General features: G+C 62.7%; 358 protein-coding genes, 1 tRNA gene, 1 pseudogene and 3 riboswitches. Of the genes and pseudogenes, 191 read left to right on the plus strand and 169 right to left on the minus strand.

Going from position 1 to position 372,917, the window contains the following annotated elements; all coding sequences use genetic code 11:
- On the plus strand, nucleotides 1-210 hold a 210-nt coding region (locus ACZ881_RS14655; RefSeq protein WP_209759205.1), incomplete at its 5' end, for a hypothetical protein.
- A gap of 83 nt (nucleotides 211-293) precedes the next feature.
- On the opposite strand, the gene ACZ881_RS14660 is transcribed toward ACZ881_RS14655, so the two are convergent.
- Nucleotides 294-485: a YegP family protein gene (locus ACZ881_RS14660; protein WP_044569301.1), complete on the minus strand. Its 192-nt coding sequence runs from the start codon at nucleotides 483-485 to the stop codon at nucleotides 294-296.
- Nucleotides 486-647: 162 nt separating this feature from the next.
- Here ACZ881_RS14660 and nboR point away from each other — a divergent pair, with 162 nt between their 5' ends.
- Nucleotides 648-1,286, plus strand: coding sequence for a nicotine blue oxidoreductase (gene nboR / locus ACZ881_RS14665; protein WP_476116508.1), 639 nt, complete (start codon nucleotides 648-650; stop codon nucleotides 1,284-1,286).
- Between the two features lie 39 nt (nucleotides 1,287-1,325).
- A complete protein-coding gene (locus tag ACZ881_RS14670) occupies nucleotides 1,326-1,793 on the plus strand; it encodes a GNAT family N-acetyltransferase (RefSeq protein WP_476116510.1) in 468 nt (155 codons plus the stop codon).
- A gap of 83 nt (nucleotides 1,794-1,876) precedes the next feature.
- Here ACZ881_RS14670 and ACZ881_RS14675 read toward each other — a convergent pair whose 3' ends face one another.
- The 5 genes from ACZ881_RS14675 to ACZ881_RS14695 form a co-directional block, all read right to left on the minus strand.
- Nucleotides 1,877-4,696, minus strand: a complete 2,820-nt coding sequence (locus ACZ881_RS14675; RefSeq protein ID WP_476116512.1) for a molybdopterin-dependent oxidoreductase — start codon at nucleotides 4,694-4,696, stop codon at nucleotides 1,877-1,879.
- Nucleotides 4,686-5,624, minus strand: coding sequence for an FAD binding domain-containing protein (locus tag ACZ881_RS14680; protein WP_476116514.1), 939 nt, complete (start codon nucleotides 5,622-5,624; stop codon nucleotides 4,686-4,688). Before ACZ881_RS14680 ends, ACZ881_RS14675 begins: the two co-directional genes overlap by 11 nt.
- The gene (locus ACZ881_RS14685) at nucleotides 5,615-6,862 is read right to left on the minus strand and encodes an XdhC family protein (RefSeq protein WP_476116516.1); all 1,248 of its coding nucleotides are present in this window, start codon (nucleotides 6,860-6,862) and stop codon (nucleotides 5,615-5,617) included. Before ACZ881_RS14685 ends, ACZ881_RS14680 begins: the two co-directional genes overlap by 10 nt.
- A gap of 330 nt (nucleotides 6,863-7,192) precedes the next feature.
- Nucleotides 7,193-8,776 carry an NCS2 family permease gene (locus ACZ881_RS14690; protein ID WP_178994206.1) on the minus strand — a complete coding sequence of 528 codons (1,584 nt, stop codon included), beginning with the start codon at nucleotides 8,774-8,776 and terminating at the stop codon, nucleotides 7,193-7,195.
- 6 nt (nucleotides 8,777-8,782) lie between these two features.
- On the minus strand, nucleotides 8,783-9,277 hold the full coding sequence (locus ACZ881_RS14695; RefSeq protein ID WP_476116518.1) for a nucleoside deaminase: 495 nt from the start codon (nucleotides 9,275-9,277) through the stop codon (nucleotides 8,783-8,785).
- 447 nt (nucleotides 9,278-9,724) lie between these two features.
- Between ACZ881_RS14695 and ACZ881_RS14700 the strand changes: the two genes are divergently transcribed.
- Nucleotides 9,725-11,068, plus strand: coding sequence for an 8-oxoguanine deaminase (locus ACZ881_RS14700; protein ID WP_476116520.1), 1,344 nt, complete (start codon nucleotides 9,725-9,727; stop codon nucleotides 11,066-11,068).
- 81 nt (nucleotides 11,069-11,149) lie between these two features.
- Here the strand turns inward: ACZ881_RS14700 and ACZ881_RS14705 are convergent, their stop codons facing one another.
- Both ACZ881_RS14705 and ACZ881_RS14710 read right to left on the minus strand, forming a co-directional pair.
- On the minus strand, nucleotides 11,150-12,085 hold the full coding sequence (locus tag ACZ881_RS14705) for a type IV toxin-antitoxin system AbiEi family antitoxin domain-containing protein (protein WP_476116522.1): 936 nt from the start codon (nucleotides 12,083-12,085) through the stop codon (nucleotides 11,150-11,152).
- A gap of 323 nt (nucleotides 12,086-12,408) precedes the next feature.
- Nucleotides 12,409-12,585 (minus strand): hypothetical protein, encoded by a 177-nt coding sequence (locus ACZ881_RS14710; RefSeq protein WP_014922716.1) that lies wholly within the window; start codon nucleotides 12,583-12,585, stop codon nucleotides 12,409-12,411.
- Between the two features lie 370 nt (nucleotides 12,586-12,955).
- On the opposite strand from ACZ881_RS14710, the gene pucL reads away from it, so the two are divergent.
- The 3 genes from pucL (at nucleotide 12,956) to ACZ881_RS14725 (ending at nucleotide 16,165) form a co-directional block, all read left to right on the plus strand.
- On the plus strand, nucleotides 12,956-13,870 hold the full coding sequence (pucL, locus tag ACZ881_RS14715) for a factor-independent urate hydroxylase (protein ID WP_178994201.1): 915 nt from the start codon (nucleotides 12,956-12,958) through the stop codon (nucleotides 13,868-13,870).
- A gap of 176 nt (nucleotides 13,871-14,046) precedes the next feature.
- Nucleotides 14,047-15,555, plus strand: coding sequence for a nucleobase:cation symporter-2 family protein (locus ACZ881_RS14720; RefSeq protein WP_178994199.1), 1,509 nt, complete (start codon nucleotides 14,047-14,049; stop codon nucleotides 15,553-15,555).
- Nucleotides 15,556-15,697: 142 nt separating this feature from the next.
- Complete coding sequence (locus ACZ881_RS14725; protein ID WP_476116525.1) at nucleotides 15,698-16,165, plus strand: DUF2867 domain-containing protein; 468 nt, start codon at nucleotides 15,698-15,700, stop codon at nucleotides 16,163-16,165.
- A 60-nt stretch (nucleotides 16,166-16,225) separates the two neighbouring features.
- Here ACZ881_RS14725 and ACZ881_RS14730 read toward each other — a convergent pair whose 3' ends face one another.
- Nucleotides 16,226-16,981, minus strand: a complete 756-nt coding sequence (locus ACZ881_RS14730; RefSeq protein WP_011776026.1) for an IclR family transcriptional regulator — start codon at nucleotides 16,979-16,981, stop codon at nucleotides 16,226-16,228.
- Between the two features lie 221 nt (nucleotides 16,982-17,202).
- On the opposite strand from ACZ881_RS14730, the gene ACZ881_RS14735 reads away from it, so the two are divergent.
- From ACZ881_RS14735 to ACZ881_RS14750, 4 genes are read left to right on the plus strand one after another with little or no spacing between them, the layout of a single operon-like run.
- On the plus strand, nucleotides 17,203-18,603 hold the full coding sequence (locus ACZ881_RS14735) for an NAD-dependent malic enzyme (RefSeq protein WP_178994195.1): 1,401 nt from the start codon (nucleotides 17,203-17,205) through the stop codon (nucleotides 18,601-18,603).
- A 16-nt stretch (nucleotides 18,604-18,619) separates the two neighbouring features.
- Nucleotides 18,620-20,218 (plus strand): malate synthase A, encoded by a 1,599-nt coding sequence (gene aceB / locus ACZ881_RS14740; protein ID WP_476116528.1) that lies wholly within the window; start codon nucleotides 18,620-18,622, stop codon nucleotides 20,216-20,218.
- A gap of 1 nt (nucleotide 20,219) precedes the next feature.
- Nucleotides 20,220-21,482, plus strand: a complete 1,263-nt coding sequence (locus ACZ881_RS14745; protein WP_476116530.1) for a DUF6986 family protein — start codon at nucleotides 20,220-20,222, stop codon at nucleotides 21,480-21,482.
- A 14-nt stretch (nucleotides 21,483-21,496) separates the two neighbouring features.
- Nucleotides 21,497-22,309, plus strand: a complete 813-nt coding sequence (locus ACZ881_RS14750) for a bifunctional allantoicase/(S)-ureidoglycine aminohydrolase (RefSeq protein WP_011776030.1) — start codon at nucleotides 21,497-21,499, stop codon at nucleotides 22,307-22,309.
- Nucleotides 22,310-22,426: 117 nt separating this feature from the next.
- On the opposite strand, the gene ACZ881_RS14755 is transcribed toward ACZ881_RS14750, so the two are convergent.
- Nucleotides 22,427-22,726, minus strand: coding sequence for a hypothetical protein (locus tag ACZ881_RS14755; RefSeq protein ID WP_476116531.1), 300 nt, complete (start codon nucleotides 22,724-22,726; stop codon nucleotides 22,427-22,429).
- A gap of 85 nt (nucleotides 22,727-22,811) precedes the next feature.
- Entirely contained in the window at nucleotides 22,812-23,126 is a 315-nt protein-coding gene (locus ACZ881_RS14760; RefSeq protein WP_476116532.1) for an MmcQ/YjbR family DNA-binding protein, read from the minus strand.
- 146 nt (nucleotides 23,127-23,272) lie between these two features.
- On the opposite strand from ACZ881_RS14760, the gene ACZ881_RS14765 reads away from it, so the two are divergent.
- The 5 genes from ACZ881_RS14765 to ACZ881_RS14785 all read left to right on the plus strand — a co-directional run bounded on the left by ACZ881_RS14765 (nucleotide 23,273) and on the right by ACZ881_RS14785 (nucleotide 29,353).
- Nucleotides 23,273-23,860, plus strand: coding sequence for a DinB family protein (locus tag ACZ881_RS14765; protein WP_476116534.1), 588 nt, complete (start codon nucleotides 23,273-23,275; stop codon nucleotides 23,858-23,860).
- Between the two features lie 370 nt (nucleotides 23,861-24,230).
- Complete coding sequence (locus tag ACZ881_RS14770) at nucleotides 24,231-25,670, plus strand: MFS transporter (protein WP_476116537.1); 1,440 nt, start codon at nucleotides 24,231-24,233, stop codon at nucleotides 25,668-25,670.
- Nucleotides 25,660-26,358: an aspartate/glutamate racemase family protein gene (locus ACZ881_RS14775; protein WP_476116539.1), complete on the plus strand. Its 699-nt coding sequence runs from the start codon at nucleotides 25,660-25,662 to the stop codon at nucleotides 26,356-26,358. The genes ACZ881_RS14770 and ACZ881_RS14775 overlap by 11 nt, the downstream gene beginning before the upstream one ends.
- Nucleotides 26,359-26,555: 197 nt before the next feature.
- Nucleotides 26,556-27,056, plus strand: a complete 501-nt coding sequence (locus ACZ881_RS14780) for a sensor histidine kinase (RefSeq protein ID WP_476116541.1) — start codon at nucleotides 26,556-26,558, stop codon at nucleotides 27,054-27,056.
- Nucleotides 27,057-27,163: 107 nt separating this feature from the next.
- A complete protein-coding gene (locus ACZ881_RS14785; RefSeq protein WP_476116543.1) occupies nucleotides 27,164-29,353 on the plus strand; it encodes a transglycosylase domain-containing protein in 2,190 nt (729 codons plus the stop codon).
- Nucleotides 29,354-29,508: 155 nt separating this feature from the next.
- Here the strand turns inward: ACZ881_RS14785 and ACZ881_RS14790 are convergent, their stop codons facing one another.
- Complete coding sequence (locus ACZ881_RS14790) at nucleotides 29,509-30,240, minus strand: glutamine amidotransferase (protein WP_091470345.1); 732 nt, start codon at nucleotides 30,238-30,240, stop codon at nucleotides 29,509-29,511.
- A gap of 164 nt (nucleotides 30,241-30,404) precedes the next feature.
- Between ACZ881_RS14790 and ACZ881_RS14795 the strand changes: the two genes are divergently transcribed.
- Nucleotides 30,405-31,631, plus strand: coding sequence for an MFS transporter (locus ACZ881_RS14795; RefSeq protein ID WP_476117020.1), 1,227 nt, complete (start codon nucleotides 30,405-30,407; stop codon nucleotides 31,629-31,631).
- A 173-nt stretch (nucleotides 31,632-31,804) separates the two neighbouring features.
- Nucleotides 31,805-33,130 (plus strand): ammonium transporter, encoded by a 1,326-nt coding sequence (locus ACZ881_RS14800; RefSeq protein ID WP_476117022.1) that lies wholly within the window; start codon nucleotides 31,805-31,807, stop codon nucleotides 33,128-33,130.
- 139 nt (nucleotides 33,131-33,269) lie between these two features.
- Here the strand turns inward: ACZ881_RS14800 and ACZ881_RS14805 are convergent, their stop codons facing one another.
- Nucleotides 33,270-33,866: a DnaJ family domain-containing protein gene (locus tag ACZ881_RS14805; protein ID WP_476116545.1), complete on the minus strand. Its 597-nt coding sequence runs from the start codon at nucleotides 33,864-33,866 to the stop codon at nucleotides 33,270-33,272.
- Nucleotides 33,867-34,119: 253 nt separating this feature from the next.
- Nucleotides 34,120-36,411: a SulP family inorganic anion transporter gene (locus tag ACZ881_RS14810; protein ID WP_476116547.1), complete on the minus strand. Its 2,292-nt coding sequence runs from the start codon at nucleotides 36,409-36,411 to the stop codon at nucleotides 34,120-34,122.
- 486 nt (nucleotides 36,412-36,897) lie between these two features.
- Between ACZ881_RS14810 and ACZ881_RS14815 the strand changes: the two genes are divergently transcribed.
- The 4 genes from ACZ881_RS14815 (at nucleotide 36,898) to ACZ881_RS14830 (ending at nucleotide 42,180) form a co-directional block, all read left to right on the plus strand.
- Nucleotides 36,898-38,841, plus strand: a complete 1,944-nt coding sequence (locus ACZ881_RS14815; protein ID WP_476116549.1) for an FG-GAP-like repeat-containing protein — start codon at nucleotides 36,898-36,900, stop codon at nucleotides 38,839-38,841.
- A 104-nt stretch (nucleotides 38,842-38,945) separates the two neighbouring features.
- Complete coding sequence (locus tag ACZ881_RS14820) at nucleotides 38,946-40,061, plus strand: acyl-CoA dehydrogenase family protein (RefSeq protein ID WP_476116551.1); 1,116 nt, start codon at nucleotides 38,946-38,948, stop codon at nucleotides 40,059-40,061.
- Nucleotides 40,055-41,419 (plus strand): PIG-L family deacetylase, encoded by a 1,365-nt coding sequence (locus ACZ881_RS14825; protein WP_476116554.1) that lies wholly within the window; start codon nucleotides 40,055-40,057, stop codon nucleotides 41,417-41,419. The genes ACZ881_RS14820 and ACZ881_RS14825 overlap by 7 nt, the downstream gene beginning before the upstream one ends.
- Before the next feature lie 2 nt (nucleotides 41,420-41,421).
- Nucleotides 41,422-42,180 (plus strand): glycosyltransferase family 2 protein, encoded by a 759-nt coding sequence (locus ACZ881_RS14830; protein ID WP_476116555.1) that lies wholly within the window; start codon nucleotides 41,422-41,424, stop codon nucleotides 42,178-42,180.
- Nucleotides 42,181-42,191: 11 nt separating this feature from the next.
- Here the strand turns inward: ACZ881_RS14830 and ACZ881_RS14835 are convergent, their stop codons facing one another.
- The 4 genes from ACZ881_RS14835 to ACZ881_RS14850 all read right to left on the minus strand — a co-directional run bounded on the left by ACZ881_RS14835 (nucleotide 42,192) and on the right by ACZ881_RS14850 (nucleotide 44,655).
- Nucleotides 42,192-42,770: an adenylate kinase gene (locus ACZ881_RS14835; RefSeq protein ID WP_179017633.1), complete on the minus strand. Its 579-nt coding sequence runs from the start codon at nucleotides 42,768-42,770 to the stop codon at nucleotides 42,192-42,194.
- Nucleotides 42,771-42,871: 101 nt separating this feature from the next.
- On the minus strand, nucleotides 42,872-43,369 hold the full coding sequence (locus ACZ881_RS14840) for an SRPBCC family protein (protein ID WP_179017634.1): 498 nt from the start codon (nucleotides 43,367-43,369) through the stop codon (nucleotides 42,872-42,874).
- Nucleotides 43,366-43,728, minus strand: coding sequence for an ArsR/SmtB family transcription factor (locus ACZ881_RS14845; protein WP_476116558.1), 363 nt, complete (start codon nucleotides 43,726-43,728; stop codon nucleotides 43,366-43,368). The genes ACZ881_RS14840 and ACZ881_RS14845 overlap by 4 nt, the downstream gene beginning before the upstream one ends.
- Before the next feature lie 48 nt (nucleotides 43,729-43,776).
- Entirely contained in the window at nucleotides 43,777-44,655 is an 879-nt protein-coding gene (locus ACZ881_RS14850) for a MurR/RpiR family transcriptional regulator (protein WP_476116561.1), read from the minus strand.
- A 108-nt stretch (nucleotides 44,656-44,763) separates the two neighbouring features.
- Between ACZ881_RS14850 and ACZ881_RS14855 the strand changes: the two genes are divergently transcribed.
- From ACZ881_RS14855 to ACZ881_RS14870, 4 genes are all read left to right on the plus strand, one after another.
- Nucleotides 44,764-46,152: an MFS transporter gene (locus tag ACZ881_RS14855; protein WP_178994163.1), complete on the plus strand. Its 1,389-nt coding sequence runs from the start codon at nucleotides 44,764-44,766 to the stop codon at nucleotides 46,150-46,152.
- A 5-nt stretch (nucleotides 46,153-46,157) separates the two neighbouring features.
- Nucleotides 46,158-46,643 carry a GAF domain-containing protein gene (locus ACZ881_RS14860; protein WP_476117024.1) on the plus strand — a complete coding sequence of 162 codons (486 nt, stop codon included), beginning with the start codon at nucleotides 46,158-46,160 and terminating at the stop codon, nucleotides 46,641-46,643.
- A 1-nt stretch (nucleotide 46,644) separates the two neighbouring features.
- Nucleotides 46,645-47,877, plus strand: coding sequence for a metal-dependent hydrolase family protein (locus ACZ881_RS14865; protein ID WP_476116563.1), 1,233 nt, complete (start codon nucleotides 46,645-46,647; stop codon nucleotides 47,875-47,877).
- 198 nt (nucleotides 47,878-48,075) lie between these two features.
- Complete coding sequence (locus ACZ881_RS14870) at nucleotides 48,076-48,798, plus strand: SRPBCC family protein (RefSeq protein WP_091470323.1); 723 nt, start codon at nucleotides 48,076-48,078, stop codon at nucleotides 48,796-48,798.
- A 98-nt stretch (nucleotides 48,799-48,896) separates the two neighbouring features.
- Here the strand turns inward: ACZ881_RS14870 and ACZ881_RS14875 are convergent, their stop codons facing one another.
- Nucleotides 48,897-50,930: a rhamnogalacturonan lyase gene (locus ACZ881_RS14875; protein ID WP_476116565.1), complete on the minus strand. Its 2,034-nt coding sequence runs from the start codon at nucleotides 50,928-50,930 to the stop codon at nucleotides 48,897-48,899.
- A 370-nt stretch (nucleotides 50,931-51,300) separates the two neighbouring features.
- Here ACZ881_RS14875 and ACZ881_RS14880 point away from each other — a divergent pair, with 370 nt between their 5' ends.
- Nucleotides 51,301-52,443, plus strand: a complete 1,143-nt coding sequence (locus ACZ881_RS14880; RefSeq protein ID WP_476116566.1) for an LLM class flavin-dependent oxidoreductase — start codon at nucleotides 51,301-51,303, stop codon at nucleotides 52,441-52,443.
- 39 nt (nucleotides 52,444-52,482) lie between these two features.
- On the plus strand, nucleotides 52,483-52,917 hold the full coding sequence (locus tag ACZ881_RS14885) for a rhodanese-like domain-containing protein (RefSeq protein ID WP_476116568.1): 435 nt from the start codon (nucleotides 52,483-52,485) through the stop codon (nucleotides 52,915-52,917).
- Here ACZ881_RS14885 and ACZ881_RS14890 read toward each other — a convergent pair.
- The 5 genes from ACZ881_RS14890 to ACZ881_RS14910 form a co-directional block, all read right to left on the minus strand.
- A complete protein-coding gene (locus ACZ881_RS14890) occupies nucleotides 52,881-53,591 on the minus strand; it encodes a hypothetical protein (protein ID WP_476116570.1) in 711 nt (236 codons plus the stop codon). The two genes, ACZ881_RS14885 and ACZ881_RS14890, sit on opposite strands and share 37 nt — an antisense overlap.
- 14 nt (nucleotides 53,592-53,605) lie before the next feature.
- Entirely contained in the window at nucleotides 53,606-54,391 is a 786-nt protein-coding gene (locus tag ACZ881_RS14895) for an MFS transporter (protein WP_476116572.1), read from the minus strand.
- 89 nt (nucleotides 54,392-54,480) lie between these two features.
- Nucleotides 54,481-55,641, minus strand: coding sequence for an LLM class flavin-dependent oxidoreductase (locus ACZ881_RS14900; RefSeq protein ID WP_476116574.1), 1,161 nt, complete (start codon nucleotides 55,639-55,641; stop codon nucleotides 54,481-54,483).
- A 21-nt stretch (nucleotides 55,642-55,662) separates the two neighbouring features.
- Complete coding sequence (locus ACZ881_RS14905; protein WP_476116576.1) at nucleotides 55,663-56,322, minus strand: methionine ABC transporter permease; 660 nt, start codon at nucleotides 56,320-56,322, stop codon at nucleotides 55,663-55,665.
- Nucleotides 56,323-56,324: 2 nt separating this feature from the next.
- Nucleotides 56,325-57,452, minus strand: coding sequence for a methionine ABC transporter ATP-binding protein (locus ACZ881_RS14910; protein ID WP_476116578.1), 1,128 nt, complete (start codon nucleotides 57,450-57,452; stop codon nucleotides 56,325-56,327).
- 223 nt (nucleotides 57,453-57,675) lie between these two features.
- On the opposite strand from ACZ881_RS14910, the gene ACZ881_RS14915 reads away from it, so the two are divergent.
- The 6 genes from ACZ881_RS14915 to ACZ881_RS14940 all read left to right on the plus strand — a co-directional run bounded on the left by ACZ881_RS14915 (nucleotide 57,676) and on the right by ACZ881_RS14940 (nucleotide 62,538).
- A complete protein-coding gene (locus ACZ881_RS14915; RefSeq protein WP_476116580.1) occupies nucleotides 57,676-58,560 on the plus strand; it encodes a MetQ/NlpA family ABC transporter substrate-binding protein in 885 nt (294 codons plus the stop codon).
- A 58-nt stretch (nucleotides 58,561-58,618) separates the two neighbouring features.
- Nucleotides 58,619-59,983 carry an LLM class flavin-dependent oxidoreductase gene (locus ACZ881_RS14920; RefSeq protein WP_476116582.1) on the plus strand — a complete coding sequence of 455 codons (1,365 nt, stop codon included), beginning with the start codon at nucleotides 58,619-58,621 and terminating at the stop codon, nucleotides 59,981-59,983.
- Nucleotides 59,980-60,540 carry a GNAT family N-acetyltransferase gene (locus tag ACZ881_RS14925; RefSeq protein WP_476116584.1) on the plus strand — a complete coding sequence of 187 codons (561 nt, stop codon included), beginning with the start codon at nucleotides 59,980-59,982 and terminating at the stop codon, nucleotides 60,538-60,540. Before ACZ881_RS14920 ends, ACZ881_RS14925 begins: the two co-directional genes overlap by 4 nt.
- Nucleotides 60,541-60,741: 201 nt before the next feature.
- Nucleotides 60,742-60,912, plus strand: a complete 171-nt coding sequence (locus tag ACZ881_RS14930; RefSeq protein ID WP_178994140.1) for a hypothetical protein — start codon at nucleotides 60,742-60,744, stop codon at nucleotides 60,910-60,912.
- 295 nt (nucleotides 60,913-61,207) lie between these two features.
- Nucleotides 61,208-62,356: a glycosyltransferase family 2 protein gene (locus tag ACZ881_RS14935; protein ID WP_476116586.1), complete on the plus strand. Its 1,149-nt coding sequence runs from the start codon at nucleotides 61,208-61,210 to the stop codon at nucleotides 62,354-62,356.
- Nucleotides 62,357-62,364: 8 nt separating this feature from the next.
- The gene (locus ACZ881_RS14940) at nucleotides 62,365-62,538 is read left to right on the plus strand and encodes a hypothetical protein (protein WP_476116588.1); all 174 of its coding nucleotides are present in this window, start codon (nucleotides 62,365-62,367) and stop codon (nucleotides 62,536-62,538) included.
- Between the two features lie 108 nt (nucleotides 62,539-62,646).
- Here the strand turns inward: ACZ881_RS14940 and ACZ881_RS14945 are convergent, their stop codons facing one another.
- Complete coding sequence (locus tag ACZ881_RS14945; RefSeq protein ID WP_476116590.1) at nucleotides 62,647-63,897, minus strand: hypothetical protein; 1,251 nt, start codon at nucleotides 63,895-63,897, stop codon at nucleotides 62,647-62,649.
- A gap of 364 nt (nucleotides 63,898-64,261) precedes the next feature.
- On the opposite strand from ACZ881_RS14945, the gene ACZ881_RS14950 reads away from it, so the two are divergent.
- Nucleotides 64,262-64,741 (plus strand): NUDIX hydrolase, encoded by a 480-nt coding sequence (locus tag ACZ881_RS14950; RefSeq protein ID WP_476117027.1) that lies wholly within the window; start codon nucleotides 64,262-64,264, stop codon nucleotides 64,739-64,741.
- Between the two features lie 27 nt (nucleotides 64,742-64,768).
- On the opposite strand, the gene ACZ881_RS14955 is transcribed toward ACZ881_RS14950, so the two are convergent.
- From ACZ881_RS14955 to ACZ881_RS14965, 3 genes are read right to left on the minus strand one after another with little or no spacing between them, the layout of a single operon-like run.
- Nucleotides 64,769-65,557 (minus strand): alpha/beta fold hydrolase, encoded by a 789-nt coding sequence (locus ACZ881_RS14955; RefSeq protein WP_476116592.1) that lies wholly within the window; start codon nucleotides 65,555-65,557, stop codon nucleotides 64,769-64,771.
- Nucleotides 65,558-65,612: 55 nt separating this feature from the next.
- Entirely contained in the window at nucleotides 65,613-65,804 is a 192-nt protein-coding gene (locus tag ACZ881_RS14960) for a helix-turn-helix transcriptional regulator (protein ID WP_054808874.1), read from the minus strand.
- A complete protein-coding gene (locus ACZ881_RS14965) occupies nucleotides 65,801-66,238 on the minus strand; it encodes a hypothetical protein (RefSeq protein WP_091470293.1) in 438 nt (145 codons plus the stop codon). Before ACZ881_RS14965 ends, ACZ881_RS14960 begins: the two co-directional genes overlap by 4 nt.
- A 76-nt stretch (nucleotides 66,239-66,314) precedes the next feature.
- Here ACZ881_RS14965 and ACZ881_RS14970 point away from each other — a divergent pair, with 76 nt between their 5' ends.
- Both ACZ881_RS14970 and ACZ881_RS14975 read left to right on the plus strand, forming a co-directional pair.
- A complete protein-coding gene (locus tag ACZ881_RS14970; protein ID WP_476116595.1) occupies nucleotides 66,315-66,887 on the plus strand; it encodes an MOSC domain-containing protein in 573 nt (190 codons plus the stop codon).
- A gap of 94 nt (nucleotides 66,888-66,981) precedes the next feature.
- On the plus strand, nucleotides 66,982-67,674 hold the full coding sequence (locus ACZ881_RS14975; RefSeq protein ID WP_476116597.1) for a hypothetical protein: 693 nt from the start codon (nucleotides 66,982-66,984) through the stop codon (nucleotides 67,672-67,674).
- A gap of 115 nt (nucleotides 67,675-67,789) precedes the next feature.
- Here ACZ881_RS14975 and ACZ881_RS14980 read toward each other — a convergent pair whose 3' ends face one another.
- Both ACZ881_RS14980 and ACZ881_RS14985 read right to left on the minus strand, forming a co-directional pair.
- Entirely contained in the window at nucleotides 67,790-69,763 is a 1,974-nt protein-coding gene (locus tag ACZ881_RS14980) for an ABC transporter ATP-binding protein (protein WP_476116599.1), read from the minus strand.
- Nucleotides 69,760-71,493: an ABC transporter ATP-binding protein gene (locus ACZ881_RS14985; RefSeq protein ID WP_476116601.1), complete on the minus strand. Its 1,734-nt coding sequence runs from the start codon at nucleotides 71,491-71,493 to the stop codon at nucleotides 69,760-69,762. Before ACZ881_RS14985 ends, ACZ881_RS14980 begins: the two co-directional genes overlap by 4 nt.
- 159 nt (nucleotides 71,494-71,652) lie before the next feature.
- On the opposite strand from ACZ881_RS14985, the gene ACZ881_RS14990 reads away from it, so the two are divergent.
- Entirely contained in the window at nucleotides 71,653-72,651 is a 999-nt protein-coding gene (locus ACZ881_RS14990; RefSeq protein WP_476116603.1) for an aldo/keto reductase, read from the plus strand.
- A 6-nt stretch (nucleotides 72,652-72,657) separates the two neighbouring features.
- Here the strand turns inward: ACZ881_RS14990 and ACZ881_RS14995 are convergent, their stop codons facing one another.
- The 3 genes from ACZ881_RS14995 to ACZ881_RS15005 form a co-directional block, all read right to left on the minus strand.
- Nucleotides 72,658-73,563: a helix-turn-helix transcriptional regulator gene (locus ACZ881_RS14995; RefSeq protein WP_091470260.1), complete on the minus strand. Its 906-nt coding sequence runs from the start codon at nucleotides 73,561-73,563 to the stop codon at nucleotides 72,658-72,660.
- Between the two features lie 95 nt (nucleotides 73,564-73,658).
- Nucleotides 73,659-74,363 carry an AAA family ATPase gene (locus ACZ881_RS15000; protein ID WP_091470258.1) on the minus strand — a complete coding sequence of 235 codons (705 nt, stop codon included), beginning with the start codon at nucleotides 74,361-74,363 and terminating at the stop codon, nucleotides 73,659-73,661.
- A 10-nt stretch (nucleotides 74,364-74,373) separates the two neighbouring features.
- On the minus strand, nucleotides 74,374-75,051 hold the full coding sequence (locus tag ACZ881_RS15005; RefSeq protein WP_017200677.1) for an FMN-dependent NADH-azoreductase: 678 nt from the start codon (nucleotides 75,049-75,051) through the stop codon (nucleotides 74,374-74,376).
- 167 nt (nucleotides 75,052-75,218) lie between these two features.
- On the opposite strand from ACZ881_RS15005, the gene ACZ881_RS15010 reads away from it, so the two are divergent.
- The 3 genes from ACZ881_RS15010 (at nucleotide 75,219) to ACZ881_RS15020 (ending at nucleotide 77,017) form a co-directional block, all read left to right on the plus strand.
- Nucleotides 75,219-75,872 (plus strand): HAD family hydrolase, encoded by a 654-nt coding sequence (locus ACZ881_RS15010; RefSeq protein ID WP_476116606.1) that lies wholly within the window; start codon nucleotides 75,219-75,221, stop codon nucleotides 75,870-75,872.
- An 85-nt stretch (nucleotides 75,873-75,957) separates the two neighbouring features.
- The gene (locus ACZ881_RS15015; RefSeq protein WP_091470253.1) at nucleotides 75,958-76,365 is read left to right on the plus strand and encodes a winged helix-turn-helix transcriptional regulator; all 408 of its coding nucleotides are present in this window, start codon (nucleotides 75,958-75,960) and stop codon (nucleotides 76,363-76,365) included.
- A gap of 16 nt (nucleotides 76,366-76,381) precedes the next feature.
- Nucleotides 76,382-77,017, plus strand: coding sequence for a thioesterase II family protein (locus tag ACZ881_RS15020; protein ID WP_476116609.1), 636 nt, complete (start codon nucleotides 76,382-76,384; stop codon nucleotides 77,015-77,017).
- Nucleotides 77,018-77,127: 110 nt separating this feature from the next.
- On the opposite strand, the gene ACZ881_RS15025 is transcribed toward ACZ881_RS15020, so the two are convergent.
- The 4 genes from ACZ881_RS15025 to ACZ881_RS15040 form a co-directional block, all read right to left on the minus strand.
- On the minus strand, nucleotides 77,128-77,754 hold the full coding sequence (locus tag ACZ881_RS15025; protein ID WP_178994122.1) for a flavodoxin family protein: 627 nt from the start codon (nucleotides 77,752-77,754) through the stop codon (nucleotides 77,128-77,130).
- A 64-nt stretch (nucleotides 77,755-77,818) separates the two neighbouring features.
- Nucleotides 77,819-78,064, minus strand: coding sequence for an acyl carrier protein (locus tag ACZ881_RS15030; RefSeq protein WP_017200682.1), 246 nt, complete (start codon nucleotides 78,062-78,064; stop codon nucleotides 77,819-77,821).
- Between the two features lie 87 nt (nucleotides 78,065-78,151).
- Nucleotides 78,152-79,126: a beta-ketoacyl-ACP synthase III gene (locus tag ACZ881_RS15035; RefSeq protein ID WP_476116612.1), complete on the minus strand. Its 975-nt coding sequence runs from the start codon at nucleotides 79,124-79,126 to the stop codon at nucleotides 78,152-78,154.
- The gene (locus ACZ881_RS15040; protein WP_476116613.1) at nucleotides 79,123-80,133 is read right to left on the minus strand and encodes an AvrD family protein; all 1,011 of its coding nucleotides are present in this window, start codon (nucleotides 80,131-80,133) and stop codon (nucleotides 79,123-79,125) included. Before ACZ881_RS15040 ends, ACZ881_RS15035 begins: the two co-directional genes overlap by 4 nt.
- A gap of 180 nt (nucleotides 80,134-80,313) precedes the next feature.
- Between ACZ881_RS15040 and ACZ881_RS15045 the strand changes: the two genes are divergently transcribed.
- Entirely contained in the window at nucleotides 80,314-81,150 is an 837-nt protein-coding gene (locus ACZ881_RS15045; RefSeq protein WP_476116615.1) for an alpha/beta fold hydrolase, read from the plus strand.
- A gap of 9 nt (nucleotides 81,151-81,159) precedes the next feature.
- Here ACZ881_RS15045 and ACZ881_RS15050 read toward each other — a convergent pair whose 3' ends face one another.
- The 6 genes from ACZ881_RS15050 to ACZ881_RS15075 all read right to left on the minus strand — a co-directional run bounded on the left by ACZ881_RS15050 (nucleotide 81,160) and on the right by ACZ881_RS15075 (nucleotide 84,806).
- Nucleotides 81,160-82,689, minus strand: coding sequence for a CYTH and CHAD domain-containing protein (locus ACZ881_RS15050; protein ID WP_476116617.1), 1,530 nt, complete (start codon nucleotides 82,687-82,689; stop codon nucleotides 81,160-81,162).
- Between the two features lie 148 nt (nucleotides 82,690-82,837).
- Nucleotides 82,838-83,431, minus strand: coding sequence for an SRPBCC family protein (locus tag ACZ881_RS15055; RefSeq protein ID WP_420179022.1), 594 nt, complete (start codon nucleotides 83,429-83,431; stop codon nucleotides 82,838-82,840).
- A gap of 115 nt (nucleotides 83,432-83,546) precedes the next feature.
- On the minus strand, nucleotides 83,547-83,981 hold the full coding sequence (locus ACZ881_RS15060; protein WP_476116619.1) for a hypothetical protein: 435 nt from the start codon (nucleotides 83,979-83,981) through the stop codon (nucleotides 83,547-83,549).
- A 77-nt stretch (nucleotides 83,982-84,058) separates the two neighbouring features.
- A complete protein-coding gene (locus tag ACZ881_RS15065) occupies nucleotides 84,059-84,262 on the minus strand; it encodes a hypothetical protein (RefSeq protein WP_091470235.1) in 204 nt (67 codons plus the stop codon).
- A gap of 125 nt (nucleotides 84,263-84,387) precedes the next feature.
- Complete coding sequence (locus ACZ881_RS15070) at nucleotides 84,388-84,651, minus strand: hypothetical protein (protein ID WP_420179023.1); 264 nt, start codon at nucleotides 84,649-84,651, stop codon at nucleotides 84,388-84,390.
- Complete coding sequence (locus tag ACZ881_RS15075) at nucleotides 84,648-84,806, minus strand: hypothetical protein (RefSeq protein WP_017200690.1); 159 nt, start codon at nucleotides 84,804-84,806, stop codon at nucleotides 84,648-84,650. The genes ACZ881_RS15070 and ACZ881_RS15075 overlap by 4 nt, the downstream gene beginning before the upstream one ends.
- A 373-nt stretch (nucleotides 84,807-85,179) precedes the next feature.
- Here ACZ881_RS15075 and ACZ881_RS15080 point away from each other — a divergent pair, with 373 nt between their 5' ends.
- Nucleotides 85,180-85,761, plus strand: coding sequence for a nucleoside/nucleotide kinase family protein (locus ACZ881_RS15080; RefSeq protein WP_476116621.1), 582 nt, complete (start codon nucleotides 85,180-85,182; stop codon nucleotides 85,759-85,761).
- Nucleotides 85,762-85,843: 82 nt separating this feature from the next.
- Here ACZ881_RS15080 and ACZ881_RS15085 read toward each other — a convergent pair whose 3' ends face one another.
- Entirely contained in the window at nucleotides 85,844-86,605 is a 762-nt protein-coding gene (locus tag ACZ881_RS15085) for an NUDIX hydrolase (RefSeq protein WP_476116623.1), read from the minus strand.
- 78 nt (nucleotides 86,606-86,683) lie between these two features.
- Between ACZ881_RS15085 and ACZ881_RS15090 the strand changes: the two genes are divergently transcribed.
- The 3 genes from ACZ881_RS15090 to ggt all read left to right on the plus strand — a co-directional run bounded on the left by ACZ881_RS15090 (nucleotide 86,684) and on the right by ggt (nucleotide 90,672).
- Nucleotides 86,684-87,703 (plus strand): SPFH domain-containing protein, encoded by a 1,020-nt coding sequence (locus ACZ881_RS15090; RefSeq protein WP_364305810.1) that lies wholly within the window; start codon nucleotides 86,684-86,686, stop codon nucleotides 87,701-87,703.
- Between the two features lie 9 nt (nucleotides 87,704-87,712).
- Nucleotides 87,713-88,615, plus strand: coding sequence for a diacylglycerol kinase catalytic domain-containing protein (locus tag ACZ881_RS15095; protein WP_476116625.1), 903 nt, complete (start codon nucleotides 87,713-87,715; stop codon nucleotides 88,613-88,615).
- Between the two features lie 221 nt (nucleotides 88,616-88,836).
- Nucleotides 88,837-90,672, plus strand: coding sequence for a gamma-glutamyltransferase (gene ggt, locus ACZ881_RS15100; protein WP_476116627.1), 1,836 nt, complete (start codon nucleotides 88,837-88,839; stop codon nucleotides 90,670-90,672).
- 45 nt (nucleotides 90,673-90,717) lie between these two features.
- Here the strand turns inward: ggt and ACZ881_RS15105 are convergent, their stop codons facing one another.
- The 13 genes from ACZ881_RS15105 to mpaB form a co-directional block, all read right to left on the minus strand.
- On the minus strand, nucleotides 90,718-90,906 hold the full coding sequence (locus ACZ881_RS15105; protein WP_091470216.1) for a hypothetical protein: 189 nt from the start codon (nucleotides 90,904-90,906) through the stop codon (nucleotides 90,718-90,720).
- Between the two features lie 31 nt (nucleotides 90,907-90,937).
- Nucleotides 90,938-91,642, minus strand: coding sequence for a hypothetical protein (locus ACZ881_RS15110; protein WP_476116629.1), 705 nt, complete (start codon nucleotides 91,640-91,642; stop codon nucleotides 90,938-90,940).
- Nucleotides 91,643-92,410: a hypothetical protein gene (locus ACZ881_RS15115; RefSeq protein WP_476116631.1), complete on the minus strand. Its 768-nt coding sequence runs from the start codon at nucleotides 92,408-92,410 to the stop codon at nucleotides 91,643-91,645.
- On the minus strand, nucleotides 92,407-93,117 hold the full coding sequence (locus ACZ881_RS15120; protein WP_476116633.1) for an ABC transporter ATP-binding protein: 711 nt from the start codon (nucleotides 93,115-93,117) through the stop codon (nucleotides 92,407-92,409). Before ACZ881_RS15120 ends, ACZ881_RS15115 begins: the two co-directional genes overlap by 4 nt.
- Entirely contained in the window at nucleotides 93,114-94,832 is a 1,719-nt protein-coding gene (mpaP, locus tag ACZ881_RS15125; RefSeq protein WP_476116635.1) for a daptide biosynthesis intramembrane metalloprotease, read from the minus strand. The genes ACZ881_RS15120 and mpaP overlap by 4 nt, the downstream gene beginning before the upstream one ends.
- Nucleotides 94,829-96,058, minus strand: a complete 1,230-nt coding sequence (locus ACZ881_RS15130; protein WP_476116637.1) for a YcaO-like family protein — start codon at nucleotides 96,056-96,058, stop codon at nucleotides 94,829-94,831. The genes mpaP and ACZ881_RS15130 overlap by 4 nt, the downstream gene beginning before the upstream one ends.
- Entirely contained in the window at nucleotides 96,055-96,873 is an 819-nt protein-coding gene (mpaM, locus tag ACZ881_RS15135; protein WP_476116638.1) for a daptide-type RiPP biosynthesis methyltransferase, read from the minus strand. The genes ACZ881_RS15130 and mpaM overlap by 4 nt, the downstream gene beginning before the upstream one ends.
- A gap of 84 nt (nucleotides 96,874-96,957) precedes the next feature.
- The gene (locus ACZ881_RS15140; protein ID WP_166660325.1) at nucleotides 96,958-97,095 is read right to left on the minus strand and encodes a daptide-type RiPP; all 138 of its coding nucleotides are present in this window, start codon (nucleotides 97,093-97,095) and stop codon (nucleotides 96,958-96,960) included.
- Nucleotides 97,096-97,143: 48 nt separating this feature from the next.
- On the minus strand, nucleotides 97,144-97,269 hold the full coding sequence (locus ACZ881_RS15145; protein ID WP_256870618.1) for a daptide-type RiPP: 126 nt from the start codon (nucleotides 97,267-97,269) through the stop codon (nucleotides 97,144-97,146).
- Nucleotides 97,270-97,318: 49 nt separating this feature from the next.
- Entirely contained in the window at nucleotides 97,319-97,462 is a 144-nt protein-coding gene (locus ACZ881_RS15150; RefSeq protein WP_178994092.1) for a daptide-type RiPP, read from the minus strand.
- A gap of 6 nt (nucleotides 97,463-97,468) precedes the next feature.
- Nucleotides 97,469-98,683, minus strand: a complete 1,215-nt coding sequence (gene mpaC / locus ACZ881_RS15155) for a daptide-type RiPP biosynthesis dehydogenase (RefSeq protein ID WP_476116641.1) — start codon at nucleotides 98,681-98,683, stop codon at nucleotides 97,469-97,471.
- Nucleotides 98,680-99,966 carry a daptide-type RiPP biosynthesis aminotransferase gene (gene mpaD / locus ACZ881_RS15160; RefSeq protein WP_476116643.1) on the minus strand — a complete coding sequence of 429 codons (1,287 nt, stop codon included), beginning with the start codon at nucleotides 99,964-99,966 and terminating at the stop codon, nucleotides 98,680-98,682. Before mpaD ends, mpaC begins: the two co-directional genes overlap by 4 nt.
- The gene (gene mpaB / locus ACZ881_RS15165; RefSeq protein WP_476116645.1) at nucleotides 99,966-101,063 is read right to left on the minus strand and encodes a daptide biosynthesis RiPP recognition protein; all 1,098 of its coding nucleotides are present in this window, start codon (nucleotides 101,061-101,063) and stop codon (nucleotides 99,966-99,968) included. The genes mpaD and mpaB overlap by 1 nt, the downstream gene beginning before the upstream one ends.
- A gap of 163 nt (nucleotides 101,064-101,226) precedes the next feature.
- Between mpaB and ACZ881_RS15170 the strand changes: the two genes are divergently transcribed.
- Nucleotides 101,227-101,802, plus strand: coding sequence for a hypothetical protein (locus ACZ881_RS15170; protein ID WP_476116647.1), 576 nt, complete (start codon nucleotides 101,227-101,229; stop codon nucleotides 101,800-101,802).
- Between the two features lie 505 nt (nucleotides 101,803-102,307).
- On the opposite strand, the gene ACZ881_RS15175 is transcribed toward ACZ881_RS15170, so the two are convergent.
- The 7 genes from ACZ881_RS15175 to ACZ881_RS15205 all read right to left on the minus strand — a co-directional run bounded on the left by ACZ881_RS15175 (nucleotide 102,308) and on the right by ACZ881_RS15205 (nucleotide 109,075).
- On the minus strand, nucleotides 102,308-102,718 hold the full coding sequence (locus ACZ881_RS15175) for a hypothetical protein (protein WP_476116649.1): 411 nt from the start codon (nucleotides 102,716-102,718) through the stop codon (nucleotides 102,308-102,310).
- A gap of 111 nt (nucleotides 102,719-102,829) precedes the next feature.
- Nucleotides 102,830-103,579 (minus strand): ThuA domain-containing protein, encoded by a 750-nt coding sequence (locus ACZ881_RS15180; RefSeq protein WP_476116651.1) that lies wholly within the window; start codon nucleotides 103,577-103,579, stop codon nucleotides 102,830-102,832.
- 1 nt (nucleotide 103,580) lies between these two features.
- Nucleotides 103,581-104,684 carry a Gfo/Idh/MocA family protein gene (locus tag ACZ881_RS15185; protein ID WP_476116652.1) on the minus strand — a complete coding sequence of 368 codons (1,104 nt, stop codon included), beginning with the start codon at nucleotides 104,682-104,684 and terminating at the stop codon, nucleotides 103,581-103,583.
- Between the two features lie 46 nt (nucleotides 104,685-104,730).
- Nucleotides 104,731-105,630, minus strand: a complete 900-nt coding sequence (locus tag ACZ881_RS15190) for a carbohydrate ABC transporter permease (protein WP_476116654.1) — start codon at nucleotides 105,628-105,630, stop codon at nucleotides 104,731-104,733.
- Nucleotides 105,627-106,568, minus strand: coding sequence for a carbohydrate ABC transporter permease (locus ACZ881_RS15195; protein WP_476116656.1), 942 nt, complete (start codon nucleotides 106,566-106,568; stop codon nucleotides 105,627-105,629). The genes ACZ881_RS15190 and ACZ881_RS15195 overlap by 4 nt, the downstream gene beginning before the upstream one ends.
- A gap of 2 nt (nucleotides 106,569-106,570) precedes the next feature.
- Nucleotides 106,571-107,881 (minus strand): ABC transporter substrate-binding protein, encoded by a 1,311-nt coding sequence (locus ACZ881_RS15200; protein WP_476116658.1) that lies wholly within the window; start codon nucleotides 107,879-107,881, stop codon nucleotides 106,571-106,573.
- A gap of 198 nt (nucleotides 107,882-108,079) precedes the next feature.
- A complete protein-coding gene (locus ACZ881_RS15205) occupies nucleotides 108,080-109,075 on the minus strand; it encodes a LacI family DNA-binding transcriptional regulator (RefSeq protein ID WP_476116660.1) in 996 nt (331 codons plus the stop codon).
- 608 nt (nucleotides 109,076-109,683) lie between these two features.
- Here ACZ881_RS15205 and ACZ881_RS15210 point away from each other — a divergent pair.
- From ACZ881_RS15210 to ACZ881_RS15275, 14 genes are all read left to right on the plus strand, one after another.
- Nucleotides 109,684-111,123 carry an AAA family ATPase gene (locus ACZ881_RS15210; RefSeq protein ID WP_476116662.1) on the plus strand — a complete coding sequence of 480 codons (1,440 nt, stop codon included), beginning with the start codon at nucleotides 109,684-109,686 and terminating at the stop codon, nucleotides 111,121-111,123.
- Nucleotides 111,124-111,132: 9 nt separating this feature from the next.
- Nucleotides 111,133-112,008, plus strand: a complete 876-nt coding sequence (locus ACZ881_RS15215; RefSeq protein WP_476116664.1) for a hypothetical protein — start codon at nucleotides 111,133-111,135, stop codon at nucleotides 112,006-112,008.
- 1,179 nt (nucleotides 112,009-113,187) lie between these two features.
- A complete protein-coding gene (locus ACZ881_RS15220) occupies nucleotides 113,188-113,991 on the plus strand; it encodes a hydroxypyruvate isomerase family protein (protein WP_476116666.1) in 804 nt (267 codons plus the stop codon).
- A 71-nt stretch (nucleotides 113,992-114,062) separates the two neighbouring features.
- On the plus strand, nucleotides 114,063-114,998 hold the full coding sequence (locus ACZ881_RS15225) for a 2-hydroxy-3-oxopropionate reductase (protein WP_354227742.1): 936 nt from the start codon (nucleotides 114,063-114,065) through the stop codon (nucleotides 114,996-114,998).
- A 125-nt stretch (nucleotides 114,999-115,123) separates the two neighbouring features.
- Entirely contained in the window at nucleotides 115,124-116,899 is a 1,776-nt protein-coding gene (gene gcl, locus ACZ881_RS15230) for a glyoxylate carboligase (RefSeq protein ID WP_476116668.1), read from the plus strand.
- Nucleotides 116,900-116,924: 25 nt separating this feature from the next.
- Entirely contained in the window at nucleotides 116,925-118,091 is a 1,167-nt protein-coding gene (locus tag ACZ881_RS15235; protein ID WP_476116670.1) for a glycerate kinase, read from the plus strand.
- Nucleotides 118,084-119,433: an allantoinase AllB gene (allB, locus tag ACZ881_RS15240; protein ID WP_011776129.1), complete on the plus strand. Its 1,350-nt coding sequence runs from the start codon at nucleotides 118,084-118,086 to the stop codon at nucleotides 119,431-119,433. Before ACZ881_RS15235 ends, allB begins: the two co-directional genes overlap by 8 nt.
- Before the next feature lie 10 nt (nucleotides 119,434-119,443).
- Entirely contained in the window at nucleotides 119,444-120,184 is a 741-nt protein-coding gene (locus ACZ881_RS15245) for a winged helix-turn-helix domain-containing protein (RefSeq protein ID WP_476116673.1), read from the plus strand.
- Nucleotides 120,185-120,281: 97 nt separating this feature from the next.
- Nucleotides 120,282-120,749, plus strand: a complete 468-nt coding sequence (gene bcp, locus ACZ881_RS15250) for a thioredoxin-dependent thiol peroxidase (RefSeq protein WP_011776131.1) — start codon at nucleotides 120,282-120,284, stop codon at nucleotides 120,747-120,749.
- A gap of 147 nt (nucleotides 120,750-120,896) precedes the next feature.
- On the plus strand, nucleotides 120,897-122,015 hold the full coding sequence (locus tag ACZ881_RS15255) for a PP2C family protein-serine/threonine phosphatase (protein WP_476116675.1): 1,119 nt from the start codon (nucleotides 120,897-120,899) through the stop codon (nucleotides 122,013-122,015).
- 19 nt (nucleotides 122,016-122,034) lie between these two features.
- Nucleotides 122,035-124,011: a glycosyltransferase family 2 protein gene (locus tag ACZ881_RS15260; RefSeq protein ID WP_476116677.1), complete on the plus strand. Its 1,977-nt coding sequence runs from the start codon at nucleotides 122,035-122,037 to the stop codon at nucleotides 124,009-124,011.
- The gene (locus ACZ881_RS15265; protein WP_476117029.1) at nucleotides 124,001-124,333 is read left to right on the plus strand and encodes an STAS domain-containing protein; all 333 of its coding nucleotides are present in this window, start codon (nucleotides 124,001-124,003) and stop codon (nucleotides 124,331-124,333) included. The genes ACZ881_RS15260 and ACZ881_RS15265 overlap by 11 nt, the downstream gene beginning before the upstream one ends.
- Entirely contained in the window at nucleotides 124,326-124,745 is a 420-nt protein-coding gene (locus tag ACZ881_RS15270; protein ID WP_476116679.1) for an ATP-binding protein, read from the plus strand. The genes ACZ881_RS15265 and ACZ881_RS15270 overlap by 8 nt, the downstream gene beginning before the upstream one ends.
- A gap of 372 nt (nucleotides 124,746-125,117) precedes the next feature.
- The gene (locus ACZ881_RS15275) at nucleotides 125,118-125,525 is read left to right on the plus strand and encodes a hypothetical protein (RefSeq protein WP_420179061.1); all 408 of its coding nucleotides are present in this window, start codon (nucleotides 125,118-125,120) and stop codon (nucleotides 125,523-125,525) included.
- A gap of 128 nt (nucleotides 125,526-125,653) precedes the next feature.
- Here ACZ881_RS15275 and ACZ881_RS15280 read toward each other — a convergent pair whose 3' ends face one another.
- Nucleotides 125,654-126,748 (minus strand): pyridoxal-phosphate-dependent aminotransferase family protein, encoded by a 1,095-nt coding sequence (locus tag ACZ881_RS15280; protein WP_476116682.1) that lies wholly within the window; start codon nucleotides 126,746-126,748, stop codon nucleotides 125,654-125,656.
- Nucleotides 126,749-126,774: 26 nt separating this feature from the next.
- Nucleotides 126,775-128,016 carry an MFS transporter gene (locus ACZ881_RS15285; protein ID WP_476116684.1) on the minus strand — a complete coding sequence of 414 codons (1,242 nt, stop codon included), beginning with the start codon at nucleotides 128,014-128,016 and terminating at the stop codon, nucleotides 126,775-126,777.
- A 62-nt stretch (nucleotides 128,017-128,078) separates the two neighbouring features.
- On the opposite strand from ACZ881_RS15285, the gene ACZ881_RS15290 reads away from it, so the two are divergent.
- The 7 genes from ACZ881_RS15290 to purM all read left to right on the plus strand — a co-directional run bounded on the left by ACZ881_RS15290 (nucleotide 128,079) and on the right by purM (nucleotide 133,792).
- On the plus strand, nucleotides 128,079-128,540 hold the full coding sequence (locus ACZ881_RS15290; RefSeq protein ID WP_476116686.1) for a winged helix-turn-helix transcriptional regulator: 462 nt from the start codon (nucleotides 128,079-128,081) through the stop codon (nucleotides 128,538-128,540).
- 81 nt (nucleotides 128,541-128,621) lie between these two features.
- Nucleotides 128,622-129,452 carry a phosphatase PAP2 family protein gene (locus ACZ881_RS15295; protein WP_476116688.1) on the plus strand — a complete coding sequence of 277 codons (831 nt, stop codon included), beginning with the start codon at nucleotides 128,622-128,624 and terminating at the stop codon, nucleotides 129,450-129,452.
- A 155-nt stretch (nucleotides 129,453-129,607) separates the two neighbouring features.
- Entirely contained in the window at nucleotides 129,608-130,117 is a 510-nt protein-coding gene (uraD, locus tag ACZ881_RS15300; RefSeq protein ID WP_178998023.1) for a 2-oxo-4-hydroxy-4-carboxy-5-ureidoimidazoline decarboxylase, read from the plus strand.
- A complete protein-coding gene (uraH, locus tag ACZ881_RS15305; protein ID WP_476116690.1) occupies nucleotides 130,114-130,455 on the plus strand; it encodes a hydroxyisourate hydrolase in 342 nt (113 codons plus the stop codon). The genes uraD and uraH overlap by 4 nt, the downstream gene beginning before the upstream one ends.
- A 91-nt stretch (nucleotides 130,456-130,546) precedes the next feature.
- Nucleotides 130,547-130,879, plus strand: a complete 333-nt coding sequence (locus tag ACZ881_RS15310; RefSeq protein ID WP_476116692.1) for a hypothetical protein — start codon at nucleotides 130,547-130,549, stop codon at nucleotides 130,877-130,879.
- 136 nt (nucleotides 130,880-131,015) lie between these two features.
- Entirely contained in the window at nucleotides 131,016-132,647 is a 1,632-nt protein-coding gene (purF, locus tag ACZ881_RS15315) for an amidophosphoribosyltransferase (protein WP_091470142.1), read from the plus strand.
- Nucleotides 132,644-133,792 (plus strand): phosphoribosylformylglycinamidine cyclo-ligase, encoded by a 1,149-nt coding sequence (gene purM / locus ACZ881_RS15320; protein WP_091470140.1) that lies wholly within the window; start codon nucleotides 132,644-132,646, stop codon nucleotides 133,790-133,792. Before purF ends, purM begins: the two co-directional genes overlap by 4 nt.
- Before the next feature lie 76 nt (nucleotides 133,793-133,868).
- Here purM and ACZ881_RS15325 read toward each other — a convergent pair whose 3' ends face one another.
- The 3 genes from ACZ881_RS15325 to ACZ881_RS15335 form a co-directional block, all read right to left on the minus strand.
- Nucleotides 133,869-134,639, minus strand: a complete 771-nt coding sequence (locus ACZ881_RS15325; RefSeq protein ID WP_476116695.1) for a VOC family protein — start codon at nucleotides 134,637-134,639, stop codon at nucleotides 133,869-133,871.
- Nucleotides 134,636-135,418 (minus strand): VOC family protein, encoded by a 783-nt coding sequence (locus tag ACZ881_RS15330; protein WP_476116696.1) that lies wholly within the window; start codon nucleotides 135,416-135,418, stop codon nucleotides 134,636-134,638. The genes ACZ881_RS15325 and ACZ881_RS15330 overlap by 4 nt, the downstream gene beginning before the upstream one ends.
- Nucleotides 135,419-135,600: 182 nt before the next feature.
- Nucleotides 135,601-135,825, minus strand: coding sequence for a DUF3073 domain-containing protein (locus ACZ881_RS15335; RefSeq protein ID WP_011776148.1), 225 nt, complete (start codon nucleotides 135,823-135,825; stop codon nucleotides 135,601-135,603).
- Between the two features lie 363 nt (nucleotides 135,826-136,188).
- Here ACZ881_RS15335 and ACZ881_RS15340 point away from each other — a divergent pair, with 363 nt between their 5' ends.
- Nucleotides 136,189-136,974, plus strand: a complete 786-nt coding sequence (locus tag ACZ881_RS15340; protein ID WP_476116699.1) for a septum formation family protein — start codon at nucleotides 136,189-136,191, stop codon at nucleotides 136,972-136,974.
- Between the two features lie 9 nt (nucleotides 136,975-136,983).
- Here the strand turns inward: ACZ881_RS15340 and clpB are convergent, their stop codons facing one another.
- Nucleotides 136,984-139,641 carry an ATP-dependent chaperone ClpB gene (clpB, locus tag ACZ881_RS15345; RefSeq protein ID WP_429330587.1) on the minus strand — a complete coding sequence of 886 codons (2,658 nt, stop codon included), beginning with the start codon at nucleotides 139,639-139,641 and terminating at the stop codon, nucleotides 136,984-136,986.
- Nucleotides 139,642-139,900: 259 nt separating this feature from the next.
- Between clpB and ACZ881_RS15350 the strand changes: the two genes are divergently transcribed.
- Nucleotides 139,901-140,518 carry an MSMEG_1061 family FMN-dependent PPOX-type flavoprotein gene (locus tag ACZ881_RS15350; protein ID WP_476116701.1) on the plus strand — a complete coding sequence of 206 codons (618 nt, stop codon included), beginning with the start codon at nucleotides 139,901-139,903 and terminating at the stop codon, nucleotides 140,516-140,518.
- 27 nt (nucleotides 140,519-140,545) lie between these two features.
- On the opposite strand, the gene ACZ881_RS15355 is transcribed toward ACZ881_RS15350, so the two are convergent.
- The 4 genes from ACZ881_RS15355 to ACZ881_RS15370 are packed head-to-tail and all read right to left on the minus strand — an operon-like array spanning nucleotide 140,546 to nucleotide 143,652.
- Complete coding sequence (locus ACZ881_RS15355) at nucleotides 140,546-141,619, minus strand: sulfate/molybdate ABC transporter ATP-binding protein (protein ID WP_476116703.1); 1,074 nt, start codon at nucleotides 141,617-141,619, stop codon at nucleotides 140,546-140,548.
- Nucleotides 141,616-142,428, minus strand: coding sequence for an ABC transporter permease (locus ACZ881_RS15360; protein WP_476116705.1), 813 nt, complete (start codon nucleotides 142,426-142,428; stop codon nucleotides 141,616-141,618). Before ACZ881_RS15360 ends, ACZ881_RS15355 begins: the two co-directional genes overlap by 4 nt.
- Nucleotides 142,429-142,444: 16 nt before the next feature.
- Nucleotides 142,445-143,245 carry a molybdate ABC transporter substrate-binding protein gene (modA, locus tag ACZ881_RS15365; RefSeq protein ID WP_476116707.1) on the minus strand — a complete coding sequence of 267 codons (801 nt, stop codon included), beginning with the start codon at nucleotides 143,243-143,245 and terminating at the stop codon, nucleotides 142,445-142,447.
- Nucleotides 143,242-143,652: a TOBE domain-containing protein gene (locus ACZ881_RS15370; protein ID WP_054809108.1), complete on the minus strand. Its 411-nt coding sequence runs from the start codon at nucleotides 143,650-143,652 to the stop codon at nucleotides 143,242-143,244. Before ACZ881_RS15370 ends, modA begins: the two co-directional genes overlap by 4 nt.
- Before the next feature lie 246 nt (nucleotides 143,653-143,898).
- Here ACZ881_RS15370 and ACZ881_RS15375 point away from each other — a divergent pair, with 246 nt between their 5' ends.
- Together ACZ881_RS15375 and ACZ881_RS15380 are read left to right on the plus strand one after the other, a co-directional pair.
- Entirely contained in the window at nucleotides 143,899-145,233 is a 1,335-nt protein-coding gene (locus ACZ881_RS15375; protein WP_476116709.1) for an FAD-binding oxidoreductase, read from the plus strand.
- Nucleotides 145,234-145,363: 130 nt separating this feature from the next.
- Complete coding sequence (locus tag ACZ881_RS15380; protein WP_364309090.1) at nucleotides 145,364-146,233, plus strand: DUF4031 domain-containing protein; 870 nt, start codon at nucleotides 145,364-145,366, stop codon at nucleotides 146,231-146,233.
- A 138-nt stretch (nucleotides 146,234-146,371) separates the two neighbouring features.
- Here the strand turns inward: ACZ881_RS15380 and ACZ881_RS15385 are convergent, their stop codons facing one another.
- From ACZ881_RS15385 to ACZ881_RS15395, 3 genes are all read right to left on the minus strand, one after another.
- Entirely contained in the window at nucleotides 146,372-146,773 is a 402-nt protein-coding gene (locus ACZ881_RS15385) for a YccF domain-containing protein (RefSeq protein ID WP_091470118.1), read from the minus strand.
- Nucleotides 146,774-146,872: 99 nt separating this feature from the next.
- The gene (locus tag ACZ881_RS15390; protein WP_476116712.1) at nucleotides 146,873-147,325 is read right to left on the minus strand and encodes an SRPBCC family protein; all 453 of its coding nucleotides are present in this window, start codon (nucleotides 147,323-147,325) and stop codon (nucleotides 146,873-146,875) included.
- 109 nt (nucleotides 147,326-147,434) lie between these two features.
- Complete coding sequence (locus ACZ881_RS15395; protein WP_091470114.1) at nucleotides 147,435-148,031, minus strand: phosphoribosylanthranilate isomerase; 597 nt, start codon at nucleotides 148,029-148,031, stop codon at nucleotides 147,435-147,437.
- A 98-nt stretch (nucleotides 148,032-148,129) separates the two neighbouring features.
- Here ACZ881_RS15395 and ACZ881_RS15400 point away from each other — a divergent pair, with 98 nt between their 5' ends.
- The 5 genes from ACZ881_RS15400 (at nucleotide 148,130) to ACZ881_RS15420 (ending at nucleotide 151,529) form a co-directional block, all read left to right on the plus strand.
- Complete coding sequence (locus ACZ881_RS15400; RefSeq protein ID WP_476116714.1) at nucleotides 148,130-148,756, plus strand: HutD/Ves family protein; 627 nt, start codon at nucleotides 148,130-148,132, stop codon at nucleotides 148,754-148,756.
- Between the two features lie 57 nt (nucleotides 148,757-148,813).
- Nucleotides 148,814-148,879: riboswitch (guanidine-III (ykkC-III) riboswitch) on the plus strand.
- A gap of 9 nt (nucleotides 148,880-148,888) precedes the next feature.
- Nucleotides 148,889-149,203 carry a DMT family transporter gene (locus tag ACZ881_RS15405; protein ID WP_089596307.1) on the plus strand — a complete coding sequence of 105 codons (315 nt, stop codon included), beginning with the start codon at nucleotides 148,889-148,891 and terminating at the stop codon, nucleotides 149,201-149,203.
- Nucleotides 149,204-149,205: 2 nt separating this feature from the next.
- Nucleotides 149,206-149,616, plus strand: coding sequence for a DMT family transporter (locus ACZ881_RS15410; protein WP_476116716.1), 411 nt, complete (start codon nucleotides 149,206-149,208; stop codon nucleotides 149,614-149,616).
- A 245-nt stretch (nucleotides 149,617-149,861) separates the two neighbouring features.
- Nucleotides 149,862-150,869, plus strand: coding sequence for an aldo/keto reductase (locus ACZ881_RS15415; RefSeq protein ID WP_476116718.1), 1,008 nt, complete (start codon nucleotides 149,862-149,864; stop codon nucleotides 150,867-150,869).
- 9 nt (nucleotides 150,870-150,878) lie between these two features.
- Entirely contained in the window at nucleotides 150,879-151,529 is a 651-nt protein-coding gene (locus tag ACZ881_RS15420; RefSeq protein WP_476116721.1) for an MBL fold metallo-hydrolase, read from the plus strand.
- Between the two features lie 68 nt (nucleotides 151,530-151,597).
- Here ACZ881_RS15420 and ACZ881_RS15425 read toward each other — a convergent pair whose 3' ends face one another.
- Together ACZ881_RS15425 and ACZ881_RS15430 are read right to left on the minus strand one after the other, a co-directional pair.
- On the minus strand, nucleotides 151,598-153,319 hold the full coding sequence (locus ACZ881_RS15425) for a DEAD/DEAH box helicase (protein WP_178995961.1): 1,722 nt from the start codon (nucleotides 153,317-153,319) through the stop codon (nucleotides 151,598-151,600).
- A 436-nt stretch (nucleotides 153,320-153,755) separates the two neighbouring features.
- A complete protein-coding gene (locus ACZ881_RS15430) occupies nucleotides 153,756-155,192 on the minus strand; it encodes an MFS transporter (RefSeq protein WP_476116723.1) in 1,437 nt (478 codons plus the stop codon).
- 66 nt (nucleotides 155,193-155,258) lie between these two features.
- Between ACZ881_RS15430 and soxR the strand changes: the two genes are divergently transcribed.
- A complete protein-coding gene (gene soxR, locus ACZ881_RS15435) occupies nucleotides 155,259-155,714 on the plus strand; it encodes a redox-sensitive transcriptional activator SoxR (RefSeq protein WP_026005695.1) in 456 nt (151 codons plus the stop codon).
- A gap of 45 nt (nucleotides 155,715-155,759) precedes the next feature.
- Nucleotides 155,760-156,473: an SAM-dependent methyltransferase gene (locus ACZ881_RS15440; RefSeq protein WP_370629192.1), complete on the plus strand. Its 714-nt coding sequence runs from the start codon at nucleotides 155,760-155,762 to the stop codon at nucleotides 156,471-156,473.
- A 13-nt stretch (nucleotides 156,474-156,486) separates the two neighbouring features.
- Here the strand turns inward: ACZ881_RS15440 and ACZ881_RS15445 are convergent, their stop codons facing one another.
- Nucleotides 156,487-157,524: an Lrp/AsnC family transcriptional regulator gene (locus ACZ881_RS15445; protein ID WP_476116726.1), complete on the minus strand. Its 1,038-nt coding sequence runs from the start codon at nucleotides 157,522-157,524 to the stop codon at nucleotides 156,487-156,489.
- A 141-nt stretch (nucleotides 157,525-157,665) separates the two neighbouring features.
- Here ACZ881_RS15445 and ACZ881_RS15450 point away from each other — a divergent pair, with 141 nt between their 5' ends.
- Together ACZ881_RS15450 and ACZ881_RS15455 are read left to right on the plus strand one after the other, a co-directional pair.
- On the plus strand, nucleotides 157,666-158,883 hold the full coding sequence (locus ACZ881_RS15450) for a M20 metallopeptidase family protein (protein ID WP_476116728.1): 1,218 nt from the start codon (nucleotides 157,666-157,668) through the stop codon (nucleotides 158,881-158,883).
- Between the two features lie 30 nt (nucleotides 158,884-158,913).
- Nucleotides 158,914-160,206: an MFS transporter gene (locus tag ACZ881_RS15455; protein ID WP_476116730.1), complete on the plus strand. Its 1,293-nt coding sequence runs from the start codon at nucleotides 158,914-158,916 to the stop codon at nucleotides 160,204-160,206.
- Between the two features lie 76 nt (nucleotides 160,207-160,282).
- Here ACZ881_RS15455 and ACZ881_RS15460 read toward each other — a convergent pair whose 3' ends face one another.
- Nucleotides 160,283-161,560 (minus strand): CynX/NimT family MFS transporter, encoded by a 1,278-nt coding sequence (locus ACZ881_RS15460; protein ID WP_476116732.1) that lies wholly within the window; start codon nucleotides 161,558-161,560, stop codon nucleotides 160,283-160,285.
- Nucleotides 161,561-162,203: 643 nt separating this feature from the next.
- Between ACZ881_RS15460 and trmB the strand changes: the two genes are divergently transcribed.
- From trmB to ACZ881_RS15475, 3 genes are read left to right on the plus strand one after another with little or no spacing between them, the layout of a single operon-like run.
- Nucleotides 162,204-163,109: a tRNA (guanosine(46)-N7)-methyltransferase TrmB gene (gene trmB / locus ACZ881_RS15465; RefSeq protein ID WP_364309079.1), complete on the plus strand. Its 906-nt coding sequence runs from the start codon at nucleotides 162,204-162,206 to the stop codon at nucleotides 163,107-163,109.
- A 21-nt stretch (nucleotides 163,110-163,130) separates the two neighbouring features.
- Nucleotides 163,131-163,523, plus strand: coding sequence for a hypothetical protein (locus tag ACZ881_RS15470; RefSeq protein WP_476116735.1), 393 nt, complete (start codon nucleotides 163,131-163,133; stop codon nucleotides 163,521-163,523).
- Nucleotides 163,523-164,017 carry a type II toxin-antitoxin system RatA family toxin gene (locus tag ACZ881_RS15475; RefSeq protein ID WP_091470080.1) on the plus strand — a complete coding sequence of 165 codons (495 nt, stop codon included), beginning with the start codon at nucleotides 163,523-163,525 and terminating at the stop codon, nucleotides 164,015-164,017. Before ACZ881_RS15470 ends, ACZ881_RS15475 begins: the two co-directional genes overlap by 1 nt.
- A gap of 3 nt (nucleotides 164,018-164,020) precedes the next feature.
- Here the strand turns inward: ACZ881_RS15475 and ACZ881_RS15480 are convergent, their stop codons facing one another.
- On the minus strand, nucleotides 164,021-164,695 hold the full coding sequence (locus tag ACZ881_RS15480; RefSeq protein ID WP_476116738.1) for an anti-sigma factor family protein: 675 nt from the start codon (nucleotides 164,693-164,695) through the stop codon (nucleotides 164,021-164,023).
- On the minus strand, nucleotides 164,692-165,189 hold the full coding sequence (locus tag ACZ881_RS15485) for a sigma-70 family RNA polymerase sigma factor (RefSeq protein WP_476116740.1): 498 nt from the start codon (nucleotides 165,187-165,189) through the stop codon (nucleotides 164,692-164,694). Before ACZ881_RS15485 ends, ACZ881_RS15480 begins: the two co-directional genes overlap by 4 nt.
- 145 nt (nucleotides 165,190-165,334) lie before the next feature.
- Here ACZ881_RS15485 and ACZ881_RS15490 point away from each other — a divergent pair, with 145 nt between their 5' ends.
- Complete coding sequence (locus ACZ881_RS15490; RefSeq protein WP_476116742.1) at nucleotides 165,335-165,874, plus strand: COG4315 family predicted lipoprotein; 540 nt, start codon at nucleotides 165,335-165,337, stop codon at nucleotides 165,872-165,874.
- 92 nt (nucleotides 165,875-165,966) lie between these two features.
- Here the strand turns inward: ACZ881_RS15490 and ACZ881_RS15495 are convergent, their stop codons facing one another.
- Nucleotides 165,967-166,917, minus strand: a complete 951-nt coding sequence (locus ACZ881_RS15495) for a type IV toxin-antitoxin system AbiEi family antitoxin domain-containing protein (protein WP_476116744.1) — start codon at nucleotides 166,915-166,917, stop codon at nucleotides 165,967-165,969.
- A 165-nt stretch (nucleotides 166,918-167,082) separates the two neighbouring features.
- Here ACZ881_RS15495 and ACZ881_RS15500 point away from each other — a divergent pair, with 165 nt between their 5' ends.
- A complete protein-coding gene (locus tag ACZ881_RS15500) occupies nucleotides 167,083-167,676 on the plus strand; it encodes a DUF5655 domain-containing protein (RefSeq protein ID WP_454811840.1) in 594 nt (197 codons plus the stop codon).
- Between the two features lie 97 nt (nucleotides 167,677-167,773).
- Here ACZ881_RS15500 and ACZ881_RS15505 read toward each other — a convergent pair whose 3' ends face one another.
- The 4 genes from ACZ881_RS15505 to ACZ881_RS15520 all read right to left on the minus strand — a co-directional run bounded on the left by ACZ881_RS15505 (nucleotide 167,774) and on the right by ACZ881_RS15520 (nucleotide 171,350).
- Nucleotides 167,774-168,751 carry an ABC transporter ATP-binding protein gene (locus ACZ881_RS15505; protein ID WP_476116747.1) on the minus strand — a complete coding sequence of 326 codons (978 nt, stop codon included), beginning with the start codon at nucleotides 168,749-168,751 and terminating at the stop codon, nucleotides 167,774-167,776.
- A gap of 1 nt (nucleotide 168,752) precedes the next feature.
- A complete protein-coding gene (locus tag ACZ881_RS15510; RefSeq protein ID WP_476116749.1) occupies nucleotides 168,753-169,544 on the minus strand; it encodes an ABC transporter permease in 792 nt (263 codons plus the stop codon).
- Nucleotides 169,545-169,599: 55 nt separating this feature from the next.
- The gene (locus ACZ881_RS15515; protein WP_091470063.1) at nucleotides 169,600-170,394 is read right to left on the minus strand and encodes an ABC transporter permease; all 795 of its coding nucleotides are present in this window, start codon (nucleotides 170,392-170,394) and stop codon (nucleotides 169,600-169,602) included.
- Nucleotides 170,395-170,501: 107 nt separating this feature from the next.
- Nucleotides 170,502-171,350 (minus strand): DMP19 family protein, encoded by an 849-nt coding sequence (locus ACZ881_RS15520; RefSeq protein ID WP_476116751.1) that lies wholly within the window; start codon nucleotides 171,348-171,350, stop codon nucleotides 170,502-170,504.
- A gap of 165 nt (nucleotides 171,351-171,515) precedes the next feature.
- On the opposite strand from ACZ881_RS15520, the gene ACZ881_RS15525 reads away from it, so the two are divergent.
- The gene (locus tag ACZ881_RS15525; RefSeq protein ID WP_476116753.1) at nucleotides 171,516-174,971 is read left to right on the plus strand and encodes a DEAD/DEAH box helicase; all 3,456 of its coding nucleotides are present in this window, start codon (nucleotides 171,516-171,518) and stop codon (nucleotides 174,969-174,971) included.
- Between the two features lie 24 nt (nucleotides 174,972-174,995).
- On the opposite strand, the gene ACZ881_RS15530 is transcribed toward ACZ881_RS15525, so the two are convergent.
- Nucleotides 174,996-175,736 carry an alpha/beta fold hydrolase gene (locus ACZ881_RS15530; RefSeq protein WP_476116755.1) on the minus strand — a complete coding sequence of 247 codons (741 nt, stop codon included), beginning with the start codon at nucleotides 175,734-175,736 and terminating at the stop codon, nucleotides 174,996-174,998.
- 73 nt (nucleotides 175,737-175,809) lie between these two features.
- Here ACZ881_RS15530 and ACZ881_RS15535 point away from each other — a divergent pair, with 73 nt between their 5' ends.
- Nucleotides 175,810-176,508, plus strand: coding sequence for a helix-turn-helix transcriptional regulator (locus ACZ881_RS15535; protein WP_476116757.1), 699 nt, complete (start codon nucleotides 175,810-175,812; stop codon nucleotides 176,506-176,508).
- Nucleotides 176,509-176,534: 26 nt separating this feature from the next.
- On the opposite strand, the gene ACZ881_RS15540 is transcribed toward ACZ881_RS15535, so the two are convergent.
- Together ACZ881_RS15540 and ACZ881_RS15545 are read right to left on the minus strand one after the other, a co-directional pair.
- Entirely contained in the window at nucleotides 176,535-177,707 is a 1,173-nt protein-coding gene (locus ACZ881_RS15540) for an MFS transporter (RefSeq protein ID WP_476116759.1), read from the minus strand.
- Entirely contained in the window at nucleotides 177,704-178,366 is a 663-nt protein-coding gene (locus ACZ881_RS15545) for a GntR family transcriptional regulator (protein ID WP_474661425.1), read from the minus strand. The genes ACZ881_RS15540 and ACZ881_RS15545 overlap by 4 nt, the downstream gene beginning before the upstream one ends.
- A gap of 216 nt (nucleotides 178,367-178,582) precedes the next feature.
- Between ACZ881_RS15545 and ACZ881_RS15550 the strand changes: the two genes are divergently transcribed.
- Nucleotides 178,583-182,104 carry a discoidin domain-containing protein gene (locus ACZ881_RS15550; RefSeq protein ID WP_476116762.1) on the plus strand — a complete coding sequence of 1,174 codons (3,522 nt, stop codon included), beginning with the start codon at nucleotides 178,583-178,585 and terminating at the stop codon, nucleotides 182,102-182,104.
- 200 nt (nucleotides 182,105-182,304) lie between these two features.
- Nucleotides 182,305-183,456 (plus strand): Fic family protein, encoded by a 1,152-nt coding sequence (locus ACZ881_RS15555; protein WP_476116764.1) that lies wholly within the window; start codon nucleotides 182,305-182,307, stop codon nucleotides 183,454-183,456.
- Between the two features lie 4 nt (nucleotides 183,457-183,460).
- Here the strand turns inward: ACZ881_RS15555 and ACZ881_RS15560 are convergent, their stop codons facing one another.
- From ACZ881_RS15560 to ACZ881_RS15575, 4 genes are all read right to left on the minus strand, one after another.
- Nucleotides 183,461-184,261: a GNAT family N-acetyltransferase gene (locus ACZ881_RS15560; RefSeq protein ID WP_476116766.1), complete on the minus strand. Its 801-nt coding sequence runs from the start codon at nucleotides 184,259-184,261 to the stop codon at nucleotides 183,461-183,463.
- An 82-nt stretch (nucleotides 184,262-184,343) separates the two neighbouring features.
- Complete coding sequence (locus tag ACZ881_RS15565) at nucleotides 184,344-186,263, minus strand: DUF2264 domain-containing protein (protein WP_476116768.1); 1,920 nt, start codon at nucleotides 186,261-186,263, stop codon at nucleotides 184,344-184,346.
- Nucleotides 186,263-187,414 carry a LacI family DNA-binding transcriptional regulator gene (locus ACZ881_RS15570; RefSeq protein ID WP_476116770.1) on the minus strand — a complete coding sequence of 384 codons (1,152 nt, stop codon included), beginning with the start codon at nucleotides 187,412-187,414 and terminating at the stop codon, nucleotides 186,263-186,265. The genes ACZ881_RS15565 and ACZ881_RS15570 overlap by 1 nt, the downstream gene beginning before the upstream one ends.
- On the minus strand, nucleotides 187,411-189,378 hold the full coding sequence (locus ACZ881_RS15575) for a heparinase II/III family protein (RefSeq protein WP_476116772.1): 1,968 nt from the start codon (nucleotides 189,376-189,378) through the stop codon (nucleotides 187,411-187,413). The genes ACZ881_RS15570 and ACZ881_RS15575 overlap by 4 nt, the downstream gene beginning before the upstream one ends.
- 164 nt (nucleotides 189,379-189,542) lie before the next feature.
- Between ACZ881_RS15575 and ACZ881_RS15580 the strand changes: the two genes are divergently transcribed.
- From ACZ881_RS15580 to ACZ881_RS15605, 6 genes are all read left to right on the plus strand, one after another.
- Nucleotides 189,543-190,556, plus strand: a complete 1,014-nt coding sequence (locus tag ACZ881_RS15580) for a hydroxyacid dehydrogenase (RefSeq protein ID WP_476116774.1) — start codon at nucleotides 189,543-189,545, stop codon at nucleotides 190,554-190,556.
- A 79-nt stretch (nucleotides 190,557-190,635) separates the two neighbouring features.
- Entirely contained in the window at nucleotides 190,636-191,916 is a 1,281-nt protein-coding gene (locus tag ACZ881_RS15585) for an ABC transporter substrate-binding protein (RefSeq protein ID WP_476116776.1), read from the plus strand.
- Nucleotides 191,917-192,053: 137 nt separating this feature from the next.
- Nucleotides 192,054-192,980: a carbohydrate ABC transporter permease gene (locus tag ACZ881_RS15590; protein WP_476116778.1), complete on the plus strand. Its 927-nt coding sequence runs from the start codon at nucleotides 192,054-192,056 to the stop codon at nucleotides 192,978-192,980.
- A complete protein-coding gene (locus ACZ881_RS15595; protein ID WP_209759432.1) occupies nucleotides 192,980-193,921 on the plus strand; it encodes a carbohydrate ABC transporter permease in 942 nt (313 codons plus the stop codon). The genes ACZ881_RS15590 and ACZ881_RS15595 overlap by 1 nt, the downstream gene beginning before the upstream one ends.
- Before the next feature lie 5 nt (nucleotides 193,922-193,926).
- On the plus strand, nucleotides 193,927-194,625 hold the full coding sequence (locus ACZ881_RS15600) for a hypothetical protein (RefSeq protein ID WP_476116781.1): 699 nt from the start codon (nucleotides 193,927-193,929) through the stop codon (nucleotides 194,623-194,625).
- A gap of 18 nt (nucleotides 194,626-194,643) precedes the next feature.
- Entirely contained in the window at nucleotides 194,644-196,395 is a 1,752-nt protein-coding gene (locus ACZ881_RS15605) for a glycoside hydrolase family 35 protein (protein WP_476116783.1), read from the plus strand.
- A gap of 215 nt (nucleotides 196,396-196,610) precedes the next feature.
- Here ACZ881_RS15605 and ACZ881_RS15610 read toward each other — a convergent pair whose 3' ends face one another.
- The 3 genes from ACZ881_RS15610 to ACZ881_RS15620 form a co-directional block, all read right to left on the minus strand.
- On the minus strand, nucleotides 196,611-196,952 hold the full coding sequence (locus tag ACZ881_RS15610; protein ID WP_014922851.1) for a hypothetical protein: 342 nt from the start codon (nucleotides 196,950-196,952) through the stop codon (nucleotides 196,611-196,613).
- A gap of 89 nt (nucleotides 196,953-197,041) precedes the next feature.
- The gene (locus tag ACZ881_RS15615) at nucleotides 197,042-198,760 is read right to left on the minus strand and encodes an amidase (protein WP_476116785.1); all 1,719 of its coding nucleotides are present in this window, start codon (nucleotides 198,758-198,760) and stop codon (nucleotides 197,042-197,044) included.
- Complete coding sequence (locus ACZ881_RS15620; RefSeq protein ID WP_476116787.1) at nucleotides 198,760-199,818, minus strand: agmatine deiminase family protein; 1,059 nt, start codon at nucleotides 199,816-199,818, stop codon at nucleotides 198,760-198,762. Before ACZ881_RS15620 ends, ACZ881_RS15615 begins: the two co-directional genes overlap by 1 nt.
- An 83-nt stretch (nucleotides 199,819-199,901) precedes the next feature.
- On the opposite strand from ACZ881_RS15620, the gene ACZ881_RS15625 reads away from it, so the two are divergent.
- Nucleotides 199,902-200,537 carry a TetR/AcrR family transcriptional regulator gene (locus tag ACZ881_RS15625; protein WP_017200004.1) on the plus strand — a complete coding sequence of 212 codons (636 nt, stop codon included), beginning with the start codon at nucleotides 199,902-199,904 and terminating at the stop codon, nucleotides 200,535-200,537.
- A 17-nt stretch (nucleotides 200,538-200,554) separates the two neighbouring features.
- On the opposite strand, the gene ACZ881_RS15630 is transcribed toward ACZ881_RS15625, so the two are convergent.
- Nucleotides 200,555-201,541 (minus strand): LacI family DNA-binding transcriptional regulator, encoded by a 987-nt coding sequence (locus ACZ881_RS15630; protein WP_017200005.1) that lies wholly within the window; start codon nucleotides 201,539-201,541, stop codon nucleotides 200,555-200,557.
- A 163-nt stretch (nucleotides 201,542-201,704) separates the two neighbouring features.
- On the opposite strand from ACZ881_RS15630, the gene ACZ881_RS15635 reads away from it, so the two are divergent.
- From ACZ881_RS15635 to ACZ881_RS15655, 5 genes are all read left to right on the plus strand, one after another.
- Nucleotides 201,705-201,920 (plus strand): hypothetical protein, encoded by a 216-nt coding sequence (locus ACZ881_RS15635; protein WP_017200006.1) that lies wholly within the window; start codon nucleotides 201,705-201,707, stop codon nucleotides 201,918-201,920.
- The gene (locus ACZ881_RS15640; RefSeq protein WP_178995912.1) at nucleotides 201,917-203,422 is read left to right on the plus strand and encodes a sodium:solute symporter family protein; all 1,506 of its coding nucleotides are present in this window, start codon (nucleotides 201,917-201,919) and stop codon (nucleotides 203,420-203,422) included. The genes ACZ881_RS15635 and ACZ881_RS15640 overlap by 4 nt, the downstream gene beginning before the upstream one ends.
- Entirely contained in the window at nucleotides 203,422-205,023 is a 1,602-nt protein-coding gene (locus ACZ881_RS15645) for an amidohydrolase (protein ID WP_476116792.1), read from the plus strand. The genes ACZ881_RS15640 and ACZ881_RS15645 overlap by 1 nt, the downstream gene beginning before the upstream one ends.
- A gap of 65 nt (nucleotides 205,024-205,088) precedes the next feature.
- Nucleotides 205,089-205,739: a CG0192-related protein gene (locus ACZ881_RS15650; RefSeq protein ID WP_476116794.1), complete on the plus strand. Its 651-nt coding sequence runs from the start codon at nucleotides 205,089-205,091 to the stop codon at nucleotides 205,737-205,739.
- Nucleotides 205,740-205,826: 87 nt separating this feature from the next.
- Nucleotides 205,827-206,249 (plus strand): hypothetical protein, encoded by a 423-nt coding sequence (locus ACZ881_RS15655; protein ID WP_091470037.1) that lies wholly within the window; start codon nucleotides 205,827-205,829, stop codon nucleotides 206,247-206,249.
- A gap of 25 nt (nucleotides 206,250-206,274) precedes the next feature.
- Here ACZ881_RS15655 and ACZ881_RS15660 read toward each other — a convergent pair whose 3' ends face one another.
- Complete coding sequence (locus ACZ881_RS15660) at nucleotides 206,275-206,577, minus strand: DUF3040 domain-containing protein (RefSeq protein WP_476116797.1); 303 nt, start codon at nucleotides 206,575-206,577, stop codon at nucleotides 206,275-206,277.
- 205 nt (nucleotides 206,578-206,782) lie between these two features.
- Here ACZ881_RS15660 and ACZ881_RS15665 point away from each other — a divergent pair, with 205 nt between their 5' ends.
- Complete coding sequence (locus ACZ881_RS15665; protein WP_476116799.1) at nucleotides 206,783-207,247, plus strand: hypothetical protein; 465 nt, start codon at nucleotides 206,783-206,785, stop codon at nucleotides 207,245-207,247.
- A 9-nt stretch (nucleotides 207,248-207,256) separates the two neighbouring features.
- On the opposite strand, the gene ACZ881_RS15670 is transcribed toward ACZ881_RS15665, so the two are convergent.
- From ACZ881_RS15670 to ACZ881_RS15700, 7 genes are all read right to left on the minus strand, one after another.
- Complete coding sequence (locus ACZ881_RS15670; protein WP_091470032.1) at nucleotides 207,257-207,685, minus strand: heat shock protein transcriptional repressor HspR; 429 nt, start codon at nucleotides 207,683-207,685, stop codon at nucleotides 207,257-207,259.
- Between the two features lie 10 nt (nucleotides 207,686-207,695).
- A complete protein-coding gene (locus tag ACZ881_RS15675) occupies nucleotides 207,696-208,676 on the minus strand; it encodes a DnaJ C-terminal domain-containing protein (protein ID WP_091470029.1) in 981 nt (326 codons plus the stop codon).
- 154 nt (nucleotides 208,677-208,830) lie between these two features.
- A complete protein-coding gene (locus ACZ881_RS15680) occupies nucleotides 208,831-209,490 on the minus strand; it encodes a nucleotide exchange factor GrpE (protein WP_476116802.1) in 660 nt (219 codons plus the stop codon).
- A 2-nt stretch (nucleotides 209,491-209,492) separates the two neighbouring features.
- Nucleotides 209,493-211,355 (minus strand): molecular chaperone DnaK, encoded by a 1,863-nt coding sequence (gene dnaK, locus ACZ881_RS15685; protein ID WP_476116804.1) that lies wholly within the window; start codon nucleotides 211,353-211,355, stop codon nucleotides 209,493-209,495.
- A gap of 271 nt (nucleotides 211,356-211,626) precedes the next feature.
- On the minus strand, nucleotides 211,627-212,547 hold the full coding sequence (locus tag ACZ881_RS15690) for a DUF817 domain-containing protein (RefSeq protein ID WP_476116805.1): 921 nt from the start codon (nucleotides 212,545-212,547) through the stop codon (nucleotides 211,627-211,629).
- Complete coding sequence (locus ACZ881_RS15695; protein WP_476116807.1) at nucleotides 212,540-213,331, minus strand: oxygenase MpaB family protein; 792 nt, start codon at nucleotides 213,329-213,331, stop codon at nucleotides 212,540-212,542. Before ACZ881_RS15695 ends, ACZ881_RS15690 begins: the two co-directional genes overlap by 8 nt.
- A 17-nt stretch (nucleotides 213,332-213,348) precedes the next feature.
- Nucleotides 213,349-214,092 carry a TetR/AcrR family transcriptional regulator gene (locus ACZ881_RS15700; RefSeq protein ID WP_476116809.1) on the minus strand — a complete coding sequence of 248 codons (744 nt, stop codon included), beginning with the start codon at nucleotides 214,090-214,092 and terminating at the stop codon, nucleotides 213,349-213,351.
- Between the two features lie 145 nt (nucleotides 214,093-214,237).
- On the opposite strand from ACZ881_RS15700, the gene ACZ881_RS15705 reads away from it, so the two are divergent.
- A complete protein-coding gene (locus tag ACZ881_RS15705) occupies nucleotides 214,238-215,170 on the plus strand; it encodes an NAD-dependent epimerase/dehydratase family protein (protein ID WP_476116811.1) in 933 nt (310 codons plus the stop codon).
- Nucleotides 215,171-215,192: 22 nt separating this feature from the next.
- Here ACZ881_RS15705 and ACZ881_RS15710 read toward each other — a convergent pair whose 3' ends face one another.
- Nucleotides 215,193-216,044: a phytanoyl-CoA dioxygenase family protein gene (locus ACZ881_RS15710; protein WP_476116813.1), complete on the minus strand. Its 852-nt coding sequence runs from the start codon at nucleotides 216,042-216,044 to the stop codon at nucleotides 215,193-215,195.
- 111 nt (nucleotides 216,045-216,155) lie between these two features.
- On the opposite strand from ACZ881_RS15710, the gene ACZ881_RS15715 reads away from it, so the two are divergent.
- Complete coding sequence (locus ACZ881_RS15715) at nucleotides 216,156-217,001, plus strand: AraC family transcriptional regulator (protein WP_476116815.1); 846 nt, start codon at nucleotides 216,156-216,158, stop codon at nucleotides 216,999-217,001.
- A gap of 8 nt (nucleotides 217,002-217,009) precedes the next feature.
- On the opposite strand, the gene ACZ881_RS15720 is transcribed toward ACZ881_RS15715, so the two are convergent.
- Together ACZ881_RS15720 and ACZ881_RS15725 are read right to left on the minus strand one after the other, a co-directional pair.
- Entirely contained in the window at nucleotides 217,010-217,843 is an 834-nt protein-coding gene (locus ACZ881_RS15720; RefSeq protein ID WP_476116817.1) for an alpha/beta fold hydrolase, read from the minus strand.
- A gap of 98 nt (nucleotides 217,844-217,941) precedes the next feature.
- A pseudogene (locus ACZ881_RS15725) lies at nucleotides 217,942-218,587 on the minus strand (PDDEXK nuclease domain-containing protein); the annotation flags it as partial.
- Nucleotides 218,588-218,805: 218 nt separating this feature from the next.
- Between ACZ881_RS15725 and ACZ881_RS15730 the strand changes: the two are divergent.
- Nucleotides 218,806-221,235 carry an HAD-IC family P-type ATPase gene (locus ACZ881_RS15730; protein ID WP_476116819.1) on the plus strand — a complete coding sequence of 810 codons (2,430 nt, stop codon included), beginning with the start codon at nucleotides 218,806-218,808 and terminating at the stop codon, nucleotides 221,233-221,235.
- Here ACZ881_RS15730 and ACZ881_RS15735 read toward each other — a convergent pair.
- Nucleotides 221,217-221,627: a hypothetical protein gene (locus tag ACZ881_RS15735; protein WP_476116821.1), complete on the minus strand. Its 411-nt coding sequence runs from the start codon at nucleotides 221,625-221,627 to the stop codon at nucleotides 221,217-221,219. The genes ACZ881_RS15730 and ACZ881_RS15735 overlap by 19 nt on opposite strands.
- A gap of 133 nt (nucleotides 221,628-221,760) precedes the next feature.
- Between ACZ881_RS15735 and ACZ881_RS15740 the strand changes: the two genes are divergently transcribed.
- The 3 genes from ACZ881_RS15740 (at nucleotide 221,761) to ACZ881_RS15750 (ending at nucleotide 225,470) form a co-directional block, all read left to right on the plus strand.
- Entirely contained in the window at nucleotides 221,761-223,341 is a 1,581-nt protein-coding gene (locus ACZ881_RS15740; protein WP_476116823.1) for an alkaline phosphatase D family protein, read from the plus strand.
- Nucleotides 223,342-223,512: 171 nt separating this feature from the next.
- Nucleotides 223,513-224,163, plus strand: a complete 651-nt coding sequence (locus tag ACZ881_RS15745) for a hypothetical protein (protein WP_364309012.1) — start codon at nucleotides 223,513-223,515, stop codon at nucleotides 224,161-224,163.
- 71 nt (nucleotides 224,164-224,234) lie between these two features.
- Complete coding sequence (locus tag ACZ881_RS15750; RefSeq protein ID WP_474661455.1) at nucleotides 224,235-225,470, plus strand: pyridoxal phosphate-dependent aminotransferase; 1,236 nt, start codon at nucleotides 224,235-224,237, stop codon at nucleotides 225,468-225,470.
- A gap of 71 nt (nucleotides 225,471-225,541) precedes the next feature.
- On the opposite strand, the gene ACZ881_RS15755 is transcribed toward ACZ881_RS15750, so the two are convergent.
- A complete protein-coding gene (locus ACZ881_RS15755; protein WP_476116825.1) occupies nucleotides 225,542-226,579 on the minus strand; it encodes a zinc-dependent alcohol dehydrogenase family protein in 1,038 nt (345 codons plus the stop codon).
- Between the two features lie 92 nt (nucleotides 226,580-226,671).
- Between ACZ881_RS15755 and ACZ881_RS15760 the strand changes: the two genes are divergently transcribed.
- Together ACZ881_RS15760 and ACZ881_RS15765 are read left to right on the plus strand one after the other, a co-directional pair.
- Nucleotides 226,672-227,130 carry a carboxymuconolactone decarboxylase family protein gene (locus ACZ881_RS15760; protein ID WP_091469957.1) on the plus strand — a complete coding sequence of 153 codons (459 nt, stop codon included), beginning with the start codon at nucleotides 226,672-226,674 and terminating at the stop codon, nucleotides 227,128-227,130.
- A gap of 17 nt (nucleotides 227,131-227,147) precedes the next feature.
- On the plus strand, nucleotides 227,148-228,041 hold the full coding sequence (locus ACZ881_RS15765; protein WP_476116827.1) for a sigma-70 family RNA polymerase sigma factor: 894 nt from the start codon (nucleotides 227,148-227,150) through the stop codon (nucleotides 228,039-228,041).
- Between the two features lie 102 nt (nucleotides 228,042-228,143).
- Here ACZ881_RS15765 and ACZ881_RS15770 read toward each other — a convergent pair whose 3' ends face one another.
- Entirely contained in the window at nucleotides 228,144-228,581 is a 438-nt protein-coding gene (locus ACZ881_RS15770) for a hypothetical protein (RefSeq protein WP_476116829.1), read from the minus strand.
- Nucleotides 228,582-228,602: 21 nt separating this feature from the next.
- The gene (locus ACZ881_RS15775) at nucleotides 228,603-230,597 is read right to left on the minus strand and encodes a primary-amine oxidase (protein ID WP_476116831.1); all 1,995 of its coding nucleotides are present in this window, start codon (nucleotides 230,595-230,597) and stop codon (nucleotides 228,603-228,605) included.
- A 122-nt stretch (nucleotides 230,598-230,719) separates the two neighbouring features.
- Here ACZ881_RS15775 and ACZ881_RS15780 point away from each other — a divergent pair, with 122 nt between their 5' ends.
- The 3 genes from ACZ881_RS15780 (at nucleotide 230,720) to ACZ881_RS15790 (ending at nucleotide 232,840) form a co-directional block, all read left to right on the plus strand.
- Entirely contained in the window at nucleotides 230,720-231,310 is a 591-nt protein-coding gene (locus ACZ881_RS15780) for a TetR/AcrR family transcriptional regulator (protein ID WP_476116833.1), read from the plus strand.
- Nucleotides 231,311-231,441: 131 nt separating this feature from the next.
- On the plus strand, nucleotides 231,442-232,128 hold the full coding sequence (locus ACZ881_RS15785; protein WP_476116835.1) for a helix-turn-helix domain-containing protein: 687 nt from the start codon (nucleotides 231,442-231,444) through the stop codon (nucleotides 232,126-232,128).
- Nucleotides 232,118-232,840, plus strand: coding sequence for a hypothetical protein (locus tag ACZ881_RS15790; RefSeq protein ID WP_476116837.1), 723 nt, complete (start codon nucleotides 232,118-232,120; stop codon nucleotides 232,838-232,840). The genes ACZ881_RS15785 and ACZ881_RS15790 overlap by 11 nt, the downstream gene beginning before the upstream one ends.
- 4 nt (nucleotides 232,841-232,844) lie before the next feature.
- Here the strand turns inward: ACZ881_RS15790 and ACZ881_RS15795 are convergent, their stop codons facing one another.
- Nucleotides 232,845-233,498: a LysE family translocator gene (locus tag ACZ881_RS15795; protein WP_091469945.1), complete on the minus strand. Its 654-nt coding sequence runs from the start codon at nucleotides 233,496-233,498 to the stop codon at nucleotides 232,845-232,847.
- Between the two features lie 162 nt (nucleotides 233,499-233,660).
- Here ACZ881_RS15795 and ACZ881_RS15800 point away from each other — a divergent pair, with 162 nt between their 5' ends.
- Nucleotides 233,661-235,073, plus strand: coding sequence for an aldehyde dehydrogenase family protein (locus ACZ881_RS15800; protein WP_476117031.1), 1,413 nt, complete (start codon nucleotides 233,661-233,663; stop codon nucleotides 235,071-235,073).
- A gap of 91 nt (nucleotides 235,074-235,164) precedes the next feature.
- On the opposite strand, the gene ACZ881_RS15805 is transcribed toward ACZ881_RS15800, so the two are convergent.
- Complete coding sequence (locus ACZ881_RS15805; RefSeq protein WP_476116840.1) at nucleotides 235,165-235,677, minus strand: hypothetical protein; 513 nt, start codon at nucleotides 235,675-235,677, stop codon at nucleotides 235,165-235,167.
- 110 nt (nucleotides 235,678-235,787) lie between these two features.
- Here ACZ881_RS15805 and ACZ881_RS15810 point away from each other — a divergent pair, with 110 nt between their 5' ends.
- Nucleotides 235,788-236,645, plus strand: coding sequence for a prephenate dehydratase (locus ACZ881_RS15810; RefSeq protein ID WP_476117033.1), 858 nt, complete (start codon nucleotides 235,788-235,790; stop codon nucleotides 236,643-236,645).
- 21 nt (nucleotides 236,646-236,666) lie between these two features.
- Here ACZ881_RS15810 and ACZ881_RS15815 read toward each other — a convergent pair whose 3' ends face one another.
- The 4 genes from ACZ881_RS15815 to ACZ881_RS15830 form a co-directional block, all read right to left on the minus strand.
- Entirely contained in the window at nucleotides 236,667-238,034 is a 1,368-nt protein-coding gene (locus tag ACZ881_RS15815) for an FAD-dependent oxidoreductase (RefSeq protein WP_476116841.1), read from the minus strand.
- A 27-nt stretch (nucleotides 238,035-238,061) separates the two neighbouring features.
- Nucleotides 238,062-239,039: a thioredoxin-disulfide reductase gene (gene trxB, locus ACZ881_RS15820; protein WP_091469939.1), complete on the minus strand. Its 978-nt coding sequence runs from the start codon at nucleotides 239,037-239,039 to the stop codon at nucleotides 238,062-238,064.
- Nucleotides 239,040-239,070: 31 nt separating this feature from the next.
- The gene (locus tag ACZ881_RS15825; protein WP_474661471.1) at nucleotides 239,071-239,505 is read right to left on the minus strand and encodes an arsenate reductase ArsC; all 435 of its coding nucleotides are present in this window, start codon (nucleotides 239,503-239,505) and stop codon (nucleotides 239,071-239,073) included.
- 137 nt (nucleotides 239,506-239,642) lie between these two features.
- Nucleotides 239,643-240,317, minus strand: coding sequence for an arsenate reductase/protein-tyrosine-phosphatase family protein (locus ACZ881_RS15830; protein WP_476116842.1), 675 nt, complete (start codon nucleotides 240,315-240,317; stop codon nucleotides 239,643-239,645).
- A 46-nt stretch (nucleotides 240,318-240,363) separates the two neighbouring features.
- Between ACZ881_RS15830 and ACZ881_RS15835 the strand changes: the two genes are divergently transcribed.
- Together ACZ881_RS15835 and ACZ881_RS15840 are read left to right on the plus strand one after the other, a co-directional pair.
- Nucleotides 240,364-241,101, plus strand: coding sequence for an aquaporin (locus tag ACZ881_RS15835; RefSeq protein WP_476116844.1), 738 nt, complete (start codon nucleotides 240,364-240,366; stop codon nucleotides 241,099-241,101).
- Nucleotides 241,102-241,158: 57 nt separating this feature from the next.
- Nucleotides 241,159-241,992: a hypothetical protein gene (locus ACZ881_RS15840; RefSeq protein ID WP_476116846.1), complete on the plus strand. Its 834-nt coding sequence runs from the start codon at nucleotides 241,159-241,161 to the stop codon at nucleotides 241,990-241,992.
- On the opposite strand, the gene ACZ881_RS15845 is transcribed toward ACZ881_RS15840, so the two are convergent.
- Nucleotides 241,956-242,528, minus strand: coding sequence for a pyridoxamine 5'-phosphate oxidase family protein (locus ACZ881_RS15845; RefSeq protein ID WP_476117035.1), 573 nt, complete (start codon nucleotides 242,526-242,528; stop codon nucleotides 241,956-241,958). The two genes, ACZ881_RS15840 and ACZ881_RS15845, sit on opposite strands and share 37 nt — an antisense overlap.
- 113 nt (nucleotides 242,529-242,641) lie before the next feature.
- Here ACZ881_RS15845 and ACZ881_RS15850 point away from each other — a divergent pair, with 113 nt between their 5' ends.
- Entirely contained in the window at nucleotides 242,642-242,992 is a 351-nt protein-coding gene (locus tag ACZ881_RS15850; RefSeq protein ID WP_476116849.1) for an ArsR/SmtB family transcription factor, read from the plus strand.
- Nucleotides 242,989-243,498, plus strand: coding sequence for an N-acetyltransferase family protein (locus ACZ881_RS15855; protein WP_476116851.1), 510 nt, complete (start codon nucleotides 242,989-242,991; stop codon nucleotides 243,496-243,498). The genes ACZ881_RS15850 and ACZ881_RS15855 overlap by 4 nt, the downstream gene beginning before the upstream one ends.
- Nucleotides 243,499-243,501: 3 nt before the next feature.
- Here ACZ881_RS15855 and ACZ881_RS15860 read toward each other — a convergent pair whose 3' ends face one another.
- Nucleotides 243,502-245,676, minus strand: a complete 2,175-nt coding sequence (locus tag ACZ881_RS15860; protein WP_476116853.1) for an MMPL family transporter — start codon at nucleotides 245,674-245,676, stop codon at nucleotides 243,502-243,504.
- A 166-nt stretch (nucleotides 245,677-245,842) separates the two neighbouring features.
- Here ACZ881_RS15860 and ACZ881_RS15865 point away from each other — a divergent pair, with 166 nt between their 5' ends.
- The 5 genes from ACZ881_RS15865 (at nucleotide 245,843) to ACZ881_RS15885 (ending at nucleotide 249,968) form a co-directional block, all read left to right on the plus strand.
- Nucleotides 245,843-246,382, plus strand: coding sequence for a MarR family winged helix-turn-helix transcriptional regulator (locus tag ACZ881_RS15865; protein WP_476116855.1), 540 nt, complete (start codon nucleotides 245,843-245,845; stop codon nucleotides 246,380-246,382).
- A gap of 69 nt (nucleotides 246,383-246,451) precedes the next feature.
- Nucleotides 246,452-247,267, plus strand: coding sequence for a methyltransferase domain-containing protein (locus ACZ881_RS15870; protein ID WP_476116857.1), 816 nt, complete (start codon nucleotides 246,452-246,454; stop codon nucleotides 247,265-247,267).
- Nucleotides 247,268-247,367: 100 nt separating this feature from the next.
- Complete coding sequence (locus ACZ881_RS15875; protein WP_178995854.1) at nucleotides 247,368-247,742, plus strand: YciI family protein; 375 nt, start codon at nucleotides 247,368-247,370, stop codon at nucleotides 247,740-247,742.
- A 45-nt stretch (nucleotides 247,743-247,787) separates the two neighbouring features.
- Nucleotides 247,788-248,966: an RNA polymerase sigma factor gene (locus tag ACZ881_RS15880; RefSeq protein ID WP_476117037.1), complete on the plus strand. Its 1,179-nt coding sequence runs from the start codon at nucleotides 247,788-247,790 to the stop codon at nucleotides 248,964-248,966.
- 18 nt (nucleotides 248,967-248,984) lie between these two features.
- Nucleotides 248,985-249,968, plus strand: coding sequence for an aldo/keto reductase (locus ACZ881_RS15885; protein ID WP_476116859.1), 984 nt, complete (start codon nucleotides 248,985-248,987; stop codon nucleotides 249,966-249,968).
- Nucleotides 249,969-249,997: 29 nt separating this feature from the next.
- Here the strand turns inward: ACZ881_RS15885 and ACZ881_RS15890 are convergent, their stop codons facing one another.
- Nucleotides 249,998-251,071 carry a DNA polymerase IV gene (locus tag ACZ881_RS15890; protein ID WP_476116861.1) on the minus strand — a complete coding sequence of 358 codons (1,074 nt, stop codon included), beginning with the start codon at nucleotides 251,069-251,071 and terminating at the stop codon, nucleotides 249,998-250,000.
- A 171-nt stretch (nucleotides 251,072-251,242) separates the two neighbouring features.
- Between ACZ881_RS15890 and ACZ881_RS15895 the strand changes: the two genes are divergently transcribed.
- Both ACZ881_RS15895 and ACZ881_RS15900 read left to right on the plus strand, forming a co-directional pair.
- Nucleotides 251,243-251,866 (plus strand): LysE family transporter, encoded by a 624-nt coding sequence (locus tag ACZ881_RS15895; RefSeq protein WP_476116863.1) that lies wholly within the window; start codon nucleotides 251,243-251,245, stop codon nucleotides 251,864-251,866.
- Between the two features lie 73 nt (nucleotides 251,867-251,939).
- A complete protein-coding gene (locus tag ACZ881_RS15900; protein WP_476116865.1) occupies nucleotides 251,940-252,293 on the plus strand; it encodes a hypothetical protein in 354 nt (117 codons plus the stop codon).
- A gap of 15 nt (nucleotides 252,294-252,308) precedes the next feature.
- Here the strand turns inward: ACZ881_RS15900 and ACZ881_RS15905 are convergent, their stop codons facing one another.
- Nucleotides 252,309-253,352 carry a LacI family DNA-binding transcriptional regulator gene (locus ACZ881_RS15905; protein WP_476116867.1) on the minus strand — a complete coding sequence of 348 codons (1,044 nt, stop codon included), beginning with the start codon at nucleotides 253,350-253,352 and terminating at the stop codon, nucleotides 252,309-252,311.
- A 200-nt stretch (nucleotides 253,353-253,552) separates the two neighbouring features.
- On the opposite strand from ACZ881_RS15905, the gene uriH reads away from it, so the two are divergent.
- The 3 genes from uriH to ACZ881_RS15920 are packed head-to-tail and all read left to right on the plus strand — an operon-like array spanning nucleotide 253,553 to nucleotide 256,976.
- Nucleotides 253,553-254,578, plus strand: coding sequence for a uridine-preferring nucleoside hydrolase UriH (uriH, locus tag ACZ881_RS15910; RefSeq protein ID WP_179017819.1), 1,026 nt, complete (start codon nucleotides 253,553-253,555; stop codon nucleotides 254,576-254,578).
- Nucleotides 254,578-256,023, plus strand: coding sequence for a uridine transporter UriT (gene uriT / locus ACZ881_RS15915; RefSeq protein ID WP_476116869.1), 1,446 nt, complete (start codon nucleotides 254,578-254,580; stop codon nucleotides 256,021-256,023). Before uriH ends, uriT begins: the two co-directional genes overlap by 1 nt.
- Complete coding sequence (locus ACZ881_RS15920; protein ID WP_476116871.1) at nucleotides 256,020-256,976, plus strand: ribokinase; 957 nt, start codon at nucleotides 256,020-256,022, stop codon at nucleotides 256,974-256,976. The genes uriT and ACZ881_RS15920 overlap by 4 nt, the downstream gene beginning before the upstream one ends.
- Nucleotides 256,977-257,055: 79 nt before the next feature.
- Here ACZ881_RS15920 and ACZ881_RS15925 read toward each other — a convergent pair whose 3' ends face one another.
- Nucleotides 257,056-257,367 carry a hypothetical protein gene (locus ACZ881_RS15925; protein ID WP_476116873.1) on the minus strand — a complete coding sequence of 104 codons (312 nt, stop codon included), beginning with the start codon at nucleotides 257,365-257,367 and terminating at the stop codon, nucleotides 257,056-257,058.
- A gap of 99 nt (nucleotides 257,368-257,466) precedes the next feature.
- Between ACZ881_RS15925 and ACZ881_RS15930 the strand changes: the two genes are divergently transcribed.
- The 3 genes from ACZ881_RS15930 to pabB all read left to right on the plus strand — a co-directional run bounded on the left by ACZ881_RS15930 (nucleotide 257,467) and on the right by pabB (nucleotide 260,770).
- Complete coding sequence (locus ACZ881_RS15930) at nucleotides 257,467-258,072, plus strand: TetR/AcrR family transcriptional regulator (RefSeq protein ID WP_091469900.1); 606 nt, start codon at nucleotides 257,467-257,469, stop codon at nucleotides 258,070-258,072.
- A gap of 107 nt (nucleotides 258,073-258,179) precedes the next feature.
- Complete coding sequence (locus ACZ881_RS15935) at nucleotides 258,180-258,740, plus strand: low molecular weight protein-tyrosine-phosphatase (protein ID WP_476116876.1); 561 nt, start codon at nucleotides 258,180-258,182, stop codon at nucleotides 258,738-258,740.
- Complete coding sequence (gene pabB / locus ACZ881_RS15940) at nucleotides 258,737-260,770, plus strand: aminodeoxychorismate synthase component I (RefSeq protein ID WP_476116878.1); 2,034 nt, start codon at nucleotides 258,737-258,739, stop codon at nucleotides 260,768-260,770. Before ACZ881_RS15935 ends, pabB begins: the two co-directional genes overlap by 4 nt.
- A 22-nt stretch (nucleotides 260,771-260,792) precedes the next feature.
- Here the strand turns inward: pabB and cls are convergent, their stop codons facing one another.
- Nucleotides 260,793-262,193: a cardiolipin synthase gene (gene cls, locus ACZ881_RS15945; RefSeq protein WP_243836856.1), complete on the minus strand. Its 1,401-nt coding sequence runs from the start codon at nucleotides 262,191-262,193 to the stop codon at nucleotides 260,793-260,795.
- A gap of 158 nt (nucleotides 262,194-262,351) precedes the next feature.
- Here cls and ACZ881_RS15950 point away from each other — a divergent pair, with 158 nt between their 5' ends.
- Both ACZ881_RS15950 and ACZ881_RS15955 read left to right on the plus strand, forming a co-directional pair.
- On the plus strand, nucleotides 262,352-263,293 hold the full coding sequence (locus tag ACZ881_RS15950) for an aminodeoxychorismate lyase (RefSeq protein ID WP_476116880.1): 942 nt from the start codon (nucleotides 262,352-262,354) through the stop codon (nucleotides 263,291-263,293).
- 257 nt (nucleotides 263,294-263,550) lie between these two features.
- A complete protein-coding gene (locus tag ACZ881_RS15955) occupies nucleotides 263,551-265,005 on the plus strand; it encodes an amino acid permease (protein ID WP_476116882.1) in 1,455 nt (484 codons plus the stop codon).
- A 233-nt stretch (nucleotides 265,006-265,238) separates the two neighbouring features.
- Here the strand turns inward: ACZ881_RS15955 and ACZ881_RS15960 are convergent, their stop codons facing one another.
- From ACZ881_RS15960 to ACZ881_RS15980, 5 genes are all read right to left on the minus strand, one after another.
- Entirely contained in the window at nucleotides 265,239-265,721 is a 483-nt protein-coding gene (locus tag ACZ881_RS15960; protein WP_091469888.1) for a carboxymuconolactone decarboxylase family protein, read from the minus strand.
- Nucleotides 265,722-265,730: 9 nt separating this feature from the next.
- Complete coding sequence (locus ACZ881_RS15965; RefSeq protein ID WP_166660322.1) at nucleotides 265,731-265,874, minus strand: hypothetical protein; 144 nt, start codon at nucleotides 265,872-265,874, stop codon at nucleotides 265,731-265,733.
- A gap of 93 nt (nucleotides 265,875-265,967) precedes the next feature.
- On the minus strand, nucleotides 265,968-267,032 hold the full coding sequence (locus ACZ881_RS15970; RefSeq protein WP_476116885.1) for a PLP-dependent cysteine synthase family protein: 1,065 nt from the start codon (nucleotides 267,030-267,032) through the stop codon (nucleotides 265,968-265,970).
- Nucleotides 267,026-268,591 (minus strand): aromatic amino acid ammonia-lyase, encoded by a 1,566-nt coding sequence (locus tag ACZ881_RS15975; protein WP_476116887.1) that lies wholly within the window; start codon nucleotides 268,589-268,591, stop codon nucleotides 267,026-267,028. Before ACZ881_RS15975 ends, ACZ881_RS15970 begins: the two co-directional genes overlap by 7 nt.
- Complete coding sequence (locus ACZ881_RS15980; RefSeq protein ID WP_476116890.1) at nucleotides 268,591-269,919, minus strand: NtaA/DmoA family FMN-dependent monooxygenase; 1,329 nt, start codon at nucleotides 269,917-269,919, stop codon at nucleotides 268,591-268,593. The genes ACZ881_RS15975 and ACZ881_RS15980 overlap by 1 nt, the downstream gene beginning before the upstream one ends.
- 154 nt (nucleotides 269,920-270,073) lie before the next feature.
- Here ACZ881_RS15980 and ACZ881_RS15985 point away from each other — a divergent pair, with 154 nt between their 5' ends.
- From ACZ881_RS15985 to ACZ881_RS16005, 5 genes are all read left to right on the plus strand, one after another.
- The gene (locus tag ACZ881_RS15985) at nucleotides 270,074-271,783 is read left to right on the plus strand and encodes a SulP family inorganic anion transporter (RefSeq protein ID WP_476116892.1); all 1,710 of its coding nucleotides are present in this window, start codon (nucleotides 270,074-270,076) and stop codon (nucleotides 271,781-271,783) included.
- An 83-nt stretch (nucleotides 271,784-271,866) separates the two neighbouring features.
- A riboswitch (SAM riboswitch) is annotated at nucleotides 271,867-271,978 on the plus strand.
- Between the two features lie 13 nt (nucleotides 271,979-271,991).
- On the plus strand, nucleotides 271,992-272,258 hold the full coding sequence (locus ACZ881_RS15990) for a DUF1737 domain-containing protein (protein ID WP_054808796.1): 267 nt from the start codon (nucleotides 271,992-271,994) through the stop codon (nucleotides 272,256-272,258).
- Complete coding sequence (locus ACZ881_RS15995; RefSeq protein ID WP_017200107.1) at nucleotides 272,255-272,665, plus strand: rhodanese-like domain-containing protein; 411 nt, start codon at nucleotides 272,255-272,257, stop codon at nucleotides 272,663-272,665. The genes ACZ881_RS15990 and ACZ881_RS15995 overlap by 4 nt, the downstream gene beginning before the upstream one ends.
- A complete protein-coding gene (locus tag ACZ881_RS16000) occupies nucleotides 272,666-273,874 on the plus strand; it encodes an O-succinylhomoserine sulfhydrylase (RefSeq protein WP_476116893.1) in 1,209 nt (402 codons plus the stop codon).
- Nucleotides 273,875-273,884: 10 nt separating this feature from the next.
- The gene (locus ACZ881_RS16005; protein WP_476116895.1) at nucleotides 273,885-274,505 is read left to right on the plus strand and encodes a hypothetical protein; all 621 of its coding nucleotides are present in this window, start codon (nucleotides 273,885-273,887) and stop codon (nucleotides 274,503-274,505) included.
- Here ACZ881_RS16005 and ACZ881_RS16010 read toward each other — a convergent pair.
- Nucleotides 274,492-275,688, minus strand: a complete 1,197-nt coding sequence (locus tag ACZ881_RS16010; protein ID WP_476116896.1) for a glutamate--cysteine ligase 2 — start codon at nucleotides 275,686-275,688, stop codon at nucleotides 274,492-274,494. The genes ACZ881_RS16005 and ACZ881_RS16010 overlap by 14 nt on opposite strands.
- A 159-nt stretch (nucleotides 275,689-275,847) precedes the next feature.
- The gene (locus ACZ881_RS16015; RefSeq protein ID WP_091469865.1) at nucleotides 275,848-277,371 is read right to left on the minus strand and encodes a UDP-N-acetylglucosamine 1-carboxyvinyltransferase; all 1,524 of its coding nucleotides are present in this window, start codon (nucleotides 277,369-277,371) and stop codon (nucleotides 275,848-275,850) included.
- A gap of 212 nt (nucleotides 277,372-277,583) precedes the next feature.
- On the opposite strand from ACZ881_RS16015, the gene ACZ881_RS16020 reads away from it, so the two are divergent.
- The gene (locus ACZ881_RS16020; RefSeq protein WP_476116899.1) at nucleotides 277,584-278,540 is read left to right on the plus strand and encodes a WXG100 family type VII secretion target; all 957 of its coding nucleotides are present in this window, start codon (nucleotides 277,584-277,586) and stop codon (nucleotides 278,538-278,540) included.
- The gene (locus tag ACZ881_RS16025) at nucleotides 278,537-279,016 is read left to right on the plus strand and encodes a hypothetical protein (RefSeq protein ID WP_139025172.1); all 480 of its coding nucleotides are present in this window, start codon (nucleotides 278,537-278,539) and stop codon (nucleotides 279,014-279,016) included. Before ACZ881_RS16020 ends, ACZ881_RS16025 begins: the two co-directional genes overlap by 4 nt.
- Nucleotides 279,017-279,030: 14 nt before the next feature.
- On the opposite strand, the gene ACZ881_RS16030 is transcribed toward ACZ881_RS16025, so the two are convergent.
- A complete protein-coding gene (locus ACZ881_RS16030) occupies nucleotides 279,031-279,765 on the minus strand; it encodes a siderophore-interacting protein (RefSeq protein ID WP_476116901.1) in 735 nt (244 codons plus the stop codon).
- 101 nt (nucleotides 279,766-279,866) lie between these two features.
- On the opposite strand from ACZ881_RS16030, the gene ACZ881_RS16035 reads away from it, so the two are divergent.
- Nucleotides 279,867-281,987, plus strand: a complete 2,121-nt coding sequence (locus ACZ881_RS16035) for a penicillin acylase family protein (RefSeq protein ID WP_476116903.1) — start codon at nucleotides 279,867-279,869, stop codon at nucleotides 281,985-281,987.
- A 59-nt stretch (nucleotides 281,988-282,046) separates the two neighbouring features.
- Nucleotides 282,047-282,646: a GNAT family N-acetyltransferase gene (locus ACZ881_RS16040; RefSeq protein ID WP_476116905.1), complete on the plus strand. Its 600-nt coding sequence runs from the start codon at nucleotides 282,047-282,049 to the stop codon at nucleotides 282,644-282,646.
- On the opposite strand, the gene ACZ881_RS16045 is transcribed toward ACZ881_RS16040, so the two are convergent.
- Genes ACZ881_RS16045 through ACZ881_RS16055 form a run of 3 tightly spaced genes read right to left on the minus strand, consistent with a single transcriptional unit; the run spans nucleotide 282,643 to nucleotide 285,634 of the window.
- Complete coding sequence (locus ACZ881_RS16045; RefSeq protein WP_091469850.1) at nucleotides 282,643-283,437, minus strand: energy-coupling factor transporter transmembrane component T family protein; 795 nt, start codon at nucleotides 283,435-283,437, stop codon at nucleotides 282,643-282,645. The genes ACZ881_RS16040 and ACZ881_RS16045 overlap by 4 nt on opposite strands.
- On the minus strand, nucleotides 283,434-285,014 hold the full coding sequence (locus ACZ881_RS16050; RefSeq protein ID WP_476116906.1) for an ABC transporter ATP-binding protein: 1,581 nt from the start codon (nucleotides 285,012-285,014) through the stop codon (nucleotides 283,434-283,436). Before ACZ881_RS16050 ends, ACZ881_RS16045 begins: the two co-directional genes overlap by 4 nt.
- Complete coding sequence (locus tag ACZ881_RS16055) at nucleotides 285,014-285,634, minus strand: ECF transporter S component (protein WP_091469844.1); 621 nt, start codon at nucleotides 285,632-285,634, stop codon at nucleotides 285,014-285,016. The genes ACZ881_RS16050 and ACZ881_RS16055 overlap by 1 nt, the downstream gene beginning before the upstream one ends.
- Nucleotides 285,635-285,710: 76 nt before the next feature.
- Nucleotides 285,711-285,847: riboswitch (TPP riboswitch) on the minus strand.
- Between the two features lie 401 nt (nucleotides 285,848-286,248).
- Between ACZ881_RS16055 and ACZ881_RS16060 the strand changes: the two genes are divergently transcribed.
- Both ACZ881_RS16060 and ACZ881_RS16065 read left to right on the plus strand, forming a co-directional pair.
- Nucleotides 286,249-286,938, plus strand: coding sequence for an NUDIX hydrolase (locus tag ACZ881_RS16060; protein WP_476116909.1), 690 nt, complete (start codon nucleotides 286,249-286,251; stop codon nucleotides 286,936-286,938).
- A gap of 36 nt (nucleotides 286,939-286,974) precedes the next feature.
- Complete coding sequence (locus ACZ881_RS16065) at nucleotides 286,975-287,235, plus strand: DUF4235 domain-containing protein (RefSeq protein WP_017199491.1); 261 nt, start codon at nucleotides 286,975-286,977, stop codon at nucleotides 287,233-287,235.
- A gap of 71 nt (nucleotides 287,236-287,306) precedes the next feature.
- On the opposite strand, the gene mnhG is transcribed toward ACZ881_RS16065, so the two are convergent.
- Genes mnhG through ACZ881_RS16095 form a run of 6 tightly spaced genes read right to left on the minus strand, consistent with a single transcriptional unit; the run spans nucleotide 287,307 to nucleotide 293,651 of the window.
- Nucleotides 287,307-287,699, minus strand: a complete 393-nt coding sequence (gene mnhG, locus ACZ881_RS16070; protein WP_178995801.1) for a monovalent cation/H(+) antiporter subunit G — start codon at nucleotides 287,697-287,699, stop codon at nucleotides 287,307-287,309.
- A complete protein-coding gene (locus ACZ881_RS16075; protein WP_017199493.1) occupies nucleotides 287,689-287,967 on the minus strand; it encodes an MrpF/PhaF family protein in 279 nt (92 codons plus the stop codon). The genes mnhG and ACZ881_RS16075 overlap by 11 nt, the downstream gene beginning before the upstream one ends.
- Nucleotides 287,964-288,530: a Na+/H+ antiporter subunit E gene (locus ACZ881_RS16080; protein ID WP_179017768.1), complete on the minus strand. Its 567-nt coding sequence runs from the start codon at nucleotides 288,528-288,530 to the stop codon at nucleotides 287,964-287,966. Before ACZ881_RS16080 ends, ACZ881_RS16075 begins: the two co-directional genes overlap by 4 nt.
- The gene (locus ACZ881_RS16085; protein WP_476116912.1) at nucleotides 288,527-290,140 is read right to left on the minus strand and encodes a Na+/H+ antiporter subunit D; all 1,614 of its coding nucleotides are present in this window, start codon (nucleotides 290,138-290,140) and stop codon (nucleotides 288,527-288,529) included. Before ACZ881_RS16085 ends, ACZ881_RS16080 begins: the two co-directional genes overlap by 4 nt.
- A complete protein-coding gene (locus tag ACZ881_RS16090; protein WP_091469832.1) occupies nucleotides 290,137-290,637 on the minus strand; it encodes a Na(+)/H(+) antiporter subunit C in 501 nt (166 codons plus the stop codon). Before ACZ881_RS16090 ends, ACZ881_RS16085 begins: the two co-directional genes overlap by 4 nt.
- Complete coding sequence (locus ACZ881_RS16095) at nucleotides 290,634-293,651, minus strand: Na+/H+ antiporter subunit A (RefSeq protein ID WP_476116915.1); 3,018 nt, start codon at nucleotides 293,649-293,651, stop codon at nucleotides 290,634-290,636. The genes ACZ881_RS16090 and ACZ881_RS16095 overlap by 4 nt, the downstream gene beginning before the upstream one ends.
- A gap of 203 nt (nucleotides 293,652-293,854) precedes the next feature.
- Between ACZ881_RS16095 and ACZ881_RS16100 the strand changes: the two genes are divergently transcribed.
- The 3 genes from ACZ881_RS16100 (at nucleotide 293,855) to ACZ881_RS16110 (ending at nucleotide 297,010) form a co-directional block, all read left to right on the plus strand.
- On the plus strand, nucleotides 293,855-295,258 hold the full coding sequence (locus ACZ881_RS16100) for an MFS transporter (RefSeq protein WP_476116917.1): 1,404 nt from the start codon (nucleotides 293,855-293,857) through the stop codon (nucleotides 295,256-295,258).
- A gap of 64 nt (nucleotides 295,259-295,322) precedes the next feature.
- Nucleotides 295,323-295,805: a cation:proton antiporter regulatory subunit gene (locus ACZ881_RS16105; RefSeq protein WP_017199499.1), complete on the plus strand. Its 483-nt coding sequence runs from the start codon at nucleotides 295,323-295,325 to the stop codon at nucleotides 295,803-295,805.
- Nucleotides 295,806-295,810: 5 nt separating this feature from the next.
- On the plus strand, nucleotides 295,811-297,010 hold the full coding sequence (locus ACZ881_RS16110; RefSeq protein ID WP_091469826.1) for a cation:proton antiporter: 1,200 nt from the start codon (nucleotides 295,811-295,813) through the stop codon (nucleotides 297,008-297,010).
- Nucleotides 297,011-297,057: 47 nt separating this feature from the next.
- Here ACZ881_RS16110 and dcd read toward each other — a convergent pair whose 3' ends face one another.
- Complete coding sequence (dcd, locus tag ACZ881_RS16115) at nucleotides 297,058-297,633, minus strand: dCTP deaminase (protein WP_011776299.1); 576 nt, start codon at nucleotides 297,631-297,633, stop codon at nucleotides 297,058-297,060.
- Nucleotides 297,634-297,758: 125 nt separating this feature from the next.
- Between dcd and ACZ881_RS16120 the strand changes: the two genes are divergently transcribed.
- Nucleotides 297,759-299,741 carry a CAP domain-containing protein gene (locus tag ACZ881_RS16120; RefSeq protein WP_476116921.1) on the plus strand — a complete coding sequence of 661 codons (1,983 nt, stop codon included), beginning with the start codon at nucleotides 297,759-297,761 and terminating at the stop codon, nucleotides 299,739-299,741.
- 70 nt (nucleotides 299,742-299,811) lie between these two features.
- On the opposite strand, the gene ACZ881_RS16125 is transcribed toward ACZ881_RS16120, so the two are convergent.
- Complete coding sequence (locus tag ACZ881_RS16125) at nucleotides 299,812-300,255, minus strand: SRPBCC family protein (RefSeq protein ID WP_476116923.1); 444 nt, start codon at nucleotides 300,253-300,255, stop codon at nucleotides 299,812-299,814.
- Between the two features lie 241 nt (nucleotides 300,256-300,496).
- On the opposite strand from ACZ881_RS16125, the gene ACZ881_RS16130 reads away from it, so the two are divergent.
- The 5 genes from ACZ881_RS16130 to ACZ881_RS16150 all read left to right on the plus strand — a co-directional run bounded on the left by ACZ881_RS16130 (nucleotide 300,497) and on the right by ACZ881_RS16150 (nucleotide 304,233).
- Nucleotides 300,497-302,011: a M15 family metallopeptidase gene (locus tag ACZ881_RS16130; RefSeq protein WP_476116925.1), complete on the plus strand. Its 1,515-nt coding sequence runs from the start codon at nucleotides 300,497-300,499 to the stop codon at nucleotides 302,009-302,011.
- Between the two features lie 77 nt (nucleotides 302,012-302,088).
- A tRNA-Gly gene (locus ACZ881_RS16135) sits at nucleotides 302,089-302,162 on the plus strand.
- Between the two features lie 175 nt (nucleotides 302,163-302,337).
- Nucleotides 302,338-302,799: a nuclear transport factor 2 family protein gene (locus ACZ881_RS16140; protein WP_091469817.1), complete on the plus strand. Its 462-nt coding sequence runs from the start codon at nucleotides 302,338-302,340 to the stop codon at nucleotides 302,797-302,799.
- Nucleotides 302,800-302,929: 130 nt separating this feature from the next.
- A complete protein-coding gene (locus ACZ881_RS16145; protein WP_011776304.1) occupies nucleotides 302,930-303,064 on the plus strand; it encodes a hypothetical protein in 135 nt (44 codons plus the stop codon).
- Complete coding sequence (locus ACZ881_RS16150; RefSeq protein WP_476116928.1) at nucleotides 303,061-304,233, plus strand: N(5)-(carboxyethyl)ornithine synthase; 1,173 nt, start codon at nucleotides 303,061-303,063, stop codon at nucleotides 304,231-304,233. The genes ACZ881_RS16145 and ACZ881_RS16150 overlap by 4 nt, the downstream gene beginning before the upstream one ends.
- 48 nt (nucleotides 304,234-304,281) lie before the next feature.
- On the opposite strand, the gene ACZ881_RS16155 is transcribed toward ACZ881_RS16150, so the two are convergent.
- Entirely contained in the window at nucleotides 304,282-305,667 is a 1,386-nt protein-coding gene (locus ACZ881_RS16155; RefSeq protein ID WP_476116931.1) for an MFS transporter, read from the minus strand.
- A gap of 178 nt (nucleotides 305,668-305,845) precedes the next feature.
- Here ACZ881_RS16155 and ACZ881_RS16160 point away from each other — a divergent pair, with 178 nt between their 5' ends.
- The 3 genes from ACZ881_RS16160 (at nucleotide 305,846) to ACZ881_RS16170 (ending at nucleotide 308,305) form a co-directional block, all read left to right on the plus strand.
- A complete protein-coding gene (locus ACZ881_RS16160) occupies nucleotides 305,846-306,700 on the plus strand; it encodes a LysR substrate-binding domain-containing protein (protein WP_024818365.1) in 855 nt (284 codons plus the stop codon).
- A 21-nt stretch (nucleotides 306,701-306,721) separates the two neighbouring features.
- Entirely contained in the window at nucleotides 306,722-307,285 is a 564-nt protein-coding gene (locus tag ACZ881_RS16165; protein WP_476116935.1) for a GNAT family N-acetyltransferase, read from the plus strand.
- Nucleotides 307,286-307,531: 246 nt separating this feature from the next.
- Nucleotides 307,532-308,305 carry a sugar phosphate isomerase/epimerase family protein gene (locus tag ACZ881_RS16170; RefSeq protein WP_476116937.1) on the plus strand — a complete coding sequence of 258 codons (774 nt, stop codon included), beginning with the start codon at nucleotides 307,532-307,534 and terminating at the stop codon, nucleotides 308,303-308,305.
- Between the two features lie 74 nt (nucleotides 308,306-308,379).
- Here the strand turns inward: ACZ881_RS16170 and ACZ881_RS16175 are convergent, their stop codons facing one another.
- On the minus strand, nucleotides 308,380-309,417 hold the full coding sequence (locus ACZ881_RS16175) for a LacI family DNA-binding transcriptional regulator (protein ID WP_476116939.1): 1,038 nt from the start codon (nucleotides 309,415-309,417) through the stop codon (nucleotides 308,380-308,382).
- Between the two features lie 198 nt (nucleotides 309,418-309,615).
- Here ACZ881_RS16175 and ACZ881_RS16180 point away from each other — a divergent pair, with 198 nt between their 5' ends.
- The 4 genes from ACZ881_RS16180 to ACZ881_RS16195 all read left to right on the plus strand — a co-directional run bounded on the left by ACZ881_RS16180 (nucleotide 309,616) and on the right by ACZ881_RS16195 (nucleotide 313,401).
- On the plus strand, nucleotides 309,616-310,785 hold the full coding sequence (locus ACZ881_RS16180; protein ID WP_091469802.1) for a Gfo/Idh/MocA family protein: 1,170 nt from the start codon (nucleotides 309,616-309,618) through the stop codon (nucleotides 310,783-310,785).
- The gene (locus ACZ881_RS16185) at nucleotides 310,785-311,999 is read left to right on the plus strand and encodes a dihydrodipicolinate synthase family protein (RefSeq protein ID WP_364308925.1); all 1,215 of its coding nucleotides are present in this window, start codon (nucleotides 310,785-310,787) and stop codon (nucleotides 311,997-311,999) included. Before ACZ881_RS16180 ends, ACZ881_RS16185 begins: the two co-directional genes overlap by 1 nt.
- Nucleotides 311,996-312,838, plus strand: a complete 843-nt coding sequence (locus tag ACZ881_RS16190) for a sugar phosphate isomerase/epimerase family protein (RefSeq protein WP_476116942.1) — start codon at nucleotides 311,996-311,998, stop codon at nucleotides 312,836-312,838. Before ACZ881_RS16185 ends, ACZ881_RS16190 begins: the two co-directional genes overlap by 4 nt.
- A gap of 389 nt (nucleotides 312,839-313,227) precedes the next feature.
- Complete coding sequence (locus ACZ881_RS16195; protein ID WP_364308921.1) at nucleotides 313,228-313,401, plus strand: hypothetical protein; 174 nt, start codon at nucleotides 313,228-313,230, stop codon at nucleotides 313,399-313,401.
- Between the two features lie 26 nt (nucleotides 313,402-313,427).
- Here the strand turns inward: ACZ881_RS16195 and ACZ881_RS16200 are convergent, their stop codons facing one another.
- From ACZ881_RS16200 to ACZ881_RS16210, 3 genes are all read right to left on the minus strand, one after another.
- Nucleotides 313,428-313,652: a hypothetical protein gene (locus tag ACZ881_RS16200; protein WP_476116944.1), complete on the minus strand. Its 225-nt coding sequence runs from the start codon at nucleotides 313,650-313,652 to the stop codon at nucleotides 313,428-313,430.
- 5 nt (nucleotides 313,653-313,657) lie between these two features.
- Entirely contained in the window at nucleotides 313,658-314,782 is a 1,125-nt protein-coding gene (locus ACZ881_RS16205) for a YihY/virulence factor BrkB family protein (protein WP_476116946.1), read from the minus strand.
- A gap of 150 nt (nucleotides 314,783-314,932) precedes the next feature.
- The gene (locus tag ACZ881_RS16210) at nucleotides 314,933-316,201 is read right to left on the minus strand and encodes an ROK family transcriptional regulator (protein WP_476117040.1); all 1,269 of its coding nucleotides are present in this window, start codon (nucleotides 316,199-316,201) and stop codon (nucleotides 314,933-314,935) included.
- An 82-nt stretch (nucleotides 316,202-316,283) separates the two neighbouring features.
- On the opposite strand from ACZ881_RS16210, the gene xylA reads away from it, so the two are divergent.
- The 7 genes from xylA to ACZ881_RS16245 all read left to right on the plus strand — a co-directional run bounded on the left by xylA (nucleotide 316,284) and on the right by ACZ881_RS16245 (nucleotide 325,195).
- Complete coding sequence (xylA, locus tag ACZ881_RS16215; protein ID WP_091471033.1) at nucleotides 316,284-317,471, plus strand: xylose isomerase; 1,188 nt, start codon at nucleotides 316,284-316,286, stop codon at nucleotides 317,469-317,471.
- Nucleotides 317,472-317,570: 99 nt separating this feature from the next.
- Nucleotides 317,571-319,001 (plus strand): xylulokinase, encoded by a 1,431-nt coding sequence (locus ACZ881_RS16220; protein ID WP_476116949.1) that lies wholly within the window; start codon nucleotides 317,571-317,573, stop codon nucleotides 318,999-319,001.
- Between the two features lie 69 nt (nucleotides 319,002-319,070).
- Nucleotides 319,071-320,054 (plus strand): LacI family DNA-binding transcriptional regulator, encoded by a 984-nt coding sequence (locus tag ACZ881_RS16225; RefSeq protein ID WP_476117042.1) that lies wholly within the window; start codon nucleotides 319,071-319,073, stop codon nucleotides 320,052-320,054.
- A 209-nt stretch (nucleotides 320,055-320,263) separates the two neighbouring features.
- Nucleotides 320,264-322,015, plus strand: coding sequence for a ribulokinase (gene araB, locus ACZ881_RS16230; RefSeq protein ID WP_476116951.1), 1,752 nt, complete (start codon nucleotides 320,264-320,266; stop codon nucleotides 322,013-322,015).
- Nucleotides 322,012-322,719, plus strand: a complete 708-nt coding sequence (locus ACZ881_RS16235) for an L-ribulose-5-phosphate 4-epimerase (protein ID WP_178995765.1) — start codon at nucleotides 322,012-322,014, stop codon at nucleotides 322,717-322,719. The genes araB and ACZ881_RS16235 overlap by 4 nt, the downstream gene beginning before the upstream one ends.
- Before the next feature lie 47 nt (nucleotides 322,720-322,766).
- A complete protein-coding gene (gene araA / locus ACZ881_RS16240) occupies nucleotides 322,767-324,302 on the plus strand; it encodes an L-arabinose isomerase (RefSeq protein ID WP_091469776.1) in 1,536 nt (511 codons plus the stop codon).
- A complete protein-coding gene (locus ACZ881_RS16245) occupies nucleotides 324,299-325,195 on the plus strand; it encodes an aldose 1-epimerase family protein (protein ID WP_476116954.1) in 897 nt (298 codons plus the stop codon). Before araA ends, ACZ881_RS16245 begins: the two co-directional genes overlap by 4 nt.
- Before the next feature lie 77 nt (nucleotides 325,196-325,272).
- On the opposite strand, the gene ACZ881_RS16250 is transcribed toward ACZ881_RS16245, so the two are convergent.
- On the minus strand, nucleotides 325,273-326,289 hold the full coding sequence (locus ACZ881_RS16250; RefSeq protein ID WP_476116956.1) for a LacI family DNA-binding transcriptional regulator: 1,017 nt from the start codon (nucleotides 326,287-326,289) through the stop codon (nucleotides 325,273-325,275).
- 126 nt (nucleotides 326,290-326,415) lie between these two features.
- Here ACZ881_RS16250 and ACZ881_RS16255 point away from each other — a divergent pair, with 126 nt between their 5' ends.
- The 8 genes from ACZ881_RS16255 to ACZ881_RS16290 all read left to right on the plus strand — a co-directional run bounded on the left by ACZ881_RS16255 (nucleotide 326,416) and on the right by ACZ881_RS16290 (nucleotide 334,308).
- Nucleotides 326,416-326,823 carry an L-rhamnose mutarotase gene (locus ACZ881_RS16255; protein ID WP_476116957.1) on the plus strand — a complete coding sequence of 136 codons (408 nt, stop codon included), beginning with the start codon at nucleotides 326,416-326,418 and terminating at the stop codon, nucleotides 326,821-326,823.
- Nucleotides 326,820-327,986 carry an L-rhamnose isomerase gene (gene rhaI / locus ACZ881_RS16260; RefSeq protein ID WP_091469766.1) on the plus strand — a complete coding sequence of 389 codons (1,167 nt, stop codon included), beginning with the start codon at nucleotides 326,820-326,822 and terminating at the stop codon, nucleotides 327,984-327,986. The genes ACZ881_RS16255 and rhaI overlap by 4 nt, the downstream gene beginning before the upstream one ends.
- Before the next feature lie 4 nt (nucleotides 327,987-327,990).
- A complete protein-coding gene (locus ACZ881_RS16265) occupies nucleotides 327,991-330,021 on the plus strand; it encodes a bifunctional aldolase/short-chain dehydrogenase (RefSeq protein ID WP_476116960.1) in 2,031 nt (676 codons plus the stop codon).
- Nucleotides 330,022-330,029: 8 nt separating this feature from the next.
- The gene (locus tag ACZ881_RS16270; RefSeq protein WP_476116961.1) at nucleotides 330,030-331,577 is read left to right on the plus strand and encodes a rhamnulokinase; all 1,548 of its coding nucleotides are present in this window, start codon (nucleotides 330,030-330,032) and stop codon (nucleotides 331,575-331,577) included.
- Nucleotides 331,578-332,156, plus strand: a complete 579-nt coding sequence (locus ACZ881_RS16275; protein ID WP_400404799.1) for a helix-turn-helix domain-containing protein — start codon at nucleotides 331,578-331,580, stop codon at nucleotides 332,154-332,156.
- Between the two features lie 2 nt (nucleotides 332,157-332,158).
- Nucleotides 332,159-332,710 carry a DUF6036 family nucleotidyltransferase gene (locus ACZ881_RS16280; RefSeq protein WP_476116963.1) on the plus strand — a complete coding sequence of 184 codons (552 nt, stop codon included), beginning with the start codon at nucleotides 332,159-332,161 and terminating at the stop codon, nucleotides 332,708-332,710.
- 79 nt (nucleotides 332,711-332,789) lie between these two features.
- A complete protein-coding gene (gene panD / locus ACZ881_RS16285) occupies nucleotides 332,790-333,221 on the plus strand; it encodes an aspartate 1-decarboxylase (RefSeq protein ID WP_476116965.1) in 432 nt (143 codons plus the stop codon).
- Between the two features lie 160 nt (nucleotides 333,222-333,381).
- Nucleotides 333,382-334,308, plus strand: coding sequence for an AEC family transporter (locus tag ACZ881_RS16290; protein ID WP_476116967.1), 927 nt, complete (start codon nucleotides 333,382-333,384; stop codon nucleotides 334,306-334,308).
- Nucleotides 334,309-334,386: 78 nt separating this feature from the next.
- Here ACZ881_RS16290 and ACZ881_RS16295 read toward each other — a convergent pair whose 3' ends face one another.
- The 3 genes from ACZ881_RS16295 to ACZ881_RS16305 all read right to left on the minus strand — a co-directional run bounded on the left by ACZ881_RS16295 (nucleotide 334,387) and on the right by ACZ881_RS16305 (nucleotide 340,053).
- On the minus strand, nucleotides 334,387-337,023 hold the full coding sequence (locus ACZ881_RS16295; RefSeq protein WP_476116969.1) for a trehalase-like domain-containing protein: 2,637 nt from the start codon (nucleotides 337,021-337,023) through the stop codon (nucleotides 334,387-334,389).
- A 154-nt stretch (nucleotides 337,024-337,177) separates the two neighbouring features.
- Nucleotides 337,178-338,539, minus strand: a complete 1,362-nt coding sequence (locus tag ACZ881_RS16300; RefSeq protein ID WP_474661566.1) for an aminotransferase class III-fold pyridoxal phosphate-dependent enzyme — start codon at nucleotides 338,537-338,539, stop codon at nucleotides 337,178-337,180.
- Nucleotides 338,540-338,565: 26 nt separating this feature from the next.
- Entirely contained in the window at nucleotides 338,566-340,053 is a 1,488-nt protein-coding gene (locus ACZ881_RS16305) for a CoA-acylating methylmalonate-semialdehyde dehydrogenase (RefSeq protein WP_091469750.1), read from the minus strand.
- Nucleotides 340,054-340,169: 116 nt separating this feature from the next.
- Between ACZ881_RS16305 and ACZ881_RS16310 the strand changes: the two genes are divergently transcribed.
- From ACZ881_RS16310 to ACZ881_RS16335, 6 genes are all read left to right on the plus strand, one after another.
- Nucleotides 340,170-341,840: a PucR family transcriptional regulator gene (locus ACZ881_RS16310; RefSeq protein ID WP_476116972.1), complete on the plus strand. Its 1,671-nt coding sequence runs from the start codon at nucleotides 340,170-340,172 to the stop codon at nucleotides 341,838-341,840.
- A 29-nt stretch (nucleotides 341,841-341,869) separates the two neighbouring features.
- Nucleotides 341,870-342,787 (plus strand): LysR family transcriptional regulator, encoded by a 918-nt coding sequence (locus ACZ881_RS16315; RefSeq protein ID WP_476116974.1) that lies wholly within the window; start codon nucleotides 341,870-341,872, stop codon nucleotides 342,785-342,787.
- A 195-nt stretch (nucleotides 342,788-342,982) separates the two neighbouring features.
- Entirely contained in the window at nucleotides 342,983-343,132 is a 150-nt protein-coding gene (locus tag ACZ881_RS16320) for a hypothetical protein (protein WP_475037672.1), read from the plus strand.
- Nucleotides 343,129-344,490 carry an MFS transporter gene (locus tag ACZ881_RS16325; RefSeq protein WP_091469743.1) on the plus strand — a complete coding sequence of 454 codons (1,362 nt, stop codon included), beginning with the start codon at nucleotides 343,129-343,131 and terminating at the stop codon, nucleotides 344,488-344,490. The genes ACZ881_RS16320 and ACZ881_RS16325 overlap by 4 nt, the downstream gene beginning before the upstream one ends.
- 44 nt (nucleotides 344,491-344,534) lie before the next feature.
- A complete protein-coding gene (locus ACZ881_RS16330; RefSeq protein ID WP_091469740.1) occupies nucleotides 344,535-345,767 on the plus strand; it encodes a M20 family metallo-hydrolase in 1,233 nt (410 codons plus the stop codon).
- Nucleotides 345,764-347,200 (plus strand): amidase, encoded by a 1,437-nt coding sequence (locus tag ACZ881_RS16335; protein ID WP_476116977.1) that lies wholly within the window; start codon nucleotides 345,764-345,766, stop codon nucleotides 347,198-347,200. The genes ACZ881_RS16330 and ACZ881_RS16335 overlap by 4 nt, the downstream gene beginning before the upstream one ends.
- Nucleotides 347,201-347,210: 10 nt before the next feature.
- Here ACZ881_RS16335 and ACZ881_RS16340 read toward each other — a convergent pair whose 3' ends face one another.
- Entirely contained in the window at nucleotides 347,211-348,200 is a 990-nt protein-coding gene (locus ACZ881_RS16340; protein WP_476116979.1) for an LLM class flavin-dependent oxidoreductase, read from the minus strand.
- A 283-nt stretch (nucleotides 348,201-348,483) separates the two neighbouring features.
- Here ACZ881_RS16340 and ACZ881_RS16345 point away from each other — a divergent pair, with 283 nt between their 5' ends.
- Nucleotides 348,484-349,470, plus strand: coding sequence for an ABC transporter substrate-binding protein (locus ACZ881_RS16345; protein ID WP_476116981.1), 987 nt, complete (start codon nucleotides 348,484-348,486; stop codon nucleotides 349,468-349,470).
- An 80-nt stretch (nucleotides 349,471-349,550) separates the two neighbouring features.
- On the opposite strand, the gene ACZ881_RS16350 is transcribed toward ACZ881_RS16345, so the two are convergent.
- Nucleotides 349,551-350,480 carry a threonine/serine dehydratase gene (locus ACZ881_RS16350; protein WP_476116983.1) on the minus strand — a complete coding sequence of 310 codons (930 nt, stop codon included), beginning with the start codon at nucleotides 350,478-350,480 and terminating at the stop codon, nucleotides 349,551-349,553.
- 77 nt (nucleotides 350,481-350,557) lie between these two features.
- On the opposite strand from ACZ881_RS16350, the gene ACZ881_RS16355 reads away from it, so the two are divergent.
- Together ACZ881_RS16355 and ACZ881_RS16360 are read left to right on the plus strand one after the other, a co-directional pair.
- A complete protein-coding gene (locus tag ACZ881_RS16355) occupies nucleotides 350,558-351,001 on the plus strand; it encodes a GNAT family N-acetyltransferase (RefSeq protein WP_476116985.1) in 444 nt (147 codons plus the stop codon).
- Between the two features lie 72 nt (nucleotides 351,002-351,073).
- Entirely contained in the window at nucleotides 351,074-352,294 is a 1,221-nt protein-coding gene (locus ACZ881_RS16360; protein ID WP_476116987.1) for an FG-GAP repeat domain-containing protein, read from the plus strand.
- 6 nt (nucleotides 352,295-352,300) lie between these two features.
- Here the strand turns inward: ACZ881_RS16360 and ACZ881_RS16365 are convergent, their stop codons facing one another.
- From ACZ881_RS16365 to ACZ881_RS16400, 8 genes are read right to left on the minus strand one after another with little or no spacing between them, the layout of a single operon-like run.
- A complete protein-coding gene (locus ACZ881_RS16365) occupies nucleotides 352,301-352,462 on the minus strand; it encodes a hypothetical protein (RefSeq protein ID WP_178995728.1) in 162 nt (53 codons plus the stop codon).
- Nucleotides 352,459-353,805, minus strand: coding sequence for an NtaA/DmoA family FMN-dependent monooxygenase (locus ACZ881_RS16370; protein ID WP_476116990.1), 1,347 nt, complete (start codon nucleotides 353,803-353,805; stop codon nucleotides 352,459-352,461). Before ACZ881_RS16370 ends, ACZ881_RS16365 begins: the two co-directional genes overlap by 4 nt.
- Before the next feature lie 9 nt (nucleotides 353,806-353,814).
- Nucleotides 353,815-354,882 carry an LLM class flavin-dependent oxidoreductase gene (locus ACZ881_RS16375; protein WP_476116992.1) on the minus strand — a complete coding sequence of 356 codons (1,068 nt, stop codon included), beginning with the start codon at nucleotides 354,880-354,882 and terminating at the stop codon, nucleotides 353,815-353,817.
- Nucleotides 354,879-355,730 (minus strand): DUF1684 domain-containing protein, encoded by an 852-nt coding sequence (locus ACZ881_RS16380; RefSeq protein ID WP_476116994.1) that lies wholly within the window; start codon nucleotides 355,728-355,730, stop codon nucleotides 354,879-354,881. Before ACZ881_RS16380 ends, ACZ881_RS16375 begins: the two co-directional genes overlap by 4 nt.
- Nucleotides 355,714-356,880, minus strand: coding sequence for an LLM class flavin-dependent oxidoreductase (locus tag ACZ881_RS16385; protein ID WP_476116996.1), 1,167 nt, complete (start codon nucleotides 356,878-356,880; stop codon nucleotides 355,714-355,716). The genes ACZ881_RS16380 and ACZ881_RS16385 overlap by 17 nt, the downstream gene beginning before the upstream one ends.
- Nucleotides 356,877-357,857 (minus strand): ABC transporter substrate-binding protein, encoded by a 981-nt coding sequence (locus ACZ881_RS16390; RefSeq protein ID WP_476116998.1) that lies wholly within the window; start codon nucleotides 357,855-357,857, stop codon nucleotides 356,877-356,879. Before ACZ881_RS16390 ends, ACZ881_RS16385 begins: the two co-directional genes overlap by 4 nt.
- A gap of 8 nt (nucleotides 357,858-357,865) precedes the next feature.
- Nucleotides 357,866-358,783, minus strand: coding sequence for an amino acid ABC transporter ATP-binding protein (locus tag ACZ881_RS16395; RefSeq protein ID WP_476117000.1), 918 nt, complete (start codon nucleotides 358,781-358,783; stop codon nucleotides 357,866-357,868).
- Complete coding sequence (locus ACZ881_RS16400) at nucleotides 358,780-359,745, minus strand: amino acid ABC transporter permease (RefSeq protein ID WP_208295833.1); 966 nt, start codon at nucleotides 359,743-359,745, stop codon at nucleotides 358,780-358,782. Before ACZ881_RS16400 ends, ACZ881_RS16395 begins: the two co-directional genes overlap by 4 nt.
- A 288-nt stretch (nucleotides 359,746-360,033) precedes the next feature.
- Here ACZ881_RS16400 and ACZ881_RS16405 point away from each other — a divergent pair, with 288 nt between their 5' ends.
- The 4 genes from ACZ881_RS16405 (at nucleotide 360,034) to ACZ881_RS16420 (ending at nucleotide 365,475) form a co-directional block, all read left to right on the plus strand.
- Nucleotides 360,034-362,010 (plus strand): FAD/NAD(P)-binding protein, encoded by a 1,977-nt coding sequence (locus ACZ881_RS16405; protein ID WP_476117003.1) that lies wholly within the window; start codon nucleotides 360,034-360,036, stop codon nucleotides 362,008-362,010.
- Between the two features lie 57 nt (nucleotides 362,011-362,067).
- On the plus strand, nucleotides 362,068-362,586 hold the full coding sequence (locus tag ACZ881_RS16410) for a GNAT family N-acetyltransferase (protein WP_476117005.1): 519 nt from the start codon (nucleotides 362,068-362,070) through the stop codon (nucleotides 362,584-362,586).
- Nucleotides 362,587-362,589: 3 nt separating this feature from the next.
- The gene (locus ACZ881_RS16415) at nucleotides 362,590-364,320 is read left to right on the plus strand and encodes a helicase HerA-like domain-containing protein (protein ID WP_454812035.1); all 1,731 of its coding nucleotides are present in this window, start codon (nucleotides 362,590-362,592) and stop codon (nucleotides 364,318-364,320) included.
- A 126-nt stretch (nucleotides 364,321-364,446) separates the two neighbouring features.
- Entirely contained in the window at nucleotides 364,447-365,475 is a 1,029-nt protein-coding gene (locus tag ACZ881_RS16420) for a hypothetical protein (RefSeq protein WP_178996023.1), read from the plus strand.
- Nucleotides 365,476-365,564: 89 nt separating this feature from the next.
- Here ACZ881_RS16420 and ACZ881_RS16425 read toward each other — a convergent pair whose 3' ends face one another.
- The 5 genes from ACZ881_RS16425 to ACZ881_RS16445 form a co-directional block, all read right to left on the minus strand.
- The gene (locus tag ACZ881_RS16425) at nucleotides 365,565-365,846 is read right to left on the minus strand and encodes a DUF559 domain-containing protein (RefSeq protein ID WP_476117007.1); all 282 of its coding nucleotides are present in this window, start codon (nucleotides 365,844-365,846) and stop codon (nucleotides 365,565-365,567) included.
- 265 nt (nucleotides 365,847-366,111) lie between these two features.
- Nucleotides 366,112-368,085 carry an NHL domain-containing thioredoxin family protein gene (locus tag ACZ881_RS16430; protein WP_476117009.1) on the minus strand — a complete coding sequence of 658 codons (1,974 nt, stop codon included), beginning with the start codon at nucleotides 368,083-368,085 and terminating at the stop codon, nucleotides 366,112-366,114.
- A complete protein-coding gene (locus ACZ881_RS16435; protein WP_476117011.1) occupies nucleotides 368,085-370,340 on the minus strand; it encodes a bifunctional copper resistance protein CopD/cytochrome c oxidase assembly protein in 2,256 nt (751 codons plus the stop codon). The genes ACZ881_RS16430 and ACZ881_RS16435 overlap by 1 nt, the downstream gene beginning before the upstream one ends.
- A gap of 132 nt (nucleotides 370,341-370,472) precedes the next feature.
- Nucleotides 370,473-370,760 (minus strand): HU family DNA-binding protein, encoded by a 288-nt coding sequence (locus tag ACZ881_RS16440; RefSeq protein WP_011776355.1) that lies wholly within the window; start codon nucleotides 370,758-370,760, stop codon nucleotides 370,473-370,475.
- 229 nt (nucleotides 370,761-370,989) lie between these two features.
- The gene (locus ACZ881_RS16445; protein ID WP_476117016.1) at nucleotides 370,990-371,553 is read right to left on the minus strand and encodes a GNAT family N-acetyltransferase; all 564 of its coding nucleotides are present in this window, start codon (nucleotides 371,551-371,553) and stop codon (nucleotides 370,990-370,992) included.
- A gap of 204 nt (nucleotides 371,554-371,757) precedes the next feature.
- On the opposite strand from ACZ881_RS16445, the gene ACZ881_RS16450 reads away from it, so the two are divergent.
- Nucleotides 371,758-372,744, plus strand: coding sequence for a patatin-like phospholipase family protein (locus ACZ881_RS16450; protein ID WP_476117018.1), 987 nt, complete (start codon nucleotides 371,758-371,760; stop codon nucleotides 372,742-372,744).
- Nucleotides 372,745-372,917 lie beyond the last annotated feature (173 nt).

Consider the following 372,917-nt stretch of genomic DNA (forward strand, 5'->3'; position numbering starts at 1 on the left):
CTCGGAGCAGACGGCTTCGGCTTCTCCGACACCCGCCAAGCCGCACGCCGCTACTTCAAAAACGACACCCACTCCATCGTCGCCAAAACCCTCCAGTTGCTGGCGGCGAGGGGCGAAGTTGAGGAGGGCGCGCCGTCGTACGCCATTGACCGCTACAAGCTGCTGGACGTCAACGCCGGCACCACCGGCGGAGCAGGCGGCGACGCCTAAACAGCCCGCATGACAAATTGGCGGCAGCGTTCGTGAAGAACGCTGCCGCCAATTGTCGTTGAGCGGGTTTCGTTGAACCAGACTTAGGTGCCCAGGTTCCTTCTATCGACCACGAAGCCGGTTGCCGCATTCTCGCGAACCGCGTTGATACCAGCCACTACCGCTTTCAGGTTCGGGAACTGTGGCGACACTGCCACAACCGTTCCATCCTCCGCGGTCAGCCGGAACCGGAATGAGTTGGTTCCTGCCTTGAGAATTTCAAAACTGCCAGCCATTTTCCCCTGTTCTTTCACGCGACACTGCGTATCCGAGCTGACTTCATAACTCCCTCACCGACCATATCGGCCAATTCAGACCACCAAAAGCCCTACTGATCGGTAATTTACAACCGATATTGGTAGATCTCTTGGAAAGAACCCCAAGGAGCTAGAGACCGCATGGAGCCCCGCGCGTATCGTGAGGATATGACTGACACCGGCACGGCCCCCACCACGGGCGTGCTCCTCGCTGCAGGCGCCGGAACACGGCTGGGCCGCGGCCCCAAGGCGCTACTCCCTTTCCGGGGCAGGACCCTGGTGGAAGTACTCGCCGACACGCTGTTCGACGGCGGATGCCGCGAGGTTGTTGTGGTGCTCGGCGCTGAGGCCGACCATGTCCGCCAAAGCACCGATTTGGGCACCCATGTGGTGGTCGAGAACGAGAATTGGGCCAAGGGAATGGCCGGCTCCTTCCGCGCCGGCATTGATGCGGCCATGGCAGGCAACAGCATCATGGTGGCGCTGGTGGACCAGCCCGGGTTAACCCCGACGGCGGTGAGCAGGTTGCTGGGCAGCCACCGTCCCGGCCGGGTCACCGCAGCCGCCTACCCGGACGAGTCCGGCCACCTGAAGCGTCGGCACCCGGTGATTTTCGACGTCGGACTCCGCTCCGAAGCGGCTGCAGCCGCCAATGGCGACACGGGCGCGCGTTCGTTCCTCAAGGCGCATCCGGGGCTCGTGGACTTAGTGGACTGCAGCGACCTCTGCTCCGGCGAGGACCTGGACACGAAGGACCAGCTGCATCTTTTGGACGGGTAGCGGCGGTTCGGACGGGTTGCGGCAGGTAAATTTGGGGACATGATCCGCATCGCAACTGATGATCCCGCACGCCCGGATGTCCACCAGCTCCTCAGCGAGCACCTGGCCGATATGTTCGCCACTTCCCCGGCCGAAAGCGTTCATGCACTGGACCATTCGGCGTTGAAGCATGAGTCAATGACGTTCTGGACAGCCCGGGAGGACGGCGTTCTGCTGGGTTGTGGAGCCTTGAAGGCCTTGTCCTCCGGGCACGCGGAGATCAAATCAATGCGCACTACTTCCATTGCCCGCGGACGTGGAGTGGCCACCCAAATGCTGGAACACATCGTGGCCGAAGCCGCCCGGATGGGTTACGAGCGGGTGAGCCTGGAAACGGGAACCGAGGACTACTTCGCCCCCGCCCGCCGACTGTACGCCAGGCACGGATTCACGGAGTGCCCGCCCTTCGGGGATTACACCCTGGACCCCAACAGTGTGTTCATGGAGCTCGCCGTCTTCCCCAAGTAGGTAACAGCAAACGTCGCAATGAGGGCTCATACCGACGTTTGCTGTCACCTAGTTGGGTTGGCACGGGACAGGGGTTAGTTGGGTCAGACGGGTGCAGTGGTGCGGTCGCGGAGGGCCAGGTAAATCTTGTCCCGCGCGATGGGCAGCTCGCCGAAGCGGATCCCGGTGGCGTTGCGGATCGCGTTGGCCAGGGCGGGAGCGACGGGGTTGAACGGGCTTTCGCTCATGGACTTGGCACCGAGGGGACCGGTGGAATCGTTGGTGGTGGCGAAATAGACCTCACTGCGGGGAACGTCCGCGAACGACGGAATATGGTACTGCCGCAGGATGTCCGTGGTGACGCGTCCGGCGTCGTCCACTTTCACTTCCTCGTAAAGCACCGCACCCAGGGCCTGCGCAATGCCGCCCTCGATCTGCCCACGACACTGCCGCGGATTCACCACCACACCGGCGTCGGCGGCCTGGACACTCTGCAGAATCCGCAGCTCACCGGTTCCTGTATTAACAGCAACCCGGAAGCCGTGAACGTTGAACGCGACCGACCGCGGTGTCCCTCCCCAGTTGCCGTCCGTGGCGAGTCGAACGCCTTGCAGCCGGGCGGCGTCGACGATTTCCGTCAGCGGCAACGTGCGATCGCCGCACTGAACGGCGCCGTCCACCAAGCGGCAATCAGTCAAGGCGGCTCCGGTCAGTGAAGCCGCGACCGTCTGGATCCGGGTGGCGAGTTCCAGCGCCGCACCCAACGTCGCCTTACCTGCCACCACGGTGCCGGCCGAACCGAACGCGCCGGTGTCGTGCTCCAGGAGGTCGGTATCGGACTGCCGCACCGTCACTTTGGACGCCGTCGTAGCCAAGGCCGTGGCAGCCAATTGCGCATGGACGGTTGTGGTGCCGTTCCCGAATTCCGCAGTACCGACGTCGACGGCGAACCTTCCGTTCGCCTCCAGGCTCACCCGGGTGTGGGCAAAGTGGCCGCGGGGCGGAACGGTGTCGATCATGGACAGGGCTGAGCCCTCCCCGACCACCCAATCCGGCCCCAGGTCATCCAAACCGGCTGCCCGGTAGCGTTCCTTGCCGCGGTCCAGGGCGTCCCGCACCAAGGAAACGCACTGGTCCAGGCCGTAGCTTCCGTAGTGAACGTCTTCCTCGGGTTCGGGTGTTGTGGAGAGCATGTGATCGCCGGGCCGGACCATGTTCTTGAGCCGGAACTCAAGCGGATCCATCCCGATGCCGATGGCGAGTTCGTCAATGGCAGACTCGATCGCGAAGATCATCTGGCTCAGACCATACCCACGGAAAGCACCCGCGGGGACCGTGTTGGTGTAGACGGCGTGTGCGTCCACTTTCTTGTTCACGCACTTGTAGACGGCCAAGGACTCTCCACACCCGTGGAACATGACGCCGGGTGCGTGGTTTCCGTAGGCACCGGTGTTGGTGAGGACGTTCAACTGCAGCGCAGTGAGCGAACCATCGCGGCTGGCCCCGGCCTTGAGGTGAATGGTGAAGGGGTGCCGGGTGGTAGTCGCCGTGAACTGCTCGGTCCGGGTGAACTCCAGCTGCACGGGCTTCCGGAGTGCAAGGGCTGCGAGGGCCACCAGGTCCTCGGTGAGGACTTCCTGCTTGCCACCGAAGCCGCCGCCAACCCGGCCTGCCACCACGCGGATATTCTCCGGCGGCAGGTTGAACACCCGGCTCAGCGTCCGCTTCACCAGGAAAGGTACCTGCGTGGAGGAACGGATCATCAAGCGGCCGTCTTCATCCAGCCAGGCAATGGAGGCGTGGGTTTCCATCGCCACGTGCTGCACGCGCTGCGTCTTGTACGTGTGCTCGTGAATGAAGTCTGCGGCCGCAAAGCCGTCGGCTACGCTGCCCAGTTCGGCATGGACCTCGGCCACCACGTTGTGGAGCGGGCGGGAAATGCGGGAGAAGACGCCGTCCTTTTCCCCATGAATGGCCGGGGCACCGGGGAGGATGGCCTCCTGCGGAGTGAACACGGGCTGTAGGAGTTCGTACTGCACGGTCAACGCCCGGGCACCGGCCTCAGCTGCGCCCACGGATTCGGCTACGACGGCGGCAACCCTCTGCCCGATGAACCGCACCACGTTGTCCAGCACGCGCGTATCGTCCGGGTCGTCGGTGTAATTCTCGTGTTGGGCACTGGAAAACAGCAGCTGCGGTGCGTCTTCGTGGGTGAAGACCGCCACGACGCCGGGAACAGCCAAGGCGGGAGCCTTGTCGATGGACACGATCCGGGCATGCGGATGCGGCGAACGCAGGAGCTTCATGTGCAGCAGGCCCGGGAGTTGTTCCGCCGGGACATCGAGGGCGTAGCGGGCGGTTCCTGTCACCACGGCCTGCCCGGCGGGGGCGGGAACGTTGTCCCCGAGCTGGCCGGGTGTGGCTGGGACTGCGGCAACTGACTGTGCCCCTGAAACGTCCGCTCCGGCGTCGTGGTGGTGATCGCCGCTGTGGGCGCCGGCGTGACCGCAGACCGCGTCCGCGATAGAGCGGTAACCGGTGCAGCGGCACAGGTTGCCCTTGAGGTTCCGGGGCAGGTTGGCGCGTTGCTCGTCGTCGAACGTCGCGGCCGTCATCATCATGCCCGCCGTGCAGAAGCCGCATTGGAAGCCCTGGGCCTCCAGGAACTGTTCCTGCACAGGGTGTAGTTCGCCGTCCTTGGACAGGCCTTCGATGGTGGTGACCGCTTTGCCTTCGGCGCGGACTGCCGGATAGATGCAGCTGTGGACGGGCGTGCCGTCGACGTGCACGGTGCAGGCACCGCAGTCGCCGCCGTCGCAGCCCTTCTTGACTCCGAAGTTGCCCTCCTCGCGGAGGAAGGTGCGGAGGCATTGTCCGGGGCGGGGTGTGCCCTGCGAGGCAGAACCGTTGATCTCAATTGCCATTGCGGGCCTCCTTCTGCTGCGTGCTTGGTACGGCTGGCTGGGTGGACGGCTGGGGCGAGGTGTTGTGCGGCGGCCAGAAATCACCGGAAACGGTCATTGATTCGCCCAGCAGCTCGGCCCGGATTTCCTCGGCCAGCTTGAACGTCATGTCGCGCCGCCATGCAGGCAGGCCATGAATATCGTCGTGGTACAGCGGCCACGGAATGGAATCGCCGACGGCGTCAGCCAGGGTCCCGGCGTCGGGAACCTGACCGGCGGGGAACCTCAGTTGTACCGGCCTTTTGGTGGAAGCAGTCACCGTGATGACCAAACCGCCGTCGGGGTCGAGCCGCCCGATCAGCAGCACGCCGGAGCGGCCCAGGTTGCTGAGCGACAAGCGCCGGAAGGCAACCCTGGCGGACAACGCTGACGCGGGCAGATGGATACTGCGGAGTAATTCCCCCGGTGCCAGGACAGTCTGCATATCGCCTATGACGACGTCGGCCACCGGAGCCCTGCGGCTGGTGCCGTCGGGGCTGAGGATGGTGGCTACGCCGTCGAGTCCTGCGCAGAGTGATGTCATGGGCCCTGCCGGCAGGCCGGTGCAAATGTTGCCGCCCACCGTGGACATGTTCCAGATCTTGAACGAGGACACGAACGAATCGCAGCACGGGCGGATCAGCGCCAAGCCAGGCCACTCGCGGCTGGCGGATTCCGCGGTTTGTGGCAGGGCGTAGAGCTCGGCGACGGTACAGGTGGCGGCCAGCTCGATGCCTTGGTCAGTGACGGTGATGGCGGGCCACTCCGCTTGGCCGAGGTCAAGGAGCCGTTTGAGGACCGTGCTGCCGTAGGAGAAAAGGACAGTGCCCCCGGCGAGCCAGGCATCGCCGTCGCGCCATTGTGCCGGGTCCGTGGTGGGGACCACGGCCTCGATGGTGTTCATGTCCATGGGTCCTCCTGAGTGAGGTATTGGGCTGCTGCGTGAGTCGGGGCTGAGTGGATCGGGCCGGTGCTGTCCTTGAGCGACGGGAACCCGGGTGCCTTGGAAGTCTTCTGGCCAGCTCCACGCTCAGCGATGATTTCTGCCGTGATGGAAACTGCTACCTCGGCAGGAGTCACGGCGCCGAGGTTCAGCCCGATGGGCGAATGCAACCGTTCCAAGGACTCCGGCGGAGTGCCTGCCTCGAGCAAGGCCTCGATCCGTTGGCGGTGACTGCGACGGGAACCCATCGCACCGACGTACGCCAGGTTCAACCGGAGGGCGCCCTCAAGCAACGGGATGTCGAATTTGGGGTCGTGAGTCAGGATGCACACCACTGTGCGGGAATCGATGCGCCCGGCGGCCGCCTCGGTTTCCAGGTAACGGTGCGGCCAATCGGTGACCACTTGGTCTGCGCCTGCGAAGCGGCTTTGCGTCGCGAAGGCAGGCCGCGCGTCGCACAGCGTGACGTTGTATCCGAGGAGTTGCCCGGCCGGGAGCAGGGCCGCTCCGAAATCGTTGGCACCGAAGACCAGCATCCGAGCTGCCGGCAACCGGCTTTCCACGAACAAGGTGATGGGCTCGGGCTGCGTTTCCTCTTGTGGGGGCAAGGCCAACCGCTCGGTAGTGACCCACCCGTCGATGCACCCCTCGGGCGGGGCCAGCCGGACCAACCCGGCGCGGCCACCTTGGAGCAGGGGCTCAACCTGGGCGGCGGCGGCAAAAAGTGTGGAGGGGTGGTCGCCAAGCAATTTGGCCAGTTCCTCGGATTCCATGGCCCGGAACCGCACGGGATCGTTGACCACCATGACTCCACCCTGACCATCGAGCCGGCGGATCAGGGCTGCAGGGCGCTGAGTTTCAGCAAAAACAGACAGTTCAGGCGATCCTGCCCGGAGCGGCTGGATGTGGACTTCCAGCTCTCCTCCGCAGGTGAGCCCGACGGCGAACGCGTCCTCGGCACTGTAGCCAAAAGACTCAAGGCGAGGGCCGCCGTCGCGCATTGCTTCCAAGGCCGCCTCCACCACGGCACTTTCCACGCAACCTCCGGACAAGCTGCCCAGGATTTCGCCGTTTTCGGAGACCATCATGGAGGTCCCCATGGGCCGCGGCACGGAGCCTCCGGTCCCCACGATCGTGGCCACAGCACACAGTTGGCCGGAGACCGCAGGCCGCCAGCTGCCCAGTGAAGGCATCAGATCCAGCATGGCAACACATCCTTATTCCAGGTGTCCCGGCCGGGTGGCCCGGCCGGAGCAGTGCGCGATCTTGCCTCATATTCTCATTTCCAGAGGAGGTAGTCGCGGTTATTCAGTAAAAGTGGAGTTCATAGGAACGGGGGCAAGGGCTTCATCTCCCTGCCCCCGTTCCCTGACGGAGCGTCGGTGCCCGTCCCTGAATCACCAGGGCCGCCGCCCGCCGTCGTGCCTGTTATTTAGGGACAACGACGGCGGACGCCTATTCGTGCGGTGGGTACCGGCGGACCGCCGATCGAAGTGCCGGAAATGTATGCCCGCCGGCGCGGGTGCGGCTCCGGGCTAGACGCCCATCAGCGCGTTGATCGGGCCGCGGGCAAAGTAGATGATGAAGCCTGCCGTGACCACCCACATGAGCGGGTGCACCTTCCTGGCCTTGCCCGACGCCGCACTGATCACCGCGAAGGAGATGAAGCCGACGCCGATGCCGTTGGCGATGGAGTACGTCAGCGGCATGGTCACGATGGTCAGGAACGCCGGGAGGGCGATGGAGAACTTGGTGAACTTGATCTCGCGGATCTGCGCCATCATCATCGCACCCACCACCACCAAGGCTGACGCCGCAACTTCCAGCGGGACCACCGAGGTGAGCGGCGTGAAGAACATGGAGCCCAGGAACAGCAAGCCGGTGACCACCGAAGCCAGGCCGGTTCGTGCACCTTCGCCGATGCCCGCCGCCGAGTCGATGTACACGGTGTTGGACGAACCGGACGTTGCGCCGCCCACCACTGCACCCATGCCTTCAACAATGAAGGCTGACTTCAGCTTGGGGAACGTGCCGTCCTTGTGTGCCACGCCTGCGCTCTTGGCCAGGCCCGTCATGGTGCCCATGGCGTCGAAGAAGTTGGTGAACACCAAGGTGAAGACCAACATCGTCGCAGCCAATCCACCGATCCTGGCGAAGGAGCCGAAGAGATCGAACTGGCCCACCAAGCTCAGGTCCGGGACGGACACCAATTGGCTCGACAGGATGGGCACGTTGAGGTGCCAGCCGCCGGGGTTGTCGGCGCTGCCTGGACCGATGCGGAACACGGCCTCGGCAACAGCGGCGAGGACAGTGGTGGCGACGATGCCGATCAGCAGGCCGCCTTGGATCTTGCGTGCCACGAGGATGCCCATGGTCAGCAGTCCGATGATGAAGACAAGGGTGGGGATGGACGTGATGGAGCCGTTGTCGCCGAGCTGGACCGGTGGGCCGCCCGTTGTTGCGCGAACGAATCCGGAATCCACAAAGCCGATGAAGGCGATGAACAAGCCGATGCCAACGGTGATGGCGGCCTTGAGTTCCTTCGGGACTGCCTTGAAGATCGCCGTCCGGGCGCCGGTAGCACCGAAGATGACAATCAGGATGCCGTTGATGACCACTAAGCCCATGGCTTCGGGCCACGTAACTTCCTGGATGACCGCGACGGCGAGGAACGAGTTGATGCCCAAGCCGGCCGCGAGGCCGAAGGGCAGGTTGGCGACGAGACCGAAGATGATGGTCATGACGCCGGCGGTCAGGCCAGTGACGGCTCCAACCTGTGCAGCTGAAAGCCAGCCGCCAGCGACGTCGGTAGGGGCGTTTTCTGCCGAGAAGCCACCCAGGATGAGCGGGTTAAGGATGACGATGTACGCCATGGTGAAGAAGGTGACCAGGCCGCCGCGGAATTCGCGGGCCAACGTTGAGCCACGCTTCGAGATCTGGAAGAACTTATCCAGGAAGGAGTTCGACACCGGGGGCTTCTTGTTTCCATCTGCCAGGCCGGTTGCCGTGTGCTTTGCCGCTGTGGGCTCTGCGCCGTCTCCCTGGGGAAAGAGCGCAGCCTGCTTTTCAGCTGCTGTCTGCTTTTCAGCGGAATTGTCCAGGATTGTCATGTCAGCCACCGGGCCCTAGTAATCAATCCTGGAATCAAGCGTGTTCCATGTGTTGAACGGCTGGAGGGCCGCCGGAGCCTGGGGGTCGCCCAGTTCCAGCTTGGCTACCGGCATCAGCCCGTCCCGGTTGTCGTTCTCGAAGTACTCGTAGAAGACGGCGTCGTCAAAGCCGACGGATGCGGCGTCGTGACGGTCTGCTGCAAAGAACACGCGGTCAACGCGAGCCCAGAGTGCGGAGGCCAGGCACATGGGGCATGGCTCGCAGCTGGTGTAGAGGGTTGCTCCGCTGAGATCGAAGGTTCCCAGTTCGCGGCAGGCGTTACGGATGGCCGTGACTTCTGCGTGTGCGGTGGGATCGTTCGTGGCGGTGACGCGGTTGACGCCTTCGAAGGCTCGTCCGTCCGCGGTGACAATGACGGCGCCGAAGGGGCCCCCACTGTTAAGGACATTGGCTGTTGCCAGCTCAATGGATGTGGCCAGGAATTGCTCGGCCGTGACGGTTGTACTCATGTTGCGACTTCCTTAGTGCTGAGGAAGCCAGGTGACCTGTTTGGGGGCGCTACAGAGAGGAGCTCCAGTTAGCTTGGTTACCAGGCTTCAGCATGTGCGATGAAGGTTAAGTTGCGCCTGGTAGATAGCTTCCCGAGGTCCGGGTGCCCGCCTTTGGCAGTTAGAGCGTAGCACCAGGTTTGTGAGCCGCGCCATAGTTTTTTGAAAACTTAATTTCGTGATGCGAAATTAGCTGTGCTGCGGGCAGGCGCCGGGCTGGTGCCGGGGCTGGTGCCGGCGCTGGTGCCCGAATGTGACCGCAGGCAGCCCGCGAGCGTTGACTGCCGCCGTCGGGCATTTTACGCTTTGGAGACCGGGCCACCCCTCTGGCGGACCGGCCACCTGGATCAGCAGACAGGGCCTAACTGAGCTGGAACGCGTACACGCCGACCAGACAAGGAACCTGTCATGACCCCTCTTTGGATCAAGAACCCGCTGGGTATCTTCACCGCAAACGACCTCGACGCCGGCGGCGGCCTGGTGGTTTCCGACGGAAAAATCCTGGAGCTGGTGCCTACGGGCGGTCGGCCTTCTTCTCCCGCGACCGTCTTTGATGCCTCCGCCCATGTGGTCCTCCCGGGGCTCATCAACACGCACCACCACTTCTACCAAACCCTCACCCGCGCTTGGGGCCCCGTGGCCAACGCGCCGCTGTTCCCCTGGCTGCAAAACTTGTACCCGGTGTGGGCACGATTGACGCCGCGCAGCCTGGAGCTCGCAGTGCAGGTGGCACTGGCCGAGCTGCTGCTCTCCGGCTGCACCAGTGCCGCCGACCACCACTACCTCTTCCCCGACGGCATGGAAGACGCAATCGACATCGAAGTAGCTGCGGTGCGCGCCATGGGAATGCGCGCCACCTTGACCCGCGGGTCCATGACACTGGGAGAGGACGACGGCGGGCTGCCGCCCAGGACCACGGTCCAGTCGCCTGAAGCGATCCTTGCGGACAGCGAACGGCTGATTCGCCAGTACCACGAGACCGGCGATGGGGCTGTTGTACAGATCGCGCTTGCCCCGTGCTCGCCCTTCTCGGTGACCAAGGAGATCATGGCCGAATCTGCCGCGATGGCTGAACGCTTCGATGTCCGGCTGCACACGCACCTTGCCGAGACCATTGACGAGGAAGACTTCTGCCGCTCCATGTTCGGACTGCGGACCGTGGACTACTTGGAATCCGTGGGCTGGTTGGGATCCCGCACCTGGCTTGGGCACGGCATCCATTTCAACGACGACGAGATCGCCAGGCTGGGAGCCGCGGGCACCGCCGTCGCGCATTGCCCCACTTCCAACATGCGCCTCGCCTCCGGGACTGCCCGCGTCCTGGAACTTGAGGCTGCGGGCGTTCCCGTGGGGCTGGGAGTGGATGGATCGGCGTCGAACGATGCCTCCAACATGATCCTCGAGGCTCGTCAGGCCCTGTATTTGCAGCGGCTCCGCTATGGCGCCTCGGTTCCCGTGGAGCGGGCACTGGGATGGGCTACTCGTGGATCTGCCGCCGTTTTGGGGCGCTCCGACATTGGGCAACTGGCACCCGGACTGCAAGCGGACCTGGCCTTGTTCAAGCCCGACGAGCTGCGCTTCTCCGGAAGCCACGACCCCGTCGCCGCATTGCTGCTCTGCGGGGCGGACCGTGCCGATCGGGTGATGGTCGGGGGTTCTTGGCGCGTTGTGGACGGTGCGATTCCAGGGCTGGACGTCGCCGGGCTGATCGCTGAGCACTCGGCGGCGGCGCGCAAGCTGGTTGCTGGGTAGGTTCTGGTTGCCCGGCGGGGCCCGTTTCGGGGGTTCCCTGCGTATTAGACGGTAGGAGTCGTCTAATACGCACGGAGCCGTCTATCCGGCCGCTTTTAGTGCACGAAGAACACGATTCTTGAACTCGTGCTCCTGGAACAGATCCCGCCATTTGATCCGAATGAAGGTCCAGCCGAGCTCGGTCAGGGCCTTTTCGCGTTGCCTCTCCTTAAAAATCACCTCATCCGTTGGCTTGTAATCGAAGTATTTGGTGCGGCCGTCGAACTCCATGGCCACTTTCTTGCTACGCCATGCGAAGTCGAGGCGATGACTGCCTTCAACCGTGCGGACTTCCACTTGAAGTTCGGGTTGTTCAATCCGGAGACGCAGGAGTAGCTCGCGGGTCAGGGTTTCCCCGGGAGACTCAGAACGAGGGTCCGCACTTTGGAGGACTCGGCGCAGCGTCAGCACGCCGCCTCTTCCAGCCAGCGCAACGCACATTTTCTCCAGGCGGGCGAAATCCGCCCCCATGCGGAGTGCATGATCCATCAAGATCAAGGCTTGTTTGGAGTTCAAAGTCAGGCAGCAATCCACGACGGTCAGCTCCAGGGATGTGCACGGCAGCCCGTCCATGAGGACCACGTCCGCCTCGTTGAGCCTTCGGGAATGGGCGACTACATCGCGTCCATGCGAGATAGGCGAAGGCGTATTCTTCTGCGTTATGTGCACGCGGTCGTCAACGTCCCACAGAAACAATCGATGGAGACGTGCCGCGGAAGTGTGGCTATAGACCAAGCCGCCGCCCGACGTCGTAAGCGTCCCATGAGCATGTGCTGCGATCAGTTGTCGGCTTCGCACCCAAGGTTTTTGCCCAGCCCAAATGCGTCCACGGATGTAGCAACCACGGCGAAGCCTTACCAGCTCTCCCCTCCGGACCATCCAAGCGATGGCGCGAGCGTTGAATCCTGCCTCGTTGAGCTCGGAAGTACGCCAGAGGTGGATTCCTGCAGGGAGCTCCAAGGGGGCAGTTTTAGTCATGAACCAAGCTTCGTCAGATCCCGCGAGCTTGGGACAGGTGCGCTCAGTCCTATGTGGAAAAGTTCGTTTAGACGGCTTGCTGCGTGTTAGACGATTCCTACCGTCTATGGCGCAGCTGGACGTCTAAACGGGTGGTGGGCGCGGGGTAGGCGCCGGGCGGGGACCGAGCGGGCGCGACGGTCAGGCAGCAACGGAAAGGCGGGCGATACCTCCCCAGGTATCGCCCGCCTCGTTGGCTCTGTTGCGCAGAGTCCGTCCCCGCAAGGTCCCACGGCGGCAGGGTTCCCTGTCCGAGCTTGCGAGGAAAGGGAACCGCCGGGGATCTAGGGGCGCTGCCGGCCGAATACCGGGAGCGCGCGCAGCCAACGGGAGAACCCGCCGGCTTTGCGGTCACAGTCGGCCGGAATATAGAAGTCGGGATCTGTCGCACCGAAGGGCAGGTACAGCTCCTGACCCGGCGCCGGGAATTCCACGACGTTGTTCGTATCCTTCGAGTCCATCTGTTCCTCCTCTTTCTCATGCCTACAGTTTCCGCTCTTCGGAAAACTTTTATTGTTATGTGGAAAGTGTAGGCAGCGGCGAAAGCAGTCGTCAAGACCCCTTGGGAGGCGAAGTGAGTTGCCCCGGTCACATTTGGATGGTTCATAACGATCCTTCGATACCCGTATACACAAGACGAAATAGTGCGCTACTCTCGAATCAGTTCGTGGCGTAGGTCACGTAACCTGAGAGCAGCAGGCAGGGTCGTAATGAGCTGGCATCCATGGATGCTGGCTCTTTTTTGTTGGGTCGGCTCCACCAGAAACGCAGTGGAAACACGCGCTTAATTTCATTGATGGAACGTAGGTTCCACCTCACAGAAGTTGGGATATGACCATGAGCAACAACATCGTCCTCGGCGAAAACCAGTACGGCAAAGCAGAAGTCCGCGTCGTCAAGGTCACCCGGGATACCGACCGCCACCACATTGAAGACCTGAACGTCACCTCGCAGCTGCGCGGCGACTTCCAGGCGGCCCACCTCGAAGGCGACAACGGCCACGTCGTTGCCACCGACACCCAGAAGAACACGGTCTACGCCTTTGCCCGTGAAGGCGTCGGCTCACCCGAGTCCTTCCTGCTTCGCCTCGCAAACCACTTCACCGGCGGATTCGACTGGGTCACCGGCGGCCGTTGGGAAGCCGAAGCCTACAGCTGGGATCGCATCCAGGCCCACGGTGAGGGACACGACCACAGCTTCGTCCGCAACGGACAAGAGGTGCGCACCGCCGTCGTCGTCCGTGATGGCGCAACCACGCACCTCATCAGCGGACTCAAGGATCTGACCGTCCTGAAGACCACGCAGTCCGGTTTTGTCGGCTACCCGCGCGATAAGTACACCACCCTTCCGGAAACCACCGACCGCATCCTGGCCACCGATGTATCCGCCCGCTGGCGCTACAACACCAACCTGGACTTCGCCGGCACGGACTTCAACAAGAGCTACGAGGACATCAAAGCCCTCCTGCTCGAAGGCTTCACGGAAAACTACTCCCACGCCCTGCAGCAGACGCTGTTCGACATGGGCAAGAAGGTCCTGGAAGCACACAGCGAAGTGGACGAGATCAAGTTCTCCATGCCCAACAAGCACCACTTCCTGGTTGACCTGAGCCCGTTCGGCCTGGACAACCCCAACGAGGTCTTCTTCGCCGCGGATCGCCCGTACGGCCTCATCGAAGCAACTGTCCAGCGCGAGAACATCGAAGCTGCACCCGTTGCCTGGAGCGGCATCGCCGGCTTCTGCTAAGCCCGCACCAAACCAGCACTAAAAAGCGCCACCCACGGGTTTGTGTGCAGGCCCCCCAACGGCGCCCCGTAACGGCCGGGCCTGCACACAACCCCAACCCCAAACAACCCAAGATTTTGTTAGCCAGACACAGTTAGCCAGACGAAGACGTCTGCCATGAACCCAGAAAGTCTGCCATGAACATCAAGAAGAAATCCCGCCCTGCGAATACCACCCGTTCGCAGACGCATCAGTCGGAACGCCCCGAGGATAAGCGACTCTCCATCGGAAGCACCTTCGCTTACGGCTTCCAGCACGTTCTCACCATGTACGGCGGAATCATTGCCCCGCCGTTGATCATCGGCGCGGCCGCCGGCATGTCCTCGCAGGACATCGGCCTCCTCATTGCCGCCTGCTTGTTCGTTGGCGGCCTGGCCACCATCCTGCAGACCGTCGGCATTCCGTTCTTCGGCTCGCAGTTGCCATTGGTACAGGGCGTTTCCTTCGCCGGTGTTTCCACCATGGTGGCGATCGTCCAAGGCGGTGGCGGGATCCAGGCGGTGTTCGGCTCGGTCATTGTGGCCTCGCTGATTGGCCTGGCGATCACTCCCCTGTTCTCCAAGATCATCAAGTTCTTCCCACCGGTGGTTACTGGAACCGTGATCACCACTATCGGCCTCACACTGATGCCGGTGGCAGCAAACTGGGCCATGGGCGGCAACGCCAAGGCGGACAATTACGGCAGCATGGCCAACATCGGCCTCGCAGCAGCAACCATGGGCGTCGTACTGCTCTTGAGCAAGGTGGGCAACGCCGCTATCTCCAGGCTCTCCATCCTGCTGGCCATGGTCATCGGCACCATCATCGCGTTCGTGGCAGGCATGGCCGACTTCTCCAAGGTTGGCCAGGGCGACATCGTCGCATTCCCCACGCCGTTCGCTTTCGGTGCTCCGACCTTCGAAATCGCCGCCATCATCTCCATGCTTATCGTCATCCTGGTGACCCTGACCGAAACCTCGGCAGACATCATCGCAGTGGGCGAGATCGTGGACACCAAGGTGGACTCCCGCCGCATCGGCGACGGCCTCCGCGCCGACATGCTCTCCAGCGCCATCTCCCCGCTGTTCAACTCCTTCACGCAGAGCGCCTTCGCCCAGAACGTCGGCCTCGTCGCCATCACGGGCATCAAGAGCCGCTTCGTAGTCAGCGCCGGCGGCCTCATCCTGGTGATCCTTGGCCTCCTGCCGATCCTGGGCCGCGTTGTCGCAGCGGTTCCGACGCCCGTCCTGGGCGGCGCCGGCGTCGTGCTCTTCGGTACGGTGGCAGCCAGCGGTATCCGTACCCTGGCCAAGGTTGAGTACAAGAACAACATGAACCTGATCATCGTGGCGGCGTCGATTGGCTTCGGCATGATCCCCATCGCCGCGCCGTCCTTCTACGACGCGTTCCCGTCCTGGTTCTCCACGATCTTCCACTCCGGCATCAGCTCGGCAGCCGTCATGGCCATCCTGCTGAACATCCTCTTCAACCACCTCAAAGCCGGCAACTCGGACAACCAGTCGGTATTCGTCGCGGGCACAGACCGGATCGTCAGCGAAGAGGACATCAAGTGCCTCAGCGAAGGCGACCGCTTCGAGAACGGCAAGCTCATCGACGCCGACGGCAAGGAAGTTCCGCTCAAGACGTCCAGCGCGTCGGAGCACTAACTCCTGATCCGCCGAAATAACACTTGACGCCCATGTTTGCGGAAAACATAGGCGTCAAGTGTCATCTCACGCAGAACGTACGACGGCGGCACTCACCCGCGTGGGAAGCTCACCTCCACGCCTCGCACCGTAGGATCAGCCCATGACCGAACAGTCACCCTGCTTCCGCTCATTGGCCTTCCGCGAGATCCCGACCCCGGACTACGCGGACGTTTGCCTGGCCGTCCTTCCAGACGGAGCCAGCACGGAACCTGCGGAGTGGGCGGAGCGGGTGTTCTCCCTGGAGTCCATGCCCCGCTGGGTTGCTGCGGCGATGGGTTTGCGACAGGCCCTGGTCCCTTTGATCGGCATCCCCAAGGCCCCGCGGGACACGTTCAGAGTGACGGATCAGTCCGGCGAAGAAGCCCTGGTCTTTGTCCGGGATAAGCACTTGGACTTCGCGGCTGCCGTCGGGGTCGACCCGGTGGGCCGACTCATCAGGGTGACCACCGCCGTCGTACTTAAGGGGTGGAGGGGGAAGCTGTACTTCAGCGTCGTGCGCCCGGTTCACCCGATCGTGGTGAACTCCATGCTGAAGAAGGCCACCCGCTCAAAACCCGCGCCGAGATGACAGATAATGCCCATGTTTTTGGAAAACATGGGCATTATGTGCCAACTCGGCGAAAGAAAATCAGTTCTGGTTCAGCTCCGCGGAGATCGCCATCGCAGCTTCACGCAGCATGGGCACGGCGCGGTCGGCAAAGCTCTGGTCCACGCGGGTGATCGGACCGGACACGGAGATCGCGGTGGGAGTGGGAGCGTTGGGGACGGCCATGGCGAAGCAGCGCACGCCGAGCTCCTGCTCTTCCTCGTCAATGGAGTAGCCACGTTCGCGGATCAGCTTGAGGTCCGCGAGCAAGGAGTCGATGTCGCCGATGCTCTTGGCCGTGGGAGTGGGCATGCCTGTGCGGGCCACGATGCCGCGGACCACCTCGTCGTCCAACTGGGCGAGGATGGCTTTGCCCACGCCGGTGTCGTGCGTGTGGGCGCGGCGGCCGACCTCGGTAAACATGCGCATGGAGTGCATGGAGGGGACCTGGGCAACGTAAATGACCATGTCGGAATCCAGCACGGCCATGTTGGAGGTCTCGCCCAGGCGTTCCACAAGGGTCTTCAGCTGCGGACGGGCCACGGCACCGAGCTGCTTGCTGGCACCTTCGCCGAGCCTGATGAGCCGGGGGCCCAGGGCGTAGCGGCGGTTGGGCAGCTGGCGGATGTAGCCGAGTGACACCAGCGTGCGCAGCAAGCGGTGGATGGTGGGCAGGGGGAGGTCAGTGGACGACGAAAGCTCGCTCAAGGTGACGTCGCCGCCCGCGTCCGTGATCAGTTCCAGCAGTTCAAAGACGCGCTCAACGGACTGCACGCCTCCGGAGGCTTTTTCAGCCATTCCCTTGTCTCCAATGACTCAGATTCCGACAACTCTTATCCGCATCGTGAAAAGAATTGCTTAGAACACCCAACATACAGCACAGCGCCCACCTGCGCGATGACACCGAACATGACCAAGCAAGGGGTTGTGTTTCCACTTTGTAGATAATAATATCCATAATACGAAAACATTCAGTTTGGAACGGCGGCCCGGGAACGGGCCTTACAGGAGGAATTTCAATGGCGAATCCGAGCCCCGGAAACTCGATCACCCTGCGCGTCGCCGCACCGTCGAGCTTCACCGCTACCAGCGAATTGGCAGCAGCCGTCGGCGCAGCCGGTGCAGCAATCACCGCGCTGGACGTCACGGAATCCCACCACGAGACGATCGTTGTTGACGTCACCTGCAACACCACCGACGACGACCACGCATCCCGCGTGAAGGACGCCCTGAACGCCCTCGACGGCGTCACCGTCCAGCACGTCTCGGACCGCACCTTCCTCATGCACCTCGGTGGCAAGCTCGAAGTTGTACCCAAAGTAGCCCTGCGCAACCGTGACGATCTGTCCCGTGCCTACACTCCCGGCGTCGCCCGCGTTTGCATGGCCATAGCAGAGGACCCGGCCGCAGCCCGCAACCTGACGGTCAAGCGCAACACCATCGCAGTCCTCACTGACGGTTCGGCCGTTCTGGGCCTGGGCAACATCGGTCCCGCCGCGGCCCTGCCCGTCATGGAAGGCAAGGCTGCGCTCTTCAAGCAGTTCGCCAACGTTGACGCCTGGCCGGTCTGCCTGGACACCCAGGACACCGAAGAAATCATCATGATCGCCAAGGCCATGGCGCCCGTCTACGGCGGCATCAACCTCGAAGACATCGCCGCGCCGCGCTGCTTCGAGATCGAGAACCGCCTCCGCGAAGAACTGGACATCCCGGTGTTCCACGACGACCAGCACGGTACGGCGATCGTCACGCTCGCTGCCCTGGTCAACGCCCTCCGCGTTGTGGACAAGAAGCTCTCCGAGGTCAAGATCGTGGTTTCGGGCGTCGGCGCTGCCGGCTCGGCCATCATCCAGCTCCTCAAGGCCCAGGGCGCGCAGCACATCGTCGCCGCCGGCCGTTCCGGCGCCATCCACTCGGGTGAAAAGTACGACGACGAGCACCGGAGCTGGATCGCCGCGAACACCAACGAAGAAGGTTTCTCCGGAACCCTGCACGACGCCCTCAAGGGAGCTGACGTCTTCATCGGCGTCTCCGCCCCGCACGTGATCGGCGAAGAGCAGGTGGCGTCGATGGCCGAGGACGCTATCGTGTTTGCCATGGCGAACCCGACGCCGGAAATCGATCCCGTTGTCGCGTCCAAGCACGCAGCCGTGGTTGCCACCGGCCGCAGCGACTTCCCGAACCAAATCAACAACGTGCTGGCCTTCCCCGGCTTCTTCCGGGGCCTGCTGGACGCCGGAGCCTCGGACATTACGCCGAACATGCTGGTGGCCGCCGCTGAGGCAATTGCCAACCGGGTAGCTGACGATGAGCTGAACGCGAGTTACATTATCCCCAGCGTCTTCGATCCCCATGTTGCCGCCGATGTAGCGACCGCCGTGGCCAATGCGGCGCACGCCAACGCCGCCAGCGCACTCTAGAAAAGGACACCGCCACATGGCTATCACAGTCACTGATCCCCGGCCGATCGATCGCGCCGAGGAAATCCTCACCCCCAAGGCACTGGCCTTCATCGAGGAACTGCACAAGCGCTTCGCCGGCACCCGGAACGAATTGCTGGAAGCACGCGGCGTCAAGCGCCAGAAAGTTGCTGACACCAGCCGCCTCGACTTCCTCCCGGAGACGCAGGAAATCCGCGACGGCGACTGGACGGTCGCCGAGGCACCGGCAGCTTTGCAGGACCGCCGCGTCGAGATGACCGGCCCGGCAACCCCCGCCAAGATGGCCATCAACGCCCTCAACTCCGGCGCCAAGGTATGGCTCGCGGATCTCGAGGACGCCAGCACTCCCACATGGCCCAATGTCATCGACGCGATCCTCAACCTCCGCGACGCAGCCCAGGGCACCCTGAGCTACACCTCGCCCGAGGGCAAGGAATACCGCCTCCGCACCGATGCTCCCTTGGCTGTTGTTGTTGCCCGTCCCCGCGGCTGGCACATGGAAGAGAACCACCTGCTGATCGACGGCGAACCCGCCGTGGGTGCGCTGGTGGACTTCGGCCTGCACTTCTTCCACATCGCCAAGCAGCTGCTCCTCAACGGCCATGGCCCGTACTACTACCTGCCCAAGATGGAGAGCCACCTTGAGGCCCGCCTCTGGAACGATGTCTTCGTGTTCGCCCAGGACTTCCTCGGCATCCCGCAGGGCAGCGTCCGCGCCACGGTCCTCATCGAGACCATCCCGGCCGCGTTCGAGATGGACGAAATCCTCTACGAACTCCGCGACCACGCCTCCGGCCTGAACGCCGGCCGCTGGGATTACCTCTTCAGCATCATCAAGTACTTCCGTGATGCCGGCGAAGAGTTCGTCCTCCCGGACCGCGCCACCGTTGCCATGACCGCTCCCTTCATGCGCGCCTACACCGAGCTTCTGGTCAAGACCTGCCACAAGCGCGGCGCCTTCGCCATGGGTGGCATGGCCGCCGTCATCCCCAACCGGAAGCAGCCGGACGTCACCGCAGCAGCCTTCGACAAGGTCCGTGCCGACAAGACCCGCGAGGCAAACGATGGCTTCGACGGCTCCTGGGTTGCACACCCGGACCTGGTCCCCACCTGCCGCGAAGTCTTCGACTCCGTGCTCGGCGACCGCCCCAACCAGCTCGACAAGCAGCGCCCCGAGGTGAGCGTCACGGCCGAGCAGCTCATCGACGTCGCCTCTGCCGGCGGCACGGTCACCGAAGCCGGCCTGCGGCTGAACCTGTACGTCGCCGTCGCTTATACGGGCGTCTGGATCTCCGGCAGCGGTGCCGTTGCCATCCACAACCTCATGGAAGATGCCGCAACCGCGGAGATTTCCCGCTCGCAGGTATGGCAGCAGATCCGCAACAAGTCCGTCCTCGCGGACACGGGCAACACCGTGACCCGCGAACTCGTCAGCCGCATCCTCGGGGAAGAAACCGAGCGCCTGCGCATCGAGTTCGGCGACGAGAACTTCAAGGCCTACTACGAGCCCGCGTCCAAGCTGATCGAGGAAATCTGTCTGTCCGACGATTACACGGACTTCCTCACCACGCCCGCGTATGAGCTGGTGGGCTGAGATGGGCTCATTCTCTTCCTCTGATCTGGCCCACATCGAGTCACAGCTCGCCGCGACGGACCAGTTGCTGGACCGCAACTACCCCGGCGACGACGGCTCACGCCAGCCCATCCACACTGTCTACATCCCGGCCGACCGCTTCACGCCTTCCCTTGCGGCAGAGTGGGGCGCGCAGGCACTCGCGACAGCGGAAGCTCACGGCGGCCTGGAAAAGCTGGGGCAGCTGTTGGGTCAGGAGCCCCACCTCGCGGCGGCTGTTGCTTCCCGTGTGACGGCGAAGCTTTCGGCTGAGCCGATCGAGGACCTCCGTTTGGACTTCGAAGACGGCTACGGCGACCGCGGCGATGCGGCAGAAGACGCCGACGCCGTTGCTGCCGCCAAGGCTGTTGCCGCTGCAGTTTCGGCCGGAACAGCTCCGCCGTTCATCGGCATCCGCTTCAAGTGCTTCGAAGCCCCCACGAGGGCCCGCGGCCTGAAGACGCTGGACCTGTTCGTCTCCACGTTGGCCGCGGCTGGCGAACTCCCGGCCGGCCTGATCCTCACCCTGCCCAAGGTCACCACGGTGGCCCAGGTGCAGGCGATGGACTTCGCGGTGTCCCGCCTTGAAGAAGTCCACGGGCTTCCCGCCGGCCGGCTCCGCTTTGAGGTGCAGGTGGAAACACCGCAGCTCATCATCGGCGCTGACGGAACCTCACCGGTAGCCCAGCTCCCCCACGTTGTTCCGGGACGCATCAGCGCCCTGCACTACGGGACCTACGACTACAGCGCTTCGTTGGGTATCTCCGCGGAATACCAGTCCATGGAGCACCCTGTGGCCGACTTCGCCAAGGAAGTCATGCAGCTCGCTGTTGCCGGCACGGGCATCCGGCTCTCCGACGGTTCCACCAACATCATCCCCGTGGGCGATGGCGTGGAGGATGCCTGGAAGCTGCACGGCCGCTTGGTTCGTCGCTCCCTGGAAAACGGCTACTACCAGGGTTGGGACCTGCATGCAGCCCAACTGCCCAGCCGCTTCTCGGCGTCGTACGCTTTCTACCGCGAAGGCCTCCCGGCCGCAGCCCTGCGCCTCCGGAACTACGTGGAGCGCACCGAAGGCGGCGTCATGGACGAGCCAGCAACGGCCCGCGCGCTTGCGGGCTTCGTCCTCCGCGGCGTCCAGTGCGGCGCCGTGGGGACCGACGAGGTCAAGGCGCTTGCCGGCGTCGAACTTTCGCAGCTGACCGCACTGGCGCACCCGCGGCTCGCACAACCAACTTCGCACTGATAGGAGCATTTCGCATGGGCAAGTACTACTACCCTCAGGGCGGCCTGCCGCCGCAGACCCAGCTGACCACCGAACGGGCCATCGTCACCGAGGCCTACACGGTGATCCCCAAGGGCGTCATGACGGACATCGTCACCAGCAACCTGCCGGGTTTCTCCAACACGCGTTCGTGGATCATCGCGCGGCCGATCTCAGGGTTTGCCACCACGTTCTCCCAGCTGATCGTGGAGATCGCACCGGGCGGCGGGGCTCCCAAGGCCGAATTTGAGGCAGGCGTTGAAGGCGTCATCTTCGTCACCAAGGGCCAGGTCAACCTGACCCTCGACGGCGAGCTGCACCACCTCGAAGAGGGCGGCTACGCCTACCTTGCTGCCGGCGCGGAATGGGGCCTGGAGAACGTGTCCGACGACATCGTCTCCTTCCACTGGATCCGCAAGGCCTACGAGCGCCTTGAAGGCTTCGAGGCCAAGTCCTTCGTCACCAATGAGAAGGACGTGGAGCCCACCTCCATGCCGGACACCGACGACGTCTGGAAGACCACCCGCTTCACGGACTCCAGCGACCTCGCCCACGACATGCAGGTGAACATCGTCACCTTCCAGCCCGGCGGCGTGATCCCCTTCCCGGAGACTCACGTCATGGAGCACGGCCTGTACGTGCTTGAGGGCAAGGCCATGTACTTGCTCAACAACGACTGGGTTGAAGTGGAAGCCGGCGACTTCATGTGGCTGCGCGCGTTCTGCCCGCAGGCTTGCTACGCGGGCGGTCCGGGCGAGTTCCGTTACCTGCTGTACAAGGACATGAACCGTCAGGTGAAGCTCACCTGATCCTCGCTTTCGCCGGGATCGCCGGAAAGCTGCCAGTTCGCTGGCAGCTTTCCGGCGATTTCGCGTTTCGCGGGCGGTTTCGGCGCGGGTTCGGCGAATTCAGCGGGTCCGGCGATCTCAGCGGCTTCGGCGGCCTATGGCGAGCCCAGCGCGGAACGCGAGCACCAGCAGGCCAACGACCGTCACGACCAGCCCGAGCTGTGTGCCTTGGCTGACCATGGCCCCACCGTTCCCGACGAAGACAGTGTCACTCAACGGTGCGTAGGCGAACCAGCCGAAGTTCGTGCTCTGGTTGGTCCACGCCACGATCAGCCCCACGATCACAGCGAGCAGCCCCAGCAAAGGCACGACGACGGCAGAGACGCTGCGGGCAGGCTGCGGTGTGCTCTGTTCCCCAAGTTTGTTGTTTTCCCCCATGCCGCCGAGTCTAGCCTGCGGACGTGCACCCAACTGAGTAACAGCAACCGTCCTACTGAGCCCTCAGTGCAACGTTTGCTGTCACCTAGTTGGGTTTGCCCGGGCCGCCGGCGATCCGGTACGACTCCTGGAGCAGTTCGTCGAGCTCTTCCGTGTCGATTCGTTCCAGCCGGATCAGCATCAGCTTCGGGGACTGTTCGTGATGCGGAGTCCAGAAGAAGGTGTCGGGTTCCATGGCTGCGAGTGCTTCGCGTTCTTCGGTTTTCACCGTGCCCACGCCTTCTTCCCACATGCGGGCCATGAGGGACTTGGCGAACCACGCGGGCTGCCCCCAGCTCTGGCGCTCGGTCACTCCGGGCATGCTCAGGCAGATGCGTCTTACGTCGTCCTCAGTGGCCATGGTTCACTGTCGCATCCGCCCCGGGGCAGCGACAAGCGAAATCGCGGGAATGCTGCGACAACGCTGGAGCTCATCGGGCTGGTTGGCACGTTTCCCGCGAAGTCGCGGTCCCGGAACTGTCGGACCCCTTCGATAGAGTCCTGATCATGGATGAAAAAGCGACGCTGCTGACATACTTGCGCCTCCGCCGGGCTGACCTGCTCGGGAAACTGGACGGGCTGAGCGAGTACGATGCCCGCAGGCCCATGACACCCACGGGAACCAACCTACTGGGTTTGGTCAAGCATGTGGCCAGTGTGGAGCTGGGGTATTTCGGCGAGACCTTTGGCCGGTCCAGCGGCAGGGAGCTGCCGTGGTTTGCCGACGATGCGGCACCGGAACCGGACATGTGGGTTCCGGCAAGTGAGAGCCGCGAGGACATCATGGAGCTTCACCACTTTTCCGCCAAGCATAGCGATGAGACCATCGAATCCCTCCCGCTGGATGCGCCGGGCGTCGTGCCGTGGTGGTCGGAGGAGAAAAAGAACGTCACTCTCCACCAGATCCTGGTCCATATGTGCGTGGAAACGTCGAGGCATGCGGGGCACGCGGACATTATTCGCGAACTCATTGACGGCAACATTGGGCAGAGACCAAGCGACCCGAACATCCCGGGCCGGTCCACGGAAGAGTGGGCAGCCCACTGTGCCCGCATAGAGCAGGCGGCGCTGCAGGCAGGCAAAACCACCGCCTAAACCTTCATAGGCGACTCGGGGAGACGCTGGCATACTAACGGGCTCAAGGGCCACTATTGCTCGGCTTCTTCCAAGGGACGTTCGGTGGCTGTGGGCTGCGGCTTCCTGACCATCTTTGACCCCAACGATGCCGAAAATCAACTTATTTCGGGTGCATTCGGGCATCTATCCTTCTAAAGCGGGTCACGCCGCACCGGCTCCCCCTCTCAATGAGCTCCCGGTCACATTCTGTTTACACGCCAACCATGGCCTTTTGGTATCCCAAAGTGTAATCTCCATCACATTCCCTCATGTGATATTCGCATTCCGCATGACGGAACCATTCGCGTGGCAATGAATGAAACCTTCAGAGCTCAGATAGGAGCGCACTGTGGAAAAAGACCTTGCCCAGGAGGCTGCAACACCGCGGACCGGATCCCTGGCCAAACAAATCGAAGGCGCGTATCAACGGATTGGGGTGACTGGCGCACATCGCCAGATTGTCTTCATGATCCTGTTGGGCGTCTTCTTCGACGCCCTCGAACAAAATGCCGTAGGAATCACCGGCCCCATCCTCCGCCAATCGTGGGGATTGGGAGCCACCGAAATCGGTTTGCTGAACACAATGACGTTTACGGCAACTGCACTTGGACGGCTCGCGACGGGTCTCATCGTCGATAAATACGGCCGGCGGCACATGCTGGTCATTAACCTCATCATTTTCGCCGGTGGCTCATTGCTCTGCGCCGTTGCCCCGAACTATCCCATTTTGGCCGCGGGCCGCTTCATTGTCGGTTTCGGGCTCGGTGGTGAAATAGCCGTTGCCGTGATCATGATGGCGGAGTTCTTCGCCGCCAAACACCGCGGCACCGCTGTGGGACTGATCAACGTCACCGCAGCCGGTCTGGGCAACATGCTGGCACCGGCCTTCGGCATCCTCGTCTTCACGCTCTTCGACGGCCCGGACAAGTGGCGCTGGGTGTTCGGCCTGCTCTTCATCCCCGCCCTGCTGGTGATGTTCTTCAGGAGGTACGTCCCGGAGACGCCGCGCTTCCTGGCTTCCCAAGGCAAAATCGACGAGGCCAACCTCGTCATCACCCGGCTGGCCCGCAACAAGCTCTCTGGCCCCATCAGCGATCCCGAAACGTACATCACGGCAGTACCCGATCCTGTGGTGATGAAATCGTCCGGCCATTGGAAGGACGCCCTCCGCGGCAAGCTCCTCAAGCGTACGGTGTTGCTGTGCATTGCCGTTTGCATGTCCTACGCCGCCCAGATTTCCATGCTGACGCTGATGCCCACCATCCTGGTGTCCCGCGGTTATGCCGTGAACACGAGCCTCTGGTTCACGCTGATCATGCAGTCGGGTTCATTGCTGGGTGCCTGCACAGCTGCCTACCTCGCCAGCCGATTGCCCCGGAAGAAAGTGCTGACAGCGGCCGCAATTCTTGGCTGCCTGTCCGGGCTGTCCATGGCCTTCCTTGCCACCGACATCGTGCTCGTTGTGATCTTCGGAGTCCTCTTCAACTTCTCGGTGATCATCCTTAACACCACCATTTGGCTGTTTGCGCCGGAGCTCTACCCCACGCGCACCCGTGGTTTCGGTACGTCCATCATCCTGGCAGCAGGTTCTTTGTCCGGGGGCCTGTTCCCGCTCATCTCCGGGGCCGTGTTCGACTCCGCCGGTTTGCCGGGCATGTTCACCACTCTGGCAGTGCTGTTCGTCGTCCTGGCGATCGTGGTCCAATTCCCTCCCGAGACCTTCAACAAGCCCCTGGAAGAGGACGCTGAACCGGGCGATGACGAGGAAGCTGCGATCTATGGACACTGACCTTCCAACCCCGGACACTGTCCTCCTGGTAAATCCGAACACCAACGGCGACACCACAACCATGATGGTGGACCTGGCTGAGGAGACCTTGGCGCCGCATGGTCTCCGGGTTGTGGGCATTACCGCAGCCGCCGGGCCTTCCATGATCGTGGATCCGGTCTCCTTGTCCGAATCTGAGGTGCACGTCCGCAATGCTGTGCACGGCTACCTTTCCGGGCCCGACGGCGGCAGGGTGGCCGCTGTGATCGTTGCAGCGATAGGTGATCCGGGGCGGGCACAGTTGGACGACGAACTGGATATCCCGGTGATCGGCATAGGACAAGGCTCCGTTTACGCCGCCGCACAGGACTCTCACGGCGGGCTCCGTCACTTCGGTATGGCAACAAGCACACCATTGTTGGTGGAAGCCCTGGGCAAGCTGGTGGCAGACCACGGGTTCCAGGAGCACTTCACCGGTGTCCGGCTGACGCTGTCCGAACCCTTGGTCTTGGCGGCAGACGCTGAACGTCAGTATCAGGAGCTGGCGCAGGCCGTCAGGACAGCCACGGAGTCTGACCAGGCTGAGGCAGTCATCATCGCCGGGGGGCCACTCAGCGCCACCGCACGACGGCTGGCGGAGACTACCGCCGTCGACATCATCCAACCGATCCCAAGCGCCTGCCAGCTGGTGCTCAAGGCCCTGTCCTAAACGGAGAAAGCAGCGCCCGACGACGGCACTCAAGTGCCGTCGTCGGGCGCGCTTAAGAACCCGCAGGAGGTCCTCAAGCCTCCCCCACAAACTTGATGCGAACTTGAGCCAATCGCAAAGCTTCCTTGATATAGCAGCGCCACGCTGGAAGCAGACGAAGCACCAATACATAGGGGTTTCGGCAACGAATTTCCAGTATGAAACACGACGATGTGGGGGAAGCAATGGAACAGGCATCAGCATTAACCGAGGTGGTCTCCGTCAAGGGCATCATCCAGGACCAGCACCCCGTGGATTTCTACGCCCTGGGTGTCGCAGGATGCATCGACCGGCTGGCAGCCCCGCTCCGACGTGCAGGCGTCACAGTGCACTGGCACACTCCCCATCACGGCATCGAGATCTCGTCCTCCGCCGCCGCCCTCCTGTATCACGTGGCGCAGGAGACCTTCAGCAACACCCTCAACTACGCAAACGCCAGCCAGCTCACCGTCCGGCTCAACGCCGTTTACCACGGCATCCAGATCACCATCACGGATGATGGCACCGGTTTCGAGATTCACGCGGCTCCCAGCGGCCGGCGGCACGGTTTCGGATTGTTGCTGATGTCCATTGCGGTGCACGACGCCGGCGGGACAGTAGACATCGATTCTGCGGTTGGGCGGGGCACCACTGTGAGGGTTACGCTGCCGCTGGATTGAGTCCGATTTGGGACCATAATAGGGCGTCAAACCCATAGCACCACAGCGTTGGCGGACGTATTCTGTAGCTACTTTTCAGCCTGACATCCCTAGGGAGTGGCACGAAAATGAAGCGGAACAAGGATCCAAAGATAAGTCTGGGCAAGGTCCTCTTGAGGGTCTTCGGGTTCTTCTTCGTGAGCATTCTCTGCGGGGTGCTGATCACAGGATTCCTGGCCCCCGTAGTTGCCTTCACCAGCACCACCGTGGGCGGGTCCGTAGGGTTTTATCAAAGCCTGCCGGCCGAGCTCGACGTCGATTCCCCCTCGCTTTCCAGCACGGTAGTCTCTGCAGACGGGCAACTAATAGCCACCTTCTTCGCCGAGAACCGGATGAAAGTCCCCCTGGAGGAGATGTCGCCGTTCATCCGTGAGGCGATCATCGCTATCGAGGACAGCCGCTTCTACGAGCATGCGGGTGTGGACGCCCAAGGCATCATGCGGGCCCTGAGCTCCAACTTGACCCAAGGCACCCGGCAAGGCGCCTCCACGCTGACCCAGCAATACGTCACCAACGTCCTCAACGAGTCACGCCTGTCCGAAGGACGTCCGGAGGACGTTGTGCTCAGCGGACAGAAGACCGTGGGCGACAAATTACGCGAAATCAAGCTTGCCCTTGAACTGGAAAAACGCTTCAGCAAGGACCAGATCCTCGAGGGCTACCTGAACATCGTGTTCTTCAACCGGAACGCCTACGGCATCGAGGCCGCATCCCGCTACTTCTTTAGCACCTCCGCCATGGATCTGACCCTGCCCCAAGCAGCCCTCCTGGCCGGTTTGGTCAATGGCCCCAGCATTTATGACCCCATTGCCGATCCCCAGGCTGCACTCGACCGCCGCAATCTGGTGTTGGACCGGATGCTGGAACAGGGCAAGATCACGGCTGTGGACCACGGCGTAGCGGTGGCCACACCTATCGAACTGGACATCACTCCTTCCCTGCAAGGGTGTGCGGGCACATCGTTCGCCACCTACTTCTGCGACTACGTTTCCCACCTCATCCTGAACAACGAGGCCTTCGGTTCAACGTTGGAGGAACGTGAGCGGCTCCTCTACCGCGGTGGCCTGACCATCACCACCACGTTGGATAGTCGCCTCCAGAATCTCGCCCAGCAACAAGTGGACGCGTCCGCCGGAGCCAACCCGGACAAGTGGGGCGCAGCGATGACCACTGTTCAGCCGGGCACGGGGAAGATCCTGGCGATGGCCCAAAACACGGTGTTCGTGCCCCAGGAAGGGAAGTACGACACCCAGCTGAACTTCAATGTGGATGCCAAAGACGAGAACGGCTACGACCTCAATGGTGCGGGCGGTTTCCAGCCCGGTTCAACCATGAAACCGTTCATCTACGCCGAGTGGCTCAATGAGGGCAAGCACCCCACCGCGGTGGTGGATGCTTCCCGAAGGGTGTACCCGGTTGGTTTCCCATGGCGATCGAGCTGCGGCAAGGTCCTTGGTGGTTACAGCACCGCCCAGAAAGCCCAGAACCTTGGGGCCGACGACGATCTGCAGAACAACGAAGACGGCTACTACCGGCCGATGCCCATCAACTACGGTCTCTACAACTCCATTAACACCGCTACCTTCGCCACCGCCGCCCAGCTGGACTTCTGCGGGATCCAGAAGATGGTGGACGCCGTTGGCCTCCACAGCGGTTTGGACAACGCGCCGGTGAACATGCACCAGATCGGCAATCTCCTTGGTTCCATCGGCGTGGCCCCCATGGTTCTGGCCAGCGCCTACGCCACCTTTGCCAATGACGGCACCTACTGCAAGCCCATTGCCATCACCGGGATCAGCGATTCCCAAGGCAGGGAGTACGAAGCCCAAACACCGGAGTGCCGGGAAGCCGTGAAACCGGCCGTGGCTCGAGGTGTGAACGCCGTCCTGCAGGATGTGATGAAGGTGGGTTCCGGCGTCTGGATTGAACCCAAGGTCCACACCAAGGTCCCCGTGGCCGCAAAGACGGGGACGTCCAACAACAACGGAGCTACGTGGGTGGCTGGTTACACCACGACCCTCGCCACGGCGTCGTTCTTTGGCGATACGACGGCGGGACAACAGCGGGCCGGGCAGAACGTCACCATCAACGGCAAGTTCTACAAATCCTTGGACGGGTACATGATCGCCGGGCCGCAATGGGCCAACTACATGGTGGAAGCTGTGGCACTGTACCCGAGCGGGCCGTTCGTGGCACCGGCTCCACCACCGTCCCCGGCGCCCACCGTTCCGGCGACTCCTACGCTGACGCGGCGGTGACCCCCCACCCCACGTTGCGAGGCCTATTCTGCGCACAATTCCTTCGCCAAAGGCTGCACAGCAGGCCCCACAACAAACCACCCCACGTTGCGAGGCCTATTCTGCGCACAATTCCTTCGCCAAAGGCTGCACAGCAGGCCCCACAACTCAAGGGTCTAGCGGGCGTAGCGCTTCGTGAAGTTCCGGAGCACCCGCATGGGTTCGGTCACGGATGACTGGCGGGCCGTCTCGATGAGTTCATCGGCTGTGTGGGGCGGGAAGTAACCGGCATTCTTGTAGATGTTGATGCGGGTGATCAGGCCGTCGGCGTCGAGTTCAGGGTGGAACTGCGTGGCGTAGAGGTTGTTCTTGATTCGGAACATGTGCACCGGGCACGCCTCTGAACTGGCCAACAGCACAGCGTGCTCGGGAAGCTGGCTGCACGCTTCTTTGTGCCCAACGAACGCCTCGAAGGTGTGGGGGACGCCGCTAAGCATGGGATCCTGCTCCCCCTCTGCAGTCAGCGTGATCTCCGTTGGCCCCACTGCTTCGCCGAATCGGCGATCTATCACGGCGCCTTGGTGCACGCCCAGGGTGCCGACGCCGTAGCAAGCCCCCAGAAAAGGGAAGTCATCGGCCACGATTCGGTCCAGGAGTGATGAGAGTTCCGTCTCAACCCGGATCTGGTCCGCGCTCTTTTCCTCCACAGGATCGCTGGACGTGTAGGGGCTGCCACCGACGATCACGCCGGAATAGTCGGACAGTTCAAGGGGAGGCAAAGGCCCGGATTCCAGCCGAATACGAACCAATTCCTCCGGTTTCAGGCCGCAGTACCGGAGGTAGGCCTGGTACTCGTCATCGGCTGCGGCATCTTCGGCGCGGGTGGCCAGCAAGAGGAAGGGCTTCACAGGCCCAGTCTGCGCGAGGAATGGCTGACGGACAAAGTGTGTTGCAAACCTGAGGGGGTTTCTGACAGAGACTCCCTCGCATCACCGTGGCTGCATAACGTTGTAGGGATCCCTACAAAACCCCCAGAATCATTCCAGAGGAGCAATCTTTGAAGCAGCACCCCGTGGTCGTCGGAACGCCATCATCCAAGGCGTCGCGTGCTGAAACGCAACAACCGAAGAAGATCCCGTGGGGCGGCCTCTTGGTACTGGCGGCTGCCGGTTTCACCGCAGTGACCACCGAACTCCTGCCCTCGGGTCTGCTCCCCCAAATCAGCCGTGATCTCGACGTGGACGAATCGGCTGTGGGTTCCTTGACTGCGGTCTACGCGGCAATCATCGTCTTCACGGCCTTGCCGCTCTCCCGGTTCCTTGCCGGACGGGTTCCACGCAAGACCCTGCTAATCGCCACTGTTCTGGCGTTTGCCCTCAGCAACGTGCTCCTCGCACTCAGCCCCACGTTGGGTTGGGCGATCGGGGCGCGGCTCCTTGGCGGCATCGCGCACGGAATGTTGTGGTCCAGCATGGCGCCGTATGTGGCGCGCATCGTTCCAGCACATTCCGTGGGCAAGGCCATGGCTGTTGTGTTCAGCGGCAACAGCATCGCGTTGGCCGTCGGCGCTCCCATTGGGACGCTGATGGGTTCACTCATGACGTGGCGGGCCTCGTTCTTGGTCCTTGCCGGAGTGGGCGCGCTCCTGGCAGTTCTGGCGTTCTGGCTTCTCCCGGGCGCGCATGACCAAGCCAGCCAGAAGACTCCGTCCCTCCGTGCGGCAATGAAACTGCCCGGCGTGATTGCTGTGGCCGTCGCGTGGCCACTTCTGTTGCTTGCCCACTTCACGCTGTTCACCTACGTGGCTCCGTTCTTGCTCGCCTCGGGTCTGCCGGAATCTGCAACGAGCATCTCCCTGTCCGTGGTGGGAATCGCCAGCCTTGTAGGTATTTGGATTGCCGGCATGACGGCTGACTCCCGCCCACGCACCTCGGTGATTGCCGCCGTCGGACTTTTGACCCTTGCGTTCGCCCTGCTGCCTGCGCTGGGCGGCACCTGGGTGGGGGCGTTCGGGCTGATGACGCTGTGGGGCATTGCGTTCGGTGCGGTGGGCATTTACAACCAGGCCGCGATTCTCCGTGCAGGTGGCGAGCACAAGGATGCTGCCAACGGGCTCACCGTGGTGACCATCCAGCTGGGTATCGCCGTCGGCGCCGTGTACGGAGCTTTCGCCCTCACCACAGTCGGTGCCCAACTTGTGCCTCTGGCCGCGGCCCTGCCCACAGCGATCGCCTTGGTGATCATCATCGCCAGCCGACGCGGAGGCTATCCAGCCGGGCCGCAAGAGAAGCGCCGTTAACATCCCCGAAACATGGCAGTGACGTGATCTTCACGAACGGGGGATTTCTGTAACTTACCTGCAACTTAGCTCTTCTGAGTCGGAAACATAGCTCACCGAATATTGATCGGGGGGTTGGCGTGGGCCGGAACAACGGCCCCGTTTCGGACAGGCTCAATGAGAAGGGAACGCAGGTGGAGATCTCTGCGCAACACGTCTGGATGATGTTGTCGGCGGCAATGGTGCTGTTCATGACCCCCGGCCTCGGCCTTTTTTACGGTGGCATGACCCGAGCAAAGGCTGCGCTCAACATGATCATGATGAGCTTCATCTCGGCGGGCATCGTGGGCGTGGTGTGGGTCCTGTGGGGCTACTCGATGACCACCGGCGACGGCTTCCTCGGCCTGTTCGGCAACCCCTTCGCGCACTTCGGCCTCCAGGACCTGATCGGCTCGCCTGATCTCATCAAGGCCGGCTTCGCCGCCACTTTCGCCATCATCACCGTGGCACTCATCAGCGGTGCGATCGCCGACCGCGCCAAGTTCGGCGCTTGGGCACTGTTCGTTCCGATCTGGATCACCGTGGTTTACTGCCCGCTGGCCTACATGATCTGGGGCGGTGGCCTCATGAGCGCCGGGGGTGCCGTGACCCAAATCTTCGGCCAGGTCATCGACTTCGCCGGCGGAGCAGTGGTTGAGGTCAGTTCCGGAACCGCCGCTTTCGTCCTCGCATTGATCGTGGGTAAGCGTCACGGATTCGCCAAGGACCCCAACCACCGCCCGCACAACGTGCCGTTCATCATGATTGGCGCGGCCATCCTCTGGTTCGGCTGGTTCGGCTTCAACGGCGGCGCAGCAACCACGGCCGAGCAGGCCGGCCTCATCTGGATCAACACCTTGGTCACACCGGCAGCGGCAATGCTCAGCTGGCTCGTTGTCGAGAAGATCCGTCACGGACACCCGACGTCGCTGGGTGCGGCGTCCGGCGTCGTGGCTGGCTTGGTGGCCATCACGCCTTCCTGCGCCAACATCAGCCCTCTTGCCGCCCTCGGGCTGGGCCTTGTTGCCGGCGCCGCCTGCGCATGGTTCGTTGACCTGAAGTACAGGTTCGGTTTCGACGACTCCCTGGACGTGGTGGGCGTGCACTTCGGCGCCGGCGTCATCGGCACACTGTCCTTGGGTTTCATCGCCTTCCCCACCGAGGGCACGGCTGGCGGCCTCCTTTACGGTGGCGGCCCGCAGCAGCTTATTGCCCAGACAGTCGCCGTGTTGATCACCATCGCCCTGTCCGGTTTGGGCACGCTGGTGATCGGCCGGGCTATCCACAAGACCATCGGATTCCGGGTTCCCTTGGAGCACGAAGTCACCGGCGTCGACCTCACCCAGCACGCCGAGTCCGCCTACGAGTTCGGCCTCACCGCCCACGGCCACTTCCGCCAACAGCAGGCGCACCTCTCGGCCCTGGTTGCGCGGAAGCCGCCTGCGGCCGTTCCGGAGGCCAAGGAGGACAGCTTCGCCTAAGGGCCCCTTCGCAGAACAGCAGCCGACGGCGGAACCTGGGTTCCGCCGTCGTCTGCTGTTTGTGCCGTCCCCGCCCAAGTAGGTAGCAGTTAATGTCGTTCTGACGTCTCAAAACGACATCAACTGCGACTCAGTTGGGCTAGCCGGAGCCGTTCCACAGGCGCTGCCACCACGTTCGTTTGCCGGGCGGCTCAGACTCCGGCTCGGGCGGTGCAGCTGCGGCCCTGCGCTTCCGCCACTTTTCCACCTCGGCCTCCACATCACGGAGCCTGGTGATCACTGGAGGCCCGCCTTGTAGTTGCCTGCGCGCCTCGATCACGCGTTTGTTGAAGTCCTCGAGGATGTCCCGGACCTGCTTGTCCGTGTACTGCTGGTCCAGCTTGGCGTCGAGCTCAGAGTCCTCGATCCGTAGCAAAATGGCGGGCGGGCCGATCCCGCTCAGCCGTTCCCGCTGGATGAGTCCCTTGACCCACCAGTCGGGGTCGTAGTGCTCCCCCAAGCCGGGGATTGGCTTGCCGGCATACTTCAGGTTGTCGAACTTGCCTTGGTTCATGGCGTCCCGGATGAGGTACTCAACCCGGGCAGCGTCGTCTACCTTGCGGCGTTTCTCGCGTTCTTCGGCATCCGCGGCCTCAAGCTCTGCATCTTCCTCGGCATTTCCGCCCCAGGAGCGCACCGCCCGCAGTTCCGCGCCCCTCTCGAGCTTGCGCCTGAAGGCGTTGTTCTCGGCGTTCACGTTCCCGCCACCTCCTCACACGGCAGCCTTCGCCTGCCGGAAATCGTGGTTCCGAATCCAGTATTCCGCACGTTGCTGAGGTTAACCCCCGTACCCCGGCGCTCGTTGGTTGAAACCCGCTGCGGCGCATGTACCGCCACCACCCACTTTGAAATTGCAGCAGCCCCAACACGCCGCCGCTAGGGGCGTGTCGGGGCTGAATGCAGCTCAATGTGGGTGGTGGCGGCCCGGGTCCGGCGGCCCGAATGAGGAGCTACGCGCGGACCGCCATGCTCGGATCCAGTTGCTCGATGCCTTCCGGCGTCACCAAGACAACGCGCGCCGTGCAAATGTCGTAGAACAAACCAGTGGCCTGCACCCGACCGGAAGCCAGGGCCGGGCCGGTGACCGGGTGTTGTTCCAGCTTCCGGAGTTGGAGGGCAACGTTCACCATGCTCAGCTGATCGAGGCGGCTGTAGCCCTCAGTGGAAGCAGCCAGAGCCACCGGGTGACCGGCCAGCAGGGCAGAGTAGCTCGGCCGTGCATGCTCCAGCCACTCATCGAAACCGTCGCCCATGTCAGGCGAAGCACCCTCAGCATCGGCAATGACAGCCTTCATCGCGCCGCAGTTGGAGTGGCCGCAGACCACGATCGAGTCCACGGCCAAGCCCTTCACGGCGAAGGACAGTGCCGAGTCGATCGAAGCATCGCTGCCGTCGTTGCACACTACGTTGCCGATGTTCCGAAGCGTGAGGAGGTCGCCCGGTCCGCTGCTGGTGATCAGGTTGGGGTTCACCCGGGAGTCCACACATGCAACGAACAGGGTGTCGGGGTTCTGACCGTCGGTGAGGTCCTGAACCAACGGGCGGACCTTCTCTGCGTGCCGCCGGTGATACTTATCGATGCCAAGGCAGATGGACCGCAGCGGCGGCTGCCCGCCGTCGTCGTCATCATCTACCTGGTTGGCCCGCGCAGAAAGCGGCTGCCAGGAAGTACGGGGCGGCAGCGGGAATTCGCGCGGGTCCTGGCGCTGTGGCGTGTTGTCCTCGGCGTCGCTGAAGGCAGTGGTGCCGTGCTCCTCAAGGATCACGGAGGCGCCGGAATTCCGTTGCTGCTTCTGCCACGCGACCAAGGCTTCGCGGAAGGCGTGATCGAGGTAGTCGGCGTTGAGTTCCACCACGACGTCCTGGCCTTCGGGCACAGAGTGGAGGACGCGGTTGAGCCGGGGCAGCGCGAAGAAGCTGCACGAGCCGGCGATGGTGACGCGCCACGGCAGCGCCTCAGCAGCGGGAGCATGCGCGTGGATCTGCGCCCGGAGCACACGCCAGAGCACGCAGAGAGCAGCAAGCGCGAGGCCGATAATGACGCCTTCGAGCAGGTTGAGGACCACGACGCACACCAGCGTGACGCTGTAGACCAGGAGATCGCCGGTGCGGAGACTGGTCCGGATGTCGGCGACTTTGATGAGTTTCGCACCAATGACCAACAGCAGGCCGGCCAGCACCGACAACGGGATCAGTTGGATAAGGCCGGCAAAGAGTGCAGAAAACACCAGAACCCAGACGCCGTGCAGGATGGCCGATGTGCGGCTTGCGGCACCTGCTTCAACGTTGGTGGCACTGCGGACGATCACGCCCGTCACGGGAAGGCCGCCAAGCATGCCGGAAACGACGTTCGCGGAGCCTTGGCCGACGAGTTCGCGGTTGAGGTTGGTGCGCGAGCCGCCCATTTTGTCCACGGCAACGGCTGACAGGAGCGACTCGATGCTCGCGATCAGGGCCACCGTAATGACGGCCATGGCTGCGGCACGCCAGTTCCCGTCGGGCAAGGTGGGAAGTGCGGCTGCGTCGAAGATGGAACCGCTGAAGCTGATACGCTCCACGCTTGGCGCAACCGCGACGGACAGTGCTGTCACCGCGACGACGGCGGCAAGCGGTCCGGGGATTTTCCGCACCGCAGCGGGGAGGAACTTCCACGTCAGCAGCATTGCGACGACGGCCAGACCCAGCAGCGCAGAGTGGAGCTCAACATTGGTGATGGCCGATGGAAGCCCGGTGAGGTTTTCGATAGCTGAGCCCGCGGCCTGACGGCCGAGAAGCACATGAAGTTGCTGGAGGATGATGGTAATCCCAATGCCTGCGAGCATCGCCTTGACCACCACCGGCGACACCGCCAGCGCCGCCCGGCCAATGCGGCTGACACCCATGAGCAGCTGCACGACGCCGGCAGCAGCGGTGATTGCGCACGTCACCTGCCAGCCGAACTCATCAACCAGACCAGCAACGACGACGGTCAGGCCGGCGGCAGGGCCGCTCACCTGTAGTGGGGAGCCCCCGAGGCTGCCCGCGACGATGCCCCCGACGGCTGCGGCGATGAGGCCTGCCATGACGGGAGCGCCGGAGGCGGCGGCGATGCCCAGGGAAAGAGGAAGGGCGACCAGGAAGACGACGAGGGACGCCGGGAGGTCCGCGCCGAGGTTGTTCAGGAAGGTGGGCTTACGGGCCTTGGTTCCTGGCGGGCTGTGTGAGTCGGCGGGAACGGTGGCGGATTCGTTGGATTGCGGCATGGTTGCTCCTGACTTGGGACTGCTGACCCTTCCAAGCTACGGAACCTGTCACTGTTAATGACAAACAGATGTGACAAGCATGACAAAAGCTGTGAAGATGCGGCTTCATGTTGGGACCAATAGGAACTTTCGTGGGGGTGGAGTGCGTTGGGAGTCCTAAGCTTTGACCGCTTGGATGAAACATTGGGACCCGGATCACATTCGGCGCGCTGCGGGCTGTAAGCTTCGCTGGTTGAAGCGATAGTCGCGAATCGAATTATTGGGGGTTGAGCCTCGGCCGCTCGGGGTATATCCATGTCTTTTGTCGGTGCCGCGGGGAGGCGTCTTGCTGCCGGGCTTCTCGTCTTGCTGACGACGGCGAGCGTCCTCGTAGGAGTGGGAGCCGGGCCGGCGCAGGCGGACATTCTCACGGACAGGATCCCGGCCCCTAACAGCGGTGAGCTGGTATTCAATAGTACAACTGACGATGTTTACGTCGCTCAAGGGATGGGCACGTTTGTAACTAAAGTCAACGTGCGCACCAAGACGGCGAAAACTATTCCAGTCGCCGGCTACCCCCAGTACATGGCAGTAAATGAAAGAACCAACAGGGTCTACGTCGCCCATTCGGGCGTTGGGCTGATCAGTGTCATTAACGGCGCAACCAATGCAACAACAGAAATTGAAACTCCTAAGTCTATAAAATCCATCGTGGTCAACGCGGAGACAAACAAGATTTACGCCTCTCATGCTAACGGCGTGACGATCATTGATGGCGCTACTAATTCGGTCACCACCGCGCCGTTCGCAATCCCCCGTTTCGCCATATCAATGGCCCTGAATACGATTACCAACAAGGTGTACATCACTGGTGGACAGGGGGAACTCGCAGTCCTGGACGGTGCCACCAGCGGATTGACTCACATCGACCTCGGTGACTACGTGGACTCAGTTGTGGTCAACGACTCAACGAACAAGGTCTATATCAGCAGCAAGGCAGCGGACACGATCACCGTCTTGGATGCGACGGACAACACGATCCAAACTGTTCCAGTCGAGACCGGCACCAATCCAAGCATCATGGCAGTAAACCGCCAGACAAACCGCATCTATGCAGTCAGCCATTCCGGAACACACCTCACGATGCTCGATGGTGCAAAAAATACGATCGAATATTTCCCCGTCGGCAAATATAGCTACTTCGCAGATATTGCGGTCAATGAGGCAACCAATAAGGTCTATGCCACCAGCGGAACGAGCAACTATGTCTCCGTCTTCAATGGCTTGACCGGCAGTGAAGGGAAAATTCAGGGCGTTGGCTACCCTAGGGGAATTGCGATTAGCGAAACCAACAATACAGTCTACGTTGCTGACGCCCAGCAAGGGAACGTGACCATCATTGATGGCAATAACGTCAGCCCAATACTAACTTCCGGCACACCCCCGACCAACGGCAGGGTGGGCGATCAATACAAGTTCAGGTTCACGGCGACCGGATCACTTACACCGCAATTCAAAGTCGCAGAGGGCGCGCTTCCTCCAGGCCTGACTTTGGAATCATGGAACCCGGACGGGCATCTCTCTGGTACCCCCACCACGGCAGGAGTCTTTACCTTCCGCATCGCAGCCACAAACACCTACGGGCCTGATGCGGTAAGTTCAGCTTTCACGATCACCGTCAGGCCTAAAGACATCACACACGACTTCAACGGCGATAAGAAGCCGGATGTTCTTTCCCGCGATGGCAGCGGGAATCTGTGGCTGTATCCGGGCCAGGGCACCGGTGGCTGGCTTCCTCGAGTTCATGTGGGCCAGGGCTGGAATGTTATGACGTCCATCGTGGCCCCCGGAGACTTTAATGGTGACGGCAAAGCGGATTTGTTGGCACGGGATGCCAACGGCGCGCTCTGGCTTTACCCCGGTAACGGCGGAGGCGGCTGGTTCGCTCGAGTCCAGGTGGGACAGGGATGGAATTCGATGAGCGCTGTCACGGCAGTCGGGGACCTCGACCTGGACGGAAATGCCGATCTGGTAGCACGGGACGCAACGGGCTATCTCTGGCTCTACCGAGGCAACGGCAAAGGTGGCTGGCTTTCGCCGTCCAGGACCACCAATGGGTGGCAAGTACTGACCACAATAGTGGGGCCCGGAGACTTCTCAAAAGATGGTGTTCCTGATCTTCTGGCCGTAGATGGGCCCGGAACTCTTCATGAGTACGCTGGTTCCCCAATGCCCTACAACGATTTCAATGGCCCTACCCATGTCGGCTTTGGCTGGAACGCCATGACCGCAATCGTGGGTCCGGGCGACTTCAACGGTGACGGCAACGTGGACCTCCTGGCCCGCGACGCCGGAGGCGCACTGTGGCTCTACCCCAGCAACGGCCAAGGCGGCTGGCTCCCCCGCGGGCTGGTCGGGTCCGGCTGGAACGCCATGAACCTGATCATCTAGGACCAAAAACAAAACCAAGCGGACGACGGCGGGAACCTCCGCCGTCGTTCGCTGTACGCCCAACATGGCAAGACCCTAAGGCTCCTTAGAATAGGCTGGGTCTCATGAGCGACTCCAAAGCCCAGCCCGTCCGCATTAGTTCTGAGCCCGCGCAGCTGCAAGCACTGGAACCCGTGCTCAAAAAAGTGCGGGGAGCAGTAGGCGACGTGCCGGCGTTGCTGGCCATCGCGGAGGATATTGGACGGACAGCGCCAAAACCAGGCGAGGGAAGCACCATCAAGCTGTGGGAGCTCCTTGCCTCCGTGACTGCCGTGGATGTCGCTGCGGGACGAGTGCTCGAACCGCACCTCGATGCTCTGGCGATCCTCGCCCAAGCCGGAGCCCATGCCGGAGTCCAGGCTGGAGCCGAAACCCAAGCCGGAGCCGACGGCGAACACGAAGGAACATGGGGAGTCTTCGCAGCGGAAGGCCCCGGAATGAAGCTTGAAGCCAAGAGCAACGCTGAGGGCAACTACGTACTCAACGGATCAAAGCCGTGGTGTTCGCTGGCCGCGCAGCTGGACCATGCCGTGATCACCGCGCACGCTGGAGATAACAGCCGGCGTGCCTTCGCCGTGAATCTGAAGGCCCCGGGAGTTACCTGCGAAACGCCTCAGTGGACCAGCCGCGGCCTGCAGGAAATCCCCAGCGGGACAGTCCATTTTGACCAGGTCGCAGCCCAGCCAGTGGGCCAAGAAGACTGGTATTTCAAGCGTCCCGGCTTCGCATGGGGTGGCATGGGCGTGGCTGCATGCTGGCTGGGTGGCGCCGTCGCGGTGGCGCGTGATTTTGCAACTGCCCTGGCCAAAGCTGCAGACAACGGGCGCGAACCTGATCAGATTGCACTGGCTTCCCTAGGCGAAATTGATCGGATCATCACGTCCGCTACCGGCTATCTTGCAGTCGCTGCAGAACGCATCGACGCCGGCGAGTTGGAGGGCTCGGATCCTGACGGCCCGAGCGCCTGGAGCGAAGCCCTTCGTGTGCGCGGGACTGTTGCCGCCGCCGTCGAGCGTGTTCAAATGCTGGTGTCGCAAAACCTCGGTCCCGGGCCGCTGGCTTTCAACGAGACGTATGGAAAGCGCATGGCGGACCTGTCGCTGTACATCCGGCAGCATCACGCCATGAGGGACGATGCCCAACTGGGCGCACTGGCTCTGAAAGGGGACCGCTGGTGGTAGCTTTCTCGCACACGGACACCGGGACAGTCGAGTCGGAATGGGCAGTCAGCGGAGTTGCAGCCCTGCCGGAACTGCCGCTTGACCAGACCGAACTTGCGGCCACAGCCTTCGTGGTGCTGGCCGCGCACCCGGACGACGAATCTCTTGGCGCCGGAGGCTTCCTGGCCAAACTTCATGCAGCCGGAGCTGCAGTGCAGTTCTTGCTGTGCACTGCAGGCGAAGCGTCGCACCCGGACTCACAAACCACGACGCCGGAACAGCTTGCCGCTGTCAGGCTCACGGAGTTCGACACGGGAGTGTCCGGGCTGGCTCCCAGCGCCACATGGCGGTTTCTGGAACTTCCCGATGGGCAACTTGCGGCCCACACCGAGGTTATCGCCAAAGCCGTCAGGGAAGCCGTCGCGTCCTTCGGCCACGCCGCGGAGAACGTTGTGCTTGTGGCCCCGTACCGTGCTGATGGGCACACGGACCATGACGTTTTGGGCACTGTCGCCGCGGAAGTCGCAACCAAGGACGGTCACGGGCTCCTGGAATATCCCATCTGGTACTGGCTATGGTCAGGACCGGATGACGCAACGTGGGAGTCGTGGGTTCGGGTCCCATTGAACAACCACGAACAGCAAGCCAAGGCCAACGCCATGAGCGCCCACGCCTCGCAAACGCAGCCGCTGTCCAGTAAGCCGGGCGATGAGACGCTACTGTCCCACGGCTTCCTTGAGCATTTCAAGAGGCCGTGGGAAACCTTCGCCTGGCATCCTTCCAAGGCGGGCAGCAACAGTGCTGCAGACGCTGAGCGGATCTTCGACGAGGTCCATGCGAAGGCAGACGATCCGTGGAGTTACACCACCAGCTGGTATGAACGGCGCAAAAGGGCACTGACCTTGGCTGCTCTGCCTGAGGAATCTTATGAATCCGGCCTGGAAATAGGTTGCTCCATTGGCACCCTCAGCGAGGAGCTCGCAAAACGTTGCGGTCAGTTCCTGGCTGTGGACGCCAGCAGTGCTGCACTTGCCCAGGCAACTGAGCGGCTTTCCCAGTTCCCCTCCGCGGAGGCAAGACACCTCACAATGCCCGGCGAGTGGCCCGAGGGTACCTTCGATCTGGTGGTGTTGTCCGAGACGGGCTATTACCTTTCGCCGGATGAGCTCACCGAACTACTGGCAAATATCGAAGCATCCACCCGTCCCGGCGGCACACTGCTCCTGTGCCATTGGCGGCACCCCATCTCCGGATGGGAATTGGATGCGGAGGCGGTCCATGCGATGGCCCGCAACCAACCCGGCTGGTCAACGCACGGACTCTACCGCGAGAAGGATTTCATGCTGGAGGTCCTTCTCGCTCCGGGCAGGACAGGATAACCGTGCCCGGCGGACGCGATATCAAGAGCGTGGGAGTGGTGATGCCTGCGCACAACGAGGAGCAACACATCGGCAAAGCCCTGCTCGCGCTGAAGACGGCCGCTGATTCGTTGGAACAGCAACACCGCGCCATGGAAGCCAAGATCGTTGTGGTGTTGGATAACTGCAGTGACCGTTCGGCTGAGATCACCGCCGCACATGTCTCCAACGATCCTCGCTTCCGCGTGGTCAACGTCAAGCTCCGAAGCACGGGGGCGAGCCGGGATTTTGGTTTCCGCACGGCATTGGAATGCCTGCCAGCGAACGGGCCGGAGGGTATTTGGCTGGCCACCACAGACGCCGATTCCACCGTTCCGCAGCATTGGTTGACACGGCAAGTGGAACTGGCCAGCGCGGGAGCGGACGCCATTCTTGGATCGGTGGAACCCGATCCGGCAGACATGGATCCCGCCATCCATCGTCGTTGGCTGGAACTCCATCCGTTTCGGGAGGATCACCAGCACATTTATGGTGCCAATCTGGGCATCCGTGCCTCGGCCTATCTCACTGCAGGCGGCTTCCCGGCGCTGCGCGCCCACGAGGACCGCGTCCTGGTTGAGCGGCTCCGCCGGCATGGTTTTGCGGTCACCGCCACGGACACCATCCGCGTTTTGACCTCGGGGCGGACGCACGCCCGTGCTCCGGAAGGATTCGCCGCGTATCTGCGCTCCCTTGCAGCTGAGCTGCCCCCTGCCGAGCTTCCGACTGCCGCCAGCGGCTAACCCGCCAGCGGCTATCCCCTCAGCGCTCCCTCCAACGCGGCAATCGCTGCCTTCGTGATCGTTTCCCGTTGCCCGGATCCATCAATACGGAGCAGAATCCCGCGGTGCGCGTAAGCTGTCAGCACCGGTTGCGTCTCGTCCCGGTACAGTTCCAGACGGCGTTGGATCACGGGTTCCGTGTCATCGGCGCGCCCCTCTTCCTGCGCTCGGAGCAACATCCGGGCAATGAGTTCATCATCGGAACCCGTTAGTTCGAGGACCACTTCAAGGGCTTGCTGCCGATCAGCGAGGATCTCGTCCAGCGCACCAATCTGGATGACGGTCCTGGGATAGCCGTCCAGGAGGAAACCGGCCGCGGCATCGGCTTCTTCAAGCCGCACCCTCAGCATGGCCGTGGTGACGTGGTCCGGCACAAACTCGCCGCGATCCATATATCCGCTGGCTTCAGCACCCAACTCTGTCTTCTCGAGGACGTGGGCGCGGAACAGCTCACCAGTAGAAATGGCAGGGATCCCAAAATGCCGCGCGATATGCTCCGCCTGCGTGCCTTTGCCGGAACCCGGAGGGCCCATGATGATCAATCGCGCCATGACACTGGTCCGTTTCGAGAGGCAGCCGGGACTTAACCATACGCCGACGACGACGGGAGGCGCCCGCCGTCGTCGGCATCTTTTTGCTGGTGGTCCAGTCGTCAGGCGTTGGCTGATTCCTTAAGGACGGCGTCGATCTGCTCGGCTGCCTCCCGCATTCCTTCTTCCATGCCCATCTCGACCATCTTCTGCATCTGCTCCTCGGAGTCGAAGGTGGAGGTGATGGTCATGCGTGTGCGGTTGTCCAGGGGCTCGAGCTTCACTGTGGCGTGCGTGATGCCGAGGTCATCCACGGGCGCACCTTGCTCGTCCGCGAAGCCGTCATCGAACTCAAGGTGGTCCGGGGCGTTGATGGCGGTGAATTTCCACCAACCCCGCGCCTTGGTGCCGTCCGGCCCGGTCATGTAGTAGGCGGCCTTCCCGCCAACGGTGAATTCATGCGTCTCAAAAGTCGCCGGCCAGGTGGGCGGTCCCCACCAACGCTCAAGCTGCCGGGGGTCTTCCCAGATCCTCCAGACGCGCTTCACGTCGGCATCGAATTCAGAAACAATGCTGAAGCTCAGGGCCTCAACATCCTTGTTCACGCTGACAACAGTCATGGCAGATCCCTTTCATCATCTTCGGCGAGTATGTCCGCAATCCGGCCGGCGCGTTGCCGCCAGATCATTTCAAGTTGATCCAGCAGATGGCGGGCTTTCTGTAATCCTTCATGGTTCCCCCGCACGATCTGCTCCCTCCCACGCTTTTCCTTGGTGACCAGGGAGGCCCGTTCCAGGACCGCGACATGTTTTTGCACGGCTGCGAAACTCATGGTGTAGAGCGCGGCGAGCCCGGAGACCGAGTACTCCCCCGCCGTCACCCGGGCGACAATGTCCCTGCGCGTCGCATCTGCCAACGCGTGGAACAGGCGGTCGGTTTCGGCGTCCGAGGGGCTTTTCTTGAGCTGATCTACAACCATTTGGTTGTACGATATCGCCGGACGGCGGGCTAAGTCAATGGCCCCGCGTTAGGAACTTGAGCGGGGATGCATGATACGCATCTGATCCCAGGTCCGCTCCGAGGCGGCGATGTTCTGGTTGGAGCGTTCGCGGTCCAAGGAGGCAAGCTCGACGGCGATCGCCTGGACCGCGGCCACCGCACCTGTCAGGGAGGGGAAGAAGCCGGCGCCCTCCGTGGGCACCACAATCCGATGGTCAGCGTGCACCGCCACAGGCGATCCCGCACTGTCGGTGATGGAAACGATGGGCGTGCCCAGATTGTGGGCGATGTCCACAGCCCGCATGGTGCTGTCGTAAACCCGCCAGAGACTGATGGCGATCACCAGGTCCTCTGCACCGAGCCGTGCAATGGCATTGGTGAGAGCAGCGACATCTGCATCGAGGAGCCGGACGTTGTATCCGGCGATGATCGCGTTGTGCTCCAGCGCCTTGCCGGGGATGGCGTAACTTCCTGCCGCGACGATGAAAGTTTGCCGCGCACCCGCTATCGCCTTCGCAATATTATGGAGAGTGCGGGCGTCCAAGGTGCGCTCGAAATGCGCCAGATTCGCCCGGTCAGTAGATACCGCTGCCTGCGCAGGACTGCTGATGTGGCCGTTGTGTTCGGCCGCAACCTCCACTGCGCTCAGCGACGCCAGGAACCGCGAGCGCAGCTCAAATTGAAAGTCCGCCCACCCTTTAAATCCCAGTGTTTGCGCGGTTCTGGTCACGGTTGAGGCGTTCGAGGCGGCCACTGCGGCAATGTCGCTGACGGAGCCGTAGGACGCAAGCCGGGGCTGGGATCGGAGGATGCCGATCACTTGCATTTGCCGCGCCGCGAGCTTTCGCCCCTGGACGCGACTATCCAGCCACTCGGTCAACGTTGACGAGTCGAAATCTTCTTCCACCTATTGACCTACCTCACACTTTGGCCGTAACTTCGATACATCGCTTCTGCACAGACCCGTGCATATTCCTCAAAATGTACAACTTGGCCCACTTTGGCAGGAATCACCATGTCTCTCACAGCACGCTTGGATCGTCTGGCTCTCAGTCGACCACACTACAAGCTTCTCCTCATCGGAGGCCTCGGCTACTCGTTCGACGGTATGGACGGGGCAGTGGTCGCCTTCCTGCTCCCGCGCATCCAGGAACTGTGGGGCCTCAACACCGCCAGCCTCGGCTTGGTGGGCTCGGCGGCCCCGTTCGGTTTCTTCTTCGGCGCAATCCTGGCCGGCTGGATGGGCGACCGCTTTGGCCGTAAAAAGGTCATGCTCTGGGCACTCGCCTTCTACTGCGTCATGTCAGTGGTGGCGGCCATGGCCCCGAACTTTGAAGTCTTCCTCATTGCACGGATCTTTGCAGGTTTGGGAGCAGGTGCTGAAAGTGTGATCATTGCGCCCTTCCTCTCCGAGTTCATTCCTCCGAGGCGTCGCGGCTGGTTCATCGGAACCTTGGCCGGCTTCTTCTCCTTCGGCTTCGTGGGCGCTGCACTCATCGGCCGGTTCGTTGTCCCGCTGGGCGAGGACGGCTGGCGGTGGGCGCAGGTGATCACTGCAATTCCCATCCTGCTCCTTCTCTGGTGGCGCCGCAGCCTGCCGGAATCACCTCGATACCTCATCAGTCGTGGCCGCATAGCTGAGGCCACGGAAGTGGTGGATCGTTTTGAGCAGAGCGTAGTGAAGGCCACCGGCAAACCACTCGCGCCCCTGCCGCCTGCCGAGGAAGAGATCACTAAACACGAGCAGAAGATCAGCATCTGGAACGCCCTCAAGTTCATGTGGTCCAAGGCCATGCGTCGCCGGACCGCCGTGATCTGGTTGATCTGGTTCGTCATCACGTTCTCCTACTACGGCTTCTTCTCCTGGATTCCCACCCTCCTTGTAGGCCGCGGCATCACCATCACCAAGAGCTTCGAGTTCTCCATCCTCATTTATTTGGCGCAGATCCCGGGCTACTTCTCCGCCGCTTGGTTGTGTGACCGGATTGACCGTAAGAACACCATTGCCCTGTACTTGGCGGGATCGGCCATCAGCGCCTTCTGGTTGAGCCAATCCAACGACTCCGGCATGATCCTCGTAGCAGCCGCAACGTTGTCCTTCTTCCTTAACGGAACCTACGCCGGCGTCTACGCATACACTCCGGAGCTCTTCCCCACCTGGATGCGTGCCACAGGTGTCGGCCTGGCCAGCGCGGTAGGCCGTATCGGCAGCATCCTGGCTCCGTCCATCATCGGCATCTTCGCCGCTTCCCTTGGCTTCGGTGGAGTGTTCACCATGACCACGGTGGTACTGACCATCGGCGTGCTGGGCGTCGTGATCTTCGGCGCCTCCACAGCGGGCAAGTCGTTGGAGGACATCAACGCCCGCGCCGAACATGATCCGGCCGCGGCAGGAAGCAAGTGAAAGCGATGAATGCAGACGCAGTTTTCCAGCAAACCTTCGAGGCAGTCCAGCAGGGACCAGGAGTCATTCTGTTCACCGCCCTGCAGTGGATTCCGGAACGGTCCAGCCTCAAACGCCTTTTCACCAGCCACCCGGCCGAATACCCGGTAGGCGGCGAGAAGACCGTAGAGATCTCCCCCGGCTGGTTGGGAACGGTCATTGAGGACAAGGAGCCGTTCCTCGCCCCCGATCTGGAAGCGCTACGGGAAGTCTTTTCAGACTCCGGACTCATCCAGCAACTGGGCTGCGGCGCCGTCATCAACGTGCCCGTCCTCGACCAGCAGCACAATGTTGTGGGCGTCCTGGCCCTGTTGGACGCAGAAGGCAAGTACACGCAGGAAAGTGTGGAAACCGCCGTCGACGTCATCAACGCGAACCGGGCTGAACTGGTTCAGGCCTTTGAAGCGCATCCCACCGAAGCCCCCGAAACCCCTGCGAAGGACACCGTTTAACGTGAGTACCACCCCAGAAACCACCCCGTTGGTCATCCGCAACGCGAGCGTCCTGGACGTCGAGGCGGGCACTTACTCCACTGCCGACGTCGTAAGCGTTGACGGAAAGATCAGCAGCGTCGGGCCGAACGCCGAAATGCCCTCCGGCGCGCGGGTCATCGACGGCACCGGCAAATTTGTTATCCCCGGCCTGATCGATGCCCACGTCCACGTGGTGGCTTCCAGCGCCGACTTCCGTTCACTCACCTACACCCCGGCGTCCTACGTCTACGCGCAGACGGCCCGGATCATGGGACAGATGCTGCGTCGCGGCTTCACGACTGTCCGAGACCTGTCCGGCGCCGATTTTGGGCTGGCGATGGCTCAGGAGGAAGGCCTGCTCGAGGGGCCGAAGATCCACTTCTGCGGTCACGCGCTCAGCCAGACCGGCGGTCACGGCGATATGCGCCTGCCAGGCGAAGACCATGACCCTAACGGACGCGGCTGTTGCGGCATCGGCCGCGTGGCCGACGGCGTGGATGCGGTCCGCGCCGCCGCTCGCGACGAGATCCGCAAAGGCGCCCACCACATCAAGATCATGGCATCCGGTGGCGTCTCTTCTCCCACGGACCGCATCGACTCCACCCAGTACTCCATGGAAGAGATGCGCGCCGCCGTGGAAGAGGCCCAAGCCGCCAACCGCTACGTCGCCGCCCACGCCTACACCGCCCGCGCTATCAACCGCGCCCTGGAAGCAGGTGTCCGCTCGATCGAACACGGCAACCTGTTGGACGACGAGAGCCTCAAGCTATTCCTGGAAAAGGACGCTTTCCTGGTCCCCACCCTTGTCACCTACTGGGCGCTGAAGGAAGAGGGCAAGGAATTCGGGCTCACGGAGGAAATGTGGGCCAAAGTGGATTCCGTACTCACCAGCGGACTGGAAGCGATCGCCCGCGCCCACGAAGCGGGCGTCAAAATGGCCTTCGGTTCCGACCTTCTGGGCGGGATGCACCGACACCAGAACGAGCAGTTCAGGCTGCTCGGCAAGGTCCAGCCGGCAATTGACGCCATCCGCTCCGCAACCACGACGGCGGCCTTGCTGCTTGAGCGCGAAGGTGAACTTGGCGTGATCTCGCCTGGTGCGGACGCCGACATGCTGGTCCTGGGCGCCGACCCTGTTGCGGATATTTCCGTGCTGGCCGACATCTCCGAGCATCTTGAGTACCTCATCCAGAATGGCCGGGTGATCTCCTAGGGCCCGGCCGGGCGCAGTCCCTCCCGACGCTCTCTCACATAACGCGCCATTTCCGCCGACGCTCTCTCACCAGGTGATAGAGCGTTGGGCGGAAGGGGCCGTTATGTGAGAGAGCGTTGGGGCTGACCGGGCCTGTTATTACCCTCCCAAAAGCTCGATAATGTAAGTATGCTGATCAATATCGAGTAGGAGGACATGATGACCACGAAAGTGAACAAGACCATCATGGTCAACGTTCCGGTCAGTACGGCCTACAGGCAGTGGACCAAGTTCGAGGACTTTCCGCACTTCATGGGCGGGGTCGAGCGCGTGACACGGCTCAGCGACGACCGGCTGGAATGGGTGGCCGAAATAGCGGGCGTCCATCGCCGCTGGGAGGCCAAGATCGTTCAGCAGGACGTGGACCGCGCTGTGGCCTGGGCCGCCGTCGAGGGTGCCAAGAATGCCGGCTGGGTTGATTTCAAGGAAGCGGGCCCCAGCCAGACGTCCCTGCATCTGTCCCTGGAATACGAACCGCATGGCGTCCTCGAATTCCTGGGAGACAAGTTGCACATTGTTGAAAGGCAGGCTGAGTCAGACTTGAAGAAGTTCAAGGAGTACATCGAGAAGCAGGCACCGGAGACCGGCGTCGAGACCACGGGGTCAACCACCACGGCCAGCGCCACCGGCACGGCAACGGCGGCAACGGCAGCTACCGGTGCTTCCGGCACGGGGACTTCCGGCACTCCCACCTCGGATTCGCCGCCGATCGTCGATCCCGTCACCCACGTCTTTGACCAAACCAACGGGTTGGTGGACCTTGAGGGCGACTCCGATGAAACCGCTGACAGCGACACCCGCAGTGCCGCCGAACGGCACGACGACGAGGACCGCGGCCCAGGCTTCATCCCGCCGCTAGGTGGGCTGCCGGGACAGCGGTAAGCCCCAAAGAGTAAATGCCGCCCGGGTTTAACGCGACCCGGGCGGCATTCACTTGTTAAGCACCCTGTTGTAAAGGGTCTTCGCCGGCAGGGAACCGGCTACTTCCTGGTCCCCGTGTAGACGACGGCGGGAATCGCCGGAGCCTGCATGCCCTCACCAATGAAGAAGCTCGGGTGCGGCGGCTGGTTGTAGGCGACGTTTTCCCGGGCCACAGCTGTGCGGTAGACCGTGTCATGCATGAGGGTCCTCAGGCGAACCTCGGTGGGGGCCGTAGTGGTGTAGATCCGCAACTCGCTGCTGTCGGTGGACGGCCAGGCGATCTCTTCGCGCCAGTCACCCAGGATGTCCGCTTGGATTGACGGGTTGCCCTTGGTGGTGTTGTTACTGCGTGCATCTTCGGCAGTCAGGAGCCGATCGCTGGACTCGGTTTCCCAGTTCCATTTGGAGATGGTGGGAACGCCGCGGGACAACGTTGCGTCATAGTCGTGGTCCACAATTTCGCGGAGCAGGTCACCATCCCACCATGCCAGGAAGTTCGCGGCGGGGATCTTCCCGGCGATCAGCTCGCCCTTGGCCGATACCAACTGACCAACGGGTGAATCCCACACGGCCGTACCTCCGACGGCCCACCCTTCCGCCCCGGCATAGCGGGGATCGATGTCACCTGCCGCACCGCGACCGGTGTCCCTGGCCGCGGGGATGCTCCAGAGGACTTCACCGGTAGCGGCGTCGCGGAATGTTGCTCCACGGTTGCCGCTCTGGCTCATGCTCTCGTGGACGGCGAACGTCTCCAGCCCAGGCCTGGACGGGTCGAGGTCGCTGGTGTGTATGGCATCGCCGTGGCCAAGCTTGGTGTTGTAAAGAGGCTGGCCATTGTCGTCGATGGTCATGGAACCGAAGACGAACTCGTCCTTGCCGTCCTGGTCCACGTCAGCAACAGACAAGTTGTGGTTACCCTGCCCCTTGTATTCATCCCCGGCAAGGTTCGAATCGAAGGTCCAGCGCTTGACGAGCTTGCCGTCCACCAGATCGTAGGTGACCAGGACGGTGCGCGTGTAGTAGCCGCGGCTGACCATCATTGATGGATGCACCCCGTCGAGGTAGGCCACTCCGGCCAGGAAGCGGTCTACGCGATTTCCGTAGTTGTCGCCCCAGCCGCCGACAGTGCCACGCGGGGGCTCGTAGGCCACGGTGTCCATGATGGTGCCGGTCCCGCCCTTGAAGACGGTCAGGAATTCAGGACCGGAAAGTATGTAACCGGCACTGTTGCGGAAGTCGGCATCGGCGTTCCCGATGACCGTTCCGGCAGCATCGCGGGTGCCGTCCGCTGTCTTCAGGGAAACCTCAGCCTTGCCATCGCCGTCGAAGTCGTAGGCCAAAACCTGGGTGTAATGCGCGCCGGCGCGGATGTTGCGGCCCAGGTCAATACGCCACAGCTTGGTGCCATCGAGCTTGTAGGCGTCCACGTAGACGTTGCCCGTGTATCCGGACTGGGAGTTGTCCTTGGCGTTGGAAGGTGCCCAAGTTTGAATGACCTCATATTTGCCATCACCGTCGAGGTCCGCGACAGTCGCATCGTTGGCGGAGTAGGTGTAGGGCTTCCCGTCAGGCGTCACTCCATCGGCCGGCTTGTCCAGCTTGATGGCCACATGGTTCTGCGCCAGCGGCGTCACCGCTTCGCTCAGCTTGTCCTCGCCTTGCCCATTCCCGACGGTCTTGATCACGTAGTTGGACTCCGCCGTTCCATCCGGGTCCACGAACATTGTGGCATTTCGGAGTGGTTCCGGGGTGATGTTCACCCCGTCGCGCAGGACCTGGAAACCGACGCTGTCCTTATCCAGGCCGAGCATGCGCCAGCTCACCGTGACGCCCTGATCCGTCAGGACAGCAACCGGCGCCCGGTCCAGGTTCTCCACTTGCCGCTTGAGGGTGGATGGATCCTTCGCAGCAGGCACGACGCCGGGGAGGCCGGCTTGCGCTGCTTGCGGGAGTTGGGCGGGGGCTGCTTGAGCGAGCGGGACGCCCGTCAGCGCGATGGCGGCAGCGGCAAGTGAAGCAGAAGCCGCCATGGGAACGGCCTTCCATGCACGGCCACGGGTACTGCGGTAGGAACATTTCGAGGGGTAAGCCAAAGAACATCTCCTTTGATGCTGGGCGGCAGGGGGATCTGTCGCACCTTGATTGGAACGTTTCACACACCGCGAACTGAACCGCCTCCAATCGTGGGGCGATGGTTCCGCGGCATGAGAAAACGCTTTCCGCACCCAAGGTTTACCAGTGCCTCATTCCCCCGGTCAAGAGTTTGACAAGAAATACCTGTGCGAATTCGTTGGGGAATGTTCGGATTTGTACCGGGGTCTTAGCAAATGATGCAGGGATCGCAGACTCGTAGCCGAAGGTCCTTATGACGGTCCGTTTCGCCGGATTTCGCTGGATTTAGCCCCGTTGAGCGGGGTGACGGATCCGCTTTGGCTGAGGCACTGCGCTCCGTAGTGTCGTGCCATGCCGAAGCCTTCAGTCACTCCCCTGTCCGTCCTTGACCTAAGTCCGGTGTCAGCCGGGCAGACCCCCGGCGAGGCTTTGCGCAGCACCCTTGACCTTGCCGCCGCCGCAGAGGCTTCCGGCTATTCGCGGTACTGGTTGGCCGAGCACCACCTCAATACCGGCGTTGCTGGTTCTGCTCCGCACATCCTTGCCGGTCTGGTGGCGTCGGCCACCAAGACCATCCGCGTGGGAACCGCGGCCACCCTGCTGGGAAACTACAAGCCGCTTCAGATTGCGGAGAGCATCGGAACGCTCGCCGCGGTCTTTCCTGACCGTTTGGACCTCGGCTTTGGTCGCTCCGGGCCGCCCAAGTCTCCCAGCGAACCGGCACCTGGGGTGGTGCCTGCAGCTGATGTGGCCGCTGCCGGCGACCGTGTGATTGACGGTCTGCTGATCCCCTCCCCACGCCCTATCTTCGGTGCCGTCCTTCCCCGGAAGTTCCGGCTGCAGGGGGAACTGCTTGGCAGAGTCCCTGGCGATACCGACAATTTCGAGACCGACGTGCAGGACATCATCGGGTTTTTCACCGGCGACTATCGGACGAAGCACGGCGAGGAAGTCACGGCAACACCGGCCCTTGGCCAGGCGCCGCAGTTCTGGATCCACGGCTCAACAGCCGGACCAAGTGCCCGGCTCGCTGGCAAGCTGGGTCTTCCCTTCGGCGCGAACTACCACGTAGCACCGGCAGGGGTGCTGGATTCCATCGCTGAATACCGGTCCCACTTCGAACCGTCCGCCGCCTTGCAGGAACCGCAGGTGATCGTCTCGGCGGACGTGTTGGTGGCCCCGAACGAACACCGGGCTCAGCGCTTGGCCCGCGGCTACGCCCAGTGGGTTTACGGTATCCGCAGCGGCCAGGGCGCCATCCCCTACCCTTCGCCGGACGATGCCCTTGATCTTTCCTTGGACGCGGAAGCCGAGGAGCTGACCAAAGACCGTGTGGATACCCGCTTTGTGGGCGACCCCCACCAAGTCAGCCACAAGCTACGCGCGCTGCAACACGCAACCGGAGCCCAGGAACTCCTGATCACCACCATTGCCCACCACCACGCCGACCGGCAGAGCTCGTACCAATTGCTCGCCGAGGCGTGGGGTCTCTAGTTTTCCGGATTACCAACCACCAAATACAAAGGGAGCAATATGTCCATCGAAACCGAAGTGCAGGATACCCAGCTGATCACCGCTGATGAAGCAGCAAAGCTCATCGAAGAGGGCGCCCTACTGATCGATGTCCGCAGCGAAGGCGGCCGCGCCAGCACAGGCGCGGTTCCTGGTGCCGTAGTGGTCAACCGCGAGCATGTTGAGGAGGACTTCAACCTCGAATCCGCCCATCGTTTGGCGCAGGTCAGCGGGAAAGACCAAAAGATCGTGGTGTTCTGCGGCTCCGTGAACGGCTCACGTCCCGTCGCGCAGAAGCTCAAGGTCCTCGGCTATGCCAACGCAGTCCACGTGGATGGAGGGTTCCCGGCCCTGCGCGACGCCGGCGTCCCCACCACGGGTCCAACGGTTGCGCCCCTTGAAACAGCCCCGACAACAGCTCAGGCGTCAACCGCTTCAGTGGCTTCAGAGCGCTGAGTACCTGCCGCCGTCGTCGGGGCTTCCTTTCCGGAAGTCACGACGGCGGCATTTCTGTTTCTGCGGTCCCGCGCCTCACGCAGCCAGTCGAGTCCGCCCGCAAGCAAGGCGACACCAAGCAGAATGCAGCACATGACGATGCCTTGGTGGAAGGCATCCTTTGACGCTTCGCCGGTGGCCGCTCGGTGCGCGTCCAGGAAGGTGCCCGCCGCCGCAGCCGAGCATAGTGCTGCAGCAAAACGCTGGCTGAGCTGGTAGAAACCTGCTGCCACTCCGGCGGCGCCTACGGGTGCATGAGCGAGAGTCAGTGTCTGGTTCGGTGCGACTACCAGGCCGGTCGCCACTCCTTGGAAGAGCCCGACGGCGGCCACGGCAAGGGCCGCTGTCCCGCCGTCGAGCCCTTGCACGAAAAGGTCCTTGGCTACCAAGCAGGCCAGACTGCCCACGAGCGCGAAGACGACCCCACCACGTCCGTATCGGGCTACGAAGCGCCAACTGAAGCTGGAGGCCAACAGCATCCCGGCTGCTTGCGGCGCGAGGATGGCTGCAGCTGCCAAAGGAGCCATCCCGCTCCCGGCAAGGAAGTAGAACGCCGTCACAGCGGCCATTCCGGCACCGACACCGAACTGGCAGAGCGCCACAACAGTGCCCAAGGCATAGCCCCTGGATTTCATCAGCGCGGCACTGATCAATGGAGTTCGGCCGTGCCGGTGGTAGAGAATTTCCCAACCGGCGAAGGCGAGGAGCGCACCCCCGCCGCCAGCGACGTCACGGCAATAGTGCCTGCACCGTAGATTGTCGGGATGAGCGAGGCGATCACCACACCGCCGAGCAACAATGCGCCCAGGATGTCGATCGAGGGCTTCGCCGTGCCGTTTCGCGGATCCTGGCTGGCCGGCCGCGGGAGGAGCCGGAAGGCCAGTGGAACCAGGACCAGCACCAAGGGAACATTCGCCAGGAACAGGATCCGCCAGCCGATCGACGGGTCGCCCAGTGAGAGGACGAGTCCGCCGATCAGCGGGCCGCAGACCGCAGCGGAACCCCCGGCGGCAGCGTACGCACCGAGGGCTTTGGCGCGGTCGGGACCGGAATAGACGTCCTGCAGGAGGCCAAGCACCTGCGGATTCAGGGTTCCCGCGCCGAGCCCTTGGAGGAGCCTGGCGATGATGACCAGTGATGGGTCCGTGGCCAGGCCGCCCAGCAGGCTCGATGCGCCGAAAACAGCAATGCCTGCGATGAAGAGGGTTCTCCGGCCGACAATGTCCCCAAGCCTGCCCGCGGGAACCAACGCAACACCAAACGCCAGTGAGTAGCTCGCCAGGATCCATTGCACAGAGCCTGAATCGGCGTGGAGCGAGGCGGACATCGCGGGAACCGCCAACACGAACATTGACTGGTCAAGGAGCGTGATGAATCCTGCGCCCAGGCAAAGCCAGAGGGCAGAACGTTTGGCGTGGTTTCCTGGGCCGTTCATCTCGTTCCTTCCTGACCTGCTTTGCCTCGGTGGATGATCGAAAACAACCACATAGGGTTGGTTTGGGCCCGGAGGCCACTCAAAGAGGGTCAGGAGGCGCCAGCCAACACGCGTGCCCGCGCCGCTGCCTGGCCTGCCCGGAGTTCCTCGGCGGTCCGGCCATGCTCCCGGTGCGCCACTTCCTGCTTCAGCTGCGGGATCACGTGCTGGCCAAACTCAAGGGCATCAGGGACGAAGTCGTAGCCGCGAAGGCCGAAAATCTCGAAGCCGAGCTCGTGGTAGTCCAGAATCGCCTGCGTGACGGTGTCGTAGGAGCCCACCAACGCCGTCGCGCTTCCACCTCCACCACCCGCCGCTTTGGCGAGGGCAGTCCAGAGGGCGCGGTCGTGAAGGTCGCCGCGTTCCGCAGCTGCGAGAAGCCGCTGGGTACCGGCGGCTTCGGGCTTCTGGTTGTAGTGGCGGACAGGGTCGATGACCTCGCCGTTGTCCCGGCGGGACTCGAGCCTCGCAAGGACGGCTTGGGCCTTCTCCCAGGCCAGCTCGTCCGTAGCGGCAACGATGGGCCGGAAGGCTATCTGCCAGCGCAACGGCTCACGGCGCCCGAGCGACGCAGCCCGTGCAAGGATCTGTTCCTGCTGGCCGGCGGCATCGGCTAGCGGTTCGCCGAAGAGCGCATAGATATCTGCCTCAGCGGCGCCCACAGCCCAGGCCGCTTCGGAAGAACCACCAAACGAGATGCCGGGCCGCTTGCCGTTGAAAGGCCCCAAGCCGCTGGCGAAATTCTCGAATCTGTAGTGCTCGCCGGACCAATCAAACGATTCTCCGGACCACGCCCGCCGCACGATCTGCATGTACTCCCGCGTCCGGCCGTAGCGTGCGTCTTTGGCAAGGAAGTCCCCTTCGCGGGCCTGATCTGTCTGGCTTCCGCCCGTGATGAAGTGCACGGTCAACCGGCCTTGGGCGATGTGGTCCAGCGTCAGGAAGGACCGGGCCGCAAATGTGGGGTGTGAAACGTTGGGCCGGTGCGCCAACCGCAGTTGGATCCGTTCCGTAGCGGCCGCAACCCACGCAGCATGGATCGAGGGATCCTGCGTAGTGGAGTTGTAGGCGAACAGGACGTGGTCCCAGTTGTTGTCCTCGTGGATCCTGGAAATGCGGGCAGCGTAGTCAGGGTCGAAAAAGGACGTGGTGGCCGGCGAAGTTTCCGTGGAATCATTGCCGGCACCCATACCGAGGAATTCGATGGGCATTGTGGTTCTCCTGACAGAGAGTTAGCGGCGAAGGATGCGCTGGGCCAGGAAGTTACCCAGCAACTGAGCGGCCTGCACCATGACGATGATGATCAGGACGGTCACCAGCGTGACTTCCCAATTGAACTGTTGGTAGCCGTACATGATGGCGAAGTTGCCCAAGCCGCCGCCGCCGATGTACCCGGCCATGGCTGACATGTCCACGATGGCGATGATCATGAACGTGTAACCCAGAATCAGCGGTGCCAAGGATTCGGGGATGACCACTGACCAGAGGATGTGCAGCCGGCTATCGCCCATGGCCCGCGCGGCTTCCACCACGCCCGGGTCGGAGGCCACCAGGTTTTGCTCCACTACCCGGCCAATCACGACGCCGGCCATGAGCGCCATGGGCAGGATCGCCGCCGTCGTGCCAATAGTGGTGCCCATGACGATCAAGGTCAGCGGCGCAATGGCCGTGATGAAGATGATGAACGGAATGGGCCGGATGATGTTCACCAGGAAGTTCAGGAACGAGAACACGGTTTTATTGGCAAACAGGTTTCCGGGCCTGGTGGCGTAGAGGGTGACGCCCAACGCGAGGCCGGCGGCGCCACTGAGCAGGACGGTGATGACCACCATGTAGATGGTCTGCTGGAAGGATTCGCCCAGCACGGGCAGGAGCGTTGTCCAGTGGGTCATGGCTATTCTCCGGCGTTCGCGGGGACGGGGGCTGGAAGGTGCGGTGAGGCACTGGCGGCAGCTGCCGCCGTCGGAATTTGGCGTTCGACGGCGGTGACGTTGCCTAAGTCGGCGAGTGCAGCGTCAATGGACGCGTCGCTGCCTGTGAGCTCGTAGGTGAGTGTGCCGAGGATTTTGTTCTGGATCTCGGTGACACCGCCGAACACCACGCTGGATCCCACGCCGTGTCGTTCGAAGGTGGCGGCCACGAGCGGGGTGGGCGCAGCCTCTGAGATGCCAATGGATACGAGCCGGCCTGGATGCGCTGCGGCAAGGCGGCTAACCGTGTCCGCTTCCGGAGTGCCATGCACGGCCGTGGAGACGAAGCGTTGGGTGGAAGCACTTTGGGGGTCCGCGAACACCGAGTAGGTTGGTCCGGCTTCCACCACGCGGCCGGATTCCATCATCACCACGGTGTCGCATATCTCGCGGACCACGTGCATTTCATGGGTGATGACCACGACTGTGGTGCCGAGTTCTTTGTTGATGCGTCGGAGGAGACGGAGGACATCCCGGGTGGTCTCCGGGTCCAGGGCGCTGGTGGCTTCGTCGGCGAGCAGGATGTCCGGAGCGTTAGCCAGCGCGCGCGCAATTCCCACGCGTTGCTGCTGGCCTCCGGAGAGACGCCGGGGGTAAGAACCGGCTTTGTCCGCGATGCCCACGAATTCCAGCAGCTCGTCTACGCGGGGCTTGATCTTCTGCTTGGACCAGCCCGCTACCTTCAACGGATAGGCGACGTTCCCGAACACGGTCCGGGACTTCAGGAGATTGAACTGCTGGAAGATCATGCCGATGCCGGAACGGACTTTGCGCAACTGGCCTTCGGGTAGGGCGGAGATGTCCTGCCCCTTGACGAGGACCTGCCCCTCAGTGGGACGTTCCAAGCCGTTAAGCAGCCTCACCAGCGTGGATTTTCCGGCGCCCGAATACCCGACGATTCCGACGACGGTCCCCTCTTCAATATCCAGGGTGACGTCATCGACGGCGCGTACCGGCTCCGAGTGTTTGCCGCGGTTGCTGCGTTGCCCCCGGTTGCCGCTTTGAACCGGGAACACTTTGCTGACGCCGCGCAGCGAAACGATCGCGCTCACCGGAGCCTCCTTTTTTGGGTTGGTTGGACGCCCATTCCAACAGCGCCCCAGCCCCCGTATCGAACCCAATGACCCCCTGTGACCTGCGGTTTCTTTCCTTGACGATGCGCGTCGGAGTGTTGCGAAGACGTTCGATTCTCACCACGGCAACTGCCTAGCGTGAGGCAGGGGGAACACCCCGTACCTTCCATTCGCATCAATACCCTTTGTACGGAGAAGCATCATGAAGAACCGCCTGTTAGTTGCCGCCGTCGGCCTGATTGCCGCCCTATCGCTCTCGGCTTGCGGGGGTGCCTCAAGTGGTTCGTCAACCGCTGCGAACACCAAGGTGGTTATCGGTGTGGACGACGGCGCCGAGGAACACTGGACTCTCCTGAAGAACAAGCTGAAGGACCAGGGCATCGATCTCGAGGTCAAGAACTTCACTGACGGTGCGCAGATCAACACCGCAACACAGCAGGGCCAGGTGGACATCAACCTGTTCCAGCACTTGAAGTACTTGTCCCAGTTCAACGTCAACAGCAACGGCACGCTGGCTCCGGTTGGAGCTACTGCGGTGTACCCGCTGGCGCTCTACTCGGAGAAGTTCAAGTCTGTTGAGGAGCTCCCGGCCGATGCCGAGGTTGCCATTCCCAACAACCCCACCAACCAGGCCCGCGCCCTGCTGAATCTGCAGACCGCAGGGTTGCTGCAGCTCAAGGACGGCGGTAACTCCCTGTCTACTCCGGCTGAGATCACCTCGAGCAAGATCAAGGTTGTCCCGGTGGACAGCAACCAGACGGTAAACGCGCTGAAGGGAACCACGGATGCCGCCGTCGTCAATAACACGCAGGCCCAGAAGGGCGGCTTGGGGGACGAGAAGATCATCTTCAAGGAAGACCTGAATTCGGAATCCCTGGCTCCCTACATCAACGGCTTCGTGGTGAAGGCTGACCGCAAGGACGATCCCACGTGGAAGAAGATCGTGGATGCCTACCACTCCCCCGAGGTGGAAGCCTCGGTGACCAAGCTCAATGACGGCAACCTTCAGTTCAAGGCTGATTGGACTGCGGCCAAACTGCAGGAAGTCCTCACCGCCGAAGAAGAAGCCATCAAGAAGACCAAGTAGCTGTTTGCAGGGTGCCCGCCTTGTTGCGGGCACCCTTCGAATATTCAGGAACAGGCCCATGAACCAGACTCTCATCAGCGAACGCCAGCAGATCCATTTCTTCGCCTACCTCGTGGGCACGGGCATCCATCTGGCTTCATGGCGCCACGAAACGGCCTTCCCCCAGGCCAGCATCGATTTCAGGCACCAGGTGGCGCTGGCCGGAATCGCCGAAAAGGCCAAGTTTGATGCCATCTTCCTGGGCGACTCCCTCGCGATCGACGAGACGTCCAACCCCGGCATCCTCAACCGGTTCGATCCCATCGGCCTGGTCACAGCCCTCGGCGCCGTCACCAGCAACATCGGCCTCATCGCAACATCGTCCACCTCTTACGATGAGCCGTTCAATTTCGCCCGTGCGGCCCTTACGGCGGACCACATCAGCGGTGGACGCGTCGGCTGGAACATCGTCACCACCCGCGACCTCACCAATAGCACGGCCGGCAACTTCAGCGCCGATGAGCATCCCGACCACAGCCTCCGGTACCGCCGCGCTGAAGAGTTCGTCGAGGTTACCCAAGGCCTGTGGAATTCCTGGGGCCCGGACGCCTTCCTCTACAACAAGGAAGCCGGGCGGTTCTTTGACCGCCAAAAACTCAGCCGTCTGGACTATGAGGGTGAGTTCTTCAAGGTTGCCGGTCCACTCAACATCGGCCCTTCCCCTCAGCACTCCCCGTTGCTGGCCCAGGCGGGAACTTCCGTCCCGGGCCGAAAACTGGGCGCGAAGTTCGCCAATGCCCTGTTCGCAAGCCATCCGGACATCCCGCAAGCACGTAAGTACAGGGATTCAGTCCGGGCCCAAGCCGTAACGTTCGGCCGAAATCCCGACGAAATCTACGTCTACCAAGCCATTTCACCCGTTGTGGCGGACACCCGCGAGGAAGCCCTGGAACGCATCCGGGAGCTGGACGACCTCATTACTGATCAGCAGGTCCTGGACTTTCTCCAGGAGTACTTCACCGGCCCTACCCGCGAAGGCACAGTCGATTTCACCGGGCTCGGAGCGGACGCCACCGTGGCCCAATCGGGCATTCCCACCATCGCGCAGCCCAGGGCCGATTTTCGCTCTGCCGGAGAGCAGATCCAAGGACGCGAAGAGGAGGTAACGCTGAAGGATCTCTACTCGATCCTCACGGGCGACAAACGCAATCATGACTTCATCGGGACCCCACAGCACGTTGCCGGTTCTTTGGCACGCTGGCATGCAGAGGGCGCCGCCGACGGCTTCAACCTCATGTTCTCCCTGCTGCCCCAGGACCTGGAGCGCTTCACCTCCGGGGTCATTCCCCTGCTCCAAGAGCGCGGCCTCGCCCGCCGCGAGTACTCGGGCACAACGCTCAAATCCCACCTCGGACTCGATCCGCAGCCGAAAGGACAACCATGACCACCACAGCAAACGTCGTCACCGGCACGTACGTGATCCGGGAGGCTCGCCAGGAAGAGTACGACGCCGTGGGGCGGCTGACGTACGAGGGCTTTGGTCACCATCTTCCGGGCGCGCACCAGCCGGACGATGAGCGCCTTGGTCTCCTGCTGAATGCCGCCGCCCGGGCACGGGAAGGTGTGCTGCTGGTGGCCGAGGACGAGGAATCCGGACGCTTGGTGGGCACGGCAAGCCTCCTCCCCTACGGCTCCCGGTTGAGCCGCCAGGCTGAGGAAGGCGAAGTTGAACTCAGGCTCCTCGCGGTGTTGCCCGAAGCCCGCCGGAGCGGACTTGGCCGGAGGCTCCTGAACGAATCAGCCCGCATTGCGGCCGACAGGGGCGCAGAGCGCGTGGTGCTGGACACCGCCGTCGACAACGAACCTTCCCAGCGCCTTTACCGCCGCCTGGGCTACGTCCGCCGTCCTGAGCGGGAGAAGGAACGGCCAGCTCCGAAGGTGCAGCTGGTGGTTTACACGCTGGACGTGCCGCCCGCGGCAGGAGGCAGTCCCCACGGTTAACCTGCACGGTTAAACGGAGTCATGAGGAACGTGTAATCGGTCACACTTAGCCGGATTTACTTGTCAACCGTGGTGGGCAGCATGAACCATGAATGAGGGAATTCGTTCCCATACAAGCTGAATCAGCAATCCTCACCGACGAGGATGCGGCCCCTGCGAAGAAGCTTGGGGCTGTTAACGGCCTGAGTGAAAGTACTGACAATGACGACACATACTGACTCCATCACGCTGAAAATCTGGGACAAGTCGGCAATCGACCACACCATCGATGCCGCCATTGAATCCCTCTCACACCGCGCTGCCGCCGAAAATTGCGGAATCGCAGTTACCCTGAGCGGCCCTAAGACCTTCACGGTCAGCCTGAACCGCTAAGCAGCTCAAGAACTACGCAAGAGGACGACGCCGGGACCTCCCGACGTCGTCCTCTTGCGTTTAAGCGCCTCCCGCAGTTGTACGCCTCCCCCGGCGTTGTACGGCTCGTGACGCGAACAAGTCCGGGTTCCACCGGGAAGTTGGCACCAGTGGTCCTTACCCCCTGTTCGTGACGCCATACAGAAAGTCCTGATGGAACCTTGAGACTTCCTTGATGGTTTCCCTCCCCTGATCTTGCGTTCGCGTTGGAAGTCTAAGTGAGTCAACGCTTCAACGCCTGAACGGAGGGATCACAATGCTCACGGAAACCACGGCCAACGCAGCTGCACCGGCCCCGGCTAACGCGCCGGAGACGGCTGTCAGGCCGCGACGATCCCACCGGGCGCCAGGCGGGGTGGTCACCGTCCTGGTTCCGGCACACAACGAGTCTGCCGGCATCACCGAGACGCTGCTCTCCTTGAATAACCAGACTCAGCGCCCGGACCGCGTGATCGTGGTGGCAGACAACTGCACCGATGACACCGAAGAGCTTGCCCTCGCTCAGGGCGCCGAAGTCATGCGCACCGTGGGCAACAAAGACAAGAAGGCCGGTGCCCTGAACTTCGCCCTCAGCGAGCTCCTTCCGGATGCTGACCCGGAGGACCTGTTCCTGGTCCAGGATGCCGACTCGCAGCTGGCCCTCGACTTCATCGAGAACGCCACCAGGAACCTGCTCGCGGACGAACTGCTAGGCGCTGTGGGCGGAGTGTTCAGCGGCGGTCCTGGCGGCGGCTTTGTTGGCCATCTGCAGCGCAACGAATACGCCCGTTACGCGCGCGACGTGAAGCGACTTCACGGCAAGTGCCTGGTAGTCACCGGCACAGCGGCGCTTTTCCGCGTCAAGACACTGCGGGACGTCGTGGCCGCCCGATTGAAGGGCATGCTCCCTCCCGGCAACGGCAACGGCGGCGTCTATGACACCTCGGTGCTGACCGAGGACAACGAACTCTCCTTTGCCCTGTTGACCCTGGGCTACCGCATCGCATCTCCATCCAACTGCACGTTGGTCACCGAGGTCATGCCCACGTGGCGTGAACTGTGGTCACAGCGACTGCGATGGAAGCGCGGCGCGGTGGAGAACTGCGTGCAATACGGATGGACCAAAGTAACCAGGCCATACTGGGGACGCCAGTTTCTTTCCATGATCGGCGTCTTAGTGACGCTGGCCTACTTCGGCTCCCTCCTGTTCGCGTTGATTTCCGGCATGGGCCTGAACCTTCAGCCCTTCTGGATTACCGTCACCGGCATTTTCATCCTGGAACGCATAGTCACTGTGCGTTACCGGGGCTGGAGGTACATGCTCCTGGCCGCAACCATGTACGAAACCGTCATCGATATCTTCCTCCAGGCTGTCCACGCCAAGGCGTACCTGGATGCAGCACTCAACAGAAAGAAAGTTTGGTAAATCGACTCATGTACAACAACGCAGTAACCCCAGTGACAGGGGCAGTAGCAGCCGGAATGGGCTCAGGCACGCTCGCATTGACCGGAGCCGGAGACCTCTTCTGGCTCGCACTGGCAGCCTTTGCCATGCTGGCTCTCGGACTCGCCGTTAAGAGGATCGTTCCAGTCCGGGCACAAAAGTAGGCTAAAAGAACCACATCAAGCAACGAACCCGCAGTTGTGTCGCTACCTCCAGCGCGACACAACGGCGGGTTTGTTGTATTCGCCGTACTGGCCTACAGCCTTATTGGCCTACTGCACCGGGGGCGTGCTGGCTGAGTACTTGACCACCGTGGTGTAGCCGGCTTTAGTGCCGGTAACCCGCACGCTCATCGCGTCAGCCTGGTCAGCACTCACCAGCTTGTAGGAACGGGCCGTTGCCCCGGGGATTGCCACACCCGAGCGATACCACTGATACGTCAAGGTGGTCCCGGACGTCCACGTACCAGGATTGGCAATAAGCGTTGAACCCACTGTCAGCGTTCCCGTGACAATCGGGGTAGGCGCTACCAAAGTCCCGGCTACAACTATCGCCGTGGGAGCAGACTCCCTGACGGCAGTTGCGTAGCCGGCCTTGGTTCCCGTGACGCGGACCGTCAGGCTGGTGCCCTGATCCGCGGCGGCGAGGACCCTGGTGGCGTTGGTTGCGCCGGCAATAGCCGTGCCGTTCCGGAACCACTGATAGCTCAGGGCGGTCCCGGTGGTCCAGGTTCCCGGAACTGCGGTCAATGTTGAGCCTACGGCTGCCGCGCCTGTGATGGTGGGTGTTGTCGCAAGGAGCTGACCTTGGTTCGAGGGAACGAAGGAGAAGTCCCGGATGGTGACTGTTTCGGGCACCACGTGTGCTGCATCTCCGCCTCCACCGCCTGTTACCCAGAGGTTGAAGTGAATCTGTTCCTTGGCCGGGAGCGGGACCGTGGATCCCTCCAAAACGGTCCTCTTGAGCAACGTGCCGTCGTAGCCTTCCCCAGCAAATGTCTCGTAGGTCAGCTTGCCCGGTTCCCAGACCATCCTGTGGGTGAGGATCGGGGCATTGGTGACATCAAAAGTGACGGTGTTGTTTCCCTGCCCCGGGGGCAAGCTGGCGTCAAACCAATATCCATGCCCTTGGGTCACGGGCCAGTTTTCACCATAGGCGGCGCCCCCACCCCAGGCCGAGGCTTCACAAAGGTCAATCTCCGTATAGCCAGGCACCGCATTGGGGTCGTAGGTGAACAGGCATCCCCACACCACTTCCTTCTGGAGGGCGCTGACATCCTTTTCCACCGTGGTGCTGTACGTTCCATAGCCGAAGCCTTCACGCGTGGATTGAAATTCCGCTCCCTTCGGAGCCGATCCCGTGGGGTTGCTGATGGACAACTTGACGTACCCGTTCGCGTCCGGGTTGCTCACGTTATTGGCATCCCAACTCGCGTTATACATGGGCGCCCCGCCCCAAAAGCGCTTCTGCCAGTTGAACCCTTTCCACGCAAAGCTGCCCACCGGGCCAGGATCCTCAGCCATGGGCGTGGTGTCCGCTGCATGTGAGGGGCCTATTCCTGTGAACATCGATAAGCCAACCGCAACGACGACGGCCAACCCCATTGCTTTTCTTCCCCCACGTGGAAGGAGCCTCACTGACAATGCCATAGCTGTTTCCTCCTGCTGATGCGCCCAGAACCGTCAACGGCTGATGCCGCTGACCGCAGCGACGTTCCACCCCCCGACAAACGCCTGTCCTCGATTATCGAGTAGCCAGGGTCCTGCCGGAAGCGAAATGAACAAGCAAATTCGTCCACACAACATCAATCGGATAACGGCGCCAACTCCACGAGTAGCCTTGACGTATCCCAGAATTTTCGCGCATGGTCTGACCCCGGGAGGGCACATCACAATTCGCAGCGCAGGCATCCTCCTTCACCGACGAAACACCGCCGGGCGATTGGAACTGTGGATAGCCCACATGGGTGGGCCCTTTTGGGCCCGCAAAGATGAACACGCCTGGTCAATTCCCAAGGGAGAATTCCCCGAGGACGAAGACCCTTTGGTTGCCGCCCAACGGGAATTCACCGAAGAAATTGGCACACCACCGCCAGCGGCCCACTACCACCTCCTGGGCGTTTTTCGGCAGCCCTCCGGCAAACTCATCACCGCGTTCACTGCCGAAGCCCGCGACTTTCAACCTCAGCAGATTGTCAGCAACACCTTTCCCATGGAATGGCCCAAGGGCTCGGGTGCCATCCAGGAATTCCCGGAGATCGATGACGCCCGATGGTTTGAGGAACCCGTAGCCCGGACAAAGCTCGTCAAGGGGCAACTCCCTATCGTCGATGCCTTGGTCCGGCACCTTGGTGGGCATTCCCTCTAGGGCCGACCACCCAAGCAGGCCTGCCAATCATCCTGACGAACGGCTCTTTCCGGCGATGAATTGCCGGATCCACTCAACCGTTTCGGGATGGTCCAGGTGCAAGCCATGACCAGCACCAGGAACCCTCACCAGCACCGAGCGGGGAATGTGCTCGCGGAGGAGCAGCGCGTTGGGCAAGGGCGTCAACGCGTCCTCGATGCCGTGAAGGATCAGAGTCGGCGACTGGATGGAGCTGAGATCACGCCAGGCATCGTGCTCGCGGCTGGCCTTGAAGTGGCGCACTTTGGCCCATGCTGACGCGTGGGAGTTGAAGAACGTGTGCGTCGCCGCGGGATTGCTCCGGACCCAATCCGCGTCGAAGAAGAGCGGTTCAAGCCGGGACATGTCACCACTAACCAGCGCATCCAAGGCCGCCCTGTCCGGCTGCATTCCGGCGTCCGGCGATCTTCCACCGCTCGTTGCGGCGAGGATCAGAGTGCGGACTTTCTGCGGGTAGTCGATAGCCAGCCACTGCCCAACTCGACCACCCATGGAATGACCGTACACGTGTGCTAAATCCACCCCTGCAGCGTCAAGGACAGCTGCTGCATCCTCCGCGAGGAGCCGCGTAGTGTAGCGCTCGGCTTCGCCCTTCCCACTCCGACCTATCCCCCGGTGATCAAAACGGATGACGCGGTAATAGCGCGACAGAAGCTCCGCCGTCGGACCCCAACCATCCATGGCTGTCGCCTGGCCGGCGATGAGCAGCATCGGCTCACCTTCGCCTTCCGATGTCCAGGCGATTTCAGCGCCGTCGGCGGCCTCAGCAAAGTTCACCGTGCCACAGTATCCGGGAGGGGCTCAAAGCGCTGCGGCGTGGGACACAAGCACGCTAGTCCGCGGTGAAAATGTCCTCAATGGCACAGTCAAACGTCCGCGCAATGAGGAAGGCCAACGGAAGCGAGGGATCAAACTTCTCCCGCTCGATGGAGATGACGGTCTGCCGGGAAACTCCAAGTGCCGCCGCCAGGTCCGCCTGTGTCCAGCGCCGTTCGGTGCGCCGCTCCGCGAGGTTGTTCTTCACTTGAGCGCGCGGTGGCGAATGGCCACGTATCGCAGCCCGGCGTCAACCGCGCTCAGGGCAATCAGGCCAAAAAGGACCGGAAGTGCGTCCACGGCGAAACGGCCGATGGCCAGCACCAGTGAAGCGACCACGATAGCGACCAGGACATCCAGGAAAGCCCCCGCTCCCGCTTGCCGCATCCACTGCAATTCCACGCTCTGCTCGCCGTGCGGATCGCGGGTGATCGTGTGATTGGATACGAACACCTTGCCGCCCAGGGACATCGCCGGGTAGGCGGCGCAAAGGGCGCCAATCGCTGCAGCGAGCCAGAAGTCATCCGGGTTCGATGCTCCCACCACGACGGAAACCACCACCGTCAGGATGACGCCGAGGATGATCGCCAAGACGTAGTGGTGGGCCGGCGCCCGCCTCGATGTAAAGGAAGCTTTACTCATGGGAAAAGTAAAGCATCCTTTACATTTCCGGGCAATAGCTAATGCGTACTGTCCAAGCTGGGTCTAGCGTTGAGGGATGACCGCTGAGTACAGGTACGACGTCGATGTGCTGCACCTTTTGGTGTCGCCGGCCCACGCCTACTTTGGCCGTGCCCGCGAAGGGGCCGCAGACGTCCCCACTACCGATGCCGGGCAGGCCGAGTTGGTGGCGGACAAAGGCATTGTTGGCGACAGGTTCTTCGGCAAGGCCGCACACATGGACGCCGCCGTGACGTTGTTCGCGGTGGAGGCCCTGGAAGCCATCGCGTCGGAACTCGAGGCCGGTCCCTTGGATCCCCTGTTGACCCGGCGGAACGTTGTCCTGCGGGGAGTGGAGTTGGCGCCTTTGCTTGGCCATGAGTTCACGCTTGAGTCCGGTGAGGACACTGTGCGGCTCAAAGCCGGGCGACCGGCCCATCCTTGCGCGTGGATGGATGAAATGCTTGCCCCGGGCGCCCATAAGGCGATGCGGGGGCGCGGCGGCGTCCGATGCCAGGTGATCGCCGGAGGGGTGTTGCATCGGGGTCCCGCCGTGCTGAGTAGTCCTGTGCCGCTCGACCCAAGGAAGGCCGGGGACGCCAACGTGCTGCGGCCAACGCGGTTGCCCTAAGCATCTCCACCCTGCGCCTGCACAAGATGCACCCGCGAAAGTCAGGAGCCTGTCAAACAAGCGTTTCGCCGCATAGGGTGGTCAGGTGGATACCGTGAGCAGCAAAGTGCAAGCCGTCGCCGGATCCGCGTTTGCCGCGGTCTTCCGGGCCATCAAGGTTGTGCGTCCGCAGAGGCCGATCCACCCAAAGGGCATCCGGCTGGTCGGAACTCTGGAAAGGGACTCCAGTGTGCGCACGCCCTCGGGCATCCCTTGGGTGGACACCGCCGGGAGCAACGTGGTGGATGCCAGGCTTTCCCGCTCGATCGGGCTGCCTGACGCCTTCCCGGACATCATCGGACTGGCCGTGCGCTTCACAGAGCAGGACAAACTCTCGGACATGCTTCTTGCTACCACCGGACCGACAGGACTTGGGCGTTTCATCCTCCGGCTCCGTCGGGATGCCGCGGCGGCGGTTTTCTCCAGCATGATGCCCTACAAGTCTGATGACGGCCCCGTTTTGATAGCAGCAAGGACCATCAGGAGCCCGAACAGGTTGCCCGTCGAACCGAGCGCTTTCCGCTCACTCCTTGGCAGCGGTTCGTGGATCCTTGAACTCCATCACGCCAGTCCGCTGGGTCCGTGGACCAGGTTCGGAACGTTGACCCTCAGCCTCGCCGACTCCGCGGGCCAAGATACCGCTGAGCGATATGATCCGGTCCTCAATCCGCTTCCAACAGCAGGAACGTACGGCTGGACGAGGCGACTCCGTGAACCTTCCTACGCTTTGGCCCGCCGACGCGGGTAGGAGCGTCGCTTCCGGCCCTTCTTTGAGTCCACGGCACCCCATTATCAGCCCGTAAAGGTTGCAAACTGGACCACCGGCGTCGAAAGTTGGGCCAGAAGCCATAGGCCCAATAAATCTAGGGCTCAAGCGCAGCAGGTGCCGCGAACTGGGCCTCGTACAGCCGCGAGTACGCCCCACCCGAGGCAAGCAGCTCCGAGTGTGTGCCCTGCTCCACGATCTGCCCGGCTTCCATCACCAGAATGAGATCGGCGTCCCGGATGGTGGAGAGCCGGTGGGCGATGACGAAGCTGGTCCGGTCCGAGCGCAGGGCATTCATGGCCTTCTGCACCAATACCTCTGTGCGGGTATCCACGGAGCTGGTGGCCTCATCAAGGATCAGCACCGATGGGCGGGACAGGAAGGCCCTGGCAATGGTGAGCAGCTGTTTCTCACCTGCCGATACGTTGCCGCCTTCGTCGTCGAGCAAGGTGTCGTACCCTTCGGGCAGCGACTTTACGAACCGGTCCACGTACGTTGCTTGCGCGGCCTCCATGATCTCGGTCTCGGAAGCGGAGGGGCGCCCATAGGCGATGTTGTCGCGGATCGTCCCGCCGAACAGCCAAGTGTCCTGGAGGACCATGCCCATCCACGAGCGAAGTTCCTGCCGCGACAGTGAAGTGATGTCGACGCCATCGAGGGTTATGCGCCCGGAATCAAGCTCGTAGAAGCGCATCATGAGGTTCACCAGGGTGGTCTTGCCAGCTCCCGTCGGCCCAACTATCGCGATACTCTGCCCCGGCTCCGCCACCAGGCTGAGGTCCGTGATCAGTGGCTTGTCCGGCGAGTACCGGAAGGACACATTCTCGAATACGAGACGCCCGCGCGACGGACCCGACGGCGGAACAGGGTCAGGTTCGGCCGACTCTTCCTCCTCATCCAGCAAGTCGAAAACCCGCTCGGCCGAGGCAACACCGGACTGCAGCATATTCGCCATGGATCCGAGCTGAGCCAACGGCATGGTGAACTGCCGGGAGTACTGGATAAATGCCTGCACGTCGCCCAACTGCATCGAGCCCGAGGCCACCTGCAGGCCACCAACCACGGCGATCCCCACGTAGACCAGGTTCCCGATGAACGTCATGGCCGGCATGATCAGACCGCTCACGAACTGCGCCCCGAAGCTCGCCTGATATAGCTCGCCGTTCTTCGCGCGGAACTTCTCCCGGACTTCGTTCTGCCGTCCGAACACCTTCACCAGCGCGTGCCCGGTGTACGTTTCCTCGATCTGGCCATTGAGTTCGCCGGTGTTCTTCCACTGCGCCACGAACAGTTTCTGCGAGCGCTTGGCGATCAGCAGTGTGGTCCCCAGCGTCAACGGAATAGTTACTAAGGCAATCAGCGCCAGCAGCGGCGAGAGCAGGAACATCATCACCAGCACGCCCACTACCGTCAGCAGGGACGAGACCACTTGGCTGATGGATTGCTGCAGGCTTTGGGAGATGTTGTCCACATCATTGGTCACCCGGCTCAGCAGCTCGCCGCGCTGGATGGAGTCGAAATAGCGCAGGGGCAGCCGGTGGATTTTCGCTTCAATTCGCTGGCGGAGGCGGTACACGGTCCGCTGCACGACGCCGTTGAGTACGTACGCTTGAATCCAACCGAACGCCGAGGCCAGGACATATAGCGCCAGTGCCCACAGCAGCACCGAGGCCAGCGCCGTGAAGTCGATTCCGACGCCGGGGGTCAGGGTCATGGCCCCCAGCATGTCGGCTTTGCTGTCCTCGCCGGAGGCGCGCAAGCCTGCGATCACTTCGGCTTTGGACGTGCCTTCGGGCAGCTGTTTGGAGACGACGCCGGCGAAGATCAGGTTGGTGCCCTCGCCCAGCAACCGGGGGCCGATGACGGACAAAGTAACGCTGACCACCGCGAAGACCAGCACCAGTATCAACCAAAAGCGTTCAGGCCGCAGTGTCCCCAGCAAACGCCGTGCCGAGGCACCAAAATTCGAGGCTTTCTCGGCAGGAATGTTCATTCCGGCGAAGGGGCCTCCGCGGCCCGGGCCCATCGCCGGCCGCTGCGGACCACGGGGACCGGCTGGCACAGCACTCATGCAGCCTCCTCCGCCGCGAGCTGGGAGGACACGATTTCCCTGTAGGTTTCGGAGGTCTCCAACAGCTCATCGTGCGTTCCGCGCCCAGCGATCCTGCCGTCGTCGAGCACGAGGATCTGGTCCGCGTCCGCGATGCTGGAGACGCGCTGCGCAACGATCACCAACGTGGCGCCGTTGGTGTGGCGCTTGAGGGCCTGCCGGAGCCTGGCGTCGGTGGCGGTATCCAGGGAGGAGAAGGAGTCGTCAAAGATGTAGAGCTCCGGCTGCTTCACCAAGGCACGGGCGATGGCGAGCCTTTGCCTCTGCCCGCCGGAGACGTTGGTACCGCCCTGCGAGATCGCCGCATCCAGGCCGCCCTCCATGTCCAGCACGAAGTCCTCAGCCTGGGCCACCCGGAGCGCCTGCCACAACTCGTCCTCAGTGGCATCGGGCTTGCCATACTGCAGGTTGCTGCGGACTGTGCCGGAGAACAGGTAGGGCCGCTGCGGCACCAGCCCGATGTGCCCCCACAGGAGGTCCGGGTGCAGCTCCCGGACATCCACGCCATCCATCCGCACGGATCCGCTGGTCGCATCGAACAACCGCGGCATGAGGTTCACCAAAGTGGTCTTGCCAGCGCCGGTGCTGCCGATAATGGCGGTGGTCTCCCCCGCCCGGGCGGTCAACGAAAGCCCGCTCAGCACCGGCTGCTCGGCACCCGGGTAGGCGAATCCGACGTCGCGCATTTCCAGTTCGCCACGGCGTATCCCGCCAGTTACAGGGTTCGACGGCGGCTGGACGCTTGACTCGGTGTCCAGGACCTCGCCGATGCGGTCGGCGGAAACGGACGCGCGCGGAATCATCACGGCCATGAACGTGGCCATCATGACGGACATGAGGATCTGCATCAGATAGCTCAGGAACGCGATCAGGGTGCCCACCTGCATGGAGCCGTCCTCAATCCGGAAAGATCCGAACCAAATGACCGCCACGCTGGAAACGTTCATGACAAGCATGACCACAGGGAACATGAGCGCCATCAAACGGCCGGCCCGGAGCGCAACATCAGTAACGTCGTCGTTCGCTTTGCCGAACCGGGCTGTCTCCATGTCCTCGCGAACGAAAGCCCGCACCACACGAATGCCGGTCAGCTGCTCGCGGAGGACCCTGTTTACGGCGTCGATCCGGACCTGCATCTTCCGGAACAGCGGCACCATCCGCGTCACGATCAGCCCGACCGCCACCAGCAACACCGGCACGCAAACGGCAATCAGCCAGGATAATTGCGCGTCCTGCCGCACAGCCATGATCACGCCGCCAATGCTCAGCATGGGAGCGGCGACCATGAGCGTGCAGGACATGAGGACCAGTTGCTGCACCTGCTGGACGTCGTTGGTGGACCGGGTGATCAAGGATGGCGCCCCGAACCTGGTGACCTCCTGCTCCGAGAACTCCCCCACCCTTGCAAAGACGGCGTCCCGCAGGTCGCGGCCCATTCCCATGGCTGCTTTCGCGCCGAAGTACACGGCCACCACCGCACACGCGATCTGGAGCAAGGTAATGAGCAGCATGAGGCCGCCCATGCGCAGGATGTAGTCGGTATCCCCGGTGGCCACCCCGTTGTCGATGATGTCGGCGTTCAGGGTGGGAAGGTAAAGGGATGCGATGGACTGGGCCAACTGGAAGACGACGACGGCGATCAGCAGCCGCTGATGCGGCCGCAGGAAGCGAACAAGTACCTTCCACAGCATGGAATCTCCGAGCCAGGCGATGTGAACCGAAGGCCAGTTTACGTCTGGTTGCTGTGGGCAACTAGGGGAACTGAGGGGTAATGCCAGGGACTCCCTCGCATCTCAGCATGGCCATACCGTCGAGGTAGCAATCAGCTCGAACACCATAGGAGACCAACCATGGAAAAGCGCACACTCGGCACCGGCGGCCTTGAGGTTTCCGCCATTGGCATGGGATGCATGAGCATGACAGGCGGCTACAGCGAGAGGCCGGACCGCGAGGAAATGATCTCGCTCATCCGCACAGGCGTGGAGCGCGGCGTGACGTTCTTCGACACCGCCGAGATCTACGGACCCTACGCTAATGAGGAACTCGTCGGCGAAGCACTGGCCCCGTTCAAGGACCAGGTGGTCATCGCCACCAAATTCGGTTGGGACATTGACCCCGCCGCGCGGAAAGCCAGCGGCAAGGTCACCAGCCGCCCCGAGGTCATCAAAGAGGTAGTCGAAGGATCACTGCAGCGGCTGGGAGTGGACGCCCTGGATCTCTACTACCAGCACCGGGTTGATCCGGACGTCCCCATCGAGGACGTGGCGGGTGCCGTCAAGGAACTCGTCGACGCCGGAAAAGTGAAGCACTTCGGCATGTCCGAGGCTGCGGCAGGCACCATCCGCCGGGCCCATGCAGTCCTTCCCGTGGCTGCCGTCCAGAGCGAGTACTCGTTATGGTGGCGCCGACCGGAGGAAGAAGTCCTGGACGTTTGCGAAGAACTTGGCATCGGCTTCGTTCCCTTCAGCCCGCTGGGCAAGGGCTTCCTGACCGGCACCATCAACGCTTCCACCAACTTCGAATCCGGCAACGACATCCGCAGCACCATCCCCCGGTTCAGCCCGGAGGCCATGCAAAATAACCAGGCTGTGGTGGACCTGCTCGCCGGCATCGCAGCACGAAAAGGCGCGACGCCGGGCCAGATCGCCTTGGCATGGTTGCTGGCGCAGAAGCCGTGGATCGTGCCTATTCCGGGCACACGGAAACTGCACCGCCTCGAAGAAAACCTGGCGGCGGCCGACGTCGAACTTTCGCCTGCAGAGCTTGACGAGATCGAAGCCGCCGCAGCGAAAATCACTGTGGAGGGTGGGCGCTACAACGAGGCCGGCGAACGGATGACAAACCTCTGACCCGCACTAGACAACAGCCTTCCGGCCAAGCCCCAACAGTGCCGCCTGCGTCCCTGTCCCGCTTTTGGGCAGGTAGGTAAAGAGGCGGAGGGCGGGAAACTGCGGCACGCCCAGAACCATGGGGGCGAAGCTGAGCCGGCCGAGTGTTGGGTGGTCGTAGACAACGTCCACATGGTAAGAGTCGCTCACCACCTGGCGCTGCCACAGTTCGTTGAAGGCCTTCGAGACCTCACAGAGGCTCCGGGCCATGGTGTCGAACCGGGGATCGTCAGGGAACTTGGCTGATTGCGCACGAAACTGGGCAACCATGGATCGGGCCATCATCTCTTTGTGGACGTGGGGCCGGGCAAGCTCCGGATCCGTGAAGAAGCGGTGGAGGCAGCTTTCGCCCACCCGGGTATCAAAGGTGTCAGCCGCGGCCGGGTTCATTGCCACGACGGTCCAGAACGGGTCTGCGATGTAGCTGGGATTTGCCATGGCATCCACCAGTTGCTGCAGAAGCGCCAGCTGGGTGTTGTCGACGTCGAAACGCTGTCCACCCTCCCCGGTCCCCTGAAAGCCGCTGTGAGCGGCTTGTCTGTTGCCGGCGTCAGGGCTGGGCCGACGCCCGGACGCCAGCCTGCGGACATAGTTCCTGTCTTCCGGGCTGAGCTGCAGGGCATTGGCTATCGCGTCCAAAATTTCTGCGGAGGCACCGATGGCCCGCCCCTGCTCCAGCCAGGTGTACCAGGAGACCCCAACGTTCGCCAGGACGGCCACCTCTTCCCGCCTGAGTCCGGGAGTCCGGCGTCGTGGGCTGACCGGTAACCCGACGTCCTCCGGCCGGGTCTGCTCGCGGCGGGTGCGGAAGAACTCGCCTAGTCGCGCGTGGTTGGACCGCGCTTGGTGGGAAGCAGAAGGATGGGTGGGCATGGGTTCTCCACTAATGACGAGCGTCCGGCCGACCGCTTTATGGCAGTCGGCCGGACGAACGGGTGAGTCGAATCCGGAATCCTGGGTCAGGCGGATTACTGCAGGACGCGTTCCTTTTCAGAACGGACATCCAACTGTGCATACTCTTCGGAGGCCAAACGAGCAGCATCCTCCGGGCTCATGCGTGGCTCCAGCTTGAACAGGGAAGCGATCTGCTCAAGTCGCTCCTCCACGGAACCGGACACCACATGGAACGGCATCCCCAGCTCGTCCATGGTTTGCTGCAAGATGGCGTCGGACATGTTCCGGAACTGATCATTGACCGGGCGGTGCCCGTCGGCGGAGAGCGGGAGCTCGTTCTTCAGGTGCACGAACACATCGAAGGAGTTCTGCACGTGCCTCTTGAAGCTGTTGCCAAGGCTGGTCATCACCTCTTCGAAGAAGGCGAGTTCCGGCGTCTTCTCCACGGTCTCGCCCGCCGAAAGATGCGCCGAGGCACTGGGATTCAGGCCAAGCGAAACCCGCACGGACCCATAGATCCATTCCTGCAAGGATGATCCGTCGGAAATGAACCCTGCCGAGAGCTTGTCCTCGTATACGGCCCGCTCAACGTGGCGGGTCACGATCATCTGGATAAGCTCCGCGGCCGTGCACTCCTCAAGGGTCTTGCCCGGCGCGGCCTCGGGGAGGATTTCACGCATGGTCCTTGCCCGCGTCCGGGGCAGCCCCGTGTAGTGGGACAAGGCCATGGACGTGAACGTCTTGCCCGAGGAGTAGGTACCTGAAATGCCGATGCGCACTGCGTCCGCCTTAGTCGTTGACGAGCTGGAGGGTTCCCGCGGCGCTGAGCTTGCCGGCGAACTCGATGGCGGCGTCACTGAGGTCCGCCTCGGCAACCTTACGGGTGCCATCCACGTCTCCGTTGAGCACCGTGGGGGCGAAGCGGACGTGCGTGGCGTCCTCGATGCCCACGAAGTTCAGCCAGTCGGCAAAGAAAGTGCTGCTGAAGTCAGAGCCGAACGCGGCCGGAACGCCCGGTGCGTAAACGCCGCTGGTGTGGATTGCCAGGGCCTGCTTGCCCTCCAGCAGGCCGCGGTAGCCCTGCTCGGGGTCGAAACCAAAGCTCCAGCCGGGCTGGGTGATGATGTCGATCCACTGCTTCAGGACATACGGAACGCCCGAGTTCCACATGGGGATGTTGAAGACGTAGGCGTCGGCGGCAGCGAACTGGTCGAATACTGCACGGGCGGATTCCCACGCAGCAACCTGATCGGGAGTCTGGTCCTGTCCGGTGAAAACAGCCATCTTCGCAGCGGCGGCAACCCGACCGAAAACGGGCAGCGCGCCGTCGTCGAACAGGTTCAGCGTCTCCACTTCGAAACTCTCCGCACCGGCAGTCTGGACGGAATCGATGAAGTGCCGGGCCAACCGCAGGGAGTCGCTGTTGGCGTAGCGCGGAGAGGCGTTGATGTGGAGGATGGTAGGCATTGGCTTCCTTTCGAGGCTGTGCTTTCGGGGACGCTTTGTGCCCCGTCATCGATCCTCACTGACAGCGCGGCGCCGCGTAAGAACGCACTTTTTTGTGCCTAGGGCACCTCAAAGTGCCCTGCCCTGAGGGGCTTCCGAACGGCGGATCGTTCCCTAGGATTCTTCCTGTGGAAGAATCCTCCCGCAGCCACATCCAAGCTGCCTACACAGACATCGACGGCACCGTCACCGCTTACAACACCATTTTCGAATTCCTTCGCTTCGACGCCGCCGAACATGCCCGCGCTGAAGAGGCCGGGGAGTTCCTCGCAGGTCTGCGCACTGCAGCGGAGAACGGGGTCCCGCGGTCGGTGACGAACGCCCGCTACTTCCGCTGGTGGCGCGGCCGAAGCGTCACAGAGGTGGCCGAACTCGGCGAGCGCTGGGCGGATCTGCAGGATGGGCAGGTGGCCGACTGGGCTTTCCTGGAGCCTGTGGTGTCCATCCTGGACGCCCATGCGGACTCCGGGCGGCGACTGGTGGCAGTCACGGCATCGTTCGAGCCGGCCTTGGTACGGGTTCGACGGCGGTGGCCCCACCTTGAGCTGTTATGCACCCGCCCGTTGGTGGCCGATGGCACGTACACGGGTGGGATCGAGGAAGCACTGGTGGGTGATGCCAAAGCCCGGGCCGTCTTGGCCCACGCGTTAGCGAACAACGTTGATCTCGCGGGCAGCTTCGCTTACGGGGACCATCATTCGGATCTCCAATTCATGGCCTTGGCAGGGGAATCCCTGTTGGTTGACGCCAAGCTGAGGGTCTCAGCCACGCCGGTGAGTTAAGGTTTACGACACCGTTCCCCCAGCTGTCAGAGGCCCCAAGTAAACTGTGCCCAGCAGTCCACTTGATGAGGAAAGTATTGGGGATATGACTCTCACGGCTGAAGAGAAACGCCAAAAAGCCCGGAAGCACTACAACGCGTCCTTGGACCTTTGCCCGGCCCGGCAATTGCTGGAGGCCATCAGCAGCAAGTGGGTCACCTTGGTGATGCTTGCCCTTGAGGATGGCCAGCAGCGCCACAGTGACCTGCGGAAGCTCATACCAGGTGCCAGCCAGAAGATGCTGACATCCACCCTCCGCTCCCTGGAACGCGATGGGTTGGTGCTCCGTCATGTCACGGTGTCAGTTCCTATTCGCACCGACTACGAACTCACTCCCCGCGGCCGCTCGCTGCTGCGCATCATCTTTGAAATGAAGGAGTGGGCGGAGGAACACATGGATGATGTTGCAGCGTCCCGTTTGGAGCACGACCGCCACCGGCTCGCCTTCAACTGACGGCCAGGACCCCGGCATGCACCTGTTTTGCCTGCACCATGCCGGTGGGACCACGGCCAGTTTCGCAGGCTGGCGCTTCGACGGCGTGACGGTGACCAAACTCAGCTACCGTGGCTGGGACTTCATGTCCTTGGGGGCGGCTGCTGATGCCCTCGCAGAGCGCGTGACGGCGTCGGCGTCTGCCCGGCTAGCTCTGTACGGCCACAGCATGGGGGCTGTCCTCGCCTTCGAGATCGCACTGCGGCTACAGCACACAGGCCGGGTGGCCCACGTCTTCCTTGCCGCCACGCGCCCGCCGTCGGGAATGCACGACGCCGGTGCTGCCGCAGTTGCCGCTGCGGGCGCACTGTCCCCGCGCGCCCGGGACGTCCTCCTTGAGGACCTCGATCTTTTGGCGGGATATCCGGGAAGACCACCCGGGAAACAGTTGGAAGTTCCAGCCACCGTCCTCTACAGCGCAGACGATCCCGTGGTGCCTGTTGCCGATTCCCTCCGCTGGGCGGCATGGTGCGCGGCCGAGCCACGGTTGATGAAACTGGACACTGGAGGTCATCTGTTCCACCTGGGCAACCCTGCCGTGCGTTTACTCGTGGAAAAGACCCTGTCCCCGGAGCCGAGCGGGGACGCCCAGACGGATCAGCGCCACGGATAAAGCCTGGCGCCACCCGAATATGGGTGTCACCAGGCTTTATCCGTGTCACCAGGCTTTATCCGTGTCACCAGGCTTTATCCGTGTCCGCCCGCTCCTCGGCACGAGGACTGCTAGGCTCCCGTGCTGATGAGTTCCCGGTCTGAGGTGCGGTTCTCCAGGGCGGCCTTTCCGGCAGCGAAGACCGCAGTGATTTCCGCAACGCGTCGGCCCAAGTGGGCGGCCGTAGCGATATCTGCGGGGTGGACGCCCTCGATGCCAACGTCCGAGAAGGTTTGTGCGGCAGCGCCGTTGAAGTAGCCGAAGCGGTTGAGGTCGTTTTCGGTACCCTTGGTGCTCTTCCAGCCCGGGAGCAGGCCGAGGTTGATCCAGTTCATGCCGTGCTGGGCGCCAAAAGTAGCAAAGTAGTCCAGGGTTGAGTTTTTGTCGCCTGCCTTACAAGCGGCGTTGGTGAAACCTGCACCCAGCTTGTTGTGCCACTTCTGCACAGCCCAACGGCCTGCCGTCTTTTCTGCGAAGGCGTGGAACGCTGAAGGTGCAGTACCCATGTACGTGGGTGCGCCGAAGATGATGGCATCGGCTTCATCGATGAAGTCCCAGGACTCCTGGGTAAGTTCATCCACGCGCAGGAGGGCTGCGGTGGCTCCCGTGGAGGCGGCAGCGGATACCACTGCGTCCGCGAGGACCTTGGTGTGACCGGAGCCTGAATAGTAAACAACTGCAATTGCCGGAGTGGCCATGGGTGTCCTCAATGTTCGTATCTGTGTCTATGTGCTGGCTAGGTGATTCGTTAATGGGTTCCGGTTAGACGGCGGGTTGCAGGGCGAGCTTCCCGGTCACCAGTCCGGCCGCAACCCGGGCAGTTCCTGCGTCTGCGAGTTCGAATTCGTCCACGCGCACGCCGAACTTGTTGCTGAGGATGACGGCCGCTTCAACGAGGGACAGTGAATCGATGTCCAGGTCCGCGAAGGAGTCGTCCGGGCCCATGTGGCTGAGCTCGTCCATGGTGGATCGGATAGCCTCAACGACGTCCAAAGCTGTAATTTCCATGTGGTTTCCCCCTTTGTAGTGTGGCCCGGGATGGCCGGGCCACGGTGATCCCGCAAGGCACCCTGCCCGCAGGAATCGGTAGTGGCCCTAATGCGGGTCCACAACCGAGATCGAAGGCCAGGTCATGGCGATGGCACCCCAGGTGGTTCCCCCGCCGAAGGCCGTCAGGACCACTTTGTCCCCGGGAGACCTGTGGCCCTTGGTGCCGGCGTCGGTCATGGCCAGTGGAATCGAGGCAGCTGAAGTATTTCCCACCCTGTCCAAGTGGACCTCGGCTTTGGAACCGGGTATTCCGGTCACCGAGGCCACCGTGTTGAGGATCCGCAGGTTGGCCTGGTGCGCGATCAGGGAATCGACGTCGCCAGCCGTCCAGCCAACACTCGCCAGCACGGTCTGCACGGAGTCCGACATCGCCGTCACCGCCTGCGTGAACACTTCTTTGCCCTGCATCTCAAAGAAGGCACCGGCGCTGCGTGGAACATGAATCAGCGTTTCCCCGTCCCCGTCCGAGTGCAGCGTTGTAGCAAGGATGGCCCCGGGTTCTTCTGCGGTACCGGCCGAGAGATAGGCAGCTCCTGCTCCGTCGCCGAAGATCACGGACGTGGTGCGGTCCGTCGGATCCAGCAGCCGGGTGAAGGTGTCCGCGCCAATCACCAGTGCAGAGCCAACGGAGCCGGAGGTAATGGCCCAGCTGGCAGTAGCGAGCGCGTAGACAAATCCTGAACAAACCGCCGAGATATCGAACGCGGCAATCCCTTGTAGCCCAAGGTTCGCCGCAACCTTCGGTGCAGTGGCAGGGCAGACCTTGTCCGGCGTCGAGGTTGCCACGATCAGCAGCCCCACGGAATCGACGCCGGCGCTTGCCAACGCTCGTCGGCCAGCTGTTGTGGCAAGGACGCTGGTGCTCTCAGATTCGTCCGAGTGGCGCCGCTCGGCGATACCGGTCCGGCGCCGGATCCATTCATCGGAGGTATCCATGACGGAGGAGAGGTGCTCGTTCGTGACCACGCGTTCGGGAAGCGCGCCGCCCAGCCCCCGGACCACCGCGGATTTCGCGCTCATTGAACAGCCCCTGCCGGCAGTTGGTGAGCGACGCTGCAGACTACCTCGCCGCCGTCGAACGTTCCCACTACATCGGCGCAGCGCCAGGACCCGCCGTCCTTTCCGATCAGCCGGCTCTTCTGCAACCCCACACTCAGACCGGTTCCCTGCCCGCCCCCAATCTTCGGGCCGGGACCGGTAAAAGTAACCCGTGTCTTGCGCATCCAGAGCGTGTTGCTGTCGGAACGGTTCATGGCGTCCAAGCTGTAGAGCAGGACCTGCCCTAATTGCAGGGTGGCCACAAAGTACTCGACGGCGGACAGCGCCTGCGGGTACGCAGCTTCCAGGCCGCGCCGGTCACCCAGCTGGTGGCCCAACGTGGGTTGCTGGCGAAACGAGAGCTGCGCGTGGGCTGCACCCTGTACCGCTTCGAGAACCACGTCTGACAACGTGACCTGCCGTTCGGCCCACAGGTCCCCATAGAGTCGTGTGGCGGCGTCGCCCACCAACGCCTCTTCTGAGGGCGACTCGACGGAAGCAAGTCCAAGTTCAGCCGGAGCGTGGGCTACTTCAAGGACCGCGCTCATGGAGGCCACCGAGCACCGCAGGACGGACCCGTCACCGTGGTCCTGCAGCGTAGCCTTGCAGCCAAGATCACCCAAGGTGTCTTCCACCGGTTCACTGCCGCCGGAGATGGTGACGGATGTCAGGTAAGCGGCCGGCAATATATCCGGCGAAAACCTGCTGGCCAGCAGGGCTTCCGCCATTCTGCAGGCAAGGACAAGGACGTCCGTGGTGCCAAGGTGCGGTGTTTGCTCCTGATTGCCTTTGACGGACCAAACTCCCGCGACACCCAAGCTGGCTCGGGCAGTCAGTGTGGACTCAGCGACGGTGTGGGCAACGCGAAGGTTCCGCAGCCGCGGGTTGGTGGTCTTGTAACCGTGGCTGAAGAAGCGGCGGCGTCCGTCGCCCAGGAGGTCGTCGATCGAGGCGTAACTCTCGGTGGCGGGGCGTAGGGCAAGGGGCATGAGTGTTCCTTGGTTTCGTCATCGGCGGTGATCCAAGAATCCACTGCAACAGCGTCGGCAACCAGTGTCCGCGGATGGTGGTGGTGGGAACACCACCCTGAGCCGGAGCCGGAGCCGGTGTCAGCCCCGGACAGTAGGCTGGAAACGTTCGTGTTGAACTGCATCGAAGGGACTTGAGTTTTGGCTTACATCACCGTCGGAAACGAAAACAGCACTGAGATTGAGCTTTACTACGAGGACCATGGGGCCGGCCAGCCAGTGGTCCTGATTCATGGCTACCCGTTGGACGGATCCTCCTGGGAGAAGCAGACGGCCGCACTGCTCGACGCCGGATATCGCGTCATCACGTACGATCGCCGCGGTTTCGGCAAGTCCAGCCAACCGACCGAAGGCTACGACTACGACACCTTCGCAGCAGACTTGAAGACCGTGCTGGACACCCTGGACCTGAACGACGCCGTTTTGGTGGGCTTCTCCATGGGTACAGGCGAAGTTGCGCGCTACATCAGCACTTACGGCTCGGCGCGCGTTGCAAAGGCCGTGTTCCTCGGTTCGCTGGAGCCTTTCCTTCTGAAGACCGACGACAACCCTGACGGCGTCCCCCAGGAGGTCTTCGATGGCCTCGCCGAGTCCGTTAAGGCCGACCGGTACGCCTTCTTCACCGACTTCTTCAAGAACTTCTACAACACGGAAATCTTCCTTGGCACCGCACGGCTCAGCCAGGAATCAGTGGATGCCAGCTGGAACCTTGCCAGCAAATCCGGTGCGTTCGCCTCAGTAGCCGCCCAGCCAACCTGGCTGACGGACTTCCGATCGGACATTCCCAAGATCGATGTCCCGGCCTTGATCGTCCACGGCACGGCGGACAACATCCTGCCCATCGACGTCACGGGTCGGCGATTCAAGGATGCCCTGCCCAGCGCCGAGTACCTTGAAATCGAGGGCGCACCGCACGGCTTGCTCTGGACGCATGGTGCAGAAATCAACGAGGCCCTGCTGGCGTTCCTCAAGAAGTAAAACGTGGAGCTACTTTTTGAGGCGTAGGTTCCGCGCCTTCTTGCCCTTCCGCAGGTACTCCTGCTGAGTGGCGTCAGCGGCGGTGCGCTCCATCGCATGCAGCACTCCATATGTGAAAGCACCGTTGCTGACGCCCGGCGCTGAGCCCAGCTTCAGCAGTTCCGCCCGCGCCATCACACTGTCCTGATGGTCGCCAAGAATTGACTGAATCCTGTGCGCCGCGTCTTCCAACTTCACGGCACGTTTGCCGTGGATGCCTTCCACAGCCGCTGCGGCAAAGCGCAGCTTCTTGGCGGCCTTCCGTACTTCGTGGAATGCCCTATCGCGTTGAGGCCCGACGGCGGCACCCACCGCTTCGTCGTGCCGTTTGCGGAGCCTTTTGCCGGCCTTGTTGACGAGCTTCGCCGTGGTCTCCTTTGCCGCTGCCTCACCCTTTGACGTTGTGGGCGGAGCGTCGATGAAGGCTTCCACAGCGTCCAGCAACTTGAAGTAGCGGGGACTGTTCAACCGGTTCCTTACGGCAGACATCGCAGTTTCGGCCCTCAATGCCATACGCTCTTCCAGCTCATTGTGGAGTTGACCCAGGACGAGCTTTCTTGGCAGTTCCTCGAAGCTGCTCTTCAAGCGTTCGTGCAAGACCTCCACATCCCGGTACCGGCCAAGGGTCTTGGCGAGCGACTTCAGTTCCTTTTCGAGATCCTTCACCGGGTCCGGTTCAAAGAGAGCCCTGTAACCATGCAGGACAGCACGGATTCGGCGTATCTGTGACCGCATTTGGTGCACTGAATCGTCACGCGCAAGGCGGACATGGGAGTCCTGAAGGAGCAGATCGGCCACTTGCTCGTCCAGGTACTTGAGCACGGGAATGACGGCTGGACCGTTGCCGCTGGGCTCTTCGCGGTCTGTTCGCTTCGAGGCAGGCCATGAGTCGCCCAATGCGGTGGCCAGCTTGGACGGGCGCTCGCTCGGCTTTGCTCCGGCGTCGGAGAGTTGCTGTGTCAGGGTGCTCAGCAAGGTGTCGGCACCGTCGTCGGCTTCTTCCGGGGCCAGCTCCACCTCCCACTCCCTCCACTCCAGCTCGCGGGGTTCGCCAAGCGTCGCTCTGGCACGAACGTAGTCATCCACGAATTCAGCCAGTCGGCGGCCATCCTCGCCGTACAAGGCGTAGCTGGTTCGTTCCGTATTCAGGGTTGCGACAGCCGCCACTGCGTGACCCCGGGTGTAGGCAAGCACGCGGTCCATGAGTTCCACCGGGACAGCGTCGGCGTTGCCCAACGGTGCCTGGATCTCTGTTCGCTTGCCCGCACTGTGCGGGAGCTTCAGGTGCCAGCCGGCGTCCGGCCCACCGGTCCGGCGGCGCAGTGTGATTCCTCGGGATGCGAGGGCCAGGTGGCGGGTGTCAAAGTAAATGGCTTCCAGGCTGTGGCTCGCGGGTTCACCCACACGCCCTATCCCGTCAATTGCTTCGAGGGCAGGGAGCGGAGTGGACGCTTCGGCGTCGAATTTCTGTTCAGCTTCCACATTGCTGGAGGTTGCCATGACCGCGGAATTCCTGCCTTTCGGGGATATGCCGCGAGGGCCGGCCCGTTGTGATGGCCGGCCCTCGTTGGAGCTGCTTATTTGGTTCCATGTCCAGTGTGAGTCAGTCCAAAGCCTGGCGCTAGGGTCTGGCCCCGGAGAGGCTGGACTAGATCCCCGGGGTGCGCGGCTGGGGCGGCTCGGCGGGTCCTTCATTGGCAGCCGGCGCTGCGAGATCCGGATCGACGGGCGGGAACTCAGCCGTTGCCACTGCGCCACTACCGAAGGTTTCACCGGTGTCATCAACATCGCCACCGGAAACCGTGCCACGCCAAGCACCCGTTTCATGCCTCTGGGCTTCGATGAACTTCTTGAACTTGTCCAAGTCCGCACCTACGCGCATGCTGTCCACGCCAAGGGCGGAGCCGGCCTTTTCCGCGAGGCCATCCGGCTCCCAGACGATCTCCACGTTGACCCGGGTCCTGCCGGTGTCGAGTGGCTCGAAGCTCACCGTTCCGCCGTTGCGGGGACCGTCCACGCTGGCCCAACTGACCAGGGAATCAGGGACCTGTTCAATGATCTGGGCGTTGTACTCCCGCTTCACACCACCCACATTGGTTGAAAAATGAAGGCCAGTTTCATCGATCTGTTCAACGGCCTCCACTCCATTCATGAACTGAGGGAAGGTCTCAAACTGCGTCCACTGGTTGTAGGCAACAGATACAGGTACATCCACTTCGATTGACTTATTTACCGTAGCCATAGGTTTTGCTCCTTCGATCGTGTCTCGGGTGCTCATTCGGTAATGCTGGTGGCGCGCCAGCCAGCTGGCTGCTTAACCAGTGGCGCGCCTGTCTAAAGCGCGCCAGCCAAAGCTCTTAGCCGGCGTCGAAACTTTCTTCGTCATCGTCGTTGGGTGACTCTTCCTGGGGAAGGTCGTTGCCGCTGCCGTCCGGCAGGTCGCCGTCGTTTCCGTCCGGCTGGGTGGACTGCTCGGCCAAGTACTGCTCGTCGGTTCCGCCAAAGCGGCCCGCGCCTGGCTCTCCGGAACTGTCGGAGTCCTCCGGATCCAAGTGGCTAAGGTTCGGGGCGCCGGTGCCTTCTCCGAGGGCGGCTTCCTCGATGTCTTCTTCCACGCGGGGCTGTGCCTGGCCGCCGCCGGCGGCCTCTTGCTCAGCCGTAGGAGTGCCGTAGCCTCCCACTTCCTCTTCCGGTGTGGCGTTTTGCTTGTCCATGAGACCTGTCCTTTCCAAAGCGGTGAACGTGTTTATGGAACACTTCGAACCTATAAGTGCAGCTGGTGGCCTGTCCATGCTCTGACGAAATTAGTCAGCAATCTTAGCAATTTGAGGGTGAATGCGTTACCGTACGGCCCTAAAACGCTGGCGCATCAAGACGGTTGTGGAATCTCGCAGCCACCCTGGGGATCCAAGCCTGTGTAGTTCAATGGGCCCGCAACAATATTTAGTGCAATGGTGGCAAGCTGCGAGCACTGCGCGGGCGGAGCCGTGAAGTACCCGCGCTGACCTGCTGCCACGGCCCCAATAATGAGCCACACCACCACGAACAGCCCCACAATCGATCCGATCCGCATCACTACCCCAATCGCTGAACTGATAACCCCCAGCTATTAGTAAGCATACTGACAAAGGCGTCGAAGACCAAAGAAACGCGGCCGCGGACCGGGATCCCTCCCATCCGCAGCCGCGCCTGCCCTGCTCAATCCGTAGGGTTGGTTTCGGTTGTCAGACCGCGATGGTCCGCAGTCTTTTCGTCCTTCTCTTCTGCCGGCCCGGGCGGGTTGGCTGATTCGCTGGGACCAGCGTCGACGGAGTCTTCCGGACTTTCCGACGACGAATCACCCACAGGTACCTGATTGCTTGCTTCCGGCGTCCCGGGATCCCTGGGAATGGGATGCCCGGGCGTGGTTGTCCCATCGCGAACCTGCGCGAAACCGGCAACTTCGCTTGGATCAGTCGTCATACGCGCGACCGGCCACGGCCTAGTACCCAGCCAATAAGGGCCAACACCAGCAGGATAATTCCCACCCACAGGAGGAAGCTGAGGGCTTGGTTGAATCCGCCGACGAGGAGCAAGATGATCGCTATAACACCGGCGATTATCAAAAGTGTATTCATTGAGCTACGCATCCCTTCAATAACGGTTGTCTATTCAGGAAGGCGTCCGCTGGTACTCCATTTCTGAAGCGCCACCCATGCCAACGGGCACCGATCGGAGAATTACTCTCCATATCGCTTACGTACCCCCGCGGAATTAGGTTCAAACCAGAACCACATCCCTTGAGGGGCACGTACATAGCATCATGATAGGCGCGCACTCCGCTGGGGCGAAGTATTTGGACAGGAAACTTATTACCCTTTCGAGGCCGCTCCAGTCACGACGCAGCGTAGCGAACAGCGCCAGCGTGTGATCTATACCTCACTCGGCACAACTGAGGCCAACCCCGCGTTGTACATAGAACGAGTCCCACAGAAGACGAAGGGAGGGCTCATGCTCATTGTTCTGACAGGCATTGACGGTTCAGGAAAAACGACGGCGGCCCACGCCTTGGTCGATTCGGCTCGCACAGAAGGGCGAAGCGCCCTGCTGCTCAGTAATCACGCTGCTCGGCGGAGGATGTCGCTTCTTTCGATGCGATATGGCTGGAAGGTGGCGCCAAGGGTTGCGGACTTCATCGAAACAGGTGTTCGCCTATTCAACGTGCTGGTGAACCATGCGCGCGCCCGGCAGTTCGACGGCCTGGTAGTCATGGATCGCCATCTGCACTGCCAACTAGCGCTACGCCAAGCCAGTGGATTGCAGCGTGGGCGTTTGCTCCCATGGCTGCTGAAAAAGCTCCCTGCTGCTGATCTTCACATGCACTTCGACGCTGATCCCACCGTCGCGCACGAGCGGGTCACGGCACGCGGCACCGACCAGGAGACCGTGGCCGACCTGCGGGCATTCCGGGATGCATACCGTTCGCTTCCTGAGTTCGATGACTTTGTGGTGGTGGATGCAAACGGCGAACCTGACGAAGTCATGGCTCAGGTCAATCGCATGATGGCGGCCAAGGTGGCGGTCGGCGCCTAGCCAAACACCTGCAGAGGGGCTGTTCCGGTCGAGTTGAAAGCGCCACTAGAGCGCTCCCTTCCCCCCTGATTCGGCGCGCAACCTAGTCCCTCGGGCGCATCAGCGGCGGGTTGAGTACCGCCCGGGTGGGCTGGCCCGGCGTCGGACGCGCTTCGGGGGCGAGCCTGAACAACGCAGCCGGCCGCCCGGCGTCGCCCGTTGTCATTCGGCCGGTGTCCTCCAGAAAACCTGGCGTCCCCGTGGCTTTTCTGTGGAAGTTCCGCGGGTCCAGGCGCGTGCCCCACACAGCCTCATACACGCTTCGGAGTTGAGCGATGGTGAATTCCTCGCCACAGAAGGCCGCACCCAAGGGCGAGTATTCAAGCTTCGACTTTGCCCGCTCCAGGGCGTCGTCAAGGATCCGTGCGTGGTCGAAAGCTAGTTCAACCTTCCCCTCCAGGACGTCGCGAACCGGGTACCACGCAGCCTGTTCAGCGTCACTTCCAGCCGACAACACCGGAAAGTCCGGCGCCAGCAGCAGGTGCGCCACGGTGAGGACGTCACCGCGGGGGTCGCGCCCCTTCGGGCCGTAACTGCCCAGTTGCTCCAAGTGCCCCGGAAGATGTTCGACGCCGGTCTCCTCCGCGAGCTCCCGGCCGGCCGCCTCCAGCAGGTCCTCACCCGCGAGGACGAAACCACCAGGGAGCGCCAGCTTTCCACGGAAAGGCTCGAGGAGGCGCGTGATGAGGAGGACGTTCAGCTCGCCGTCGCGCACCGTGAGGGCTACGACGTCGACGGTTACCGGAAAGCGCTCAGGCGCCGCGTGGGTTTCAGGCATGAAGTAATCGTAGGTAATTATCGTCATGTTGACAATAAAGCCGGACTGACCCTAATGTTTAGTTATCGTCAACTTGACGACAACTAAACGAAAGAGGCGAACATCATGGCCACCATCAAGCGCTACCCCTGGATCAGCCACTTCCTCGGCAGCCCCACCGGTTACGTCGTGCACCTGCAGAAGGGTGCAGTACGCCACCAAGGAGTGGGCCAAGCCTTCTGGTTCCGGCCAGCAAACTCCGTTCTGAGCGAGGTTCCGGTAGACGATCAGGAACTGCCAACCCTGTTCCACGCCATCACCCGCGACCACCAGGACGTGAGCGTTCAGGCCAACGTTACCTACCGCTTCATCGACCCTGTGGCGGTTTCGATGCGGCTCGACTTCGGCTTGCAAACTGCTGGCAAGGCTCCGGCGACCGGCCGCGAGCAGGTCTCCACCATCATCGGGCAGCTGTGCCAGAGCCACGCGATCGACCAGATCGCCACTACAACCCTCGCCGAGGCACTCGAACGTGGAGTGAGCCAGCTCCGGCTCGTCCTCACCGAAGCACTTCGGGCAGACGCCAGATTGCAGTCCACCGGCATCGAAATTCTCGGAGTACAGGTCCTGGCCGTGCGACCCGAATCTGATGTTGAACGTGCCCTGCAAACTCCAGTTCGTGAGCAGCTCCAAGCCGAAGCGGACCGGGCCGTGTACGAAAGGCGGGCGGTCGCCGTCGAGCGTGAACGCACGATCTCCGAGAACGAGATGGCGAGCCAAATCGAACTGGCTGTCCGCCGGGAGAACCTGGTGGCGCAGGAAGGCGCGAACGCCCGCCGCGCTGCCGAAGAGAAGGCCGCTGCTGGTTTGATTGAGGCCCAAGGCTCTGCTGAACGAAAGGGCATCGGCGCCGCCGCGGAGGCAAACCAGATCCGACTGGTTGGCGAAGCAGCCGCAGCCCGCGAGGCCGCAACCATGGAGGTCTACCGCGGTATGGAACAGGCCACGCTCCTCGCCTTGGCGCTCAAGGATGCAGCCGGCAGCCTGCCTAACATCGGGAACCTCACTATCACCCCGGACCTGCTCAGCGGAGCACTTGCCGGTCTGTTCAAGGAACCCGCCGCTCCTGTAGAAGCAACCAAGTAAGGACCTGTCATGGCCACCCCGCGCATCGTCATCGTCCACCGACGGACCGAACTCCAGGAACTCCTGGACCGGCACGCCACCCGCGGCCAAGCCGAGTTTTTCCTTCGTAGCCGCGGTCGCAGCATCCAGGACGCACAAGACCGGCATGATCGGCTAACCTCCGCCCTCGCAACCATCAGGGCGGCAGTACCGTCCGATTGGCGGCAAGCGGAAGTGGAACGCGCGGACCTGAGCCGTTTCCTGCTCACTGCAGAAGACATCATCGCCGTGGTGGGGCAGGACGGCCTGGTGGCGAACGTTGCCAAGTATCTGAACGGCCAACCGGTGATCGGCATCGACCCCGAGCCCGGCGCGAACCCCGGCATCCTTGTCCGGCACACACCGTCGGCAGCCGCTGCCCTTCTGGGTGCCGGCGACGTTGGACGCCTGCGCTGCCAAAGCCTCACCACCGTGACGGCAACGCTAGACGACGGCCAGCAGCTTTCGGCGCTCAATGAAGTCTTTGTCGGGCACGCTTCGCACCAGTCGGCCAAGTACTCCATCACAGCGCCGAGTTTCACCCAGCCCGGCGGACAAACTGAGCGGCAGTCGTCGTCGGGCCTGATCGTTTCCACCGGCACCGGCGCTACCGGGTGGTGCGCCTCGATCGCCTTGGAACGTGGTGGACGCTCCCTGCCGGCGCCCACCGATCCGCGGCTCGCATGGTTCGTCCGGGAAGCCTGGCCTTCACCCGTCACGGGTGCTTCGTTGACCGAGGGCGTTTTGGAAGCCGGCGAACTGCTTCGGATAACCGTGGCGTCAGACCAATTGGTGGTGTTCGGCGACGGCATGGAGGACGACCGGCTGACGGCTTCTTGGGGACAGGAGATCACGGTGCAGTTGGGGCAGCGGCCGCTGCGGCTGGTTGTTTGATTTCGCATCCGTGCGGCCACCACCTACATTGATTTCCAATCCGGGCCGACACGCCGCTTTCAAGGGGTGTCGCGGCGCCACGGCCCCTCAAAGTTGGTGGTGACGGCCCGCTTTATGCCGATTCTGCTCCAGATTTCAACCGTTGTTCCCCGCCTAACCCCGCGATAGGGTGACCGGACCGTCCACCCACATCATCGTCTGGAACAACTCTGGGAGACACCATGACACATGTGAGACGTCAACTGGCTGCTGTCACGGCAGCCTTGGCACTAACCGCGACGAGCGGCGCAATGGCCAGTCCGGCCTTCGCCGATCCCCGCGAAACCGAGAAAAACCCGACGGCCACGGGCTACGGCGGTGCGGTGAGCACCGTCGATCCCGAAGCTTCCGCAGCCGCCATCGAAGTACTGAGAAAGGGTGGGAATGCTGCCGACGCCGCTGTCGCCGCGGCAGCAACCCTTGGAGTTACCGAGCCCTACAGCGCAGGCATCGGTGGCGGCGGTTATTTCGTTTTCTATGATGCTAAGACCAAGCAAGTTGGAACCATTGACGGCCGAGAAACCGCTCCGGCGGGCATACCGACCGACGCGTTCATCGACCCCGCTACCGGCAAACCCTACAGATTCACCCCGGAACTCGTCACCAGCGGCGTCTCCGTGGGCGTCCCGGGCACACCTGCAACATGGGAGCGGGCCCTGGAACGTTGGGGGACGTTGGATTTGGGTGAGGCACTGAAGCCAGCCATCAAGGTAGCCAACCGCGGCTTCGTGGTGGACGAGACCTTCCGGCAGCAAACCCTGGACAACGAGGTCCGCTTCGACACCTTCACGTCCACGCAGGATCTGTTCCTTCCCGGCGGTGACGCTCCCGCCGTCGGAAGTGTCTTCAAGAACCACCACCTTGCGGCGACGTATCGCCTGATCGCCAACGAAGGCATTGACGCCTTCTACGGCGGTCCGCTCGCGGAGGAAATCGTCAACACGGTAAAGACTCCGCCGAAGTCGGGCGACACTGACCTCCCAGTTCCCGTCGGTTTCATGACCACACAGGACCTGGCCGACTACAAGGTGCTGGATCAGGATCCCACCAAGGTGGAGTACCGCGGCTACGAGGTCTACGGCATGGCTCCTTCCAGTAGCGGCGGCACCACCGTAGGTGAGGCGCTGAACATTCTGGAGAACTACGACCTCAAGGTAATGGAGCCCGTCAACGCCCTGCACCATTACCTTGAAGCGAGCTCCCTGGCATTCGCGGATCGTGGCGCCTACGTTGGCGATCCGGCCTTCGTGAATGTCCCCACCGAGAAGCTGCTGGACGACGTCTTCGCTAAGGAACGCTCCTGCAATATCAATCCGACGGCGGCCGCCCCCGAGCCTTTCGCACCGGGGAACGTGGAAGATTACGACGGCGCCTGCCCGGCTGCCGTTGCACCGCTCGCCAATGAAACGGATACAGAGAATATCTCCACGACGAACCTGACTGTCGCCGACAAGTGGGGCAACGTTGTGGAGTACACGCTCACGATTGAGCAGACCGGTGGTTCGGGAATCGTTGTGCCGGGCCGTGGCTTCCTGCTGAACAACGAGCTGACCGATTTCAGCACCGTCTACAGCGAGACTGATCCGAACCGGATTCAACCTGGTAAGCGTCCCCGGTCGTCGATGTCGCCGACCATCGTTTTGAAGGATGGCGATCCGTTCCTGGCTCTCGGCTCCCCCGGCGGTTCGACCATTATTACTACCGTGCTGCAAACAATTTTGAACCGCATTGACCTGGGAATGGACGTCTCCGAAGCTCTCGCAGCTCCGCGGACGTCACCCCGGAATGGCCTCACAGTCACCTCCGAGCCCGCCTTCATTGAGGCCTACGGTCCAGGTTTGAAATCGTTGGGGCATGATCTGGTTCCGGCTGGCGATGCCTTTACGTCAGCGGCCGAAATCGGCGCGGCCACAGCCATCGAGTTCAACCCGGATGGATCGCTGACAGCTGCTGCCGAACCTGACCGCCGGGGTGGTGGATCAGCGATGGTGGTCAAACCAGCAAAACCGGGCAAGTAACTACGGGCTCGCTTGCCGCGGACCAGCTATTCCGCGGCAAGCGAGTCACTGTTCGTTTTGGCCCGCTCTGCGTCCCTGAAGATATCGCCAGAACATAACGAGTGCTGCGACCACCATGATGACTCCCGAAACGGTTGACCACACTGATTCACCGCGGTTCGAGATGAAGATGGAGACAGCGTAGGCAGCGAGCGTGAGGGCCAGGAGGAGCCAGACCAACGGTTTGGTATTCACTATGTGTTCCTTAATTTTTTTGATTGGAGTGTCAGGCCAGGTCTCGCCTGAGAAACACCCAGCTGGCTGCCGCTGATACCACTACAAGCCAGCAAAGGGCCCCGGCGAAAGATGCGAACGCGGGTATGTTGACAGCCACGTTCTCCGCCCAGTTGGCGGCGAGGGTTGGAAAGATGAGCCGCCCGGTCTCCCCCAGCGACGGGGGCAGGAGTTCCGGGAGTGCCAAGCTGAGAGGCACAACGAAGAGGCTCACCAAGTGGTTGCGGATGAGGGATCCCAGGGCGAAGCCCCATAACGACCCCATGCCGGAAGTCACACAGAAGCCCAGAACGGTAACCGGGTTGAGATGCCATGCACCGTCCGCAAATACTCCGAACAAGCCGAAGGCAGTCCCCACCAGTGCGCCGCTGATGAGGGCTGCCAAGGTGGTTGTTGCAGCCCGGCCGGTAAATGCAGGGCCCCGCTGAAACAGTAAAACCCTCCTGTTGAAGCTACCGGAGCGGTAGTCCGCGGTGAATGAGAATGCACCCACAATGGAGGCCCCGGTGAGCATGAGGGAGAGCCCGGTTTTACGCAGAACGCGGTCCAACCCCGGCGTTGGTGCTTGGGACTCAAGGCTGGCAGCGACAATGAGCAACCCTAGAAGCCCCAATACCAACAAAGCCCCCAAGGCCGAGCCCTTCCACAGCCATGGCCGCTGAAGATCAGAGCAGAAAGCGGGCACCAGGTTGAGCATCTAGAACTCCCGCCCCTTGACCGTCCACACGGCCCCGGCACCCGCCACAGTCAGCCACCCGCAGGACACCAGGAACGCCGGCACGGGCTCGAGTAACCCTTCAAAGGGCAGTGACGCGATTCCGGCCAAGGCGCCTGATGGAAGCCAGCGGGCAACCTCCGAGCTGCTCAGCAACAAGGGCAACTCAACGGCGAGTGGGATCAGTAACGTGAGGATCGTCGTCGCGTAGTAATGCCGGATGATCCAGCCGAGCGAACACCCCCAAATAGATCCCAGCGCCGAGGCCATCACCACGCCGGGCAGTTCCCGCCACGACTCCGCAGACAAAAGGGCTCCCCGCACTTCTGGCGGGAGCGACAACGCCACGCTTCCACCCCACACCACCACTCCTGTGATGGCAGTGGCAAGGCCGATGACCAGCGCGGCCACGTACTTGGCCCGCAGCACTTGCCGCAGTCCGGTCGTTACGATGCTTCGCCGAAGCGTGCCGTAGTAGGACTCCCGGGTCACAAGATAACTCCCGGCAAACGTGGCCACTGGAGCAATGCTTGCGGCCAGGGCCCAGAACACCTGGACATTCTGGGCGGCCGAAAGCTCCCCTGAATTGCCCGGCCATCCAAGGAAGTTGGCAACGAACCAAGGCACCAGGGCACTGAACGCCAGAATACCTACCACGGAATACCCGCTGAAATACCGCAGTAGCTCCGATCGAAGTCCGGTGGGCAGCCAAGCCACACGGTCCTTGGTGGCCACAACATCCCTGGTCATCGGGCTCGATCCAAAATCTTGAAGTAGGCAGATTCCAGGCTTCCGCCACCCAGAGCTTTGGCCTCCTTCAGCGTTCCCCGGAAAAGCGTCCTTTGCTTGAGGATCACCACTTCGTCGGCAACCTGTTCCAGTTCCATCAGCTGATGGCTCGAGACCAACGCACTGCCGCCGGAAGCGGCGAAGTCCCTGAGGAAGCGGCGCAACCACTGGATGCCCTCCGGATCCAAGCCGTTGGCGGGCTCGTCCAGCACCAGCAACTGGGGTCTGCCTATCAGTGCGGACGCGATCCCCAGCCTCTGCCGCATGCCCAGCGAGTAGTCGCGGACCTTCTTCTTGCCCTCTGCAGCAAGGTCAACCTGCTCAAGAATCTGATCCACGTCCTGACGCTCAGCGCCGGCAGCAAGCTGGCAGATCTGAAGGTGCCGGAGTCCTGTCAGCCCGGGTTCTATGTCCATTCCGTCCAAATTCACTCCTACTTTGGTGGCGGGCCGCCGCAGCGATCGGTAGTCGGTTCCAAAGACTGTTGCCCGTCCAGAGGTGGGTTCCACCAGACCGGTCAAGCCTGCGAGTGCTGTGCTCTTGCCTGCGCCATTGGGTCCTAGAAGGCCCACTACCCGGCCGGCCTCCACATCGAAGGTCAATTCTTGGACCGCGAACCGCCCGCCCCTCTTCTTACTGAACTGCTCAAAGCTGGCAGTGACTGTCATGAGTGCCCTTTCATGGAATCCTCAGTCTTGGAGTGGTCACTGGCATCCGCGTTTCGGCCGGGCCACAGCATCGAATGGGTCACGGAATCCCACAGCCACTCCCCTAGGCCCATGTGGCGTGGGCTGATCACTTCGGCCCGTCCGGATCCGGGAAGACGTTCCGCGGCAGCAAGCTTGGACTCCCCGGTGAGGTGGCTTGGGTAGGCAAGCACGGGCAGGCTGTTGCCTGCCAAAGCGATGGGAACGATTGTGTCCAGCGGTGCCAAGGATCCCGACGGCGGTTGGTCACCGATCGTGGCACTACCCAGCTTTTCGTGGAAGATCATTCCCTGCGACTGAAGTACAACTTCATCTCCCGGCCGCAACGTCCTGCCGGCGGCTTCGGGAGGCATCACGATGTGCAGCGCACCGTCCGAATACGTGTAACCGGCCACCGTCACCGCTTTCACCGGGATGAAAGCCGTCAGGAGTGTGATTGCCAGTGTTCCCAGGAGCGCTGCGAGCACTCGCCGCCACAGCGGACTTCCGTTCGCGGCAGCAGTACTGAAGAACCGGACGATAGACCTTCCCGCCATCGTCAGCAGCAGGCACAGGACCGCCGCGACAACTATGTGCCCTGCAATCCCCAGTTGGAGGAAGACAGGGGCAAGCCGCTGGTACCCAATCACCATGAACCCGATGCCGGAGATGAAACTCGCAAGCCCGAAGCAAGCCAGCCAACCGTAGCTTCGGTATTTGGCCAGCGAACCCAGCACGTGTGAACTCACAAAATCCCCCGTGACGCTCAAGGACTTGTTCCGCAGATGCGGAACGTCCACGGCTGACATCAAAGCGACATAGCCATCCAATTTGATGAACGGAAACAAGTTCAGAATGGCCACCGCGTAGCAAATGATCCCGTAGAGGAGAACTGCATCCTGCAGCCATGACACCGGGAGGAAGCCATGGATGGACAGGGCGAAGCTTCCGAGTCCTAAATGAACCAATGGACCTGCCAGCGCCACGAATACACGCAGCTTCCGTGAGCCCAACCTCCATCCATCGGTTACATCGCAAAAGAAGGCAGGCGACAGGTAGAACAGCATGATCCCGATACGTCTGGGAGTGCCGCCGCAACAAGTGAGCGCCAGCCCGTGCCCGAATTCATGGAGCAGCGTGGAAGCGAACATGGCCATCGCTACAAACAGATAGGCCTCCAACGGAAGTGGCGTTGATAAGACGCGGCCGATGCTGGGTCCAGCAATGAAGACACCTGCCACGCCGCCGAGCAGGAGCAGCACAGCAGCCGCCACCGCCTTCGGTCCGGACACGGTCGTCATTAGCGGGCGGATGGACTCCAGCAGGGGTGCTGGGTTGAACAAGGTGAATTGAACAGTCAGGGGTGGCCTGAACTGGATCCTTCCACTCCCGCTCGGCTGCTTACCGGCGTCGAAAATTCCTGTCTTGGCCAGCTGCCGGACAATTCCCATGACGTCGGCGGCAGTCCAGGGAATCCCAAGGTACTGAGCCACCTGCGCAGGGTTCCGGACCCCATCCAGCGCGTTTAGGACAGCGGCCACATCGGCGGAAACACGCGCTTTGGGGACACTGGCCATGGCAACGATCCAAGGCGCACCAGCTTGCAGAGGAGCATCAATGGATGCCGAGGACGCCAGCTTTACGGGCCATTCCACTCCGGGCGCGGCTTCAGAAGAGTCCCTTCTAAAAGCCCTCATATCAACGGATGGGGTGTCGTGGACGAACCACCCGGCATCCGGGCCAGCCCCTTGGTTTCGTCCATGGTCAAGGGAATGGCGCCTGGGCAAACCGCTTTGCCCGTCACCCATCCCAGCTCGCGGATGGCTGGAGGCAGCCTGTGGGTGAGGCTGACCCAATAAGTTTTGATGCCTCTGCTGTCCAGCCATTTCACCAGTGCGTCTACATCGGCTGCCGCTTTTACCCTTGGAAATTCTGAAGCCCCGAAGGACCGAGCCCATTCGGAAAGTTCGGCAATGGACTCTGAGCGAGTCCAGTAATCGGCCCGGGATTCGTCATCAGTAACCTCTAGCGCCGGCGTGACGGAAGGCGTGCGGGCAAGGAAGAGCTCGCGAATTTGCAGGCCCTCTTGAAGCGCTCCCCTCAGTGCTGCCATGGGATCCGAGGCTGCTTTGATACCCACGGCCCCAAACTGCCGCTGGTGGGCACCGCCGTCGTCAGATTTACCGATGATGATGCAAACGGCTGTGTGCAGCAGCCCCTCGTCGGACGGGACAAAGGCCAGGGTGGGCGAGATGCCGCGGGCATGGGCAGCGTAGAGGAGCCCCAAGAGGCGCTGAGTTTCCTGGGTCCCGCGCAATGGATCCGGAATCCCGCCGTCATGGAATAGCTGCAGCGCCGTATGCGTCCGCCAGGCAACAAGAAACGCGTCACGCTCAATCACTTCGGCAACACCGGAGGCCTTGGCGAAAGCCCCGGATGGTCCCGATGCGGCACCGTTTGGTGAGGGATCAAAGAAGGCGTCCCACGGGTTCAGGATGCCGCCGCCGTAATCCACTACAGGTGCCGGTACGCAGGCTTCCTTCCCTGTCAGCAGGTCCGTTGCCGCGTACCAGGGCAGCTCATAGGCGAGCGCCGAGGCCATTCCCAAGCCTGGCGTCACGTAGTCAATCCGTTGACTGGCGGTGTCTGTACCTTGGAGGTGTGCCATCAAAAAGTAATCGGAGTCAATGTCCGCCGGGACCAGCGCAAAACGTTCAACAGCTTCTCCGGCCCCTCGCGTTATGGAGGCCCGTCTGTTGACGTCAAAGGCACCGACGGCGGATGCGAACCCGCTTCCGCCCGTGCCGGCGTTGGCCAGCAGCCCCACCGTCCGCCAGAGGCCCACCTCATTCGGCAGGTATATGGATGCCTCGGATACCAGCCCCAGAGCAGGGTCAAGGGTGCGTGCAGCGTCGATGCTCATTTGCTGCACACCCATAGCTCGATGTCGTTCAGCCCTGGAGTACGGGTGGCAATCCGGACTGGGCGACGTTCCACGATAGTGAGGCCTTCAGCAAGGATTTCTTCCTCGATAAGACTGTTGCTGACAAAGGCGATACGGCTGGAATAGGCGGAGGATCTGTACGTACCGCCTTCATCGAAGCCCACGTGGATCATGGTCACGTGCCGTGCGCCATTGGCGATATCCCGGCTTTCGACCGTGATCAGGAAGGAATCTTCCCCCAACGGCGAAACTGTTGAGCCGCCGTCGTGATGTTCCGACCCCGCCGTACCGTCGGCATTCAGGACTGTCAGCAGGAACCGGCCGTCAGGTGCCAATGAATCCCCCACCCTGCGGAACAGTTCCCGCCGTCCGCGCGGGTCAAGGAGGGTGATGGAACTCGCGCCGAGCACCACGCAACCAAACTCGCCTCCTACCTCGAAGCTGGACATGTCCGCCTCCACCAACTCAACCGGCACACTGCGGGGGTTGAAGGTGCGGTCTTCTGCCTTGTCCTGCAGCATCGCCAACATTGCCACCGAAGAATCGACGGCGGTCAGCGGACGCCCGAGGGCAAGGAGCGCGCGGGTGATCCGGCCGGAACCGGCGGCCAGCTCCAGGATTGGCCCAGCGGTCTTGCGCGCCGCGGCGAGGATCTCGGGGAGTTCAGTGAGGTCATTGGCCGTGATTTGATCGTAAAGACGGGACCCTGACGCACTGTACATATCCTCCGGCGGATCCAGGTGGCCCAAGATGCGAAGGATGGCATCAGCGGTCTTGTCAGGTTCGTTGTTCATCAGCGTGTGCTCTCCGGGAGTTTGGTGGAGGTCCGGGGTACACGCGGGCGGTGAAAATTGATGTGCACCACCCGCGTGCAACGGCTATGTGGCGGCGATTCCGACGACGATGCCGGCGATGATGATGACGTCACCAACGCGGATGTACCACGGCGTATCATCCGGGGTGTCGAGGTTCTCCAGCTCTTCGATGGATAGCTGAAGGTTCGAGTTTGCGATCATTGGCTCCTCCTTTCCTGGCTTGTGCGTACTGGACCCGGTGTTGCCGCCTTACGTGATGCTGACGGCGATGATGCCTATGGCAACGCCTTGGGTAACGCCGATAAACCAGTTGTTGAAGTCCGGCGTATCCAATGACTCGATCTCCTGGATGGAGATGTTGAGCTGGTTCTGCATATGTGTTCACCTCCCTTCCTTGCGAATTCCTTGATGCACGGGAGTTGGATCAGGTAATCGCGACGGCGATCCCTACCAAGGCCAATCCTGCGGAGATTCCCTTGATTCGTTCGTCCCAGTCGTCCGGGACATCCATCGGCTCCAGTTCCTGGACGGTGAGGTCCAGGCTCTTAAATGCGTTGCTGCTGATCATGTGTGTTCACCTCCTTTCCCTTGCCGCTGTTCGTTCGCCCGCTGGGCTTGGCAAGATGTGCTGTCCGCCAGCTGCCGCGTTGAGGACATGCTGGATCTGGAAAGCATCGATTCCCCGCAGCATGGGAAGCGCCCCGCCCCAGTTGCGGATGGTTGCATCAGTGGTTCGCAGCAGCGTTTCCTCGCTGATGTGCTCAAGCCCGGTGATGCCCCAGTTCCACATCAGTTCCTTGATGCCCTGCACGGGGTCCGGATCCACAGAGGGCTCAGCAGCGGCCACCATGGACCAGAGCCGTTGAAGGCGTCCTGCGTCGCCCCAAGCGCTGGCGCCCTTGCCGATTTCTTCCCAGACGGGACCGATCACCGAGGCCGTGGCGGTCATTTTCCTTGCGCCAGTGACGTATGCGAGCTCGCTGGCGAGGTACCAGTGCTTGGCTCCGTAGGGGTCGCGACCTATCAGCGCCCATCCAGTGTGTGTCTCCATGCTGAGGTGCCCTGCGGCCAGGCGCAGCATGGGCGAATCCTCGCGTGTCAGCCTCTGCCCTAACCGGACTATCCGCTGGATGAGAACGTAGCCGTCGTCGTCGAAGATGCTCTCTTTGCTGCCAATCATGGTTCCCGCCACCCTTAGGAAGGCTTCGAGCAGACCCTCAAACACCAGGTGCTTGGGCAGGGTGGCGAGGTGTCCGGCGTCGAGCACTGCCACGTCGCCTGCCAGATGCCGCGAGACAATCAGGCGGCGGCCGACGGCGGTGTCCAGGCAAGCTACAGCGCTGACTTCCGCGGCGGTCCCCACGGTGGACGGCATCAGAATGGTTTTCGGACGGTCCTTGGGGTTTGTGATGGGAGGCAGGACGAGCAAACCGGAACGCTTGGCGTGACGTTCGGCGAAGATGGTCAGGCCGGGGTCTGCGGTGAAGAGTGCGGCGAGTTTCACGGCATCCAAAACTGAGCCTCCGCCGAGCCCTGCGACGGTCTGAAGTCCGTTCTCGCGAATGAAGCTGCCTACCTCCCGCAAAGTTCCCACCGTGACGGGAGCCGCGTTCAGTTCAAGGACCGGCACGCCTTTGAGGTCGCCCGCCATCAGCGCATCCCGGTGCTCTGGCAGCTCTTTGTCCACCACCAAGCCCGTTCTTCCGCGGGTGAGTCCGCCGACGAACTTGGGCGCCTCTCCGGCGTCGACGATGACACAACGGGTCCTCCAGAGGTGATCGGCGATCATTCGAAGACTCCGTCGCTTTGGGCCCCAGCAAGGCCTGCCTTTATTGCCGTTTGGAGTTCAGCGAAGTTCTCCTCGGTGTAAATAAGAGCTGGCAGGAGTTGGATTCGGCCCGGACCGGGCTGGACGATGGCACCCGCTTCGTGGATACTCCTCACCACTGCCAAGACACCTTCGGAGGAGAGCGGCATACCGTTCCTGCTGTGGAGTTTGACTCCCCTCATGCAGCCGCGACCTGTTGAGTCGCCTACGCCGCGGGTGCCTTGAAGTTCTTCTATGAGCTTGTTGAGGCCAGCGGCCACCTGTTTGCTCAGGGTGTTGTGATCAAGCCTTGTCATTTCGGCGATGGTGCCAAGGATGGCGGCGCATGTTGGCGGTGTGCCGGCCTGGGTCTCGCCGTGGACAAACACGGACTCGCTTGTGTCAAAGAGTTGGGTCACGCGCTGGGCTATCAGAAGGGCGGCGCATGCGCTGGTTCCATTGGTCAGTCCTTTGGACGTCACGATGACATCCGGCTGTTGTGGCCACTCGTCCGACGCAAACCAGCCGCCGACGCGTCCGAAACCCGTGGCAACCTCGTCTGCGACCAGGAGGAATCCGTGGTCTTGGCGGTGCTGTTGCAGCGCGGCTATGAAATCATTCGGCACTGCTTCTGCGCCCGAACCCAAAACCGGTTCCACGATCACCGCTGCGATCCTGTGGCCTTCCCGCTGCATCAGCTGAGCCAGCTCGTGGCCTTGATCTTGGAACGCGATATGGCGAATATTGCGTCGGTCCACGCCATACACGGACTGTCCGAGTTCATCTCCACTGAGGGCTTGACTCCCATAAGTGAGCCCGTGATAGCTGCCCTTCAGCCCGATGATGAGCTTCCGTTCGGGTTGACCGTTAAGCACAAAGAACTGACGTGCCAACTTCATGACGGCGTCGTTCGCCGCTCCTCCAGAAGTGGAAAAGACCACGCGCTGGAAGTTGTGTGCGGGTAGTGAGAGAAGAGCTCGTGAAGCCTCGATGGCTTTGCTGTGAGCCGTCCGGAAGAGTGGAAGGTAGGAAGCCGTGCGGAGTTCTCCCGTGATCGCCGCTTCTATGTGTGGGTTTCCGTAGCCCAGGTTGGTGTTCCAGACGCCGCTCTTGGCACAGATCCGTTGCTGCCCGTCTTCAAACGAGACGTGGACGCCGTGGGCGCTGACTGCCGTGTGGCTCCTTTCCGGGAAGTCGTGCTGAGTGGTGAGGGGAACCCAGAGCGGGCGCTGCATCCCCTGAGCTGTACTTACTACTGACGTCATCAGCGCACCCCAATGACGTCGATGCCCAGCTGCTCGAAATGTGTGAAGACAGCTTGCACGGCGTCTCCGGCTACTGCTGGTGACACGTTGATGGCAGCTGCCACCACTTTTACGGCCTTGGCAAGGTCCCCGAAGTTGGAAAGTGCTTCCACAATGACAGCGGCATCGGCTCCGATGGTGAAGAGCCTGCCCGTTGAGGTGTCCAGAAGCGTGTGCTGGTTTCCCTTTACGAGGATGAACGGAGCACCTGCAGATGGTGGACCATCGTTGAGGGCGGAGCCGTACAGGCTGACTCCGAAGCCGACCAAGCGAGTTCCGGCACGTTCTTCACGGGGAATGAACTTCCATGCGTCCAGCGCCGCCAAGTAGCGGGGAATCCACGGTGAGGCGGCAAGTAAGTCGCGAATTTGTATTGAGGGTGAGACCGAGGAGACAGCAGATTCCGGAGGCAGGGCAACGGACCTCACGCGAAGGTCTGCCAGTCCGTCACCCACCTTGCCGATCACGGTTCCGTAAGGTCCGTTCAGGACGGTTCCATCCCAAGCGATGTGGAGCCTTCCAAGGAGGTGATCCTCTTTGTTTTGCCCTGTCAGCAACGCGCGCTCAGCCAACACGGCATTGGCTTCAGTGAGTTGTTGGATGAAGTGCCCCGAGGTCCACGCTTCCCGGGCATCGTCAAAAAATGCCCGCCAGTCCTCGTCGGTGGTGATCCGGACGATGGTCACGCCCACAAGGTTCACGAACGGAATCGCTATGTAATCCTGGATCTCCAGGCTCAGGGATCCGTCAACAAGGAGTTCCTCCCCGGCGGCGTCAAACGATCCTGAAACCCTTACGGTGCCTTCATCATCCTTGTCGCCGTTGAGGACCAGGATGGTGGAGCCTTGGCTCGCCAGCGTCTTCGCGTAGTCGGTATGTTCGGGGTTCTCCACGAAGATCACGTGGCCCGGGATTCGCCCCGGGATGCCGGTGATCCACTGATCCACAGCGGCGGCGGTGCTCTGTTCCTGGCTCAGCTTCAATTCCAAACCCCACAAGTTGTCCGTGTTTCCCAGGAGCGGCCGGCAGTTGGCCGGGGCTCGTTCTGAGAAGGACACTATGGGCGCGCTGGGAGACCACAGGCTGGAAAAGGGGAACTAGGTGGTGGATGAGCCGAAAATAGGTGTGATCTGGATGCCCCTAGGTGGTGGCCAGGGGTTGTCTAGGTGGTGACTTTGCTCGATCAAATATGGAGCACGCAGCGTGCAAGTACCATGCCATATGGAATCCTTTACCTGGGCGAAAGCCTCCACAAACGAACCGGAGACAAACAAAGTGGCCGTTTTGCTTCCCGGTTCCGGATATCCAGTGGAAGGCCCGGTCCTTTTCTGGGTAGGCGAAATGTTGGGTTCGCTTGGATGGCATGTTCAGGCTGTCCGGTGGACTCCTGACGATTCGCCGGGTGCTGCGCCTCACGAATTTGCGGCCAATGCTGCCAAGCAAGCTTTTGCTGCCTCCCCCGAAACCGATCACCGACTGATTGTCGCCAAATCATTCAGCACTTTGTGTATTCCTTGGGCCGAGGAAGCTGACATCCCTGGGATCTGGCTGACGCCCCTGCTCACAGATGAGCGCGTCAGAAGCGCAATTGGGGCATCTGCAAAGGACGACCTCTTTATTGGTGGTTCGAAGGACAAGCTCTGGGACGGCGGACGTAAATCCGAGAGTGCAGGAATGTTCTTTGAGGTGCCGGGAGCCGACCACTCATTGCAGATTCCGAACGATTGGCGGGCCTCCCAACAGGCCCAAGCGGAAGTGTTCGAACGAATCGAGCAGTTTGTCACGGCTTCGGTCTAGCCCACCAAGGCGCACGCTACCCGGCAATTTTGCCGCGGTAGCGTCGTCCTATGAAAGTGACTATTCGAATGCGTTGCACTATCATCATCTTTCTGGCCGGATTCATTTCATCTGCGATATTCTGGCCAATATATGGCGCCTTGGCAGCGCTTGGCATCGGCCTCGCGGTAGCGGCCGCAGCAGTTGCAATCGATGGCGCTGTATCATCGCGTCGCAGAGCTAAACGAGAAGTTTAGGAACACGCGAAGGCCCCGCGGCCACAGCCGAGAGAGTGCTGCGCATTCAGACAGACCTGGGCTCTAGGCAAATCGATGACTAATTAGAGATCCTTGGTTTCTGCTTCTCTTACTATTCAAATAAATGCATATCCTCGGTCAAAAGCGCCTTGCGGCTTAAAGGACAGTGCCTGACGAACGCCTGGCTAAATCCGCAAATATTGTGGAACACATAAGCGAATTGCCATTGCGTGACCGCCATCGCCCGCTCTACACGTGTGGGCACGGGTCTAACCAGCCAGTCGCCCCTGCGGACGTTGACGCAAGGACATCAAGGCCAGGGCGTACAGCAAGCCACGCGCCACACCGAACAACCAAGGAAACGGTAGGTCGAACCCCAACCAGAACACCGCCTCCACAGGCAGGAGAGCCAGCCCGAGAACCAGCCCGGACCGGCGCCTCTTCCAAGCGAGCCAAGCAGCCCACGACGCCACCGAGACCACGACCAGGAATGCCATGAGCAGTGTCACGAAGGCCCAAGCATCCATACCGTCCCACGGACCCGCGTACATCGGGAACAGGTCCATGAACATGGGCAGGTACCCGTTCTGGAGGAGGTAGATGCTGACCGGAATCGTAGGTATCCCGAACGCCGCAGCGTAGATCCAGGTCAGCACGGCCGCGATGCGCGCTTTCCGCATGGCATTCCTCGTTCCGGCCCGCCCCTAAGGGTTTCCGTTCCGCCGCCCAGCGGCGGAACCCGCTAAGACCAGTGTGAATCAGAGAACCTGCGGGCGGAACCCCCAAGAGGCCTACGCCCCCTCGAACCAGCCCCGTGCAGGGTTGGAGACCTCGGGTGCCTCCCGGAAAACACCGGGCTGGGCCACCCAACCAACCCCGTTGGCGATGACCTTCTGGATCTGCGGCTGGTGGTACACCGGGTATTCCTGGTCGCCCGGGCTGAAGTAGAAGATCCTGCCCTTGCCGCGCGAGAACGTCACGCCGGAACGGAACACCTCTCCCCCGGTAAACGAGCTGATGAAGATCAGGTCATCGGGCTCGGGAATGTCGAACAGTTCGCCGTACATTTCCTGCTTCGGAATAACAATGGGGCTTTCAATCCCAGCTGCGATCGGGTGTGAAGGCTTGACCGTCCACACGAGCTCGCGCTCACCTTCGTTGCGCCACTTCAGGGAGCAGGTGGTCCCCAACAATCGGGTGAAGATCTTGGCGAAGTGCCCGGAGTGCAGCACCACCAATCCCATGCCGCCGAGGACATGCCGCTGCACGCGTTCAACTACTTCATCAGCAACGTCCCCATGCGCAATATGGCCCCACCAGAGCAGCACGTCCGTCTGCTCCAGGACTTCCTCGGACAGCCCATGCTCCGGATCCGCCAGAGTGGCTGTCGAGATTTCCGAGTCCGGGTAGAAACCGCGCAGTCCAGCGGCTATGGCGCCGTGGATCCCTTCGGGGTACATCTCGCCGATGGTGGCGGGCTCGTTGCGGGCCTCGTGCACGGCCTCGTTCCAGACAACAATCTTCAATTTCGAATCAGACATTTCAGAGCACCACTTCACGTTGTTCGAGGGCGGATTTGTAGCAGGCATCGAGTACCAGGGCACGGCTGAGGGCAAGGGACCCGTCGTGGCTTCCCCACACGGTCTCGCCGCCGCGCACGGCGGCAATGAAATCGTCGACGACGGCTTGGTGCGCTCGCCCGGGTTCGGCCACCACCTCGAAGTCGGCGTTCTCGCCGTCCTTCTCGGTGAAGACGTGGACGTCCGCGACCGGGTTCTCGGAGGCGCCGACCGAGCGCAAGTCCGCTCCGCCGTCGGTCCCGTAAACGGTGAAGTCCATCAGGTCCTTCTCGTCGCGGTAGGTTGCCCATCCCGCTTCCAGGATCAAGGTACCGCCGCCCTCCAGCCGGATGAACGCTGATGCGAAGTCTTCCACTTCAAATTTATGGCTGGAGTTGGAGGCTGTGTAGCGGGCGTTGCCGCCGAGACCGCGCGGGCCAAGTTCGGAGTGGGTGGACGCAGAGACGGCCAGGACTTTCGGCTCGCCGAGGAGGTGCAGCGAGTAGTCCAGCACGTGGACACCGATATCAGCCAGTGGACCACCGCCGGCGAGTTCGGGGTTGGTGAACCAACTGCCCAGCATCGGAATGCCCTGCCTGCGGAGCCACGATGCTTTGGCGTAATACGGGCGACCCAGCGTGCCGGCGTCGATCACTTCCTTCAGCGCCTGAATGTCACCGCGGCGGCGGTGGTTGAACGCAACGTCCAGCACGCGGCCGGCCTTACGGGCTGTGTCCACCATCTGTTGACCCTCGACGGCATTGCGCGCCAACGGCTTTTCGCTCAGCACGTGCAGTCCCCGCTCAAGCGACGCAATGGCGATGGGCGCGTGCAGGAACGTGGGCACGGCGACGCTGACGGCGTCGAGTCCTGCAAGCTCGATCATGTCTTCCCAGCGGGCGAAGGCATGAGGAATGCTGTATTCCTCCTTCAGCTGGGCAAGGAGCTCGGCTTCCATGCCTGCGACGGCTAGAATTTCGACGCCGGGAATGTTGCTGTATGCCTTGAGGTGCTGCTGGCCGGCCCAACCGATGCCCACAACTCCTACCTTGAGTGTTGCGGACGGGGCCTGCTGCTGAATGCTCACGTTGTTCCTGTTCTTTCGGGGTTTCTAGGTTCGGGTTGAAAAAGGACTAGCCCTTGACGGCGCCGGCGGTCATGCCGGAGACAATGCGCTTCTGGCACACGAGCACCAGGATCACGAGCGGCACGGTGATGATCACCGATGCGGCGCTGATGGTGCCGAGGGGTTGGTCGAACTCGCTGGCGCCGCTGAAGAACGCAATCGCCACGGGGACGGGGCGGGATTCCGGCGAAGTGGTCAGCGTGACGGCCAGGAGGAATTCGTTCCAGACCGAGATGAACACCAGGATCGCCGTCGTCGCGAGGCCCGGGACAGCCAAGGGAAGGATGACTTTCCGGAAGGCGACAAACGGTGTGGCGCCATCCATATACGCGGATTCCTCGAGTTCACGCGGGATCTCCTTGAAGAAGGACGTCAGCGTGTAGATCGCCAGGGGCAACGCGAACGTCAGCTTCGGAATGATGAGGCCGAGCAAGGTGTCGTACAGGCCGATTTCGCGCCAGATGGAGAACATCGGAGCCGCGATGGCGATGGCCGGGAAAGTGGTGACCGAGAGGATGAGCGTCAGGATCATCGCCTTGCGGCGCATCTTCAGCCTGGCCAGCGCATACGCGGCGAAGGATGCGAACACCAGCGCCACCGTTGTAGTTACGACGGCGATAATCACCGAGTTGCGCAAGGCCAGGAGGAACTCGGGGTTCTGGAAGACCACCAGATAGTTCTCGAGGGTCGGCTGGCTCGGGAAGAGCTCGCCCTGGGACAGGCTCGCGCCCTTCTTAAGGGAGGTGTTCACCAGCCAGTAGAACGGAATGAGCGAGAAACCCATCACGGCAATGACGAACACCCAGACCAAGGGATGCAGTTTCGATTCCCCACGCAAGCGACGCTTCGGCGCCTTGGGGCGCGTGGCGAGTTCCGCCGTCGGGCGTTCTGCAGTCAGTGTGCTCATTGTTCCTCCTTCGCGACGTCGCGAATGTTGCCGCCAGCGAAGCGGACGTAGATGACTGAGACCACCATGACGGTGAGGAAGGTCAGGATGGACAGCGCCGAGCCCTCGCCCACCAGCCGGTTTTCGCGCAGTTGGGTGTAGGCGAGCATGGACATCGACTCGGTGCCGTTGGCGCCCCGGGTGAGGACGAACGGGAGGTCGAAGACGCGGAGGGCGTCCATGGTGCGGAAGATCGCAGCGAGGACGATCGCCGGGCGCAACAACGGCAGGGTGATGTTGACGAAGGTCTGCCATTTGCTGGCGCCGTCGAGTTCCGCGGCCTCGTACGTTTCGGCGGAGATGACCTGCAGGCCGGCCAGGATGATGAGCGCCGCGAACGGGGTGGTCTTCCAGACGTCGGCCATGACGATCACGGCCATCGCGTAGCCGTGCTCACCGAGCCAGACGACGTCGCCGCCCGGCAGCCCCAAGGTGGAGAGGACGTTGGTGACCAGGCCCATGTTGGGCTGGAACATCGTTTGCCATGTGATGGCGCTGACCACGGTGATGATCGCGTACGGCAGCAAAACCACGGTGCGCAGGACGGCGCGGCCCTTGAACGCGAGGTTGAGCAGCAACGCCATGGCTGTGCCGAGGACGAGTTCCAGGCTGACCGAGAGGCCTGCGAAGAGGAACGTCTGGCCGAACGCTGCCCACCACTCTTGGCTTGCCAGGGCGTTGATGTAGTTCTCCAGTCCGACAAAGCGGGACAGGCCGGCGGTGCGGACGCTGTACTGGTTCAGCGAGAGCCAGATTGCGTAGCCGATGGGGACGGCCGCCACCAGCGCCATGATCACCAGCGACGGGGCGGTCATGCGGAACGCGAGCTTGCGCTCGGCGCGGTCGCGGCCGCTTGTCTTCGCTTGGCCGCGGCTTGGCGGGATTGTTTTGATGGCCATAGCTAGAAGCTCGCCTTAGCGGTGGTGATTTCCTCGGCCATCTTCTGCACGGCTTCTTCGGTGGAGGCGGTGCCAGAGAGGACTGCGTAGACGTTCTTGTAGATCGCCTGCGAGATCTGCGGGTAGACCGGGGAGATCGGACGCGGCTTGGCGCCCTTCACCGAGGCGAGGAGTTCGGTGGCGAACGGCATCTTCTGGAGAACCGCCGGGTCAGAGTAGGCAGCTTCGTTGACCGGGGCCTGCGAGTAGTCCATGGCCACGTGCTTCTGCCAGTCCGGGGTGGTGGCGAAGTCGATGAACGCGACAGCTCCGGCTTGGTTGGTGGAGTGGGCCGAGATCGCGAGGTTCCAGCCGCCGAGCACGCCGGAGGCCTTGCTGCCTTCCCATGCCGGAAGCGGTGCGACGCCGAAGCTGGACGCGAGCGGTGTCGCGTTGAGCAGCCGGTACACGTGCGGCCAGTTGCGCTGGTATCCGAAGTCGCCGGACTCGTAGGCGAGGCGGGCGGGGTCTTCGTTGTAGGTGAGGACGGCGCGGTCGGCCGAGCCGTTCTTGAGTCCGTCGCTCATGAAGTTGAGGACGTCGCGGGTTTCCTTGGAGTCGATTTTGACGTCGCCCTGGTCGTTGAGGACTTCGCCGCCTGCGCTGTAGAGCATTTCGAGGAAGTTCACCGTGAGGCCCTCGTACTGCTTGCCCTGGTAGACGTAGCCGTTACCGGGAGCCTTGGCCGCTTCCGCGTAAAGCTGCTGCCAGGACTCGGGTTTGGCTACCTTGTCCTTCTGGTAGTAGATCAATCCGGCGTTGGTGAAGAACGGCGAGCCCCAGTACTTGTCCTGGTACTTGGTGGTTTCCACAGTGGAGGAAATGAGCCGGTCCTTGTTGGCTTCCACCAACTTGGTCTGGTCCAGCAGCCAGCCCTGGGAGGCGAACTCGGAGGTCCAGATGACGTCTGTGACGAAGAGGTCGCACTCGGTGGACTTGCCCTCGAGCCGCTGCACAATCTGCGTGCGCGCCTCATCCGTGGTGGCGCCGATCTCCGTGTACTTGGCCGTGACCTTGCCGTTCGCCTTGGTGAACGCCTCCGCTGTGCCCTTGTAGATTCCGCTCGCGTCCTTGACGCCGCAGATGTTCACGGCACCGCTGGCACTAGCGCCCGACGCCGGGTCGGCAGCTGCCGCTTGCTCGGCACCTTGGGGCGCGGCTCCCCCGCCGCACGCGCTGAGGAGGAGGGCTGCTGCTAGTGCGGTTGCGGCTAGGGCTGTGCGGTTTCGTGGGGCTTTGTTCTGGAGCGGGAAGGCAGGTCGGTTCAAGTCCACAAGTGGCTCCTTTGGGGTCTGTGGCGGCGGTGTTCAGTGCGCGTTTTGGCTGTCCCGCGTGCTGAGGGTGGCTTCGTTGCCGGTGGTTCTTGTGTTTCGTGGAATCGATTCCAAGCGTGGTCAAAAGAATCGGCCTCGCGGCCGTGGAATCGATTCCAAAGTAGTGTGACAGGGACCACTAAGGACTGTCAACCCTCTCTACTTGGTGGAGTCCCTGATGACGAGTTCGTGCGGGAGGAAGGTTCTTCCCTTGCGATGCGAGCCCTCGACGGTCATGCGTTCCAGGAGTTCAGCGAAGGCGACTCGGCCCATTTCGTAGGCCGGTTGGCGGACCGTGGTCAGTTCCGGGACGCACATTTCTGCTTGTGCCGAGTCATCGAAGCCGGCCACGGCGATGTCCTCCGGAACCTTTAGGCCTGCGTCGGTAAGTTCCCGGACGCAGCCGGCGGCGACCACGTCGGTTCCGCAGAAGACGGCGTCCGGAAGGTCCTTAGTTTCCAGGAGTTTCTTCGTGAGATCACGGCCGGCGTGGAACCCGAAGTTGCCTTCACCGAGCAGGATCTGGTCCGTGTTCAGGCCTTCCTCAGTGAGTGCCTGGCGGAATCCTTCCTCACGCAGCCGGCCTGAGCGGGCACCCCTGTGGGCGAGCATTGCCAGCTTCTTGGCGCCGGTGTTGATCAGGTGCTTGGTGATGTCGTATGCCGCCTGGCGGTCATCGATGGACACCCCAAATGCCGCCTCAGCATCGACGATTTCACAGACCTGGATGACGCTCAGTTGCTCGGCGACGGTGTTGACGTCGTCGTCCGGCATCGTGGGCGAGAAGATGACCAGCCCATCCACTGAACCGTTGCGCAGCATGTCCACAAGCTGTTGTTCGCGGTCGAGGTCTCCGTCGGTTGCGGCGATGAGGCTGACGTACCCCGAGTCCGCCGCCGCGTCGCCGACACCGCGGAAGACCTCACTGATCACGAGGGAATCGAGGTTCTTGGCGAGGGCAAGAACACGCATCGTTCGGTCTCGGCGAAGGTCCCGTGCTGAGGCAAGGGGACGGTAGCTCAGCTCCTTGATGGCGGCGTTGACCTTCTCCTTGGCCGCCGCGCTAACGGCCGAACTCCCGTTCAAGACGCGCGACACCGTCCCCACGGACACACCAGCAGTCTTGGCAACGTCTTGAACTGTCGGCCGACCCATTCGCTATCCTTCCGCGAGCAGTGACGATGGTCCTTGCCGCCGTGCTCCTGCAGTTCCCCAGCTTAGCTCCAGCAATATCAGAGATCAGGCGAACCGCTCAGCCGGTTAGGGCGGGTTGAGCGTCATGCTGCAATAACTAGCAGGCTAGGCCCCCTTCTGCCTGTCAACTGAACGGGTTCCGAGGAGGCCGGACTACACGCGAATGGAGGGCACTGGAGTAGCTCACGCGCCAGCAAAGCTGAGGGAGAATAGCCGCGGGGTGGACGCAAGTATGCGGGACAGCCTTCTGAAGCCTGATCGTGGATTGCAGGGCTGAATTCATATAAGGCGGTGCGCTCGGTGACATTCCACAACTTTGACGCGGCCACTCAACGAGCCTCATCAGCCCATATCGCACCGCGCATCGGATGGAAGGTCTACCTCAACACAACTCGCGGACTAGTACCTGTGCCCCGACCGGCCACTTCAATCCCAGGTCAGCACTGCCGGTGGACGCCCCGGCAATCATGACTTTTCGAGCGGACCGAGTGGGTACTGAACACGACATGGATCCTCGTGCGTAAACTCCGTGTACAACAGACAGAATCGTATGTGAGATGCTCTTCACCATGACCACCATAGGACCTTACGCGCAGCCGCTGATCTCAGGAATAAGTGTTCGCGAACTGTTTGGCCACTACGACTACGATATCCGGATCCCACAGGAGTACTCGGGCAAAGCGAGTCGTTTAACAATTTTGCACGGCGACAACGGGTCCGGTAAGACCACCCTGCTCAAGCTCGTCTGGAATGCCCTAAGCGCCGCCGACAACCGTGGGCATAGAACACACCTTGCCAGAGTCCCCTTTGGGCGGCTTGACATCGACCTGAACGACGGCCGAAGACTCTCCGTGCAAAAACAGAACGGCCTTGTGGGGTCATTTGACCTGACGTTGAGGCGGCCTGGACACCGGGATCTCACAGTCACTTACGTTGCCGATGAAGACTTAGTCATATCTAATCGACGCAACTGGTCGACTCAGACGCTAGCCAAGATTCGCCAGATTGAGGCGATGTCCCTTGAGGCCCGCGTTTCCCTACGGAAAGATCACGACCTCGTTACGGCGAGTGATTCAGTTCAATCAGAACGTGAATATCTTGATTTCCTAGAGTCGGAAGTGTTGACACCGATTCTGCTCGCAGATGATCGCAGTCTCTACTCGGATGACAAGGACATTGAGCGAATGCGGGCAATGTTTGGCCGCAGTTCTGATGGTGAACGACCAAAACCGGGACGTCTCACTCAGCTAATAGTTCAAGAACTTGAGATCACCCTTGAACGAATGAATGATCTCCTCCGGGGCCTGACGATCATCGGTCAGAATGATGGTTCCGCGAACAGCAATTCCATCTATACAAATGTTCTTAAGCAGCTGGCGACCGCGCCTGACATCGAGATTCAGCCGGATGAAACACCGCAAACAGAAGAGAGCTTTGTTAACGCAATAGAATTGCTGAACAGGGTAACTAAACAGGCCCCCCTCTTTGAGGAGTTCGGCCTAGTTTCAAAGTTCGACGCTCGCGAGTTCTCTAGCCTCCTTGAGTCAATCCAAGATCCGCAGCGCAAGTTGCTCGCAGCCCGCGTAATTTCACCGTTTCTCTCCAGCCTCGAAGCTATCTACGATGGACTTACACCCGCCCAAGAACTTCTACGCAGGCTGATTCCCACCATCAACGGATTTCTGAAAAACAAGACGCTGCAGTTCACTCCACGAACCGGTCTCCAAATTCGGACGAACACTGGCGATATACTAGAGACATCCTCACTTTCATCCGGGGAACGGCATCTACTCACTCTCCTTTGCACGACAGTTTTGGCTCAGAAAGATACTCGATTGTTCATTATTGACGAACCAGAGCTTAGTCTGGGAGTTGAGTGGCAGCGTAAGATTCTAGATGCCCTTCTTCTCCTTACCGAAGAAACCGGATTGCAGTTCATTATTGCAACACACTCAATAGAAATAATCAGCGGTCATGCCAAATCCCTCGTCCAGCTACCCGGTGAATGATAGATATTCGTGAAGACAGAGAACTCAAAAAGACCACTCCACGAGCTGCAGACCCTCTATACGCTCTATCCACACTTTCGGGATCTTATTGTTGAAGGAAGAGATGATGCCGCATTATTGAAATGGTATTTCTCCGCTTACGGTGTATCAAACCTGCAGATCTACGCTGTTGATGACCGTGCCATAATCGCATCAGAGAAAGTCTACGAAGTACACCGCGATAATAATGTCCGAGGGCGAGTTCTAGCTCTGGCTGCAGAATCTGAGCAATGGTCTTTGTCTCAAAATTCATTGACATGCGTTATCGATGCTGATTTTGATCTCCTTACGGGAACCGGCCCTCAGTACGCGAATCTTCTCCGAACCGACTTTGCCGCGATGGAAGTTTACTCATTGCAAGAAAGGCCACTGGCAAAGTTTCTTATTCGTGCGGCAAAGTCAGATCTTGCTGCAACATCGGTCGTCTCTTTCCTGCGGCCCGCTTGGATAGTAATCTACGCGCTTCGATGCGTCTTGCACCATAACATCGAGGGTGAGAGTCTTGTGACTAATTTTGCAAAAAAATGCTCATCGAATGGTGACGCTCTATTTGCCGATGCTCGGGAGTTGCTCCGAGCATCCCTTCCACCCCATAAAATCGGCCATCTCGACGAGGCATTGAGAATCCACGAGGAGTACCTATCGAAGATCCCAGTCCATTCGCTCCAAGGTATACGCGGCCATGACATAGCCCCGTTACTCATCAAGCACTTGGGCCTAAAGAATGAGCTGGCAAAGACCGAGGTGGTAGAACAAATGCTTAGTTTGTCTCTCCAGCACGAGGATCTTGACAACCAGCCACTCTTTACTGACCTCCGGGAACGCCTCGGCGCGGTCCCTCAATAGGCACACATCCAGCACCGAATGAAGCTACGAGCCAGAAAAACTGGCGACCGATTCCAGGCTCCTAGGCGCAGCATCGTCAGTATGCCGTTGTTCGCAACCCACTACCCAAAGAGTCTCAACATCGGACAGCGACGAGGTCAACAATCCATTTCGCCACGAGCCTGCGCTAGAGTTTTCGCACCTAGTCCTCTATTATTTCAGGCCAAAGAGTGGTCAGTGGCGAACCCGTTCAGTTCCGCTGCTCGGTGACAGCATGGTCCGTCACAAGAAGGAAGACGTTCTGCCCGGAGTCGACACACCTGTGCATCTGTTGGAGATGACGCTCCCAGCCACATGGTTTATGGAATGATTCCGACGAGGCGGGAGCTATTCCTCCGCAACCCTTAAAAAAAGTCCACCGCCGCGGACGATACGTATTCGAACTCGGGCGTCGGCGCCTTCGATCGACACCACCGTTGGGGTTCCGGGCTGGACGGACAGTGGCAAAGCCTTGGCATCCGCCTCCTCAGCCACCCCGTGATGACTCATGTCAAGATGCTCGCGAAAATGTTGTGCGTACCTCAGCTATTTCTGCTCGAGTGATTGAGGCCTCCAGGGCTTGTGTTTCGCATGCCAGGGCGATGATCCGAGTTTGGACTCTGGTGATCTTTCGGGTGAGTTAGGCCGGGTTGGTGGTCTCCATTGGGCCGCCGTGTCATACCCGGTAGTGAAAGGCGTGCCGGCGCACGTCCCCGAGTCTTCCGAACCGCCGCCTTCGCAGGGCCCTTCCGCTTGCGCGCTGTGGAAAGGGCCCGCCGGGAGTTGGCTCTGGACCAGCCCGTGACGGCGACCAGTTCGTCCAAAGCCAATCCCTTGGCCTTCTTCGACGACTTCGCGTGGGCGGCCGCATACTTCTTCGTGATTGCCCTACGAGTCGCCCATCGACAGGGCCACCCCTCATCGTCACCGCCGCGCCCGGAGCGGCCCGTGATTTCGCGAGCGTTTCTCAAATGAGGCATGCACCCCGCGTCCCGACCACTATCTATGAGTCAACCCACCCCCTTGACTCACACCCCCACCTTCTCTAAACTTTTCATAAAGCAGAATCTAAATTCCACAAAGCGGAAACTGAGGCCAACCACCAAGGCAGCAGCCAAGCAACGGAAGATAGATCAAAGCCCCTCCTCGGAAGGACCTACGATGACGTACACAGTGAACTGCTCCATCCTCCTGACGGAGCTGCCCTTGCTCGAGCGCCCCGCCGCCGCGAAGGCAGCCGGTTTTGACGCCGTCGAGTTCTGGTGGCCCTTCGAGACCTCCGTCCCCAGCGACGCCCAAGTAACCGAGTTTGAAACTGCCATCAAGGACGCCGGCGTTCAGCTCACGGGCCTGAACTTCAACGCCGGCAACATGCCCGGCGGCGACCGCGGCCTGGTTTCCTGGAAGGGACGTTGCTCCGAGTTCAAGGACAACATCGACGTCGTAGCCGGCATCGGTGAGCGCCTCGGCTGCAAGGCCTTCAACGCCCTCTACGGCAACCGCCAGGACGAGTTCACCCCTGAAGAGCAGGACGAACTCGCGGCCAAAAACCTCGCCGCAGCAGCAGAAGGCGTCGCCCGCATCGGCGGCACCGTCCTCCTCGAACCCGTCAGCGGCGCACCCAAATACCCGCTGCTCACCGCTGAAGACGCCCTCAAGGTCATCGCCCGCGTCAAGGCAGAATCCGGTGCACAGAACATCAAGCTCCTCGCCGACTTCTACCACCTGGCAGTCAACGGCGACGACGTCGAATCCGTCATCCAGAACCACGCCAAGGATTTCGGCCACATCCAGATCGCCGACAACCCCGGCCGCGGAGCTCCCGGAACCGGCACGCTCCCCCTCGGTGAATGGATCGCCCGCAGCCGCGAACTCGGCTACGACGGCTACATCGGCCTCGAGTACAAGGAACCGCAGGAATCGGCTTTCAGCTGGGCTATCCGCCAGCGCGCCAACGCCAACTAAGCACGGCAGCCCCAACTAGGTAACAGCAAACGCTCCACTGAGCACTCAGTACGACACTTACTGTCACCTAGTTGGGTAAGCACACCCGGGTTAAAACACACACAGACTTCCCCAGAAAGAGAACCACAATGAGCAACGTTGCAGTCATCGGACTCGGAATCATGGGCCTCCCCATGGCCATCAACCTCGTCAAGGCTGGCCACACGGTCACCGGTTTCAACCGCAGTCAGGACAAGATTGACAAGCTCGTCTCCGAGGGCGGCCAGGGTGCTACGAGCATCGCGGACGCAGTCAAGGACGCCGACGTCGTCATCACCATGGTCCCGGACTCCCCCGATGTTGAGGGTGTAGTCAGCGGCAAGGACGGCGTCTTCGCCAACGCGAAGAAGGGCACCCTCTGGATCGACGCATCCAGCATCCGCCCGGACGTCGCCAAGCGCCTCTCGGACGACGCAGTCGCAGCAGGCATCCGCCCGCTGGACGCTCCCGTATCCGGTGGTGAGCAGGGCGCTATCGACGCCGTCCTTTCCATCATGGTCGGCGGCGAAGCTGCAGACTTCGAGGCAGCACAGGATGTCCTCAACGCAGTGGGCAAGACCATCGTCCACGTCGGCCCGTCCGGCTCCGGCCAGACCGTCAAGGCGGCCAACCAGCTGATCGTGGCCGTCAACATCCAGGTCCTCGGCGAGGCCATCGCCTTCCTCGAGGCTTACGGCGTAGACACCGACGCAGCATTGAAGGTCCTCGGCGGCGGCTTGGCCGGCTCCAAGGTCCTCGACCAGAAGGGTCAGAAGATGCTGGACCGCAACTTCGACCCCGGCTTCCGCCTGGCCCTCCACCACAAGGACCTCGGCATCGTCACCTCCGCAGCCCGCGAAGCCAACGTCGCTGTCCCGCTCGGCGCAGTCGTCGCCCAGCTCGTCGCCGCAACCGTCAACCAGGGCGACGGCGGCCTCGACCACTCGGGCCTCTTCAAGCAGGTCCTCCAGCTCAGCGGCCGTAAGTAAGCCCAAAGGCACCAAGCAACGCAAAGCAGGGAACCCGCCGTCGTACTTAAACGACGGCGGCTCCCTCACTACACCCAAAAACACCACAGACTTCGCCCGCAAGGGCAAAAAACAAGGAGTACACCATGGCTAAGATGCGCACCGTTGATGCGGCAGTCGCCATCCTGGAAAAGGAAGGCGCCACCGAGGCTTTCGGCCTGCCAGGCGCAGCGATCAACCCCTTCTATTCAGCAATGCGTGCCCACGGCGGTATCCGCCACACGCTGGCCCGCCACGTTGAAGGCGCCAGCCACATGGCTGACGGTTACAGCCGCGCTGCTGATGGCAACATCGGCATCTGCATCGGCACGTCGGGCCCCGCTGGCACGGACATGATCACCGGCCTGTACGCAGCCCAGGCTGATTCCATCCCCATGCTCTGCATCACCGGCCAGGCACCCGTTGCCAAGCTGCACAAGGAAGACTTCCAGGCTGTGGACATCGAGTCCATCGCCAAGCCGTTGACCAAGTTCGCCATGACCATCCTGGAGCCGGGCCAGGTTCCCGGTGCTTTCCAGAAGGCATTCCAGCTGATGCGCTCGGGTCGCCCGGGCCCGGTCCTGCTGGACCTGCCCATCGATGTTCAGATGGCCGAGATCGAGTTCGACATCGACGCCTACGAGCCCCTGCCGGTGGAGAAGCCCAAGGCTTCCCGCAAGCAGCTGGAAAAGGCTTTGGACCTACTGACCGCATCCCAGCACCCGCTGATCGTTGCCGGTGGCGGCATCATCAACGCCGGCGCTTCGGCCCAGTTGGTTGAGCTGGCCGAGATCCTGAACGTTCCCGTTATCCCCACGCTGATGGGCTGGGGTGCCATCCCCGACGACCACCAGCTGATGGCCGGCATGGTTGGCCTGCAGACCTCGCACCGCTACGGCAACGAGACGTTCCTGCAGAGCGACTTCGTGATCGGCATCGGCAACCGTTGGGCCAACCGCCACACCGGCGGCCTGGATACCTACACGGCTGGCCGTAAGTTCGTGCACATCGACATCGAGCCGACGCAGATCGGTCGCGTTTTCTCCCCGGACTTGGGCATCGCGTCCGACGCCGGTGCGGCGCTGGACGGTCTGTTGGAGCTGGCTCGCGAACGCCAGGCTGCCAAGACACTGCCGGACTACTCAGGTTGGGTTGCCGAGTGCCAGGAGCGCAAGGGCTCCCTGCACCGCAAGACCAACTTCGACAACGTGCCCATCAAGCCGCAGCGCGTTTACCAGGAGATGAACAAGGCCTTCGGCCGCGACACCACCTACGTGTCCACCATTGGCCTCTCGCAGATCGCCGGCGCACAGATGCTGCACGTGTTCGGTGCCCGCAAGTGGATCAACGCAGGCCAGGCCGGTCCTCTGGGTTGGACCGGTCCCGCCGCCTTGGGCGTTGTTCGTGGAACCCCGGACGCCACCGTGGTTGCCCTGTCCGGTGACTACGACTTCCAGTTCATGATCGAGGAACTGGCCGTTGGCGCACAGTTCAACCTGCCGTACATCCACGTTGTGGTGAACAACAGCTACCTGGGCCTGATCCGTCAGAGCCAGCGTGGCTTCAACATGGAACAGAACGTTTCCCTGGCCTTCGAGAACATCAACTCCCCGGAGACCAACGGCTACGGCGTGGACCACATCAAGGTTGCCGAGGGCTTGGGCGTCAAGGCCATCCGCGTTGAGGACCCCAACGATCTGCCTGCCGCTTTCGACAAGGCCAAGGCACTGATGGGCGAATTCAAGGTTCCCGTGGTTGTTGAAGTGATCCTGGAAAAGATCACCAACATCTCCATGGGCGTTGAAATCAGCGGCGTGAACGAGTTCGAAGAATTGGCAGAAACCGCGGCGGACGCACCCACCGCGATCCTGACCAAAGCGTAAGTAAGTAAAGGAAGGAGGCACCGGAATGCGTGTTGTCATCGCCCCGGACAAATTCAAGGGCTCGCTGTCCGCGCCCGACGTCGCCAAGCACCTGGCAACAGGACTGCTGGCGGGGTTCGGCCACGGTATACAAGCAACACGCATTCCGGTGGCCGACGGCGGCGAAGGAACCATCGACGCCGCCATCGGCTCCGGCTTCACCCGCCGGACCACCACCGTCACCGGCCCGCTGGGTGAGCCGGTTAAGGCCGACTTTGCAGTGCGGGACCAGGAAGCTGTCATCGAAATGGCGGCAGCTTCCGGTCTCGCCCTCCTCCCGGACGGCCCCACGTCCGAGGCGGCCAAGACAGCCACCAGCATCGGAACGGGCGAACTCATCCGCGCCGCGCTGGACCTCGGCTGCCGCAAGATCATCCTGGGTGTGGGCGGCAGCGCCAACACCGACGCCGGCGCAGGAGTCCTGCAGGGCCTCGGCGCCGTATTCTTGGACAAGAACGGCAACGAGCTCCCCGGCGGCGGCGCGGCCTTGGCCGAGCTGGACACCATCGACTTCTCCAACTTCGACGTCCGCGTCGAGGCCACGGAGTTCGTGTTGGCGTCCGACGTCGACAATCCCCTTTTGGGGGCCAGTGGAGCCCCAGCCATCTTCGGTCCGCAGAAGGGCGCGACGCCGGACGACGTCACCGAACTGGATGCCGCAGCAAGCCACTTCGTGGACGTGCTCGCAGCAGCAACCGGGCAGCACGCCGAGTTTGCGGCCAAAGCCGAAGGCGCTGGAGCAGCAGGCGGCGTGGGCTACATAGCCATAGCGGCACTGAAGGCAGAGCGGCGGCCGGGTATCGACGTCGTGCTTGAATTCACTGAACTCGAGCGCAGGCTCAAGGGCGCCGACCTGGTGATCACCGGAGAAGGCAGCCTGGACGAGCAAAGCCTGCTCGGCAAGACCCCCATGGGAGTTTCGCGGGCGGCACAAAGGAACGGGGTTCCCGTGATCGCAGTGTGCGGTCGGAGTACCCTGAGCCGGGAACAACTCACGGATGCCGGCTTCCACACGGTCCACGCACTGACCGATCTGGAAAAAGATGTCCAAAAATGTATCGCTGAAGCAGGTCCGTTGCTTGAACAATTAGGTAAGCACATAGGCGTGTACCTGGCGGAACGGACCGAAAACAAGGAGTACCTCAATGTCTGAAGCAATCGGCGCCTATGACCTCGTTATCCGGGGCCAGCGCATCCTGACCACCGCCGGCCTCGCAGCCCGCGAAGTTGGTATCCGCGACGGCATCATCGTCGCCATCGAACCCCTGGGCAACGGCCTGACGGGCAACGAGGTCATCGAACTCGCAGACGACGAAACCCTCATCCCCGGCCTGGTGGACACCCACGTCCACGTCAACGAGCCCGGCCGCACCGAGTGGGAAGGCTTCGCCTCCGCCACCCGCGCCGCAGCTGCCGGTGGCGTGACCACCATTATCGACATGCCGCTGAACAGCATCCCGCCCACCACCACCGTGGACGGCCTGGAGCAGAAGCGCGTTGTCGCCAAGGACCAGGCGTTCGTGGACGTCGGATTCTGGGGCGGTGCCATCCCGGGCAACAAGAGCGACCTCCGCCCGCTGCACGACGAAGGCGTTTTCGGCTTCAAGTGCTTCCTCCTCCATTCCGGCGTGGACGAGTTCCCGCACCTGGACGCAGATGAGATGGAAGAGGACATGAAGGAGCTCAAGTCCTTCGACTCCCTCATGATCGTCCATGCCGAGGACTCCCACGCGATCGACCGCGCCCCGCACCCCGGCGGCGACCACTACGAAACCTTCCTCGCATCCCGCCCCCGCGGCGCCGAGAACAAGGCCATCGCCGAGGTCATCGAACGTGCCCGCTGGACCGGCGCCCGTGCCCACATCCTGCACCTCTCCTCCTCGGACGCGCTGCCCATGATCGCCTCTGCAAAGCGCGACGGCGTCAACCTCACCGTTGAGACGTGCCCGCACTACCTGACGCTCATGGCCGAAGAAATTCCCGACGGCGCCACGGCCTACAAGTGCTGCCCGCCCATCCGTGAGGCCTCCAACCGTGAGCTCCTCTGGAAGGGCCTGCAGGACGGCACCATCGACTGCATCGTCTCGGATCACTCCCCCTCCACCCTGGATTTGAAGGACCTGGAAAACGGCGACTTCGCAGTGGCATGGGGCGGCGTTTCCTCGCTGCAGCTGGGCCTGTCCCTGATCTGGACAGAAGCCCGCCACCGCGGCATCCCGCTGGAGCAGGTTGTTTCCTGGATGGCCGAGAAGCCCGCCGCCCTGGCCCGCCTGCACAACAAGGGCCAGCTCGCCTTGGGCTACGACGCCGACTTCTCCATCTTCGCGCCGGACGAAGCCTTCGTTGTGGACGTCACCAAGCTCAAGCACAAGAACCCGATCACGCCGTACGACGGCCGTCCGCTGGCCGGCGTCGTCCGCAAGACCTACCTGCGCGGCACCCCGATCGACGGCCAGAACCCCGGCGGCAAGCTGCTCCGCCGCGGCAACGTTTAGGTCAACCGCCATGGCAGTCAATGCCTACGGGCCACCGCCGTCGCGAGGATCCGCAGCCCGCGGTTCTTCCGCGCGCCGGAACGGCATGACCGCGCACGGCCTGGCGCTCTGGGTCAACCCGGCCGAGGGCGACGAGATCGATCCTGAGGTCTGGGAGCGGGCAGCACGCCTTGTGCTGGCCCGCGCCATGAAACTTGCCCCGGAGGCGGAAGTCCGCATCTGGCCCGCCACCGGGGCACAGCACTCCGGCGTCGGCGACACTTCCTGGGGCGGCACTCCGCAGGAAGCCGCCGACGCCGGTACCAACAGCACACTCTCGCTCGCCGATGCCCTCGCGGAGGCGCGTTTGGTGACTCGTTCGAAAGAGTCAGAGGGCGCAGCAGAGAGCGACAGCACCGCCGTCGAGCCCGTAACGTTGGCGAGCCGCCGCAGCCAACTTGCGGTGGACCTCGCCGCTGAAGTAGTGCTGCTGGACGGCGAGCCGGTTTCCTTTACTGGCATGGAATACAAGCTGCTGCGCTACCTCGTGGTGAACTGCTCACGGGCCATCAGTCGTGAAGAATTGCAACGTTTTCTGGAGTCATTTGACCTCCCCGGCGCGGCATTTCGCTCGATCGACGTTTATGTTGGAAGGGTGCGGCGGAAGCTAGGCTCCGCCCGACACACCGTCGCCACCGTCCGTGGTGGCGGCTACCAGTTCGTGCCAGGGCCCTATGCCACAGTGCGCGGACCTGCGGAATACAGCATCTAAGTTCGCTGTTGTTAAAGATCAACGCCCCCGCAATGTGCATGACCGCTGTTGTTTGAAATGAAGGCCGGCTGTTGCCGGTGAAACGTAAAGGATCGCCATGACCCAGAAACTCCTCGTCGGAACGCAAGCACCTGATTTCGCGCTTCTCGACGCCGACGGCACCAAGGTCTCGCTGTCCGATTACCGCGGACGCAACGTCATTGTGTACTTCTACCCGAAGGCAGCCACCCCCGGCTGCACCACCGAGGCTTGCGACTTCCGCGACAACCTCGCCAGCCTGCAGGGCAAGGGTTACGACGTCATCGGGATCTCCCCGGACGGCCCGGAGGACCTCGCAAAGTTCACCGGCGAATTCGCGCTGACTTTCCCGCTGCTCTCTGACGAAGACCACTCCGTGGCCCTCGCCTACGGCGCTTGGGGCGAGAAGCTGGTCGACGGCGAAATCGTCGAAGGCCTGGTCCGCTCCACCGTTGTCCTCGACGGCGAAGGCACCGTGAAGCTCACGCAGTACCAGGTTTCCGCGCAGGGCCACGTCCAGGCGCTCAAGGAAGAGCTGGGCGTCTAACCCTCTCTCACATCCCGCGTGCTTGAGGGTAAACCCTCTCGCATATAACTGCACAAATCGTGTAACGCCCGCCCACTTTTGTGAGCGGGCGTTTCATGTGTCGTGACTAAACGTGACAAATACCCAGCAGCATTAGTTAATGGAGCCATGGTCTCTTCCCCACCCGTGCGCCACGCTGTCGTCGTCGAAGATGACGCTGATATCCGCGGCCTCCTCGTCCTCGTCCTCGAGCAGCTCGATTTCGTGGTGACGGAAGCACCTGACGGTCTCTCCGGCGTCGAAGCTGTCCGCAGAACCAACGCTGAACTGGTGACGCTGGACATCAATCTTCCGGACATTGACGGCATGGAAGTCTGCCGTCGCCTCCGCGAATTCTCAGACGCCTACATCCTGATGCTCACCGCCCGGGCCGACGAGATTGACCGGCTCAACGGCCTGGACACGGGAGCCGACGACTACATCAACAAACCCTTCAGCCCCAAGGAACTCCAAGCGCGCATCCGTGCCCTGTTCCGCCGCGCCCGCACGCCCGCCGCGCCCGCCGAGGACACCGGCCAGAACGACGAACTCGCCCGGGCAGCAGTGGTGCAGCAGAGCCTCCTGCCGCGCGAAACGGTCCGCCTCAGCGGTTACGACGTCGCTGGCGCCTTCCGCCCTTCGCGCAGCGTGGGTGGGGACTTCTATGACTGGTACCAGACCCGTGACGGCATGCACTTCACGTTCGCGGACGCCATGGGCAAGGGCATGGGTGCCGCACTGATCGCAGCAACGGTCCGCGCCGTGATGCGTTCAGTGGCGGACACCCCGGCCATCGACGCTGCCTTCGGATCTGCCAGCGCTACCATTACCTCCGATCTGGACCAGTCCGGCTCCTTCGTCACCATGTTCCACGCGCGGCTGGACAGCGCCTCGGGAAGACTTAGCTATATCGACGCCGGCCATGGGCTTGCGCTGCACGTTCCCGCTGAGGGGGCGGCGCGGAGGCTGGTCTCCGCCGGACCGCCCGTCGGCATCCTGGATGACCAACTGTGGCCTGCGTCGGAGCTGGACCTGGAGCCGGGCGATTCCCTGGTGATCGTCAGCGACGGCGTTCTCGACGCCCACAATTCCTTGGAGGACTTCCAGCGGAACGTGGAGAAGGTGGCACGGAGCGGAGCTACTGCGGACGATGTGTGCGCCGCCCTACTCGAGTTGGCACCGGCGGCGACCGCCGAAGATGACGTGACCGCCGTCGTCGTACGCCGAAAACCAAACGCAGGACTGTAGACCGCAAAAGGGGGGATTTGTGACACGTTTCTGGACTCGGCTGATCGTTGTGCTGACGGTCATTCTGGGCGTCAACTACGTGGCGTGGCGATGGATGGCGTCGCTGAACTGGGACGCGTGGTGGATCGCCGTTCCGCTGGTGATCGCCGAGACGTACAGCCTGATCGACGTCATGTTGTTCGGCCTGACCGTGTGGAACATCAAATTCCGGAAGCCGCCGCCCCCTGCCCCGGAGACGGCCACTGTGGACGTCTTCATCACCACGTACAACGAACCGTTGGACCTGGTGATGACCACTGCCCTGGCGGCCAAGGAGATTCGCTGGCCGCACAGTACCTGGATCCTCGACGACGGCGACCGGCCCGAAATGCGCGAACTCGCCGAGTCCAACGGGATCGGCTACGTCACCCGCGGCGCCGATTGGACACCGGACATGCCGCGGCACGCCAAGGCCGGCAACCTGAACAACGCGCTCATGGTCACCTCGGGCGAGTACCTGTTGATTCTCGACGCCGACCAGATCCCCGAGCCTGACATCCTGGACAAGACACTGGGCTACTTCAACGACGACAAAGTGGCGCTCGTCCAGACCCCGCAGTACTTCATCAACGTCCCCGCCGACGACCCCCTCGGCAGCCAGGCTCCCCTGTTCTACGGCCCCATCCAACAGGGCAAGGACGGCTGGAATGCCGCGTTCTTCTGCGGTTCCAACGCAATCCTCCGCCGGGAAGCCCTCATGCAGCTGGGCCTGGTGGGCTACGTCAAAGCCACCGAGAAGAGTGTCCGGCGAGCCCTCGCCGCTTCGCGTACCGCCATTAAGAAGGCACGCAAATCACCCGAGGCCGAGAACCCGCTGGTTGAGCAAATGCTGAACGAGGTGGAGGCCGCTACGGAATCCGCGCAGAAGGAACTCGAAGCCGGGGCATCCCTCAGCGAAATCACGTACCGGGTTCGCCACCAAGTGGACGACGCCGTTCGCACCCTCGTGGCCGCCGACTTCTCAGCACTCCAATCGGACCTCGAGGAGATCGCAGCCATGGAACTCGCCCACGTCGGCGAGTCGGGCGTGACCACCGTGGCGACTGACGCCGTCGACCGGATGTCCGGACGCGACTGGTCCCCGCTGGGTGCGCTCGAGTCGGTTCACGCTGTCCTGGACGCCATTTCGGTGGAACGCACCGACGAGGCCCAGCCAATCATGCCGCTGGCCACCATCTCCGTCACCGAGGACATGGCCACCGCGATGCGCCTGCATGGCCTGGGTTGGAAGAGCGTTTACCACCACGAAATCCTCGCCAACGGGCTGGCCCCGGAGGACGTCAAGACCATGCTGACTCAGCGCCTCCGCTGGGCCCAGGGCACCATGCAGGTCCTCCTCCGCGAGAACCCCCTGGTCCAACGCCGGCTCACGTGGGGCCAACGACTCATGTACTTCTCCACCATGTGGACCTACCTGAGCGGCTTCGCTGCCGTGGTCTACTTCGCGGCGCCCATCATCTACCTGACGCTCGGCATCCTCCCGGTCAACAGCATCAGTTTCGACTTCTTCATCCGCTTCATCCCGTTCATGGTGGTGAACCAACTGCTGTTCCTGGTGGCCGGGCATGGGATTCCCACCTGGCGCGGACAGCAGTACAGCCTCGCGCTGTTCCCCACCTGGATCAAGGCCTGCACGACGGCGGCCCGCAACGTTTGGTTCGGGCGTCCCCTCGGGTTTGCGGTCACCCCCAAGGCCCGGCAGAGCGGCGGGCCGAGTTGGAGCCTGATCCGGCCGCAGATCATCGTCGCGGTGCTGCTGGCGGTGGCTCTGGTTGTTGGCCTTATCCGGTTACTCGCCGGAATGTCCGAGCCCTTGGGCACACTGGTGAACGTGGCATGGGTTGCCTTCGACCTGGTGGTCCTGAGCGTGCTGGTCAAAGCAGTTTTGTATAAGGGTTTCGTGCCCGAAGTTGTCGGGCCAGAGCGCCCCGAGGAGAGGAATGCAGATGCAGTTTAGCTATGAGGTCAACGACTCCTACGCGGAGGTGAAGAGCGTGGGCCGGCTGAACATGGTGGCCGCGCCCAAGCTTCGCGAAGTAGTGGCCGAGGTTGTGGCCGGTGGCTCCAGCCGGGTGGTGGTGAACCTGGCAGAGACGGACTTCATGGATTCCTCCGGGCTCGGTGCACTCATCGGCTGCCTCAAAGCTGCACGCCAGGCAGGCGGTGACCTTCGGATCGCCGGGGTGCAGCCGCAGGTCAAAATGGTCCTGGAACTGACCAACATGGACAGGGTACTCACGGCGTACCCCACCGCAGAAGCTGCATTCGGCGATGACTGAGGTCATCGCCCACCGGGGCTTTCACGGGCCGTCCAACGAGGAAGCCATCGAGGCCATCCACAATGAGCTGGACGCCCTGTGGGACGACGCCTCCTTCGTGCCGGACATGGACCGGATGACCTTCGCTACGGCCGTCATCGAGGCTGCGGCGAACATCGTGCAGCATGCGCTTCCTGTGGCAGAGAAGCCCGTGGAGATCGACGTCGACATCAGCGTTCGTCCCACTCGGCTGGTGGCACGGGTGAGTGCTTTCAACGCCCGTGAGCCATTTGCGAATGACATGCAGGCTTCGATGCCGGATTCGGATGCGGAGTCCGGGCGCGGGTTGGCTCTCATCGAGGCGCTGGTGACCACTGTGACTTTCGAGCGCCAAGACGGCACCAACACGTGGATTCTGACCCGCAACACCTGACCCTCTCTCACATCCCGCGCCCTTGAGCACGACCGTCTATCACCACCCGCGCGCTTCAACTCGACGCTCTATCACCACCCACCTGCTTCAGGCGCAACGCTCTATCACCTCCCGCGCGCTTGAGCGCAACGGGTTGTTCTGCCCATCGCCGCGCGACAACTCTGCGTGAAAGCATTCGGTGAGATCCGCCGTCGAGCGCTAAACGAAACCGGGGACGAAATGAATTGCCGCACGCTTCGAACATCAGCACGCCCCTTCGCGCTGGCCGCTGCCCTTGTCGTGGGATCTGTTGGGATTGCCGGATGCAGCGCCCCCGGCGAAACCAAACGGCAACCCAGTAAGGCACCTCCCATTACTTCCGAACCTGCTCCTGTGGCTGAAAGCATCGCCAAGTACGACGCTCTGACCGCGGAACTTGTTGCAGCCCTGGAAGAGAAGATGCCCGGCATCACCTGGGCCGTGGACGATACGGCAGACATGAGTCCAGCCCAAGACGGCAGATGCATGCTCTACCTGCAAAGCATGCAAAGCAGCGCGGACATCGTGGAACCGTCCAGGAACTTTGAGGATCTCTTCGCTGCGGCCGATCCCGTCCTGGAGAAGCACGGATTTCCTGCCTTCAACGGCATTGATCCCGTTCCCGGCGGGTGGGTGGTAACGCGCAGCACAGATGCTGTGGGTGCCACGGTGAGCATCCGGTCAAAGTTCCCGGCCTACCTCGAACTTACGGCCCCGGTTAGGTCCGAGAGCTGCGACCCGAAAGAAATCCCGGCCAGCTGACTAAACACGCGGGACATGAGAGAGCGACCCACCCAAACCCGTGGGACATGAGAGAGCGACCCACCCAAACCCGCGGGACATGAGAGAGCGACCCACCCAAACCCGCGGGATGTGAGAGAGCGACCGGGCTAGGCTTTCGCGATTGCCTCTTTCAGAGCTCCGAGCACCAGCCAGACAGAAGTGCTGTTGGCGTTCGGGCCCATCATGCCGATGCGCCATACAGTGTCCGCGAACTCCCCGACGCCCGAGCCGATTTCCATGCTGAAGTTCTCCAGAAGGTAAGCGCGGACGGCAGCCGAGTTGACGCCGTCGGGGACTTTCACGGTGGTGAGGCTCGGCAACCGGGCGCCCTCGGCAGCGAACAATTCGAGCCCCATCTCCTGAAGCCCAGCCTGCAAAGCCGCCCCGGCGGCACGGTGCCGGGCCTGCACATTCTCAAGGCCCTCAGCAAGGATGCGGTCCAGGGCGGCTTCGAGCCCGGCGATCATGGTGACCGGCGCTGTATGGTGGTACGTCCGGGCGCCACTGGCGGCGCCGACATACCCGCCCAGCAGCCCGATATCGAGGTACCAGGAGCGCGGATCTTTGACGCGGCGCTCAAAGGCGCGATCGGAAACGGTAAAGGGCGAAAGTCCCGGCGGCACACCAAGGCATTTCTGCGTTCCGGCGTATCCGACGTCGATCCCCCAGTCGTCCGCTCGGAGCTCCAGTCCTCCAATGGACGTCACGGCGTCAGTGATCAGCAGCGCGTCTCCCTTACCGGCACCCAGCGCGGCGATGTCCGAGAGCACGCCGACGGAGGTCTCTGCATGGACGGCCGCGATCACCTTGGGATTCGGGTGCGCGGACAGAACGCGCTCGGCATTTACGGGCTGGCCCCACTCGTGATCGACGCGGATCACCGTGGCCCCGCAACGCCGGGCGACTTCACACATGCGCGCCCCGAAGAGTCCGTTGACAGCGATTACTGCCACGTCGCCGTCGGACACGGTATTCACGAAAGCCGCTTCCATCCCGCCGGAACCTGTGGCACTCAACGGGAGTGTGCGCGCATTGGAGGTACCCCAAACAGTCCGGAGGCCTTCGCAGGTGTGGTCGAGCCGTTCGATGAACACAGGATCAAGGTGGCCGAGCACGGGATAGGCCAGGGCAGCCATGGCTTCGGGGTAGCAATTGCTCGGGCCGGGACCGAACAGGAACCTGGACGTCAGAATGTGCGGCATGTGCGAACTCCTTCAGCTGGTTGAGGTCATTCTGCCCCAGCCTGCTGCACGGAGCTAACCAAACGCACCCCAGCACCCCGCAGCCGAGCCCGGTCAACGCCCCAGATCACCAAAGCGCCCAGCGCGAAGACTGCCCCCAGAACGCTGGCACCGGTCCAGCCCCAGGCGTCGAATACCGGCGCAACGGCTGCTGCTCCCACGGCACTTCCCACCGAGTAGAACACCATGTAGCTGCCAATGATGCTGCTGGCCGACTCTTCGGCGCCCGCCACGATCAGTGTTTGGCTGCTGACGTGGACGGCCTGCACCGCGGCGTCCAGCACCACGATGCCGGCGATGAACCAGAGCAGCGACCAGCTCCCCAGGGACAACGCGAGCCACGAGCCCAGGAGCGCCACCAAACTGATGCCCGTGACCCGTTGTCCCCATCCGCGGTCGGCCGCAGCACCGGCCTTGGATGCGGCCAGTATCCCTACAAGACCGGCAAGCCCAAAGAGCCCGATCACCCCTGGCGGAAGGTTCCAGGCGGGGCCGCTGAGCAACAACGACATACCGCTCCACAGTACTCCAAAAGACGCGAACAGCAGCATGGTGATAAGCGCACGGGTACGGAAAACGGGATTGCGCCGCGTCAGGACCACTACTGATGAAACGGCCTGCCAATAGCGCGCCTCGCCCCTTGATGTCTGCTCCCGTGGCATGGCGCGGAGGACTGCCACCGACAGGACAACAGCAGCAACTGCGGCAAAGATGTAAACCGACCTCCAACCCCAGAGGTCCGTCATGCCACCGGCCACGGTCCGCGCAAGGATGAGGCCACTCACGACGCCGGCGGTGACAGTTCCGATGTCTCCGCCCCTTTTGTCCGGGGTACTGGAGGCTGCGGTGTACGCGACGATGGCCTGTACAACGGATGAGGCCAACCCCAGTATCCCGAACGCAAGCAGCAAGGCAGCTTGGGATGAAGCCAGGGTCACGCCACAGGCACCCACAGCACTCGCTGCCACCTGAACGGTGATGAGTATGCGGCGGTCCACCAAGTCTCCCAATGGCACCAGGAGAACCAGCCCCACAAGATACCCGGCTTGTGATGATGCCACGACCCATCCGATGCTCGCCGCGGGGATACTCAGGTCGAAACCGATGCGCTCCAAGAGGGGCTGGCCGTAGTAGATGTTCGAGACCATGAACCCGGCCACGACGGCGAGCAGCAGCAAGAGGCCACGGCTGAGTCCCTGTGTGGTTTTCGTCAGCTGATCACTGCTCATTTTCCGGCCTCCAGCTTTCGGTTTCAATATGCAACCATCCGAGCCTATGGCAGAATGGTTTCATGTTGCAACCAAGTGATATCGAGTGGACTGACCCCGAATGTCCGGTGGCAAGGGCAGCCGACCTCGTGGGCGACAAGTGGACCCTGCTGATCATTCGGGACTCATTGGACGGCAAGCGGCGGTTCTCAGAATTTGAGAGGTCGTTGGGGGTGGCGAAAAACATCCTCTCGGACCGCCTTCGCCTCCTCGTGGACAGGGGCGTCCTGACCCGTATCCCGAATGACCGCGGCACTCGGAGTGAGTATGAGCTAACGAGCGCTGGGCGTGACCTCTTTACGTTGATCCTCAGCCTCCGGCAATGGGGCGAACGCAACGCCTTCAACGCCGGCGAAGCCCACTCCACCCTCGTGGACCCGGCGACGGGTGAGCAGGTCCCGCAGCTCCGCCCATTCCGGGGTAACGGCGCGGAACTTACACCGGAACAAACTCTGCTGGTCAAGGTTGGCGAATCTCTGCCGTAAAGCCGCGCTCTCAGGACCCGCCAAGTCCAAACTGCTAAGGTTACTCACCAATACTGAGGCCGCCACGGATAGGGGACGAGAGTGACGACTGAAGGAAAACAGGCGCCCGAGCAAGGCGTCAGCGGCGAGGTAAGCCAAGACCGATTCGTCGCCGGGCAGGACCTGACGCGCTGGAAATCCCCTGCCGGCCGGGTGCTGGCAGGCGGCGCTGAAAAAGTCACGTCCCTGCTCGGCCCTTATGCAGCGCTGATTATCACGCTTATCGCAGGACTTGGCATCGCCCTGTCACTGGCCCTTGTGTTCGGCGAGGTCTACGAGTCGGTAACGGAAGTCGACGGCGTGGCCGGACTGGATGATCCCGTGCTGGCAGCAGCCAAGACGGTGCGCTCCCCCGCCTTGGACGTAGCCACCACCGCCTACACGAATATTGGCGGCACCGTGGGAATGCCCCTCATCGCCGTGGGAATCATGATTTTCCTGGCTACCAAACGGCGATCATGGACACCCGTCATCCTGATGCTCGCAGCCGGACTGGGATCCCTGATCATCACCCTGCTCGGCAAGCCGATCTTCGGCCGCACCCGCCCGGATATCGCAGATGCAATTCCACCCTATGAGCACTCGGCATCATTCCCCAGCGGCCACTCGCTCAACTCACTAGTGATCGCCGGAATCGTGGCCTACTTGATCATCCTCAGACTCAAGACCGCAAAGGCCAGGGTCATCACGGTACTCGTGGCTATAGTGTTCGCTTTCACCATGGGTCTAAGCCGGGTCTATCTAGGTCACCATTGGCTGACGGACGTCCTGGCGGCATGGGCCATCGGCAGCGCTTGGCTGGCGTTGGTAATTACCGCCCATCGCCTCTACCTCACGGTCCGAACACGCCGTCACAGGGCGATAGTCTCTTGACACCAGCCCGCTCACTCGGCTTAATGGAATTACGTATGCTGAAATAACAGTTCCATGATGCGGAAGCTTGAAGCACGGGCTTCCTCCTGTACCAGCAGGAGTTCCGCATAGCCCACACCATGGATGCCAGCATTTTGCATGAGGATGACACAAGCATGGAGCTTGCAGTATTCAACAGTGTTGACCGTGACGAGGCCATCAGGACTCTCACCCCCTGCCTGGACATCAGCCGCTGGGTGGAAGCAATCGTCGACGCGCGCCCTTACGCCGGCGTCGACGAGCTGCTGGGGCAAGCCCAGCGCGCCGCCGAGCCGTTTACCGCGGCAGAGGTGGAGTCCGCCATGGCACACCACCCACGGATCGGCGAACGTCCCAAGGCCCAGACCACCGAGGCGGCCATGTCGCGTTCGGAGCAGGCAGGTGTGGATCCCGGCGACAACCAGACAACAGCGGCACTCGCCGAGGGAAACCGGGCCTACGAAGAAAAATTCGGCAGGGTCTTCCTGATCCGCGCTGCAGGCCGCAGCGCGCAGGAAATGCTGGGTGCCCTTCAGGAGCGCCTCACCCACACCCCCGAAGAAGAAGACACAATCGTGGCCGGCCAGCTGCGGGAGATCGCACTGCTGCGCCTCTCCGGACTGATCAGCGAAGGAGTCAACGCATGAGCGTTTCACAAGTAACAACCCACATCCTGGACACCGGTTCCGGCCGCCCGGCGGCGGGTGTCGCCGTCGTACTTTACGTCCGGGAAGGTGACGACTGGACCTTGGTGGCGAAGGGCGAAACCGACGCCGATGGCCGCATCAAGACCCTTGGTCCGGACCGGATTCCCGGTGGTGCTTACCGCCTGAACTTCGCCACCGGCGCCTACTATGAGGGCCTCGGCACGGAGACGTTCTTCCCGGAAGTCGACCTGAACTTCACAGTTTCGGACGCCGGCGAGCACTACCATGTGCCGCTACTGCTGAGCCCGTTCGCCTTCTCGACCTACCGCGGCAGCTAGCCACCCCCACCGAGTTCACAGATAAACCCCATGTTCTTCGGAAACATGGGGTTTATCTGTCACTTGGGCGGAGAAAGGTACGCTTGAAGGCATGGCTTCAGAGGACACCACCCCCAACTCCGCCCGCCGCGAGATCACGGTTCGCCGGGCACCCAAGTTCGTACCCTTCATGATTCTGGGAGCCGTGGTTGGTGCAATCGTGGCTGCAGTCATCGCCTACGGCCGCCAGGCCGACCCCGCTTTTGATGCCGGCACGGTGTTCGGATTCTTCCTCATCGTCTGCGCAGGCGGCGGCGTCATCCTGTTCTCCATCCTCGCCCTGATCCTGGACCGCCTCAGCGTCAAGCGCACCCAGCGCGCCGTGGTGGAGCCCGTTCCGGACTCGGTTCCGGATGAGGGACCAGAGAACGACGACGTCCGCTAAGTCAGGCGCCCGGCCCGCCTCTTCACAGGGGTCCCGAATGTGAGACACACCGCATTTTCGCGGGAACACGCCAGTTCAAGGGGTCACATAGGCAGCGGGGGAACGTACCACGGCCACAACATGAGACAATCGACCAGTGGCACGTGGCGACGGAAAACTTTCTCATGATCTTCTCCCCGGCGAAAAAGGCCCCCAGGACGCTTGTGGCGTCTTTGGGGTTTGGGCTCCCGGTGAAGAAGTAGCAAAACTCACCTATTACGGGCTGTATGCGCTGCAGCACCGCGGACAAGAATCGGCTGGTATTGCTACCAGTGACGGCAAGCGCATCAATGTCTATAAGGACATGGGCCTTGTGTCCCAGGTCTTCGATGAGACAACCCTGAACACCCTTACAGGGCACCTGGCCGTTGGCCACTGCCGGTACTCCACCACCGGTGCAAGCCACTGGGCCAATGCGCAGCCAACCCTGGGTGCGACAGCAACCGGCACGGTTGCCTTGGCTCACAACGGCAACCTGACCAACACCGCTGAGCTTCGGGAAATGATCCTTGAGCGCAACGATGGCCAGCTGACCGGTGAAATGAAGCAGGGCAACACCTCGGACACCGCACTGGTGACCGCTCTCCTCGAGGGCGAAGAGGGCAAGACCCTGGAGCAGACCGCCCTGGAGCTGCTGCCCAAGATCAAGGGCGGCTTCTGCTTCGTCTTCATGGATGAGGGAACCCTCTACGCAGCCCGCGATACCTATGGCATCCGTCCGCTGTGCCTGGGCCGTTTGGAACGCGGCTGGGTTGTCGCTTCCGAGCAGGCCGGCCTGGCTACTGTTGGCGCGAGCTTCATCCGCGAGATCGAGCCCGGCGAGTTCATTGCCATTGATGAGGACGGCGTCCGTTCGCAGCGCTTCGCCGAGGCAACCCCGGCCGGCTGTGTCTTCGAATACGTCTACCTCGCCCGCCCGGATGCTGCCATCGCCGGCCGCTCCGTGTACGAGGCCCGCGTGGAAATGGGTCGCCAGCTGGCCCGCGAAAACACGCATGAGGCAGACCTTGTTATCCCGGTGCCCGAGTCCGGCACACCCGCCGCTGTGGGCTACGCAGAGCAGTCCGGCATTCCGTTTGCGCACGGCTTCGTCAAGAACGCCTACGTGGGCCGCACGTTCATCCAGCCGTCGCAGACCCTGCGCCAGCTGGGTATCCGTCTCAAGCTCAACGCCCTGGAATCCGTGATCCGTGGCAAGCGCATTGTTGTGGTGGATGACTCGATCGTCCGCGGCAACACCCAGCGGGCCATCGTTCGGATGCTCCGCGAAGCCGGCGCCGCCGCAGTGCACGTCAAGATTTCCTCTCCCCCGGTTCAGTGGCCCTGCTTCTACGGCATCGACTTCGCGTCCCGCGCGGAACTCATCGCCAACGGCGCCACCATCGAGGAGATCTCCCAGGCAATCGGCGCTGACTCGCTGGCCTACATCTCCGAAGACGGCATGATCGGCGCTACCCAGCAGCCGCGCGAACGCCTTTGCACGGCCTGCTTCACCGGCAAGTACCCCATCGAGCTGCCGCACGCGGACAAGTTGGGCAAGAACCTGCTGGAGCGCACCGACCTGGGCGGCCTGCCTGCTGCAGACGAGGCCGCTTCCGTAGACGATTCCGAGGACCCTGCCGAGAAGCCAGGTGCTACGGGTTGCGATCCCGGACCTGACGCCGAATTCGAAAACCTGCTTACCGACGCTGATCGTTTGACCGACGCCGACAAGAAAGAGTCTGTATGAGCTCCGCAACACCCGCCGCTGAGAATAACTCCGGTATCACCTACGCCTCTGCGGGTGTCGACGTTGAAGCGGGCGACCGCGCAGTCGAACTCATGAAGGGCGCCATCAAGGCGACGCACAACTCTTCGGTGATTGGCGGCGTCGGCGGTTTCGCTGGCCTGTACGACGTCTCCCGTCTGCTGACCTACAAGAAGCCCCTGCTGGCAACGTCCACTGACGGTGTTGGCACCAAGGTTGCCATTGCGCAGGCCATGGACATCCACGACACCATCGGTTTTGACCTGGTGGGCATGGTGGTGGACGACATCGTTGTGGTGGGTGCTGAGCCGCTCTACATGACCGACTACATCGCTTGCGGCAAGGTTGTCCCGGAGCGCATCGCGGACATCGTCCGCGGTATCGCTGCTGCGTGTTCCGTGGCCGGCACCGCCCTGGTGGGTGGCGAAACCGCTGAGCACCCGGGTCTCCTGGGTGAGCACGAGTACGACGTCGCAGGTGCCGCAACAGGCATCGTCGAGGCAGACGCCCTGCTCGGCCCGGACCGCGTCCGCGCTGGCGACGTGGTCATCGGCATGGCTTCCTCCGGCCTGCACTCGAACGGCTACTCCTTGGTCCGCCGCGTCATCAACCACGCCGGCTGGGCCCTGGACCGCCAGGTCTCCGAACTCGGCCGCACGCTGGGCGAAGAACTCCTGGAGCCCACCCGCGTCTACGCAGCTGACTGCCTTGACCTCGCCCGCACCTTCCCGGTCACGGGCAGTGCAGCAGTGCACGGTTTCAGCCACGTCACCGGTGGCGGCCTGGCTGCCAACCTGGCCCGTGTCCTCCCGCAGGGCCTCGTAGCCACGGTGGACCGCAACACCTGGGAATTGCCTGCGATCTTCAAGCTGGTCTCCGAGCTCGGCAACGTTCCGCTGGCGGACCTGGAGCGCACGCTGAACCTCGGTGTGGGCATGGTTGCCATTGTTTCCGCCGAAGCAGCCGATGCTGCAGTGGCCCGCCTCAACGACCGCGGCCTGCCGTCCTGGGTCATGGGTACCGTTTCGGCTGACAGCGATTCGATCGACAAGACCGGCCCGGACTACGTCCAGGGCGCCAAGGGCGTCGACGGCGGCGCTGTCCGTTTGGTGAACGCCTACGCCTAAGCACGTTATCGCTTTATAAAGAGAGCGGCCGGGCAGTCATAGACTGCCCGGCCGCTCTTTTCTGTTGCTGCCCCTCTTAGACCTGTACGAGGCTTAGGACACCACCCTGCGGGTCCTGAATGGTGGCAAGTGACCCCGTTTCGGGTTTAGCCTCCGGTTCAACGAGGAGCTCTCCACCGGCTGCCGCTGCTGCTTCCGCTGCTTTTCGCAGATCCGCTACGCCGAAGTAGATCTGCCAGCCGGCCTCGTCACCTTCATCGGCAGGAACTATGCCAGCCACTTCGTCACCTTTGACCATCAGCGTGCTGTAGCTGCCGCCGTCGTCCTGGGGATATTCGGTGACCTCATGCCCGAAAAGCTGCTGGAAGAACGCGACGGCGGCTTGTGGCTCGGGCGTCAGCAATTCCGCCCAGGCCAACGCCCCGGGCTCGTTGAACAAGTGACTGCCCACATGGGTGCCGGCCTGCCAGATGCCCGTGGTGCCACCGCCCGGAGGCTCGATGAACGCCAAGACCCCGGTGTCGGCCACAGCCTCTGGGCCGAACTGGAGTTTCCCTCCCGCGTGGACCGCGTCCTCCGCGATTTCCTCGGTGTCGGTGGCCGAAATGTAGATGTTCCACTGGCCACGCGTTCCGGCGGCCTCCTGCATGGGGTTCTGCGGGGCGATCACAGCCACCAACTGATCCTTGACGAAGGCCTGCGCATAACTGCGGCCGTCCGGCGTGGGCAGGTCCTTGAAAGTCCAGCCGAAGACCTGTTCATAGAAAGTCTTGGCTGCCGCGACGTCCCGTGTCTGAAGGTCGGCCCAGCACGGCTCTCCACTGGCATAGTGCTTTCGTGATGTCATGCTGCCAAGCCTGTCATGATGCTGAACGCTGCTCCCGCTGGATCCATGAGAACTGCCATTCGCCCAACTCCCGGCACATCAAAAGCCGGTGCAATGATATGGCTGCCCAGCTCAACGGCCTGCTTCACCGTGTCATCAATGTCCACCACGTTGAAGTACGTCATCCAGAACGGTGACAGGCCTTCAATAGGCAACTTAAGGGCACCCGCGATTCGTTTTCCATCCACCAGCAGGCTCGTGTACTCCTGCAGGTCGCCGGCCGGCGCAGTCTCGCTGGTGCAACCTGTCACAGCCTCGTAGAAGGCCACGGCCTTGTGGACGTCATCTGTCTGCAGTTCATTCCAAATCATGGTCCCGGGCTCGTTGACCAAGCCCGAACCGGGATGGTTACCGGCTTGCCAGAAGCCGATCTGAGCACCCGTCGGATCTGTGGCGAAGAACATACGTCCGCTGCCGTTGGGAACCGAGTCTGGAGGGAAAAGCAGGGTTCCGCCAGCGCCTTCCACGCGGCGGGCGGCCTCGTCAGCGGAATCAACGGCAAGATAGTTCGCCCAATAGGAAGGCATTCCCTCCGGGGCATCGGGCAGTTGCTGCATCATTCCGGCGACGTAGCGGCCTTTGAGCTTGGCCATGTAATAGGTCATGCCATTTCCGGCATCCATGGCATCCAGCTCCCACCCGAAGAGGTCGCTGTAAAACTTCTTGGAAACTTCTATGTCGGTGGAGGACAGGTCCACCCAACACGGTGTTCCCTGCTGATAACTCTCGACCTCCGGCATGGATTTCCCTTTCGATGCGCCCGAACTCCAGCCTACGCAAAAAAGAGCCCCCAGGGTACGCCAAAGAATGGCGTGGCCTGGAGGCCCTTTTTCAAAAGATATACGGCATTCGGAAATGCTCGATGACCTTGTACGACGGCGGTCCGCAACTCAGTGCCATAAGCACCTGTTGGTTGCGACAGCTATCCGATCCGACGGGTGTCTACCTCGTCGTCGTCATCTTCCGCGTACTTGTCCTCGTAGGCCGAATAGTCCGGCTCCGGGGGATCGTCGGGGAAGTGGCTCTTGACACGACTGGACGGACCCGTGAGCTCCCGCTCAAGTGCCGAATAGTCAGTGTTCGGGGAATAGTACTTAATATCCCGAGCCTGCTTGGTAGCTTTTGCCTTTTGACGGCCGCGCCCCATGGCGTGACCCCCTTTTGTACTTGGACCGGAGGTGGTCACCTTGGCTATCGGTGAGGCCCCGGAATGTTTGGTCAATTTGTCGTATGTCTAGATTACATGCTTTCGGGGGTGCCTGCGCGCCACCACGGCCCCGCGACCGGGCCGACTACGGTTGAAACCACGCGGTTACACCTCCAAGAGAAGCAAAAATTGGGTAGAGTCTGCCTCAATGCGGCTCCACAGCAGGAAGGCACACCCCGGAATATGAGCCAGGACAACACTTCACCCCGTGACGGTTCACGACGCGAACAAGGCGAGGATGGAGTGCCCCCTGCGCCCCAAACACCACCCTCGCCGGGTCAGCAACCGCCATCCGCTCCCTGGGTGCCACCCTCGGGTCTGCAACCGGGTCCCGCACCCGAGCTCGATCCTGACTTTGTTACCAATCCGGCAGGCCAGCCCGATCCCGCGCTGCCACCCACGGATGCACAGCCAGCTGGGGATTCAGCGTCGCCGGAAAATGCCCATGCACCCGTTTACGCCAATGGGCCTGCTTACGCGGGGCAGCAACCCTTCGCCGGCCAACAGCCATACACGGGTCAGGAATGGAGGCCGGAGCCGCAGGGCGATCAAGCCCTGCACGGACAGCCGGAACCTCATGGTGATCCGGTCAAGCGGCAGCGGTTGGTTATCGGCGGAATCGTTGTTGGCGTGCTCATACTCATTGGCGTTGTGATTTGGGTCCTGCTCAACTTGCTGGGCACCCGGCCGGAAGCCGCCGTGTCCACACCCAGTGCAGCTCCGACCGCCGGCCCACTCCCCCGTGATGCAGAGGCTAAGGACTTCCAAGTGGGTGACTGCTTTGCCGACTTTGATGCCAACGCCTCAAAAGCCAGGGCCGTAGCCTGCGACACCGAGCACTCGGCCCAACTCGGCGCCGTCCACTCATACGGGGCTGACGAATCATTCCCGGGAACCAATGCCCTCAGGGACAAAGGGCGCGAGGTTTGCAAGGACGTGAAGCTCAACGCAGCGGCCGACAATTACGTGCTGCTTCAGCAGAACGTTTACCCGAGCACCACCAGTTGGGATCGGGGCGACCGCCGCGTTGATTGCTTCATCGTGGTGGATTCCGGCAACACCATCACCGAAGATCTCCTCGCGAAGTAGCCTGAAACCCTACTTCCGACGAACCGTGAGGCCCGTACCTGCGGGAGCGCCGCCGTCGGGGCCTGTCAGCGCTTCGAAGCCTTCAACGGTGAGTTCGTCGAGGTCCGCAGCGGTATCCACGAGCACTGTGTCGCCGTCGCTGATTTCGCCTGCAAGAATCTCCTTGGCGAGGCGGTCGCCGATCTCCCGTTGAACCAGCCTGCGCAGCGGCCGTGCACCGTAGGCGGGATCAAAGCCGGACATGGCCAACCATGCGCGTGCCCCATCGGTTACCTCAAGGCTTAGGCGGCGATCGCGGAGCCGGTTGCTCAGCTCGGCGACGTGCAGCTCAACGATCCGGGCAAGTTCCTCGACTGTCAGCGGATCGAAGAGGACGATCTCATCCAGCCGGTTCAGGAACTCGGGCTTGAAGGATGCCTGGACCACGGCCATGACGGCGTCCCGCTTGGCCCTTGCATCCAGCGACTGGTCCACAAGGAACTGGCTTCCGGAGTTGGAGGTCAGCACCAGGATGGTATTGCGGAAGTCCACGGTGCGGCCCTGGCCATCGGTGAGGCGGCCGTCGTCGAGAACCTGCAGGAGGATGTCAAAGACCTCAGGGTGGGCCTTCTCCACCTCGTCGAGCAGCACGACGGAGTAGGGCCTGCGACGGACAGCCTCTGTGAGTTGGCCGCCTTCTTCGTAGCCGACGTATCCCGGAGGGGCACCCACCAGACGGGCGACTGAGTGCTTCTCGCTGTACTCGGACATATCGATCCGGATCATGGCGCGTTCGTCATCGAAGAGGAAGTCTGCCAAGGCCTTGGCCAGCTCCGTCTTACCGACGCCCGTAGGACCGAGGAACAGGAACGAGCCCGTAGGACGGTTGGGGTCGCTGATACCGGCACGGGCACGGCGCACAGCGTCTGAGACGGCCTGGACGGCTTTGGTCTGGCCGATGAGGCGCTTGCCGAGTTCCTCTTCCATGTGGAGGAGCTTCTGGGACTCACCTTGGAGCATTCGTCCGGCAGGGATGCCCGTCCAGGCGGAGATGACCTCAGCAATGTCGTCAGCGGTCACGTCCTCGGCAACCATCAGTTCCGGTTTCGAATCGCTCCGGGCGGACTCCTCCTCAGCAGCGGCGCTCAGCTCCCGTTCGAGGGCAGGCAGTTCTCCGTAAAGGATCCGTGAGGCCGATTCGAGGTCGCCTTCGCGCTGGGCTTTGTCCGCAACGGAACGCAGTTCGTCGATTTTCGCTTTGAGATCGCCCACCCGGTTGAGTCCGGCTTTCTCAGCTTCCCAGCGCGCGTTCAAAGCGCTGAGCTCTTCATTTTTGTCGGCTTTGTCTGCTCGGATCGCAGCCAACCGTTCCACCGAAGCAGGATCCGTTTCCCCTTGCAGAGCCAGTTCCTCCATGGTCAAACGGTCGACGGCGCGGCGGAGCTGGTCAATTTCTTCCGGGGCGGAATCGATCTCCATGCGCAGCCGGGACGCGGCCTCGTCCACGAGGTCGATTGCCTTGTCCGGAAGCTGGCGTCCCGAGATGTACCTGTTGGACAGCGTTGCGGCCGCGACCAAAGCAGAGTCGGCGATAGCCACCTTGTGGTGGGCCTCGTAACGTTCCTTCAGGCCACGAAGGATGCCGATGGTGTCTTCGACGCTGGGCTCGCCAACATAGACCTGCTGGAAGCGGCGTTCCAGTGCAGGGTCTTTCTCAATGTTCTCGCGGTACTCGTCCAAGGTGGTGGCACCAATCAGGCGCAGCTCACCACGGGCCAGCATGGGCTTGAGCATGTTCCCCGCGTCCATGGCGCTTTCACCCGTGGCGCCGGCACCCACAACCGTGTGGATTTCATCGATGAACGTCACGATCTGGCCGTTGGAGTTCTTGATCTCCTCCAGGACTGCCTTCAGGCGTTCCTCGAACTCACCGCGATACTTTGCACCGGCCACCATGGACGCGAGGTCCAGGGCTATGAGCGTTTTGCCGCGCAAACTTTCGGGGACGTCGCCGGCCACCATCCGCTGCGCAAGGCCTTCGACGACGGCGGTCTTGCCAACGCCCGGCTCACCGATCAGCACGGGGTTGTTCTTGGTACGGCGGCTCAGGACCTGGACGACGCGCCGGATCTCGCTGTCGCGTCCGATGACGGGATCCAGTTTGCCCGAGCGGGCGACGGCGGTCAGGTCCGTGCCGAACTTCTCCAGGGCCTGGAAGGTATTTTCAGGATCCGGAGAGTTGACGTTCCTGTCCCCCCGGACACCCGGCAGGGCGGCGAGCAGCGCTTCGTGGGAGGCGCCGGCGTCGCGCATTAACTTACCCACGGCGTCGCTTCCGGCCGAGAGTCCGAGCAGTAGGTGCTCCGTGGACACAAAGGAATCGCCGAGCTTGTCGGCCTCGTTCTGGGCAGCTTGGATGGCCTGCATGGACTGGCGGGACAACTGGGCTTGCTGGACCGAGCTGCCCGATGACGACGGCAGCGATTTAATGGCTGAGCTAGCCTGAACGCTCACGGCATCAGGGTCCGCTCCCGTGGCACGCAACAGCGCAACGGCAACGCCTTCGCGCTGGTCCATGAGGGCTTTCAACAGGTGGGCAGGCTCAAGCTGCGGGTTGCCGGCAGTCGAGGCGTTCATGGCGGCCGCAGAAAGGGCCTCCTGGCTTTTGGTGGTGAATTTGACGTCCAAAGAGTGCTCCCTTTCTGGAGTGATACCTATGATTACAAAGTTGAGTCTACTACGCTCAACTTTGCTTTTTGGCCCATTGAGTTCCATGTTTGCCCACGGCGAAACTGCTGTCCATACAAAACCATGGCTATGTGAATATCGGGGGTCTTCTCATAGCTCTCGCTCCCGTATCCGCCTATCGCACCAGCGAGAACCGGCGCGGATGGCGGCAAGTGGCGCGAGCGGTCCACGGGCCAAAAAACACCCGTAGGCTGGGGCCATGGACACCATTTCCAGCGTGGATGAACTCGAAGAACTGATCGGATTGCCCTTGGACCGTGTGCGCCGGAAAGTGCGCACATCCCTCAGCGATTTCGACCGCCAAAGGCTGGCCGCCAGCCCGTTTTGCGTGATCTCGACTTCGGATGCGCACGGGCGCGTGGACGCCTCACCCAAGGGCGACCCAGCTGGCTTCATTCATGTCCTGGACGAGCACACAATCGCCATACCGGAACGCCCCGGCAACAAGCTCGCCTTCGGCTTCCACAACATCCTGGAGAACCCGAACGTAGGAATCCTGTCCATAGTCCCGGGCAGAACGGATACCCTGCGGATCAATGGCACGGCACAGATTGTCCGTGACGCCGACTTCTTCGATCACCTGGTGGTCAAGGGGCACCGGCCGCGCGCCGCTGTTGTGGTTGCTGTGGAGGAAGTGTTCACGCATTGCGGTAAGGCCTTCATGCGGAGCGGACTGTGGCAACCGGAAACCTGGGACACTGACGGCCTGCCGAGCATCGCCATGCTGTCCCAGACCTACACGCAACCCGAAACACCACTGGAGGATCTGGAGGCCTACTACGGGCCGTCCTATGCGGAGCGGATGTATCGCGAGTAGCGCCAGGGGTATTCGGCCAAGCGTATTTCAGGCCGGGTAGACCGACACCAGCGCGGACTTGACCACAAACCTCACTTCCATGCCCGGCACCAGGCCCAGGTCGGCGGATGCGGAGGGAGTGATGTCGGCTGACAAAGCTTGTGCCGATTGCACCCCACTGGCACGGACGCGGATCTGATCACCGTAGGGTTCCAGGTCAGTGATGGTCACCGGGAAGGAATTACGGGGGCTTCCGTGCACATCGCCCAGGAAGACGGAAACGCTCGACGGCGGGAAGGCGGCCACGCCTGCCTGGCCGGGTACTGGTGACCAGTCCGGATCATGCCGGCCCGCGAAAAGCCGGCCATCCGGCGTCGTAATTCCCTCGGAAGCAATGGTCCCGGCGACGAGGTTGAGGCCAGCGAGGCCGGCGGCAAAGTGGCTTCGTGGTCTTTCAAGGACCTGACGAGTGGGTCCTTCTTCCGTGATGCGCCCCTCCTCCACCACGATGACTCGGTCGGCGAGCATGTAGGCGTCCAGGATGTCGTGCGTGACGATGATGGCTTTGCGGTCCCGCAGGACTCGTTTGAGGACGCGGCGGAGCAATGGTGCTGCGTGAATATCGAGGGCGGCCATCGGCTCGTCAAGGAGCAACAACTCGGGCTGAGCAGCCAGGGCGCGTGCCACGGCGACGCGTTGGGCCTGCCCTCCAGACAACTGGGCGGGCTTCCGGTCAGCCAGTGGCAGGGCATCAACTTCGGCCAGCCAGTGTTGTGCAATTTCCCGTGCGGCCGCCTTCGAAGCACCCCCGCTTCGCGGCCCGAATGCCACGTTGTCCAAGGCATTCAGATGCGGAAACAGGAGAGCCTCCTGGGCCAGAAGCGCAGTCCCCCGCAGATGTGGCGGGCTCCAAGAGTGAGTGCCGCCGTCGAGCTTGAACAGTTCTTTGTCGCCGATTCGCGCCGAGCCGGCATCCGGCCGCAGCAGCCCGGCAATCACGCCCAGCAGAGTGGACTTCCCGGCACCATTCGGACCGAGTATGGCCACAGTCTCACCTTCAGCGAGGCTTAGGGACATGTCGAAGTTCCTGGCGCGGACGCTTGCCTGCAGCTCGAAGCTCATGGCTGGACCTCCACAGGAGTGCTGCTTCGCCGGCGCCCATAGCTGAGCCCAACCACCGCAACTGCAACCGCCACCAGCACCAACGACAGCGCGACGGCGGCGTCCGCATCGGCCTCACGCTGCAAGTAAATTTCGAGCGGCAAGGTGCGGGTGATGCCCTCCAAACTGCCGGCAAAGGTCAACGTGGCACCGAACTCGCCAAGGCTTCGCGCGAACGACAACACAGCACCGGACGCAAGCCCAGGCAGCACTAGTGGAAGCGTGACGCGACGAAGAACGGTAGTAGGCCGCGCCCCGAGGGTCGCCGCCACAGCTTCGTATCTACTTCCGGCCGATCTCAGTGCGCCTTCCAGACTGACAACCAGGAACGGCAGGGCCACGAAAGCCTGGGCCAAAACCACCGCCGAGGTGGAGAACGCGATCTGGGTCCCAGCCAGTTCAAGGGACTTTCCGAGGAGCCCCTGCCGCCCGAACGTGTACAGGAGAGCAAGTCCGCCGACGACGGGCGGCAGCACCAGCGGCAGCAGGACGAAGGAGCGGAGGAGCCTTTGTCCGGGGAACTCGCCGCGGGCAAGCACCAGCGCCAACGGAACCCCCAAGACGACGCAGAGGACGGTACTGGCAGCCGACGTCCTTAGGCTCAGGCCCAGGGCGGCAAGGGACGACTCCGACGTGATGAGTGGAATGAATTGCGGCCAATTCACCCGCAGCAGCATCGCCGCCAAGGGAAGCACCATCAGGAGTCCACCCACAGCTGCGATGACATAAATCCACCGCGGAATGCCGTGGTAGCCGCTGCGCCTGATCACGATGCCCTGGCCTCCGCTACGGCGTTCCGAAGCCGGCGTCCATAAGGACCTTCTTGCCGGTTTCGCTAGTGACGTTTGCAATGAACGCAGCTGCTAGTTCTTTGTTCTTGCTGGTGCCAACCGTGGCAATGGGGTAGGTGTTGACGGCCCTGTCCGACTCGGGGAAGGGGATGCCCTGGACCTTATTGCCGGCCGCTTTGACGTCCGAAACGTAGACCAGGCCGGCGTCGGCTTCGCCCGAGGTAACTTTGCCCAGGACATCGGTCACGGATGATTCCTCGCTGACCGGGCTCAACGAGGTTCCTGTCGCCTTTTCGACTGTCTTCGTTGCAGCGCCGCAGGGAACCTGGCTGGCGCAGGTCACCACTTTCACGCCGGCCTTGGCGAGGTCCGCGAAGGAAGAGATCGACGCCGGATTGCCGGGCGGGACTGCGATCTCAAGGACATTGGTGGCGAAGTTCGTTGCCGTGCCGTCCACGAGATCCGCGTCGGCGAGCTTGGCCATGTTCTTGGTATCTGCTGAAGCGAAAACGTCCGCTGGGGCACCCTGGGTGATCTGCGTGACCAGGTCAGAGGACCCTGCGAAGCTGAGAGTGACTTTGGTTCCCGGGTGCTGGACTTCGAAGTCCTTGGCCAGCTGGGTGAAGGTCGTTTTCAGGGATGCCGCCGCGAAAACGGTAATCTCCCCGGACATCGACGACTCCGGGTTGGCCGATCCTGTGGATGGACGTGTGGTCCCGGGGGCACAGGCTGCCAGGCTCACCGCCAGGGCACCCGCAATCAACACTGCGGCTAAAGGCTTGCGGCTGATCCTCATATGACGCTCTTTCCCTGCGGTGTTTCGATGATGACAGTGGTGGCCTTCACCACGGCTGTGGCTACCGAACCGAGTTCCAGCCCGAGCTCCCGGACGGCTTCGCTGCTCATCAGCGACACAACGCGAAACGGACCACACTGAAGCTCTACTTGGGCCATGACCTTGTCCGCGGTAATGCCGGTAACCAGTCCGATGAAGCGGTTTCGGGCTGAGCTTCCGGCCCGGGAGGGGTCGTCGGGGAGATGGGATTGGTCGCGGGCAAGCGTGGCCAGTTCCAAGCCATCCACTGCGAGGCGCCCGGCTGAGTCCTTCCGGGCAGTAAGCGTTCCGTTTTCCGTCCATCGCCTCACGGTGTCGTCGCTGACCCCAAGAAAGCGCGCGGCTTCGGATATTCGTATCTGCGGCATAAATGCATCATAGTTCCGTATTTGCGGATCTTCGCTACCTGATCCGCCGCATACGTTAGGTGACCGCCAAGCGATAGTGAGCTGCACGGTGCTCCCGTTACCGCATGACGCGCCCGTAAGCTCGGGTGCGCTTGGCGCGAAGTGGTGCGCCGCCGTCGTCGTACTTCTTTGCTTTACCCATGGTCCGATGGGAGGTGCGGACGTACCCTGTTCTAGGGGAGAGTTTCCGATGCGAAGGAACGTCCCATGGAATGGATTCGTCCGGACAGCCCGGACTATGACCAAGCCCGAAAACTCTTCAATGCGATGATCGACCGCAAACCGGCTGTCATCGCCAAATGCTCTGATCCCGGCGACGTGGCTGAAGCGCTGAGCTATGCGCACAACCACAATTTGGACGTCGCCGTGCGCTCAGGCGGTCACTCGGTGGCGGGCATGTCCACCAACGACGACGGCCTGGTAATTGACGTCCGTCCCATGAAGTCCATCAGCGTGGACCGCGGGATGAAGACCGCCACGGTGGGCGCGGGGCTGACTTGGGGCGAATTGGACCGCGCAACCCAGCAGTACGGGCTGGCTGTCACGGGCGGGCGCGCGTCCACCACGGGAGTCTCGGGGTTCACGTTGGGCGGTGGTTCGGGATGGTTGGAGCGCTCGTACGGATTCGCGTGCGACAACCTGCTCTCCGTCGATCTGGTCACGGCCTCCGGGCAACGGGTTACCGCCAGTCCCGGCGAAAACCCCGAGTTGTTCTGGGCCCTCCACGGCGGGGGCGGTAACTTCGGTGTGGCTACGTCCTTGACGTTCAAGCTGCACGACCTTGGACCCACCGTGATGGCGGGCCTCATGTTGTTCCCAGGGGAGGATGCGAAGGATTTGTCGCGCGCCTTCCGGGGGCTTGCGTTGGAGGCGCCCGACGCCGTGGGGACAGCCCTCGTGTACCTCACCGCCCCGCCGGAAGAGTTCGTCCCGGAAGAGATGGTGGGCAAGCTCGCCGTCGGGATGGCTTACATCTACGCGGGTGATGTTGAGGCCGGCGAAGAGCACGTCAAACCGTTCAAGGAACTCGGCCCCTCCGTGGATCTGGTCTCGCCCATGCAATATGCGGACTTCCAATGCATGATCGATGACCCTCCGGACCACTACAACTACTGGAGCGCGGACTACCATAACGAGCTCAATGACGACGCACTGGATCTTCTGGTCGACTCGGCTCAACGCCTTCCGGGACCGCACTCGCAGCAGTTGGTGGCACGTTGGGGCGGAGCCGTGGGCGGCCCTGCTGCAGCGAATACTCCGTTGCAGCACCGGGGCGCAGCCTGGGTCAGCCATCCCTTCGGTCTGTCCGAAACACGGGAGGGCGGACAGGAGGCAAAAGCCTGGGTCAAACAGTTCCGGCAGGACATCGCCCCGCACACCACGGGCGGCGTGTGGCTGAACTTCATTGGTGACGAAGGGCAGGACCGGATCATGGCGGCCTATGGAGAACAGAACTACAGGCGACTGTCCTTGGTGAAGCGAGAATTCGATCCTGACAACGTGTTCCGCGGCAACCAGAACATCCTGCCCGCCCAGCACTGAGTTCCCCGCACTCCTTCCCAGTTGCCGTGATCAGCGCGGGCAGTGAAGCCTGTACTTCCGGGACGGCAGCACGGCGGTAGACGTCCCGATGGCCGGCAACTGGGAAGGATCACATGGGTACACTTTGGCAATGGCCATCTACGTCGATCCGCCCCTGTGGCCAGCGCACGGAACCGTCTTTTCGCACCTCGTTTCGGACACCTCGCTGGATGAGCTGCACGCTTTCGCGGCCGCTTCCGGGGTTCCCGAACGGGCCTTCGACGGAGATCATTATGATGTCCCGGAACGCCGCTATGACGACCTCGTTTCCGCGGGCGCCATCCCTGTGGAGGCCCGCATCCTGGTCCGCAAGCTCATTGCCAGCGGACTGCGCATCCCGGCTCGTGAACGGAGCAAGGCATTGACAGTACCTTTGATGGAACGTTGGAACAGCACCTACCCAGGTCACGAGGAGCTGGGCCTTGAATTGCTTGAACGTTGGGGCGAGGACGGCAGGAAATACCACAGCCGGACCCACCTCCTGGCAGTCCTTGAAGCCTTGGACGTGCTGACGGAACCCGAACAGCCTGCGCGAACTGTCTTGCTGGCAGCGTGGTTCCACGATGCCGTCTACGAAGGGGTTGCGGGGCAGGACGAAGAAGAGTCCGCACGCTTGGCCGAGGACCGGCTCACCGCCACTGGTTTGGCTCCCCACGAGGTGGCGGAGGTGGCGCGCCTGGTCCGCCTCACGACTTCGCACAGCCCAAAGACGGGTGACTACGCCGGTGCACTTCTCTGCGACGCCGACCTCTCCGTGCTCGGCGGCGACCCGGAGTCCTACGCACGCTACTTGGCCGCCGTCCGCGAAGACTACGCCCGCGTCAGCGACGAAGACTTCGCGAAGGGTCGCGCCGCCGTCGTGCGCGATCTCCTGCGGCTGGACCCGCTGTTCCATGGCGAACGCGCCAAAGCACTCTGGCTCGACGCTGCGCGCCGGAACCTCGCCAGCGAACTCGCGTGAGCGGCTATCCCTAGCGAACCGGATGCGCCGCAACGGCAGCTGCCGTACGTTCTCTTCCCCCGATGAGACGCTCCGCTGCAGCTTAGACGGTAGGAATCGTCTGTCCTGCAGCGGGTCGTCTAAACGGGCGGAGCCGGCCTAGCGGTAGGTGCTGACGAACGGCTGGTTGGTGGGCACGATCTGCTTACCGAGAGGCATCAGCGAAACCGGGATCAGCTTCAAGTTGGCGATGGCCAGCGGGATTCCGATGATCGTGATGGCCATGGCGACTGCCGTGACCACGTGGCCGATCGCAATCCAGATGCCCGCAACCAGAAGCCAGATCACATTGCCGAGGAGCGCGAACACCCCGGCACCGCCCGGCTTCTCAACCACCATCTGGCCGAAGGGCCACAGGCAGTACGCACCGATCCGGAACGAAGCGATACCCCACGGGATGGTGACGATGAGCACGCAGCAAATGATGCCTGCCGCGAAGTAACCCAACGCCAGCCAGAACCCACCGAAGACAAGCCAGATGATGTTAAGGAGCGTTTTCATAGTCTTCATTCTCCCCTGCGGGCACGACAAAAAGCCTAGGGGTCTGCCCTGAATCTTCCCTGACTTCCAGGACCCTACGCCGCGGGCTTCATCAGTGGCTCAACCGGCCAGGAGCCCGTCCAGCTTGTCGAACGAGGTGCCCCAGCCGTCGCGTGTCATCTCAACCCACTCTTGGGAAGCAAACGGACCCTGCGTAAGATTCATCCGGGTACGGCCGTTGAGGTCCTCGAATTCAAGGTGCATTTCCTCGTACTCGTGGTCAGCGTCAGGAGCAGCCTTGGCCTGGGCAACCAAAAGAGCCGGGCTATTCAGCTCGGTGATGGTGGCTTCAATGGGTGCCGACTGCTCACCGTTCTCGTCCGACCACACCATCACCACCTGCCAGATGCCACCAACGCGGGGCTCAACGATGATCTGGTCGCGGGGAGCTTCCACCTCCACGGGCCCGAACCACTGAGTGAGCTTGTCTGGCTCCATCCAGGCTTCAAAAACCTTCTCGCGGGGAGCATCAAACTCGCGGCTCATGGTCAGGGTGTGCTGTTCCGTACTCATTGCTTAACTCCTGGTTTCGGTGATGTTCGATATCCAAGTAGTGGTGCGTTCGAGTAAATCGTGTCGTCGTGAGCGAGTCCAGGGTGTCCCACTGACACGGTAACCGAGCCTAGGCTTTGGCAGCTTCGACAAAAGCGCGGATCTTTGCCAGGTCCTTCACTCCGCGGGATGCCTCTACGCCGGAAGAAACGTCCACTCCCCAAGCACCGGCAGCAGCCGCAGCGAAAGCCACGTTGCCGGATTCGAGTCCCCCGGCAAGCAGCCACTCCCGGCCATCCAGCCCCTTTGCCCGCACTGACGCGTAGTCCCAGGACTCCCCCGAGCCCGGCACTGCCGCATCGATCAGGAATATTTCTTCGCCCAGATCCGCGAACTCGTCCTGGGAGGCGCCCATGGTGACGGCCCGGATGAGCCGCATCCCGGCGTCGTGCACTGTTTTGACGTCGCCGGCCGTTCGGTGCCCGTGCAATTGCACCCACTCGAGTCCGGCAGCTCGAGCCGTTGCCACGGCGTCAGCGGCGTCCTCGTGCCGGAAAACACCCACGGCGTGAACACCCTCCGGAACCAACGGCAGCAGAATGCGCACCTGGTCCGGGCTGACTTCGCGAGGGCTGGAGGTGAGCACGAAGCCGACCGCGTCTGCACCGGCGTCGACGGCTTCACGCACGGATTCCGGCGTGCTCAAGCCGCACACTTTGACGAACATTTGAGCGCCTCCAGCTTTTAGTCGCAACGTTTTCCACATATGACGGTAGCAAGCCGCAATGCCAACGCAGAAGCTGCGTCCACCACTAGGCTGGTCGAATGGAGATTATCCGCTTTGCCGACATCCGTCCCGAACCTTGGCGCAACGGGGGCGGGGTGACACGCGAACTCGCCAGCCACCCGAAGGCCGCCTCGGCGCAGGACAATGCCTGGGATTGGCGGGTCAGCATCGCAGACGTTTCAAAAGCGGGCGAGTTCTCAACTTTCCCCGGGATGGAACGCGTCATCACCATCATCGACGGCGAACTGCTCCTCCTCACGGTGGACGGATCCGAGCACCCGCTCGAGAAGTACCGACCGTTCCGTTTCTCGGGCGAGGCTGCGTCGGGGGCCACTCTTCCGACAGGGGACATCCGGGATCTGAATGTCATCGCCCGGGAGGGAGCCTTCAAGGGCTACACGTCCATTGTGGAGATTTCCAAGAAGCGTGCGCACCCGGTCTTCGAAGGCCAGCTTGCCGTCCTGCTGGAGGGTAAGGCGACTGTTGCGCCCGGCGCGGCTGTGGAGGAAGAGCCCGACGGCGACGCCCCGGCAACCAGCGCGGCCGAACCTGTTGAGCTCTCACGGTATGACGCCGTGGTCGGCTCCGATACCCGCAGCCCGGAAATCTCGGGCCGCGGCTTCATCGCTGTGATCTCGATCGACCATGTGGAGTCCCACTCCTGAGCTGGTGACGTTAACCACCAGAAGTGGCCACCCCGCACGGGAGTTGCTAGCCTGAAATGAAGGTTCCGCTCTGGAACCTCCGGACGACGGTTCAGTACCCGGAATGCGACAAGACTGGCCAAAGGAAATGTCATGTCGTGGATAATTCTCATTCTTTCCGGAGCACTCGAGGCCGTCTGGGCCGCAGCGCTCCACCGGTCCAAGGGCTTCCGTAAACCCGTTCCGACCGTCGTCTTCCTGGTGTCCGTTGTTGCCAGCATGGCCGGACTCGCCATCGCGATGCAGTCCATCCCCACAGGCACGGCTTATGCGGTGTGGGTTGGCGTCGGCGTCGTACTGACCGCAACGTACGCGATGGTCACCAAGGTTGAACGCGCGACGACGGCCCGGCTGCTTTTGCTTGCGGGCATCGGTGCATGTGTAGTTGGCCTGAAGGTGGTGGCGTAGCCATGACTGAGAACACTGGAAACATCAAGAACACCGGCAACTCCGGCAACTCCGGCAACTCCGGCAACGGAGTCTTCTGGGTCATCCTCTTGGCATCAGCGCTGCTCGAAGCCGTATGGGCCACAGCTTTGGGCCTCTCCAACGGCTTTATGCAACTCATGCCCACTGTGGTTTTCGCCATCACTGCCCTCCTGAGCATGCTCGGACTGGGTATCGCAGTGAAGCGAATCCCCCTCGGCACTGCCTACGCGGTGTGGGTGGGTATCGGCGCTGCACTGACCGTTGGGTGGGCCATGATCACAGGTGTGGAATCCGCGAGCCCGCTGAAGCTGCTGTTCATCGCGGGAATCGTGGGCTGTGCTGCCGGTTTGAAGGCCCTGCCCGCTGACAAGGCCGCAGCCAAGGCCGAGTAGCACTGCTCCGTAGCGCTCCTGCCCGGTTCCCCGGGGAGGAAGCTCGCTCCGTTTCGATGGCTCGCTGCGCATTAGACGTTTCCGACCATCGAATGCGCAGTAAGCCATCGAATTGGGCCCAGCGTGCCCCGGGCTGACCGCCACACACCGGGCACCCTTCGCCAATTCTGGCGCCAACAGGAATACCCATGTGAGCCACTGAGTTCATGCTTTCAAGAGCACCCAAACGCGCATTGGAGAAGTTCATGACTGCAGTTCAGCTCGGCGACGGCCTCAAGGTCAGCCCCCTCGGCTTCGGTGGAATGGCCCTCACACCTGTTTACGGTGGGATTGAACCCGAGCAAGGCCTGCAGACGCTCAGGCATGCAGTGGACGCGGGCATCACGTTCATCGACACCGCAGACGTCTACGGCGCGGGCAGTAACGAGGAACTGGTGGGCAGGCTCTTGAAGGAGCGGCGCGACGAGATCCAAGTGGCCACGAAGTTCGGAATTGAGGGCAACCCCGCGGACGGGTACACGGGAGTCCGCGGGGATGCGCCCTACATCAGGCAAGCGGCGGAAGCGAGCCTCCGCCGCCTGGACACTGACGTGATTGACCTCTACTACATGCACCGCCGTGACCTCCGCGTTCCGATAGTGGAAACCGTGGAGGCCATGGCGGAGCTGGTCCGAGAGGGCAAGGTCCGGCACCTCGGACTGTCTGAAGTGACAGCCGAGGAGCTCAGGCAGGCCAACGCCGTCCATCCCATTGCCGCAGTCCAGAGCGAGTGGTCCATCTGGAGCAGGGATGTTGAGCTCAACGTTGTGCCTGCGGCCAAGGAACTTGGCGTTGGGTTCGTGCCTTACTCCCCGCTGGGCCGCGGATTCCTTACGGGAACCGTCAGCGCGAGCGACCTTGGGGAAGATGACTTCCGCCATAAGATCCCCCGTTTTGGCGACGAGGCACTTGATGCGAACCAGGCCGTAGTGGCCGCGGTCCGCGAGGTAGCCAGCGGGCTGGATGCAACTCCGGCCCAGGTAGCCCTGGCTTGGCTGTTTACCCAAGGTCAGCGCCTTGGGATTTCTGTGGTTCCCATCCCCGGCACGCGCAAGACGCACCGGATCGACGAGAACCTTGGGGCGCTGTCCCTGCAACTGGGAACAGCGCAGCTTGAGAGGCTCGACCAAGCTGCGGCCGCCGTCGTGGGTTCACGCTCTGCCGACCCCAACTGGGTTTCACAGGGCCGCGAAGCCAACCCGGCAACTGCATAGACTGGCACGATGGATTCGCTTATTCACTCACTGCGCGACGTCACTATCCGCAGCATTTCGGTCAGCGAGATGAACAACAATGTGTACCTGTTGACCGCAAAGTCCACGGGTGCGCAGTTGTTGATCGACGCCGCCGACGACCTTCCGGCCATTCAGCAGCTGCTCCAGGACAGTGCCGCAGATACTGCCGCGACGCCGAAGCTCGCCAGGATTGCCACCACTCACCAGCACTGGGACCACGTCCGGGCGCTGCCGGAGTTGGTCGCCGTTTCCGGGGCACCCACCTCAGCTGGAGCGGACGACGCCGATGCGTTGCCGGTTCCAGTGGATGTCCGGCTTGGTCACGGCGACGTCGAGCGGTTCGATGGCTTCGAGATCACGGCGGTCCACTTGCGCGGACACACCCCGGGCTCGATCGCTTTCGTGTACCAGGATCCGAACGGACCTGCCCACATTTTCAGTGGAGACTCGTTGTTTCCGGGAGGCGTCGGCAACACACAGAACGATCCTGCACGCTTCACTTCTCTGTTGAACGACGTGTCGGAGCGACTGTTCGACGCTTATCCGGACGAGACCTTGGTGCACCCGGGCCATGGATTGCCCACGACCCTCGGCGCCGAGCGGCCACACCTTGAGGAGTGGCGCGCCCGAGGCTGGTGAGTTGCGGGGCCTACTCTGCACGCTAAACCTAGGGAATAGTGCGCAGAGCGGGCCTCACAACGGGGAGGTTAGCGGCCGCGACGCTCGTTGGACGCGGGAGCCGACGCACGACGCGGGCCGCTGCGTGCCGGACGACCTGCACCGGAACCACCGCGACCGGAGTTGCCTGAGGCACCCGAGCCGTAGGATCCCCCGGACGTAGCGCCCGTTGCGGAAGACCAAACGGCCTTGTTTCCGCCGGTACGAGTACTCGTGGTGGATGCCGTGCGCGGAGCCGAAGCTGAACGCTGGCCGGTAGCCGGGCGGCCGCTGCGACCGTTCTGGCCCTGCGAGCCCGGAACGTCGTTGCGGTGAGTAGCGCCAGCCTTGCCGCGACCGCGCGGGCTGCGGGCGACATCGTCGTTCATTGCTGCGCGACGCTCAGCGCGGTTGACGTCGGTGCGAACAGGCTCAGCAGCGACCTTTCCGCGTCCATTGCGACCGCCACGACCACCAGCGGTGGGAGCAGCCTGCGTGGAACGGCGTGCGCGCTTGCGCTGGGCGTTGGCGCCGGTGGATGTGCCGCCACCCTGCTGGGTTTTCGCAGCGAGGAGGGCCGCACGGGTGCGGGGATCAACCTTGTCCGCGATGTCACCCACGAGCTTTGAAACCAAGGGGGAGCTTGCCGTGACGCGCTCAAACGAAACGTCAACGCCGGCAGCCTTCATGAGCTTCTTGACGTCACTCTGCTGCTCGGGGAGCGTCAGCGTAACCACGGTGCCATCGGAACCGGCGCGTGCCGTACGGCCGGAGCGGTGCAGGTATGCCTTGTGCTCTGTGGGCGGGTCAACGTGGATGACGAGTTCGACGTCGTCAACGTGCACGCCGCGGGCTGCGACGTCAGTGGCCACCAGGACGCGTACGTCACCGTTGGAGAACTCGGCAAGGTTACGGTCGCGGGCGTTCTGCGACAGGTTGCCGTGAAGGTCGACGGCGGGGATGCCGGCGTCGGTGAGGGTCTTGGCAAGCTTGCGGGCGTGGTGCTTGGTCCGCATGAAGAGGACGCGGCGGCCGGCGCCGGAGGCCAGTTCAACGATGAGCTGCTTCTTGACGGTCTGGTCGTTGACCACCAGGACGTGGTGTTCCATGGTGGTGACAGCGGCCTGAGGATCGTCCACGGAGTGCGTCAGCGGGTTGGAGAGGTAACGGTTGACCAGTTTGTCAACACCGTTGTCCAACGTTGCGGAGAAGAGCAGGCGCTGACCCTGGGTGGGGGTCATGTCCATGAGCTTCTTGACGACCGGGAGGAAGCCCAGGTCAGCCATGTGGTCTGCCTCATCCAGCACGGTGACCTCAACGGCTTCGAGGGTCAGGATGCGCTGGCGGATCAGATCTTCGAGGCGGCCCGGGCAGGCGATGACGATGTCGACGCCGGCGCGCAGCGCCTTTTCCTGGCGTGCCTGGGAGATGCCGCCATAGATGACCGTTGTGTTCAGGCCCATGGCCTTGGCCAGCGGCTCGATGGTGGCGTTGATCTGGGTTGCCAGTTCACGCGTCGGTGCAAGGACGAGGCCCATGGGGCGGCCCGGCTTACGGAAGTGCTTTGCTTCGCGCTCGGCCAAGCGGGCCACGAGCGGGATGGCGAAAGCGATGGTCTTGCCGGAGCCGGTGCGGCCACGGCCCAGGACGTCGCGACCTGCGAGCGTATCCGGGAGGGTCTTCACCTGGATGGGGAATGCCTCTTCGATGCCATCGGCGGCGAGGGATTCAGCAATGGGCTTGGGCGTGCCAAGGGCAGCAAAAGTAGTCATAAACTTCATGTCTTTCGGGCGGTGTCCAGTTGCGGACATCGGCCCCCGACGCCGGTTGGGCCAGGGGTTCGCCGAGGAAAAGTCAGGTGGTCTACCGGTTCGCTTCAACAGCGTTGGCCGGGACCAAATGGAACGCGTTCATCGACGCAGGATGTGCCTCTCACATGAAAAATGCCCCGTCGCGTAGCCTGTCAGGCCACCTGCTTCAGGGCGTCACCGCACATCAAGTGTTCCTAGCTTAGCAGTGTTTCTCCTGCGGGCCCGCATCGGGGCTGGTCAGGCCCCCGTTCCACCCCGCGTTGAGAGGCCCGATCTGCACCCTTCCAGGCGGCAGTACCCTGCAAAGCAGGCCCCACAACGAGCCCACCCCGCGTTGAGAGGCCCGATCTGCACCCTTCCGGGCGGCAATACCCTGCAAAGCAGGCCCCACAACGAGTCAGGAGTGGTGCGTGAACTCGGGTTGGGCACCGGGGGCGCCCGCTTGGGCACCCGGCTCACCCACACCCGCCCTAGCCTTGCTCATCCCACCCGAGCGGGCGGCGACCCTCGGCGCGATGACTACCCCGACGACGGCGATGATCGCCGTCAGTGCGAAGACCCCCGCAAACGAGTTCGTCGTCGTGAATGCAGCGAAGACAAGTCCCGTAGCGGCGAGGGACAGTGCGCCACCCAGGGAATCGGAGATGGACATGGCCGCGCTGTTGAAGCCTTGGTTTTCCTCGGTGGAGAGCGCCAACGTCATCACGGACAGCCTCGGGTACATGAGCCCCATGCCGCCGCCAGCAAGGATCCAACCAGCGATGGCAACTGCCGCGGGCAGGCTAAGCGCTGCGGTCACCAGCGTTGAGATCACGGCTATCAACACCAAAAGAGCGCCGATCTTCACGGCGAGATCGTCGGCCAGCCGGGCACCGAGCCGCCCCTGGATCGCCGACGCCCCGGCCCACGCCAGCGCGGCTCCGGTCAGTGTCAGCCCCGCGAACGTCGGCGTGAACGCGTAGCGCTCAGTCAGCAGGTACGGCAGGTACACCTCGGCCCCGAAGAACGCCGCAGATGCCAGCCCGCGGACCAGGATCACACTGGGCAGACCGCGTCGGGCGGTGAGGGTTCCCCGCGGAACCAGCGGCTTCACCGCGATAAGGGCAATGACCAGCGCGACGACGGCAATCACCCCGCCGAAGCCGGGCACCTCCGCGGACAGGTTCAGTCCGAGGACAGCGACGGCGGCGAGCGCCGCCCACCCCATACGACCGAAGGCCCAGGGAACGGGCTCGGAGGCGGGTTCGGAATTCATCCCCCGCACGGCCGGCACCACCATCAGCAAAGCTGGAACAACCAGGCCCACAACCCCCAGGAACACCCAGTGCCAACTGCTCAGTTGGGCCACCACACCGGCCGCGAATGGACCCACCAGGGAAGGAACCACCCAGGACGCGGCGAAGGCGGCGAAGATCTTGGGGTGGAGCACCGGCGGGTACACGCGGGCAACCAACACGTAGAGGGCCACGGTCATCGCGCCGCCACCAAGTCCTTGTACTAGTCGCCCCAGCACCAGCATCTCCATGGTTCCGGCCGTACCAGCGATCAGCAGGCCAGCCACGAACAACGCCACGGAGGTGTACAAAGGCGCCGCCGGACCACGACGGTCCGACCAGTTTCCTGCCGCCACCATGCCCATCACGCCTGTAGCCAGTGGGCCTGCAAAAGCCAGCGCGTAGAGGCTGGCTCCGTCCAGGTCGCGGCTGACGAGCGGCATGATGGTGGTCACTGCGAGGGACTCGAATGCGCTCAGGAACACAAGTGCGCACGCCCCTACGGTGGCAAGCAGGTATGGGCGGCGCAGTATCCCGGCCGTTGAGGTGTCAGAGGTCATGGACGTCAGCCTAGAACCTCAACTAATGTTGAGGTCAATCCACCACCCCAGTCACGGAAGAACGCCATGCCGCCAGTCGAAACGCACCGGCCACTCACCATTGGTGAGCTGTCCGAACGGAGTGGAGTGTCGGCGTCGGCCCTTCATTTCTACGAACGGAACGGGCTCATCGAGGCGGAGCGAACGGCCGGCAACCAGCGGCGTTACCGGCGGGACACACTGCGGCGGGTCGCGTTCATCAAGACCTCCCAACGGGTGGGCCTGCCCCTGAAAGACATCCGTGAGGCGTTGGAATCCCTTCCCGATGGCCGCACGCCCACCAAACGCGATTGGTCCAGGTTGTCGTTGCGGTGGCGCAAGGAACTGGACGAACGGATCGCCGCTCTGCAGCATCTGCGCAACGACCTCGACGGGTGCATCGGGTGCGGCTGCCTCAGCCTGAAATCCTGTACGCTGCAGAACCCTTCGGACGAACTCGGAGCCTCGGGCGCCGGCGCACAACGCTGGACTTTGCCGGAATAGCAACAGCCATTGCCTTTCAACGCGGCGTCGCGGCACGCTTGGGTAATGACTGAACACACGCACGACGCCGCCACTCACCAACACGGTCAACACACCCACGAAGGGGCTCAGCAGAGCGGACTGAACCTCCACGAGGACGCCGACAATGCCGTGGACATGTGGGACGGCATGTACCGGGAGCGTCCCAAGGTGTGGAGCGGAAACCCGAATCCGCAGCTGGTGGCGGAAGTTGCAGGCATCAAACCCGGAAGAGCCCTCGACCTCGGCTGCGGGGAGGGCGCTGACGCTATCTGGCTCGCGGCGCAAGGCTGGACGGTTACCGCAATGGACGTGTCCGCCGTCGCGCTTGAACGTGCAGCCGCGCATGCAGCAGAAAGCGACGTCAGCGAGCGGATCACGTGGCAGCAACAGGACCTCACGGAATGGGAGCCTGAGCCCGTCTTCGATCTGGTCTCGGCCCAGTTCCTGCACTCTCCCCTCCTGCCGTGGCGGGATTCGGTGGCATCAGCCGCGGCAGCCGTCGCACCCGGCGGCACGTTGCTGGTGGTGGGCCATCACCCGCATGGGCTCCCGTCGTGGAGCCATCATCATGAGTCCGGAATGTTCTTCACGCCGGAGCAACTGGCAGGTGCCCTGAGGCTGGACCGCGAGCCGTGGTTCGTCAACGTCCTGACAGACCGGGCGCGTAGTGTCACGGGACCCGACGGCGAGTCCGGCACCACCCTGGACACGGTCCTGAGGGCAACCAAGCACGCCTAGAAACCTGCACGCCCTAAATACCGGCTGGCAGCAGCTCTCCGTAGGGCGGCACCACTGTTCCTGTGGCGGTGGAGTCCGGATTGAGCATCCAACCCACGCGTTTGGCCGTGTTCAGCATGACCACACTCTCCACCAGTTGGACGCCCGGGATCCGCTGCTGGATGGTGAGCTCCATTTCCATGACGTCCGCCAGCGAGCGCAACCACATGATCATAGTGAAGTTGGTGCGGCCTGTGGTGGACGCGGAGAAGCGGATGTTCCTGATGGCCCGCAACTCTGTGGCTGCGGCTTCGTGCTCACCTGCGGGAACGTTTGCGAACCATTGGACCGTGATGGGGAAGCCGGAGAATTGTTGGGCGATTTCGCAGCGGAACGACAACATCCGGCTGCTCAGGACCCTGCCCAATTGCCGCTGGACCGTGGCGGGGTTTCGGCCCAAGGCGCGGGCAATTTCGGCGGCTGTGGCACGGCCGTCGCGGGCGAGGAACGGGATGATCGCCAGATGACTCTCCGGTAGCGGGAGCACCATGGCGTCGTGGGCTGACGGGCTTGCCGATTCAGGTCCGGCGAGCGCCTTGAGTGCCTGCTGCTCTGCCTTGGTGAGGACGTTGAGCCGCCACGCATATCCGCTGGTGTGAATCCGAGTGCAGAGGGCTGTGTGGTACTTGGTGAGCCCTCTGATCTCCTTGAGTTTCGGCAACACCCGTGTGCTGAACAGCCCCAGGTCCTGCGTGATCACAGTGAGCGTGAGGTCGCGATTGCTGGCAGCCTCTTCTACCGTGATGACCTCGGGAAGTCGGGCGACTGCGGAGGTGACATCCGGCCTAAGGTGCATTTCGCAGTCGATATCCACCATGGCCAGGCACATATCCTTGGGGTCGCCCATGAGGTGTGCGGTGGTCCATGCTGCACCGGCTCCCCTCAGGCGTTCCCATCGGGATGCCAGCGTGGTGGCGTGGACGCCCAGGACTTCTCCGGCGTCGGACCAGCTGATCCGTGGCGATATCTGAAGGGCGTTGACCAGGCGCAGGTCTTCCTCGCTGAGCTCCATGAGCCCATTCTTGCAGAAGCGTGCATGATTCCTGCTTGAAAGCACTGGTCGGTGCATATTTACAGTTGTTTAGCATCATGTGAATCACGTCACCCCAGAATGGCATGAGGAACACGTCACCTAGGAAGACCAGGAGCACACATGACCATCGCCGCCGACGCCAAGGAACTGCAGGAGGACATCGTCCGCCTCCGCCACGACCTCCATCGCGAACCGGAGATCGGCCTGCAGCTCCCCCGCACGCAGGAGAAGGTACTCCAGGCGCTGGATGGGCTGCCTTACGAGATCACCCTTGGCAAGGAAACGACGTCGGTCACCGCGGTTCTGCGCGGTGGTGCGGCTCACGCTTCGGCTGAGAAGCCCGTGGTGTTGCTGCGTGCCGACATGGATGGACTTCCTGTGCAGGAGACTACGGGCGTGGACTACACCTCCCGCGTGGATGGAGCCATGCACGCCTGTGGCCATGACCTGCACACCTCCATGCTGGCCGGCGCCGCCACCCTGCTGGCCGAGCGGCGCGACCAGTTGCCGGGCGACGTCATCCTCATGTTCCAGCCCGGCGAAGAGGGCTTCGACGGCGCGAGTTACATGATCAAGGAAGGCGTCCTGGACGCGGCCGGTCGTCGCGCAGACACTGCCTACGGTATGCACGTGTTCTCCTCCCTTGAACCGCATGGCCAGTTCGTCACCAAGCCGGGCGTCATGCTCAGTTCCTCCGACGGCCTTGTCGTCACTGTGTTGGGCGCGGGCGGCCACGGCTCCGCTCCCTACTCCGCCAAAGACCCCGTCACTGCAGCTGCCGAGATGGTCACGGCACTTCAGGTGATGGTCACGCGCCAGTTCAACATGTTCGATCCCGTGGTCCTCACAGTTGGCGTCCTGCACGCCGGAACCAAGCGCAACGTCATCCCCGAGACCGCCCGTATCGAAGCCACCATCAGGACCTTCTCCGAGGAGTCCCGTCGGAAGATGATGGAAGCAGTACCCAGGCTGCTTCATGGCATCGCTGCAGCCCACGGCTTGGAGGCGGACGTGCATTACCAAGAGGAATACCCCCTCACCATCAATGATGAGAACGAGACCACCACTGCGGAGAAGGTCATCGCCGGAATGTTCGGCGAGTCCCGGCACACCCGCATGGCCACTCCCCTGAGCGGTTCCGAGGACTTCTCCCGGGTCCTGGCCGAAGTCCCCGGCACCTTCGTGGGACTCAGCGCAGTTGCCCCCGGCGCCGACCACACGACGTCGCCATTCAACCACTCGCCCTACGCAATGTTCGACGACGGTGTCCTCACCGACGGTGCCGCGCTGTACGCCGAACTCGCCGTGTCCCGTATCGCCGCCCTCGCCGGCAACTAACTCCCGGCCCGCCTGATCTTGGAGAAGCACATGACCACCACCGTAGGAACGTCCCCCGACGTCAAAGTCCACAAGTCGCACATGCGCACGCTTGTTGGCACCGGCATCGGCAACGCCGTTGAATGGTACGACTGGGCCATCTACGCCACGTTCTCGCCGTTTATCGCGAGCGCCTTGTTCAGCCAGGCCGATCCCACATCAGCAGTGCTGTCCACCTTGGCGATCTTCGCCGTCGGCTTCGTTGCCCGTCCGTTTGGCGGCTTCGTGTTCGGCTGGATCGGCGACCGGATCGGCCGCAAGACCTCCATGACGGTGGCTGTTGCCCTGGGAGCCGTCGGTAGCCTCCTCATCGGCATCGCCCCAACGTTTGCAGCTGTTGGCGCCTTCGCTTCGGTGATGCTCCTGATCGCCCGCCTCATCCAGGGCCTGGCGCACGGTGGTGAGCTGCCGTCGTCGCAAACGTATTTGTCCGAGATGGCACCCAAGGAACACCGCGGCTTTTGGGCGACCCTCATCTACACCTCCGGCACCGCGGGAATCCTGGCCGGTACGCTGCTGGGTGCAATCCTCACGGCAACCCTGAGCAAGGAAGACATGAGCTCGTGGGGTTGGCGCATCCCGTTCCTCATCGGCGGCGCACTGGGGATCTACGCACTGTTCATGCGGGCCAAGATGAAGGAAACCGAAGCATTCGAGGCCGAGGCGCCCACTGAGAAGCGCCTGCCCATCTGGCCGCAGATCGTGAAGTACCGCAAGCAAGCCCTGCAGGTTATCGGCCTCACCGTGGGCCTGACGGTTGTGTACTACATCTGGGGTGTCGTGGCTCCGAGCTACGCCGCGACCTCGCTGAAGATGGACCGCGGAGAGGCGCTCTGGGCCGGCGTGGTGGCCAACGTGGTGTTCATCGCCGCGCTGCCGTTCTGGGGCAAGCTGTCCGACCGCATCGGCCGCAAGCCTGTGATCATCAGTTCGGCCGCGGGCGCCGCGCTCCTGCACTTCCCCATGACGTGGCTGCTCAAGGACTCACCGTGGCAGCTCGCCGTGTCCATGTCCGTGATGCTGTTCTTCATCGCCGGTAGCGCCGCGATCGTCCCGGCGGTCTACGCCGAGCTGTTCCCGACCCACATTCGCACCATTGGCGTGGGTGTTCCGTACTCCATCTGCGTCGCTGCCTTTGGTGGCACGGCTCCGTACCTGCAGACGTGGCTCGGCAGCGTCGGGCAGGCCCAGTTGTTCAACGTATACGCAGTGATCCTGCTGCTGGTGGGCATCGCGTTCGCCTTCTCCATCCCGGAGACGAAGGGCAAAGACCTCACCGTCTAGCCTCTCCTCCCCAACTAGGTGACAGCACATGTTCCAATGAGCCCTCATTGCGACGTGTGCTGTCACCTAGTTGGGTTTAAACGAAGCGGTCCCGGCCGGCCCGGTATCCGAAGAATGCTGCCAGGGAACCGACCACCAGGAACAGGATTCCAGCCGCTGCGAAGCCGCCCGTAGCCTGATGGAGCTGGCCTACCATCAGTGTGCCGATCGAACCCACTCCATAGCCGACGCCCTGCATCATGCCGGACAGGTGTGCCGCGGTGTGGGCGTCGCGGGTACGGACCATGATCATCGTGAGGGCCACGGCAGTCAGCGAACCCTGGCCCAGCCCGTTGAGCCCGGTCCAGACCCAGATCAGCTCGGTGGGGCCAAAGATGGTGAGGGCAAAACCGCCGCCGGTCATCAGGGCCACCACCATGTTGATGATTCGCTGGTCCTCGAAGCGCGTGGCCAGGGCAGGGGCAAACAGCGAGCCGAGCATCTGAAGCACGATAGACACGGACACGATCAGCCCCGCCGTTCCGCCGTCGATCCCCCGGTCGCGCAGGATCGGGGCCATCCAAGCGAACACACTGAACGACATCATTGCCTGCAGCACCATGAACAGAGTCACCTGCCACGCCACGGCTGAACGCCACATGTTCACGCCGCCGTGAACTGCTTGGTGTTTTACCGAGGGCTGACGGATTGCCAACGGCAGGAAGAGCAAAAGTACGACGGCGGCGGGCACCGCCCAGAACCACAGCGCCGATGTCCAGTGGCCGGTTGCCGTAAAGACCGGATACGTGAAGCCCGCGCCCAGTGCCGCCGAAGCGCAGATCGCCGTGGTGTAGAGCCCACCCATCAGGCCAAGGCGGTGTGGGAAATCCCGCTTGACGACGCCCGGAAGGAGGACGTTGCACAGTGCGATGGCAGCACCGCAGGCCGCCGTTCCGGCCAGAAGGGCGGGCAGGTGGCCCATTCCGGGGATCTCCAGGGGCCTGAGCACCAGCCCTACGGTGAGGACAGCCATGGCGCCCAGCAGCACACGTTCCGCGCCGAACCTGCGGGCGAGGACCGGAGCAAGGGGCGCGAAAACGCCCAACAAGGTAACCGGCACCGTGGTGAGGACGACCAGCGACCAGCCCGGCAGGCCGGCGTCGGACGTAATTTCCGGAAGCACGGCGGAAAAACTGGAGAAGACCGTCCGCAGATTCAGGCCGATCAGCACCAGGCAGATGCCTAAGTAGACGAGGCCCCGCTTGCCGCGGAGCTGAGTGGGGTCCGCGGCTGGTTCATCATCAATCTCGGCGTCCACCGCAATATCGGGAAGAACGGTTTTCTCTCGGTAGCCGGGCGTCTTGGAGGAGGTCACCCGTCCTATTCTGTCAGTCGGTCCTGATCCGGGCTTGTTGGGCAGGATGTGACCAGTCGACGACCGCCAGTGCAGTTATCCACATAGGGCTGATCACCCCTGCCTGTGTCGGTTGGCGATCCATAACGTTGAGGGCATGGACAAAGAGCCTGATCCTTTACCCACCACCATGGAGAGTCATGAGCCCAGCCTGGGTTACGTGCTCGTTCCCCCGGCCCAGCCACCGGGAATGAATACAGGAATTGCAAGCGTCGTGTTTTCTTTGGCTGCGCCGTTGTGCTGGTACGTGCCCATTCCCTTCTCTCTGCTTGCAGTGCTTCTTACGAGGTCAGGCACATCATCCGGCAGGTTAGCTTGGGTCGTGCCTGCCGTTGTGTGGAGCCTCCCGTGCACATGCGGATTTGTGGCACTAATACTGGGCATATCGTCGATGGTTTTGGCCAGAGGCCGCTCACCCGGCGGACGCCACACGAAGGCATGGTTTATGGGCATGTCCGGCTTGGCTGTTGTCGCACTGGAGGTCTCGATCGGCCTTTGGGTATTGATAACGAGTCCTTACCTGTTCCTCTTCTAAGAGGGCCCCGCTACCGTACTCGATCAGGTTCGCCGAACGACCCCGCCCAACCAAAGTATTCTGGAAAGGATGAGTGAAACCCCAGATTCCCCGCGACCAGTCACGCCCGGCAGCCAGGCTTCCTTCGGTACCTACGGTGGTCGGCCAGTCAGTTTTGTGCGCCGTGGCACCCGACTGCAGGGCCGCAGGCAAGCCGCATGGGAAGAGCACGCAGAACGCTGGGCCATTCAGGTGCCGCGCCATGTTGCCAACACCTCGGTGCACCCGGACTACACCTTCGATGCCGAGGCTGTCTTTGGGCGCAAGGCACCCCTGATTGTGGAGATCGGTTCGGGCCTGGGTGACGCTGTGGTCCATGCCGCGGAGCAGAACCCGGACAAGGACTTCCTTGCGGTTGAGGTCTACACACCTGGTTTGGCCAACACCATCATCAAGATCAACAGCCGTGGGCTGACCAACGTGCGGGTGGTGGAAGCCAACGCCCCAGAGGTTCTCGAGTCGATGCTCCCGGAGGGGTCGGTCAGCGAGCTTTGGGTGTTCTTCCCGGATCCCTGGCACAAGGCACGGCACCACAAGCGACGCCTTATTCAACCTGCCTTCGCTTCAGTAGCTGCCAAGGCTCTCGCAAAGGGCGGTTACTGGCGCATCGCCACGGACTGGTCCAACTATGCCGTGCACGTCCGCGAAGTGCTGGCCGGGTCCACAGAGTTCGAGAACATGCACGAAGGGGAGCGCAGCGGCGAGGAGAGCCCGCTGACGCAGGTCTGGCAGTCCGGCGTCGAGTCTGTTGTGGGTGGTGCGCCCGTCCGGGAAGGCCGCGCGCCGGTCAGCACCGAGCACACCGGTCCGAACGAGGGCGTTGATGAAGAAGGCGGCTGGGCTCCCCGGTTCGATGGCAGAATCCGGACAAGCTTTGAAAACAAAGCCCACGAGGCCGGGCGCATGATCTTTGACCTCACGTACCGCAAGCTTTAGCCAACGGACTATGGGGGAACCATGAGCTATCAGCCGCCGATCGACTACTACCAGCAACCACAACGGTCCGGCACGCGGGGCCTGGGCGCCGGCATAACGAGCATCGTCGCCGCTGTCCTCTCCCCCGTCGCGGCCGTAGTGAGCATTCCCTTGGGCATTGCGGCTGTCGCCTCGTCGATAAGCCGCTACAACCAGGGCAACGACGCTTGGTGGTTCGGTGCACTCATCCTGGCGGGAGTCGCGGTCCTTTTGGCTATTGTGGCTGTAGTCAGTGGGTTGATCGCCGTATTCCGCGCCGGGCGCATGAACGCGGGACGTATCACAGGGATCATCGGGCTGGCGATCATGGCGGTCAACGTCTTTGGTGTTGCCTTCATGGTGTTCCTGGTACTCGGCGCAGGGCAGGGATCCTAATGCCGCAGGTACGCGCCGAGCGGCTGATTCGGCTGGATCCCGAGACCGCTTTTGCCCTCTCCCAGACCACGGGTGATTTCAGGCTTAAATGGGATCCGTTCATCTCCGCCCAAGCCTTTCTGGATGGGGCCAAATCGGCTGGCAAGGGCGTCAGGACCCGGACTGTCTCCCGCATGGGCCTGAAAATGGTCAGTGAGTACGTCTCGTACACGCCTCCACGAAACGTGGGTATGACCATGGTGTCCGGGCCTTGGTTCTTCGAGAATTTCGGCGGCGGCTGGCGGTTCACCCCGGACGACGGCGGCACCCGGGCAGTCTGGAAGTACACCTTTTCCTGCCGCCCGGCCCTGGTGAAGCCGTTGGCCGAGAGGATCGGAACCTGGCTCCTGGGCCGGGAGATTGAGCGTCGCATTGAGGCGTTCGCCCGGGCTTGCGAAGACCAGGCCCTGATTGCGGAACTGCGTGCCCAGGGCTCAGGGGTCACGGACCGCTAAGGTTCACGGCACCGAAATCGAGGCCACGGTCTTCTCTGCTTCATCACGAAGCTCAACACCGGCGATGCCGGCCAACTGCACGGGCGTGGCACCCGTGATCTTGATCCGGCCGCTCTGAGTGGCCGTCCATCCGCACGTGCGTTCTTCGGCACCATCCCGGCCTTTCACCCACAGGTAGAGCGTGCCTTCCAGCGGCATGGACCGGCCCTCCACAGCGAGTTCGGTACCCCAGTTCTTCTTCACCATGCCCACGGTCAACTGCAATCCGCTTTCCGACTGAACCGAATAGCTTGCGTCCGGTTTCGTGGGCTGGTTCAGCAGGGGCCCGGCGAGGAAGCCAACAGCAAGGCAAGCAGCAGCAACCGCGCCCATCAAAGCCGCCCACCGCCGTCGTGATTTCCGCCTGCGGATCGACAGGTCCACTAAGACCTTCTCGGGGAGCGCCTCAGGTTTCGGTTCCAATGGTGAGAGCGCGTTCGCGCCGCCAGCAACGGTGAGGGCGACGGCGTCAGCTGCGGGAACGGCGTCGAGCAAGGCGGGCAGGCTTTCCAGTTGTTCCAACTCGTGGCGGCACTCAGCGCATTTGGCGAGGTGATCCTCAAACGTGCGTGCCTCCTCGGGCTCGAGCCCACCCAGCAAGTAGGCGCCCAGCGACTGGTGTGCGGAGTTGCCGTTCATCGTTCCACCCCCATTTCATCAAGGATCGTTCGGAGGGCTTTCACAGCGTAGAAAGCCCGGGATTTCACGGTTCCCGCCGGGATGTTCAGCTGCAGTGCTGCCTCGCTAACGGTGAACCTTTGATAGTGGAGGGCCACCAAAACCTGGCGGTGTTCGTGACTCAGGCGTAGCAGCGCTTCCTCCATGAGGACCCTGTTCAGGAGTTCATCAACGCGCTCCGTTGCAGGATGGTCCGGGAGGTCCTGCTCGCCGGCCTCGGCAGGGCGGCGCTGTGCCTTCCTGTAGTTGTCGATGATGACGTTGCGGGCCGTCCGGAAAAGGTAGCTGCGCAAACTTCCCGTGATCTGCGGGGCGTGCTGCCATACCTTGAGGATGGTTTCCTGAACGACGTCGTCCGCTTGATGGGCGTCGGACGTGCAGCTGAGAACGAAGCGCTTCAGAGCCGTGCCATGGTCGCGGTAGATCGCTGCCACCACCTCTTCATCCAACGGCATAGCCACCTCCCTCTTTCAGCTGCCCCTTCGCCTATACGACGACGCGCGAATGGAAAAGGTTCAGACCCTTGAACCATTCTTCCCCCGGCGGCGTCGTAGGGGTTAGCGCCGGTCCTTTCCGGCCGGCTCGTCAAAGGAGCTAGACATGAAGAAACGACTCAGTTTTGGATTCGGTGTGTTGATCCTGACCGCTGCCTTGGCCGGGTGTGGCGGAAGTCCTGGAACCACCGCTACCTCCACACCACCTCCCGCGGCTACTCCCTCTTCGGCAGCAACCTCCGCGTCCCCGACAGTGGACGCCACCACCGCAGCTGGGGCCGAAATGAAAGTGTCATCATCCAGCGCCGGGCAGATCGTGGTGGACAGCAAGGGCATGAGCCTTTACTTCTTCACCAAAGACGTCAAGGACTCGGGAACCAGCGCTTGCGTGGACGCTTGCCTGGAAGCTTGGCCTGTTTTCACCACGACGTCGGATACGCCCACGGTTGAAGGCGTCACCGGGACTATGGGAACCATTGCGACGCCTGACGGCAAGAAGCAAGTAACACTCAACGGCATGCCCCTGTACTACTACGCCAAGGACAAAGTTCCCGGCGACGTGACTGGTCAGGGCGTGGGCGGCGTCTGGTACTTGGTGAGCCCAGCCGGGGAGATGATCAAAGGCGCTGCGGGTTCGGGCTACTGACGCGTGGCACCGAGATCGCGGGAAGCCTGCCATGTCGCCGAAAGGTTCCTCGCGAACAGGCAGGGTTCCCATGAACTCGCAGTCCGGACTGATCACCTGAGCGCCCGAAGGATGCGTTCCTTGAAGGTGCGCTCTTGAAAAAGGTCCTTCCACTCGATTCGGATAAACCGCCAGCCCTCCTCTGCCAGTGCCTTTTCCCGCCGTCGTTCTTGAAAGATGACCTCGTCCGTCGGTTTGAAGTCGAAGTATTTGGTTCGACCGTCGAACTCCAGAGCCAGTTTTTCCGCTTCCCAAGCGAAATCCATGCGATGGCGACCCAAACGGGACTGCACCTCGAATTGGGGCTGTGGGGGCCTGATTCTGAGCCTTTGCATCAACTCACGGGTCAGCGTCTCGCCGGCAGACTCGGAGCGCGGGTCTGCGTTGTCCAAAGCCTTGCGCAGCGTGCGGATTCCCCGCTTTCCGGAGGAGACGGCTGCCATGTCGGCAAGTGCGCTGATATCGGCTCCGACTCGTAAACCATGGTCCATAATCACAAGTGCTTTGGGATAGCTAAGCATCCTGGCACTGTCAAAGATGGTGCGTTCGAGTGTGGTCGCCCGCAAACCCTGAACCTGCACCACATCGTCCTCGGTGAAAGTTTCTGTGTGTCCCCGGACATCCCTGCCCCAACGGTCGGAGGAAGGCCTGGATTGGTGCAGGACATGAACCTTGTCATCAACACCCCACACGAAGAGACCATGGAGTCGTGCCGCCGACAAATGGCTGTAAACGAAACCACCTGTTGAGGTGGTCAGTGTCTCATGCGCATGTGCCACGATCCGCTCTCTGGCCTGCCTCCTCGGCCCCAAGGAGTTCCACTTGCTAGCCCTGATATAGCAGCCATATCTCAAGCGATGCAGTTCACCGGCCTCCACAAGCGCCTTGATATTTCGACTGTTGAGACCGAATCGGAGTAATTCATCGGTCCTCCAGATATACCCACGCACGGGAAGCGGGCGGACTATCGGGGCGGTGCTTTCACGCGATGACGGCGGCTCCATCGGCTCAGCATGGCAACCAAACATACAGTCGCTAAAGAGGTGCGCGGCGCTATGTGGAAATCCGAGCGCCGAGGCCGCGGGAACGTTGCGAATACGCCGAAAGTTTGCCCGCGAAGGCGCACGTTTCCAGCGAAGTCAGAAACAGCGCCGGGCTACGATCGGGATATGGGCGAGACTTCTGACTTCAAGGCCGCAGCCAAGACATGGCAAACCATGGTGGACAGCAACCAGGCGTTGCTTCTGCGCAAGTCCGGACACGACGTCCATTGGTGGGCCGAAGAGGGCCGAGCCAAGGGCTTGAAGAACGACGCCGGGCTCCGCGACTGGATGCGCGACGAACACGGAATCACGGGCTACGCGCAATACGCAGTCTCGTGGGAAATGTTCGGCTACCCCGAGTTCATGCTCCGGGACGCCGATGAACTCATCGACGGCCAATACGCCAACCACCCCCAGTTGCGCCCCATAGCCGACGCTCTGATGGCATGGTCCGCTGAGACCGACGGCGTAGTGATCCAGATGCGCAAGGGCTATGTTTCGCTTCACAGCCCTCGGCGGAAGTTTGCCCAAGTCACCCGGACCAACAACACCACCGTTGATATCGCCCTGCGTTTGGACGCTCCAGCCGAGGGCAGGCTTGAGGCCGTGAAGGTTCGGGAGGGAGACTTCTTCGACCGCCGGGTGCGGCTGAAATCCATCGACGACGTCGACGACGAGCTACTCGGGTACCTCGCCAAGGCGCTGGACCAGAACAGCTAGACTGCAAGCCCAGCGCGCCGGGTTCGTGGGAAACCTGCCGTATCGCCGAAAGGTTCCGGGCGAGCACACAAGGTTCCAGCGAACTCGTGCAATTCAACTACCGCCTCGCACTCCCGTAGAGCTGTCGCACCAGGTGCTCGATATCGGGCTCGTGCAAGGACAGGTCGGCAACCTCGGCTGTGCTGGAAATCGCGGCAAGCACGGTGGCCGCTGAGAGCCTGCGCGGATCGAAGGAAACGCTGTGCCTGATTCCATCGGCCTCAATGCCCTCGTGCACTGCGCCGTCAGGCAGCGTAAAGAGAGCAGCGGAGTGCACGGGGGCGGTGAGGTCAACCACCATGGTTCGCACGGCTCCGGCCACCTCAGCCAAACCCGTGAGCGGACCGTCGTAGGCGATTGCGCCGTCGTCGACTACCAGGACGCGCTGGCATAAACGCTGGATGTCGCTCATGTCGTGCGTGGTCAGCAGCAGCGTGGTGCCGTTCTCGCGGCGCTCAGCGTCCAGGAACTGACGCAGTTTCTCTTTGCTGATCATGTCCAGGCCAATGGTTGGCTCGTCCAGGATCACCAGCTCCGGCCGGTGCAGCAGGGCAGCCGCGACCTCGCCCCGCATCCGCTGGCCCAAGGAAAGTTGCCGTACAGGCGTGGTGAGGAACTCCCCCAGGTCCACCTGATCGGCCAGCTCACGGAACCTGGGCCGCCAGTCGGCCTCGGGCATGCGATGCATGGCGCCGAGGATCGGGTAAGAGTCCTGCAGGGGGAGGTCCCACCAAAGCTGCGAGCGCTGTCCGAACACGACGCCGATCTTCCGGGCCAACGCTTTACGCTGAGGCACCGGGTTGAACCCGCAGACGGTCACGCGTCCCGAGCTTGGCACCAGGACACCCGTCAGCATCTTGATGGTGGTGGACTTGCCTGCCCCGTTGGCTCCGATGTAGCCGACGGCCTCCCCCGGTTCCACTGTGAAGTCGATCCCACGGACCGCGTGAACTGTCTTCTTGCGTCGCCGGAACCGCCCGACGGATTCCATGACTTGGAATTCCCGGCTCAGGTTATCCACTTCGATGATGGGCATGTCAACCTCCTGCGCCGGTGTATTTTTTGATGGCCGCCCGCCAGAGGAGCAGCATGAGTCCGCTAAGGACGACGGCGGCCGGCAGTCCCAGCCAACCCGTCCAGGCCGGGATACCGGCTGGGCCGTCGAGGTCGAGGATGACCAGGCTGGGAGCGTAGGCCACCAACGTTGCCGGGATGACGAACGTGAAGAAGATTTGGATCGGGAAGAACAGCGCCGCTCCGGGCATGGAGGCCACATACCGGCCGCCGTAGGTGAAAGCATTGGCGAATTGCCTGCCGTCGAGGATCCAGAATTGCATGGCTCCAGCGCCAAGGAAGAGTGCGCAGAAGATCGCCGCCCCCGCAAGGGGTGTGATGAGGGCCAACGTGACCTTGGCAGGGTCCCAGTCGATTTCCGTGAGCAGGAGAGCTGCAATAAGCGCAGCCACTGCGAAGATCAGCCGCCCGACGCGTCTCAGTTGGAAATCGGAGGTCGCCAATTGGAGCAGGACAGGCAAAGGCCGGACCAGCAGTACCTCCAACTTGCCGGACCTGATGGTCTCGGACATGGAATCGGTCTCCCCCATCAACAGGTCACCGAGTGCGAACGACACCGAGGCGAGCCCGAATACCAGGAGCGTTTGGGCCAGGGTCATACCCCCGAACGTGGAGACGTTGTGGACGATCGCGTAGAGCTCCACGAACTCAGTCAATCCCAGCAGGACTTGCCCGGCGACGTCGGAGAGGAAACTGCCCCGGTAGGCGAGCTGCGAGCGCAGCCGGGCGGAGACAAGGAGTCTGAGGAGGACCAAGTGAGTGACCGGGGCGTGAGGGTCCGGGGTTTTTCGCCGAGAGGTCGCGCGCGGACTAGCCACCTTGCACCACCAGCCTCCGCGAACCGAAGCGGACCATCACCTGCACGACCCCCAGCAGCACGGCCAGCCAGAGAAGTTGGAGACCCACCATGGCAAGGCTTTCGGCGCCAACGGTCCTTCCCGCGAGAATGTCCACCGGGGTCTGCAGCATTGACGGGAACGGCGTTGCCCGGGCGAAGTCGAGCAGCCAGTCAGGAAACCAGGTCACGGGCACCAGGAACCCGGACAGCAGGTTCATCAGGACCATGTACAGCATCCAGAAACCGCGGATTTCGAGCACCCAGAAGGACAACAGATTGATGGCGAAGAAGCCCAGAAAGTTCAGGGATACGGCAGCCACGATCGACACGAATCCCAGCAGGTAGGGCCCGGGACTTCCGGGCATCGCCAGCCCTGTCACCAGGGCTCCGACGATGAGCGGCGGTAACCCGCGCGGCAGCACGTCGAAGGCGGCGCGGCCTAGGTCTTGAGCCCAGTAGGACGCGGTCAGGTTGACGGACCGGGAAAGGTCGACGGCGACGTCCCCCGACTTCACGCGGCTTGCCAGCTCAGTGTTGCCGAACAGGCCCAAAGGTGCCAGGAGCGCCTGACCCAACCACACATAGGTGGCGGCCTCCATCGCCGAGTATCCGCCGATGGCCCCGCCCGCCGTCGTAATGGCGCTCAGCAGCAGCGACGCCCGGATGAGTCCGAAGACCGAGTTGGTGAAAGCGCCGGCGACGGCGGCAGTACGGTACGTGGAATGGCGTCGGAACGATGACTTGGCCAGCTCCCAATACGCACGCACCGGTCGAGTCTACTCACGGGCGGCAGCCAAACCGCCGGAACGCGGCGAAATCGCCGGAACGCTACGGCGAACTGGCTGCGTTCCGGCGATCTCGGCGGGAGCAAGGCTTACGCGTCGGCGAATTCCTCGGACTCCTCGAACTCTACGGCCGCGACAATCTCCTTGGTCTCCGGGTGAATCATGAAGGCCTCGTCGTCATCTTCCACCATGATGTAGTCGCCGTGGTCGGTGGAGAAGTGCCAGGCGAGGGTCTTCACGCCGTCGTGCTGGTAGTTGGGATCGCCCATGGTGATCTTTTCCAAGGCGTAGCCGGCCACGTCGCACAGTTCGCGGATGATGACCTCGAACTCGGGGGCGTTGGCGAGGGCTTCTTCGTCGGCTTCGGCCTGGCGCTCGGCGAGGTCCGGGATCTGGGCGACGCGTTCGGCAATGTGCGCTTCGATTTCTTCATCCGAAAGAGCCAGCAGTTCGGACTGGCCGCGGAGGTAGGCAGCGTTGAGCTCGATGATGTCCTCTTCTTCCAGCAGTGCCTCGAACTCGCCGTCGAGCTCGTCCAAGGTAACCACAGCTGCAGGCTGCGTTTCGGACTCGTCCAGGTCGCCGTCGAGGTAGGCCTCGGCTTCATCTTCGGTTAGGGCGTCGAAGGCCGCGGCGGTGCGGTTGAAGAGGTCAAGGTGCCGGGTAGCTCCCATGCCCTCGAGCCCGGCGCGGATGTAGGCGTCCACTTCTTCACGCTCCGGTGCGGTGAAGACGTACTGGGCGAAACCGCCGGACAGTGCCTGGGTCAGGTAGAAGTCCACAAAGTAGCTGTTGAGCGCAGGGGTCGCGATTTCGTCACTGTTGAGGAGCTCCGCGTACATCTCGTTCACCACGTTGACGTTGGAATCCACTACATCCGCACTGCCGGCTTCGAAGCTGGTCTTGCTCAGGACGACGGGGTACTCGTTGGTAGTCATGGGGAATCCTCACTGCTGAAAGCTGATGGTGCTCCGGACACTTTCAACGTACGCGTGGGAGCGGCGTGGCAATCGAGGAAGAGGTTAACGGAGGGCGAAGTTTGGGAGCTGTTTTCTGCTGACTAAGATTGAACAGATAACCTCCTGCCGAAAGTAGCCCTACGCATGCCGTCCCACACAGACGAAAACTGGGAACTGGCCATTCAGACTCCTGCCATCACGGACCGCTCGCTCGCGGCCGGATTGGCCTATGCCATGGGCAGCCGCGTGAACGGGATTTCTTTCGACGCGGCTACGGGCCTCCTGATGGGCAAGGTCCGCGGCACCGGTCCGCAGCCTTATTCGACGTCGGCAAAACTGGTGCGTAAACCCAGCGGCTGGAGCTGCACGGTGGGTATCTGCAGCTGCCCGGTCCGCAAGGACTGCAAGCACGTGGCCGCGTTGCTCTTTACTGCCGAAGACCACCCCACCATCCGCGCCCAACTTCTTTCCCAGGCTCCCGGAATTCAAACGTCGAGGGTGGGCTCCGGCCAACAGGGCGGCTCGGCACGTCCTGCGTGGGAACAAGCCCTCAACAGGTTGATCGCCAAACCTGGCACAGCTCCGAGCGCTGCCGGTATCCCGCTTGCGCTTCAGTTCGAGGTGGAAGAGCCCGCGGCCCACTTCTCCTACACAGGCCGCCGCGACCCCATGCGCAGCGTCCGCCAACTCAAGGCCCGCCCGGTCATGATGGGCGCCAAGGGCAAGTGGATCCGCGGCGACGTCTCGTGGAACAACCTGAGCTACGTCAGTTTCCGGCGTGAATTCAATGAGGTCCACGTCGAGTGGCTTCAGACTTTCCTCGCGGCACACGGCTCCAGCAACGGCCGGCAGCAACCGTCCGGTGCCATGTGGTTGAGCCTGAACGATTTCGCGGCCAAGAACCTCTGGACCCTCCTCGCCGATGCCACCAAGGCCGGTATTCCGCTCATTCACTCCGCTGGTAGCGAGCCTGTCCGCGTCGAGTCGCAACCCGCCGTCGTCGGCCTCAGCTTGGCGCGACTTGAAGCCGCTCCGGACACCGCAAAGCAGGAAGCGCCCGACGGCGGCCTGCAGCTCGCGCCGTCGGTGACCTTGGGCGGGGAACCCGTGGATCCGGGGTCCGTGGGGTTCCTGGGCAAACCGGCCAACGGAATCTTCTTCACGCACTCCGGGGAAACGCTGCCGGGGGTGCCGCAGCAGAAGAACCTCATCACGCTTGCCCCGATTGAGGGCGGTATCAGCGATGAGTTGCTGGAATTCGTCATGGATGGCAACACACTTCAGATCCCGGCCGAGGATGAGAGCCGGTTCCTGACCTCGTTCTATCCGAAGTTGCGGCAGTCCACGCCGGTGCAGGCCGCGGATGAATCGGTGGAGCTGCCCACACTGGCCGTCCCCACACTGTCCCTGCTGGCCAATTACGGCAACGACCACAAGGTCCGGCTGCATTGGGAGTGGCACTACAAGTCCGGGACCTTGGTCACCGCACAGCCGTTGTGGCGGCACCCGGATGACCGGGGCTATCGCGACGACCTTGAAGAAGCACGCATTCTGGAGTCACTTGGGCGGCCGTGGGATGTGGTCCCTGCGCTGGCCGAATCGGCAACGGGTGGCTGGGGTGCACCCCGCATTGCTGCCTCCGCTGAGCTCGGCGGCTTGGACACACTGGCGTTCACCGAGGAGGTGCTGCCCGCGCTCAAGGACCTGCCGGACGTCGTGGTTGAAACCTCCGGCGACATCGCCGACTACCGCGAAGCCGCCGAAGCGCCGGTGGTGTCCATTTCCACGAAGGAAACGGCGAGCGGCGACTGGTTCGACCTCGGCATCGTGATCACTCTCGAAGGCGAACCGGTCTCCTTCGCGGCTGTGTTCTCCGCGCTTGCTGCCGGAATGAGCCGCATGCTGCTGCCCAGCGGCGCCTACTTCTCGCTTGATCTTCCCGAGCTGCACCAGCTCCGCGCCCTGATCGACGAAGCCCGCTCCCTGCAGGACAACCCGGACAACAAGGACGGCACCCTGCAGATCAGCCGCTTCCAGGCCGGGCTCTGGGACGAGCTGGCGCAACTGGGAATCGTGGATGAACAGGCCGCCGCGTGGCGTGAAGCAGTTGGTGGACTGCTCGACGACGGCGTGACCGGGCTGCCACTGCCGGCAGGCCTTAACGCCGAGCTGCGTCCGTATCAGCTCGAGGGTTTCAACTGGCTCAGCTTCCTCTACAAGCACAGCCTCGGCGGCGTCCTGGCTGACGACATGGGCCTGGGTAAGACCGTGCAGGCGATCGCGCTGATTTGCGCGGCGAAGGACCTGGCTGCTTCGACTGCTGCCGCCGCCCAGGGTGATGCCTCCGAGGTGGCGCCCCGGGCTCCTTTCCTGGTTGTCGCGCCCACGAGTGTTGTGAGCAACTGGGCTGCTGAAGCGCAGCGCTTTGCGCCGGGGCTCGTGGTGCGGACCGTCGGTGAAACCTTTGCCAAAAGCGGCATGGCACCATCCGAAGCGTTGGCGGGCGCCGACGTCGTTATTACTTCCTATGCCCTGTTCCGGATTGATTACGATGCCTACGCCTCCTTCCAATGGGCAGGGCTGATGCTGGATGAGGCGCAGTTCGTCAAGAACCACCAGTCCAAGGCGTACCAATGTGCACGCAAACTGCCGGCCCGTTTCAAGCTGGCCATCACGGGCACGCCACTTGAGAACAACCTCATGGAGTTCTGGGCGCTGACATCGATCGTGGCGCCGGGACTGTTCCCGAGCCCCAAACGGTTCGCCGAGAACTACCAAAAGCCGGTCGAAAAGAACGGTGACTCCGCGCAGCTGGGCAAGCTCCGGCGTCGTGTGCGTCCGCTCATGATGCGCCGCACCAAAGAGCAGGTCATCAAGGATCTGCCGCCCAAGCAGGAGCAAATCCTGGAAGTGGTGCTGAACCCGCGGCACCAGAAGGTTTACCAGACGCACCTGCAACGTGAGCGGCAAAAAATCCTTGGGTTGATCGATGACGTCAACAAGAACCGCTTCACGATCTTCCAGTCGTTGACGTTGCTGCGTCAGCTCAGCTTGGATGCGTCGTTGGTGGATTCATCGCTGTCCGGGGTGCGGTCATCCAAGCTGGACGTGCTTTTTGAGCAGCTGGAGGACCTCATCTCCGAGGGCCACCGGGCACTGATTTTCAGCCAGTTCACAGGCTTCCTGGGCAAGGTTCGGGAGCGTTTGGATGCCGAGGGCGTTGAGTATTGTTATCTCGATGGCAGCACCCGCAACCGCGGCGATGTGGTCAGCGAGTTCAAGAACGGTGCCGCTCCGGTGTTCCTGATTTCGTTGAAGGCAGGTGGTTTCGGGCTCAACCTGACCGAGGCCGATTACGTGTTCCTGCTGGATCCCTGGTGGAACCCGGCATCAGAAGCTCAGGCCGTGGACCGAACGCACCGCATCGGGCAGGCCAGGAATGTGATGGTTTACCGCCTGGTGGCGAAGGACACCATAGAAGAGAAGGTCATGGCGTTGAAGGCCAAGAAGTCGCAGCTCTTCGCGGATGTGATGGAGGGAGACGCGCTGGCCGGTGGCTCGTTGACGGCGGACGACCTGGCGGCGCTGTTCGCGGAGTGACCTCCCCGAACAGCCTGCACTGGTTCAGTTGGCTCGTGAGGCAGCTGTCTGGATGACCTTGGCGAGGTCGCGGGGGCGGCTCCACATGGGCCAATGTCCCGTGGGGAGGTCAATGACCTCGAGATGCTCAATGTTCGCGACTTCAGCAAACATGGCATGGCCTGTGTGGGCCAACTCCAGCACCTGCGCGCCAGGGATGGAGCAGCACACCAAGGTGGTCCGGACCTTGCGGCGGGCATCGTTCATGAGCTCGACGGGCTGACGAAGCACGGGGCCAGGCTCAGGGACGGCCCGGGCACGAAAACGCTCGAGGACCTCTGTGCTCAAACCTTCGAGGCTGGCCTGCTGTGCCAGGACTTCGAGGGACGGCAGCGGGAGCTCCTCCAACCCTTCCGGGAGATCAGGGGCGAAGACGCTCCCTGTTGCAAGGGGGCCGGAGTCGACCCACACCACCAGATGAACAAGCTCAGGGTGTCGGTCAAGGACAAGGCTGACAGGGGCGTTGGCCCCACTGTGAGCGACGATTGTCGCGGGCTGATCTTCGGAAGTACCGAGTCCGGCAAAGATGTCCAGAATGGCTGCAGCTTGATCGTCGAGGGTCTTCGTCGCCCGTTGAGGATCGTCCCCGTCGAGACCAGGGAGCGTCACCGCAACTGCACGGGAGTGGTCGGTTTCCAGATGTTCAAGGACTTCATCCCACGCCCAGGCGCCCAGCCAGTGGCCGGCGATGAGGATGATGTCCGGACTGCTTGTAGTTGTTGTCATATCACTACCCTCGCAGGCGTCAAGGACAAGTGTGTGTCACTATTTATGTCATGAATTTAGAGCGACCTGAACGGTGAAGCGAACAGAACGCCTGCATGCTCTGTCCGAAATGCTTCGCCGTAGCGGAACGCGGGGGGTCTCCGCCGAGCGGCTGGCGAGAGAGTTCGAAGTGTCCGTGCGCACAGTCAAGAGGGACCTGGATGCGTTGGAGAGCAGCGGTGCCCCCGTATGGTCGCGCCCAGGGCCGGGCGGTGGCTACGGGTTGGCCGCTGGCGCTTCCCTGCCGCCCGTAAGCCTGTCCCCAACGCAGGCCGTAGCGCTCATGGCAGCCGTGTCTGCTGCACCCGACGCCCCCTATGCCGATCTGGCAGCAGCCGGGATCCGGAAGATCGTAGATGTCCTCGATCCCAAGACCCGAGCAAGAGCTGACGAGCTTGCTGGCCGTGTCTGGGTTAATGCGGGTCCCCCATCCTCGCGCACCATCAGGTCGGCTCTGGAGCAGGCGATGTCCGAGCAGCGGGTAATCCGCATCCGCTACACATCGAAGGACGGGAGCACGACCATCCGCGACGTCGAACCCGTGCTGTTCGCCTCAACGAACGGCCAGTGGTACTTGGTTGGCTGGTGTCGACTCCGCGACGCCATGAGATGGTTCATCGTGTCGCGCATCGATCGGGCCAGCATAACCAAAACGGCTTGCGGCTGCCATACTATCCACGAGGTCGGAGAACCCCCTGCGAACGCCAGACCCGTGCACGGTCGGGGCGTGTAAGCCGCGAGCTTCTCAGCTCAGTACAGCTAGTCGTCCAGCCGCACACCACGCAGCAACAACATGGTTCCACCCACGGCTACTGCGGATGCCAGGAACACTCCCGCCGCACCGAGTCCTACCGCCACGACGCCTATCGCGCTGGGCAGGACCACTTGGCCCACCCTGTTACCCGCCAACCGCAAGGCGAGCGCACGGCCGCGTTGGCCTTCGGGCGCTTGGGCTGAGAGCCAGGACATGGTCAATGGTTGGCCGATTCCGAGCCCCAAACCGAGGAATGCCATGACGATGAAGAGCAACCACGCGGGCATGGGAATCGCGGCCACCCCCAGCGATACCGTGGAAATGGCCAAGCTGAGGACCAGCAGTTTCATCCTGCCAAGTTTGCGGGACATGCTGCCCAGCCCAAGCCGGGAGACCATGGAAAACACGGCGCGAACCGTCAGCATCAGACCCACGGTGGCCGCGGTCAGGCCACGTTCGGCGCCGAGTGCCGGCAGGTACACGACGGTCAGGTCCACCACTGCCAGGACAGTAGCACTGGTGGCCAACGCCCGGACGACGCCGGGAGTCCTAAGAAGGGCGGCCGCACTGCCCTTTGGCCCTCCCTTGGCAGTGCGCCTCCCTCGGCTGACCTTCGAGGAAATCACGAACGTGGTCAGGAAGAGCACCAGGCTCATCGCCGTCGCGAGCAGGAAGATCGCGTTGGTGTTCGGGCGAACAGACGCACCGCCAACCACGGATATGGCCAACGGTCCAAGAGCCTGGCCCAGAGAGGCTGCGAAGGTCAGATAACCGAAAGCGGAGTCCAGACGCGTTGACGCCGCATTGTTCGCAACCACAGCCTGCTGCCCCACCACGCATGCCAACTGCCCTGCGCCCAGAAGCGCTGTGCCCGCCACCAGCGCGGGGACTGACGTCCCCCAGAACAACAGAAAGGCGGAACAACCCAGCACGACGGCGGCCCCGATCGCCATGAGGCGACGCTCACCAAGGCGGTCCACCAGTCCGCCGATGGGCAGGGCGAGCAGTAGGGGAAACACAGCGTAGCTCGCGGCAAGAAGGCCGAGGGCGAACCCAGGAACATCCAGCTCCAGGGCGCGGTACGTGGTGGCTGGCCGGACCAGGAAGGTGACAGCCTGGATGAGGGCCGAGTGGACCAGGAGTGCGGTGGACGAACGCCGTCCGAGTTCGCCGATCATTCGACCACGAGGCCAGTGCTCGAGATGACGCGCAAGGTCTCATCACGTGCGCCAATGACATGATCGAAGGCGACCTTGGCTGCCTTATCCGCATCCTTGGAAACGATGGCTTCGACCAAGAGCCGGTGATTGGCGAGCGCTTCGTCACGGCGTTCGGGAGCGTTGTTGGTGAAGTATCGGTAGCGTTCAACCTGGCTGGCGATCTGCTCATGGAAGCGCTGGGCCCAGGAGTTCCGCGCAATCCTGGCGATCGCAGCGTGCAGGGCAACCCCGTATTTCATGGCTTCGTCGGCAAACTCCACCATCGCGGCGTTGCGGGCCAGGATGCCGCGCAGTTCCTCAAGGTCCGCCGCGGTGGCGTTGGCGCAGGCCTCACGTGCCATCAGGGATTCCAACGCTGCGCGAACATCGTACAGCTCAGAAATCACCTTCTCATCCAGCGCGGGAACCAGGACTCCTCCGGTGGCTTGCTGTTCCAGCAGGCTCTCGGAAATCAGGCGGCGGATAGCTTCCCTCAGTGGGGTACGGCTGACCTGCAGGGCTGTGGCCATGGCGGGTTCGTAGATGCGCGCACCTGGCTTAAGTTCGAGGCTGAGGATCTGGCGCTTCAGCTCGCTGTAGACAACGTGCGCTCCTGTATTGCGTGGTTGTTCTGCCATGCCGTGCCGCCTTCAGGGAAAGTGTACTTGTATACATCTATACACCAGCCTCAAACGTGCGAGCAAAAGGGTTGCACCTGCGACCACTTCCGACCAATCCCGTTCGAGCCTGTTCGAGTGCCTTGTTGCCCCTCTCAGAGCCTCATAGTGTCGGCTTGCCGGGCCTTCCCGCGAGGCCGAGCACATCACCCCGAACCCCGACGATGAGGTCCACCCATGACGTTTACCGCTCGAAGAATCCGAAGGCCAGTGGCAGTCCTGGCGGCAGCCGTCACAGCCGCCGCCGGCCTGGCACTCATGCCCGCAGCCGCACCGCAAGCACACGCAGACAACGCAACTGCCGTCACTATCACTCCGAACCCGGCCAGCCGCAGCGAGGCCTTCGAGGGATGGGGCACCAGCCTGGTCTGGTTCGCGAATGCTACGGCGGGCTACTCCCCCGAATTGCGTGAGGAGCTGTACCAAAAGGTCTTCGGCGAGAACGGGCTCAACCTCAACATCGCCCGCTACAACGTGGGTGGCGGCAACGCGTCAGACGTCGCCGACTACCTGAATGACGGCAGCGCTGTGGAGGGATGGTGGAACCCGGTAGTCGAAGCGCAGCCCGGGCAACCGGCGTCGAACCTCTATAACCCCGACGGAACGGTGGACAAAACGCAGGCAAACAAACTCGCGTTCCTGAACCAGTGGGATCCGGACGACCCCGCGTCCTACAACCCCGACGCCGACCAGAACCAGCGCTGGTGGGTGGAGCGCCTGGCCGCGGACCAGCAGATCACCCACTGGGAAGCCTTCAGCAACTCCCCGCCCTGGTTCATGACCAAGAGCGGCTACGTTTCCGGTCAGGTCAACACCAACAAGGGCGAGAACCTCCTGCCTGAAGCCGAAGCCAAGTTCGCCGCCTACATGAGGAACGCCGTAGAGCTCCTCGAACAGGGAAGCGGCATCACAGTGGACACCATCGATCCGTTCAATGAACCGAACTCGGGCTACTGGGGTACGGACATCAACGCCGCCACTGGCAAGCCGCCCACCACGTACACGCAGAAGCAGGAAGGCGCGCTGATCTACCCGGCCGCCCAGGACCGCGTGACCAAGCTGCTGGCCGCGGAGCTCGAAAAGGGCACCACGGACGCCGTCATCTCCGCCATGGACGAGACCGATCCCAGCAAGTTCATGACCAACTGGAACGGCTACAGCCAGGAAGCCAAGGACGCGGTGGCGCAGCTCAACGTCCACACCTACGGCACCAATGACCGTCGCCGGGTCCGCGACCTGGCCAACTCCACGGACAAGCCCTTGTGGATGAGCGAGGTTGGCGGCTTCTGGACGGGCAACCCTGCGCTCGGCGACTCCACCAGTGGCTGGGACCGCTCCAACATCACCAACGGACTCGGCATCGCCGGCCGTATGGTCAATGATCTGCGCGAACTCGAGCCCGACGCCTGGGTGTTCTGGCAGCCCGTCGAGGACACCTACAAGCAGGAAAAGGCCGACAAAGGCTGGGGCTCCATCTACATTGACTTTGACTGCAACTACGAGGGCCGCGAAGGCTTCTCCAACCGTCGCATCAACGACGGCGCATCCCCGGACCAAGCCAAGTGCAGAGTCCTCACCAACCAGAAATACAACACGACGCGAAACTTCACGCACTACATCCGGCCCGGCGACTTCCTCATCCAGAACGACAACGCCAAGACCGCCAGCGCCCTCCGCGCCGACGGCAACGGTGCCACGCTGGTCCACTTCAATGACACCGCGACGCCGGAAAAGGTCACCATCGACCTCAGCCGCTTCGGCACAATCGCGCCCGGCGCCAAGGTCACACCGGTGGTCACCACCAAGTCGCCCCTGGATGACATCGAGAAGAACGCACTTGTGAAGGGCGCGCCGGTCGCCGTCGACGGCGCGGCTAAGTCCGCCACGCTGGAGGTTCCTGCCGCGTCTGTGGTGACGTTCGTCGTCGACGGCGTCAGCGGAGTTTCGGATGACGCCGCACCCGCTCAGGACGGCCACCGCTATCACCTCAGCGGTGAGGCGAGCGGCAAATACCTGACCGGGCGTGCAAACGGCACTGCGTCGATCGAAGAACTGGGTGCAGACGCCGCTGGTGTCGCTCCGCAGATGTGGACGTTCAATGCCGTGAATGCTGACGACGAGTTTGCGAACGATCGCCGTTGGGTTCTGACCAACACGGACGGCAAGGTTCTCACCGGCAACGGTGGCGTGCTGAACGGGAGCCAGAGCGGTGCGGCAACACTGGCTTCCCTGACGTTGGAGCAGGCAAAGGCATCTCCTTCTGCACAGTGGATAGTTACCACTGAGAATGGCAAGCAATGGTCCCTGGTCAACGCCGGTGCCGCGATTTCCCTGCAGGTTTCGGGTAACCAGACTGCGGCGGGCACGTCCGTGGCCTTGGCTTCCTCTACCGGAACCACGGCCACCGCTTCGGCCAGCCCGCACCAGGCATGGGCCTTTACAGACATTGCAGATCTGAAGCTTCTGGGAGTCTCGCCCGTTGAATTGAGCACGCTCACCGGTGTGGCACCTGCCCTGCCCGCCACCGTCACTCCGCTTTACGAGGCGGGTCCCGGAAAGCCGTTGGCCGTTACCTGGTCCGAGGTTGACCCTTCCGTCTGGCAGAAGGAGGGGAAGGTGACGCTCTACGGTTCAGGCGTTGACCCGTATGGGCAGTCTTTTGGTGACGCTCGCCTGACCGTGACCGTTGGCCAGTACGTAGCGACGGATCCGGCGTCTGTGACGGTGGGTGTTGGTTCCACACTGGCGTCGGTGCAGGCTGTTGCGCCGCGCTCCGTCCCCGGCCAAATCGGTGACGGCCCTGCGCGCAATCCTCTCCCCGTCACGTGGGACTGGGGTTCTCTCTCTGATTCCGCCCTGCAGTCCACCGGTTCAGTGACAGTGCCGGGTACAGCAGGGTCCCTGCCCGCGACTCTCACCGTCGTTGTAGTCGACCGGGTTCCGAGTAGCAACATCTGCAAGGACGACCCCTCCACCGTGGCGACGGCCAGCTACACCGAAGGCTCCTACATCGCGAAGAACAGCTGTGATGGCAACGCCTCCACGCGCTGGTCCAACTGGGTCAGTGGGGGCCGGGCCGGGGACAACCTGAGCTACGCCTTCAGCCGCGACTACACCGTTGATTCTGTGACGGTGACGTCCGCGGAGAAAGCCGCGCTGAGCCTCAAGGTCCAGTACCAGGATGCTTCAGGAGCATGGAAGGACACGTCTGCCGGAATCATCACGGGACTCTCGACGACGGCGCCCGTCACCGTACGTTTCGACCCCGTAACCACCCGAGGGATCCGGGTTTCGTTCGTAACCACGGCTTCGTACACGAAGATTGCAGAGGTGGCCATCGCCGGGTCACGCTTGGCTGATGCCGGACTGGCCGACCTTGGCAGGCTCCTTGTGAATCAGGCCTCTGTTGTCGGCTTCGCGCCCGGAACCACCGACTACCGGGTGTTGTCGACGTCGGCGACTCCCGCCGTCGTCGGCTACCCGCTGGACACGAACGCGAAGGTGAGCGTCCAGCAACCCACTGCTGAGAACCCGACGGCGGTAGTCACCGTGACAGCGCCTGACGGCACCACGAAGGAGTACCGCGTGACGGTTTCCACCGGCAAGGAGGCGTGCAAGAGCGATGGCTGGAAGACGAGCCCGTCGCCCGTGTTCACCAGCCAGGGGCAGTGCGTGAGCTACTTCACAGCAGGTAAGTAAGGAATTCTGAGACGGTGCGGCCCCTTGGGATTTGATCCTGAGGGGCCTTGCCGTGTTTTCACCGAAGTGGGATGAGTACGCGCAAATGAACAGCTTCATGACCTTTACTGTTATTTAGAGGCTAAAATAACAGTAAAGAACTCCTAACTAGGCTTTGGAGGCCCCCCTTGCCAGCTTGGCCAGCGCATGGAAACAAGGTAATGCCCTGGAAATCCTCAGGTCGTCCCCCACGGGAGGACCGCTTGTTCACCGAAGTCGAAGTTTCACTTCCACCCAAAATTGCCGGGCTTTGGTTCGAACCCGGCCGGGAAACGATGGTGGCACTCGAAGAGGCCGCTATTGCCGTCGCATCGTTGGACGTGTCGGCGGGTTCTCGCATGGCTGCCATCAGCGGATTTCTGCTGCGAAGCGAAGCGGTCTCCTCTTCAAAGATCGAGCATGTGGACGCCAATCGCAACGATTACGCCCGCGCCATGATCGGTCTGAAGGCTACCGATCAAGCGAGATCCATGGTCGCAGCAGCGGAAGCCGTGCAGAGCATGATCAGCGATGCAGGGGAAACTGGCGAGGTCCGTTTGGAGGCTCTGCTTAAGGCCCACAAGGCCCTGATGAAAAATGATCCATTGGACGGGCACACCGCTGGTTCATTCCGGGATGTGCAGAATTGGATCGGCGGAAGTGACTACTCACCTCGAGGAGCTATCCATGTTCCCCCTCCCCCGGCTCTGGTACCCGAACTCATGGACGACCTCATGGCGTTCTGTGCCCGGAAAGACGTCCCCATCATGGCGCAGGCGGCCATTGCCCATGCCCACTTCGAGTCCATCCACCCTTTTACCGACGGTAATGGCCGCATAGGACGTGCTCTGATCGGTTCAATTTCACGCCGTAGAAGACTGACCACGAACACGGTCACGCCCATAGCCTCTGCGATGGTAGCGGACGTGGAGACCTACTTTTCCTTACTCAACAATTACCGCAACGGTGACGTGGATCCATTCGTCCTCTATCTGGCAAAGTCAGCGATGCGTGCTTCGCAAGCCGCCAGTGAATCGGTCGTGGCTCTCGATGAGCTCCCAGCATTGTGGACCGACCTACTCCGCCCCAGAAAAAACTCTGCGGAAGCAAAGCTCATCCCATGGCTGCTGGAACAGCCCGTTTTCGAAGCGCACCGGGCAGCATACATCGCTGGTGTTGAGGAAACGTCCATATACAAAACCCTGAACCGAATGACTGAAGCCGGCGTACTGTCCTTGGTCTCGCAATCGCAGCGGAATCGCGCTTGGGCAGCGATGGAAGTCTTGGATGAGGTAGATCGTCTCAACCGGCGCCTGACCCTCAAAGCCGTCTGAGCTTTCAGCCGCGCACCCAGCGATACGGCGTCGTCGTCGAGACCTTGAGCAGCCCGGAGCGTTCCAGGATTGGGCGGGAGAATTCGGTGGAGTCGCTGTGAATGAGGGTCTTTCCCATCCCGAGTGCGGCCTGCGCACGGCGGGCCGTCAACGCACGGTAAATCCCGCGGCCACGCCATTCTTCCTTTGTGGCACCGCCCCAGATCCCGGCAAAGGTTGTGCCGGATACTGGCTCCAAGCGTCCCGCGCTGACAATCTCCCCGTCAGCTTCCGCGACCCACAATTGCATGCCGTCGCCCAGTGAGAGTCGGCGCAGCAGGGCATCGGCCATCTCATCCGAGACCGGCTCGCCAAAGACCTCGTCCTGCATGGCACTCATTGCCCGCACATCGGCTTCGTCCGTCACTTGGCGCAGGGTCACGCCGTCGGGAAGTGGCACAGCCGTGCTTAACGCCTTCGCTTCGCCGATCATGATTGATTCGGGGTCGTCCTGGGTGAAGCCGTTTTGGAGCAACGCTTCGTGCAGACCCGGTGCATGGTCATGCCCGCGGGATTTCCATTCGACCCTGGTGATGTCAGGTTCAGCACGGAAGTAGGCCACGGCTTCGGCAACGAGCCTTCTGACGGTGTTCGCGTCCGCATCGCCCAGATCCTGGTACGTGACAAAGCCGCGACCCTTCATGAAGGTCACCAAACGCAGGGGTCCGTGCTGGGTGACCTTGACGGCGCTGGGGGTCTCGGCGTCGGTGCGGAGGTCCTGGTCATACGCCGCGAGGAGGCGTGCTCGATCATCGGTTTGGCTCATCCCGCGAGCCTACTGCAGGGGCGGGCTCGCCCGATTCGATGGCTCGCTTCGCGCCATGCCGTGCGCACCGTCTAACCCGCAGCTACGCGTCGAAATGGGCACCCCACAGCTGGGCCAGGCGGGAGAGAGCTACCGAGGTGCCATCCGAGAACACGAACCGACCATCCCCCTCGCCTTCCCCGGCAACAAACGTGACACCCTCATTTGGCGAAGCACCTCCCTGTCCGGCGAGAATCACGACGGCGGCATAGTCGCCGTCGTGCGCGGTGCCCGAGGTGCCCACCCATGGAATGGTGAGTTCCGAACCCATGGGGTGGGCGCCCGAGCGGGCTGACGTCCCGGACGCATCCAACGGCGAGCCGAAACCTGACACTGGCAGCACAGAGCTCATCACCGGAGACACAGCATCCACAGGCCACCCGCCTAGCCGCAGCGCAGCACCCGAGCCCTCGGAAGCACCGGATACCCGCACCAGCCGAAGCTCCACCGCTCCCCGCGTCACCGAGATCACGGTGACCGACGGCCCGGGCGTCGCAACACCGGCAACCCCGCTGCCGTGATCGGGGCCGGCGTCGGGATCTGGTTCAATCCAGTGGGCAGTGAACCGGGAAGCCCCCACTTGGAAGCCGCCCTCGGAGAACGAACCCAGGTACTCAAACCCCGTCCGGTGCGTCAGCCGGCCGGAGGAATCAACGAATGCCACAGCGTTGTCCACGGAGTCCGGGGTGAGATCAGGGAACGTGTGGGTGGAGTATCCGATCCGCGCATACAACGGCGAGTCAGCCACCACGGCACCAACAACAGCGTGATCCGTCGCGTGGTTCCGGATCCGGACAACACCGTCGGATACAGAACCATCGACCTGCCACCCCGGAGCCGTGATCAGCCGCTGGGTGTCAGCAACCTCAACTGGCAGCGGAGCTTCAACCGACGTCCACACACGGTGGTCCGCAGGTAACGCCAACCCGAGCATCCCCTTTGCAGCCCAGTAGGGCGACCCTGCGCCGGAGTAGGCCTGCTTCATCCCAGCGAATTCGCCGTGCCAGCCGATGGACAGGAGGCCGTCGTCAGTGATCGAGCCATGGCGCGCGAAGTAGTCGAGCATCCCGGACGCTGCCCGGCGCGCCATGCCCGGCGCCAAACGCGTGTGCCCGGATAACTCTCCCACCCAGAAGGGCGCGGCGGCCGCGAACCGGTAGATCAAACTCCGGCCTTGGATAAGCGGAGCTCCGTTCGCACCAACGAGGTAGGCGGCGTCGTCCAGGAAGTCAGCCAGCCGGTCGCCGTCAAGCGTTTTGCGGGCGGCAACGCGCGGATCGTTGGGCGCCATGAGAGCCCAGAGCTGCGGATAAACCTGGAACGCCCAGCCGACGTAGTGGTCGTAGGCACGCTCGGGACCGTCCGCGAACCAGCCACCGCCACGGTACAGCGAGTCGTGGATGGCGAGTCCGGCGTCGATGTCCTCGTCGGAATAACGGCCGCCAACAGAGGCCAGGAATGTCTCCACCACAATCTGGAACCACACCCAGTTGATGGGCGGATACTCCTCACCGATCACGGTCTCAAACCACGCGATGAGCTGCTCCTGTACGCGTTCCGGCAGCTTGTCCCACAGCACGTCGCGGGTGAGGGCCAGGCCAACAGCCAACGACGCCGCCTCAACCTTCGCCTGCCCCAGCTCACCTGGCGTCGGCCACCGGTCGGGGTTGGCCGGGTTGGTTCCGGCGTCGAGTCCGGCCGCATACCATTCGGCGATCCATCCGGTGTCGGTGGGGTCGCCGGCGATCCGGAACGAGGCCAGCAGGAACGTCCGGGCGAAGGCTTCCAGCGAATCACTCCGCGGGCCGTATCGGCTGTTGGCTCCGGGCAGGTGAATGTTGGCGTGGTCCCCAGTCCCGAAATGATGGGCTGAGCGCAGGAGGTGATCCGCGTAGGCGCACCAGTGCTCGCGGGTCAGGCCGGTGAAAGGGGAAAGCTTGTGGTCCAAGGGAGGCAAGTGCATCAGAGCGAGTCCTCCAGCAGAACTCCGGCAAGCCCTCGCGGCGCACCCAGCGATGAATCCCGCACGATCAGCTCAGGGTTCAGGTCAATACGGTGCACAGGGCGCATCCTTCCTTCGGCCAGCCGGGCAGCCATCAGCTGCACCGCCACTTTGCCAACGTAGCTCTTGGGAGGCCGAACCGCGGAGATCGCAGGCTCAGCCAGGTAGGCAACTTCGTCGTCGTAACCAACGATCGCCATGCTCCCGGGAACGTCCACGCCGCGGTCCACACAGTGCTGCACGAACGCCACGGCCTGGGTATCGGAGTGCACCAACATGGCGGTGGTGCCCGAAGAGCGGCAGAGCTCCAGTACGTGGTCAAAGTGCTGGGCGCGGTCGCCGTTGTCCAGCTTGGCCGAATCCTCGTGGATGGATTTATCCAGCGGAATCTTCAATGCGGTCAACGCTTGCTTCCAACCCCGGACCACGTGAGGACTGGTGGGACTCGTGGAATCGGTGAGGCAGCCGATCATCCGGTGGCCCTCCTGCCACAGGTGCCGCACGGCCATGCCGGCACCAAACGAGTGATCCGTCGCGACCCACTCGAGACGATGCGCAGGAATCTCCGACGGAGCACGCCGCTCGGCAAGGATCACCGGAATGGGCAGCGCGTTGAGCCAGCGGAGCAACTCCTTCCCGTGCTCCCCGCCCATATCGGGCGCCACAATCAGCCCATCGATGTTCTGCGTGTCCAAGAGGGCCTGGACCTGGCGGCGGTTATCGGCTGCGTCATAGGCCGAGCCGCGCACAAGAATCCGCAGGTTCTGAGCTTCGGCTTCGCCGCGGGCCCCGGAGATCACCTGGGGCCAGTAATAATCCAGCGACGGAACCACCATGCCGATTGAATAGCTGTGCGCCGATGGCCGACCCACCGCCGCCGAACGGTCCAGCGGGCTGGGCAGCGTCGCGCCGCCGTGCACGCGGGACACAAGGCCTTCGTCGGCGAGCGTGTTCACGTCGCGCCTGATGGTCAGTTCACTGACGCCAAGCTTCGCGGCGATGTCGCGCACGGTGATGGCGCCATGCGCACGCAACTCCTCCATGAGCCGTTCACGTCTTTGCAGCGAAAACAGGGATTTTCCGCCCACTTCGGGGGTCTGTTCGGAACTCAAGATGTTGCCTCCACTGTGAGGGTAAATGCGCCGGAAGCGCGGTTTTCGGCGGGCATGCGGAATCGTAGCCGGGTCAGCTTTTCGCCCCAGATATCGCTGAGGAGCGGATCGTCCAGAAGCCATTCGTCCACCAGTACGACGGCGGTGGCAGGCCTCCAGCGGAGATGCAGGCCCACGGGGCTGCTGACTGTCGGAATTCCGACAGAGGTGATGGTCACCGTCGCGTCTGTACCGACGCAGACGGTGCCGGCCACGAGATAGGTGATGTCGACGTCGTCCGTTCCCTCAGGCGGGTTCACTGGCAGGTTCCAGCGGTCATCAATCACCACATTGGCCAGTTCGCGGTTCATGAGCGACGTCCGAATCCACTGCTCAGCGTGGTCCAGGCCGTATGCTGCACCGAGTCCGAGAGCGAGTGTCGGCTCCTCAGGGGTGGGTTCCTGGAGAACCGATGCCGCAAACGAAGGCCCGGTCCCCTGCTCCAGCCCGAACGGCGCAGGGACACTGTGCCATGCGCTCTGCATTGCCCGGATCTTGTAGCGATCCGGTCCGAACGTTTGCGCGGTGTACGTGGGCTGGCCCGCGTCCACCAGCAGGGGAACGCCGTCCACGGCGACCACCACCGAACCGACGTCGCGGTGGTTGTGGTGTTCGCCGTTGTGGCCGCCTTTGGCCGCAAGGGTGAGCCCGTCGGAAGTACCAGGAGTTTGCCGCGCCACCATGATCTGGACCGACGGCAGGTACGTCCCCCAACTTGGTCGCAGTTCAGGCCGTTCCGGGCGCTGAGAACGACGTGAACTGCTACCTAGTTGGGTGAGGGGGGAGAGTTGGGTGAGGACGCGGCCAAGGCCGGCCGCGGCGTTGGGTTCGGGTTCGACGGCGGCAAAGGCGGCGGCGTGCTGGGCAGCTTCGAAATCACCCAGCCGGACAGCCCAGCGTTGCAACATGCCCCACGGCAGCCCGTCATGGGCGCGGGCCGGCCCGTCGGCGACGTTCAGGAACCACCGGTGACCCAGGTGCATGCGGTGCGGGAACGCGACCAGCGCGCGGATCACCGGCAGGTCCGGGTCCAACACACCGCCGCTGGCTTCCTCCAACAAAGCGAGGCCTTCCAGCGCACGGCCGGCACCGTTCCACCAGTAGGCGAAGCCTTCGTCGATGGCACCGTCGGCCGGAATGGAGGCGAGGAAGCGGTCGAGTCCCTCAATGCAGCGTGCAATAACCGCTGCCTGCAACTCAGGATCATCCACCAGCAGCAGTGCCGCCACGATGATGTTCGCGTGGATCCATGGATTCCAGTTGTGCACGTCCCCGTGCAACCCAAGCCAATGCCAGTCGAGCCGGTCCAGGAACGGGCGGATCACCCGCTCGTTCGTCTCAAGCCTGATTCGCCGTCGCAGCCCAGGAGCCCGATCGTGAAGGACTGCACCCAGCACATGGTCCAGCCACGCGAGCTGCGCCGCCACCTCTCCTGCGCCGAGATCGAGGTACGGCCGTGTCCGGTCCGGGACCACATCACCGGTGCGGGTGAATACATCGTCATGCGCTGCCCAGCTCCACGAGCTTTGCTCACACAGCAGGTAGGCGCCGTCGATCACTTCGTCGAGCCACCCTGCAGCAGCCGAAGGACCAGTCACAGTAGCCATCACGACGGCGCGAGTCAGTCGCTGCTGTCGGCTGGCCACCAGTCCCTCGTAGGCCGTGCGGTTGCCGTCGCGGAAGTAGCGAGCGTAGTGCGAGACCAACGGTTGGGGCCAGGGGCTCCCTTTCTCGGCGTCCGCCCGGGCGCGCAGTTCCAGAAGGGGACGGTCAGCAGCGAGCTGCCACCCGGCGTCGGACGCTGGACGAACGGTGAGGCGCTCACGGGCGCCACGGAGTGAATCCATCAAGGACGAGGCATCGGCGCTGGAGCCCCAAGCGGTGAGTAGGGGTGGCGCTTCAACGGCGGCGGTGCCGGTAGCCATAGGAATTCTTCTCTCATTTGTTCGAGTCTGAATGTTTCAGATCAACCTCGATTGAGTTGAATGAACTGTCTTGTTTATGAGTATGTACTGATTATTAGATGTGATGCAACACATAAATCACGGTCGAACAGACCACCGATAAATTCGAAGGGAGGATCCCCTCAATGTCGCTCAAGCCCCAGGCACTGCTGGTCATGAATAGCGGAACCTTTGCTGACCAGTTCGATTCCACACGACTGGAGCGGCTGGCAGGGATGGTCGATCTCGGTGACCAGCCATGGACGGATTCCTTGGACGCCCCCGAGCTGACGGCGCGTCTGGAAGAGGTGGAAATTCTCCTCACAAGCTGGGGAGTTCCACAGCTCAACGCTGAGCGTCTGGAGCGTATGCCCAAGCTTCGGGCAGTTTTCCACTGTGCAGGAACGGTGCGCAGCTTTGTCAGTGAAGAGCTCTGGGATCGCGGCATCACCGTTACCAACGGAGCCGATGCCAACGCCATCCCGGTAGCAGAATTCACCTTCGCTTCCATCGTCCTGGCGGGCAAGAAGGCGCACGTCCTGGCCAACGACGCCCGGACTTTCCGCACCGACTGGGGCTACATCGGTGACCGCGGCGAACTGGGCAACATCGGCCGCGTCATCGGCGTCATCGGCTTCTCCCGCATCGGCCGGCGGGTGGTCCAGCTGGTCCAGCAACTCCAGGACGTCACCTGCTTAGTGAGTGACCCCTATGCCGATCCTCTTGAAGTCGCGGCCGCAGGCGGGAAATTGGTCACTCTCGAAGAGCTCCTGCCGATGTCCGATGTGGTCACCATCCACGCACCGGCCCTGCCGGAGACCCGCAACATGATCAGCACCGCTGAGCTGCAGTCCATGAAGGACCACGCGACGCTTATCAACACCGCCCGCGGTTCACTGGTTGATACCGAGGCCCTCGAAAAAGAGTGTGCCACCGGACGGATCACCGCACTATTGGACGTTACGGAACCCGAGCCGCTGCCCGCGGGATCCACCCTGTACGACCTCCCCAACGTGATCATCACCCCGCACATCGCTGGTTCGCTCGGGACTGAAACCCGGCGGATGTCCGATGCCGCACTTGATGACCTTGAACGGTACCTCGCCGGCAAGGACCTCCTTGCCCAAGTAGTCCACGAGGATCTTGGGCTCAGCGCCTAGGTCCCCCAACGAACACCCCTGCACTAATCCAAAGCCGCACCTACGGCAAACTTGAAACCCAGTACTAAAGGAGAACGCAATGAAGCGCACAACCCTCGCCGCAATCGCCCTTGCGGTGACTGCAGGGCTCGGACTCACCGGCTGTGCCGGCGCTGCCGGTCCCGCCGAACCCCAGGCAGCCGAAGGCAAGACCCGGCTGACCGTCTCGGTGTGGAACTACGAGGGCACCCCGGAGTTCAAGGCCCTGTTTGACGGATACGAGGCCGCCAATCCAAACGTGGACATTGAACCCGTGGACATCCTGGCTGATGACTATCCCCAGAAGGTCACCACCATGCTTGCCGGTGGCGACACCACTGACGTCCTCACCATGAAGAACGTCATTGACTACTCCCGCTACGCCAACAACGGCCAGCTCCAGGAGATCAACAGCGTGGTGGACAAAGTGGGCAAGGACAACCTCGCCGGACTGAACGCGTTCGACATCGATGGCAAGTACTTCGCGACTCCCTACCGGCAGGACTTCTGGCTTCTGTACTACAACAAGGACCTGTTCAAGGCTGCAGGCATCGAGGAGCCCAAGGACCTGACGTGGGAAAAGTACTCGGAGATCGCCAAGAAGCTCTCCACTGAGGCCGGCGGCAAGAAGACTTACGGAACCTACCACCACATTTGGCGTTCAGTGGTCCAGGCCATCGCGGCGGCACAGAACGGCGCTGACCAGAACAGCGGCGACTACGGCTTCATGGAGGACCAGTACAACACCGCGCTGGACCTGCAGAAGTCCGGGGCAACCTTGGACTTCGGCACTGCAAAGAGCCAGAAGACCAGTTACCGCACCATGTTCGAGACAGGCCAGGCAGCCATGATGCCCATGGGCACCTGGTACACCGCCGGCATCCTGCAGGCCAAGAAGGACGGCAAGACCACCGTCAACTGGGGTTTGGCCCCCATGCCGCAGAAGAACGACGACGGCAAGGTCACCACGTTCGGTTCGCCCACGGCCTTCGCCGTGAACAAGAACGCAAGCAACTCCGATGAAGCCAAGAAGTTCATCGAATGGGCAGCCGGAGAAGAAGGCGCAAAGGCCATCTCCAAAATCGGCGTAGTCCCCGCACTCCAGAACGACTCCATCACCGCTGAATACTTCAAGCTGGAGGGCATGCCCACCGACGAGCTGTCCAAGAAGGCCTTCACACCGGACACCACCGAACTGGAGATGCCCGTCACCGACAAGTCTGCAGCCACGGACAAGATCCTCAACCAGGAGCACGACCTCATCATGGTGGGCGAGCGCTCAGTCAACGATGGCATCGCCGAGATGGGCAAGCGCGTCACGAGCGAAGTGCTGGGCAAGTAAGGCAATTGGCAAGTAATCCTGCCCGCCAAGCAACTCTCCCCGGTTCCGGTGCTGTGCCCCAACGCAGCACCGGAACCCGGACCTGAACTCTCCGGATCCTGAAATGGAGGAACGCCCCCGCCCCGGGAGCGGTCATCATGACTACAGAAACAATCACCCAGGCACCTGCCCCCGTGCAGGGCCGCGGCAACAGGAAGCAAGCCAGGCGTAATACGCTGATCGGCTGGACGTTCATCCTTCCGAACTTCCTGGGCTTCCTGGCCTTCACCCTCATTCCAGTCGTGGCCGCTTTCGCGCTCTCCTTCATGGAATGGACCTCTTTCAGCGCTCCAAAATGGATTGGCCTGGCCAACTTCGAGCGCATGTTCGCGTCCGACTCCTTCTGGATCGCCCTGCGAAACACCGTTGTTTACGCCTTGGGCCATGTGCCGCTCACCATGGCCCTCGCGCTGCTCCTGGCCATGCTGTTGAACCGGAAACTCAAGGGCATCGGCTTCTTCCGGGTAGCGATCTTCTTCCCGTACATCACCTCGCTGGTGGCTGTCGCGGTGGTTTGGAATATGCTGTTCAGCCCGGACAGCGGCCCCATCAACCAGTTCCTCGGCGCTATCGGCATCGCCAACCCTCCCGGCTGGACCTCCAGCTCGGACTGGGCCATGCCCGCGGTGATCATCACCAGCGTGTGGCGCGACATGGGCTACTACATGGTCCTCTACTTGGCCGGTCTGCAGGCAATTCCCACCGAGTTGTACGAAGCTGCGGAAGTGGACGGCGCCAGCGCTTGGCAGCGTTTCTGGAACGTCACCATTCCCTCCCTGCGACCCACCACGTTCTTTGTGGTGGTCATGCTGACGGTTTCCAGCTTCAAGGTGTTCGACCTCATTGTGGTCATGACTAACGGTGGCCCCGGCCGCTCCACCACAGTGCTGTCCCAGCTGATCTACCAGGAGGGCATCGGCGAAGGTAAGTTCGGGTACTCCTCGGCCATTTCGCTGGTCCTGTTCATCATCGTGCTGACGGTTACCGTCCTGCAGTTCAAGATCCAACAGCGGAGGGAACGCTGATGACCAACATGGCCGAAGACCTCAAAGCCACCCATGTGACGGACGCAGCCCCGCTCCCCAACGGCGCACCTACTGCGGAAGACCGTCGTCGTACTGACCGCAAGCGCTCCCCGCGCGAGCAGAAGAAGCGGACCGCCAACATCGTGATCTATGGTGTGCTGGTCGTCCTGGTGGTGGCGCTCATGGTGCCGTTCATCTGGATGCTTTCCTCGTCGCTGAAGGAGAACAACCAGGTCCTCACTGTCCCCATCCAGTGGATTCCGCAGGAGTTTGTGTGGAGTAACTACACTGACATCTGGACCCGAATCCCCATGATGGGCTATCTGCAGAACTCTCTGTATCTCGCAGTGATCATCACATGCCTGCAGGTCCTCACCGGCTCGCTGGCCGCCTACGGCTTCTCCAAGGTCCGCTTCCCGGGCCGCGATGTCCTCTTTCTGGCTTACATCGGCACCATCGCAGTTCCGTGGCAGGCCTATATGGTGCCGCAGTACATCATGATGCAGAACCTGGGGCTCACCAACAGCTTCAACGCCCTGATCCTGCTGCAGGCATTCGGCGCGTTCGGTGTGTTCCTGATGCGCCAGTACTACATGACCATTCCGGACGAGCTCTGCGAAGCCGCTCGCATTGACGGCCTCAGCGAGTACGGGATTTGGGCCCGCGTGATCCTTCCCCTGTCCAAGCCCGCCCTCGCCAGCCTGGCGCTGCTCACCTTCGTGAACACGTGGAACGACTACATGGGTCCGTTCATCTACCTCACGTCCAACCGCCTCTGGACTGTCCAGTTGGGCCTGCGCTCCTTCGTGGGGCAGTTCGACGCCGAGTACGCCATGATCATGACCGGCTCGGTGATCTCCGTGATCCCGATCCTCATCATCTTCCTCATCGGCCAGCGTTACTTCATCCAGGGCATCGCGACGAGCGGGATGAAAGGATGAGTATTGTGAGCGCTAAACCGCGGCGGTGGGCCGGGCCAGGATTCGAGACCTTCGGGAGCATTTTCGGGTTCATTTACACCTTCCTGGCCGGGAACGTCCTGCTCGCAGCGGCCAACGCTCCCCTGGTCCTCAGCCTTTCGCTGGTGGCCGACCCCGCCGCCGCCTGGCCGTTCTTCCTGGCGCTCTCGGTCACCATTGCGCCGTCCCTCGCCGGTATCTTCGCTGCTTTCAAGGCATTGAACGACGACGGCGGTGCGGTCAAGCCGGTTGCCGCTTTCCTTCGGGGATACAAGCGCAGCTTCGCGAAAGCCGCACTGCCCGGCGTGGGTGCCGTGGCCATGCTGCTGTTCCTCGGCGTGGATCTGGCCGTAATCCAGAACAACGCCGAGGCCATTCCCGGCGCCGCACTTCTGGTGCCGCTCATCGTCGTAGCAGCCGCCGTGACGGTGAGCCTTACGGTGACGGCGACTGCCGGCGTCGTGCTTCTGCCCGAGTCGAAGCTGAAGAGCATCCTCAAGGCCGCGCTGTATTTGGCGATCCAGCGCTGGTACCTGAGCCTGGCCATGCTGATCCTGCTGGGAATCATCGTTTCGGCCGTCGTGCTGCAGCCGGTCCTGGGCATAGCGCTGGCGCCGGCACCGCTGCTCTTCGTGATCTGGAGCAACGCTTCGTACGCTTTCCACGCCGTCCTCCGTTCCGCGTAGACCCTATTAGGACCATTCTTGGATACCTTCGAAATCGGCGATCAGGACTTCCTCCTGAATGGTCGGCCTTTCCGCGTCCTCTCCGGAGCCATCCATTACTTCCGGGTGCACCCCGATCTGTGGGCGGACAGGATCCACAAGGCGCGGCTCATGGGATTGAACACCATCGAGACATACGTACCGTGGAACGAGCACTCACCCACGCCCGGTGCCTTTATTGCCGACGGCGGGCTGGATCTTGGGCGTTTCCTGGACCTGGTGGAGGCCGAGGGCATGAAGGCGATTGTCCGTCCGGGTCCGTATATCTGCGCTGAATGGGACAACGGAGGGCTGCCGGCGTGGCTGTTCACAGACCCCACCGTGGGCGTACGCAGCAGCGAACCCGGCTACTTGGCGGCCGTCTCTTCCTACATGGAAGACGTGCTGGATTTGGTTGTGCCGCGGCAGATTTCGCAGGGCGGCCCAGTGATCATGTTCCAGATCGAGAACGAATACGGCGCCTACGGGAAAGACAAGGAGTACCTGCAGCACCTGGTTGACCTGTCCAAGCGCTTGGGTGTGGACGTTCCGCTGTTTACGTGCGATCAGCCCTTCGGGACCATGATCGAGGATGGCTCGCTGCCCGAACTGCACAAGACTGGAACTTTCGGATCGCGTGCTGATGAGCGGCTCGCGTTCCTCCGAGAGCGGCAGCCCACCGGTCCGCTGATGTGCGCCGAATTCTGGAACGGCTGGTTCGATAACTGGGGAACTCATCATCACACCACCGACGCCGCTGCTTCCGCCGCCGAACTGGATGCGCTCCTGACAGCCGGGGCTTCGGTGAACATCTATATGTTCCACGGCGGAACCAACTTCGGGTTCACCAACGGGGCTAACGACAAAGGCATCTACGAACCCACCATCACGTCGTACGACTACGACGCCCCGCTGTCCGAAGAAGGGCATCCGACGGCCAAGTACTTCGCGTTCCGGGACGTCATGGCCAAGCATTTCCCGGTTCCGGAAGAGGTGCCGGCCGGGCGGGCTCCTGCGCCGGCTTCTTCGCTTGTGGTCGCTGAATACGTGTCCTTGCTCGATGTTCCGGTTGCCAGGCAGCTGGTTTCCGGGTGCGTTCCGCCCGTGGAAGTGACCGGACAGTACCAAGGCTTCTACCTGTATGAGGTCTCGCTGGCCAGTGGCGGAGTCCTGTCCTTCTCCGAGGTGCGGGACCGGGCACAGTTCTTCCTGGACGGTGTGCCAGTGGGAGTGATGAGCCGGGAGCTGGGCGAGCGCTCTGTTGTCATCCCCGCTAGTGGCCGTCTGCAGGTCCTCTTGGAGGACCAGGGCCGGGTGAACTACGGGCAAAGGATCGGGGAGGCGAAGGGGCTGATCGGGCCTGCATTGCTGAACGGCGTGGAAATTGTTGATTGGGAAGTCGGCGGTGTCGACCTCGGTTCACTGGAGGTCTTCAAGGGTGCTGCGCTGCAGTTTCCGGTTGGCGGCCCAGCTGCGGGCGCGCCAGGTCCTTCGGTGTCCTTCGCGACCTTCGAAGCCGACGGCCCCGGCGACCGCTTCCTCCGCCTCGACGGCTGGACCAAGGGCAACGCGTTCATCAACGGGTTCAATCTGGGCCGCTACTGGAGCCGCGGGCCGCAGCGCACGCTATATGTTCCGGGTCCGCTGGTCCGCGAGGGTGCCAATGAGCTCGCCATCCTGGAACTCCACGGAAGCGCGACGCGCGAGGTGAGCTTCGCCGTCGGGCCTGACCTTGGCCCCGACGAAAAGTAACCCTCCCGCACATCCCAAGCCCTTCCCGCCCACCCTCTCTCCCTTTCTTCAGAAGAGTGATAGACGGTTGGCACCAAAGGGACGGGAGGTGAGAGAGGGTTCCGTTTTTGGGGCGGGAAAGTGATAGAGGGTTGGGCACGCAGAAGGTGACCGGTTATCCAACCGGTCCCCTTCTGTGTGTTCAGCACGTCTGTGTGTTCAGCGCGCGGGCGTCATTAGCCGCGGCAGAGCTCGCCGAACTTGGCGCCGGCTTCCTGGAAGGCCGACGTGAGCTCGCCCATCTTTGCTTCGTTCGGTTCTTCCTTCGCCTGCTCATCCAGATACTCAAGGATGGCTGTGACTACAGGCTTCATCTCGGTGGACGCCACCGGTTCGATGGGCCTGATGGCGTTGGCTGCGCGGTTCGAAGCCGTCTGGCTCGGGTTCTGCGGAATACTGGCTGCGGCGACGCCAACGCGGTCACAGGTTTCCGCGGTGGTCAGCTGCTGCTGAGCGGAACAGGCGGATGCCGAGGCAATAAGCCCGGCAGCGATCAGGACAGTGGTGAGTTTCTTCATGATTCCCTCAGTGGTCGACGTCCCTTTGATTGTAATCAGAGCCGACGCCCCATCACGCATTGGGTTCCTTAGGGCCGCCGTCGAATCCGCTACAGCGAAGGCGTACGGGGTGGCGTGGTCCGCCGCGAACCCGTGGCTTCGAAGGCTGCGGCGATCGTCAGCAGTGCTGTGTCATCGTACGCGCGGCCGGCGAAGGTGAGGCCCACGGGCATGCCAATATCCGCCATGGTTCCCATCGGTACGGTAACGGTGGGGATGCCCAGGTGCCTGGGAACGAGGTTGCCGTTGGCCACCCACACGCCGTTGCGCCAGCCCAGGTCTGCGGAGGCAGGGTTGACGTCCATGTCGGCAGGACCCACATCCGCAGCCGCCGGGAACAGGACCGCGTCCAGTCCGAGCCCGTCCATCCACTCCTCGAGGTCAATGCGGCGGGTCTCCTCCAGGCCGCGCACTCCGCCTTCCAGCTCGGGGATCTCGGTGAAGTTGGATACGCCGTATTCGCGGACATGCCGGGGATAAGCGGAGATGTGGTCGTCGAATCCGGTGTAGCGGTCTGCCAGGGCGCCCTTCGGGTGCGGGAAGATCGCAGCGCCGTCCACATCGGCAAGCCTGTTGAGGGCGGGATCACCGTTGGCGCGCAGGAAGTCGTCCCATGCCCAGGCCGAAAGGTCCTCGATTTCACGTTTGAGGTACTCGGTGCTGACCAAGCCGCGAGTGGCAATGGTAGGCGCGCCCGATCGGTCGCCTTCGTAATTTGAGACCACGGGGAAGTCCACCAGCACTACTTCAGCGCCAGCGGACTCAAGGTCCCGCTTGGCGGCTTCCCACAGGTCAATCACGGAAGCCCGCGTCTCGATGCGCTGCCCGGTGGGGCCACCGATGCCCGGCTGCTCGCTGGTCCCGGCGTCCGGGTCTGCGTTGATATACATGCGCGGCACCCCGAAGCGCTTGCCCCGCAATGCCAGCTGCCCGCCGTCGGCGTCTTCCACGGCAAGCGTCAGGTAGGACTCCGGGCGGACCTCGGACGATTTCGGGAGCTGAACCCACGGCTGCGCGCGCCAAAAATCACCGCGCGTCTCAGCGTCATCGGCAACAATGACATCCAGCAGTTCCAGCATGTCCGCCATGGTGCGCGTGTGCGGTACTACGACGTCCATGGTGGGTACCAGCGGCCAGTTGCCGCGCACCGAGATGACGCCGCGCGAGGGCGTGTAGGCGCAAAGAGCATTGTTCGACGCCGGTGCGCGGCCACTCGACCAGGTCTCCTCACCCAGGCCGAAGGCCGCGAAGCTGGCCGCCGTCGCGGTTCCGGAACCGTTGGAGGAGCCGGAACCGAAGGCTGCCGTCAGGTACTCAGCGTTGTACGGGCTTTCAGCACGTCCGTACACACCGCGCTGCATTCCGCCATTGGCCATCGGCGGCATGTTGGTCAGGCCGAGCAGCACCGCTCCGGCGTCGCGGAGTCGTTCAATGGTGAAGGCATCGCTCTGCGCTACCAAGTGCTCAAAGGCCGGCGAACCTGCAGCTGCCGTAAGCCCCTTGGCCAAGTAGCTGTCCTTGGCTGTGTAGGGGATCCCGTCCAGCGGCCCCCGCACCGCGCCCTTCGCCCGTCGTTCATCTGAGGCCCGGGCGTCCGCCAAAGCATCGGGGTTCATGACCACCAAGGCGTTGAGTTTGATGCCGTTGCGATCGTAGGCATCGATACGGTCAAGGTATGCCTGGGTGAGTTCCTCGCTGGTCACCTCGCCCGATTCGAGCGCAGCGCGCAACTGCGCGATGGACGCTTCTACGACGTCGAACCGAGCCATTACGCTGCACCTCCAGCGCGTTGTGCTCCACTGAGGCGCGGCTGCTGCTGGGTGATGCAGTGGATGCCGCCACCGCGGGCCAGGATCGGCCGGGCGTCCACGGTGACCACGCGGCGGCCGGGGTAGGCTTCGGCCAGGATCTCGGCCGCGAGGGAATCGGCACGTTCTTCACCGTAGCCACAGGCGATGACGCCACCATTGACCACCAGGTGGTTGACGTAGCTCCAGTCCACAAAGCCGTCTTCGTCGCGCAACGTTTCCGGCGCAGGCAGCGGCACAATCTCGAACGGCTTGTCCGCTGCATCCGTCTGGGTTTCCAGGAATGCCTGGAGCGTGCGGCTGACCTCGTAGTCCGGGTGCTCCGGGTTGGTCTGGGAATGCAGCAGGATACGGCCGGGGGCGGGCAGGGTGGCCACCATGTCGATGTGGCCGCGCGTGCCCAGGTCCTCGTAGTCGCGGGTCAGTCCGCGGGGTACCCAAATGACCTTGGTGGCTCCGATGGTGCGGGCCAGTTCGGCTTCGACTGCCGCTTTGTCGGTATAGGGATTCCGGCCCGGATCCAGCTGCACGGTTTCGGTGACCAGCACGGTTCCTTCGCCGTCCACGTGGATGGCGCCACCTTCGTTGACCAGCAGCGAGCTGACCAGCTCGGCGCCCGCCTTCCCGGCGACGAAGCGGGCCATTCCGGCGCTCTTCTGCCACTCGGACCACGCCGGAGCACCCCAGCCGTTGAAGATCCAGTCCACGGCGCCAAGCACGCCGGGACGTTCGTCGTCGAGGACGAAGGTGGGTCCGACGTCGCGCATCCAGAACTCGTCCAACGGTGCCTCGATCTGTTCGATGCCGCCGCCCAGCATGCGGGCGGCGCGCTGGCGCTCGCTCGGGTCCACCACCATGGTGACAGGTTCGAATTCGGCTACCGCATGGGCGACGGCGGTCCAGGCCGAGTAGGCCTCTTCGGCGGACGCAGCGTCGTCGCCAAGCGTCAGGCCGGTGCGGGGGAACGCCATCCAAGTGCGCTCATGCGGTGCGGTTTCGGCCGGCATTCTCCAAGCCATGGGTGACTCCTTCGTCTTCAGTGCAAATCTCTTGTTGATCACACGATCAACAATGCTGAAAAGGTAATCTAGACTGGTCCTTGATGTCAAGCACTCCACAGAAGCGCGCAGTCCGGAAGTCACCGGCAGAGCGCGCCGCAGAAATCACAGAGGCCGCCCGCGAGATCGCACTCGAGGCCGGGCTTACAGCCCTGACGCTGCGCAATGTTGCCGCCCGGGTAGGAGTCGCTTCAGGCCTGGTGGCGCACTACCAACCCAACATGGACGCGCTCGTGTCCAGCACTTTCGCCACCATCGTGGCTGCGGAAACACAGGAAGTCGCAGGCTTGCTGAGCCTGCAACCGGGACCGTCGGAACGACTCGCCCTCTTGGTGGACACCCTTTTGAACAACAGCAGGCTGGACGTCACGGCAATCTGGGTGGAGGCCTGGACCTTGGGACGCCGCAACGAAACCCTGGCCGCCTCGGTCCGCGAGCAAATGGATGCTTGGCAGAAGGTCTTCCAGGGAGTGGTCGAGGACGGGAACGCGACCGGAGCGTTCAACGTTTCGGATGCCGCGGCCGTCGCCTGGCAGATTCTCGGCATGGTGGATGGCCTGAACGCCCAAGCCTTGGTCCGCTGGGACGGCGTCAACGATCGCGGCACGCACCTTGCCCGCGCCGTCGAGGGAATGGTGGGCGCCGCCCCAGGTTCCGTCGTTGCCAAACCCCGCTTGTAGGCGACACTGAGCGCGACTCAGCTCGCCAAGTGCACGCTCGCGCCTTCGAACCAACGGTGCACGGGCGGAGCGTCAGGCTCCTGGATGATGGCGTCCAGCAATTCCGTGGCCGCTTTGCCGTAAGCACGCGGCGCCAAGTCAATGGAACTGATCAGCGGATTGCCGGTTTCCAGGGCGGCTGCGCCGGCGAAAGAGACGACATCCAGGTCTTTGCCAAGAGCGAAGCCCCGGCTTTCCAAGACGATCTGGCTCTGCGCAGCCTGACCCTGCGCGCCACAGACCAGCGCATCCGCCCCGCCGATATCCACGGCTTGAGTGATGGCGGCGATCAGGTCCCGTGGACTGGCATTGGCCGCAACCTCATGCACCCGCGGCTCCAAACTATTCCGAAGACACCATTCCATGTAGTTCCGGCGGGTATCGACAGCCCATGATGATCCAATGGCATCGTCGATGGCCAGCAGCGCAGGGCGCCGCCGCCCGCGGGCAAGGAGATGGTCCAGCACTTGGGTCTGCAGTTCGGCGTGGTGGGCCTCAAGCGTTCCTTGGACCCGCTCCTCGCCAGGACCGTTGTAGCGGCCAACACTTACCGTCGGGATGCCGTTGGCCAGGAGGGCCGCCACCAGAGGCTCACCCGGGGCGGGGTCGATGGCAATCACTCCGTCCACTTGGAAGGCCATCCGTGGCGTTAGTCCACGCGCGAAAAGCGTGACATCGTAGTCCGCGGCAGCTGCGCCCTCGGTGACTCCGAAAGCGAAGTCCATATAAAACGCCAGGCTGCGGGCGACCGGTGGTATGTGGAGCCCGATGGCGCCGATCCGGTTCACGCGCAGGCTGCGTGCGGCGCGGTTGGTGACGTAGCCAAGGCGGTCAGCGGCTTCCTGAATGAGCTCGCGCTTCTCATCGGAGATACGGCCGGAGCCACTCAAAGCGCTAGAGACGGTGGTCTTGGACAGGCCGAGTTCGCGCGCGATGTCCATGATTGTTGCCCGGGTTCTCACCATGACCTCATCCTAGGCGGCAGTCCGGTGATGGCGCTTCCCGGATCTTGGGGAACCTCTTGACATTGCTGTTGTGACGTCCCACACTTTTATTTGCGGGAACGTTCCCGCAAATATCTCCTTCGCTTACATCCGGCCAACGACGCCCGGAGGAATGGATCCCCAAATGTCCCAAGCTGTCCTGACTTCGGACCGCCGAAGCCACGTCCGCAGGACGATCTTCGCGATCGATATCCTGCTCCTGCTCGCCCCACCCGTGCACTGGTTGTTCAGCGACGGCCAATCCACCATCTGGTATTTCCTCGTAGCCAACGCCTTGGTGACCCTGTCCCTCTTTGGCCTGTGGATGACACGGGATACCGATGAGGAGGAAACGCGATGAACATGCTGATTGGTTACGGAGCCATCCTCCTGTTCACCGTGCTGGTGGTGGTTGTCATGAGCCGCGGCCGGCGCGTGGACAAATCCATGAGCGAATACGCCACCGGCGGCCGCTCATTCAATTCCTGGTTCGGCACCATGGCGTTCCTCAACACCTGGCTGGCCGGCACCATGTTCATTTCCTTCGCCGGCCTGACTGCCAGTGCCGGCGCTATCGGCTTCTACTCCCTGTCCTACTCACTGCTCAGCGTGGTGCTGATGTTCTTCCTTGGCACGCCTGTGAACAAATGGGGCCGCATCCACGATCTCCGAACCCAGGCAGACCTGCTCGGCCTGAGGTACAACTCCCGCTCGGTCCGGGTCATCGCAGCCCTCATCGGCGTCCTGGCCTCAATTCCATGGGTTGTCCTGGGCATGCAGTCCCTGGGCCTTGTCTTCTCCACTCTCTCCTTCGGGCAGGTCTCCCCCTACGTCGCAGTGGTGATCGGTGTGCTTTTCATCGCCGCACGCCAGATCTGGACCGTGAAGCTTGGCACCCGCGGACTCATCATCAGCGACATGGTTCAAGGGATTTTTGCCTACGGCGTCGGCTTCCTGGTGATCCTCGGGCTCTTGGTGTGGCTCATCACCAACGGCCATGGTTTCAACGAGGTTTCACCCAGCCTGCTCCAACTGCCCGGTCCCGGCAGCGCGGCGGGCCCGTTCTACCTGTTCTCCCTGATCTTCACGGGAATGATGGGCGCCTGGTGCTGGCCCGACCTCTTTGTTCGCATGTTCAGCGTCAAGACCCCCAAAACGGTACAGAAGTCCGCCGTCCAGGCAGCACCGATCATGTTCCTGTTCTCCGCCGCGCTTACCACGGTGTGCCTGCTGGCCACCAGCATCCCGGGTGTTTCCGACGCCCCCGATACCGTGTGGTTCATCTTGGCCGGAATCGGTGGAGCAGGCATGGTTGCCATCGCTGGCGTGTGTGTTGTGGCCGCCACCATGGGCAACGTTGGAGCCAACTTGCAGGCCGTAGGCACCCAGTTGGCCAACGACGTGATCGGCGTTCGCAAACAAGAGCGCATTGAATCCGCAAAGGGCGCAAAGATCGCTGTCGCCGCCATCACGCTTATCTCCGCTGGTGCTGCTCTGCTGATGGCGAACCAAGTCTCCGGGCTGATCGTGGTCGCTTTCGTGTCCTACCAGGCCATCTGTCAGCTAGCCCCTACCCTCCTGCTCGGAATCTTCTGGCGACGGGGTACAGCTGCAGCCGCCAACTCCGCAATGGTTTCGGGAATCCTGGTGGCCGCGGTACTGGAACTCATGTATCCGAGCCCGCTGTCCATTCCGTGGCTTGGCGGACTGACGTCCGGGGTAGCTGGGTTGATCGTCAACCTTGCCGTCTACCTTGCGGTCTCACTCGCCAAACCTGCCCCTGCCGCAGAACAAGACCGCGTTGACGCGCTCTTCGAAGGGCTGAAGAAGAAGGAACCCGTAAGCCAAGGAGCACTGACGTGATGGCCGCGGACACCATTGTCCTGGCACGCCGGATCCACACCCTGGACCCGAACGCGCCCGCCGCCACCGCCCTTGCCATCAAAGACGGCCGGATTGCCGCCGTCGGTTCCTTCCCGGACCTGGAGCCGTACCGGGGACCCAACACCACCGTGCTCGACTACGGCGACGCGACGATCGTCCCGGGCTTGAACGACAGCCACACTCATGTTGTTTTTGGACTGGATCTGGCCCGTGGCGTGCAGTTGACGGACCTGGGTCCCCTTGAGGAAGTGCAACGGATCATCGCGGACGCAGCCGCCGCCGCCAAACAAGGCGAATGGGTCAACGGTTGGGGCCTGGATCCGAACCTCTTCACGGATATCGGCTTCAACGGCCGGCTCTTCGACGACGCCACGGGCCCGGTGCCAATGTTTCTGCGTATGCGGGACGGCCACTCCGCCATTGTCAACACAGCGGCCTTGGCCGCCGCCGGAATCACGGGTCCGGTCGACTTTCCGGACGAGTCACTGATAGACGTCGACGACGACGACTCGCCCACCGGGTACCTCGTCGAGTTCAGCGCCATGGAGCTGGTGACGAGAGTGATCCCGCAGGAAGCCTTCGAGGTCCGGGCCGAAAGGCTCCGTACCCTGCTGACCGGAATGGCCGCCGTCGGAATCGCTTCCACTCACGTGATGGATTTCGCTGAGGGTTCTGCCGAATTGGCCACCCACTTGGAGACTCACGGTGAGCTTCCGCTTCGGCTGCGCTTCTCCCCCATGGTCAATGCCGGCGCATCGCTGCACGAGCTCGAAGAAGTGGCTGCGATGCAGGGCATGGGCGGAAGACGGTGGCGGGTGGAAGGGGTCAAGTTCTTCATCGATGGCACCATCGACAACGGTTCGGCCTGGCTGGAACAGCCGGACGTGTATGGCGAGAACCATGAATCGGTGTGGACCGACCCCGAGGACTTCCAGAAGGCGCTGAGGTTCTTTGTGGAGCGCGGAATTCCCACAGCCACCCATGCCATTGGCGACCAGGGCGTTCGGTATGTTCTCGAAGCGCTTGAGGCATCCGGCGATGCGCGGCATTTCGCCGCGCACAGGATCGAGCACATAGAAACCATCCCTGACGATCTGGTGAACCGCTTTGCCCAACTCGGAGTGGCCGCGAGCATGCAACCCATCCACGGGACCCACCACACCCGCGCGGACCGGAGCGACAATTGGTCCGTTCGGTTGGGGCCCGAAAGGGCGGCCCGCGGATGGCGGTGCCGCGACCTCCGCGACGCCGGAGTCACGGTGGCGCTCGGCTCCGACTGGCCCATCACCCCGTACGACCCCAGGGCCATGATGGCAGATTCCATTCTGCGCCGGCCGGTGGAAACGCCCGGCGCTGCACCCGTACAGCCCGAGCAGGCCCTCACGGCGCTCATGGCCCTCGAGGGTTACACCACCCATGCTGCCGCTGCAGCAGGCTTAGGCGCGACATCGGGAACAATCAGTGTGGGCAAGCTCGCCGACCTCACCGTATTCGAGGGGGATCCCTTGCGGATTACCCCGGAGGAGCTTGCCGGAACCTCAGTGCTGACCACCTTCGTAGGCGGCGTTCCAACGCATTAGTTTGCCAGGGCAGGGCGCAGCGGCCGGTAGTCGAGGTCACAGTCCCCTGCCCTAGGCTGGGGAGCATGGCGATCATTCACAAGGCAACCCTGTCCCCGTCCAAGCTCGAACTCATCGCTGACTACCTCCCGAAGCAGCCCTGGTTCATCCAGGATGGTTCCCCGGAGCTCATTGGCGCCTACCGCTTTGACGATCCCGCCGGCGAGGTGGGCCTCGAGACGCACGTTGTCACCGCCGGAGAGCGCGTCTACCAAGTTCCCCTCAGCTACCGCGGCTACGAACTGGCCGGCGCTGAGGAGTGGCTCATCGGCACCATGGACCACTCCGTCCTGGGCAAGCGCTGGGTCTACGACGCTTGCGGGGACCCCGTCTATGTCAAGGCCTTGGCCACCGCCATCCTGACTGGCCAGAAAGAGGCCGAACTCATTGTCGACGGAGAGCTGGGACCCCGTCCCAGCACTGTCACGGTGAAGGGCAGCGGAAAGCTCGACGGCGGCATCCCGGTCTTAAGTGCCTCGGCGCCGGTATCGGGTAGCGGCGTGACCATCATTGATGCGGGCGGGCTGCGACTGAAAGTTGCCCGGGTCCTGGATGTGGCAGCTGATGCTTCGTCCAACACCGCTGCAGCCCCCGAGCTTCACAGCGAACTCACGCTGAACGGCCAGTGGGCAGGGTTGGAGGAATCGGTGGAGCTGGCGTCGGTGGTGAGGAACTAACCGTCGACGCCGGGGAGCATCTGTTAGTCACCGCAGCACCGGCGTAGGCTGACAACGACGCCGTCTAACTACGTGAGGGGTTTCATCATGTACAAAGCGCAAAGCATCATTCCCGCGGCCCAGGACCTTGCCCGTGAGTGGGTAACCCATGCAACGGAGGGCAAGTCCGCCCAGACAGATGCAGTGGTGAGGTGGGCTTTGGCCCGGATCAACCATGCCGATGTCCCTTCCGTGGTCCAAGGCGTGATGCTCACTCTGACCGGCAACAAGAAGGCCGCCAAGGAAGCTAAACGGACCGCTACCAGGGCAGTTAAGAAGGCCACCCAGGCCCTCAGCCGGAAGACCACGCAGCGCAGCTCCGGCCGAGCTATATGGTTTACTGCCCTTGCTGCCGCCATAGTGGGAGCCGGCGCAGTGTTTGCCTGGCGGACCATGCTGCCTCCGGGCGAACCCGAGCCTGCCAAGCAACCGGAAACCTCAGTCCAGCCTCCGGTTCCTCCGGTGCCTTAAGGTGTCAGTCGCGACGCCGGCCCCGTCAAGGGGCCGGGTGGTCGTCGCGCCTTTCAATCCGTCTCCGCAGCGAGGTTCCGGCCAAAAGCCAATAGGCTCCGCCGCTGGCCAGCAAGAAGCCCGCAACACCGAGGATCACAAGCTGGGTGACGATCCCTGCTATGACCAGGACAAAGCCGATCAGAACTGCCAGTGCGCCGGAAACCGCACGGGCTATCGCCCCACGCGGGCGGCCCGACTTCAGCTCAAAGGCGAGGTCGGGATCCGTTGCAGCGAGATCCCGCTCCAGCTCTTCCAAGCTCCTGCGTTCTTCATCCGACAACGACATCGGAATTCCTCACCACACAAGCAGGGCCGCAACCTGCGGCGATGCTCAGAACATCCGCACGAGCGCTGCTTGCCGTGCTATGCCTTCATTATCTGCCCGATGCCCCGTTCTTACCAACGGTCCTAAGCATGCTTACGATGGAAGGGCAGGATTCTGAAGCACCACGAGCACGAAATCCACCGCCGACTGGAAAGTTGAAATCGCCATGGCACGACGAAGGCCTAAGAAAGCACCGAGCACTACTGAAGCCTTTCCCGGGCGCCGCGGACCCGGAAGGGCCATTTGGCTCATTGCCGCGGGCCTCGTCGCGGGCATAGCGGGTGGAATTTTCGGCTTTCGCATGCTGGTTCCGCCGGGAGAGCCCGAGCCGGTCCGGAACCGTAGGCACGAGCCAAGGGGAGCCTCGCGACTGGAAACGTCGCCCACTGACGCTTCGCAACCCCATGTGGCACAGCCGGCGGAAATCCTGGTCCCTGAAGAGCCGGTCGAAATCTCCACAAGGATGCGACCGGGCGAATGGACTGAAGAGTCACTACTGGAGCACATCGAGGATTACAAACAGCAGATCCGGGACATGGGAGCGAGGGAAACGCAGATCGTCACCAACGTGGAACGAACCCAAGAGGGTGCTGCCCGCGTGGTGGTGAGCTGGGACAGGACCCTGCCGTAGGACCCGAAGCTACAGGTTCTCGCCCTGCCGCGGCCGCCACACCACAACAGCCTGGGACCTTGCCCGAGGCCGTTGACCGCGGGCCAGGCTGACGACGTCGCCTGCTGCGCCTGCAGCGAAGATGCGCGCATCCAGTGGCGAGCGACGACGGGACAGTTCCTCGGTCAGTTCAGCCACGCGGTATTGCAGCGCAGCCACCTGGTTTTCGAGGTCGAGGATGCGTTTGATGCCCTCAAGAGAGACGCCGGACTGCGAGAGGCGCTGGACCTCCCGCAGTTTGTTGACGTCGTTCTGAGAATAGCGGCGGGACTTGCCGGGCGCGCGACTGGGCGAGACGATGCCCAGGCGGTCGTACTGGCGCAACGTCTGCGGATGCATGTCGGCAAGCTCCGCAGCGACGGAGATGACAAAGATCGGCTGGTTGACGTCGATGGCCATGACCGCCTCCTTACAACCGGGCCTTCGCGGCCAGATCGTGACGCGGGTTCGCGTCGGTGGTTGCGGCAGCGAACGCCTTCACGGCTTCTTCCGCTTCCTTGTTCAGGTTTTGGGGAACCGCGACGTCGATGGTCACCAGCAGGTCGCCAGTCGCCTTGGATGTTTTCACACCCCGGCCCTTGACCCGCAGTGTCCGGCCTGATGGTGTGCCGGCCGGGACGCGAACCTTGACGGTGTCGCCGTCGAGCGTTGGCACTTCAATGGTGGCGCCAAGCGCCGCTTCCGCGAACGTGACGGGCACGTGGATGCGGATGTTGTCGCCGTCGCGCTGGAAAAAGTCGTGGGGCTTCACGCTCACCGTGATGATGAGGTCGCCATTGCCGGCAGGGCCAACGTTGCCCTTGCCGCGCTGACGGACTTTCTGCCCATCCTTGATCCCCGCGGGAATCTTTACGTCGATCACGTTGCCGTTGCTTTCACGCAAGCTGACCGTAGTCCCCTTGATGGAGCCGGCGAACGAGATGGACGTGGTGGCCGTCCGATCCGCGCCCTTCTGCGGTGCACGCTGGAACCCGGTCTGGCCGGCTCCCCCGAAACCACCGCCGAACAGGTCGGCGAACTCCGGAGGAATGCCGCCGCCAGCAGGCTGACGGGCACCGGGCCCGCCGCCGAACAAGCCGCCGAACAGGTCCTCGAAGCCGCCATTAGCTCCGGCCCCACCGCGCCCGGCACCAGCACCCGGAGCGAACCGGGCACCACCCATGGCACGGATGGCGTCATACTGCTGCCGGTCCTCAGGACTCGACAACACCGAGTAAGCCTCGGAAATGTCCTTGAACTTCTTCTCCGCAGCAGCATCCCCGGCATTCGTATCCGGGTGGTACTGCCGGGCGAGCTTGCGGTAAGCCTTCTTAATATCCGCGTCGGATGCGTCCTTGGCGATACCAAGGATCGCGTAAAAATCCTTTTCAACCCAGTCCTGGCTGGCCAAGAGCGTTTCCTTTCTAAAACAAACAAAGCGTACGGCCGCAGTCAGCTCACCTCAGGCGAGCTTACAGCGGGCGCGCAACCGGATATGGGGCGGCGGTGTGGAGGGCACCGCGGAGCGGGCACCGCCCCATATCCGGTGTAGCGACAGGGTGAGACTAGGCCGGGACAGCCACGATGACCTGGGCTGCACGCAGGACACGCTCACCTGAGCGGTATCCGGAGCGCAGCACCTGGCTGACCGTGTCAACCTCGATGTCTTCGCCGGGCTGCTGGATGAGTGCCTCGTGGATGGTGGGGTCGAATTCGACTCCGGTATCAGCGATGCGTTCCAGTCCATACGTCTTCAGCGCGTTCTCCAGCTTGGTGGCGATGGCGGCGAAGGGGCCGTCTTCGAGGTCACCGTGCTGGCGGGCGGCGTCGACGTCGTCCAGCACCGGGAGCAGGGAGTTCAGGACGCCGATGACAGCCATCTCTCCTGCTACGGCGCGGTCACGTTCGACGCGTTTGCGGTAGTTGACGTACTCAGCCTGAAGGCGGAGGAGGTCGTTGCGGAGCTCCGCTGCCTGGGCTTCAGCCGCGGCACCGGAGGCTACCGACTCTTCAGCCGGCACCTCTACCCCGTTGAGGATTTCCTCAGCCTGGGAGAGGGCGTCGCCGTCCGTGGGAGCGGCGTTGCCTTCGGTGGGAGCCGCAGCTTCGCTGTCAGGATGACGCGCTTCGCCGGTCTCCGGGTCAACCTTGCGGTTGTCCCGAATAACTGGCTTGCGCGGCTCGCTGCCTTCAGAGTGCTCTGCTTCGTTGCCGTGGTGAGGCATGGCTACTTCTTCGCTTCGTCTTCGTCGATGATTTCGGCGTCGACGATGTCCTCATCGGCAGCCTTTTCACCGGCAGGAGCGCCTTCTGCACCGGCACCCGGACCGTCAGCCGCGGCAGCCTGCGAGTAGATGGCTTCGCCGAGCTTCGTCTGGGAAGCCTGGAGCTTCTCGAACGCAGTCTTCACAGCGGCATCGTCGGTGCCTTCCAGCGCGGACTTGAGGGCGTCGACGTCGGCCTTGACCTCGGTCTTGACCTCTTCAGGCAGCTTGTCGTCGTTGTCGGCGATCAGCTTGTCCACGGAGTAGGCGAGCTGCTCTGCGGAGTTACGGGTGTCCGTAGCTTCGCGGCGGGCCTTGTCCTCTGCAGCGTGCTCTTCGGCTTCACGGACCATGCGGTCGATGTCGTCCTTGGACAGTGCCGTGCCACCGGTGATGGTCATGGACTGTTCCTTGCCGGTGCCCTTGTCCTTTGCGGACACGTGGACGATGCCGTTGGCGTCGATGTCAAAGGTGACCTCGACCTGCGGAACGCCGCGCGGTGCCGGTGCGATGCCGGTCAGTTCGAACGTGCCCAGCGGCTTGTTGTCGCGGGTGAATTCACGCTCGCCCTGGAAGACCTGGATGGCCACGGACGGCTGGTTGTCGTCAGCGGTGGTGAAGGTCTCGGAACGCTTGGTGGGGATGGCGGTGTTGCGCTCGATGAGGTGCGTCATGACGCCACCCTTGGTTTCGATGCCGAGGGACAGCGGGGTGACGTCGATGAGGAGGACGTCCTTGCGCTCACCCTTCAGGACGCCGGCCTGCAGTGCGGCACCAACGGCCACAACTTCGTCCGGGTTGACGCCCTTGTTGGGCTCCTTGCCGCCGGCGAGTTCCTTGACGAGCTCGGAGACGGCAGGCATACGGGTGGAGCCACCGACGAGGACGATGTGGTCGATGTCGGAAACCTTGATGCCGGCTTCAGCGATGACGTCCTGGAACGGCTTCTTGGTGCGGTCCAGCAGGTCCTTGGTGAGGTCCTGGAACTTGGCACGGGTCAGCTGCTCGTCCAAGTGGACCGGGCCGTCGGGCGTGACGGAGAGGTACTGGAGGGAGATGTTGGTGCTGGTGGAGGAGGACAGTTCCTTCTTGGCCTGCTCTGCAGCTTCACGGAGACGCTGGAGGGCGATCTTGTCCTTGGAGAGGTCGATGCCCTTGACCTTGAGCTGGCTCAGGAGCCACTCGACAACGCGGTTGTCCCAGTCGTCGCCACCGAGGCGGTTGTCACCGGCGGTTGCGCGGACCTGGATGGTGGAGAAGTTGTCTTCGTCCTTGCCAACCTCGAGGAGGGAGACGTCGAAGGTACCGCCACCGAGGTCGAAGACGAGGATGAGTTCGTCTTCCTTACCCTTGTCCAGGCCGTATGCCAGTGCAGCCGCGGTGGGCTCGTTGACAATGCGGAGGACGTTGAGACCTGCGATTTCGCCGGCTTCCTTGGTGGACTGGCGCTCGGCGTCATTGAAGTAAGCCGGAACGGTGATCACGGCATCGGTGACCTTTTCGCCCAAGTAGCTCTCGGCGTCGTTCTTGAGCTTCATGAGGATACGCGCGGAGATTTCCTGCGGCGTGTACTTCTTGTCATCGACGGCGACGTTCCAGTCAGTGCCCATGTGGCGCTTGACGGAGGCGATGGTGCGGTCGATGTTGTTGACGGCCTGGCGTTTGGCGATTTCGCCGACCAGGACTTCGCCGGACTTGGAGAATGCAACGACGGACGGCGTGGTGCGGCCGCCTTCTGCGTTGGCGATGACGGTGGGCTCGCCACCTTCGAGAACAGAGACCACGGAGTTGGTGGTTCCGAGGTCGATACCTACTGCACGTGACATATCTTGTTTCCTTTCAATGGCCGATGTTGGAGATTGCACCTGACAGCGGTCCGCTGGGCGGTTTCACTGCCGGGAGCCCACTCAACAATCGGCTAGTTGAGCGTTCTGCACTCAACTGTACTCAGCCTCAGATTTAAGTCAATCCAAAGTTGAGTGAAGTACGCTCAACTTTCTCATTTGCCGACTGAAAAATGCCGGAATCACGCGGTTGTAGGGCTGGTTTCGCCGACGGTGAACTGGCCAAGTCTGCCGACGCGCAAACGGATTGGCGTCACTCCGAACGACTGGTGACGCCCAAATCCGGGCGGCCGGAGGGAATTTGCGTGGCGTCAGCGGTGCGGGTGGCCTCCAGCGGTTCCGGCTTGTACACCCAGGCCACCAGCACCACCGAGATGATCATCAGCAGGAACCACGCCAGGAGCTTGTCGATTGAGACCGCCTGCCAGCCCTCCAACTGGTTCGGGTACAGCCAGGCACGCGACCATGTGCCTATGTTCTCGGCGAACCAGATGAACAGCGCCACCAGCAGGAACGACACCAGGATTGGCATGCGGAAACGACGCCGGAACACCCGGAAGTGCATCACGCACCGTCCGTAGACAAGCACGACGGCGGCCAGCAGCACCCAGCGCGCATCGAAGATGTAGTGGTGCGAGAAGAAGTTGACGTAGATCGCACCAGCAACCAAGGCGGTGATCCAACGGCGGGGGTAGCGGTCGAAGCGGAGGTCGAACAGCCGGAACACGCGCACCATATAAGAACCCACAGCGGCGTACATGAACCCGCTGAACAACGGCACGGCCCCGATCCGCAGGACGCCCTCCGCCTCATAGGCCCACGACCCGACGTCCGTCTTGAACAGCTCCATCACCGTCCCCACCACGTGGAACAGCAGGATCACCCGCAGCTCCCGCAGCGTCTCGAGTTTGAAGCTGATCATCAGCACTTGAATAACGACCGCGGCGATGGTCAGGACGTCGTTCCGGGCGAGGCCGGCGTTATCCGGATACCAAAGACGGGCCGCGATGATCACTGCGAGTAACGCCGCTCCGAACACACAAGCCCAGGCCTGCTTCAGCCCAAAGACCACGAATTCCGTGAGCCGCCCCCGCAAAGGGCCGACTCGGGGCCGGTCCAAATATCGGTGGGCGGCGTCATCAATGGACTGCTCAACCGAGGTGAAGTTACGCATGGTGGGGCATTCTGCCTGGTTTGAGTTGGCCCAAGTAGTAGTCCTTCGGCCAGTGACGAACACGCTGCGGCAGCCGCGGGTAGACGCGCCCCACTATGCGCATCGTCCGTTCGTAGCGTCGCGCCTGGCTGGGACCCCAGGTGAATCCGAAACCCTCACGAAGGTGCTCAGGCAATAAGCCCGCCGTGAGGAAGCGTGCCAGCGGCATGGCCAAGCGCATCATGGCCGGTCCCGCGGCCGGGTAGAGCAGGTCCTGGGCGATTTTGCGGGCCTTGTCGTCGGGCTGCAACGTTGCCACATGCGCGTCCCAATACGCGGCAAAGGCGGCACGATCAGCGGGCCACTTGTTCGGCGGAAGCTGCAGGGCCGTGCCGATCCGCGCATAGTCGGCGTACATGCGGTCGGCGGTTTCGTCGTCGAGCGGTCCGTGAACCTGCTGGTAGACGGTGACTGCCGTGTCGTAAAGGGTGGCGACAACCCAAAGCTGGGAATCGGCGTCGAAGGCGTTGTAACCGGCTGAAGCCTCGTCGGCGTTCCGGCGAACCGGCGCGTGGGCACGATTGACGGCGCGGCGCACCGCAGCGACCTGTTCTTCGGTGCCGTAAACCACGGCGTAAACATAGGTCAGCGTGGCCCGGAGCCTGCCTTGCGGCCTGTGGGCAAAGTCGCTATGGTCCGCGACTCCGTGGCCGACCCGGGGGTCGGCAATCTGAAGGAGGATCGCGCGGCCCGCACCGGCGAGAAGGACGCCCTCCGCACCAATGTCTGCAAGTCCTCGAGCCATCTGAATACTGTAGCGCCCTAGCCTTGGAGCCCCATGACACCCTGAAGGACGCTCAGCTGATGCTCGAACAGGTCATCGCGCGCGGCGAAAGTATCGCGTCCGTACTGCCCAAAAACCTCGAAACTGATAGCCCCGAACACGGACGTCCACACCAGGACACCCCGCGCCAAGGTTGCGTCAGGTGCGGCGAGATTCATCTCGCCGCGAATGGCTGCCAGGTCTGCGGCCAACCCTTCGGGAATCACGACGGCGGGACTCGCCGCGTCGTTGAGCGCGCCAGCCCGGTAGGCGGCATCGAAGATACCGACGAGGCGAACGATGACCCGCGTACCAGGGACGGTAGTGCGCTCACCTGGCGCCTGATACCCCGGGACGGGACTGCCGAATAGGAGGGAATAGCTGGCCGGTTCGCGGATGGCCCATGTACGCACAGCGTTAGCCAGCGCCGTGAACTGCGCCGCGAAGTCATCCTCCGCCTCGGCATTCACAGCTTCATCGACGTCGTCGCCAAGCTGGTTGTAGGCGTCGATCAGCAGGAGCGTGAGGAGTTCGTCGCGGTTCTCTACATAGCGATAAACCGCCGAGGAAACGACGCCAAGATCCCTTGCGACGGCACGCAGGGAAAGAGCGGCGGCCCCGTGGAGGGCCAAGTGTTCCCGGCCGATCCGAACGATGTCGGCGATGGTCTGAATGCGGGCACGTTCGCGGGGAGTCTGGGGCTTTCCCTTGCTCTTGGTGGCGGCAGGTTCGGCTGGAGTCATGTTCACAGCTTGCCACAATAGAGAGCGCTGTCAACAAACAAGAGCACCGCTCTTGACAACTCAGCTTGACCCATTCATGCTGATCGAGAGAGCACTGCTCTCGCTTTTCAATTTCTTACCAACCAGCCCCGAAAGAAGGCACACCATGTACGTCGTCACAGGAGCAGGACCGGTTGGCTACACTGTCGCGGAACAACTGGCTCACCAAGGGCATCAGGTACGCGTCCTAACGCGATCCGGCAGTGGCCCGGAGCATCCCCTGGTTGAACGATTACGGGCTGACGTCTCCGATCCTTCACAGCTGGATGAGGCGCTGAAGGGCGCTACCGCAGTTTTCCATTGCATTCACGGATCCGCCTACCGGGCATCGGTGTGGGCCGCCGAACTCCCCCAGGCCGAGCAAGTAGTGATGAATGCAGCGGCAGCCGCGGGCGCCGTCGTCGTCTTCCCCGAAAGCCTGTACTCGTACAGTGAGCCGGACCGGCTCATGACGGAATCGAGCCCGCGGGAAGCTACCAGCGGCAAGCGCGGCATCCGCACCCAACTGCTTAAAGCGCGCGAGGCGCACGCTGCCACTACTGTGAGCGTCGTGGCAGGAGACTTCTTTGGGCCTCGTGTGAAATTGGCCCATGCAGGCGAACGGATGGTACCGCTGGTCCTGACAGGCAAGCCGATCCAGGCAATCGGAAGCGCAGATCGGCCGCACTCCTTTACTTATGTCCCGGATCTTGCAGCGGCCATGATCGCCGCAGCACTGAAGCCCGAACTTTGGAACACCGTGCTGCACGCGCCCACCGGCTCGCCAATGACTCAGCGCGAAGTTGCGGCGGCCTACGCGGGCGCTGCTGGGGTGGCCACCCCGAAAGTGAGCGCCGTGCCCGGTTGGGTGCTGCGGGTGGCGGGCATTTTCTCCACTGACATGCGCGAGCTGGCCGAATTGCTGTACCAGTTCGAGCGCCCCTTCGTCATGGACTCCTCCGAAAGCCAGCGATTGCTGGGCCTTGAACCCACGCCTTTGGCGGAAGCAGCAGCGGCCACCGTGGCGTGGTGGCGCGGCGCTGCACGCCAGGCCGTCTAAGGACGCGCCGCACGGCGGCGGGTTAGAGACCGTCGTCGTCATTCCAGTGCTCCTGCCAGCGCCAATCGATCGGTTCGCTGAGGCGTTGGTAACGGATGTCGGTGGACAGGCGCATGGTGCCGCCGCGGTCTTTGTTGTCCAAGGCAGCATGGACGATGTGTGCCGAGTGGACCACAACATCCCCAACCTCGTAGTCCGTCACGAGCCATCTGGCATCGCGCTCGTTCGCCAGTCCCGGGAGGTCTGCAGTGATGGAGGCGGCCGGCATCTTCAGGGTTCCCTCACGCTCCTGCCTCATCACCCAGTGATGGCTGCCCTCGAGGTAAGCCAAGCCGCCACGCTCCCGCGGGCAATCGCCCAAGGGAATCCACATGGAGAGCACGCGGTCGCTGCCTTCGCGGAGATAGACCAGGTCATAATGGGCCTGCGTCGCCGTGCCGATGCCGCTTTCCCCGGGTTTGGTGTGGCGAATGATCTTCCGTCGGTGCAGATGGACATCGTCCCCGAGGAACCACGCAAACCAGTCGGCAATGCCTTGCGAAGTGCACAAGGCTTGATACTCCGGACCGGGAACAACGTGGTCGAAAAGGCCTCGTCGTAATGCAGCGCGGTCCACGTCCCCTGGCGCTGCAATGCCGTCGCGCGGATCTGTTCCCGCAGCGTACACATTGGCTTCGCCCAAGGAAGCGAAGTAGAACTCGCGGAATTCCAGCAGTTGGTCCGGGTTCAGCTGCCCCTTCAAGTAAAGGTATCCATCGCGGCGAAGCCTTGCCCACAAGGCGTCACGATTTCCGCGCTCGGATGGGGGTACCGGTTCCAGCGCGGCGAGGCGGGTATCCGATTCGTCCAGGACATAGCCATTCGAAGTCAACATGATGTCCACCTTGACAGTGGCGAGCAGCGAAGTGAATGGACTCCGACTCCGGAGGACTTGGACTTTTGTATGGTTTGTTTAGGTTCTCAGGGAAGGGCACCATTGGAGCCCATGGACAACTGGTCAACCTACCGGCATCCGGCACTCCCCCTTCGTGACCTTGGATTGGCGTGCCTTGGTGCCGGTGAGCAGGGCGGCCCCTTGCCCTCCTTTGCCGGCCGGGCCCTCAGCAGCCACGCCATCGTGCTGGTGTCCGAAGGATCCGGACATTTCTCGGTGGAGGGCAAGCGATATAGGGTCCAGGCTCCCGCGATCATGTGGCTCTTCCCTGGGGTCAGCCATGGGTACGGCCCTGGGCCGGAAGGATGGAAGGAACACTGGCTGTTGTTCACCGGACCTACGGCAAGAGCCTTGGAAGAGTTGGGCTGCTATTCACGTGATCACCCGATGCTGCAGCTCAACGGTTCGTCAGAGACGGGCTTGACGGAAGCACTTGGACTTTTCCCGGACCTTCGTGAGGCTCTCCACACTGGCGGACCTCAGGGAGATTTGGCGTCCTCCGTGCTCTGCCAACGGGTGCTCGTGGAAGCCGGCAAGCACCGCACTACGGGCTTCGTTGGTCCCGAGGCGCGCGCCGAGCATCTTCTCGCCGAACTCCGGGCGACAGCCCATTTGCCGCTTTCCTTGTCCCAGCTTGCCGCATCGTTGCAGGTTTCCATCCCCGAGCTCCGGCACGCGGTTCAGACCGCCACGGGCGTGGGGCCGAAAGAGCTGGTGATCCAACTCCGGATGTCACGCGCCCAGTCACTCCTGGCTGGCACGGACCTGCCTGTCCAACGAATAGCCACGCTCACCGGCTATGACGACCCCGCCTACTTCAGCCGGCTCTTCACCAGGAAGACCGGCTATTCGCCGAGCAGCTTCCGCCGCGAGCACCAGCGTGAGCCCCGGGGCTGAAGCGTTTTCTACTGGTCCTTCCAGCTTTGAGGCGTCGGGGAGTCGAGGAAGGTCGTTACAACGTCCTGCACGAGGTTTGTCCTGGCGAGCCCAAAGAAGTGGGTGGTTCCCGGGAACACTGCCAGCTGCGATGCCGGAACGCCCTCAAAATCGCCGTTCACATCTCCCCCGCGCAACTGCAGGAACTTCACGGCGTGCTCCAGCTTGACCATGTCGCAGTCGCCTACCGTGATCAAGGTGGGGGCCTGGATGCCGCGGATCTCGTCGTCCGTCCATCCTTTTGAACCAGCATCGTAACCGCCGAGCTTGGTCAAGAGTCCCTGCAGATGCTCGTGGTCCGGATGCGGAGAAACCTCCATATACCGCTGCTCCATGGGCGTTCCGGCAATCATGTCCACGGTCATTTCCGTGACCGCTTCAGCGTTTCCGCCGCGATCGCCGTCGGGGTTAAAGGACACAGACGAAACGATGAGTTTACGGATGAGTTCAGGGTGCTTTATCGCCAGATGCAGTGCAACCGCCCCTCCGACGCTGAAGCCGAAGACATCAACCCCGCCGACTTCCAGGTGCTTTAGAAGGCCAACGACGTCCGAGGCCAAATAGGCGGTGTTCAATGGGCGGTCGATGTCGTTGGTTCTGCCGTGGCCTTGGAAGTCAGTGGCGATTACCCGGCGCTCCGCTGACAAGGCCGGGATCAGTGCACCGAACTGCTGCTCGATGTCGAACAGTCCCCCGTGGAGGAGCAGCAAGGGTGTGCCACCGGAACCGTGCAGCTCGTAGTACATCTGCAGTCCGTTGACCTCTGCGTAACCGGCTTCCGGGTCTGGGGTCTGATAGTTCATTCGTTGTCCTCCTGCAATGTAAGGATCGCTCGCCGTTGCGCGTCATCCTAGTCCCGCGACGGAGCCGGCAGCAGGGTCGCGCGGTGAAGGCAATGCGACTAATTTACAAGCGTCTCCTGGGAGGGGCTCGGCTGTTCCTCGTCAGGTTCTGCCCATTCGAGGGCAGCCACAAGGTGGCTTTCATTGGGCAGGGCCTGTTGCTCGGCTTCGGGGAGCTTGTCGTATGTGTACGCGGCGACTGCCATGGGAGAGGTTGACCGCCCGAGGCTGTACCTGACGCTGCGGTCGTTCCTAGTGCCGCAGATCAGGATGCCAATCGTTTCATTGTGATGTTCGCGGCGAAGCATGTCATCGACAAGGGCAACGTAGAAGTTCAGTTTGCCGGCATACTCGGGCTGGAACTTTCCCGTCTTCAGCTCGATAACCACATACCGGGTCCTTGGCGACCTGCTGGGCCAGCTCGGAATCTTGTCCAACAAGCCGTTGGACAAAGTTCGATGGCGCCGCACCTGTCCTTTCCAGCGTCCGGTTCATGATCATATGCACGTTGCGAGACCAGCCGTGTTCAGCTGCGGCAGCCGCGTACCAATCCCGATCCACCTGGTCGTCCAGTTTGTCCAAGAGCACTGTGATGTGACCCCACGGCAATTGTCCAACAGCTTGTTGGACAATTGGATCCGTCCAGGTCGTTGCGAATCCCCGCATATAGAAGAGGTTCGATCGCGAAAGGCCCTTCATCTCCGGTGTAATCTGCCGGCAACGTCAAGGCGCTCGAATCAGTCATGCACGCAAAGCGAACGGTCCCCACTGACATTTAACCCCTCAGCGCAAGCCCTTACTCCGCGTCCTCCCCCATCACCGTGCACTCCGCCACAGGCTTCACGCGAAGGACCTCGCCTTCACGGCCTAACGGCTGGCATACTCAGTCCCATCGCTCCACCGACTCAACAACGGGGGCATGAGTGCCAAACGATAAAGACCTGACGGCGGCGGCCGTCCGTTTTGTGGGGTCCTCGGTGCAGGGACTGAGCACCGCCGAGGTTGCCGAGAGGGTGGCCGCAGGGCAAACCAACGCCTTTGTCCAAGACACCAGCCGCAGCGTGTGGAGCATCGTCCGCGCCAACGTGCTCACCCTGTTCAACGGCATTATCCTGGCCTGCTTCATTGTCCTGTTCGCTATCGGCCGCTGGCAGGACGCGCTCTTCGGATTCAGTGCAGTTGCCAATGCGGTGATCGGCAGCGTCCAGGAGTACCGGGCAAAGAGGGCTTTGGACCGTCTGGCGCTCCTGAACGCGCCGCATGCCCGGGTGATGCGCGAAGGCTCAGAAGCAGAAATCGCTTTGGACGACGTTGTACTGGACGACACCCTTGTCCTGAGGGCCGGAGATCAGGTGCCCGCGGACGGGGTGGTAACCGGCGCACGCGGACTCCAAGTGGACGAGTCCATGCTGACCGGCGAATCCGACGCCGTTGAAAAGGAAGACGGGGACCGCGTGTTGTCCGGCTCCGTTGTGGTTGCCGGCGAAGGCTCAGCGGTGGTGGATCGGGTGGGAGCCGATTCCTTCGCGAACTCACTCGCCGCCGAAGCCAAACGATTCTCGCTCGTGGCCTCAGAGCTCCGCTCCTCCATCGACCGCGTCCTGAAGTGGGTGACCTGGTTTGTGAGTCCCGTGGCGTTGTTGGTTCTCAATGCCCAGATGGTTGCCCAGGGCGGGTGGGCCGAAGCCTCGGCGAGTGGAGCGTGGCGGGACGCAGCGACGGCGACTATTGCCGCCGTCGTCGCCATGGTCCCCTTGGGGCTGGTGCTGATGACCAGCATTACCTTCGCCGTGGGAGCGGTAAAACTGGCCCGCCAACAGGTCCTGGTGCAGGAATTGCCCGCTGTGGAGGGGCTGGCCCGCGTGGACATCATCTGCCTCGACAAAACCGGCACCCTCACCCAGGGTGACATCGTTTTCGACGCCGCGCATCCCCTGGCAAACCGCCCCGGCTGGGAGTCCGTGCTCTCATGGTACGGGGTGCAGAAGGATGCCAACGCAACGGCCCGCAGCCTCGACGGACACTTCAATGAGACGCCCGGCCTCCCGCTTGACCGGGTGCCCTTCTCCTCCGCGCGCAAGTGGAGCGCCGTGATTTTCGACGACGGGATGTGGATTCTCGGCGGCCCTGAAATGGTGTTCCCGGCACAAAACTCCGGCGATCCGTTGCTCCAGAAACTCGCCACCCAATCCGTCGAGCTCGCAGCCACCGGCCGCCGCACGCTGGTCCTTGCACACGGCACGCCCACTGATGATGAGACTGTTCCGGCGGACGCTGTCCCCGTGGTGCTTCTGACGTTCAAGGAGAACATCCGTCCCGACGCTGCCGAGACACTCACCTATTTCGCAGCACAGGATGTGGATGTCCGGATCATTTCCGGTGACAACCCGCAAACGGTCGCCGCAATTGCCCGGGAAGTCGGGCTCGATGCACCCCACGGCTTCGATGCACGTGAGTTGCCGGTTGATGACAAAGAGCTCATGGAAGTCATCAACAACAACGTGGTCTTCGGCCGTGTGACCCCTGACCAGAAAAAGCGGATCGTCGTGGCGCTGAAAGCTGCCGGCCGCACAGTGGCCATGACAGGCGACGGCGTGAACGATGCCCTGGCCATCAAGGAAGCGGACATCGGTGTGGCCATGAATTCGGGGGCCGCCGCTACGAAGGCCGTGGCGCGTTTGGTGCTCTTGGACGGGAAATTCTCCCACCTGCCGAGCGTGGTTGCTGAGGGCCGCCAAGTCATTGCCAACATTGAGCGCGTCTCCATGCTGTTCCTCACGAAGACCGCCTACGCCACCTTCCTTGTCATCGCGTTCGGCATCCTCCTGTTGCCTTTCCCGTTCCTTCCCAGGCAACTCTCCGTGACTGACGGCTTGACCATTGGTATTCCTGCGTTTTTCCTGGCATTGCTACCCAACGCCCAGCGCTACATCCCAGGTTTCCTGCGGCGGTCGCTCACGTTCGCCGTGCCGGCAGGCGTCTCCGTGACGTTGGGGCTTGCCTCCTACGCCCGCCTTGCCGCGAACCTGCAGATTCCGGAAGCCGAAATCCGGACCGGGTCCACCCTCATCCTGACGATCATTGGCATCTGGATCCTCGTGGTGCTCTCGCGCCCGGTCACCCGTTTCAAGGGCTTGGTCATCGGGGCGATGATGATTGGGCTGGTACTGGTGTACTCCGTGCCGATTGCCCGCGACTTCCTACAGTTCACCGATCCGACGCTCCCCACCGCGCTGCTGGTCCTGGGAACATCCGTGGCGTGCATCGCGCTGATCGAGATCGTCCGCTTCGTGCACCGCCGGGTGGCGTACCGTGACGCCCAGCAAGCATTGGTTCAGCGCGCCTCGAAGTAGCGTCGACCACGTCCCACCCACTGAGGAACAACTACCGCAACGGTCGCGATGGACTGAACAATGACGGCAGACCAGTCTCCGTCCGCGGCAACAATGAGATCCACCACGGCAAAGGCCAGACCGAGCAGCATCACCGCTGTTGCACCACGACGGGCCGCTTCACTCCCCCGGGCTACCCCGGAGGCCAGCCCGATCACCAACAAGCCGAACAGGATCATGCCTGCACCGAGCAAAGTGATGGGCAGGGCAATGCCGCCGGACTGGGCCTCCGGGGTGTATCGCAGGAAAATCGTCAGGATCCCAAGAATGATCTGGGCGATGCCGCCGATGTACATCAGCACCACCGAGAACGTCACCACTCCGGGCCGTCTGAGGCTCTCCCCCGTCGTCATGAACTGAGCATAGACGTTCCCTCATCCGGGCAGGCACTGCTTCAGGATGAGGTAACACCTTTTGTCACACAATTAACCACTGATTCACACCACCCTTGAATCCAGTCAACCCGCGGTCCCTAGGGTCGGGTGAATGGAAAACATCTCCCGTAGGTCCCTCATCTCAGCCGGCCTCGGGGCCGGACTCGTCGCCGCCTTGCCAAGTACCGCCGTCGCGGTTTCAACAGCGGACGACGCCGGTCTCCGCGCCGATCCGTTCACCCTTGGAGTCGCGTCGGGCGAACCGTGGCCCGACGGCTTCGTCATCTGGACCCGACTGGCAGTGAACCCCGTAGCCGAGGACGGCCTGGGCGGCATGCCTTCGCGTAACGTCGCCGTCGCCTGGGAAGTAGCAGAAGACCCCGCCATGCGCCGGGTAGTAGCCCGCGGCGTCGAACATGCCAGGATCGAAACCGCCCACTCGGTGCACGCCGAACTCAAGGGCCTCCGGCCGGGCCGGGAGTACTTCTACCGGTTCCGTGCCGGGCGGCACGTGAGCGAAGTTGGGCGCACGCTGACAAGCCCGGCACCCGGCGAGACGCCCACTGCACTGGCCATGGCGTTCGCCAGCTGCGCCCAGTACGAGCACGGCTACTTCACTGCGTACAAGCGCCTGGCCGAGGACCACCCGGACCTTGTACTGCACCTTGGCGACTACCTCTACGAATACAAGAAGGACAGTTACGTGATCGGCGGCGGAAACCCGCGCGATCATGAGGGACCGGAAACCAGTACCCTGCAGGGCTACCGCCAGCGGCACGCCCAGTACAAGTCCGACGCCGATCTGCAGGCCGCGCACGCAATCGCGCCATGGTTGGTGGTGTGGGATGACCACGAAGTGGACAACAACTGGGCTGACGAAATCCCCGAGAACAGCGACGCAGGCCAGCTCAACGACACCACCGAGCACTTCCGGCAGCGCCGCTCGGCGGCTTTCCAGGCGTACTACGAAAACATGCCGTTGCGCCGGGCATCGGTCCCGGCCGGGTTCGATATGAAGATCTACCGCACCATCCGATGGGGCCAGCTGGCAAACTTCCACATGATGGACACCCGCCAATACCGAGACGATCAACTCGCGGGTGACGGCTGGCGAAAGAACGTTGCCGGGCGGCTGGACGAAAACCGCACCATCACCGGCGCCGAGCAGGAGCAGTGGCTGCTGGACGGCTTCAAGAACTCCACGCAGCGGTGGGACATTCTGGGCCAGCAGGTCTTCTTCGCCGAGCGGGACCGCGACAAGGCACCGGAGATTGACGATGTCTCCATGGATGGCTGGGACGGTTACGCCGCTTCCCGCCGCCGCATCACCCAAGGCTGGGTGGACGCCAAGGTGCGCAACGTCGTCGTACTCACCGGCGACGTTCACCGCCACTGGGCCACCGACCTCAAGGTGGACTACAAGGACCCGGCGGCAAAGGTGGTCGGCACGGAACTGGTGTGCTCCTCCATCACGTCCACGGGCGATGGCACGGGCTCCACCACCGACCCCACCATGGCTTGGAACCCGCACTTGAAGTTCTACAACGACAACCGCGGCTACGTAAACACCCGCATCACCAAAGACGCCATGACCGCGGACTTCCGTGTGTTGGACTACGTCACCACGCCGGGCGCGCCGGCCGGCACCAAGAAGTCGTTCACCATCAACGACGGCGTCCCAGGCCTCGCCTGAGTTTGATGCCACCCAAGTAGGTGACAGCACTTGCTCCAATGAGCCCTCATTGCGACATGTGCTGTCACCTACTTGGGTTTGAATCCCAGTGACTACAGGCAACTGCGGGAGTAGCCTAGTTCCAGTTGAATTAGTGGATCTCTGTCCGGCTGGGGTTCTACCGTGGGCCATGTGCGTTCGTCGCTGTACGACCTTCTGGGGGTACTTTCCGACGCCGTCGCCCCTCAGCATGTCAGATTCGACGACGGGTCCCCCACAGCCGTCGTTCCCCCGCCTGACGCCCCGGTCACCGTCCGCGCCGTCACGCTCAACCGGATAGGTCGGTCGCGGGGAGACGGCCCCGTCCTGGACCTCGAACTGAGGGTTGCGGTGGAATGCCACGGCCCCGAGCAGCTGGACAACATGGAGCAATTGCTGTTGGCCGTGGAACTCCACAGCCAGTACTCCGTAGTGTCCAAGGGGGAATTCCGGCCCGAGGAGTACTCCGGCGCCATCCGACAGGGTCTGGGATTTCTGGTTCGCATCCCGGTATCCCTGCGTTTCGAGGAACCTTCCGATCCTCCCGCCCAGCCTGCCACAGGAAATTCAGGTGTCGCCCGCCGGATCCGGGGACGGCTGGTTGATGTGCACAACAAGGGAATCCCTAAGGCGTATATCCACGCCCATTCATCCGCTGCGGCTGCCGTGAGTGATGCCACCGGACACTTTGAGGTCCTGGCATCGGCTGATGAACTTCAGCACTTCGCTGTCGCGGTGGACGGAACAGAGCGGGAAGTTTCGGCCAGCACCAAGAGACTTCCTGTGGTTATTCGCTGGCTCTGATTCCGGAACCAATTGGACACTGATTCTGGAACCATTTACCCGGGCGGGGCGGTGTCGTGAAAAGATCTACCATGCGTCCGATGCAGCACTCCAGCAAACTTCAGAATGTCCGCTACGAACTCCGTGGGCCCATCCTCCAAGCGGCCAAGGCCATGGAAGCCGAAGGCCATCGCATCCTCAAGATGAACCTCGGGGACACCGCACCGTTTGGGCTGGAGGCACCGGAGTCTGTTGTGGTGGACATGATCCATCACCTTCGCGGCGCACAGGGTTACAGCGATTCCAAGGGCATCTTCTCCGCCCGCACCGCCATCTCGCAGTATTACCAGACCCGCGGACTGATGACCATCGGCGTCGAGGACGTCTTCATTGGCAACGGCGTCAGCGAGCTTATTTCCATGACCTTGCAGGCTTTCATGGAGAACGGCGACGAGATCCTCATCCCGGCACCGGATTACCCTCTGTGGACAGCAGCCGTGACGCTGACCGGCGGCAACCCCGTGCACTATCTCTGCGATGAGGACGAGAACTGGTGGCCGGACATGTCCGACGTCGAAGCCAAGATCACGCCACGCACCAAGGGCATAGTGATCATCAACCCGAACAACCCCACCGGCGCCGTCTATCCGCGCCACATTTTGGAGCAGTTCGCTGCGCTTGCCAGGAAGCATGATCTCGTCCTTTTCTCGGATGAGATCTACGAGAAAATCCGCTATGTGGACGCCCCTCATATCCACACCGCGGCAGTCGCTGACGACGTCTGTGTCCTGACGTTCAGCGGGTTGTCCAAGGCCTACCGCATGCCCGGGTACCGGGCAGGTTGGGTTGCCGTCACAGGACCTCGGACCGCAACAATCGCCTACCGGGAATCCTTGGAACTGCTCGCCTCACTGCGGTTGTGCGCCAATGTTCCTGCACAGCACGCCATCCAGACGTGCCTTGGCGGATACCAAAGTATTGAGGCGCTCATACGTCCCGGCGGGCGGCTCCGCGACCAACGCGACCTGGCATGGAAACTCCTCACCGCGATCCCGGGCGTCAGCTGTGTTCCCGCGGCCGGCGCCATGTACCTTTTCCCAAAGTTGGATCCGGAGATCTACCCGATTGAGAGCGACGAGAAGTTCGTCCTCCAACTCCTGCAGGAGCAGAAGATTCTGGTCTCGCACGGAACGGCGTTCAACTGGCCCACGCCGGACCATTTCCGCTTCGTGATCCTGCCGGCCGTGGAGGACATCGAGGAAGCGGTGCGCCGCATCGACCATTTCCTGGCCGCGTACCGGAACCGACCTGCGGACGCATCCGTCTAAGTCGCAGTTGTGCGCGTTTTGAGCGTCCAAAACGCGCACTGCTGCGACCCAGTTGGGCACGCGCGCGGCTCTTACAAAGCAGGGTCCACCATGGTCATGCCGGCAGGGTTGGCCCGATCGAAACCGGGCAGCAGTGCCGCAGCGTCTTCCAGGCCAATGGTGCGTTCAATCAGGAGCTGCGGTTGGAGCGCGCCCTGTTCGATGAGGGCCATCATGCCCGGGTAGTCCACCGCGGCCATGCCGTGACTGCCCAAGAGGTCGAGTTCCCAGCCGATCACACGTGCCATGGGCACTTGCGGGTTGCCGTCGACGGACGGCAGCAAACCGATCTGGACGTGCCGGCCGCGCCTGCGAAGGCTGAGGATGGCGTCGGCGCAGGTCTGTTCACTTCCGACGGCGTCTACCGCCACGTGGCTGCCTCCGCCGGAGAGGACGTTGACTGCAGCAGGGATGTCCGCACCGTCGGCGAGCACAGTATGTTCAGCCCCCAAGCGCGCAGCCACGGCCAGTGCCTCGGGGTTCCGGTCCACGGCAATGACCCTTGCGCCCATGGCCTTTGCAATCATCACGGCGCTCAGCCCCACGCCGCCCGCGCCAATCACGGTCACCCATTCGCCGGCCTTGACCTGCGCACGGGCTGCCAACGCACGGTATGCCGTGGCGAAGCGGCAGCCGAGGCTTGCCGCCGTCGTGAATTCAACACTCTCAGGGATGGCAACCAGGTTACTGTCGGCAGCGTGCAAGGCCACAAACTCGGCGAACGATCCCCAGTGGGTGAAACCGGGCTGCTGCTGGTCCGGGCAGACCTGTGCGTCGCCGGCCAGGCACCATTCGCAGGCGCCGCAGCCGCAAACGAACGGGACGGTGACGCGGTCGCCCACCTTCCAGCGCTGGACGCCTTCCCCGACGGCGTCGATGACACCGGCGAGCTCATGGCCCGGCACATGGGGCATGGCGATGTCATCGTGTCCGGCCCAGGCGTGCCAGTCGCTGCGGCACATGCCTGTCGCAAGCACTTTCACCACCACGCCTCCAACGGGAGCCTGGGGCTTGGCTACTTCCCTGACGTCGGGCTGGGTTCGGACCTCATCAAAAACTACTGCGCGCATCGACTGACTCTAACAATTTGCCGCCCCTGTCACACTTTCGGCACCGCATCCGACATCCCTGATGTTAGGCACCACCACTGAAGGGAAACAGCATGCCCCGCATCAATATCGGCCGCAGCAACAAGCTCGGCTACGCCGCCGTCATCGGACTCGAAGGCTATGCCCGCAAGTCAGTCGATCCCGATCTGTACGAACTGATCAAACTTCGCGCCTCCATTCTCAACGGCTGCGGCTTCTGCGTGGACATGCATGCCACCGACGGCCGGAAGCGCGGTATCCCGGAAAGGAAGCTGCATGCCGTAGCGGCGTGGCAACATTCGAAGGTGTTCTTCGATGCGCGCGAGCAGGCAGTTCTTGCCCTGACGGACGCGGTAACCCAACTGGGCCCGGAGACTGTCACTGACGAAATCTGGAACGCTGCTGCCACGCATTTCGATGACAGCCAGATGGGCGGCCTGATCCTCGCCATCTCCACCATCAACGTGTGGAACAGGATCGCCGTCAGCACACAAATGGAGCCGCCCGTAGATGAGAAGAACCCGATCGTCTGAGAGGTAGCGTTGGCAGCATGACTCTTGCGGTGTCAGCCAGTTCGGCGTGGCAGAGCGAACGGAATCGCCTCTTGGGGATCGCTTACAGAATGTTGGGCGACTTCGGGCATGCGGAGGACGTGGTCTCTGAAGTGGCGATTGATGCGGTCCAACGAGAGCGGAAAACCGACGCGGACCGCGTGGATTCCTGGCCGGCATGGCTCACAACCGTGTGCGTACGCCGCTCTGTTGACCGGGTGCGCCAACTCGCCGCCGTGCGGGAGGAATACACCGGTCCGTGGCTGCCCGAACCGGTGGACGCGTCCAAACTCCCGGAAGAAGCAGTGGCCAACCGCGAGCTCCTGTCCCTGACCTTGCTGCACTTGGCCGAACAACTGGCGCCTGAGGCCAGGGCGGCGCTGGTGTTGCACCGTGCCTTCGCCATGTCCGCTCCGGAAATCGCGGAAATCCTAGAGAAGACCCCAGCGGCCGTGCGCCAGATGATTTCGCGGGCGGAGCGTCGGCTGGAGATCGATCCGGAGGCACCCGCTCCCCGGGCCAAGGACCGCGCAGCCTTGGAGAAACTGGTTCTCGCCATCGAGCAGGGTGAGATTGACACGGTTGTAGCGATGCTGGATCGGGACGCCGTTCTCTGGGCCGACGGCGGCGGCAAGGTCAAGAGTGCCATGAACCCGCTGTTCGGAGCAGCCAGGATCGCGCGCTTCTTTGCCGGCATCCTCGGCAAAGCGATGGTTTTCGATCCCGTGGAGCCGGTACGCGCCTGGGTCATTGAGGTGAACAGCGAAGCGGCCTTGGTGCTAAGGCATCATGGCCGCTCCGACATCCTGGTGATCGATACCGCCCCGGACGGGAGCATCCGCGAACTGCGCCAACTCTCCAACCCGGACAAGTTGACGCGGGTCTCGCTCTGACCCCTGTCGTTTTGGCCCTTTTTTGGGCCCCCGTCCGGCCCCTTCTGCCTGAACACCGGGCTTTACTGCGGCAAAGATGGGCCACTTCGGCAGCTGGGTGGGTCAGGACGCCACAGCCACCCGACGGCGGAGGCGGGCAACCAGCGTCGCGGCGAGTAACGCCGTCGTGATTTCCAGTCCAATCACCAACAGCAGTCCCGCCGCGCCGGAGGTATCAACAGCGTTCGACGCCGGTCCCACACCGTGGGCGTGTCCGGAACCGCCCGCTCCCAGCAGCAGGACGGCGTGGAGGCCCACCATGGCCAAGGCCGACGTGGTCACTTGGTGGAGCGCATCTACCCTGCTGTGGCGCCAGATGTGAATCGTGCAGGGAATGCAGACGGCCGCCAAGCCGATCATGAGGACGCCGACCCAGATCTGGTGGTGTCCCGAGGCTGCGAGCCATAGATGCACCAGGCAGGAGACAGCTGTGAGGGCCGCGCAGATCCGGGGGTGCAGGACAGGCCCGGAGGCCCGGACCTGTCCTGTCATGGTTGTCATCTCTGTGTCCCTGGCTGCGGTTTAGTGGCAGTGCCCGGCAGGTTCGCTGTGTCCGCCGTGTTCGCTGTGCTCTTCGCCGGCCGCAGCAGGACTGTGGCAGCTCAAACCCGAAACGCTGGCCGGCACGTCCAACACCGGGCTGCGGTCGAAGAAGCCTTCCGGCCGGAGCTTGAAGCCAACAGTGTCCACGGGCATGATCGGCCAATCTTCCACCCGTGGGAAGTGCGTGAGGCCAAAGGTGTGCCACACCACGATGTCCTGGCCATCAATCTCGCGATCCTTGGCAACGTAGGCGGGCAGGCCAGCGCCGCCGGAGTGCTGGTTCACGAAGTCGCCCGTGGGGTAGCGCTCCTCGTCGGAGTAGCGCGTGACCCAGAGATCCTTGGTGGCGAACGCCGCGCGCTTCGCAATGGACGAGCCGGGGTCGGCAAGCAGTGTGGGCTGGTTCTGAGCGTGGAGCTTGTAACCGACGGGCTCGCCGAGACGATTCCGGGATTCAGGGTTGGAAATGATCCACGTCCTGCCAGCGCGGGCGTCGGCTTCGCGGGCGGCCTCGGACTCTTTTGTCAGGACTGTGCGCTTGCGGGAGAACGCATTGCCCCGTTCGTTGCCTTCGCCCATGGCCTGGCGGACCACGTCTTCTTCTTCCACGCGGTTGGTGAAGCCGTCAATGGCCATATCCAGGCGGGCGCTGAAGAGGTGCTGGTGGAAGGGTGCGCCGAGGCCCGGTGCGAGTTGGGAGATGTTGTCCGAACCACCTTCCGGGAAGGCGCTGGTGAAGACGATGCCGGTGGCCTTGGCCTCGAACTCGATGGTGCCGTCCAGGTAGAGGTACCAGTAGAAGCCGTAGTCGTAGTTGCCGATGGTGGTGAAGAAAGAGATCACCAGGCGGCGGTTGCGGCGGGTGTAGTTGATCCCGGTCCAGAGGTCTGAGTGCTTGGAAAGGATGCCCCAGTCTTCCTCGTGCATGCAGATGCCATTGCGGATCTCGCGGGGGTTGCCGAAAGCATCGCTGATGACAGGACTGAGGTAGGTGATGTCGCCCAGGCAGTCGCAGCCCAGTTCCAGGGAGTTGGCGTACTGGCCCACCAGGTACTCGCCCGTGTCGAAGTAGTTCTGCCATGACCGGATGGGTGAAGGATCCCCGTAGGGAACCACCATTTCTGCGATCGAGGCGCGGTTGATGATGGGACGCTTTTGGTCGCCGTCCTTGAAGGCAAGGTTGTGGAGGACAACTCCTTCGCGGACGTCGAAGCCAACGTCTACGCTCCACTTTTCCCACTCAACATGGTTGCCGCCGGTGACCGTGAAACTTGGGCCCTCCGGCTGGGTGATGCTGATGGGCTTCTGGGTTTCGCGGAGCGGACCGGTCAGTTCAGGATCGGTGTAGTTTCCGTGCTCTGCCGGGATCGGCATGACGCCGAGGTCGATGACTTGTGTGACTTCCTTGTTGACCACGTCCACGTAGGCCACCAGACCGTCCACGGGATGTGCCCATGCACTGTCTTCCGGGAAGTCCTGCACAAAGGCGAGGCCGCGCAGGATGCGGCGACCTTTCTCGTCGTCGTACTCGAAGACGCCGGCGGACAGTGGAGCAACGCGTACTTTGGCGACGTCCAGATCGCGCGCAGCGAGGGCGGCCAGCCAGCGCTCGTCCGTTGCGAGGAGAGTCTCCACAACCTCGAACTCCTCTTCCAGCACGGGGAGTTCGCCGGAGACCTTGGTATCCAGCTCGATGGCTTTCAGGATTTCTCCGCGTGTCACGGAGACGAGGAGGTCGCTGGGGGCTCCCCCGGAGATGTCGTGAATGAAGACGCGGAAACGTCGATCCTGCACTGACTGGTTGCGGGACGGGTCCACCAACCCCAAGTAGGCGATTCGCTTTTCGGCGGCAAGGTGGCCGGCGGCCTGCAGGATCGCCTGCACCTGGGAAATTTCGGCGCCCGTTGCCAGGGCGTACTGCGTTTCCTCAAGGGCGACGGCTTCAGTTGCTGTCTCAGTTGCTGTGGGCGTCATGGCTGCCTCTTGTCCGGGACCTATGATGGGTCCAGATTTATTTTCTATAGGTGTAGAGAATAACCAAAACGTAAGATGGGTCACAAGACCTGTCCGCCATTTGTTTTCCGGGAGCCCCTTCAGTGCCAAAGATTGTGGACCACGATCAACGACGCCTCGAACTGGTAGACGCAACCTGGCGCATCATCGCGAGGTTGGGCATGGAAGGCGCCACCATGCGGGAAATCGCCGAGGAAGCGGGTTTCGCCAACGGCGCCCTGAAGCCCTACTTCCCCACCAAGGACCTGCTCCTGACGTCCGCGTTCGGGCACGTGTTCAACCGCACTAACCAGCGCATCGCCGCCATGACCGCGGGACTCTCCGGCGTAGCGGCCCTCCGGGCGTTCTGCGCAGAAGTCCTGCCACTGGATGAGGAGCGCGTCAATGAAGCCCGCATCGTGATTCCGTTCTGGCAGAAGGCACTCAATGACGCGGACATGGCTTCACTTCACAGCGAGTCCATGAGCCAGTGGCACACCACCATCACCGGTCATTGCGCAGCAGCCCGGGCGGCAGGTGAGATCAAAGCCTCCATAGGGGACGCCGCCGTCGCCGATCACCTGCTGAACATGATGCTCGGTGCGCAGATCGTTGTGGCGTTGTCCCCCGCAGAGCATTTCTCGCAGGACCTCGCGGGGCAATTGGATAACTATCTGGCCTTGCTGGCTGGATAGGTAGTGGCTGCCGCCATCGGCGCACTTGCCACAGCTATTACACATTGGTGGCGGCAACACTAGAAATATGTAATCTCAACAAGCTCGCGCGCCTCATTACATATTCATATCGATACCGATAGGATTATGGAATGGTATTGAGTATCCCCGAGCTGGCGAACCGGCTTAACGTCCACGAGAGCCGAGCACGGCAGCTCGTCCATTCCGGACGTATTCGCGGCCAACGAGTCGGCGGACGCTGGATCGTTGACGAAGCTGACGCCGCCCAGTATCGGCCTGGTAAGCCTGCTGGCCGCCCGCTGTCCGAACGCAGCGCCTGGCAACTCATGTCCTGCTTCTGGGAAGACAGCTCGCGGCACTTTCCCCTCGGCCACTTCGAACCTTCACCGGTCGAAAAGCACCGCCTGAAAGAGCGCATCAACCGACTGCAGGACTCCCCGGACCACATCAACCTTCTCGCAGCATGGCTGGCCAATCGCGCCGAGAAATTCGAATTCTCTTCCAGCCCGGACGACATTGCCGAGCTTCGGGAGGATAAACGAATCCATCTCTCCGGAGTCTCTCACCCGCGCTCGGGACTGTTGGCCAACTCAGAGGTTGAAGCCTATGTGCGACGCAACGAACTTCAGGACGTCGTCAAGGACTGGTTCCTAGTTGAGCCATCCCCCGGCAGGAGGCCGAATGTAATCCTCCGCGCCGCCGAGCAAGTCCCCGACGAACTTCCCCCACTAGTGGTGGCGGCAGACTTAGCCGAACGGCCTGGTGTCCGTGAACAACAAGCCGCACGCGGAATCCTCAGGAACATCCATGCCCGTTGAACTTCCCGCAATGCTTAACGAACAACAGGAAGCGTGGCAGGCTGTCTTCGAAATCCATAGCGCGATGCCGCAGGGTTGGGTCCTGGTCGGCGGCCAAGCGGTCTTCCTGCACGCTGTCGAACGCGGTGCCCCGTACGTGCGGGCCACCAAGGACGCCGACATGGCGCTGGACATCCGGGCCTACCCCACGATGCTTCATGATTTCACTGAACTCCTTGTGGAGCTCGGCTTCGAATCCTATGGAGAATCCCTGGAGGGATACCAACACCGATGGAAGCGCGGCGAGGCCGTGGTGGATGTCCTCATCCCACGATATTTGGGGGAACGCGCCGAGAAGCGACGGGGAGTTACGGGCGGAACAACCATTGCTGCCCCCGCCAGCCAACAGGCACTCGACCGCTCCGAGACCATCGAAGTTCAAGCAGGATCGGCGTCCGGCAGCGTCAACCGGCCCACGATCCTCGGCAGCCTCATCGGCAAAGCCGGAGCGTTGCCCATTCTCAACGACCCCCTACGGCAACGACACATCGACGACTTCCTTACCTTGGCCTCGGTTGTCCGGGCCTCCGACCTTCGTAACGTCATCTACCAGCGCGCCGAACGGGACCATCTGGCAAATATGCTTGGTCGCCTTGCAAATGAACCGGAGCTTATGGAACAAGTGCCGGAAGGCGCCGAGGGTGTGGACCGTCTGCGAATTTCGCTGAACTAGCGGCTCAGCTGGTGGCGCCGGACGCCACCACGCCCACGCCCAGCCCGGCGATCACACCGCTGCTGACACGCTCGACGACGGTACTCACCTTGGGGCGCTTGAGCCACCGCATCGCTTTGAACGCGACGACGGCGATCATCGAAAGATACGCGAAAGCGATGCCGGCAACGACGACGCCCAAGATCAGGGACGTGCCCATGGTGTCGCCGCCGTGCGGGATGAACTGCGGGACCACAGCCAGGTAGAACAGGCCGACCTTGGGGTTGAGCAGTGTGGACAGCGCCCCGGCGCCCAGGGCAGAGAGTCGGCTGTACGGGAGGGGCGCGTTCTCCGCCGTGCCGCCAGCTTCCGCGGACTTAGCCGCCTTTGCTGCCTTGCGGGACTTTATGAACGATGAGATGCCCAAATACAGCAAGTACAGGCCGCCTGCGATCTTGACCCAGCGGAACAGTTCCGCGGACTGCTCGAGAATGGCCGCAAGACCGACGCCCACCAATGCAGCCCAGGCAATCGCGCCAATCGCAGACCCTGCGGCCGCAGCAATTCCTGCACTGGGACGGTTCAACGCGATACGCAGGACCAGGAAAGTGTCCGGCCCGGGTGTTACGGACAGGACCAAGCAGAGGCCAGCAAAAGCTACGAGGGAAGCAAGAGTCACAAGCTCGATTATGAGGGTCTCCCGGCCTGCGGCGAAAGCGTTCGCCGCGCGTCAAGGGCTGTTCGTGCATAGACAAGGCTCATGCGCGTGACGCCGACCACACTGGAAACATCGCCGCGCGCCTCACTGGCCGCCCAGACTCACTACCCGAGCGGAGTACCAATGGAGACTTACGACGCCCTCCTGGCCTCGATCACCCCGGCCACCGGCCAGAACAGCCGCACCATCCTTGATCCGGCAACGGGTGAAGCTGTCGGCGAAGCCCCTGTTCACACCGTCGAAGACCTCGAAGCCGCCGTCGCGGGTGCCGCTGCCGCCCAGCCCGCGTGGGCTGCCTTGGGCCACGATGTCCGGTCCGCCGCGCTCATGAAGGCCGCCGACGCCGTCGAACGTTCCGCCGAAGAACTCGCCCAGCTGCTCTCCCGCGAGCAAGGCAAGCCGCTGAACGGCCCCAACGCGCGCTTCGAAGTAGGCGCGTGCGCCGCCTGGCTCCGGGCCACCGCCGCAACCCCGTTGGATCCTGAAACCGTGGTGGACGATGGCGAAACCCACGCCGAACTGCACTACCGTCCCATCGGCGTCGTGGGTGCCATTGGCCCGTGGAACTGGCCGATGATGATCACCGTCTGGCAGATCGCGCCCGCTTTGCGCATGGGTAACGCCGTGGTGGTCAAGCCCTCCGAGTACACCCCGCTCTCCGTGCTGGCACTCGCCTCAATCATCAACCAGGAACTGCCCGATGGCTTGCTGTCCGTGGTCTCCGGCGGCCGCGACGTCGGCGCCCGGCTTGCTGAGCACCCATCCATCGGCAAGGTCATGTTCACCGGCTCCACCGCCACGGGCAAGGCGATTATTCGTTCCTCGGCCGATACCGTCAAGCGGCTCACCCTGGAACTCGGCGGTAACGACGCCGGCATTGTTCTCCCCGATTCGGATCCCAAGGCAATCGCCGAGGGTCTTTTCTGGGGCGCCTTCATCAACACCGGCCAGACCTGCGCCGCCCTGAAGCGACTGTACGTGCACGAGTCCCAGTACGAGGCTGTGTGTTCAGAGCTTGTTGCTGTCGCTGCTGCGATGCCCATGGGCAACGGCTTGGATGAGAACAACGTCCTGGGCCCGCTGCAGAACCGGCAGCAGTACGACATCGTGGCCCGGCTGGTGGAAGCCGCTCGCGATTCCGGTGCGCGGGTGCTGATCGGCGGCAACCCCGACGCCGACGCGCCCGGCAACTTCTACCCCACCACCCTGGTGGCGGACATCGACAACGACAACCCCCTGGTGGCCGAAGAACAGTTCGGGCCCGCCCTGCCGATCATCAAATACACCACGGTTGACGAGGCAGTCGCCAAGGCGAACGCGCTCGACGTCGGTCTCGGCGCCTCAGTCTGGTCCTCCGACTTGGGTGCCGCACGCGAAGTCGCCTCCCGCATCCAGGCCGGAACCGTGTGGATCAACAAGCACGGCGCCGTGGACCCCCGTGTCCCGTTCGGTGGCGCGAAGCAGTCCGGCTACGGCTTGGAGTTCGGCGCCGAGGGCCTGAAGGCTCTCGGTGTCCCGCAGGTCATTAACGGCTAACCCCCGGGTGCGCCCACCCAACTAGGGGACAGATAACGTCGCAATGAGCCCTCATAGGAACGTTATCTGTCCCCCAGTTGGGTTTCCAGGCTCAGTTGGGTTGCCGGGCTCGGGGCGTTTGCCACACGGTAAACGCGAGAATGACCAGGCCCGATGCGGCGATGACGACGGCGTCGAAGGAATAATCCATCCTGGCGACCATGGCTGCGCCGATGGCAAGGACTCCCGCTCCGGCCAGGAAGGGTCGCCGCGCGCCGGCACCCCACGCCATGAGAGCTAGCCCAAAGAACGAGCTGTACTGAAACACCAAAGCCCCATCAACAAAGAAGAACGCAACGGCGACGAAACACATGAGACCAGCGGCGCTGGTCCTGTGTTTCAGACGGCGGCAGTATACGTATACGGGAACCGCTGACAGCAGGCTCAACGCATGCGATGCAACGAGCCACGGCAAGGGCGCAGCCTGATAACTGCCGAAATAATCCGACAGCAGGACAGCCCAGAGGAGCGTACATAGCGCAATGACGGCCCCTGCGAACCGTGCGATCCGCTGGTCCTTGGCCATCGCTTCTTTGTGCCTCTGCAGCACTGTCCCAGTCGTCATTCCCTGACCCCAATCGTTGCCCTGAACCTAGTGAGGTGGTTCCCGCCTTGTCCAGTCACAGGGTGGACGCGGTTGGGAGGCCGGGCGCTCAGCGTGTAACGATGAGCATCATGGCCCAGAAGATTGCGTACCAAGGTGAGCCCGGAGCCAATTCGGATCTCGCGTGCAAGGAAATGTTTCCCGAACTCGAAAGCGTTCCGTGCGCCAGCTTTGAGGACGCCTTTGAACTGGTATCCACTGGCGAAGTCGATCTGGCCATGATTCCGATTGAGAACTCCATCGCCGGACGTGTGGCTGACATCCATGTCCTCCTCCCCCAGTCGAAGCTGCAGATCGTAGGCGAGTATTTCCTGCCCATTCGTTTCGACCTTTTGGGCATTCCGGGAAGCACCATCGAGGGCGCCACGGAGGTCCACAGCCACATCCACGCACTCGGACAATGCCGCCGGATCATTCGGGAGGCCGGCCTCAAACCTGTCATCGCCGGTGACACCGCGGGCTCAGCCCGGGAAGTCAGGGACTGGAACGATCCCCGCAAATTGTCCCTCGCACCGCCGCTCGCCGCTGGCCTGTACGGCCTTGAAGTCTTGGCATCCGGCGTCGAAGACGACCCCACCAACACCACGCGCTTTGTTGTTCTGGCCCGTGAGCGAGAGCTTCCCAGCAAACAAGAATTGCCCGGTCCTGCGATCACCAGTTTCGTGTTCCGCGTACGCAACGTTCCCTCTGCCCTTTACAAGGCCCTAGGCGGCTTTGCGACCAATGGCCTCAACATGACGCGGCTGGAAAGCTACATGGTGGGAGATGAGTTCGCTGCCACCATGTTCCTTTCCGACGTCGAAGGGCATCCTGAGGACGCTCGACTCCGCCGGGCCTTGGAAGAACTGGAGTTCTTCACCACGGAGGTCCGGGTGCTCGGCGTTTATGCCGCAGACGGATACCGCGAGCGGAACACCGTCAGCGCCTGAGCACGCGGCTGGTCGAGCCAGCTACAGGCCGGAGCGGCCATGAACGAGCCCGGTGGGGTATCCGATGAATGCTGGTTCAGGTGCCACGCAGCAGCCGGTTTCTGCCACTTGCTTCGAAGCAGTGACGGGAACGTCACAGCTGGTACCCGCGTCGGAAGAACAGACCCCGGTCTCCGGCAGTTCAAGGTGAACGGCGTCTGCTGCAACCTGATCCCCAGCGAGCGCGGCAGCCACGGAGCGGACTTGCTCATAGCCGGTGGCGAGCAGGAACGTCGGCGCGCGGCCGTACGACTTCATGCCGACGATATAAAAGTCCTTCTCCGGGTGGGCGAGGACCTTCGCGCCGTGTGGCGGTACCGTGCCGCAGGAGTGGAATTCGGGATCGATCAGCGGCCCCAGCTCCGTTGGCGCTTCAACAGCAGGGTCCAGGCGGAGCCGGAGTTCCCGGAGCATGTCCAGGTCGGGACGGAAGCCGGTACAAGGCACGACGACGTCGGTCTCCAGGGTGCGTCCGTCCGCGGATTCGACCGTCAGTCCTGAGTCAAGATTTTTCAGGGCTACGATGCCGAAGCCTGTGTGCAGTTCGATGGCTCCGGATTCGACGAGTCGGCGCAGCCGCGAGCCGAGCTGGCCGCGGGCCGGCAGGCCGTCCGCGTCACCGCCGCCGTAGACCTTCTCTGCGGAAGCACCGCGGATGGTCCAGAGGATCTTGGTCTCAGGATTGCTTTTGGCCAAATCGGCGAGGTTGATTAGCGTGTTCGCAGCGGAGTGGCCGGCGCCAACTACCAAGGCTCGTCGGCCAGCGAACGAATCCCGATCCCGCCCGGAAACATCAGGCAGAGGCGAAGAGATGCGGTCTGCTGCACGGTCTTCACCGATGGCGGGCAACCCGGACGTTCCCAACGGGTTCCGGGTGGCCCAGGTGCCGGAAGCATCAACGACGGCTGACACCGTGTGATCGCGGACCTCACCGGCAGCGTATTCAACCCGGACCATAAACGGGGTGGTGTCGCGATCGCGCACATGTGTTTTGTCGAGCCCGGCGCGGGTAACTGCAGTGACGCGGGCGCCGGCCTGCAGGCGGGAAGCGATGGTGGGGAGTTCTGCCAGCGGGGTTAGGTAGTTATCAATGAGTTCCCCGCCATAAGGAAGGGCGGTGGGGCGAGGCGATTCCCAGCCAGTGGGCTCAAGGAGCCGGACAGCAGCGGCGTCGAGATTGAATCTCCATGGCGAGAAGAGGCGGATGTGACGCCATTGTTCGATAGCTGCCCCCGCACAGGCACCGGCTTCGAAGATGATCGGTTCGAGGCCGCGTTCGAGTAGGTGTGCTGCGGCTGCCAGCCCAACAGGGCCCGCACCGATGACTGCGATGGGGAGGTGCTTATCCATGGTTGCTCGTATCTCCGTAAGGGGAACTCAGAAGTGGGTGGGCTCTTCGACCAATGCCGTGGCAATGCTGTGGGCGTCGTCCAAGGCGGCGAGGTAGCGCTCGGCATCGAGTGCGGCGGAGCAACCGGTGCCCGCCGCGGTGATGGCTTGGCGATAGCGATGGTCTACGGCGTCGCCGCAGGCAAAGACGCCCGAAAGGTTAGTGCAGGTGGTGGGTGAGTCCACCTTGATGTAGCCCTCGGCGTCAAGGTCAACCTGCCCCTCCACGAGTTCAGTACGCGGCAAGTGACCGATCGCAACGAAAATACCGGTGGCCGCTTGCTCACGCGTTTCGCCAGTGCGGGTGTCTGTGAGGGTGACACCTGTGACTTTGGCATCTCCATGGATCTTGGTGATAGCAGAGTTCCACGCGAAGGAGATCTTGGGATTATCTTTCGCCCGCTGGGCCATGATGCGTGAGGCCCGCAGTTCATCCTTCCGGACTACGACGGTAACGGACTTGCCGAAACGCGTCAGGAAGGTAGCTTCCTCCATGGCGGAATCTCCGCCGCCAACCACAATGATGTCCTGTTCACGGAAGAAGAAGCCGTCACAGGTGGCACACCAGGAGACACCATGCCCGCTGAGCTTCTTCTCTTCGGGAAGCCCGAGCTCCTTATAGGCGGAGCCGGTAGCCAGGATGACCGCCGGCGCCTCATGAGTCTCGCCACCTCCAGTGACTACACGCTTGAGGTGACCCTTGAGATCAACTTCAGTGACGTCGTCGAAAACTATCCGCGCGCCGAACTTTTCCGCTTGTTCCTGAAGTCCGTCCATCAGCTCCGGGCCTTGGATCCCGCCCGGGAACCCTGGAAAGTTCTCCACTTCCGTGGTGTTCATGAGGGCACCGCCAGCGGTGACGGATCCGGCAAGAACCAAGGGGTTCAGTCCGGCGCGGGCGGCGTAGATAGCGGCCGTGTAGCCGGCAGGGCCCGACCCGATAATGATCAGCTGTTCGGTGCTCACGATTTCTCCTTGCAAGGGTGCGGAAAGTGGATTACCGGGCGTCGACGTGCCGGGCGGGCAGTAGTTCTGTCAGGAGATTCTCGATGCGGGCCTTGATCTCATCGCGGATGGGACGGACGGCTTCGACGCCTTGGCCTGCGGGATCCTCGAGAACCCAGTCCTCATAGCGCTTGCCTGGGAAATACGGGCACTCGTCTCCGCAGCCCATGGTGATGACTACATCGGACTCCTTGACGGCTTCCGTGGTGAGGACCTTGGGGATTTCGGCTGACATGTCGATGCCAATCTCGGACATGGCTTCCACCGCAGCCGGGTTGACCTTGTCTGCCGGCTGGGAGCCAGCTGATCGGACCTCGACGGCACCTTCAGAGAGGGTTGTGAGGAAAGCAGCGGCCATCTGCGAGCGCCCTGCGTTGTGAACGCAGACGAACAGAACGGACGGCTTCTTGGCGGTTTCGGTGCTCACGGGGTTCTCCTGTGTCGGTTGGGTTGGTCAGGGTGGGATCATTCCGCACCAACGCCGCGATGAGTGATATTGATATTCATCGATGCATTGAGTATCGGGCTATAGATTGATGGTTGTCAATATATGGAAATCAGGGGCTAGGCTGCGCGCAAGCGGGGAGCGAGGTCATGGACGCGGCGCGAAATGTCGGCGAAAGCCTCTTCGAACGCCTCCTCGTTGTCGAGTCGAACCGGATCCGGAATGGACCAGTGAATGCCATGCAAACCCGGCAATTCCTCGTGGGCGTTATCGCAGACCGTGACCACCAAATCCTCGTCGCTCACCACGTGGTCTATCAGGCAGGGTTTTGCGCCCGCAAGGTCCAATCCATGACGGCGGGCGACATCCACGGCGCCAGACGCCACATGTTCCGCCGGATGAGTTCCCGCCGATGCCGAAGGTATGTCACTGGCGGTTTGCCACAACGCTGTTGCCAGCTGCGAGCGTGCACTATTCCGGGTGCAAACGAACAGTACCCGCCGGGCCCCGTGCTCGCGGCCGGGAGTGAGGCCTTCCAGCGCGCCGGGAGCCAGCCGAACATAGCTGCGCCGCTTGTCTCCTTCCGAACGATGCCGAACCGCCAAGCCTGCAGCCTCCATGGATCGCAAATGGTGCGACAACAAATTGGCCGGCATGCCCAATTCCGACTGCAACTCCGTGGGCGACAAGTCCCCCAAGGTCAGCAGGTCCACAATGCGCAGCCGGGCAGGATCGGCCAGGGCCGCGTACTTAGCAGCCCTCTCCAAGAGGCTCGAGTTTTGCTCAATATTCATTGATTCAATTTTGACTGAACTAGTTTCATCGGTCAAGCTGTTTCCCATGACTACTCATTCGCCCGGGTTGTGGCGCCGCGCCTTCGCTGAAGCTTTGGGGACCTGCCTGCTTGTTGCCATAGTCGTGGGCTCGGGGATCGCAGCGCAGCAGCTCTCCCCAAACGACGTAGGCCTGCAGTTGCTCCAGAACAGCACGGCCACCGTACTCGGGCTGACCGTCCTCATACTGATCTTTGGACCAATCAGCGGGGCACACTTCAACCCGGCAGTGTCCCTCGTGGACTGGATACTGGGAAGGCGAGCCGGCATCGGGCTGTCGCTGAAAGAACTTGGCACGTACGTTGCATCTCAGACTGCAGGTGCGATCGGAGGCAGCGTGCTGGCGAACGCCATGTTTGAGGTGAGCACGTCAATCTCCGACAAGGACCGCGCAACGCATGGCCACCTGCTGGGTGAAATTGTGGCCACAGCCGGACTCATTCTGCTGATCTTTTCCCTAGCTGCCACCAAGCGGGGCTCCTTGGCCGCCCCCGCAGTTGGCGCGTACATCGGGGCAGCCTATTGGTTCACGTCCTCGACGTCCTTCGCGAACCCTGCAGTGACCGTAGGAAGGATCTTCAGCGACACGTTCGCGGGCATCGCACCCGGCTCCGCACCGGCCTTTGTCCTGGCACAACTGATCGGCGCCGCCCTCGGACTCGGCCTTCTCCTGCTGCTTTTCCCCGCGGGTTCACGCGCCGCGGAGAAGGTCGTCGTGCCGCACACAGTGGACAAGCAGGCTTGATTTACCCTTGTAGCCGGGGGTATTGCTGAAGTGAAGAAGAAACCGGGCCAATGGCACATGACGATTTTTTTCGGTGGGATGATCCTGGTCCTCGTGGCCGCCTTTGTGTGGATGGCCCATAGCGTCTTGCTTGAGGCAGCCCCGTTCTTCGTTCTGGGGGCTGCTTACACCTTCTTTCTGTTTCGAGACGTTCCCCAAGCGTCCCGAGCCTACATGGTGATGCACTTCGCACTGCCCCTGATCTTGTTCTCATGGCTCTCCGCAGAGGACGGCCTTGGGGTACCTGCGGCCGCTTCATGGATCCTGGGGTTCATCACTGGGGCCATCGCCAGCGGATACCCGTGGCCGGGAAAGCGTCAGCGAACCACAAGGAAAGGCGACAGCAGCGGCCAAGGCGGCAATGAATCTACTGGAGGCCGACGCCTGTTCTTGATCAACTCAGCCTGTGTGGCTGCCCTCACGGCAGGCGGCTTGGCTCACCTCATCTTCCAGAGTCCGACGGCGGCAGTCGGCTCAGTTTTGGCAGGCGCCTTGATCTGCGGCTGGGCATTGTTCCGATTCCCGCCCTCGGCGCTGACCAGGAATATGCTCCTCCTGGTGATCCCCGTCGAGTTCTTTCTACTGATTTTCCTGGGCGGGAACACCGGTCAGCCAGCTCTTCCCTTCGTATGGAGCTACGGCGCCCTGGCTGGCATTCTCCTAGGCGGCACCTACTGGATCGGACCCCGGTCCGGCTCGCCCCGGCCACCCTTCAGCAGACAAGAAAAACGAAGAAAGCGCAAAAAGGTTCGGCGGTCGCAGGACAAGCTAAAGCAAAAAGGCAGGACGTACCAGCAGGGCGCCCTTGACCTAAGTCAGACGCCTGCTGGTTCCGCAGGGTCAAAGTCGTAAGCGGCAAGACCATCAATGCTGGTGCGGTTCTTGGTGATCCGGTAGTCAGCACTCCCGTCCACGCCCTTGCGTTCAAAGTACGGGCCCAACAGATCGCGGTGACCCTCGAAGCTCATCAAGGGAACGCCCCACCCGCATGAATCCGAAACACGGTGTACGTCAACAACAATGACGGCCCTCGCCCCGGGTTTGTCGTCGAAGCGCTGAGCAACAGACTCGAAGTCACGGTCATAGCGGGTGACAACGCGCCCTGTCCCGTGGAGGCGGACGATATTCGGGCGCCCGTCGAATGCACAGAACATCACGGTAATCCGGCCGTTCTCCCTCAAATGGGCTATCGTTTCGCTCCCACTGCCGGTGACATCGAGCCAGGCAAACGTATGCTCATCAAGAACCGCGAAGGTGCCCGGAAGCCCGCGGGGAGACACATTGACGTGCCCGTCGCTGGACAATGGAGCGGTGGCAACAAAAAAGACCACTTGCTGTTCAATAAACTTGCTCAATCGCTGATCGATTGCCCCGTATACCTTGCCCATGGGCAACACGCTTCCACGGGACGCGAGCATGGTTCAAACCTGTCTCATGAGGCGGTACAGGCGAGGCAACCGGCTTACATTGATGATCGTCAATGTTCCGGCATAATAGTTATATGACCGCACTACCCACACTGGATCCTGCCACCGGGCAGGACTGCTGCGACCCGACGGGTCAGCCTGCCTTGGGTGCAGAGGAAGCCAGGCGGAAGGCCCTCGTCTTCAAGGCCCTCGCCGACCCCAATCGGCTGCGGCTTCTCTCCATGGTCAAGGCTGAGCCTTCGGGCGAATCCTGTGTATGCGACCTCACCGAGCCCTTGGGCCTCGGCCAGCCAACGGTATCCCACCACCTGAAAATCCTGGTGGATGCGGGCTTGCTGCACCGGGAAAAGCGCGGCACTTGGGCTTACTACTCCCTCGTCCCTGGCGCATTGGAAGATGTTGCCGGCATGGTGACGAAACTGTGACAGTAGCCCTGAGGGCTATGGAGCCCCGGGACTGGCCGGCGGTAAGGGAGATCTTCCAGGAAGGCATCGACACCGGCTTCGCCACGTTCGAATCAACCGCACCCGAATGGGACGCCTTCAATAAGTCCAGACTGCCTGAGCACCGATTTGTGGCAGTCAGCAATGAGGACGCCATCCTGGGCTGGACTGCGGTCTCCCCCGTTTCCTCACGACCGGCCTACGCCGGCGTGGTTGAGCATTCCATTTACGTGGCTGGCGCCGCGCGCGGCCAAGGCGTTGGGAAACTGCTTCTCCAGGCACTCGCCACCTCCACCGAGGCGAAGGGAATCTGGACCATCCAGTCCAGCATCTTCCCGGAGAACGAGGCCAGCCTTCGGCTCCATCAGGCCAATGGTTTTGCCATCGTCGGGCGGCGGGATCGTATTGCTCGCGTGAGCACCGGACCCGCCGCCGGACAATGGCGCGACACCCTGCTGCTGGAGCGCCGCTCGCCGGTCATTGACTGACGATTACCGCCCCACCGACGCCCCTTCCTCCTCGCGCGGAGAGATCGGCGCCGACGAAGACTCACGTGCCAGCTTCCCCGGCCACCAGATCTTGCTGCCGATGTCGTAGGCAAGCGCGGGAACCAGCAGGGAGCGGACCAGCACCGTATCCAGTAGCACACCGAACGCCACAATAAACGCGAGCTGGACCAGGAACATGATGGGGATGACACCAAGGGCCGCGAACGTAGCGGCCAGGACCACGCCGGCAGAGGTAATGACACCGCCGGTAACAGCCAATCCCCGCAGGATTCCCGGACGTGTCCCATGCTTCAACGACTCTTCACGGACACGACTCATCAGGAAGATGTTGTAATCCACGCCAAGGGCTACCAGGAACACGAAGCCGAAAAGCGGCACGGTAGCGTCGGCGCCGGAGAATCCGAAGACTCCATTGAAAACCCACGCTGAGACACCCATCGCGGCCCCGTACGAAAGCACCACAGAGAGCACCAGCAGCACCGGCGCCACCACGGATCGCAGCAGCAGCATCAGGATGAAGAGGATGACCACCAACACAATGGGAATGATGACCACCAGGTCGCGTTGCGCAGTGGTGTTGGTATCCAGCGCGGTGGCAGTCACGCCACCCACCAACGCCGAGGAATCGACATCGCGTACAGCCACCCGCAGCGACTTCACCGCTTCTTCTGCTTCAATCGAATCTGCAGCCGAGTTCAATGTGGCGTTGATCAGAACCCTGCCATCGCGGACAGCCGGGTCAGCAGGAGTCCCGGGGGCGCCCGTGATCGGGACATTACCGTCGGCCAATAGATACGCGTCGCCCACGCCGTCGGCCGCTTTGACCTTCTCCAGCACCTGCTGCGCGGCACCTTCGGAAGCGACCACGACGGCGGGGCTGCCGCTGCCGGCGTCGAAGCGGCGCGCCAGCGCTTCCTGGCCGTCGACGGCGTCGGATGCGGAAAGAATGACGTCCGTTTGCGGAACCCCGTTGGCCTTCAACTGCATCAAGCCGGCCGAAGCGGCAAGCAGCAGCAGGACCGAAGCCACCCACACAACGCGCGGCCGCTTGGAGACCAGTCGACCCGTGGCGCGCCACAGACCCTTTTGCCCCTCAAGTCCGGTGACAATCTCAGGTTCGCGTTCGTCGTCGGGCAGCAGCTTGGGCCGGAAGGGCCAGAAAGCGGCCCGCCCAAGCAAAGCCATCAACGCGGGCAGCAGTGTGAGCGCGGCGAACAGGGAGCAGAGGATACCGGCAGCCGCCACAGGACCCAGGGCCTTGTTGGAGTTCAGGTCCGAGAAGAGCAGGCAGAGCAGTGCGATGATCACGGTGGCACCAGAGGCAAGAATTGGTTCGAACGATGCCTTCCAAGCCGTGATGACCGCCTGCGTGCGGTTAGTGGTGTGGGTCAGGGCTTCACGGAACCTCGCAACATACAGCAGCGCGTAGTCGGTGGCCGCACCAATCACAAGAATTGAAAGGATGCCTTGGCTCTGGCCGTTCAGTTGGATCCAGCCGAGCTTGGCCATGCCGAACACCAACAGAATCGCGGCACACAAGGCGAAGACCGAAGTGAACAGCACCGCCAGCGGCAGCACCACGGAGCGGTAAACCAGCAGCAGGATCACGAACACGGCACCAAGGGCAACCAACAGCAGAATGCCGTCGATCCCGCCGAACGCGTTGACGAGGTCGGCGGTCAGGCCGGCGGGCCCAGTGACGAACGCCTGCATTCCGTCCGGCGCGCCGGGCTGCACGACGTCGCGCAGCTCCTGGACTTTCTCCCGAAGCTCATCGGAAGACGCCATGGGAACAATGAACTGGACGGCTTTGCCGTCTTCAGACGAAATAGGCCCGACGACGGCGCTCCCCAGCTTGAGCGCCTCAATGTCGGCTTTCAGTTGGGCTGCTTCGCCCAGCTGAGCCGGGGTGAAGGCAGTGTCGTTCTCCACGATGACCACGGCCGGAATCTCTTCGGAGTCCCGGAACTTGGCCTGCCAGTCGCCAGCTTCCGTGGCTTCGGCACCGGCGGGAAGGAATGACGCCTGGTCGTTTGAGGAGACCTCCTCCAGTCGCCCAAAGGTGGGGCCGCCAATGCCTGCGATGCCGAGCCACGTAATGACCAGCACCACGGGCCCCAGCCAGCGCAGCCAGAACGGTACTTTCTGCGAGTTCATGAGTCCTTCTTCTCTGGGGATGATTCAGGGGCTTTATTCCATCATAGATTATCTCTATGATGGAACTATTCCAAGAGCGCAGAGAAGCGAATGCCGGAATCCCCTACAGCTGGGAGTAATATCCGGAAGGCAGTAAATACGAGACGACGCTGGCAGGAGGGCGGACATGTCGGACTCAACCATCCCGCGCCCTGAGGCGAGCCGCCCGGAAACGGGCCAGGATACGAACCGCCCCGAGACCGCAGCTCCCCAGGAACTTGTGCGGCTCCTCCAGGACTTCACCCTCGAAGCCAACCACTACGTGGACGCCGCAGGTGGGCGGAACGACATGCACCGCACGGACTTGAACGCACTCGCCGTCATCATGCGCCACACGGCGGCGGGCAAAGTGGTCACGCCTGGTGTTCTCCGCGCCGAACTCCGGCTCAGCTCTCCCGCCACCACTGCGTTGGTTGATCGCCTGCATGCATCGGGGCACGTAGTACGCGAACGTCTTGGCACCGACCGGCGGCAAGTCCAGTTGCAGATGACGCCCAAGGCGTACCGGGATGGCAGCGCCATGTTCATGCCGCTGGCTATCCGCATGGGCAAGGCCATGGCCGCTTACAGCCCCGAGGAACTGGAGCTTGTCACCCGGTTCATGACGGACATGGTGGAAGCCACCTTGGCAGCGCGCGAGGAAGCCACCCAACCCGAACCCAACTGAGTCGCATTTGTGCGCGTTTTGACCGCCCAAAACGCGCACAAATGCGACCCAGTTGGGTAGCGTTTCCCTATGAACGCGCAGCAGCCTGAAGATGTCTATACCCACGGGCACCACGAGTCGGTTGTCCGGGCCCACGCCTCACGGACGGTCGAGAACTCGGCCGCGTTCGTGATCCCCCATCTCACCCCCGGAACGTCAGTGCTCGACGTCGGGTGCGGACCAGGCAGTATCACTTGCGACTTCGCGGGGCTGGTTGCGCCCGCCCAGGTAATCGGTTTGGACCGGTCAGCGGATATCGTCGCGCAAGCCACAGAGCTGGCAACCGACCGCGGCATGGACAACGTGACCTTTCAGACCGGCAACATTTACGACCTCGACTTCGAGGACGAATCCTTCGACCTCGTCCACGCCCACCAAGTCCTCCAGCACCTGACCGACCCCGTCGCCGCCCTCCGCGAGATGCGCCGGGTGGCCAAACCCGGCGCCATTGTTGCCGTCCGCGACGCCGATTTCCACGGCATGAGCTGGTACCCCGAAGTCCCCGAGCTGGACGACTGGATGGAGCTCTACCAAAAGATCGCCCGGCGCAACGGAGCAGAACCCGACGCCGGCCGTCGCCTGGTTTCGTGGGCTCAGCAAGCAGGTTTCACCCAGGTGGCGCCAACCAGCAGCAACTGGCTTTACGCCACCGCCCAGCAGCGCGCGTGGCAATCAAGGGTCTGGAGCGAACGCGTGCTGCACTCCGCGTTCGCCGAGCAAGCCCTGGAGTATGGATTCGCCAACGAGGCCGACCTCGCAAGAATCGCCGCGGGCTGGCACCGCTGGGGAGCTACCGATGACGGCTTCTTCCTCATTCCGAATGGTGAGGTCATAGCCCGGGCGTAGTCGCCACAAAAAATTCGCCCAACCATGTAGAAAAGCCCGCCGCAGTTCCGACCCATGAGTGAAAGCACCCACACAGGGCGCTCCTCACAAGGAGTTTGAGATGAAATACATGATCATGATGTTCGGATCGGCCGAGGGCATGATGGAGACCGCCGACCCGGCTTGGATCCAGGAAATGATCGGGTTCATGATCCAGATCGACAAGGACCTGACTGAGTCCGGCGAAATGGTGTTCAACGCCGGACTGGCTGATGGCAGCACCGCGAAGCTCGTCAAGCAGACCCCCGACGGCGTGATCACCACGGACGGCCCGTACGCGGAGTCGAAGGAGTCGCTGGTGGGCTACTGGGTGGTTGACGTGGCCAGCGAGGAACGTGCCGTGGAGATCTGTTCAAGCATCGTGAAGTACGCGCAGGTGGTTGAGCTCCGGGCAGTTCAGCAAGCTCCGCCACAGGAAGCTCTGCCGGAGGTCTAGCTGGGCTCCCCGCGGGATACGCGCCTGGAGGACCTGCTGCGCACGCTGGCGCCGCAGGTCCTCGGCGTGCTGGTCCGGACGCATGGACAGTTCGACGCTTGCGAGGATGCCGTCCAGGAAGCACTCCTTGAGGCCGCCCTTCAGTGGCCCTCCGGACTGCCGGACAATCCCAGGGCATGGTTGATGGCAGTCGCATCCCGCCGGCTGGTGGATATGTGGCGCAGCGAAAGCGCCCGCCGGGCCCGCGAGGACCGGGTCGCGGGCATGAACGTTGATTTCTCCTACAGCTCCGTATCAGAAGCCGATGACACCCTCACGCTGATGTTCCTCTGCTGCCACCCGGCGCTATCGGCACCGTCGCAACTCGCCTTAACGCTCCGGGCCGTCGGTGGACTCACGACGGCGGAAATTGCCTCGGCTTTCCTGGTCCCCGAAGCGACCATGGGACAACGCATCAGCCGCGCGAAACAGGGGATCCAGAAGGCGGGAGCCACGTTCAGCATGCCGCCGGCTTCCGAGCGCAAGGCAAGGCTCGGCGTCGTACTTCACGTCCTGTACCTGATTTTCAACGAGGGTTACGCGGCAAGCTCGGGTCCGTCGCTCCAGCGCGAGGAGCTGACCACTGAAGCCATCCGGGTTGCGCGCCTGCTGGTTGCTGTCGCACCGCGTGAGCTCGAGGCCGTGGGCCTGCTGGCCCTGATGCTGCTGACCGATTCCCGGCGCGCGGCGCGTGCGCTGCCAGACGGAACACCCGTCCCGTTGGCGGAACAGAACCGACGGCTCTGGAACCAGACGCAGATTGAAGAGGGCATCGCGCTGCTGTCCTCCGTCCTGGGACGCGGGGCCGCCGGGCCGTATCAACTTCAGGCAGCCATCGCCGCTGTGCACGCGGAGGCCACCACCGATGAGGCGACTGACTGGCCGCAGATCCTCGCCCTGTACACAGTCCTTGAAGCCGTTGCGCCCAGTCCCGTGGTCACGCTGAACCGGGCGGTAGCTGTGGCCATGGTGCATGGACCGGCCGCCGGGCTGCAGCTGCTGGCAGGGTTGGATGACGCGCTTGGCCGGACGCACCGCTTGGACGCCGTCAAGGGCCATTTACTGGAGATGTCGGGCTCCTATGTGGAGGCCCGCGCCGCGTACCTTTCCGCCGCCAAGAAGACCGGAAGCCTGCCGGAACGAAAGTACTTGATGGGAAAAGTAGCGCGGATGGACGAGCAATAACCCCATATAGTCGAAACCATGGAACAGCGCATACTTGGCAAGACCGGCCGGTCCGTCTCAACGGTCGGACTGGGGACGTGGCAACTCGGAGCCGACTGGGGTTCTGTCACCGAAGAGGACGCCTTTGCCGTCCTGGAAGCCTCGGTGGAAGGCGGCGTCAACTTCTTCGACACAGCCGATGTGTACGGAGACGGCCGCAGCGAGCAGTTCATCGGACGCTTCCTCCAGGCACATCCGGACCTGGACCTCACTGTTGCCACCAAAATGGGCCGCCGCGTGGATCAGGTCCACGGGAACTACGCCTTGGAGAACTTCCGGGCGTGGACCGACCGTTCGCGGCGCAACCTGCAGCAGGACACCCTGGACCTCGTCCAATTGCACTGCCCTCCCACGTCCGTCTACAGCAGCGACGAAGTCTACGACGCACTGGACACCTTGGTCAGCGAAGGTGCCATCCGCAACTACGGCGTCAGCGTCGAGCGTACGGATGAGGCCCTTGAGGCCATCAAGCGCGGGAACACCGCCTCCGTGCAGATCATCCTCAATGCCTTCCGTCTGAAGCCCCTCGACGAGGTGCTGCCCGCAGCGAAGGAAGCAGGCGTTGGCATTATTGCCAGGGTGCCGCTTGCCTCTGGTTTGCTGTCCGGGAAGTACACGCCGGACACCGAGTTCCCTGAGGACGACCACCGCAATTACAACCGCGACGGTTCTTCGTTCGACGTCGGCGAGACGTTCTCCGGCGTCAATTTCGCAACCGGTGTCAAAGCCGCCCAGGAGTTCAGCGGCTTAGTGCCCGACGGCGTCAGCACCGCACAAGCGGCCCTCGCCTGGGTCATCGCTCAGGACGGTGTCACCTCGGTCATTCCCGGGGCACGATCCGCTTCACAGGCAGCCGCAAATGCCGAGGCCGGTGGGATGCAATCCGTAGGGGCAGGGTTGGCTGACGGAGTTCGGGATATCTATGACCGCTACTTCCGCGAAGCGATCCACCCGCGCTGGTAGCTGCCGGGCCGCCGTCGGGCGTTCTGCTGTTACCAGCCGCTGCGCGTCGGCGTATGTCCCTTTCGGGCTTCCTCGGGCATGGACATTTCGGCGCGCAATCCGAGGAGCCGGATGGGACGGTCCGGCTCCATTTTGGCGGTGAGGTCCAAGGCCTGCGTGAGGACTTCATCCCTGTCAAAAGTCTCGGGGATCTTCCTGGCGTAGGTCTTGGTGAAGAACGGTGCGTAGCGGACTTTCAGGGTCAGCCCGATCACCGGGCGTCCCTCCGCTGCGACGTCTCCCAGGACCTGCGCCGTCAACTCCTTCACGGCGTCCTCGATTTGTGAGGGGTCGGTGAGATCCTGCTGATACGTGGTCTCCCGGCTGTGTCCGCGGGCGACCCACGGGGTGTCATCCACCTCGCTGGAACCTTCCCCGCGTCCCAACTGGGCGTACCAAGGTCCCATCTTGGGGCCGAATTCAGGGATGAGATCCTGGGGATCGCTCGCAGCAAGCTCAGCGACCGTGGTGATGTCATGCTTCGCCAACCGCTGGGACACTTTGCTCCCCACACCCCACAGCTCCTTGGTGGGCTTTTCGCCCATGACGTCGAGCCAGTTCTCCTTTGTCAGCCTGTAGATGCCGGCAGGTTTGCCAAAATCCGTCGCATTCTTTGCACGGACCAAAGTGTCGCCGATGCCCACGCTGCAGTGCAGCCGGGATTGCTCCAGGACAGCGGCTTGGATCTGCTTGGCATAGGCTTCCGGGTCCTCGGTCTCGATGCCAACAAAGGCTTCGTCCCAGCCCAGCACTTGAACCGTGGCACCCGGCTGTGCGCGCAGGGTGGTCATCACCACGTCCGAAGCCGCCAGGTAGGCCTCTTGATCGACCGGGAGGATGATGGCGTCCGGCACCTTACGGGCTGCGATCCTCAGGGGCATCCCGGAGCCGACGCCGAAGGCCCTTGCTTCGTAGGATGCCGTGGATACCACAGCCCTTTCCGTGGGGTCGCCCCGACCACCCACAATGATCGGTTTCCCCGCGAGCTCAGGCCGGCGGAGGACCTCGACAGCCGCAATGAACTGGTCGAGGTCTACGTGCAGTACCCACGGGATTCCGCTCACGGCACCAGTTTGCCCTATGGCCCGGGGCGGTGGCTGTACCTTCACCACCTTCTTTGAGCTGCGGGAGCGCGAGAATCAACCAACTCCGGGTGCATTCCGCCTTGTCAGCCGCCAAAGTAGGTGGTGAAGGCGCGCGTCAGAAGAACCCACCTCACGGGCATAAGCTGAGATGTGCAGTTTTCACTTTGGCTGGCCCTGGTTGGTGCCGGCACCCTGATCAGTTTCACTCCCGGCGCCGGCGCCATCTTCACCATGAGCAACTCGCTCAATTCCGGCTTCCGACGCTCCATCTGGGGCATCCTCGGGCAGCAGGTGGCCTTGGTCATCCATATCGTCATCGCTGCCCTGGGCGTGGGCGTCCTGGTTTCCAACTCACCCGTCATCTTCAATGTCATTCGCTATGCTGGCGCCGCGTATCTGGTGTACCTCGGGATCAGGCAGTTCCTGCGCAAGCCGGATTTGGACGAGGAAAAGGTCGACAGCCAAAAGAACGAGTCGGCCCTGTCCATGTTCCAGCGCGGCATCTGGGTGAACCTGCTGAACCCGAAAGCCATCGTGTTCTTCCTGGCGTTCATGCCGCAGTTCATCAGGCCGGACCAGCCGCTTCTCCAGCAATATGCCGTGCTCACAGCTACCGTGCTGGTCATCGACATCATGGTGATGTGGTTCTTCTTCGCTTTCGCGGCGCGATCGTTCCAGCGATTTACCCACGACCAGCGCGGCCAGAAAGTACTCAACCGCGTCTTCGGCTGCCTGTTCGTACTCGTGGGTATCCTGCTCGCAGTCATTCACTAGCCGGCAAACCTGCCCCAGCGAGGCAACCCTGAAGCGAGGCAACCCTGCCGACCCTGGTGCTACCGTCATGGGAATGGAGCCGGACTGGATCGAACACCGACGCGCGGACGACGGCGAGCACGTGGGTTGGATGAAGCCCATCGATGACGGGTTTGTTGCCGTGGATTTGCTGGGCCGTCCCCGGACCGACGTTGTGGACTGGTTGAGCGCCGAGGAAACTCTTGACGATCTCGGGCTGAGTTACCTCGCCGACCCTCACGAGTTACGGCTCGACGACGGCGCGTGGCTGCGTGTCCGGATAGCGGAAGTCACTCCGTCTCTGGTGCGAGTCAAAAAGGAAGATTGGGGCGACATGACAGCTCCCCAGATCTACTTCACGGTTTCGCTGCCCGTCACGGAGGACCAGCTTCGCCCCCCTGACCCCTAGCTGGAAACGCTGCCCCTAGATAAGCGACGTAGATCCCCGCACCACCAGCGAGCTCTCGAGCGTCACATGCGATTCCTCCAGCGGCAGGCCTTCCATCAACCCCCGCAGCTGCTCCCCCGCTTTGCGTCCCAAGGGCGTCGCAGGCAAGTGGACGCTGGTGAGGCTGGGGTTGCTGGTGGCCGAGTAGGGCAGGTCATCGAAGCCTGCCACAGCCAGCTCCTCAGGGATGCGCACACCTTCAACCCGGGCTTCCTGCAGCACGCCATAGGCATGCGTATCGGTACCGCAGACGACGGCGGTGACCCCCGTGCGTTGCCACTCCGGCCAGGCAGCGGCGAACGCGGCGGCGGCAGCACCGACGTCGATCGGGGTGCTGACCACATGCTCGTCAGCCACTGAAAGTCCACAGGAGGCAGCCTCTGCCAGGAAGGCTTCGCGCCGCAATTGGAAGGTGGTTGTACCCGTCACGCCGTCCACGTAGGCGGCCCGGGTGTGTCCTGAAGCGGCCAAGTGCCGGGCCAGCTCGCGGGCGCCTTGGGCGACATCGAGATTCACGGAAGGCGCGTAGGACTCAAGGCCCGGCGCGTCCAGCAGCACCAGCGGGCCCGCGGGTGACAGCTCCTCCAGGAACTCCGCACTGGGGGCACCTACCAGCAAGCCGGCAGGGCGGAGTGCCAGAAGTTTGCGGACGTCATCGGCCTGCGGTGATTCTCCGGCGTCGGTCACGGAGAGCAGCAGCTGGTATTCGGAACCCAGTGATTCCCGAACACCGGCGATGACGTTGGCAAAGAAGGGGTTGGAAACGTCCGGCGTCACCAGGATGACAATCGAGCTGACACCGCGCGCAAGGGAACTGCCAATGCTGTCCACCACATAGCCGAGTTCGGCGATGGCAGAACGGACGCGGGAAATGTTGTCCTCGGATACCCGCCCTTGCGTTTTTCCGTTCGCCACCAGCGACACGGTCGCCGTCGAAACGCCTGCCCGGGCGGCCACCATCGCAGCCGTCACGCGAGGTGAGCGGGGCGCGCGGCCGTGGCGCCGATCCAGGGATTCCATGCATCGATCGTAGCGTTCATAAACCGCTCTGACCTGCGAGAAGGCATCAAGCGCTTGACGTAGCGAGCAAAGGCCGAGCGTTAAGCGTTTGACGTACCCCGCAAAGCAGTGCCAGAATTCCCCTGAATGCTTAGCGCCCTGCCCCGGGCAACTACCAGGCAGGCCCCAATGACGTGGAGAGAACCGTGGAACCCAACACCATGACACCGGCACGCAAGAAAATCATTCTTGACTGCGACCCTGGCCATGACGACGCAGTGGCATTGCTGCTGGCGCACGGCAACCCGGACATCGAACTGCTGGCGGTGACCACCGTGGTGGGAAACCAGACTCTGGAAAAGGTCACCCGAAACGCCCTTTCCGTAGCCACCATTGCCGGCATCACGGGCGTCCCCTTTGCTGCAGGCTGCGACCGCCCCTTGGTGCGCACCATTGAAACGGCCCCCAGCATCCACGGCGATTCCGGCATGGACGGCCCGGAGCAGCCCGAGTCCGCTATCGAGCTGGACCCGCGCCACGCCGTCGACCTCATCATTGAAACCGTCATGGCACATGAGCCGGGCACGGTCACCTTGGTCCCCACCGCGGGCCTCACCAACATTGCGATGGCCGCCCGCAAGGAGCCGCGCATCGTGGAGCGCGTGAAGGAAGTTGTCCTCATGGGCGGCGGTTACCACGTGGGCAACTGGAGCGCCGTGGCGGAGTTCAACATCATCATCGACCCCGAAGCCGCGCACATTGTCTTCAATGAAAAGTGGCCCTTGGTAATGGTCGGCTTGGACCTCACGCACCAGGCGCTGGCCACGGACGAGGTAGTGGACCGCATCGCAAAAATTGGCACCAAGCCGGCCAAGTTCGTCATGGAACTCATGGACTTTTTCCAGAAGACCTACAAGGATGCCCAAGGCTTCGATTTCCCGCCGGTCCACGACCCCTGCGCAGTCGCCTACGTTATCGACCCCACCGTCATGACCACCCGCAAGGTCCCCGTAGACATCGAACTGCAGGGCAAACTCACCCTCGGTATGACCGTTGCAGACTTCCGCGCACCCGCACCGGATGACTGCCACACCTCCGTTGCCGTGGACTTGGATCACAAGAAGTTCTGGGATTTGGTCACCGATGCCATTGAACGGATCGGCGAACCAACGCACGACGTCGGCGCTGACGCCACCGCCGCAGTCAACGCCACGGCCGAGGCAATCCTGGCAGGGGAAGCCAAATAATGTCCTCCCTCACAACAGAATCCAAATCCACCCGCGGCAACGTCACCGCCCTCATGGTTGCGTTGCTGGCCGCCTGCGTGGCCTTCCAGCTCAATGCGTCCATGCTCAGCCCCGCACTGGTCACCATGGGCAACGAACTCAACACGGACCAAGCCACCATCGGCCTGTCCCAGACCTGGTTCTTCACTGCCGCAGCTCTCTTCTCCCTCTTCCTCCCGCGCCTCAGCGACATCGTTGGCCGCAAGAAGATCCTCGTTGGCATGATGCTCCTGATGGCCGTCGGCTCGGTCATCGCAGCAATGGCGCCCGACGTCACGTGGCTGTTCGTGGGCCGCATCATCCAGGGCGTCAGCGGCCCAACTGTTCCGCTCTGCCTGATCATGCTTCGCTCCGCGGTCTCCAATCCGCGCAAGTACGGCACCCTCATGGGCCTCATCACCGCAGTCAACGGCGGCGTGGCCGGCGTCGACTCATTCGTAGGCGGATACTTCGCTGAGAACTTCGGCTTCCGCAGCATCTTCTGGTTGATGGTTGCACTCGCTTTGGTAGCTACCGTCCTGATCGCCGTCCTCGCAGGCGAAAGCAAGCCCGCCGCCGGCACCACCATGGACTGGCTGGGCGTGTTCTTCATTGTCATCGCCGTCGGTGCCCTGCTGACCGCACTGAACGAGGGCGCCAAACTGGCCACGGCCTTCGACGCCGGCACCCTGACCCTCGCGATCGTGCTCACGGTGATTGCCGCCGTCGCGTTCTTTGCGTTCTGGAGTGTGGAAAAGCGCGCCAAGCAGCCCATGGTGGAAACAGTGCACCTGCGCCAGCGCTCCACGTGGGCTCCGCTGCTGACCACCACCCTCACCATGACGGGCATCTTCGCGGTCATCAACGGCATAGTCCCGGCCTATGTTCAGGCAGCTGATCCCGGTTTCGGCGTTGGCCCCACCGAGATGTCGCTCATCATCCTGACCCCCTATGCACTGCTTGGCTGGCTGTTCGGCCCCATCAGCGGCCGCCTGGCGCCTGTCCTCGGCTACACCAAGGTCCTGCGCATCGGCCTTGTCGGCAGCCTCGTGGCACTGGCCATCATCGCGTTCTTCGGACTCAACAACCTGCCCATGATGATCGTGGGCACGGCCTTGCTGGGCATCATGTACGCCGGTACGGTCAACATCATGCTGAACGGATTGGGCGTGGTTCTCTCGCCCCAGGGCAACCCGGGCTTCCTGCCTGGCATGAATGCCGGCGCGTTCAACCTCGGCGCGGGCCTGAGCTTCCTGGTCCTTCCTGCGGTCCTGGTGGCCACGTCTTCGCTCAATGACGACAAGGCTTCTTATCTGACCGTTGTGGTGGTGGGCCTCGCCATCACGTTCGCTGCCTTCGCCGCGTCGTTGCTCATTCCGAAGCCCGTGGACGCAGAAGTGACCGAGAACGAAAAGGTGACCGCATGACCAGCGCACCCATGGCGGGAATTGTCGTCGTCGGCTCCCTCAACGCAGACCTCACCATCTACTGCGACCGCCTCCCCCAACCCGGCGAGACAGTCCACGGCAACGGTTTCGCAGTGAACCCCGGCGGCAAGAGTGCCAACCAGGCGGTGGCTGCCAGCAAGCTCGGCGGGCATGTAACCCTGATCGGCGCTGTGGGTGACGACTCCAACGGCACCATGCTCCTTGAATCGACAGCCAGCGCCGGCGTGGACGTTTCGCGGGTCCGACGCTCCGACGTCGCCACCGGTGTCGCAGTCATTTCCGTGGATGCCAGTGGCGAGAACAGCATCATCATCTCGGCTGGCGCCAATGGCACCCTGAGGCCGTCGGATGTCACGCCCGACGCCTTCGAGGACGCGGCTGTGGTGTGCCTCTGCCTGGAGGTGGGGACCGATACGGTCATCGCCGCCGCCCAAACAGGGCACGACGCCGGCGCAACAGTTCTACTGAACCTCTCGCCTTACGCCGAGGTGCCGGAGCGTTTGGCCAGGTTGAGCGACGTGCTGTTGGTGAATGCGCACGAGGCGTCACTGTTCCTTGGCGCAGAAGCCGACGTACCCGACGCCGAGGCCGGTGTGGAGGCGTGGGAGCCGGTCCGGAGCCAGTTTGCGGACCGGGGTTTGCAGCGGGTTCTGGTCACTCTCGGCGCACACGGTTCCGTGGTCCTGGATTCGTTGGCACGTGGCGCTGAAGACCAGATCACGCGCATTGCCCCGACGCGTGTTTCTGCGGTTGACACCACGGGCGCCGGCGATGCCTTCACTGGTGCTGTCGCTGCACGTTTGGCCGCTGGGGAATCACTTGCCGGTGCGGCGTCTTTCGCCTCGGTGGCAGCCGCACTGGCTGCCACGAAGAAAGGGACGCAGGCCGCATACCCGACCATCGCCGACGTCGAGCAGCTGCGGGACGCTTAGTCCCGGCGTTGCACCCAACTGGGTCGCAATTGAGCGCGTTTTGAACCTCCAAAACGCGCTTAATTGCGACCTACTTGGGTTAAGCGGACTTGCGGGCAGTGCGCTGGGCCGCGCGCTCTACGGCCTTGCGGCTCAGGGCGCCGTGGCCGGCCATGAGCCTGGGAACCACAACGTAAACAGCCGCGGGAACCACAAGGGCTGTCAGCAGCAGTGCCCGCAAGACGGGGTGCCACGAGTCCATGACGGGTCCCAGGAGCAGCATGCCGATGGATACGAGCGGGAAGATGGCCAGCCACGTAATCACCGCGCGAACGTGCACGGACGGCATGTGAGGGCGGGTTGCCGGCGTTGTGGGCTCGGTTGTGATCTCGGAGGTTGTTTGTGTGGTCATGGCATTCTCCAACTAAACGGTTGCTTTTGGCTTGGGATCACAATAACCCCGCTCGCCCACAATTACAACCATCTAGTTGGAAACTGGTAATATGACCCTATGGCGTGGGACACAGAGCGAACCAAAGGGCTGCTGCTCGAAGCAGCAACGTCCGAGTTTTGCGCGCGTGGACTGGCCGGTGCACGCATTGACCGCATTGCGGCAGAGGCGGGCGTCAACAAGGAGCGGATCTACCAATACTTCGGCAACAAAAATGCGCTTTTCGACGCCGTAATCGTCACCGCCCTGAGCTCACTCATGGATGAAGTTCCCATCGAGGGCAGCGGTCCCGAAGCAATGGCAGACTACGCCGGCCGACTATTCGACCACCACCAGAAGGATGCCACGGCACCACGCCTCCTGTTTTGGGAAGGGCTCGAACGGGGCGCGGAGGTTGTCGGACTGCCTAAGCGGATGGCAAACTGCGCCTCCAAGGTCAATAGCACTATCGCCGCCCTCCCTGGCATTTCCAAGGAAGACGCCGGGGACCTCCTCATCACCATCGTGAGTTTGTGCGACGCCGCCCCCGTACTCCCTGCGCTCGACGGACTCATGGCCGGGGACTATCCGGGCAGGGCCGAAAGGCGACGCGCCGCCGTCGTACGCACCGTTTACCTGGCCGCCGCAGCGCTGGCCGCCGAAGCACGGGAAGCCACTCCCGCCTAGCGCAAGCACCCGCGGGAAGCGCCCGCGTGACAGCTTTGACAGGAAAAGTGACTCACTTGTGAAGTTCCCCCTAGCCAAGAGGGTGCGCCATGAATCATGCTTGCTGCATGTACTCAACGACGAGCCCATACCGCATCATCACGGTCTGCACTGGAAACATCTGCCGCTCGCCCATGGCAGCGCTCATGCTTACCGAAGCCTTCGAAGCGGAAGGGCTCGGCCGGCTTGTCGTGGTGGACTCCGCGGGCACTACAGGGTACGAGGTTGGACACCCCATAGACCCCCGCGCCGCACGCGTCCTGACCGCACAGCACCTCACGTCGGAGGACCACATTGCCCGTGAGTGGCGGCGGGAATGGTACGCCGAACGTGACCTGATCCTCGCACTGGACGTTGACCATTTCGGTTGGCTCCAGGAAGCCGCGCCGGATCACTCTGCACTCGAAAAAGTTCGGATGCTCCGCAGCTTCGATCCACATATGGCGGGCCGCAGCTCCTTGGACCTGGGCATCGAAGACCCTTGGTACGGCGGGCACGCGGACTTCGATAACACGTGGACGCTCATCAAGGCCGCCATCCCCGGGATCGTGCAGTATGTCAAGGCAGCTATCAGCTCCGCGCAGTCCGCGGCAGGCCAGGACCACCAGCAGGTAACCTCTATGACATGACCCCTGCACCTGTGATCATCGCTGTTGACGGCAGGTCCGGCGCAGGAAAAACCACGCTGGCCGTTGAACTGGCGGCCCGGTTGCGGCAGCACCACAAGGTTTCGCTGTTCCATCTCGAGGACATCTACCCGGGCTGGAACGGTCTCATGCCGGGCATCGAGCGGTACGTCGGCACGGTCCTGAAGCCGCTGAGCGAGGGCCAGGCGGCGGCATGGACCAGTTGGGATTGGGAGAAGCATTACGACGGCGGCCTGAACGTCACGCTGCCCGCCGAGATAGTCATTGTGGAAGGCGTAGGAGCGGCAGCGGATGCAGCCCGTCCCATGCTGGATGCCGTGGTGTGGGTGGAATCCCCAGGTGACGATCGCCGTCGTCGGGCTTTGACCCGCGACGGAAGCACTTACGAACCTTACTGGGACAGCTGGGCAGCCCAAGAGGACGAGTGGCTTTCAGCCGATGCGGTGATCGGCGCCGCCGACGTCCGTGTGCAGAACCTTGCGGACGGCAGCGCACCGGACGATGTCCTGCGTGCCCTCATGTATCTGCCTTCGGTTGCTGCCATCTTGTCGCCGGAACTCAGCGCCCGCCGAGGACTGCAATTGCGCTCCGAGCGCCTCGAGGCGACGCCCGACGCAGCGCTTCTCTTCGCTTCCCTGTACGGCAAGTCCACGAACGCGGTGTGGTTGGATTCTTCCAATGCCTCCGCGGTCGCCGGCCGTTCCCAAGCGGCCGCGCGCAGCCGCTTCAGCATCTTGGCGGACGACGGCGGCACCTTCGGCCAGTCGGTGCTGCACCGGTCCGGGACTACCCAAGTGACCGCCGGTTCCGCCACCGTGAGCACCTCCGGGCCGTTCTTCCGCTGGCTCGATTCTGTCTGGGGCCGCCGCGCCGTCCGCGCACCCCGCGGTTACGACGGCCAGTTCACGCTTGGCTGGCTCGGCTACCTCGGCTACGAACTCAAGCGCGAAACCGGCGGCAATGACGTTCCCTCCGACACCCCGGACGCGGCCCTGCTCTTTGCCGGTCGGGCTGTGGTGCTGGACCATCGCGAACAAACCGTCTGGCTGCTCGCCTTGGACGCTCCCGACGCCGAGGAATGGTTCCGGGAGGCCCGCGCCGCCGTCGAAGCTGCTGTCGCCGCTCTTGACGTCGCCGTCTCTGTGTCATCCGGCACGGTTCCCGAATTCGTCAGCCGCGACTCTGCCACGGACTACAAGCGCAAGATCGCTGACTCCCAGCACGAAATCAGCGAAGGAAACTCCTACGAGATCTGCCTGACCACTACGTTGGAAGCCCCCGCTGGCAACTTGGATCCCTGGGCGGGTTACCTCAGCCTTCGACGCCGAAACCCGGCACCGTTCGCCAGTTACCTTCGGTTCGGCGAACTGGTGGTCGCGAGTACCTCGCCCGAGCGATTCCTCCGCATATTGTCCGACGGCGGCATGCGTGCGGAGCCGATCAAGGGGACACGCGGCCGGTCCTCCGACCCCTCCGAGGACGCTGCTTTGCGGCACGATCTTGAGACGTCGCTGAAGGACCGCGCCGAGAACATCATGATCGTGGACCTGCTGCGCAACGACCTCAGCCATTTCGCCATCCCGGGTTCGGTGACCGTCAGCCGGCTGTGCGCGATCGAGAGCTACGCAACGGTCCACCAAATGGTGAGCACCATAGACGCGCACCTTCGTCCGGGGGCTCCGCGGGCGGAAGCCTTGGCGGCAGCCTTCCCGGCCGGGTCCATGACAGGTGCGCCGAAGATCAGCACCATGGACATCCTCGACCAACTCGAATCCGGGCCTCGGGGCATCTACTCCGGCGCCATCGGCTACTTCTCCTTGAACGCGGCCACGGACCTTGCCGTGGTGATCCGAACCCTGGTGGTCAATCCCGACGGCGCTGGCGGGCGAACCCTGTCCCTCGGCGTGGGTGGAGCTATCACCGCGGATTCCGTTGCGGACGATGAGTACGAGGAAATCCGGACTAAAGCATTCGGCGTGCTGTCCACGCTTGGCGCTGAATTCCCGGGCTGAGCCGCTAGTCCACAGTTGGGGACTACTGGAGCGTCGCAGTCAATCTGGCTACGTTATCCACATACTTCGCCAGCGGGGGTCTATCCATCCAGTCTTCCAACATAAGCTCACGGGACACCTCGCGATACGTGGACTCCACGGCCCGCATGAGGTTCACGGTTTCGGCGCCGAGGAGCATCACCGAGACCTCCATGTTCAGGGAGAAGGAGCGCATGTCCATATTGCTGGAACCAAGAACGGCCACTTCGTCGTCGATGGTGAAGTGCTTGGCGTGGAGGACATACGGCGCCCGGTACAAATAGATGCGAACCCCTGCATCCAAGAGGGCTTCGTAGTAGGAACGCTGGGCGTGGTGAACCAGGAACTGGTCCCCCTTTTCTGACACGAAAAGCTCCACGGCGACACCTCGCTGCGCTGCTGTGGTGATCGCATACAGCAGGGAATCGTCAGGGACAAAGTAGGGGCTGCAGATGGAGATCGTGTGCTGCGCCGAATAGATCAGGGTGTTGAACAAGCGGAGGTTGTTTTCAGTGGCGAAACCTGGGCCACTCGGCACTACCTGGGCTGTGACGCGACCAGGCGGAGGCTGTGTTGGCAGCCGCAGTTGGTCTTCCAGGGACTCGTCGGTTTCGCTGAGCCAGTCCGTCGCGAAGACGACATTCAAGGTAGCGACGATCGGTCCCTCAAGCCGGGACATAAGCTCAACCCATTTGCGCCCCACCTTGTGGTGCTTTGGGTTGTTGTAGGAAGGCTCGATCAAGTTCTGAGAGCCGGTGAAAGCGACCAGTCCGTCGATCACCATGATCTTGCGGTGGTTCCTCAGGTCCGGGCGCCGCCACTGACCGTGAATGGGCAAAAGCGGGAGCATCCGCTTCCACTGGATCTTGCTTGCCTTCAGTCTTCGGATCAGGCGGCGGTATCCCTTTACCCGAAGCGTTCCAATGTGGTCGAAAAGGAGCCTCACCGTGACACCGCGCTCGGTCGCCTTCTCCAGCTCAGTCAGAAGCTCATCGGTGACGGAATCACTGCTCATGATGTAGAACTCCGCGTTGACGTAGTCCTTCGCGCTCCGAACCGCCTCGGCCATGGCTTTGATCGACTCCTCGTAACCGGGAATCAGTTCAACCTTGTTGCCGTCCACCATTGGCAGCGAACCAAGACGGTGGTTCAGCTCACCCGCCGACTTCACCCATTCCGGGCCTGAATAGACACTCACTGGATCTGCAAGGTCGGAAGTGACGGCACGCACGCGCCGATTCACTTCTTCCTGCTGCTCCCGCCGACGCTTGGACAGTTTGAAATTGCCAAAAAGGAGGAAGAGGACGAACCCTACGGATGGGATGAGGAACACAGCCAAAAGCCAGGCCATGGCCGTGGTGGGACGCCGGTTGCCGGGAATGATGCCCAAAAGGACGATGCGCATGATCACTTCCGCGATGGCCCACGCGCCTAACAACCAGGTCCACTCCTGGCCAAACGGAAAAGGAAAGAGCACCTGCAAACCCCCACGGTCCAAGAACAACAGTGACCACAGCCTATCCGGCAAAGTCATGCGCCACGGCCCCGCACTAAGCTGGGACCATGACTTCACCTGCTCCCACGGTCCTGGTTTTCCTGGACCCCGCCTTCGAAAACGGACGCATTGCCGATTCAAGCCAGCCGCAGCTCATGGCTACCGACCTTGGCGCGACCCGCGGCGACGGAGTGTTCGAATCACTCCTCGCTGTTCAGGGACGACCCCGCAAGGTCCAGGCCCACCTGAACCGGCTGAGCAGTTCCGCCGCAGCCTTGGACCTGGTGCTTCCGGAGCAGGATGCCTGGCGCAAGGCGATCGATACCGCCATCAACGAGTTCCGCGATGTCCACCCGGCTCCCACGCCGGAGGAGGACGAGGTTGTGGTCAAGCTGATCGTGACCCGCGGTGTCGAAGGTGCAGCCAGCCCCACATGCTGGGTGCAGGCTTCGCCCTCACCTGCGGGCAGTCGCCGACAACGCGAGACGGGCATCGACGTCGTACTTTTGGACCGTGGCTTCGACACCGAAGCGGGCGAACGGGCGCCGTGGCTGTTGCTGGGTGCTAAGACGCTCTCTTATGCAGTAAACATGGCTGCGCTGCGCTTCGCGCATAAGCAGGGCGCAGATGATGCCATCTTCACCTCCACGGATGGCCGCGTCCTGGAGGGCCCGACCTCCACTGTTTTGCTGGCTCACCTTGAAACAGTCGACGACGGCGAAGGTTCCGTGAAGACCCTACGCCGCCTCATCACGCCGCAGCATGACAGCGGAATCCTCCCCGGCACCTCGCAGGGCGCATTGTTCGCAGCAGCAAAAGCTGCCGGCTGGGAGCTGGGCTATGGGCCGCTTGTGCCGCAGGACCTGTTTGATGCCGACGCCGTATGGCTTATCTCCAGCATCCGTTTGATCGCCCCTGTGAACCACATCAACGGCAAGGAAATCGGCACACCGTCTGTTCGGAAGCAGCTCACAGCCGAACTCAATGAGCTGTTCGCAGGCATCGAGTAAATCGCTGGGCTTCCAAGGCTTTTCGCTGATGAAGCCCCGCTAGAACCTAGCAGGTCACAAGTAGAGTAATTGCTCGCATGACTCAATGATTAGAAACTCTTGGGCTCGACCATGAGCGCACATTGTGTTCAATCACGTTTCTTATCCTCCTTGAAATGATCATTCGTCATGTGATGAATCTTGTTCTCGTGTTAGTTGGATCACGTCCCGCTAGTACAACTACTTCAGACTTTGCTGGCTAACTTCCCGGAGGGAATATGGGACTCAGCTCCCCCACAGAAGCCGAAGCATCGGCAACCGAGGCACAGCCCCAGACTGGCGCCTCACAGACAGGACTTCGCCGGTCCATGGAGGCCCGGCACCTGGTGATGATCGCCATGGGCGGCGTCATCGGCTCTGGCCTGTTCGTTAGTTCCGGATACACCATCTCCACCGCCGGCCCCTTGGGCGCCGTGATTGCCTTCCTCATTGGCGCCGTGGTGGTCTACCTGGTGATGGCATGCCTCGGAGAGCTCGCTGTTGCGTTCCCCGTCTCAGGTGCCTTCCACATTTATGCCGCCCGCACCATCGGCCCGGCTACTGGCTTTGCCACGGCCTGGTTGTACTGGCTCTGCTGGGCTGTGGCTCTAGGTTCCGAGTTCACCGCAGCGGGCTTACTCATGCAACGCTGGTTCCCGGGCGTCGACGTCTGGATCTGGTGCTTCGTCTTCGCCACGGTCCTGTTCACCCTCAATGCCATTTCATCGCGCGTCTTTGGTGAATCGGAGTTCTGGTTCGCGCTGATCAAGGTTGCCGCCGTCGTCGGCCTGATTATTCTGGGCGGCGCCGCATTGGCTGGCTTCCACCCTCTGGCCGCTGGCGAGTACCCGTCCTTTGGCGAGAACTTCAGCACGCCGGACGGCCTCTTCCCGAACGGATTCACCGGTGTCTTCGTCACGTGTCTGGCAGTCTTCTACGCCTTCTCGGGCTCCGAGCTGATCGGCGTTGCCGCGGGAGAAACCGCAAATCCCGGCGCGAACATCCCCAAGGCGATGCGGACCACCGTCATACGACTCATGATCTTCTTTGTTGGTGCGATCGTGGTCATCGCCGCCACCATTCCCTACGAACAAGTCAGCGTGGACGAGAGCCCGTTTGTCACCGTCTTCTCCATGCTCGGCATCCCATACGCCGCGGACATCATGAACTTCGTGATCATCACGGCACTGCTTTCCGCCGGCAACTGCGGGCTCTTCTCCTGTGCACGCATGCTTTTCTCGCTGGCCGACGAAGGCCACGCCCCCAAGGCTTTCCGTAAACTGACCAAGCGCGGGATCCCCATGGTGGCCCTCTGCGTCAGTATGCTGGGTGGCCTGGCTTCGCTGATCAGCAGCGTTGTTGCCCCGGCCACCGTCTACTTGGTGCTCGTTTCCGTGGCCGGTTTCGCGACCGTTGGCGTTTGGATGTCCATCGTCGCTTCACACTTCATCTACCGCCGGACGTTCATCAAGAACGGTGGAGACCTCAGCACGCTTCCTTACAAGGCTCCGTTGTTTCCGCTGGTACCGATCCTCGCGTTCGCGCTCTGCCTGGTATCGCTGATCGGCATCGCGTTCGACCCCAACCAAGTAGCTGCACTCCTGTTCGGCGTTCCGTTCGTGGGTGCCTGCTACGCCATCTTCTACTTCAAATACGGACGACGCCGGTCGCTCAAGAAGGCTGTGGACGTTTAGGACTTTGTGGTCCGTGGCTTCCTGACCTTGTTGGAAGTCAATCAGCCCCCTGGGCAACCCTTCCCGGTTGCCCAGGGGGCTGATCTCGTTTCACCAGGGTCACGACCCACACCTCGTGCCGCCACCACCCACATTGAATCCTGGATGGTTCCGACACGCCCGCCAATGGGTGTGTCATAGCCCTGTCGGAGGCCAAAGTAGGTGGTGGCAACACACTCGGCTAGCGATGGGATCTATTTCTTGGCTGCGCGTACCGGGTGCTCGCTCAAAATGGACAGACGGTTGAAGGCGTTGATCCCTATTGCCGCCATGCAGAGGACGCTGATCTGCTCGTCACTGTAGTGCTGACGTGCCTGTTCAAAAAGCTCGGGGCTGGGCCTCGACGAGCTCATACGGGTGATCTGCTCAGCCATCTCCATCGCCACCACCTCAGCGGGTTCAAACAGCTGAACTTCCTTGTAAACGGCCACGAGGGACAGCCTCTGTTCCGTCTCGCCGTATTTGAGGGCTCGCCGGTGATGAAGGTCCAGGCAAAAGGCGCAGCCGTTGATCTGCGAGCACAAGTAGTTGATGAGCTCAAGGGTACGGCGCGGGATGCCAAGCCGGTCAGCTTCGTCCACGAGCTGCTGGGAATAGTGGCTTAGGGTCGCGTAAAGATCCGGCTGCTGCTTGTCCAGATAGCCGGCCAGACGTGGATTTGTTTCCTGTTCAGGCATGGTTGGAGCCTAACGCAACGGGGGTTCCTGTCCCCGCTTCAGCTCCTGAATGCGGAGGCGAAGGAAGATGATCGCCAGCACCAGGGCATAGATCACCAAGGCTGCAACGCCCACTGTCACCAAGACGTAGAGAATGCCAAAAGCTGAAAACAAAGAAAGCCCCCCCAATTACGGCCCGGCCGGTGCCGACCAGGGTTTCAGATGCTAGCAGCCCCTATGCCAAACCCGAGGGACGTGAGAGAGGGCTTACTCGCGGGCGCCGGGGGTGTCGGCAGCGAGACGTATGCCGTGCTCCGCCAGCCACACCGGGTTGAAGGCCTTGCTCAGGTAGTTCGTGCCGGCGTCGGGCGCTATGGCCACCACCACCGAACCGTGAGGTGCTGCTCGAGCCACCCGCACAGCCGCGGCAACAGCGAGCCCGGAAGACGGACCCAGCGCCAGTCCTTCTTCATCCAGAAGCCTGTGGACGGTGGTGTAAACCTCGTCGTTGGGGATCCGCAGGAAACGGTCCACGATGGCGCGGTCGAGAGCCTTGGGCCATTCAGCTTCGGGCCAGGAGTTGCCCACGCCGTCCACCAGGATCTCGCCGGGATGGCCGCCGCTGTAGGCGGAGCCGTAGGGGTCGGCACCCACAACTTCCACGTGCCCGCCGGGTCGTGAGGCAGCCACGCGTTCCTTCAAGAACCGGCCGTTCCCGCTGATGGTCCCGCCGGTGCCTATCCCCGCTACGAAGTGGGTCACCAGGCCACCTGTCTGTTCCCAGATCTCGGGCCCGGTGGTTTCATAGTGGGCGGCGGGATTGGCAGGGTTGTCGAACTGCATGGGCCGCCACGCGCCGGGCGTCTCGGCGGTAATCCGCGCTGCCACGGCGCGTGCGTTCTCCGGCGATTCCGACGGCGCGTTCCAGTCCGTGAGGATCACTCGGGCGCCGTAGTTGTGCAGCGCGGCAAGCTTCTCCTCGGAGATCGTGTCGCCCGTAACCACCACCACCGGGTGTCCGGTCAGGTGCCCGATGAGGGCGAGCCCGATCCCGGTGTTGCCCGACGTGCTTTCCACAATCGTGGCGCCCGGTTGCAGCTCGCCAGACCTTTCCGCCGCCCGAACCATACTTAGCGCGGTGCGGTCCTTGATGGAGCCACCAGGGTTTTCGGACTCGAGCTTGATGTGGATGGTGCTGCCCAGGCCGTGACCCAGTGATTCCAGCTTCACCAGCGGGGTGTTGCCCACTTTGTCCAGGACCGAGGCGTCCAGCCCGTCCGGAATCGGGACGGCCGCGTGCACACCCTGTTTGCGGATCGCTGTACTCACCACGGTTCCTCCCCTGTCTCCGAAAATTCCCTGGTTACGGCATCCCGCAACTCCAGACGCGCACGCGCCACCAAGTCAGGAGCCGACGGCCGGTCGGCAAGCACATCGGTCAGTCTTCCCACGACGGCGCCCGTCCCCTTTCCGAGCGGCTGCGCGGCTCCCGCTTCAAGCAGCAGGTACGACGCCGTCAACGCCTCGATAACCAAGAGCTTTTCGGCAGCCTCCAACGACTTTTCGAGCTGCTGCAGGGCAAGCGGGGCAAGCGTCGAATGGTCCTCGACGTCGGCAGAAAGCGTCGGCGCCCCGAGCGTCGCCGGTGCGGCGAGGAACTTGAGTTCGGCCAACAGTCCAGCGGCCGAGTACCAGAGCAGCCCGGGAAGTTCTTCTTGGGCCAGACCTTCCCCGGAGGATGCCGCCTGCAGGTGGCGGGCCCGGATAGCCCGTTGTGGTGGATACAACTTGGCGATACGACGTTCACTGGAAATCCCAACGTGGGCCAAAGCCAGCCGCAGGCCCTCGAAGGCGAGAGCCAGTTGCATCGGTTGGAAGTTCCCGCCGGACATCATCTGCCCGGAGTCGAGATCGACCAGGGGATTATCGCCGCGGCCGTTTAGCTCCACTTCCAACGCAGTACCGAGCTGCTTCACCAGGGATCGAAATGCCCCGTGCGTCTGGGGCGCGGCCCGGAACGATAACGCATCCTGCACCGAAACTTCGGGACGAACATCCTCCAGCCACCCACCGCTCAGAAGGCGGCGAACAGCGGCAGCCGACTCCCGCTGCCCGTCCACCGCCTTGGCCGCCTGGATTGCCAGCGAGAACGGGCTGAGGTTCCCGCCGCCGTCGTACCTTGCGATCGTCTCCAGTGAGAGGGAAAGTGCGACGTCGGCCAGTTCGGCCAGGTGCCGCAACCGCACCAAGGCGAGAGTTCCTACACCCACTGAGTACGCATTGGCACTGACCAGGGCCAAGGCCTCACCCGGCGCGAGAACAAGTGGCTGGAGACCGGCGTCGGCGAGCGCTTTGGCGCCGGGGATCAGCGTGCCATCCGCGTCGAACGCTTCGCCCTCGCCCAAAGCAACGGCGGCGACGGCGGCAAGTTGGGTCAGGTCTGACGAGCCCACTGAGCCTTCCCGGGGGATGGCGGGGAAGACTCCGCGGTTGAGCATTTCGGCGTAGAAGACTGCTGTTTCGGGTCGCACGCCGGAACCACCGCGGCTGAAACCGATAAGCCTGGCAAGGATTACGGCACGGGCAGCAGCCCGGTTAAGATACGTGCCCACACCGCTGTTGTGATACCTGACCACCTGCACTTGGTACGCCAGGAGCGACTTCTCCTCCACAGCCGTATCCCGGCCTGACCCTAGCAGTGTGTTGAGACCGTACACACGCTTTCCGGAGGTCGCGGTGAGCTCCACTAGTTCCCTCGACTTACGCATCAAAGTCAACGCTTCCTGGTTGAGTTCCACGTCAAACGAGGGATCTTCGGCGGCCAGCGCCACGTCCGATGCCAGCACCGGAGCCGCACCGATCAGGAAGGTTCGCGGTTCAGCCGTCACCATCAGAAGTCCAAGAGATTTTGCCGGAAACCACCGTTGCCGTAGCTCTTCCTCAACAGGCCACGGCGCCGCAGTTCAGGGGTTAGTTTGTCCAGTACACCGTGCACGGTCACAGGGTCCACGAAGCCGGAGAAGAGGAAACCGTCGCCACCCACTTCAGACCCTGTCGACTCCAGGTAGTCGGCGATTTCGCCAACCGTACCAATGATGGAATCACCCGCTCCTCCGCTGCGGGCCTGCAGGATCTGTCTCAGTGTGGAGCCCGGAGGGGCCGCCTTGGCGAAATGCTCCAGCGTCCCTTGGTTGCTGTTGGTGCTCAATTCGGGCAGCGGAGCATCGAGGTCGAACTGTTTGAAGTCGATCACTGAAAGGTAGGAGATGGAGTTGAGTTGGCTGTCGATGTCGCGTTGGGTGAGTTCACGCCTCTGTGTCCGCAACTCCTCTGCCTCTGCCGTGGAACCAACAATGGTGGGCTTCAGGACGAAAAGAACCTTGACGTCGTCGGGATTGCGGCCTGCTTTTGCAGCTTCCGCGCGGATGGAATCCCGGTAGGACTTCATCCCGTCAACGCCGCGTGCCAAGGCAATGGCCACGTCGGCATGCCCACCTGCGAAGGCCTTACCCCGCGGCGACGCACCAGCTTGCACCAGGACTGGTTCTTCCGGCAAAGGCGCAGTGTTCAGCGGACCCCTGACCTTGAAGAATTCGCCTTCGTGGTTAATGGGATGCACCTTGCTGTGGTCCGCGAACACCCCCGCCTCAACGTCCTCAAGCACGGCGCCAGGTTCCCAACTCCGCCAGAGCCGCCTGACGACGTCGACGAATTCCTCCGCTTTCTCGTACCGGAGGTCGTGTTCGATCTGCTGGTCCAGCCCGTAGTTCTGGGCGGCGAGGTCGCTGCCGGACGTGACTACGTTCCAGCCGAGCTGCCCTTCTGAGAAGTGTTGCAGCGTGGCCAGGAGCCTGGCGGCAGTGAAGGGCGGGTAGAAGGAAGCGCTGACCGTCGGGACGATCCCCAAATGCTCCGTGGCTGAGAGAAGGTACGGGACCAGCGCCAGCGGATCATGCTTCGGAGCGAACGACGCGTGCGCCAGGGAGACCTCGGCCGTGCCGCCGTAGGTATCCGGGACGGTGAGCGAATCCTCGATGATGAACAGGTCCAACCCGGATTGCTCAAAGGCCCGGACAGCCTCCTGGTACAGGGCGGGTTTCTTCCAGTCATAGCCCAGGCTGTAGCCGGGAGTCCCCCAGCCCTGGACACCAAAACCGTGTCCCACGAACCATCCAAAGTGCAGCATGGGCTTGAGTGTAGAACTGCTCTGTCCGTTCACCGCGACCTGATTTCATGCGAAGTTACAGGGGGTCGTACTGCGTCAATTATGCTCCCGGGGCGTCACATTTGGGCGGGACTGATGACGGTCCGGATTTTCCACATACGGCCTCCGCCTGGTTCCGCAACAGCAGTCGTTCGGGAATGATCGCTGTATGAGTTCACCCACCCGTTCTTCCGCCAAGTCCGCCAAGTCCGCCAAGGACCGGCTTGCGGGCGTCTGGGCGCTCAAGGGCTACAAACGCGAATGGCTCCGGCACGACGTCGTGGCAGGTGCTGCCCTCTTCGCCCTGCTGGTACCCGCCGGTATGGCCTATGCGCAGGCGGCCGGCCTTCCACCGGTCACCGGTCTCTATGCCACTGTGGTCCCGCTGCTGGTTTACGCGTTCGTGGGGCCTTCCCGCATCCTGGTCCTCGGCCCCGATTCTTCCCTCGCCCCCATGATTGCCGCGGCAATCGTGCCACTGGCAGCGGGTAGCAGCGAAAAGTCGGTGGCATTGGCAGGGCTCCTGGCAGTGCTGATCGGGGTACTGATGTTGGCCGGTTCGGCCCTCAAACTCGGGACCATCACAGGACTGCTCTCCAAACCCATCAGGCTCGGATACCTGAACGGAATCGCGTTGTTGGTGGCATTCTCGCAGCTGCCGGCGTTCCTTGGGATAGAGGCCGACGGCGACATCTGGCAAAAGCTTGCGAAGGTCACCACCGGGGTGCTGGGCGGCGAGGTCAACATCACCGCACTGCTGCTGGGCGTGGGTTCGCTGGCGCTGATCTGGATTCCCCGGCTGCTGAAGTGGAAAGTGCCGGGTGTGCTGCTGGCGGTGGTCGGCTCGTGCGTCGCAACGGCCGTTTGGAGCCTCAACGACGACGTCAAGGTCACCGGAGTCCTGCCGCAGGGCCTCCCGATGCCCGCGCTCGGCGGCATTGGCTGGGCGGACGCACTCACCCTGCTTCCCGCTGCGGCAGGGATCGCCCTCATGGCGTTCGCGGACACCGGCGTCCTGTCCCAAACATTGGCAGCCAAGGAAGGCAAGAAGGTTTCCGGCAACAGGGAAATGGCAGCACTTGGGGCAGCCAATGCTGCCACGGGCCTGCTGGGCGGATTCCCCATCTCCGGCAGTACATCGAGGACCCCTGTGGCTGTGGACGCTGGTGCCAAGTCCCAGATGACCGGCGTGGTGGGTTCGGTGCTGGTGCTTGCTTTCATGCTGCTGGCTCCAGGGGTGACCGAGTACCTGCCGTCCGCCACCTTGGCCGCCGTCGTGATTGCCGCAGCGATAGCCCTGGCGGACCCGGCCGGCGTCCGGCGCCTGTTGAAGCTGAGCCGGAGCGAATCCGTAGTGATGTTGGCTGCGTTCCTGGGCGTCCTTACGGTGGGTGTGCTCCAAGGAATTGTGGTGGCCATAGCCTTGGCACTCTTGGACTTCGTGCGGCGGGCCTGGGATCCATACCGAACAGAACTCGGTGCCGAAGAAGGGCTCCCTGGGTACCACGATCTTGAACGACACCCCAACGGCGCACGCATCCCCGGGCTCCTGATCCTCCGTTTCGATGCACCGCTGTTCTTCGGCAACGGGCAGGTTCTTGCAAGCTTTGTCCGGGAACAACTGGACGAAGCTTCGGATAATATCTCCCACGTCATCCTGGCGGCGGAACCCATCACAGGCATCGACACCACGGCCTTGGACGATCTCGTCACGCTGGATGAATGGTTGGCCCGTCACGGCGTGGATCTGGTGTTCGCCGAACTCAAAGGACCTGTGAAGGACAAGCTGATCCGCCTCGGAACGGCAGCACGTTTCACGCCGGACCACTTCTTTCCTACAGTCGGCGCCGCCGTCCGCACGCTCAGGGACGAAGAGTGAAACGGCCGCCGATTACGCAACATGACGGCCGCCCCACCACTCGCAAGTGCGGCCGGATGCCCGTGGATGTTACGTTTTTCTTGAGTAATGAGTACCAGCGCAAAGCCCTGACTTGCTGGTCGGCAACCCTCTCTCCGGCGGGGTGCCTCAGGTGACTACTCGGCGTATCGACAATTCGTACTGCAAGCGTGACTGAGGAGCACCAGCTATGCCTGAACCCACTGAAGAAAAACTCTCCTACCGCCTGGTGACAGGCCCGGACACCCGCGACTTCTGCGAGCGCATCCACAATGCCCTCGCCGAAGGTTATGTCCTCCACGGGAGCCCGGCAGCAACATTCAACGGCACGGACGTCATCGTTGCCCAAGCCGTTGTCCTGCCGACCGCGATCGCCACAGCGGATGCCGCAGTGGCCAATGCCGTTGACCAGTTGGAGAACTACGACGACGAAGAAGCTTTCGAGGGCCACGCATGAGCTACGCAGGTGACCTGACCCCGCACGACGCGTGGGCCAAACTCCAAGAAGGCGCCATCCTGGTTGACGTCCGGACCGAGGGCGAATGGGCCCACATTGGAATCCCCGACACCAAAGCTACCGAGAACGACCCCCTGTTCATCCAGTGGAACTTGGCCGGCGGAATTCCGAACTCCCGCTTTATTGAAGACCTTCAGCAACAGGCTCCCGAAGACGACGGCGTTGAGCTCGTCTTCCTATGCCGTTCCGGGCAACGCTCCATCTCGGCGGCCATCGCCGCAACCCAGGCCGGCTTCACTGCCTACAACGTCCTGGAGGGCTTCGAAGGCGAACCGGACCGCTACGGTGAGCGCACCGTCAACGGTTGGAAGAACCGTGGCCTGCCGACGAATCTGGGGACCGAGTAAGTGACTTTTAATCCCGACGCCGCCGGCTGGAGCCCTGACACCCAGGCCGTCCGCGGTGGCCTTGACCGCACCAACTTCCAGGAAACGTCCGAACCCGTTTTCCTGAACTCAGGCTTCGTTTACGAATCCGCTGCCGCCGCCGAACGTGCCTTCACCGGCGAGGACGAACGATTCGTCTACTCCCGTTACGGCAACCCGTCCGTGGCCACGTTCCAGGAGCGGCTGCGGCTGCTCGAAGGAACCGAGGCGTGCTTCGCGACGGCGTCCGGCATGTCTGCAGTCTTCACCGCCCTGGGTGCCTTGCTGGCTGCCGGTGACCGTGTGGTTGCTGCCCGCTCGCTGTTCGGCTCCTGCTTCGTGATCCTCAACGAGATCCTTCCCCGGTGGGGCGTGGAGACGGTCTTTGTTGACGGACCCGACCTTGAGCAGTGGCGCGAAGCCCTGTCCGAGCCCACCACCGCGGTGTTCTTCGAGTCACCGTCCAACCCCATGCAGGAGATCGTCGACATCGCTGCCGTCAGCGAACTGGCCCATGCCGCCGGGGCGACTGTCGTCGTCGACAATGTCTTTGCCACTCCCCTGCTGCAGCGCTGTGGTGAGCTGGGTGCAGACGTGATCGTGTACTCCGGGACCAAGCACATCGACGGCCAGGGACGAGTCCTTGGCGGCGCGATCCTGGGCACCAAGGAATTCATCGATGGTCCGGTCAAGCAGCTCATGCGGCACACTGGCCCGTCGCTTTCGGCGTTCAATGCCTGGGTGCTGACCAAGGGCTTGGAGACTATCGGACTGCGAGTGAATCACAGCTCCGCTTCTGCTCTGAAGATCGCAGAGTGGCTCGAGCAGCAACCCGCCATCAGCTGGGTCAAGTACCCGCTGTTGAAGTCCCACCCTCAGTACGAGCTCGCTGCGAAGCAGATGAAGGCCGGCGGTACTGTGCTGACGTTCGAGCTGCTTCCTTCGGCCGGGCGTACAGCCAAAGACGCTGCGTTTGCCTTGCTCGATGGCCTCCGTGTCATCGATATCTCCAACAACCTTGGCGATTCCAAGTCCCTCATCACGCACCCGGCAACCACCACCCACCGGGCCATGGGGCCTGAGGGCCGTGCGGCCATCGGGCTCTCCGATGGTGTGGTTCGCCTGTCTGTCGGGCTTGAAGACGTGGACGACCTCATCCTGGATCTGGAGAAGGCACTCAAACAGGTCTAACCTTGCTGCCATGAGCGGGAACCATCCCTATCGCCGTGCCGGATCCGTGATCGTTGCCGGCACGGCGGTGTGGTTCGTCGGGATTTCGCCGGTCTCACGTGTCTACATCACGCCCGATGACGCCGAACGCCTCCGCATGCTGCAAGCCGGCCAGCGCGGCTGGATCACAGGTCAGCACATTACCGCGGCCGGGACCGTCGCAGTGCCAGTAGGATTCGCGGCGTTCGCCCGTGCCATTCCAGCCCTGGGAGCTCCGCGCACGAGGGCGAAGAAGTGGGCCTACGCCGCTGCGGCCGCGCTGCTGGCCGGTGCACCGTTCTTCGTCTCCAGCGTTGCCCGGCGGGCTTCCGACATTGAAGGATTCGCCTACCGCCGCGGTTCCAGCGCTCCGTTCCTGGCGTATTCCGGGCTGCATGTTGTGGCGTTGGCTGCGCTCGGCGGGAGCCTTCTTTCTTTACCTGCCAAACGGTGGATCGGGGTCACGGCTGCGGCCGCCGCACCCATCTACGGAGCCGTCCTTATGGCCAAGAAGGACATCCCACCGCTCTTTTTCTACCTCGTGGAGGGGACCGTCGGAGCCTACCTGATGGCCTGGGAAGAGCCGGCAGCCGACAAGCCTAGGGCCGCCTGACCCTGGTCAGCATGGGCGAGGGTTCCTTATGGGCATCGGCGGCAGCGCCGCGCACCGTCACCTTCGCAGCATGCGCGACGACGGCGGCCAGGGCTTCGTTGGTAGGCGGACTTCCCGTCTGGGTTTGCCCGTCGCGCTGCCTCTTGTTGTAGCGTTCGGCGGCTTCCAGTTGTTCGTGGGCACCATTGCCCCGCGCCAGTAAGTCCGAAATCCCGGCTTTGACGAGTTCCAACTCGTTTTGGTCGTCCAGGACCGGGCTCAGGTAATCAACCAATGCCCACACGACGTCCGCCGCTGGCTGAGGTAGGAAGTCACCGAAGTCCAGGAGATCTCCGCGCAGACCCGAATTGCTGGCCTGCCAACTCGCCATCCGCAGGAGTGCCGTGGGCACCGCGGTGGGTTCCACGCCGTCGAGCATTTCCAAGGAGGCCGTCTCCACCAAAGCCCGCACCAGCACCGCCATGAGGGCCGCGTCCTCAGCGCGGAGGCAGACGTCGGCCACGCGGACCTCAACAGTGGGGTGGTTCCTGGAGATGCGGGCGTCAAAGTAGATCATGCCTTCATCCATGATCACGCCCGTTTCCAGGAGGCGCTTCACGATGCGTCGATAAGCCGTAAGGGAGCCAAAGACGGAGGAAGGGCCGGACGTTGGCCAGCGGTTCCAAGCTTGTGTGCGGTAGCTGTCGAAACCAGTGGGAAGCCCCCGCCAGTAAGGCGAGTTGGCGGTTAGGGCTGTCAGGACGGCGAGTTTGTCCCGGATGTGGTCCAAAACCACCACGCCTTCCTCGGGCGACTCCACCGAGGTGTGCACGTGGAATCCGCACGTCAGCTGCTCCGTGGCAATGATGCCGAAGCGATCCAGCATTGCGGCATACCGGGGGTCCGGAGTGGTGTGCGTATTCGAGGCCAAGGGAGACGTGGCGATGGCGGCAACCCGCGCTCCATGCTGCCGTGCGGCCTCGTTGGCCATGGCCCGGCCACGGCGGATCTGTTGCAGGAGCTCGCCGTAACTATGGCATGGGCGGGTCTGTGTCTCGATCTGCTCCAGTTTGAGCTCGTGGCTGAGGCCCGTGGCAGTGCGGGGTTCATCGTGGCCCGCAAGGAGCGCGTTCGCGAGGGCCAGGGGCTCGCCCGTCACAGGATCGACGATGAGCAGCTCTTCCTCAACCCCGAAAGTGCGCATGCTCCATTCTGCGTCAGGAGGGCTGGTGAGGACAGGGCTTGTGCTTCCGGGACTGTTCGCACCCGTTCCCGCCATTCGCACCAGAGTTACTTGGAGCTAATGGCGGGAACGGGCGCGCCGAAAAGGAAGAAAGGGTGCGCGGCCGGCCAGCAGCAGGCCCTAGTCCTGGAAGTACTCGATCTTCGCACCGATCGTGTTCAGGCGCTCGGCGAGGTCCTCATAGCCGCGCTCGATCACGTAAATGTTGCGAAGCTCGGAGGTTCCCCGGGCCGCCAACATTGCCAGAAGGAGGCAGGCCGCAGGTCGCAGGGCCGGCGGGCAGCCGATTTCAGCGGCACGCCACTTGGTAGGCCCATTGACGTAGATCCGGTGCGGATCCAAAAGCTGCACTTGGGCGCCCAACTTGTTGAGCTCCGTCAAGTAGATTGCACGGTTCTCGTAGACCCAGTCGTGGATCATGGTCTGGCCCTCGGCATTGCCTGCAATCACCGCAAAGAACGGCAGGTTGTCGATGTTCAGGCCCGGGAACGGCATCGGGTGGATCTTGTCCTGCGGCGCGCGGAGCTCCGAGGGCTTGGTAGTCACGTCCACCAGCCGGGTGCGCCCGTTGCGAGCCATGTACTCGCCGGAGATTTCGAGGTTCTGGCCCATCTGCTCCAGGGTGGCAAGCTCGATTTCCATGAATTCGATGGGAACCCGTCGGATGGTGACCTCGGAGTTGGTAACGATGCCTGCGGTGATGAGGCTCATTGCCTCGATGGGGTCTTCAGACGGGAAGTACTCAATGTCTACATCAATGGCTGAGCGTCCGGTGATCTTCAGTGTGGTGGTTCCGACACCGTCGATGTCCACGCCCAGGCCCTGCAAATAGAAGCAGAGGTCCTGCACCATGTAGTTGGGGCTGGCGTTCCGAATGATGGTGGTGCCCTCACGGTGGGCGGCCGCCATGATGGCATTCTCCGTCACGGTGTCGCCGCGTTCGGTCAGAACGAAGGAACGGTGGAGTTCGTCGCCGGGAGGTGCGGTCACGGAGTAGAAACCGGACTTCGCTTCCACCTCGAGGCCGAACTGGCGAAGCGCCTGCATGTGCGGTTCCACAGTGCGCGTACCCAAATCGCAGCCACCGGCGTAGGGCAGCAGGTATTCGCTGGTTTCGTCCAGAAGCGGGCCGAGCAGCATGATGACGCTGCGTGTGCGTCGGGCGGCGTCAACGTCCATGGACTCAAGATCCAGGACCTCGGGGCGGCGCAGACGCAGGTCGCTTCCGTTGAGCCACGTGCATTCCACGCCGATGGACGTCAATACCTCGACGATCCTGTTGACTTCCTCAATCCGTGCCAGCCGGCGCAGAGTGGTGGTTCCGCGGTTGATCAGGCTGGCACACAAGAGGGCGACACCGGCATTCTTACTGCTGTTGACGTCCACTTCGCCGGATAGGGTCCTGCCACCCTCCACGCGGAGGTGGGTCATCTGCGGCTTGCCCACTTTGACGATGGAGCGCCCGAAAATGGCTTCAAGGCGTTCGATCATCCGGAGGCTGAGATTCTGTTTGCCCTGTTCCATCCGGGCGATTGCGCTCTGGCTGGTTCCCAGCTCAGTTGCCAGCTGCCCCTGCGTCCAGCCTTTTTCACCACGGGCGTCGCGGAGCAGGAGGCCTACATTCTCGGCGGTAGGTTGCGTCATACTCAAAAAATATCACAAATGAGCTAGAAGTGAAGAGCAAAACAAGGAATCAGCGGCATACATCACGCCGTACCCGTTCTGTGCGATATAGAGTACGACGCCGGCGGTTCACTCTTCGTGAACGCTTTCCCTCAGTTTCATCAAGGGCAGAGCTACCCATTGTGCCCTAACGAGGGTTAGCGAAGGATGTACGGGAAAGCTCAGGGGGAAATATGCCTTTCTACGGCGCCGACGTCGATCAACTCAAAGCACTATCCAAAGCGCTCGCCAGCGGAGCATCGCTGCTTACTAGCCGCGCCCGGGAGCTCGACTCCTTGATCGCCCAGGACGGTTACTGGCAGGGGCAGGATGCCAAGCGTTTCGCTTCCGACTGGCAGGGCCACCTACGGCCTTTGCTTGAAAGGACCTCGCGCGGGATAGAAGAAGCGTCCAAGTCCGCGCTCACCAATGCCGACGAGCAGGCGGGCGCGTCCACCGGGGGCGCCGGCGGCAGCTCAGGCAGCTCCAGCAACCCGGGTAACGATGCAACAACGAAGACAGCGACTGCCACGGACCCCACCCAGCCCACGCCAGAAGAAATCCTGGACCAGTACCAAGTCAGCGACGCCGAAACCACCAACTGGCCCGGCGACTGGGATCCGCTGCGGTTCGTGGTGGACCAGAAGGTGGTGACCGAGAAGGAAGCGGAACTCCTGAATGGCCTGGGCCCCTTTGAGCTGAACGCTTTCAAGGGCATCCACGACGACGCCTTCAGTGTTGCCGACGAGCGCTTCCCCAGTGAAGATCGCAACGACGACCAGAACGATGCCTTCCGCCACGCTTATTGGAATGCCCTCATGGTGAAGGAGTTCGGCGCGGACTGGGCAGAGGATTACGCCACGGCTCACGAACAGCTCCCCGGGAATCCGGCTCCCCGCGAGGCCATGGATCTGTACAACAATGAAGTTGGGCGCAACGTGGCCATCGCCAATCCTGACGCCAGCGCTGAGGAGCTTGCAGACTTGATCGAGGACGCCGTCAACAACGGAGACACCGTGGTGGTGGGACCTGACCTATTGCCGCACCCTTCAAACGAGGTCCCCGCTGACCAGACGGGTGATGCAGGCAATGCCGAGCCCGCCCCTGGCGAGGACCCGGAGTTCAACGACGAGTCCAGGACGACATCGTGACTCGTCCATGCACCAACAACTTACGACGCCGCCCCAAGACTGCAGCGCTCCGCGTCACCGTTACCACTTTGCTCACCTTTGTCCTGGCCTGTGCCTTGGCATCCTGTTCCCTCGGAGGATCCGTCATGCCCGAAACGAACGATCACCTCAACGATCAAGTCCTGGAGTCCGCCAAGAACGGCACATCGCTCAAGCTGGCCGACGCCACGGACTTCGACTGGGACCAAGCAGGTTTTGTCACGTCGGGAACCCCTGCCAAGGACATTGAGGAGGCCTTTGGCGAACCCCTCACCAAGGAGAGCCGCTATACCGCTTCACCGGCACTCTTTGTCTTCCTGAAAGACGGCAAGGTGACTAAAGCGGTCCGCATTGTTCCGGACGCATTCTCTGGGGCTGACGCCAGGAAGAAGTACGGCCGCGACGTTGTGCTCACTCCGCCGGAGGGGAAGAAGGGCTTCCTCAACTGGCGCGAGTAACCCGCGAAGAAGAACTAGACCCGCCAGTACCCGAGCGCATCAATCCGGTGCTTGTCCACTCCGAGTTCTTTCCGCAGGTGCTTGACGATTGCCCGCGTGCTTGAGGCTTCGCATGCGATCCAGAAGAAGTCTTCGCTAACGGAAACAGTGTCCGCTGTTAGTGCGCCGCAGACTTCCTCCACCAAAGCGGCGCCGTCGCGTTTGCGCGGAATCCAGGTGACGACGTCGGAATCGGAGGTACGCACCTCAAGCGAGGGGTCGGCGTCGTGCTGGTATTCAAGCCAAGCGGTCACTGGAGCCGCGCCCGCGGCAACGCGCTGGCGCTCATCCAGCAGCGAGTTGACTGCCGGGATGGACGCAGGGTCCCCCACCACCCAGATCCGGCGCGGAGCGGGATGCGGGAAGGTGAAGGAACTGCCTTGGACAGTGGCGTCAATGGTGTCGCCGGGCTGCACGGAACGGGCCCAATCCGCTGCGACGCCGTCGTGCATCGCGAAGTCCATGCTGAACGTACCATCCGTAGGGGAGGCGTTGACCAACGTGTAGGCGCGCTGGTGAGCCTTGCCGGAATCGTTGAACCAGAGCCGGATCCACATGGTGGGATGCAGGCCGCTGCGCTCCAGTAGTCCGCCGTCACGCACGTGCACGCGGAGGAAGTCCGGGGTGATCTCGTCCCGGCCGGTGACCTCCAGGGTGAAGTCCTTGGCGCCCATGACTTTGAGGACGACGCCTTCCCAATTGCGCTTCAAGCAACACTCCTTCACGAATGTCCACGATTTGTGAACGGGGCCAAAGCCATTTATCTTGAGCTAAAGTAAGCCTAACCTAAGCTCGAAAGTGGCCAGAGAATATGACGCCTGCCCCCACGCACCAACCCGCCCCGGCAGGCGGCCCCGGAACGTACCGCGATGAGTGGGGAATCCCGCACTTGTGGGCGGGTTCCGCCGATGAACTCGCCTTTCTCCAGGGCATGAATGCGGCCACGGACCGCTCGTGGCAGATCGAGCTGGAACGGTGGCGCTCGGAGGGCCGCGCAGCTGAGGTATTGGGTGCAGACGTGGTGGTCTGGGACCGGTTCGCCCGGCAAGCCCGGCTGGATGACACCGCGCGTCGCTGCTTTGAGAACCTCGACGCCGCCACTCAGCGCTGGTGCGGACAATACGTGGCGGGCATCAACCAGGCCCTGGCAGACGGCCGACGTGGCGGGCCCGAGTTCGAAGAATCCGGCAGCATCCCCGAGGCGTGGAATCCGTGGACCCCGCTCGGCGTCTTCCTGGTCCACCACATCCTGTTTTCCACCTTCCCCAACAAGCTGTTCCGGGCCCACGTCGCGCGGACACTCGGCGACGACGCCGTGAGCTTGTTCAGCATCGAAGCACCGGCTTGGTCAGGCAGCAACGCTTGGGCAGCGCATGGATCGACGACGGCCAGTGGGTTTCCCTTGATTGCCGGCGACCCCCACCGCCTCATGGAGCTGCCCGGCGTCTACCAGCAAATACGGCTCGCCTGCCCGGAGTTCGATGCGATCGGATTCGCGTTCCCGGGTGTTCCCGGCCTCCCCCATTTTGCCCATACGGGCAGCACCGCTTGGGCCATCACCAACGCCATGGCCGACTACCAGGATCTTTTCATCGAGGAGTTGCGCCGGGTCAGCGACTTCACGGGTGAGCGCATCGAGGCGCGCGGAGCGGAAGGCTGGGAACCCGCCGTCGTGAGTTCCGAAACCATCCGCGTCCGCGACGGTGAGGCTGTGTCCGTTGAAATTATCGAGACCGATCGGGGTCCGGTCATCTCGGAAACGCCCGACGGCGGCGCCCTCAGTTTGCGCTTCCCGGCCAGGGTTCAGGGGCGGCTGGGGTTCGAGGCCCTCCTGCCGTTGCTACGGAGCCAAAGCGTCTCCGAGGTGGAGGCTGCCTTCGATGCCTGGGTTGAGCCCGTTAACAGTGTGGTGGCCGCCGACGTTCATGGGTCTGTGAGACACTTCGTTGCCGGGCTGGTCCCGCAGCGCAATCCGGCCAACCGGCGCCTGCCCGCTCCGGCCTTCTCCGCCCGTCATGAGTGGGAGGGCCAGTACGTGATCCTGCCTCGCACCGAGGTCCAACAGTTTGCCGTGAGCGCGAATGACCGCGCGGCAGGAGGCGGTGACCAAGTGGCCATGGAGTTTGCACCTGTGCATCGAGCCCGGCGCATCCGGGAATTGCTGGAACTGGCTCCCGGGCCTTTGTCCGTAGACAATATGCAGGCCATCCACACGGACACGCTACTGGGTCCGTGGCCGTTGTTCCGTTCGATGCTCTCCGGCCTGGACGTCCAGGATCTCTCCAAGGAGGCGAAGGATTTGCGGGTCCTCCTGTTGGACTGGGATGGCCTCATGGAAGCCGGCAGCCATCGCGCCGCCGTTTTCGCTGCCTGGCGTGGTGCGCTGGTCCAGCGCCTGGCGCGGCATTCCGTGCTTGCGCCCTTGAATGAGCCCACAGGCTACTCACCATTGTTCGGGCCGTGGTTGTCAGTGGCGTCGCGCGTCGGTTTTGCCCTTGAGACCCTGCTGGTCCGTGGCTCCGAGCTTGGCATCAGCGTTGGAGTGGAAGCTGCCGCGGCGCTCGAAGACGCCGCGTTGGAAGAATCCATGCTGAATGGTGCTGCCTGGGGCGACCGGCACAACCTCCTGCCGGTTCATGTCCTTCCTGGCCCGCTCGCAACGTCGGCACCCACCGCCGACCTCAGTGGAGATACCGGGTGTGTCCTGTGCACCGAGAGCCTCCCCGGCGTCGATGACCGTAGCTTCCGCGGGCCCGTGGCCCGCTACGTGTGGGACCTGGCCGATCGGCAGAACAGCCGCTGGATCGTGCCATTCGGCGCCTCCGGCGTACCCGGCCACAAACACTTCGCCGATCAACTCCCACTCTGGACATCCGGGGAACTCGCCCCGGTGGTCACTGAATGGTCGCTTCTGACCGACGACACGCCCTGACTCATTCCTGTTCCCGCATCAATCCCACCCACAGCCCGCCCCGCAGCCCGAAGGAAACCATGACCACCACCACCCAGGACTTTTCCGTCCGCACCACCGTCTACTCCGAAGACCTGGAAGGCTGGGGTGCGCTCCGCATTGTTCCGTTGGTTCCCATCGAGGACATCGACCTCATCTTCGAATGGGTGAGCCAGCCCCGGGCAAAGTTCTGGGGAATGATGGAGAATTCCCGCGAAGAAGTCCTGGGGATCTACGAGTTCCTTGACTCGCTGGAAACCCACCACGCTTTCCTGGCCATCCTGGACGGGGAGCCTTTGGCCCTCTTCCAGACGTACGAGCCGCTGCACGATCCCGTCGGCGAGGCCTACCCCGCCCGCGAGGAAGACATCGGCATGCACCTGCTGCTGGCCCCGGCTACTCGGCCCATTCCGCATTTCACCCCGCGGCTGGGCACGTCGTTGATCAAGTACATGTTCTCCCTGCCGGGCAAGGACCGGATTGTGGTGGAGCCGGACTCCCGCAATGCCAAGGCCCTTCGTCGTCTGGAAGCGACGTGCTTCGAGCTGGGACCCATCATTCAGTTGGCGGAGAAGGAAGCCCAGCTAGGGTTCCTGACACGGGCGGGCTTTGATGAGATCCAGGAGCAGCGGGCCCGCTAGCGCCAGACGAAACTCCAGGTTCCCGCACCCACAGCCGCCAGCACTGCGCCGGCTGCGATGACCAACCCGCCAAGGACCACCCACACGTCCAGCAGTGAGTACGTGGATTCGCGTGCCCACGTCCGTGGCCCGCCGCCGAAGCCGCGCGCTTCCATGGTCACTGCCAGTCGGGATGCCCGCCGAACCGCCTGAACCAACAGACCGAAACTCTGGCCGAGCGTGGCCTTCAACCGCTGGAAGGGGCTGCCTTGGGAACCGACTCCGCGGGCGCGGCGGGCCATTCCTATGGTTTGCCATTCCTCTGCCATGAGCCCTACAAGCCTCATCGCAGCTAACGATCCGAGGACAAAGCGGTGCGGCAGCTTGGCCTTCTGCGCCAGCGCATCGGCCAGGTCGGTGGGGTCGGTGCAGGTCATCAGCAGGATCGCCGGCAACGCGATCGCCAAACCGCGCAGCATGAAACCGAGCCCCAGCTCCAGGGAACCTTCGCTGATGGACCAGAGTCCGACGTCGAGCAGTACAGCGCCGCTGTCCGCCGCCACTATTGCAGTGCTCCAGCCGCCGATCGCTGCCGCAATGATCAGGGGCCAGGCCCGCAGCCACAAAAGCCTGATGGTGAGGCCGGCAAGCGGGAAGAGAGCCAGTTCCGCAAGGAGCGCCGTCGACGCAGAGACCCAGTCGATCGACAAGGCCAGCACCAGGGAAATCAGGAAGACCGACACGAACTTCGCCAAAGGGTTGGCGCGAGTCAGCAGGGCGTGGTTGCCGCGGATGTTCAGTGCATCCCTCACGCTGCACCCGCTTCCTGATGCGTTGCTCTGCCTTGCGGTACCGGACCGAGCCGTAGTTCGGTTCCGCCGAGTACAGCACTGAATTCCTGATCGTGGGTTACGGAGACCACCGCGGTTCCGGCGTCCAGCAACTCGGAAAGGAACGACGCCAGCTCGGCCCAGGTATTCGCGTCCTGGCCAAACGTTGGCTCGTCCAGAACAAGGACTTTGGGGTGCGCGGCCAGCACCGTGGCCACCGAGAGCCGGCGCTTTTCCCCGCCGGATAACGTATACGGATTGGCGTCGACGAGATGGGTGAGCCGCAACCGTTCCAGCAACTCGTCCACGCGCTCCTCGCCGTGGCCCAGATGCTTCGGACCAAACATCAACTCATCCAGGACCTTGCCCGTGACGAACTGATGTTCCGGCTCCTGGAACACCGTACCGATGCGGGAAATCAGCTGGTCTGCTTTCCACTTGAACGGATCAATGCCCGCACCCTCGGAAAGTTCGACGGCGGCACTCACTTTGCCGTCCACGGGCGCCAAAAGGCCTGCCAACGTGAGCGCGAACGTGGACTTTCCGGCACCATTGGGACCCGTAATGGTCAGGGCTTGGCCTGCCCGGACCTGCGCACTGATGTCCGTTTGCACCGGAACGGGCGGGATGGTTTTGAAACCTTTGCGCCGTGGCTTTAGTCGGGAAACAGCAAGGTCCTGGGCTGCGAGGAGAAGCTGCGCGGTGTCTGGTTCTTTATGGCGGGTGCGGGTTGCCGGAACGTACCCCGGCACCCAGACGCCAGCCGACATCAGCAGGGTGCGGGCCTCGGAAAGGACCTGGTCGGGAGGGCCGTCCAAGAGGACGCCGCCGGCAGCATTCCCGGTCCCTGCGGCCGTGCTGGATCCTGGCTGCAGGACGACAATCCTGTCCACCAGGTCTTTCCACACGGACACGCGGTGTTCCACCACAACCAGCGTGGCGCCGGTCTTGTCCAGGCATCGCCCTACAGCATCGCGGACCTCCAGCACCCCTGCAGGATCCAGGTTGGCCGTTGGTTCGTCCAACAGGATCAGCCCGGGCCGCATCGCCAAAATGCCCGCAAGCGCAAGGCGCTGCTTCTGACCGCCTGAGAGCGCCGCCGTCGGGTGATCCAACGCCAGACCTCCGCCGGCAGCGGTACGCAACCCGACGTCGTCGAGCGCTTCATGGACACGGGACCAAATCTCGTCCCGCGGCACGGCAAGGTTCTCTGCACCGAAGGCAACGTCGTCGCCAACCCTCGACAAAACCACCTGCGTCTCGGGGTCCTGCTGCATCAGTCCCGCGCGTCCACGCTGCTCGCGGGGCGCAACGCCGTCGATCAGCAGGGAGCCGGTCTCATCCGAGTCGTCTTCCTCATCCCCCAGCACCCCGGCGAGGGCATGAAGGAGCGTGGATTTCCCGGCACCCGAAGGTCCGAGCAGCAGTACGCGCTCCCCGGGTTCGATCCGAAGGTCGAGGCCCTGAATGGCAGCTTGGGCACGGCCGGCATGCCGCCAACCCCAGCCCTCGGCTGAGATGGCGGCAGGCCTCACCGTGCCGCTTTGCGTGGCCGACATCAGCTGAAGACGGGCTCCGAAGCGGCCTTGCGCGAGGCGAAGGAGCTCAGCACTCCGGTCTTGGCCAGGCCGCGTGTCGCCACCCAGGAGAGTGCGCCCGCGATGATTGCGCCGGAAATTGAGGTGAAGGTGATGTAGGCCAGCTTGTCGACGGCTTCATAGGCGATGTTCCAACCCCACGGGAGGAAGGAGTCGTTCAGGCCGCAGAAGAGGCCCGCGCCCGCACCGGCGAGGAGGGCAGTGGGCAGGTTGAACTTCTTGTACCGGAAGGCGGCAAAGATGAGTTCCGCGCCCAGGCCCTGCAGAACGCCGGAGATGAGCACGGTGGTGCCGTACTGCGAACCCATGATGAGCTCACCGGTGGCGGCAACAGTCTCACAGAACAGGGCTGCACCCGGCTTGCGGATAATGAGCATGCCCAGGACCGCGGGGATCATCCAGCCGCCGGCAATCAGGCCGGTGAGAGGCGGATACGTCGCGTTCATGGGGATGGATACCAGTGCGGCGCCTTGGGACCATGCCCAGAAGATCACGCCGCCCGCGATGGCGATCAAGGCCGCCACAACGATGTCTACAACACGCCAGTTATAACTGGTCTTCTTCACGTTTACCGTGGTCATTTTTCTGCCTCCTGAGGTTACAGGAGGGGAAAGTGCTCCCCGGAATCCGGCTGGCCTGCGCCACCCGGGTCCGGACACTCTGAGAAGCTCGACTCCCTTGCGCCGGTACTAACCGGATCAGGTTCGAGGGTCTGCGGCTGTCCGCACTCTCAGCGCCCTCGCGTCTCCTGCATCTCTGCAGAGTCCGACGGCGGCGCTCCCCTGTCGTTATTAAATCTGCCCCGATGGGCTGGTTCAGTTTACACCTGAGTCTGTGGCGGGTGTTGGTCTGTTGCCGGCAGGCGGTCATAATCGGCAGTGGTGGTGCGTTCCAGGGCTTCCGGGGGTGCGTTGCGAGGGCTTCCCGAGGGTGCGTTGCGAGGCCCACTCTGCACCCATCCCCCACACCATTCCCTGCACACCAGGCCTCACAACGAGACGGGGGTGCGTTGCGAGGCCCACTCTGCACCCTTCCCCCACGCCATTCCCTGCACACCAGGCCCCACAACAAGACGGGGGTGCGTTGCGAGGCCCGCTCTGCACCCTTACCCCACGCCATTCCCTGCACACCAGGCCCCACAACGAGACCTGAGAGAATGAACCAGCAGAATCCACCGCGGCAAAGGGGCACCTTCATGACTGACCTTCCCCAGCAAGACCTCCCCCTTCCCACAGAAGTGCCCCAGCCGCGCCTGGCCGCGAGCGTCATCCTCCTCCGTGACGCCCCGGGCGGACTCGAAGCCTTTGTCCAGCACAGGGTGAGCACCATGGACTTCGCCGCCGGCATGGTGGTCTTCCCCGGTGGACGGGTGGATGCCGCGGACGAGTCCGGCTGGGACTACCCCTCGGACCTGCTTCAACGCCACGCGGCGGACTGGCAGCAGAGCTCCATCTGCAGTGGCGCGGGCGAGGCCACCAAGAACGCCGGAACGGTGCTTTCCGCCGCAATCCGTGAAGTCAAGGAGGAAGCCGGGCTCAGCATCGACGCCTCTGACCTCCGCCCGTGGGCCAACTGGATCACGCCGACAGACATGCCCAAGCGATTCGACACCTACTTTTATGTTGCCAAGCCCTCCCCGGCGGCCGAACCCCGGCACCAGACCACGGAGGCCTGGCAATCACTGTGGATGCCGGTAGCGGACATTCTTATGGCGGAGGCCGCGGGCACCCTGAAGCTGATGCCGCCCACGTACTACCTGCTCAAAGAAATCGCCGGGTTCGCCACCGTGGATGCTCTTTGGTCGGCCGAACACGATGTTGTTCCGGTACTGGCACCTGTCGGCTCCATGGCTGCCTTCCTCAAGGAGCGGGAAAACCGCCGCTAGCGCTTGGAACGAGCTGGAGCCGGTTAGGCTGGGAGCATGAACCTCTTCTTCAAGCTGATCGGCGCCGGAGTAAGTCTCGGAGCAGGCTTCGTAGGTACCAAACTTGTCAACAAAGGGTGGGAAAAGGCCACGGGCAACAAGCCACCCTTGGGCAACGACGACATGGAATCGAGTCTTCGCTCGGCCCTGACTTTCGCGCTGATTTCAGCCTTCGTCAGTACACTCATCCAGGTCCTGGCGAGCAGGGGCACGCAGCGCGCCATTGCACGCTTCGCCAAGACCCACGACATCGTCTAGGCAACCGCACCACAACACAACGCCGGGATCACCCATGAGGGTAGTCCCGGCGTTCGTTGTTTCCGCTGCTGCTAGCGCTGGTTCCCGGGCTCTTGCCCCGCGGCCGCCCGCTGCACAACCGCTTCAAGTTCATCCTTGGTGAGCATTTCGCGATGCCCGTGCTTGGTGCGGTAGGCGGAGCGGCCCACCATGTGAGCGGAAACCGGGGCCGTCAGGAGCTGGAAAATCCACGCCACCAGAAGGACTGGCCATACCCACCAGGTCCGCATCTGGAGGCCGATCGCAGCCAGCATGAGGAACAGACCCAAAACCTGCGGCTTGGTGGCCGCGTGCATGCGGCTCATGAGGTCCGGAAATCTCAACAAGCCAATAGCAGCGCCGAGGGACATCAGTGCGCCCACCACCAGGAACAGTGCAGTGACGGCGTCGATCACAAAATCCAAGCCGGTGGCATCAGGATTCATTGCTCTGCTCCCTCCGTTCGGCTACGAACCGGGCCACGGTCACCGAGCCAATGAACCCGATCACCGCGAGGGCCACCAGCAGCATCAAGTTGTTCAGATGCTTGTTCATTGCCATGTCGATTGCCAGGGCGGCACCCAGGATCGCCAGCAAGACATCCGATGCCAGAACCCTATCCAGCAAGGACGGACCGATAGCGATCCGGACAATTGCCCCTGCCGCGGCGAGGCTAAGGATCACAGCCGTTGCCACGAGTACGAATTCCTTCATAGCGTTGCCCCTTCCATTCCCGGGCGCTGTTCTGCATTGAGGGCTGCGACTTCTTCGCGTGTGCCCATGATGCGGATCAATCTCGCCTCAATGACTTGGGTTTCCTCGCGGATCTTGTCGATGTCCGCTTCCTCATAAATGTTGAGCGCGTGCAGGTACAGCGTGGACGTTGAGCGGTCCACTTCCACCACCAGTGAGCCCGGGATCAACGAGATCACGTGCCCGGTAGCTGTCACCATCAGGTCTGAATGGCTCCGCAACGGAACGGCGACGACGGCGCTACGCACCGTGGGTCCTTTGGCTACAGCCAGGTACAGAACCAGGAAGCTCGCTGCCACCACTTTGCCGAGGAACATCAGGGCGAAGGGAATAGCGCGCAGAATGTTGAACCTGCCACTGAGCTCCACGGGCGGGAGGTAGAACAGTTTGGCCACCAGCACGGCGATCAGGGCACCGAACAACAGGTTGCCCGGGCTGAAGTCCCGCCACAGCGCGCCCCACACGATGACCAACCAGACGAGGAGCGGCAACTCCGTGCGGAAGGAGATGGGTTTGCGGCTCACTTGGCATCACCCGGCTGTGTCTCAACTGACGGTGCTTCGCCCGTCCGCGGTTCGTCTGTTTGTGCCAACGGCGGCACCTCAACGGAATCGCCCAGGACCGAGTGGATGTACGCTGAGCGGTCCAGCATGATCCCGGCGGAACCGTCAGCAACTTTGAATAGCGGCCCGGCGAATACAGTGAGCGCCACCCCGAACACCACCAGACCCGCCGTGGAGCCAACCATGGTGCGGGGCAGGACGCCCACATTGCCGGGGGTCATCAGCACAGGGTCCGGGTATTCTGCGTCCTCGGGTTTGCGCCAGAACGCCCTGTTCCAGACACGCGCGATGGCCAGCAACGTCAGGAGGCTGGTGACAACGCCACCCACCACCAGCACGATTGCCAAGGGTGTCCCCAACTCCACGCCGGCCTGCAGCAGCCCCAGCTTTCCGAGGAAGCCGGAGAACGGCGGAATGCCCGAAAGGTTCATGGCCGGAACAAAGAACAACAACGCAAGCAATGGCGAGAGCTTCGCAAGGCCACCCAAACGGTCAATGGACGAGCTGCCGCCGCGCCGCTCTATGAGACCTGTGACCAGGAACAGGCTGGTCTGCACGGTGATGTGGTGCGCAACGTAGAAAACCGCAGCACCCAATCCGGCCACGGAACTCATGGCGAGGCCAAACACCATATAGCCGATGTGGCTAACAAGTGTGAAGGACAGGAGACGTTTGATGTCGCTCTGGGCCAAGGCGCCCAGAATTCCGACAATCATGGTGAGTAGCGCCACCACCATCAGCGGGACGTTGAGGGTATCCCCGGGGAACAGCAGTGTTTCCGTGCGGACCATGGCGTATACGCCCACTTTGGTCAACAACCCGGCGAACACGGCGGTGACTGGAGCGGGCGCAGTCGGATAAGAGTCTGGAAGCCAGAACGACAAAGGGAAGACTGCTGCCTTGATGCCGAACGCCACCAACAGCATCACGTGCAGAAGGTTCTGCGTGCCCTGATCCAGTTCGGCAAGTTTGATGGCAAGGTCCGCCATGGTGATGGTTCCGGTGGCACCGTAGATCATGGCGATAGCGATGAGGAACAGCACGGACGACACTACGGAAACCACAACGTAGGTGACGCCCGCCCGGATGCGCGGTCCGGTTCCGCCCAGTGTCATGAGGACGTAACTGGCCGTCAGGAGGATTTCGAAACCGACGTAGAGGTTGAAGAGGTCACCGGTCAGGAACGCATTGGACACGCCCGCCACCAGGATCAGGTAGGTGGGGTGGAAGATCGAGACCGGTGCTTCCTGGTCGCCGTCGGCCATACCCTGGCCGGTCGCGTAGATGAGCACCGCCAGGCTGACCACAGTGGAAACCACCAGCATCAGCGAAGAGAACTGGTCCACCACGAGGACCACGCCCCACGGCGGCAGCCATCCGCCCAGCGTGACGGACGTTGTGCCGCCGTCCCACACGGAGACCAGGAGCAGGCATTCGAGGAGGAGGGTCGCGCTCAGGATGCCAATGCTCACTACCCGTTGTGCGCTGTGGTGCCGGATCAGCAGGAATGCCAAGGCAGCGCCAAGGATCGGTAGGAGGACAGCTAGCGGCGACAGGTTTGCGAGATTCACGCGCTGCCTCCTTCCTGGTTCGAGGCCGTGTTGGGGGTTTCGGTCGCGTCGGGCCTGTCCTTATTTGCAGGGCTGGCCGGGGTGATGGCGAATTCGGACGTTTCCAGCGGGACGATGGCGTCGTCCTCCGCATCGAAGCTCGGAGTCTTGGCCACGCGGACGTCTTCGAGGTCATCCTGGATTTCATCCTGGCGAGCCAGGACCCATGTGCGGTAAATGATGCCGAGCATAAAGGCGGTGACAGCGAACGAAATGACGATCGACGTCAGGATCAGGGCCTGGGGCAAAGGATCGTTGTATGTTTCCGGGTTCGTTTCCTTATCGAACAAGGGGGCAAGGCCTGCGTACCCTCCCGTGCTCAGGATCAGGATGTTGGTGGCATTTGCCAGCAGCATCAAACCCAACAGCACGCGCGTCAGGCTGCGTTCCAGGATCAAATAGATCCCGCAGGCGTACAGGACGCCCATGACGATCAGCAGGGTCAGGTTGATGCTCATGCGTTGCCCTTCCCGGATGCAGCGGATTCGGCGGCTTCCTCGGCGAGGTCGGCATGCCCGGCGGCATCTTCCTCAGCCAGCGGGGCCCCCTTGCCTTCAAAGTGTTCGTCGATCTCGGCACCGAGGCTCCGAAGGACATCGAGCGCCAACCCCACCACCACGACGTAAACGCCAATGTCGAAAATGGTGGAAGTGACGAACTTGACGTCACCGAAGACCGGTAGCCAGAACTCGATAATGGCGCTCTGGAACACCTGTCCTCCCAGGAAGAGCGGCACCACACCGGAAGCGGCCGCCGTCGCAAGTCCTGTCCCCAAAAGGGTCCCCGCGCTGACGGTGGCTGCCTCGCTCAACTCGAACCGCCCACCGGCCAGGTAGCGGATTGTCAGTGCGAGCCCGGCGGTGAGGCCGCCGGCAAAGCCGCCGCCCGGCAGGTTGTGCCCGGCGAGGAGAAGATAAATGGAGAACACGATCATGGAGTGGAAGATCAGTCTGGTCACTACTTCGAAGATGATCGAGCGCCGTTCGGGGGCCAGGGTACGGCCGGCAACCAGCCACGCATCGCGGCTCACGTCGGTGAACTTCTTCGCCACGGCCAAGGTGGCGCCGTCGCGGGAGTCACGGTCGACGCCGGTGCGTCGCCCGACGCTGCCTTCGGGCACGGCCTCCGAAGTCTTGATCCGGTCGCCGCGGCTGCGGACGAAGATCAGGCTGGCTACACCGGTGGCAGCAATCGCGAGCACCGAGATCTCACCGAACGTGTCCCAGGCGCGAATATCCACCAGGGTCACGTTGACCACGTTCAGTCCCCCGCCGCCTTCATAGGCCAACCGCGGGAAGTCCAGTGAGATGGGGGTGGCAACGCGCGCGCCCATGGCGTAAATCGCCACGAAAATCATGGTGATGCCAAAGGCCGCACCAATGATCACACGGATTACCCTGAGCCGACCCCCGGTCCTGTCCCTCAACTCAGCGGGCAGGCTGCGCATGGCCAGCACGAAAGCAACCAGCACAATGGTTTCCACCAGCATTTGGGTCAGTGCGAGGTCCGGTGCGCCTTGGAGTGCGAACATGAGGGCAATGCCGTAACCCGTGACGGACACCATGAGCACGGCGAGGAAACGCTTGTTGGCCCGGACGGCAGCCAGGGCACCCACCACGATGCCGATGCCTGCCACTACTTGCAGGGGCGAGTTCGGGTCGATGAAGTACATGCCGTCCGGCAGGGGCTTGTTCGCCACGATCAGCGCCGTCATCGGAACCGCGAATGCCACGGTGAGGATCACCGCGAGGTAGAAGTACAGCGAACCACGCTGCGTGCGGCCTGTCACCCAAACCGCGATGTCGTCCAGCGCGCCGATGGTGTTCTGGTAAGCCCTGTCGCCGTCCACCCAGTCCGGGACCAGGCTTTGGGCACGGGCAACGAGGTTGCGCCAGTAGAACATCGCGGCACCGGCCGCGAACGTCAGGGCTGTCAGGCCCAACGCGGGGGTGACGCCATGCCACAAAGCCAAGTGTCCGGCGTCGACCGCGTCCGGACCGTCAGCGAACAGCGCTGCGTAAGGCTGGATCCAGGTGTCCACGGGCGTTGGCCATAATCCATAGACGATAGTGAGCAAACTAAGGATGGCCGGTGCTGCCAGGAATGCCGGTTTGATGGGCTTGAACGGGGTAGGTTCCACGCCGGGCTTGACGGCAAAGGCTCCCCACATGAACCGGGCGCTGTAGGCGAACGTCAGGATCGATCCGATGACCAGGCCCACCAGGATCAAGATGCCCCACGCTGGAGCGCCATCACCGGTGCCGTAGTGGACGAAGGCTTCAAACACTGACTCTTTGGCTACGAAACCTGCCAAGGGTGGCACACCGGCCATGGACGCCGCTGCGATGGCGGCCACAACACCCAGCGCCCGCGACGAACGGAAAACGCCGGAAAGCTTACGGATATCGCGGGTCCCGGACTGGTGATCGATGATGCCCACTACCAGGAACAGCGCGGCCTTGAACAAGCCATGCGCCAGCAGCAGTCCGAGTCCGGCCAGGGCAGCGTCGGGACGTCCCAATCCCACCACCATGGTGAGGAAGCCGAGCTGGCTGACCGTGCCGTAGGCAAGGATCAGTTTGATGTCGGTCTGGCGTAGGGCCCGGTAACCACCCACGAGCATGGTGGCCAAGCCCAGCCCCAGAACCACGGGAAGCCAAAACTCCGACGTCGAAAACCCGGGAGCAAGGCGAGCCACGATGTAGATGCCGGCTTTGACCATCGCGGCAGCGTGAAGATACGCGCTCACGGGGGTGGGCGCTGCCATGGCACCTGGAAGCCAGAAATGGAACGGAACAAGCGCCGATTTGGTTACGGCGCCAGCCAGGATAAGTACGACGGCGGTGGCCACCGCTCCCTGCATCGGTCCGGCCATGAGCGGCCCGGCTTGGTCCAGTATCGCCGAAATGCGATAGGTTCCTGCGGCCTGACCCAGGATGATGAGGCCGACGAGCATGGCGAGGCCACCCGCGGTTGTGACCATGAGTGCCTGCAGTGCAGAACGCCGCGCCGCCAGACGTGTGCGGGCGTAGCCGATCAGCAGATAGGAAAGGATGGTGGTGAGCTCCCAGAAGATGAAGAGCATCAGCAGGTCATCGGAGGTCACCAAACCGAACATGGCCCCGGCAAAAGCGAGCAGTTGAGCGCCGAATCCGCCCAGGCCGGCGTCCTTGTTCTTGAAGTACCTGGCGCAATAAACCAAAACCAGGGATCCCACTCCGAGGATCAGTAAGGACATCACCCAGGCCAAGGGATCCATACGGAAGGCGAGCTCAAGCTTCAGGCTGGGAATCCATGGGATGACTTCTTCTATGCCACCACCGGAATATACAGGGCCGTACTGGAAAAGCAGCCAAATGAAGGCACCTGCGGGGACCGCTGCAAGAGCATAGAAGGCATTCCTGCCGAGTTTGCTGAAGATCAAAGGCGCCACAGTTGCCGCTACAAAGGTGATGGCGAGAACTGTGATCACTGTTATCTCCGCAAAGTCAGGAACATATTGTCAAAAGTTGGAGCAGGCGGTCATACGTTGGGTTCGGTTTAGCTAGTTTATCAAGGCGAACCGACAGTTTTTGGCATGGCAAGCTGACTGCGCGCATGGCTTAAAGGTGCGTTCTCCACATAGCGGTCTGTCATCTACCCGCCGTTCTCCGCTGTCGCTATAGCATTCAAGCTATGAACGCGGCCGCAGTTCCCGAAGCCTCCCACTCGACGTCCGAGCTTGCCTCAGGACCCATCGCTTCCAAGAAAGGACAGATCCTTGCTTGGGCATCCTGGGACTGGGGCTCAGCTGCCTTCCAAGCGGTGATGACCACCTTCGTCTTCACCGTTTACCTCACGTCCAATGCGTTCGGCGGAGAAGATGCGGCGTCGGCCGCGCTCGGTGCTGCCCTCGCCGTTGCCGGCCTCGCCATTGCCTTGCTGGCTCCCGTCACCGGACAGCGTTCCGACGCCGGGGGACGCCGCAAGATGTGGCTCGGTGTCAACACCGCCGCAACAGCTGTCCTGACAGCGCTCTGTTTCTTCGTGTTCCCCCAACCCGAGTTCCTGCTGCTGGGGGTATGCCTGATAGCACTCGGCAACATCTTCTTTGAGTTTGCCGGCGTGAACTACAACGCCATGCTGGCCCAGATATCTACGCCCCGGAACATCGGCAGGGTCAGCGGCTTCGGCTGGGCCATGGGTTACCTGGGCGGCATCGTTGCGCTCCTCCTGGTTCTTCAGCTCTTCGTGCAGCCCTCCTTCGAGTGGTTTGGCGCTTCAACGCAGGACTCCTTGAACATCCGGCTCGTTGCCATCTTCTCGGCACTATGGTTCTTCATCTTCGCCCTTCCCGTGATGTTCGCTGTTCCTGAAGTTTCCGTGAAGAAAAGCACCGCGTCGCTGGGCTTCATTGCGTCCTACAAGTTGTTGTTCCGCCGCATTGGGGCCATCTATCGGACCAGCCCCCACACCATCTACTTCCTGCTTTCCAGTGCTATTTTCCGTGACGGCTTGGCGGCAGTATTTACTTTCGGCGGCGTCATCGCCGCGGGGACGTTCGGCTTCGAGCTCAAGGACGTTATCTTCTTCGCCATCTTCGGCAACGTCGTGGCGGCCGTCGGTGCAATCATTGGAGGCTTCCTTGACGACAGGATCGGACCGAAGGCAGTCATTATCCTCTCGCTGATTGGACTCCTCGTCGCAGGCACGGCCATTCTGGTCCTGGGTAACGGCGACTACGTTTTCTTTGGCAATGACTGGCCAGGTGCCACTACGTTCTGGGTCTTCGGCCTGCTGCTCTGCTTGTTCGTGGGACCGGCACAATCGTCCTCACGCGCATATCTTGCAAGGCTTGCCCCCCACGGAGAGTCCGGGGAGCTTTTCGGGCTCTACGCGACCACTGGGCGGGCCGTCAGCTTCCTCGCACCGACGCTCTTCACGCTGTGTATCGCCATCGCCTCGCCGCTTGTGGCAGAAGGTGAAGCCCAGCGCTGGGGCATCATGGGAATCATGGTGGTCCTTCTGGCCGGCCTGTTGGTGATCCTGCCAGTTAAGCCACCGGCCAAGGTGGAAATAGCCGTGGTCCCTGAGCGTTAACTACATAGGACTGGCTGAGCATTATCGCCGTACCAGACCCATACAACAGAGTTAGGGTGTAGCTATGAACGTGGATGAGACTGAACTCCCGGGCCTCGGGATCCGCAAGGATTTCGTCACGGCATCGGGCCGTCGCATCGGTGTGGTGGAACTTCGCGAGGGTGAGACCGAGCTGTTCGTGTCCACCTGGGACGACCCCGACACGTGCCAAGCCTCCATCCCGTTGACAGCAGACGAAGCATCGACACTGGGGAACCTCTTGGGCGGCCAGCACATTGCCATGCGCTTGGCAGAAGAACATCGCGAGATACCGGGCATCGTCACCCGCCAGTTCTCCATCACCCCGGATTCACCCTTCGTCAACCAGCCCATGGGCAAGGCGCAGATCCGCACCCGGAGTGGTGTTTCCATCGTGGCGATCATGCGCGAAGGTGAGGTTGTCCCCTCGCCGGCACCCGACGTCGTACTTCACACCGGTGATTTGCTCGTAGCGGTCGGCACGCAGGAAGGTCTTGACTCGGCAGCCGACATCCTCCGCAACGGCTGACCGGAATGGATCCGCTCGCACTAGCCCTCGTTGAACTGGGGGCCGTCGTCTTCTGCCTCGGTCTCCTTGCTCGATTAGCGGGCCGAATAGGCATGTCCCCCATCCCGCTCTATTTGGTGGGTGGCTTGGCCTTCGGAGCCGGCGGGTTCGTCAAGTTGGACGGAATGCACGAGTTCGCCCATCTTTCCGGTGAAATCGGCGTCATCCTCCTGCTGCTTATGCTCGGATTGGAATATACGGCCTCGGAGCTCGTCACTGGCCTTCGGCGATCGTGGCAGGCCGGCGTCCTGGATTTTGTCCTCAACTTCCTTCCGGGCGCGGGACTCGCCGTGCTTCTGGGTTGGGGACTTGTGGGCGCCATCGTCATGGGTGGCGTCACCTATATCTCGTCATCCGGAATCGCCGCCAAGGTGATCACGGACCTCGGCCGGATCGGTAACCGCGAAACTCCAGTGGTGCTGTCAATTCTCGTTTTTGAAGACCTCGCAATGGCCATCTACCTCCCGATCCTCACGGCGATCCTGGCCGGCGTGGGGTTCCTGGGCGGACTGCAGACTGTGGGAATTGCCCTTGCAGTAGTCACCGTGGTGCTGGTCATCGCCCTCAAGCACGGGCACCGGGTCTCACAAGCAGTGCACAGCGAAAACTCCGAGGTCTTCCTGCTGAACGTGCTCGGTCTCGCCCTCCTGGTGGCCGGCATCGCTTCGGCGCTGCAGGTGTCCGCCGCAGTGGGTGCCTTCATGCTGGGCATCGCAATCTCCGGTGCCACCGCCCACAACGCCACCAGAATCCTCGAACCGTTGCGGGATCTCTTCGCAGCGATCTTCTTCGTCGCCTTCGGGCTGAACACCGATCCGACGTCCATTCCGCCCGTCCTTGGTTGGGCCCTGGTGCTGGCCGTCATCACCGCAGCTACCAAGATGCTCACAGGATTCTGGGCTGCCAAGAGGGCCGGCATCGCCGTCCCGGGCCGTTTCCGCGCTGGCGCTGCCCTGATTGCGCGCGGTGAATTCTCCATTGTCATCGCTGGTCTGGCTGTTGCGTCCGGGGCAGTTCCGGACGAACTTGCGGCACTCGCCACCGCGTATGTACTCATCATGGCCATCCTTGGCCCTCTGGCTGCCCGCTTCGTGGAACCAGTGGTCAAGGCCATTCGGAAGTCGCCGGGAGCTCCCCCGCGGACACAGGAGCGCGCACCAGCGTAGCGAGTCTCCAAAGTGCCGAGAGCTACCCCTCGGCACACCAACCGAGGCTAGATGGACGTCCGGTGGAAGTTCTGGTGGCTGCGGCTCGCGGTGGGTCCTCGCTGGCCCTGGTAACGGTTGCCGTATTCGCCGGAACCGTAGGGGTGTTCGGCCGAGGACGTCAGTCGGAAGAAGCACAGCTGTCCAATTTTCATGCCGGGCCACAGCTTGATGGGCAGAGTTGCCACGTTGGAGAGCTCCAAGGTCACGTGACCTGAGAAACCGGGGTCAATGAATCCGGCCGTGGAGTGCGTCAGCAGCCCGAGGCGCCCAAGGGATGACTTCCCTTCGAGACGGGCCGCGATATCGTCGGCCAGGCTGACGGTTTCGTAGGTTGAGCCGAGTACGAATTCCCCGGGGTGCAGGATGAATGGCTCGTCGCCTTCCACTTCAACCAGCCGGGTCAGTTCGGGCTGTTCCTCGGCAGGGTCGATGTGGGCATATTTATGGTTGTCGAAGAGCCGGAAAAACCGGTCAATCCGCACGTCAACGGAAGATGGCTGAACCATGGCGGGGTCGTACGGTTCAAGAACAATCCGTTGGGAGTCTATTTCGGCACGAATATCGCGGTCAGAGATCAGCACAGCATCAAAAATACCCCATGCATCAAATACCCCATGCATTGTCCGCGCCGCCCCATGGGACTATAGTTCCCGGACATGTAGAACCGCGCCCGTACTTGGGGGCAACGAGCATTCGCGGGGTAATTGTGAGAAAACTGGCTGCGCCTGCCGCTATCGTGCTGGCTGGCGTATTGGCTCTGGGGGTGGCCGCCTCCAGCCAGATTCTCCCGTCAACGCAGACGGTCCCCGGGCCCACCGTCACACCTTCGGCCGTTGTCCCTTCAGGGATGACGGCACCAAAGGAAACCACGACGGCGGACCCCGCACCTTCAGCGCCCCTCCCGGCGGCTGGCAACGCCTCGGACCCCGCCACAGTGCCCGCGCCGGACCTCGGAACGCCGGAGTCGACACCAAGCGCCGGCGCGGGAACCGACACGGACGGCGGGCCCGTCGCTATAGATCCGGTGTTTGAGACGCCACCCCCCGTGCCCAACATCGGGCCCTCCTGGGGGCCTGAAAACCCCTCGGATCCCGGTGCCACCGAGCCACCCGTAGCGGAGCCGTCTCCACAAGAGACTCTCGGTACTGTTCCCGCCGCACCAACACCATCCGCCCAGGCCGCCGGGCCTGGACCGTCTGCGTCTACAACCGAAACGCCCGCACCAACAGAACCAACTTCCCCCAGCGAAACATCGCCATCAACCGAAACGCCTGCACCGACAGGAAGTCCGTCCCCCACTCCAACGCTCGAAACCGCCTCACCAGCCCCGACGGCGACGCCCGAAGCGACACCAACCCCTACACTCACCCCCTTCCCGGGCAAGAGCCCGAGCAGCACCGTGGATCCGGAGAACGGCGCGCTGGCGCTCCTCCCGGACAGCAACACAGCTGCGATCCTGACGGTGTTCAACGCGATCAACAGCTACCGTGCATCGCTCGGCCTGGCTCCTGTGAAGTACCACGCCACGGTGGCCAGCCTGGCTCAGGACTGGTCCAACAACATCGCGACGCGTGAGGTGATCCAGCACCGCGCCAACTTCTGGACTGATCCCCGGGCTCTCAACCCCAACAACGGGGCGGGTGAAGTCATCGCTGTCCGCTGGGACCGTGACGCAGCGCAGCTTGTGGAGTGGTGGAAGGGTTCTCCCGGTCACGACGCCCTTCTGCGTGATCCCCGGTTCAACGTCATGGGCATCGGCATCACCTACACGGACGGCAACTGGCAGACCACCCCAAACCGCTACACGCTCTGGGGCGTAGTGAATTTCTTTGGCTACACATCTTTGCCGGCAGGGACCACCACAAGCCCGGGCGGTACAGTCCCGCCACCAACCGACCCTGTGGGTGTCTGCGAACCGGGCAGCAAACACCAACCGCCCACCCTTAACTTGAGCGCGGCATCCATCAGCAGCGCAGCCGACCTCGTGTCGATCGCCGGCGACGGCTCGGTGGTTGCCTACCCATCATGGGGTGGCGGTAGGTACGGCGGCGGCAAGAGAATCGGCGTCGGCTTCACAGGGCTCAAAGACCTCTTCATCACGGACTGGGACCGCGACGGCGTGTTTGATCTGATCTCCCAAAGACTCGACGGCGCCCTGCTGGTGTACCCCGGCCTTCAGACAGGTGGGTTCAAGGATCCCCTTACCCTTGGCCAGGGCTGGGGGACCCTGAACATCACCGTGGGCACTTGGTGCGCCAACAACCGGCTTCCCCAGATCGTTGCCATGGATTCGGGCGGCAACCTGTACCTCTATAAGAACGCCGGCCTTGCCTACATCCGTGCCCAAGCGGCAATCGGCACGGGATTCCCAGCGATCAGGCTAAGCATGGTGGACTACAACGCCGACGGCTTCCAGGACCTCCTCACCACTGAGGCCAATGGAACCCTCAGGCTGTACCGCGGCAGCGGGCTGGGCACACCCAAGCAGGAATCCCGTCCGGTAGTGGGCGCTGAATGGACCGACTACACGGGCTTGAGGGCGCTTCGCGGGGTAACGGGTCCCGACTCGACGGGTGTTGCCGGACTGGACCGCAACGGAGTCGTTGAATATTGGGATCTCAACACAGGACGGCTTACCACGCCAGTGACCATCGGCATCGGCTGGGGCGGGCTGAAGTTCGCCCAATAGAAAGGCATGCCAACCCAACCTGCGTGTCGGCGTCGTGCGCCAATCCGGCGTCGTGCGCCAGCAATCGCGGCTAAGCGTCCGAGTGTGACTCGATGGCAACCTTGAGTTGTTCCAACTGCGCCACTTCGCCCTCCAGCGCCTTCTGGAATATGCCATTCATAAGCTTCCGCAGGCCCTTGGGGTGGTACTCAAGGGCGAACCGGAGGCGGGTGGTGTTGCCTTCGGTGCTGAGGTAGAAACCTCCGGTAGGCCGCGCGGGTCCGGCCACCACGGCGTAACGGACTTCGGCTCCCGGGCGGGCTTCGGTGATCCGGAAGTCGGCGGCTACGGGGCGGCCGCCGGGGCCGGAAACCGTCTGTTGGTAGAGGGCACCTTTTTGGCCGCGAATGCCGGAGCGAAGCGCGATACTGCGCACACCCGAACGCCACAGGGAGTTGTTCAGCCCGTCCATGAGGAATCCGTAAACAGTCATGGCGTCCTTGCTGATCACCACTTCATTGGCAGCAAATGCCATGGATACCTCTTTCGGCGTACGGTCGAGTGTCGTAGCCCGGTTCCCCATACGCTGCAGCTAACACCTTCAGAATAGTCAGCGGCGGCCGCCAGCAACACATGACTGCCGAGCCTTGACCGAATGGTTATCTCCCGATTTTCCCGGGGTACTGCTGACAGGAGTCCGTGGGCCGGGTAGAGTGCCTGCGGCTGACTACAAGCAAATTGGGGGCGTAATGCGAGGTCAAAACCACTCGGGTTCCATGAGGAACGCACGACGACGGCTGGCGGCTTGCGCTGCTTTGTTCAGTCTGGCGGTGGCTGGCGGCGTGGTAACTGCGGCTCCTGCCACGGCTGCGCCGACCACCACGGTGCCGACCACCGCGGCCGTTAAGGCACAGAGCAATGCACGCGCCGCCGTCGTCGTTCAGAGTGCAGTACCGACCACTGCGAATCCACTGCCGAGCGTCGATCCTGTGGGCGACCCCGCGAACTACTCTGTCCTGGTCAACAAGTCCCGGCCCTTGAATCCTGTGAGCTACGCGCCCGGCGACCTGGTCAACGCCCGTGGCTCCGGCCAGTACCTGCGTGCCGAGGCTGCAGCCTGGCTCAATGGGTTGTTCCAAGGTGCGGCTGATGCCGGCACGGGCGGGTTGGCCGTGGTGAGCGGTTACCGTTCCTACGCGCAGCAGCAGCAGGTCTACTCCTATTACGTCAGCATCTACGGCCAAGCACAGGCGGACCTGATCTCCGCACGTCCGGGGCACAGCGAGCACCAGACGGGGCTCGCTGTCGACGTCGGGAACGCCAACGGTTCCTGCGGCCTCAGCACCTGTTTCGGGGATACTCCAGCCGGGATCTGGGTGGCAGCGAATGCCCACAAGTACGGCTTCATTGTCCGCTACCCCAACGGCTACACGAACGTCACTGGCTACAGCTATGAGCCGTGGCACCTGCGCTACGTCGGAGTGGATCTCGCCACGGACATGAAACGCCGTGGCTTCCCCACCATGGAGCAGTATTTCGCCGGCAACCCCACTGCGTATGCCAGCATCACCTCAGGCGCGGACCTGGTTGCTGCGGACTCGTCCGGGCGGCTGCTTCGCTACCCTGCACACGGCGGTGGTGGCTATGGCATCCCCACGGTGATCGGTTCCAACTGGCAGGGCTTGAAGCAGGCCTTCGTGGTGGACTGGGACGCTGATGGCGTCTACGACATTTTGGCGCAATGGGACAACGGCACCTTGGGCTTGTTCAAGGGTTGGCCCGGCGGTGCGTTCTCCACGCAGATCGTGGTGGGAACAGGTGACTGGGACAAGATGACTATCACCGTGGGCAAATGGTCCGCGGCGCAGGGGTATCCAGGCATCGTGGGCTACTTCCCCGATGGCGGGCTCCGATACTACCCCAACACCTCGGGTAGGGCGTTGACCTACCGGGTGGACATTGGAAGTGGCTGGGCGGGCATGGGCCTGACCATGGCCGACTGGAATGCCGACGGCGCCAACGACATCCTGGCGACCACAACGTCCGGGCACTTGCTGAGCTATCCCGGCAACGGCGGGGGTGGCTTCGCAGGCCTGCCCACCACAGTGGGTTCCGGGTGGGGAACCATGAAAGCACTGGTTCCGAGCTTCGGTTTATCCGGTCCGGGCACGCGCAGCATCACTGCCCAAACCGTGGATGGCTACCTCGTCGATTACCGTCTGGGGACCGGGGCCTGGGGCGGTCAGCGCCAGGTGGGCAACGGCTGGAATGGCATGAAGCTGTTCAAGTAGGCGTCCGGTGCGCCGGTCATGGGGAGTCCTGCAACTGCGCTAAGCTAGGACTCGCTCGGGGAGTTTTTCCGGGCAATGCGGGCGTAGCTCAATGGTAGAGCGCTAGCTTCCCAAGCTCGATACGCGGGTTCGATTCCCGTCGCCCGCTCCAGGAAAGCCCCGGATCCAGTGATCCGGGGCTTCTCTTTGCCCGAGGACAGAAACCTGTCCAAGAACAAAAAAGCGCTCGACGACGGTACTCACCAAAGAGGGCCGCTTACCCGTCGACCGGGAGGCCTCGTAAGCCTAAACTCTTACGTACATCCACCTATCCGGGAGGTCCTCCAATGACTCTCACCGACGATGGTGAGGCGGGTCCACTCGCCGTCATCAACCGCCTGCTGGAAGCCACGAACAAGCATGATCTTGAAGCCCTGGCTGAGTGTTTCGCGCCGGGCTACGTCAACGAGACACCGGCCCACCCCACCCGGGGATTCACGGGACGGGACACTATCCGCAGCAATTGGGAGCAACTGTTCACCGGCGTACCGGACATCGCAGCCCGCATGTTGGCGCACAGCGTGAGCGGGACCAGCGTGTGGACTGAGCTGCACCTGAAAGGCGCCCGCCGTGATGGCACCCAGCATGAGATGACCGGCGTCATCATTTTCGGCGTAGATGAGGGCATCATCAGCAGTGCCCGCTTCTACCTGGAGCCAGTGGAGAAAGTTGTGACCGTGGACGACACCGCCGATCGCGTCACTCATCGTGTAACGCATGGCCGCCCGGCGGTTCAGCCGGCTCAATAGTCCGACGCCGGCCGGCCCAGTCAGCCAGAGGCCTGCGGTCCAGCACGCGTGACTCCGGCCACAAAGCGATGCGGGGAGGTGTATCGTCAGGAGTCAGGAGCCATTTCGGCTCCGCTCTAAGGGAGCCATCATGGGCGACAAATCACCGCGCCAAACTGCGTCAAAGAAATCCAGCAAATCCATCAAGGAAAAACGCGCGGATAAGCGGGCTTCCGAGTCCTCCGCCACCGAGGCCGCCAAGCCCTCTACCGGCAATAAGAAGTGACCGCACCAACCGGCCCGCTGAGCATTGGTGTCCTTGCTACTTCGCTGAAACCCAACGAGCGACGCCTGCCGATCCACCCGCAGCACTTGGAACGCCTTGCTCCGGAAGTGCGCCGGCAACTTCGCTTTGAGTACGGCTACGGCGAGCGGTTCGGTGTCCCGGACAGCAAGCTGGAAACATTGGTGGGCGGGCTCGGTACACGCCAGGAGTTGATTGCCAACAACGACGTCATCCTCCTCCCCAAGCCGCAGGCCCAGGATCTGGCCGAACTCCGTGACGGGCAAACGCTGTGGGGCTGGCCGCACTGTGTGCAGGACCGGGCTATCACCCAGCTTGCCATCGACAAGAAGCTCACACTCATCGCCTTTGAGGCCATGAACCACTGGGCGGGCGACGGCGGCTTCGGCCTGCACGTCTTCCACAAGAACAACGAGCTCGCTGGCTACTGCTCTGTGCTGCATGCACTGGCATTGACTGGTTCCACGGGCGATTACGGCCGCCGCCTCAGCGCTGTGGTCATCGGTTTCGGGGCCACTGCCCGTGGTGCTGTCACTGCGCTGAACGCCCACGGCGTCCACGACGTCCAGGTGCTCACCAACCGGGGCGTCGCCGCCGTCGGGTCTCCGATCCATTCAGTGCGGATCGTGCAATTCGACCATGACAGCAAGGCGCCGTTCCTCAGCGAAGTCATCACGGACAAGGGGCGCAAGCCCTTGGCACCGTTCCTGGCCGCGGCGGACATCGTGGTCAATTGCACCCTGCAGGACCCGAACGCTCCGCTGACCTACCTCCGCACGGAGGATCTGGCGGAATTCCAGCCGGACAGCCTGATCGTTGACGTGTCCTGCGACGAAGGCATGGGCTTCAGCTGGGCGCGGACCACCACTTTCGACGAGCCCATGTTCCGCGTGGGCGGGCACGTTAATTACTACGCCGTGGACCACAGTCCGTCATACCTTTGGAACTCGGCCAGCTGGGAGATCAGCGAAGCCCTGCTTCCCTTCCTGGACACTGTTGTGGCCGGGCCGGAAAGCTGGGATGCCAACGAGACCGTCTCCCGTGCCATTGAGATCCGTGAAGGTGTTATCCGCAATCCGGACGTCCTGGAGTTCCAGGGACGCTCAGCGGAATACCCACACCTGCCAGTGGCACAGCTTCAGCCAAGATAGCCCGCACAGAATGAAGCGCCCCCGGCTGCCGGGGGCGCTTCATCCTGGTTAAGCCGTCTGCGGCTCCTGCACGATCCGCAGCACCCGACGCCGATCGCGCAGGTCCACTTTGATGTGCAGGGATGACTTCCGGGCCAGTACGACGGCGACAACCGCAGCCGCGATGGCCGGCACACCACCGGAGATCAGGACGGCAAGGTGGGGACCGAGGTGCTCGGCGAGCCAACCCATCATGGGGCCGCCGATTGCCTGCCCACCGATCAGCACCACGAGGTACAGGCTCATGACGCGGCCGCGGATGCTCATGTTGGAGCTGGTCTGCACCATTTGGTTGGCCGCTGTGAGGAACATGAGGCACCAGAATCCGGCGAGGACCATGGTGACGCTGAACCACACCATGGACGGCATCAGCGAGGACGCACAGAGCATGAGCCCGTACAACCCCGCCGACGTCACCACCGAGCGCAACCGCAACTGGCGACGCCGTGTGGACGCTACCGCCCCCATCAGCGCACCGAGCGCAACCATGGCGTTCAGCAGGCCGTAGCCTCCGGCGCCGGCGTCGTACACGTTGTCCGCGAAGGCGGCCAGCAGCACCGGCAGGCTCATGGCGAAAACTGCCACAAACCCGGCCATCAACCACGGCCAGTAGATTGTGGGCTTGCTGAGCGCGTAGTTGAGTCCTTCGCGGAGCATTCCCTTCTTGCGAGGGGTCGGCTGGCTGAGGTGCAACTGGTCCTTGCGGAGGATCAACAGCATCGCAACAGTGGAGCAGCAGGCTACGGCGTTCGCCGCGAAGGCCCATCCGGCACCCACTGCGGTAAGCAGCACACCGGCCAGGGCGGGACCGATCAGTCCGCCGAGCTGGAACGTTGTGGAGTTAACGCTGATGGCATTCCGGAGGTATTTAGGGCCGACGAGCTCATTGACGAAAACCTGCCGGGCCGGCTGGTCCAGAACCGTCACGAAGCCCAAAAGCAGGGCGATGACGTACACATGCCACACCTCGACGCGTTGGCTCAGGGAGAGCACCGCTAACGCGGCCGCGAGCACGGCCGCCGCGGATTGGCAGATGATGAGGATCTTTCGCTTGGCAAAGCGGTCGGCAATCATGCCGCCCCACGGACCAAGGAAAAGCGAAGGCATGAACTGCAATGCCACAGTAATTCCGACGGCGGTGACGGAACCGGAAAGCTGCAGCACCATCCAGTCCTGGGCGATGCGCTGCATCCAGATCGCGATCACGGCGATGAAATGACCGATCGCGAAGATCCTGAAGTTGGGGACCTTCAGGGAGATGAAGGTATGCCGCCAGGGCAGCTTTTCACTCACGACGGCGAGTGGCTGGGTGACGGTGTCCGCGGGCTGAGGTGCGGATAGGGAATCGATGACGGGCTGGCTGACGTTTGCCGCTGAAGGCGGTGGGGGTGCCAAAGGTAGTCCTCGGATGGAGAGTTTCGGTGGGATGCGTTTAACGCTAGGGTTGCGAGCAGCAATTATGGAAGCGTATTGCGCCTATAACTAGCATTGCGGAACGCAATGAGCTGCTTGCGGCACCAGGGAAAGCGGCGCAGTACTCCGGCCCGGCGCTGACCTGCGCTTTAGGAGTTTCGTGTTCGAACCTGTCCAGCTCCGTTCCTTTTTGGCCGTCGCGGAAACGCTGAGTTTCACCAAAGCTGCGGAACGCCTTGGGCTCGCACAGCCCACCGTCAGCCAGCATGTCCGCAAGCTTGAGGCCGCTGCCAAGCGGGTGCTGGTTGCCCGCGATACCCGCGAGGTCCGGCTCACCGACAACGGCGACGCCATGGCCGGTTTTGCCCGCAGCATCCTTGCCGCCCACGACTCCGCCGCCCGCTACTTTTCCGGTTCGGCCATGAGAGGGCGCCTCCGGTTCGGCACCGCAGACGACCTCGCCATCACTGGCCTCCCCCGAATCCTCCGCGAGTTCCGACAGTTGTACCCGCAGATCAACTTGGAGCTCACCGTCAGCCAAAGTGACCAGCTGTACAAGCGACTCAATGCCGGCCAGCTGGACCTGGTGTTCGTGAAATGGGTGGCCGGCGCAAAGGAAGGCACGGTGGTCCGGCACGACAATTTCGCCTGGGTCGGCGTCGAGCAGACCGTACTGGAACCCGGGGCGCCCGTCCCACTGATCGCCTACCCAGCGCCAAGCCTGAGCCGAAAACTGGCCATTGATGCACTGGAAGCCGAAGGCCGGACCTGGCGGATCACCTGTAGCACCAAGCAGATCAGCGGAGTGCTCGCGGCCGTTCGTGCCGGCATCGGAGTTGCCGTGATGCCGGCGTCGCTGGTGCCCGAGGACCTGAAGGTCATCACGCAACGTTTCGGGCTGCCGCCGGTAGGCGACGTCGACTTCACCCTGATCCGGAATCCCCTGGCAAACGCCGAGGTCATCGATGCCCTCACGCAGGCCATCATGGGCAGGACGCTGAGTAAGTCGAACTAGTGGGCGTAGTAGGCTCACCGAATGATTCACAAGCTCACTACGCCGTCGGCAAGCTTCCATACCTCCTGGCTGGAAAGTTATGACGAGTGGGGAACTTTGGACCAAGACGGTTCTGCGGCCTTCGTGGCAGCGAGATACGACTTGGATCTTCGCGACAGCAGCGACTTCGCGAAATGGGTTGAAGTACTGCATGAATTGCCCAAGCAGAGCTTCCGGCCTCCCGAGGGATTGGCCAACCAAAGCACCATATGGGTGGTGCGGGATGCTACCTACCTGGGCTCCGTCAGCCTGAGGCACGCACTCGCGAACGAATACCTGACCGAAGTGGGCGGACACATCGGCTACGGAATAAGGCCAGGCGCAAGAGGCCAGGGCCTCGCCAAGTTTGCCTTGAAGGGTGCCATGGAAGAAGGGCGCACGCTCGGAATGGAGCGCGTCCTGGTGACCTGCAAGCAGCCTAATGTGGCGTCCGCCCGCACCATCGAGTCGTGCGGAGGCGTCCTTGAGAGCGTCCGTCCTCCAGCGAGCTTCGCCCCGGCGCTGGGTGTCACCGAATCGATCCGACGGTACTGGATCGATCTGTAGCGCGGGGAAGTGCGCGGTCACTGTCATGGCTGACTTGGCGCGTTCGCTGCACTTTCCGCGCTTTGCACCAGTAACCTCTGGTGCGCACGGCGGGAATGGGTGCGGCTTTGGCGCTCAGGGGGTGCGCGCGGCGGGAACGGGCGCGGCTTTGGTGCTCAAGGGGTGCGCACGGCGGAAGTCGGCACAAATGTGTTCAACAGGCGATACGCCCTTACCGGGTAAGCGCATTCCCGATATCCTGTGACCATGATTGACCTCACCACGCTGGCTGACCTCACCCCGGGCATTTGTTCCGTCACTCTCCGTTCGCAGGGGATAGACGATGTGGTCCGAATTTCTTCGGACGCAGGCTTGGCCGGGATCGAGTGGGGTACCGATGTGCACGTCAGCGATTCCGAGTCAGCGGCGCACGCCAAGGAGGCCACTGAAGCCGCCGGACTGACGGTCCTATCGCTTGGCTCGTACTACCGCTGCGGCGCGTTCGAGGACTTTGGCCGCGCGCTGGACCTTGCTACAGGGCTTGGCGCTCCCCGGATCCGCGTGTGGGCCGGGAAACTTGGCTCTGCCGAGGCCAACGAGGACCACTGGGATGCAGTGGTCCAGGACACCCGGCGTATTGCCGATCTGGCGGCCGCCCGCGGCATCGCCATCGCATTCGAGTACCACGGCAACACCCTTACCGACTCCCCCGCCACCACCCTCGACTTACTGAACCGGGTGAATCACCCCAACGTCGGCACCTACTGGCAACCCGCCGTCGGACTTTCGGACAAGCAGGCGCTTGAGTCCCTCCACGAAGTCTTGCCGCACCTGGCGGGCGTGCATTGTTTCTCCTGGGGACCTGAAGCCGAGCGCTTTCCACTGCGGAACCGGAAGCTGCTGTGGCAGACAGTCACCGATGTCCTGCGCGGCAACGGCAAGGATATGGACATCATGCTGGAATTCGTTGAGGATGACCTGCCGGAAAACGTCCTCAACGACGCCGCTTTCCTGCACACGATCACACTGGGCGAGGACTAGCGCCGGCTACTCAGTCCAGCCCATCCGCTGAAAACAGGGCCGTTGCGCCTTAACGATTATGCCTTCTGACTTGGTCAGGCTTGCGCTTCCACCGGAGTTTCCGTGCTGCGGCGGAGTTTCACCGCGCCGCTGACCGGCGCGGTGTCAGGGTCGCCGGCGGCCAGGCGGCCGATGTCCTCCAGCGGCAGGTGCACCGTGGACAAGGCAGGGCGGAAGTCGCGGAGGGTTTCGATGTCGTCAAAACCCGCGATAGTGGCATCCCGGGGAATCCATACGCCTTCGGGCCGGAGCGCAGCGGTAACGCCAATGGCCATGACGTCGTTCACGGCGAAGATGCAGAGCCGTTTTTTGGAGGCCTTGATCCGCTCGGCGAGTGCGGGCCCGGCATCGTATCCTCCAGCGCGGTTGAAGCCGGTACGGATGATCTCTGCTGCGGGTCTTCCAGCGTCTGCGAGACCCCGCTGGAAGCCGCGGACCCGGTCGTCGGAGGTGTACAGCCCTTCGGGACCCGCAACGATGAGGAATTCACCACCATGCGTAGCGGCCAATTCCACAGCAAGGCCGGCTGCGAGCTCCTCGTTGGGGACATCAACCACGTGGTAGCCCTCAGTAGTGGAGGCGCCAACCACCGGGTGGCCAACAACCCCCACATGCCCGCCATTGCGGCAGTAGCGGTCCAGTTCCGCGGCGAGTTCGATGTTGCCTTGATTGTCCTCGGCGCGCACGGACCGCGAGCCGGCGATCACGATGGAGTCGGCACGTCGGGCAGCGAACGCCGCTACCGCTTCTTTTTCGTCCTGCGCGGCGCCGGATGTGCTGGCCAGCAACACCATGCGGTTTTGCTGGCGGGCTGCTTCCTGGACACCGCGGGCGATGGCGGAGAAGTAGGGGTCGGCAATGTCATGAACAATGAGGCCGATCAATCCCGAGCTCGACTTCGCCAGTGCCTGCGCCTGCGCGTTGGGAACATAGCCGAGCTTGTCGGCGGCTTCGCGGACGCGCTCCGCGATATCCTCAGCCGGCTTACGGGACGAGCCGTTCAGGACCCGGGATGCGGTGGCGAGGGAGACCCCGGCCAATCGGGCAACTTCACTCAGTGTGCTGGCGGCCACGGGGCCCTCCTTTTCTGCAAGCGTCGGGACTGGCGCTAAGAAAATTATGGCAGTCTTCCACCATTTTTTGGGAAAGCGCTTGCCAATGCGGCGCGTCATGGTGCATGATCGATTGCAGCGGGAATGCGCTTTCCCACATCAAGAACTGCAAGCACCGGCAACCGCAGAGCGACCGGCACACAAGGCACTGGAGAAAACATGGGCTACGAAACAAAGACGATCCGCATCGCCATGAACGGCATCACCGGCCGTATGGGCTACCGCCAGCACTTGCTGCGTTCCATCCTGCCCATCCGCGACGCCGGCGGCTTCACCCTGGAAGACGGCACCAAGGTTCAGGTCGAGCCGATCCTCGTTGGCCGCAATGAAGCCAAGATCCGCGAACTAGCCGAACTCCACAAGGTTTCCGAATGGACCACGGATCTCGACGCCGTCATCGCCGATCCCACCGTGGACATCGTCTTTGACGCCTCCATGACCAGCCTCCGCGCCGCCACCCTGAAGAAGGCCATGCGCGCCGGCAAGCACATCTTCACCGAGAAGCCCACGGCAGAGACCCTTGAAGAAGCCATCGAGCTGGCACAGATCGGCAAGGAAGCCGGCGTAACTGCTGGCGTCGTGCACGACAAGCTGTACCTTCCCGGCCTGGTCAAGCTCCGCCGCCTGGTGGACGAAGGCTTCTTCGGCCGCATCCTCTCCATCCGTGGCGAATTCGGCTATTGGGTCTTCGAAGGTGACGTCCAGGCTGCGCAGCGCCCGTCCTGGAACTACCGCAAGGAAGACGGCGGCGGAATGACCACGGACATGTTCTGCCACTGGAACTACGTCCTTGAAGGGATCATCGGCAAGGTCAAGAGCGTCAACGCCAAGACTGCCACGCACATCCCCGCACGTTGGGACGAAGCCGGAAAGGAATACAAGGCCACCGCTGACGACGCCTCCTACGGCATCTTCGAACTCGAAACCCCGGGGGGCGACGACGTCATCGGCCAGATCAACTCCTCCTGGGCCGTCCGCGTCTACCGCGACGAACTGGTTGAGTTCCAGATCGACGGCACGCACGGTTCCGCCGTCGCCGGTTTGAACAAGTGCGTTGCGCAGCAGCGCGCCCACACCCCCAAGCCCGTCTGGAACCCGGACCTGCCCGTCACCGAATCCTTCCGCAGCCAGTGGCAGGAAGTCCCGGCCAACGCTGAACTGGACAACGGCTTCAAACTGCAGTGGGAAGAATTCCTGCGCGACGTCGTGGCCGGCCGCGAGCACCGCTTCGGGCTGCTTTCCGCAGCACGCGGCGTCCAGCTGGCCGAGCTCGGCCTGCAGTCCTCCGCTGAGCGCCGCACCATCGACATCCCGGAGATCACGCTCTAATGACGTCACTGATTCTCCCCACCAACGACGGCGGCACCCGCGAGTACCGCCTTCAGGCAGCCACATCGTGGGCCAAGCCGACTGCTCCTTTGACGGCCCGCCGCGCCTATGCAGCAGCCCACGTCATCCCCGAGGTCGCCGCTGACAACACTCCCGGCGCACCTGCGCAGCTCGACTGGGACGCCACCCTCGCTTACCGGCACGAGTTGTGGTCCTACGGCCTGGGTGTCGCCGACGCCATGGACACCGCGCAGCGCGGCATGGGCTTGGACTGGGCAGCCACCCAGCAGCTCATCAAGCGCACCGGCGCAGAAGCCGCATCCGTTGTTGCGGCAGGCGACGCCGCCATTTCCGGCAAGTCCGTCCGCGATCTCGTCTCATGCGGCGCGGGCACCGATCAGCTGGACATCGCCACGCTTCCCGAGGGTGCAGCTGGTATCCAGGCCGTCATCGACGCCTACCGTGAGCAGATCGCCGTCGTCAGTGAGGCCGGCCCCAAGGTCATCCTCATGGCGTCCCGTGCCTTGGCCAAGGTTGCAAGCGGCGCCGACGACTACCTGCACGTCTACTCGACACTCCTGCAGGAAGTGGATCAGCCCGTCATCCTGCACTGGCTCGGCACCATGTTCGACCCCGCACTGGCCGGATACTGGGGTTCCGACGACGTCTCCGTTGCCACCGAAACGTTCCTCAGCCTGATCCGCGAGCACGCGGACAAGGTTGATGGGGTGAAGGTTTCGCTGCTGGACGCCTCGCACGAGGTGGCTCTCCGCGCCGCACTTCCGGAAGAAGTCCGCCTCTACACGGGCGACGACTTCAACTATCCGGAACTTATCGACGGCGACGAGACCCACCACTCGGACGCCCTGCTGGGCATCTTCGCCGCCATCTACCCTGCCGCTTCGGTGGCGTTGCAGAAGTACGACGCCGGTCAAGGCAGCGAAGGGCGCGCGATCCTGGACTCCACCCGTGAGCTCGGAAAGCACATCTTCAGTGCACCCACTTTCTACTACAAGACCGGTATCGCCTTCATGTCCTGGCTCAATGGCAAGCAGCCCGGTTTCCAGATGGTGGGCGGCCTGCACTCCGGCCGTTCGGTGCTGCACTTGGCCAAGACCTTCGAACTGGCCGACCAAGCCGGCCTGCTGAAGGATCCGTCACTGGCAGCGTTCCGGATGTCTGACTTCCTGCGGATCAACGGGGTGGGCGCATGAGCGCGGACTTCTCCCGCCTGTCGCTGAACAGCGCCACCACCAAGAAGTGGACGCTTGCTGCGGCTGTGGATGGATGCGCCCGCGCCGGCATCCCCGCGATCGGACCGTGGCGTGACCGGGTGGCCGAGGCCGGGCTGGATAAGGCAGCCAAGCTCATCAAGGACGCAGGCCTCCGGGTCTCCTCGCTGTGCCGCGGCGGCTTTCTCACCGCGGCCGACGCTGAAGGGCAGGCCGCAGCACTGGCCGACAACTTCGAGGCCGTCCGCGAAGCAGTAGCGCTGGACACCCAGGAGCTGTTCCTGGTGGTTGGTGGGCTCGCTCCGGGTGAGAGGGACGTCGTCGCTGCACGCCAGCGCGTCGCCGACCGCCTGGAGGAACTAGTCCCGTTCGCTTCCGAGAACGGTGTACGGCTGGTGCTGGAACCCCTGCACCCGATGTACGCCGCAGATCGCGCGCTCATCTCCACCCTTGGCCAGGCCCTCGATCTCGCCGCGCCGTACGACGCGAAGGCGGTGGGCGTCGCCGTCGACACCTTCCACGTCTGGTGGGATCCGGAGCTGAAGGCTCAGATTGAACGTGCCGGCCGCGAAAACCGCATCGCCTCCTACCAGGTGTGCGACTTCAACCTGCCGATCGCTGCGGACGCGCTGTTGTCCCGCGGCATGATGGGCGACGGCGTCATCGACTTCGCGACCATCGGCACCTGGGTCAGGGACGCCGGATACACGGGCGACATCGAAGTTGAAATCTTCAACCAGGAAATCTGGGACGCTGATGGCGATACCGTCCTGGAAACCATGAAACAGCGCTACGCGGAGCTCGTCCTCCCGTACGCGTAAACACGTGATCCTCCCGCGGATGCCCTAAGCTCCGCGGGAGGATCACTCCAAAAACCAGCGGGTTCCTGCCAAGGTCACGGCGGGGGCCCGCTTTTTTGCGCCACCCATCTCCCTCCGGGCCACAGCTATCACGGCGAAGGTGCGGCCACCACCCACTTTGATTCTTAGACTGCCCGGACACGCCCCATTGCGGGTGTGTCGCGGCAGTTCCGGGTCCAAAGAAGGTGGTGATGGCACACCCCTATTTGTGTCCGCTATAAGTCTTGGAGTAGGCAGGTGAGATAAGTGGTACACAGCTGAAACATTGCGTCGACGAGAGGAAACAATGGCCACCTACGCTGGTTTTACCTGGACAAAGACGTCCACGAAACCACTGAAAGGACACCACCATGATGCTCTTGAAGACCCTGAATTTTTTCCTCGACGCCAGCGGCAGCCACAGCGGCCCGTCCGGCGAATCCAGCCCCGAGCACTCCCCCGCCATTGCCACGAAGCGCCTGACCTCAAGCGCCTGGGAGGGCTGGTGGGATGACGCAGATCAAGGCTTTCCCGCCGAAGCCTGAGCCTTCAACCCGCCATTGGCCCGGATTCAGGAAGCTCGCGCCGCGAGCTGCACTTTGGCCTTCGGCAGGCCGATAAAGGTGACCAACCCGCCGTCGGGCCCTTCCAATTCCAAGCTGATGTTCCGCGAGCCGTCTTGGGGTTCGACGGAGTTGACTTGGAAAACCTCACCACTGATCCGGACGCTGTCGCCGTTCTTTATGGCCTTGAGCTTCTTGCTCCTTGCACCGGGCGCCATGGCCAGATCCTCCATTGCCGCTACCTGTTCTTTCGGGAATCTTCATCGCGGGAATGGTTCCCGGGGTCGTCGTTCCCTGGGGTTTCCTTCCCGTGGGTTTCGCGAAGTTCCTCACCGCGGCGAACTACTTCTTCTTCCTTCTCCTGCATCTTGTCGCTCTTCTTGGTATCGCGCGGCGGAAGCTGGATGCTTTCTTCGGCCTCAATGCCACCCTGCAGTTGGCGTCCGCGTTCCATCTCGGCGTCGAACTCTGCACCGAACAGTAGGGACATGTTCAGGATCCAGAGCCACAGCAGCATGATGATGACCCCTGCCAGGGCGCCGTACGTCTTGTTGTAGTTGCTGAAGTTGGCAACATAGAAGCCGAAGCCCAGCGATGCCAGGGCGAAAATCAGCAGAGCAATGAGGGAACCCATGCTCATCCAACGGAACTTGGGCTGCTTCACGTTGGGGGTGAAGTAGTAGAGCACAGCGATGATTGCGACCACGATGATGATGAGGACCGGCCACTTGGCGATGTTCCAAACGGTGAGGGCGGTCTCCGACAATCCGATAGCGCCTCCGATAGCCTCGGCCACGGGGCCGCTGAGGACCAGCATGGCTGCGGCGATGGCTGCACCGACGACGGCAACGATAGTGACGGCGAGCATCGTGCCGCGCAGTTTGACGAATCCGCGGCCCTCGTCCACTTCATACACCCGGTTCATGGCCCGGCTGAAAGCTGTGGTGTAGCCGGAGGCCGACCAAAGCGCTACCAAAATACCGAAAACCAACGCCAGCCCTGCCGTGTTGGACTGCGTGAGTTCCTCGATCGGCTGGCGCATGGCGTCAACGCCCGGCCCCGGCGCGAACTGTTGGACAATGTCCAGCAGAGCCGACGTTGTGCGTCCGGCGTCGCCAAAGATGCCAATCAGCGAAACCAAGGCCAGGAGCGCGGGAAACAGCGAGAGGACAGCGTAGTAGGTCAGACCTGCCGCCGCATCCGGACACTGATCCTTGGTGAACTCCCGCAACGTCCGCTTGGCAACGTACATCCACGTGGGCTTCACCAAGTCATTGGGACTGTCCGGCTTGCGTGAGTCCTTGGGGGAGGGAGCACTCTGCGCTTTGGCTGTGCTGGTGTGGGCTGAGTCTTGTGTAGTCATGGGGCACTCGTCCGTTTGGGTATTTTGCGCGAACAACTGACCCATCAATAGTAAGCATGCTGATGATTCATTCGGAAGAACCCACGCCGGTTAATCCCCGACGATCAGGACCTTTGGCCCCGGAAGATCATCGCGGAACCCACCGGACAGCTAAGCCAGCTTGCTCGCCAGCAGGAACTCGAACGGCGACTCAATCACTGAGCGGATCACTTGGCCGGCAGCGCCAAGGAGCGTTCCGGAATGTTCAAGGGTAGACACTGTCAGGTTGCCCGGATCCAGCAGACCGGGCGCGTAGCGCTCCAAACTGCTGAGCAGCGCCGGCCTGAGCCATTCCGCAAGCACGGCAAAGTGCCCGCCGAGGACTACGGCTTCAATATCCATCAGCCGGGCAGACGAGGCGAGCGCGACGCCCAAGTACCTCCCGGCGTCGTGAACTGCCCGCGTGGCCCGCGGCTCCCGGGCAGCCAAGGCCGCAAGCAGCAATTCCGTACGCCCACCCAGCGATCCTTCGGGGATACCGGCCGCCTCGAAAATGGCTTCCTGGCCGGCAAAGGTTTCCAAGCACCCCGCCCCACCGCAGGAACAAGCAGGCCCGTCAGGGTGGACGACGATGTGGCCAAGTTCGCCGGCTGATCCGCCAGGTCCGGTGTAAAGTTCCGAGCCAATGATGACTCCCCCGCCAACACCCACTTCCCCTGAAACATAGAGGAAGTCCGGCCGACCTGCGCCATACCAAAGCTCTCCGAGTGCTGCACTGTTGGCCTCGTTGGACAACCTGACGCCAAGCGGTGCGCCTTCCAGCAGGTCCTGCGGATTCAGTGCTTCGTGCTCCCAGTGCAGGTTTGGAGCGGACAACACAAGGTTTCGCTGCTCATCCACCAAACCCGGAACCGCCAGCCCGCCACCGAGGATCGAGATGTCCGCAGCGGCCGCGGCGGCTATTGCTTCGTCGGCCAGGCCACCCAGGCGTTCCATGACCTTTTCAGGCGCCAGGCCCCGGTTTCGCGATTCAACAGTCGAGTGGAATCGGAGGTTTCCTCCCAGGTCCACGAGGCCCACGGCCAAGTAGTCCACGTTGATCTCCATGCCCACTACGCCACGCCGGGCGCTGAGTTCCAAGCCTTGGCCGGGCCGTCCCCGCTCCCCGTCCCGGTAAAGGCCCACTTCCGAGACCAGCCCGGACTCAACGAGGTCGGCGACCAGACTGGAAACCGCCGCTTTGGTCAGTCCGGTTCCCGCGGCCAACTGCGCGCGGCTGGGCTTGCCTTCTCCGGTTCGGGCAATGGAGTCCATCACCAATGAAAGATTTCGACGGCGGACGTCACCTACGCGTCCGGGTGCGGTCTGCTCATTCACTGGCGCGGGACCTCCTTGCAGATTCGAAGAAATTTTTGCCGGCTTCCATTGACCATGATCCATCATCCACCATATAGTTCAGATTGAAAACTAATTGGAGTGCTTTTCTTCCAGTTCTTCCCCCAGTGCTTTGCAAAGGAGCAAAATGAGCCCGCAGCCCACCCCGCAGGACCGCTTCACCTTTGGCCTTTGGACCGTCGGATGGACCGGCGCCGATCCGTTCGGCGTCGCCACCCGCCCCGCCCTGGATCCGGTGGAAGCTGTTCACAAGCTCAGCGAGCTTGGCGCCTATGGCATCACGTTCCACGACAATGACTTGATTCCCTTTGATGCCACGGCGTCCGAGCGGGACCTGATCCTGAAGAACTTCAAGGCAGCCTTGGCAGAGACCGGCCTGAAAACTCCTATGGTCACCACCAACCTGTTCAGCCACCCGGTGTTCAAGGATGGCGGGTTCACCTCGAACGACCGGTCCATCCGCCGCTTTGCATTGAGCAAGATCCTCCGGAACATTGACCTTGCTGCGGAACTGGGTGCCGAGACCTTCGTAATGTGGGGCGGCCGCGAAGGCAGCGAATATGACGGTTCCAAGGACCTTTCCGCAGCACTGGATCGCATGAAGGAAGGCGTGGACACAGCAGCCGGGTATATCAAGGAGAAGGGTTACGGCCTTCGGATTGCCTTGGAGCCCAAGCCAAACGAACCCCGCGGCGACATCTTCCTGCCCACCGTCGGCCACGGCCTGGCGTTCATCGCGCAGCTGGAACACGGCGACATCGTAGGACTTAACCCGGAAACGGGCCACGAGCAGATGGCCGGCCTGAACTTCACGCACGGCATCGCCCAGGCCCTGTGGGCGGGCAAGCTCTTCCACATCGATCTCAACGGCCAGCGCGGCATTAAGTACGATCAGGACCTTGTCTTCGGCCACGGCGACCTCACCAGCGCTTTCTTCACCGTGGACCTTCTGGAGAACGGCTTCCCCAACGGCGGTCCGAAGTACGACGGTCCGCGCCACTTCGACTACAAGCCGTCCCGTACCGATGGTTACGACGGCGTCTGGGAATCAGCCAAGTCCAACATGTCCATGTACCTCCTGCTGAAGGAACGCGCCCTGGCCTTCCGCGCAGACCCGGACGTCCAGGAAGCACTCACCACGTCAGGCGTCTTCGAATTGGGCGAGCCGACGCTGAACGCTGGCGAGACCACCGCAGACCTGCTGGCTGACGCCAGCGCGTTCGACACGTTCGACGCCGATAAGGCCGCCGAGCGCTCATTCGCCTTCGTCCGCCTCAACCAGCTGGCCATCGAGCACCTGCTCGGCGCTCGCTAGGTCACTCCCACCCACCGTCATCCCGCCGCCGGGCTCCCCAAGGTCTCTCCTGACAGGGTTCCTTGACGCCCGGCGGCGGTCCCCTTAAGGAATGAGCGCATGCCTCTCGTAGCCGGGATCGACAGCTCCACCCAGTCCTGCAAAGTGGTCATCCGGGATTCAGCCACTGGCGCCCTGGTGCGTCAAGGGCGGGCCTCCCACCCGGAGGGCACCGAAGTTCACCCGGACCATTGGTGGTCAGCCCTCCAGGAAGCAATCGCACAGGCAGGCGGTTTGGATGACGTCGACGCCGTGTCTGTTGGCGGTCAGCAACACGGCATGGTGTGCCTCGATGAGTCCGGAGACGTTGTCCGACCCGCTTTGTTGTGGAATGACACCCGCTCGGCCCCGGACGCGGAAGCGCTGATCCTTGACGCCGGCGATGGCGATGCCACGGCTGGCGCGTCCTACTGGGCATCGCACACCGGAACCGTCCCGGTGGCATCGTTGACGGCCACCAAGCTTCGATGGTTGGCCCGAAACGAACCCGCTAACGCCCAACGGACAGCGGCGGTTTGCCTACCCCACGATTGGCTGTCCTGGCGGTTGGCCGGACACGGGCCCGGAAGTGGGCCGGCCACCCTGGATCTCCTCCGCACAGACCGTTCGGATGCTTCCGGCACGGGCTACTACTCTGCCAGCAGCGGCGAATACCTTCCAGAAGTCCTCAACAACACGCTCGGCCACGTTCCCGTCCTGCCCGTTGTGGCCGGGCCATTGGAAACTGCGGGAAAGACACCTGGCGGGGCACTGATCGGGCCCGGCGCAGGCGACAATGCGGCAGCAGGTCTGGGCGTGAGTGCGGCCGTCGGGGACGTAGTGATTTCGATCGGAACGTCGGGGACAGTCTTCGCGGTTTCAGATGTCCCGGCGCTTGATGCTAGCGGGCTCGTGGCGGGCTTCGCGGACGCTACCGGCAACTATCTGCCGTTGGCCTGCACGCTCAATGCGACGAGAATCTTCGATGCCACAGCTGCACTACTGGGCATCACCCTGCCTGAGCTCGGCGACTTGGCGCTCTCTGCTCCGGAGGGCGCCGAAGGGCTGACCCTCGTCCCATATTTCGAGGGCGAACGAACCCCTAATTTGCCGGAAGCCAACGGCTCCCTCCACGGCATCACCGTTTCCAATTACACTCCCGCCAACATGGCACGGGCCGCTGTAGAGGGTGTGTTGTGTTCGCTGGCCGACGGGCTGGCCGCCTTGCAGGAACAGGGGGTCTCCGCCCAGCGCATCATCCTGGTGGGTGGGGGTGCGCAATCTATTGCGGTCCAGCAGATCGCGGCTGCAGCCTTCGGTGTGCCGGTGTTCGTCCCCGAACCAGGAGAATACGTGGCAGACGGCGCGGCCCGGCAAGCTGCAGGCGTTCTGACAGGGAGCTTGCCGGAATGGCCACTCGAGGGAACAGAGGTTATTCGCGGAAATATCGTCGAGAGTCCCGAATTCCTGACGAGGTACCGCCATTACGCTGCCAAGGTGGCCAAAGGCTGATCGACGTCGCGGGTGCTCTATCGTGACAGGGTGAGCACTGAAGAAACCGCACCGCCCCGACCTCCCGTCATGGAGGATGTTGCCCGAGTGGCAGGTGTCTCCCACCAGACCGTCTCCCGGGTGTTGAACAACCACCCCAATGTGAGCTCCAAGACCCGCGAGCGCGTGGAGCAGGCCATCATAGAGCTGGGGTACCGTCGGAACACCGCCGCACGAAGCCTGGTAACACGGCGATCCCAGACCATTGGCGTACTCGGCAGCGAAATGGCGCAGTACGGGCCATCGCACACGCTCCTCGGAGTCCAGCAGGCGGCGAGGGAGGCGGGCTATTTCGTCAGCGTCGCAGCCCTGCGCGAAGTGACGCCGGAGACCATTAAGGACGCCATGGCGCACTTCATGGACCAAGGCGTCGACGGCGTCGTAGTAACGGTGCCCCACCCGGGGACCTTTGATGTCCTCAAAGACATCACCGCCCAAGTCCCCATGGTTGCTGTGGGATCCATCGGCGACGAACACCTCACGGGTGCCACTGTGGACCAGCGGCAAGGCGCGCGTCTCGCCGTCGAGCATCTCTTGGAACTGGGGCACCAACGGATCGGACATTTATCCGGGCCCTCCGATTGGATTGACGCCGCTGCCCGTATCGAGGGTTGGCGGGATGCCCTAACAGAGGCCGGGATTGAACCCGTGACGCTCATCGAGGGCGACTGGAGCGCCGAATGCGGGTACCGCGAAGGCTTGAAAATCGCCGCCGACCGCTCCGTATCGGCCCTCTTTGTCGCAAATGACCAAATGGCCCTCGGCGTTCTCCGAGCGTTCCATGAACTCGGCGTCCAGGTACCGGAGGACATCAGCGTGGTGGGCTTCGACGACCAACCGGAGTCGGCACACTTCATACCGCCGTTGACAACGGTGGCCCAGGACTTCGAGGAGCTAGGCCAGCGCTGCATCGCCTTGCTACTGGACCGGTTGGAGAGCGGCACCACCGGCACGCCTGCCACGGTGGCGCCCCGGCTGGTAGTCCGCTCCACCACGGCTCGCGCCTCCAAGTAGGTAGCAGCAGACGTCGTTCTGAGCGCTCAAAACGACGTCTGCTGCTACCTACTTGGGTGCGCCTTCGCCTGACCCCCGCCATGAGCACCTGTTCCACATGGTCCCCTCTTGACATCAAAGTTGTGAGCGCTAACAATTGCATCAGACCTTCTTCATTTTTCCACCCCGACCCCCGGCAATGAGGCCTTGGCCAGCCGGATGGAGACCCCATGAATACCTTTGAAAATCTCCCGCTGGACGAGCAGTTCGTTGTCGGCGTGGACTATGGCACTTTGTCCGGCCGCGCCGTCGTCGTGCGCGTTTCGGACGGAGCCGAACTCGGCAGCGGCGTGTTCGAGTATCCGCACGCCGTCGTGACGGAAAAACTCCCGGGTACCGGCCAGCGCCTCCCGGCCGACTGGGCCCTCCAGGTGCCCAACGACTATCGCGACGTCCTGCGCAAAGCGGTACCGGCCGCCGTCGCCGATGCCGGAATCAACCCGGCAAACGTGGTGGGCATCGCCACCGACTTCACCGCGTGCACCATGGTTCCGACGACGGCGGACGGCACGCCGCTGAACGAACTGGAACGCTTCGCCGACCGGCCGCACGCGTTCGTCAAACTGTGGCGCCACCACGCGGCCCAGCCGCAGGCGGACCGCATCAACCAGCTCGCTGAAGAACGCAGCGAGTCCTGGCTTCCCCGCTATGGCGGCCTGATCTCCTCCGAATGGGAATTCGCCAAAGGGCTGCAGCTCCTCGAGGAAGATCCCGAAGTCTACGGCGCCATGGATCACTGGGTTGAGGCCGCGGACTGGATTGTTTGGCAGCTTTGCGGCAGCTACGTCCGCAACGCCTGCACGGCTGGCTACAAGGGCATTTACCAGGATGGAAAGTACCCGTCCGAGGACTTCCTGGCTGCCCTCAATCCTGCTTTCAAGGACTTTGTCAGCAGCAAACTCGAACACACGATCGGCCGCTTGGGCGACGCCGCCGGTTACCTCACCGAAGAAGCCGCGGCTTGGACCGGGCTTCCGGCGGGAATCGCCGTGGCAGTAGGCAACGTGGACGCCCACGTCAGCGCGCCGGCCGCGAACGCTGTTGAACCAGGACAGCTCGTAGCGATCATGGGCACTTCCACCTGCCACGTAATGAACGGGGACGTTCTCCGCGAAGTCCCCGGCATGTGCGGAGTCGTCGACGGCGGCATCGTGGACGGCTTGTGGGGCTACGAAGCAGGCCAGTCCGGAGTTGGCGACATTTTCGGTTGGTTCACTAAGAACGGGGTCCCGCCGGAATACCACCAGGCCGCCAAAGATCAAGGCCTGGGCATCCACGAATACCTCACCGGACTCGCAGAAAAGCAGGCCATCGGAGAGCACGGACTGATCGCCTTGGACTGGCACTCCGGCAACCGTTCAGTGCTGGTTGACCACGAACTTTCCGGCGTGGTGGTGGGCCAGACCTTGGCCACCAAACCCGAGGACACATACCGGGCTCTGCTGGAAGCCACGGCTTTCGGAACCCGCACCATCGTGGATGCGTTCCGCGATTCGGGTGTTCCCGTCAAGGAATTCATCGTGGCCGGTGGTCTCCTGAAGAACAAGTTCCTGATGCAGGTCTACGCTGACATCACTGGCCTGCAGCTCTCCGCCATCGGATCTGAGCAGGGTCCTGCCCTGGGCTCGGCAATCCATGCCGCTGTTGCTGCCGGGAGGTACAAGGACATTCGTGAAGCAGCCGCCGCCATGGCAGCTGCACCCGGCGCCGTTTACACTCCCATTCCCGAAAACGTGGCCGCCTACGAGGTCCTCTTCCAGGAATACAAAGCTCTGCACGACTACTTCGGCCGCGGCACCAACAACGTCATGCAGCGCCTTAAGGCCATCCAGCGCGCCGCGATCCAGGGTTCAGGACAACAAGGTTCAGGACAACAGAGCTCGGCCACCCAGTCCGGCACCTTGGAAGGAGCCACAGCATGAGCACCCTTCTGGAAACAATCGCGAAGGTCCGCAAGGAAGTCTGCGAGTTGCACGCCGAACTGACCCGGTACGAACTTGTGGTTTGGACCGCCGGCAACGTTTCGGGTCGGATCCCGGGACATGACCTCATGGTCATCAAGCCATCGGGCGTCTCCTATGACAACCTCACGCCCGAGCTGATGGTGGTCACCGACCTCTACGGCACACCTGTGAGGGGCATCAACACCGGAAGCGCCGGGACCGTGGACTGGGGCAACCCGGACCTCTCCCCGTCATCGGATACCGCCGCGCACGCGTACGTCTACCGCCACATGCCGGAGGTGGGTGGCGTGGTCCACACGCACTCCACCTACGCAACGGCCTGGGCTGCCCGCGGCGAGGAAATCCCCTGCGTGCTGACCATGATGGGCGACGAATTCGGGGGGCCCATTCCGGTGGGACCGTTCGCGTTGATCGGCGACGATTCCATCGGGCAGGGCATCGTGGAGACGCTCAAAAACTCCAACTCTCCCGCGGTGCTCATGCAGAACCATGGCCCCTTCACCATCGGCAAATCCGCCCGCGACGCCGTCAAGGCTGCGGTCATGTGCGAGGAAGTGGCCAGGACAGTCCACATTTCCCGCCAACTCGGCGAGCCGCTGCCCATCGACCAAGCCAAGATTGAGTCCCTCTACGACCGATACCAGAACGTTTACGGCCGCTAAAGCGCCGCCGCTAAACCATTCGGACCACCACACTCCAGGAGCACCCCATGCCTACCGCCGTCAATACTTCCGCTAACAACACTTCCCTCGACCAGTACGAGGTCTGGTTCCTCACGGGCAGCCAGCACCTCTACGGCGAGGACGTCCTCAAGCAGGTCGCAGCGCAGTCGCAGGAGATTGCCAACGTCCTCAATGCCAACAGCAACGTTCCGGTCAAGCTCGTGTGGAAGCCCGTCCTCACCGATTCCGACGCCATCCGTCGCACCGCGCTGGAAGCCAATTCCGACGATTCCGTGATCGGCGTGACCGCCTGGATGCACACGTTCAGCCCCGCCAAGATGTGGATCCAAGGCCTGGACGCCCTCCGCAAGCCCCTGCTTCACTTGCACACGCAGGCTAACCGGGACCTTCCCTGGGCTGACATCGATTTCGACTTCATGAACCTCAATCAGGCAGCCCACGGCGACCGCGAGTTCGGATATATCCAGTCGCGCCTCGGCGTGCCGCGGAAGACCGTCGTCGGGCATGTCAGCAACCCTGAGGTTGCCCGACAGGTTGGTGCGTGGCAGCGCGCCTCGGCCGGATGGGCCGCCGTCCGCACGCTGAAGTTGACCCGCTTCGGCGACAACATGCGCAACGTCGCCGTCACCGAAGGCGACAAGACCGAAGCCGAGCTCCGCTTCGGCGTCTCCGTGAACACGTGGTCCGTCAACGAGCTCGCCGACGCCGTCCACGGCGCAGCAGAGTCCGACGTCGACGCTTTGGTTGCAGAGTACGAGCGCCTTTACGACGTGGTTGACGAACTCAAAGCAGGCGGCGACCGTCACGAGTCGCTGCGTTACAGCGCCAGGATCGAGCTGGGTCTCCGCAGCTTCCTGGAAGCCAACGGCTCCGCAGCCTTCACCACCTCTTTCGAGGATTTGGGGGCGCTGCGTCAACTGCCGGGAATGGCCGTCCAGCGCCTCATGGCCGACGGTTACGGCTTCGGCGCCGAGGGCGACTGGAAGACCGCGATCCTGGTCCGCGCCGCCAAGGTGATGGGCGGCGACCTGCCCGGTGGCGCGTCACTCATGGAGGACTACACGTACCACCTTGAGCCCGGCTCCGAGAAGATCCTGGGCGCGCACATGCTGGAGGTCTGCCCGTCGCTCACCGCCAAAAAGCCGCGTGTTGAGATCCACCCGCTGGGCATCGGCGGCAAGGAAGACCCTGTCCGCATGGTGTTCGACACCGACGCCGGCCCCGGCATCGTCGTGGCGTTGTCCGATATGCGTGATCGGTTCCGCTTGGTGGCCAACGTGGTGGACGTCGTCGATCTCGACCAGCCACTCCCCAACCTGCCCGTAGCCCGCGCACTCTGGGAGCCAAAGCCCAACTTCGCTACCTCGGCCGCAGCGTGGCTCACCGCCGGCGCCGCGCACCACACGGTATTGTCCACGCAGGTGGGCCTGGACGTATTCGAGGACTTCGCCGAAATCGCCAAGACCGAACTCCTCACTATCGACGAAGGCACCACCATCAAACAGTTCAAGAAAGAACTCAACTGGAACGCCGCGTACTACAAGCTGGCCGGCGGCCTGTGAGCATCGAATTCACGCTGAGCGCGGGCGGCTACACGGCAGTAGTTACCGCCCGCGCGGCTGCGCTGCGCGTCCTGCAGTTTGAAGGCCGGGACCTCATTGTCCCGTTTCCGGAGGGCGGTCCGATCCCGGACTACCGTGGCGTTATTGCCGCGCCGTGGCCCAACAGGATCGCGGACGGCGCGTACAGCTTGGACGGCGTCGAGCACCAGCTTCCGATCAACGAACCGGAGCGGGCTACTGCGCTGCACGGGCTTGCGTTCCCGCTCGATTGGGCCCTGAAAGAGTCCGACGCCGGGTCGCTCACTTTGACGTGTACGGTAGGTCCCACGCCGGGATACCCGTTCGTGCTGGAGCTTTCGGCCCGCTTCATGCTGGACGATGCTGGACTTCATACGTCCGTTACAGCAGTGAATGCGGCGGACGTCGTCGCCCCTTACGGCGTGTGCCCGCACCCTTACCTTGTGGCCGGCACATCACCGCTGGACGAGTGGGTTCTCGAGTTTGCCGCCGACTCTTTCCTGGAGGTCACGCCGGACCGGCTGCTGCCCCTGGGTGTCGTGGGCGTGGAAGGTCACGAGTTCGACTTCCGTTCCCCGCGGGCCATTGGCAGCACGGAAATCGACCATGCCTTCACAGGAATAGCGTTCGACGGCGGGCTGGCGCGGCTGTCGCTACGCGACCCGGCGGGCACCGGCGTCGGAATGTCCTGGGACGAAAGCTGCCCATGGCTGCAGATCCATACGGCTGACAAGCCGGCACCCGTCCCGGGCCGAATCGGACTGGCTGTGGAGCCCATGACGTGCCCGCCGGATGCCTTCAACAGCGGCACGGACCTGATCCGGCTGGAACCCGGCACCCAACACACGGCGTCCTGGAGCATCTACGCCCTGTAGTTATCCCAACTGAGTAACAGCACATGTCGCTATGGGCGGCCATTGGGACACGTGCTGTTACTCAGTTGGGTGCGCGCTCAGTTGGGTGCGCCGGCGGTGCTTTGGCGGACCACCAGCTCGGGGGTGAACACCACGGACCGGTGTTTGGTTCCGCCACTCTCTTGCTCCTCCGCGAGCAACTCAATCGCCGTCCGGCCGAGCGCCTCGGTGGGCTGTCTGATGGACGACAGCGGCACCACTGCGGAGATGGCGAAATCGATGTCGTCGTACCCAATGAGAGCGATGTCCTCCGGAATACGAACGGTTCGCAGCATCGTCAGGGATTGCATGACTCCGAGGGCCAGGAGGTCGTTGGAGCAGAAGACGGCTTCGGGCCGCTCTTCCGGGGAGCGTTCCACCAAGCTGTTGCCCACTTTGCGGCCGGTCAGGACGGTCTGCCCCTCTGAGTCGAGCACCTCGATGGTGGCATCCGATACTTCACTGACAGCGCGCTGCGCGCCCTTGAGTCGGCTGGCCACCTGGCGGATGGAGGGCGTGCCAACAAAAGCCAGACGACGGCGGCCCAGGTCCAGCAGGTGCTTGGCGGCCAAGTAGCCGCCTTCCTCGTCATCCACGGAGACCGAGCTGCAACGATCGGTGTCTGCGAGTTCATCCACCAGGACTGTTGGGACTCCTCGTTCGCGCAGGGTATCGATCCGCTGACCCACGTCACCGACCGGCGAAATCAGCAGGCCTTGGACGCGCTGTTCTTGGAACAGATCCATGTAGTGGGCTTCGCGCGAAGCATCCTGGCCGCTATCCCCCACCAGGACGACACTGCCCAAAGTCGCCGCCGCATCTTCCGCCGCACGGGCCACGGAAGAGAAGAAAGGGTTTCCAACGTCGAGCACGATCAAGCCGATGGTCCTGCTTTGGCCGGCGCGGAGCTGGCGGGCGGCGTCGTTGCGGACAAAGCCAAGTTCAGCGATGGATTTCAGGACACGTTCCTTGGTCCTCTGCGAAACCCGATCCGGATAGTTCAGCACATTGGAAACAGTTCCCACTGCTACCTGGGCGTGGGTTGCAACGTCTTTGATGCTGGCTGTCTGGGACATGCTTTCCGATCTCCGCTGGCTGACGTCAATGTGTTGGAAACGCCTTGACACCCTCCCGTTTACGAGGGTAATTTGAATCGTAACAAATGAAACGATTCAAAGACGAGCGACCCTGGAGATCCGCACATGAGGGTTTGTTTCCGCTCTTCAGTCCAGCCGGAACTGATGGCCGAGTACAAGCAGCGCCACGCCGCCGTATGGCCGGAGATGCTGTCCGCACTAAAAAACGCAGGGTGGAACAACTACTCACTCTTCCTTGCTCCGGACGGCCAATTGATCGGCTACCTGGAATGCGAAGACTACGAGGCAGCCCAGGCCCGCATGGCCGTGACTGAGGTCAATGCCCGCTGGCAAGCCGAGATGGCCACCCTCTTCGCAGACAGCGACGTCCCTCCGGACCAGGGCTTCGAGGTCATCGAGGAAGTCTTCAACCTTGAAGACCAGCTTGCCGCGGCGGGCGTCGTCACAGATGCCACCAGCGCCTCACACATAGATAAAGACTCCGCCCACGAATACCAGAAGGAACAAGCATGAACACCACAGAATCGGCCCTGGGCCGTCTAGGGGAACTGGCCATTGAAGTGCCGTCCTGGGCCTACGGAAATTCCGGGACCCGGTTCAAGGTCTTCGGCACTCCGGGTACTCCGCGCACCGTTCAGGAAAAGATCGCCGACGCCGCCAAGGTCCACGAGCTGACGGGCCTGGCCCCCACCGTGGCGCTGCACATTCCGTGGGACAAGGTAGATGATTACGCCGCCCTGCGCGAGTACGCCACCGGCTTGGGCGTTGGGTTGGGCACGATTAACTCCAACACTTTCCAGGATGACGAGTACAAGTTCGGCTCCCTGACCTCCTCCAACGAGTCCGTGCGGCGCCGCGCGATCGATCACCATTTGGAGTGCATCGAGATCATGCACGCCACTGGTTCCAAGGACTTGAAGATCTGGCTGGCCGACGGCACCAACTACCCGGGCCAGGACGATATCCGCGGCCGCCAGGACCGCCTGGCAGAGTCCCTCCAGGAGATCTACGCGGGCCTCGGCGACGAGCAGCGCCTGGTCCTGGAGTACAAGTTCTTCGAGCCGGCTTTCTATCACACCGATGTTCCGGACTGGGGTACTTCCTACGCGCAGACCCTTGCCCTGGGCGAGAAGGCGTTCGTCTGCCTGGACACCGGCCACCACGCACCGGGTACCAACATCGAGTTCATCGTCATGCAGCTCCTGCGCCTGGGCAAGCTCGGCTCGTTCGACTTCAACTCCCGCTTCTACGCCGATGATGACCTGATTGTTGGCGCGGCCGATCCGTTCCAGTTGTTCCGCATCATGCACGAGGTCATCCGTGGTGGCGGTTTCGGAAAGGATTCCGGCGTCGCGCTGATGCTGGACCAGTGCCACAACCTTGAAGAGAAGATCCCGGGCCAGATCCGATCGGTCCTCAACGTCCAGGAAATGACCGCCCGCGCCCTGCTCGTGGACACCGCCGCGTTGACCGAAGCCCAGCGCGCCGGCGATGTCCTGGCCGCCAACGGCATCTTCAACGATGCCTTCTACACCGACGTCCGCCCGGTCCTGGCCGAGTGGCGTGAATCCCGCGGCCTGCCCGCCGACCCGATGGCCGCCTACAAGGCCAGCGGGTACCAGAAGAAGATCAACGAGGACCGCGCAGGCGGCCAGCAAGCCGGATGGGGCGCTTAAAAAGATGAGCACTGTTGAAGAACTGATCAACCGTTCCAACCGCCTCGGCGCGGACAAGCGGAACACCAACTTCGCGGGCGGCAACACCTCCGCCAAGGGCATGGAGAAGGACCCGGTGACGGGTCAGGATGTTGAGCTCCTGTGGGTCAAGGGCTCCGGTGGCGACCTCGGCACCCTGAAGGCTGAGAACCTTGCTGTGCTCCGGCTTGACCGGCTGCAGGCACTCAAGTCCGTTTACCCCGGCGTCGAGCGTGAAGACGAAATGGTGGCCGCGTTTGATTACTGCCTGCACGGCAAGGGCGGCGCAGCGCCGTCGATCGATACCGCCATGCATGGCCTGGTGGACGCCGCCCATGTGGACCACCTGCACCCGGATTCCGGCATCGCGATTGCTACCGCCGTGGACGGCGAGGCACTGACCTCCAAGGTCTTCGGCGACAAGGTTGTTTGGGTGCCTTGGCGCCGCCCTGGCTTCCAGCTGGGCTTGGACATCGCCGCGATCAAGGAAGCCAACCCCCAGGCCATCGGCACCATCCTGGGCGGCCACGGCATCACCGCGTGGGGCGCCACCAGCGAAGAAGCAGAAAGAAACTCGCTCTGGATCATTGACCAGGCCGAGAACTACATCAAGGACAACGGAAAGTCCGAGCCCTTCGGCCCCCAGCTCCCCGGCTACGGCGCGCTCCCGGAGGCTGAGCGCAAGGCCAAGGCTGCTGCCCTCGCACCGGTGATCCGCGGCCTGGCCTCCACGGACAAGCCGCAGCTGGGGCACTTCAGTGATGACGCCGTCGTTCTTGAATTCCTTGCCGCGGAAGAGCACCCGCGGCTCGGCGCGCTGGGCACTTCCTGCCCGGACCACTTCCTGCGGACCAAGGTCAAGCCCCTGGTCCTGGACCTCCCCGCCGACGCCTCGATCGAAGACTCCGTGGCCCGCCTCAAGGAACTCCACGCGGCCTACCGCGAGGACTACCAGGCGTACTACGACCGCCATGCTGACGAGAACAGCCCTGCACTCCGCGGCGCGGACCCGGCCATCGTGCTGGTTCCCGGCGTAGGCATGTTCTCCTTCGGCAAGGACAAGCAGACCGCACGCGTGGCCGGCGAGTTCTACCTCAACGCCATCAACGTGATGCGCGGCGCCGAGGCCATCTCCACCTACGCCCCGATCGAGGAATCCGAGAAGTTCCGCATCGAGTACTGGGCGCTGGAAGACGCCAAGCTCGCCCGCATGCCCAAGCCCAAGTCCCACGCCACGCGCATCGCGTTGGTTACCGGTGCGGCGTCGGGCATCGGCAAGGCGATCGCCACCCGTTTGGCGTCCGACGGCGCGTGCGTAGTGATTGTCGACCTCAACCTTGAGAACGCGCAAAAGGTGGCCGAGGAACTGGGTGGTTCCGACGTCGCCATCGGCGTCCAGGCCGACGTGACCGACGAAGCCCAGATCGCCGCCGCCATCCAGGAAGCCGTACTCGCCTTCGGTGGCCTGGACCTGGTGGTCAACAACGCAGGCCTGTCCATCTCCAAGCCGCTGCTCGAAACCACGGAGAAGGACTGGGACCTGCAGCACAACGTCATGGCCAAGGGTTCGTTCTTGGTCTCCAAGGCCGCAGCGAAGGTCATGATCGACCAGGGCTTGGGCGGAGACATCATCTACATCTCCTCCAAGAACTCCGTGTTCGCGGGCCCGAACAACATCGCCTACTCGGCCACCAAGGCGGACCAGGCCCACCAGGTCCGCCTCCTCGCCGCCGAACTGGGCGAATACGGCGTCCGCGTCAACGGCATCAACCCCGACGGCGTGGTCCGCGGCTCCGGCATCTTCGCCGGCGGCTGGGGCGCCAAGCGCGCCGCGGTGTACGGTGTGGACGAGCAGGAACTGGGCAAGTACTACGCCCAGCGCACGCTCCTGAAGCGCGAAGTCCTCCCCGAACACGTGGCCAACGCCGCATCCGTGCTCACCAGCAACGAGCTGTCCCACACCACCGGCCTCCATATCCCCGTGGACGCCGGCGTTGCGGCAGCATTCCTGCGCTAGGACTTACAGTGAACAACGGAACCACCGCGAGCACCGCCCCGGCATACGCCGGGGCGGTGTCCGCTCCCGCAGTGTTCGCCGCCGTCGACATCGGCGCCTCCTCCGGCCGTGTCATGCTGGGCCGCGTCTCACCTGAGTCCGGGGTGTCCCTGGAAACCATTCATCGCTTCCCCAACGGGGTTGTAGAGCTCGACGGCGGCCTCCGCTGGGACTTCGACGCCCTGTTCGCCGAGGTGCTCAAGGGCCTGACGGCGGCCGCTGCCGTGGCACGTGGGAACGGCGAGCGCATCGTCAGCGTCGGCATCGATACGTGGGCGGTCGACTACGGCCTCGTGGACAAAACCGGCGCGCTCACCGCGCAACCATACAGCTACCGGGACGAACGCAGCCGCGCCACTGTGGAACGGGTCCATGCGGTCATTTCGCCGGAGAAGTTGTATGCCACTACTGGCTTGCAGTACTTGCAGTTCAACACGGTGTACCAACTGGCGGCAGAGCCGAACCTGGACGGGGTACAGGCTCTCCTGATCCCGGACCTGATCGCCTTCCTGCTGACCGGTGAGCGCCGGGCCGAAGCCACGAACGCCTCCACCACCGGGCTCTTCGACGCCGTTTCGGGCCAGTGGGCCACGGAGTTCCTGGATGCTCTCGGCTTGCCCCGGAACATCTTCCCGCCGCTAGTCCAGCCCGGTGAAACCGTGGGCACCCTGCTGCCCGCGGTCCTTGAGCAAACGGGGTTGCCTGCGGACACTACAGTGGTGGCAGTTGGGTCGCATGACACTGCTTCGGCGGTCGCCGCCGTCCCCGCTGATCAGGAAGACTTTGCATACATCTCCTCAGGGACCTGGTCCCTTGTGGGCGTGGAGTTGGACGCCCCGGTGCTCACCGAAGCGAGCCGCAAGGCCAACTTCACCAACGAACGCGGCGTGGACGGCACCATCCGCTACCTCCGCAACGTGGGTGGCCTGTGGCTGTTGAGCGAATGCCAGCGTACGTGGGCTGTCCAGGGATTCAGCCAGTCGCTCCCGGCTTTGCTTGACTCAGCTGCTGCGCTCCCTGCCGGAGGTCCGCAGATCAACCCGGACGATCCTGCCTTTACGGCCCCTGACAACATGCCGGACCGTATCCGCGCAGCCGTGCGCAACACCGGCGCGGTGCTCCCGGACCGGCCTGCCGCCGTCGTGCGTTGCATTATGGATAGCCTCGCTGCCGGGTATGCGCGCACATTGGCCGACGCCGAGCGGCTCACCGGCCGCAGCACTGGCGTGGTGCACATCGTGGGTGGCGGTTCGCAGAACCGGCTTTTGTGCCAACTAACCGCTGATGCGACCGGCAAGCCCGTGATCGCCGGACCCGTTGAGGCAACTGCGCAGGGCAACGTCCTGGTCCAGGCACGGGCGGCCGGGGCGGTGGCCGGCGGGCTGGCCGAACTGCGTGCGCTGGTGGTGGCAGGAACCGAACTGGTGCGCTACGAGTTCAGAGATGCATATGCGGCGCTTCCAGGCTGCGCCTCAAACGAGCAAAAAAATGTAACCGAATGGTGCCATAATATATAGATGGACATGAACGCGGAGGCAATTGGCCGGACCATACGCGAGCGACGGAAAGCCCGTGGCTATACCCAGCAAGCCTTGGCTGATTCTATTGGGTCTTCCCGCAAGTTTGTTGTGGACCTGGAATCAGGAAAGGAAGGAGCATCCTTTGGGTTGGCCCTGAAGGCGATGCGAGTCCTTGGCCTGGAAATAACCTCCAATGACAGCGCTTCCCATGAATTTGCGGGAGACTTCGCACGCACTCTAAACGAAGGCGACTACCACTACGCCATTCGGTTGCTGGGTGAATACACCAACTCCTCGCTAGCTGCGGGCCGGGCACTGATGCCTGCCGCCCCTGCCTTCAATGACGACGCCTACCGGGCAGCGCTTGGCGCGGTGACTCTCTGGGTGTCGGCCAAAACCGGCTCTCCCGCACCAAAGTGGGCGAGAAACGCCAAGGCCTCGTCGCAGCCGGTCTTTCTGGCCGAGAAGCTTCATCCGGTCAGTGACCGGATGAAAGACCTCATCCGGAGTGAAACTCCCGCTGAAATCGCTGCCATGAACGTTTGGATCCGCGAGAGAGATCTGGCCACGGTTTGACGGTGCTCGAATTCCGACGTGACGACGTGGTTGAACTGCTTCGCGAATTGGAAACCCGGCTTGGAGCCCGCGGCGTCACCTTAGACATCCAAATCGTAGGTGGCGCCGCACTCCTGCTCCATGGCATCCTGGACCGTGCGACCGGTGATATTGATGCACGATACGCTGCCAAGGACGCCGTGGATGAAGTGGCCGCCGGCATGGAGCAGGAGTACGGGTTGCCCCCGAAGTGGCTAAACAGCAATGCAGCAGCCTTCCTTCCCGAAGAAGCGCGGTGGATCGCCGGCCCAAATGGGACCTCATCAGCTATCCAGCTCGCCGACCTGCCCACCTTGGCTGCAATGAAGATAGCTGCGGAGCGGGCGAAAGATATTGAGGACCTTGGCCACATCGTGCTGGCACTAGGGATTAAAAAGGCCGGCGACCTCGTACAACTCGCTTTCGAGAAATACGGCGAGCACTCTGTAGCTCTCAGCGCACCGGCAGACAATTACGAAATCGTTGCTGAAGAAGCAATGGCCGCAGCCAGGGCGTTGCGTCGGCCACGAGGGTAGCCCTTCACCAGCGCTCAGAACGCGAACGTCTGGTACGTCACAGCGCCGGATGAGGGTGCCGCGCTAAACTGATCGCACTATGATCCGCACAATGTTCAAGTCCAAGATCCACCGCGCAACGGTGACCCACGCCGACCTCCACTACGTCGGTTCGGTCACCGTCGACCTGGACCTCCTGGACGCAGCCGACATCCTTCCCGGTGAGCTCGTCTCCATTGTGGATGTGACCAATGGCGCCCGGCTGGAAACGTACACGATTGCGGGCGAGCGCGGTTCCGGCGTGATCGGGATCAACGGCGCGGCAGCCCACATGGTCCACATTGGCGATACCGTCATCCTCATCACCTACGCGGAGATGACCACGGAAGAGGCACGGACCTACGAGCCGCGGGTTGTCCACGTGGGCAAGGACAACAAGATCCTCCAGCTCGGCAACGACCCCGCGGAGGGCCACACCCCTGGGCTTATGCGCCCGCCGCACGCGCTCAGTAACGCAGCGCACCTCAGCTAAGGCTCCACAGCAACGTTCGACGTCGGCACCCAGGTGAGTGCCGACGTCGTGCGCGTTTCGGGTCCGTATGACGGAACTCTCCCAAGAAAACGCTTACTCAGATCTCATTTGTGGCTAAGCTGTCATTCGTGACCCAACCAGCTTCCGACCGCACAGCGCCATGATCGGCGTCCTGTCCGGGTTCTTCGTGGTGTGGGCCATCATCCTGGTGGGCATGTTTGTTGGACGGCGGAACATCCTGGGCGAGAACGCCCGGTCCGTCCTGAGCTCGCTGACGTTCTTCGTGGCGAGCCCTGCCCTGCTGTTCGAGACCTTGAGCAAGGCCAAACTGCACGACGTTTTTGCCGCTCCCCTTCTGGTCACGGCAGTAGGCGCCGTGGTGACGGGTCTGCTGTTCTTCCTGATCGCAAAGTTCTGGCTCAAGCGCGCCATGCCGGAGGCACTGATGTCCTCCATGAGTGCGTCCCTGGCCAACTCAGCCAACCTCGGCATCCCCATCGCCGTGTTTGTCCTGGGCGATGCGAGTTATGTGGCTCCGTTGTTGATCTTCCAACTGGCCTTCTTCACGCCCATGTACCTGATGGCCCTCGACGCCAGCACCAGCACCCACCGCACCACTTTCCTCCGCTTCCTGCTGATGATCGTGAAGAACCCCATGATCGTGGGCTCGGCGCTTGGCCTCCTGGTAGCGGGCACCGGTTTCCAGGTCCCGACGCTGATTCTTGAGCCGATCCACCTCATTGGCGGTGCCGCGATTCCGGCCATGCTGATGTCCTTCGGCATGAGCCTGAACGGATCAAAGCCACTGCAAAAAGCAGCGGGCCGAAGGTTGGATACCTTGCTGGCCAGCGGGTTCAAGCTCATTGTCCACCCGTTGATCGCGTACCTGTTCGCGCGCTTCGCGCTGGGTATTGAAGGGCACGCGCTGTTTGCCGTGGTGGTTACCTCCGCCCTGCCCACAGCACAGAACGTCTTCGTGGCGGCGAACCGCTACCAAGCGGGAATCACCGTGGCCAAGGACACCGTGCTCATCACCACAATCGTGGCGGTGCCGGCCATGATCGCCGTGGCTCTGCTGCTCGCGTAGCCGCACCGCTTTCCCAACTGAGTCGCAATTGTGCGCGTTTTCAGCGCTCAAAACGCGCTCTGCTGCGACTTACTTGGGTTATTCCACGTCCGCGCTGGCCAAGTAGTAATCCAGAAGCTGCGCGCAGCGAATGAAGCCCAGGTGCGAGTATGCCTGCGGATGGTTACCCAGGTGAGTTTCCGTGCCGGGATCGTACTCCTCCGGCAGCAAGCCCGTCGGTCCGAACAATGCCACCAACTGATTGAACAGCTCCAGGGCATCATCCAGGCGGCCAACGGCAAGGTACGCCTCGATCAGCCAGGTAGTGCAGATGTGGAAGCCGCCCTCCAAACCCGGCAGCCCGTCGTCGTACCTGTACCGGAAAACGGTGGGCCCCACACGCAACTCGCGTTCAACGGCTGTGACAGTGTCCAGAAACCGCTGGTCCTGAACATCCAGCAAGCCGGAAAGTCCTATGTGAAGCACGGCGGCGTCGAGGTCAGGGCTGTCGTAAGCCACCGTGTAGGACATTGCAGACGAATCCCAGCCCTCGCGCAGGACTTCCTCGCGGATGGTTTCGGCAGTGGGAGCCCAATCAGCGTGGGGTGGGCGCCCGTGCAAAGCGGCAGCCCGGAGGGCCCTGTCCAGCGTGACCCAACACATCACTTTGGTGTACACGTGGTGCCTCGGGGGCCTGCGGGCTTCCCAAATCCCGTGGTCGGGCTCGTGCCAACGGGCAAGCACCGCATGTGCCATCTGTTCCATCAGGTACCAGTGTTCATCGGGCAGGAATCCACGCCGCTCGGCAAGATCGTGGATCAGCTCGGCAATGGGCCCGAACACGTCCAACTGCACCTGATGATCTGCCGCGTTGCCGATCCGGACGGGTCGCGAACCCGCATAACCGGGCAGGCTTTCCACGATTGCCTCCGTGGAGAGCGGCGCCCCGGTCACCGAATAGAGGGGATGCAGCCACTCGGGCCCTGGAGCATTCTTGAGGATGCGGTCCAGCCAGGCCAGGAACCCGTCGGCCTCCCGCGTGGAGCCCAACGACACCAGTGCATTCACGGTCATGGACCCGTCACGCAGCCAGCAATACCGGTAATCCCAGTTGCGGGTCCCGCCGATGCCCTCAGGCAGCGACGTGGTGGGCGCGGCCAGCACTGCACCGGTGGGCTCGTGGACGAGCGACTTCAGCACCAAGGCGGAGCGGCGCACCAAGGAAGTTTTGATGGTGGGCAGCTGCAGTGCCTTGATCCACTCCCGGGAAGACCGCCCGACGCCGGCACGCCGGTTTGGCTCCCCCGCAGGGTCCGCGGGCAGCGGCTCAGTGTCACCGCAGCGAAGGTTCAGCACCACAGGGCCGTGATGGAGGGGAACTTCGGCGGTGGCAGTGGCATATTTGCCGTCGCTGCTGATCCGGAATTGAACCCCGGGTGCGGACAGGATGATCGGATCCGAAGTACCCATGATGTGGACTTCGTCGCCCCGGATCTCCATGCTGAAGGGCGCGTTGGCGTAGTCCGGCCGGGGCGCAAACACTACGCGCGCAGTGCCCGTCCCGGAGAGGACGCGCACCAAGCTGGTGATGCCTTCCGGCGCCGGCTCCAAGTAGTCGGTCACCGTGACATCGGCCCAGCGCGTCTCAACGATCATGGTGTTGTCCACATATCGCTGCGCCAGCACCTGCGACGCTTTCACCGGTTCGATGCTGAAGTGCCCAGCTGGCTCACCCCCAAGAATGTGGGCAAATATTGACCCGGAGTCCGGCAAGGGGTGGCTCATCCAGCAGACCTTCGCGTCCGGGGTGAGCAACGCCGTTGAGCTTCCATTGCCAATCATCGAATGCCGTTCCAGCCCCACAGCATCCTCGCCGAACAACCAGGCCCGCCGCAGTTCGAACAGCAAAGCCAGCACGTGCGCAAAGGATTCCGGATCCGGGATGGTGTGGGCCGCCGTCGTATCTCCCGGTCCGACGTGCAATCCGAGGTCAGGCCCGCGCAGGGTGGCGATCGCTTTTTCGTCGCTCTCGGCATCGCCGGCATACAGCGCAGCACTTACCCCAAGCCGTGCCCGGAGCTGCTCCAGCGCCTGGCCTTTGGCTGGTTCCTCCACAGTCAAATCCAGCACCGTTCCATCGATGATGAAATACAGCCCGAACTCGATGGCGATCTTCTGCGAAACGAAGATCACCCGCTCCACTACCTCGGGCGTCGCCGGCCGGGTGTGCACGGCAACCCCAACGGGCTTTCGGACAATACTGATGCCCTTCTCGAAAGCAACGGCTTCGGTCAGCGCCGTGGCCACGTGTTGAAGCAACTGCTCCGTCGCGAGCGACAGTGTGTAGGCGTAGCCCATGTCGAACTCCATGCCATGGGAACCCACCAGATGGACCTCGGCCGGGAGCCGGGAAACTGCTGCCAGATCCCGCAGTGAGCGTCCGGAGATGATGGCCGTGTGCGTGTTGGGCAAGGCGGCGAGCGCGCGGAGCGCCACGGCGGCGCTATCCAGTGGCAGTGTTTCCGTTGACACGCCCTCAGCGGAGCAGAGCGTTCCGCCATAGTTGCACGCCACCAGCAGGCCGGGAACCCTGGCCAGTGCCCTGAGCTCCGCGAATAGCTGCGGCGTGATGCCGTTCTCCACGTCAGACTGGAGGATAGAGCGAAGGAGGCCAAGCGGGAGCGATTTCATGAGCAGCGCCGAGTCGGCTACTGCCTGGTTCAGGTGCGTAGGCATGGCGAATCCTTCCGAAGCGGATAGCTACAGTTTCCGCCCGGACGGTTTCGCTTGACTACCTAGTAGATTGCAATTAAGTAAAGCTTTTCCTTGGATTTATGCGGCGAGGTCCCGCACTCGCTTTTCCGGAGCGAGGCGGGACCTGATGCAACCACTAAGCCGCGAACGTGTCCGCGATGTCCAGGACCTCGTCCAGAATGGCCAGGCCCGTCCTGGCATCCTCAACGCTGATATTGCACGGCGGAACCACATGGATACGGTTGAAGTTGGCGAACGGGATGAGTCCACGTGACTTGCAGGCTGCCACGAGTTGGTTCATCTCGGGGCTGGAAGAACCGTACGGAGCCAAGGGTTCGCGGGTGGCACGGTCCTTGACCAGCTCGATGGCCCAGAAGACACCCCGGCCCCGCACTTCGCCCACGGACTGGTGACGTTCGGCGAATCCTGCGAGCGCCGGCCCGATCACGTCAGTGCCGAGGCTCGCTGCGTGCTGCACCATGCCTTCGCGTTCCATGGCATTGATGGTGGCTACGGCGGCCGCCGTAGCCAGCGGGTGGCCGGAGTAGGTCAGTCCGCCCGGGTAGGCGCGGGTACCAAAGGTAGCTGCGATTTCCGGACTAATTGCTACGCCACCGAGTGGTACGTAGCCGGAGTTCACGCCCTTTGCGAAGGTGAGCAGGTCCGGAACAACGTCAAAATGCTCGACGGCGAACCACTTGCCTGTGCGTCCGAAGCCAGCCATGACCTCATCGGCTATGAAGACGATGCCGTACTTGGTGCACAGCTCCCGAACGCCTTGCATGTATCCGGCCGGAGGAACGTAGATGCCCGCCGTTCCGGGGATGCTCTCCAGCATGATCGCAGCGATGCTGGACGGACCTTCGAACTCGATGAGCTGTTCCAGGTGCTCCAACGCCCTCTGGGCTTCCTCTTCCTCGGTGGTGGAGTGGAACGCCGTGCGGTAGAGGTATGGCGGGAAGAAGTGAATGGTGCCCGCGGAGCCGTTGTCACTGGCCCATCTCCGTGGATCACCGGTGATATTGACTGCCAAATGCGTTCCGCCATGGTACGAGCGGTAGGCGGAAAGGACCTTATGGCGGCCAGTGTGCAGCCTGGCCATTCGGACGGCGTGCTCATTGGCATCTGCCCCGCCGTTGGTGAAGAAGATCCTGTCCAACTCCCCCGGGGTCCGCTCGGCGATCAACCGTGCGGCTTCGGATCGGGCGTCGTTCACATAGCTGGGAGCAATGGTGCACAGCTTTGCTGCCTGTGCGGCGATCGCCGCGACTACGGCCGGGTGCTGGTGTCCGATGTTGGTGTTGACCAGCTGCGAAGAGAAGTCCAGGTACTTGTTGCCCTCTCCGTCCCAGAGGTGTGAGCCCTCTGCTGCGCTGATGACCATGGGGTCCAGCGTGTCCTGCGCAGACCAGGAGTGGAAGACGTGCTTGCGGTCCAGGTCGTAGGCGCGTTGGGCTGCCTCGCGGTCCGTTTGTGTTGGTTCAAGGGTGGCGGTCATGGTGGCTGTCCTGACGTCGTCGGCGCTTAGGAGTTTTGGGGGAAGCCGAGGTTGATTCCGCCGTGGCTGGGATCCAGCCAGCGGGTGGTGACGGCCTTGCCTCGGGTGAAGAATCCGACACCTTCAGAACCGTGGGCATGGGTATCTCCGAACAGGGAGTTCTTCCACCCGCCAAATGAGTAGTAGGCCATGGGCACCGGGACGGGGACGTTGATGCCCACCATTCCCACCTCAACTTCGTTCTCGAAGCGGCGGGCTGCACCGCCGTCGTTCGTGAAAATGGCGGTGCCGTTGCCGTACGGGTTGGCATTGATGGTGGCCAGGGCGTCGTCGTAGCTGTCCACCCGGACCACCGAGAGCACGGGTCCGAAAATTTCGTCCTGGTAGATGGACATATCGGTGGTGACGTGGTCGAACAGGGTGGGGCCCACGAAGAAGCCGTCGCCTTCGGCGTCGGGAACTACGCCACGACCGTCGACGACGAGCGTGGCACCTGCCGCTTCACCGGCGTCGACGTATCCCGAAACCTTGTCCCTGTGCTGGGATGTCACCAGGGGGCCCATGTCGCAACCGCGCAGTCCGTCGCCGGTGCGCAGCGAGCGGGCACGATCAGCGATTTTGTCCACCAGCGCATCGGCGATGTCGCCCACGGCCAGGAGCGCTGAGACAGCCATGCAGCGTTCCCCGGCGGAACCGAACCCTGCGTTAATGGCGGCGTCGGCAGCGAGGTCAAGATCGGCGTCGGGAAGGACAATCATGTGGTTCTTAGCGCCGCCAAGCGCCTGGACCCGCTTGCCGTGGGCAGTAGCCGTCTCGTAGACGTACTTGGCGATCGGGGTGGAGCCCACGAAGGATACGGCCTTGACGTCCGGGTGCGTCAGAAGGGTATCAACCGCCACCTTGTCACCGTGAAGGACGTTGAACACGCCGTCGGGCAGCCCGGCTTCCTTCCAGAGTTCGGCGACCCAATTGACAGCCGTGGGATCCTTCTCACTGGGCTTGATGATGACTGTGTTGCCTGCCGCGATCGCGATCGGGAAGAACCACATGGGCACCATCGCGGGGAAGTTGAACGGGCTGATGATTGCCACAGGGCCCAGTGCCTGCCGGATGGAGTGGATGTCCACCTTGGTGGAGGCGTTCTCCGTGTAGCTGCCCTTGAGCAGGTGCGGAATACCGCAAGCGAACTCCACCACTTCCTGTCCACGGGTTACCTCGCCCAGGGCATCATCCAGGACCTTGCCGTGCTCGGAGGTGATAATCGCGGCGAGCTCGTCCTTTCGGGAGTTGAGGAGCTCACGGAAAGCGAAAAGGATCTGGGTGCGGCGAGCCAAGGAGGTATCGCGCCATGCCGGGAAAGCCGCTTTCGCGGAGGCGACGGCGGCATGACCGTCCTCGACGCTGGCCAAAGCAACCTGCCCGGTCACCTTCCCCGTGGCTGGGTTTGTGACGGGAGCTGTGCGGTCGCCGGCGGGGACGTAGCTGCCGTTGATCCAGTGCTCGATGGTGTTCAAGAGTTCTCCTTGGTGCAGGGGGTGTTTTCGAAGGTTGGAATAAGTCTGTCCGTCGCGACGTGCGCCCAGAAGAGCCCATGTGTAAAGGAATACTCAGCGAGCCTTACACTGTGTAAATGCTGCCGACCGTTCGCGCCATCCTCGGGCTTCCAGTGCTGCGAGCCGCCGCTCCCAAGGTCCTTAGCGGCACAACGGGATTGGACGCGCCCGTTCGTTGGGTGCATGTCAGCGAAATCCTTGACGTCGGCAACCTGCTGTCCGGCGGGGAACTGGTTCTGACCACGGGACTGGAGCTGGAAAAATCCCCGGAAGAATCGGCGTCGTTCATCCGGTCACTGGAGGCGGCCGGAGCCGCAGGATTGATCGTGGAACTGGTCGGGCAGCGCCAACGCAGCCGAACGGCCTTGGAGAAAGCCGCCCGTACGGCAACATTGCCGGTGGTTGTTGTGGAACATCGGGTGCGGTTCGTCCAGGTCACGGAGATCGTCCACAGGATGATCGTGGCTGAACAGCTGGAGCGCGTGGAACGCGCCCGGGACGTCCACGAAGCATTCACCGTGCTGAGCTTGGAAAGTGCCGACACCCAACGCGTCGTGGAGCAAGCAGCCACCATGATTGGGGCTTCAGTGGTGCTGGAGGACCTTTCGCACTTGGTGCTTGCCTACGCGGGTCACCACGTGTCCACCACGGATCTTCTGGACGACTGGGAGCGACGATCCAGGACCACGCCCTTCCCGGCACACACCGGACGGTCCGGACCAGAGCGATGGCTGCAGGCAGCAGTGGGAGTTCGGCAACAAGTCTGGGGCAGGCTGGTAGTGCCCATGCCGTCCGCGGCTTTCGGTGCCGACGAAGACATGGCGATCATGGTTCTTGAGCGGGCCGCCCAGACCCTGGCGATCAACCGTTTGGCGGATCGCGATCAACGCGAGCTCAGCCATCACGCACAGGCCGGACTCCTGAACGCGCTCCGCCAGCCCCGTGGACTCAGCGAAGCGGAGGCACTGGCACGGGCGGGTTCCTTGGGTTTGAAACGCTCGTCCTACTACGTTCCTCTGGTTTTCAGGACCGCCCTGCAGGCTTGGGGTTCCCCCGTCCTGCCCGCGGACCCCTTCGCCGGGCAGCAGGACGAACGCGAACTTCTCGAGCGGCTGGCCAAGGCGTTGAAGTCCAGCGCCGGCACAGCTTTGGCGGCAAGCATCCAGTCCGGTTCGGTGGGGATGATCCTCGCCCTCCCCGCCCGCCAGCAAGAGGAGGCGACCCTGCAAATCCTGGCCGGGGCCGCAGCAGGGCCAGGGGCTGATGCGACCTCCAACGCCCCACCCAATTCCGCGGTGCCCCCTGCATGGATCATTGGAGTGGGCCGCATGAAGGCAACACTTTTGGAAGCCGCAGCCGGCATCGACGAAGCCGCCCATGTAGCAGAGAGTGCCGCTACGCTCCGGGAAGCGGGCAAGCCCTACTATCGGGCTACAGATGTGCGCCTTCGCGGGCTCCTGGCCCTCCTGCGCAAGGACCCACGCGTTCAGCAATTCGTGGAGTCGGAGTTGTCAGCCGTCCTCCAAGCAGACGCCGAGGGCAAGGGGGAGTATCTGGAACTGCTGGGGCTTTACCTCGGGTCCGGTGGCAACAAAGCAGCCATGGCGCGCAGCGGTTACCTGAGCCGCCCTACTCTTTATGCCCGGCTCGCCAAGTTGGAGGAACTGCTGGCCGTGGACCTGGACGACGCCGAATCGCGAACCTCACTGCATGTGGCGCTCTTGGCGCACCTCATCCGGGGCCAGTAACCGGGCGCCTTAGGTGCGACCATGGACGGATGGCAAAACCCTTCACCCTCACGCAGCTGCGGTACTTCGCCGTGGTGGCGGAACTCGAGAACATGACGGCAGCGGCCCAGCGACTGATGGTGACGCAGTCTGCGCTATCCGCGGCGATGGCCCAGTTGGAAACGAGCCTGGCCACGCAGCTGTTCGTTCGCCATAAGTCCCGGGGCCTTCGACTGACACAGAGCGGCCGGCAATTCGCCAAAGACATCAAGTCCTTCCTTGAGCAGGCAGATTCGCTGTATGAGTCCGCGCGAGGCCTGTCCACCACGCTGGTTGGCGAGCTGAAAGTCGGCGTCTTCGCCCCGCTGGCGCCTTTCCGCCTTCCTGCCATCCTGCAAACGTTCGAAAGCCGGCATCCCGGCGTCGAGGTTTCCATTCTGGAGGCGGATCTGGCTACGTTGCAGGACGCACTGATGGATGGCCGTTGCGATGTCGCCCTCACCTACGGCCTGGGCCTTGGCAAGGGTTTCGCGTACAAGGTGGTGGAGCGGGTTCCGCCACACATCCTGGTCCACGAGGGGCATCCGGCGGCGGGCCGCCCGGAACGTGAAATCTCGCTGATGGAGCTCGACGGCGAGCCTTCCGTAGTGCTGGACCTTCCGCATAGCCGGGAGTACTACGAGCAGCTCTATGCCATGGCCGGAGTAGTCCAGAATGTCCGGCACCGATTCGCAGGTTATGAGACCGTACGCTCATTCGTTGCCAAGGGCCACGGCTATGCCATCCTCAATCAGCGGCTGCACAGTGACGTCACCTACTCAGGTGGAAGGGTAGTCCCTCTGGCATTGACGGATGCTTTCCCGCCGATCGAGGTGATGTTGGTCCGGCCGGAAGGAGTCCAGGCCACCCAACGGGTGTTGGCCTTCGAAGAGACCTGCCTGAAGTTGTACGGCGCCGTCCGGGACTAGGTCCCCACAGCTGGGTTATCGAATAAGTCGATCGCAGAATCAAAAACAATCAATTGGACAGATGTGATCCGCGTCACCGAAGGTTGAACCAGTCCAGCTTCTGCGCCACCGGGTAAATACCCCAAAGTGCCCGCCGTTGCAGTAAACGTCACCTCAGCTGGACCTCCGTTTGCCATCTTGATCAGAGGAGATTCGATGGTTCAGAACAGCGTAGAAAGTGTCCGCGTGGTTTCGGCCCACGGACCCATCCGCAACAACGAAGCAATATTCGCCGAAATCATTTCCCACAGCCGAAACACCGAATCGGCAGCAGGAAATCTGAGCACCCTAGCGTGGCAGTCATGACCCTCAATAAGCTCGCCGAGCAAGAATCGGCCCAGGATCCGGCACCGTTGACGCCCACCACCACCGGCAATGTCCAGCCCCACCACAAGTCCACAGTCATGCAGAAGCGTGTCCTGGCTGGCGGTAGCGTTGGCCAGTTCATCGAGTTCTACGACTTCACCCTCTACGGCCTCACGGCAGTGGTATTCTCTCAACTCTTCTTCCCGGGCAGCAACCCGCTGACGGCAATGCTGGCCACGTTCGCCACGTTCGGCGTAGCTTTCGTGGTCCGTCCCCTCGGCGGCCTGTTCTTCGGCGCACTGGGTGATCGGATCGGTCGGCGCCGGGTCCTCACCATCACCCTCATCGCGATCGGCGGAGCCACGGCCCTCATGGGGCTGCTCCCCACATACGCCCAAATCGGAGCTTGGGCACCGGCCCTCCTGGTTCTCTGCCGGCTGATCCAAGGATTCTCCGCGGGTGGCGAATCCGTTGGTGCGCCGTCCTTCGTGTTCGAACATGCGCCCGTCAGCAAACGTGGTTTCTGGCTCAACATCACCATCGCAGCAACGGCGCTGCCATCGGTGGTGGCGGGCTCCATGATCCTGATCCTCAGCCAATCCATGCCCAATTCGGCATTCATGGAATGGGGCTGGCGCTTGCCCTTCCTGCTCGCCCTCCCCCTTGCCTTGTTCGGAGTGTGGATCCGTAGCCGCACCGAAGAAAGCGATGTCTTCAAGAAGGCACAGGACGGGCAGACCAAGGAATTCAGCCCCATCCGCGAGGCCTTCCGCGAAAACAAGCTCCGCATGTTGCAGGTCGTCTTCGTGATGGGCCTGACAGCAATGGGCTTTTACTTTCTCTCCGCCTACTTCGTCTCCTATGTCCAGACGACAGGAAAACTAAGCCGCGAGCAGTCATTGATGGTCAACGCCGCGGCACTGGCACTCTATGCCGTACTCCTGCCGATCGGCGGGCGACTCGGGGATCGTTTCGGCCGCAAGCCAATGTTGATCGCCGGTTCCGCTGCCCTGGCTTTGCTGTCCATCCCGAGCTTCATGCTCGTGACCAGCGGGAGCCTGCCCCTTGCACTGCTCGGCCAATCAATCTTCGTGGTGGCACTCTGCATCTACGGTGGCGGCTGCTACACGTTCTTCGTCGAAATCTTCACCACCAAGACACGCTTCACCTCGGCAGCTGTCAGTTACAACGGCGCCTACGCGATCTTCGGCGGCACCGCTCCACTGATCGGCACCGCACTGGTAGGCGCTACCGGGGTACCGCATGCGCCAGGCCTCTACATGGCGGCAGCTGCCGCCGTCGTACTTCTCCTGATCCTCTTCACCAAGGTGCCTGAGACCCGCGGCCGCATGGGCTGAGACCCACCCCACCCACTGCACTTCCAAGCACTCTAAGGACCCCCATGACTTCCTCCGCTTTCCTTCAGGACTTCCACCATGTGGCCACCATCGGCGCCACAGCCAACAACGGCGTCGACCGCCAAGCCGCAACGCCGGATGATGCCAAGACCCGCGCCTGGTTTGGGCAGTGGATTCACGACGCCGGATGGCAGCTTCAGGTGGATGGCATCGGCAATATGTTCGGGCTACTTGAGTGGACGCCCGGGGCGCCCTTCATCCTGATCGGTTCCCATCTGGACAGCCAGCCGTTGGGTGGCCGGTTCGACGGCGCCTACGGTGTGATTGCCGCCCTGCACGCAGCCAGGGCCATTGACCTCGAAGTCAGGGCGGCCGGCACTGCGCCCCGCTTCAACCTGGCCGTCGTCAACTGGTTCAACGAGGAAGGCGGCAGGTTCGCACCATCCGTCATGGGAAGTTCCGTTTTCACGGGGCTGTTTGACCGTGAACAGATGTTGTCCGTCAAAGATCTCCAGGGCGTCTCAGTCCGTGAGGCGTTGGAAGGCATTGGTTACCTGGGCACGGACGCGGGACCGAAGGCCGCGGGCTACGCGGAAATCCATATAGAGCAGGGCCGCATCCTGGAACGGGAAGGAATCAGCATCGGTTTGGTGGACAGCAGCTGGTACACGCAGAAGCTGGACATTGAAGTGTTGGGCGAACAGTCCCACACGGGCGCAACAGCCATGGCAGACCGGCACGATGCCCTGGTGGCGGCATCGAAAATCATCCTGATGGTCCACGAGGTCACCAAAGACTTCGACGAGGAAGCATTGGTCTCTTCCGTAGGCCAGCTGACGTTGGAGCCAAACTCGCCCATCGTCGTCGCACGTCGTGTGCACCTGGTGGCGGATTTAAGGTCGGGCGACCCGGAGATCGTCAATGCAGCCCGCGCCAGGTTGCTGGCCGACATCGGGAAACTGGCCGCTGAACATGACATCAAAGTCAACGTCAAAGACTTCGATATCCGCCCCATCCGACGTTTCCCGGAAGCCGGGCTGGAACTATCAGCCAAGATCGCGGCCAACCTTGGGCTGTCTTCCCGCCGCATCCAGACCATGGCCGGGCACGATTCCGTGGCCATGAACACGGCCGTTCCGTCGGTGATGTTGTTTATCCCGAGCGTGGACGGCGTATCCCACTGCGAGCGCGAATTCACCAGCGACGAGGACATGGTGACGGGCGTGCAGATGCTGACGGGTGTTGCCCGGGAACTGGTGCAGGGAGAGCTGGCATGACCGCGTTGCACTACCTCGACGCCAGTACGGCCCTGGGTCTGTTCCGGCGCCGCGAGCTCTCTCCGGTGGAACTACTGCAAGCGGTGATCGACCGCATCGGGGAGGTAAACGGTGGCGTCAATGCGCTGACAGAGACACTCTTTGAGGAAGCCCTGCCGGCGGCACGAAAGGCAGCCACCCAGTATGCCCGCGGCCGGGACATTACTCCCCTGCTTGGATTGCCGGTGGCCGCAAAGGAAAAGCACGGGCTCCAAGGCCGCACGCTTTCCCAAGGTCTCGTGATGCGGAAGGACACCATTGCAACGGCCGACCATCCTGTGACTGACAGGATTCGACGGGCCGGCGGGATCATCCACGCCCGAACCACCACACCGGAATTGAGTTGCGCCACTGTCACGCACAGCCCGCTCTGGGGTGTCACCCGAAACCCGTGGAACCAACAGTTCTCCCCCGGTGGGTCATCGGGAGGTTCAGGGGCGGCGTTGGCTGCAGGGTTCGCGCCCCTGGCTACGGCGTCCGACATCGCTGGATCAACCCGGTTGCCGGCGTCGTTCACTGGAACCGTTGGCTACAAGGCGCCCTACGGAAGGATTCCAGGGTTGGCCCCGTTGTCAGCGGACCACTACCGTGGTGATGGGCCCATGGCACGTACCGTGGCAGACACGGCATTGCTGGCGAACATCATGTCCGGGCGGCACCCCGGTGATCACACCACAGTGGCCGACGCTTCGTCCATAACTCCGGATCCGGCAGCGGCGGCCGGCTTGAGGATCGCGCTTTGCCTACGCTTGGGCAATTACCCGGTAGCTCCCGACGTCGAGGCCAACACCCGTCGAGTGGCGGAAGCTCTGACGGCGGCGGGGGCCGTGGTGGAGGAGATCGTCCTCCCTTGGACTGTCGAGGAAATCAGCAGAACCATGTTCACGCACTTCGGATATCTGCTGGGCCCGGCCATGGAGGACGAAACGGCCGGTAGCGAGCCGCAGCTTGCCGCCTACACCAGGCGCTTTATGGCTGACGCCCGCGCGGCAGCCGAGCACAACCGATATGTAGACGGGCTGCGGGCCGAAACCCTCCTGCAGGCGCAGTTGGCAGAAGCCATGACCGGGTTCAGCGCCTTGCTGTGTCCGGCGTCGGCTATCTCAGCTTTGGAAGCCGACGCCGACTATCTCAATGGAATCGACGCCAATGGCCAACACCTCAGCCATTACTGGCAAGCGCATATGACCGCGCCGTTCAACATTGCCAATCGATGCCCGGTCCTGGCCGTTCCCAGCGGCATGGCAGACTGCGGTATTCCCACAGGGGTGCAGATCGTGGGCCATCCGTTCGATGACGCGACCGTATTCCACATCGGTGCAGCCGTGGAATCCGTACTTCCCTGGGCTGATCGCCACCCCATGGCACCCGAATTCGCGGGGCACTCCGGGTAGCGGAGCTACCCTACGCGCTCACCAGCCCCGCAACCTCGGCCACGAGTTCCACCGACCGCAGGCGCTCTTCGGTGCCAATGCTTTGGTGCGCCACGATCAGTTCATCGGCATCAGCGAACGCCGCGAACTCGTCGAGGTAATCGCGCACCACATCTTTGGTGCCCACGGCGGAGAACTTCATCATCTGGGCGATGTGCTGGCCCTGCGGGGAATCGAGCACCATGTCTGCTTCGTCGTCGGTGAATTCGCGACCGCCACCAAAGAACAGGGAGACACGGGCGCGCTTCACGGCGAGGTGGATGGCCTGGGCCTCGGCGTTGGAATCCGCGGCGGTAACGTTCACGCCGGCGATCACGTGAGGCTCGGACAGCTGGTCCGAGGGCTGGAATTCACGGCGATAAACAGCTACGGCATCCTGAAGCGCGGCAGGAGCAAAGTGCGAAGCGAAAGCGTACGGAAGGCCCAACTGGGCGGCCAACTGGGCGCCGAACAGCGAGGACCCCAGGATGTACAGCGGCACGTTGGTGCCCTTGCCTGGCGTCGCTTCAACACCTTGGATGCGGGTGGGACCAGTGAGGTAGCCCTGCAGTTCCAGGACATCCTGCGGGAACCTGTCCGAGGACGTGTGGTCGCGGCGCAGCGCACGCATGGTGTTTTGGTCACTGCCGGGGGCACGGCCAAGACCGAGGTCGATCCGCCCGGGGTGCAGCGTCTCCAACGTGCCGAACTGCTCAGCAATGGTCAGCGGCGAGTGGTTGGGCAGCATGACGCCACCGGCACCCAGGCGGATGGTTTTGGTGTGGGCGGCGACGTGGGCGATCAGCACGCTGGTAGCGGAGGAGGCAATCGCGGACATGTTGTGGTGCTCGGCGTACCAGACCCGGCGATAACCCAACTCTTCGGCCTTCTGCGCCACGGCCACGCTGCCCGCGAGGCTTTCCGCCACCGTCTGGCCCTTCCCGATGGTTGCCAGGTCGAGGATGGAAAGAGGAACAGTCACAGGAAAGGCCTTTCGGTACGTTTTTTGTGCCCGCACGGTTGATTGCCGGGCACTCTAGCGACAACGACGACGACACCCGGCTTATTTCTGTGAGTTGCGTCGCGCTGTGGTTACCCAAGTTCCAGGGAACGCTTTTGTGACCCCGTTCGACGCCCGATTAACCGCCGTGAACCCCTGTATCCCAGCGTTTCAGATCGCTTTGACCGCTTCCCAGGAGCTGCCGGATAGTTGCAGCCACAAGGACGCATCAGACTTCCCGATTCGGGCAATCCAAGGAGAAATAATGGCACGCTTTGCTCTCAAGACCGGCGCCACCGCGGCGCTGGCTGCTACGGCGTTACTGGGGCTGGCGGCCTGCTCCGATCCCGGGGCGACGGCCGCAACGGGGGCGACCGCCACGGCGTCGAGCGCTTCATCAAGCACCAAAGAGTTCAACCTGACCCCGCAGCAGGACCGCATCAAGGTGTCTGTGGACTCAGCCGCGGCCGCATTGGTTCCGGACGCCATCAAAGCGGACGGCAAGCTGACCGTGGTGACCACCGGCGGCACTCCGCCGTTGAGCACGTTTGCCACGGACAACAAGACCCTCATTGGCAGCGAAGTGGACATCGCCTACGCAGTGGGTGAGAGCCTGGGCCTTCAGGTGGAAGTGCTGCCCGTGGCGTGGGCCGACTGGCCGCTTGGCGTCGAATCCGGCAAGTACGAGGCCGTCCTCTCCAACGTCACTGTGACCGAGGCCCGTAAGGAGAAGTTCGATTTTGCCACGTACCGCAACGACCTCCTGGGCTTCTACGCCAAGACCGACTCGGACATCTCCACCATCAAGGAAGCCAAGGACGTAGCCGGGAAGCGCATCATCGTCGGCTCGGGCACCAACCAGGAAGCCATCCTGGTGCGATGGGACGAGGAGAACAAGAAAAACGGTTTGAAGCCGGTTGAGTTCCAGTATTACGACGACGACTCCGCCTCCCAGCTCGCCCTCCAGTCAGGCCGTGCGGACCTGACGTTCGGACCCAATGCTTCCGCGGCATACAAGGCTGCGAAAGATGGAAAGACCAAGGAAGTGGGCACGCTCGAAGGAGGCTGGCCGCTGAAGGCCGAAATTGCCTTCACCACCCAAAAGGGCAACGGACTCGCCGTCGCCGCCCAGGCTGCACTCAACACCCTCATCAAGGACGGCAGCTACGGCAAGATCCTGGACCGCTGGGGACTCTCCTCCGAGGCCATTCCGGCGTCCGAGCTGAACCCGGCAGGCCTGCCCAAGAAGTAGGCTCGCTGACCCAAGTAAGTAACAGCACATGTCGCAATGAACGCTCAATGGAGCGTTTGCTGTCACTCAGTTGGGTGCGGCTAGAAGTGGGCGGGGTCCGTGTTGGCGCCGCAGAGAATGACGGCAACGGTTTCGCCCGCTCGTGGGGTGTAGGCGCCTGACAGCAGCGCGGCGTAGGCTGCGGCTGCGCCGTGCTCCACCACGATGCGGTGCGTCTCCCACAGGGCCCTCCGGGCTTGGACAATATCCTCGTCGGTGACCAGCAGGCTTTGGACACCTGTACGCCGGGCAACTCCGAAGCCGATCTCTCCGATCCGCCGGGCTCCGAGGGAATCGGCCGCGATCCCGGAGACTGCCACGTCCACTGGCTCGCCCTTGGCCAACGCAGTGTGCAGGGTGGGAACCGTTTCGGGTTCGACGCCCACCACGCGAGCCTTGCCCTCTACCGCCGCTGCGATGCCGCCCATCAGCCCGCCGCCGCCTACAGCGACGAGGATCGTATCGACGTCGGGCAGTTCGTCCAGGAGCTCAAGCCCGACGCCACCTGCGCCAGCCACGATCTCGGACTGATCATAGGCATGGCAGTACACCGCGCCCTTCTCCTCGGCGAAGCGGATCGCAGCGGCATAGGCCTCTGCGTACTCAGCGCCGCCTTGGACTACCTTCGCGCCACTTGCGTAGAGCTTGTGGACCTTGTTTGCCGGAGCCGATTCTGGAACGAAAACTGTTGCAGGGACTCCCAGCTTGGCTGCGGCGTAAGCGTTGGCAAGGCCGGCGTTGCCACCGGAAGCCACCACGATGCCCACCTCCGGATTGAGCTCCCCGCTTTCCTTCGCCGTGAGCAGGCGGTTGAAGGCGCCACGGGCCTTGAAGGAGCCCGTGTGCTGCATATACTCGCACTTGAACCACAGGTGGTACGGCTCCTGGTTGCCACTCTCGGCCAGCGGCGTATGGCGAACCCAACCGGCTGTTCGTGAGTACGCTGCTTCTACTTCTTCGCGTGTGACCATCGTGGCTGCACCTTTCGTCGGTTTCATCCTATGGTTTTCGTGGGCGGCCTCGAACTGTGCGGCATAGGCTTGATGGCATGTCCGCTGACTTTGTCCTCCGCCCCTCTGTAGCCACCGACGCCGCCTGGATTGCCGAACTGCGCGCCGTAGTGATGCGCCCGGACCTTGAGCGGTTGCAGCGTTTCGATCCTGTGCGGGTCCGCGAGCGCTTCTTGAACGGCTTCCAGCCCGAACATACGTACGTCATTCATTCGGACGGCGTAGATGCAGGTGTGATCGCTATCCGACCTGAGCCGGACAGCCGGTGGATCGAACACTTCTATGTGGCTCCCGCGCATCAGGGCAGAGGCCTGGGCAGTGCCGTGCTTCGCCACGTATTGTCGGCTTCCTTGGACGAACGCCCGTTCCGTTTGAACGTGCTTCAGGGCAGCGCCGCCCGTCGCCTGTACGAACGTTACGGCTTCGTGCTGGAATCCGAGGACCCCATCGATGTGTTCATGGTGGCCCCCGTCAACCCCTGACCTCACGGACGGAAGTGCGGTAGCCTCAGCACACACCACGCGGCAACGACGCGATACTTTCCGGGGGGAAAAATGGGGATCTTTCGATCGCGCTCGTTGAGGCGCTCTGTCACGACCGTAATGGCGATGGGACTCTTGGGTTCCGGGCTGCCGGTGGCCGGGCTGCTCGGGGCCGGCCCAGTCACCGCAGCGTCCCAGCCGACACCGTACATCGACGGCGTCCCTTACGTCGGTTCTGAAATGAGACGCCAGTACAACTACGACTACTGGGGCTGCAGGAACCCCGACGGTTCCGGGGATGCGATCACCTTGGAATGGTTGCGCAATGGCCAACCACTCCCCGCCGAGCGCCAGGGTGAAACCCTGCGTGTCCTCCCTGAGGACCAGGGCAGCCGCATCTCCTTGAGGGTTTACCCGCTGACACCCGGCGAGCCAGGCTGCCCCACGGGGTCACAGTTGAGCGCAGAGACCAAAGCCATCAAGGCGTCCAGCCGCGCCATGGGTTGGACAGGCCGCGGCAACTTTGAGCCCCTCGCCCGCACGCATGATGGCCGGCTCATCCTGTACCCGCGGACCTACACCTACTACAAAGGCATGTGCGAGGGTCCGTGCCCGGTCTATTTCGGCTCCTGGGATGAGCCCCGGCAGGTGGGGGCGGGCTGGAACATGTTCAACATCGTCTTCTCCCCCGGGGATTTCGATGGCGACGGATTCAACGATCTGCTCGCCAGGAACACATCCGGCCAGCTATTCCTGTACCCGGGAGATGGCGACGGCGGCTGGCTTCCAACCCGGCAAGTCGGTGCCGGCTGGAACGTCTTCGACTCGATCCTGGGACCCGGAGATTTCAATGGCGACGGCACCAACGACGTCCTGGCGCGGAACGCGGCCGGCGATCTGTTCCTGTACCCGGGCAATGGAAACGGCGGTTGGCTCGCCCCGTCCAAAGTGGGCTGGGGTTGGCAGGTCATGAACAAGATCATCCCTGGCGGCGACATGAACGGTGACGGCACGGTGGAAATCTTCGGCCGGGACCATAGTGGTGGCCTTCAGCTGTACTCCGCCGACGGTCAGGGCGGCTGGGGCGCCCAAGCGTTCATGGGTGGTGGCTGGAACGACTTCCAGGATGTGGCGGGTCTGGGCAGTTACGCCCATCAGAAATACAACAACCTTGCCGCCGTCAATGGCAACGGCGACCTTGTCCTCTACTCCACGGGCGCCATGACCACCGGCCTCTACGGGCCCCAAGGGCCGGTTGGCAGCGGCTGGAACGTGTTCCGGGAACTCCTCTAGCACCGGCTAAAGCGCCTGCCCCCACACCGTCAGCTGCAAGCTGACCGTTCCGCGCGAAACGTCGACGACGGCGGCACTCGAGCCGCCGCCGTCGGGCTCTGTCCCGCGTCGGCCTGGCTGCAAGCCAAGCCGACGCAGCAAGTTCTTCAGCAGGCGTTCTGCCTTCATCCGACGCGTACCGAATCTTCGGACCGCACCGGAGTTTCCAGTCCCAGGTTTTCGCGCAGCGTTGTGCCCCGGTATTCCGTGGGGTAGACGCCGCGTTCCTGAAGTTCGGGAACCAGGTGGTTGACGATGTCGTCCAAGCCTGTGGGGATGAGCCACGGCGAGATGTTGAAGCCGTCCACGGCGCCCACCCGGGCGTACTCCGCGAGGTGGTCGGCCACCGCCGTGTACGAACCGGTAAAAGTGGCGTCGATGCGTGCCGTCTTGGAGGTGACGAACTGGCGGATGGAGAGGCCCTTGTCCTTGGCCTCGGCCCTCCACTGATCAGCAAGCTGGCGGGCCTTGGCACCATGGAAGCCACTGCCGCGGGTTTCGGAAGTTTCCTCCACCACGGGATCGATCTCCGGAAGAGGGCCATCGGGATCGTAGGACGAGAGTTCGCGGCCCCAGAACTGTTCCAGATAAGCAATGGCCTGCTGCGGGCCGATCTGCAGGCCCCGGACCCAGGCCTTCTTATCTTGGGCTTCCTGATCGGTGGCGCCCAGGATGAACTCGCTGGCTGGCATGATCTGCACGGCGTTGGCGCCGCGGCCGGCCGCGATGGAGCGTGTCACGATGTCGCGGCGGAACTCAACGGCGTCATCGAATTTGGGGTGGGCGGAGAAGATCACGTCTGCCTGGCGGGCTGCGAAGTCACGGCCATCCGGTGAATCGCCGGCCTGGAAGAGCACGGGGCGGTACTGGGCGCTACGCGGCAGGCGCGGAGTGACGTCAACGGTGTAGTGCTGGCCTTCGTGAAGTACTCGCCGCGCAGGTCCGGTGGGGGTTTCCCATGAGTCCCAGATACGTTTGGCGGTTTCCACGAACGCTTCTGCATGCTTGTAACGGTCAGCATGGTCCAGGTAGCCACCGCGGCGGAAGTTCGCACCCGTCCAGGCGTTGTCGGTGGTGACGATGTTCCACGCGGCCCGGCCACCGGAGATCAGGTCCAGGGATGACAAGCGATGTGCGAGGTCCGCGGGGTCGTTGTACGTGGTGTTCTGCGTAGCCACCAAGCCGATGTTCCTGGTGACTGCTGCCAATGCGGCAAGCATGGTCTGGGCGTCGGGCCGGCCCACAACATCGAGCGCATGGGGACGCCCAAGATGTTCGCGGAGGCGGAGCCCTTCACCCAGGAAGAAGGCTGCGAACTTGCCTCGCTCCGCGGTCTGGGCGATGTGGCGGAACGACTCGAAGTCCGTCTGCGAGCCCGCTTGGGGTGCTTTCCAGATGGTGCCGGAGTTGACGCCCTGGAAGAAGATTCCAAACTGGATCTGGCCGCTTGGCTGGAAAATGTGGCGTGTCATGGTGTTCCCCTACTTTCCGGCGGCGACAGTAGCCGCGGCAGTGGTCGAATAGCGGTTCTCCGCCGGAGCAAGGCCCAGCACATTACGGAACGTGCCGTCCTGGATGGGCGCCCGCAGTGAACCTCGGCGGCGCAGCTCCGGGAGCACAAGCCGTGAAAGTTCTTCCAGCTCAACGTCCAGGGTGGCCGGGTGGATTCGCACGCCGTCGGCTTCCCTGAGGAGCGAGTCGAGCAGGTCGGTGAGACCCGCAGCAGAGCCGACAAACCGCGCCTGTCCGGTCTCCTCTGCGGCTCCGGAACGCGAAGCCGCAGCCTGCCCACGCGCGTCCAGGACGACGTCGAGCTCTGCAACAATCGCTACCGAGGAACCAAGCCGCGCCCGCACGTCGCGGATTTCGGCAGCGAGCAGCTCCGGCGTCGGCGCGGTCACCAGCACGGCGTCCACCGCCTCTACCGGCACCAAGCCCTCCCCCACCAGCGATGCCACGGCCAACACGGGCAACTGACCCTGCAACGGCCGGGGAATGATGGAAGGGCCTTTCACCGAATAGGCCGGTCCTGCAAAGTCCGCGGGAGTTTCGAAGTCCGCGTAGTGCAGCTTGTCGACGTCGATATAACGCCCGGTGGCAACGTCGCGGATCACGGCGTCGTCCTCCCAGGAGTCCCACAACCTCCGGCTAACCTCGATGGACGCCGCTGCTTCCTGTGCCAGCGCCTCGCCCTGGACAAAAGAGCGTCCGACGGCGGCAGCAGCCTCGGGTGACTCTGCCGCGGTCGCGATCCACCCGGCCCGGCCGCCCGACACGTAGTCCAGGCTCGCGAGCTGCGTGGAGACGTGGAAAGGCTCCGTATAGACGGTATCCACCTCCGGGACCACGGCGATGGTCCGGGTCACTGGTCCGGCGAAAGCCGCACGCTGCAGGGCGTTGACCCTTCCGGCGTCCGGGGTGTCCTTGAAGGTTGCCACGTGGAAACCGGCCGACTCGGCCGCGAGTACGGCGGAGGCAATGTTCCCATACCCCGCGTCGTCGAGTTCAATGGCAAGGAATCCGGCCTTGCGCTCTTCGAAGGTGCTCACTGCTGGTCCTGACGTTCGTAGGGAATCTTCTCGCCCGCTTCGATAGCCACCGGAAGACGGTTTTCCGCGGGCGGCAACGGGCAGGTGGCAAGGTCGGTATAGGCGCACGGCAGGTTGACGGCCCTGTTGAAGTCGAGCTCCACGGAGCCGTCGGCGGCGGGCACCACGGAGAGTGAGCGGTTGGCCGCGTAGGTGGTCTTGCCGGAGGTTTGGTCCGTGAACAGCACGGACAGCGAACCCGGCGCGTGGCCGTTGAACGCCGTCAGCGCCAGTTCCTCACCGGCCAGTTTGAAACGAATCTCGCCGGGAGCTTCGTAGACGTGTTGGATGCCCTCGACGGCGGCACCCACCGTGGTGGGGCGCGGAGCCTCGAACGGGACGAACGTACCGGCTACGGCAAACGCGGCATTGGGCGTATAGGCGGGTGTGCCCTGGTATTCCTTCAAGAGAGGGTTGGACGGGTTCCGTGGCCGCACGATGTACTCGCCGCCGCGCTTGGCCACCTCGATTACGGTATCGCCGGAAATCAAGTTGATGCCCCCGCGCTCCTCGATAGGGCCGAACTCAAGCGTTTCTGCTTTGCCGGTGTTCAGTTCAACGCCGTCCTGCTGCAGGCTTTCGCCCGGCTTGAGGGCAACGCGTACGACGTCGGCGTCCACACTCCAGCTGCCGGGCACGCCTTCCAGCGGCGTTGCCTCGTTGCTAAGCCAATGCAGGTGGGTCACGGCGAGGAAGCCGTGCGGGTGGGCACGGTGCCGCTCATGGACGTCGTGCCACTCCTGCCAGTCCTCGTCAAAGGATTCCGAGGCGGCTGCGGTGTGCGTAGCGCTCTTAGTGTGCGAAGACATGTGCGTTGTCCGTCCTGTTGAAGGCGTGGTCTGCTGTGACGGTTGCTGCGGCGTCGGGTTCGGTGGCTCCGGCGAATTCTGGTCGGCCGCCAAAGGGATCGTTGGCTTCCCACAGGCTGCTCGGCGCAGAAGCCCGGACGGCCGGAACGACCTCCAGCGCGAAGCGCTCCAGGATCTCCAGCTGCTGTTCGAAAGGCAGCGTGGTGGGCAAGGAGATCGACTGAAGGTCGTGTTGATACAGGGAGTGGTAGCTGAGGATCTTGTCGATCACTTGCTCCGGGCTACCCACAAGTGCAGGCCCTTCGGCTACTGCGTGCCCGATGTCCCTGAACGGCGAGTTGTTGCCGGGGACGTTCCGGCTGGCGGTCAGCCCTTCATAAACAGGCCCGTACTGACGGACGGCTTCCTGAGTGGTGTCCGCGATGAAAACACCTCCGGCGCCACTGCCCGCGCCGAGGTACTGGTGTCGCGGATCGTGCCCGTGACGCTCGTACTCTTCGCGGTAATGGTCGATCAAGACCTTGTAGTTTCCGCGGGGCTGGATGGCGTTGGCCGTAAACAGTGGGTCACCCCATTTGGCGGCGAGCGCAGCGGACGTCAGGGTTGTAGCCGAGCCGTGCCAAATCCGCGGTGACCCCGCGAAGGGGCGGGGCGTCGTCGTGGTTGGCTCGGTGAGCGGTGACCTGAAGCGGCCGGACCAAGTGACGCTTTCCTTGCGCCACAGGGTGCGGAGGAGCGCGTACTTCTCGGCCAGGAGGTCCCACTGGTCGTCCAGGGACAGCCCGAAGAGCGGGTACTGCAGGACTTCGTTGCCTTTGCCGATCACCAGTTCCAAACGGCCCCGGCTCAGTTGGTCGATGGTGGCGTAATCTTCGGCCACGCGCACCGGGTCAAGCACGGAGAGCACGGTGACACCGGTTTGGAGCCGGATCCGGCTGGTCACGGCGGCAATCGCGGCGAGTACCGTCGTCGGGGATGACGAAACGAACTCGCCTGCGTGGCGTTCCCCTACGGAGAAGCTGTCGAAGCCGAGTTTCTCGGCACGGCGGGCCGTCTCCACCACCTGGTTCAATCGGTCAGCGGTGGAGACGATCTCCCCCGTGACCGGGTTCTTCACGTGGGGAATGATGTCCAGGACTTGGAACTTCATTTGCCGGTCCCGAACGTGGCCTCTGTGACCGTCTTGGATTCCGGGATGGCTTCTTCGGAGAGCCCCCAGCGTTCCAGGACCTTGCCGTAGGAGCCGTCCTTGATGGTGGAGTTCAGGGCATCGGTGATGGCCGGAGCCAGCCCGTTGCCCTTGAGGGTGGTGGCAGCAACGAGCGTTTCTGCGGGCCATCCGGCGTTGACCTTGCCCACTACCTTGAGGTCGTCACGCGTGTTCTCCCGGTAGGTCACCGAGGGGAACGGTGCCAGGTTCAGGTCCGTGCGGCCCGAGGAGAGCGCCAGGATGGTGTCGGCGTCAGAGGAGTAGTACTGCAGCGTGGCCAGCGCCTTGCCCTTGGCTTCGAGTTCCTTGTTCCAGGCCAGGAGGATCTTCTCCTGGTTGGTGCCCGAGCCCACGGAGATCTTCAAGCCGGAGATGTCGTCAGAACCCTTGATGTCGTACGTGGAGCTCTTCTTCGCTTCGAAGCCCATGTAGGCGGCGCGGTAGGTGGAGAAATCGAACAGCTTCACGCGGGCGGCGTTGATGCCTACGTTGGAGAAGACTGCCTCGAAATCACCTGACTGGGTCTTCAGGGGCCAGTTCTCCCACGATGTCACCTGAAGATCCAGTTCCAGCCCGAGTTTGTCGGCCACAAGCTGGGCGATGTCCGCCTCGACACCGATCGGCGTCTTGTCGTCGGTCGCGTGGAAGGACAGCGGGATTGAACCAGCTGTGGTGGCAACGGTCAGCTTGCCGTCCTTGGCGATGGCTTCGGGAACGGCTCCCGCCGCAGCAGCGTCTTTCTCGGCGCGGATGCGGTTCTGGTCCACTGACGTGTTGTAGACGATCCCGTTCTTGGCAGCCTCGGACTCCGGTTGGGCTGCCGACGCCCCAGGGTCGGAGCACCCGGCCAGCACTGGAAGCACGACGGCGGGAAGTACAGCGAGTGCCAGGAGCTTGGTCTTTGTAGTGCGAAGCATGGGATGTCCTAGATGTTGAAAGCTGGTTCGATGACTTTGGAGAAGAAACTGCGGGTGCGTTCCTCGCGGGGGTTGGCGAAGATCTCCTGAGGAGTGCCGGACTCGACGATCTGGCCCTGGTCCATGAACACCACGGTGTCCGCGACATCCCTGGCGAAGCCCATCTCGTGCGTCACCACAATGAGCGTGGTGCCGGACTTGGCGAGTTCACGGATGACGTCCAGGACTTCGTTGACGAGCTCCGGGTCCAGCGCCGAGGTTGGCTCGTCGAAGAGCAGGATTTTGGGATCAAGTGCCAGTGCCCGGGCAATCGCGACCCGCTGCTGCTGGCCGCCGGAAAGCTGTCGAGGGTAAGCGTCGGCGCGATCCTTCAGGCCCACTCTGTCCAAGAGCTCAAGACCGCGTTTACGGGCTTCGGCCTTGGACCGCTTCTGAGCCACGATGGGCGCCTCGATGACGTTCTCCAAGGCAGTGAGGTGCGGGAACAGGTTGAAGCTCTGAAACACCATGCCAATATGGGTGCGCTGCTTGAGGATGTCCTTCTCACGAAGCTCGTGAAGCTTGTTGCCGCGGACCTCGTAGCCCACCAGTTCGCCGTCGATGGTGATGTAACCGCCGTCGACTTTTTCCAAGTGGTTGATGGTGCGCAACAGGGTGGACTTCCCGGAGCCGGAAGGTCCGACGATCACGGCAACGCCGCCCGGCGGCACGGACAACGACACGCCTTTGAGGACCTCGGTAGCGCCGAAGGACTTCCGGACATTGGTGATGTCAACCTGACCGCGGGTGGCCTTCTTGTCCGCCGAGGCGGGCCGGGCCTCCGTCGTGCCGGCAGGAGTGCCGGCCGGAGCGCCGGCCGGAGCGCCGGCTGAACCGCCAGCCTGGGCCGTCGTCGTGGATTCTTTGCGTGCAGCGATGGTGCTCATCGGGCGTCCTTGGTGGGAGTGGAAGCAACGTGGGTAGTGAAGAACTTCCGGGCCTTCTGCAACGGTGTGAGCGGCAGGGTCCGCAGGGCGCCCTTGGAGAAGTGGCGTTCGATGTAGTACTGGAAGACGCTCAGCACCGAGGTGATCACCACATACCAGAGCGTGGCGACGAGCAGCAGCGGAAGCACTTGCTGGGTCCGGTTGTAGATGACCTGGACCGTGTAGAAGAGTTCGGAGTAGGCCAGGACGTACACAATGGAGGTGCCCTTGACCAGGCCGATGATCTCGTTGAACGCGTTGGGCAGGATGGCGCGCATGGCTTGCGGCAGCACGATCCTGGTGGACCGCTTCCACGCCGGAATACCCAAGGCGGAGGCAGCTTCCAGCTGGCCTTGGTCCACGGAGAGGATGCCGCCGCGGATAATTTCGGCGGAGTAGGCCGCCTGATTCAGGGTGAGTCCCAGGACGGCCGCGGCGAACTGGCTGATGAGCGTGGTGGTCTGTGCCTCGAAGAAGCGGACGTCCGTGAAAGGGATGCCCAGGCTGATCTTCTCGTACAGGTAACCGAGGTTGTACCAAAGCAGGAGTTGCACCAGCAGCGGCGTGGAGCGGAAGATCCAGGAGAACGTCCAGGACACCGAGACCAGCAGCGGCGAGGCGGACAGGCGCATGAGGGCCAGGATGAACCCGAGGACGAAGCCAAGGACACCGGAAATGGCTGTGAGCTTGAGGGTCTCAATGAGTCCGTTGACCACCGACTGGGCAGTGAACCATTCAGCCACCACTCCCCACTCCCAGCGCGGGTTGGTGACCAGCGACCATGCAATGGCTGCGACGCCGGCAGCTACCAGTACGGTGCCCACCCATCGCCATGGATGCCGGGCCGGAACCAGCTTGTACTCGGAGTAGTCCGGGGTGGGCGGTGACGTTTCCGCCGTGGCAGGCGGTGCGATTGCACTCATGCGCCACCTCATTTCAGATCGGTTGTTGTCTATCGGATGGCTGCCAATCTAGGGCCGCGCGAAACCCCGCAGCAAGGCGGGAATTTGCACTTCTTCACTGGACTTCGCGCGGCTTCGCAGGAGTTCGCACAGCGTCACAATTTCCTTCCCGAACCGTTAAATGAGACGTGGTTTTGCGCGTCTTAACGCTGCGTGACGTGTGGTGAACGGCGGTTACCGCCGCCTCGACCGGCAGCCTGCTTCGTCCTTAGATTGGGCATCACCAATCACTGCTTTTCAGGAGATCCCATGCCGTCACGAGTACCCGCTATCGCGTTCATCGGCGGCGGCCCGCGCACGGCCGGCGTCCTGGAACGGCTCGCGGCCAACCGTCCCGCACTGTTCCACGGTCCCCTGCATGTCCATGTCATCGAACCGCATGAACCCGGCTCCGGGAGGATCTGGCGCTATGACCAGGATCCCGGGCTACTGCTGAACTCCACGGCTGCGGACGTCACCATGTTCACGGATGCCTCGGTTGCCTGCGACGGGCCTTCGATTGACGGACCAGGGCTTTCCACGTGGGCTGCGGGGGTGCTGGATGGCAGCATCCGGGACGTTCCAGCTTTCGAGCCGCACCTGCTCGCCCAACTCCGCGCACTGACTCCCGCGTCATTCCCCACCCGGCAACTGCAGAGCAAGTACCTTGAGTGGTTCTTCCGCCGGGCCGTGAGCGCCCTTGGCCCGGACGTGACCGTGACAGTGCATCGCGACACGGCCACCGGCGTCGTGCGCTCTTCGGGCGGTGGTGCTTCAGCTGGCGGTGCTTCAGCTGCGTCGGGGGGCGAGCCCGACGACGGTGCGCACCACGTGCGGCTGGCTTCCGGCACCGAGGTGGTTGCCGACGTCGTGGTTTACGCGCTGGGCCACACCGATTCCTTGCCTGGCCCCGAATCTGCCGGACTCAGTGAGTTCGCCGCCCGGCACGGCGGGTTCCATGCGCCGCCGTCGTACACCACGGACGTGGACTACTCCGCCATTGAGCCCGGGCAGGACGTGATTGTTTCCGGTATGGGCCTCGCCTTTGTGGATCTGATGGTGCTGTTGTTCGAAGGCCGCGGCGGCCGCTTTGAAGAAAGGTCCGACGGCGAACTCGAGTACGTGCCGTGCGGTGCCGAGCCGCGGGTCTGGGCCGGGTCACGACGCGGTGTGCCGTACCACTCCAAGATCTCTTCCATCCTGCGCGGCGAGCCGATCACCCGTCCGCGGTACTTCACGGCCGAGGCCGTTGATGCCCTGCTCGCAGAGCACCAGGAACTCGACTTCCGTGCACATCTGTGGCCGTTGATCGCCAAAGATGCAGGCTACGCGTATTACCGCGAGCTGTTCACCGGCTACCCGTCGCGGGTGCTCGGGACGTGGGCCAGCTTCGAGGCGAGGTTCGACGCCGTCGATTGGTACAGCGCCGCCCGGGAAGAGTTGGTGGCGTTTTCCGTGCCGGATCCTGCGCTGCGCTTGGACCTCGAAAAATTGGACCACCCGCTGAGCGGCTGCGCCTTCGCCAGCCATGAATCGGTCCAGCGCTCCGTGGCCGCCTATATCCAGAACGACCTTGACCTCCGGACCAGCTCCGACCATTCCGAGACCCTGGCCCTGTTCACCGCTTTGTTGTTCGTGTATATGGACCTGGGCCGCCTGGTCCCCCAGGAGCGGCTCAACGCGCGCTCCCAGCAGACCATCCATGGTTGGTGGCATGGCTTCTTCAGTTTCGTGGACTCGGGACCGCCGGCGCATCGGCTTCGCGAGATGCTCGCGCTGCACAGGGCCGGGCTCCTGAAGTTCCTGGGACCGGGCATGTGGGTTCGTGCTGACGACTCTGTTGGCAGGTTCGTGGCCGGGACGTTCCAGTCGCCCGTGGTGGTGGACGCGTCCGCTTTCATCGAGGCGCGGCTGCCCGCCGCTTCAGTCGAGCGTTCAGCGAATCCCGCTCTGACTGACCTGCACGACGCCGGATGGGGTACCGAACAGAGGCTCCTCACCTCCGACGGTGCCCACTCCACCGGCAAACTCCTGGTCTCCGGGAATCACGAGGTCCTGTCCCCTGTTGATACTCCTCAGAAGGGTCTGTTCGCGGTGGGCCCGTGGACGTCAGGGTGGGGCGCAGGGGCGTTCGCCCGTCCCAACACCAACGCTGCACCCTTCCGGGAGAACGACGCCCTGGCGCGACGGATCCTGTCCACAGTTGCCGCCACGCACCCAACTAGGTCGCAGTTAACGTCGTTATGAGCCCTCAAAACGACGTTAACTGCTACCTACTTGGGTTCCACCTACGAAAGGCCTGACATGACCGCAACGCCAACCCTCCCGACGTCGGGCCTTACCGTCCTCAGCCTGCCCATGCGCGATCCCCGCGTCCGCCCGCTCCTGGACGAGCTCGCCGTCGAATACGAAACGCGCTACGGCAACCTGTTCGGAACCGGCGGCGCTGCGGAGGAACTGAACAGGTACCCGGCCGAGGAATTCGAAGCTCCGCACGGGGCACTGATCATCATTCAGGAGAACGGCGAGTCCGTGGCTGGCGGCGCATTCCGCCAATACGACCAGCACACCGCCGAACTGAAGCGGATCTGGACGCACTCTGCGCATCGTCGTCGAGGTTTGGCGCGGCTGGTGCTGGCCGAACTGGAAAAAGAGGCTCGACGGCGGGGCTACCGGAAGCTGTACCTGACCACCGGTCCGCGCCAGCCCGAGGCGAAAAACCTCTACCTCGCTACAGGCTACAAAGCGCTGTTCGACCTCGCCGCAGACCCCGAGGACATCAAGCATCTGGCCTTCAGCAAGGATCTTGCCGTGCACAGCTAAGCTATGCGCATGGCCAACAAACCCACCGCAACAACTGCCGAAAAACTCGCCACCATCCAGCAGGGCTACACCCTGGAAGGTGCCACCATCGAGCTGGGTGCCGCGATCGTCGACGGCGAAATCCACAAAGAGGCACAGGTCCGCCTGCCACTGGCCATGATGAATCGGCATGGACTGGTTGCCGGCGCCACGGGCACCGGCAAGACGGTTACGCTGCACATGATCGCCGAACAGCTGTGCACGGCGGGTGTTCCGGTCTTCCTCGCGGACATCAAGGGTGACCTCTCAGGGTTGGCAACGCCGGCCACTGGCAGTGAAAAGCTGACGGCACGCACCTCGGCGCTGGGTCAGGAGTGGTCTGCGAAGAATTTTCCGGTTGAGTTCCTCTCGCTCGGTGGGGACGGCCACGGGATCCCCGTCCGCGCCACAATTACCTCGTTCGGCCCCATCCTGCTGTCCCGCATCATGGACCTCAACGACACTCAGGAATCCAGCCTCCAGTTGATCTTCCACTTCGCGGACAAGAACAACCTGGAGCTGATCGACCTCAAGGACCTCCGCGCCGTCATCCAGTTCCTCACCTCGGACGAAGGCAAGGCCGAACTCGCAAACCTTGGCGGGCTGTCCAAGGCCACAGCCGGTGTGATCCTGCGTGAGCTGGTCACGCTGGAGGCACAGGGCATGGAGAAGTTCTTCGGCGAGCCCGAGTTCGACACCGCTGAACTCCTCCGCACCGCACCGGACGGCCGCGGCGTCATCAGCTGCTTGGAGCTGCCCACGCTGCAGACCAAGCCGCTGCTGTTCTCTACGTTCCTCATGTGGCTCCTTGCCGACCTGTTCGAGGACCTGCCCGAAGCCGGTGACCTGGACAAGCCCAAGCTCGTCTTCTTCCTTGACGAGGCGCACCTGCTGTTCAACGGCGCGTCCAAGGCCTTCCTGGAAGCCATCACCACCACCGTCCGGCTCATTCGTTCCAAGGGTGTGGGCATCTTCTTCGTCACCCAGACACCCAAAGATGTTCCGGCCGACGTCCTCGGCCAGCTGGCCAACCGCGTGCAGCATGCCCTCCGAGCCTTCACCCCGGAGGATGCCAAGGCGTTGAAGGCCACGGTGTCCACATTCCCTGTCAGCGACTACGACCTCGAAGAGACCCTCACCTCCGCTGGCATCGGCGAGGCCGTCATCACTGTGATGAACGAGAAGGGCGCACCCACCCCCGTTGCCTTGACCCGCCTCCGTGCTCCCGAGTCGGTGATGGGGCCCAGCGCTGACGAGCTCATTCGCAGCACGGTTGCTGCGTCCTCGCTGCTGGTCAAGTACGGCACCGCGGTGGACAACCTCTCCGCCTACGAAAAACTCAATGGCCAAGCAGCCGTTCCTACCGGAGACGCAGCGCCCGGGCTGCCGCCGGTGCCGGCGTCTACCTCGTCGTCTTCCGGTAATTCGCAGGCCGACATCGACGCCGAAGCCCGCCGTATTGAGGAAGAAATCCTGGGCCGTCCCAGCTCCCGGTCCTCGTCGCCTGAGTCTTTCCCTGCACCGCCTGCGCCGGTTCCAGCGCCGCAGTCTTCCCCCCAGCCGTCCCCTCAGGACGGCATGTTCGGGGACATCGCCGGCGCCCTCGGTGGAGCTCTGGGTGGCGGGCTGAAGAGCATGGTCCGATCCATGGGAACACAGCTTGGCCGCGATCTCATGCGTGGGGTCTTCGGCACGTCTTCGCGGCGTCGCCGCTAGTCCTGTTTTACTACTGTTTTGCCGGCGGAACCACGACGGCGGGCGGCAGCAGCGTCTGCTGCCACCCGGCGTCGAGCCTTCTCCAATCGGTGGATATAAGTCGCTCCGAGGCCTTCCTGCACAGCGATAGCGGCCGCGGCAGGTAACGTAAAGGGCGTGCAGTTGAGTCAAGCGTTCGTCAAGACCGCAGCCGGATGGCTGCTCGGTCTGATGCTTGCTGCCGCCGGAGCCATCGTGTGCATCAACCTGGTGAGCTCCTCGGTGGCCAGTCCTCAACAGCCTGTCAAGGAATATCTGGAGGCCCTGCAGAAGGGTGAAGGTGAAGAAGCCCTAGGCTTGCTGCGCGCCAAAGTTCCCAGCGCGAACCCCGCCATGTTGGACGGCACAGCCTTGCAAACGGCCGCTTCCAAGATGTCCGATATCAAGGTGGGAAACCCCGAGCCCCGGGGCAGCAACCGCATGGCCGTACCGGTGGACTACACCTTGGACGGCAGCCGTCTCCACACGGAATTCCTAATGGAACGGACCGGGACCCAGTGGCTGTTCTTCGCTAAATGGGCGTTCGTGCCCACAACGCTTCCCACCATAGAAGTCACCGTGGTCAATTCCAGCGAGGCCACACTCAACGGCGTACCCGTGAACATGCCCAACGGCCGCAACAACTTTGCCGTGTTCTTCCCCGGCAAGTACGAGGCAAGCCTGAATGGCACCTACTTCGAAGCCCCTACGGCATCGGCCCTTGTTTCAACACGCGACGGCGGCCAGGCACCCCTGAACCTGCAGACACGGTCCACGGCTGCCATGAACGAGGCCGTGGCTGGCAAGGTCCGGGAATTCCTGGACACGTGCGCGGCCCAGGCCACCGAGCAACAGCGCCTGCAGCCGGACTGCCCGTTCTATCATGCAAGCAACGCCCGGGTGGTGGACGGAACCATCAAGTGGGCAATCACCGAGTACCCCAAGATCACCATTGAGCCGTTCAGTGGTAAATGGGTGGTGGCTCCGCTCAACGGGAAGGCCACCCTCACTGCCCGGGAGATCAACCTTTTCACTGGGCTGGTCAACGACCTCAACGTGGAGCACGACTTCAGCTTCACCACCCAGCTGGACGTAGGGGCAGACACTGTGACCGTCACCCCCATGCTGACCTTCTGATTTTTTGCCCTCGCCCTGAACTGGCCCAGCTTCCATGGACCACGACCGCTCTCATGGCCCGTGTGCCGTGAGAGCCACCCTAAACCGGGCTAGTCCGACCACGTTCGGGCCGGCCCACGAAGAAGGACTTCACGCACGTGCCGGAGCATCTTCTCCGGCGAGTACACGATGTCGTCATGGAAGAACCTCAGCACCAGCATTCCTTGCCTGATTGCTTCGTTGTCCCGCCGGCGGTCTCTCTTGAACTGACGCGGCTCCAGATGAAAAGCAAGGCCGTCGAGTTCGACCTGGGTCTCAGCGCGGTTGCCCAGTAGACGGCGGCGCAGGTAACCGAGGGTGATATCCCCACGGATGTAGGCGCTTTCGACCATAACCAGTGCTTCTAACGGAGGGAGGCAGAAAAGGGCGTGTAGAAGCACGTCAGGCAGTGCGACATAAGGCTCGCTCAGTCGGGGCTGAGACAGGGACAACCGATGACTGATGCACCCTTCCGCACGTCGCCCGTTGCTCTGCCAGTAGTGGGGATCGGTGGGTCCACTCACCCGGGCTGGCCCGGTTTTGAACAGTCCAACGGCACGAAAAGGCCCGGGCCAACTCCTGAGGGAGTCAGACCCGGGCCATTTCAGTTTGCAAGGCTTAGTCCATGCCGCGCAGGTCCAGCACCAGTTCGGATTCACCGTCAGCCTGCAAGACTACCGGGATGCCCCAGTCCTGTTGGTAGAGGTGGCAAGCAGCGTGATCGGGGATTTCGCCGTCTTCGGTCTCAGGGCCATCGCAGGCTGCCGCGCGGGCGGTGATGTGAAGGATGCCCTCGGGAACGTCAGCAGACAGTTCAAGGGTGCGCAGCAAGCCCACCGACGTGCCTCCACCGGAGACCAGCAGTTCCGGCGGCGTCGAGGAAATCTTCAGCTGTGTAGGATCGCCCCAACGGTCGTCCAGTTTCTGGCCGGTAGGAGCCTTGAAACGCACTGCGAGCTCAAGGTTCCCGGGAGTTACCGGGCTCTTGGGACGGTGAGTCTGCGATGCTCCCTCGTCCACCTGCTGGGCTTCCTTGGGAATGGGAACCAAGACCAGTTGGTGCTTGTTCGACTCCACAACTACCAGCAGCGGATCGCTGCCTTCTACCTGAACCACGACGACGTCGCTCGGCTCAGCGAGGCCCCTCGCCAAGGTGGATACTGACTTGGTGGCAGGATCGTAGCGACGAACGGCACCGTTGTAGGTATCAGCGATGGCCACGGAATTGTCCGGCAGAACCGTGACACCCAAGGGGTGCTGCAGGCGTGCTTCAGCAGCCTCGCCATCACGGAACCCGAAATCAAACAGGCCCTTGCCGATGGCGGTTTCCACGCTCAGACCGGAATCGCTGACCACCAGGCGACGCAAGGAGGATGTTTCCGAGTCAGCCACCCAGATGTTGTCTTCACCATCGATGGCCAGACCGGAGGACTGGGCGAACCAGGCTTCCTCCGCCTTGCCGTCCAGAAGGCCTTCAAGTCCGGAACCGGCAAGGATGGAAACCTCGTTGGCCAGGGGGTCGAAGGCGAAAATCTGGTGGGTTCCGGCCATGGCGATCACAACCCGCTGCAGCTTTTCGCTCCAGACCACGTCCCACGGGGAGGACAGTGAGACCTCGGTTCCCAGACCCAGCGCCCCAACATCGATCGCGTCGGCAGCGAAGTCAGCAGGGCCGCCGTCGTGGTGTTCGGACCAAGTGCCGGCGCCGGTGTCTGTCACCCGGGCAGGACCGGCGTCGAGCAGCCGCTGGACACCGTTGCCGGCGAGCGTCTGAACGTAGCCGGAACTCAGGGTGACGCCGCGCAGGCGATGGTTGACGGTATCGGCAACCACCGCGTCGTAGCCGAGCTTCCACGCCAGTTCCGACGGCAGCAGGGTCACGCCCTGGGGTTCGTTGAACTGGGCGATCTCCGACTGTCCGTCGAGGTACCCCTTGGTGCCGGAGCCGATGACGCGCTCCACAGTTTCAAGATCGGGGCGGAGTTCCACCAAGCGGTGATGGCCCGAGTCCACTACCAGGTAGTTGCCGTTGGCGAGCTGGGTCGCTTTACCAGGGAAGCGCAAGGTGCCCGACGTCGGCACGGGAGCCACATACGGGCCGTTACCGCGGTGGAGGGTCCCCTTGGCTTCGTGCTCGGCCACGAGTTCCTCAAGGAGGACGGCCAAGCCGTCGGCATGGCCCTCGCCGGAGAGGTGGGCAACAATGTAGCCCTCGGGGTCAACGACCACCAGTGTGGGCCATGCGCGGGCGGTGTACGCCTTCCACGTTGCGAGTTCAGGATCGTCCAGGACAGGGTGGTGGATTTCGTAACGTTCCACGGCGGATGCCAGTGCTACGGGATCCGCTTCGTGTTCGAACTTGGGCGAATGCACGCCGACCGTCACCAGTACGTCCGAGTACTTTTCCTCAAGCGGGCGCAGCTCGTCCAGCACGTGCAGGCAGTTGATGCAGCAGAAGGTCCAAAAATCCAGCAGCACGATCTTGCCGCGCAAGGACTCGAGGTCAAGGGATTTCCCGCCCGTGTTGAGCCAGCCGCGGCCCTCCAGTTCGGAGGCCCGGACCCGGTGTTGGGTACGTACGGTTTCGCTCATCAGCGTCCTTCCAGCTTGGTGTTCGGTTCAGTTTGCCCGGCAGAGTCTGTGGTGGGGCGTTCGGCGTTGCTGCGTTCCGCCTGCGCTGTCGTGGATGCTTGGGGCGTCCTGGGCGCTTGGGTGGTGCGGTTCGCCATCTTGGCATCGCGGTCAGCGAGCCGGGCAAACATATCGTTGTAAGCACTGAGATCGGCGTCGTTATTCCTGTCGGCCGCACGATCAACCCGTCGTGTCTCCCGCTCGTCCGATCGCGACCACAAGACAGCCACACCGATTGCCACCAGCAACGTGGGAACTTCGCCGATACCCCACGCCACGGCACCGCCCAATTGCTGGTCCCCGATGGCGGACTGACCCCAGGCCCGGCCCAGGTTGCCGAAGTAGTCAGCGGCCAGCAGCCCGGTCCCGCCCATGATGGCCACACCAAAGAATGCGTGGAAACCCATGGTGGCCAGCAATAGAAGCAGGCGCATGGGGAAGGGGGCGCGGCGGGGAAGCGGATCGCTACCGATCATGCTCAGCACAAAGATGTAGCCGGTCAGAAGGAAGTGCACATTCATGAGCTCGTGGCCCACATGCTCGCGCATCGCCAGGCTGAACAGGTCCGAGTAGTAGAACAGGACGATGGAGCCCGCGAAGTTGGCAGCGGCGAACAGCGGGTGCGTCACAATCTGCGAGAACTTGGAGTGCACAAACAGCAGCAGCCACTCGCGCAAGCCACGTGAGCCGTGGGCGCCTTCGCCCCTGGCGGGCAAGGCTCGCAAGGCAAGGGTTACGGGGGCGCCCAGGACAAGGAAGATCGGCGCCACCATGGTCAGGGCCATGTGGTCCACCATGTGCGCAGAGAAAAGGACGCGGCCATAGACAGCGGGCGGGCCCGAGGTGATGTAAGTGAGTACCAGCAGTCCAATGATCCAGTTGACTGCCCGGAACCAGGACCATTTGTCTCCACGCCGACGGACCTTGATGATGCCAAGGATGTAGGTGACCGCGCCGAACAGCGCCACTCCCACCCACAGCCAGTCGAAGCGCCATTCCGTGAGCCAGCGCTCCGGCGTCAGCTCGGGTGGAAGCTCGTAACCGGAGAGGATGAACGACGGCGATGCATCAGGTGCGTAGGTGGTGGGCTGGGGCGGAGCTGAGCGTCCCAACGCGACGGCGAGTCCCGACGTCGCGCCCATCACCAGAAGCTCAACCAACACAAGCTGCCACAGCACGCGGCGGGCCGACATGGAGCCGTTCTTGCCAAGCTGGGGGATAACCCACTGTCGGTGCATGAAGCCGATGCCACCCAACACCAACGTGGCCAAGGACTTCGCGACGATGAGTTGACCGTACGGAGACCCGAACAGGTCCGCGGGGTTGGTCACTCGGATGGCGGCATTGATGACGCCGGAGGCAAACACGAGGACAAAGGCGAAGCCGGCAAGTGTCGAGAAGCGGCTCAAGGTCTGCTCGGTGATGTCTGGTGTGCCCTTGCTCCTGGAACCCGTGAGGATGCCGGAGAGGACCGCAAGCATGATGATGCCGCCAACCCACGTGGAGACCCCTACGAGGTGGAGCCCCAGCGAGTTGATGGCGCCTTCGTGGTCGCTGGAACTGGAGGAGTGTCCAATCAATGCGGTGGGAATGAGGCCGATCAAGGCCAGCAGCAGAGTGAACGCCAGTCCGGTCAAGGATCTCACCCCGAACAGCGCAGTGGTGACGACAGCGGCAATGATGGTGACCGCGAGCCAAGCCTTGCCGGTCTCGATGTCCGTCATGAAGTAGACCAGGGAGCGCGTAAACTCCGCGTCTCCCGAGAGCCCCTGCCCCGCGACATCTGCGTAAGTGAGTACAAGGACCGCCACCGCGGACAAAGTCCAGGCTGCGCCGGCTGCCGCAGCAACTGCCAAGGCCCGGGCGAAGGCCGGATGTTCGGTCGCGTCAGCATCCTTCTCACGGGACCGCGAGCCGCCGAGGTTCTTGGGCAGGATGCCGACGGCAAAGATCAGGCCGCCAACCACTGTTGCCACTGACACGTTGTGGATTGCTTTCGCGAAAGGAAGGCCCCAACGGACCAATTCGCCTGGATCAGAAACCTGCCGGGCAGCTGAGGCGCCGGAGAAGATGAGGGCCGCCGCAAGAGTCAGGAACAGCACCGCCAGGCCGGCCAGTTGCCACGGCAAGGAAATGCCCGCGACTGTAGTGCCTCCCCGCGCTCCCGGCTTGGGAACAGGCGAAGGGGCAGTAGCGGAGCTTCTTGCGGATGGCACTTATCCATTGTCCGCTACCTGCCGCCGGGCTGCGAATCGGATAAGGCGCTATGTGCATTAACTAACAGCAATAACGGCAAAGGGACGGCAACCAGAGGTTGCCGTCCCTTCAAGGCGTTCGCCGAAGAGTAGTTACTTCTTCTTGGCGACAGCAGCCTTCAGCTTGGAGCCAGCGGTCAGCTTGACGCTGTGGCCGGCTGCGATCTGGATGGTTTCGCCGGTCTGCGGGTTGCGGCCGGTGCGAGCTGCACGGTCGGTGCGCTCAACTGCGAGCCAGCCCGGGATGGTGATCTTTTCGCCGGCGGCGACAGAAGTCTCGAAAACTTCGAACAGTGCATCGAGCACGGAGTTGACTGCTGCCTGGCTGGTGCCAGCCTTGCCTGCTACCTCTGCAACGAGTTCACTACGGTTCTTAGCCATTTACGTCCTCCTGGACTCATACGTTTTTGAGCTTTCAAGCGGAATGCGAGCAAGCCACTGTTCGAAAACTTACCAGCTTGGGCTGACATGGCCAGCAAATTCCGCGTGTTTCCGCGCCTTTTTGACCAAAATCACCGGATTTTCAGGGTTTTTAGGGGTGCTTTACGCCCTTGGCGTACCCTACGGCATCGGCAGAAGGGACAGCCGCCGCACTGCCGGGCCTCCCCGGCTAGAACAGAATGCGCTGGAACAGTACGTGGTCCTGCCACTCCCCTGCGATCTGCAGGTAAGAGGGCGCCATCCCGATCCGCTCGAAACCAGACCGCTTCAAGACGGCTTGGGAACCCGCATTATGGACCAGCGTAGCGGCTTGGATACGGTGCAGACCGAGCTCATTTTCGGCCATAGACACGACGGCGGCCACCGCACATGACGCTATGCCCTTGCCGGTCCAAGCCTCATCCACCCAGTAGCCGAGGTTGGCATTCAAGAAGGGCCCCCGGACAATCCCGGAGAGAGTGAACATCCCGATGATGCCTTTTGCTGTCGTCAACACCCAAGGCACCTCAGTGCCTTGTTCGTAGAGATTCAGTTTCGCCTGGATCACCGCCGACTGGCCTGTAGTGGTGAAGAACTCATCAGCCCGGGTTGGTTCCCACGGTGCCAGGTGCTCACGGTTCCGCCGGTAGGCAGCGGCCAGGGCGGCCGCATCTGAATGTTCCAGCGGGCGCAGGAGAAGCTGACCAGCCTCTTCGCCCACTAAGCCGCGGTCCAGGCTTCGCGTGAGAATCATCCCCAGACTCTACCTGCCACCAGCCCGGCGATTGCGTGCGAGTCGGCTGAATGATAGTTTTTCGGGTGATCGTGAACCAAGACCAGGAGGTGAGACCCATGTACGCAGTATCCATAGTGGGCGCTCCCCTGCAGTCCACGATCTCGCGACTGAGTTAGTCGCCACTGGGAGCGCCCGTAAGGCAATTCGCGAAAGGCGACTCCCATGAACACAACATCTTCTTCTCCCCTGACCTCCGCCTCGGCTTCCGACCAACTGCGCTCGCACCAGCCCCAGCTAGGGGTTGATGCCTCACACCGGGTGCCCGACGGCGAGAGGGCTCTAATCCTCGGTGGCGGCGGCTCCACCGGTAACGCGTGGCTGATCGGCGTCGTCGCTGGCCTGTTCGACGCCGGGTTGGACGTGACCGCCGCGGACCTCACCGTCGGCACATCTGCTGGATCGACGGCGGCGGCCCAGCTTGCTTGGGCAAACCCCGCCGAGCTCTTTGACGCCATCCTTGCAGCCGCTCCACCAAGACCGTCCGGCTTGGTTGATACCGTTGGCGCCAACAACAGAGCCCGGCCCGTGTCCGACCACATGGAGCGAACAGGCAAAATCCTGGAGTCCTCTGCGGATATGGCGGATATGCGCCGCAGGATGGGCGCAGCGGCAATAGACATGGCTGCAGCTATGGAGGACACCAGTGCGCGGTGGCACGCAACCGTTGCAGCCCGGCTGCCTCATCAGGAGTGGCCGGAACGACTGGTATTGCTCACAGCGGTTGATGCCGAAACCGGTGACCCTGTGGTGTTCCACCGCCATAGCGGAGTGGAATTGGTTGACGCCGTGGCGGCCAGCTGCGCCAGTGGCTTCGCCTACGCTATCGGCAGCAATCACTATATCGACGGCGGCTACCGGGCCAACGCTGAGAATGCGGACCTGGCAGCCGGGTACAGCCGCGTATTGGTGCTGTCTCCGTTTGGCGGCCGGACGCGGACTCCGTTGGAGTGGGGCATGCACCTATCCGGGCAAGTGGACGAACTGCGGCGCAGCGGGAGCCGGGTTGAGACAATCTTCCCCGACAGCGAGGCGGAGCACATGTTCGGCATCAATGCGATGGATCTGACGCTGCGGCCGGCTGCTGCCCAAGCCGGCTTCGGCCAGGGCAGGATCCTCGCCGAGCACATCACCGAGTTCTGGCGCCAGTGAGTGTTGCCCCGGCTGAGTCTTAGCTCAGCCGGGTTTCAGCCCGGGTGAGGTGGCTGCTGTGTCGGTGTGGGTTTTGTGGTTAAATGCGGGAGACCCCCCGACCCGTGTGGGTTGGGGGGTCTCTACCTAATGGTTGTCCGGCGGTGTCCTACTCTCCCACACCCTCCCGGGTG

The sequence above is a fragment of the Paenarthrobacter sp. TE3676 genome (assembly GCF_056279165.1).

Excerpts from the sequence above, each read along its gene's own strand:
- ACZ881_RS16225 (WP_476117042.1), top strand. The coding sequence starts at position 319,071 with ATGGAGGATGTTGCCCGAGTGGCAGGTGTCTCCCACCAGACCGTCTCC.
- ACZ881_RS15575 (WP_476116772.1), bottom strand. The coding sequence starts at position 189,378 with ATGGCTACCGGCACCGCCGCCGTTGAAGCGCCACCCCTACTCACCGCT.
- ACZ881_RS15815 (WP_476116841.1), bottom strand. The coding sequence starts at position 238,034 with ATGGATAAGCACCTCCCCATCGCAGTCATCGGTGCGGGCCCTGTTGGG.
- ACZ881_RS15840 (WP_476116846.1), top strand. The coding sequence starts at position 241,159 with ATGACGATTTTTTTCGGTGGGATGATCCTGGTCCTCGTGGCCGCCTTT.
- ACZ881_RS15415 (WP_476116718.1), top strand. The coding sequence starts at position 149,862 with ATGACTGCAGTTCAGCTCGGCGACGGCCTCAAGGTCAGCCCCCTCGGC.
- ACZ881_RS15885 (WP_476116859.1), top strand. The coding sequence starts at position 248,985 with ATGGAACAGCGCATACTTGGCAAGACCGGCCGGTCCGTCTCAACGGTC.
- ACZ881_RS15095 (WP_476116625.1), top strand. The coding sequence starts at position 87,713 with ATGGCCACCCCGCGCATCGTCATCGTCCACCGACGGACCGAACTCCAG.
- ACZ881_RS16290 (WP_476116967.1), top strand. The coding sequence starts at position 333,382 with ATGATCGGCGTCCTGTCCGGGTTCTTCGTGGTGTGGGCCATCATCCTG.
- ACZ881_RS15190 (WP_476116654.1), bottom strand. The coding sequence starts at position 105,630 with ATGAGCACACTGACTGCAGAACGCCCGACGGCGGAACTCGCCACGCGC.
- ACZ881_RS14835 (WP_179017633.1), bottom strand. The coding sequence starts at position 42,770 with ATGGCGCGATTGATCATCATGGGCCCTCCGGGTTCCGGCAAAGGCACG.
- ACZ881_RS16410 (WP_476117005.1), top strand. The coding sequence starts at position 362,068 with ATGACCGCAACGCCAACCCTCCCGACGTCGGGCCTTACCGTCCTCAGC.
- ACZ881_RS15480 (WP_476116738.1), bottom strand. The coding sequence starts at position 164,695 with ATGAACGGCAACTCCGCACACCAGTCGCTGGGCGCCTACTTGCTGGGT.
- ACZ881_RS15680 (WP_476116802.1), bottom strand. The coding sequence starts at position 209,490 with ATGCCTCACCACGGCAACGAAGCAGAGCACTCTGAAGGCAGCGAGCCG.
- ACZ881_RS15595 (WP_209759432.1), top strand. The coding sequence starts at position 192,980 with ATGACCAACATGGCCGAAGACCTCAAAGCCACCCATGTGACGGACGCA.
- ACZ881_RS16300 (WP_474661566.1), bottom strand. The coding sequence starts at position 338,539 with ATGACCGCCACCCTTGAACCAACACAAACGGACCGCGAGGCAGCCCAA.
- ACZ881_RS16430 (WP_476117009.1), bottom strand. The coding sequence starts at position 368,085 with ATGAGCGAAACCGTACGTACCCAACACCGGGTCCGGGCCTCCGAACTG.
- ACZ881_RS15790 (WP_476116837.1), top strand. The coding sequence starts at position 232,118 with ATGCCCGTTGAACTTCCCGCAATGCTTAACGAACAACAGGAAGCGTGG.
- uraD (WP_178998023.1), top strand. The coding sequence starts at position 129,608 with ATGGAGCTTGCAGTATTCAACAGTGTTGACCGTGACGAGGCCATCAGG.
- ACZ881_RS15950 (WP_476116880.1), top strand. The coding sequence starts at position 262,352 with ATGACTTCACCTGCTCCCACGGTCCTGGTTTTCCTGGACCCCGCCTTC.
- ACZ881_RS15930 (WP_091469900.1), top strand. The coding sequence starts at position 257,467 with ATGGCGTGGGACACAGAGCGAACCAAAGGGCTGCTGCTCGAAGCAGCA.
- ACZ881_RS14675 (WP_476116512.1), bottom strand. The coding sequence starts at position 4,696 with ATGGCAATTGAGATCAACGGTTCTGCCTCGCAGGGCACACCCCGCCCC.
- ACZ881_RS15050 (WP_476116617.1), bottom strand. The coding sequence starts at position 82,689 with ATGGCAACCTCCAGCAATGTGGAAGCTGAACAGAAATTCGACGCCGAA.
- ACZ881_RS15860 (WP_476116853.1), bottom strand. The coding sequence starts at position 245,676 with ATGAACTCGCAGAAAGTACCGTTCTGGCTGCGCTGGCTGGGGCCCGTG.
- ACZ881_RS14940 (WP_476116588.1), top strand. The coding sequence starts at position 62,365 with ATGTACAACAACGCAGTAACCCCAGTGACAGGGGCAGTAGCAGCCGGA.
- ACZ881_RS16110 (WP_091469826.1), top strand. The coding sequence starts at position 295,811 with ATGGATCCGCTCGCACTAGCCCTCGTTGAACTGGGGGCCGTCGTCTTC.
- ACZ881_RS15405 (WP_089596307.1), top strand. The coding sequence starts at position 148,889 with ATGTCGTGGATAATTCTCATTCTTTCCGGAGCACTCGAGGCCGTCTGG.
- ACZ881_RS14985 (WP_476116601.1), bottom strand. The coding sequence starts at position 71,493 with ATGCTGTGGAAGGTACTTGTTCGCTTCCTGCGGCCGCATCAGCGGCTG.
- ACZ881_RS14905 (WP_476116576.1), bottom strand. The coding sequence starts at position 56,322 with ATGACCCACTGGACAACGCTCCTGCCCGTGCTGGGCGAATCCTTCCAG.
- ACZ881_RS15560 (WP_476116766.1), bottom strand. The coding sequence starts at position 184,261 with ATGAGCCAAACCGATGATCGAGCACGCCTCCTCGCGGCGTATGACCAG.
- mpaM (WP_476116638.1), bottom strand. The coding sequence starts at position 96,873 with ATGAACAACGAACCTGACAAGACCGCTGATGCCATCCTTCGCATCTTG.
- ACZ881_RS15290 (WP_476116686.1), top strand. The coding sequence starts at position 128,079 with ATGTTGCAACCAAGTGATATCGAGTGGACTGACCCCGAATGTCCGGTG.
- ACZ881_RS15120 (WP_476116633.1), bottom strand. The coding sequence starts at position 93,117 with ATGACAGTCACTGCCAGCTTTGAGCAGTTCAGTAAGAAGAGGGGCGGG.
- ACZ881_RS15740 (WP_476116823.1), top strand. The coding sequence starts at position 221,761 with ATGGAAAACATCTCCCGTAGGTCCCTCATCTCAGCCGGCCTCGGGGCC.
- ACZ881_RS14720 (WP_178994199.1), top strand. The coding sequence starts at position 14,047 with ATGAACATCAAGAAGAAATCCCGCCCTGCGAATACCACCCGTTCGCAG.
- ACZ881_RS15390 (WP_476116712.1), bottom strand. The coding sequence starts at position 147,325 with ATGAGTACGGAACAGCACACCCTGACCATGAGCCGCGAGTTTGATGCT.
- ACZ881_RS15615 (WP_476116785.1), bottom strand. The coding sequence starts at position 198,760 with ATGGCTCGGTTCGACGTCGTAGAAGCGTCCATCGCGCAGTTGCGCGCT.
- ACZ881_RS15640 (WP_178995912.1), top strand. The coding sequence starts at position 201,917 with ATGAACATGCTGATTGGTTACGGAGCCATCCTCCTGTTCACCGTGCTG.
- ACZ881_RS15555 (WP_476116764.1), top strand. The coding sequence starts at position 182,305 with ATGCCCTGGAAATCCTCAGGTCGTCCCCCACGGGAGGACCGCTTGTTC.
- soxR (WP_026005695.1), top strand. The coding sequence starts at position 155,259 with ATGCCGCCAGTCGAAACGCACCGGCCACTCACCATTGGTGAGCTGTCC.
- ACZ881_RS15055 (WP_420179022.1), bottom strand. The coding sequence starts at position 83,431 with ATGGCTACGGTAAATAAGTCAATCGAAGTGGATGTACCTGTATCTGTT.
- rhaI (WP_091469766.1), top strand. The coding sequence starts at position 326,820 with ATGAACACCACAGAATCGGCCCTGGGCCGTCTAGGGGAACTGGCCATT.
- ACZ881_RS15450 (WP_476116728.1), top strand. The coding sequence starts at position 157,666 with ATGACCATCGCCGCCGACGCCAAGGAACTGCAGGAGGACATCGTCCGC.
- ACZ881_RS15635 (WP_017200006.1), top strand. The coding sequence starts at position 201,705 with ATGTCCCAAGCTGTCCTGACTTCGGACCGCCGAAGCCACGTCCGCAGG.
- ACZ881_RS15425 (WP_178995961.1), bottom strand. The coding sequence starts at position 153,319 with ATGACTACTTTTGCTGCCCTTGGCACGCCCAAGCCCATTGCTGAATCC.
- ACZ881_RS15990 (WP_054808796.1), top strand. The coding sequence starts at position 271,992 with ATGCCTGAACCCACTGAAGAAAAACTCTCCTACCGCCTGGTGACAGGC.
- ACZ881_RS16355 (WP_476116985.1), top strand. The coding sequence starts at position 350,558 with ATGTCCGCTGACTTTGTCCTCCGCCCCTCTGTAGCCACCGACGCCGCC.
- ACZ881_RS15590 (WP_476116778.1), top strand. The coding sequence starts at position 192,054 with ATGACTACAGAAACAATCACCCAGGCACCTGCCCCCGTGCAGGGCCGC.
- ACZ881_RS15625 (WP_017200004.1), top strand. The coding sequence starts at position 199,902 with ATGTCAAGCACTCCACAGAAGCGCGCAGTCCGGAAGTCACCGGCAGAG.
- ACZ881_RS15935 (WP_476116876.1), top strand. The coding sequence starts at position 258,180 with ATGTACTCAACGACGAGCCCATACCGCATCATCACGGTCTGCACTGGA.
- ACZ881_RS15090 (WP_364305810.1), top strand. The coding sequence starts at position 86,684 with ATGGCCACCATCAAGCGCTACCCCTGGATCAGCCACTTCCTCGGCAGC.
- ACZ881_RS15270 (WP_476116679.1), top strand. The coding sequence starts at position 124,326 with ATGACTGAGGTCATCGCCCACCGGGGCTTTCACGGGCCGTCCAACGAG.
- ACZ881_RS15355 (WP_476116703.1), bottom strand. The coding sequence starts at position 141,619 with ATGAGCTTCGAGCTGCAGGCAAGCGTCCGCGCCAGGAACTTCGACATG.
- mpaD (WP_476116643.1), bottom strand. The coding sequence starts at position 99,966 with ATGACGTCAGTAGTAAGTACAGCTCAGGGGATGCAGCGCCCGCTCTGG.
- ACZ881_RS15550 (WP_476116762.1), top strand. The coding sequence starts at position 178,583 with ATGACGTTTACCGCTCGAAGAATCCGAAGGCCAGTGGCAGTCCTGGCG.
- ACZ881_RS16255 (WP_476116957.1), top strand. The coding sequence starts at position 326,416 with ATGAGGGTTTGTTTCCGCTCTTCAGTCCAGCCGGAACTGATGGCCGAG.
- uriT (WP_476116869.1), top strand. The coding sequence starts at position 254,578 with ATGTCCTCCCTCACAACAGAATCCAAATCCACCCGCGGCAACGTCACC.
- ACZ881_RS16205 (WP_476116946.1), bottom strand. The coding sequence starts at position 314,782 with ATGACTACACAAGACTCAGCCCACACCAGCACAGCCAAAGCGCAGAGT.
- ACZ881_RS15710 (WP_476116813.1), bottom strand. The coding sequence starts at position 216,044 with ATGTTGACTTCGAATGGCTATGTCCTGGACGAATCGGATACCCGCCTC.
- ACZ881_RS15380 (WP_364309090.1), top strand. The coding sequence starts at position 145,364 with ATGGCCATCTACGTCGATCCGCCCCTGTGGCCAGCGCACGGAACCGTC.
- ACZ881_RS14845 (WP_476116558.1), bottom strand. The coding sequence starts at position 43,728 with ATGGTTGTAGATCAGCTCAAGAAAAGCCCCTCGGACGCCGAAACCGAC.
- ACZ881_RS14765 (WP_476116534.1), top strand. The coding sequence starts at position 23,273 with ATGGATGAAAAAGCGACGCTGCTGACATACTTGCGCCTCCGCCGGGCT.
- ACZ881_RS15035 (WP_476116612.1), bottom strand. The coding sequence starts at position 79,126 with ATGAGCGCGAAATCCGCGGTGGTCCGGGGGCTGGGCGGCGCGCTTCCC.
- ACZ881_RS15785 (WP_476116835.1), top strand. The coding sequence starts at position 231,442 with ATGGTATTGAGTATCCCCGAGCTGGCGAACCGGCTTAACGTCCACGAG.
- ACZ881_RS14700 (WP_476116520.1), top strand. The coding sequence starts at position 9,725 with ATGACCCCTCTTTGGATCAAGAACCCGCTGGGTATCTTCACCGCAAAC.
- uriH (WP_179017819.1), top strand. The coding sequence starts at position 253,553 with ATGACACCGGCACGCAAGAAAATCATTCTTGACTGCGACCCTGGCCAT.
- ACZ881_RS15665 (WP_476116799.1), top strand. The coding sequence starts at position 206,783 with ATGGCACGACGAAGGCCTAAGAAAGCACCGAGCACTACTGAAGCCTTT.
- ACZ881_RS16190 (WP_476116942.1), top strand. The coding sequence starts at position 311,996 with ATGAGCGCGGACTTCTCCCGCCTGTCGCTGAACAGCGCCACCACCAAG.
- ACZ881_RS16275 (WP_400404799.1), top strand. The coding sequence starts at position 331,578 with ATGGACATGAACGCGGAGGCAATTGGCCGGACCATACGCGAGCGACGG.
- ACZ881_RS16100 (WP_476116917.1), top strand. The coding sequence starts at position 293,855 with ATGAACGCGGCCGCAGTTCCCGAAGCCTCCCACTCGACGTCCGAGCTT.
- ACZ881_RS16315 (WP_476116974.1), top strand. The coding sequence starts at position 341,870 with ATGGCAAAACCCTTCACCCTCACGCAGCTGCGGTACTTCGCCGTGGTG.
- ACZ881_RS15410 (WP_476116716.1), top strand. The coding sequence starts at position 149,206 with ATGACTGAGAACACTGGAAACATCAAGAACACCGGCAACTCCGGCAAC.
- ACZ881_RS15830 (WP_476116842.1), bottom strand. The coding sequence starts at position 240,317 with ATGAATATTGAGCAAAACTCGAGCCTCTTGGAGAGGGCTGCTAAGTAC.
- ACZ881_RS14840 (WP_179017634.1), bottom strand. The coding sequence starts at position 43,369 with ATGACTGTTGTCAGCGTGAACAAGGATGTTGAGGCCCTGAGCTTCAGC.
- ACZ881_RS14995 (WP_091470260.1), bottom strand. The coding sequence starts at position 73,563 with ATGCCCACCCATCCTTCTGCTTCCCACCAAGCGCGGTCCAACCACGCG.
- ACZ881_RS15975 (WP_476116887.1), bottom strand. The coding sequence starts at position 268,591 with ATGGTGACGGCTGAACCGCGAACCTTCCTGATCGGTGCGGCTCCGGTG.
- pucL (WP_178994201.1), top strand. The coding sequence starts at position 12,956 with ATGACCATGAGCAACAACATCGTCCTCGGCGAAAACCAGTACGGCAAA.
- ACZ881_RS16390 (WP_476116998.1), bottom strand. The coding sequence starts at position 357,857 with ATGCTTCGCACTACAAAGACCAAGCTCCTGGCACTCGCTGTACTTCCC.
- ACZ881_RS15440 (WP_370629192.1), top strand. The coding sequence starts at position 155,760 with ATGACTGAACACACGCACGACGCCGCCACTCACCAACACGGTCAACAC.
- ACZ881_RS14860 (WP_476117024.1), top strand. The coding sequence starts at position 46,158 with ATGAATGCAGACGCAGTTTTCCAGCAAACCTTCGAGGCAGTCCAGCAG.
- ACZ881_RS15775 (WP_476116831.1), bottom strand. The coding sequence starts at position 230,597 with ATGACGCCCACAGCAACTGAGACAGCAACTGAAGCCGTCGCCCTTGAG.
- ACZ881_RS15220 (WP_476116666.1), top strand. The coding sequence starts at position 113,188 with ATGACGTACACAGTGAACTGCTCCATCCTCCTGACGGAGCTGCCCTTG.
- ACZ881_RS16040 (WP_476116905.1), top strand. The coding sequence starts at position 282,047 with ATGACCACCACCACCCAGGACTTTTCCGTCCGCACCACCGTCTACTCC.
- ACZ881_RS16165 (WP_476116935.1), top strand. The coding sequence starts at position 306,722 with ATGATTCACAAGCTCACTACGCCGTCGGCAAGCTTCCATACCTCCTGG.
- ACZ881_RS15005 (WP_017200677.1), bottom strand. The coding sequence starts at position 75,051 with ATGCCTACCATCCTCCACATCAACGCCTCTCCGCGCTACGCCAACAGC.
- aceB (WP_476116528.1), top strand. The coding sequence starts at position 18,620 with ATGGCTATCACAGTCACTGATCCCCGGCCGATCGATCGCGCCGAGGAA.
- ACZ881_RS15020 (WP_476116609.1), top strand. The coding sequence starts at position 76,382 with ATGCACCTGTTTTGCCTGCACCATGCCGGTGGGACCACGGCCAGTTTC.
- ACZ881_RS16450 (WP_476117018.1), top strand. The coding sequence starts at position 371,758 with ATGAACACAACATCTTCTTCTCCCCTGACCTCCGCCTCGGCTTCCGAC.
- ACZ881_RS14915 (WP_476116580.1), top strand. The coding sequence starts at position 57,676 with ATGAAGAACCGCCTGTTAGTTGCCGCCGTCGGCCTGATTGCCGCCCTA.
- ACZ881_RS14925 (WP_476116584.1), top strand. The coding sequence starts at position 59,980 with ATGACCACCACAGCAAACGTCGTCACCGGCACGTACGTGATCCGGGAG.
- ACZ881_RS15735 (WP_476116821.1), bottom strand. The coding sequence starts at position 221,627 with ATGACGACGGGGGAGAGCCTCAGACGGCCCGGAGTGGTGACGTTCTCG.
- ACZ881_RS15310 (WP_476116692.1), top strand. The coding sequence starts at position 130,547 with ATGGCTTCAGAGGACACCACCCCCAACTCCGCCCGCCGCGAGATCACG.
- ACZ881_RS15015 (WP_091470253.1), top strand. The coding sequence starts at position 75,958 with ATGACTCTCACGGCTGAAGAGAAACGCCAAAAAGCCCGGAAGCACTAC.
- ACZ881_RS15920 (WP_476116871.1), top strand. The coding sequence starts at position 256,020 with ATGACCAGCGCACCCATGGCGGGAATTGTCGTCGTCGGCTCCCTCAAC.
- ACZ881_RS15585 (WP_476116776.1), top strand. The coding sequence starts at position 190,636 with ATGAAGCGCACAACCCTCGCCGCAATCGCCCTTGCGGTGACTGCAGGG.
- ACZ881_RS14695 (WP_476116518.1), bottom strand. The coding sequence starts at position 9,277 with ATGAGTACAACCGTCACGGCCGAGCAATTCCTGGCCACATCCATTGAG.
- ACZ881_RS14780 (WP_476116541.1), top strand. The coding sequence starts at position 26,556 with ATGAAACACGACGATGTGGGGGAAGCAATGGAACAGGCATCAGCATTA.
- ACZ881_RS14660 (WP_044569301.1), bottom strand. The coding sequence starts at position 485 with ATGGCTGGCAGTTTTGAAATTCTCAAGGCAGGAACCAACTCATTCCGG.
- ACZ881_RS15695 (WP_476116807.1), bottom strand. The coding sequence starts at position 213,331 with ATGGCTCGAGGACTTGCAGACATTGGTGCGGAGGGCGTCCTTCTCGCC.
- ACZ881_RS15755 (WP_476116825.1), bottom strand. The coding sequence starts at position 226,579 with ATGCGCGCAGTAGTTTTTGATGAGGTCCGAACCCAGCCCGACGTCAGG.
- ACZ881_RS15705 (WP_476116811.1), top strand. The coding sequence starts at position 214,238 with ATGTACGTCGTCACAGGAGCAGGACCGGTTGGCTACACTGTCGCGGAA.
- ACZ881_RS15485 (WP_476116740.1), bottom strand. The coding sequence starts at position 165,189 with ATGCCGTTGGATGAAGAGGTGGTGGCAGCGATCTACCGCGACCATGGC.
- ACZ881_RS14680 (WP_476116514.1), bottom strand. The coding sequence starts at position 5,624 with ATGGACATGAACACCATCGAGGCCGTGGTCCCCACCACGGACCCGGCA.
- ACZ881_RS16370 (WP_476116990.1), bottom strand. The coding sequence starts at position 353,805 with ATGACACGCCACATTTTCCAGCCAAGCGGCCAGATCCAGTTTGGAATC.
- ACZ881_RS16325 (WP_091469743.1), top strand. The coding sequence starts at position 343,129 with ATGACCCTCAATAAGCTCGCCGAGCAAGAATCGGCCCAGGATCCGGCA.
- ACZ881_RS15400 (WP_476116714.1), top strand. The coding sequence starts at position 148,130 with ATGGAGATTATCCGCTTTGCCGACATCCGTCCCGAACCTTGGCGCAAC.
- ACZ881_RS15655 (WP_091470037.1), top strand. The coding sequence starts at position 205,827 with ATGTACAAAGCGCAAAGCATCATTCCCGCGGCCCAGGACCTTGCCCGT.
- ACZ881_RS16345 (WP_476116981.1), top strand. The coding sequence starts at position 348,484 with ATGGCACGCTTTGCTCTCAAGACCGGCGCCACCGCGGCGCTGGCTGCT.
- ACZ881_RS15490 (WP_476116742.1), top strand. The coding sequence starts at position 165,335 with ATGAAGAAACGACTCAGTTTTGGATTCGGTGTGTTGATCCTGACCGCT.
- ACZ881_RS15690 (WP_476116805.1), bottom strand. The coding sequence starts at position 212,547 with ATGCGTAACTTCACCTCGGTTGAGCAGTCCATTGATGACGCCGCCCAC.
- mpaP (WP_476116635.1), bottom strand. The coding sequence starts at position 94,832 with ATGAGGGCTTTTAGAAGGGACTCTTCTGAAGCCGCGCCCGGAGTGGAA.
- ACZ881_RS16005 (WP_476116895.1), top strand. The coding sequence starts at position 273,885 with ATGAGCGGGAACCATCCCTATCGCCGTGCCGGATCCGTGATCGTTGCC.
- ACZ881_RS16075 (WP_017199493.1), bottom strand. The coding sequence starts at position 287,967 with ATGAAGGAATTCGTACTCGTGGCAACGGCTGTGATCCTTAGCCTCGCC.
- ACZ881_RS15765 (WP_476116827.1), top strand. The coding sequence starts at position 227,148 with ATGACTCTTGCGGTGTCAGCCAGTTCGGCGTGGCAGAGCGAACGGAAT.
- ACZ881_RS16310 (WP_476116972.1), top strand. The coding sequence starts at position 340,170 with ATGCTGCCGACCGTTCGCGCCATCCTCGGGCTTCCAGTGCTGCGAGCC.
- ACZ881_RS15475 (WP_091470080.1), top strand. The coding sequence starts at position 163,523 with ATGCCGCAGGTACGCGCCGAGCGGCTGATTCGGCTGGATCCCGAGACC.
- ACZ881_RS14920 (WP_476116582.1), top strand. The coding sequence starts at position 58,619 with ATGAACCAGACTCTCATCAGCGAACGCCAGCAGATCCATTTCTTCGCC.
- ACZ881_RS16445 (WP_476117016.1), bottom strand. The coding sequence starts at position 371,553 with ATGATTCTCACGCGAAGCCTGGACCGCGGCTTAGTGGGCGAAGAGGCT.
- mnhG (WP_178995801.1), bottom strand. The coding sequence starts at position 287,699 with ATGAATCCTGATGCCACCGGCTTGGATTTTGTGATCGACGCCGTCACT.
- ACZ881_RS16415 (WP_454812035.1), top strand. The coding sequence starts at position 362,590 with ATGCGCATGGCCAACAAACCCACCGCAACAACTGCCGAAAAACTCGCC.
- trmB (WP_364309079.1), top strand. The coding sequence starts at position 162,204 with ATGAGTGAAACCCCAGATTCCCCGCGACCAGTCACGCCCGGCAGCCAG.
- ACZ881_RS16395 (WP_476117000.1), bottom strand. The coding sequence starts at position 358,783 with ATGAGCACCATCGCTGCACGCAAAGAATCCACGACGACGGCCCAGGCT.
- ACZ881_RS16265 (WP_476116960.1), top strand. The coding sequence starts at position 327,991 with ATGAGCACTGTTGAAGAACTGATCAACCGTTCCAACCGCCTCGGCGCG.
- ACZ881_RS15760 (WP_091469957.1), top strand. The coding sequence starts at position 226,672 with ATGCCCCGCATCAATATCGGCCGCAGCAACAAGCTCGGCTACGCCGCC.
- ACZ881_RS15350 (WP_476116701.1), top strand. The coding sequence starts at position 139,901 with ATGGACACCATTTCCAGCGTGGATGAACTCGAAGAACTGATCGGATTG.
- ACZ881_RS14885 (WP_476116568.1), top strand. The coding sequence starts at position 52,483 with ATGTCCATCGAAACCGAAGTGCAGGATACCCAGCTGATCACCGCTGAT.
- ACZ881_RS14705 (WP_476116522.1), bottom strand. The coding sequence starts at position 12,085 with ATGACTAAAACTGCCCCCTTGGAGCTCCCTGCAGGAATCCACCTCTGG.
- ACZ881_RS15030 (WP_017200682.1), bottom strand. The coding sequence starts at position 78,064 with ATGGAAATTACAGCTTTGGACGTCGTTGAGGCTATCCGATCCACCATG.
- uraH (WP_476116690.1), top strand. The coding sequence starts at position 130,114 with ATGAGCGTTTCACAAGTAACAACCCACATCCTGGACACCGGTTCCGGC.
- ACZ881_RS15065 (WP_091470235.1), bottom strand. The coding sequence starts at position 84,262 with ATGCGGATCGGATCGATTGTGGGGCTGTTCGTGGTGGTGTGGCTCATT.
- ACZ881_RS14755 (WP_476116531.1), bottom strand. The coding sequence starts at position 22,726 with ATGGGGGAAAACAACAAACTTGGGGAACAGAGCACACCGCAGCCTGCC.
- ACZ881_RS15545 (WP_474661425.1), bottom strand. The coding sequence starts at position 178,366 with ATGGCAGAACAACCACGCAATACAGGAGCGCACGTTGTCTACAGCGAG.
- ACZ881_RS15810 (WP_476117033.1), top strand. The coding sequence starts at position 235,788 with ATGGCCCAGAAGATTGCGTACCAAGGTGAGCCCGGAGCCAATTCGGAT.
- ACZ881_RS15700 (WP_476116809.1), bottom strand. The coding sequence starts at position 214,092 with ATGACTCCAGCCGAACCTGCCGCCACCAAGAGCAAGGGAAAGCCCCAG.
- ACZ881_RS15420 (WP_476116721.1), top strand. The coding sequence starts at position 150,879 with ATGGATTCGCTTATTCACTCACTGCGCGACGTCACTATCCGCAGCATT.
- ACZ881_RS15395 (WP_091470114.1), bottom strand. The coding sequence starts at position 148,031 with ATGTTCGTCAAAGTGTGCGGCTTGAGCACGCCGGAATCCGTGCGTGAA.
- ACZ881_RS15530 (WP_476116755.1), bottom strand. The coding sequence starts at position 175,736 with ATGACAACAACTACAAGCAGTCCGGACATCATCCTCATCGCCGGCCAC.
- ACZ881_RS15150 (WP_178994092.1), bottom strand. The coding sequence starts at position 97,462 with ATGATCAGCAGCAACGCATTTAAGAGCCTGGACCTCACCGTCCAGGAA.
- ACZ881_RS15525 (WP_476116753.1), top strand. The coding sequence starts at position 171,516 with ATGCCGTCCCACACAGACGAAAACTGGGAACTGGCCATTCAGACTCCT.
- pabB (WP_476116878.1), top strand. The coding sequence starts at position 258,737 with ATGACCCCTGCACCTGTGATCATCGCTGTTGACGGCAGGTCCGGCGCA.
- ACZ881_RS15955 (WP_476116882.1), top strand. The coding sequence starts at position 263,551 with ATGGGACTCAGCTCCCCCACAGAAGCCGAAGCATCGGCAACCGAGGCA.
- ACZ881_RS15235 (WP_476116670.1), top strand. The coding sequence starts at position 116,925 with ATGCGTGTTGTCATCGCCCCGGACAAATTCAAGGGCTCGCTGTCCGCG.
- ACZ881_RS15495 (WP_476116744.1), bottom strand. The coding sequence starts at position 166,917 with ATGGAGCCGCCGTCATCGCGTGAAAGCACCGCCCCGATAGTCCGCCCG.
- ACZ881_RS16020 (WP_476116899.1), top strand. The coding sequence starts at position 277,584 with ATGCCTTTCTACGGCGCCGACGTCGATCAACTCAAAGCACTATCCAAA.
- ACZ881_RS15060 (WP_476116619.1), bottom strand. The coding sequence starts at position 83,981 with ATGGACAGGCCACCAGCTGCACTTATAGGTTCGAAGTGTTCCATAAAC.
- ACZ881_RS14735 (WP_178994195.1), top strand. The coding sequence starts at position 17,203 with ATGGCGAATCCGAGCCCCGGAAACTCGATCACCCTGCGCGTCGCCGCA.
- ACZ881_RS14945 (WP_476116590.1), bottom strand. The coding sequence starts at position 63,897 with ATGGCTGAGGATCCTGGCCCGGTGGGCAGCTTTGCGTGGAAAGGGTTC.
- ACZ881_RS14900 (WP_476116574.1), bottom strand. The coding sequence starts at position 55,641 with ATGCCCATCGAATTCCTCGGTATGGGTGCCGGCAATGATTCCACGGAA.
- ACZ881_RS14775 (WP_476116539.1), top strand. The coding sequence starts at position 25,660 with ATGGACACTGACCTTCCAACCCCGGACACTGTCCTCCTGGTAAATCCG.
- gcl (WP_476116668.1), top strand. The coding sequence starts at position 115,124 with ATGGCTAAGATGCGCACCGTTGATGCGGCAGTCGCCATCCTGGAAAAG.
- ACZ881_RS14855 (WP_178994163.1), top strand. The coding sequence starts at position 44,764 with ATGTCTCTCACAGCACGCTTGGATCGTCTGGCTCTCAGTCGACCACAC.
- ACZ881_RS15245 (WP_476116673.1), top strand. The coding sequence starts at position 119,444 with ATGGCAGTCAATGCCTACGGGCCACCGCCGTCGCGAGGATCCGCAGCC.
- ACZ881_RS15650 (WP_476116794.1), top strand. The coding sequence starts at position 205,089 with ATGGCGATCATTCACAAGGCAACCCTGTCCCCGTCCAAGCTCGAACTC.
- ACZ881_RS14935 (WP_476116586.1), top strand. The coding sequence starts at position 61,208 with ATGCTCACGGAAACCACGGCCAACGCAGCTGCACCGGCCCCGGCTAAC.
- ACZ881_RS15210 (WP_476116662.1), top strand. The coding sequence starts at position 109,684 with ATGACCACCATAGGACCTTACGCGCAGCCGCTGATCTCAGGAATAAGT.
- ACZ881_RS15335 (WP_011776148.1), bottom strand. The coding sequence starts at position 135,825 with ATGGGGCGCGGCCGTCAAAAGGCAAAAGCTACCAAGCAGGCTCGGGAT.
- ACZ881_RS15800 (WP_476117031.1), top strand. The coding sequence starts at position 233,661 with ATGGAGACTTACGACGCCCTCCTGGCCTCGATCACCCCGGCCACCGGC.
- ACZ881_RS15145 (WP_256870618.1), bottom strand. The coding sequence starts at position 97,269 with ATGCAGAACCAGCTCAACATCTCCATCCAGGAGATCGAGTCATTGGAT.
- ACZ881_RS16125 (WP_476116923.1), bottom strand. The coding sequence starts at position 300,255 with ATGGCATTTGCTGCCAATGAAGTGGTGATCAGCAAGGACGCCATGACT.
- ACZ881_RS15445 (WP_476116726.1), bottom strand. The coding sequence starts at position 157,524 with ATGGAGCTCAGCGAGGAAGACCTGCGCCTGGTCAACGCCCTTCAGATA.
- ACZ881_RS14890 (WP_476116570.1), bottom strand. The coding sequence starts at position 53,591 with ATGAAATCCAGGGGCTATGCCTTGGGCACTGTTGTGGCGCTCTGCCAG.
- ACZ881_RS15075 (WP_017200690.1), bottom strand. The coding sequence starts at position 84,806 with ATGAATACACTTTTGATAATCGCCGGTGTTATAGCGATCATCTTGCTC.
- ACZ881_RS15040 (WP_476116613.1), bottom strand. The coding sequence starts at position 80,133 with ATGCCCCTTGCCCTACGCCCCGCCACCGAGAGTTACGCCTCGATCGAC.
- ACZ881_RS16235 (WP_178995765.1), top strand. The coding sequence starts at position 322,012 with ATGAGCACCCTTCTGGAAACAATCGCGAAGGTCCGCAAGGAAGTCTGC.
- ACZ881_RS15085 (WP_476116623.1), bottom strand. The coding sequence starts at position 86,605 with ATGACGATAATTACCTACGATTACTTCATGCCTGAAACCCACGCGGCG.
- ACZ881_RS16180 (WP_091469802.1), top strand. The coding sequence starts at position 309,616 with ATGGGCTACGAAACAAAGACGATCCGCATCGCCATGAACGGCATCACC.
- ACZ881_RS16335 (WP_476116977.1), top strand. The coding sequence starts at position 345,764 with ATGACCGCGTTGCACTACCTCGACGCCAGTACGGCCCTGGGTCTGTTC.
- ACZ881_RS15280 (WP_476116682.1), bottom strand. The coding sequence starts at position 126,748 with ATGCCGCACATTCTGACGTCCAGGTTCCTGTTCGGTCCCGGCCCGAGC.
- ACZ881_RS16400 (WP_208295833.1), bottom strand. The coding sequence starts at position 359,745 with ATGAGTGCAATCGCACCGCCTGCCACGGCGGAAACGTCACCGCCCACC.
- ACZ881_RS16195 (WP_364308921.1), top strand. The coding sequence starts at position 313,228 with ATGATGCTCTTGAAGACCCTGAATTTTTTCCTCGACGCCAGCGGCAGC.
- ACZ881_RS16015 (WP_091469865.1), bottom strand. The coding sequence starts at position 277,371 with ATGACGCAACCTACCGCCGAGAATGTAGGCCTCCTGCTCCGCGACGCC.
- ACZ881_RS14710 (WP_014922716.1), bottom strand. The coding sequence starts at position 12,585 with ATGGACTCGAAGGATACGAACAACGTCGTGGAATTCCCGGCGCCGGGT.
- ACZ881_RS15630 (WP_017200005.1), bottom strand. The coding sequence starts at position 201,541 with ATGGTGAGAACCCGGGCAACAATCATGGACATCGCGCGCGAACTCGGC.
- ACZ881_RS15805 (WP_476116840.1), bottom strand. The coding sequence starts at position 235,677 with ATGACGACTGGGACAGTGCTGCAGAGGCACAAAGAAGCGATGGCCAAG.
- ACZ881_RS15195 (WP_476116656.1), bottom strand. The coding sequence starts at position 106,568 with ATGGCCATCAAAACAATCCCGCCAAGCCGCGGCCAAGCGAAGACAAGC.
- ACZ881_RS16250 (WP_476116956.1), bottom strand. The coding sequence starts at position 326,289 with ATGTCCCAGACAGCCAGCATCAAAGACGTTGCAACCCACGCCCAGGTA.
- ACZ881_RS15430 (WP_476116723.1), bottom strand. The coding sequence starts at position 155,192 with ATGACCTCTGACACCTCAACGGCCGGGATACTGCGCCGCCCATACCTG.
- bcp (WP_011776131.1), top strand. The coding sequence starts at position 120,282 with ATGACCCAGAAACTCCTCGTCGGAACGCAAGCACCTGATTTCGCGCTT.
- ACZ881_RS15770 (WP_476116829.1), bottom strand. The coding sequence starts at position 228,581 with ATGACAACCATGACAGGACAGGTCCGGGCCTCCGGGCCTGTCCTGCAC.
- ACZ881_RS15620 (WP_476116787.1), bottom strand. The coding sequence starts at position 199,818 with ATGGCTTGGAGAATGCCGGCCGAAACCGCACCGCATGAGCGCACTTGG.
- modA (WP_476116707.1), bottom strand. The coding sequence starts at position 143,245 with ATGAGGATCAGCCGCAAGCCTTTAGCCGCAGTGTTGATTGCGGGTGCC.
- ACZ881_RS15865 (WP_476116855.1), top strand. The coding sequence starts at position 245,843 with ATGTCGGACTCAACCATCCCGCGCCCTGAGGCGAGCCGCCCGGAAACG.
- ACZ881_RS15330 (WP_476116696.1), bottom strand. The coding sequence starts at position 135,418 with ATGCCGGAGGTCGAGAGTTATCAGCAGGGAACACCGTGTTGGGTGGAC.
- ACZ881_RS16425 (WP_476117007.1), bottom strand. The coding sequence starts at position 365,846 with ATGGTCGAAAGCGCCTACATCCGTGGGGATATCACCCTCGGTTACCTG.
- ACZ881_RS16295 (WP_476116969.1), bottom strand. The coding sequence starts at position 337,023 with ATGCCTACGCACCTGAACCAGGCAGTAGCCGACTCGGCGCTGCTCATG.
- ACZ881_RS16320 (WP_475037672.1), top strand. The coding sequence starts at position 342,983 with ATGGTTCAGAACAGCGTAGAAAGTGTCCGCGTGGTTTCGGCCCACGGA.
- ACZ881_RS15130 (WP_476116637.1), bottom strand. The coding sequence starts at position 96,058 with ATGAGCATCGACGCTGCACGCACCCTTGACCCTGCTCTGGGGCTGGTA.
- ACZ881_RS14815 (WP_476116549.1), top strand. The coding sequence starts at position 36,898 with ATGGGCACGTTTGTAACTAAAGTCAACGTGCGCACCAAGACGGCGAAA.
- ACZ881_RS14785 (WP_476116543.1), top strand. The coding sequence starts at position 27,164 with ATGAAGCGGAACAAGGATCCAAAGATAAGTCTGGGCAAGGTCCTCTTG.
- ACZ881_RS14685 (WP_476116516.1), bottom strand. The coding sequence starts at position 6,862 with ATGCTGGATCTGATGCCTTCACTGGGCAGCTGGCGGCCTGCGGTCTCC.
- ACZ881_RS15115 (WP_476116631.1), bottom strand. The coding sequence starts at position 92,410 with ATGACCAGGGATGTTGTGGCCACCAAGGACCGTGTGGCTTGGCTGCCC.
- ACZ881_RS16380 (WP_476116994.1), bottom strand. The coding sequence starts at position 355,730 with ATGTCTTCGCACACTAAGAGCGCTACGCACACCGCAGCCGCCTCGGAA.
- ACZ881_RS16365 (WP_178995728.1), bottom strand. The coding sequence starts at position 352,462 with ATGAAGGCAGAACGCCTGCTGAAGAACTTGCTGCGTCGGCTTGGCTTG.
- ACZ881_RS16350 (WP_476116983.1), bottom strand. The coding sequence starts at position 350,480 with ATGGTCACACGCGAAGAAGTAGAAGCAGCGTACTCACGAACAGCCGGT.
- ACZ881_RS14810 (WP_476116547.1), bottom strand. The coding sequence starts at position 36,411 with ATGCCGCAATCCAACGAATCCGCCACCGTTCCCGCCGACTCACACAGC.
- ACZ881_RS15995 (WP_017200107.1), top strand. The coding sequence starts at position 272,255 with ATGAGCTACGCAGGTGACCTGACCCCGCACGACGCGTGGGCCAAACTC.
- ACZ881_RS15370 (WP_054809108.1), bottom strand. The coding sequence starts at position 143,652 with ATGCCGCAGATACGAATATCCGAAGCCGCGCGCTTTCTTGGGGTCAGC.
- ACZ881_RS15110 (WP_476116629.1), bottom strand. The coding sequence starts at position 91,642 with ATGCTCAACCTGGTGCCCGCTTTCTGCTCTGATCTTCAGCGGCCATGG.
- xylA (WP_091471033.1), top strand. The coding sequence starts at position 316,284 with ATGAGCCCGCAGCCCACCCCGCAGGACCGCTTCACCTTTGGCCTTTGG.
- ACZ881_RS16405 (WP_476117003.1), top strand. The coding sequence starts at position 360,034 with ATGCCGTCACGAGTACCCGCTATCGCGTTCATCGGCGGCGGCCCGCGC.
- ACZ881_RS16385 (WP_476116996.1), bottom strand. The coding sequence starts at position 356,880 with ATGAAGTTCCAAGTCCTGGACATCATTCCCCACGTGAAGAACCCGGTC.
- ACZ881_RS14820 (WP_476116551.1), top strand. The coding sequence starts at position 38,946 with ATGAGCGACTCCAAAGCCCAGCCCGTCCGCATTAGTTCTGAGCCCGCG.
- ACZ881_RS15925 (WP_476116873.1), bottom strand. The coding sequence starts at position 257,367 with ATGACCACACAAACAACCTCCGAGATCACAACCGAGCCCACAACGCCG.
- ACZ881_RS16140 (WP_091469817.1), top strand. The coding sequence starts at position 302,338 with ATGACTCTCACCGACGATGGTGAGGCGGGTCCACTCGCCGTCATCAAC.
- ACZ881_RS16035 (WP_476116903.1), top strand. The coding sequence starts at position 279,867 with ATGACGCCTGCCCCCACGCACCAACCCGCCCCGGCAGGCGGCCCCGGA.
- ACZ881_RS15985 (WP_476116892.1), top strand. The coding sequence starts at position 270,074 with ATGAGTTCACCCACCCGTTCTTCCGCCAAGTCCGCCAAGTCCGCCAAG.
- ACZ881_RS14730 (WP_011776026.1), bottom strand. The coding sequence starts at position 16,981 with ATGGCTGAAAAAGCCTCCGGAGGCGTGCAGTCCGTTGAGCGCGTCTTT.
- allB (WP_011776129.1), top strand. The coding sequence starts at position 118,084 with ATGTCTGAAGCAATCGGCGCCTATGACCTCGTTATCCGGGGCCAGCGC.
- ACZ881_RS16010 (WP_476116896.1), bottom strand. The coding sequence starts at position 275,688 with ATGCGCACTTTCGGGGTTGAGGAAGAGCTGCTCATCGTCGATCCTGTG.
- ACZ881_RS14745 (WP_476116530.1), top strand. The coding sequence starts at position 20,220 with ATGGGCTCATTCTCTTCCTCTGATCTGGCCCACATCGAGTCACAGCTC.
- ACZ881_RS14670 (WP_476116510.1), top strand. The coding sequence starts at position 1,326 with ATGATCCGCATCGCAACTGATGATCCCGCACGCCCGGATGTCCACCAG.
- ACZ881_RS15670 (WP_091470032.1), bottom strand. The coding sequence starts at position 207,685 with ATGGCCATCGACGTCAACCAGCCGATCTTTGTCATCTCCGTCGCTGCG.
- ACZ881_RS16145 (WP_011776304.1), top strand. The coding sequence starts at position 302,930 with ATGGGCGACAAATCACCGCGCCAAACTGCGTCAAAGAAATCCAGCAAA.
- ACZ881_RS15520 (WP_476116751.1), bottom strand. The coding sequence starts at position 171,350 with ATGACTACCAACGAGTACCCCGTCGTCCTGAGCAAGACCAGCTTCGAA.
- ggt (WP_476116627.1), top strand. The coding sequence starts at position 88,837 with ATGACACATGTGAGACGTCAACTGGCTGCTGTCACGGCAGCCTTGGCA.
- ACZ881_RS15750 (WP_474661455.1), top strand. The coding sequence starts at position 224,235 with ATGCGTCCGATGCAGCACTCCAGCAAACTTCAGAATGTCCGCTACGAA.
- ACZ881_RS15375 (WP_476116709.1), top strand. The coding sequence starts at position 143,899 with ATGGAATGGATTCGTCCGGACAGCCCGGACTATGACCAAGCCCGAAAA.
- ACZ881_RS14980 (WP_476116599.1), bottom strand. The coding sequence starts at position 69,763 with ATGAGTGCTGTGCCAGCCGGTCCCCGTGGTCCGCAGCGGCCGGCGATG.
- ACZ881_RS14725 (WP_476116525.1), top strand. The coding sequence starts at position 15,698 with ATGACCGAACAGTCACCCTGCTTCCGCTCATTGGCCTTCCGCGAGATC.
- araB (WP_476116951.1), top strand. The coding sequence starts at position 320,264 with ATGAATACCTTTGAAAATCTCCCGCTGGACGAGCAGTTCGTTGTCGGC.
- ACZ881_RS16220 (WP_476116949.1), top strand. The coding sequence starts at position 317,571 with ATGCCTCTCGTAGCCGGGATCGACAGCTCCACCCAGTCCTGCAAAGTG.
- ACZ881_RS14760 (WP_476116532.1), bottom strand. The coding sequence starts at position 23,126 with ATGGCCACTGAGGACGACGTAAGACGCATCTGCCTGAGCATGCCCGGA.
- ACZ881_RS16105 (WP_017199499.1), top strand. The coding sequence starts at position 295,323 with ATGAACGTGGATGAGACTGAACTCCCGGGCCTCGGGATCCGCAAGGAT.
- ACZ881_RS15900 (WP_476116865.1), top strand. The coding sequence starts at position 251,940 with ATGGAGCCGGACTGGATCGAACACCGACGCGCGGACGACGGCGAGCAC.
- ACZ881_RS16065 (WP_017199491.1), top strand. The coding sequence starts at position 286,975 with ATGAACCTCTTCTTCAAGCTGATCGGCGCCGGAGTAAGTCTCGGAGCA.
- araA (WP_091469776.1), top strand. The coding sequence starts at position 322,767 with ATGCCTACCGCCGTCAATACTTCCGCTAACAACACTTCCCTCGACCAG.
- ACZ881_RS16055 (WP_091469844.1), bottom strand. The coding sequence starts at position 285,634 with ATGACCACGGTAAACGTGAAGAAGACCAGTTATAACTGGCGTGTTGTA.
- ACZ881_RS15255 (WP_476116675.1), top strand. The coding sequence starts at position 120,897 with ATGGTCTCTTCCCCACCCGTGCGCCACGCTGTCGTCGTCGAAGATGAC.
- ACZ881_RS14750 (WP_011776030.1), top strand. The coding sequence starts at position 21,497 with ATGGGCAAGTACTACTACCCTCAGGGCGGCCTGCCGCCGCAGACCCAG.
- panD (WP_476116965.1), top strand. The coding sequence starts at position 332,790 with ATGATCCGCACAATGTTCAAGTCCAAGATCCACCGCGCAACGGTGACC.
- ACZ881_RS15845 (WP_476117035.1), bottom strand. The coding sequence starts at position 242,528 with ATGGGCAAGGTATACGGGGCAATCGATCAGCGATTGAGCAAGTTTATT.
- ACZ881_RS14895 (WP_476116572.1), bottom strand. The coding sequence starts at position 54,391 with ATGAACGGCCCAGGAAACCACGCCAAACGTTCTGCCCTCTGGCTTTGC.
- ACZ881_RS16440 (WP_011776355.1), bottom strand. The coding sequence starts at position 370,760 with ATGGCTAAGAACCGTAGTGAACTCGTTGCAGAGGTAGCAGGCAAGGCT.
- ACZ881_RS15580 (WP_476116774.1), top strand. The coding sequence starts at position 189,543 with ATGTCGCTCAAGCCCCAGGCACTGCTGGTCATGAATAGCGGAACCTTT.
- ACZ881_RS15875 (WP_178995854.1), top strand. The coding sequence starts at position 247,368 with ATGAAATACATGATCATGATGTTCGGATCGGCCGAGGGCATGATGGAG.
- ACZ881_RS15080 (WP_476116621.1), top strand. The coding sequence starts at position 85,180 with ATGCTCATTGTTCTGACAGGCATTGACGGTTCAGGAAAAACGACGGCG.
- ACZ881_RS16130 (WP_476116925.1), top strand. The coding sequence starts at position 300,497 with ATGAGGAACGCACGACGACGGCTGGCGGCTTGCGCTGCTTTGTTCAGT.
- ACZ881_RS15470 (WP_476116735.1), top strand. The coding sequence starts at position 163,131 with ATGAGCTATCAGCCGCCGATCGACTACTACCAGCAACCACAACGGTCC.
- cls (WP_243836856.1), bottom strand. The coding sequence starts at position 262,193 with ATGCGCATCGTCCTTTTGGGCATCATTCCCGGCAACCGGCGTCCCACC.
- ACZ881_RS15265 (WP_476117029.1), top strand. The coding sequence starts at position 124,001 with ATGCAGTTTAGCTATGAGGTCAACGACTCCTACGCGGAGGTGAAGAGC.
- ACZ881_RS16185 (WP_364308925.1), top strand. The coding sequence starts at position 310,785 with ATGACGTCACTGATTCTCCCCACCAACGACGGCGGCACCCGCGAGTAC.
- ACZ881_RS15070 (WP_420179023.1), bottom strand. The coding sequence starts at position 84,651 with ATGACGACTGATCCAAGCGAAGTTGCCGGTTTCGCGCAGGTTCGCGAT.
- ACZ881_RS15540 (WP_476116759.1), bottom strand. The coding sequence starts at position 177,707 with ATGATCGGCGAACTCGGACGGCGTTCGTCCACCGCACTCCTGGTCCAC.
- ACZ881_RS14990 (WP_476116603.1), top strand. The coding sequence starts at position 71,653 with ATGGAAAAGCGCACACTCGGCACCGGCGGCCTTGAGGTTTCCGCCATT.
- ACZ881_RS15835 (WP_476116844.1), top strand. The coding sequence starts at position 240,364 with ATGACTACTCATTCGCCCGGGTTGTGGCGCCGCGCCTTCGCTGAAGCT.
- ACZ881_RS16060 (WP_476116909.1), top strand. The coding sequence starts at position 286,249 with ATGACTGACCTTCCCCAGCAAGACCTCCCCCTTCCCACAGAAGTGCCC.
- ACZ881_RS15385 (WP_091470118.1), bottom strand. The coding sequence starts at position 146,773 with ATGAAAACGCTCCTTAACATCATCTGGCTTGTCTTCGGTGGGTTCTGG.
- ACZ881_RS16050 (WP_476116906.1), bottom strand. The coding sequence starts at position 285,014 with ATGTCGGCCACGCAAAGCGGCACGGTGAGGCCTGCCGCCATCTCAGCC.
- ACZ881_RS14930 (WP_178994140.1), top strand. The coding sequence starts at position 60,742 with ATGACGACACATACTGACTCCATCACGCTGAAAATCTGGGACAAGTCG.
- ACZ881_RS16170 (WP_476116937.1), top strand. The coding sequence starts at position 307,532 with ATGATTGACCTCACCACGCTGGCTGACCTCACCCCGGGCATTTGTTCC.
- ACZ881_RS14880 (WP_476116566.1), top strand. The coding sequence starts at position 51,301 with ATGCCGAAGCCTTCAGTCACTCCCCTGTCCGTCCTTGACCTAAGTCCG.
- ACZ881_RS16360 (WP_476116987.1), top strand. The coding sequence starts at position 351,074 with ATGGGGATCTTTCGATCGCGCTCGTTGAGGCGCTCTGTCACGACCGTA.
- ACZ881_RS15610 (WP_014922851.1), bottom strand. The coding sequence starts at position 196,952 with ATGAAGAAACTCACCACTGTCCTGATCGCTGCCGGGCTTATTGCCTCG.
- ACZ881_RS16090 (WP_091469832.1), bottom strand. The coding sequence starts at position 290,637 with ATGAGCATCAACCTGACCCTGCTGATCGTCATGGGCGTCCTGTACGCC.
- ACZ881_RS15025 (WP_178994122.1), bottom strand. The coding sequence starts at position 77,754 with ATGGCCACTCCGGCAATTGCAGTTGTTTACTATTCAGGCTCCGGTCAC.
- ACZ881_RS15960 (WP_091469888.1), bottom strand. The coding sequence starts at position 265,721 with ATGCCTGAACAGGAAACAAATCCACGTCTGGCCGGCTATCTGGACAAG.
- ACZ881_RS15180 (WP_476116651.1), bottom strand. The coding sequence starts at position 103,579 with ATGTCTGATTCGAAATTGAAGATTGTTGTCTGGAACGAGGCCGTGCAC.
- ACZ881_RS15325 (WP_476116695.1), bottom strand. The coding sequence starts at position 134,639 with ATGACATCACGAAAGCACTATGCCAGTGGAGAGCCGTGCTGGGCCGAC.
- ACZ881_RS15565 (WP_476116768.1), bottom strand. The coding sequence starts at position 186,263 with ATGCACTTGCCTCCCTTGGACCACAAGCTTTCCCCTTTCACCGGCCTG.
- purM (WP_091470140.1), top strand. The coding sequence starts at position 132,644 with ATGAGCTCCGCAACACCCGCCGCTGAGAATAACTCCGGTATCACCTAC.
- ACZ881_RS15285 (WP_476116684.1), bottom strand. The coding sequence starts at position 128,016 with ATGAGCAGTGATCAGCTGACGAAAACCACACAGGGACTCAGCCGTGGC.
- ACZ881_RS15140 (WP_166660325.1), bottom strand. The coding sequence starts at position 97,095 with ATGATCGCAAACTCGAACCTTCAGCTATCCATCGAAGAGCTGGAGAAC.
- ACZ881_RS16200 (WP_476116944.1), bottom strand. The coding sequence starts at position 313,652 with ATGGAGGATCTGGCCATGGCGCCCGGTGCAAGGAGCAAGAAGCTCAAG.
- mpaC (WP_476116641.1), bottom strand. The coding sequence starts at position 98,683 with ATGATCGCCGATCACCTCTGGAGGACCCGTTGTGTCATCGTCGACGCC.
- ACZ881_RS16330 (WP_091469740.1), top strand. The coding sequence starts at position 344,535 with ATGACTTCCTCCGCTTTCCTTCAGGACTTCCACCATGTGGCCACCATC.
- ACZ881_RS14970 (WP_476116595.1), top strand. The coding sequence starts at position 66,315 with ATGACCGCTGAGTACAGGTACGACGTCGATGTGCTGCACCTTTTGGTG.
- ACZ881_RS14965 (WP_091470293.1), bottom strand. The coding sequence starts at position 66,238 with ATGAGTAAAGCTTCCTTTACATCGAGGCGGGCGCCGGCCCACCACTAC.
- ACZ881_RS15645 (WP_476116792.1), top strand. The coding sequence starts at position 203,422 with ATGGCCGCGGACACCATTGTCCTGGCACGCCGGATCCACACCCTGGAC.
- ACZ881_RS15175 (WP_476116649.1), bottom strand. The coding sequence starts at position 102,718 with ATGCGGAAAGCGCGCATCGCGGCCGTGCTGACCTGGATCTACGCTGCG.
- ACZ881_RS15170 (WP_476116647.1), top strand. The coding sequence starts at position 101,227 with ATGGAATCCTTTACCTGGGCGAAAGCCTCCACAAACGAACCGGAGACA.
- ACZ881_RS15715 (WP_476116815.1), top strand. The coding sequence starts at position 216,156 with ATGGACAACTGGTCAACCTACCGGCATCCGGCACTCCCCCTTCGTGAC.
- ACZ881_RS15205 (WP_476116660.1), bottom strand. The coding sequence starts at position 109,075 with ATGGGTCGGCCGACAGTTCAAGACGTTGCCAAGACTGCTGGTGTGTCC.
- ACZ881_RS14870 (WP_091470323.1), top strand. The coding sequence starts at position 48,076 with ATGACCACGAAAGTGAACAAGACCATCATGGTCAACGTTCCGGTCAGT.
- ACZ881_RS15660 (WP_476116797.1), bottom strand. The coding sequence starts at position 206,577 with ATGTCGTTGTCGGATGAAGAACGCAGGAGCTTGGAAGAGCTGGAGCGG.
- dnaK (WP_476116804.1), bottom strand. The coding sequence starts at position 211,355 with ATGTCACGTGCAGTAGGTATCGACCTCGGAACCACCAACTCCGTGGTC.
- ACZ881_RS15850 (WP_476116849.1), top strand. The coding sequence starts at position 242,642 with ATGACCGCACTACCCACACTGGATCCTGCCACCGGGCAGGACTGCTGC.
- ACZ881_RS16210 (WP_476117040.1), bottom strand. The coding sequence starts at position 316,201 with ATGGATCATGGTCAATGGAAGCCGGCAAAAATTTCTTCGAATCTGCAA.
- ACZ881_RS15505 (WP_476116747.1), bottom strand. The coding sequence starts at position 168,751 with ATGCCCATCATCGAAGTGGATAACCTGAGCCGGGAATTCCAAGTCATG.
- ACZ881_RS15870 (WP_476116857.1), top strand. The coding sequence starts at position 246,452 with ATGAACGCGCAGCAGCCTGAAGATGTCTATACCCACGGGCACCACGAG.
- nboR (WP_476116508.1), top strand. The coding sequence starts at position 648 with ATGGAGCCCCGCGCGTATCGTGAGGATATGACTGACACCGGCACGGCC.
- ACZ881_RS15500 (WP_454811840.1), top strand. The coding sequence starts at position 167,083 with ATGGGCGAGACTTCTGACTTCAAGGCCGCAGCCAAGACATGGCAAACC.
- ACZ881_RS15720 (WP_476116817.1), bottom strand. The coding sequence starts at position 217,843 with ATGAACTATCAGACCCCAGACCCGGAAGCCGGTTACGCAGAGGTCAAC.
- ACZ881_RS15455 (WP_476116730.1), top strand. The coding sequence starts at position 158,914 with ATGACCACCACCGTAGGAACGTCCCCCGACGTCAAAGTCCACAAGTCG.
- ACZ881_RS15905 (WP_476116867.1), bottom strand. The coding sequence starts at position 253,352 with ATGGAATCCCTGGATCGGCGCCACGGCCGCGCGCCCCGCTCACCTCGC.